379 protein-coding genes, 7 tRNA genes, 1 other RNA gene and 2 pseudogenes (2 of these 389 running past the window's edge) are annotated in these 459,998 nt (G+C 70.0%); 167 read left to right on the top strand and 222 right to left on the bottom strand.

Features of this window, described 5'->3' with window-relative positions; all coding sequences use genetic code 11:
- Window positions 1-997, top strand: partial view of an alanine racemase gene (locus ACX114_RS24625; RefSeq protein ID WP_459288361.1) — the 3' portion only. The gene continues 89 nt to the left of window position 1, outside the view; the window shows 997 of its 1,086 coding nt (coding positions 90-1,086); its start codon lies off the left edge, out of view; it ends in the stop codon at window positions 995-997.
- Between the two features lie 10 nt (window positions 998-1,007).
- On the opposite strand, the gene ACX114_RS24630 is transcribed toward ACX114_RS24625, so the two are convergent.
- Window positions 1,008-2,003: a hypothetical protein gene (locus ACX114_RS24630; RefSeq protein WP_459288363.1), complete on the bottom strand. Its 996-nt coding sequence runs from the start codon at window positions 2,001-2,003 to the stop codon at window positions 1,008-1,010.
- A gap of 213 nt (window positions 2,004-2,216) precedes the next feature.
- Here ACX114_RS24630 and ACX114_RS24635 point away from each other — a divergent pair, with 213 nt between their 5' ends.
- Both ACX114_RS24635 and ACX114_RS24640 read left to right on the top strand, forming a co-directional pair.
- Complete coding sequence (locus ACX114_RS24635; protein ID WP_459288365.1) at window positions 2,217-3,110, top strand: cyclic nucleotide-binding domain-containing protein; 894 nt, start codon at window positions 2,217-2,219, stop codon at window positions 3,108-3,110.
- Window positions 3,111-3,283: 173 nt separating this feature from the next.
- Window positions 3,284-5,269, top strand: coding sequence for a CBM96 family carbohydrate-binding protein (locus tag ACX114_RS24640; RefSeq protein WP_459288367.1), 1,986 nt, complete (start codon window positions 3,284-3,286; stop codon window positions 5,267-5,269).
- Between the two features lie 27 nt (window positions 5,270-5,296).
- On the opposite strand, the gene ACX114_RS24645 is transcribed toward ACX114_RS24640, so the two are convergent.
- Window positions 5,297-5,707: a DoxX family protein gene (locus ACX114_RS24645; RefSeq protein ID WP_459288369.1), complete on the bottom strand. Its 411-nt coding sequence runs from the start codon at window positions 5,705-5,707 to the stop codon at window positions 5,297-5,299.
- 117 nt (window positions 5,708-5,824) lie between these two features.
- Entirely contained in the window at window positions 5,825-6,298 is a 474-nt protein-coding gene (locus ACX114_RS24650; RefSeq protein WP_459288371.1) for an NUDIX hydrolase, read from the bottom strand.
- Between the two features lie 113 nt (window positions 6,299-6,411).
- Here ACX114_RS24650 and ACX114_RS24655 point away from each other — a divergent pair, with 113 nt between their 5' ends.
- The gene (locus ACX114_RS24655) at window positions 6,412-7,035 is read left to right on the top strand and encodes a hypothetical protein (RefSeq protein WP_459288373.1); all 624 of its coding nucleotides are present in this window, start codon (window positions 6,412-6,414) and stop codon (window positions 7,033-7,035) included.
- Window positions 7,036-7,053: 18 nt separating this feature from the next.
- On the opposite strand, the gene ACX114_RS24660 is transcribed toward ACX114_RS24655, so the two are convergent.
- Window positions 7,054-7,686 (bottom strand): YdeI/OmpD-associated family protein, encoded by a 633-nt coding sequence (locus ACX114_RS24660; protein WP_459288375.1) that lies wholly within the window; start codon window positions 7,684-7,686, stop codon window positions 7,054-7,056.
- 58 nt (window positions 7,687-7,744) lie between these two features.
- Here ACX114_RS24660 and ACX114_RS24665 point away from each other — a divergent pair, with 58 nt between their 5' ends.
- Window positions 7,745-8,494, top strand: a complete 750-nt coding sequence (locus ACX114_RS24665) for a hypothetical protein (protein ID WP_459288377.1) — start codon at window positions 7,745-7,747, stop codon at window positions 8,492-8,494.
- A 9-nt stretch (window positions 8,495-8,503) separates the two neighbouring features.
- Here the strand turns inward: ACX114_RS24665 and ACX114_RS24670 are convergent, their stop codons facing one another.
- Window positions 8,504-9,511 carry an Lnb N-terminal periplasmic domain-containing protein gene (locus ACX114_RS24670; RefSeq protein WP_459288379.1) on the bottom strand — a complete coding sequence of 336 codons (1,008 nt, stop codon included), beginning with the start codon at window positions 9,509-9,511 and terminating at the stop codon, window positions 8,504-8,506.
- 190 nt (window positions 9,512-9,701) lie between these two features.
- On the opposite strand from ACX114_RS24670, the gene ACX114_RS24675 reads away from it, so the two are divergent.
- Window positions 9,702-9,929, top strand: a complete 228-nt coding sequence (locus ACX114_RS24675; protein WP_014397734.1) for an MbtH family protein — start codon at window positions 9,702-9,704, stop codon at window positions 9,927-9,929.
- A gap of 61 nt (window positions 9,930-9,990) precedes the next feature.
- Here the strand turns inward: ACX114_RS24675 and fruA are convergent, their stop codons facing one another.
- A complete protein-coding gene (gene fruA / locus ACX114_RS24680) occupies window positions 9,991-10,677 on the bottom strand; it encodes a response regulator transcription factor FruA (RefSeq protein WP_043321786.1) in 687 nt (228 codons plus the stop codon).
- Between the two features lie 484 nt (window positions 10,678-11,161).
- On the opposite strand from fruA, the gene ACX114_RS24685 reads away from it, so the two are divergent.
- Both ACX114_RS24685 and ACX114_RS24690 read left to right on the top strand, forming a co-directional pair.
- Window positions 11,162-11,932 (top strand): RDD family protein, encoded by a 771-nt coding sequence (locus tag ACX114_RS24685; RefSeq protein WP_459288382.1) that lies wholly within the window; start codon window positions 11,162-11,164, stop codon window positions 11,930-11,932.
- A 1-nt stretch (window position 11,933) separates the two neighbouring features.
- Window positions 11,934-12,944: a stage II sporulation protein M gene (locus ACX114_RS24690; protein ID WP_459288384.1), complete on the top strand. Its 1,011-nt coding sequence runs from the start codon at window positions 11,934-11,936 to the stop codon at window positions 12,942-12,944.
- On the opposite strand, the gene ACX114_RS24695 is transcribed toward ACX114_RS24690, so the two are convergent.
- The gene (locus ACX114_RS24695) at window positions 12,860-13,375 is read right to left on the bottom strand and encodes a J domain-containing protein (RefSeq protein WP_459288386.1); all 516 of its coding nucleotides are present in this window, start codon (window positions 13,373-13,375) and stop codon (window positions 12,860-12,862) included. The two genes, ACX114_RS24690 and ACX114_RS24695, sit on opposite strands and share 85 nt — an antisense overlap.
- A 145-nt stretch (window positions 13,376-13,520) precedes the next feature.
- Between ACX114_RS24695 and ACX114_RS24700 the strand changes: the two genes are divergently transcribed.
- The 5 genes from ACX114_RS24700 to ACX114_RS24720 all read left to right on the top strand — a co-directional run bounded on the left by ACX114_RS24700 (window position 13,521) and on the right by ACX114_RS24720 (window position 17,046).
- Entirely contained in the window at window positions 13,521-14,090 is a 570-nt protein-coding gene (locus tag ACX114_RS24700; protein ID WP_459288388.1) for a HEAT repeat domain-containing protein, read from the top strand.
- A gap of 96 nt (window positions 14,091-14,186) precedes the next feature.
- The gene (locus tag ACX114_RS24705) at window positions 14,187-14,714 is read left to right on the top strand and encodes a DivIVA domain-containing protein (protein WP_014397740.1); all 528 of its coding nucleotides are present in this window, start codon (window positions 14,187-14,189) and stop codon (window positions 14,712-14,714) included.
- Window positions 14,715-14,723: 9 nt separating this feature from the next.
- Window positions 14,724-15,023, top strand: coding sequence for a DUF167 domain-containing protein (locus tag ACX114_RS24710; RefSeq protein ID WP_459288390.1), 300 nt, complete (start codon window positions 14,724-14,726; stop codon window positions 15,021-15,023).
- 8 nt (window positions 15,024-15,031) lie between these two features.
- Window positions 15,032-16,321, top strand: a complete 1,290-nt coding sequence (locus tag ACX114_RS24715) for a peptidase MA family metallohydrolase (protein WP_459288392.1) — start codon at window positions 15,032-15,034, stop codon at window positions 16,319-16,321.
- Between the two features lie 182 nt (window positions 16,322-16,503).
- Window positions 16,504-17,046: a hypothetical protein gene (locus ACX114_RS24720; protein ID WP_206793062.1), complete on the top strand. Its 543-nt coding sequence runs from the start codon at window positions 16,504-16,506 to the stop codon at window positions 17,044-17,046.
- Window positions 17,047-17,379: 333 nt separating this feature from the next.
- Here ACX114_RS24720 and polA read toward each other — a convergent pair whose 3' ends face one another.
- The 42 genes from polA to ACX114_RS24930 all read right to left on the bottom strand — a co-directional run bounded on the left by polA (window position 17,380) and on the right by ACX114_RS24930 (window position 64,064).
- On the bottom strand, window positions 17,380-20,085 hold the full coding sequence (polA, locus tag ACX114_RS24725) for a DNA polymerase I (RefSeq protein ID WP_459288394.1): 2,706 nt from the start codon (window positions 20,083-20,085) through the stop codon (window positions 17,380-17,382).
- A 59-nt stretch (window positions 20,086-20,144) separates the two neighbouring features.
- A complete protein-coding gene (locus ACX114_RS24730; protein WP_459288396.1) occupies window positions 20,145-22,358 on the bottom strand; it encodes an FHA domain-containing protein in 2,214 nt (737 codons plus the stop codon).
- 7 nt (window positions 22,359-22,365) lie between these two features.
- Window positions 22,366-24,117 carry an ATPase, T2SS/T4P/T4SS family gene (locus ACX114_RS24735; protein WP_459288398.1) on the bottom strand — a complete coding sequence of 584 codons (1,752 nt, stop codon included), beginning with the start codon at window positions 24,115-24,117 and terminating at the stop codon, window positions 22,366-22,368.
- A gap of 149 nt (window positions 24,118-24,266) precedes the next feature.
- Complete coding sequence (locus tag ACX114_RS24740) at window positions 24,267-25,715, bottom strand: type II and III secretion system protein family protein (protein ID WP_206793053.1); 1,449 nt, start codon at window positions 25,713-25,715, stop codon at window positions 24,267-24,269.
- Between the two features lie 46 nt (window positions 25,716-25,761).
- Complete coding sequence (locus tag ACX114_RS24745; protein WP_459288400.1) at window positions 25,762-26,298, bottom strand: A24 family peptidase; 537 nt, start codon at window positions 26,296-26,298, stop codon at window positions 25,762-25,764.
- Window positions 26,299-26,410: 112 nt separating this feature from the next.
- Window positions 26,411-27,268 (bottom strand): FHA domain-containing protein, encoded by an 858-nt coding sequence (locus ACX114_RS24750; protein WP_459288402.1) that lies wholly within the window; start codon window positions 27,266-27,268, stop codon window positions 26,411-26,413.
- Between the two features lie 63 nt (window positions 27,269-27,331).
- On the bottom strand, window positions 27,332-29,560 hold the full coding sequence (locus tag ACX114_RS24755; protein WP_459288404.1) for a hypothetical protein: 2,229 nt from the start codon (window positions 29,558-29,560) through the stop codon (window positions 27,332-27,334).
- Window positions 29,561-29,562: 2 nt separating this feature from the next.
- The gene (locus ACX114_RS24760) at window positions 29,563-31,092 is read right to left on the bottom strand and encodes a YncE family protein (RefSeq protein ID WP_459288406.1); all 1,530 of its coding nucleotides are present in this window, start codon (window positions 31,090-31,092) and stop codon (window positions 29,563-29,565) included.
- A 168-nt stretch (window positions 31,093-31,260) separates the two neighbouring features.
- Window positions 31,261-33,369 carry a glycine--tRNA ligase subunit beta gene (gene glyS, locus ACX114_RS24765; protein ID WP_459288408.1) on the bottom strand — a complete coding sequence of 703 codons (2,109 nt, stop codon included), beginning with the start codon at window positions 33,367-33,369 and terminating at the stop codon, window positions 31,261-31,263.
- Window positions 33,359-34,351: a glycine--tRNA ligase subunit alpha gene (gene glyQ, locus ACX114_RS24770; protein WP_459288410.1), complete on the bottom strand. Its 993-nt coding sequence runs from the start codon at window positions 34,349-34,351 to the stop codon at window positions 33,359-33,361. The genes glyS and glyQ overlap by 11 nt, the downstream gene beginning before the upstream one ends.
- 89 nt (window positions 34,352-34,440) lie before the next feature.
- Window positions 34,441-36,726 (bottom strand): protein kinase domain-containing protein, encoded by a 2,286-nt coding sequence (locus tag ACX114_RS24775; RefSeq protein ID WP_459288412.1) that lies wholly within the window; start codon window positions 36,724-36,726, stop codon window positions 34,441-34,443.
- A 95-nt stretch (window positions 36,727-36,821) separates the two neighbouring features.
- Window positions 36,822-37,610 (bottom strand): nucleotidyltransferase domain-containing protein, encoded by a 789-nt coding sequence (locus ACX114_RS24780; RefSeq protein WP_459288415.1) that lies wholly within the window; start codon window positions 37,608-37,610, stop codon window positions 36,822-36,824.
- Window positions 37,607-38,896, bottom strand: a complete 1,290-nt coding sequence (locus ACX114_RS24785; RefSeq protein WP_459288417.1) for a DNA polymerase beta superfamily protein — start codon at window positions 38,894-38,896, stop codon at window positions 37,607-37,609. Before ACX114_RS24785 ends, ACX114_RS24780 begins: the two co-directional genes overlap by 4 nt.
- A gap of 78 nt (window positions 38,897-38,974) precedes the next feature.
- Window positions 38,975-39,988, bottom strand: a complete 1,014-nt coding sequence (locus ACX114_RS24790) for a carbohydrate kinase family protein (RefSeq protein WP_459288419.1) — start codon at window positions 39,986-39,988, stop codon at window positions 38,975-38,977.
- Window positions 39,989-40,020: 32 nt separating this feature from the next.
- A complete protein-coding gene (recO, locus tag ACX114_RS24795; protein WP_120587552.1) occupies window positions 40,021-40,755 on the bottom strand; it encodes a DNA repair protein RecO in 735 nt (244 codons plus the stop codon).
- Between the two features lie 9 nt (window positions 40,756-40,764).
- Window positions 40,765-41,151: a helix-turn-helix domain-containing protein gene (locus tag ACX114_RS24800; RefSeq protein WP_459288421.1), complete on the bottom strand. Its 387-nt coding sequence runs from the start codon at window positions 41,149-41,151 to the stop codon at window positions 40,765-40,767.
- Between the two features lie 21 nt (window positions 41,152-41,172).
- Complete coding sequence (tgl, locus tag ACX114_RS24805) at window positions 41,173-41,931, bottom strand: social motility TPR repeat lipoprotein Tgl (protein ID WP_459288423.1); 759 nt, start codon at window positions 41,929-41,931, stop codon at window positions 41,173-41,175.
- A gap of 23 nt (window positions 41,932-41,954) precedes the next feature.
- Entirely contained in the window at window positions 41,955-42,419 is a 465-nt protein-coding gene (locus ACX114_RS24810) for a social motility and stimulation tgl protein (RefSeq protein WP_120549802.1), read from the bottom strand.
- Window positions 42,420-42,444: 25 nt separating this feature from the next.
- Window positions 42,445-43,128, bottom strand: a complete 684-nt coding sequence (locus tag ACX114_RS24815; RefSeq protein ID WP_459288425.1) for a hypothetical protein — start codon at window positions 43,126-43,128, stop codon at window positions 42,445-42,447.
- Window positions 43,129-43,290: 162 nt separating this feature from the next.
- Entirely contained in the window at window positions 43,291-44,055 is a 765-nt protein-coding gene (locus ACX114_RS24820) for a lytic transglycosylase domain-containing protein (protein ID WP_459288427.1), read from the bottom strand.
- Window positions 44,052-44,402, bottom strand: coding sequence for a phasin family protein (locus ACX114_RS24825; protein WP_120568125.1), 351 nt, complete (start codon window positions 44,400-44,402; stop codon window positions 44,052-44,054). The genes ACX114_RS24820 and ACX114_RS24825 overlap by 4 nt, the downstream gene beginning before the upstream one ends.
- 104 nt (window positions 44,403-44,506) lie before the next feature.
- Window positions 44,507-44,968, bottom strand: a complete 462-nt coding sequence (locus tag ACX114_RS24830; protein WP_459288429.1) for a hypothetical protein — start codon at window positions 44,966-44,968, stop codon at window positions 44,507-44,509.
- A gap of 176 nt (window positions 44,969-45,144) precedes the next feature.
- On the bottom strand, window positions 45,145-49,356 hold the full coding sequence (gene rpoC, locus ACX114_RS24835; RefSeq protein WP_014397766.1) for a DNA-directed RNA polymerase subunit beta': 4,212 nt from the start codon (window positions 49,354-49,356) through the stop codon (window positions 45,145-45,147).
- Window positions 49,357-49,488: 132 nt separating this feature from the next.
- Entirely contained in the window at window positions 49,489-53,715 is a 4,227-nt protein-coding gene (rpoB, locus tag ACX114_RS24840; protein ID WP_459288432.1) for a DNA-directed RNA polymerase subunit beta, read from the bottom strand.
- A 181-nt stretch (window positions 53,716-53,896) separates the two neighbouring features.
- Entirely contained in the window at window positions 53,897-54,268 is a 372-nt protein-coding gene (gene rplL / locus ACX114_RS24845; protein ID WP_459288434.1) for a 50S ribosomal protein L7/L12, read from the bottom strand.
- An 89-nt stretch (window positions 54,269-54,357) separates the two neighbouring features.
- Window positions 54,358-54,879 (bottom strand): 50S ribosomal protein L10, encoded by a 522-nt coding sequence (gene rplJ, locus ACX114_RS24850; protein ID WP_014397769.1) that lies wholly within the window; start codon window positions 54,877-54,879, stop codon window positions 54,358-54,360.
- A 396-nt stretch (window positions 54,880-55,275) separates the two neighbouring features.
- Window positions 55,276-55,989: a 50S ribosomal protein L1 gene (rplA, locus tag ACX114_RS24855; protein ID WP_459288436.1), complete on the bottom strand. Its 714-nt coding sequence runs from the start codon at window positions 55,987-55,989 to the stop codon at window positions 55,276-55,278.
- Between the two features lie 28 nt (window positions 55,990-56,017).
- Window positions 56,018-56,464, bottom strand: coding sequence for a 50S ribosomal protein L11 (rplK, locus tag ACX114_RS24860; RefSeq protein WP_120596209.1), 447 nt, complete (start codon window positions 56,462-56,464; stop codon window positions 56,018-56,020).
- Window positions 56,465-56,572: 108 nt separating this feature from the next.
- The gene (gene nusG / locus ACX114_RS24865; RefSeq protein WP_120526763.1) at window positions 56,573-57,121 is read right to left on the bottom strand and encodes a transcription termination/antitermination protein NusG; all 549 of its coding nucleotides are present in this window, start codon (window positions 57,119-57,121) and stop codon (window positions 56,573-56,575) included.
- Entirely contained in the window at window positions 57,121-57,564 is a 444-nt protein-coding gene (gene secE / locus ACX114_RS24870) for a preprotein translocase subunit SecE (RefSeq protein ID WP_427298440.1), read from the bottom strand. Before secE ends, nusG begins: the two co-directional genes overlap by 1 nt.
- An 88-nt stretch (window positions 57,565-57,652) precedes the next feature.
- Window positions 57,653-57,728: transfer RNA gene (locus ACX114_RS24875), tRNA-Trp, on the bottom strand.
- A 22-nt stretch (window positions 57,729-57,750) separates the two neighbouring features.
- Window positions 57,751-57,915 carry a 50S ribosomal protein L33 gene (gene rpmG, locus ACX114_RS24880; RefSeq protein ID WP_002617522.1) on the bottom strand — a complete coding sequence of 55 codons (165 nt, stop codon included), beginning with the start codon at window positions 57,913-57,915 and terminating at the stop codon, window positions 57,751-57,753.
- Window positions 57,916-58,009: 94 nt separating this feature from the next.
- A complete protein-coding gene (tuf, locus tag ACX114_RS24885; RefSeq protein ID WP_143901324.1) occupies window positions 58,010-59,200 on the bottom strand; it encodes an elongation factor Tu in 1,191 nt (396 codons plus the stop codon).
- 16 nt (window positions 59,201-59,216) lie between these two features.
- Window positions 59,217-59,292: transfer RNA gene (locus tag ACX114_RS24890), tRNA-Thr, on the bottom strand.
- Window positions 59,293-59,313: 21 nt separating this feature from the next.
- Window positions 59,314-59,389: transfer RNA gene (locus ACX114_RS24895), tRNA-Gly, on the bottom strand.
- Window positions 59,390-59,398: 9 nt separating this feature from the next.
- Window positions 59,399-59,482: transfer RNA gene (locus tag ACX114_RS24900), tRNA-Tyr, on the bottom strand.
- Window positions 59,483-59,564: 82 nt separating this feature from the next.
- A tRNA-Thr gene (locus tag ACX114_RS24905) sits at window positions 59,565-59,637 on the bottom strand.
- Window positions 59,638-59,763: 126 nt separating this feature from the next.
- Window positions 59,764-60,564: a 23S rRNA (guanosine(2251)-2'-O)-methyltransferase RlmB gene (gene rlmB / locus ACX114_RS24910; RefSeq protein WP_459288441.1), complete on the bottom strand. Its 801-nt coding sequence runs from the start codon at window positions 60,562-60,564 to the stop codon at window positions 59,764-59,766.
- A gap of 5 nt (window positions 60,565-60,569) precedes the next feature.
- The gene (locus ACX114_RS24915; RefSeq protein ID WP_014397775.1) at window positions 60,570-61,016 is read right to left on the bottom strand and encodes a hypothetical protein; all 447 of its coding nucleotides are present in this window, start codon (window positions 61,014-61,016) and stop codon (window positions 60,570-60,572) included.
- A gap of 65 nt (window positions 61,017-61,081) precedes the next feature.
- Entirely contained in the window at window positions 61,082-62,056 is a 975-nt protein-coding gene (locus ACX114_RS24920; protein ID WP_459288443.1) for an ATP-grasp domain-containing protein, read from the bottom strand.
- 79 nt (window positions 62,057-62,135) lie between these two features.
- Window positions 62,136-63,455 carry an adventurous gliding motility lipoprotein CglB gene (cglB, locus tag ACX114_RS24925; RefSeq protein WP_459288445.1) on the bottom strand — a complete coding sequence of 440 codons (1,320 nt, stop codon included), beginning with the start codon at window positions 63,453-63,455 and terminating at the stop codon, window positions 62,136-62,138.
- A 216-nt stretch (window positions 63,456-63,671) separates the two neighbouring features.
- The gene (locus ACX114_RS24930; protein ID WP_120587537.1) at window positions 63,672-64,064 is read right to left on the bottom strand and encodes a DsrE family protein; all 393 of its coding nucleotides are present in this window, start codon (window positions 64,062-64,064) and stop codon (window positions 63,672-63,674) included.
- A gap of 156 nt (window positions 64,065-64,220) precedes the next feature.
- Between ACX114_RS24930 and ACX114_RS24935 the strand changes: the two genes are divergently transcribed.
- From ACX114_RS24935 to hrpB, 4 genes are all read left to right on the top strand, one after another.
- Entirely contained in the window at window positions 64,221-64,796 is a 576-nt protein-coding gene (locus ACX114_RS24935) for a HEAT repeat domain-containing protein (protein WP_459288447.1), read from the top strand.
- 87 nt (window positions 64,797-64,883) lie between these two features.
- Entirely contained in the window at window positions 64,884-65,579 is a 696-nt protein-coding gene (locus tag ACX114_RS24940; protein ID WP_459288448.1) for an HAD family hydrolase, read from the top strand.
- A 42-nt stretch (window positions 65,580-65,621) separates the two neighbouring features.
- On the top strand, window positions 65,622-66,740 hold the full coding sequence (locus tag ACX114_RS24945) for a hypothetical protein (RefSeq protein ID WP_459288450.1): 1,119 nt from the start codon (window positions 65,622-65,624) through the stop codon (window positions 66,738-66,740).
- A gap of 45 nt (window positions 66,741-66,785) precedes the next feature.
- On the top strand, window positions 66,786-69,350 hold the full coding sequence (hrpB, locus tag ACX114_RS24950; RefSeq protein ID WP_459288452.1) for an ATP-dependent helicase HrpB: 2,565 nt from the start codon (window positions 66,786-66,788) through the stop codon (window positions 69,348-69,350).
- 19 nt (window positions 69,351-69,369) lie between these two features.
- Here the strand turns inward: hrpB and ACX114_RS24955 are convergent, their stop codons facing one another.
- Window positions 69,370-69,849, bottom strand: a complete 480-nt coding sequence (locus ACX114_RS24955) for a GNAT family N-acetyltransferase (protein ID WP_459288454.1) — start codon at window positions 69,847-69,849, stop codon at window positions 69,370-69,372.
- A gap of 260 nt (window positions 69,850-70,109) precedes the next feature.
- Here ACX114_RS24955 and ACX114_RS24960 point away from each other — a divergent pair, with 260 nt between their 5' ends.
- Window positions 70,110-71,159, top strand: a complete 1,050-nt coding sequence (locus ACX114_RS24960; RefSeq protein WP_459288456.1) for a hypothetical protein — start codon at window positions 70,110-70,112, stop codon at window positions 71,157-71,159.
- A 149-nt stretch (window positions 71,160-71,308) separates the two neighbouring features.
- Window positions 71,309-72,133, top strand: a complete 825-nt coding sequence (locus tag ACX114_RS24965) for a hypothetical protein (RefSeq protein WP_459288458.1) — start codon at window positions 71,309-71,311, stop codon at window positions 72,131-72,133.
- A 112-nt stretch (window positions 72,134-72,245) separates the two neighbouring features.
- Here ACX114_RS24965 and fdxA read toward each other — a convergent pair whose 3' ends face one another.
- From fdxA to ACX114_RS24985, 4 genes are all read right to left on the bottom strand, one after another.
- Complete coding sequence (gene fdxA / locus ACX114_RS24970; protein WP_459288460.1) at window positions 72,246-72,581, bottom strand: ferredoxin FdxA; 336 nt, start codon at window positions 72,579-72,581, stop codon at window positions 72,246-72,248.
- Between the two features lie 111 nt (window positions 72,582-72,692).
- Window positions 72,693-73,781: an aspartate-semialdehyde dehydrogenase gene (gene asd / locus ACX114_RS24975; protein ID WP_459288461.1), complete on the bottom strand. Its 1,089-nt coding sequence runs from the start codon at window positions 73,779-73,781 to the stop codon at window positions 72,693-72,695.
- 69 nt (window positions 73,782-73,850) lie between these two features.
- Complete coding sequence (locus ACX114_RS24980; protein ID WP_459288463.1) at window positions 73,851-74,201, bottom strand: rhodanese-like domain-containing protein; 351 nt, start codon at window positions 74,199-74,201, stop codon at window positions 73,851-73,853.
- A gap of 102 nt (window positions 74,202-74,303) precedes the next feature.
- Window positions 74,304-75,455, bottom strand: coding sequence for an acyl-CoA dehydrogenase family protein (locus tag ACX114_RS24985; protein WP_459288465.1), 1,152 nt, complete (start codon window positions 75,453-75,455; stop codon window positions 74,304-74,306).
- Window positions 75,456-75,587: 132 nt separating this feature from the next.
- Here ACX114_RS24985 and ACX114_RS24990 point away from each other — a divergent pair.
- A tRNA-Cys gene (locus ACX114_RS24990) sits at window positions 75,588-75,659 on the top strand.
- A 76-nt stretch (window positions 75,660-75,735) separates the two neighbouring features.
- Here ACX114_RS24990 and ACX114_RS24995 read toward each other — a convergent pair.
- Window positions 75,736-77,391 (bottom strand): right-handed parallel beta-helix repeat-containing protein, encoded by a 1,656-nt coding sequence (locus ACX114_RS24995; RefSeq protein WP_459288467.1) that lies wholly within the window; start codon window positions 77,389-77,391, stop codon window positions 75,736-75,738.
- 28 nt (window positions 77,392-77,419) lie between these two features.
- Between ACX114_RS24995 and ACX114_RS25000 the strand changes: the two genes are divergently transcribed.
- The 3 genes from ACX114_RS25000 (at window position 77,420) to ACX114_RS25010 (ending at window position 81,600) form a co-directional block, all read left to right on the top strand.
- Window positions 77,420-79,285 (top strand): SpoIID/LytB domain-containing protein, encoded by a 1,866-nt coding sequence (locus ACX114_RS25000; RefSeq protein WP_459288469.1) that lies wholly within the window; start codon window positions 77,420-77,422, stop codon window positions 79,283-79,285.
- Window positions 79,286-79,404: 119 nt separating this feature from the next.
- Window positions 79,405-80,649, top strand: coding sequence for an energy transducer TonB family protein (locus tag ACX114_RS25005; RefSeq protein WP_459288471.1), 1,245 nt, complete (start codon window positions 79,405-79,407; stop codon window positions 80,647-80,649).
- A 51-nt stretch (window positions 80,650-80,700) separates the two neighbouring features.
- Window positions 80,701-81,600: a cation diffusion facilitator family transporter gene (locus tag ACX114_RS25010; RefSeq protein ID WP_459288473.1), complete on the top strand. Its 900-nt coding sequence runs from the start codon at window positions 80,701-80,703 to the stop codon at window positions 81,598-81,600.
- Window positions 81,601-81,667: 67 nt separating this feature from the next.
- Here ACX114_RS25010 and gcvP read toward each other — a convergent pair whose 3' ends face one another.
- The 3 genes from gcvP to gcvT form a co-directional block, all read right to left on the bottom strand.
- Window positions 81,668-84,571, bottom strand: a complete 2,904-nt coding sequence (gcvP, locus tag ACX114_RS25015) for an aminomethyl-transferring glycine dehydrogenase (protein WP_459288475.1) — start codon at window positions 84,569-84,571, stop codon at window positions 81,668-81,670.
- A 113-nt stretch (window positions 84,572-84,684) separates the two neighbouring features.
- Entirely contained in the window at window positions 84,685-85,074 is a 390-nt protein-coding gene (gcvH, locus tag ACX114_RS25020) for a glycine cleavage system protein GcvH (protein ID WP_459288477.1), read from the bottom strand.
- 40 nt (window positions 85,075-85,114) lie between these two features.
- Window positions 85,115-86,200, bottom strand: coding sequence for a glycine cleavage system aminomethyltransferase GcvT (gene gcvT / locus ACX114_RS25025; protein ID WP_459288479.1), 1,086 nt, complete (start codon window positions 86,198-86,200; stop codon window positions 85,115-85,117).
- Window positions 86,201-86,298: 98 nt separating this feature from the next.
- Here gcvT and metF point away from each other — a divergent pair, with 98 nt between their 5' ends.
- The 4 genes from metF to ACX114_RS25045 are packed head-to-tail and all read left to right on the top strand — an operon-like array spanning window position 86,299 to window position 89,240.
- Window positions 86,299-87,171 (top strand): methylenetetrahydrofolate reductase [NAD(P)H], encoded by an 873-nt coding sequence (gene metF, locus ACX114_RS25030; protein WP_459288481.1) that lies wholly within the window; start codon window positions 86,299-86,301, stop codon window positions 87,169-87,171.
- Window positions 87,168-87,590 carry a hypothetical protein gene (locus ACX114_RS25035; protein WP_459288483.1) on the top strand — a complete coding sequence of 141 codons (423 nt, stop codon included), beginning with the start codon at window positions 87,168-87,170 and terminating at the stop codon, window positions 87,588-87,590. Before metF ends, ACX114_RS25035 begins: the two co-directional genes overlap by 4 nt.
- A complete protein-coding gene (locus tag ACX114_RS25040; protein WP_459288485.1) occupies window positions 87,587-88,642 on the top strand; it encodes a hypothetical protein in 1,056 nt (351 codons plus the stop codon). Before ACX114_RS25035 ends, ACX114_RS25040 begins: the two co-directional genes overlap by 4 nt.
- 16 nt (window positions 88,643-88,658) lie before the next feature.
- Complete coding sequence (locus ACX114_RS25045) at window positions 88,659-89,240, top strand: class I SAM-dependent methyltransferase (protein ID WP_459288487.1); 582 nt, start codon at window positions 88,659-88,661, stop codon at window positions 89,238-89,240.
- Here ACX114_RS25045 and ACX114_RS25050 read toward each other — a convergent pair.
- The 6 genes from ACX114_RS25050 to ACX114_RS25075 all read right to left on the bottom strand — a co-directional run bounded on the left by ACX114_RS25050 (window position 89,224) and on the right by ACX114_RS25075 (window position 96,652).
- On the bottom strand, window positions 89,224-90,159 hold the full coding sequence (locus tag ACX114_RS25050) for an ADP-ribosylglycohydrolase family protein (protein WP_459288489.1): 936 nt from the start codon (window positions 90,157-90,159) through the stop codon (window positions 89,224-89,226). The two genes, ACX114_RS25045 and ACX114_RS25050, sit on opposite strands and share 17 nt — an antisense overlap.
- A gap of 62 nt (window positions 90,160-90,221) precedes the next feature.
- Window positions 90,222-91,772 (bottom strand): OmpA family protein, encoded by a 1,551-nt coding sequence (locus ACX114_RS25055; RefSeq protein WP_459288491.1) that lies wholly within the window; start codon window positions 91,770-91,772, stop codon window positions 90,222-90,224.
- A gap of 854 nt (window positions 91,773-92,626) precedes the next feature.
- Entirely contained in the window at window positions 92,627-94,312 is a 1,686-nt protein-coding gene (locus ACX114_RS25060) for an O-antigen ligase family protein (protein ID WP_459288493.1), read from the bottom strand.
- Window positions 94,309-95,274: a sporulation-delaying protein SdpB family protein gene (locus tag ACX114_RS25065; protein ID WP_459288495.1), complete on the bottom strand. Its 966-nt coding sequence runs from the start codon at window positions 95,272-95,274 to the stop codon at window positions 94,309-94,311. The genes ACX114_RS25060 and ACX114_RS25065 overlap by 4 nt, the downstream gene beginning before the upstream one ends.
- A complete protein-coding gene (locus tag ACX114_RS25070) occupies window positions 95,268-95,861 on the bottom strand; it encodes an SdpA family antimicrobial peptide system protein (protein WP_459288497.1) in 594 nt (197 codons plus the stop codon). The genes ACX114_RS25065 and ACX114_RS25070 overlap by 7 nt, the downstream gene beginning before the upstream one ends.
- An 80-nt stretch (window positions 95,862-95,941) precedes the next feature.
- Complete coding sequence (locus ACX114_RS25075) at window positions 95,942-96,652, bottom strand: hypothetical protein (protein ID WP_459288499.1); 711 nt, start codon at window positions 96,650-96,652, stop codon at window positions 95,942-95,944.
- A 251-nt stretch (window positions 96,653-96,903) separates the two neighbouring features.
- Here ACX114_RS25075 and ACX114_RS25080 point away from each other — a divergent pair, with 251 nt between their 5' ends.
- Window positions 96,904-97,878 carry a transglycosylase domain-containing protein gene (locus ACX114_RS25080; RefSeq protein WP_459288501.1) on the top strand — a complete coding sequence of 325 codons (975 nt, stop codon included), beginning with the start codon at window positions 96,904-96,906 and terminating at the stop codon, window positions 97,876-97,878.
- On the opposite strand, the gene folD is transcribed toward ACX114_RS25080, so the two are convergent.
- Complete coding sequence (gene folD / locus ACX114_RS25085) at window positions 97,860-98,711, bottom strand: bifunctional methylenetetrahydrofolate dehydrogenase/methenyltetrahydrofolate cyclohydrolase FolD (RefSeq protein WP_459288503.1); 852 nt, start codon at window positions 98,709-98,711, stop codon at window positions 97,860-97,862. The two genes, ACX114_RS25080 and folD, sit on opposite strands and share 19 nt — an antisense overlap.
- A 90-nt stretch (window positions 98,712-98,801) precedes the next feature.
- Between folD and ACX114_RS25090 the strand changes: the two genes are divergently transcribed.
- The 7 genes from ACX114_RS25090 to ACX114_RS25120 all read left to right on the top strand — a co-directional run bounded on the left by ACX114_RS25090 (window position 98,802) and on the right by ACX114_RS25120 (window position 106,181).
- A complete protein-coding gene (locus ACX114_RS25090) occupies window positions 98,802-99,599 on the top strand; it encodes a TerB family tellurite resistance protein (protein WP_459288505.1) in 798 nt (265 codons plus the stop codon).
- A 24-nt stretch (window positions 99,600-99,623) separates the two neighbouring features.
- Window positions 99,624-100,331, top strand: coding sequence for a Smr/MutS family protein (locus ACX114_RS25095; RefSeq protein WP_459288507.1), 708 nt, complete (start codon window positions 99,624-99,626; stop codon window positions 100,329-100,331).
- Between the two features lie 36 nt (window positions 100,332-100,367).
- Window positions 100,368-101,360 carry an adenosine deaminase gene (gene add, locus ACX114_RS25100; RefSeq protein WP_459288509.1) on the top strand — a complete coding sequence of 331 codons (993 nt, stop codon included), beginning with the start codon at window positions 100,368-100,370 and terminating at the stop codon, window positions 101,358-101,360.
- 3 nt (window positions 101,361-101,363) lie between these two features.
- Window positions 101,364-102,452 (top strand): quinone-dependent dihydroorotate dehydrogenase, encoded by a 1,089-nt coding sequence (locus tag ACX114_RS25105; RefSeq protein WP_459288511.1) that lies wholly within the window; start codon window positions 101,364-101,366, stop codon window positions 102,450-102,452.
- Window positions 102,453-102,552: 100 nt separating this feature from the next.
- Window positions 102,553-104,160, top strand: coding sequence for a hypothetical protein (locus ACX114_RS25110; protein ID WP_459288513.1), 1,608 nt, complete (start codon window positions 102,553-102,555; stop codon window positions 104,158-104,160).
- Window positions 104,161-104,331: 171 nt separating this feature from the next.
- Window positions 104,332-104,904, top strand: a complete 573-nt coding sequence (locus ACX114_RS25115) for a hypothetical protein (RefSeq protein WP_459288515.1) — start codon at window positions 104,332-104,334, stop codon at window positions 104,902-104,904.
- Between the two features lie 41 nt (window positions 104,905-104,945).
- Complete coding sequence (locus tag ACX114_RS25120; protein ID WP_459288517.1) at window positions 104,946-106,181, top strand: serine/threonine protein kinase; 1,236 nt, start codon at window positions 104,946-104,948, stop codon at window positions 106,179-106,181.
- Here ACX114_RS25120 and ACX114_RS25125 read toward each other — a convergent pair whose 3' ends face one another.
- The 4 genes from ACX114_RS25125 to ACX114_RS25140 all read right to left on the bottom strand — a co-directional run bounded on the left by ACX114_RS25125 (window position 106,182) and on the right by ACX114_RS25140 (window position 110,332).
- Complete coding sequence (locus tag ACX114_RS25125) at window positions 106,182-106,550, bottom strand: hypothetical protein (protein ID WP_459288519.1); 369 nt, start codon at window positions 106,548-106,550, stop codon at window positions 106,182-106,184.
- Window positions 106,551-106,863: 313 nt separating this feature from the next.
- Entirely contained in the window at window positions 106,864-107,274 is a 411-nt protein-coding gene (locus ACX114_RS25130) for a hypothetical protein (RefSeq protein ID WP_459288521.1), read from the bottom strand.
- A gap of 146 nt (window positions 107,275-107,420) precedes the next feature.
- Window positions 107,421-109,094, bottom strand: a complete 1,674-nt coding sequence (locus ACX114_RS25135) for a tetratricopeptide repeat protein (protein ID WP_459300268.1) — start codon at window positions 109,092-109,094, stop codon at window positions 107,421-107,423.
- Window positions 109,061-110,332 carry a serine/threonine-protein kinase gene (locus ACX114_RS25140; RefSeq protein WP_459288523.1) on the bottom strand — a complete coding sequence of 424 codons (1,272 nt, stop codon included), beginning with the start codon at window positions 110,330-110,332 and terminating at the stop codon, window positions 109,061-109,063. The genes ACX114_RS25135 and ACX114_RS25140 overlap by 34 nt, the downstream gene beginning before the upstream one ends.
- Before the next feature lie 144 nt (window positions 110,333-110,476).
- Here ACX114_RS25140 and ACX114_RS25145 point away from each other — a divergent pair, with 144 nt between their 5' ends.
- Window positions 110,477-111,439, top strand: a complete 963-nt coding sequence (locus tag ACX114_RS25145) for an ornithine cyclodeaminase family protein (protein WP_459288525.1) — start codon at window positions 110,477-110,479, stop codon at window positions 111,437-111,439.
- Window positions 111,440-111,487: 48 nt separating this feature from the next.
- On the opposite strand, the gene ACX114_RS25150 is transcribed toward ACX114_RS25145, so the two are convergent.
- Window positions 111,488-112,312 (bottom strand): SDR family oxidoreductase, encoded by an 825-nt coding sequence (locus ACX114_RS25150; RefSeq protein WP_459288527.1) that lies wholly within the window; start codon window positions 112,310-112,312, stop codon window positions 111,488-111,490.
- A 71-nt stretch (window positions 112,313-112,383) separates the two neighbouring features.
- On the opposite strand from ACX114_RS25150, the gene ACX114_RS25155 reads away from it, so the two are divergent.
- Window positions 112,384-113,289: a LysR family transcriptional regulator gene (locus ACX114_RS25155; protein ID WP_459288529.1), complete on the top strand. Its 906-nt coding sequence runs from the start codon at window positions 112,384-112,386 to the stop codon at window positions 113,287-113,289.
- A gap of 553 nt (window positions 113,290-113,842) precedes the next feature.
- On the opposite strand, the gene ACX114_RS25160 is transcribed toward ACX114_RS25155, so the two are convergent.
- The 5 genes from ACX114_RS25160 to ACX114_RS25180 form a co-directional block, all read right to left on the bottom strand.
- Window positions 113,843-114,997: a glycosyltransferase gene (locus ACX114_RS25160; RefSeq protein ID WP_459288531.1), complete on the bottom strand. Its 1,155-nt coding sequence runs from the start codon at window positions 114,995-114,997 to the stop codon at window positions 113,843-113,845.
- Window positions 114,987-116,270, bottom strand: coding sequence for an O-antigen ligase family protein (locus tag ACX114_RS25165; protein WP_459300270.1), 1,284 nt, complete (start codon window positions 116,268-116,270; stop codon window positions 114,987-114,989). The genes ACX114_RS25160 and ACX114_RS25165 overlap by 11 nt, the downstream gene beginning before the upstream one ends.
- Window positions 116,271-116,487: 217 nt before the next feature.
- The gene (locus ACX114_RS25170; protein ID WP_459288533.1) at window positions 116,488-118,149 is read right to left on the bottom strand and encodes a DUF6178 family protein; all 1,662 of its coding nucleotides are present in this window, start codon (window positions 118,147-118,149) and stop codon (window positions 116,488-116,490) included.
- 39 nt (window positions 118,150-118,188) lie between these two features.
- Window positions 118,189-118,809: a ribosome biogenesis GTP-binding protein YihA/YsxC gene (gene yihA, locus ACX114_RS25175; RefSeq protein WP_459288535.1), complete on the bottom strand. Its 621-nt coding sequence runs from the start codon at window positions 118,807-118,809 to the stop codon at window positions 118,189-118,191.
- 11 nt (window positions 118,810-118,820) lie between these two features.
- A complete protein-coding gene (locus tag ACX114_RS25180; protein WP_120566004.1) occupies window positions 118,821-119,330 on the bottom strand; it encodes a multiheme c-type cytochrome in 510 nt (169 codons plus the stop codon).
- A gap of 135 nt (window positions 119,331-119,465) precedes the next feature.
- Between ACX114_RS25180 and ACX114_RS25185 the strand changes: the two genes are divergently transcribed.
- The 6 genes from ACX114_RS25185 (at window position 119,466) to ACX114_RS25210 (ending at window position 128,419) form a co-directional block, all read left to right on the top strand.
- Window positions 119,466-119,948 carry a hypothetical protein gene (locus ACX114_RS25185; protein WP_459288537.1) on the top strand — a complete coding sequence of 161 codons (483 nt, stop codon included), beginning with the start codon at window positions 119,466-119,468 and terminating at the stop codon, window positions 119,946-119,948.
- Window positions 119,949-119,951: 3 nt separating this feature from the next.
- The gene (gene coaE / locus ACX114_RS25190; RefSeq protein WP_459288539.1) at window positions 119,952-120,548 is read left to right on the top strand and encodes a dephospho-CoA kinase; all 597 of its coding nucleotides are present in this window, start codon (window positions 119,952-119,954) and stop codon (window positions 120,546-120,548) included.
- Between the two features lie 23 nt (window positions 120,549-120,571).
- Entirely contained in the window at window positions 120,572-121,741 is a 1,170-nt protein-coding gene (locus tag ACX114_RS25195) for an SDR family oxidoreductase (RefSeq protein ID WP_459288541.1), read from the top strand.
- Between the two features lie 545 nt (window positions 121,742-122,286).
- Window positions 122,287-127,437, top strand: coding sequence for a myxosortase-dependent M36 family metallopeptidase (locus ACX114_RS25200; protein WP_459288543.1), 5,151 nt, complete (start codon window positions 122,287-122,289; stop codon window positions 127,435-127,437).
- 101 nt (window positions 127,438-127,538) lie between these two features.
- On the top strand, window positions 127,539-127,934 hold the full coding sequence (locus tag ACX114_RS25205; RefSeq protein WP_206792882.1) for a MaoC family dehydratase: 396 nt from the start codon (window positions 127,539-127,541) through the stop codon (window positions 127,932-127,934).
- 2 nt (window positions 127,935-127,936) lie between these two features.
- Complete coding sequence (locus tag ACX114_RS25210; RefSeq protein ID WP_459288546.1) at window positions 127,937-128,419, top strand: FAS1-like dehydratase domain-containing protein; 483 nt, start codon at window positions 127,937-127,939, stop codon at window positions 128,417-128,419.
- Between the two features lie 18 nt (window positions 128,420-128,437).
- On the opposite strand, the gene ACX114_RS25215 is transcribed toward ACX114_RS25210, so the two are convergent.
- The 10 genes from ACX114_RS25215 to trmFO form a co-directional block, all read right to left on the bottom strand.
- The gene (locus ACX114_RS25215) at window positions 128,438-129,214 is read right to left on the bottom strand and encodes a hypothetical protein (RefSeq protein ID WP_459288548.1); all 777 of its coding nucleotides are present in this window, start codon (window positions 129,212-129,214) and stop codon (window positions 128,438-128,440) included.
- 3 nt (window positions 129,215-129,217) lie between these two features.
- Window positions 129,218-131,065 (bottom strand): molecular chaperone DnaK, encoded by a 1,848-nt coding sequence (gene dnaK, locus ACX114_RS25220; RefSeq protein ID WP_459288550.1) that lies wholly within the window; start codon window positions 131,063-131,065, stop codon window positions 129,218-129,220.
- An 18-nt stretch (window positions 131,066-131,083) separates the two neighbouring features.
- Entirely contained in the window at window positions 131,084-132,412 is a 1,329-nt protein-coding gene (locus tag ACX114_RS25225; protein ID WP_459288552.1) for a tetratricopeptide repeat protein, read from the bottom strand.
- A gap of 92 nt (window positions 132,413-132,504) precedes the next feature.
- Window positions 132,505-133,728 (bottom strand): aspartate aminotransferase family protein, encoded by a 1,224-nt coding sequence (locus ACX114_RS25230; protein ID WP_459288554.1) that lies wholly within the window; start codon window positions 133,726-133,728, stop codon window positions 132,505-132,507.
- A gap of 58 nt (window positions 133,729-133,786) precedes the next feature.
- Window positions 133,787-135,184: an ATP-dependent protease ATPase subunit HslU gene (gene hslU, locus ACX114_RS25235; RefSeq protein WP_459288556.1), complete on the bottom strand. Its 1,398-nt coding sequence runs from the start codon at window positions 135,182-135,184 to the stop codon at window positions 133,787-133,789.
- 12 nt (window positions 135,185-135,196) lie between these two features.
- Window positions 135,197-135,724, bottom strand: a complete 528-nt coding sequence (gene hslV / locus ACX114_RS25240; RefSeq protein WP_459288558.1) for an ATP-dependent protease subunit HslV — start codon at window positions 135,722-135,724, stop codon at window positions 135,197-135,199.
- Window positions 135,725-135,805: 81 nt separating this feature from the next.
- Window positions 135,806-136,195, bottom strand: coding sequence for a DUF1801 domain-containing protein (locus tag ACX114_RS25245; RefSeq protein WP_459288560.1), 390 nt, complete (start codon window positions 136,193-136,195; stop codon window positions 135,806-135,808).
- A 14-nt stretch (window positions 136,196-136,209) separates the two neighbouring features.
- Window positions 136,210-138,492 (bottom strand): kinesin, encoded by a 2,283-nt coding sequence (locus ACX114_RS25250; protein WP_459288562.1) that lies wholly within the window; start codon window positions 138,490-138,492, stop codon window positions 136,210-136,212.
- A 102-nt stretch (window positions 138,493-138,594) separates the two neighbouring features.
- Window positions 138,595-140,214 (bottom strand): gliding motility protein, encoded by a 1,620-nt coding sequence (locus tag ACX114_RS25255; RefSeq protein ID WP_459288564.1) that lies wholly within the window; start codon window positions 140,212-140,214, stop codon window positions 138,595-138,597.
- Window positions 140,211-141,575 carry a methylenetetrahydrofolate--tRNA-(uracil(54)-C(5))-methyltransferase (FADH(2)-oxidizing) TrmFO gene (gene trmFO, locus ACX114_RS25260; RefSeq protein ID WP_459288566.1) on the bottom strand — a complete coding sequence of 455 codons (1,365 nt, stop codon included), beginning with the start codon at window positions 141,573-141,575 and terminating at the stop codon, window positions 140,211-140,213. The genes ACX114_RS25255 and trmFO overlap by 4 nt, the downstream gene beginning before the upstream one ends.
- 230 nt (window positions 141,576-141,805) lie before the next feature.
- Here trmFO and ACX114_RS25265 point away from each other — a divergent pair, with 230 nt between their 5' ends.
- Complete coding sequence (locus tag ACX114_RS25265; protein WP_223742229.1) at window positions 141,806-142,198, top strand: TraR/DksA family transcriptional regulator; 393 nt, start codon at window positions 141,806-141,808, stop codon at window positions 142,196-142,198.
- Window positions 142,199-142,260: 62 nt separating this feature from the next.
- Here the strand turns inward: ACX114_RS25265 and ACX114_RS25270 are convergent, their stop codons facing one another.
- The 8 genes from ACX114_RS25270 to pgeF form a co-directional block, all read right to left on the bottom strand.
- Window positions 142,261-142,836 (bottom strand): ExbD/TolR family protein, encoded by a 576-nt coding sequence (locus ACX114_RS25270; protein ID WP_459288568.1) that lies wholly within the window; start codon window positions 142,834-142,836, stop codon window positions 142,261-142,263.
- Between the two features lie 2 nt (window positions 142,837-142,838).
- Window positions 142,839-143,363, bottom strand: coding sequence for an ExbD/TolR family protein (locus ACX114_RS25275; protein WP_459288570.1), 525 nt, complete (start codon window positions 143,361-143,363; stop codon window positions 142,839-142,841).
- 27 nt (window positions 143,364-143,390) lie between these two features.
- Window positions 143,391-144,134 carry a MotA/TolQ/ExbB proton channel family protein gene (locus ACX114_RS25280; RefSeq protein ID WP_459288572.1) on the bottom strand — a complete coding sequence of 248 codons (744 nt, stop codon included), beginning with the start codon at window positions 144,132-144,134 and terminating at the stop codon, window positions 143,391-143,393.
- A 174-nt stretch (window positions 144,135-144,308) separates the two neighbouring features.
- Entirely contained in the window at window positions 144,309-146,903 is a 2,595-nt protein-coding gene (topA, locus tag ACX114_RS25285; protein WP_459288574.1) for a type I DNA topoisomerase, read from the bottom strand.
- A 23-nt stretch (window positions 146,904-146,926) separates the two neighbouring features.
- Window positions 146,927-148,057, bottom strand: coding sequence for a DNA-processing protein DprA (locus ACX114_RS25290; protein WP_459288576.1), 1,131 nt, complete (start codon window positions 148,055-148,057; stop codon window positions 146,927-146,929).
- A 140-nt stretch (window positions 148,058-148,197) separates the two neighbouring features.
- Complete coding sequence (locus tag ACX114_RS25295; protein ID WP_459288578.1) at window positions 148,198-149,412, bottom strand: LysM peptidoglycan-binding domain-containing protein; 1,215 nt, start codon at window positions 149,410-149,412, stop codon at window positions 148,198-148,200.
- 26 nt (window positions 149,413-149,438) lie between these two features.
- A complete protein-coding gene (locus ACX114_RS25300) occupies window positions 149,439-150,314 on the bottom strand; it encodes a tetratricopeptide repeat protein (RefSeq protein ID WP_459288580.1) in 876 nt (291 codons plus the stop codon).
- Between the two features lie 88 nt (window positions 150,315-150,402).
- The gene (gene pgeF, locus ACX114_RS25305) at window positions 150,403-151,161 is read right to left on the bottom strand and encodes a peptidoglycan editing factor PgeF (RefSeq protein ID WP_459288582.1); all 759 of its coding nucleotides are present in this window, start codon (window positions 151,159-151,161) and stop codon (window positions 150,403-150,405) included.
- 213 nt (window positions 151,162-151,374) lie between these two features.
- Here pgeF and ACX114_RS25310 point away from each other — a divergent pair, with 213 nt between their 5' ends.
- Entirely contained in the window at window positions 151,375-153,300 is a 1,926-nt protein-coding gene (locus ACX114_RS25310) for a GGDEF domain-containing protein (RefSeq protein ID WP_459288584.1), read from the top strand.
- 19 nt (window positions 153,301-153,319) lie between these two features.
- Here ACX114_RS25310 and ACX114_RS25315 read toward each other — a convergent pair whose 3' ends face one another.
- The 4 genes from ACX114_RS25315 to ACX114_RS25330 form a co-directional block, all read right to left on the bottom strand.
- Window positions 153,320-153,913 (bottom strand): SGNH/GDSL hydrolase family protein, encoded by a 594-nt coding sequence (locus tag ACX114_RS25315; protein WP_459288586.1) that lies wholly within the window; start codon window positions 153,911-153,913, stop codon window positions 153,320-153,322.
- A 64-nt stretch (window positions 153,914-153,977) separates the two neighbouring features.
- Window positions 153,978-155,477, bottom strand: a complete 1,500-nt coding sequence (locus tag ACX114_RS25320; RefSeq protein ID WP_459288588.1) for a trypsin-like peptidase domain-containing protein — start codon at window positions 155,475-155,477, stop codon at window positions 153,978-153,980.
- Between the two features lie 102 nt (window positions 155,478-155,579).
- Window positions 155,580-157,169, bottom strand: coding sequence for a glycoside hydrolase family 57 protein (locus tag ACX114_RS25325; RefSeq protein WP_459288590.1), 1,590 nt, complete (start codon window positions 157,167-157,169; stop codon window positions 155,580-155,582).
- Window positions 157,170-157,195: 26 nt separating this feature from the next.
- The gene (locus tag ACX114_RS25330) at window positions 157,196-159,796 is read right to left on the bottom strand and encodes a DUF4912 domain-containing protein (protein WP_459288592.1); all 2,601 of its coding nucleotides are present in this window, start codon (window positions 159,794-159,796) and stop codon (window positions 157,196-157,198) included.
- A 135-nt stretch (window positions 159,797-159,931) separates the two neighbouring features.
- On the opposite strand from ACX114_RS25330, the gene ACX114_RS25335 reads away from it, so the two are divergent.
- Both ACX114_RS25335 and ACX114_RS25340 read left to right on the top strand, forming a co-directional pair.
- Window positions 159,932-162,778 (top strand): glycosyltransferase family 4 protein, encoded by a 2,847-nt coding sequence (locus ACX114_RS25335; RefSeq protein WP_459288594.1) that lies wholly within the window; start codon window positions 159,932-159,934, stop codon window positions 162,776-162,778.
- A 99-nt stretch (window positions 162,779-162,877) separates the two neighbouring features.
- Complete coding sequence (locus tag ACX114_RS25340) at window positions 162,878-167,470, top strand: response regulator (protein ID WP_459288596.1); 4,593 nt, start codon at window positions 162,878-162,880, stop codon at window positions 167,468-167,470.
- Between the two features lie 90 nt (window positions 167,471-167,560).
- Here ACX114_RS25340 and ACX114_RS25345 read toward each other — a convergent pair whose 3' ends face one another.
- Entirely contained in the window at window positions 167,561-167,788 is a 228-nt protein-coding gene (locus ACX114_RS25345; RefSeq protein WP_014397861.1) for a hypothetical protein, read from the bottom strand.
- Window positions 167,789-167,978: 190 nt separating this feature from the next.
- On the opposite strand from ACX114_RS25345, the gene ACX114_RS25350 reads away from it, so the two are divergent.
- From ACX114_RS25350 to ACX114_RS25380, 7 genes are all read left to right on the top strand, one after another.
- Entirely contained in the window at window positions 167,979-168,920 is a 942-nt protein-coding gene (locus tag ACX114_RS25350; protein ID WP_459288598.1) for an AAA family ATPase, read from the top strand.
- Window positions 168,921-169,034: 114 nt separating this feature from the next.
- Complete coding sequence (locus ACX114_RS25355; protein WP_459288600.1) at window positions 169,035-169,985, top strand: branched-chain amino acid transaminase; 951 nt, start codon at window positions 169,035-169,037, stop codon at window positions 169,983-169,985.
- A gap of 59 nt (window positions 169,986-170,044) precedes the next feature.
- On the top strand, window positions 170,045-171,382 hold the full coding sequence (locus tag ACX114_RS25360) for an AAA family ATPase (RefSeq protein WP_459288602.1): 1,338 nt from the start codon (window positions 170,045-170,047) through the stop codon (window positions 171,380-171,382).
- Window positions 171,383-171,502: 120 nt separating this feature from the next.
- The gene (locus tag ACX114_RS25365) at window positions 171,503-172,342 is read left to right on the top strand and encodes a Fic family protein (RefSeq protein WP_459288604.1); all 840 of its coding nucleotides are present in this window, start codon (window positions 171,503-171,505) and stop codon (window positions 172,340-172,342) included.
- A 27-nt stretch (window positions 172,343-172,369) separates the two neighbouring features.
- On the top strand, window positions 172,370-173,203 hold the full coding sequence (locus ACX114_RS25370) for a deoxyribonuclease IV (protein ID WP_459288606.1): 834 nt from the start codon (window positions 172,370-172,372) through the stop codon (window positions 173,201-173,203).
- A gap of 13 nt (window positions 173,204-173,216) precedes the next feature.
- Window positions 173,217-174,338: a DHH family phosphoesterase gene (locus ACX114_RS25375; RefSeq protein ID WP_459288608.1), complete on the top strand. Its 1,122-nt coding sequence runs from the start codon at window positions 173,217-173,219 to the stop codon at window positions 174,336-174,338.
- Window positions 174,335-175,477 carry a cysteine desulfurase family protein gene (locus ACX114_RS25380; protein ID WP_459288610.1) on the top strand — a complete coding sequence of 381 codons (1,143 nt, stop codon included), beginning with the start codon at window positions 174,335-174,337 and terminating at the stop codon, window positions 175,475-175,477. The genes ACX114_RS25375 and ACX114_RS25380 overlap by 4 nt, the downstream gene beginning before the upstream one ends.
- Here the strand turns inward: ACX114_RS25380 and ACX114_RS25385 are convergent, their stop codons facing one another.
- The 3 genes from ACX114_RS25385 to ACX114_RS25395 form a co-directional block, all read right to left on the bottom strand.
- Window positions 175,478-175,651, bottom strand: coding sequence for a hypothetical protein (locus ACX114_RS25385; RefSeq protein WP_199738654.1), 174 nt, complete (start codon window positions 175,649-175,651; stop codon window positions 175,478-175,480).
- Window positions 175,652-175,759: 108 nt separating this feature from the next.
- Entirely contained in the window at window positions 175,760-176,752 is a 993-nt protein-coding gene (locus ACX114_RS25390) for a serine/threonine-protein kinase (protein WP_459288612.1), read from the bottom strand.
- Window positions 176,749-177,672 (bottom strand): hypothetical protein, encoded by a 924-nt coding sequence (locus tag ACX114_RS25395; protein ID WP_459288614.1) that lies wholly within the window; start codon window positions 177,670-177,672, stop codon window positions 176,749-176,751. Before ACX114_RS25395 ends, ACX114_RS25390 begins: the two co-directional genes overlap by 4 nt.
- 236 nt (window positions 177,673-177,908) lie before the next feature.
- On the opposite strand from ACX114_RS25395, the gene ssrS reads away from it, so the two are divergent.
- The 3 genes from ssrS to tyrS all read left to right on the top strand — a co-directional run bounded on the left by ssrS (window position 177,909) and on the right by tyrS (window position 180,109).
- A non-coding RNA gene (ssrS, locus tag ACX114_RS25400) (6S RNA) lies at window positions 177,909-178,101 on the top strand.
- 19 nt (window positions 178,102-178,120) lie between these two features.
- Entirely contained in the window at window positions 178,121-178,753 is a 633-nt protein-coding gene (locus tag ACX114_RS25405) for a 5-formyltetrahydrofolate cyclo-ligase (RefSeq protein WP_459288616.1), read from the top strand.
- A gap of 93 nt (window positions 178,754-178,846) precedes the next feature.
- Window positions 178,847-180,109 carry a tyrosine--tRNA ligase gene (gene tyrS, locus ACX114_RS25410; protein WP_459288618.1) on the top strand — a complete coding sequence of 421 codons (1,263 nt, stop codon included), beginning with the start codon at window positions 178,847-178,849 and terminating at the stop codon, window positions 180,107-180,109.
- Window positions 180,110-180,137: 28 nt separating this feature from the next.
- Here tyrS and ACX114_RS25415 read toward each other — a convergent pair whose 3' ends face one another.
- Window positions 180,138-180,962 carry an SDR family NAD(P)-dependent oxidoreductase gene (locus ACX114_RS25415; protein ID WP_459288620.1) on the bottom strand — a complete coding sequence of 275 codons (825 nt, stop codon included), beginning with the start codon at window positions 180,960-180,962 and terminating at the stop codon, window positions 180,138-180,140.
- A gap of 86 nt (window positions 180,963-181,048) precedes the next feature.
- Between ACX114_RS25415 and ACX114_RS25420 the strand changes: the two genes are divergently transcribed.
- Entirely contained in the window at window positions 181,049-182,215 is a 1,167-nt protein-coding gene (locus ACX114_RS25420; RefSeq protein ID WP_459288622.1) for an EndoU domain-containing protein, read from the top strand.
- 48 nt (window positions 182,216-182,263) lie between these two features.
- On the opposite strand, the gene ACX114_RS25425 is transcribed toward ACX114_RS25420, so the two are convergent.
- The 3 genes from ACX114_RS25425 to ACX114_RS25435 are packed head-to-tail and all read right to left on the bottom strand — an operon-like array spanning window position 182,264 to window position 189,018.
- The gene (locus tag ACX114_RS25425) at window positions 182,264-185,758 is read right to left on the bottom strand and encodes an alpha-2-macroglobulin family protein (RefSeq protein WP_459288624.1); all 3,495 of its coding nucleotides are present in this window, start codon (window positions 185,756-185,758) and stop codon (window positions 182,264-182,266) included.
- 20 nt (window positions 185,759-185,778) lie between these two features.
- Complete coding sequence (locus tag ACX114_RS25430) at window positions 185,779-188,325, bottom strand: MG2 domain-containing protein (protein ID WP_459288626.1); 2,547 nt, start codon at window positions 188,323-188,325, stop codon at window positions 185,779-185,781.
- Between the two features lie 51 nt (window positions 188,326-188,376).
- Window positions 188,377-189,018, bottom strand: a complete 642-nt coding sequence (locus ACX114_RS25435; RefSeq protein WP_459288628.1) for an SAM-dependent methyltransferase — start codon at window positions 189,016-189,018, stop codon at window positions 188,377-188,379.
- 81 nt (window positions 189,019-189,099) lie between these two features.
- Here ACX114_RS25435 and ACX114_RS25440 point away from each other — a divergent pair, with 81 nt between their 5' ends.
- Together ACX114_RS25440 and ACX114_RS25445 are read left to right on the top strand one after the other, a co-directional pair.
- Window positions 189,100-189,507, top strand: a complete 408-nt coding sequence (locus tag ACX114_RS25440) for a hypothetical protein (RefSeq protein ID WP_014397878.1) — start codon at window positions 189,100-189,102, stop codon at window positions 189,505-189,507.
- Window positions 189,508-189,558: 51 nt separating this feature from the next.
- Entirely contained in the window at window positions 189,559-189,846 is a 288-nt protein-coding gene (locus ACX114_RS25445; protein WP_120588905.1) for a hypothetical protein, read from the top strand.
- Here the strand turns inward: ACX114_RS25445 and ACX114_RS25450 are convergent, their stop codons facing one another.
- Entirely contained in the window at window positions 189,847-190,986 is a 1,140-nt protein-coding gene (locus ACX114_RS25450) for an acyl-CoA dehydrogenase family protein (RefSeq protein WP_459288631.1), read from the bottom strand.
- A gap of 334 nt (window positions 190,987-191,320) precedes the next feature.
- On the opposite strand from ACX114_RS25450, the gene ACX114_RS25455 reads away from it, so the two are divergent.
- The 4 genes from ACX114_RS25455 to ACX114_RS25470 are packed head-to-tail and all read left to right on the top strand — an operon-like array spanning window position 191,321 to window position 197,331.
- Complete coding sequence (locus ACX114_RS25455; protein ID WP_459288633.1) at window positions 191,321-192,421, top strand: efflux RND transporter periplasmic adaptor subunit; 1,101 nt, start codon at window positions 191,321-191,323, stop codon at window positions 192,419-192,421.
- Window positions 192,422-192,459: 38 nt separating this feature from the next.
- On the top strand, window positions 192,460-195,612 hold the full coding sequence (locus tag ACX114_RS25460) for an efflux RND transporter permease subunit (RefSeq protein WP_459288635.1): 3,153 nt from the start codon (window positions 192,460-192,462) through the stop codon (window positions 195,610-195,612).
- Window positions 195,612-196,175, top strand: coding sequence for a MarR family winged helix-turn-helix transcriptional regulator (locus tag ACX114_RS25465; protein ID WP_459288637.1), 564 nt, complete (start codon window positions 195,612-195,614; stop codon window positions 196,173-196,175). Before ACX114_RS25460 ends, ACX114_RS25465 begins: the two co-directional genes overlap by 1 nt.
- A 52-nt stretch (window positions 196,176-196,227) precedes the next feature.
- Window positions 196,228-197,331 (top strand): hypothetical protein, encoded by a 1,104-nt coding sequence (locus tag ACX114_RS25470; protein WP_459288639.1) that lies wholly within the window; start codon window positions 196,228-196,230, stop codon window positions 197,329-197,331.
- A gap of 9 nt (window positions 197,332-197,340) precedes the next feature.
- Here ACX114_RS25470 and ACX114_RS25475 read toward each other — a convergent pair whose 3' ends face one another.
- From ACX114_RS25475 to ACX114_RS25515, 9 genes are all read right to left on the bottom strand, one after another.
- Entirely contained in the window at window positions 197,341-199,092 is a 1,752-nt protein-coding gene (locus ACX114_RS25475) for an AMP-binding protein (protein ID WP_459288641.1), read from the bottom strand.
- Between the two features lie 30 nt (window positions 199,093-199,122).
- Window positions 199,123-200,040: a serine aminopeptidase domain-containing protein gene (locus ACX114_RS25480; RefSeq protein ID WP_459288643.1), complete on the bottom strand. Its 918-nt coding sequence runs from the start codon at window positions 200,038-200,040 to the stop codon at window positions 199,123-199,125.
- Window positions 200,037-200,483, bottom strand: coding sequence for an acyl-CoA thioesterase (locus tag ACX114_RS25485; RefSeq protein WP_459288645.1), 447 nt, complete (start codon window positions 200,481-200,483; stop codon window positions 200,037-200,039). The genes ACX114_RS25480 and ACX114_RS25485 overlap by 4 nt, the downstream gene beginning before the upstream one ends.
- A 39-nt stretch (window positions 200,484-200,522) precedes the next feature.
- On the bottom strand, window positions 200,523-200,888 hold the full coding sequence (locus ACX114_RS25490) for a holo-ACP synthase (protein WP_459300272.1): 366 nt from the start codon (window positions 200,886-200,888) through the stop codon (window positions 200,523-200,525).
- Window positions 200,888-201,847 (bottom strand): ferritin-like domain-containing protein, encoded by a 960-nt coding sequence (locus ACX114_RS25495; protein ID WP_459288647.1) that lies wholly within the window; start codon window positions 201,845-201,847, stop codon window positions 200,888-200,890. Before ACX114_RS25495 ends, ACX114_RS25490 begins: the two co-directional genes overlap by 1 nt.
- On the bottom strand, window positions 201,844-202,140 hold the full coding sequence (locus ACX114_RS25500; RefSeq protein WP_459288649.1) for a hypothetical protein: 297 nt from the start codon (window positions 202,138-202,140) through the stop codon (window positions 201,844-201,846). The genes ACX114_RS25495 and ACX114_RS25500 overlap by 4 nt, the downstream gene beginning before the upstream one ends.
- Window positions 202,141-202,287: 147 nt before the next feature.
- Entirely contained in the window at window positions 202,288-203,466 is a 1,179-nt protein-coding gene (locus tag ACX114_RS25505) for a CaiB/BaiF CoA transferase family protein (protein ID WP_459288651.1), read from the bottom strand.
- Between the two features lie 90 nt (window positions 203,467-203,556).
- Entirely contained in the window at window positions 203,557-203,886 is a 330-nt protein-coding gene (locus ACX114_RS25510) for an SCP2 sterol-binding domain-containing protein (RefSeq protein WP_206792778.1), read from the bottom strand.
- 98 nt (window positions 203,887-203,984) lie between these two features.
- Window positions 203,985-204,359 (bottom strand): response regulator, encoded by a 375-nt coding sequence (locus ACX114_RS25515; RefSeq protein ID WP_014397893.1) that lies wholly within the window; start codon window positions 204,357-204,359, stop codon window positions 203,985-203,987.
- Between the two features lie 208 nt (window positions 204,360-204,567).
- Between ACX114_RS25515 and ACX114_RS25520 the strand changes: the two genes are divergently transcribed.
- Window positions 204,568-205,617, top strand: a complete 1,050-nt coding sequence (locus ACX114_RS25520; protein WP_459300274.1) for a sensor histidine kinase — start codon at window positions 204,568-204,570, stop codon at window positions 205,615-205,617.
- 78 nt (window positions 205,618-205,695) lie between these two features.
- Window positions 205,696-205,932 carry a twin-arginine translocase TatA/TatE family subunit gene (locus ACX114_RS25525; RefSeq protein WP_459288653.1) on the top strand — a complete coding sequence of 79 codons (237 nt, stop codon included), beginning with the start codon at window positions 205,696-205,698 and terminating at the stop codon, window positions 205,930-205,932.
- Between the two features lie 129 nt (window positions 205,933-206,061).
- Here the strand turns inward: ACX114_RS25525 and ACX114_RS25530 are convergent, their stop codons facing one another.
- From ACX114_RS25530 to folE, 5 genes are all read right to left on the bottom strand, one after another.
- Window positions 206,062-207,930, bottom strand: a complete 1,869-nt coding sequence (locus ACX114_RS25530; RefSeq protein WP_459288655.1) for an AMP-dependent synthetase/ligase — start codon at window positions 207,928-207,930, stop codon at window positions 206,062-206,064.
- Window positions 207,927-208,667, bottom strand: a complete 741-nt coding sequence (locus ACX114_RS25535) for a tetratricopeptide repeat protein (RefSeq protein WP_459288657.1) — start codon at window positions 208,665-208,667, stop codon at window positions 207,927-207,929. Before ACX114_RS25535 ends, ACX114_RS25530 begins: the two co-directional genes overlap by 4 nt.
- 147 nt (window positions 208,668-208,814) lie before the next feature.
- Window positions 208,815-209,555, bottom strand: coding sequence for a sigma-70 family RNA polymerase sigma factor (locus tag ACX114_RS25540; RefSeq protein WP_459288659.1), 741 nt, complete (start codon window positions 209,553-209,555; stop codon window positions 208,815-208,817).
- Between the two features lie 230 nt (window positions 209,556-209,785).
- Window positions 209,786-211,213: an FAD-binding oxidoreductase gene (locus ACX114_RS25545; RefSeq protein ID WP_459288661.1), complete on the bottom strand. Its 1,428-nt coding sequence runs from the start codon at window positions 211,211-211,213 to the stop codon at window positions 209,786-209,788.
- Complete coding sequence (gene folE, locus ACX114_RS25550; RefSeq protein ID WP_216619233.1) at window positions 211,210-211,779, bottom strand: GTP cyclohydrolase I; 570 nt, start codon at window positions 211,777-211,779, stop codon at window positions 211,210-211,212. Before folE ends, ACX114_RS25545 begins: the two co-directional genes overlap by 4 nt.
- Window positions 211,780-212,101: 322 nt before the next feature.
- On the opposite strand from folE, the gene ACX114_RS25555 reads away from it, so the two are divergent.
- The 6 genes from ACX114_RS25555 (at window position 212,102) to ACX114_RS25580 (ending at window position 217,445) form a co-directional block, all read left to right on the top strand.
- Window positions 212,102-212,521 (top strand): hypothetical protein, encoded by a 420-nt coding sequence (locus tag ACX114_RS25555; RefSeq protein ID WP_459288663.1) that lies wholly within the window; start codon window positions 212,102-212,104, stop codon window positions 212,519-212,521.
- A 102-nt stretch (window positions 212,522-212,623) separates the two neighbouring features.
- Window positions 212,624-213,964: a zinc-regulated TonB-dependent outer membrane receptor gene (locus ACX114_RS25560; RefSeq protein ID WP_459288665.1), complete on the top strand. Its 1,341-nt coding sequence runs from the start codon at window positions 212,624-212,626 to the stop codon at window positions 213,962-213,964.
- A 22-nt stretch (window positions 213,965-213,986) separates the two neighbouring features.
- Window positions 213,987-214,910 carry a metal ABC transporter substrate-binding protein gene (locus tag ACX114_RS25565; RefSeq protein ID WP_459288667.1) on the top strand — a complete coding sequence of 308 codons (924 nt, stop codon included), beginning with the start codon at window positions 213,987-213,989 and terminating at the stop codon, window positions 214,908-214,910.
- Window positions 214,911-214,914: 4 nt separating this feature from the next.
- Window positions 214,915-215,787, top strand: a complete 873-nt coding sequence (locus ACX114_RS25570; protein WP_459288669.1) for a hypothetical protein — start codon at window positions 214,915-214,917, stop codon at window positions 215,785-215,787.
- A complete protein-coding gene (locus tag ACX114_RS25575; protein ID WP_459288671.1) occupies window positions 215,774-216,592 on the top strand; it encodes a metal ABC transporter ATP-binding protein in 819 nt (272 codons plus the stop codon). The genes ACX114_RS25570 and ACX114_RS25575 overlap by 14 nt, the downstream gene beginning before the upstream one ends.
- Window positions 216,573-217,445: a metal ABC transporter permease gene (locus ACX114_RS25580; RefSeq protein ID WP_459288673.1), complete on the top strand. Its 873-nt coding sequence runs from the start codon at window positions 216,573-216,575 to the stop codon at window positions 217,443-217,445. The genes ACX114_RS25575 and ACX114_RS25580 overlap by 20 nt, the downstream gene beginning before the upstream one ends.
- A 25-nt stretch (window positions 217,446-217,470) precedes the next feature.
- On the opposite strand, the gene ACX114_RS25585 is transcribed toward ACX114_RS25580, so the two are convergent.
- The 6 genes from ACX114_RS25585 to ACX114_RS25610 form a co-directional block, all read right to left on the bottom strand.
- On the bottom strand, window positions 217,471-218,019 hold the full coding sequence (locus tag ACX114_RS25585; protein ID WP_206792756.1) for an isochorismatase family protein: 549 nt from the start codon (window positions 218,017-218,019) through the stop codon (window positions 217,471-217,473).
- Between the two features lie 73 nt (window positions 218,020-218,092).
- Entirely contained in the window at window positions 218,093-219,835 is a 1,743-nt protein-coding gene (locus tag ACX114_RS25590) for a hypothetical protein (RefSeq protein WP_459288675.1), read from the bottom strand.
- Between the two features lie 10 nt (window positions 219,836-219,845).
- Window positions 219,846-220,457 carry a hypothetical protein gene (locus ACX114_RS25595; RefSeq protein WP_459288677.1) on the bottom strand — a complete coding sequence of 204 codons (612 nt, stop codon included), beginning with the start codon at window positions 220,455-220,457 and terminating at the stop codon, window positions 219,846-219,848.
- Window positions 220,458-220,475: 18 nt separating this feature from the next.
- Window positions 220,476-220,859: a hypothetical protein gene (locus tag ACX114_RS25600; protein ID WP_459288679.1), complete on the bottom strand. Its 384-nt coding sequence runs from the start codon at window positions 220,857-220,859 to the stop codon at window positions 220,476-220,478.
- Window positions 220,860-220,889: 30 nt separating this feature from the next.
- Window positions 220,890-221,381 (bottom strand): hypothetical protein, encoded by a 492-nt coding sequence (locus ACX114_RS25605; RefSeq protein WP_459288680.1) that lies wholly within the window; start codon window positions 221,379-221,381, stop codon window positions 220,890-220,892.
- Between the two features lie 282 nt (window positions 221,382-221,663).
- Window positions 221,664-222,104 (bottom strand): hypothetical protein, encoded by a 441-nt coding sequence (locus ACX114_RS25610; RefSeq protein ID WP_459288681.1) that lies wholly within the window; start codon window positions 222,102-222,104, stop codon window positions 221,664-221,666.
- Between the two features lie 192 nt (window positions 222,105-222,296).
- On the opposite strand from ACX114_RS25610, the gene ACX114_RS25615 reads away from it, so the two are divergent.
- Complete coding sequence (locus ACX114_RS25615; protein ID WP_459300276.1) at window positions 222,297-223,754, top strand: hypothetical protein; 1,458 nt, start codon at window positions 222,297-222,299, stop codon at window positions 223,752-223,754.
- A gap of 73 nt (window positions 223,755-223,827) precedes the next feature.
- Entirely contained in the window at window positions 223,828-224,544 is a 717-nt protein-coding gene (locus tag ACX114_RS25620) for a Bax inhibitor-1/YccA family protein (protein ID WP_459288683.1), read from the top strand.
- A 53-nt stretch (window positions 224,545-224,597) separates the two neighbouring features.
- Here the strand turns inward: ACX114_RS25620 and ACX114_RS25625 are convergent, their stop codons facing one another.
- On the bottom strand, window positions 224,598-224,933 hold the full coding sequence (locus ACX114_RS25625) for a (2Fe-2S) ferredoxin domain-containing protein (protein WP_459288685.1): 336 nt from the start codon (window positions 224,931-224,933) through the stop codon (window positions 224,598-224,600).
- 581 nt (window positions 224,934-225,514) lie between these two features.
- On the opposite strand from ACX114_RS25625, the gene ACX114_RS25630 reads away from it, so the two are divergent.
- Window positions 225,515-228,322, top strand: coding sequence for a vitamin B12-dependent ribonucleotide reductase (locus tag ACX114_RS25630; protein WP_459288687.1), 2,808 nt, complete (start codon window positions 225,515-225,517; stop codon window positions 228,320-228,322).
- Between the two features lie 82 nt (window positions 228,323-228,404).
- Here ACX114_RS25630 and ACX114_RS25635 read toward each other — a convergent pair whose 3' ends face one another.
- The 4 genes from ACX114_RS25635 to ACX114_RS25650 all read right to left on the bottom strand — a co-directional run bounded on the left by ACX114_RS25635 (window position 228,405) and on the right by ACX114_RS25650 (window position 237,773).
- Complete coding sequence (locus ACX114_RS25635) at window positions 228,405-232,448, bottom strand: GspE/PulE/PilB domain-containing protein (protein ID WP_459288689.1); 4,044 nt, start codon at window positions 232,446-232,448, stop codon at window positions 228,405-228,407.
- Between the two features lie 152 nt (window positions 232,449-232,600).
- Window positions 232,601-234,982 carry a kelch repeat-containing protein gene (locus ACX114_RS25640; protein ID WP_459288691.1) on the bottom strand — a complete coding sequence of 794 codons (2,382 nt, stop codon included), beginning with the start codon at window positions 234,980-234,982 and terminating at the stop codon, window positions 232,601-232,603.
- A 47-nt stretch (window positions 234,983-235,029) separates the two neighbouring features.
- Window positions 235,030-236,424 (bottom strand): undecaprenyl-phosphate glucose phosphotransferase, encoded by a 1,395-nt coding sequence (locus ACX114_RS25645; protein WP_459288693.1) that lies wholly within the window; start codon window positions 236,422-236,424, stop codon window positions 235,030-235,032.
- 218 nt (window positions 236,425-236,642) lie between these two features.
- Window positions 236,643-237,773, bottom strand: a complete 1,131-nt coding sequence (locus tag ACX114_RS25650) for a glycosyltransferase (RefSeq protein ID WP_459288695.1) — start codon at window positions 237,771-237,773, stop codon at window positions 236,643-236,645.
- Window positions 237,774-237,865: 92 nt separating this feature from the next.
- On the opposite strand from ACX114_RS25650, the gene ACX114_RS25655 reads away from it, so the two are divergent.
- The 3 genes from ACX114_RS25655 to ACX114_RS25665 are packed head-to-tail and all read left to right on the top strand — an operon-like array spanning window position 237,866 to window position 241,515.
- Window positions 237,866-238,936, top strand: coding sequence for a glycosyltransferase family 4 protein (locus tag ACX114_RS25655; protein ID WP_459300278.1), 1,071 nt, complete (start codon window positions 237,866-237,868; stop codon window positions 238,934-238,936).
- Window positions 238,933-239,190 (top strand): hypothetical protein, encoded by a 258-nt coding sequence (locus tag ACX114_RS25660; protein ID WP_459288697.1) that lies wholly within the window; start codon window positions 238,933-238,935, stop codon window positions 239,188-239,190. Before ACX114_RS25655 ends, ACX114_RS25660 begins: the two co-directional genes overlap by 4 nt.
- Before the next feature lie 18 nt (window positions 239,191-239,208).
- The gene (locus ACX114_RS25665; protein WP_459288699.1) at window positions 239,209-241,515 is read left to right on the top strand and encodes a patatin-like phospholipase family protein; all 2,307 of its coding nucleotides are present in this window, start codon (window positions 239,209-239,211) and stop codon (window positions 241,513-241,515) included.
- A gap of 12 nt (window positions 241,516-241,527) precedes the next feature.
- On the opposite strand, the gene ACX114_RS25670 is transcribed toward ACX114_RS25665, so the two are convergent.
- Complete coding sequence (locus ACX114_RS25670; RefSeq protein WP_459288701.1) at window positions 241,528-242,712, bottom strand: MFS transporter; 1,185 nt, start codon at window positions 242,710-242,712, stop codon at window positions 241,528-241,530.
- 122 nt (window positions 242,713-242,834) lie between these two features.
- On the opposite strand from ACX114_RS25670, the gene ACX114_RS25675 reads away from it, so the two are divergent.
- Window positions 242,835-243,743: a LysR substrate-binding domain-containing protein gene (locus ACX114_RS25675; RefSeq protein WP_459288703.1), complete on the top strand. Its 909-nt coding sequence runs from the start codon at window positions 242,835-242,837 to the stop codon at window positions 243,741-243,743.
- 75 nt (window positions 243,744-243,818) lie between these two features.
- Window positions 243,819-244,916: a hypothetical protein gene (locus ACX114_RS25680; protein ID WP_459288705.1), complete on the top strand. Its 1,098-nt coding sequence runs from the start codon at window positions 243,819-243,821 to the stop codon at window positions 244,914-244,916.
- A gap of 37 nt (window positions 244,917-244,953) precedes the next feature.
- Here the strand turns inward: ACX114_RS25680 and ACX114_RS25685 are convergent, their stop codons facing one another.
- Window positions 244,954-245,823 carry a GNAT family N-acetyltransferase gene (locus ACX114_RS25685; protein ID WP_459288707.1) on the bottom strand — a complete coding sequence of 290 codons (870 nt, stop codon included), beginning with the start codon at window positions 245,821-245,823 and terminating at the stop codon, window positions 244,954-244,956.
- 23 nt (window positions 245,824-245,846) lie between these two features.
- The gene (locus ACX114_RS25690; RefSeq protein WP_459288709.1) at window positions 245,847-247,118 is read right to left on the bottom strand and encodes an O-antigen ligase family protein; all 1,272 of its coding nucleotides are present in this window, start codon (window positions 247,116-247,118) and stop codon (window positions 245,847-245,849) included.
- Between the two features lie 180 nt (window positions 247,119-247,298).
- Between ACX114_RS25690 and ACX114_RS25695 the strand changes: the two genes are divergently transcribed.
- A complete protein-coding gene (locus ACX114_RS25695; protein WP_459288711.1) occupies window positions 247,299-248,768 on the top strand; it encodes an MDR family MFS transporter in 1,470 nt (489 codons plus the stop codon).
- Between the two features lie 86 nt (window positions 248,769-248,854).
- On the opposite strand, the gene ACX114_RS25700 is transcribed toward ACX114_RS25695, so the two are convergent.
- A complete protein-coding gene (locus ACX114_RS25700; RefSeq protein ID WP_459288713.1) occupies window positions 248,855-250,324 on the bottom strand; it encodes an ELWxxDGT repeat protein in 1,470 nt (489 codons plus the stop codon).
- Window positions 250,325-250,560: 236 nt separating this feature from the next.
- On the opposite strand from ACX114_RS25700, the gene ACX114_RS25705 reads away from it, so the two are divergent.
- Complete coding sequence (locus ACX114_RS25705) at window positions 250,561-252,921, top strand: phosphoketolase family protein (RefSeq protein WP_459288715.1); 2,361 nt, start codon at window positions 250,561-250,563, stop codon at window positions 252,919-252,921.
- The gene (locus ACX114_RS25710) at window positions 252,918-254,093 is read left to right on the top strand and encodes an acetate/propionate family kinase (protein WP_459288716.1); all 1,176 of its coding nucleotides are present in this window, start codon (window positions 252,918-252,920) and stop codon (window positions 254,091-254,093) included. Before ACX114_RS25705 ends, ACX114_RS25710 begins: the two co-directional genes overlap by 4 nt.
- A gap of 153 nt (window positions 254,094-254,246) precedes the next feature.
- On the opposite strand, the gene ACX114_RS25715 is transcribed toward ACX114_RS25710, so the two are convergent.
- From ACX114_RS25715 to ACX114_RS25770, 12 genes are all read right to left on the bottom strand, one after another.
- Window positions 254,247-255,365: an LptF/LptG family permease gene (locus ACX114_RS25715; RefSeq protein ID WP_459288718.1), complete on the bottom strand. Its 1,119-nt coding sequence runs from the start codon at window positions 255,363-255,365 to the stop codon at window positions 254,247-254,249.
- Window positions 255,362-256,474, bottom strand: a complete 1,113-nt coding sequence (locus tag ACX114_RS25720; RefSeq protein WP_459288720.1) for an LptF/LptG family permease — start codon at window positions 256,472-256,474, stop codon at window positions 255,362-255,364. Before ACX114_RS25720 ends, ACX114_RS25715 begins: the two co-directional genes overlap by 4 nt.
- Window positions 256,471-257,730, bottom strand: a complete 1,260-nt coding sequence (gene purD, locus ACX114_RS25725; protein ID WP_459288722.1) for a phosphoribosylamine--glycine ligase — start codon at window positions 257,728-257,730, stop codon at window positions 256,471-256,473. Before purD ends, ACX114_RS25720 begins: the two co-directional genes overlap by 4 nt.
- A 1-nt stretch (window position 257,731) precedes the next feature.
- Entirely contained in the window at window positions 257,732-260,713 is a 2,982-nt protein-coding gene (locus tag ACX114_RS25730; RefSeq protein ID WP_459288724.1) for a zinc-ribbon domain-containing protein, read from the bottom strand.
- Between the two features lie 4 nt (window positions 260,714-260,717).
- Complete coding sequence (gene purH / locus ACX114_RS25735) at window positions 260,718-262,262, bottom strand: bifunctional phosphoribosylaminoimidazolecarboxamide formyltransferase/IMP cyclohydrolase (protein ID WP_459288726.1); 1,545 nt, start codon at window positions 262,260-262,262, stop codon at window positions 260,718-260,720.
- A 108-nt stretch (window positions 262,263-262,370) separates the two neighbouring features.
- On the bottom strand, window positions 262,371-262,862 hold the full coding sequence (locus ACX114_RS25740; protein WP_014397952.1) for a sigma factor-like helix-turn-helix DNA-binding protein: 492 nt from the start codon (window positions 262,860-262,862) through the stop codon (window positions 262,371-262,373).
- Between the two features lie 57 nt (window positions 262,863-262,919).
- Window positions 262,920-263,444: a MerR family transcriptional regulator gene (locus tag ACX114_RS25745; RefSeq protein ID WP_120525521.1), complete on the bottom strand. Its 525-nt coding sequence runs from the start codon at window positions 263,442-263,444 to the stop codon at window positions 262,920-262,922.
- A 169-nt stretch (window positions 263,445-263,613) separates the two neighbouring features.
- Window positions 263,614-266,043 carry a protein kinase domain-containing protein gene (locus ACX114_RS25750; RefSeq protein ID WP_459288729.1) on the bottom strand — a complete coding sequence of 810 codons (2,430 nt, stop codon included), beginning with the start codon at window positions 266,041-266,043 and terminating at the stop codon, window positions 263,614-263,616.
- 20 nt (window positions 266,044-266,063) lie between these two features.
- Window positions 266,064-268,862, bottom strand: a complete 2,799-nt coding sequence (locus ACX114_RS25755) for a protein kinase domain-containing protein (RefSeq protein ID WP_459288731.1) — start codon at window positions 268,860-268,862, stop codon at window positions 266,064-266,066.
- Window positions 268,863-268,963: 101 nt separating this feature from the next.
- On the bottom strand, window positions 268,964-269,272 hold the full coding sequence (locus ACX114_RS25760) for a hypothetical protein (RefSeq protein ID WP_459288733.1): 309 nt from the start codon (window positions 269,270-269,272) through the stop codon (window positions 268,964-268,966).
- A 205-nt stretch (window positions 269,273-269,477) separates the two neighbouring features.
- Entirely contained in the window at window positions 269,478-272,432 is a 2,955-nt protein-coding gene (locus ACX114_RS25765) for a choice-of-anchor D domain-containing protein (protein ID WP_459288735.1), read from the bottom strand.
- A 207-nt stretch (window positions 272,433-272,639) separates the two neighbouring features.
- A complete protein-coding gene (locus ACX114_RS25770; protein WP_459300280.1) occupies window positions 272,640-273,236 on the bottom strand; it encodes a CDP-alcohol phosphatidyltransferase family protein in 597 nt (198 codons plus the stop codon).
- A 196-nt stretch (window positions 273,237-273,432) separates the two neighbouring features.
- Between ACX114_RS25770 and ACX114_RS25775 the strand changes: the two genes are divergently transcribed.
- Window positions 273,433-276,003 carry an acylase gene (locus tag ACX114_RS25775; protein ID WP_459288737.1) on the top strand — a complete coding sequence of 857 codons (2,571 nt, stop codon included), beginning with the start codon at window positions 273,433-273,435 and terminating at the stop codon, window positions 276,001-276,003.
- Between the two features lie 370 nt (window positions 276,004-276,373).
- On the top strand, window positions 276,374-276,826 hold the full coding sequence (locus ACX114_RS25780; protein ID WP_206792700.1) for a DofA protein: 453 nt from the start codon (window positions 276,374-276,376) through the stop codon (window positions 276,824-276,826).
- Window positions 276,827-276,850: 24 nt separating this feature from the next.
- On the opposite strand, the gene ACX114_RS25785 is transcribed toward ACX114_RS25780, so the two are convergent.
- Together ACX114_RS25785 and ACX114_RS25790 are read right to left on the bottom strand one after the other, a co-directional pair.
- Window positions 276,851-277,732: a ThiF family adenylyltransferase gene (locus tag ACX114_RS25785; RefSeq protein ID WP_459288739.1), complete on the bottom strand. Its 882-nt coding sequence runs from the start codon at window positions 277,730-277,732 to the stop codon at window positions 276,851-276,853.
- Window positions 277,733-277,744: 12 nt separating this feature from the next.
- Window positions 277,745-278,461: a class I SAM-dependent methyltransferase gene (locus ACX114_RS25790; RefSeq protein WP_459288741.1), complete on the bottom strand. Its 717-nt coding sequence runs from the start codon at window positions 278,459-278,461 to the stop codon at window positions 277,745-277,747.
- Between the two features lie 439 nt (window positions 278,462-278,900).
- On the opposite strand from ACX114_RS25790, the gene ACX114_RS25795 reads away from it, so the two are divergent.
- Window positions 278,901-280,277 carry an alpha/beta fold hydrolase gene (locus tag ACX114_RS25795; RefSeq protein ID WP_459288743.1) on the top strand — a complete coding sequence of 459 codons (1,377 nt, stop codon included), beginning with the start codon at window positions 278,901-278,903 and terminating at the stop codon, window positions 280,275-280,277.
- Window positions 280,278-280,281: 4 nt separating this feature from the next.
- Here the strand turns inward: ACX114_RS25795 and ACX114_RS25800 are convergent, their stop codons facing one another.
- On the bottom strand, window positions 280,282-282,075 hold the full coding sequence (locus ACX114_RS25800) for a sigma 54-interacting transcriptional regulator (RefSeq protein WP_459288745.1): 1,794 nt from the start codon (window positions 282,073-282,075) through the stop codon (window positions 280,282-280,284).
- Between the two features lie 622 nt (window positions 282,076-282,697).
- Between ACX114_RS25800 and ACX114_RS25805 the strand changes: the two genes are divergently transcribed.
- Entirely contained in the window at window positions 282,698-283,927 is a 1,230-nt protein-coding gene (locus tag ACX114_RS25805) for a heparin lyase I family protein (protein WP_459288747.1), read from the top strand.
- Between the two features lie 80 nt (window positions 283,928-284,007).
- Window positions 284,008-284,577: a hypothetical protein gene (locus ACX114_RS25810; RefSeq protein WP_459288749.1), complete on the top strand. Its 570-nt coding sequence runs from the start codon at window positions 284,008-284,010 to the stop codon at window positions 284,575-284,577.
- A gap of 7 nt (window positions 284,578-284,584) precedes the next feature.
- On the opposite strand, the gene tesB is transcribed toward ACX114_RS25810, so the two are convergent.
- The gene (gene tesB / locus ACX114_RS25815; RefSeq protein WP_459288750.1) at window positions 284,585-285,454 is read right to left on the bottom strand and encodes an acyl-CoA thioesterase II; all 870 of its coding nucleotides are present in this window, start codon (window positions 285,452-285,454) and stop codon (window positions 284,585-284,587) included.
- A gap of 153 nt (window positions 285,455-285,607) precedes the next feature.
- On the opposite strand from tesB, the gene ACX114_RS25820 reads away from it, so the two are divergent.
- Both ACX114_RS25820 and ACX114_RS25825 read left to right on the top strand, forming a co-directional pair.
- Complete coding sequence (locus ACX114_RS25820) at window positions 285,608-287,053, top strand: ArnT family glycosyltransferase (protein ID WP_459300282.1); 1,446 nt, start codon at window positions 285,608-285,610, stop codon at window positions 287,051-287,053.
- A gap of 163 nt (window positions 287,054-287,216) precedes the next feature.
- Window positions 287,217-290,780 (top strand): glycoside hydrolase family 78 protein, encoded by a 3,564-nt coding sequence (locus ACX114_RS25825; protein ID WP_459288752.1) that lies wholly within the window; start codon window positions 287,217-287,219, stop codon window positions 290,778-290,780.
- Window positions 290,781-290,855: 75 nt separating this feature from the next.
- Here the strand turns inward: ACX114_RS25825 and ACX114_RS25830 are convergent, their stop codons facing one another.
- Window positions 290,856-291,257 (bottom strand): VOC family protein, encoded by a 402-nt coding sequence (locus ACX114_RS25830; RefSeq protein WP_171435787.1) that lies wholly within the window; start codon window positions 291,255-291,257, stop codon window positions 290,856-290,858.
- Between the two features lie 219 nt (window positions 291,258-291,476).
- Here ACX114_RS25830 and ACX114_RS25835 point away from each other — a divergent pair, with 219 nt between their 5' ends.
- Both ACX114_RS25835 and ACX114_RS25840 read left to right on the top strand, forming a co-directional pair.
- Window positions 291,477-291,797: a hypothetical protein gene (locus tag ACX114_RS25835; RefSeq protein WP_459288755.1), complete on the top strand. Its 321-nt coding sequence runs from the start codon at window positions 291,477-291,479 to the stop codon at window positions 291,795-291,797.
- 299 nt (window positions 291,798-292,096) lie between these two features.
- On the top strand, window positions 292,097-294,136 hold the full coding sequence (locus ACX114_RS25840; protein WP_459288757.1) for a M20/M25/M40 family metallo-hydrolase: 2,040 nt from the start codon (window positions 292,097-292,099) through the stop codon (window positions 294,134-294,136).
- A gap of 65 nt (window positions 294,137-294,201) precedes the next feature.
- On the opposite strand, the gene ACX114_RS25845 is transcribed toward ACX114_RS25840, so the two are convergent.
- Window positions 294,202-297,201 carry a hybrid sensor histidine kinase/response regulator gene (locus ACX114_RS25845; RefSeq protein ID WP_459288759.1) on the bottom strand — a complete coding sequence of 1,000 codons (3,000 nt, stop codon included), beginning with the start codon at window positions 297,199-297,201 and terminating at the stop codon, window positions 294,202-294,204.
- A gap of 178 nt (window positions 297,202-297,379) precedes the next feature.
- Here ACX114_RS25845 and ACX114_RS25850 point away from each other — a divergent pair, with 178 nt between their 5' ends.
- The 4 genes from ACX114_RS25850 (at window position 297,380) to ACX114_RS25865 (ending at window position 303,746) form a co-directional block, all read left to right on the top strand.
- Entirely contained in the window at window positions 297,380-298,447 is a 1,068-nt protein-coding gene (locus ACX114_RS25850) for a putative zinc-binding metallopeptidase (protein ID WP_459288761.1), read from the top strand.
- A 2-nt stretch (window positions 298,448-298,449) separates the two neighbouring features.
- Window positions 298,450-299,487 (top strand): D-alanine--D-alanine ligase family protein, encoded by a 1,038-nt coding sequence (locus ACX114_RS25855; protein WP_459288763.1) that lies wholly within the window; start codon window positions 298,450-298,452, stop codon window positions 299,485-299,487.
- A 95-nt stretch (window positions 299,488-299,582) separates the two neighbouring features.
- Entirely contained in the window at window positions 299,583-301,802 is a 2,220-nt protein-coding gene (locus ACX114_RS25860; RefSeq protein ID WP_459288765.1) for an FUSC family protein, read from the top strand.
- A 51-nt stretch (window positions 301,803-301,853) separates the two neighbouring features.
- Window positions 301,854-303,746, top strand: a complete 1,893-nt coding sequence (locus ACX114_RS25865) for an RICIN domain-containing protein (protein ID WP_459288767.1) — start codon at window positions 301,854-301,856, stop codon at window positions 303,744-303,746.
- Here ACX114_RS25865 and ACX114_RS25870 read toward each other — a convergent pair whose 3' ends face one another.
- The gene (locus tag ACX114_RS25870; RefSeq protein ID WP_459288769.1) at window positions 303,747-304,508 is read right to left on the bottom strand and encodes an alpha/beta fold hydrolase; all 762 of its coding nucleotides are present in this window, start codon (window positions 304,506-304,508) and stop codon (window positions 303,747-303,749) included.
- A gap of 214 nt (window positions 304,509-304,722) precedes the next feature.
- Between ACX114_RS25870 and ACX114_RS25875 the strand changes: the two genes are divergently transcribed.
- From ACX114_RS25875 to ACX114_RS25910, 8 genes are all read left to right on the top strand, one after another.
- The gene (locus tag ACX114_RS25875) at window positions 304,723-305,841 is read left to right on the top strand and encodes a sensor histidine kinase (RefSeq protein WP_459288770.1); all 1,119 of its coding nucleotides are present in this window, start codon (window positions 304,723-304,725) and stop codon (window positions 305,839-305,841) included.
- Between the two features lie 22 nt (window positions 305,842-305,863).
- Window positions 305,864-307,489: an ATPase domain-containing protein gene (locus tag ACX114_RS25880; RefSeq protein ID WP_459288772.1), complete on the top strand. Its 1,626-nt coding sequence runs from the start codon at window positions 305,864-305,866 to the stop codon at window positions 307,487-307,489.
- On the top strand, window positions 307,486-307,839 hold the full coding sequence (locus ACX114_RS25885) for a response regulator transcription factor (protein WP_459288774.1): 354 nt from the start codon (window positions 307,486-307,488) through the stop codon (window positions 307,837-307,839). The genes ACX114_RS25880 and ACX114_RS25885 overlap by 4 nt, the downstream gene beginning before the upstream one ends.
- A gap of 120 nt (window positions 307,840-307,959) precedes the next feature.
- A complete protein-coding gene (locus tag ACX114_RS25890) occupies window positions 307,960-309,342 on the top strand; it encodes an MATE family efflux transporter (protein ID WP_459288776.1) in 1,383 nt (460 codons plus the stop codon).
- 132 nt (window positions 309,343-309,474) lie between these two features.
- Window positions 309,475-310,698, top strand: coding sequence for a glutathione-independent formaldehyde dehydrogenase (locus ACX114_RS25895; RefSeq protein WP_459288778.1), 1,224 nt, complete (start codon window positions 309,475-309,477; stop codon window positions 310,696-310,698).
- A 97-nt stretch (window positions 310,699-310,795) separates the two neighbouring features.
- On the top strand, window positions 310,796-311,149 hold the full coding sequence (locus ACX114_RS25900; protein WP_459288780.1) for a response regulator: 354 nt from the start codon (window positions 310,796-310,798) through the stop codon (window positions 311,147-311,149).
- Between the two features lie 111 nt (window positions 311,150-311,260).
- A complete protein-coding gene (locus ACX114_RS25905) occupies window positions 311,261-312,286 on the top strand; it encodes a hypothetical protein (RefSeq protein ID WP_459288782.1) in 1,026 nt (341 codons plus the stop codon).
- A gap of 76 nt (window positions 312,287-312,362) precedes the next feature.
- On the top strand, window positions 312,363-312,755 hold the full coding sequence (locus tag ACX114_RS25910) for a hypothetical protein (RefSeq protein WP_459288784.1): 393 nt from the start codon (window positions 312,363-312,365) through the stop codon (window positions 312,753-312,755).
- A 68-nt stretch (window positions 312,756-312,823) separates the two neighbouring features.
- On the opposite strand, the gene ACX114_RS25915 is transcribed toward ACX114_RS25910, so the two are convergent.
- From ACX114_RS25915 to mprF, 3 genes are all read right to left on the bottom strand, one after another.
- Window positions 312,824-314,383, bottom strand: coding sequence for a carboxylesterase/lipase family protein (locus ACX114_RS25915; protein ID WP_459288786.1), 1,560 nt, complete (start codon window positions 314,381-314,383; stop codon window positions 312,824-312,826).
- 136 nt (window positions 314,384-314,519) lie between these two features.
- Window positions 314,520-315,113, bottom strand: a complete 594-nt coding sequence (locus ACX114_RS25920; RefSeq protein ID WP_459288788.1) for an AcvB/VirJ family lysyl-phosphatidylglycerol hydrolase — start codon at window positions 315,111-315,113, stop codon at window positions 314,520-314,522.
- Window positions 315,110-317,653 (bottom strand): bifunctional lysylphosphatidylglycerol flippase/synthetase MprF, encoded by a 2,544-nt coding sequence (mprF, locus tag ACX114_RS25925; RefSeq protein WP_459288790.1) that lies wholly within the window; start codon window positions 317,651-317,653, stop codon window positions 315,110-315,112. The genes ACX114_RS25920 and mprF overlap by 4 nt, the downstream gene beginning before the upstream one ends.
- 527 nt (window positions 317,654-318,180) lie before the next feature.
- Between mprF and ACX114_RS25930 the strand changes: the two genes are divergently transcribed.
- The 4 genes from ACX114_RS25930 to trhA all read left to right on the top strand — a co-directional run bounded on the left by ACX114_RS25930 (window position 318,181) and on the right by trhA (window position 321,429).
- On the top strand, window positions 318,181-320,259 hold the full coding sequence (locus ACX114_RS25930) for a methyl-accepting chemotaxis protein (RefSeq protein ID WP_459288792.1): 2,079 nt from the start codon (window positions 318,181-318,183) through the stop codon (window positions 320,257-320,259).
- A gap of 35 nt (window positions 320,260-320,294) precedes the next feature.
- Window positions 320,295-320,513, top strand: a complete 219-nt coding sequence (locus ACX114_RS25935; RefSeq protein WP_459288793.1) for a hypothetical protein — start codon at window positions 320,295-320,297, stop codon at window positions 320,511-320,513.
- Between the two features lie 9 nt (window positions 320,514-320,522).
- Window positions 320,523-320,681 carry a hypothetical protein gene (locus ACX114_RS25940; RefSeq protein WP_459288795.1) on the top strand — a complete coding sequence of 53 codons (159 nt, stop codon included), beginning with the start codon at window positions 320,523-320,525 and terminating at the stop codon, window positions 320,679-320,681.
- A 109-nt stretch (window positions 320,682-320,790) separates the two neighbouring features.
- On the top strand, window positions 320,791-321,429 hold the full coding sequence (gene trhA / locus ACX114_RS25945; protein ID WP_459288797.1) for a PAQR family membrane homeostasis protein TrhA: 639 nt from the start codon (window positions 320,791-320,793) through the stop codon (window positions 321,427-321,429).
- Window positions 321,430-321,476: 47 nt separating this feature from the next.
- Here the strand turns inward: trhA and ACX114_RS25950 are convergent, their stop codons facing one another.
- Window positions 321,477-321,905, bottom strand: coding sequence for a hypothetical protein (locus ACX114_RS25950; protein WP_459288799.1), 429 nt, complete (start codon window positions 321,903-321,905; stop codon window positions 321,477-321,479).
- Between the two features lie 283 nt (window positions 321,906-322,188).
- Here ACX114_RS25950 and ACX114_RS25955 point away from each other — a divergent pair, with 283 nt between their 5' ends.
- The 3 genes from ACX114_RS25955 to ACX114_RS25965 all read left to right on the top strand — a co-directional run bounded on the left by ACX114_RS25955 (window position 322,189) and on the right by ACX114_RS25965 (window position 325,761).
- Entirely contained in the window at window positions 322,189-323,427 is a 1,239-nt protein-coding gene (locus tag ACX114_RS25955; protein ID WP_459288801.1) for an FAD-dependent oxidoreductase, read from the top strand.
- 131 nt (window positions 323,428-323,558) lie between these two features.
- On the top strand, window positions 323,559-324,359 hold the full coding sequence (locus ACX114_RS25960) for an SRPBCC family protein (protein WP_459288803.1): 801 nt from the start codon (window positions 323,559-323,561) through the stop codon (window positions 324,357-324,359).
- Between the two features lie 97 nt (window positions 324,360-324,456).
- The gene (locus ACX114_RS25965; protein ID WP_459288805.1) at window positions 324,457-325,761 is read left to right on the top strand and encodes a PQQ-dependent sugar dehydrogenase; all 1,305 of its coding nucleotides are present in this window, start codon (window positions 324,457-324,459) and stop codon (window positions 325,759-325,761) included.
- A gap of 10 nt (window positions 325,762-325,771) precedes the next feature.
- On the opposite strand, the gene ACX114_RS25970 is transcribed toward ACX114_RS25965, so the two are convergent.
- Window positions 325,772-326,107 carry a hypothetical protein gene (locus ACX114_RS25970; RefSeq protein WP_459288807.1) on the bottom strand — a complete coding sequence of 112 codons (336 nt, stop codon included), beginning with the start codon at window positions 326,105-326,107 and terminating at the stop codon, window positions 325,772-325,774.
- Window positions 326,108-326,296: 189 nt separating this feature from the next.
- On the opposite strand from ACX114_RS25970, the gene ACX114_RS25975 reads away from it, so the two are divergent.
- A complete protein-coding gene (locus ACX114_RS25975) occupies window positions 326,297-326,905 on the top strand; it encodes a class I SAM-dependent methyltransferase (RefSeq protein ID WP_459288809.1) in 609 nt (202 codons plus the stop codon).
- Between the two features lie 182 nt (window positions 326,906-327,087).
- Window positions 327,088-327,513 carry an OsmC family protein gene (locus ACX114_RS25980; protein WP_120616437.1) on the top strand — a complete coding sequence of 142 codons (426 nt, stop codon included), beginning with the start codon at window positions 327,088-327,090 and terminating at the stop codon, window positions 327,511-327,513.
- A gap of 19 nt (window positions 327,514-327,532) precedes the next feature.
- Here ACX114_RS25980 and ACX114_RS25985 read toward each other — a convergent pair whose 3' ends face one another.
- Entirely contained in the window at window positions 327,533-327,793 is a 261-nt protein-coding gene (locus ACX114_RS25985) for a hypothetical protein (RefSeq protein WP_459288811.1), read from the bottom strand.
- A 105-nt stretch (window positions 327,794-327,898) separates the two neighbouring features.
- Here ACX114_RS25985 and ACX114_RS25990 point away from each other — a divergent pair, with 105 nt between their 5' ends.
- From ACX114_RS25990 to ACX114_RS26015, 6 genes are all read left to right on the top strand, one after another.
- Window positions 327,899-328,474, top strand: a complete 576-nt coding sequence (locus ACX114_RS25990; protein ID WP_459288813.1) for an RNA polymerase sigma factor — start codon at window positions 327,899-327,901, stop codon at window positions 328,472-328,474.
- Between the two features lie 4 nt (window positions 328,475-328,478).
- A complete protein-coding gene (locus ACX114_RS25995) occupies window positions 328,479-329,264 on the top strand; it encodes a hypothetical protein (protein WP_459288815.1) in 786 nt (261 codons plus the stop codon).
- Window positions 329,261-330,907 carry a caspase family protein gene (locus ACX114_RS26000; protein WP_459288817.1) on the top strand — a complete coding sequence of 549 codons (1,647 nt, stop codon included), beginning with the start codon at window positions 329,261-329,263 and terminating at the stop codon, window positions 330,905-330,907. Before ACX114_RS25995 ends, ACX114_RS26000 begins: the two co-directional genes overlap by 4 nt.
- Entirely contained in the window at window positions 330,907-331,578 is a 672-nt protein-coding gene (locus ACX114_RS26005; protein WP_459288818.1) for a peptidase associated/transthyretin-like domain-containing protein, read from the top strand. Before ACX114_RS26000 ends, ACX114_RS26005 begins: the two co-directional genes overlap by 1 nt.
- 200 nt (window positions 331,579-331,778) lie before the next feature.
- Window positions 331,779-332,276, top strand: coding sequence for a hypothetical protein (locus tag ACX114_RS26010; RefSeq protein ID WP_459288819.1), 498 nt, complete (start codon window positions 331,779-331,781; stop codon window positions 332,274-332,276).
- 75 nt (window positions 332,277-332,351) lie between these two features.
- On the top strand, window positions 332,352-333,281 hold the full coding sequence (locus ACX114_RS26015) for a DUF4382 domain-containing protein (protein ID WP_459288820.1): 930 nt from the start codon (window positions 332,352-332,354) through the stop codon (window positions 333,279-333,281).
- Window positions 333,282-333,294: 13 nt separating this feature from the next.
- Here the strand turns inward: ACX114_RS26015 and ACX114_RS26020 are convergent, their stop codons facing one another.
- The gene (locus tag ACX114_RS26020) at window positions 333,295-333,843 is read right to left on the bottom strand and encodes a YceI family protein (protein WP_459288821.1); all 549 of its coding nucleotides are present in this window, start codon (window positions 333,841-333,843) and stop codon (window positions 333,295-333,297) included.
- 151 nt (window positions 333,844-333,994) lie between these two features.
- Between ACX114_RS26020 and ACX114_RS26025 the strand changes: the two genes are divergently transcribed.
- Together ACX114_RS26025 and ACX114_RS26030 are read left to right on the top strand one after the other, a co-directional pair.
- Window positions 333,995-334,900: a LysR family transcriptional regulator gene (locus ACX114_RS26025; protein ID WP_459288822.1), complete on the top strand. Its 906-nt coding sequence runs from the start codon at window positions 333,995-333,997 to the stop codon at window positions 334,898-334,900.
- A 108-nt stretch (window positions 334,901-335,008) separates the two neighbouring features.
- Entirely contained in the window at window positions 335,009-335,704 is a 696-nt protein-coding gene (locus tag ACX114_RS26030; protein ID WP_459288824.1) for a pirin family protein, read from the top strand.
- 67 nt (window positions 335,705-335,771) lie between these two features.
- Here the strand turns inward: ACX114_RS26030 and ACX114_RS26035 are convergent, their stop codons facing one another.
- The 3 genes from ACX114_RS26035 to ACX114_RS26045 all read right to left on the bottom strand — a co-directional run bounded on the left by ACX114_RS26035 (window position 335,772) and on the right by ACX114_RS26045 (window position 338,609).
- The gene (locus tag ACX114_RS26035; protein WP_459288825.1) at window positions 335,772-337,340 is read right to left on the bottom strand and encodes a fibronectin type III domain-containing protein; all 1,569 of its coding nucleotides are present in this window, start codon (window positions 337,338-337,340) and stop codon (window positions 335,772-335,774) included.
- 12 nt (window positions 337,341-337,352) lie between these two features.
- Entirely contained in the window at window positions 337,353-337,895 is a 543-nt protein-coding gene (locus ACX114_RS26040; protein ID WP_459288827.1) for a DUF2378 family protein, read from the bottom strand.
- A 171-nt stretch (window positions 337,896-338,066) separates the two neighbouring features.
- Window positions 338,067-338,609: a DUF2378 family protein gene (locus ACX114_RS26045; RefSeq protein ID WP_459288829.1), complete on the bottom strand. Its 543-nt coding sequence runs from the start codon at window positions 338,607-338,609 to the stop codon at window positions 338,067-338,069.
- 1,144 nt (window positions 338,610-339,753) lie between these two features.
- On the opposite strand from ACX114_RS26045, the gene ACX114_RS26050 reads away from it, so the two are divergent.
- Window positions 339,754-340,548 carry a hypothetical protein gene (locus ACX114_RS26050; RefSeq protein ID WP_459288830.1) on the top strand — a complete coding sequence of 265 codons (795 nt, stop codon included), beginning with the start codon at window positions 339,754-339,756 and terminating at the stop codon, window positions 340,546-340,548.
- A gap of 243 nt (window positions 340,549-340,791) precedes the next feature.
- Window positions 340,792-341,109: a hypothetical protein gene (locus tag ACX114_RS26055; protein WP_459288832.1), complete on the top strand. Its 318-nt coding sequence runs from the start codon at window positions 340,792-340,794 to the stop codon at window positions 341,107-341,109.
- On the opposite strand, the gene ACX114_RS26060 is transcribed toward ACX114_RS26055, so the two are convergent.
- A complete protein-coding gene (locus ACX114_RS26060) occupies window positions 341,099-341,287 on the bottom strand; it encodes a hypothetical protein (RefSeq protein ID WP_459288834.1) in 189 nt (62 codons plus the stop codon). The two genes, ACX114_RS26055 and ACX114_RS26060, sit on opposite strands and share 11 nt — an antisense overlap.
- A gap of 269 nt (window positions 341,288-341,556) precedes the next feature.
- Between ACX114_RS26060 and ACX114_RS26065 the strand changes: the two genes are divergently transcribed.
- Window positions 341,557-345,483 carry a Dyp-type peroxidase gene (locus ACX114_RS26065; RefSeq protein ID WP_459288836.1) on the top strand — a complete coding sequence of 1,309 codons (3,927 nt, stop codon included), beginning with the start codon at window positions 341,557-341,559 and terminating at the stop codon, window positions 345,481-345,483.
- 44 nt (window positions 345,484-345,527) lie between these two features.
- Here ACX114_RS26065 and ACX114_RS26070 read toward each other — a convergent pair whose 3' ends face one another.
- The 5 genes from ACX114_RS26070 to ACX114_RS26090 form a co-directional block, all read right to left on the bottom strand.
- Window positions 345,528-348,785 (bottom strand): lantibiotic dehydratase, encoded by a 3,258-nt coding sequence (locus ACX114_RS26070; protein ID WP_459288838.1) that lies wholly within the window; start codon window positions 348,783-348,785, stop codon window positions 345,528-345,530.
- Between the two features lie 139 nt (window positions 348,786-348,924).
- Window positions 348,925-349,098 (bottom strand): hypothetical protein, encoded by a 174-nt coding sequence (locus ACX114_RS26075; protein ID WP_459288840.1) that lies wholly within the window; start codon window positions 349,096-349,098, stop codon window positions 348,925-348,927.
- 237 nt (window positions 349,099-349,335) lie between these two features.
- Entirely contained in the window at window positions 349,336-349,509 is a 174-nt protein-coding gene (locus ACX114_RS26080; protein ID WP_459288842.1) for a hypothetical protein, read from the bottom strand.
- Window positions 349,510-349,623: 114 nt separating this feature from the next.
- Window positions 349,624-350,529 carry an MsnO8 family LLM class oxidoreductase gene (locus tag ACX114_RS26085; protein ID WP_459288844.1) on the bottom strand — a complete coding sequence of 302 codons (906 nt, stop codon included), beginning with the start codon at window positions 350,527-350,529 and terminating at the stop codon, window positions 349,624-349,626.
- Window positions 350,530-350,532: 3 nt separating this feature from the next.
- A complete protein-coding gene (locus ACX114_RS26090; protein ID WP_459288845.1) occupies window positions 350,533-351,798 on the bottom strand; it encodes a lanthionine synthetase LanC family protein in 1,266 nt (421 codons plus the stop codon).
- Between the two features lie 197 nt (window positions 351,799-351,995).
- Between ACX114_RS26090 and ACX114_RS26095 the strand changes: the two genes are divergently transcribed.
- On the top strand, window positions 351,996-352,889 hold the full coding sequence (locus ACX114_RS26095; RefSeq protein WP_459288847.1) for an efflux RND transporter periplasmic adaptor subunit: 894 nt from the start codon (window positions 351,996-351,998) through the stop codon (window positions 352,887-352,889).
- Between the two features lie 110 nt (window positions 352,890-352,999).
- Here ACX114_RS26095 and ACX114_RS26100 read toward each other — a convergent pair whose 3' ends face one another.
- From ACX114_RS26100 to ACX114_RS26140, 9 genes are all read right to left on the bottom strand, one after another.
- Window positions 353,000-354,400, bottom strand: coding sequence for an MBL fold metallo-hydrolase (locus ACX114_RS26100; protein WP_459288849.1), 1,401 nt, complete (start codon window positions 354,398-354,400; stop codon window positions 353,000-353,002).
- A 5-nt stretch (window positions 354,401-354,405) separates the two neighbouring features.
- Window positions 354,406-356,619, bottom strand: a complete 2,214-nt coding sequence (locus tag ACX114_RS26105; RefSeq protein WP_459288851.1) for a peptidase domain-containing ABC transporter — start codon at window positions 356,617-356,619, stop codon at window positions 354,406-354,408.
- Complete coding sequence (locus ACX114_RS26110; protein ID WP_459288853.1) at window positions 356,612-357,559, bottom strand: efflux RND transporter periplasmic adaptor subunit; 948 nt, start codon at window positions 357,557-357,559, stop codon at window positions 356,612-356,614. The genes ACX114_RS26105 and ACX114_RS26110 overlap by 8 nt, the downstream gene beginning before the upstream one ends.
- Window positions 357,560-357,695: 136 nt before the next feature.
- Window positions 357,696-357,777, bottom strand: a tRNA-Leu gene (locus ACX114_RS26115).
- Window positions 357,778-357,862: 85 nt separating this feature from the next.
- Complete coding sequence (gene secG, locus ACX114_RS26120) at window positions 357,863-358,261, bottom strand: preprotein translocase subunit SecG (protein ID WP_459288855.1); 399 nt, start codon at window positions 358,259-358,261, stop codon at window positions 357,863-357,865.
- Between the two features lie 85 nt (window positions 358,262-358,346).
- Complete coding sequence (tpiA, locus tag ACX114_RS26125; RefSeq protein WP_459288857.1) at window positions 358,347-359,108, bottom strand: triose-phosphate isomerase; 762 nt, start codon at window positions 359,106-359,108, stop codon at window positions 358,347-358,349.
- A 36-nt stretch (window positions 359,109-359,144) separates the two neighbouring features.
- Window positions 359,145-360,338, bottom strand: a complete 1,194-nt coding sequence (locus ACX114_RS26130; RefSeq protein WP_459288858.1) for a phosphoglycerate kinase — start codon at window positions 360,336-360,338, stop codon at window positions 359,145-359,147.
- 56 nt (window positions 360,339-360,394) lie between these two features.
- Window positions 360,395-361,408: a type I glyceraldehyde-3-phosphate dehydrogenase gene (gap, locus tag ACX114_RS26135; protein WP_459288860.1), complete on the bottom strand. Its 1,014-nt coding sequence runs from the start codon at window positions 361,406-361,408 to the stop codon at window positions 360,395-360,397.
- Window positions 361,409-361,505: 97 nt separating this feature from the next.
- On the bottom strand, window positions 361,506-364,388 hold the full coding sequence (locus ACX114_RS26140; protein ID WP_459288862.1) for a golvesin C-terminal-like domain-containing protein: 2,883 nt from the start codon (window positions 364,386-364,388) through the stop codon (window positions 361,506-361,508).
- Between the two features lie 80 nt (window positions 364,389-364,468).
- Here ACX114_RS26140 and ACX114_RS26145 point away from each other — a divergent pair, with 80 nt between their 5' ends.
- Entirely contained in the window at window positions 364,469-365,113 is a 645-nt protein-coding gene (locus ACX114_RS26145) for a diacylglycerol kinase family protein (RefSeq protein ID WP_459288864.1), read from the top strand.
- Between the two features lie 107 nt (window positions 365,114-365,220).
- On the opposite strand, the gene ACX114_RS26150 is transcribed toward ACX114_RS26145, so the two are convergent.
- Window positions 365,221-365,433 carry a hypothetical protein gene (locus tag ACX114_RS26150; RefSeq protein WP_206792564.1) on the bottom strand — a complete coding sequence of 71 codons (213 nt, stop codon included), beginning with the start codon at window positions 365,431-365,433 and terminating at the stop codon, window positions 365,221-365,223.
- Window positions 365,434-365,754: 321 nt separating this feature from the next.
- Between ACX114_RS26150 and ACX114_RS26155 the strand changes: the two genes are divergently transcribed.
- The 5 genes from ACX114_RS26155 (at window position 365,755) to ACX114_RS26175 (ending at window position 372,596) form a co-directional block, all read left to right on the top strand.
- Window positions 365,755-367,350, top strand: a complete 1,596-nt coding sequence (locus tag ACX114_RS26155; RefSeq protein WP_459288867.1) for an NAD(P)/FAD-dependent oxidoreductase — start codon at window positions 365,755-365,757, stop codon at window positions 367,348-367,350.
- A gap of 47 nt (window positions 367,351-367,397) precedes the next feature.
- Entirely contained in the window at window positions 367,398-367,772 is a 375-nt protein-coding gene (locus ACX114_RS26160; protein ID WP_459288868.1) for a hypothetical protein, read from the top strand.
- 127 nt (window positions 367,773-367,899) lie between these two features.
- On the top strand, window positions 367,900-369,039 hold the full coding sequence (locus ACX114_RS26165; RefSeq protein WP_459300284.1) for a class I SAM-dependent rRNA methyltransferase: 1,140 nt from the start codon (window positions 367,900-367,902) through the stop codon (window positions 369,037-369,039).
- A gap of 60 nt (window positions 369,040-369,099) precedes the next feature.
- Window positions 369,100-370,620, top strand: a complete 1,521-nt coding sequence (locus ACX114_RS26170; RefSeq protein WP_459288870.1) for an HD domain-containing protein — start codon at window positions 369,100-369,102, stop codon at window positions 370,618-370,620.
- Window positions 370,621-370,625: 5 nt separating this feature from the next.
- Window positions 370,626-372,596, top strand: coding sequence for an HD domain-containing phosphohydrolase (locus ACX114_RS26175; protein WP_459288872.1), 1,971 nt, complete (start codon window positions 370,626-370,628; stop codon window positions 372,594-372,596).
- Here ACX114_RS26175 and ACX114_RS26180 read toward each other — a convergent pair.
- The 3 genes from ACX114_RS26180 to metG form a co-directional block, all read right to left on the bottom strand.
- Window positions 372,583-373,359 (bottom strand): TatD family hydrolase, encoded by a 777-nt coding sequence (locus ACX114_RS26180; RefSeq protein ID WP_459288873.1) that lies wholly within the window; start codon window positions 373,357-373,359, stop codon window positions 372,583-372,585. The genes ACX114_RS26175 and ACX114_RS26180 overlap by 14 nt on opposite strands.
- Window positions 373,356-374,330, bottom strand: a complete 975-nt coding sequence (locus ACX114_RS26185; protein ID WP_459288875.1) for a HEAT repeat domain-containing protein — start codon at window positions 374,328-374,330, stop codon at window positions 373,356-373,358. Before ACX114_RS26185 ends, ACX114_RS26180 begins: the two co-directional genes overlap by 4 nt.
- A gap of 401 nt (window positions 374,331-374,731) precedes the next feature.
- Entirely contained in the window at window positions 374,732-376,858 is a 2,127-nt protein-coding gene (gene metG / locus ACX114_RS26190) for a methionine--tRNA ligase (protein ID WP_459288877.1), read from the bottom strand.
- A 109-nt stretch (window positions 376,859-376,967) separates the two neighbouring features.
- Here metG and ACX114_RS26195 point away from each other — a divergent pair, with 109 nt between their 5' ends.
- Window positions 376,968-377,762: an NRDE family protein gene (locus tag ACX114_RS26195; RefSeq protein ID WP_459288878.1), complete on the top strand. Its 795-nt coding sequence runs from the start codon at window positions 376,968-376,970 to the stop codon at window positions 377,760-377,762.
- 15 nt (window positions 377,763-377,777) lie between these two features.
- On the opposite strand, the gene ACX114_RS26200 is transcribed toward ACX114_RS26195, so the two are convergent.
- From ACX114_RS26200 to holB, 5 genes are all read right to left on the bottom strand, one after another.
- Window positions 377,778-378,665 carry a patatin-like phospholipase family protein gene (locus ACX114_RS26200; protein WP_459288880.1) on the bottom strand — a complete coding sequence of 296 codons (888 nt, stop codon included), beginning with the start codon at window positions 378,663-378,665 and terminating at the stop codon, window positions 377,778-377,780.
- Window positions 378,666-378,794: 129 nt separating this feature from the next.
- The gene (locus tag ACX114_RS26205) at window positions 378,795-380,693 is read right to left on the bottom strand and encodes a M4 family metallopeptidase (protein WP_459288882.1); all 1,899 of its coding nucleotides are present in this window, start codon (window positions 380,691-380,693) and stop codon (window positions 378,795-378,797) included.
- A gap of 337 nt (window positions 380,694-381,030) precedes the next feature.
- Complete coding sequence (locus tag ACX114_RS26210; RefSeq protein WP_014398053.1) at window positions 381,031-381,480, bottom strand: hypothetical protein; 450 nt, start codon at window positions 381,478-381,480, stop codon at window positions 381,031-381,033.
- 25 nt (window positions 381,481-381,505) lie between these two features.
- On the bottom strand, window positions 381,506-382,810 hold the full coding sequence (gene holA, locus ACX114_RS26215) for a DNA polymerase III subunit delta (RefSeq protein WP_459300286.1): 1,305 nt from the start codon (window positions 382,808-382,810) through the stop codon (window positions 381,506-381,508).
- An 8-nt stretch (window positions 382,811-382,818) separates the two neighbouring features.
- A complete protein-coding gene (gene holB / locus ACX114_RS26220; protein WP_459288884.1) occupies window positions 382,819-383,853 on the bottom strand; it encodes a DNA polymerase III subunit delta' in 1,035 nt (344 codons plus the stop codon).
- An 84-nt stretch (window positions 383,854-383,937) separates the two neighbouring features.
- Between holB and ACX114_RS26225 the strand changes: the two genes are divergently transcribed.
- From ACX114_RS26225 to nadE, 8 genes are all read left to right on the top strand, one after another.
- Complete coding sequence (locus ACX114_RS26225) at window positions 383,938-385,428, top strand: cyclic nucleotide-binding domain-containing protein (protein ID WP_459288886.1); 1,491 nt, start codon at window positions 383,938-383,940, stop codon at window positions 385,426-385,428.
- A 134-nt stretch (window positions 385,429-385,562) separates the two neighbouring features.
- The gene (locus ACX114_RS26230) at window positions 385,563-386,426 is read left to right on the top strand and encodes a hypothetical protein (protein WP_459288888.1); all 864 of its coding nucleotides are present in this window, start codon (window positions 385,563-385,565) and stop codon (window positions 386,424-386,426) included.
- A 3-nt stretch (window positions 386,427-386,429) separates the two neighbouring features.
- Entirely contained in the window at window positions 386,430-386,972 is a 543-nt protein-coding gene (locus tag ACX114_RS26235; RefSeq protein ID WP_459288890.1) for an acyltransferase, read from the top strand.
- Window positions 386,969-387,565, top strand: coding sequence for an acyltransferase (locus ACX114_RS26240; RefSeq protein WP_459288892.1), 597 nt, complete (start codon window positions 386,969-386,971; stop codon window positions 387,563-387,565). The genes ACX114_RS26235 and ACX114_RS26240 overlap by 4 nt, the downstream gene beginning before the upstream one ends.
- A gap of 106 nt (window positions 387,566-387,671) precedes the next feature.
- A complete protein-coding gene (locus ACX114_RS26245; RefSeq protein ID WP_014398060.1) occupies window positions 387,672-387,920 on the top strand; it encodes an acyl carrier protein in 249 nt (82 codons plus the stop codon).
- Window positions 387,921-387,927: 7 nt separating this feature from the next.
- Complete coding sequence (gene asnB, locus ACX114_RS26250) at window positions 387,928-389,898, top strand: asparagine synthase (glutamine-hydrolyzing) (RefSeq protein WP_459288895.1); 1,971 nt, start codon at window positions 387,928-387,930, stop codon at window positions 389,896-389,898.
- Between the two features lie 160 nt (window positions 389,899-390,058).
- Window positions 390,059-391,657, top strand: coding sequence for a class I adenylate-forming enzyme family protein (locus ACX114_RS26255; protein WP_459288897.1), 1,599 nt, complete (start codon window positions 390,059-390,061; stop codon window positions 391,655-391,657).
- Between the two features lie 2 nt (window positions 391,658-391,659).
- A complete protein-coding gene (nadE, locus tag ACX114_RS26260; protein ID WP_459300288.1) occupies window positions 391,660-392,655 on the top strand; it encodes an NAD(+) synthase in 996 nt (331 codons plus the stop codon).
- A gap of 7 nt (window positions 392,656-392,662) precedes the next feature.
- Here nadE and ACX114_RS26265 read toward each other — a convergent pair whose 3' ends face one another.
- Together ACX114_RS26265 and ACX114_RS26270 are read right to left on the bottom strand one after the other, a co-directional pair.
- Window positions 392,663-393,715 (bottom strand): lipase secretion chaperone, encoded by a 1,053-nt coding sequence (locus tag ACX114_RS26265; protein WP_459288898.1) that lies wholly within the window; start codon window positions 393,713-393,715, stop codon window positions 392,663-392,665.
- Between the two features lie 23 nt (window positions 393,716-393,738).
- The gene (locus ACX114_RS26270; RefSeq protein ID WP_459288900.1) at window positions 393,739-394,665 is read right to left on the bottom strand and encodes a lipase family alpha/beta hydrolase; all 927 of its coding nucleotides are present in this window, start codon (window positions 394,663-394,665) and stop codon (window positions 393,739-393,741) included.
- 190 nt (window positions 394,666-394,855) lie between these two features.
- Here ACX114_RS26270 and ACX114_RS26275 point away from each other — a divergent pair, with 190 nt between their 5' ends.
- Window positions 394,856-395,641 (top strand): hypothetical protein, encoded by a 786-nt coding sequence (locus ACX114_RS26275; protein WP_459288902.1) that lies wholly within the window; start codon window positions 394,856-394,858, stop codon window positions 395,639-395,641.
- A 12-nt stretch (window positions 395,642-395,653) separates the two neighbouring features.
- Here the strand turns inward: ACX114_RS26275 and ACX114_RS26280 are convergent, their stop codons facing one another.
- Window positions 395,654-396,406, bottom strand: a complete 753-nt coding sequence (locus ACX114_RS26280) for a pyridoxal-phosphate dependent enzyme (RefSeq protein ID WP_459288904.1) — start codon at window positions 396,404-396,406, stop codon at window positions 395,654-395,656.
- Window positions 396,407-396,565: 159 nt separating this feature from the next.
- Here ACX114_RS26280 and ACX114_RS26285 point away from each other — a divergent pair, with 159 nt between their 5' ends.
- A complete protein-coding gene (locus tag ACX114_RS26285) occupies window positions 396,566-397,594 on the top strand; it encodes a lipoate--protein ligase (protein ID WP_459288906.1) in 1,029 nt (342 codons plus the stop codon).
- Between the two features lie 25 nt (window positions 397,595-397,619).
- On the opposite strand, the gene ACX114_RS26290 is transcribed toward ACX114_RS26285, so the two are convergent.
- On the bottom strand, window positions 397,620-398,999 hold the full coding sequence (locus tag ACX114_RS26290) for a YXWGXW repeat-containing protein (RefSeq protein WP_459288908.1): 1,380 nt from the start codon (window positions 398,997-398,999) through the stop codon (window positions 397,620-397,622).
- A 116-nt stretch (window positions 399,000-399,115) separates the two neighbouring features.
- On the opposite strand from ACX114_RS26290, the gene ACX114_RS26295 reads away from it, so the two are divergent.
- The 5 genes from ACX114_RS26295 to ACX114_RS26315 all read left to right on the top strand — a co-directional run bounded on the left by ACX114_RS26295 (window position 399,116) and on the right by ACX114_RS26315 (window position 404,533).
- Entirely contained in the window at window positions 399,116-400,945 is a 1,830-nt protein-coding gene (locus tag ACX114_RS26295) for a sensor histidine kinase (RefSeq protein WP_459288910.1), read from the top strand.
- Complete coding sequence (locus ACX114_RS26300) at window positions 400,942-401,667, top strand: response regulator transcription factor (protein ID WP_139919581.1); 726 nt, start codon at window positions 400,942-400,944, stop codon at window positions 401,665-401,667. The genes ACX114_RS26295 and ACX114_RS26300 overlap by 4 nt, the downstream gene beginning before the upstream one ends.
- Before the next feature lie 117 nt (window positions 401,668-401,784).
- Window positions 401,785-402,546 (top strand): energy transducer TonB, encoded by a 762-nt coding sequence (locus ACX114_RS26305; RefSeq protein ID WP_459288912.1) that lies wholly within the window; start codon window positions 401,785-401,787, stop codon window positions 402,544-402,546.
- A gap of 189 nt (window positions 402,547-402,735) precedes the next feature.
- On the top strand, window positions 402,736-404,223 hold the full coding sequence (locus ACX114_RS26310) for a phytoene desaturase family protein (protein ID WP_459288914.1): 1,488 nt from the start codon (window positions 402,736-402,738) through the stop codon (window positions 404,221-404,223).
- 52 nt (window positions 404,224-404,275) lie between these two features.
- A complete protein-coding gene (locus tag ACX114_RS26315) occupies window positions 404,276-404,533 on the top strand; it encodes a hypothetical protein (protein ID WP_459288916.1) in 258 nt (85 codons plus the stop codon).
- A gap of 16 nt (window positions 404,534-404,549) precedes the next feature.
- On the opposite strand, the gene ACX114_RS26320 is transcribed toward ACX114_RS26315, so the two are convergent.
- The 8 genes and pseudogenes from ACX114_RS26320 to ACX114_RS26355 all read right to left on the bottom strand — a co-directional run bounded on the left by ACX114_RS26320 (window position 404,550) and on the right by ACX114_RS26355 (window position 413,515).
- The gene (locus tag ACX114_RS26320) at window positions 404,550-405,449 is read right to left on the bottom strand and encodes an ethanolamine ammonia-lyase light chain EutC (RefSeq protein WP_459300290.1); all 900 of its coding nucleotides are present in this window, start codon (window positions 405,447-405,449) and stop codon (window positions 404,550-404,552) included.
- Window positions 405,450-405,452: 3 nt separating this feature from the next.
- A pseudogene (gene eutB / locus ACX114_RS26325) lies at window positions 405,453-406,786 on the bottom strand (ethanolamine ammonia-lyase subunit EutB); the annotation flags it as partial.
- Between the two features lie 126 nt (window positions 406,787-406,912).
- Window positions 406,913-408,307, bottom strand: a complete 1,395-nt coding sequence (locus ACX114_RS26330) for a hypothetical protein (protein WP_459288917.1) — start codon at window positions 408,305-408,307, stop codon at window positions 406,913-406,915.
- Window positions 408,308-408,351: 44 nt separating this feature from the next.
- Window positions 408,352-409,509: a dienelactone hydrolase family protein gene (locus ACX114_RS26335; protein ID WP_459288919.1), complete on the bottom strand. Its 1,158-nt coding sequence runs from the start codon at window positions 409,507-409,509 to the stop codon at window positions 408,352-408,354.
- On the bottom strand, window positions 409,506-411,464 hold the full coding sequence (locus tag ACX114_RS26340) for a two-component system sensor histidine kinase NtrB (RefSeq protein WP_459288921.1): 1,959 nt from the start codon (window positions 411,462-411,464) through the stop codon (window positions 409,506-409,508). The genes ACX114_RS26335 and ACX114_RS26340 overlap by 4 nt, the downstream gene beginning before the upstream one ends.
- A gap of 77 nt (window positions 411,465-411,541) precedes the next feature.
- On the bottom strand, window positions 411,542-412,471 hold the full coding sequence (locus tag ACX114_RS26345; RefSeq protein ID WP_459288923.1) for a TIGR02757 family protein: 930 nt from the start codon (window positions 412,469-412,471) through the stop codon (window positions 411,542-411,544).
- 13 nt (window positions 412,472-412,484) lie between these two features.
- Window positions 412,485-412,982, bottom strand: a complete 498-nt coding sequence (locus ACX114_RS26350; RefSeq protein ID WP_459300292.1) for a MogA/MoaB family molybdenum cofactor biosynthesis protein — start codon at window positions 412,980-412,982, stop codon at window positions 412,485-412,487.
- 218 nt (window positions 412,983-413,200) lie between these two features.
- Window positions 413,201-413,515 (bottom strand): Rieske (2Fe-2S) protein, encoded by a 315-nt coding sequence (locus ACX114_RS26355; RefSeq protein ID WP_223742329.1) that lies wholly within the window; start codon window positions 413,513-413,515, stop codon window positions 413,201-413,203.
- Between the two features lie 78 nt (window positions 413,516-413,593).
- On the opposite strand from ACX114_RS26355, the gene polX reads away from it, so the two are divergent.
- Genes polX through mrtX form a run of 3 tightly spaced genes read left to right on the top strand, consistent with a single transcriptional unit; the run spans window position 413,594 to window position 416,695 of the window.
- Complete coding sequence (gene polX, locus ACX114_RS26360) at window positions 413,594-415,342, top strand: DNA polymerase/3'-5' exonuclease PolX (RefSeq protein ID WP_459288925.1); 1,749 nt, start codon at window positions 413,594-413,596, stop codon at window positions 415,340-415,342.
- Window positions 415,343-415,361: 19 nt separating this feature from the next.
- Window positions 415,362-415,973 (top strand): MXAN_2756 family trypsin-like serine endoprotease, encoded by a 612-nt coding sequence (locus ACX114_RS26365; protein ID WP_459288927.1) that lies wholly within the window; start codon window positions 415,362-415,364, stop codon window positions 415,971-415,973.
- Complete coding sequence (gene mrtX / locus ACX114_RS26370; RefSeq protein WP_459288929.1) at window positions 415,970-416,695, top strand: myxosortase MrtX; 726 nt, start codon at window positions 415,970-415,972, stop codon at window positions 416,693-416,695. Before ACX114_RS26365 ends, mrtX begins: the two co-directional genes overlap by 4 nt.
- An 8-nt stretch (window positions 416,696-416,703) precedes the next feature.
- On the opposite strand, the gene ACX114_RS26375 is transcribed toward mrtX, so the two are convergent.
- The gene (locus ACX114_RS26375) at window positions 416,704-417,537 is read right to left on the bottom strand and encodes a class II glutamine amidotransferase (RefSeq protein ID WP_459288931.1); all 834 of its coding nucleotides are present in this window, start codon (window positions 417,535-417,537) and stop codon (window positions 416,704-416,706) included.
- Window positions 417,538-417,752: 215 nt separating this feature from the next.
- Here ACX114_RS26375 and dnaK (ACX114_RS26380) point away from each other — a divergent pair.
- From dnaK (ACX114_RS26380) to ACX114_RS26390, 3 genes and pseudogenes are all read left to right on the top strand, one after another.
- Window positions 417,753-419,359: pseudogene (dnaK, locus tag ACX114_RS26380) on the top strand (molecular chaperone DnaK).
- Window positions 419,360-420,244: 885 nt separating this feature from the next.
- On the top strand, window positions 420,245-421,990 hold the full coding sequence (locus tag ACX114_RS26385; protein ID WP_459288933.1) for a J domain-containing protein: 1,746 nt from the start codon (window positions 420,245-420,247) through the stop codon (window positions 421,988-421,990).
- A gap of 21 nt (window positions 421,991-422,011) precedes the next feature.
- The gene (locus ACX114_RS26390; RefSeq protein ID WP_459288935.1) at window positions 422,012-422,776 is read left to right on the top strand and encodes a CvpA family protein; all 765 of its coding nucleotides are present in this window, start codon (window positions 422,012-422,014) and stop codon (window positions 422,774-422,776) included.
- Here the strand turns inward: ACX114_RS26390 and clpX are convergent.
- Entirely contained in the window at window positions 422,766-423,842 is a 1,077-nt protein-coding gene (gene clpX / locus ACX114_RS26395; RefSeq protein WP_459288937.1) for an ATP-dependent Clp protease ATP-binding subunit ClpX, read from the bottom strand. The two genes, ACX114_RS26390 and clpX, sit on opposite strands and share 11 nt — an antisense overlap.
- 236 nt (window positions 423,843-424,078) lie before the next feature.
- Here clpX and speA point away from each other — a divergent pair, with 236 nt between their 5' ends.
- Entirely contained in the window at window positions 424,079-426,088 is a 2,010-nt protein-coding gene (gene speA / locus ACX114_RS26400; protein ID WP_459288939.1) for a biosynthetic arginine decarboxylase, read from the top strand.
- A gap of 13 nt (window positions 426,089-426,101) precedes the next feature.
- Here the strand turns inward: speA and ACX114_RS26405 are convergent, their stop codons facing one another.
- From ACX114_RS26405 to ACX114_RS26415, 3 genes are all read right to left on the bottom strand, one after another.
- Window positions 426,102-426,629 carry a hypothetical protein gene (locus tag ACX114_RS26405; protein WP_459288941.1) on the bottom strand — a complete coding sequence of 176 codons (528 nt, stop codon included), beginning with the start codon at window positions 426,627-426,629 and terminating at the stop codon, window positions 426,102-426,104.
- A gap of 133 nt (window positions 426,630-426,762) precedes the next feature.
- A complete protein-coding gene (locus tag ACX114_RS26410; protein WP_459288943.1) occupies window positions 426,763-427,191 on the bottom strand; it encodes an OsmC family protein in 429 nt (142 codons plus the stop codon).
- Between the two features lie 46 nt (window positions 427,192-427,237).
- Window positions 427,238-428,461, bottom strand: coding sequence for a deoxyhypusine synthase family protein (locus ACX114_RS26415; protein ID WP_459288945.1), 1,224 nt, complete (start codon window positions 428,459-428,461; stop codon window positions 427,238-427,240).
- A 193-nt stretch (window positions 428,462-428,654) separates the two neighbouring features.
- On the opposite strand from ACX114_RS26415, the gene ACX114_RS26420 reads away from it, so the two are divergent.
- Window positions 428,655-429,485, top strand: a complete 831-nt coding sequence (locus tag ACX114_RS26420; RefSeq protein WP_459288947.1) for a PHP domain-containing protein — start codon at window positions 428,655-428,657, stop codon at window positions 429,483-429,485.
- 14 nt (window positions 429,486-429,499) lie between these two features.
- On the opposite strand, the gene ACX114_RS26425 is transcribed toward ACX114_RS26420, so the two are convergent.
- The gene (locus ACX114_RS26425; RefSeq protein ID WP_459288949.1) at window positions 429,500-431,044 is read right to left on the bottom strand and encodes a methyl-accepting chemotaxis protein; all 1,545 of its coding nucleotides are present in this window, start codon (window positions 431,042-431,044) and stop codon (window positions 429,500-429,502) included.
- Between the two features lie 247 nt (window positions 431,045-431,291).
- On the opposite strand from ACX114_RS26425, the gene ACX114_RS26430 reads away from it, so the two are divergent.
- Entirely contained in the window at window positions 431,292-431,660 is a 369-nt protein-coding gene (locus ACX114_RS26430) for an NADH-quinone oxidoreductase subunit A (protein WP_143901814.1), read from the top strand.
- Between the two features lie 9 nt (window positions 431,661-431,669).
- Entirely contained in the window at window positions 431,670-432,233 is a 564-nt protein-coding gene (locus tag ACX114_RS26435) for an NADH-quinone oxidoreductase subunit B (RefSeq protein WP_014398097.1), read from the top strand.
- Between the two features lie 84 nt (window positions 432,234-432,317).
- Here the strand turns inward: ACX114_RS26435 and ACX114_RS26440 are convergent, their stop codons facing one another.
- Complete coding sequence (locus ACX114_RS26440) at window positions 432,318-432,686, bottom strand: PaaI family thioesterase (protein WP_014398098.1); 369 nt, start codon at window positions 432,684-432,686, stop codon at window positions 432,318-432,320.
- A complete protein-coding gene (locus ACX114_RS26445) occupies window positions 432,676-434,859 on the bottom strand; it encodes a sulfatase-like hydrolase/transferase (RefSeq protein ID WP_459288952.1) in 2,184 nt (727 codons plus the stop codon). Before ACX114_RS26445 ends, ACX114_RS26440 begins: the two co-directional genes overlap by 11 nt.
- Window positions 434,860-435,016: 157 nt before the next feature.
- Here ACX114_RS26445 and ACX114_RS26450 point away from each other — a divergent pair, with 157 nt between their 5' ends.
- The 8 genes from ACX114_RS26450 (at window position 435,017) to ACX114_RS26485 (ending at window position 443,988) form a co-directional block, all read left to right on the top strand.
- Window positions 435,017-436,291, top strand: coding sequence for an adenylate/guanylate cyclase domain-containing protein (locus ACX114_RS26450; RefSeq protein WP_459288954.1), 1,275 nt, complete (start codon window positions 435,017-435,019; stop codon window positions 436,289-436,291).
- 174 nt (window positions 436,292-436,465) lie between these two features.
- Window positions 436,466-436,984, top strand: a complete 519-nt coding sequence (locus ACX114_RS26455; protein WP_120549976.1) for an NADH-quinone oxidoreductase subunit C — start codon at window positions 436,466-436,468, stop codon at window positions 436,982-436,984.
- A gap of 13 nt (window positions 436,985-436,997) precedes the next feature.
- Window positions 436,998-438,257, top strand: coding sequence for an NADH dehydrogenase (quinone) subunit D (nuoD, locus tag ACX114_RS26460; protein WP_459288956.1), 1,260 nt, complete (start codon window positions 436,998-437,000; stop codon window positions 438,255-438,257).
- Window positions 438,254-440,146, top strand: a complete 1,893-nt coding sequence (locus tag ACX114_RS26465) for an NADH-quinone oxidoreductase subunit G (protein WP_459288958.1) — start codon at window positions 438,254-438,256, stop codon at window positions 440,144-440,146. The genes nuoD and ACX114_RS26465 overlap by 4 nt, the downstream gene beginning before the upstream one ends.
- Before the next feature lie 2 nt (window positions 440,147-440,148).
- Entirely contained in the window at window positions 440,149-441,591 is a 1,443-nt protein-coding gene (locus ACX114_RS26470) for a complex I subunit 1/NuoH family protein (protein WP_459288960.1), read from the top strand.
- 27 nt (window positions 441,592-441,618) lie between these two features.
- Complete coding sequence (locus ACX114_RS26475; protein WP_459288962.1) at window positions 441,619-442,371, top strand: NuoI/complex I 23 kDa subunit family protein; 753 nt, start codon at window positions 441,619-441,621, stop codon at window positions 442,369-442,371.
- A gap of 172 nt (window positions 442,372-442,543) precedes the next feature.
- Complete coding sequence (locus tag ACX114_RS26480; RefSeq protein WP_459288964.1) at window positions 442,544-442,903, top strand: (2Fe-2S) ferredoxin domain-containing protein; 360 nt, start codon at window positions 442,544-442,546, stop codon at window positions 442,901-442,903.
- A gap of 17 nt (window positions 442,904-442,920) precedes the next feature.
- The gene (locus ACX114_RS26485) at window positions 442,921-443,988 is read left to right on the top strand and encodes an alpha/beta hydrolase family protein (RefSeq protein WP_459288965.1); all 1,068 of its coding nucleotides are present in this window, start codon (window positions 442,921-442,923) and stop codon (window positions 443,986-443,988) included.
- A gap of 9 nt (window positions 443,989-443,997) precedes the next feature.
- Here the strand turns inward: ACX114_RS26485 and ACX114_RS26490 are convergent, their stop codons facing one another.
- Entirely contained in the window at window positions 443,998-446,604 is a 2,607-nt protein-coding gene (locus tag ACX114_RS26490; protein WP_459288967.1) for a CHASE2 domain-containing protein, read from the bottom strand.
- Between the two features lie 99 nt (window positions 446,605-446,703).
- On the opposite strand from ACX114_RS26490, the gene ACX114_RS26495 reads away from it, so the two are divergent.
- Window positions 446,704-447,570 carry a hypothetical protein gene (locus tag ACX114_RS26495; protein ID WP_459288969.1) on the top strand — a complete coding sequence of 289 codons (867 nt, stop codon included), beginning with the start codon at window positions 446,704-446,706 and terminating at the stop codon, window positions 447,568-447,570.
- A gap of 7 nt (window positions 447,571-447,577) precedes the next feature.
- On the opposite strand, the gene ACX114_RS26500 is transcribed toward ACX114_RS26495, so the two are convergent.
- The 8 genes from ACX114_RS26500 to ACX114_RS26535 form a co-directional block, all read right to left on the bottom strand.
- The gene (locus ACX114_RS26500) at window positions 447,578-448,483 is read right to left on the bottom strand and encodes a hypothetical protein (protein ID WP_459288971.1); all 906 of its coding nucleotides are present in this window, start codon (window positions 448,481-448,483) and stop codon (window positions 447,578-447,580) included.
- A gap of 147 nt (window positions 448,484-448,630) precedes the next feature.
- Window positions 448,631-448,939, bottom strand: coding sequence for a YtxH domain-containing protein (locus ACX114_RS26505; protein WP_171808288.1), 309 nt, complete (start codon window positions 448,937-448,939; stop codon window positions 448,631-448,633).
- A 55-nt stretch (window positions 448,940-448,994) separates the two neighbouring features.
- The gene (locus tag ACX114_RS26510; RefSeq protein ID WP_459288974.1) at window positions 448,995-449,372 is read right to left on the bottom strand and encodes a hypothetical protein; all 378 of its coding nucleotides are present in this window, start codon (window positions 449,370-449,372) and stop codon (window positions 448,995-448,997) included.
- Between the two features lie 26 nt (window positions 449,373-449,398).
- Window positions 449,399-449,593, bottom strand: a complete 195-nt coding sequence (locus ACX114_RS26515; RefSeq protein ID WP_459288976.1) for a hypothetical protein — start codon at window positions 449,591-449,593, stop codon at window positions 449,399-449,401.
- A gap of 73 nt (window positions 449,594-449,666) precedes the next feature.
- On the bottom strand, window positions 449,667-449,876 hold the full coding sequence (locus ACX114_RS26520; protein WP_014398114.1) for a DUF3618 domain-containing protein: 210 nt from the start codon (window positions 449,874-449,876) through the stop codon (window positions 449,667-449,669).
- Window positions 449,866-450,339: a phage holin family protein gene (locus ACX114_RS26525; RefSeq protein ID WP_459288978.1), complete on the bottom strand. Its 474-nt coding sequence runs from the start codon at window positions 450,337-450,339 to the stop codon at window positions 449,866-449,868. Before ACX114_RS26525 ends, ACX114_RS26520 begins: the two co-directional genes overlap by 11 nt.
- A gap of 169 nt (window positions 450,340-450,508) precedes the next feature.
- Window positions 450,509-451,273, bottom strand: a complete 765-nt coding sequence (locus ACX114_RS26530) for an endonuclease/exonuclease/phosphatase family protein (protein ID WP_459288980.1) — start codon at window positions 451,271-451,273, stop codon at window positions 450,509-450,511.
- A 25-nt stretch (window positions 451,274-451,298) separates the two neighbouring features.
- A complete protein-coding gene (locus ACX114_RS26535; RefSeq protein WP_459288982.1) occupies window positions 451,299-451,817 on the bottom strand; it encodes a hypothetical protein in 519 nt (172 codons plus the stop codon).
- A 315-nt stretch (window positions 451,818-452,132) separates the two neighbouring features.
- Between ACX114_RS26535 and ACX114_RS26540 the strand changes: the two genes are divergently transcribed.
- On the top strand, window positions 452,133-453,194 hold the full coding sequence (locus ACX114_RS26540; protein WP_459288984.1) for a M23 family metallopeptidase: 1,062 nt from the start codon (window positions 452,133-452,135) through the stop codon (window positions 453,192-453,194).
- A gap of 2 nt (window positions 453,195-453,196) precedes the next feature.
- On the opposite strand, the gene ACX114_RS26545 is transcribed toward ACX114_RS26540, so the two are convergent.
- The 5 genes from ACX114_RS26545 to ACX114_RS26565 form a co-directional block, all read right to left on the bottom strand.
- On the bottom strand, window positions 453,197-453,961 hold the full coding sequence (locus tag ACX114_RS26545) for a TetR/AcrR family transcriptional regulator (protein ID WP_459288986.1): 765 nt from the start codon (window positions 453,959-453,961) through the stop codon (window positions 453,197-453,199).
- A 153-nt stretch (window positions 453,962-454,114) separates the two neighbouring features.
- Window positions 454,115-454,465, bottom strand: coding sequence for a helix-turn-helix domain-containing protein (locus tag ACX114_RS26550; RefSeq protein WP_014398120.1), 351 nt, complete (start codon window positions 454,463-454,465; stop codon window positions 454,115-454,117).
- A 67-nt stretch (window positions 454,466-454,532) separates the two neighbouring features.
- Window positions 454,533-457,232 carry an LPS-assembly protein LptD gene (locus tag ACX114_RS26555; protein WP_459288989.1) on the bottom strand — a complete coding sequence of 900 codons (2,700 nt, stop codon included), beginning with the start codon at window positions 457,230-457,232 and terminating at the stop codon, window positions 454,533-454,535.
- Between the two features lie 51 nt (window positions 457,233-457,283).
- Window positions 457,284-458,795: an AMIN domain-containing protein gene (locus tag ACX114_RS26560; RefSeq protein ID WP_459288991.1), complete on the bottom strand. Its 1,512-nt coding sequence runs from the start codon at window positions 458,793-458,795 to the stop codon at window positions 457,284-457,286.
- A gap of 98 nt (window positions 458,796-458,893) precedes the next feature.
- Window positions 458,894-459,998: the 3' portion of an alpha/beta hydrolase gene (locus ACX114_RS26565; RefSeq protein ID WP_459288993.1), read on the bottom strand. The gene runs 167 nt beyond the window's last position; only the last 1,105 of its 1,272 coding nucleotides appear in the window; the start codon falls outside the window, past its right edge; its stop codon occupies window positions 458,894-458,896.

The raw sequence follows: 459,998 nt of genomic DNA on the forward strand, positions 1-459,998 counted from the left end.
CTATGCCCGCGAGCACGGCCTGCGCTGGCGCCCCCATACGAAGACGCACAAGACGGCGGAGCTGGGCGCGATGCAGGTCGCGGCGGGAGCCTCTGGCGTCACGGTGGCCACCGTCCTGGAAGCCGAGGTCATGGCCTCCGTGTCCGACGACGTGCTGCTCGCGTATCCGCCGGTGGGCACGCGCAAGCTGGCGCGGCTGATGGCCCTGCCCTCTCGCGTGCGGCTCACCGTGGCGCTCGACTCCCATGAGGTGCTGGAGGGGCTGGCGCGCGCGGCGCGGGACGTGGGGCGCACCGTGGGCGTGCTCGTGGAGGTGGACCTGGGCATGCGCCGCGTGGGACTGCGCACTCCGGATGACGCCGTGGCCCTGGCTCGCGCGGCGGCGTCGACGTCTGGAGTGGCCTTTCGCGGACTGACCTTCTACGCGGGCCACATCCGCGTCCCCCAGGCGGACCTGCCCGCCGTGATGCAGGCCCAGTCCGATGCGGTCGCCGCGTTCGTGGACGCGTTGAAGAGCGCGGGCCTGCCGCCGGAAGTGGTCAGCGGCGGCTCCACGCCGACGCTCTGGCAATCCCATACCGTGAAGGGCCTCACTGAGATCCGCCCCGGCCTCAACGCGCTCAATGACCGCAACGCCGCCGTCATCGGTGCCTGTGATTGGACGGAGTGCGCGTACTCCGTGCTGGCCACCGTGGTGAGCACCGCCGTGCCGGGCCAGGTGGTCATCGACGCGGGAGCCAAGGCGCTGGTGAAGGAGGAAGGGCTGGCGCCGGGCTATGGCGTCCTGCTGGACCGGCCGGAGGTCGTGGTGAAGAACCTGTCGGAGGAGCACGGCCTCCTGGACGTGTCCGGCACGACGTGGCGCCCGCGCATTGGCGAGCGGGTGCGCGTGGTGCCCAACCATGTCTGTGTTTCCGTCCCGCAGCATCCCCGGCTGCACGTCGTGCGGGGCGACACGCACGTGGGCACGTGGGAGGTCGCGGCGCGCGGCTGGTGAACCCTGTCTCTCAGCCGATGCGCCTCAGCTCCTGCGTCAGCAGCTCCTCCAGGTGCCGGATGTTCCGGTAGACGAGGCACCGGTAGCTGGACACGTCGAAGCGCAGTTCCTTCACGTCTCGCACCAGCATCAGGGTGGGCTTGCCGCGTCCCCAGGCATAGCCCACCTCCAGATAGACATTGGGATTCGCCAGCGACAGGTCCGCGATGACGACCTTCGCCGTGTCGATGCGGTCCCGGATGCGCTGGATGATGGGACCGTCGAAGACGGCCTGGTCCACCCGCTCGCACAGGAGCCCCGCCGCCTTCACGGGGTTCAGGATGCCGTAGTGGTAGGTGTCCTCCAGCTCCGGCGCGAAGGGCATGGCCACGAAGGCATGGGGCTTCTCGTGGGAGTTCGCGCCCGCGGACGCCATGGGCGGCGCCTGCACGAAGCGGGACGTCCGCCGGACGCGGAAGCCCGTGGCCCCCATCAGCGGCTCCACGCCCGGCGTGAGCCCCAGCCCCAGCGCCAACGCCTTGCGCAGCCGCTCCACGCGCTTGGGGTTCAGCTCCACCACCGTGATGCGCTCCAGGTCGCGGGGGCCACTGCCCCGCTGGAACGCGTCCACGAAGCCGCCCACCAGGGCCAGCACGGCCTCGTCCTCGTCCAGCCCGTAGTTGGGGCCGTGCACCGTGCACGCCAGGTGACGCACCTCGTGCCGGGGCTCCAGCAACTGGAGCGCGCGCACGGAGAACTGGCGGATCTCGTGGTAGCCGAACTGCCGCAGCCGCACCGTGCCCAGGAAGAGCACCAGCGGAGCCCCCAGGCTCCGGCGCGACTCGATGAAGCGGTGGTCCCCGGGGAGCAGGTCGAAGGTGTCCATGCCCACGCCCGCCCCCTCCAGCCGGCGCGCCACCGCGCCGTCCGCCCCATGGAAGCCCTGCGCGTACTTCAGCAGCACGGCATCCGCGGCCGTCTCTCCCACATCCCCCAGGTCCACCACGACGTCCAGCGTGTCTCCCATGGGCCCGGGACTGTAGGGCGTCCCGGTCCGCCCACGCCATCCCCGGCGTCCGTCCCGCCGCGTCAGGTGGGAGAAACACAGACGTCGCGAATGCCCGTCAATCCCTGCTCAATGAAGCCTCCTGGCCGCCTGGTTGTCTTTCAGGCCGCCTCCGCGCCGCCTGTGAAGCGCTTCACAGTTTCCGCCCGGGCGGGCCGGTAGCATTTGCGCACCATGTCCCTGTTCGCGCGCCTGCAGGCCCTGCTGTCCGCCCACCCGTCCGCTCCGGCTCCGGCCCCGGCCGCCGGTCAGACGTCCGCGCCCTCGACGGCGGCCGGCGCCCCGGCGGAGACGGAAGGTGCCGCCGAGCCGCAGCAGCCCGTCTGCACACGCTACCTGCCCGCGGGCCAGGTGGTGGTGCGCGAGGGCGACCCGGGACACTCGATGTTCGTGGTGCTGGAGGGGCGCGTCGCGGTGCTGCGCGGCGGTGAGACCGGCGGCAACACGGAGGTCGGCCGCCTGGGGGCCGGCGAGTTCTTCGGGGAGCTGGCGCTGCTCACCGGCACGCAGCGTACCGCCACCATCGTGACGGTGGAGGACGCCGTGCTGCTGGAGCTCACCCAGGCCGGCGTCCGGGAGCTGGGCAAGGACTACGGCGTGAAGGGCGAGCAGATGCAGGTCACCGCCCGGGAGCGCCTGCTCGCGGACGCGCTGCGCAGCAACCCGCTCATCGCCGCCCTGCCCCCGGAGGTGCAGCACGAGCTGGGAGACTCCTTCGTCCCCTGCACCGTCCCCGCCGGAGAGACGCTGCTCACCCGCGGCCAGCCGGGTGACGCGCTCTACGTCCTCATCCGGGGCCAGTGCGAGGTCTTCCACACGCACAGCGACGGCCGTCAGTCCGCCTACCCCAAGCTGGAGGAAGGCGCCCTGTTCGGGGAGATCTCCCTGCTGCGCAGCCGGCTGGCCACCGCCACCGTGCGCACCGTGACGCCCTGCACGCTGCTCAAGCTGGAGCGCGACGTGTTCAAGAAGGCCTTCCTGGGCCAGCCCGACCTGCGCGGCGCCCTGGTGCGCCTGGGCCTGGAGCGGCTCAAGCACACGATGGAAGTCATGGGCGAGGCGAAGTAGTCCGCCGTCCCGCGCCATCCGTCATTCTTCCCTCCGCGAGCGTCTGTTTTCACTCCGAGGGAACCCTCTCATCCCAGACATGCAACAGCGCGGTGAACGCAGTTGTCTGTCCAACACCGCACGACTGGTATTGAGAATGCACTGGCGCCGTCCCGGAGCAACCGGGAGGCGTCATGCAAGGCAGGGCTGTGCGTTGGGGCTTGAGAAGTCTGGGGTGGCTGTCCGCGTTGGTGCTGTGCACGCATTGCGGCGAAGCAGTGGAGCAAGAGCAGGAGCAGACAGGACCGGAGCCCGCGGCGAAGGAAACACCGCTGCAGGCAGGCTGTGTCTCCGAGACGATCTACGAGGCGTTCGGGAGCGCGCGGGAGGGTGACGCGTACGTGGACGCCGCCCGGCCGACCACGAACTTCGGCGAGGACCCGTTGCTGCTGGTGGATGGGTCGCCACAGCTGGCGTCCTACGTGAAGTTCTCCGTGACGAACGACGACGCGTCCTTCCCCATCGTCGGGGCGCGGCTGCGCCTGGGCATCGTGGATGGCAGCACGGATGGCCCCGCCGTCTACCGCACCAGCACCGGATGGAGCGAGGACACGCTCACCTGGAACACGCGGCCGGCGCCGCTGGGTGACCCGCTCGGAGACCTGGGCTCCGTGGAGAGCAACACCTGGGCGGAGTACGACGTGAGCGCGGCGGTGCGGAGCTCGGGTGAGTACGCCTTCGCGCTGCTCCCCACCGGTGGCAACGGCGTGGACTTCGACTCCAGCGAATCCCAGAACGTCGGTCCCCTCCTGGACCTCACGCGCGCCATCACCTACTGCTCCCGCCAGGGCAGCGGCGGCGCGCTGCAAGGCGTCTGGAAATACGGCGGACCGGGTGAGGAGAGCCCCTCGGCGGTGGCCGCCGCGCCGGATGGCGGCTGGGTCGTCTCGGGGCGCTTCTATACCTCCGGGGACTTCGGCGGCGGACCGGTGAATGCCCCCGCCGCGTATCTGGTGCTCGCGAAGTACGGCCCGGATGGTTCGCATCAGTGGTCGCGCAGCTACGTGCCCTTCACCACCGGCGTGCCGGACATCTCCGTGAAGGGGCTGACGGTGACGCCGCTCGGCAACGTCCTCATCGCGGGCTCCTACACGGGCAACCCGGACCTGGGAACGGGGCCCCTTCCTCAGACCCAAGGCAACATGCCGGGCATCTTCATCGCGAAGTACTCGCCCAATGGGACGCCGGTCTGGGCCAAGGGCTTCCTCGCCGGAAGTCCCCAGGTCCCGGCCCAGGCGCTCGCCATCGCCACGGATGCGTCCGGGAGCCTCATCGTCACGGGTTCATTCCAGGGACGGCTGGACCTGGGCGGCGGCGTGCTGGACTCCGGCGCGAGCGTCGTTGGCAGGGATGCGCTCTTCGTCGCGCGCTTCTCGTGGGAGGGGCAGCACCTGTGGTCTCGCGTCCATGGGGCTGGGAGCACAGGCTCCGCGGGACAGGCGCTCGCCACGGACAGCACCGGCGCGATCCTGCTCGCGGGCGTCGCGAGCCCTCACGCCACCAACACGCCGCTCGGTGTGCAGAGCCCCCGGACGCCCTTCGTGGCGAAGTACTCCCCCACCGGCTCGCTCCAGTGGTCCCGGGCCCTCAATGGCGCCCAGGGCACCATGCGCGGCGTCGTCGCGCGGCCGGGTGACGCGGTGGCGTTCACCGCCACCTTCACCGGCGGCTTCACCTTCGCGGGACAGAACTACAGCGCCAGCCTGGATGAGCCGTATGGCAGCCGCACGGACATCATCCTGGGCGCGCTGTCCGCGTACGGCGCGGATCAATGGGGCCGGCAATTGGGTGACCCCGCGACCGGGGACCGGGCCTGGCAGCTGGCGGTGGATGGCCAGGGCCGGCTGACGCTGCGGGGCGACCTCTCATCCCAGGTGGACCTGGGCGGAGGCCCCATCGGTCATCCGCGCTACGTGACGAACTTCGTGTCGCGCTACGCGGCGGACGGAGCGCACCTGTGGTCGCGAGGCATGGACCCGAAGCTCGGCCCCGTCATGGCGGTCAACAGCGCGGGCGAGACGCTGATCGCCAACCAGCTCTTCCGGGAGGGCACCGTGGAGGGAACGGTCCATACGTCCCAGGGCAACGGCGACCTGCTGCTGCTGAAGCTCGCGCCGTAGACCTCGTCCCGGATGAAGCCCTGGGGTCTACCGCAACGCCTTCCGGGCGCCGGTGGACCACAGGGCCCAGGCCATCAGCACGGGCTGGAAGAAGAGCCGGACCAGGCGCTTGCGGTCCGTGTCCAGGCCGAACGCGGAGATGCGTTTGTCGTACTGGTGCAGGTTGCCGGGGAAGACCGCCGCGAAGAATGCGGCCAATCCCAGCCCCAGGGGAATCCGGTGGCGCTTGTCGAAGAGCAGCGACAACCCGAGGCCGATTTCAACCACGCCGGAGAGCAGGACGACGAGGTCCTTGTCCATGGGAACCCAGTCCGGCACCTGTGCCTGGAAGGGCGCTCGCGCGAAGGAGAGATGGCCCGTGCCGGCGCCGACCATGAACGAGCCCAACACTCCGCGTCCCACGTTCTGCAAAGGCGTGGTCCTGGCTTCTTGAAGCATGGCCACCTCCGCTCCAGTTCAATTCCAATCGTTGAAAGGTGAGGTGCCGGAGTGGAGGGTGCAAGACAGGGGTGAGCCCGCCTTCACGCCAAGGGAACGAGCGAGTGAGCACATGGCTCACCTCCGTCGCGCGGCGTCCTCCAGGTAGGCGCGCACCACGGGCATGAGCGGCAAGCGCAGCGCGGTCTCCACTTCGATCCACCGGGCCCACACCACCTCGCGCTGGTCGAGCACCAGCCGGGGCTCGGTGTCGAGTTCCAGCTCGACGAAGTGACACAGGTCCCGCTTGAACTCGTCCGTGTGACGCAGATCGCATACGACGCGCAGGCTCGATGCCGGCACGTGCAGGCCCACCTCTTCGCGCAACTCCCGCGCGCCTGTCTCTTCCGGGGACTCGCCGCGATGCCGGCCGCCTCCCGGCAGGGAGAAGGCGTGCTTGTATGAGTTCTGCAACAACAGCACCTCACGCCCCCGCCACACCCCCACGAGCGTGCCCTCCGTGTGCGGACGGCGCACGAACCACCACGCGAGCGCGAGGTGATACGCGCCTCGATAGGCCACGCGCATGAAGGGATCGAACGGAGTGCTCATGCCGCGATGGTACCCGGCCACGGCCTCCGCACGGCGTGACCGGGGGAACCCGTGTTAGCGTGGAAGCCATGGGAAACGTAGGTCCAGTCGGCAACCGGAGTGTCTCGCTCCCCGTGTCCAACCCGGTGACGGAGGCCCGTCCGGCGGCTCCGGCCGCCCCCACGGCTCCCGCCGCGCCGGCACGGACGCCCCAGCAGGTGGCGCTCCAGCAGGATGGCTTCGATGGCCCCAGGGCTCCGGCTCCGGTGAACCTGACGGGCGCGGGCGGTCCGGCGCCAATGGGGCAGCGTGAGCGGGCGCTGGAGGTGGTGCGGCAGTCGCCCCCGGGTTCGGTGGGCGCGGCCATCCGTCCGCTGCTGTCCGGCGCGATGCAGGCGATGGGCGCGGTGGGATACGCGGCGGGTGCCGCCCCCAGCGCGGCGGCCCTGGCCGTGGAGGGCATGGCCACCTCGCCCATGGCGCCCCGCCTGCTCCAACAGATGCAGGAGCAGGCACGCTCGGGTCAGGCCGCCGGGCGCGAGGCAGCCGCGGGCCAGGTGGGCGACTTCTACGAGGCGAACCGCGAGCTGCTCAACCGGCCCGCGACGCCCTCCAACATCTGGGAGTTCGCGATGCGCGAGACCGCGTTCTTCCGGCAGCAGCCGCTGGGCGTGAGCATGGCGGCGTCGCTGATGAGCGGCGAGACGCGCGCCCACCTCATCACGGGCAGCGCGCTCCTGCAGCGCATCCTGCCGTAGCCATTCGTCGCGGCATGTTCAGCCGTGGAGCAGCTCCCCGGCCTCCAGCATCGCGACGAACTTCTCCAGCCGCCGCGCCCGTGTCTCCGGCTTCTTCGCGTCGTGGAGCCGGAAGAGGATGGCGTAGCGGTTGGCGCTCTTGAGCGTGGCGAAGAACGCCTTCGCCTTCGGGTTCTTCTCCAGCGCGAGCTTCAGGTCCTCCGGCACCTCGATGGTCTTCGCCCCCGCGTACGCCGCCTCCCAGCGGCCATCCGCGCGCGCGGACTCCACCTCGCGCAGGCCCGCGGGCTTCATGCGCCCGGAGGCGACCAGGGCCTCCACCTTGCCGCAGTTGATCTTCGACCACTTGCTGCGCGGCTTGCGCGGCGTGAAGCGCTGGAGCCAGTACTCCGAATCGAACGAGTCCTTCTGCCCGTCGATCCAGCCGTAGCAGAGCGCCACCTCCAGCGCCTGCGCGTAGGTCACGGACGGGATGCCGGACTCGAACTTGGCGAGCTTCACCCAGACGCCCGGCGAGTCGGCGTGATGCTTCTCCAGCCACTTCTCCCACGCCTTCTCCGACGCGAAGGGCACGACGGGGAGCTCCTGCTTCGCCTTCGCCTTCATGCGGTGCGACACCTTTCCCTGCCCCGCGCCTCGCGCCGGGTTCATGACACTCCCACTCTACCGGCGGAAGGCAGCCCGCGCGGAAGCGGTTATGAAACACGCCATGGCTGAAACCACGAACGCCCGTCCGCCGAACGCCGTGCCGCCCTCGCTCGCCCGCGTGGCCTTCCACGCCGTGGCGGCCGGGCTCACCCCGCTCATCCCCGTGCCCTTCCTGGACGACTACGCCCTGCGCCAGGTGCGGGAGCAGTCCGTGCGCGACCAGCTCAAGGAGAGGGGTCTGAAGGCGCCGGACAAGGCCGTGGCGGTGCTCGCCGGCTCGTATGACGCGCGCAGCCTGGGTGGACGGCTGGTGTCCTACCTCAAGGCCGTGGCGCTCTTCCCCGTGCGCAAGGTGTTCCGCAAGGTCTTCTTCGTCCTCTGGGTGAAGGACTGCGTGGACCTGACGAGCGTGTGCCTCCACCACGGCTACCTGCTGCACCATGCGCTGGAGCGAGGCGACCTGGACGCGGCCTCGCTCCAGGGGGACGCGCCCCAGAAGGTGCAGGCCGCCATCGTCGCCGCCTGCGCGGAGATGGACTCCCGCCCCATCAACCAGGCCCTGCGCCGCCTCTTCCGGAGCAGCCGCGTGCTGATGGCCGAGGCCACCCGCGCCTTCATGGATCCGAAGCGCGGCGGCGCCCGCGTGCCCGACCCGAAGGGCGAGAGCGCGGAGGTGAAGTCGCTCACCGACCGGCTCCTCCAGGAGCTGTGGGAGGAGCGCGGCTACTTCACCGCGCTGGAGGCCCACTACGACAAGCACCTCAAGAGCGGCCTTGCGCCCAGGGAGCCCCGGGCCGCGACGGGCACCTGAGGCCCGGCGTCAGGGCGCGGGCGCGGCGGCGGTCCCCAGCGGCGCGCGGATGCGGGCGGAGAAGTCGTCCCGCCCCTGCGCGGCCAGCGCCCGCGCGTTGATGTGGTAGCGCTGGCGGACCTGCTCCAGCGGCACGTCCGTGTCGATGATGCCCAGCTCGTACGCGAGCGCGTCCGAGAACGCCGGCATCAGCGTGCGGTGGTCATACGGCACGTTCTTCGTGGCCACCTTCTCGAAGTGGTGCACCAGGTTGGTGGTGCAGTTGCTGGTGAGCGTGTCGTAGAACTCCGGCCGCGCGTGCAGCCCGTTCATCCGCTGCACCATGTCCATGAAGAACGCGGTGATGCGCTCCTTGGACGCGTTCACCGGATACACATACACGTCGTCATGGCGGAAGTTGGAGCGCAGCTGCACCAGGTCCCGCTCGTCGCCCACGACGTAGGTGATTTCAAAGCGGCGGAACAGGCCGCCCAGCGCGGAGAACGTCTCGCCCTGCTCGCGCCGCACCTCCACGGAGAACACCACGTGGCGGCCGTCCTGGAAGCCGAAGCTCACCATCGTGTGCGCGGCGCCGTAGAAGCCGGAGAACGGCTCCACGATGAACGACGCCTCCGTGAGCGCGTCCGTGTCGTAGGTGGCCGTGTACCAGGCGGGGTCCCAGTCCGTGGTGCTGCGGTAGCGGAAGTCGCGCACGTCGTGCAGCGTGACCTTCGTCCCGGCCACCTCCGCCCACGGCGCCCGCGCCAGGTCCGGCGCCCAGTCCCGCGCGTTGGAGGGCTGGACCGTCCGCACCCACCCGTACACGGACAGGCAGCCCAGCAGCATCACCGCCACGCCCCAGCGCCGCGAACGCCACCGCCAGGCCGCCACCGCCAGGGCCAACAGGGCCCCCGCGACGAGGCCGCGGGCCACGTGCGGCCCCTCCGGCCCACTCCCCGTCAGGGCCAGGGCCAGCGAGGCCCAGACGCCCCCCACGAGGAGCACGAGCCCCGACACGGCGTTCTTCCAGATGCGCATGCGGCCGAGTATCCGCGCCCCACGCCGCTCGTGTCACGGACGCGGATTCCGGGTGCAGCCCCGGCGGGCGGCCGGGCGCGGATCCGCCCTCCCAGGAAGGGTCCGGATTTGTCGCAACCGCCTACCTTGACCGCTTTTCCCCGGGTGTGCGACGAAAGGGGGGTCCCCAGCTTCCAGGAGTCACACCCCGATGAGCGACGAGCGCGAAGACACGACGGTTTACAAGGTCGTCGTCAACCACGAAGAGCAGTACTCCATCTGGCCCGCGGACCGTGAGAACGCGCTGGGCTGGAAGGACGCCGGCAAGCAGGGCCTGAAGGCCGAGTGCCTGGAGTACATCAAGGAGGTCTGGACGGACATGCGCCCCCTGAGCCTCCGCAAGAAGATGGAAGAAGACGCGGCCCGCAACAAGAACTGAAGACCGCGTGCGCTTCCCACCGCGCCCTCCCCGCTTCAACGGGGAGGGTGGGCCGGCCCCGTTAGAGGTCCGGCGGAGGCCTGACGCCCAGGTGGCAGGCGCGCAGGGCAAGCTGGGTCCGGTTCTCCGCTCCCAGCTTGCGGTAGAGCTGCGTGACGTGTGACTTCACGGTGCGCTCGGCGATTTGAAGATGCGCGGCGATCTTCAGGTTGTCCGCCCCGCCCGCCACGTACTGAAGCACCTCGCGCTCGCGCTGCGTGAGCAGCAACAGGACGCTCGCCGTGGGTGACGTCACCGGCGGATGCTCGAAGTCGTTGCGCAGCAGTTGCACCGGGAAGAGGCGCTCGCCCCGCACCAGCGACTGCACCGCGGAGGACACCGCGTTCACGCCCAATCCCGCGCGGAAGAGGTATCCAGACGCCCCTTCGTCGAAGCATTGGGAGATGACCTCCGGCGTGCTCACCGCGGACAGAAGCAGCATGCGCACCTCCAGCCGGCGCTTGCGGGCTTCACGCAAGAGGTTGAGCCCCTCCGTCACGGAGCATCCGATGGCGGCTTCGCCGTCGCTCTCCACGTCGAGAATGGCCACCTGCGGTGGATCCGTGCCGAGCCCGTCCAGGAAGCCGCGCACGTCGCGCGTCACCGAAGTGGAATGACCCTCACCCCGAAGCCCGTCGGACAAGCCCTGCCAGGCCGCCCACGGTCCTTCGAGAATCGAAATACGAACTGCCGATTGATTCGCTGCCATGCGATGGCCCCCCAGCCGTCGTGGCGAATTGCTTTCAATGCTACCTGTCGACTTCAACCTGCCCCGGAGTCGGTGGAACCGCGGCGGAACTTCCGCCTGTGCTGAGCGTGCGAGAACCGCGCTTCAACTCCATCCGGGGGTCCTGTCACTGCTGCCCTGCGGACTGCGTCTGCGACTGCCGAACTGGCCCGTTCGGGCCGAACCTCCTTTTTCGTTTCAAGCAAATCCAGCCAACCGAGACCCTAACATCATCCAAGGCCTCTTGCGAACGGACCCGCGCAGGACTGTCAATTGCGCACGGAACGCATGGAAATCCAGGGCCTCGTCCGTCAGGTCGTGATCGCTGTCGCCCCCGGGACATACGTTCCGCGTCCACATTCGGATGTTTTCATGGGTGTTTCGTCCCATGCCCGGGTGAGCGCGCCGCATGCGCGCGGATGGCGCGCCTTGGATGGCAAAGGCGTATGCTGTGCGTCCCGCGCGCATGACTCCCTCCGCCCCCGCACCCCATGTCGACGTCGCCACGCCCGAGCGGGTGGCGCTGTCCCTGCCCGTGGCCGGCATCGGCTACCGCTGTCTCGCGTGGCTGGTGGACGCGAGCCTGCTGTTCTTCTTCTGGGTGGCGCTCTACTTCGTCATCACCCTGCTGGTGTCCGACGTGCTGGGCGCGTTCCAGGCGCTGTCGGGGCTCACGCAAACACTGCTCGCGGTGGGCCTCTTCGCCACGCAATGGCTGTACTGGACGCTGGCGGAGGTCTTCTTCCATGGACAGACACCCGGCAAGCGCGCGCTGCGCATCCGCGTGGTGCGCGAGGATGGCTCGCCGGTGGGCTTCTTCGAAAGCGCGGTGAGAAACCTCTGCCGTGCAGTGGACTTCCTGCCGGTGCTCTACGCCACCGGGTGCATCACCATGCTGCTGGACCCGCGCCACCGGCGGTTGGGAGACATGCTCGCCGGCACCGTGCTGGTGCGCGAGGAGGCCATCGACCTGGACAAATACACGCAGGCGCCCCCGGAGGACGCTCCGGCCGTGGACGCGGGCGTGCAGCGCCCCCTGAGCGCGGAGGACGTGGAGCTGGTGCTGGCGTTCCTTTCGCGTGCGCCCGGCCTGGAGCCGGAGGTGCGGCGGCGGCTGGGAGCGCGGCTGGTGGACCGCGTGGGCGCGTCCCTCACGGACGAGGAGCGCGCGCGGGTGCTCCAGTCGCCGGAGGCCACGGAGGCCTTCCTGCGCACGCGCGCGAAGGCGGTCCACTGACATGGCCGCGCCCCTGCCCACGTTCGTCACGCGGCGCCGGCCGGACTGGGACGCGCTCCAGTCGCTGCTCACGCGTCAGCGCGCGGGCCGCTTGAGCCTGGCGGAGCTGCGAAAGCTGGACACGCTGTACCGGCGCGCGGCCGCGGACCTGGCGCAGGCGCAGACGTTCTATCCAGGCACGGACGCGCACCGCTTCCTCAACCAGCTTTGCGCGCAGGCGTATGGCGCCATCTACCAGCCGCCGCGCGAGCGCTGGGCCTCCACGCGCGACTTCTTCCGGCGCGAGTTCCCCGCCACCCTGCGCCGCGAGGCGCGCTTCGTGGGCGTGAGCGCGGGCCTGCTGGTGATGGGGCTGCTGTTGGGCGCGCTGGTGGTGACGCTGGAGCCGCGCGGCGCGGAGCTGCTGGTGCCGGAGGGCGTGCGGCGCTACGTGGCGCAGGGGCGCATGTGGACGGATGACTTGTTGTCCGTGGCGCCGCCCAACGCCGTGGCGTCCGGCATCGCGACCAACAACCTCACCGTCACGCTGTTCGCGTTCGCGTCCGGCATCCTCCTGGGCATCGGGCCCATCTTCACGCTCGTGAACAACGGCGTGCTGATTGGAGCCGTGGGGGCGCTCTGCTACCGCGAGGGCATGACGGCGGGCTTCCTGGACTTCATCGCCGCGCACGGGCCCGTGGAGCTGTCCATCATCGTCATCGCGGGCGGCGCGGGGCTGATGGTGGGCCAGGCGCTCATCGACCCCGGCGAGCTGCCGCGAGCGCAGGCGCTCCAGGCGCGCGGACGTGAAGCCGTGAAGCTGGTGGTGGGCTGCGCGCCCTTCCTCGCCGGCATCGGCTTCGTGGAGGGCTTCATCTCCCCGGGCCACCTGTTCCCCACCTGGGCCAAGGTGGGGCTGGGCCTGTCGCTGGGAGTCCTCTTCTGGTTCTACCTGTTGCGCGCGGGCAGGACGGACGTGGGCGTGGCGCGCGTGGACGTGCCGGACGCCATGGCCTCCAGCCGCTTGCGCTGACGGTGCTTGAGGATGCGCTCGTAGGCGTCGTTGACCTCGCGCATCTGCTCCGCGGAGCCGCCCCGGTCCGGGTGCCGCTCCAGGGCCAGCGCGTGGAAGCGCGCGCGAATCACGTCCGGCGAATCCAGCGGCGACACGCCCAGCGTCTGGTACGGGCACTGCTCCTGGACGGCGGAGAGCCACTTGTCCAGCCGGTCCTTCACCTCCACGAAGCGCGCGTCCGCGTCCGCGGTGTCCTTCACCGGGTGCGTGCGCATCTTCGCGTCCGCGCGGAAGACCTCGCTGTAGGTGCTGGACACCCAGCGGTGGCATGAACCGCACCGGTAGTACTTCACCCGGGTTCCGGGCTGGAGCGTCATCATCACGCCGCAGTGGGTGCACTCCACCGTGACGTTCTCCAGTGTCTGCCAGCTCGCGACCGCCGCACTCATGGTGACTTCGACCTCCGTTCGCAACACGCCTGTAGCACCGGCAAACTCCCACAGCGGGCGATCCCGTCAAGAAAATGTCGCGAACGACCCGGGGGGTCCCCCTGGCGCGCTGCCGGGCTTCCCGGGTTTCGGGTAGAACGGGCCCATGCGACCGCTCCTCGCCGCCGCCCTGCTCCTGACCGCCGCCGCGCACGCCCAGGCCCCGTCGGCCCCCCCGGCCGCGGCGCCCAAGGCCGCCCCGAAGACCGAGAAGGCCTCCGCCGAGCGCGCGGCCCCTGCCCGATCCCCCGCGGAGACCGGGGCCGCCGACGCCTCCCTCCTGAAGGGCCTGCTGTGGGCGGCGGAGCCCGCGCCGGAGGAGATCCGCACGCTCGCCATCGAGGACCTGGCGCTCCTGGGCGACGCGCGCGCCCTGGACCCGCTGGCCGCGTTCATCTGGGACCCCAACCCGCGCATCCAGCAGGCCGCGTTGCGCGCGGTGGCGCTCTTCCAGCACCGGCGCGCGGAAGAGATTCTCGGCAACGTCGTGAGACACCCGCGCCTGCCGGACGCGCTGAAGATTCAGGCGCTGAGTGGTCTTCTGTATCAGCGCACCCCCACCGCCCGCCGGGTGGTGCAGGACGTGGCCGCGGACAGCCGCGTGGGCTACGCGGTGCAGAACGCCGCGCGCTCGGTCGCGTCGCAGTGGGAAGCCGCCCCGGCCGCCGCGCCCTGAAACACGCCTGCCTGTCTGCTCTCCAGGCCTGACGCCGCCCCAGGCCCTCCGGGCCGATTCCTGGAGTGCGCGCGTGTATGGGTTAGACTGGGGCGCATGAAGATCACCCCCCTCGACATCCGGCAGAAGCGCTTCGAGACGGTGATGCGCGGCTTCGCGCGTCCCGAAGTGGGCGCGTACCTGGAGCTGATCGCCGGCGAGTTCGAGGAGGTCGTGAAGGAGAACATCGCGCTCAAGGAGGAGCTGAAGCGCACGCAGGCGCGGCTCGAGCAGCATCAGGAGCGCGAGCGCACCCTCCAGGAGACGATGGTCACCGCCCAGCGCATCAGCGAGGACCTGAAGGACGCCGCGAAGAAGGAAGCGGAGATCATCATCGCGGACGCGGAGCACCAGGCGGAGAAGATCGTCCACGGCGCGCACCAGCGATTGGTGCAGGTGGTGGAGGACATCAACGAGCTCAAGCGCCAGCGCACCCAGTTCGAGTCGCAGGTGCGCTCCGTGGTGGAGGCCCACCGCAAGCTGCTGGAGACGTTCGCCGCGCCCACCTTCGCGGACCGCGACTACGCGCGCGTGGAGGACAACGTCGCGTTCCTGTCCCAGAAGAAGGCCACCTCCAACGACTAGCACCCGCGCATGCCCGCTCCCTGGCTCAAGGCCATGCAGACAGGGGTGGAGCTGACGGTGCTCGTCCAGCCGCGCGCGTCCCGCACCCAGGTGGTGGGCGAGCATGACGGCCAGCTGAAGATCCAGCTCGCCGCGCCGCCCGTGGATGGTGAAGCGAATGCGGCCCTGGTGGAATTCATCGCCAAAACGCTGGGCGTGCCGCGTCGCCAGGTGACACTCGTGGCGGGTGACACGTCGCGCCGTAAGCGATTGAGGGTGGAAGGGGTTGATGCGGCGGCGGCCGAGGCTGTTATCTCTGGTGGACCGTGAGGCCACGCATGCTCCGCCTGTTCGCCTTCCTGATGATGCTGCTGGCCTCGCCGGGCGTGTTCGCACAGGACGAAGGTCCGCGGGGCATCCACGCCACGGAGGCCGTCGTCACGGACACCGCGCTCGTGCCCCACGCACGCCCCGCCATCATCGCGGGCGAGCTGAAGACGCAGCGCTTCGTCATCCTGCACACCGCGAAGGCGGCGGGCGCGGCCCGGGCGCTGGCCGGGCAGATTGAAGGCGTGCGCGATGCCTTCGGCGCGATGCTCGGGCGCGACTGGCCGGGCACCACCGAAATCCGCCTGGGCGTGGGCCGCCAGGAGTTCGAGGCGCTGGCGCTCCCCGGTGGCAAGCCTCCGGGCTGGGCCGTGGCGCTCGCCTACCCCGGGCATCAGATCATCCTGCTGGACGCGCTCAGCCTGAGCGACACGGAGGGCCCCACCACGCTGCGGCACGAGCTGGCGCACGTGGCGCTGGGCCAGCTGGCGAAGGACTGGCCGCGCTGGTTCCAGGAGGGCGTGGCGCAGAACCTCACCGACGAGCGCTACTCCGTCGCCCACTACAGCGCCCTTTTCCGCGCGGTGACGCAGGAGCGCGTCTTCCACTTCGAGGACCTGTCCGACGAATGGCCGGACGTGCCCGCGGACGTGGAGATCGCCTACGCGCAGAGCGCCGCGTTCGTGGCCTTCCTCACCGGCAAGCACGGCTCTCACGCCATGGGCCTGCTGGTGGACGGCGTGCGCGCGGGTGAGCCCTTCGAGCAGGCCTTCGGCAAGGCCTTCCGCACGTCGCTGCTGTTGGAAGAGCAGGACTGGCGCGAGGGGCTCGCGGCCCGCTACGGCTGGCTGCCGCTCACCACCAGCTCCGCGCTGCTGTGGCTCACCGCCTCCATCCTGTGCGTGGCCGCCTTCGTGCGCCGCATGCGCCAGAAGGCCGAGCGGATGACGGAGCTGGCCGCGGAGGACGCCGCCGAGGACGCCGCGCTGCGCCTGCTCGCCGCCGCCCGCGCCGCGGGGCCCGTCCCCGTGGACGGCTCCGAGCCGCTGTCCCCTGCCCTCCCCTGGCCGGAGTGGCCCGGCGCCACCCCGCCCGTGGCCCCGCCCAATCCGTCCGCCCCCAGTCAGCCGGAAGCCCTGGAGGGCGCGCCGGAGCCCCTGGAGTCGGGCGCGGGCCATCCGGAAGGCGCGGACGGTCCAGACATGGACCTGGACGACGAGGAGCCGGAGTCCGCCAGCGGCGAGTACGAGCTGGACGGCGAGGCCCCGTCGGGCCGCCCGCCCAAGCCGACGCTCCACTGAGAGGCGCCGTGTGCCCAGGCAGGGAAGGAACTTCCCCTGCCCCCCGCCTTTCAACATCCGCCCCGTAGGATTTACGTCCTCCGGCCGCCCTTCAGGGCACCCCCATTGCCCAAGTGGGCGGATTCATTGGGAACCACCAACCGTCTGGCGTTGGCAAAGCCTTTGCTAAGTCTTCGTTCGCGATGCGGACGACAACGGACATGGCGGCGGAGCGGGGACGGAAGAAGGCCGGGGCGGCCCGGGTCTTCAGCAAGCAGCCGGAGCGCATCGCGGCCCTGTGGCGGCGGATGCGGCTGGCGTCGCACGAGGGCCAGGGCGTTCCGGGCCCCAGCCTGCTGGACGGACTGGTGGAGCCCTTCGTCCGGGAGCTGGGGCTGACGCTGGAGGGCGTGGAGTCCAGCCCCTGGAGCCGCACCCGCGCGGTGCTGCGCCTGGCGCCGGAGCGTGGCGCTCGGGCCCTGCACGACGAGTTCGCACTGCTGCGGCGGTGCCTGGTGGACGCCCTGGAGGTGCTGGGCGGCGGAGACGCGGAGCGCCAGCGCATCAACCGCGCGCTCGACGAGGCCGTGGACAGCGCGGTGGCGCTGCTCCAGCGGATGGCGGACCCGAAGGCGGATGGGCCCCGGGTGCCGTTCGGCGGTCTGGTGGTGGAGTACTTCGAGCGGCCGTCCCACGCGCGCCGGGCCCCCATGGGCCGCCGCGACGAGCGGTCCGCCATGCACTGAGTTTGACAAGGATTCGACGGCGCGCGGGAGGCGCCAGGGTTTGGTTGCAACGGTTTGCCGATCCGTCCGGCTTGACACTCCTCACTGAGGAAGGGTCCGGGGGCTGGCGGGAGGGAGCGCTGTCATGGATGGGGGTCCGTGACGCGCCTTGAGGGTGCGAGTTCCTGCTCGGGGGAGCGGTGAGCCGCACACAGTCGAACGCCGGAACGCGTGGATGGGGGTCCGCGCGCTCCGCCGGTCGGACGGATCGGCATGTTTTGTCGGGGGGATTGGGGATGGGGCAGCGGGAGGGCGCCTACGGGGGTGGGCGCTCTCCCGCATTTTTTTGTGCGCTCAGTGCGCGTCCGCCCAGCTCTTCCCCGCGCCCACGTCCACCTTGAGCGGCACCTTCAGCTCGGCGACGGAGGCCATGCTCTTCACGGCCAGGGCCTTCACGGCCTCCACCTCCGCGTCCGGCGCCTCGAAGAGCAGTTCGTCGTGCACCTGGAGGAGCACGCGCGTCTTCAGCTTCTGCTCCCGCAGCGCGGCGTCCACGGCCAGCATGGCCTTCTTCATCAGGTCCGCGGCGGTGCCCTGGATGGGCATGTTGATGGCGGCGCGCTCGGCGGCCTGGGCCACCGCGCGGTTCTTGGAGAGCAGGTCCCCCATCAGGCGGCGGCGGCCGTAGAGCGTCTCCACGTAGCCCACCTTGCGCGCCCGCTCCACGGTGTCCTCCAGGTACTGGCGGATGCCGGCGTAGCGGATGAAGAACCGCTCGATGACGTCGCGCGCGTTCTCCTGGGAGATGCCCAGGCGCGTGGACAGGCCGTGCGCGGACAGGCCGTACGCGATGCCGAAGTTCACCATCTTCGCCACGCGGCGCTGCTCGCGGTCCACGTCCTTGGGGTCCACGCCAAAGACTTCCGCCGCCGTGCGGCTGTGGATGTCCTCGTCGTTGCGGAACGCGTCGATGAGGACCGGGTCCTCCGCGATGTGCGCCAGGAGCCGCAGCTCAATCTGCGAGTAGTCCGCGCTCACCAACTGGTGCCCCGCGTCCGCCACGAAGGCGCGGCGGATCTCCCGCCCCAGCTCCGTGCGGACCGGGATGTTCTGCAGGTTCGGGTCGGACGAGGACAGCCGGCCGGTGGCGGTGGCCGCCTGGTGATACGTGGTGTGGATGCGCCCGTCCTTCGCCACCAGCGTGGGCAGCGTGTCCAGGTAGGTGCTCTTGAGCTTGGACAGGCCCCGGTACTCGATGAGCGCGCGCGCGAGCACGCTGTTGTGCTCCTCCGCCAGCTTCTCCAGCACCTCCTGGTCCGTGGACGGGCCCGTCTTGCCGCGCTTGAGGATGGGCAGCTTCTGCTCCTCGTAGAGCACCTGCGCCAGCTGCGGGTTGGAGCCCAGGTTGAAGACGTGGCCCGCGGCCTGGTGGCACTCGGCCTCCTTCGCCTTCACCTCCACGTCCACGCGTTCAGAGGTGCGGCCCAGCTCCGCCACGTCCAGCTTCACGCCCTCGCGCTCCATGCGCGCGAGCACGGGCAGGAGCGGCAGCTCCAGCGTGCGCGCCAGCTCCGACAGCCCGCCCAGCTCCAGCTCCTTCCACAGCTCCGGCGCCATCCTGCGCGCCGCGTCCGCGCGCACCGCGTACGCCGCGGCCACCTCGTCCGGCCCGTGGTCCGCCAGCGGCCGTCCCTTCTTGCCCTCCACCGACGCGGGCAGCGCGGGCAGCTCCGAGCGCAGCCGCTCCCGCGCCAGGTCCGCCAGCGCGTGCTCCCGGCGCGACGGGTTGAGCAGGTAGCTCAGGAGCTCCACGTCGTCGTGCGCGCCCTCCAGCGTCAGCCCTTCGTTGGCCAGCACCAGCGTGAGCGCCTTGAGGTCGTGGCCGCCCTTCTTCACCGCCGGGTCGGAGATCACGTCCTTCATCGTCGCGGTGAAGGCCGCCACCGGCACCTGCGTGGCGCCCAGCTGCTGGTGTCTCAGCGGCACGTAGCGCGTGGCGCCGTCCGGCAGCGCCACGCCCAGGCCCACCAGCGGCGCCGCGAAGGGCATGCCCTCGAAGGCGGGCACCAGCGTGAGGGCCCCGGCCGCCTTCGCCGCGTCCGCCAGCGCCTTCAGCTCCGCCTCGGTGGTGACCAGCGTGGTGGTGGTGGCGAGCGGCGCCACGTCCGGCCGGGCCGGAGCCTCCTCCGCGGGCAGGTCGCGCAGGAGCGCGAAGAACTCCAGCTCCGTGAACAGGTCCCGCGCGCGCGTGGCGTCCGGCGCGCGGCGGACCAGGTCGTCCAGCTTCACGCCCAGGGGCAGCCCGGTGTTGAACGTCACGAGCTGCTTGGCGCGCGTCAGGCTCTCGCGGTGGGACTCCAGCGCCGCGCGGATCTTCGGCTTCTTCACCTCTTCCACGCGCGCGAGCAACGTCTCCACGTCGCCGAACTGGTGGAGCAGCTCCACGGCCGTCTTGTCGCCCACGCCGGGCACCTTGGCGACGTTGTCCACCGCGTCGCCCACCAGGGCCAGGAAGTCGCGCACCTGCCTGGGCAGGATGCCCATCTTCTCCTGTACGTCCGCGATGCCGATGCGCTTGTTCTTCGCGGGGTCGAAGAGGGTGATGTCCTCGTCGACGATCTGCATGAAGTCCTTGTCGCTGGTGACGACCAGGACCTGGAAGCCCTCCGCCTTCGCCTGCATCGCGAGCGTGCCGATGACGTCGTCCGCCTCCCAGCCCTCCGCGTCCAGCGAGGGCAGGTTCAGCACGTCACCCACCTTGCGGATGAGCGGGAACTGGGGCGTCAGGTCCTCCGGTGGCGCCTTGCGGTTCGCCTTGTACGTGGGGTCGATCTTCTGACGCTCCACGCGGCCGGACTTGTCGAACGCCAACGCCACGTGCGTGGGCTTCAGCTCCTGCAGGGCCTTGAGCACCATGCGGGTGAAGCCCAGCACCGCGTTGGTGGGCACCCCCTTGCTCGTCGTGAGCGGGGGGATGGCGTGGTAGGCGCGGAAGATGAAGCCAGAGGCGTCGAAGAGCGCCAGGCGGCGCTCGGAGCGCGGGGGGCTGGTGTCGGCCATCCCCCGTCCCTAGCGCGCCTACCGCTGTCTGTCCACGAAGCCCCGCACCGGAGCGCCGCTCAGCGGCACTTCATCTCGGCCTTCTTCGCGGCCATCTGCTCGGCGATGCCGTCACCCGGCACGGCATAGTCCTCCACCGCCTGGAAGTCCGAGCAATTGCCCACGCTGTTCAACGCGTTCTGCGCCTGCGTGGAGCAGAAGGCCACCACGCGGTTCAGGTTCGTGTTGCCCTTGTAGAAGTCGAAACCCATCTTCCAGATGCGGCAGCCACGGCGGCGGTCCTCGCGGTCGGCGAAGTGCTTGCCGCGCTGGTAGGCGGAGGCCGCCAGGTCCTGGAACATGTTCTTCCGGTAGAAGGACAGGTGCGACTCCGCCAGCTCCGCCATGATGCGCTTGTCCGTCGCCAGCGCGTCCTTGAACGGCGCCACCGCGCGCTCGGGCTCGTCGTTGCTGAGCGAGCTCTCACCCGTCTTGAAGAGCTGATCCACGTTGGACACGTCGCGGATGAGGTCGTCCGCCAGCTGGTGGAACTGCGCCTGGTCCTCCTTCGAGCGCAGCTTCTGCAGCGTCGCCATCGCCTCGCTACCGCGGCCAGCCCAGTAGTCCATCATCGCCGCCTGGACGAGCTTCGGGGCATAGCGCTTGGCGAACATGGCGCGCACCTCGCTGGCCTGATCCACGCCCAGCCCGTCCTCCTGGAGGATGTCGGACACGGGGCACGTCCACGGCTGGGCGTTGCGGTCCACGCGGTTGCGGGCCACCAGGAACTTCACGAACATGGCGTCCTTGGGACGCCACTCGTTCTTGCGCAGGCCGCCCTCCAGGCGGAGCGTCTGACCGATGGGCGGCTCCAGGTCCTCCTTGCTCTGCTTCTGGCACCACACTTCCATGTACTGCTGGCAGCGCTGCACCGCGGGGACCCACTGCGAGTTGTTCAGGTAGCGCTTGCAGTCGTCCTTCGCGCGCTCCACGAACTGCTCGGCCGTCTCCTTCGCCTTGGAGCGGGCGCGGCGGAAGTACTCGCTCTCCTTCGGAATCTTGCGCAGGAGCTCCAGCGCGTCCTTCTCGCGGTTGAGCTCGATGGCCTTCTTCGCGGCCTCGAAGTTGTCGGAGGCCTCCTTCTCCAGCTTGATGCGCCGCACGAGGGTGTTCGCCTCGGCGTTGATGGGGTCCATGTCCAGCGCCTGCTCACACGCCTTCTCGGCGCGGCCCCAGTCGGGAGCCCCCATCTCGTTGGAGGAATAGGAGCGGCACTCGCTGAGGAACTCCTGCACCTGCTGCGCGGGATCCAGCGGCGCGGCCGGCCCCGTCTTCTGCGCCTTCTGGGGCGCGCCAATGGAGGTCTTCACCACCGCCGCCACCGCCAGCAGCGCCACCACGCCGCCCGCGACCACCAGCAGCTTGCGCTTCTTGTCCGCCTCGGGCGCGGCCCTGCCGCCACGACGGACCGGCGCGGCGCCCGGACGGCGCGAGGGCGTGTCGGAGGCCTCGTAGGTCATCTCCACCACGCCGAACTGGAGGACGTCCCCGGGCTGAAGGTCGACGAACTCCTCGCCCAGCAGCTCGCCGTTGAGCAGCGTGCCGTTGGCGCTGCCCAGGTCGCGCGCGAGCACCGCGGAGCCCTCGCGCTTCACCTCCGCGTGCTTCCGGCTCACGGAGTCGTCATCCAGGATGACCGCCGCCGGAGGCGCCCGGCCCACCAGCACCGTGCCGTTGATGGGATAGGACTTGCCCGCCCACGGGCCCGTCATGCCCTTGAGCATCGGACCGGAGCTCGCGCCCGCCGCCGCGGCAGCCGCCCCCGCACCCGCGGGCGTGGAGCGCGCGGGCCGCCTCGCCAGCGCGCCCTCGGGCTTCGCGGCCCCGTTCTGCGTGGCCTTGGCGCGGATGCTGGGCATGGCGCGCGTGCCCTTCACGGGCGCGTCCGCGAGCGTCGCCGGGTCGCCGGGAGGAGGCGTCGCCACGCGGCGGCCGCTGGTGCTCCGGGCAGCGCCCTTGAGCTTCAGCTCGTAGTCGCCCAGCAGCACCTGCGAGGCCGGCGTCAGCGCCGTGGGCCCCTCGATGCGCTCGCCGTCCACGAAGGTGCCGTTCTGGCTGCCCCCGTCCTCGACATAGACCGTGCCGCCCTCCACGTAGATGCGCGCGTGCTGCCGCGACACGCCACCTTCCGTGAGGACCAGGTCATTGCCTTGCTGGCGGCCGATCTTCAGCTCGCCCGCGATCTCGTGCTCGTGCTCAGTTCCGTCAGGGTGACGGACGACCAGGGTAGGCATGGGCGCGTCAGTCCTCGCGGAAGATGCTCATGTTCACGGGGATGCCCTTGCGCTGGAGCTCGTCGTAGAACTTCGGGACGAAGCCCGAAGCCACGAAGCGCCCACGCACCTTGTGGTCTTCCGTGAAGCCGTCCTGCTTGTAATAGAAGATGTCCTGGAGGGTCACGATGTCGACCTCCATGCCGGACACCTCCGTGACGAAGCAGATCTTGCGCGTCCCGTCGGAGAAGCGCGTCTGCTGCACGATGAGGTGCACGGCGCTGGCGATCTGCTCGCGGATGGCCTTCACCGGCAGCTCCATGCCGGACATGAGCACCATCGTCTCCAGCCGGGCAATCGCGTCGCGCGGCGTGTTCGCGTGCAGCGTGGTGAGCGAACCGTCGTGGCCGGTGTTCATGGCCTGGAGCATGTCCAGCGTCTCACCGGAGCGGCACTCGCCCACCACGATGCGGTCCGGCCGCATGCGCAGGCAGTTCTTCACCAGCTCGCGGATGGTGATGGCGCCCTTGCCTTCCAGGTTGGGCGGGCGGCTCTCCAGCTGTACCCAGTGGTCCTGCGGCAGCTGAAGCTCCGCCGCGTCCTCCACCGTGATGATGCGCTCCCCCTCCGGGATGAACGAGCTGATGATGTTCAGCGTCGTCGTCTTCCCGGAGCCCGTGCCGCCGGAGATGACGATGTTGCGCCGGGCCGTCACGCACATCTCCAGGAACTCGGCCATCTGCGCGGTGATGGTCTTGTACTTGATGAGGTCCTGGATCTTGAGCGCGTCCTTCTTGAACTTGCGGATGGTGATGCAGGGGCCCTTGAGCGCCAGCGGCGGGATGATGGCGTTCACGCGGCTGCCGTCCTTGAGGCGCGCGTCCACCAGCGGGCTGGATTCGTCGATGCGGCGGCCAATGGGCGCCACGATGCGCTCGATGACGCCGAGCACCGCCTGGTTGGAGGAGAAGATCTTCTCCGACAGGGTCAGCTTGCCCTTGCGCTCGATGTAGATCTGGTTGGCGTGGTTCACCATGATCTCGCTGATCTCTTCCGACGCGAGGAACGCCTCCAGGGGCCCCAGGCCCAGCGCCTCGTTGATGACGTCGGTGAGCAGCTCCTCCCGGTCCACGTCCCCGGGAAGCTCCTGGTCCGCCTCCATCTGGTCGATGATGTCCCGGATGGCCTTTTCGGTGCGGCGCCAGAGCTCCTCGTCCCCGAGCCGGTCCATGTCCATGCGGCGCAGGTCCAGGTACTCGATGAGCCGGTCGTGGATCTCCTTCTGGAGCCGCGAGTAGCGCTCCAGCCGGGGGTCCACCTTGCGCTTGTTCTTCGCCATGGCCGCGGCCATGGACGCGGGCATGCGGCTGGGAGCCGCGGGAGCGGGCGCGGGCTCCTCCTCCTCGTAGGGCTCCTCTTCTTCGTAGGCCTCTTCCTCGTAGGCCTCTTCGCCCTGCTCCTCGTCGTAGGCCTCTTCCGCGGGCTCTTCCTCCAGCGGCTCGACGTTGAGGATGTAGTCGCCGATGGAGACCTGGTCGGTGGGCTTGAGCACCATGGGACCGGCGATCTTCTTGCCGTTCACGAAGGTGCCGTTCGTGGACTTCATGTCCACGATGATGAAGCGCCCATCCTTTTCGACGATGCGGGAGTGGGTCTTGGAGACGTTCCCCTTGGCGAGCACGATGTCGTTGCCAGCAATCCGGCCGATCGTGATCTCGTTCTTGGGGTACTCCCGCTGCTCCGAACCGCCGCCCTTCTCCGTCAGCGTGATGAGAAACATGGGGCGGGATGCTACCAAGCCCTCCTACGACCTCAAAGACTCCTGCGACGCTCGCCCGCCTGCTGCCCGGAAACGAACGGGCCGGCGCCCTCCCCCTCTGAAGCGGGGACGGAGCCGGCCCGGATCCGACGCGGCGGCGAGGAAGGCCGTCAGTCGAAGATGTTGAAGTTCACCTCGGAGCGGGCCTGCTTGTAGCGGGTCTTCACGTCCTCGATGATGCTGCGGACCTTGTCCGAGTCCGGGTTCACGATGCGCGGGGTGACGAAGATCACCAGCTCGCGCTTGGTGGAGTCGAACGCGCGGTTCTTGAACAGCTCGCCCACGATGGGGATGTGACCCAGGCCGGGCAGCTTCGCGACGGCCTTCTGCTCGTCGTGGCTGAACACGCCGGACAGCACGATGGTCTCACCGTGGCGCACGGTGACGTTCGTCTTGACCTTGCGGGTGCGGAAGCCGGGGATGGCGGACGAACCACCGAAGGACACGGACACGGAGGTGTCGATTTCAGAGGCCTCGGCCTCCACTTCCGTCTGGATGTTGCCGTTGCGGTCCGCGGTGGGGCGGATGTTCAGGATGACGCCGTAGGGCTTGTACTCCACCGTGAACTGCGTGTTGGTGATGAGGGGGATGGGCACCTCGCCGCCGGCGAGGAACTCCGCCTTCTCACCGCTGGCGCACACCAGCTTGGGCTGCGCCAGCAGGCGGCCGTAACCGTCGTTGGCCTGGAAGCCGATGCTCAGGTCGGAGCCGCCAATCGCGCCCAGCGTGAGCGTGGAGACGGCGTCGCCGGAGGGCAGGAGCGCCTTGTTCAGGTTCGCGGTGGCGGACAGCGTGCCGGTGATGTCCGTGGGGTACTTGATGCCGTAGCGGTCGCGGCTGTTGCGGCGGATTTCGACGAACTGGACCTCGGAGAGGATCATCCGCTTGATGCCGACGACGAGCAGGTTCTCCACCTTCTCACCGATGGCCTTGGTGATCAGCTCCGCCTTCTGGAGGTCCTGCTGGCTCTCCACGGAGCCCTCCAGGAAGATGGTCGCGCCCACCACGTTGGCCTGCACGTTCTTCAGGCCCGCCTTCTGGAAGGCCGCGTTCAGGTTCTGCGCGACCAGCTTCTTGGCGTTGGGGGCGATCTTCACGAACGACTTCACGTTCGGGTACAGGCTCACCACCTGCTCGATGCGGTCCGCGTCCTGCGTGGTGTAGGCCTGACCGTCCAGGTAGATGCGGTCGCCCACCATGCGCACGGACACGCCTTCAATCTCACCGAGCAGGCGCTTGATCTCGGAGATGACCTCGTTGGGGTCCTGCTTGCGGACCGTCACCAGGTAGCTGATGCGCTGACCGGAGGACTTCCAGACGAGCAGCGTCGTCTTGCCTTCGGCGTTACCGGTGACGAGCAGCTGGCCGGTGCCGAGCGTCTTCACCTCGGCGATGGACGGATCACCCAGCGCGACGCGGCTGAGGCCGGGAATGGTGAGCACCTTCTGGGTCCCCACACCCAGGCTGACGGAGCTGCCCTCCTGGGCCTGGGCAGGGGCGCTGGCCACCACCGTGACGACGGCGCCGAGCGCCAGGGCTTGCGTGAAGCGAGTGAACATCGTGTGAATCCCCTTCTTGCGTGCGCGCGCCCGGCCTGACGGCGCGCTATCCCAGATGTTGTTGCTGCCACCACATGGCCCAGAAAGTCCCGAGCGCGATGGAGACGCCGTAGGGGATGTGTCGCGCGGGAGCGGGCGAGGTTTCCTCGCGCATCCATTTCATCCGCACCGCCCAGCGACGGGCCACCGCCGCCAGCGTGTCCCAGACGGCCCCCTGCCACAGCAGCGTGACGATGGCCTGCAGCGCGCCCGTGAGCGAGATGAAGGCCGCCGCGGCGAGCACCGTGGGAAAGCCCAGCACGCAGCCCACGCCCGCCATCAGCTTGACGTCACCCCACCCCATGCGCCCGCGCAGCGCACCCGGCACCAGCAGCAGCGCGAGTCCCGCGCCCGCCAGAAGCCCGCTCACCACCCCCGACTCCAGCCCGCCCACCCCTTCGGACACACCGCGCAGCACGAGCCCCAGCACGATGAGCGGATAGGTCACGGCGTTCGGGATGAGCCGGCGCAGCACGTCGGTCACCACCGCAATCACCAGGGCCACTCCCAGAATCGTCGACAGCGCGAGCTGAACAGGTGTCATTCGGCACCTGCTCCCATGGGGAGCAGGCGACCCCCATCAAACAATGGAGGCCCTGAGCCCGTCAATTCCTGAACAAGGCCATCGCACCGTGGGGCCCCGCGTCATGCCGGCTTCAGTGGATGACGAGGCGGATCTTCTCGCTGCAGATGAAGTACTCGTCCCCGTCCTCGACCTTGCGGCGCTTGATGCGCTGCTTGTTGAACCAGGTCCCGTTCGAGGAGCCGAGGTCTTCGATGTAGAAGTCGCCACCGTCGCGGGCGATGACGGCGTGCTCGCGCGACACCTTGCCGGAGTTGATGACGAAGTCGCAGTGCTTGCCGCGTCCGATGACGTAGCGGTCCTTGACGATCTTCTCCTGCTCGCCGGACTCCGTGACGAGGTAGAGCGCGGCGCCCTCCTCCTCGTCCGGCTCCTCCATGGCCTCTTCTTCCTCGGCCTCTTCCGGCGGCTCGTCCTGCATGTCGTCGAGCGGCGGCTCCTCCTGCTCCGGCAGGGGCTCCTCCTCGTCCTCGATCATGTCGTCCGCGGCGGGCGGAGGCGGCTCGTTCTTGCCCTTGATGAGCCGCTCCAGCTCGGCGGCCGTCTCCAGGACGCGCTCGGCGACCTCGCGGCGCACCGGATCATTGTCGAGACCGTTGGAGGACGGGCGCTCGTCGACGTTGCGCGCGGCGCCTCGCGGAGGCGGCGCGGGGGACAGCATCGGCGGAGCGCCCTTGGCCGCGGCGGCCGGGGGCGGAGCAGCGGCCGGACGCGCCGCCGCGGCGGGCGCGGGTGACGGCACCGCCGCCACCGCGGGCTCGCCCTTCGTCTTCACGTCGATGAAGCCGTTGAGGCGCGCGAACATGAACAGCGCCTGGTTGATGAGCGCGTCGCGATCCGAGCCCATCTGCTGGGCCATCTCTTCGTACGTCTCCCACAGGTGCTCGGCGATGCCGACCTTGCGTGCGGGACGGGAGTTCTGATCGATCATCGGTCTTGGCTCGGGAAATGCTGGACGTGGGGAACGATAGCAGAGCCGGCTGGGCGCGCCCAGTTACTGGAACGCCCGGAGATACGTGAGGTTGTCCAGGTTGTCGGTGATCGACTCCAGGGCCACCTGGAGCACGCCGTCCGCCGAGGGGTAGGCGACGAAGGCGAGGCTGGAGCCCTCCACGTCCGTGGCCACCACGGAAGCAGGCAGGGTGTAGACCGCCAGGCTGCTCGACGAGCTGGTGTCCACGCCGAAGATGTAGCGGCGGAAGCGCGGCAGCAGCGTCACCAGGTAGCGGTCCCCCGCGTTGAGGCGGCTGCCCGCGCCAATGGTCGGCGTCATCGTGAGCGTCAGCGGCGCGGGCACGTAGGTGGTGGGCGTCCTGGGCGGATCCAGGCCCAGGTCGAAGCCGTCCGGGTGGTAGTAGTAGTCCAGGAAGGTGGAGACCGTGTACGCCTCGTTGACGTCCAGCCGCTGCAGGTACGTGCTGCTGGTCTCCGCGCCCGCGTAGAGCACGAAGGGCTTCACGTTCGGGCCCGCGCGCACGGAGAACGACGGATACGACGCGCAGGGCTCCGCCGCGGCGACGACCGCCGGGTCGGACAGGTCCGGGTAGAGCCGCGTGAGGCCGTTGCCCTGGTCCTCCAGGCGCAGGATGGGGATGACCGCCGCGCAGACGCCCGCGTTGTTCGCCAGGATGATGGAGTCCCCGGGAATCACGCCCCGCGCCGTCGCCAGGGTCGTCTCGATGAGGAGCGGCGGGTCCTCCTGGGTCAGGTCGCGGGAGAGGCCGACCAGTCCGGGCAGCACGCCCTGGAAGACGAAGCGGTACGTCCCGTTGGGCACCGAGCCGTTGCAGAGGAACGCCGTGGCGTTGGTCGCATCCTGCACCTGGGGACAGCCGGGCTGGGTCACGGTGATGCCCTGGAACTGATCCGCGCGCAGCTGCTCGCTGCTGTCCAGCAGCTGCGCGGACACCGACGAGTTCAGCGGCTTGTTCGACGAGTCGCGGTCCAGGTTGAACGGGCGCCGCTCGTCCGCGCGGAACAGGGTGATCTTCCCGTCGGACGACGGCATGATGCCCAGGAGCGGAATGGCGGTGATGTAGGGCACGCTGTCCGCCAGCAGCTCACGGACCTCCAGGCCCGAGCGCAGCGTGAGGCCCGTGGGCAGGCCCGCGGACGTCCGCAGGGTCAGCATGGGCGCGCCGGTGATGTCGCGGGCGAGCACCGGGGTCGCGGACGGCGCGTTCACCGGATCCGCCCCGTTGTCGAGCGCGATGACGCCCTCGCAGTCGGACGAGTTGCACGTCAGCTCATCCAGCACCACGAACACGAAGCGGCCCGCGGGCCAGGGCTCGATGCAGGTCGTCGTCCCATCCTCCTGGGTCTTCACCACCGTGCCCGGCGGGCAGTCCCCGCTGTCGAGCTTGGGCTTCGGCACGCCGTAGCTGGGGTGCGTGGCCACGAGCCGCGCCGGGATGTCCACCAGGTCCGCGTAGTTGGGCACCGCGTAGGGCGCCGGACGCGGTCGCTTGTAGGGAATCTCCACGGAGGCCCCGTCCGCGACGACGCGCACGAGCCGGCTGGTGCCGGACACGTTGCGGATGGCGACCACCAGCGAATCCACCCGGTCCGCCCGCGCGGGCAGCGTGGTCATGGACATCACCGTGTCCGCCGGCTTGAGGCAGAAGACGGGCAGCGCGGGAGGCAGCGCGGCCGCGTCGAAGCCCTCCGGGCCGGGCAGGTCCTGGCGCATCACCACCCCGCCACCGAAGGGACCGCAGAGCTGCTCGGCGGCCTCCGGACGCGTCTGGAGCGCGTAATACAGGACGCTCGGCGCGCCCTCGGCCACCGGGGCGTGCGCGGTGAAGGCGGTGATGAGCTGGCCGGTCGCCAGGCGCGTCACCTCGTTGAGGCGCGCGCGGTCCGCGGCCACCACGGAGATGCCGCGGCCGCCAGAGCTGCGCGCGTAGATGTACGGGCCGGACACGTCATTGCCGTCGCCGTCGTAGCCCACGTCGCGGGTGAGCGAGTCCGGCCGCGCGATGACGGGGATGGCCAGAGGCTCCAGCGGGTTGGGCGCGGGGATGAACTCACGCGGCGTGCGCGTCAGGTCCAGCACGCGCAGCTCATCCCGGTCCTGCGAGGTGACGAAGACGAGCTGGTTGGAGAGCACCACGTCGTACGTGCCGGAAAGCCCGGCGGCGCCCGCGGTGGAGGTGGTGTCGGAGCAGGCGAGCGCGAGGCTCGCGCCGCTCAGCACCAGGGCAGCAAGAAAGCCGCGCTTCAAGGTCAGTTCTCCTGGCACACGCTGGTGCCCTGGTTCGGATCGCGCTGCTGCTGGATGCCCAGCTTCGCCACCACTCGCGCGTCCTGGGGACGCGCCAGGTCGGGGATGTCCACGATGGCCACCTGGCTGTCACCGAAGTTGGTCACGAACAGCCGCGCCGCGTTCGTCCCGGCGGGGTTGTCCACCGTCAGCCCGAAGGCCTGGGACGGGTTGCTGGTCTGGTTCTGGTTGTTGACGAGCGGCACCTGCGCCACGACCTGCCCGAGCGCCTCGTCGTAGAGGGACAGCGCGCTGTCGCCGGTGCTCGTCACCGCGATGATGTGGGTGTCCGCGTTGGACGAGCCCGGCGTCCGCGAGATGATCTGCATGTCGCTCACGCCGTCGGGCATGGGCACCGCGGAGACCACGCGGAAGAAGGGCTGCGTGGAGGTGCCGCCCGGCACCGCGTCATATTCGAAGTCGAGCGTGAGCAGCGTGTCCGGGCCGCGCGCCAGCATGTACAGCCGCTCGCGCACGAAGTTCGGACGCGCCGCCCGCTCCTCCGCCGTCACCGGACGGGGCACCACGCGCGCGGCGCGCGCCTCGCGGATGCGGTACTCCGCCTGCAGCGAGGGCTCCAGGATGGTGCCGGGGTCGTTCTTGTCCACCAGCCGCAGCACGAAGTTGCCGGCCACGGTGCCGCTGATGCCGGCCACGAAGTTGCGGCCCGTCACGTAGAGGAAGCCCGTGCCCACCGTCACCGAATCCGAGCCGCCGTAGAGGTAGCCCTCGGGAGACAGCGAGATGAAGCCCAGCGAGTCCCGCGTGGGGTTGTCCAGCTTCACCGTGGCCAGGTAGCTCTCGAAGTTGCTGCTGGACTTCGCGGGCGAGTCCGCCGCCTCCGAGTGCGTCACGTACAGGTTGCCGCTCGCCTCATCCACCGTCACGCCGATGGGCGACGGAGCGCGGGGCAGGCCCGCGCGGCCCTCGTCGCTGAGGGACGAGGGGATATCGTCGGTGAGCGACAGCGCGCCGTTGCGGCAGTCCACGCCGCCCTGCACGCAGGTGAGCACCGGAGCGCCGTTGGCCTCCAGGCTCACGTCCACCGCGTGCAGGTTGTTGCCCTCCGCGCGCGAGGGCACGAACAGGCGCGGCAGCCCCGTGGCCGGGTTCACCCACATGCCCAATTCACCCGCGAAGCTGCGGATCTGCACCAACGACTCGTCCGCGGAAGACAGGTCCTCGAAGGCGAGCGAGGCGTCCGGGAGCGCGCCACCCAGGTGGGGCACCGCGACGGTCTGCCCGTCCACCTGCGTGCTCAGCGTGTCCAGGTTCAGCGCCACCACCGAACCGGAGTCGTAGCAGTTGTCGAAGTTGGCGTTCGCGACGAACAGGTAGCCGTTGCTCGCCGACGGGCCGCCCGCCGCTGGAGGGCGCCAGAACGCCACCCCGCTGGGGTACACGAAGCGGGTGGACGGAGGCGGGTTCGGTTCGGATTCAATCGAACACGCCCCGAGGAGCAACAGCGCGGGGGTCAGGAAGTGGAGGCGCATCAGAGGGGGGCGGAGTGTAGGAACGCGGCCCTGCCCCGGGCAACTGAATAGGGCTACTGCTATTCCCGGCCGCCCTCCCGCCGACATCCGCCCCCATCCACGGGGCGTGCGCCGCTCCCCTGGTGGGGGAACGGGCACGCTCCGGGGCGGTGAAGCAGCGGCCAGGCGTCAGGCCGCGGCGGTCTCGGCCTGGATCTTGGAAAAGTCCGCCACCTGGTTGAACAGGGCGCCAATCTCCGTGAGGAACCGGATGCGGTTCTCCCGCAGGTCCTTGTCCTCGGCCATCACCATCACCTTGTCGAAGAAGGTGTCCACGGCGGGCTTCAGGCCGGTGATCTCCTTGAGCGCGCCGGCGAAGTCGTCCGCGCGCACGTGCTCGCCCACCTTGGTGCGCGCCTGGGTGAAGGCGGTGTGGAGGTTCTTCTCCGGCTCGTCGGTGAAGCGCTGCGGGTTGGTCTGCCCGCCGGCCACGTCCTTGCCCTGCTTCTCCACGATGTTGACCACGCGCTTGAACGCCGCCGCCAGCGGTTGGAAGTCCGAGTGGCCCACGAGCACGCTCAGGGCCTCCAGGCGCTTCTTCGCCGCCACCAGGTCGTCGAAGCCCACGGACAGCACCGCCTCCACGACGTCCGTGCGGTGCTGCTCGCCCCACAGCGCCTTGAGGCGGCCGCGGAAGAACTCCAGCACCTGCTCACGGGGAGCCGCCTCGCCCGGCTTGCGCTTCACGTTGGCCAGCTTGGGGGCCAAGAGGCGCAGCGCTTCATCCACCGCGGCGGACAGGCTGAAGCGGTAGCCGCGTCCCAGCACGATGCGGATGATGGACAGGCACGCGCGGCGCAGCGCGAACGGATCCGCCGCGCCGGACGGTGCCTTGCCGATGGCGAAGATGCCGCACAGCGAGTCCAGCCGGTCCGCCAGGCCGATGAGCGCGCCCGCGTCCTGCGACGGCAGCGCGTCCTCGGCGCCACGGGGCAGGTAGTGCTCGAAGATGGCCAGCGCGACCGCGTCGGGCTCGCCGCCCGCCTTCGCGTACTCGCGGCCCATCACGCCCTGGAGCTCCGGGAACTCACCCACCATGCCGGTGACGAGGTCCGCCTTGGACAGTGTGGCGGCGCGCTCCACCGTGGCCGCCTCCCCTGCCCTGCCCGTGGCCTGGGCCAGCCAGCCCGCCAGCGCGCGGAAGCGCTCCACCTTCTCCAGGTACGTGCCCAGCTGTCCCTGCCACACCACGCGGCCCAGCTTCTCCACGCGGTCGGCCAGCGGCGTGCGGCGGTCCTCGTCGAAGAAGAAGCGCCCGTCCGCGAGCCGCGCCGCCAGCACGCGCTGGTAGCCGCGCAGGGACAGTTGCTCGTCGCGCACCGGCGTGTTGGACACGGCGATGAAGCGCGGCAGCAGCTTCCCCTTCGCGTCCGTCAGCGAGAAGTAGCGCTGGTGGCTCTTCATCTCCTGCACCAGGACCTCCGGCGGCAGGTCCAGGTGGCGCTCCTCGAAGCTGCCCACCACGGGGCTCGGCAGCTCCACCAGGTTCGTCACCTGGTCCACCAGGCCCTCGTCCTCCAGCAGCCGGGCGCCCGCCGCAGCAGCAGCGGCGTTCACCTTGCGCAGCAGCTCCGCGCGGCGCTTCGCGATGTCCGCCACCACGTGCGCCTTCTCCAGCGCGGCCTCGTAGTCCGAGGGCGCCTTCAGCGTGATGGCGCCCGGCGCGAGGAAGCGGTGGCCGTAGGTCGTGCGGCCCGCCTTCACATCGCCCAGCACCACCGGCAGCTCCGTGTCGCCCAGGAGCGCCACCAGCCACTGCACCGGGCGCGCGAAGGCCGTGTCCACGTCACCCCAGCGCATGGACTTCTTGAAGCTGATGCCGTGCACCGCCGCGTGCAGCGCGTCCTGGAGGATGGCCTCCGCCGGACGGCCCTTCTCCTCCACGCGCGCGGAGAGGTACTCGCCCTTGGCCGTGGTGGTGCGCCCGAGCGCGTCCACGGACAGCTTGAGGCTCTCGGCGAACTTCTCCGCCGCCTTGGTGGGCTTGCCCTGCGCATCGAAGGCGGCCTTGGCGCTGGGTCCCAGCACCTCCTTCGTGATGTCCTCGCCCGCGTCCGCCACGTCGCGAACCTGGACGGCCAGCCGGCGCGGCGTACCGAACGTGCGCACCTCGCCGTGCTTCAGGCGGGCGTCGGCCATGCGCTCGGTGAGCACGCGCTTCAGGTCCTCCAGCGCGGGGATGATGAACGACGCCGGGATCTCCTCGGCACCGACCTCCAGGAGCAGATCACGCGCCACGGGCCACCTCCGCCTTCTCCTTCTTCTCCACCGGCTTGTTGAGCTGCACCGTCTTCCAGTAGTCGCTGGCGGGCTTGCCCTCCAGCACCGGCGGCTGCTCGCCCACGGTCCACGGCGTCTTCGTCAGCGGGTAGCCCAGCCGCTCGCGCATCTGCAGGTAGCCCTCCGCGCACAGGCGCGCGTTGTCACGCACGCGCTTGATGAAGTTGGCGCGCTCGGTGACGGAGATGGCGCCGCGCGCGTCCAACAGGTTGAACGTGTGCGAGCACTTCAGCGCGTAGTCGTACGCGGGGATTGGCAGGTGGCGCTCGATGAGCCGCTTGCACTCCTTCTCGTACGCGTCGAACAGCGTGAAGAGCATCTGCGGGTCGGACTCGTGGAGGGCGTACTTGCTCATCTCCACTTCGTTCGCGTGGAAGACCTCGCGGTACTTCACGCCCTTGACCCACTCGATGTCGTAGACGTTCTCCACGTTCTGCAGGTTCATCATCAGGCGCTCGAGCCCGTACGTCAGCTCCGCGGACACGGGGCGGCAGTCGAAGCCGCCGCACTGCTGGAAGTAGGTGAACTGCGTCACCTCCATCCCGTCGCACCACACCTCCCAGCCCAGGCCCCAGGCGCCCAGCGTGGGCGACTCCCAGTCGTCCTCGACGAAGCGGATGTCGTGCTCCAGCGGATCCATTCCCACCTTCCGCAGCGACTCCAGGTACAGCTCCTGGACGTTCTTGGGCGCGGGCTTGAGGATGACCTGGAACTGGTGGTGCTGGAACAGGCGGTTCGGGTTCTCACCGAAGCGGCCGTCGGCGGGACGCCGCGAGGGCTGCACGTACGCGACGTTCCAGGGCTCGGGACCGAGCGCGCGCAGGAACGTGTACGGGGCCATCGTGCCCGCGCCGACTTCCGTGTCGTACGACTGGGTGACGATGCATCCCTGGTCGGCCCAGTGCTTCTGGAGCGTGAGGATGAGGTCCTGGAAATACATGATGGCGAGTCCTTCTCGCAGTGCGTCGAAGGCGAAGGCGGAACGCGGCGGACCCTAGTGAGGGGGTCCAGGAGCGTCAAGGACGGCGGTCAGTCCGAGTAGGCCGGGAGGTCGGCCAGTCGAATCTGCAGCTTCGTCACCTCGCCGGGGCGGATGGGAGCGGACAACAGCTTGCTCGTACCGCCGGGATCCTGCGGGTCCACCACGCGCAGACGGTACGTCCCGATGGGCAGGGGGAACTTGTTCAACGGGGACGTGCCCAATTGCGTGGCGCCGTCGAACACGGCCGCGTTCTTCGGCACCGTGTAGAGCGTCAGCCAGCCCAGGCCCGCCTTCGCCGCGCCCTTGGCGGTGGTCGTGTCGAGCACCTCCGGGTTCTCCTCCTGCGAGACGGTGGTGACGGGCTCCGGGGGCCGCTCCGAGGGCTCGGGCTTCGCGGGCTCGGGCTTCGCGGGGCGCGGCTCCGCCTTCGCCACCACGGGCGCTTCCGTCGTGGCGGCCGGCTTCGTCTTGCGTCCCCCCTTGGCTGCGGGGGCCTTCTTCGTGTCGACGGGCGTCGCGTCCACCACCGGTTCAGGCGTGGGCGGCGGCTCCACCTGCGCCGGCTCGGGCTCGGGGGTGGTCTTCTGGACGAAGCCCGGCGGAGGACCGGAGGGCTTCGGCGGCCACTGTCCGTTCGCGGCGGGGTCCACGGGAGGCGGCGGATCCAGCTCCGCCTTCACCCACTGCTTCGCGGAGTCGAACGCCGGCATGAACACGCGGCGCACGGGTTCGAGCGTCGCCAAGTACGCCACGCCGCCCAGGAGGACGAGCAGGAACAACCGCATGCCCCAGCCGGAGCCCTCGCGCGCGGGCGGGGCCACGGGGGGCGCTTCTTCAACGGACGCCTCTTCCTCCACCTGCCGCGAGGGCCGCGCGGTGCCACGCACCGGACGGGCCTTGAAGCGCTGGGTCTGGAGCTCGCTGGGCGGATCCATCAGCCCGTCGGACGGGGCCGCGGCGCGGGCTTCGGCGGGCTCGGGCCTCGCGCTGGGACGGGCCCGCGAGGGCCGCACGGCGTCCGCGGGAGGACGGACCACCCGGGGAACGGGCGTCCCATCCGCCCCCGCGGGCCGCTGCGCTCGCGGCGTCACGGCGGGCGTGTTGACGCGAGAGGCGCGGGCCTCCACGGCCTCATTGGCGGGACGCGGGGTCGCGCGGGGCGCGGGCGTCGCGGACTCCGCGGCGGTGCGGCGGACGGGCGTGGGCTTGAAGGACGCCGCGACGTCCGGGGACGGGGCCTCCGCGTGCGGCGACTTCACCTGCGCGGTGGCCGCCGAGGCGGCCTGCTCACTGCCCTCCTCCGCCTGGAGCGCGCCGGCGGCCTCGCTGACGCGGGCGTCCTCGGCGCGGCTGGCCAGTTCCAGGAGCGTGCGCGTCTTCTGGCGCTTCTCCTCGAAGAGCTCGCCCATGACGGCGGTCATCTGGTCTTCGTCGAACAGCTCGGAGCCCAGCGTGGCCTCGATGGCGCGCGCCATCTCCCGGCAGGTGCCGAAGCGCTGGGTGGTATCGCGCGACAGCGCCTTGAGCACCACCGCTTCCAGGGCCTCCGGCACGGCCGCGTTGAGCGAGCGCGGCGCGGGGATGTCCCCGTCCACGATCTGCATCATCACGGCGGCTTCGCCGGGCGCGTTGAACAGGCGCTGTCCGGCGAGCAGCTCATGGAGCATCACGCCCGTGGAGAACTGGTCGCTGCGGCCATCCAGGTCCTTGTTGCGCACCTGCTCCGGGGACATGTACCCGCTGGTCCCCTTCACGGTGCCCACCTGCGTGCGGCCCAGCTTGCCGCGCGCCTTGGCGATGCCGAAGTCGATCACCTTCACGACGCCGTCGTAGGTGATCATCACGTTCTTCGGGGACACGTCGCGGTGCACCACCGCCACGGGGCGGCCCGACGGATCCATGAAGTGGTGGGCGTAGTGCAGGCCCAGGCACGTGTCGCGAATCACGCGCGCGCTGAAGCCCAGCGGCAGCGCGTACTTGCGCCGCTCCGCCATCTTCACCACCTGCTCCAGGTTCTGGCCGGGCAGGAACTCCATGGCGAGGTACAGCTCGCCGTCCTCCTCACCCAGGTCGAACACCTGTCCGATGTTCGCGTGCGAGAAGGCCGCGGTGATGCGCGCCTCGTCGAGGAACATCTTGACGAACTGGTCGTCCTTCTTGATGTCGGGGAGGATCTGCTTCACCGCCACGAACTTGCGGAAGCCACCGGGACCGGAGGTGTACGCGAGGAACAGCTCCGCCATCCCGCCCATCGAGAGTCGGGTGAGGATCTCGTACTTTCCTATGCGCCGCCCCCGGTCGGGATCGTCTCCGGCGACTCCCTGCGTACTCATGGCGGGGGCGGATGTTACCCGCCCAACCCTCCCAGGTCGATGATCGTCTTTCCAGACAGGCCGCTCCCCCGAGCCAGGAGCCCGGAGAAAGCGGCTTAGGCGCCGAAACGCCGCCGCCGCACGTCGAGCATCCAGGCCTCGAGCGCGGCCACGGCCGCCGGTTGTGGCTCCAGAGGCAACACGGAGGCCGCGTCCGCCGCGTCGAGCACCGTGAAGGCGCGCGTCACCTCCGCCTGCCACTGCGCGCTGAGCGCGTCGGTCAGCTCGATGCGCTCACCGCTCCGCTTGCGCTCCACCAGCGTGCGGGCTTCGCCAAAGCCATACGGCTCCAGCAGGACGGTGACGTCCGTCTCCACCTCGCCCGTGCGCAGCGCATGCGTTCCGGTGAGCGTCGTGCGCAGCACGTACAGCAACTTCTTCACGGAGCGGAATCCGCTCTTCTCCCACTCGCGGAGCTGCCCCTGCGCGAAGCCGCGGTAGTGCCGGTGGATGCGCCGCGACATCACGGCCCGAACCAGCGGACGCAGCGCCTCCAGCTCCGGCAGGGCCCGCACGGTGATGGCCCCCAGCACGCGCTCGATGTAGTTGCCGTTGCCCTGGAGGATGCCCAGCAGCACGGGCTGCAGCTCGTTGGACGAGTAGTCCACCTCCACGCCCTCCAGCACCTCCAGCCGCTCCGCCGGCACGTGCCGGGGCTGGAGGCCGAGGAGCGCGGCGGTGGGCGCGATGTGGATGGCCTTCAGGTCCAGGTCGCTGTCATGCGACGGGAAACCGTACGCATGCGCGCCGGACAGCGAGATGACCAGGTGCTCGCGCAGGAGGGACTCCGCGTCCAGCACGCGGTCCGCCATGCGCTCCTGATGTTCCGTCACCCTGCCCTTCATTCCGTCCCTCCTTCCAGCGCCGGGGCTTCCGGCGCGTCACGGCCCAGCGGTCCGGGCGTCTTCAAGACCCAGCGCCGCGCCACCTCGTCTCCCACGCGACGCAACAGCCGGTCCGCGCGGGCGTAGTCCGGATGCTCCGGCAGCCGGCTCTCGCGGTGCGCGGCCTCCAGCGCCGGAGCCATCGCCTCGGCGTCGCGCAGCACGTCCTCCAGGGGCACCTGTCCCCCCTTGATGTCGAGCAGCCGCGCCTTCAACGCCCCCGTCGCCTCGAAGGTGGGCACGCCGTCGCGCAGCCAGCCCGTCGCCAGCGCCACCAGCCGCAGCAGGTTGTACGCGTTCTTCGGCCGCAGCTCGCGAGCGGACGGAGGACGCTGGCCGCCGCCGCGCGCATACGCCGTGAGCGCCGCGAAGTCGTTGGACGCGAGCAGCCCCTGGTCCCAGAGCGAGCGGTAGAGCTGCTTGACGTACGTCTTCGCCGCGAGCACCGCGTCCTCGGCGGTGGGCGCGGCGCGGGGGGACACGGAGGCCAGGCGACGGGCCACCTCGTCCAGGTCCGGCGTGGGCTCCTCGCACAGCCACGCGAGGAGCAGGTCGCGGTGCTCGGCCAGCCGCTGGCTGCGGGTGAGCTTGTCGAGCTGGCTCATGGCATAGCGCCCGAAGCTGCCGAAGATGGCCTTGGAGACGAACGCCTCGCGCGCCTCCAGCACCCACGTGCCCAGCTCGTCCACCGCCGTCGCGCCGGGGACGAAGAGGGTCTCCAGCGTGTTCGGATCCGCGCGCAGCGCCTGCTCCACCGTCTTGCGGACCTCCCAGTACGTGGTGCTGCCATCCGCGCTCACCAGGTCCTGCGGCGGCTGTCCCAGCCCCAGCGTCCACGGAAGCGGCAGCGCGAACACCCCGCGCACGTCCACGTCGGAGCGCTCATCCGCGAGCCCCCAGGCGTGGCTGCCCACGCGCGTCTCCAGCACCACGCACGGCCGCAGCGCGCCCCAGGCCGCCTCGCGCCGCTGGGCGAACTGCACCTGTCCCGCGCGCCGGGGCACCAGCTCGTCGCGCGCGAACCACACCTCGCCCACGCCGACGATCTGCACGTCGAAGCCGCCGTCATGCGCGCGCACTACGCGGCCCACCACGCCCTGGGGGATGCGGCGGCCGCCGGACGCCACGCGCTCCACGCGGGTGGTGACCTCGGTGCCATGCGGCAGGGGCACCGACAGCCGGTCGATCTGCTCCAATCCCCGGACGCGCGCCGGAGCGGAGGAAGAAGTCTCGCGGGTGTCACTCATCGGTTCCTCCCGGATGGGATGGTGGGCCACGCAGGACGCAGCCAGGCACACGAGCCTGACCCGGCACGGCGTTTCCCGTCAGCGCGCGATGCGTCTCATGGCGGGTAGAGCGGGCAGCAGCCCCTCCACTTCGGAGGCCAGGGGGAGCGCCGACACCGCGCCCAGCTTCGTCACCACCCGCGCCCCCACGCCCGCCGCGAAGGTCATCAGCGCGACCAGTTCCTCGCGTGTCGCCTCCTCCAGCGAGCGCGCGTCGCCGTACCCGCGCACCAGGCCGCTCAACATGGCGGACACGAAGCCATCCCCCGCGCCCGTCGTGTCCACCACCGTCACCTGGGGCGCAGGCACGGAGAGGACCTCGCCGCGCCAGAGGAACACCGCGCCGCGAGGGCCCAGCGTCACCACGGGCAGCCGCACACCCTTCGCGGCCAGGACATGCAGGGCCGCCTCGGGCGAGTCCTCGCCGGTCGCGAAGTGGATCTCCTCCTCGGACAGCTTCACCACCGTGCACAACGGGAGCATGCGCCCCAGGAGGGCTCGCAGCTCCTCGGGCTGTGTCCACATGTGCAGCCGCAGGTTCGGGTCACAGCTCACCAGCATCCCGGCCTCACGGGCCAGGGTGAGCATGCGCACCATGGCCTCGCGCGCCTCCGGCAGGAGCAGGGAGTTGGAGCCGCAGTGCAGCGCCTTCGCGCGCCGTACGAAGGCGCCGTCCACGTCGGAGTCGTCCAGCAGGAACTCCGCGGACCGCGTCCGGAAGTACGTGAAGCTGCGCTCGCCCTGCGCGTCCAGCGAGACGAACAACAGGCCCGTGCGCGCGTGGTCCACCTGACGCAGGCGGCTCACGTCCACGCCGTCCGCCGCCAACCGGTCGCGCAGGAAGTGGCCGAACTCATCGGAGCCCACCACGCCCACCATCGCCGAGCGCAGGCCCAACCGCGCGAGCCCCACGGAGACGTTGGCCGGGGAGCCTCCCGGCGATGGCTTCCAGGCCTCCACGTCCCGCACGCGCGAGGCGCCGCCGGCCACGGGGAGGAAGTCCACCAACGTTTCGCCGACACACACCACGTCCAGCGGCCCGGCTTCGTGCATGACAGCTCCCCCTGGGGACCGCGCGCTGCCCGTCAGTCCAGGCCCACCTGCGCCATGAAGTCCACGCTCTTGAGCTTGCGGCCCACGTGGTGCGCGATGAAGACGTTGAGCAGGCCCCGAGCCCGCGCGCGAAGGTCCGCGGGCAGCGGCGTGCGTTGCCCCTCCTGGAGCGAGCGCAGCCCGGCCAGCAGCGCCACCGGCACCGGCACCGAGTCGCGCGCGCGTCCGCCACACGGCTCGCACACCGCGCCACCGTGCCCCTGGTCGAACCGGGGCCGCTCGCCGGGCAGACCGCCACACAGCGAGCAGGAGTCGAAGCGCGGCATCAAGCCCGCCTGCGCCAGCGCCGCCAGCTCGAACGCGAGCAGCGACGTGGGCCCGGCCTCCTTCGCGTCCAGCCGGTGCAGGTAGCCCTCCACCAGCTCGAACAGCTCCGGGTGCGGTTCGTGCTCGCGCGTGAGCTCGCGGCACAGCTCCACCGCGTACAGTGCCCGGGCGATGAGCGACAGGTCCTCGCGCGCGGCGTAGAAGCCCGCGACGATGTCCGCCGAATCGATCCGGACCGTGCTGCCGCGCGTCTCCACGAGCTGCACGCGCAGCCGCATGAACGGCTCCAGCGCCCCCGCGAACCGGCGCTTGCTCTTGCGCGCGCCCGCGGCGAACGCGGTCAGCTTGCCGTGCTCACGTGTGAGCAGCGTCACCAGCCGGTCGGACTCGCCATAGTCGACCGTGGACAGCACGAACGCGTCGTCGGCGTACCGCTCCATGATCCCTCTTCAACGCGCCGCGGGGGGCGGAAGCTTCCCGGACAGCACCAGGAACAGACCCGCGCCCAGGAGCAGGATCGCCAGCAGGACGGCCAGGATGACGTACGCCCGCTTGCGCCGTGCCTTCTCCAACTGCGCCGGCGAAGGCGCGGGCACCGCCCGGTCCACCTCCTCGTAACGAAGCGCCGCTTCCTCCGGCGACAGGCCGATGACCTGCGCGTACGCGCGGATGTAGTTCAGCACGAACACGCGCTCGGGCAGCCGCTCCACCTGCCCCGCCTCCAGCGCCGCGACGAGGCTGGGGGGAATCTTCGTCTCCCGGGAGACGTCCTCGCGCGACAGGCCGCGAAGCTCGCGCTGCTGGCTGAGGTATTTGCCGAAGTCGACGTGGTCCACGGTCTTTCGGGGCCCCCGCGGCTAGAGGTGGTCCAGCAGTGAGCGGCAGTCGTCCTTGAGCACCTGCTCGTTGGGCTGGGCCTTGGCCTCGCAGCCCGCGAACGCCTTCTTCGCCTCGTCCGCCCGCCCGAGCTTCGCCTGGCACACGCCTTCGCGGTGGTAGGCATCCGCCACTTCCGGGCACTTCTCACGGTAGTGCGCGAACTGCCGGCACGCCTCCTCCGTCTTGCCCGTCTCGTCGTAGATGATGCCCAGGTTCTTGTAGCCCAGGCAGAACTCCGGGTTGGTGGTGATGGCCGCCTTGATGTTCTGCAGCGCGTTCACCGTGTCGCCCTTCTTGTAGAGCGCCCAGCCCATGTTGTTCTGCGCGGAGAAGCCGTAGCGGTACTGCATGTCGTTGAGCGACGTTTCGTACAGCTTGATGGCGTCGTCGTAGCGCCCCTGGTCCAGGCGCAGGTTGCCCAGGTTGGTGCGCGCGTCGGAGAAGGACGGCCGCAGCTCCAGCGCCTTCTCGTAGTGGGACGACGCCTCGTCGAGCCGCCGGAAGGACAGGTGCAGCAGCAGGCCCACCGCGTTGTGGGCCTCCGGGTTGCTCGGGTTCTGCTCCAGCGCCTTCTGGTACTCCGCGAGCGCGTCCTGCACGTGGCCGTGCTGCTGGGCCTGCACGCCCAGGTCGTAGTGGATCTCCGAGCTCCGGCGCTCCTTCTCCGTGGGGACATGCGCGCAGCCCGCCGACGCGAGCGCGAACGCGAGGAAGCAGGAGGAAGTGATGCGGGACATGGGTGCCAATCCAGGGTGGAGGGTCAGAACGCGGCCAGGAAGCGGCCCAGGGTGGTGGCGACGTTGCGCTTCTCTTCAGCGCGGGCCTTCACGGCGGGCACGAGCGTGGGCTCCCGGAAGAACACGGGCAGCGTCTTCAGCCACTCGTCCTGCTGCGCGGGGGCCGCGGCACGCCAGTTCGCGTTGTCCATCATGAAGCCCAGCGACTCCACGAACGCGAGCGCGTCGTCCTCGTCCTCGCGCAGCTCATCCGCGGACTGGATGCGCCGGCCGGACACGTACACCGCGCAGTCCCCCGCCTCCACCAGGTACAGGTACACGAAGACGCCCGCGCCCTGCCCGCCGCGCAGCCCCACCACGAAGGCCTGCGCGGGCCCGGCCTGCTTGCCGGGAATGGCCACGTGCGGCGTGTTGAGGGACAGGTGCAGCGCGAGCACCTGGTCGCGGTTGGCGGGAAGGCCCCGGTAGCGCTCGTCGATGGTGAACACCGTCGTCTCCCTTCCCGCGCACACCCTAGCGGGTGGTGAGCGTGAACTCCTCGGTCGCGTCCTGCGCGTCCGCAGCCGTCTTCTGGAAGCGGATGAGGGGCGTGTCAATCATCACGTTGCCGCCGCCCTCGTTCCCCTCGCCGATGATCACCTTGAAGACGTTCCCGGGCGACGTGCTGCGGCGGCTGCCCGTGTTCTGCTTGCGGGCAATCAGCGTCACCGCGTTCGCGCCGGGACGCAACTGGCTGGTGATGTCCACCACCACCTGGTCCTCGTTGTTGCGCAAACGGCGCAGCCAGCGCGAGTTCACGTACACGTCGATGTCGAAGTCCGTCATGCCCGGCGTCGTCTGCTCCGTCACCAGCCAGTAGCGCTGGGTGATGCGCCCCGGCACGGTGGGGGCCGCGGTGGGAGCGGCTGGCGCGGGGGCCTGCGCGACGACGCCCGCGTCCAGGGGCGCGGCGGCGGGAGGCGTGGCGGTGGAAGGCGGCGTGGATGTGGGCGTCACGTTCGTCACGCGGGCGGCGTAGCCCGGCGCGTCGATGTGGACGTTGCCTTCCGCGTCGATGCGGACGGTGGCCTTCTCGAAGCGCGTGTTCGTCACCCCGTCGATCTTCACGCCGTTCAGGAAGACCGAGCCGGCCAGGGCCAGCATGGGGACGAGCAAGGCCGCGACGGTGAGGGCAATTCGGGCGGACGGACGGGGCATGGGGGGCATTCCTCCTCAGGAATCCTCAACAGTCCCGGGAGCTTGCGAACGACTTAGCGCACCCGGGGGAGCGGGACAAGGCGGGGACGGCCCTCCTTGGAGCGCTCCGCCGCCCCGAACATTCACCCGGGGGCCCGTCTTCCAGTCCGGCCGCGAAGGCCGTCAGGGCGCCGCGGTCTGCGTCTCGTCCGGCGTCGGTGGCGGCGGCTCGCGCTGCGCGAGCGCCCAGTCCCCGCCCAGGCCATGGCCCTCGCGGAAGCGGCGGAAGTCGCGCCGCACGGCCCGGGGGTAGCGGCGGAACTTCTCCAGCTCCCCGGCCTTCATGGCATCCCGGATGCGCGTGGGGCCCGCGTTGTAGGCCATCAGCGCCAGGTCCAGGTCGCCGCCGAAGCGGCCCTGCAGGTTGCGCAGGTAGCGGATGCCCAGGCGCACGCAGACGGCGGGATCCGCCACCACCTCCTCGCGCGACAGCTTCAGGCCTTCCTTCTCCGCCAGGAAGTGCAGCGTGCTGGGCTTGATCTGCATCAGGCCCCGGGCGCCCTTCTCGGAGACGGACTCCTCCTCGAAGTCGGACTCCACGTCGATGAGGGCCAGCACCAGCAGCGGGTCATACCCTGTGCGGCGCGACTCCTCGTCGATGGCCTGCCCCAGCCGCCGGCGCAGCGTGAGCCCCAGGTCCGGGGCACGCTTGGCCAGCACGGCGTCGATGAGGGCCGCCTCCTCGGAGATGACCTCCTGCGCCACCATCTCGGGGACCACGGACTGGGGGGCGGACTCCTCCAGGAGGGGCACCACCCGCGCGGACACCACGAGCGCCACACCCGCGAGCAGCGGGAGCCGGGAGCACCCGCTGCTCAGGGCATGCAGCCCCGCGAAGAACCGCGTTCCCAACGACCTGCCGCCGCCCGAGGCGGCGGTTCCACTCACTTGCGGTGCTCCAGGGCCTGGATGCGTTCGTTCAGACGCTCCAGGCGGGCACCGAAGGCTTGAAGCTCCTCGCGGCGCGGCAGCTTCAGGAGGGTCAGGGCCGTGCGGACCCGCTCCTCCACGTTGTGCTCCAGGTCCTTGCGGTGCCCCGTCAGCCGCTCCGCGAACTCACGGGCCTGACGCTTCACCTCGTCCTGGCTCCAGCCCGCGACGGACGCCACGCGCTGCACGGCGCGGGAAGCCTCCTCCTCCGCCGTGTTCACCGCCAGGAGCGCCTGGCTCCAGATCCGCTCGAATGCCTCCGCCACGGAGGTCTTCTCTCGGGGGGCCTCGGTGTTGTTGTCCATGAAGTCGCTCCGGGAGTTACCCCGGGCCCTTCCAATGGAAGGGACCCTGGGCATTCAAAGGGGTTTGCGACCTAAGCACACCCCATGGGTGATGAAAACGCTGCTCAGGCCCGCGGAGAAGACGCCGCGCCGCCTGAATTCTTGGTCGAAGCGTGGGCGCGCCGGGTGGGCTTCAGGAGCACATCCAGCTTCTTCGACAGCCGGCCCAGCTCCTGGGTGATCTGCTGCACCTGGGACTGGCTGGCAACTCCCACCACCTCCACGACCTTCGTCTGGAGCCCATCCAGCCGCTTGCGCAGCTCCACGCCCGCGGCGTCCACCTTCTTGCTCAGCTCCTGCACCCGAGGGTCGGCGCGCAGCTCACCGGCCTGCACCTTCGTCCAGATGGCCTGGACCTCCTTCGCCGCCACCTGGCTCCGCGTCTCCAGCGCACGGAAGGCCTTGTTCGCCTCCCCTTCCAGGCCCTGGAACCGCTTCTGCGCCTCGGAGAACCGCCCCTTCAGGTAGGCCTCCACGTTCTGCGTCACGCCCGTCTTCGCGTCAGCCTTCTCAGTCGTCGTCGCCATGTCGCGCTCCCCCCCGGGTGTTCCGGGTCTCATAACGTGATGCGTCAAGATAACGCACCGCGACATGGTGTCAAGCGAACAGGGAACCAAGTGTGCAAAACGAGAAAGCCGCCGCCCCGGTATGACACCAGGACGGCGGCTGACTCACGAAGCGTCAGGGACGCTTCGCGGAAGCACTAGGCGACGTCGGTGGACCGGGTGTCCGGCCGCGACGGCGGAGGGGCCAGCGGGCCGGTGTCGCCGTGGGTGGCGGCCAGGGCGGCCTCCATCTCGTTGACCTCGTCCGTGGGGCTCTCCACCTCGATGTCGAGGTGCTTGTAGTTCGGCAGGCCCGTGCCGGCGGGGATGAGCCGGCCCATGATGACGTTCTCCTTGAGGCCGCGCAGGTAGTCCACCTTGCCGTTGATGGCGGCCTCGGTGAGCACCTTCGTGGTCTCCTGGAACGACGCCGAGGAGATGAACGACTCGGTGGAGAGCGACGCCTTGGTGATGCCGAGCAGCAGGGGCTCGCCCACGGCCGGGCGCTTCCCTTCGGACATGACCTTCTCGTTCTCCTCCTCGAACACCCACTTCTCGACCTGCTCGTCGACCAGGAAGTTGGTGTCGCCCACGTCGGTGACGCGCACCCGGCGCAGCATCTGCCGGACGATCGTCTCGATGTGCTTGTCGTTGATCTTCACGCCCTGCAGTCGGTAGACCTCCTGCACTTCGTCCACCAGGTAGCGCGCGAGTTCCTTCTCGCCCAGCACCTTGAGGATGTCGTGCGGGTTGGCCGCGCCGTCCATCATCGCCTCGCCGGCCTTCACGCGGTCGCCGGAGTGGACGTTGATGCTCTTGCCCTTGGAGATCAGGTACTCCTTGGCCAGGTCCGCGCGCTGCTCGCCGCTCACCTCGGGGGTGATGATGAGCTTGCGCTTGCCCTTGGTGTCCTTGCCGAAGGACACCACGCCGTCGATCTCCGCGATCGCCGCCGCGTCCTTGGGCTTGCGCGCCTCGAAGAGCTCGGCCACGCGGGGCAGACCGCCCGTGATGTCCTTGGTCTTCGTGGTCTCGCGCGGCACCTTGGCGATGACCTCACCCGCGGAGATCTCATCCTGGTCGTTGACCGTGATGATCGCGCCCTGGGGCAGGAAGTAGCTCGCCTGGTTCTTGGAGGACGGCAGGTCCTTCACGTTGCCGGCCGCGTCGCGGATGGTGACGCGCGGACGCGCCTCCGGGTCCTTGGACTCGATGACCGTCTTGCGCGACAGGCCCGTCACCTCGTCGAGCGTCTCGGACATCGTCACGCCTTCGATGATGTCCTCGTAGCGCACGACACCGCCCACTTCCGTGAGCAGCGGGATGGCGAACGGGTCCCACTCGGCCACCAGCACGCCCGGCTCCAGCTTCTGGCCTTCCTTCACCAGGATGCGGGCGCCGTAGATGATCTGGTAGCGCTCGCGCTCGCGGCCCGACTCGTCGACGATGACGATCTCGCCGTTGCGGTTCATGGCCACCAGCGTGCCGTCCGCCTTCTGCACCGTGTTCAGGCCCGCGAACTTCACGGAACCCGCGTAGCGGTTCTCCAGGCTGGACTGCTCCGCGCGACGGGTCGCCGCGCCACCGATGTGGAAGGTGCGCATGGTCAGCTGCGTACCCGGCTCACCGATGGACTGCGCCGCGATGACGCCCACGGCCTCGCCCACGGACACCTTGCGGCCACGCGCCAGGTCACGGCCGTAGCACTCCACGCAGATGCCGCGCTTGGCCTGGCAGGTGAGCACCGAGCGGATCTTCACCTTGTCCAGACCGCTGTTCTCGATGCGGCGGACGCGCTCCTCGTCGATCTCCTCGTTGGCGCGCACCAGCACCTCACCCGTCACCGGGTCGAGGATGTCGTCCAGGGCCACGCGGCCCAGGATGCGCTCACCCAGCGGCTCGATGATCTCGCCGCCCTCGACCAGGGCGCCGATGAACAGACCATCCATGGTGCCGCAGTCGTACTCGTTGATGATGGCGTCCTGCGCCACGTCCACGAGACGGCGGGTGAGGTAACCGGAGTTGGCCGTCTTGAGCGCCGTGTCCGCCAGGCCCTTGCGGGCGCCGTGCGTGGAGATGAAGTACTGGAGCACGGAGAGGCCTTCACGGAAGTTGGCCGTGATGGGCGTCTCGATGATTTCGCCGGAGGGCTTCGCCATCAGGCCGCGCATACCCGCCAGCTGGCGGATCTGCTGGGCGCTGCCGCGGGCGCCGGAGTCGGCCATGATGTAGATGGGGTTGAACGACGGCTGCTTGCGCGTCACGCGCTTGCCGTCCACGTCCCCGGAAGCCTCGTCCTGGGAGATCTGCTGCATCATCTCCTGGGCGACCTTCTCGGTGATCTCCGCCCAGATATCGATGACCTTGTTGTAGCGCTCACCGTCGGTGATGAGGCCTTCCAGGTACTGGTTCTCGATCTCCGCCACTTCCTTGCGCGCGTAGTCCAGGAACTCCTGCTTCTTCGCAGGGATGATCATGTCCTTGAGCGCGATGGAGATACCGGCGCGGGTCGCGTGGAAGTAGCCCGCGCTGCGGACGCGGTCCGCCAGCAGCACCGTCTCCTTCTCGCCCGTGAGGCGGTAGCAGAGGTCGATGAGGTTACCGAGCGACTTCTTGTCGAGCACCTTGTTGATGGCGTCGAAGCCCACGCGGCGCGGAACGACCTCCCACAGCAGCACGCGGCCGACCGTGGTCTCCTTCCGCTTCCCGTCGATGCGGCACACCACCTTCGCCTGCAGGTGCACCTCGCCGTGGTCGTACGCGGCGCGCACCTCGTCCGGCGACGCGAACACGCGGCCTTCGCCGTTGGCGAACTCGCGGGCGCGCGTCATGTAGTAGATGCCGAGCACCATGTCCTGCGTCGGGACGATGATGGGCTTGCCGTTCGCGGGGCTGAGGATGTTGTTCGTCGACATCATCAGCACGCGCGCTTCCATCTGGGCCTCGATGGAGAGCGGCACGTGCACGGCCATCTGGTCGCCGTCGAAGTCCGCGTTGAACGCGGCGCACACCAGCGGGTGCAGCTGGATGGCCTTGCCCTCGATGAGGACGGGCTCGAAGGCCTGCATGCCCAGGCGGTGCAGCGTGGGGGCGCGGTTGAGGAGCACCGGGTGCTCGCGGATCACGTCCTCGAGGATGTCCCAGACCTCCGGACGCTCCTTCTCCACCATCTTCTTCGCGGACTTGATGGTGGTGACGTAGCCCTTCTCTTCAAGCTTGTTGTAGATGAACGGCTTGAAGAGCTCGAGCGCCATGATCTTCGGCAGGCCGCACTGGTGCAGGCGCAGCTCGGGGCCCACCACGATGACGGAGCGGCCCGAGTAGTCCACGCGCTTGCCGAGCAGGTTCTGGCGGAACCGGCCCTGCTTGCCCTTGAGCATGTCGGACAGCGACTTCAGCGGCCGCTTGTTCGGGCCGGTGATGGTCTTGCCGCGGCGGCCGTTGTCGAACAGCGCGTCCACGGCCTCCTGGAGCATCCGCTTCTCGTTGCGGATGATGATGTCCGGCGCGTTCAGCTCCTGCAGCCGCTTGAGGCGGTTGTTGCGGTTGATGACGCGGCGGTACAGGTCGTTGAGGTCGGAGGTCGCGAAGCGGCCGCCGTCCAGGGGCACCAGCGGACGCAGGTCGGGCGGGATGACCGGGATGACGTCCAGCATCATCCACTCCGGCTTGTTGCCGGACGAGCGGAACGCCTCAGCCACCTTCAGGCGCTTGGCGTACTTCTTCCGCTTCGCCTCGCTGGTGGTCTCGCGCATGTCCTTGCGCAGTTCCTCGGACAGCTTCTCCACGTCCAGGGACTTGAGCATCTCGCGGACGGCCTCGCCGCCCATGCCCGCGCTGAACGAGTCCTCACCGTGCTCCTGGAAGAGCCGGTGCATCTTCTCCTCGGAGATCAGCTCGCCCCTCTGGAGCGGCGTCGCCTTGGGGTCGATGACCATGTAGCTCTCGCAGTACAGCACCTTCTCCATCTCCTTGAGGGTGATGTCGAGCAGGTTGCCGATGCGGCTGGGCAGCGACTTGAGGAACCAGATGTGGGCCACGGGCGTGGCCAGCGTGATGTGTCCCAGGCGCTCACGGCGCACCTTGGACTGAATCACTTCCACGCCGCACTTCTCGCACACGACGCCACGGTGCTTCATGCGCTTGTACTTGCCGCAGTTGCACTCGTAGTCCTTCACCGGCCCGAAGATGCGGGCGCAGAACAGGCCGTCCCGCTCCGGCTTGAAGGTGCGGTAGTTGATCGTCTCCGGCTTCTTCACCTCGCCGTGCGACCACTGACGGATCTTGTCGGGCGACGCCAGCGCGATGCGGATGGCGTTGAACGACAGCGGGTCCTTCGGCTTCTCGAAGAAGTTGAAAATGTCCTTCACGTTGCCTCCGAAAACTTATGAGCGCTCAGGGCGCCAAACGTTTCGGGCCCCCGCCCTGCGCCCGGCCAGCCGCTCCCTCCACGAGGAAGCAGCCAGCCGGTCAGGCGGGCGCACCGGCTTCTTTGAAAAGGCCTAGGCCTCGGTCCCCGACTTCCGGTCCTCGCCGTCGCCGCCGCCCAGGAAGTCGCCGCCGAAGCTGCGCTGACGCTCCGGGGGCGCGCTCTCCAGCAGTTCCACGTCCAGGGCCAGCGACTGGAGCTCCTTGAGGAGGACGTTGAACGACTCGGGCAGGCCGGACTCCAGGACGTTGTCGCCCTTGACGATCGCCTCGTACATGCGCGTGCGGCCCACCACGTCGTCCGACTTGACCGTGAGGAACTCCTGCAGCGTGTACGCCGCGCCGTAGGCCTCCATCGCCCACACTTCCATCTCGCCCAGACGCTGACCGCCGAACTGGGCCTTGCCGCCCAGGGGCTGCTGCGTGACGAGCGAGTAGGGCCCGATGGAACGGGCGTGGATCTTCTCGTCCACCAGGTGGTGCAGCTTGAGCATGTACATCACGCCCACGGTGACGTTCTGGTCGAACGGCTCACCCGTGCGGCCGTCGAAGAGCACCATCTGACCGGAGCGCGGCAGCCGGCCCTCGTCGAAGAGGGCGTGCAGTTCCGTCTCACGAGCACCGTCGAACACCGGCGTCGCGACGTGGATGCCCTTCTTCAGGCGGCGGCAGAGGTCCTGGACCTCCTGCTCGGACAGGCCGTCCACGAAGTCGCCGAAGGCCTTGTCGTCGTAGACGGTCTTCAGCTGCTTCTTGAGCTGCTCGCCGCTGAAGTTCTCTTCGATGTAGCGCTGCAGCTGCTCGCCCACACCCTTCGCGGCCCAACCCAGGTGGACCTCGAGGATCTGCCCGATGTTCATGCGCGACGGAACGCCGAGCGGGTTGAGGACGATGTCCACCGGACGCCCGTCCTCCAGGTACGGCATGTCCTCCTCGGGGAGGACGCGGGACACGACGCCCTTGTTGCCGTGGCGGCCGGCCATCTTGTCGCCCACCGCCAGCTTGCGCTTGATGGCGACGTACACCTTCACCATCTTGATGACGCCCGGGGGGAGCTCGTCGCCCTTCTTGATGCGGGCGATCTTCTCGCCGAAGGCCAGCTTCACGGCCTCCTTCGTCTCCTCCAGGTTGCGCAGGATGTCGCGCAGGCGCGCGTCCAGCGGATCACCGACGGAGATCTCGCCCCAGTACTTGTACGGCACCGTGGCCAGCAGCTCGTCGTTGAGGATGTCCCCCTTCTTCAGGAGGATCTTCCCCTTGTCGTCCACGAGCTTGCCCTGGACCTCCTTGCCGCGGACCAGCCCACGGAGGCGGCTGTACGCGGAGTCCTGGAGGACCTTGATCTCGTCGTTCTGGTCCTTGAGGAGCTTCGCCTCCTCCATGGACTCGATCTGCTTGGCGCGCTCGTCCTTCTCCACGCCCTTGCGGCTGAACACCTTGGCGTTGATGACGGTGCCGACCACGCCCGGGGGCACGCGCAGGGAGCTGTCGCGCACGTCGCCGGCCTTCTCACCGAAGATGGCGCGCAGCAGCTTCTCTTCGGGGGAGAGCTGGGTCTCGCCCTTCGGGGTGATCTTGCCCACCAGCACGTCGCCGGGCTTCACCTCGGCGCCGATGCGGATGATGCCGCTCTCGTCCAGGTCCTTGAGGGCTTCCTCACCCACGTTCGGGATGTCGCGGGTGATCTCCTCCTTGCCCAGCTTGGTGTCGCGCGCGATGCACTCGAACTCCTCGATGTGGATGGACGTGAAGACGTCCTCCTTGAGGATGCGCTCGCTGAGCAGGATGGAGTCTTCGAAGTTGTAGCCCTGCCACGGCATGAACGCGACGACCACGTTCTGCCCCAGCGCCAGCTCACCGGTCTCGGTGGCCGGACCGTCCGCGATCACGTCGCCCTTCTTCACCCGGTCACCCTTGCGGATGATGGGCTTCTGGTTGAGGCACGTGTTCTGGTTGGAGCGCTGGTACTTGAGCAGGTTGTAGATGTCGACCTCGCTCGACACGTCGCTCAGGGCCGCGTTGGCGTCCGCCTTCACCACGATGCGGCTGGCGTCCACGGACTCCACGATGCCGTCACGGCGGGCCACGCACGTCACGCCCGAGTCTCGCGCGACGATGGCCTCGATGCCCGTGCCCACCAGCGGGGCCGCGGTGCGCAGCAGCGGCACGGCCTGGCGCTGCATGTTGGAGCCCATGAGCGCGCGGTTCGCGTCGTCGTTCTCCAGGAACGGGATGAGGGAGGCGGCCACCGACACCAGCTGGTTCGGGGACACGTCCATCAGGTCCACGTCCTCGGCCTTGACCTGGACGAACTCGCCGCTGCGGCGGCTCTGCACCAGCGCGTTGACGAACTTGCCCTTCTTGTCCGTCTCCGCGTTCGCCTGGGCGATGGTGTGCTTCTCCTCCTCGAGCGCCGAGTAGAAGGCCACGTCCCCCGTCACGCTGCCCGCGTCCACCTTGCGGTACGGCGTCTCCACGAAGCCGAACTCGTTGACGCGCGCGTAGGTCGACAGCGACGCGATGAGGCCGATGTTCGGGCCTTCCGGCGTCTCGATGGGGCAGATGCGGCCGTAGTGCGTCGGGTGCACGTCGCGGACCTCGAAGCCCGCGCGCTCACGCGTGAGACCGCCAGGCCCAAGGGCCGACAGACGGCGCTTGTGCGTGACTTCCGAGAGCGGGTTCGTCTGGTCCATGAACTGCGACAGCTGGCTGGACCCGAAGAACTCCTTGATCACCGCCGTCACCGGCTTGGCGTTGATCAGGTCGTGCGGCATGAGCGTCTCGATCTCCTGGAGGCTCATGCGCTCCTTGATCGCGCGCTCCATGCGGACGAGGCCGATGCGGTACTGGTTCTCCAGCAGCTCACCCACCGCGCGGACGCGGCGGTTGCCCAGGTGGTCGATGTCGTCGATCGTGCCCTTGCCGTTCTTCAGGTCGATCAGGTAGCGGATGACCTCCAGGATGTCGCGCTTGGTCAGGATCTGACCGTCGAGGGGCTCCTCGAGGCTGAACTTGAAGTTCAGCTTGAGGCGGCCGACCTTGGACAGGTCGTAGCGCTCCGGGTTGAAGAACAGGTTGCTGAACAGGTTCGTCGCCGTCTCCGGCGTCGGGGGATCACCCGGGCGCAGACGCCGGTAGATCTCCATGATGGCCTGCTCGGGCGACTCGATCTTGTCCAGCATCAACGTCTCACGCAGGTACGGACCCACGTTGAGGTTGTCGATGAAGAGGACCTTGAACTCCTTGATGTCGCGCTTGAGGAGCTCGTCCACCTTCTCCTGGGAGACCTCCTCGTTGCACTCGAGGATGACCTCACCGGTGTTCTCGTCCACCACGTCGTAGGCGGACACCTTGGTGAAGAGCTCGTCCGCGTCGATGGGCAGCTTGGTCATCTTCGCCGCTTCGAGCTTCTTGATGGCGGCGCGCGTGAACTTGCGGTTCTTCTTGACGATCAGCTCACCGGTCTTCGTCTTGATGTCGCGCGTGGCGCGCTGACCCGGCAGGAGCTCCAGCTCGACGGACTTCTCGAAGTCCGCGGCGCTCTGCAGGTAGATGGTCTCGGTGGCGTAGTAGTAGTTGAGGATTTCCTCGGTGGAACCCTTGAAGTCGAGCGGGTTCTTCTTCGCCGTGTCACCGACGGCGCCCAGGGCGCGGATGAGCACGGTGGCCGGCAGCTTGCGGCGCCGGTCGATGCGCACGTACAGCAGGTCCTTGTGGTCGAACTCGAAGTCGATCCACGAGCCGCGGTACGGGATGATGCGGGCGTTGTAGAGCAGCTTGCCCGACGAGTGGCTCTTGCCCTTGTCGTGGTCGAAGAACGCACCCGGGCTGCGGTGCAGCTGGCTCACCACGACGCGCTCGGTGCCGTTGATGATGAACGTACCGTTCTGGGTCATCAGCGGGATTTCGCCGAAGTAGACCTCCTGCTCCTTCACGTCGCGGATGGACTGGGCGCCGGTCTCCTCGTCCTTGTCCCAGACGACCAGGCGCACGACGACCTTGATGGGCGCCGAGTAGGTCATTCCACGCTGGTGGCACTCATCGACGTCGTACTTCGGCTTCTCCAGGTGATAGCTGACAAACTCCAGCGAGGAGGTCTCGTTGAAGTCCCGGATCGGGAAGACGGACTTGAAGACACCCTGAAGGCCAAGGTCCTCACGCTTCTCCGGGGCGATGTCGGCCTGGAGGAACTTCTCGTAGGATTGCTTCTGGATGTTGATGAGATTGGGAATGTCGATGATCTTCGCGATTTTCGCGAAGGTCTTCCGCACGCGGAAATTGTTCTGGATCTGCGTCGGCATTCGGTCTCCGGGGACGGCTGCTCGGGCGGGGCAAACTTCAGTAACGCGCGGCGGCGCCGGGAAATTTGGCAAATGTCAAATGGGCAAAGCCGGCGCCCCAGCATAGGGAGCGCCGGCCTGCTCATCCGATCAGGCGGCTACCCGGGATTTCCCGGAAGAACAGGGCAGCCCCTGTACAGAACTACTTGATCTCGACGGTGGCGCCAGCCGCGGTGAGCTGGTCCTTGATCTTCTTGGCGTCGTCCTTGTTGACGCCTTCCTTGACCGTCTTGGGCGCGCCCTCGACCAGGTCCTTGGCCTCCTTCAGGCCCAGGCCGGTGATCGCGCGGATCTCCTTGATGACGTTGATCTTGTTGGCGCCGGCGTTCGCCAGCACCACGTTGAACTCCGTCTTCTCCTCGACAGGAGCGGCGGCGGCGGCGGCGGGGCCCGCGGAAACCGCAACGGCGGCGGCGGACACGCCCCACTTGTTCTCCAGCAGCTTCACGAGCTCGCCCGCCTCGAGGACGGTGAGCTTCGAGAGTTCTTCAGCAATCGCGTTCAAATCGGCCATGGAACTGTTCCTTCTGGTTGACTAACGGCCGGCGACCCATTTGGGCGGCTCGGCCGAAGAGGTTGCGGTAGAAAAACTTCTCGGGACGATTACTGCCCCTGCGCCTTGTCCGCGTGCGCCTGGATGACGCGCGCGAGCTGCGACCCGGGGGCCGCGATGGTCCGGACCAGCTTGCCTGCAGGCTGGTTGAGCATGCCGAGCAACATCCCGCGCAGCTCATTGAGGCCCGGCAGCTTCGCCAGTGCCTTCACGCCGTTGGCGTCGACCTTGTTACCGGCGACGACGGCGCTACGGACCTTGATGGTCTCCATGTCCTTGATGAAATCCATCAGGATCTTCGCAGGAGCCACCTCGTCGTCGTAGCTGATGCACAGCGCCACGGGACCAGTGAAGTCATCAGAAATCGCGGAGACGGTCGTACCCTGAGCGGCACGGCGCGCCAGCGTGTTCTTGATGACCTTGTACTCGACCTTGCCCTCGCGGAACTTGCGACGCAGCTTGGTGACGGTCTCGACGTTCACCTTGGAGGACTCCACGAGCACCGCGGTCTTGGTCCGCGCAAACTTCTCGTGAAGCTCCTTGATCATCTCTTCCTTCTCGCTCTTCAGCACCTTGACTCACCTCCTTCATGGCCCGACTTGACGGTCGGGCGTGATGCCTGGGCCAAAGTGGCAGAGCGAGAGAGGAGCCTCCGAGAGGCACCACACCGCACCTCCAGTCTCGGCAGGGCTGACCTTGCGGTCGTTTGAACCAGGAGCGGATGGACGGCCCGACCGGTTGCCCGGTTCCCAACGGACGCGTCTTCCCCAATCCAGGTCCCTGCTGTCATGAACCAGGTCGGAACGCCGCGTCTCTCGACATGGCGCTCCAATTGCAAAAGCCGGGGGCCTATACCCCCGGCTTTCGCAAAGATCCAGCACTTTCTATCTGAGTGACGTTCTCCGGGCGATGGGACTGACGCTCCCCGTCAGGGAGCGCACCCTTCCCTGCCCGTCCTGACACCGCGATTAGCGGTGACGCGCCAGGATTTCCTGGGTGTCGAGCTTGATGCCCGGCCCCATGGTCGTCGAGATGGCGATGCCCTTCAGGTACACGCCCTTGGCGGTGGCCGGCTTGAGCTTCATCACCAGGTCCACCAGCGCGTTGAAGTTCGCCTCGAGCTTGTCCGCGGCGAAGGAGGCCTTGCCCATCTTGGCGTGGACGATGCCCGCCTTCTCAGCGCGGAAGTCCACCTTACCGCCCTTGGAGTCGCGGATGGCCTTGGCGACGTCCATGGTCACGGTGCCGACCTTCGGGTTCGGCATGAGGCCGCGGGGACCGAGCACCTTACCGAGGCGACCGACGATACCCATCATGTCGGGCGTCGCGATGACGGTGTCGAAGTCGAGGAAACCCTCCTCGATGCGCTTCTGGAGGTCCTCGGCGCCGACGATGTCCGCGCCGGCGTTGGCAGCCTCGGTGGCGCGCTCACCCTTGGCGAACACGGCCACGCGCACGGTGGCGCCGGTACCGTGCGGGAGCACCACGGCGCCACGGACCATCTGGTCCGCGTGCTTCGGGTCCACGCCGAGGTTGATGGCGACGTCGACCGTCTGGTCGTACTTCGTCGCGCGGGCATCGACCGTCTTCTTCAGCAGCGCGAAACCCTCGGCGACGGGGTATCGCTTGTTGCGGTCCACCAGCTCGTTGGACGCGCGGAACTTCTTTCCGGAGTTAGCCATTGCAAGAATCCTTGAGAGAGGGGGCGGGCTAGCCGACGACGTCGATGCCCATGGAGCGCGCGGTGCCAGCAATGGTGTTCATGCAGGCTTCGATGGACGCGGCGGTGGTGTCCTGGATCTTCTTGTTGGCGATCTCCTCGAGCTGCTTACGGGTGATCTGCCCCACCTTCTCCTTGCCCGGCTTCTTCGCGCCCGAACCCTTCTTCTTCTCCGTGTGGAGACCCGCGGCCTTCTTGATGAGGATGGCGGCGGGAGGGGTCTTCAGGATGAAGGTGAAGGAGCGGTCCTGATACACGGTGATGATCACCGGGATGATCAGACCCTCCTTGGCCTCCGCCTGCGTCTTGGCGTTGAACTGCTTGCAGAACTCCATGATGTTCACGCCCTGCTGACCGAGCGCGGGACCAATCGGCGGGGCGGGGTTCGCCTTGCCGGCGGGGATCTGCAACTTGACCTGACCTGTGACCTTCTTCATCGGCGGACTGCTGCCTTTCGAGAGGGTGGTTCCGACGGGCCGCCAGACGGGACGGCCCTCCCACCCGTTGATCCGCGCCCGTCACCCGGGCGCGGAAGACTTGTGAAACTAGCCGGTGGTCTTCTCCACCTGCATGAAGTCGAGCTCCACGGGGGTCGCACGGCCGAAGATGCTGACGAGCACGCGCACGCGGCCCTTCTCCGGGTTGACCTCTTCCACGGTGCCATTGAAGTTGGCGAACGGACCGTCGATGACGCGCACCGTGTCGCTGGTCTCGAACTGGACCTTGGGCTTGGCCTTGTGGGCGCCCTCGGTGACCTGCGCGGTGAGGCGCTCGACCTCGCGGTCCGACATGGGCCGGGGCTGCTCGTTCTGGCCGACGCCCGGGAACCCCGTCACCTTGGAGGTGTTCTTCACCAGGTGGACGGTGATGTCGTTGAGCTCCATCTGGACGAAGATGTAGCCCGGAAACAGCTTGCGGCGGGTGGTCTTCTTCTCGCCGTTCACCATCTCCACGACCTGCTCCATGGGGATGAGGATCTCACCAATCAGATCCTGGTCCTGCAGGCCCTTGAGGCGCACCTGCTCTTCCAGGTTCTTCTTCGCCTGGTTCTCGTAGTTCGAGTAGGTCTGGACCGTGAACCATTTCTTCGCCATTACAGCTTCCCCCACAGGGCAGGCAGCCACTCCACCATCAAGTTGTAGGCGACGGTGTCGATGCAGAAGAGCAGAACGGCCGCCACCAGCGAGGCGACGACCACGGCCATGGTCGATGCACGGGTCTCCGACCAGGTAGGCCAGGTGACCTTCATCAACTCGGACGCCACGTCGATGGAGAGGGCGTGCGTGCGGGGGTGGAAGTAGGCCGCCAGCACCACGGCCAGGCCGGCCGCGTAGCCCACCAGGGTCGACACGCGCCAGCCGAGGCCTTCGAAGAGCTCCGCGTCGCTCCAGCCGAACCGGCTCCACAGCAACCCGAAGACGTGCTCCAGGAAGAGGGCCAGGACGATGCCGGCGACGAGATAGAAGATGACCACGAGCCGCTTGGGGTCGATGCCCGAGCGGTTAGCCTGCTGGCTGGCCTCAGATGCCGTCGCCATGGTGCCTCACGAGGGACTGCGGAAGCGGGACTGCGAAAAGGCAGGGACCCCCGGCACCGCTCGGTACCGGGGGTCCCTGTACTGAAGCTGGCAGGCCAGGAGGGATTCGAACCCCCAACACGCGGATTTGGAGACCGCTGCTCTACCGTTGGAGCTACTGGCCTAAACCTTCATGGAACGAACGACCTAGACCTTGCCTTCCTTGTGGTCCGTGTGCTTGCGGCAGCGAGGGCAGAACTTGCTCAGCTCGAGCTTGTCCTGGCTCTTCCGCTTGTTCTTCGTGGTCGTGTAGTTCCGCTCTTTGCACGTGGTGCACTCGAGCGAGATGATGGAACGGTTACCCTTAGGCATGGTTCATTTCACCAGATGCGAGAAGGGAAGGCTACAAAAGCAGCCCTCCCCTCCGCAACTCAGTGCCCGTGAAAGCCGGTCGGCGGGAAGCCGACTAGGCGATGATCTCCGCAACGACGCCGGCGCCCACCGTACGGCCACCCTCGCGGACGGCGAACCGGAGCTCCTTCTCCATCGCGACCGGGGTGATGAGCTCCACCTCGATGGCGATGTTGTCGCCCGGCATGACCATCTCGACGTTGTCCGGCAGCTTCACCGTGCCCGTCACGTCCGTGGTGCGGAAGTAGAACTGCGGACGGTACCCCTTGAAGAACGGGGTGTGGCGGCCGCCCTCTTCCTTCGACAGCACGTAAATCTGCGCCTTGAACTTCGTGTGCGGCGTGATGCTGCCCGGCTTCGCCAGCACCTGGCCGCGCTCCATGTCCTCGCGCTTGAGGCCACGGACCAGCGCGCCGATGTTGTCGCCCGCGCGGCCCTCGTCCAGCAGCTTGCGGAACATCTCGACGCCCGTCACGACCGTCTTCTGCGTCGCGCGCAGGCCCACGACTTCAACTTCCTCGCCCACCTTGATGACGCCACGCTCGACGCGGCCCGTGGCCACCGTACCGCGGCCGGCGATGGAGAAGACGTCTTCCACCGGCATCAGGAAGGGCTTGTCCGTCGCGCGCTGCGGCGTCGGGATGTAGCTGTCCACCGCCTCCATCAGCTTCAGGATGGCCGGCTCGCCGATGTCGCTGGTGTCACCCTCCAGCGCCTTCACCGCGGAGCCGGGGACGATGGGGATGGTGTCCCCGGGGAACTCGTACTTCTTGAGCAGGTCGCGGACTTCCATCTCCACGAGCTCGCGCAGCTCCGGGTCGTCCAGCAGGTCCACCTTGTTCAGGAAGACCACGATGTAGGGAACGCCGACCTGGCGCGCCAGCAGGATGTGCTCACGCGTCTGGGGCATCGGGCCGTCCGCCGCCGAAACCACCAGGATGGCGCCGTCCATCTGCGCCGCGCCCGTGATCATGTTCTTCACGTAGTCGGCGTGCCCCGGGCAGTCGACGTGCGCGTAGTGACGATTCTTCGTCTTGTACTCCACGTGCGCCGTGGAGATGGTGATGCCGCGCTCGCGCTCTTCCGGCGCCTTGTCAATCTGGTCGTACGCCAGGAACGTGGCGCCACCGGTCTTCGCCAGCACCTTGGTGATGGCGGCGGTCAGCGACGTCTTGCCGTGGTCCACGTGCCCAATCGTTCCGATGTTCACGTGGGGCAGGCTGCGATCGAACTTTTCCTTGGACATGACACTCCTCGAAAAATGGAGCCCTGAACCAGGATTGAACTGGTGACCTCATCCTTACCAAGGATGCGCTCTGCCAACTGAGCTATCAGGGCTTGGCGATTCACTACAACGGTTGGAGCGGGAAATGGGATTCGAACCCACGACATTCAGCTTGGAAGGCTGACGCTCTACCAACTGAGCTATTCCCGCATTGCCGAGTGGAGAGAGGTGGATTCGAACCACCGTAGGCGTAGAGCCGGCAGATTTACAGTCTGCTCCCTTTGGCCGCTCGGGCATCTCTCCAGATATTCGCTTGTGGTGCTGCGTGCTGCTCCCTACACCATCTTGCTGCGTCTCGGGCCCTTTTCCGCGGCCCGTCCTACCTGGCCGGCGGCGGGATTTGAACCCGCGACCTACTGATTACAAATCAGTTGCTCTACCGACTGAGCTACACCGGCATCCATCCAGCAACTGCCCCGCCCTACCTCATCCCGAGCGGACCGTCAACCCCTCGGCAGCGACTTGAGAGGCGCGACCTTTTAGAAGCCCCCACTCTCCAAGTCAAGGAGATTGATCCGGGGTCGTTAGCGGGAAGGACGGCCCCGCTGACGGGCGACTTCGTATAGCAGAATCGCGGCGGAAACCGACGCATTCAATGAACCGACCTGACCGCCCATGGGAATCCGGAGGCGGAAGTCGCAGTGCTTGAGGACGCCTTCCCTCACGCCCGCCCCCTCGGCCCCCACCACCAGCGCCAGGGGCCCGTCCAGGCGGGCGCTCCACAGAGGCTCGGCGCCCTCCACGTCCGCGGCCGCGACCCAGAGGCCCGCTTCCTTCAGCTGCTCCAGGGCGCGGGAGATGTTGGTGACGCGCGCGATGGGGCAGTACTCGACGGCGCCCGCGGACGCCTTGGCCACCGTGCCCGTCACCTGTACGGCGCGGTCCTTGGCCAGGACGACGCCGTGGGCCCCGAGCGCGTGGGCCGAGCGGATGATGGCGCCCAGGTTGTGCGGGTCCTGGATGCCGTCGAGGACGACGACGAGCGCGGGCTGCTTCTTCGCCTTCGCCGCGTCCAGCACGTCCTCCAGTTCGACGTACTGGAAGCCGCGCAGTTCGGCGACGACGCCCTGGTGCACGCCGCCCTCGGCCATGGAGGTCAGCCGCTCGCGGCCGACCTTCTCCACCCGGACGCCCGCGTCACGCGCTCGGCTGAGCAGCTCGCCCGCGGCCTTGGCGCCGACCTGCCCGTCGACGATGAAGAGGCGCTCCACCGCGTCGGGGTGGGCGCGCAGGGCCTCCAGCACGGGGTTGACGCCATGGACGTAGCGCGGGGCTTCGTGGCCGCCGCGGTCACCGATAGAAGGCTTGGGGGAGCGCTCGCGCATGGGGGCTACTGGACCTCCACGGGCAGCGAGAAGGTCTTTTTCTGACGGGCGCAGATCTTCTCCGTGCAGATGAAGAAGGTCAGCGTCGCGTCCAGCGTGCCCTTGCCGGCGGACACCGCGGTGAAGGGGACCTCGAAGCGCGGATCCACGAACTGCTGGCCGTCCGCCTTCTTCGCCACCGACTGTTCGCGGGTCAGCGTCTTCTGGGCGGGCGTCAGCTGCTTGCCCGTCAGCTCCAGCTTCAGCGGGGCCTCGTCGGAGACGTGGGCGCCGGGCTTCGACTTGATGGCGAGCACGAAGGTGCCCTGCCCTCCCGCCTTCACCTGCGTCGACGTCCCCTCGGTGGTGACTTCGTAGAGGGTGGCGGGGTCCACGTCCTGGGCCAGCACCGGCGCGCCGACGAGCGTCAGCAGCAGGGGGGCCAGGGTCGGGAGGCGGCGGGTGCTGGGCATGGGTGTCTCCAGGAAGGCGGCGTTCGTATACCGGGGCTTCGGACGCGCGGGGAGCGCTTTCTCTTCTAACTCCGAGGCGCGTTCACCTTCACCGCGCCCTTGCGTCCCGGCGGCGGGGGCAGGGCCTGGGGCGTCTCCAGGGCCGCGGTCCAGACGGGAGCGGCGCCGGCGACGAGCGCCTCCGCCCGCTGGATGATGGGCGTGGCCAGGTCCAGGCCCGTCGCGGCCTCCATCTCCAGGAGCGCGGGCGAGCTGTTCACCTCGAAGACCTTGGGGTGCCCCTGGACATCCAGGATGTCCACCGCGGCCACCTCCAGGCCCACGAGCCGGGCGACCTTCTCCGCCGTGGCGCGATGGCCGGGAGACAGCGGCAGGGCTTCCAGGCGGGCGCCCCGGTTCAGCGTGTGCGAGAGGCGCCCGGGGCGCGGCTTGCGCAGCACGCAGGCGATGGCCTCACCGCCCACCACGAGCACGCGCACGTCCTGGCCGGTGCTCCGCACGTACTCCTGCATGACGAGGTTGTGTCCCAGGCCGAGCACCGCCTCGAGCGCGGCCTCCAACGACTGGAGGCTCTCGCAGACCATCACGCCGTGCTTCTCCTGGCCCTGGAGGAGCTTCACCAGCACGGGCACCCCGCCCACCAGGCCGACCATCTCCTTGAGGTGGGCCGCGTCCCGGGCCATCACCGTGGCGGGGATGTCGATGCCGTTCGCGGACAGGAGCTGGAGCGCGCGCATCTTGTTGCGCGACTGCGCGATGGCCTGGGCGTGGTTCACCAGGGGCACGCGCGCCAGACCGAACTGGTTCACCACCGCGAGCCCGTAGGTGCTGATGGACAGGGCGATGCGCGGGATGACGACGTCGGTGGGCGTGAGCTTCTTGCGGTCGTAGAAGAGGGTCGCCTGGCTGCCCCCGTCCAGATGCATCTGCACCCGGAGCGGGTTGAGCACGCGGACCCGGTGTCCCCTCGCGCGGCCAGCTTCGACGATCCGCCGCGTGGACGAGATGGAAGCGGAGCGCGAGAGGACAGTGATTTTCATGGCGGAGGCGACCGGCCCGGCGAGGACCCTATAATCCTCGCCTCCGCCCGCGTAAAGCCGCCTCCGCCTGCCTGCCAGCCTAGAGCTGGCGGATGGCGCGCACTTCGACGCTGACCGGGTCCTCCGGACGCGACGACTCCAGCTTCGCGCAGGCGCTGCCCGTGAACCGCACGCCGCCCTGCTCCAGCGACCAGGTGTCGGGGCCCGCCAGCGTGCGCTCGCCGTCGATGTAGACGACGATGAGCTTCTCGTCGGAGGGCAGCTGGCTCGGCTCGAGCGGAGTGAAGCACGGCTCGCCCGGCTGGATCGCCTCGCTGATGGCCTTCAGCGCGGACGCCAGTTCGTCGCGATTGCCCGCCTGGTAGAAGGAGCGGCCGCAAAAGCCGGTGCTGACGTCACAGGTGTCACCCGCTCCGCAGTCGACGCTGGCCTTGCATGTGCGCGCGAAGCCGCCCGCACGCGCCATCTCATTGAGGACGCCGGGGCCGGCACCCGCCGACGTCTCCGCGCCGAAGCCGATGACGATGGTGGAGATCTTGTTCGCCTTCAGCGCCGACACCGCAGTCACCGAGGCGGCCTTGTCCAGGCAGCCGCGCTGGAAGTACGGGCTTTGCGAGTCCGTGCAAAGCGACGCCGGTTCGACCGTGCAACCGCACTCCGCGCTGGTGCCATTGTTCTGGTTCTTGTCGTTGCAGTTGGGCAAACCGTCGGTCAGCAGGATGATGATCTGTTCGCGATCCTCGGCGTTGGCCCTCAACAGCGTGCTGGTGAACTGCAGGCTCGCGGACGTCGGCGTACCGCCTTGGGGCCGGCCCTCGCCACCGTTGGGGATGGCTTGCAACTTGGCGTTTACATCGTTCGCGTAAGCCTGGAGATCCTCATCCGAATCCAGAGACACCGGGATCTGGGCGCGGACGCTCCCGTCCTCCAGGCTGGCGGCAGGCGCGCACTGCTGGGTCACGGTCGGGTTCTGCTGCCCCGGTGCCAGGACGGGCGGCGCCGGGTAGGTCGTCAGGCCGAAGCGGACCAGTTTGCCGCTCTCCGCGAGGAACGGGCCCATGGCGCCCTGAAGCTCGGACCAGCGAGTGGGGCACTTCGACGTGTCGCAGGGGAACTTCTCACCACAGGTGAAGACAAAGCCATCCTGGGTCAGGTCACACACGCGAGAGCCGCCGACGACCAGATCCGGGTTGACCGGCTTCGTCATCGAGCCGGAGATGTCCACGAGGAGCATCACGTCCGGCTTGCTCTTGCGAGCGGTGATCACCGTCTCCTTCGTCGTCTGGGCGATCGCGAGCGGATCCACCGGCTCGAAGTCATAGGTCTGACAGCCGGCCATCACGGCAACACCGAGGGTGCCGGCCAGCAGTGCGCTCAGGGGGGTCGACTTTGCGCGCATAGGCTTTGAGGATTCCTTCCAGGGGGGAACAACGAACTGCGAATGCCCCAGCGTAACGCGTGGACGCCCACCGAGGCTACAGCGACGCGCGGCAGGCAGGCTCCATTCAGGTAATGCTGCCAAGTTGCAACGACAGGCGATCCGCGAGGGCGAGTCCGGTTCTCCTGTCGGACATCCGCCTCCTTCCGGAGGGTGGAGACCGGCTCGGGTGTCCGCTCAGAGCGTGAGGACGCGCGCGCCGTCCGTCAGCCTCCAGATGGAGGCCAGGCCCATGACCTCGTCCAGCGTGCCGTGCAGTTCCTGGGGCGACAGGCCACAGATGCGCACCGTGGTGTCGCAGGCCACGAGCTTCGCCCCCAGGGCGCGCGCCTCCTCCAGCATGCGGGCCGGAGTGGGGACATTGAGCCCTTCGGCCCGGGCCGCCTCGGTGCGCTCCCGCTCGCTGTGCGCCAGGCCGAAGCCGCCGCGGACCAGCTGGCGCAAGGCCTCGAAGGCGAAGACGAAGTAGACGTCGTCGCCCATCGCGGCGGCGGTGATGCCCATGGAGGCCGCCTGATAGGCGGGCTCGTACGTGGCGTGTTGGAGGAAGAAGAAGACGCGTCCGGCCATGGTGGACCGACCTTAGCGTTATCGAGTCCGGACCGGCAGCCGTCGTATAACGGGGCTCCCCTTCCCCACCGGGAGCCCCGCATGCCGAGCCAGCCGTCCCGCCCCCGCGGAGTTCGTCCCTCGCCGGTCCCGTCCCGTTCCGCCTCCTCGCGATGGGTGGCGCTGGCCGGTCTCGCCTTGCTCGCGGGCATGGGGCCCGTGTCCGAAGCGGCTCCCGTCCCCGCGAAGGCCCCGGCCGCGGCTTCCGCGTCCGCCGCCGTTCCCGCGCCGCTGCGCACGGAGGCCCTGGGGCTGCTCTCTCAACCGACCGTGGCGCCCGAGACGGCGTGGCGCAGGTTCGGGCCGGAGGTCGTGCCCGTGCTCGCGGCGCTGGCGGAGGACACGAGCGTCCCGGATGCGCAGCGGATGCGGGCCGTGACGGCGCTGGCCCGCGTGGAGTCGCCCGAGGCGGGACAGACGCTCCAGGCGATGCTGGAGGATCCACACCGGCCTTCGGATGTCCGCTCACAGGCCGCGGCCGCGCTGAGCCAGCGGCTGGGGTTCGAGGCCGTGAAGACATTGCAGGCCCGCTTGGAGGACCGCGACCTGCGGCTGCGTGAGGCCGTCGCCCAGGCGCTTGGACGGCTGGGCGGTCAGCGGGTGCGCGAGGTGCTGGAGGAGCGGCTTCCCCTGGAGGACGTTCCCCAGGTGCGTGAAGCGCTTCAACAGGGCCTCACGCTCGCGGAGCCCTGAGCGGGTCGCCGGGCATGGTGGGGGCGGCCACCCTGGTGGACTGCTCGGGGCTCGCGTCGGGCGGGACCTTCCGTTAGATGGGAGGCCATGCGCCCCACCGTCCTCCTTTTCGATATCGATGGCACCCTCGTCACCACTGGCGGTGCCGGCCGCCGTGCCATGGGCCTGGCCTTCGAACAGCTCCACCGGCGGCGCGACGCGTGCGACGGCTTCAGCATGTCCGGCATGACGGACCGGGCCATCGTCCGCAAGGGGCTGGGCATCATCGGCCAGCCCGACACCGAGGACACCATCAGCGCGGTCATCGACGCGTACGTCGCCCACCTGGGACTGGAGGTCCCCAAGGTCGATGCGCGCGAGTACCGGCTGCACCCGGGCATGCGTGAGGCCGTGATGGAGGCCCGCTCGCGGTCGGGCTTCGCGGTGGGCCTGGGCACCGGCAACGTGCGCGCGGGCGCCAAGGTGAAGCTGGACCGCGTGAACATCCACGACCAGTTCGCCTTCGGCGGGTTTGGCTGCGACTTCGAGGACCGCGTGGCGCTCATCCGTCACGGCGCGCAGGCCGGCGCGGCGCAACTGGGACAGCCGCTGGAGGTGTGCCGGGTGGTGATCATCGGTGACACGCCGAAGGACGTCGCGGCCGCCAAGGGCATTGGCGCGGAGACGATTGGCGTGGGCACGGGCAACTTCACGGCCCAGGCGCTGCTTGACGCCGGCGCCGAGTGGGCCTTCGCGGATTTCTCCGCCCCCGGAGCCATGGAGGCCCTGCTCGTCGGCCGGTGAAGGTGTGGTATCTCCGCCGCCCCTCCGAGGAGTCGTTCACGCATGTCGTCCACGCTCGAATCCTATGAGCTGATCCGCTTCGCCGAGGCCTTCGAGGCCCGACTCGCCACGGCGGAGGAGATGGTCGTCGGCAGGCCGGGGCTGGAGGCCGAGAAGCAGTGGCTGGCCTCCGCGCTGGAGCGCCTGCGCGAGGCCCGTGAGCCCGCGGGCGGCCTGCTGGAACAGGTGAAGGACCTGCCGGAGCTCGACGAGGCCCGCGAGGAGTTCTCGTTCGATCAGCAGGGCCGCTGGGTGGATGCGCTGGAGAAGCTGCACGCCGGCATCACCTTCACTGCGAGCAGCCGCGCCCCCGTCATCGAGGCCCTCTTCCCCCACCTCAAGTTCCCGCAGTTGCGCCGGGCTCCGCTGGAGCTGGTCAACGAGTACGCCACGTCGTACGAGCGGCGGCTCAAGAGCGCCTACGTCACCCGCATCTTCTCCCGCGACGACATGGCCATGGTCCGCCCCGTCGTGGATCAGGTCGCCGCGACGTTCGCCGCGTGGACCGCGAGCCTGTCCCCCACTCCCCTGCCCCCGGAACAGGAGGCGGCCCTGCGCGAGGCGCTGGTGTCGCTGGGCCGGCGCCTGGACGTGGCGCTGCGGCAGGGACGGCTGCTCGCCGAGGCCGCGCTCGTTCCCGTGCCCGGGGTCTTCGAGGCCGCGGGCCTCACCCTCAAGCCCCGGAAGCGCGCGGGCAAGTCGCTCGCGCTCTCCGCCGAGGACGGGGCTTCGGACCTCTTCGGTGAGGAGGGCGACGCCGGCCAGGAGGAGGCATTCGAGGGGAACGAGGAGGCTTCCGGGGAAGACGGGATGGAGGCGGCTCCCGACGAGACGGAGGCCCAGGCGCCCCTGGAGGAGACCGTGGCGGAGGCTGGCGACTCCGAGCCCCAGGCTTCGGAAGCTGGCTCCGAGGAGACCGCCGCTGCCGCCGAACCCGTCGCCCCGGAGGCTCCCGTCGCGCCGCGTCCCGCACGGCGGGGCCGGCCCCCTAAGAACGCCGCTCCGGCCGCCGAGCCCGCGCAGGCCGACGCTCCTGCTGACGCTCCGGCCGCGGGTGCTCCGGAGGCCGTGCGCCCCAAGCGACGCAAGAAGACCGACCCGTCCGAGGCTGGCACGCCTTGAGACCCGACGCGCGGTGAGTCCCCCGCCGTGAAGAGGAACCCGGACATGGCGGACGTCGCCCTTCCCATCGATCCCCTCCTGCCAGACATCGTCTCCACGCTCCGGAGCTCGCGGTCGCTCGTGCTGGAGGCGCCTCCTGGCGCGGGCAAGACGACCCGCGTTCCCCGTGCGCTGCTGGAGGCAGGGCTGGGCGCGGGCAAGGAGATCGTCGTCCTCCAGCCCCGGCGGCTGCCCACCCGGCTCGCCGCTCAGCGCGTGTCCGAGGAGATTGGCGAGCGCGTGGGCGAGACCGTCGGCTACCAGGTCCGCTTCGAGGACGTCCGCGGGCCCAAGACGCGCATGTCATTCGTCACCGAGGGCGTGCTCGGGCGCCGCCTGCTCACCGACCCCACCCTGCGCGACGTGGGCATCGTGGTGCTCGATGAGTTCCATGAGCGGCACCTGTCCGCGGACATCTCGCTCGCGCTCCTGCGGCGGCTGCAGGAGACGGCGCGCCCCGACCTCAAGCTCGTGGTGATGTCCGCGACCCTGGAGGCCGAGCCCGTCCGCGCGTACCTGGGCGGCGCCCCGTCCCTGCGCTCCGAGGGCCGCCGCTTCGACGTCAGCGTCGAATACCTCGCCGCCCCGGATGAGCGGCACCTGGATCAGCAGGTGCTCTCCGCGCTCAAGCGCCTGTTCACCCAGGGCGTCGACGGCGACGTGCTCGTCTTCCTTCCCGGTGCCGGGGAGATCCGCCGCGCCCGCGACACCTGCGCGGAGTTCGCCGAGCGCCACGACGCCGACGTGCTCCCTCTCCACGGCGACCTCTCTCCGGCGGAGCAGGACCGCGCCGTGCGCCGCAGCTCGCGCCGGAAGATCATCCTGTCCACCAACGTCGCGGAGACGTCCGTGACCATCGACGGTGTCGCGGTGGTCATCGACAGTGGGCTGGCTCGCGTGGCGTCCCACTCACCCTGGTCCGGGCTGCCACAGCTCAAGCTGGGCAAGGTGAGCCGGGCCTCCGCCGTGCAGCGCGCCGGCCGCGCGGGCCGCACCCGCGCCGGGCACTGTGTGCGCCTCTACACCCAGCACGACTTCGACGGCCGGCCTGATCAGGAGGCCCCGGAAATCCGCCGCACCGACCTGGCCGAAACGGTGCTCTCGCTGCGCGCGTCGGGCGTGAAGGACCTGACGGCGTTCCCGTTCTTCGAGCCGCCCCCTGCCCCGGCCCTGGAGGCCGCGGAGACCTTGCTGCGCCGGCTGGGCGCGGTGGACGCGAAGGGCAACGTGACGGACGTGGGTCAGCGGCTCCTGCGCTTCCCCGTCCACCCGCGCCAGGCGCGCGTCATCGTCGAGGGCGAGCGCCGGGGCGTGGGTGGGGATGCCGCCGTGCTCGCGGCCCTCATGGGTGAACGCGACATCCGCCGCGAGGCCCGCGCGAACCTGGGGGGCGGGGGCCGGGCGTCCGCGCTCGTCAGCGGGCCTTCCGACCTGCTGGAGCTCCTGGAGCGCTTCCGTGAGGCCGGTCGTTCGGGCTTCGCCTCTGGCCGCATGCAGTCGCTGTCACTGGACGCGGGCGCGGTGCAGTCCGTGGAGCGCGTGCAGAAGCAGCTGCGGCGCGCGGTGCGGGAACAGGGCTCGCGTCCCGGCCGCCCCGAGGACGTGGAGCAGGCGCTGATGCTCAGCGTGCTCGCGGGCTACCCGGACCGAGTGGCCCGCAGGCGGCGTCCCCGCTCTCCGGAGCTGCTCATGTTCGGCGGCGGCACCACCAGCCTGTCCGAGTTCAGCGTCGTCCAGGACGCGGACCTGATGGTCGCCGTGGACGCGGAGGAGCGCCCGGGCCGCGGCGCCGTCGTGCGGCTCGCCAGCACCGTGGAGGCCGAGTGGCTGCTGGACCTCTACCCGGAGGCGCTGGAGGAGGTGGACACCCTCCAGTGGAACGCGGACTCGCGCCGCGTGGAGCGCCTCACCCGGCTGGCCTACGGAAACCTGGTGCTGGAGGAGACGCGCACGCCCGCGCCACCGTCCGAGGAGGCCGCTCGCGTGCTGGCCGAGGCCGCGCTGGCCGCGGACCCGGAGCGCTTCGCGGAACCCGAGGCACTGGAGCAGTGGCGCACCCGCGTGGAGCTGCTGGGCAAGGCGTTCCCCGAGGCGGGCTTCCCCACCGTGGATGCGAGCTTCATGCGCGACGCGCTGGCGTCCCTGTGCGTGGGCGCGCGCAGCTTCTCCGACCTGGAGGGCGTGTCGCTGCTGGATGCGCTCTACGCGCGGCTCACCTCCGAGCAGCAGCGCCTGCTGGCGAACCACGCTCCCGAGCGCGTCACCCTGCCCGGCGGGCGCGGCGTGAAGGTGCACTACGAGCCCAACAAGCCACCCTGGGTGGAGTCACGGCTGCAGGACTTCTTCGGGATGGCGCAAGGGCCCAGCGTGGGCGCGGGCCGAGTGCCGCTGGTGCTGCACCTGCTGGCTCCCAACATGCGCGCCGTCCAGGTGACCACGGACCTGGCGGGCTTCTGGGAGCGTCACTACCCGGCGATCCGCAAGGAGCTGTGCCGCAAGTACCCCCGGCACTCGTGGCCCGAGGATCCGCGCCACGCCGAGCCGCCCGCGCCCCGTCCTCCGAGGCGCTGACGGAAGAAGCGGCGCGGGACTACAGCCGCTTGTGCATCTCCAGGTGGTCGATGCCGGCCTCGTCGAAGACGGCGCCGACGGGCTGGTAGCCGTGCTTCTTGTAGAAGTCGAGCGCGTAGAGCTGCGCGTGCAGCATGATGCCGTTCACGTTGCGGCGGCGCGCCTCCTCCTCCAGCGACGTGAGGAGCAGCGAGCCCACGCGGGCCTTGCGGTGCGCCTGAAGTACCGCCATGCGGCCAATCTGGCCCCACGTCCCGGTCTGCCCCGCGGGGGGCTCCGGCAGCTTCACCAGGCGGCCGGTGCCGATGGCGTGGCCGGCCTGGTAGGCGATGACGTGGTAGGCGTGGGCGTCCTCGGCGTCGCGCTCGATGCCCTCGGGCACGTGCTGCTCCTCGATGAACACCACCTCGCGAATGGCGAGGGCCTGCATGAGCTCCGCCTCGTCCTTGATGTGGGCGACGGTGACGGGTGCCGGGGAAGTCTCGGGAGGCGTCGGCATGGCTGAGGGCAAGGTACACAAAAGCCCGCGCCGCCAACAGGCGGAAAAAACCACCGCCCGCCGACCCGACATCCCCCCCGCGCGGTCGGTCCGTCCCCTGCCCCCTGACCGCGAAAGGGCTTGTCGCGAAAGCCCCGCCGCATCGGGTCAGCTGGTTGCGATTGCCCTCTCACGTCGGGCCCACGCGGGTTGCACTCCGCGCATGGGCGGACAGACGGGAGGAGGATCACCCCGGGGAGGGCATGGTAGGGTTCAGGCCGATGCGTACCCGTGCCCTCTTCGCCCTGTCCGTGGGCCTGCTGTCGACGCCCGCGCTCGCCCAGAAGGAGTTCTTTTTTGGAACGGGAGAGCCGCCCGTGTTCCGCGAAGCGGACATGGACAAGCGGTTCCTCCGCTCCCGCGTCAATCAGGCCCTGGTCCAGGGGACGAGCGACGCGAACTGCGCGCAGCTCGTGGGCGCGCTGCTCACCATCGTGGGCGAGTCCGCGCCGTACCTGCACAAGCGCGACGAGAACTTCTACCTGGACCCCGTGTTGATCCAGGCGCTAGGCACGCAGCTGTCCACGCCGCGCTTCCCGGCCAACATGTACCTGGTGTCGATGATGCGCCGGGTGCTCATCGACAAGCGGCTGCCGCCGGAGTGGATGCAGACGGCGGTGGCGCTCGCGCCGTACTACCCGCCGCTGGATTTGAGCAAGCTGCGCTTCATCGCGGATGGCGTGAAGCCCGTGGACAGCTTCTTCTTCACGCTGCCCGCGATGCTGGAGCGCTACGACGTGGAGGTCCTCAAGGCCAACACCACCGCGGCCAGCGTGGCGGACGCGAAGTTCCGCGACGACTACCTCGACAAGGAGGTGGCCTTCGCGGGGCTGGAGTTCATCGACGCGAAGCTGGAGAAGCCCAAGAAGAAGAGCAAGAAGGGCCCTCCGCCGGAGCCTCCCGCGCTGGTGGCCCGGCTCATGTTCTACCTGCCGGATCCGGGCAATGACGGCCTGCTGTCGGGGCTCACCTACGGCAAGCCCAAGGTGCGGCCCGCCATCACCATCACGGCGCGGCTGAAGGACGACCAGTACACACCGCTGACGCAGCTGCCGAAGGGCGCTCGCGTGCTCCTGCGCGGCCGCTTCTGGGAGTACCGCAAGCAGCTCAAGGAGCTGGAGGTGCGTGACGCGTACCTCTTCCAGGATCGCGACTGGGCCCAGAACCCCGCGCTCGCGGATCCGAACGCCGTGGCGGCCTGCCCGCTCGCGTTCAACGACCTGACGGGCACCGCGCCCCTGCAGCCGGGCGGCTTCGGCAGCAAGCGCTGAAGCGCGCCGTCCCGCGTTCCGCACGCCCATCCCGGAGGCGGCACCCCGCCGTGCCGCCTCCTTCGCGCGCCCTCCTCCCGGGAGCGCGCCCCGCCTGACTGGCACAGCCGCTGCTCATGCCCGCGCATCCCTTGCGCGCGAGGCATGACATGAAGGTCGAAGGTCAGGACGCCCCTTCCGGAAACGAGAAGGCCCCTCCAGAGAAGGACGCGTTCAAACAGGTCCTCCAGCGGACCTCCGGACGGCCCGAGGCCCCATCCCGTCCCGGAGCCCGCCGTGAACCCGGGGCTCCCGGGCCCCTTCCGAAGCCCGGCCTGCTCCGTACCGGTGGACAGGGTCCCGGGCCAGCGACGCGGGCCACTCCCGCGCTTCCTGGCGTCCGTGCGGCGGGGGCCATCCTCTCGACGACGCGCAGCGCGCTGGGAAGCCCGGAGACGCTCCATCAGGCCCGGCACGGCATGCACGTGGAGGCGCAGCGGCTGGGCTCGGTGCGCCAGGAGGCGCTCGTGGAAGGCGGGACGCAGGCCTCCCACCGTGCGACGGAGCTGCTGGCCCGCGAGGTGGAGCGCTCCTTCCGCGCGGAACCCCGTCCGGCGCCGGCGCCCCTCCCCTCGCCCACGCGGGATGACCGTTCCCTGGAAGGGCCGTCGCGCCTCACCGCGCCCGAAGGGGCTCGCGCGGCGAGCGGATCCACGGAGAGTGCGGCTTCGGCCAGCACTCCCGTCGAGCAGGTCGAGTCCACGCTGGCGCTCATCGAGAAGATCGAGGTCTTCGTGAAGTCACAGCGGCCGGCGCTGGGCCTCAGCCTGCGCGGCCCGCTGGAGGCGACCGTGGAGGTGGAGCGCACGGGGCCCCGGGAGGTGGCGCTGCGCATCCAGGGCCGCCACGGGCCCGTACCCACCGAGGACGTGGCGCGGCTGCGCGACGCGCTGGAGGCCCGGGGGCTGCGGCTCAGCGTCCTCCAGGCGGGGTGAGCATCCGACGATGCCCTTTCCCCGCCAATCTCCCGGAACGACGAAGGCCCTCACGCCAGGGGGCGCAAGGGCCTTCATCACGACGGGCGCGCTCGGGCGATTCGGCCCGCGGTTACTTCCCGGGCGCGGTGCTCAGGTCCGCGCGCTTGCCCTTCTTGTCCTTGTACTCCTCGGCTTCGGGCAGCGCGGCCTTCTTCTCCGCGATGTTGGGCCACTTGCCGGAGTAGTCCGCGTTGAGCTTCTTGTACTCCGACCACTCACCGGGCAGCTCGGTCTCGGGGAAGATCGCCTTGGTCGGGCAGACGGGCTCGCAAGCGCCGCAGTCGATGCACTCGTCCGGGTGGATCACGAGGAAGTTGGCACCCTCGTAGAAGCAGTTGACCGGGCACACCTCGACACAGTCGGTGTACTTGCACTTGATGCAAGGCTCGGCGACGACGTAGGCCATGTGGATGTCTCCTCTGTGCGGAATTCCGCGCGTCCGTGGCCGCGCACAGTAGATGGTTGCGGCCAGGGTTGGCACCCTGAATTTAGGGACCGACCCCGACTGCTTCCCCGGTCAGCCCAGCAAGCCCTGCGCCCGAAGGAGCTCGGCGACGAGGATGGCGCCCTTTGCGGCCCCCATCTTCGTGTTGTGGGAGACGAGCACGTACTTGAAGCCGTTCTCCAGCACACCGTCCTCGCGGATGCGCCCCACCGTGGTGGCCATGCCGCCGTGGGTGTCCCGGTCCATGCGGGGCTGGGGGCGGAACGGGTCGTCCAGCACTTCGATCCACCGGGGGGGAGCGGACGGCAGGTCCTTCGCCACCTGGGCGCCCTGCCACTCGCGCATCGCCTGGGCGACCTCCGCCACGGTGGCCTTCTTCCCGAGCGACACGAAGACGGACTCGGTGTGGCCCTCCAGGACGGCGACGCGGGTGCAGGTGCAGGAGACGCGCACGTCGTGCGGGGTGAGCGCCGCGCCCGCGGGGTTGAGCGCCCCGAGGATCTTCTTCGTCTCCACCTCGACCTTGTGCTCCTCCTTGGGGATGTAGGGCACGACGTTGTCGAGGATGTCCAGGCCGATGACGCCGGGCGAACGTCCGGCGCCGGACATGGCCTGGAGGCTGGTCATCAGCACGGCCTTCACGCCGAAGCGCTCGGCCAGGGGGGCCAGCGTCACGGCGAGGCCGGTGGTGGTGCAGTTGGGGATGGGGACGATGAAGCCCTTCCACCCGCGCTGCCGGCGCTGCTCGTTGATGAGCGGGGCGTGGGCGGCGTTCACAGGGGGGATGAGCAGGGGCACGTCCGCGTCGTAGCGGAAGGCGCTCGCGGCGGAGAACACCGGGATGTCCCGGGCCAGGCGCGGCTCGATTTCGCGGGCGACGTCCGCCTCCACGGCGGAGAAGGCGATGTCGTAGTCCTTCGCCTGGACGGCGTCGCCGCTGACCACGGTCATGCGGGCGATGGCCTCCGGCAGCGGCTCCGGGACGAACCAGGCCAGCATGCCGTTGGAGGCGCGCAGGGCGTCCGCGTACGTTTTTCCGGCGGAGCGGGGCGAAGCGGCGAGCCCGGTGAGCTCGATGAACGGGTGGTCCTTCAGGGCAGCGATGAACTGCTGACCCGCGAGTCCGGTGGCGCCAATGAGTACGGCGCGAAGCTTGGCCATCGTGGGGATTCTCCGGTGGGGGCGGCAGGGCGCTCCTTACACCGTTTCACGACGCGCTGCATCCGCCGCTCACCGGTGGGCGTGGGAGGGGGCGCGTGCGTGCCGTTCCGTGGGGTAGCCCCCCGTCACCCAGGCGTGGAGCCCGCCGGCGAGGCACACGGCGTTGCGCCCCCGCAGGCGCAACACGCGGCAGACGCGGCGGATGTCGGCGCAGTCCTGGGTGGTGCCGCACAGGACGATGAGCTCGTCGTCCGGCAGCATCGCCAGGTCCCGGGCAATCTCCGAGGCCGTCATGCGCAGCGCGCCGGGGATGTGGATCTCGAACCGCTCCCAGTCCATCGCGTCGCGGCAATCCAGGACGAGCACATCCTCGTCCCCCAGACGCATGAACAGCTCATCGCAAATGATGGTGGGCTCCACCGGGACCTCCCCAGGCGACTGGCTCCATCGAACATGAACCGGAGGGCTTTTTCCCCTCTTCCCGCCTGTCCGCCCGCCTGCTCCCTGGAGCCCGCCCGGGCTTCAGAGCCCCAGCTGCTTGGCGATGATTTCGTTCATCACCTCACTGGTGCCACCGCCAATGGGCCCCAGCCGCGCGTCGCGCCAGTGGCGCTGGATGTCGTACTCCATCATGTAGCCCGCGCCGCCGTGGAGCTGGAGGCACTCGTCGGCCACGCGGCAGCACGTCTCCGTGGCGACCTTCTTGGCCATGGAGGTCTGCGCGACGGCGTACTCGCCGGCCACGTGCAGGCGCAGCGCGTGGTAGGTGAGCTGCCGCGCGCATTCACGGGCGGTGTGCAGGTCCGCCAGCTTGTGGCGCACCACCTGGAAGCCGGCCAGCGTCTGATTGAAGGCGCGGCGCTGCTTCACGTGCTCGAGCACCGTCTCCAGCATGTCGTCCATGGCGCCCACCGCGCCCAGCGCGAGCGACAGGCGCTCCCACTGGAAGTTGCCCATGATCTGCGAGAAGCCCTGGTTCTCCACGCCCAGCAGGTTCTCCGCGGGCACGCGGCAGTCCTCGAAGAAGAGCTCCGCCGTGTCGGACGCGCGCCAGCCCACCTTCTGGAGCTTGCGCCCCACGCTGAAGCCCGGCGTGCCCCGCTCCACCACCAGCATGGACAGGCCCTTGTGGCCGCGCGACGGGTCGGTCTTCACCGCCAGCACCACGAAGTCCGCCCGCACGCCGTTGGTGATGTACGTCTTGGAGCCGTTGACGACGTAGTGGTCGCCGTCGCGGCGGGCGGTGGTGCGCAGCCCCGCCACGTCCGAGCCCGCATCCGGTTCGGTGATGCCCAGGGCGCCAATCTTCTCCCCCCGGATGGCGGGGGCCAGCCAGCGCTGCTTCTGGGCCTCCGTGCCGAACAGGTGCAGCGGGCCGGTGGCGATGGTGAACTGCCCGCCCAGCCCCGCGGCCACTCCGCCGGAGCCACAGCGGCCCAGCTCCTCCAGGAGCACCGCCTCGTACAGCTCCCCGGCCGCCGTGCCCCCGTAGGCCTCCGGGTACTTCAGGCCCAAAAAGCCCAGCTCGCCGAAGCGGGTGAAGAGCTCCCGGGGGAACTCCTCCCGGGCCTCCCACTCCGCCGCGAACGGGCGCAGCTCCTTGTCCACCACCGCCCGGACGGTGCGGCGGAAGGCCTCGTGCTCCTCCAGGTAGACGCCGTGACCATGCAGCATCGTGTGCTCCCTCGCTTGTCAGGGCCTGACACCCCGCGCCGTATGGTACCGGGACGAGAAGCGCGGCCGGATGGTGTTGCTTCCTTGACCGGCTCCTATCGGGCTGCGTATAAACCCGGCCCCAATCGCTGCGGCGCCATAGCCAAGTGGTAAGGCAAAGGTCTGCAAAACCTTCATTCCCCGGTTCGAATCCGGGTGGCGCCTCACAAGCAAAAGGCCCGATGCGGAAGTTTCCGCATCGGGCCTTCTGCTTTTCCGGGGGTGCCTTCCCGGAGGGGGCCTAGCAGCCCAGCTCCACCGCGCCGATGTCCGGGGCGGCGCCGCAGAAGGGCTGACCCTGGTCCAGGCCCTTGTCCTGGGCGGCCACGGACGGGGCGAAGGTGTCCGTCACCGTCACGTCACCGCCGGTGGAGGAGGTGTCCTGCGTGGCGGCCTTGAAGGCGTCCAGGGCCTGGAGCTGGCCGTTGGTCTTGAACTGCGCGCCGGCCGAGTAGAGGTTGTTGCTCATGTGGAGGCCGGGGGCCTGGCCGCCCATGTCCACGCTGACGGGCGCGTCCACGAGGTTGTTCTCCACGCGCAGCGACTCCGTGGGGCCGCCCGTGCCGTGGCCCAGGATGATGCCGGCCTTGGCGCGGGTGATGGTGTTGTTCACCACCACGGTGCCCTTGGAGTTCTCCAGGCGGATACCGGTGCCTTCGCCGCCGCCCGCGTCGGTGATGTCGTGCACGCGGTTGCGGCGCAGGACGACGGACTGGGGCACGGGGCCCTCGTGGTTGCCGCCCACGGAGATGCCCTTGGCGCCGTCATACACCTCGTTGTCCTCCACCAGGACGTTGTTGGCGGAGTAGTGGATGACGAGCACATCGCCCTTCGCCGTCTCCGACGGCCGGAACTGGTGCATCCGGTTGTTGCGGATGATGACGTCGTGGCACGTCTTGATGTCCACGGCGTTCTCCCGGTTGTTGAAGAAGTGGTTGTTCTCCACCAGCAGGCCCGTGGCGGGCGGCAGGTCGCTGAAGCCCTCCGGCCCCAGGCACTGCACGGAGTCACCGGACACGTCGTGGATGTCGTTGTTGCGCACCGTCACGTCGTAGGACGCGGGCTGCATCACGACGCCGTGCGAGTCCTTGTTGCCGGTGGTCCGCACAAAGTCGTGGATGTTGTTGTTCTCGATGGTGGCGCCCTTGGCGTTGTTGAACATGGTGATGCCCGCGCCGCCGGTGCCGTTGTGCAGATCCGAGTTGGCGAGCACCGTGCCCTGCACGTCGCCCTCGAAGGTGACGCCGAAGATGGGCTGTCCCTCCACGTCGATGTCGAACCCGTCGATGATCCAGTTCGCGCGGCGCACCTGCACCGCCGCGCCGGAGCCGCTGCCCGGGGTGAGCTTGGGACGGCCCTCGCCCTGGAGGGTGATCTTCGCCTCGGGCGTGCCGGCCTTCGTGTTGTCGCCCAGCACCACGCGCTCGGCGTAGGTGCCCGCGAGCACGCGGATGCGGTCGCCAGGGCCGGCCTTGCTCACCGCCATGGCGATGGTCTTCAGCGGCGCGGCCTCCGTGCCCTCGGCGCCGTCGTTGCCGTTGGGCGACACCACCCAGTCATGGGCGGGCGTGGTGGCGGGGGTCTCCTGCATCGCCTGGGCGCTGACGGCGGGCTGCGGACCGGGCTCCGCGAGGGGCGCGTGGTCCGCGTGCTCCGGCATCTGCGCGGCGGGCGTGTTCTCCACCGGCTGCACGCCGATGGGCGGCGCCTTGCCCGGAGTAGCGGGCGTCTTCTCGACCTTGCCCGAAGTGCCCGCGTTCGTCGCGGGCGTCTGGGTCCCCGTGCCGGCGTTCGACGAACCGCCGGTGCCTCCGCCAGAGCCACCGCCGCCCCCACAAGCAGTCGTCCCAAGCGCCAGGGTGCAGGCGGCCAGGGAGGCCACCAGGGTCTTTCGCATCTTCAATCCGTTGCCTCCAAGAATTCGCATGAGCAGGGGCAACGCGCGGTGCCGGGCGTTCTATTCACTGCCGGTCATCCAGGGCGAGACGCGCCGCAGCGGGAGGGAGAACCGTGACGCTCGGCCCCATGGCGGCTACGGTGCCGCCGCCGTGTCCAAAGCCGTCCTGCTCCTGACCGCCCTGATGCTCGCCTCCTGCGCCACGCCGGCGCCCTCACCTGCCCCGGGCACCCGGGGCCTGGGCGAGCCGGAGGTCTCCGTCCCCACGACGCCCCCTGACGCGGGCGTGACGCCCCCCACCCCGAGCGCCCTGGAGGATCCGCTCACGTCGGGCCTGCCCGGGCCGCAGGACCTGAAGCGCCTGGACTTCCGCAACGGCGAGCCACGCCTCCCCATCAAGCTGATGGAGGGGCGTGAGGTCGTGACGTTCTCACCGCGCGCGCGGATGCGGCTGCGCTTCGGCGGGCCCGGAGACAAGGTGCTGGACGCGCCCGCGGGCTCGCGCTGGACGGTGCGGGTGACGCAGGGCGAGCCGGCCCAGTGGAGCGCGCGGGTGCAGCTGGGCGAGTTCCGCTTCGCGGACAAGGCGGGGCTCGCGGAGGCGCAGGAGACGTGGCGCGCGCGGGGGCTCGCGGTGCGCACGCACACGCTGGGCTCCGTGTACGGCATCGCGGGGAAGGTCATCGACAACCGGCGCTACCTGCTGCTGGGGGAGGAGGCGCTGACGCCCGAGGCCGCGGCGAAACAGCAGACGGAGCTGCTGCGCCGCTACGGCCTGCGCACCACGCTCTTCGAGGAGGTCCGCAAGCCTTCGCGCGCCATCCTGGAGCTGAAGGACGAGAACGACGCCGTGGTGGGCCTGGCGCAGGACCGGCTGGACGCGGAGACGCCGGACGGCAGCGGCTTCGACGTGCGGCAGGTGGAGTACGGCGTGGGCTACGACTTCCACGCCTTCGAGGACCGCAGCTTCCGGGGCGCGCTCCAGTTCGCGGTGGACCGCGGCGGCAAGCTCGCGGTGGTGAACGTGGTGGGCCTGGAGGACCTGCTCAAGGGGCTGGTGCCGTCCGAAATCTTCGCGCGCGCACACCCGGAGGCGCTCAAGGCCCAGGCCGTCACCGCGCGCGGCGAGGTGCTCGCGAAGGTGGGCATCAAGCACCTGGCGGATCCGTACCTCCTCTGTTCGGAGCAGCACTGCGCGGTGTACCGGGGCCGCACCGGCGAGGCGGCCAGCACCACCGCCGCGGTGGAGGCCACCCGGGGCCAGGCCCTCTTCAGCCGGGACGGCCGGCTGGTGGACTCCGTCTACAGCGCCGTGTGCGGCGGCCACACCGAGGACAACGACGTGGTGTGGGGCGGCCCGCCGGACCCGAGCCTGCGCGGGCGGCCGGACCTACTGGAGCCCGCGCCGGACGTGCCCGGCCCATCCAACCTCAAGGCCTGGCTGGCGACATCGGACGTGCCCGCCGCGTGCAGGCTGTCCAGCTTCGCGCAGCCCACGAAGTTCCGGTGGGAGAAGCGCTTCACGCAAGGCCAGGTGGACGCGCTGACGGAGAAGCTGGGCGTGGGCGCCATCCAGGGGCTCGCCCTGTCCGAGCGCGGGGTGTCCGGGCGCGCCCGGCTGCTCACCGTGTCCGGCACGAAGGGCGCCACCCAGGTGCGCGGGGAGCTGAACATCCGGCGGCTCTTCGGGATGCTCAACAGCAGCATGGCCACCGTGGAAGCCGAGCGGGACGCCGAGGGCCGGCTCACCGGATGGCTGTTCCGGGGCGGCGGCTGGGGCCACGGCGTGGGCATGTGTCAGACAGGCGCCATCGGCCGGGCGGAAGCGGGCCAGACCTATCCGGAGATCCTGCGCTTCTACTTCAATGGGGCGGAGGTGGCCCCCATCTACTGAGGTCCAGGGAACAAATCGCGCGCACCCACGAGCGGTCTCGTGAATCTCTTTGATGTCCCGGGTGTTACGGGCCGCACGTTCGGGACTGTAGAAGCGGTCCGGAGGTTTATCATCAGGCCGTGGGCACGGGTTCCTCGACAGACTGGCGTCAGCGGCGCGCGCGCAAGCAGCGTGGGCCCTTGCGCTACCTGGTGGCGGGCATCCTGGCGCTCCTGGCCCAGGCCGCCTTCGTGGGCTTCGTGCTCCTGGTGTCGGCCGTGCAGGCGACCCTCCCTCACGAGAAGCGCCCCGCCCGGCCCACGTCCGTGGCGGTGAGGCCGCTCACGTCGGACCAGTGGGCGAAGAACCGGGGGACGGCGACTCCGCAGCAGACGAAGCCCCGCCCCACGGAGAAGCGCGAGCCGAAGGAAGAGAAGAAGCCGGACGAGACCAGGCCCCAGGGCCAGGTGGTGGACGTGGCGCCGGGGAATGATCAGCAGTCTCCGGACGCGAAGTACCTGGCCGAGCACAACAACACGGTGCAGAAGGAGACGCGCGCGCGCGACCAGACGGCCTTCTACCGCAACGCCATGCCCCAGCGGACCGCGCCCCAGAAGCAGGAGGGCGCGGCGCAGGACCAGGTGCAGCCTCCGCGCGTGTCCGGCAACAACGGCACGGGCGCGGATGACCGGGCCCAGTCCCAGGGCGGCAAGAAGCCCGTCTTCGAGATGCCGGAGACGCGCCGCAAGCAGGAGATCGCCATGAAGACGGACCCGCGCGAGCGCGGCCCGGGCATGGCGGTGAAGAACCAGTCGGAGAGCGACGCCACCGAGGGCAACGCGAAGCGCCTGCGCATCCAGCCCGGCGAGGGCGAGGACAGCGAGCAGGAGGGCTCCACGGGCCGCGTGGGCTCCCCGGGCCTGGCCACGCTGATGCCGTCGCAGGCGGCCATGGACAAGGTCGTGGGCGCGGCCCCCAACGACATGCTCCAGGACCAGGAGGAGGGGGACGGCACCTTCCTCAACACGCGCGAGTGGAAGTACGCCAGCTTCTTCAACCGCGTGAAGCAGAGCGTGGGCATGCACTGGAACCCCAACGAGCAGCTGCGCATGCGCGACCCGACGGGGAACATCTACTCCGGGCGCGACCGGCAGACGCTGCTGACCATCACCCTGGACGAGCGCGGCGCGGTGAAGGACATCCAGGTGGAGAAGAGCAGCGGCCTGGACTTCCTGGACATGGAGGCCGTGGCGTCCTTCAAGCGCGCGCAGCCCTTCCCCAACCCGCCGTCCGGCCTCCTGGGGCAGGACGCGACGGTGCGCTTCCAGTTCGGCTTCTTCCTGGAGATGGGCGGCGGCCCCCGGATGCGGCTGTTCCGACAGTAGGACCCACGCAGGCCTCGCGGTGGACGGCTCGGGGCACTACCCTGCCCCGCCGTGGAAGCCTCTCTCGTCGACCGTGGCGCCGCGCTCCAGGAGCGCAACCGGAAGGTCCGCTTCGTCCTGTTGGCCATCCTCGTGGCCAACTGGGTGGTGGCCTCGGCCAAGCTCGTCTTCGGCCTCATGGCCCACTCCGCGTCGGTGACGGCGGACGGGTTGCACTCGTTCATCGACGGCAGTTCCAACGTGCTGGGCCTGGTCGCCATGGGCGTCGCGTCACAGCCGGCGGACGCGGACCACCCCTACGGGCACGGCAAGTTCGAGGCGCTCGCGTCGCTGGGCATTGGCGCGATGATTGGCGTGGGCATGCTGGAGCTGGGGCGCATGGCATTCGACTCGCTCCTGCACGACAAGCACCCCACGGTGTCGGTGACGATGGCGGCGGTGATGGTCTTCACGCTCGTCATCAACCTCATCGTCACCCGCGTGGAGCGGCATTACGGGCAGAAGTACAAGAGCTCGCTCCTGCTCGCGGACGCGCAGCACACGCTGTCGGACGTGTTCGTGACCATCGCGGTGCTCGTCTCCATTGGGCTGGTGGCGCTGGGCTTCCCGCGCGCGGACGGACTGGTGGCGCTGGCCGTGATGGTCTTCGTGGCACGGGTGGCCTACGGCATCGTCCGGCAGGCGGTGGGCATCCTCTCCGACACCGCGCGCCTGGACCCGGCGCACGTGACCCAGCACACGCTGTCGGTGGCGGGCGTGCGCTCCTGCCGCGACGTGCGCAGCCGGGGCATGGAGGAGAGCGTCTACGTGGACCTGAAGATCGAGGTCGACCCGCAGCTCACCACCGCGCAGGCCCATGAAGTGGCCGACAAGGTGGAGGAGACGCTGCACGGCGCCTATCCGCAGGTGGTGGACGTGGTGGTCCACGTGGAGCCCTCGAAGGCCCGCTGAAAACACGAGGGCCGCCTTCCGATACCCTGGAAGACGGCCCCGGTGACGGCCTGCTGTCGAGGACGGCCTAGGCGACCTTCTGCGCGGGCGTGTCGTAGTCCTCGATGGGAGGGCACGAGCACACCAGCTTGCGGTCACCGAGCACGTTGTTCAGGCGCCCCACGGACGGCCAGAACTTGTTGTCGCGGACCCACGGCGTGGGGAACACGGCCTGCTCGCGGGTGTACGGGCGGTTCCACTCCGGCGCGGTGAGCGTGCGCGCGGTGTGCGGCGCGTTCTTCAGGACGTTGTTGTCCTTGGGCACACGGCCCTCCTCCACGTCGCGGATCTCCTGGCGGATGGCGATCATCGCGTCGCAGAAGCGGTCCAGCTCCGCCTTGGACTCGGACTCCGTGGGCTCGATCATCAGCGTGCCCGCCACCGGGAACGACACGGTGGGCGCGTGGAAGCCGTAGTCCATGAGGCGCTTGGCCACGTCCTCCACCTCCACGCCCGCGGTCTTCTTCAGCGGGCGCAGGTCCACGATGCACTCGTGGGCCACCCGGCCGCGCTTGCCCCGGTAGAGCACCGGGTAGTGCGGCTGGAGCCGCTCCGCGACGTAGTTGGCGTTGAGGATGGCCATCTTCGTGGCCTGCGTGAGGCCCTCGCCGCCCATCATCTGGATGTACATCCAGGAGATGAGCAGGATGCTCGCGCTGCCCCACGGCGCCGCGGAGATGGCGCCGATGGCGTCCGCCCCGCCCGTCTGGATGACCGGGTGTCCGGGGAGGAACTTCACCAGGTGGGACGCCACGCAGATGGGGCCCATGCCCGGGCCGCCACCGCCGTGCGGGATGCAGAACGTCTTGTGCAGGTTGATGTGGCAGACGTCCGCGCCCACCAGGCCCGGCGCGGTGAGGCCCACCTGCGCGTTGAGGTTGGCGCCGTCCATGTACACCTGGCCGCCGCGCTCGTGGATGGTGGAGCAGATCTCGCGGATCTCCTCCTCGAACACGCCGTGCGTGGAGGGGTACGTCACCATCAGCGCGGCCAGGTTGTCCTTGTGCTGGTCCGCCTTGGCGCGCAGGTCGTTGAGGTCGATGTTGCCGTTCTCGTCGCACCTGGTGACGACGACGCGGTAGCCCGCCATCACCGCGGAAGCCGGGTTGGTGCCGTGCGCGGAGGACGGGATGAGGCACACGTCGCGGTGCCCCTGCCCGCGCGCCTGGTGGTAGGCGCGGATGACGAGCAGGCCCGCGTACTCACCCTGGCTGCCCGCGTTGGGCTGCAGCGAGCACCCGGCGAAGCCCGTCACCTGCGACAGCGCGTGCTCCAGCTGCTCGAAGATGACCTTGTAGCCGGCCGCCTGCGAGGTGGGCGCGAACGGGTGCAGCTTGCTGAACTGGGGCCACGTCACCGGGATCATCTCCGCGGTGGCGTTGAGCTTCATGGTGCAGCTGCCCAGCGGAATCATGGAGTGCGTGAGGGACAGGTCCTTCGCCTCCAGCCGGCGCACGTACCGCAGCATCTCCGTCTCGGAGTGGTAGCGGTTGAAGACCGGGTGCGTGAGGTACGCGCTCGTGCGGCGCAGCTCGGGGGCGAGCGGGCTCTCCAGCCCTTCCGCGACCTCGTCCAGGTTCACCGGGGACGCGGACTTGTTCGCGCCCTGGATGAAGGCCGCGAGGATGTCCTCCACGTCCTTGGCGCGCGTCGTCTCGTCCAGCGCCAGGCCGAGCGTCTTCTCGTCGATGCGGCGGAAGTTCATCCGCGCGGACTCGGCGGCGGCCAGCACGCCGCGCACCTGCGCGGGCGTCAGCTCCACGCGCAGCGTGTCGAAGAACTGCTCGTGCTTCGGCTTGAAGCCCAGCTTCGCTAGGCCCCGCGACAGCACCACCGTGAGCCCGTGCACGCGCTCCGCGATGGCCTTGAGCCCCTCCGGCCCGTGGTAGACGGCGTACATGCCGGCCATCACGGCCAGGAGCACCTGCGCGGTGCAGATGTTGCTCGTGGCCTTCTCACGGCGGATGTGCTGCTCGCGCGTCTGCAGCGCCATGCGCAGCGCGGGCCGGCCCCCGGAGTCCTCGGACACGCCGATGAGGCGGCCCGGCATCACGCGGGTGTAGGCGTTCTTCGTGGCGAAGTAGGCGGCGTGCGGGCCGCCGTAGCCCAGCGGCACGCCGAAGCGCTGCGCGCTGCCCACCACCACGTCCGCGCCGAACTCGCCGGGCGCCGTGAGCAGCGTCAGGGCCAGCAGGTCCGCCGCGACGACGAGCAGGCCGCCCTCCGCGTGCACCTTCTCACCGAACGCGCGGTAGTCGTGCACCACGCCGTCCGTCGCCGGGTACTGCACCAGCGCGCCGAAGAACTTCTTCTGGGACAGGTCCACCGTGCGGTGGTCGCCCACGACGACCTCCACGCCCAGCGGGATGGCGCGCGTGCGCACCACGTCCACCGTCTGCGGGTGGCAGGCCTCGGAGACGAAGAACGCGGAGGCGGCGCTGTCGCCCTTGGCGTGGATCGCGAGCGCCATGGCCTCCGCCGCGGCGGTGCCTTCATCCAGCATGGAGGCGTTGGCCACCTCCATGCCCGTGAGGTCCGTCACCATCGTCTGGAAGTTGAGCAGCGCTTCCAACCGGCCCTGGGCGATCTCCGCCTGGTAGGGCGTGTACTGGGTGTACCAGCCCGGGTTCTGGAAGATGTTGCGCAGGATGACGTTGGGGACGTGGGTGTCGCTGTAGCCCATGCCGATGAAGGACCGGAACACCTGGTTCTTCGCGGCGATGGCCTCCAGCTGCGCCAGCACCTCGTTCTCACCCTTGCCCGCGGGCAGCCGCAGGGGCTCCGGGGAGCGGATGACCGGCGGCACGGTGGACTCGACGAAGGCGTCCAGCGAGTCCACGCCCAGCGTGGACAGCATCTGCTTCACTTCAGGGGTCTCCGGGCCGATGTGCCGGCCGGCGAAGGACTCCTGGTACTTCCAGTTGAGGGACATGGTCGAAGGGCTCGCGTGAGGTGCGGTAGGAAGTTCGGCGTCCAAGCGGGCTTGGCGCTCCATGGAGCGTCTCTAACAACCGGGGCGCCCGACTTCTTGCGCACGCGGAACGGCTACTGGTTCTTGAGGAGCTCCGCGTAGGCGGCGGCGTCCAGCAGGTTGCTCAGCTGCCCGGCGTCCGAGACCTCGATCTCCACCAGCCACCCGTCCCCGTACGGCTCGGTGTTGATGTCCTCGGGCGACTCCGCGAGGTCCCCGTTCACCTTCACCACCTTGCCGGAGACAGGTGCGAACAGCTCCGACACGGCCTTGACGGACTCGACGGTGCCGAACGAGTCGCCGGCCTTCACCTCGGCGCCCAGCTTGGGCAGCTCCACGTAGACGATGTCACCCAGCGTCTGCTGGGCGTGGTGGGTGATGCCCACCACCACGATCTTGCCCGAGACGCGGGCCCACTCGTGCTCCTGGGTGTACTTCAGGTCCTGCGGGACGTTGTCGGCCATGGGGGCTCAGCTCCTCACAACAGGTGTGGAAGGAAGGAAATCAGGACTTCTTGAGGAAGGGGGTCTTCACGACGACGGCGGGCACGGCGCGGCCGCGGATGTCCACGTCGAAGGTGGAGCCCTCGGCGGCGAGGTTCGTCGGCACGTAGGCCATGCCGATGGACTTCTTCACCGTGGGGCCCATGGTGCCGCTCGTCACCTCGCCCACGCGCTCGCCGTTCTTGAGGACGGGGTAGCCGTGGCGGGGGATGCCCTTGTCGGTGAGCTCGAAGCCCACGAGCTTGCGGGACACGCCCGCGGCCTTCTGCGCGACGAGCGCGTCCTTGCCGATGAAGCCGCCCGCCTTGTCCAGCTTGACGATCCACCCCAGGTCCGCCTCCAGGGCGGTGTGCGCATCGTCGATGTCGTTGCCGTACAGCGCGTACTTCATCTCCGTGCGCAGCGAGTCGCGCGCGCCCAGGCCGCAGGGCTTCACGCCGTCCTGCTGCCCGGCCTCCAGGAGCGCGTCCCAGAGCTTCACGGCGTCGCCGGAGGCGCAGTACAGCTCGAAGCCGTCCTCGCCGGTGTAGCCCGTGCGGGAGATGATGGACTTCACGCCAGCCACCTCCCCTTCGGTGAAGCGGTAGGTGCCCACCTGGGACAGGTCCGACTTCGTCAGCCGCTGCACCAGCCCCACGGCCTTGGGGCCCTGGATGGCGATCTGCGCGTAGTCGTCCCCGCGGTCCACCGGGGTGACGCCCTCCGCGCGCGCCTTCATCCAGGCGAAGTCCTTGTCGCGGTTGCTGGAGTTGACGCAGATGAGGATGCGCTCGGGGCTGAAGCGGTAGGCGACGACGTCGTCCACGAAACCGCCCAGGTCGTTGAGCAGGCCCGCGTAGACGGCCTGGCCGTCCTGGATGCGCGAAAGGTCGTTGGAGATGAGCCGGTTCACGGTCTCCAGCGCGCCGGGGCCGGTGAACTCGATTTCCCCCATGTGGGAGACGTCGAACAGGCCGACGGCGTTGCGCACGGCCTCGTGCTCGGCGATGACGGAGCTGTACTGGACCGGCATGTCCCAGCCGACGAAGTCGACCATGCGGGCCCCCAGCTTGCGGTGGGCCTCGTTGAGGGGCGTACGCCGGGTCATTGACTTCTCCATGGCAGGGGGTGGCGAAACGGCGCGGACTATAGCGGCGCACCTTCTCCGATCAAGGCCGACGCGGAAGGGACTAAACTCCTCCCGACATGAAGATTCGCAACTGCCTCAACCCCTCCAAGCCGAGCTTCTCCTTCGAGTTTTTTCCTCCCAAGACGGACGCGGGCGTGGCCTCGCTCCTGCGCACGGTGGAGGAGCTTGCGCCGCTGGAGCCGGGGTTCGTGTCGGTGACGTACGGGGCGGGCGGGAGCACGCGCGACCGGACGGTGGACCTGGTCACGCACATCAAGCAGAAGACGGGCATCGAGGCGATGGCGCACCTGACGTGCGTGGGACACACCCGCGACGAGCTTCGTGACGTGCTGCGCCGGCTCGACGCGGCAGGCATCGAGAACGTGCTCCTCCTGCGAGGGGACCCGCCGCAGGGGCAGACGACGTTCGAGCCGGTGCCCGGGGGCTTCCGCTACGCGGAGGAGCTGGTCCGATTCGTCCGAGAAGAGGATTTCAACTTCTGCCTGGGGGGTGCGTGCTATCCGGAGGGCCACGTGGAGACGGCGTCGCGCGAGGACGACCTCAAGCACCTGAAGGCCAAGGTGGATGCGGGGATGGACTTCGTGGTGACGCAGCTCTTCTTCGACAACGCCTTCTATTTCGACTTCGTGGAGCGGGCGCGGCGGATGGGCATCAACGTCCCCATCGTCCCCGGCATCATGCCCATCACCAACTACGAGCAGGTCCAGCGCTTCACGCGCATGTGCGGCGCGACGGTGCCCATGCGTCTGGCGTTGCAGATGGAGCGCGTGAAGGACCAGCCGGACGCCGTCGCGCAGCTGGGCGTGGCGCACGCAACGGTGCAGTGCATGGAGCTGCTCGCGCGCGGCGTGCCGGGCATCCACTTCTACACGCTGAACAAGTCTCCCGCGACGCGGATGATCGTGGGCGCGCTGAAGGGGCGGTCATGAGCGGTCCTGGACCTCAGCTGGCGCCGGGCGACCCGCGCATCAAGATCTTCCAGATCGTGCGCTTCCCGGCGTTCTTCCTGCTCATCGTCGGCGTGCTGCACGTCGCGTTCAGCCTGCTGGGTGGGGTGCTGGCGGCGCTGAAGGTGGCGTCGCCCTTCTCCACGCCGGGACAGGCGCCGGTGGTGCTGGAGTTCACGCTGGGCTTCTCGCTGGCCATCCTGGGCGGAATCCTCTGCGGGCTGCTGGCCATCTGGGGCGCGTGGAACGCGATGAACCTCAAGGGCTACGGCCTGGCGACGGTGGGCGCCATCTGCGCGATGTACACGCTGACGCCCGGCTGTTTCATCGGCGTGCCGGTGGCGGTGTGGATGCTCTTCACGCTGCGCCGGGACGGCGTGCGCGAGGCCTTCGCACCATGAACCCGCGCGCCGTCCGCACGGTGCGCTTCCTGCTCACGGGCCTGGGGAACGTGGGCGTGCCGCTGCTGGAGATCATCCAGTCGCGCGCGTCGCTCCTGATGGAGCGCTACCGGCTGGAGCTGTTGCCGGTGGGGCTGGCGGACTCGGGCGGCGCGGCGGTGTCGCCGCACGGGTTGGACATCGGGGCGGTGCTCGCGGTGAAGCGGGCGAGGCACTCGGTGGCATCGCTGCCGGTGGTGGGGCGGCCGGGGATGAGCGGGCGCGCGATGGTGCGCGAGGTGAAGGCGGACCTCCTGCTGGAGGCCACGCCCACGAGCTTCCAGGACGGGCAGCCCGGGTTGGACATCACGCGGGACGCGCTGATGCGGGGCATGGCGGCGGTGCTCGCGAGCAAGGGGCCGCTGGTGCTGGGGTTCCAGGAGCTGGCGGGCATGAGCGACCTGGAGTCGCCGGGCCGCCCTCCCCTGCGCTTCAGCGCGGCGGTGGGCGCGTCGATGCCGCTGGTGAACGTGGGCCGCCGGGACCTGGCGCTGGGGAAGCTGGGCCGGTTCGAGGGCGTGCTCAACAGCACCAGCCACCTGCTCCTGTGCCGCATGGCGGAGGGCCGGACGTACGAGGCCGCGCTGGCGGAGGCGCAGGCGCTGGGCATCGCGGAGACGGACCCGACGCTGGACGTGGACGGCTGGGACACGGCGGGCAAGCTGGTCATCCTGGCCAACGCGGTGATGCGCGTGCCCACGACGCTGAAGGACGTATCCGTGACGGGGATGCGCGGCGTGACGCGCGCGGAGCTGGACGCGGCGAAGGCGAAGGGCGGCCAGGTGCTGCTCCTGGCGCGCGGCGAGCCGGTGGGCGCAGAGCGGTGGGAATGGAGCGTGCGGCCCACCGCCGTGGACGCGGCCCATCCCCTGGCCCGGCTGGGCGCGATGGAGATGGGCGCGGTGTTCCGCAGTGATTTGCACGGCGTGAACACCGTCATCAACGGTGAGCAGGGCGCCCGGGGCACGGGCGCGGCGATGTTGAAGGACGTGCTGGAGATCTTCCCGGACTGAATGGAGCAACGGCCCCATGGGCAGCTACCGACAGAACATCCTCGAGCTGATGGAGCCGGTGTTGGGTGGGATTCCGCCTGTCGACCGGGCGCTTGATTTCGGCTCGGGCGAGGGCTGGTTCGCGCGTGCCGTCCAGGAGCGGGGATGGGCGCGCGAGGTGGTGGCCGTGGACGTGCAGCGGCGCGACAAGCAGATCGTCGAGCCGGTCCTCTACGATGGCCAGCGGCTCCCCTTCGAGGACCGCGCGTTCGCGCTGAGCTACAGCATCGATGTCGTGCACCACTCCCCGGATCCGGAGCGGACGCTGGTGGACGTGCTGCGCTGCACCCGGGACTATTTCCTGCTCAAGGACCACACCTTCCGCGGCCCCCTGGGCTACGCGACGTTGTGCGTCCTGGATGAGCTGGGAAACCGCCGTTTCGGCGTCCCCTCCCGTTACCGGTACCAGCGCGAGTGGTCCTGGATGCCCATCCTCGCCCGCGAGGGCTTCGCCCTCCAGACCTTCATCCACCCGGCGGTGTGTGAGCGGGGCCCGCTGCGGATCTTCAATCAGTTCCAGTTCATGGGGCTCTGGAAGCGCGTCAGCCCAGGGACTTGATGAGCCGCGCCAAGAGCGGCTCCACGAGCTCCTGGCCGCGCAGCTGTGAACGCCAGCGGTGGGGAATCCCGTTCAGGCCGAAGAGGAGTCCCGCGATGCCGCCCGCCACGCAGGCCGTGGTGTCCGTGTCGTGGCCCAGCCGGATGGCGGATTTGACGATCTCTTCGTAGGTCTTTCCGTTCGCCACGCAGGCGCGGGCGGAGCGCAGGCAATCCACGACGTAGCCGCCGCCCGTCCCTGGTGCGGGGTCGTCTGGGCGGATGTGGGCTTCCAGTTCCTCCCGCTGCGGGAAGCCTTCGACGTACAGGTCGCGGAAGGTGGCCACGGCCTCGGCCCAGGGGTCCGCGGCGCCTTGCAGGATGCGGCGGGCCCAAAGGCAGTACAGCGCGCAGCACACCTGGGCGCGCACATGGCCATGTGTCACGCGAGACTGGGCCATGGCATCCGAGACGAGCGCCGCGTCCTTGCCCTGGTGCCACAGGGCCAATGGCAACACACGCATCAGGGAGCCATTGCCATTGTCCATCGTGCCATTGGGGCCCGCGAGCATCGCCGGAGTGCCGTCGCGCAGACGTCGCAGCGCGGTGCTGGTCTGGATGCCCACGTCGAACACATCGCCGTCCACGGCGAGGTAACCCCAGTCCTGCCAGTTCACCAGCCGCCGGCCCAGGTCCTCGCAGTCGAGCCGCTTCTGGTGCGTCAGTGAATCCAGCAGACACAGCGCATGGGCACCGTCGTCCGACCAGGTGCCCGGGGGGACACGGTCGTGCGCGCGGTCGAATCCCACTGGCGGGTCGTATTCGATGGCCGCTGGAGAGGGAATCGCCTCCGGCCGATGAAACTCGTAGGGCACGCCCAGCGCATCACCGATGAGCAACCCATACAGCCCGCCCGCAATGCGCTCCTCGCGACTCACCATGTCCCAGCCTCCCGGGTCCAGACATAGTGTACCACGGACACCATCGCCGTGTCTTGGCGTTACTACTGAGGCGGAGTCGCGGGGATGGTGCGGGCCGAAGTGGGCTCGCCCAGGATCAACAGCAGCTCCGCGCGGCGGTTCTCGCCCCGGCCTGACTGGGTCCCATTGGAGCCCGCGGGCCGGCGAGCACCGAGGCCTCGGGCCTCCAAGCGGTGGGCCGGGACGCCCTTGCGCATGAGGTAGTCACGCACCGCCTCCGCGCGAGCCAGGGACAGGCGCTGGTTGGAGGCGGAGGAGCCTTCCGCGTCCGTGTGCCCTTCGATGACGACGCGCTCCACCTCCGGATGCTCCAGGAGCACCCGCGCCACCTGATCCAGCACGCGCGAGCGGCCCGGCAGCGTCGTCGCGCCGACCTCGAAGAAGACCTGGCCATGGAGGACAAGGCGCTCGCGAGTCAGCGTGACGAGCGGGTCGCCGGTCTCGGGGCAACCGCTGTACTCCCGGGTTCCCTGTTCGTGGACGCAGGCGTCCAGCGCGTCCACGACGCCGTCACCATCCGTGTCGGTCTCAAGCCCTGGCACGTCCCTGGACGGCTCTGGCGGAGTGGGCTCGGACGGTGGAGGTTCGGAAGGCGTGGGCTCGGGCTCGAGTTGGGGTTCGGCGGGAGCACGCGGCAGGCCCGTGACGAGCTCGTAGACGATGTCCTCCGGGGGCGGACGCGGCGGCTTGTCGAAGAGCAGCAGGGCCACTCCCGCGAGCACCCGGAAGCGGGGCATCCCGGGTTCCGAGCCCAGCCCCGCTCCGCCCATGACGAAGAACTCCCACGGTCGGACGGGTGCGTAGCGCAGGCCGCCCAGCAGCTCGCCGCTGACGCGTTGCTGCCTGAAGGAGTACGCCCCCAATGCGGACACCTCCGCGCGGAAGGCGTAGCCCATCGTCAGTCCCACACCGGCCCGCAGCTCGTTGCCCACGCCGTTGATGCGGTCCACGCTGGAGCCAGACACCGAGCGACGCAGGAGCACCCCCACTTCCATCGCAGGAGCCACGGCCCCCCACCGCTTGCCCATCATGACGCGGCCCTGTCCACGGACACCCCGGTCGCGGGCAAGCGCTCCCGAGCCACCCACTGGTAACCGCGTGTCCAGGTCGAGTGCCAGGTGGAAGGCCTCGGGAGCGGAGGTCCCCAGCAAGCCGAACCGGGCCGCGATTCTCGGCGCCCCCAGTCCACTGCGCGATGGCGAGGCGATGGACATCGAGGTGCTCAGGTCCGCGCCGCTCTGGTGGATGACTCCAGGAAGCTGGGCCTGAAGCTCCAGCCAGGGCAGCACACCAACGGCCATCGACACCAGGGCGGTGGTCCGGGACAGGACGAGCGAGGGCTCCAGCAAGCCGTTCGGGATCCTCAAGGAAGAGTGCTGGTAGTGCGCCATCAAGGAGAGGCGCAGCGCCCCGGGCGTCAGCAGTTCGCCACTCCCGAGCGCCAGCGGCCCCAGGCCCGGGTTGGGGTCCAGGCGCTCCAGCGAGAACGTGGGTAGAGCCGTGGCGTCCTGGGCACGCGCGGGGGTGGCGAGCAGCAGCCCCAGCACGGCCCCGCCCACTGCGTATCGGTGCAAGGCCGGACCCATGCGCGCATCTTCCGTCAGGTCCCGCCCGGGACGAAGGGGAATGGCGGTTGGACTCGCACCTGCTGCTCCCCTCCCCTTCATAGAAATACGCTCATGCAAAGGCAGTCGGTGCTGAAATCAGGATGCCTGTGATGCTTCATGCGGCGGGGGTTCTCAAAGCGCCAAGCCCGATATCCTGTCAATGCTGCGCGGACCCAAGGACGCAGGAGGGCACATGCGAGTAGCGATCATCGCCGGGCTGATGGCGGTCGGAGTGTTGGCGGGATGTGGAAGAGAGGACTTGAACCAAGACGGGCAAGACATCCAGGCGACGTATGAGTCTGCCCTGCCATCCGCATCGGAGTGCGAAGACATATGCGATCAACTGCGTTCCGCATGCCTCGACACCGCGGAGAACAGCGCACAGCGAATGGTGTGTCAGCGCGACTGGCTGGCATGCAACGAGGGCTGTGCTTCTTCCAACGCCGCGACGGCTGACCGCCCGGTGCGCGCAATGGCCCCTCCCGACCACTGCAATCCAGCCCTGGACCCACATTGGTGTCCCGTCCCGGCGAACAAGTACACCTGCTTCGACGGCGTCCAGATGGACGCGATGTGGACGCCGGATGGCTGGTGCCTCAACTCGGATGCGTGCAGGAGCCATGGCGGCCCGTGGGGCTGCCCGGAGGAGTGGTGACCACCCACTGGCTTTCAGCGTGGGGAGGATGCTCGCCGGTCGTGGACCGGAGGCCGCACCCGCGCCGGGGACTGAAACGACCGGGGCCCCGGAACGCGCCATGACACCGCCGCCCGGCCCCCAAAGTGCAATCATTGCACTCCGTCAATGGATGGCCTGCTGCAATTCATCCGCCAGGCCCCACCGGCTTCACGGTCCTTGCGCCACCGGAGAGCCTCTTCTCTCGTGAGCGGCAACGCGACGCAATCTCGCCCGGAGCGCTGGCCGACGGAAGCAGCCTCGACGCCGCGGCAAGGTGAGGCTCCGCACGGTCGCATTGCCTCGCGATGCCCCAGCGAATCCCCAAGGTCATGCGTGTCGGGTAATCGTCGGCGGCAAACCGGAGCGCCTGCGCTTCGATGGCGTCGAGATTCGAATCGGTTCCGGCCGCATGGCGGATGACGAGGAGCGCCACCTCGCGTGAGGTGCCCAGCAACCCGAACGCGAGCAGGAGCCCCCCGCCGCCCCACCGGACGGCTCCAGCAAGGGTGCGCCCCTGGGCGGGAGGCCCCCCTGTATCAGCAGGCCTCCGGGGCAGCAGCGTCCCCAGGAGGACCGCGGTAACGCATGACGCCGCGGGGGTGATGAGCACCGCGTCGATGGCGCCCAGCCACGTCGTGACCACGAGCAGGACCGCGGCGGCGCCCCCAGCCAGGGCTTCGTCCGTGCGTGGCGCGCGTAAAAGCGTGCTGCCAGCGAGAACGAACAGCCGGAGCGCGACGAGAACCAGCAGCGTGAAGGCAAACAGGCCTCGCTCGGACAGCACCGCGATCCAGTCGCTGCTGGGATAGCGGTTCGTGGGCTCGTAGCTCTTCTGGTGCACGGAAGGGTCATTCGCCGCCGCGAAGCGTGGATACTCGACCGGCCAGTTCCCGGGCCCAACGCCCAGGGGCCCGTAGGCCCGTGCCATGCGCAGTGACGTCTCGTACTGGATCAACCGCCCGAGGCCGCTCCCCGAGTCCGCCTCCACGAGCCCCCGGAGCGTGTCCCGATAGGGATGTGGCGAGTTCCAACGCAACTGGTTGGGCAGCAGGAGCGCTGACGTTCCACCCAGCACCCACACAAGCAGGACGGCGGCGCCGCGCCGACAAATGCTCCCATTGCCTGTGCGCGTCGCGACGAACAACACCAGTACCGAGGTGAGAACCACCACCCAGGTGGCCCCCAGCCACGCGCCTCTCGACCTGGCAATCACCACCACGAAACCCGAAGCGAAAGCGCTCGCGAGCGCGAGTCCCCTCCACCGCCGATGCTCACCCATCGCCAGACACGCCGTCGCTGGAAGTCCCAGCACCAGCAGGTGCGAAAGGGCGTTTCGATTCCCCAAAGGCCCACCGGGGACCCGGTGAGGGGCGGAGAGCCGAGGCGTAAGGCCGTTCGCCTCGAGTGTCGCGATGAGCGCGGCCAGCAGGAGCGTGGAAACGACCGTCGTCAGCAGCACCCCGCGTGCCCGTGAGGACAGCCCACGCGCGACGAGGAAGAAGAGCACTCCACTTGCCGACGTCCCCAAGGACGACCAGGCCAGTGACCGGTTCGTGGCGACCGTCAGTACCGAGGTGACACCCAGCCCGAGGAAGAGAAGCAGGGCCCCGTTTTCGGCGTCCAGCCAGCGCTCGCGCTCATGCACGACGTAGACAGCGCCCGCGAGAAAGGACGCGAAGATGACCATCGCGGTCTTGGGCTGGAAGAAATCAAGCGGGTCGGCAGGAGGCACCGGCCATGCCAACAACACGCTGCCGAACACCCCGGCCGCCAGCAGCGCGGTGGCAAGCCAGGCCGCGCCACACTCGACCTTCCAGCCCGCTTTCATCATTGCAGGGACGACTTGCTCGTGAACCCAAGGACGGAGGGCCACTTCAGCGCCAGCCGTGGCAGCGCGAACGGCATATCAACGGGACGCAGGAAGAGGATGAGCGCGCCAAACATCACCAGCGCGAAACCCAGCAGTCCATGAACCAGCGCGATTGCCGCGTGAAAGGAGATGCCAAGGACGAGCAGCACCGAACGGGCACGACGTGTCGCGAGGATGCCCGCGAAGAGCATCATCTCCAGCAAGAGCGAGCCCCACGTCATGAGGGTGATGACCCCGCCATGGGTGAGCAGGGGCATGACGAGTGTCCGGACAGGCTCCGCGAAGCCAAACCACGGATCTGTGAACCAGTAATACACGGCCGTCCCGTCGCGCCACTCAGCCACCTTCATCTTCGAGACACCCGCATGGAAGTAGATGCCCGCGACCTGGAGCCGGATGGCCCAAAGGCAGGTGAGCGCGACGAAGCGCGCGCTCAGGCCTGCCAGCGCCCTACCTGACGTCGACAGGGCAAGTTCATCCGGCGGAGGAGGATCCCAGTGCCAGCGCCGGGAATCCGTGAGCGTCACGGGAATGAGCAGGAACGAGAGGACCGTGGCCGCCTGGTCCCCCCCGTCAACCACCTTCGACGCCGTAAAGAAGCTCATCGCCACGTACCAGTGCAGAACCCCGGTCACCCGTGGGCGCCACCCGCTTGCGACAAGGGCGAGCACGATGATGGCAAGCCAGCGAGCCACCTCCAGGTAGGAGACTCCTCCGAAGCAGAAGATGCCAATGCGGGCAGGGCCTCCACAGCGGGACGCATTGAGCACATCCTCCGTCGCCAGGAAGAGGTCGGCGGGAGAGGTAAAAAGAAGCGTGCCCAGCATGCCCAGTGAGATACACGAGCGTGCGAGCCCCACGACATTGGAGTGCAGAGGCTGCTCAAGCGAGGACCGCACCCAGCCACCGAGCCGGGTCAGCACGAGACCTCCAGGGACACGACACGCAAGGGCATCGTCACGGGATTGGGGGACTGCGCCCAGGCCCACGGCACGAGCCGTTGCAGGACGATGGCGGTTGTCCCGCACATGGTCGGCTCTGGGAAGGTATTCTTCACGGCACGCCCGGGTGGAAGCTTCGCCAGGCATTCCTCGACGGATTCCTCACAGGGCAGCCACGCATCCTCGGGAAGGCTCTTCATCAGCCGTCCAATCTCCAGCAACTGCGCGCGTGACTTGCGGCGGAGCCCTCCGAGATTGGAGAGACGGCCATGGGGGGCCAGGAGGACCGACTCCCAGGTGGAACCGCGGCGCACGTATGCGGTTCTCTTCTCCTCTCGTGGATTGCGCGTGAAGAATGACCATCCCTGCGGTGCCCACACGAATGTATGCAAATGCTTCGCGTAGGGCAGGCGCACGGCGCTATAGGGAAGCGCGGGGTAGACCGAGTAACCGATGGCGACAATCCACGCGAGCCCCACCGCGATGGCAACCGCTCCCAGTCTTGCGTGAATGACTCCAGGGACAGGTGCTGATTCACTGGCAGCGGTGATGCGTCTGGAAGAGTCCATGATGACACGTTGGGGTTGGGCAGTGGACCTTCAGCGCCGGTGCGCGGGGCTGAGCCGCGCGCACCAGTGCCATGACATCGCTACAGGACCGCGAGTCGCGTGGCGATCTTGTTGATCATCTGGTCACGCGCGAGCTGTGCGCCTCTCCACGAATTCTCGTTACCGACCTCCGTATTATCGTAGGTGGTATTGCCACTAGCGATGTTGTCGGAGTCGATGTTTCCGGTCTCAGTATTGGTCAGGTAGGTATTGCCGGACTCGGTGTTCTCAAGCTCATCGTTGCCTGAGATGGTGTTCGCCTCCATGGTGTTGCCTGATTCCATGTTGCCGGCGATCGAGTTGCCATAGGCGGTGTTGCCGATCTCGCTATTGCCGGAGACCGTGTTCTCGTAGACGGTATTCTCGGATTCGGTGTTGTCGGTGGAGCCCACGGAGGTGAGCGCCCGCTTGGGGCTCACCTTCCGGACAAGCGCCGCGCTTTCGCGCAGGGTCCGCTCAATGCGCAGGTGGTTCCCACTCTGGACCTCGACCCCGAAACGATCGAAGAACGCCGGGTCGGCTTGACGCATGTTCGCCAAAAGCGTTGCCTTGGAGCGCTCCCGTGCAGCCTGCTGCTGTGGCGTCAGCCGGTTGGACTGGCGGACTCCCATCTCGGCGTACAACTCCGCGAAGACTCCCTCACGGAACGCGAGGTCGCCGAAGAGCTTCTCGCCGCTCTGCGCCTGCCACTTTCGCGCAGATGAGCTCCCGCCGTTGCCGCACGCAACCATCAACGACGCGAGCCCTACCATCGTCACAGCTCCTGCCAACCTCTTCAGAAGTGGAAGCCTATGCCGCTGCATATGAATGAACCTCATGTCTTGATGATTGGGGACCGACTGGGCTGAAAGGACTGCAAACCTAAAATCGTGCACCCTGAACATCCTGGAAGTCAAGGCATTTCCATGTAGAATTGATTTCCGCGCCATGCAGCTCTTGGAGTCCAAGCCCAAATGGACGCCGATCCTTGCCCTGCTACATTGCGCAGGAAGAACTCCTGAGAATGCGCAAGCGACCAGTCATTGCCCTGTTTTTGTTTTCCTTCTTCGTGCTGCCCGCCATGGGAATGGCAGGCTTATGGCTGGCAACCCCCGATGCATCTTCGCTGTCGCGGAACCACCCTGAACGCACCCAATACATGCTTCTGCGGGCACAAGAGCAGGGACTGCCCGACCACGCATTCTCCTTGCATTGGATTGCACTCGATGAGGTCTCTCCACTATTGATCTGCTCGGTCGTCAAGGCGGAGGACACGCGCTTCTTCCGGCATCAGGGAGTCGAGTGGGGCGAAACGCGCCGCCTTGCCTGGAAATGGCTCACGGGGAGCATCCCGCGTGGAGGCAGCACCATCAGCCAGCAACTTGCCCGGAACCTCTATCTGTCTCCAGATCGCAACGCGGTTCGTAAACTGCGCGAACTGTTCGCCGCCCATGAGCTTGAGCAGACATTGGACAAGCGCCGGATCCTGGAGCTCTATCTCAATACCGCCGAATGGGCAGAAGGGGTCTGGGGCATACGCAATGCCAGCTTGCACTTCTTCAGCAAGGAACCAAGTGCTCTGGACGCCTTTGAGTCCGCGTTTCTCGTGAGCCTGCTGCCGGCACCGCGTCAACCATTGCTCGGCTCAAATGTCTATCGAGCCTTCGTCGTCCAGTCGCGCGTACTGGCTCAACTCCGGGCCTCGGGCTTGCTGGACACGGACGAGTACCAGCGTGGGCAGACCCGGGTGAGGACGCTCTACAAACAGCTCCTTCGAGGACAGAAGGTAGAAGAGCTTCTCTCGGCGGGTCCTGAGGCGCGTGGAACACTCCCCCACTACCTGGAAGTGGATGAGGTGCTCCGTCAGGAATGTGGGCTTGAGCAGGAACGTGCCGCGGCGAAGAACACAGTGGCTCCGCCGAGCTTCGGCATGGAGTTCCCCTCCCTACCCCGCATGGGCAGGGAGGCTCCATCGACTGACTACTTCCCCGCGCGCTGAGCCGCTTCCAGCGTGTTCTTCATCAGCATCGCGATCGTCATCGGCCCCACGCCACCCGGCACTGGCGTGATGAACGAAGCCCGCTCCGCCGCAGCGGCGAACTCCACGTCCCCGACCAGCTTTCCATCCGCCTTGCGGTTCATGCCCACGTCAATCACCACCGCGCCGGGCTTGATCCACGCGCCCTTCACCAGCTCCGGCACGCCCACCGCCACCACCAGGATGTCCGCCTGCGCCACCTCCGCCGGCAGGTCGCTCTTGCGGTGGCACACCGTCACCGTCGCGTCCTTCTGGAGCAGCATCAGCGCCTGCGGCTTGCCCACGATGTTGCTGCGGCCCACCACCACCGCGCGCTTGCCCGCGGGATTGCACCCGACCTCTTCCAACAGCCGCATCACCCCATAGGGCGTGCACGCGCGCGTCGCCGGCCGTCCCAGGAGCAGGTTGCCCGCGTTCATCGGGTGGAAGCCGTCCGCGTCCTTCTCCGGCTTCACCGCCGCGATGATGGCGTCCGCGTCGATGTGCTTGGGCAACGGCAGCTGCACCAGGATGCCGTGCACGGCCGGGTCCTCGTTCAGCTTGTGCACCAGCGCCAGGAGCGCGTCCTGGGTGATGGTCTCGTCCGGGTGGTGCTCCCAGGAGTTGAAGCCCACCTCCTCGGCGGCCTTCTTCTTCCCCGTCACGTAGATCTTGGACGCCGGGTCCTCACCCACGCGCACCACTGCGAGCCCCGGGGTGATGCCGCGCTCCGCCTTCAGGCGCGCCACCTCCTCCTTGATCTCCGCCCGCACGCGCGCCGCCACTGCCTTGCCGTCAATCAACTGAGCCGTCATGAGACCCACCTTATGCAAGACTGGCCCGGCACAAGGGAGCGAAGCGAAGGCATGGGCGCGGGAAAAGTTCTCGGGGCGATGTTGGGTCTCATGGCCGGCCTCCTCATGGGCGGCCCCTGGGCCATCGTGCTCGCCCTCATAGTGGGCACGGCCCTGGGCCACTACTTCGACGAACAGCACGCCTCTCCCCCGGACTTCCCTGAAATCTTCAGCGACTTCCCCGCCACCTTCGAGCCGACTCCTGAACAAGCCCCCCTCACCCAGGGCCCTGGCGAGTTCCCCATCGTCCAGGCCCCCGACGAGGACCCGCTCGACCGCGACATCACCGCCCTCTTCGTCGACGTCGCCCGCGCCGACGGCGACATGCGCCGCGAGGAGGTCCGCGAGGTCCGCCGCTACTTCGAGGAGGTCCTCCGCGCCGACGCCCACACCGTCCAGGCCGTGCGCCGCTACCTCAAGGACTTCCTCTCCCACCCCGCCTCCCTGGACGCCCCCGCCGCCCTCGCCTCCTGCCTGGACTCCCTGCCTTCGGGCGAACGGCTCCGCCTGCTGGACGCGCTCTATGAGATGGCGCTCGCGGACGGCCCCCTCCAGCGCTCCGAACGCGAGGCCCTGAAGCGCATGGCCGAGGGCCTGGACGTCCCCGACGCCAAGGTCCAGGCCCTGGCCGAACAGCACCTGGGCGACGCCACCGCCCACTACCAGACGCTGGGCCTCCCCCCGGACGCCACCGACGCAGAGGTGAAGAGCGCCTACCGCAGGCTCGCCGCCCGCTTCCATCCGGACAAGGCCAGCCACCTCGCACCCAAGGCCGCCGAGCAGGCCGCACGCCGGTTCCAGACCGTCCGCGACGCCTACGAGGAAATCCGCAGGCTGCGCGGCCTGTAGCCCGGGTTAGAAGACAGGAATCCCATGAGCCAGCGTCCCCCCAAGAAGAAGGAAGCGGAGTTCCAGAACAATCCGTTCAAGTCCGCCATCAAGACGCTTCAGGATCAGCAGAAGCAGGAGAAGGAGGCCGCCGCCGCCGCGGAGGCCGCCGCGAAGAAGAAGGCCGCCGCGCCCAAGGCCACGAAGGCCCCCAAGGCCCGTCCGGAGGACGACGACGTGGGCCTCTTCTTCGCCGCCATGGACGGCGTGAAGCAGGTGACGAACCGCGGCCAGGCCCCACAGGTCAACCCGCGCCTGCCGGAGATCATCGACGACAACGCGGAGGCGCTCGCGCAGCTCTCCGACCTGGTCGCCGTGGACGGGCCGCTGTCCTTCACCGGCTCGGACGAGTCCTTCGAGGGCGCCTCGCCCGGCACCGACCCCAACCTGCTGCGTTCGCTGCGCCGGGGCGACTTCTCCGTGCAGGACCGGCTGGACCTTCACGGCAAGACGCAGCGCGAGGCCCAGGCCGCCGTGGAGCGCTTCCTGTCCGACAGCCGCCGCGCCAAGCGCCGCTGCGTGCTCATCGTCCACGGGCGCGGTTTGAATTCCAAGGATCAGATCCCGGTGCTCAAGGACGCGGTGAGGGACCTGCTGTCGCAGAAGCGACTGGAGCGCATGGTGCTGGCGTTCTGCACTGCCCGTCCGCAGGACGGCGGGGCTGGCGCCGTCTACGTGCTGCTGCGCCGATAGCTTTACGCGTGGCCGTGGCTGTGCATACATGCCGCCATGGTTCGCGACCTCATTGACCTTCACATCCACGTGGGTGGCGCGGTGGCTCCGCACATCCTGTGGTCCATCGCCCACCAGCAGGGCTTCAAGCTCCCCGTCAAGAACTACTTCGACTTCGTCGAGCTGATCACCTCCCGTCCGGGCAAGGTGGGCAGCCTCGACGACTACCTGAAGATCCTCCACACCTGGACGGAGAAGATCCAATCCTCTCCCAGCGCCATCGAGCGCTCCGTCTACGAGGTGATTGGCAAGGAGTACCGGGGCAGCCGCGTCACGCAGATTGAACTGCGCTTCAACCCGATGAAGCGCAACCTCTCCAGCGAGCTGGACCTGGACCACATCATCCACGCGGCGCTGCGGGGCATGGACCGCGCGACGCTGGAGTACGGCGTGAAGGTGGGCCTCATCTTCTGCCTGGCCCGCGAGTTCGACCACAAGCTCAACAGCATCATCGTGGAGAAGGCCATCAAGTACCGCTCGCGCGGCGTGTACGGCATCGACCTGGCCGGCACGGAGCGCGACGCGATGGAGCACAAGGCCTCGCTCTCCGAGTACGAGGACCTCTACGCCCGCGCGCGCAAGGCGGGCCTCAAGTGCACCGTGCACACCGGCGAGACGGCCGGCACGGGCGCCAACGGCCTGATGGCGGCGGTGGAGAAGCTCAAGCCCCACCGCATCGGCCACGGCATCCGCGCCGCTTACGACGAGTCCGCGATGAAGGTGCTCCGCGAGAACAACATCACGCTGGAGCTGTGCCCGACCTCCAACATCCACACCAAGGCGGTGGCGGACCTGCAGGAGCTCAAGCACATCATGCAGACGTTCTGGGATCGCAAGGTGAAGTTCACCATCAACACGGACGGCCCCTACCTGCTGGAGACGGACATGCGGCGGGAGATTGAGATCGTCGAGTCCAACGGCCTGCTGACGACGGAGCAGGTGGACCAGGCACTCGCGTGGGCGCGCGAGGCGTCCTTCATCCCGGCCTGACGCATGTACGGCCTGACTCGCGCATTGCTCTTCAGCCTGCCCCCGGAGCCCGCGCACCGGCTGGGCATGTCGGGGCTCGCGGCCCTGGGGAAGTGGAACGCCCGCTGCCGCGCGATGCGCGAGCACACGCTGGCCCGCGCGCCCATGGATTTGTCCGTGGAGCTGGCGGGGTTGAAGTTCGCCCACCCGGTGGCGCTCGCCGCCGGACTGGACAAGGACGCGGAGGCCGTGGACGGGCTGTTCGCCTGCGGCTTCTCCGCCGTGGAGATTGGCACCGTCACGCCGAAGCCCCAGCCGGGCAACCCGAAGCCGCGGCTGTTCCGCCTGCCGGAGCACCGCGCGGTCATCAACCGCATGGGCTTCAACAACCACGGCGCGGCCACCGCGGCGGAGCGCCTCAAGGCCCGCGAGTGGAAGCCCGGCCCGCTGGGCGTGAACATCGGCAAGAACAAGGACACGCCGCTGGAGCGCGCGGTGGACGACTACGTGGCGTGCGTGGACGCGCTCGCGCCGCTGGGGGATTACGTCGTCGTCAACGCGTCCTCGCCCAACACGCCAGGCCTGCGGAAGCTCCAGGAGCCGGAGGCGCTGTCCGCGCTGCTGCTCGCCGTGCGCGAGCGCATGGAGCAGGTGGCCCCGGGCACGCCGCTGTTCCTGAAGATCGCCCCGGACCTCACGCCCGAGGCCGTGGATGAGGTCGTGGACGTGGCGATGGCGCGCGGGCTCTCCGGCCTCATCGCCACCAACACCACCCTCACCCGCCCCTTCGAGCACAAGCACTCGAAGGAGGCCGGCGGCCTGTCCGGCGCCCCCGTGCGCGAGCTGTCCAACGCCGTCATCCGCCGCGCGTACCAGCGCGCCAAGGGCGCCCTGCCCCTCATCGGCGTGGGCGGGGTGTTCACGGCGCAGGACGTCTACGAGAAGCTGCGCGCGGGCGCGACCGTGGTGCAGGTCTACACGGGCTTCATCTACGAAGGCCCGGGCATGGTGGACCGCATCCTCCCGGAGCTGGGCGCCCTGCTGTCCCGGGACGGCTTCGCCTCCGTGCGCGACGTGATTGGCGTGGACGCCCGCGAAGGCACACCCGCGTAGCCTCCGTTGTCTTTCGAGCAGCCGCACTGACCCGCGGTGCAGCTCGCCATCTGTCCGCCCCGCAGCACCTTCCTCGCATCTGGGGGCTGGGGAGGCGGACATGCGGACGAGGTCGTGGTGGGTCGTTGCGGCGGCGATGAGCGTGATGGGGTGCGGTGCCGGACCGGAGGCAATGGACTCCGGCCCGACGCGCGAGATGGCGGCGGTCCAGGCGCGGATGGAAGCAGCGTGGGGCACTCGGGAGGTGAAGCAGGTGCTTCCTCCTGACCGGACTCCAGGCACGCGGCTGGACAAGGAGCCCCGTCCCGACCTGCTGACGGATGTCGCGGGCACGCTCTACTTCGTGGTGCAGGAGGAGGATCAGCGCATCGCGCTCTGGAAGAGCGACGGGACGACGGCCGGCACTGTCGTGGTGAAGGCATTTGCTCCGACGAATGCGCTGCTGGGCGGACTGCGAATCACCGGAATGACGCCGCTGGGCTCGCGGCTCTTCTTCCACCTGTTTGAACCGGAGCTGGGCTGGGAGCTCTGGACGAGCGATGGGACGCCTGAAGGCACCCGGCCCGTCGTGGACCTGAATCCGGGTCCGGCGGACTCGAACCTGTATGGCTTCACGGTGCTCAACGGCACGCTCTCCTTCTTCCGGCACGCGCCCTATGGCCAGGGCGGCACCCAGCTGTGGCGCTCGGATGGCACAGCGGCGGGCACGGTCCAGTTGCAGGACTTCGGCCGCTTCACCAGCACCTTCGGTGAGGTGCTCCCCGCCTCTGGCATCCGCGTGTTCTTCACCGAGGACTTCGAAGAGACCGTGCGGCTGTGGCGCACGGATGGCACCGCCGCCGGGACGTTCCAGGTGAAGGACTTCGGCATTCCAGGGCTGTACACGGGCACGGTCGTGTGGACCCAACGCGTGGGGGACGCGATGCTGTTCGTCCTCCGGGACGCGGAGAATGGCACCCGCCTGTGGCGGACGGATGGGACTGCTTCGGGCACCCGGATGCTGATGCGGTTGGATGCTTCCGCGGACGTGGGCATGGGCGTGCCCCAGGTCGTGGACGGCACCGTGGTGTTCACCCTCACCGACGCGGGCCCCAGCCTGGAGGTCTGGAAGACAGACGGCACGGAGGCCGGCACGCTGCGACTCGATGCGTTCGGCCGGGACGGCCAACTGGTGGGCGTCGCCGGAGACTCCGCCACGGTGCTTACCCGCACTGAAGACGGCCACTCGAAGCTCTGGCGGCTGCCAATGGCCGGTGGGCCCAAGGAGGGCGTCGCCGTCCTCTCCAATCCCTACGCCGACGACCCGAAGGCCGTGCCGGGCCTCCGCAACGCGGTGACGGTGGGCGGCCGCGTCTACTTCGCGCGGACGCTGGGGGCGACCGTCCAGACGCCTCGCGACGTGGACCTGTGGGTGACGGATGGCACCGCGGCGGGCACGCGATGGCTCTCCTCCGGCCTCACCCGGCCGGATGTGTTTCATTCGCCGCTCATCGGTCTGGATTCCGGTGCCCTGCTGTTCTCGGCGAAGGGCAATGTCTGGGTGACGGACGGGACGACGCAGGGCACCCGCGCGGTGGACTCCCTGACCGCGAACAAGACTCCGGCGGAGGCGGCTGCGTTCACCCGCGTGGGGGAACAGGTCTTCTTCCGTGCCCTGCCCGGCGCGCCTGGCTTCTCGCTGTGGGCCCTTCCGGCCACGGCCCCCTGAGAACGCCCCGCGTCATGCCCTCCAGGGCCGGGTCCATGTCCTTCCATTGTCTGGCCTTGAACGCTGACGCGCTGCATCTCAGATGCCTCTGAGGGATTCCTGGACTTCAAGGAAACTCCGAACGTGCTGGGTCCGATGATGGTTTCAGGAACTCCGTCCTGAGGTACCCCCATGAAGATTGGCCGCCCTGTTTCGAGCCTCCCGCTGCCCGAGCAGTCCTCCCCGCCGGTTGACGGCCGTGCGTCCGGACAGAGCACCTTCGCCGGCGGACGTGGCGCCTCCAGCAGCGCCCAGGGCTACCGGGGTCCGCCGGACCAGTTCCAGGGTGGCCCCTTCAAGGATCAGCCCGCCCTCTCGCTCCAGGACCGCCTCCATCGCGGCCCGGTGGGTGACGGCGGCGAGGCGCGGCCCTGTGCCTCTGGTTCCAGCGCGCGGGGCGGCGGTCACTCGGGTTCCGTCTCGTGCAGCTTCGTGCCCCCGGGGGGCGGGGCGGCGGACTCGGCCGAGTCGAAGCCGTCCACCCCCCTGGAGAAGTTCGCCGAGAAGCTCCGCGACCTGTTCGCGAAGCTGCTGGGCGGAGAAATCCCGGAGGGCTCCCGCCGTGGCCGGGTGGCGACGGGCGACAGCTCCCGGTCCTCGGGGTCCACGCACTCCGGCAGTGGCCAGGGCCGCATCGGGGTCGAAGAGGAACCCCAGCCCCAGGACGGCGTCTCGTCCCGGTCCAGCCGCGAACCCCGGGCCTGATCCTCCGTTCCCGGCGTGAGTGACGGTAGGCTTGCGCCGGAATGAACGACGTCCAGCGATTCGGGCCATACCGCGTCCTGCGGGACATAGGCGAAGGCGGCATGGGGCGCGTCTCGCTCGCGGAACGCGAGGGCTGGGAAGAGCCGGTCGTCCTCAAGCGCATCCACTCCGAGCACGCCGCCGACGTCCGCTTCCGCCGCCGCCTGCTGCGGGAGGCGGAGGTCGCCGCCGGCCTGCACCACCTCAACGTGGTGCGGGTGCTGGAGACGGGCGTCATCGACGACCAGGTCTATCTGTCCATGGAGTACGTCGCGGGCTCCAGCCTCGCGCACGTCCATGCGGCCAGCCGGCCGGAGCTGCTGCCGCTGGGCCCCATCCTGGATGCCATCGCCCAGGCCTGTGACGGGCTCGCGTACGTGCACCGCTTCGTCAACCCGGAGTCGGGCAAGTGGATGGAGCTCATCCACCGCGACGTGTCCCTGGACAACCTGCTGCTGTCCTACACCGGCACGGTGAAGATCGCGGACTTCGGCATCGTGAAGACGTCCGAAGGCACGCAGACGACGTCCGGCGTGGTGATGGGGAAGCTGGCGTACATGTCCCCGGAGCAGATCCGCGACGACGTCCTGGACGCGCGCGCGGACCTGTACTCGCTGGGCGTCTGTCTTTACGAGCTGCTCGCCGGACGCCGGCCGTTCCCCATCCAGCGTGGCCGTTCGGTGATGGAGTCGGTGCTGTATGACGCTCCGCCGCCGCTCACGCCGCAGCGTCCGGGGATTCCCGCGTCGCTGGTGTCGCTGGTGGAAGCCCTGCTCGCCAAGGACCGCCAGGGCAGACCCACGGAGGCCACCGCCGTGGCGAAGGAGCTCCGCGCGGAGCTGGCCCGGCTGGGCGAGTCCCCGCTCTTCCCATCCCGGCTGATGGAGCCCCCCACCGGCGTCCCGGCGAAGCCCCGGAGGCTCCGCCCGGCCCTGCCCGAGCCGCCCTCCCCCGCGCCCACGGAGGTGATGAAGCCGGAGGCGCTGCCCACCCTGCCCCTGGAGCCCGCGCCTCCACAACATTCGGAGGCACCAACCCAGGCGCTGAGGCCACAGCGCCCCGTGTCCCGGCCACCGGAGCCCGCTCCCGTGAAGGAGCAGGCCCGGCCCCCGGAGCCCGTGAAGCGGTTCCGGCCCTCCGAGGAGCCGCCACCGCCCTCACAGGCGCCGTGGATCAAGTGGGTGGCCGTGTCCGTGGCGGGAAGTCTGATCGCCGCGGCGGCCTGGTGGTGGAGCTGATCAGCAGCCGCAGGCCCCGCTGAAGGCGTACTGGTATTGATATTCCGTGTGCGTGTAGGTGCCGGACGCGTCGAAGCACACGCGATAGCTGGACTGCAGGTTGGACAGGCCCGGCTTGCCGCGCTGGTAGGGATAGCTGCCGTCGTCACACGGCGGAGGGAGGGTCTCGGGCCCGCCCCCACCCGCGAGGGAACGGGCATCACCCGCCACCAGATCGCCCTCGCAATACCAGTAGTAGCCACAGGAGCGGTTGTCCGTACAAATCTGCCCGCCCGTGTTGCTCCACTCGGACCAGGTCCCGCACGAGCCGAGCGCGGCCTCCGCCGTGGCGAGCGACGCCTCCTCGGCCGCGGCCTCCTCGGCCGTCATGGGCCCCCCACACGCAGTCAACGCCAGACCCGTGCAGACGCCTACGACGCGCAGCAATGAAAATCCAGACATGATGGGGACTCCTTGTCCGAGGGGGCACCGTCATGGCGCCCGGCCGTCAGACAAGAAGTCACATTAGACAATCCCGGCCTGCCAGACCAGCACAGGCCTTTCAACGACCCTCCGACAAGAGTCGTTCGTTCAAAAGGCGGCAAAGCCTATCGACCTTCAATCCATTGCTTCATCGCCCCAAGCTTGCGCCGCATCGATTTGCCGCCCTGCACAATGCCTTTCGTGACATTGTCCGTCAGCGTCAACAGCTGATGCAACTGCTGGCGTAGTTCCGGTATTGATATTCCGTGTGCGTGTAGTTGCCGGCCTCGTCGTAGCAAGCCCGGTACTGGAACTGGTAACGCATCTTGCCCGAGTTGACGTACGGGACGGCCACCTGGCCCGAGGGGCACACCGGCGGCCTCTGCTGGGGTCCATCATCGAGCGACGGAGCCTCGTCCGCCTTCAGCCTCGGCTCACAAACCCAGGTGGTCCCGCAGTCCGGGTTGGACAAACACCTCACCACGCCGGTGTCACTCCATCCAACCCAATCGCCACACGTGATCAGCGCGGCCTCCGATGTGGCCAGCGGCGTCTCCTCGGGAGTCATCGCTCCGCCGCACGCCGTCAATGCCAGCCCCGTGCACAGCAGCAACACGATTCCAGGCTTCATGGATGGCTCCTTGGTCCGAGGGGGACGCCGGCATGGCGCCCGGCCTTCCGACAAGGCCGCATGTTAGGCCAATCCGGATTTCCCAGACCACTCCATGCCTTCACTGCAATTCCATCAATAACGGCCAAATCCAATGATTGTGAGACTCAACGGCTGGCAATCCATTGCTTCACCTGCGCCAGCTCGCGCCGCATCATGGAGCCGCCCTGGGTGAAGCCTTCCTCAGCCTGCTTCGCGAGCGTCATCGCCCGTGCGTGCTCCGCCGGCTGGCTCCAGAGCGCCTGCGCGAGCGCGAAGTGCGTCATCGCCGCGTCCATCGGGTTCCAGCCCAGTGGCGCCAGCACCCGCTCCGACGTCTCCAGCAATTCACGCGCGCTGTCGCCCTGCCCCAGCAGGAAATACGCGAGCCCCAGCGCCGTGCGGCTGTGGATGGTCCGCGCATGGTCCGCGCCCAGCGCACGCGACTTGGACTCCAGCGCCGCGCGCAAGAGCGGCACCGCTTCCTTCGGACGGCCCTGCGCCACCATCAACCGCCCCACGTCCTCCTCCAGCGTCTCCACCGCGAACTCGTCCGGCGGCAGCACCTTGCGCTGGAGCGCCAGGCCTTCCTGGAAGTGCGCGAGCGCGTCCGCGTCCCGCTCCAGCCGCTCCTCCGCGCCCGCCAGTGCCTTCAGTGAATCGATGGCCTCGCGGCTCTCCGCGCCGAAGCCCTGACGCATGCCCTCCAGCGCCTGCCGGTGCAGCGCGAGCGCCCGGTCCGGCGCGCCCAGCGACTCCTGCACCAACGCGATGTCGTGGAGCAGCAGCAATGTCTGGGAATTGAGCGGCCCCAGCGTCTGCTGCCGCAGCGTATACGCGCGCTGCAACCACTCCAGCGCCTTCGGCAGGTTTCCCGCATCCTGCTCCGCGAAGCCCAGGTTGATGAGCGGGCCCACGAGCAGCGGATGCACCGGCCCCAGCCGCTCCTCGTAGATGGCGAGCGCCTTCTGGTACAGCGCGGTGCCCTCCGCCCTCTTGCCCTGGCGCAGCAGCACCATGCCCAGGTTGTTGTAGACCTTCGCGGTGTCCACGTGCATGGGCCCCAGGGTGCGCTCGCGCAGCGCCAGGGCCCGCGTGTAGTGCTCCGCCGCCGCGTCGAGCGCGGCCTCGTTCATCGCGAGGATGCCCTCGTGGTTGGCGAGCCGTCCCTCCAGGTCCGGCGCGGAGCCCAGCCGTTCAATGAGCGCGTGCGCCTGGGCGCTCCACAGGTGCGCCTCTGGGAACCACTCGGGGTCCCCACTCAGTCCGAGCACCAGCTCCGTGGCCACCTGGAGCGCCACTTCGTCATGCCGTCCCGCCGTGGCGGCGGCCATCGCCTCGTGCCACGTGGCCCGCGCGTCGCGCGACTGGCTCATGCGGTGGTGGGCCCAGCCCAGCACGTGGAGCGCCTCCGCCTCCACCGGCCGGTAGTGCGTCGCGTGCGCCGCCTCCACCGCCGCCCTGGCCACGGGCACCGCCTGCGAATAGCGGCCCGTGTCGAGCAGCGCCTGCGCGTGCGCCACGTCCTGGCGCACCGCCTCCACGCGGGCGCGCGCCGTCTGGTCCTCCGGAGGCGGTACCGCGGCGGACAGCGCCTCCACGTTCGCGCAGCCGGACACGCCGCGCAGTGAGTCCACGGCTTCCGCGCTGCGCTGCACCAGCGCCACGTCCGCGTGCGCCAGCTCCGTGCTCAGCGCGTCCACCGCGCGCAGGCGCCGGTCCAGGCACGACATGCGCAGCGCGAGGTGCGCCTCCGGCTGCTCTCCCGTCACGCGCGTGGCCTCGCAGGCCTGGCGGTGCATGCGGCTCCACTCCGACGCGTACGCGTCCAGCGCGCGCTCCACCCGGTCGAACGCACCGTCCGCGTCCGTCGCGCCGCTCTTCTCGAAGGCTCCGCCACCGCCGCCTTCTGCGCGGGGCCCCACACGCGGGAGAACAGCTTGGGCGCGCCGCTGCACGGCGTGGGACGCACCCACGCCACGCCCACGCCCAGGAAGAGCCCGGCCACCACCGCGATGGAGCGGCCCGCGAGCTTCTTGCGTCCCGCCTCCGGGTCGCGCTCCAGCGCCGCCAGCAGCGCCTCCATGGAGGCGAAGCGTTGCTCCGGCGCCACCGCCAGACCCTGCGCGAGCACGCGGTGCACCCAACCCGGAACGGACGGATGCGTGGGCGGCTCCAGCTCCACCCGGGGCAGCACCGTGCCCTGGGGTGCCCGCTGCGAATCCAGCAGGGTGACGGCCATGCGACGCAGCGTCCCCTCCTCGAAGGGACGCTGGCCGGTGAGCGCCTCGTAGACGGACACGCAATAGCTGAACTGATCCGCTCTCGCGTCCGGGCCCCGCCCCGCGTACTGCTCCGGCGCCATGTACGCGGGTGTCCCCACCAGCGCGCCCGTCGCCGTGAGGCGCGTGTCGAGCGGCCCCTCCAGCAACGCCGCAGGTGGCACCGCGGGCCCTGCCTCCGTGCCCACGCCCGCGTCGGACGCGATGCCGAAGTCCGTCACCCAGACGCCGCCATCTCGGCCCAGGAGCACGTTGTCCGGCTTGAAGTCACGGTGCACCAGCCCCGCCGCGTGCGCCGCCGCGAGCCCCTGCCCCATCGCCCTGCACACCGCCAGCACCTGTCGCTGGGGATGCGGCCCCTCGCGCAGCCACTGCCGCAGCGTGCCGCCCTCCACCCGCGCCATGGCGATGAACACCCGGCCCTCGTGCGTGCCCACGTCATGCACCGTGAGCACGTTCGGATGGGACAGGCGCGCCATGGCCTGGGCCTCGCGCACCAGCCGCAGCGCGCGGGCGTCCTCCTCCTCGTCCGGCAGACGCCGCTCGTGCAGCAGCTTGATGGCGACGGTGCGGCGCAGCTCCGGGTCGAAGGCCTCGAAGACCTCGCCCATGCCGCCCTTGCCCAGCCGCGCCAGCAACACGTAGCGGCCCACGCGCGTCGCGTGGAGCGGACACTCCGGCGCACTGGAGTCACCCGTCGGGTGGCCCGTGTTCGGCGCCTGGGAACCGGTGTCTTCAGTGGGCCGGGAGGTCTTCATCCCCCCAAGCCTACCCCGAACCCGCCTTTCCCCATTATCCGTGCCTGCCTACCTGCTCCGGGTTGCGACTGTGACACTGGCCAATGGCAGACATTGCACATCGGACGCGTGCGCGGGCACGGGCGGTTGGTTATAGCGGCGCCCATGCCCACCCTCCTCCTCAGCGCCAAGGACCTGCGCGGCCTCTACACCGTCGAGCTCGGCCTGGAAGCCGTCGAGCGTGCCTTCCTGGCCCATGGCCGCGGCGACGCGCTCATGCCCCCCAAGGTGTACCTGTCCCTGCCGAAGTACGACGGCGACTTCCGCGCCATGCCCGCGTTCCTCGACGGCGCGGCCGGCGTGAAGTGGGTCAACGCCCATCCGCAGAACCCGCGCAAGCACGGCCTGCCCACGGTGCGCGCCGTGTACGTGCTCAGTGATCCGGACACCGCGTCCCCGCTGGCCATCCTGGACGGCACCCTGCTCACCGCGTGGCGCACCGGCGCCGCTGGCGGCATCGCGTCCAAGTACCTGGCCAGGAAGCAGCCCCGCACGCTGGGGCTCGTGGGCTGCGGCGTGCAGGCGCGCGTCCTCATCGACGCGCACCGCGCCCTCTTCGGGGATCTGGAGCTGCTGCTCGCGGATGTGTCCGCCCAGGCCGCGGAGACGCTCCAGAAGGAGAAGGGCGGCCGCGTGGTGAGCCTCCAGGAGGCCTCCGGCGCGGACATCGTCTGCTCCGCCACCCCCGCGCGCGCCCCGGTGGTCCGCCGTGAATGGGTCCAGGCCGGCGCCCACATCAACGCCATGGGCGCGGATGCCCCCGGCAAGCAGGAGCTGGATCCGCGCCTGCTCGTCGAAGGGCGCGTCTTCATCGACGACGCGGATCAGGCGCTCCACTCCGGCGAGGTCAACGTCCCGCTGCACGACGGGCTCATCCAGGCCGGGCAGCTCGCGGGCACCCTGGGTGAGGTGGTCGCCGGCCGCAAGCCCGGCCGCACCGGCACCGAGGTCACCGTCTTCGACTCCACCGGCCTCGCCGTGCAGGACGTGGCCCTGGCCCGCGCACTCTACGACGTCGCCCTGGCGAAGGGCGTGGGTCAGCGCTTCGACCTGGTCGACGAAGGCTGAAACACGGCTGCCGGGCCGCGCCCTCGCGACGCGGCCCGGCGGTCCCCGTCAATCGCAGTCGGCGGACAGCGCGACCTCGCGCTGGGACTCGAGCTCTTCCAGCCGCTGCCGCAACGCGCGCTGGACCGACTGATAGGCCGTGCTCCCAAGCGTCAGCCTTCTGGGAGCGGGCGTCTTCCCGGCCACGTCGATGATGGCTCGCGCGGTCTTGTCGGCGTCCCCGTTGATCTCGAAGGTGCCGTTCTCAAGGGCGGCGCGCACCGCGCCCACCGGCGTCGAGTCATAGATGGCGAGCGGACGGGTCTTCCGCAGGTTGGCGCCGAAGTTCGTCCGCGTCGGTCCCGGCTCCACGATGGTGAAGTCGATGCCGAACGGCGCGACCTCCTGCGCGACCGACTCGACGTAGCCTTCGATGCCCCACTTCGACGCGTGGTAGGCGCTGAAGGCCGGGTACGCCATCTGCCCGCCCTCCGAGGAGACCTGGAGGATGCGGCCGCCGCCCTGCTCGCGCAGACGCGGGAGGAAGGCGCGAATCAGGTGGATGGAGCCGAGCAGGTTCGTGTCGAGCACCTGGCGAAGCTGCGCGTCCTCCGCTTCCTCCGCCGCGCCAAACACCCCGTAGCCCGCGTTGCTCACCACCACGTCAATCCGGCCCAGCTCGGTGAACGCCCTGCCAACGACGGCCAGGACGGCCGCCGCATCCGTGACGTCGAGCCGGGCGACCCAGAGCCGCTCGCCATGCTTCGCCTTCAGGTCGTCGAGCACCTCCGGCCGCCGGAGCGTCGCGGCCACGCGCTGGCCGCTCGCGAGGAGTTGCTCCGTGAGGATCCGGCCAATGCCCGAGGACGCGCCCGTGATGAACCAGGTTTTCATGCACACATGGGTAGCGCCTGGGATTGTTGAACGGAAGCGCGTGGTTCCGCATAGGTTCGTGAAGGTTCGCCATGAATGAGCCCCGCCCTGACGTCGCAGAGCTGACCTTCTTCACGACGGTCGCCAGCCTCCGCAGCTTCCGGAAGGCGGCGGACGAGCTCCGCGTCTCACCGTCAACCTTGAGCCATGCGGTCCGCAGGCTGGAAGAGCGCATGGGGGTCCGCCTGCTCAACCGCACGACGCGAAGCGTGGCCCCCACGGAGGCCGGAGAGGCCCTGCTGGAGAAGGCGCTTCCGCTGCTTCAGGGCCTCCGCGGCGCGCTGGCGGAGGTCTCGGAGGGACGCGGTTCGCCGCGCGGCTCGCTGCGGATCAACACGAACATCGTCGGCGCCCGGCTCCTGCTCCGGGACGTGGTGCCGGAGTTCCGGACGCGGTGCCCGAACGTCCATGTGGACCTGGTCATCGAAGGCCGCATCGTCGACATCGTGGCCGAGGGCTTCGACGCCGGGGTCAGGCTGAGAGAGGCCGTTCCCCGGGACATGGTCGCCGTGAGCTTCGGAGGGGATACCCGGTTCGTCGCGGTCGCGTCCCCGAAGTACCTGGAGCGCCACCCGCCACCCCGGACACCGCACGACCTCTTGAAGCACGAGTGCATCCGCCACCGCTTCAAGAGCGGGAAGCTCTACCGCTGGGAGTTCGAGCGCCGGGGACAGGCCCTCTCCGTCGACGTGAACGGGCCACTCACGCTCAACGACGACGACCTGATGGTGCAGGCCGCGGTGGACGGACACGGCATCGCGTTCGTCGCCGAGCCCTTCGCCCAGGGCGAGCTTCAAGCGGGAAGGCTGACCGTCGTGCTCGACGCATGGTCGCCGCGGGTCCCTGGGCTCGCCCTCTACTACCCGGGCCACCGGCAGGTGCCCCCGGCCCTGCGTGCGTTCGTCAGCGTGCTCAAGGAGTCACGGCCGAGCGGATGAGCCCCGGCGGATATCCCACCCGGTGCGTCCCGCGCGCGGGGACGACCCCGGAGGACACACGGGTGCGGCGCTGTGAGGCAAAAAAGAGAGCGCTCGCCGGCACCTTGGAGTTTTACCGGCGAGCGCCCCGGGCCGCGTGCCGACTGGCAGGGCCTCGTAAAGTCGCGGCGGATGTGGAAGCGGCCCTCGGGCCTGTCCACGCCACCTTCATGTTTCCTGCCGTCCGCCCCGCGTCCCGTGTTCCGGGCCCCGCGCTCGGCGTCCGTTTCCTTCAAAACCCCTGCGTACCAGCGGTGATTCCTGCACCCGTCTGATCCGCCACACCCAGGGTGAGCACGCTTGCCGCTTCCGGCAACGCCCGAGGCGCCATTACCACGCCTTGCCCATCAATCTCCACGAAAATCGAGCTATTCCCATCTATAACCTGCACACACGCAGGGCCCTGCGGGAAAGCCGCTCCCCTATTTCTACGAACGCGCCCGCCCTCAATTGCTGAGGACGGGCGTGGATTATCCGGATCGGTCTGACATTTCCCCGCCCCTGGGGGCAGGTTTCAGCCTGGAGGCAGTCCTGCCACCTGGCGGTACAGCGCGTCATGGCGGCGCACCATCTTCTCCAGGGTCAGCTCGCGGGCGACGAAGCCCCGGGCGGCCTTGCCCATCTTCCGGGCCTCCTGGGGGTTGGCCAGCAGCCGGCGGAAGGCCTGGGCCAGTTGGGCGGGCCGCTCCGGCTCCACCACCAGGCCCCGCTCGCCGTCCGAGATGAGGTCCGGATTGCCGCCCACCCGCGTCACCACCATGGGCAGCCCGGCCGCCATGCCCTCCATCACCGCGTTGGACATGCCCTCCGCCGTGGAGCACAGGACGCCGAAGGTGGCCTGGCCATAGACGGCCGGCACGTCCGTGCGGTGCCTGAGGAAGTGCACCCCGTCCGCCACCCCCAGCTCGTGCGCCATCTTCTCCAGCGCCGGCCGACGGGGCCCGTCCCCCACGAACCACGCGTTCAGCTTCGTCCCCTCATGACGCAGCATGGCAAGGGCGAGCAGCAGGTCCTCCTGCCGCTTCACGGGGTGGTTCATGTTGGCCACGTGGATGACCGTGGGCGCGCCGCGGGTGTCGGGCAGCGTGTCCTTGAGCCCCTCCGCGGCTCTCGCGTCGAAGCGCTGGAGGTCCAGGCCGTTGTGGATGACGGAGATGCGCGATTCGGGCAGCCCCTCCTCGTGGATGAGCAGCTGGCGGATGGCCTCCGCGTTGGCGATGACGTGATCCGCCATGCGCGTCATCTGCGCGTGCAGCAGGCGGCGGGCCTTGCCCTGCCAGTGGGACAGATCCAACCGGCCGACGATGACCTTCGCGCCCGCGAGCTTCGCGGCCGGCACCGCGATGATGCTGGAGTAGAAGTCGTGCACGTGCACCAGTTGCACGCGGTTCGCCTTGAGCCACCGGGACATCCGGTGGATCTGCATCAGCGTGTTGGGCTGCACGAGCGAGCCCTTGAGGGAGAACACCTCCGGCGCGTGCCCCAGCTTCCAGACCGCGCCCATCAGGGGCCCGGCGTCCTCCAACACCGACACCTGCAGTTGATAGCTGGAGGGCAGGCCTCGCAGCAGCTCCAGCACCTGGACCTCGGTGCCGCCAATGTGGAACGACCGGGTGAACTGCACCAGGCGGAGGGGCTCCTGCCCCAACCGCGCATCCTCACGCCGCATGCCCAGACCCCTCCCACGTGGCCACCGGCGAAGGGTTCATCGCCGGCCGCCTCCCCACCGCCAGGGCGCGCTCCCGTGCCTGCGCGATGCGGTGCGCGCTCGCGGCCAGGCCGAAGAGCACGTAGCAGTGCGCGGACAGGATGTAGCCCGAGAACAAATCACAGACGAGGTAGCCCGCCACCGACGCCAGGAGGGCGCGTGCCAGCCATCCCATCTCCGGGTCCGAGGACGCGGACGCCGCCCCGCCCACGGCGCCCCCCGAGAACACCAGGAAGCACAGGAGGCCAATCCACCCGAGCTCCCCGATGACGTCGAGGAAGATGTTGTGCGCCACATAGGCGCGGTGCGCCTCCGGCGGCGCGTACTCGAACCAGGCGTAGCGGAAGCCGCCCGCGCCCACGCCGAGCAGCGGCTTGTCCAGGCTCATGCGGCTGGCCACCTGCCACGCGTAGACGCGGCCCATGGCGGACGCGTCCTCGTGGAACGACGCCACCGTCTCGTTGCGCTGCCAGAAGCTCTTGGGCGCGAACACCGCCAGGCCCGCGACGAACACCGTGCCCAGCACGATGGCCTGCATGCGGCGCTTCTCACGGATGGCCCACATGGCCATCGCCAGGGACAGGCCGATGAAGCCGCCGCGCGAGTGCGACAACACGATGGCCACCACCGCCAGCACCGCGGACACCGCGCACAGCAGGCGGAACAGCCACGGGGTGCTCTTGCGCGCGAGGAACGCCACCGCGAGCGGCACCACCAGCACCATGTTCATGGCCATGTGGTTGGGGTCCGCGTACACGCCGACCCAGCGCGAACGGAAGCCCTCCACCATGTTCTCGCCGACGATGTACCAGTTGATGACGCCAATGGACGTCACGATGGCGCCCAGCACCATGGCGCCGCACACCACCGCCAGCCGCTTGGGCGTGGTGATGACGTTGACGAGCGTCAGGTAGATGGCCGTGAGCTTGAGCAGCTCCACGCCCTGGAAGCGCGTCACCTCCGGGTTCACGCTCCACGCCACCGAGCAGAACGCCAGCGACGAGAACGCCAGCAGCGCGATGCCCCGCGAGCCGTCGAAGAAGATGGGCTCCGCCTTGCCGATGCGGCGCATCACCATCAGGCCCGCGCCCAGCCCTGAAGTCAGCAGCGCGAGCCGCAGCGGCTCCAGCGCGGGGATCCACTCACCCGGCACTGCGTACATCACCGCCGCGAACCCCGCGAGCATGTAGAAAGCCAGTACGTCGCGACGCTGCCCCTCCGCGCCCGGTCCCATGTACGCCACCCCTTCGCTGTCGGTCGCTCGTCCCGTCACACGCGTGCCCCTGGCCCTCGTGGAATTCCGTTTGCCGTAGGCGAACCACGGTTCGCGAACAGCTAGCGGGCGAGGGGCAAAGCAGCGCGCGTGCCAGAGGATGGCAACGCGGGAGGCCTGTATCTTCGGGAGGTTGCGCGCCCGCCCGCGACCGCCGGGCCGGGCAAGGCTGAAAAAGCTACGGGACCGGGGCGCTCTCCATCGGTAGGACCGCGGAGGCGATCAGGTCCAGGCGCCCCTCGCGCAGCCACGCCGGCCCCAGCTCCGACAAAAGGCGCGCCAGCGTGACGTTCACCACCCGACGCAGCTCCTCACGCGCCGCTTCCGGTACCTCGGACGAGAGCGTCGCCACCGCGCGCTCCGCCGCGCTCGCGCGCAGGCGCGGCGCATCCGGAGTGCCTTCGAAGAGGCGCTGGCCCAGCTCCACCGTGCGCCCCAGTGGCACGGGCCGCACGTCCACGCGCTCCTCCAGCACGGCCATGCCCACCACGGCCGCCCACAGCCGCTCCACGCCCAGCACGTCCAGCGACACGCCGAAGCGCGCCAGCACGGTGTGCGCCGCGTCCTCGGTGCCGCCCAGGAGCGCGCCCAGCGCCGCCACCTGGCCCTCCGCGCGAGCGAGCAGTCCTTCCGAACCGGCCACCTCCCGCAGCGAACGGAACGGGACGGGCTCCGCGCCCGGGACGCGCAGCGCCCTGCGGGGACGCTTGCGGCGGAGGGCCTCCAGCGCGGCGGCCTCCTCCGGGAGCACCAGCGGCACGTCGTCCAGCTTCACGAAGGGCACCTTGAAGAGGCGGTCCGCGCGGTACTTGAGCTGGAGCGTCAGCGTGAAGCCCACCTGGAAGACGCGGCGCAGGGGCGTGTCGCGCAGCGCCTCCGGGGCCTTCGCGGGGTCGCCGCCCGTCAGGTGCTCCAGGCCCAGCGACAGGTAGTCGCGCACCCATTCGCCCACGCGGCGCACGTCGTCCAGGTCGCCCGGGTCGCCCAGCTCCGCGACGAGGACGGCGTTGGCCACCTCCCGCAGCTCGTCCTCCGCGTTCATGCGCTCCACGTCGGACAGGTCCCGGAAGGCGGCCTCCAGGTAGTCCACGTGGCCGCCGGTGGCGGTGAGCGCGGGCGTCCCCGGCCCGGTGGGGCGCGGCGGCACGTCCACGCGGCTGAAGAGCGCGAGCGCGTCCTCCAGCGACGGGAAGCCCAGGTCGGACAGGCGCGCGCGGCGGAACTGGAACGCGGTCTCCTCCAGCTCGGAGGGGATCTCCCAGCGCACGGCTTCGAAGAGGCGCACCGCTTCGAAGGGGTTCTCCGCGATGAGATCATTGAGGAGCGCGCGCATGGCGGACATCTCCACGCCCTCCACCTTCAGCTCCACCAGGTAGCGGCCTTCCGGGGTCTCCAGCGTCACGCCCTGCGGGTTGACGTCCGGGTTCTCCTCCAGGTCGTGGACGACGGTGAACTCCTTGAGGAGCGTCTCCACCACCTCCAGGTCCACCGCGTGCACCTTGCGCAGGAAGTCCTCCTGCTCGTCGCCGCGCGCGGCGCGCAGCCAGGTGAGGACGGCGTGCGGGTCCAGCTTGTCCTTCGCCCAGCCGCCCAGGTCCACGAAGGTGCGGAACTGCGCGGGCGACGCCAGCTGCACGAGCTCCGTCGTGTCCGCCAGCCCCACCTCCTGGATGGTGACGTAGAGGTCCTCCGCGGGCAGCGAGCGCACCAGCGCGGGCGTGTCCTCCGCGTCGAAGAGCGCCGCCACCCGCTGGCGCGGGGACAGGCGCATCAACCGCTGACGCTCCTCGCGAGGCGCGAGGGGCGAAACACCACCGTTCGTCTTGCCGTTCTGGGACACGGCGGGGGTGCTACCACAGCGAGCGCTGCCCCGGCAGCCTCAGACGCGGGTGGCCTTGCCGAAGGTGTCCAGCAGCGTGCCCCACACGTCCTCCACGCCCAGCTTCTCCGTGGAGGAGAACGGGATGACCGCCTCGCGGGGCAGTTCCAGCTGCTCCGCCAGCTTGTGCAGCCGGGGCTTGCGCTGCGCCTTCGTCAGCCGGTCCACCTTGGTGGCCACGACGAGGATGCGGCGGTTGTGCTCCTGGAGGTAGTCCAGCGTCTGCATGTCCTCCGGCGTGGGCCCCACCTCCGCGTCGATGATGCTCACCACGACCTCCAACCGGTGACGGTTCTTGAGGTAGGTGGTGATCATCTCCTGCCACTGGGCCTTGTCCGCCTTGCTCGCCTTGGCGAAGCCGTAGCCGGGCAGGTCCGCCAGGCGCACCGTGTGGCGCACGCCGTCGCGGTCCAGGTCCACGTCGAAGAAGTTGAGCGTGCGGGTGCGCCCCGGCGTGTTGGACACGCGCACCAGCTTCCGCCGGTTCGTCAGGGCGTTGATCATGGACGACTTGCCGACGTTGGAGCGGCCCACGAAGGCCACTTCCGCGGCGTGGTCCGTGGGCAGCCCCTTGAGCTCCACGGCGGTGGTGACGAAGCGGGAATCGAGGATCTTGATCAAGCGGAGGTCACTTACTTCTTCGCCGTGGCCGGAGCCGGCGTGGAGGGGGCCGCGTCCGCGCGGGTCTGCTTGCGGGCGCGTTCGGCGGACCAGTGGTCGATGGCCTTCAGCGCTTCCTTGAAGTCGAACGGGCGCAGGGACGGCGAGGACGCGTCATGGCAGGTGCGGCACTGCTTCTCCGACGGGTCCACCAACCCCACCAGCCGCGCCAACTCCGGGTCCTTCATCACATAGGACGGCGAGTAGTACTGCCCGCCGCCATGGCACGTCTCACAGGTGACGGCCGCCAGCTGCTGCTCGGCCTGGTCCGGCGCGTGGCAGGACAGACACCGCGCGTCCTTCTTCTGGCTGTCCGCCAGCGTCTCCGTCGCCCGGGCGTGCTTGGACTTCATCCACGCGTCGTACGCCTCCGGGTGGCAGCCCTTGCAGCTGTCGGGGCCCGTGAAGTCCGCGGCGCCGGCGAGGCCGCCGGAAACGGCGAGCAGGAGGGCGGAAAAGACCCGGAAGGCACGAGAAGACATGCCTTGAGCACGTAGCAGAGGCCCCTGGAGGGGGCAAGGCGTCTCGTTCGTGATTGAATAGCGGGTGGACAGGTGCGTGGCTTGAGGTAACGGACCTTGAGGCGCGCCTGCCTGATCCGCTAGGGAGGAGTCGAGATGCGGACCCCCGTGATTGCCGTCCTGTTCGCCGTTGCCGTCGCTGCCGTCTCCCTGCCTGCTTCCGCCAAGCCGTGGCAGGGCATCGAGCCCGGGACCTCCAAGAAGGAAGAGGTCCTGAAGAAGTTCGGGGAGCCTTCCCGGACCATGAGCCAGGACGGCAAGGAGATCCTGGCCTACTTCGCCAAGGAGGCCATCAAGGGCACCACCCAGGCCCAGTTCAAGGTGGACCCGGCCACCCAGTTGGTGGAGCGCATCGACGTGTTCCCCGGGCCCGTCATCGAGAAGGACACCATCGAGAACAGCTACGGCCCCGCGTGCCCGGCAGGCGCCATGCCCGCCACGCCCTGCTACCTGCGCAAGCTGACGGACGACTTCCGCACCTACTTCCTCTACGTGAAGCTGGGCGTGGCCATCTTCTTCAACGAGGACGGCAAGACGGTGCAGTCCTTCGTCTTCACCACGCCCAAGGCCGCGAAGTAGCCCGTGCACGTCTTCGGCCTGACGGGCGGCATCGCCTCCGGCAAGAGCACCGTGAGCCGGATGCTGCGGGAGATGGGCGCGCGCGTGCTGGACGCGGACGTGCTCGCCCGCGAGGTGGTGGAGCCCGGCACCCCCGGCCTGAGGCGCATCGATGAGCGCTTCCCCGGCGTGGTGGGCCCCGACGGCCGCCTGGACCGGGTGAAGCTGGGCGCGCACATCTTCGCGAACGCCGAGGAGCGGGCCGCCCTCAACGCCATCGTGCACCCGGAGGTGCGCGCCCTCTTCCTCCAGAAGCTCCAGGCGCTGGAGGCCGAAGGCGTCACCCACGCCGTCTACGACGTGCCGCTGCTCATCGAAACGGGGCTGCACACGGCGATGGAGGGCGTGGCCGTGGTGTGGGTGCCGCGCGAGGTGCAGAAGGCGCGGCTGATGACCCGCGACGGGCTCACCGCGGACCAGGCGGAGGCGCGGCTTGGGGCGCAGATGCCGCTGGACGACAAGCGCGCCCACGCGACGTGGGTCATCGACAACAGCGGAACACCGGAGGCCACCCGTCCCCAGGTGGAAGCGGTGTGGCGGGCGATGCTCGCGCAAGGCTGACGGGCGGTTATGCTGCGCCGCGCATGAGCGAGACGTCGAAGACGCGGCAGGCCCCTGGCACCTACTTCATCACCGGCTACCCGGGCTTCATCGGCAAGCGGCTGGTGGAGCACATCGCGCGGGAGGACCCCCAGGGGCACATCTACGCGCTGGTGCAGCCCAAGGCCTTCAAGGAGGCGCAGGCGCTCGCGGCGAAGGTGAAGGGCGCGCGCGTGGAGCTGCTCACCGGTGACGCGGTGGACATGCACCTGGGCCTGTCCGGCGAGGAGTACCAGCGCCTGTGCGACCGGGTGACGGACATCTTCCACCTGGCCGCCGTATCGCAACTGGGGGTCCCCAAGGAGACCGCGTGGCGCGTGAACGTGGACGGCACGCGCAACCTGCTGGAGCTGGCGCGCGACTGCGAGAACCTCTCCCGCTTCAGCCACTTCTCCACCTGCTACGTGTCCGGCGACCGCGTGGGCGTCATCGCCGAGGACGAGCTGGATCGGGGCCAGTCCTTCCGCAACGCCTACGAGGAGACGAAGTTCCAGGCGGAGCGGCTGGTGCAGCGCGCCTCCGCCACCCTCCCCGTCACCATCTTCCGTCCGTCCAGCGTGGTGGGCGACTCGCGCACGGGCGAAATCGACCGCTTCGAGGGCCCCTACTACCTGGGCATCCTGCTCGTCACGTCCCCCCTGGTGGTGCCGCTGCCCCTGCCGGGCAACGGCGTGGCGCCGCTCAACGTCGTGCCGGTGGATTTCGTGGTGGAGGCGGTGTGGCGCCTGTCGCGTGACGCGAGAGCGAAGGGGCGCACCTTCCACCTGGTGGACCCCAACCCCATGAGCGCGCGGCGCGTGTACGAGCTCATCGCGGAGAAGTCCCACAAGCGGCTGCCGCGCTTCAACCTGTCCGCGCGCGCCGCGGACGTGATGCTGCGGCTGCCCGTGCTGGAGAAGCTGGCCCGGCCCCAGCGTGCCGCCATCAGCTACGTGAACCACCTGGCCATCTACAACTGCCACAACACGCTGGAGCTGCTCGACGGCACCGGCGTGCGCTGCCCGCCGCTGTCCTCGTACCTGGATCAGCTCGTCGCCTACGTGCGCGAACAGTACAAGCAGCGCAAGGAGGGCGCGGAGGTCGAGGACCCGTTGGACCATGGTCCCCTGCCCTCTTCGGATGACGCCGCGCCGGCGCCGCGCTCGCGCCGCTGAGCAGGGTTTGGGCCCGCAGGCAAGGGGCGGCGCGGCACGTGTTTCACGCTCGCGTCCGCCTGGTTGCTACGGCTTATTCCAGACTGCCAATTGTTACTGGGTTGCTAACGCAAAGTTACGCGGGCCCCCCTCTTTTCAACGAAACAGTGTCCTGGTTAGCATGCGCTCCCACTGAATCCGGCGCGGTGAAGACAACCGCGCCCGGAAGAGTGGGTTGGAGAGCAGCGCTTGCCGGTGACCGTTGACAGTCGATTCGGATGGGCCGCCCCGGGTTCGGGTGTGGCGCCCCGGCTGTCCAGCCTGTCGCGGCGCTTCGCATCCGCCCTGAGCGCCTCGCGCGTCCCGTCTTTCCACGCTGAGAACTCCGCGCACGTCGTCAATGCGACCTGTGGCGTTGGGCAGCGTTTCCTATCGGGCTGTTGTCCACCCACGGTCCGCCATCCGTAGGGAGCGGCCCGCCACCCCCGGCGGACCTCTCCTCGTGCAGTCGTCGTCTCTCGCAGTCCCCTCGTCCGGCAGTACATCACCCCCAAGAAGGAAGGCGCATGCGTCTCAGGGAAAAGCTGTTGACCAGCCTGCTGCTGGTGCCCATCGCGGGTACCAGCGCGTGGGCCAAGGAGCGGTCGAACTACGACGCGTTCCTGGAGCAGCGGGACTCCCGCTCTCTCGCCGTGGATTCGAACACGGCGGTGTCCCGCGGGCTTCGCATCGAGCAGTCCGAGCAGCGGCTCGGCGTGCCTACGTTCGCCTGGGCGACGCAGGATGGCGCGCAGTCCAAGTCCGTGATCCGCTCCGGCATGACGGCGGAGAGCGCGGCGCGCGCGCACCTGCAGGCCGTGGCGGACAACTACCGCCTGACGCGTGACGATGTCGCGGGCGCCAACCTGCGCTCGCTGCACAACACCGGCAAGGGCGCCATCATCGCGACCTTCAACCAGTCGGTGGGTGGCATCCCCGTCTTCCGCAACGAGATCAAGGTCGTCATGGGCCAGGACCTGCGCCTGGTGGCCGTGAGCGGCTACCTGGCCCCGTCCGAGCTGGCGCTCTCCGCCCGCACCAAGGCGCGCGCCGGCTTCAACCTGGGCGCCGCGGACGCGGTGTCCGGCGCGTTCAAGGACCTGACGGGCTCCGGCACGCAGGCCACCTCGTTCATCAACGCGGGCACGAAGGGTGACTTCACCTTCTTCGAGCTGGTCCCCGCCGCGAAGTCCGCGCTGCCGCAGGACCTGGCCGTTCCGGCCCGCGCCCGGCAGGTGTACTTCATGCTGGCCGGCAACCTGGAGCCGGCCTGGTACGTGGAAGTGAACGCCGGCCCCAAGGCCGCGCGCTCCAGCCAGTACTTCGGCTACGTGGTCTCCGCGGCCACCGGCAAGGTGCTCTTCCGCAACGACCTGACCGCGGACGCCGGCGCGGCGTTCACGTACAAGGTCTGGGCGGACACGGCGGCCCCGTACATCCCGGAGGACGGTCCCCAGGGCAACGACGCGACCCCGCACCCCACGGGCACGCGCGACGGCTACCAGGCCCCGCTGAACCGCCCGGCGCACGACATCACCCTGGCCAACAGCCCCTACAGCAAGAACGACCCCTGGCTGCCGGCCAACGCCACGCAGACCACGGGTAACAACGTGGACGCGTACGCGGACCTGAACGCGCCGGACGGCTTCCAGCCCGGCACGAACGACAAGCGCGCGGAGACGACGAGCGAGAACACCTTCTCGTACGTCTACGACACGACCAAGGCCCCGGGCTCCAGCACCGAGCAGATCAAGGCCTCGGTGGTGAACCTGTTCTACGTGAACAACTTCCTGCACGACTGGTTCTACGACTCCGGCTTCGACGAGGCCTCGGCCAACGCCCAGTCGTTCAACTTCGGCCGTGGCGGCGTGGAGGGCGACCCCCTCCAGGCCCAGGCGCAGGACTACGGCGGCCGCAACAACGCGAACATGAGCACGCCGGCGGACGGTGCGTCCCCGCGCATGCAGATGTACGTGTTCGACGGCACGCCCGAGCTGTCCGTCACCGCGCCCGCGACGCTGACCGGCATCTACGAGGCCGGCTCCGCCAGCTACGGCAAGCAGGCGTACGACGTGACCGGTGAGATCCAGATCCCGGAGACCAACAAGGACGGCTGCGCCGCGTTCCCCGCGGGCACCTTCACCGGGAAGATCGCCCTCATCGACCGCGGCACGTGCAACTTCGTCGTGAAGTCGCTCAACGCGCAGAACGGCGGCGCCATCGCCACGGTCATCGCGAACAACGCCGCTGGCAGCACGATCACCATGGGCGGCAACAACGTGGATGACGCCAAGGTCACCACGCCGTCCCTGATGATCACCCTGGACGCGGCCAACGCGTGGAAGGCCGCGGCGGCGACCGGGCCGGTGTCCGTGAAGTTCCTGCGCACGCCGGACCAGGACCGGGACGGCACGCTCGACAACGGCATCATCGCGCACGAGTGGGGTCACTACATCAGCAACCGCCTCATCGGTAACGCCGCGGGCCTGAGCAACAACCAGGGCCGCTCGATGGGCGAGGGCTGGGGCGACTTCCACGCCATGCTGATGCAGGTGCGCGAGTCCGACCGGAACGTGGCGGGCAACAACAACTGGCAGGGCGTCTACAGCACCGCCGGTTACGTCACCAGTGGTGGCAAGAACCAGGGCTACTACTACGGCATCCGTCGCCTGCCCTACTCGACGGACATGAGCAAGAACGGCTACACGTTCCGGCACATCGCCAACTTCACGGCCCTGCCCAACGAGCTGGCGACGGCGTCCACCGCGAGCAACAGCGAGGTCCACAACAGCGGTGAGGTGTGGGCCACGGCGCTGTGGGAGTGCTACACGAGCCTGCTGAACGCGCACCCGTTCGCGGAAGCGCAGAACCGCATGAAGCAGTACCTGGTCGCGTCCTACAAGGCGACGCCGAACGCGCCGACCTTCACGGAAGCGCGTGACGCGGTGCTGGCCGTCGCGCTCGCGAGCGACCCGGCGGACTACCAGCGCTTCGTGGCGGCCTTCGCCAAGCGCGGCCTCGGCTTCGGCGCCAAGTCGCCGGACCGCGACGCGTTCGACCACATCGGCGTGACGGAGAGCTTCGCCGCGGGCGGCAACCTGGAGGTCACCAGCATCACGCTGGCCGACACCGCGGGCGGCTGCGACCAGGACGGCATCCTGGATATCGGCGAGCAGGGTGAGCTGAAGATCACCGTGCGCAACGTGGGCGGCAACGGGCTGAGCGCCTTCGCTGGCACCGTCAGCAGCACCAGCACCACGGCGACGCTGGAGTTCCCCAACGGCGGCGCGATCAACATCCCCGCCCTGTCGCGCGGTGCTTCCGCCACGGTCACCGTGCCCGTCAACGTCACCGCGGTGTCCGGTACGCCCGCGCGCGCCGGCATCAAGGTCGCCTTCGACTCCACGGAGATCCCGGCGGCGGCGAAGACGGCGACGTTCGACCCGCGCGTCAACTACGACAACGTCCCCACCACCAGCGACACGGAGACGTTCGAGTCCGGGCTGACCGGTTGGACGGTGTCGCAGAACCTGTCGTCCTCGGGCGACTGGACGCTGTCCGGCACGCCGGCCAACCGCTACGCGAATGGCAAGGATCCGGGCACGATCGCGGAGACGACCATCACCAGCCCCTGGCTGACGGTGGATGACGCGGCCGACTTCGTGATGAGCTACAACTACCGTCACTCCTTCGAGTTCGACTCCAACGCCTCCTACGACGGCGCGGTGCTCGAGTTCACGGTGGACGGCATCGACTGGATCGACCCGTGGGACCTGTACCCGGTGGTGGACGCGGATCCGGGCTACGTGGACTACATCGCCGCGGGCGGCGGCAACCCCCTGGAGGACCGCGCCGCGATGGCGCAGGTGAGCGCGGGCTTCCCGGCGTTCACGCAGGCGAGCATCAACTTCGGGACCTTCTTCCCCGACCTGGGCCTCAAGAACGTCCGCTTCCGCTTCCGCATCGGCGGTGACGTGGCGGTCGGTGGTTACGACCTGGACCTGGACAACGTGAAGTTCGAGGGCGCCACGGCGGTGTTCTCCGGCCAGGCGGATCAGCCGGCCTCCACGGGCGCGTGCAACGTGCCTCCGGTGGCCAACGCGGGTCCGTCTCGCGTGGGCACGGCGGCGGTCGCGGAGGGCGCGCTCGTCAACGGCGTCCTCAACCGCACCACCGTCACCCTGAATGGCACGGGCAGCTTCGATCCGGACGCCGCCGTGGGTGACGCGCTCACCTACAGCTGGACGCAGACCGGTGGCGCCACGCCTGTCTCCCTGACGGGTGCGGACACCGCGACGCCGAGCTTCGTGGCGGACGTGGACTACACGGACATCCTCTCCTTCCAGCTCGTCGTCACCGACGCGTCCGGCAAGGCGAGCGCCCCGAAGACGGTGGACATCCAGATCAACAACGTGAACCAGCCCCCGGTGGCCGCTGCCACCGCGCCGGCGACGGTGAACGAGGGTGACACGAACGTGACGCTGGACGCCTCCGGCTCCACGGACGCGGACGTGATCCACGCGAACACGCTGACGTACGCCTGGGTCCAGACGAGCCCCGCTTCGCCCAAGCCCACGCTGACCAACGCCACCAAGGCGAAGGCGACGTTCACGGCTCCGGAAGTGACGGCGGACACGCAGCTGAACTTCACGGTCACCGTGACGGACAGCAGCGGCGCGAAGTCCACCAAGGCCGTCGCCGTGACGGTGAAGAACGTGGACCGTGCTCCGGTGGCCAACGCCGGCGCGGACATCAACGCGGATGCGCGCTCCACGGTGACGCTGGCCGGCACGGGCACGGATCCGGACGGCACGGCGGTCACCTACCTGTGGGAGCAGACCGCGGGTGACGCGGTGACGCTGACGGATGCGGACAAGGCGACGGCGAGCTTCACGGCGCCGAACGTCAACGCCGCCACGGAGCTCACCTTCAAGCTCACGGTGTCCTCGGGCGGCCAGTCGGCGTCCGACCTGGTCAACGTGACGGTGCGCAAGGCCAACCGCCACCCGGTGGGCCAGGCTCCGGCCTCCGTCGACGCGGACGAGGGCAGCAACGTGGAGCTGGACGCCTCCGGCATCACGGATCCGGACGGTGACGCGCTCACCTTCGTCTGGACCCAGGTCGGTGGCACCACGGTGCAGACCACGGGCGCGGACTCCGCGAAGCTGAAGTTCACCGCGCCGCAGGTCCAGGCCGATACGTCCGTGGCCTTCAGCCTCACCGTGTCGGACTCCGACGGCGCCACCGTTGGCCCGTTCATCTACACGGTCAACGTGAAGCAGGTGAACCAGGCGCCGGTCGCCAAGGTCCGGGTCATCTCGGGCGTGCGTGGCGGTGAGCTGGTGAAGATCGACGCCGCGACGTCCACGGATCCGGACAACGAGACGCTGACCTACTCCTGGACCCAGACGGGTGGCCCGTCCGTGACGCTGACCGGCGCCAACTCCGCCGAGGCCAGCTTCACTCCGCCCGCGAAGAAGACGCTGGAGAACTACGCCTTCACCGTGACGGTGAAGGACGCGGCGGGTGCCTCCAGCACGGCGGAGATCAAGGTCTCCGTGCCGAAGGCCGACGACGACGGCGGCGGCTGCTCCTCCACGGGCGGCTCCGCTGGCGGCATGGCGCCGCTGATGGCGCTGTTCGCGGCGATGGCGCTCGCGCGCCGTCGCAAGGCTTAAAGCCGGCGCTTCACCCTGAAGCCCTGAAGTGACCGGGGGCGGTCCTCACGCAAAGTGGGGGCCGCCCCTTCTTCATTTGATGCGGTAGGCTCGCGCGCCTCATGGCACGCACGTTCCAGGTGGGAGACACCTTCACGCACGTCCGCCAGTGCGACCGGCTGCGGCCGGTGTATTACGCGGGCGCTTCCGGGGACTACAACCCCATCCACATCGACCCGGAGGTGGGCCGGCAGGCCGGCTTCAACGGCGTCATCCTCCAGGGGCTCTGCACGCTGGGCTGGGCGGTGGAGGCCGTGGCCGTCTTCGTGGGAGACCCGGGGCTGGTGCGCCGGGTGAAGGTGAGATTCTCCCGGCCGGTGCTGCCGGAGGACACCGTCACCTTCCAGGGCCGCGTCACCGCCATCGCGGAGGGCCGGCTCACCACCGAAGTCACCGCCACCAACCAGCGCGGCGAGCCCGTCCTCCGGGGCGCCGTCGTCGAAACCTCGCTCGGATAGCCATGGCCCTGGACCCCAAGTTCGTCGGCCGTGCGTACGGCCCCTTCACCTATGAGATTGGCCGGGAGAAGCTGCGCGAGTTCTCCCTCATCCTCGGCGGCTCCGTGCCCTCCGCGGGCACCTTCGGAGAGCCCCCCGCGCAGGTGAGCCCCCTGCTCTACTCGCAGGAGGCGGCCCAGGCGGGCCCGTACGGCGACGTCATCGCCTTCCCCAGCTTCGCGGTGGTGTTCGCCATCCGCCCCTTCAGCGCCGCCATCGCGGACCCCGAGCTGGGCGTGGACCGCGTGCGGCTGGTGCACGGGGAGCAGGAGCTGGAGTTCCTGGGCGTGATGCGCCCCGGGGACGTGCTCACCACCACGGGCTCCATCACGGAGCTGTACCGCAAGGCCGGGATGGACTTCCTCGTCGTCACCACGGAGACGCGCAACGGGAAGGGCGAGCCCGTGGTGCGCGGCGTGTGGACGGCCGTCATCCGCCCCGCGTGACGTCAACGCCGCGCGCGGCTACTCGCCGGGGGCGATGATGCCCTCGTCGAGCAGCTGCGCGAGGATGCGCGCGGTGTCCAGGCGCGACATGCCGGACAGCGCGAAGAGGTCGTCGAAGCTCACCGCGCCATCAATCTGCGCCAGCACGAAGCCCGCGCGGTGGTCCAGGTTGAGCCAGATGATGTCATCCGGCTGCAACCGCACGCGCGGCATGCGGTGCAAGTCCCCCAGCCGCGCCTCCAGCATGGACACCAGGATGCGCTCGCTGCGGTCTCTCAGCGCCTCCACCCGCGGGTTCTCCGGCGCCAGAGACTGGGCCCGGCGCAACAGCTCCACCGCGCCGGAGTGGTCATCCAGCGCCAGCAGGTCCTCCGCGCCGCGCAGCAGGCTCTCCACCTCCGAGCCCTCCGGCAGTCCGCCCACCGGCGTGAAGGTGTCCGGCAGCCCGAACTCCTGCGTGCGGTGCGCCTCCGCGATGAGGTCCAACGCGTCGCCGCGCACGCCCGTGCCCTCGGGCAGGCTCACGGATTCACGCAAGGGGGCCTCCACCGGGCCGGGCGCGGTGGGGCCGGCCCAGGCGCCCCAGTCCGCCTCCTGATCCGGGGCCGCCAGGTTCCACCCGGTGTCCCCACCGGGCTCCGCCGGGCCATCCCGCCCCAGGAGCCGGCGCGCGCGCGCGTTGGCCGGGTCCAGCTCCAGGGCCCGGGCGAACAGCTTCTCCGCGCCGGCCATGTCGCCACTCAGTCGCAGCAGCAACCCGGCTTCGACCAGCGCCTTGGCCCGGATCGCGTTCATGGGCTACCTCCCCGGCGTTCCGCGCGGGCCCGCCGAGCGCAAGAGCGGCAGGCTCTGGGCCAGGGCCTCGCAGGCCCGGGTGAGCACACCCACGTCGTCCGCGCCGCGCGCCTGACGCGCGGAATCCAGGGCGGCCTCCGCGCGCGCGACGACGTCCGGCGACAGGCCTCCGGCCCCGGGCATGAGCCGCACGCGGGAGAGCGCGTCCACCAGGTCGCGGGCGAGGATGTCCAGCTCCACGCGCTTGGCCTTCAGCTCCTCCGTGTTGCGCGCCGCCACCAGCCAGTCGCGCTGTTCGTCCATGATGCGGCGCAGCTCGTCCTCCGTCAGGCCGCTGGACGCGGTGACGGTGATGGACTGGCGCAGGCCCGTGTCGCGGTCGCGCGCGGACACGGACACGATGCCCTCCGCGTTGATGTCGAACGTCACTTCAATCTCCACCTGCCCGCGCGGCGCCTCGCGCAGGCCGGTGAGGAGGAACTCGCCCAAGAGCTCGTTGTGGTGCGCGAGCTCGTGCTCGCCCTGGAGCACCATGATCTTCACCGTGCGCTGGAAGTCCTTGGAGGTGGCGAACACCTCCGTGGCGGACGTGGGCACGGTGGTGTTGCGCGGAATCAGCCGCCGCACGTAGCCGCCCGCGATGGCCACGCCCATGCTCTGCGGCGTGACGTCCAGCAGCAGCAGCTCGCTCTCGTGGCCCACCAGCGCGTGCGCCTGGATGGCGGCGCCCAGGGCCACGACCTCCTCCGCGTGCACGCCCTTGCAGGGCTCGCGGCGGAAGTACTGGCGCACCTGCTCCACGATGCGGGGCATGCGCGACATGCCCCCCACGAGGATGACCTCTTTCAGGTCCGAGGGGCGCACCTTCGCCTCACCCAGCACTTCCGAGGTGATGCCCACCAGGCGCTCGCCCAGGTCCGCCGTGAGCTCCTCCAGCTTCTCGCGGGTGAGCGTGGACTGAAGATGCAGCGCGGCGCCTCCGCCCGGCGGCGTGCAGATGAAGGGCAGGTGCACCTGCGTCTCCTTCACCGACGACAGCTCCACCTTCGCCTTCTCCGCGGCGTCCTTCAGCCGCTGCAGCGCCATGCGGTCCTTGCGCAGGTCGATGCCGTGTTCCTTGGCGAAGCCGAACACCATCCACTCGATGATGCGGTGGTCCCAGTCCTCGCCGCCGAGGAAGGTATCGCCGCCGGTGGCCACGACGTCGAAGACGCCGTTGTTGATCTCCAGCACCGACACGTCGAAGGTGCCGCCACCCACGTCCAGCACGGCGACCTTGCCGTTCACCGTGCGGCCGAAGCCGTAGGCCAGCGCCGCCGCGGTGGGCTCGTTGATGATGCGCAGGACGTCCAGTCCCGCGATGCGGCCCGCGTCCTTGGTGGCCTGGCGCTGTCCGTCGTTGAAGTAGGCCGGCACGGTGATGACGGCCTGGGTGACGGGCCGGCCGAAGTGCGCCTCCGCGTCCGCCTTCAGCTCCGCCAGAATCATGGCGCTGACCTCCGGCACGGCGAGGTCCCGGCCCGCCAGCCGGATGCGCACGTCGTCGTGCGCGCCGCACACCACCTGGTACGTGAGCGCGCGCAGCGCGTCCTGCACCGGGTGCGAGGAGAACTTGCGGCCGATGAGGCGCTTGGCCGCGGACACCGTCTCCTGCGGGTTGGTGATGGCCTGCCGCTTGGCGATGCCTCCCACCAGCCGCTTGCCGTTCTTCGACACCGCCACCACGGACGGCGTGAGGGGCTGTCCGGTGCGGTTCTTGATGATGATGGGCTGACCGTCCTGCACCGTGGCGACGAGGCTGTTCGTCGTCCCCAGGTCGATGCCAATCAGCGGTTCGGGCTCAGCAGCCATGGGGACGCATGCACCTCATCACGTGAACGTCCAGCGCAGCTTCTTGAGGCCAGCGCGAGCGTCGGCGTTGTCGGGGTCCAGGCGCACGACCTCCTCGAAGTGGTGCTTGGCCTGCTTCTTCTGCCCCGCCACCAGGAGCACCTGAGCCAGCAGCAACTGGTAGTCCGCGCGCCCCGGCTTCAGCTCCACCGCGCGCTGCGCGAGCTTCAGCACCTCCTGCGCGTCCTGCGCCAGCTCCCGCCCCACGCGCGCCGCCTGGAAGGCCGCCTCCGGGTTGTCCCCGTTGAGAGACACGGCCAGCTTGTACGCGGCCTGCGCGCCAGCGAAGTCGCCGCGCATCTCCAGCTCCTGGCCGCGGTCCACCTCCGCCTGCGCGCGCGCCAGGTCGTGCTTGCGGCGCGCCTCCACCAGCAACTGCGCGACCTCGCGGTTCTTCGGGTCCAGGCCCAGCACGTGGTTGAAGTCCTGGTAGGCCCGCTCGAAGTCCCCGCGCGCGGTGGCCGCCTTGCCCCGGGCGATGAGCTCCGTGAGCTTGTGGCTGCGCGCCATGTACGGGTGGCGGGCGAAGCGGGCTTGGCGCTCGGCGCGGCGGGCCTCCGACTCCGCGTCCTCCGGGGGCGGCGCGGCGGGAGGCGGCACCGTGGCGAAGGACCCCGAGGGCGGGCGCGCACCCGAAGCGGCGGGGGGCGGCACCGCCGCGAAGCCGCTGCCGGACACCGTGCGCGGGGGCGCGGCGGCCGGAGGAGGCGTCGTCGGAACGCGAGCGGGCGGGGCCGGGGGCGGCGTCGCGGGGGCGCGCGGCGGCTCCTGGCGGCTGAGGGCGTTGTGGGCGTCCGTGAGGCGCTTGAAGATGCGCTCCAGCCGGGCGCGGAAACTGCCCAGGTTCTTGCCGAAGTAGCGGTCCGGGTGGAAGCGGCGGGAGGCGTTGTAATACGCCTGCTTCACCTCCTGGGGGCTGGCGCCCCGGGCCACGCCCAGCACCGCGTGGTGGTCCATCCCGTCCAGCGAGCGGTCCATCTGGATGATGTCGCGCTTCTGGTCGGGCTCCAGGTCCACCTCCTCCGCCATGGCGGCGTCCACCGCCGGGGCGGCGGGCGCGGCGCGCTGCACCACCCGTGCGGGCACGATGGCGCCCTTGGCCCGCAGCGCGAGCAGCACGGCGATGGTGCGCGCCTCGCCCAGCGAGGAGCGGGACAGCACGGCGTCGATGCGCTCGACGCGGCCCACCAGCGCCAGCACGGAGCCCTCTTCCGGGCTGAGCTGGAGACGGGCGGGGTCCAGGTGGGGCACCGTGGCGATGTGGTCGGTCCTGCCCCCCAGGCCGACGATGGGGTTGGGCGCGCTCAAGGTGTCAGTTCCGCGGGCTGGCGAATCCCCAAGTGTAGGTGTCCGGGAAGCAGGGCGTCAAACCTCCCGGGACCGTCAAACCGCTCCCCCTTCTACAGCGTGGAGAGGACACGCTGGAGGATGCCCAGCGCTTCGTCCAGTTCGTTCCGCGTGATGATGAGGGGCGGGGCGAACCGGAGCGTCACCTCCCCGGCGGAATTCACCAGAAGGCCGTTCTCGCGCAGCTTCGCGATGACGGGGGCGACCTCCCGGTCCAGCTCCACGCCCAGCAGCAGCCCCTGCCCGCGCACGGCCTTGATGCGGCCCTCCGGCAGCGCGGCCTGGAGCGCCCTGGCGCCGGCGAGGAAGTGCTCCCCCTTGGCCCGCACCTCCTCCAGGAAGCCGGGCTGGCGCATCAGGCGGATGACCACGTTGCCCGCGGCGGCGGACACCAGGTTGCCGCCGAAGGTGGAGCCGTGGGTGCCCGCGGAGAGGCTGCCGGCCAGCTCCTCGCGGCAGAGCATGGCGCCCATGGGCAGCCCGTTGCCCAGCGCCTTGGCGATGCTGATGGCGTCCGGCCGGATGCCGTGGTGCATGAAGCCGAAGGGCTGGCCGGTGCGGCCCATGCCCGTCTGGACCTCGTCCACGAGCAGCAGCAGGCCCTTCTCGTCACAGAGGGCGCGCAGGCCCTGGAAGAAGCCCGGGGGCGCCATGCGCACGCCGCCCTCGCCCTGGATGGGCTCCACCAGGATGGCGGCGGTGGACGGCCCCACGGCGTTGCGCACCCCCTCCAGGTCGCCGAACGGCAGGTGCCGGAAGCCCTGGGGCAGCGGCTCGAAGCCGGCGTGGTACTTCGGCTGGCCGGTGGCGGTGACGGTGGCCAGCGTGCGGCCGTGGAAGCCCTTCTCGAAGGAGAGGATCTCGAAGCGCTCCGGCGTGCCCCGGTCCTTCATCACCTTGCGGGTCAGCTTGATGAGGGCCTCGTTGGCCTCCGCGCCGGAGTTGCAGAAGAACGCGCGCGGCAGCCCCGCCCAGTCGGTGAGCTGCGCGGCCAGGTCGATCTGCGGCTGCGAGTAGAAGACGTTGGAGACGTGCCACAGCGTCTCCAGCTGCGCCTTCGCCGCCGCGACCACCTCCGGGTGGCAGTGGCCCAGCGCGCACACGGCGATGCCGCCGATGCAGTCCAGGTACGCCTTGCCATCCGCGTCCCACACCCGCGTGCCCTGCCCGCGGACGAGGGCAATGGGTTGCTGCTTGTAGTTCTGCAGCAGGTGCTGCTTCGCCTTCTGGATGAGGTGCTCGTTACCAGGGGCGGATGCGGGGGACGGCGTTTGCAAGGTGGGGTACCTCTCTCTTCCTGATGACGCGGTGGGACGACGCGCGGACCCTAGCGCGCTAGAGGATGTAGCGCGACAAGTCCTCGTCCTGGACGATGGGGGCCAGGCGCTCGCGCACGTAGGCGGCGTCCACCTGGAAGTCGCGTGGGCCCATTTCGCTGGCCGTGAACGACACCTCGTCCAGCAGGCGCTCCAGCACGGTGTGCAGCCGCCGGGCGCCGATGTTCTGCGTGCGCTCGTTGGCCTGCTGGGCGATGCGGGCGATCTCCGCCACCGCGTCGTCCGTGAAGGACAGGCGCACGCCTTCCGTGCCGAGCAGCGCGGTGTACTGGCGCATGAGCGAGTTCTTGGGCTCGCGAAGGATGCGCACCAGGTCGTCGCCGGACAGCGCCTCCAGCTCCACGCGGATGGGGAAGCGGCCCTGGAGCTCCGGGATGAGGTCCGCCGGCTTGGAGACGTGGAACGCGCCCGCGGCGATGAAGAGCATGTGGTCCGTCTTCACCTGGCCGTACTTGGTGTTGACGGCCGAGCCCTCCACGATGGGCAGGATGTCGCGCTGCACGCCCTCGCGCGAGACGTCCGGGACCCCGCCACCCTTGCCGCCCTCGCGGCTGGCGATCTTGTCGATCTCGTCGATGAAGACGATGCCGCTGGACTCGGCGCGCGCCACGGCCTCGCGCTGGACGCGGTCCGGATCCACCAGCTTCTGCGCCTCTTCCGCGCGCAGCACCTGGAGCGCCTCTGGCACGCGCAGCTTGCGCTTCCGGGTGTTCTTCATGCCCGGCATGTTCTTGAACAGGTCCTGGAGGTTGACACCGATCTCCTCCATGCCCTGGCCGCTGAAGTTGCGCATGAACGTGGGGGAGCTCTCGCTGGTCTCCACCTCCACGGTCTGATCATCCAGCGTGCCCGCGCGCAGCTGGGCGCGCAGCTTCTCCCGCTCGTTTTCGCCCAGCGGCGTGGGCGCGGGGGTGGGCGGAGGCGCGAAGCCGAAGGGCGGCGAGGACGTGGTGCGCGCCTGCCCGCCGTTCTTGATGAGCTCCATCAGCCGGTCCTCGGCCAGCTCCTCCGCGCGCGGCTTGACCTTCTCCGTCTCCTCCTCGCGGACCAGCGCGATGGCGGCCTCCACGAGGTCGCGGATCATCGACTCGACGTCGCGGCCCACGTAGCCCACTTCGGTGAACTTGCTGGCCTCCACCTTGACGAAAGGGGCCTGGGACAGCTTCGCCAGGCGGCGGGCGATCTCCGTCTTCCCCACGCCGGTGGGGCCGATCATGATGATGTTCTTCGGGTAGATCTCATCCCGCAGGTCGTCCGGCACCTGCTGGCGGCGCCACCGGTTGCGCAGCGCGATGGCGACGGCGCGCTTGGCGTCGTTCTGCCCGACGATGTAACGGTCCAGCTCGCTGACGACCTCGCGAGGCGTGAAGGCGGACAACTTGCGCGATTCGGCCACGGGGCGGTCCTCTCAGAGCTCTTCGTAGGAGACGTTGGCGTTGGTGTAGACGCAGATGTCCGCGGCGATGGCCATGGCCTGCGTGCAGATGTCGCGGGCGGACAGGTTGGAGTGCGCCTGGAGGGCGCGCGCGGCGGCCAGGGCGTAGTGGCCCCCGCTGCCCACGGCGGCGATGCCGTGGTCCGGTTCGATGACGTCGCCCGCGCCGGACAGGATGAAGGTCTTCTCCTTGTCCGCGACGATGAGCAGCGCTTCCAGGCGGCGGAGGAAGCGGTCGGTGCGCCAGTCCTTGCCCAGCTCCACGCAGGCGCGCGCCAGGTTCTTCTGGTGCTCCTTGAGCTTGCCCTCGAAGCGCTCGAAGAGGGTGAAGGCGTCCGCGGTGCTGCCCGCGAAGCCGGCGAGCACCTGGCCCTCGCCGAGCTTGCGCACCTTGCGCGCCGTGTTCTTCATGATGGTCTTGTCGAGGCTGACCTGGCCGTCGCCCGCGATGACGACCTTCCCTTCGCGGCGGACGCAGAGGATGGTGGTTCCGTGGAACATGACCGGGGGTTTAACAAGACCGCCCGGCCGCGACCCACAAAAACCGCGCGGCTGTCCGCTCCCTCACCCTGCGACAGGCGCTCAGGTCGCGGTCGCTTTCATCCAGCGGCCCACGAGCTTAACCAGAGCGGCCTTCTTCGCTTTCACCGTCTTCGCGTCCGGCAGCGCCACCACGCCCCGGTCCTTCGCCAGCCACTCCACCAGCCCGGAGTCGTCCTCGAAGACGAAGCCCTTCGCGTCCTTCACCTTCGCGCCCCGGTGGAGGATGACCTGGAAGATGCCCTTGGGGACCAGGCGGAACGTCACGCGGTCATCACCCGAGTGCACGAAGCTGGGGGCCTTCCACTTGATGCGCTCGGTGATGCTGTCGTCCGAGTCCAGGATGGCCATGCGCACGGCTTGAATCTCCGCCTTCAGCGGATGCTCGAGCTCCGCCATGAACCCGTCGACTTCGACGTTGCGCGTGGCCATCCCTGTCTCCTTTCCTACTTCGCGGGCGCCGGAGCGGGTGCGGCCGCGGGCGCGGTCCCCGAGGGAGCGGGCGCGCCCGGCAGCTCGGAGGGCACCAGCTTGGGCAGGAGCACGCGGCAGGCATCCTCGGACAGCCAGTGGTACGTGCACAGCCATTCCGTGACGGGCACGCGCACCTGCCAGCCCAGCACGAAGAGGATGAGCAGCGTGAGCCCCAGGCGGGCGCCCAGGGACATGCTCTCGGCCTCGTCGTCGTCCTGCGTGTGGCGCAGCGCCCCGCGCACCAGGTCCACGTGATCCACGCGCGCGTTGCTCGGCAGCTTGGGCTTGCGGGTGATGAGCGTCGCCACGCCGCGCGTGAGCATCAGCCGGTCGTTGAGCGCCCAGCCGGAGCCCTCCAGCAGCAGCGCCAGGTTGCGCCTGCGCAGCTTCAGCCACCCGAGCAGGCCCGCGGGGGCCATCACCACGATGAGCAGGATGGTTGCCGCGGTAATGACATCCACCAGCGTGAGGGACTTCACCTGCGTGAGGATGAACGCCAGCGAGGAGCCCAGCGCCGCGAACGCGATGCCGCCCGCCGCGAGCACGCCCGCGATGCCGCCGCCCGCCGGAGCCGCCGCGGGCGCAGCGGCAGCCGCCGGAGCCGGAGCCGCGGTGGGCGGAGGCGCGGTCACCGTCTGCTTGTAGCCGGACTCCAGCGACGCATCGAAGTCCTTCTCACTGGACGCGGCCAGCCCCTCCACCTTGCTGGTGATGAACGCGCCGATGCGCATGAACGGCATGGTCATCGACTCCCAGAGCGACACGGGCTGGCGGATGACCTGCGTGACGATGGCGTCGCTCTCCTTGCCGTCCACGTCGTAGAACACGCCGCGCTTGCCCACGACGAGCTCCGTGCTGCGGCCGGAGGTGACGGGCACCGCCACCTCGTAGGCTTCCGCCGCGTCGCGGGGCAGCACCTTCACGTAGAGGATGCAGGTGGTCCCCTGCCCCGTCAGCGCCGCGTGCGCCGCGCGGTCCGTCACCAGCACGGACAGCGTGTACTTGCGCCCCGCGAGGATGAGCGTGCCCCGCTCCATCAGCGCCCGCCGCTTGGGCAGGTACAGGTTGGGCATGCTGATGAAGTTGTTGGCGAACTGCAGCAGCCAGCGCTGGTACAGCACCAGCCGCTCCAGCTCCGCGATGACGTCCAGCGTGGGCTTGAGCGACAGGTCCTCGCGGCTCACCGACTCCAGCGCGTCCAGCTCCTCGTCCGACACCGCGCCCAGCGTGTCCGCCACCGCGTGCAGCGGGCTCGCGTCGCGCTTGGCCTGCCAGCCGAGGATGGCCTCCGCCTTCGCGGACAGCTCGCGCCAGGCCGTGTCCGTCAGCTTCACGCCGTCGCCCAACAGCGGCGTCGCCACCTCCTGGTGGAAGGCCTCCAGCTTCTCGTAGCCGGCGCCGCGGTACAGCCGCGCCCACACCAGCACGCCGGACGGATCCGGCGGCGCGATGGGCAGCTCGTTCGCGGCCTTGCCCATGGCGCCCAGGTCCCCCAGCGCGCCCTCCACCCGGTCCGCGCGCAGGCGCAGGCTGGCGGCGGCCTCCGGCTGCGCGGCCACCAGCCGGCACTGCACGAAGTAGCCGTCCAGGAGCGGCGCCACGTCGTGCACGCGCTTCGCCGGCTCCAGGCTCGCCGTGCCCCAGGTGAACACCGCGTCCTTGCCGCCCAGGTGCGCGAGCAGGGCCGTGCGCTCCTCGCGGAAGCGCTTCACCAGGCCCACGTCCACGCCCGCCAGGCCCGCGCGGTTCGTCACCTGCGGGAAGGCCGCGATGATGGACTGCGCCAGGGGCCGCAGCCGCTCCGGCAGCGACACCGGCGCGATGATGCCGTCGCCGTTCTTGCCCGCGTCGCGCAGCGCCTTGTCGCTGGTGCGCAGCTGCTCCAACGACAGCTTCGTGGTGTCCGGCGCGTTGAGCGTGCGCAGCACCAGCTCCGCCGCGCCCTTGAGGTTGGATGCCGTCTCGGAGAGCGCGGAGAGCTCCAGCACGTCACTGCCCGCGTCCGCGCCCTTGCGGTCCTGGAGCCGCGCCGCCGTCCAGTCCACCGCGGCGCGCAATTCCTCCACGCGGATGCGGCGGTTGCCGTCCGCGTCCATCAGCGCGAGGAAGCGCGGATCACACGCGATGCCCTCCATGGGGCAGGCGAGCGCCATCCACTGCGTCGCGGGGATCCTCACCGCCTCGGTGAGGGTGTTGAAGTCAGGGATGTCGACCTGGAGCGAGCCGCCGTAGCGGCGATAGACGAGCTGTGCCATGCGGCGTGCGAAGACAGCACACCCCGTCCGGGTGTGCACGTCTCAACATCACGCCGCGCCCGGAAAGGAAGGCCCGGATGGCCTCCCTTCCCGGGTCCCCCGCTACTGCGCGGTGGCGACGGCGCTGTACACGCCGGGGTTCTGCCCCTGGCCGATGATGTAGACGGCCCGGGTGTCATCCTTGCCCGCGAAGTACACGGGCACCTGCACGCCCTGGTCGAGCGTCTTGCGCGCCCCCGACTTCACGTCGTAGACGGCCACGTCGTAGGTGTCCGAGTCCATGCGCGCGTACGTCGCGAGCACGCGGGCCCCGTCCTCCGAAATCTTGTAGCTGAAGATGCCCTGCAGCCACGTCTTCGCCTCGGCCTGCTTCTCGTTCAGGTCCACGGCCTTGAAGTCGCACGCGCGGCCGTTGCGGATGCAGTTGGTGCGGAACACCACCGCGGCGTTGTTGGGCGCGAAGCCGTAGCCGAACACGCCCGGCTGAACCTTCTCCGCCTTCTCCTGGCCCAGCGCGTACAGCATCAGGTCCACGGAGAACACCGGCTTCAGGAAGCGCGACAGGAACGCCACGTAGCGGCTGTCCGAGCCCCACACGAAGTTGGGCACGCGGTCCCCCACGCGCTTGGGCGCGCCGTCCGGCAGCGACGCCACGGCCAGGCCTCCCGCGCGCGACGGCTGGTCGTACTTCTCCAGGAAGCCCACCGCCTTGGAGTCCGGCGCGAACGCCAGCTCCTCCACGGCCTCGCCCAGCTTGCGCCCCGCGCCTCCGGACGCCGGGCCCACGTACAGGTCGCCCAGCTGCTCCGGCTTGCCGTTCTCCGTGCGCGCCAGCCACTGGCCATCCGGAGAGAAGCTGAAGTTCTTCGAGCCCGTGGCCAGCTTCGTGCCCTTCAGCGCGGGCACGTCCGCGAGGTACAGGTCATACATCCCGCGCACGGCCTCGCTGCGCACCTGGTAGGCCACGTGCTTGCCGTCCGAGGACACCTGGTAGTCGCCCACCTGATCCGCCAGCTTGCGCGGCGCCTCCGTGGAGCCCACCGTCACCGCCGCCAGGCCGCCCGCGGCGGACAGCCGGCGCTTGAAGAACAGCGTCTTGCCGTCCGGGGTGAACTGCGCGGTGCTCACCTCGCCCGCCACGTCCTGGAACGGCCCCTGCGGCAGCTTGCCCAGCTTCAGCGTGCCCGCGTCCACGAAGGCCACGTGCACGCCGTCCGGGGACGGCAACAGGTAGCTCACCGCCGTGCCCAGCTTCACCGGCGCCGCGGCCATGTCCGCGAGCGCCAGCACGTTCAACTCACCGGACTGCGAAGCCGGGTTGTAGCCCGTCACGTACAACAGGTGCTTCGAGTCCTGGGTGAACAGCAGGCTGCCCGGCACGTTCGTCACGCCGTCGCCCAGCGCGCGCACGTTGCCGCCCGTCACCGGCACGACGTACAGCGAGCCCACCAGCATCTGCGGCGGGATGCCGTCCAGCCGGGGCTTCTGCCCATTGAGCAGGAACGAGGCGTACTGCCCGTCCGGCGACAGCCGCAGGTCCGCCGCGCGCCCCGGCACGAGCAACTGCCCCTGCCCGCCCACTACTGCGGTGCCCTTCGCCGCGCTGCGGACCGTGTCCCCCTGCGCGGCGCTGCGCTGGGAGGGCGCGGCATTGTCCTCGCTCTTCTTGCACCCTGACACCGCCAGCAGGGCCACCAGGCCCACCATCCCGGTTCGCTTCATGCGCTCGTCTGTCCTTCCGTCTGGGCGACAACGCCCGCGAGTGGCAGCCAGGCCGCCAGGTCCTGCTTCGCCCGCGCCGAGTAGGCCGCGCGCTTGTCCGCCTTCTTCATCCGCCCGGACAGCGGCGGGAACAGGCCGTAGATGACGTTGGTGGGCTGGTGCGGATGATCCGGCGGGTGCGCCTCCCCGGTGAGGTGCCGGTACAGCGACCCCAGCGCCGTCGTGGCCGGAGGCGGCACGAACGGTGTGCCCGTCAGCCGCGCGTGCACCGCCAGCGCCACCATGTAGCCGCACGCCGCGCTCTCCACGTAGCCCTCCACGCCCGTCACCTGTCCCGCGAAGAACACCCGCCGCTCCGTCTTCAACGACAGGTCCTCCGCCAGGAGGCGGGGCGAGTCGATGAACGTGTTGCGGTGGATCTGCCCCATCCGCAGGAACTCCGCATTCTGGAGGCCCGGGATGCACGTGCTGAAGATGCGCTTCTGTTCACCCCAGGTCAGACGCGTCTGGAAGCCCACCATGTTCCACGCCGTGCCCGCCCGGTCCTCCATGCGCAACTGCACCACCGCGTACGGGTCCTGCCCCGTGCGAGGGTCCTTCAGCCCCACGGGCTTCATGGGCCCGTAGGCCAGCGTGTCGTCGCCGCGCTCGGCCATCACCTCGATGGGCAGACACCCTTCGAAGTATTTCGGTTCCTCGAAGCTGTGCGGCACCACCTTCTGACCTGCCTTCACCTCGTGGACGAAGCGGTAGTACTCGTCCTTCGTCATGGGCAGGTTGAGGTAGTCGTCCCCGCCGCCCTTGCCGTAGCGGCTCTGGCGGAAGGCGATGTCCATGTCGATGGAGTCACCCGACAGGATGGGCGCGATGGAGTCGTAGAAGTAGAGCTTCGTGCCCACGTGGCGCTCCAGGTCCGCCGTGAGCGCCTCCGACGTCAGCGGCCCCGTGGCCACCACCACCACGCCCTCCTCCGGCAGCCGCTCCACCTCACCGCCCACCAGCTCCACGCCCGCGCCGGAAGTAAGCCGGGTGGTGATCTCGCGCGAGAAGCCCTCGCGCTCCACCGCCAGCGCGTCGCCCGCGGGCACGCGGTGCAGGTCCGCGCTGGACAGCACCAGCGACCCCAGCGCGCGCAGCTCCGCGTGCAAGAGGCCAATGGCGCTCTCCGGGTTGTCCGAGCGCAGCGAGTTGCTGCACACCAGCTCCGCGAGCGTGTCCGACTTGTGCGCCGGCGAGCGCTTCTGCGGCTTCATCTCCCGCAGCACCACCGGCACGCCGCGCCGCGCCAGCTGATACGCGCACTCCGTCCCCGCCAGGCCGCCGCCAATCACCGTCACCCGCTGCTGCTTCACGTCCGACATGCATGCCTCCGGGCCCCCTCGTACCGGGGCCCCAAAGGGCCCTGTTAGCAGAGAGGCCACGCCCTTTCACGTCCGCCCGCCTGCCCTGCGTCCCGCCATGCGTGCGGAATGGGAGGTGAGGTTTCCCCACCTGGGATCCAACCCTAGGTTTCTCGCGGTCTTCGCTCGGGACGGGAAGCGTTCGAGCGAGCGCCCTACAACCGCGAATTGGGGATGGGAGTGACGCAGCCATGAGCCGAGCCGACGACTTGTTGAAGATCCGGGGCCTGTTGCAGGAGCGTCGCAGGACGACCGAGACCGCGCAGGCGGGCGCCCGCCGTGAGCTGGCCGCCCTGAAGGATCAGGAGCGTGATCCCGAGTACGAGGAGCAGGCGCAAGCGGAGCTGGCGGACTACACGCTCAGCACGCTGATTGAAGCGCAGCGCCGGGAGATCATGCTCATCGACGCCGCGTTGAGCCGCATGGACAACGACGTGTTCGGTGAGTGCGTGGACTGCGGCAACGAAATCTCGCTGGACCGGCTGGAGGCCATGCCCTTCGCCATCCGCTGCGAGGAGGACGCCGCCGTGCACGAGCAGGAGACGCGGGAGGCCGCGCGCCACGTGGGCAGCCTGTCCCTCTAGCGAAACCGTTCCAGCGCTCCCCCGTGCGTCCATCCCGCGCGGGGGAGTCGTGTGTCCGGCGGCTAGTCCGCGTCGCGCTGGAGCACGATGAAGCGGTAGTTCTGCAGCTCGTTCTCGCCCGCCGTGTAGAGCACCGTGAGCAGCAGATCATACGGGACCATCTTGTCCGCGATGACCGACAGCTCGTGCGTGAAGGGCGCCGCCGGGTTGCGCGCCTCGATGTACCTCAGCTTCGCCACTTCCTTCTTCAGCTGCGCGTCCAGCCCCGCCACCAAGCGCCCCTGAAGCTGGGCCTCCGGGATGCGGCCGTCCTTCAGGCGCACCACCTCTTTGTCCCCCACGAGGATGTTCTTGGGGGTGATGGTGATGGCCACCGTGTCCTTGGGCGAGGCGCGCGTGGAGGAGACCGGCGGCCGCACGTCTTCCGACGCGGTGATGGCCGCGGAGGACGACGCGAAGGACTTCAGGAGGAACACCAGGATGATGGTCATCATGTCCATCATCGCGGTGATGTTGAGCTCCTTCACCTCGCTGGCGGCCTCGCGCTCCTTGCGCTTCTTGCGCGCGAGCGCCCGGCGGTAGCGCATGCGCGCGAGCTGGTCGGCTTCTTCGGCGGACAGGGGCGCGGTTTCGGCCATGGCTAGAGGACGCCCAGGGTGACGTCGGGGAAGAGCAGCTTGCGCTCGGCGACGGTGCCCGTCGTCTCACGCAGGGCGTCCATCGTCTGGATCAGCGACTCGTAGGGGATGTCCGGATCCGCCGCGACGATGACCTTCGTCTCCTGCGGGAAGGCGGCCTTGAGCTTCACCATCTGCGCGTTCAGCGCGGCGAAGTCCTGCGTGCCGTCCGCGCGCAGGGCCAACGTGGGGACCTTGTCCGCCGTGACGGGGATCTCCGTGCTGTTGCCCCGGATGAAGAGCCCGTCCTTGGCGATCAGCACGGACAGGTTCAGCTTGGGCGCGTCCGCGTCCCCGCCCGCCCCCGCGGTGGCGCCGTAGCTGGGCGCGTTCACGTTGAGCGCGCCAAAGGCGGTGAGGCCGGTGATCGACAGCAGCATGAAGATGATGAGGTTCATGAGGATGTCGAGGTACGGGACGATGTTCAGCTCGCCCGCCTCCTCCTCTTCCCTCGGCTTCAGCTTCCGGCGCGAGTAGTGGAACGCCATGGCGTGTCCGTGGCTCGTGCGGCGCGGTTACGACGCGGCGCGGACGTCGGAGTCCGAGGGGACGACTTCCAGCGAGCCCCGGCGCGACAGCAGGTTCTCCAGCTTCAGCGCGTTGAGCTCCACCAGCTCCACCATGTTCTTGGCGTAGTTGCTGAAGAACAGGTGCGACACGATGCAGAGCACCGCGATGGAGAGGCCGAAGCCCGTGTTGTACATGGCCTCCGAGATGCCGTTGGAGAGCAGCGCCTGCTTCTGCTCCGCCGGCACGTTGCCCAGCGCGCGGAAGGTGCCAATGAGGCCCACGATGGTGCCGACGAGGCCCACGAGCGTCGCGATGTTCGCGAGCGACCACAGCCACTGCACCCGGCGCGACACGTGCGGCGTGTACTCCGCCAGCGCCTCCTCCACCGCCTTGGCCACTTCCAGCTCACCCCGGTTCGCGTTGATCAGCCCCGCGCGGATGACGCGGGCCAGGGGCGAGCGCGGCGCCATGCCGCAGAACTTCACGGCGCGGTCCAGGTTGCCGCTGCGGACCATCTTGTGGACCTGCTCGATGAACGCCGTCGCGTTGAGGCGGTAGCGGTAGAGCAGCGTCACCGCGCGCTCGCCAATCACCGCCAGCGAGGCGGCCAGCCAGAACAGGTTCACGAACATGAACGGGCCGCCGGCCTTGAAGGCGCCGACGATGAAGTCCCCCAGGCCTCCCGAAGAGGCATGGCCCGCCGCGGCGGGTGCGGCCTCGGCCACCACCACACGCAGCAACTCATTCATGGAGGGAATCATCGCGGACCGCGTCCTTTCGCTGCCCCCGCGCGCACCCCTGCCGCGAAACGGGCAGGAGGCATGCTGGTGGGCCGGGAGCAATCCGGACTTCTAGGACTTCGCCCGCGAGGGTGTCAAGCCAGGGGGCCGGGCCTACCCCCCTGGAATGACTGGGCTTTCCCGTCAGGCTTCCACGGTGGGCGTGGGAGCAGGCGCGCCTTCCGCGGAAGCCCCCGGAATGGCGGGCTCCACCACCTCGCGGCGGTAGTCGCACTCCTTATTGGGGCAGGCGATGTAGGCGCCGTCCCGCTTGGAGAACTTCTGCAGGAGGTAGGGCGACGCGCACTGCGGGCACTGCTCCGCGAGCGGCCGGTCCCACGCGGCGAACTTGCACTCTGGATACCGGTTGCAGCCGAAGAAGATCTTCCCGCGGCCGCTGCGGCGCTCGGTGAGGTACCCCACCTTGCACTCCGGGCAGTTGACGCCAATGGAGATGGGCTTGGACGTCTTGCAGTCCGGGTAGCCCGAGCACGCCATGAAGCGCCCGAACCGGCCGCGCTTGATCACCATGGGCTTGCCGCACTTCTCGCACTTCTCGTCCGTGGTCTCCTCCTCCACGATGACGATCTTGCCCTCGGCGTCCCGCTTGAAGTCCTTGGTGTTCTTGCAGTCGGGGTAGTTCGAGCAGGCGAGGAAGTGGCCCATCTTCCCGAACTTGATGACGAACGGGTTGCCGCACTTCTCGCAGGCGATGTCGGTCTTGATCTCCTCGCGCTTGACGTCGCGCATCTCCGCTTCGGCCTTCTCCAGGGTCTCCTTGAAGGGGCCGTAGAAGTCGTGCAGCACCGTCTTCCAGGACGCGCCGCCGTCGGAGATCTGGTCCAGCTTCTCCTCCATGCTGGCCGTGAACGACACGTCCAGCTCATGGGGGAAGTGCTTCACCAGCAGCTCGTTGGTCATCTGCCCCAGGTCGGTGGGACGGAAGCGGCTCTCCAGCTTCTCCACGTACTTCTTGTCCTGGATGTTGGAGAGGATGGCCGCGTACGTGGACGGACGCCCGATGCCGCGCTCCTCCAGCTCCTTCACCAGCGTGGCCTCGCTGAAGCGCGGAGGGGGCTGGGTGAAGTGCTGCTCGTTGAGCAGCTTGTCCAGCGTGAGGACCTCGCCCTCGTTGAGCGGGGGCAGCTCGCCCACCACGTCCTCGGCGCCCTCTTCACCGGCGGCCTTGGCCTTCTCCGCCGCGGCCTCTTCCTCCGGCGTGAGGCCGGAGCCGTAGACGCCCAGGTAGCCGGGGAACTTCAGCGTGCTGCCGGACGCGCGGAAGGTGGCGCGGCCCGCGGTGATGTCCGCGCTGGTCTGATCATAGACGGCGGGCTTCATCTGGCACGCGACGAAGCGGTTCCAGATGAGCTCGTAGAGCCGGAACATGTCCAGCTCGTCCATGGCCTCGAAGAAGGCCTTCACGCGCTCGGGCGGGTACTCCAGGGACGTGGGCCGGATGGCCTCGTGCGCGTCCTGGGCGCTCTTGCGGCTCTTGTAGACCATGGGCTCCGGCGGCAGGTAGTCCGCGCCGTACTTCTGCCCGATGAACTCGCGCACCTGCGTCACGGCGTCGTCGGACAGGCGCGTGGAGTCCGTACGCATGTACGTGATGAGCGCCGTCTGGCCCTCCTCACCCAGCGGCACGCCTTCGTACAGCTTCTGCGCCAGCGTCATCGTCTTCTTGGCGGTGAAGTGCAGCCGGTTCGCCGCCTCCTGCTGGAGCTTGGAGGTGATGAAGGGCGCGGGCGCGTTGCGGCGGCGCTCCTTGCGGTCCACCTTCGTCACGGTGAAGGGGGCATCCTTCAGCTCCGCGACGAGCCCGTCCGTGGTGGCGCGGTCCTTGAGCTCCACCTTCTTGCCGTCCACGCGGGACAGCTTCGCCTTGAAGGGCGGCGGCCCCTGCGGGCCCTGCACCAGCGCGTCCAGCGTCCAGTACTCTTCCGGCTGGAAGGCCTTGATCTCCGCCTCGCGCTCGACGATCAGGCGCACCGCGACGGACTGCACGCGGCCGGCGGACAGGCCGCGGCGGATCTTCTTCCAGAGCAGCGGCGAGATTTGATAGCCGACGAGCCGGTCGAGGATGCGGCGGGTCTGCTGCGAGTCGTAGTTGTCCTGGTTGAGCTCACGCGGCTGCGCGATGGCGTCCTGCACGGCGCGCTTGGTGATCTCGTTGAACGTCACCCGGAGCGAGTCCGGGTGGCCCAGCTCCTCCTTGATGTGCCAGGCGATGGCCTCGCCCTCGCGGTCGGGGTCCGTCGCCAGGAAGACGCGGTCCACCGTCTTGGCCATCTTCTTCAGCTCGTTGAGGACCTTCTCCTTGCCCTTGATGACCGTGTACTCGGGCTTGAAGTCGTCCTCCACGTCGACGCCAATCTTGCTCTTGGGCAGGTCCTTCACGTGGCCCACGGAGGCCTTCACCGTGTAGCCGGAGCCCAGGTACTTCTTGATGGTCTTCGCCTTGGCGGGCGACTCCACGACCACCAGATAGTGTGGGCCCTTGCCACGGCGCTCGGGCACTTCTTCTTCGGCGTCCGCGTCCGCGTCCACGGTGGGGAGCTCGTCGGCGTCCGCGCCACGGCGGCGGGCCGCCGTCTTCTTCTTGGCGGTGACCTTCTTGGCAGCCGTCTTCTTCTTGGCGGCCTTCTTGGCCGCCGGCTTCTTCGCGGCCGCCTTCTTGGGCGTCTCCTCCGCCGCCGCCTCCGTCTGCGCCGCCTGTGTCTTCTTCCGCGTGGCCATGGCTCTCCTACCTCGAACTGCCTCTAGACCTTCTCGTACCGTTTACCCGGGTGCTGGACCACCAGCCCCGACAATTCCAACTCCACCAGGGCGCTCGTGAGCGCCGCGGGTGACAGCGGGCTCGCGGCGAGCACCTCGTCGAACGAACGGGGAACCCGGTCCAACAGCCCATAGGCCCCGCGCGCTTCCGCCGACAACGCCTCCCACCACCCACTGTCCCGCCCTGCGGGGACCGCACGGACCGGATGAACGCCCACGACCGCGCAAATCGATTCCGCGGACGTGCATGCCCGGGCCCGCCCGTCCGCCAGCAGGGCGTTGCAGCCCGCCGCGGCCGGCTGCCAGACGTCCCCGGGCAGCGCGAACACCGGCCGGCCCTGCACCCGCGCCGCCTCCGCCGTGTACAGCGCCCCGGAACCCTCCCCCGCCCGCATCACCAGCACCGCATCCGACGCGCCAGCGATGAGCCGGTTGCGCCGGGGGAAGGTCGTCGTGCTCGCCCGGACTCCGGGCGGCAGCTCGCTGAAGTACACCCCGCCCCGCTCGAGGAAGTGGGGCAGCAGCCGAGCCTGGGCGGGGTCCAACGCGTCCAGCGCGGAGCCCAGGAAGGCCCACGTCTCCCCACCCACATCCAGCGCGCCCCAGTGACAGGCCCGGTCCACGCCCTCCGCCGCGCCGGACACCACCCCCACCCCGGCCTCCGCCACCTTGCGGGCGAACGTGCGGGCGAACGGCAGGAAGCCTTGATCCGGGTGACGGCTGCCCACCATGGCCAGCCTGCGCCGGGGCGGCCCCGGGTTGCCCAGGAAGAAGAGCAGCGGAGGCGCGTCCTCCAGCCCCACCAGCCGGGCGGGATAGGCCGGTGAGCCCGCGAAGGCCACCTGGAGCCCCGTCCGCGCACAGGCCTCCTCCGTCCGGGACGCCAGGGCGTCCAGCGATGCGACGGTGGCCAGCCGCTGGCGGACGGTCGAGGGCACCGGCGCGTCCGCCACCCAGTCCCGCACGGGCGTGGACGCGAGCCGGGACAGCGCCCCACCGGCGAACGCGCGCACGGCGTCCAACGTCCGGGGCCCCAGGCCCGCAATGGCCCAGAGCGCCAGGGTGGCGCGCTGCTCGTCCCAGTGTAGGTGCGTGTCCGTGTTCGTGTCCGCCATGCCGTCCCCCGCCTGATTCCCACCTATATAGAGGTGGTCCCGGGAGGGGCGTGACACATAACACCGGTTCTTCGGGGGTCAAGCGACCCGCCCTTCCCGGGCGGCCGGAATGCAGCATTCCTGCCGATCGCCGCCCGCGTTCAGCGGCTGGCGGTGGGCGTTCCGTCCTTGCGCATGGTGGCGCGGTCGCCGGCGGAGATCTCCACCATGGAGCGGGTCACCAGGCAGTTGGAGGTGCGCTCACGCACTTCCGTGACCATGCACTGGGCCACGGCCTCCCAGGGGTAGGCGTTCTGGCCCTTGCCCGAGTCGCCCATCTTGTAGTCGCTGCGGCCGAGCACGTCCTTGCTGGGGTCGCCGCGGCGCTCGATGGTGAAGGTGTTGCCCACCTGCACGCCGTCCGCGGTGCCGCGGTCCACGACGACGAAGTTGTGCTCGCCCAGCAGCGTCTGGCCCGGCGTCATCGGCGTGAGCACGAAGCCGGGGATCTCCTTGCTGTTGGGCTTGGGGGCGACGCGCTCCGACAGCTTCTCGCTGGAGGGGCCCACCAGGTCGCCGCGGGCGATGGGGTCCCAGGTCTCCATGATGCGCGCCGTGACGACGTCGTTGTTGATGGCGACGACCTGCACCGTGCCCAAAAGCTCCGTGAGGTAGCCCGTGCGCGCGTTGGTCACCGGGTGCTTCACCTCTTCCACGGTGTGGAAGATGACGTAGCGGTCGCCAATCTTGGCGGACCCGCGCTTCTTGAAGCGCAGGTAGACCTTGTCCGGAGCGGAGAGCATCAGCGCCTCGGAGGTCGAGCCCTCGATGCGGCCCGCCTCGTCCAGCTCGCGCGTCGTCACGAAGCCCTTGGTCGTCACCGCGCTGGACTTGGACGGGTCGAAGCCGATCTTCCCGGTCACCGACACCAGGCTGCCGCCGCTCACGTCCGTGGGCGCCGCCACGTCGTCGGAGGGCAGGTCGCCGCCCTCCACGCGCGCGGGGACCTCCTCGCCGCCCGGGAAGAACTTCACGTTGTTGCCCGGGTAGATCCAGTGCGGGTTGGCGATCTGCGGGTTGTAGGACCAGACCTTGGGCCAGTACCAGGGGCTGCCCAGGTAGCGCTGGGACAGGTCCCACAGCGTGTCGCCCGTCTCCACGGTGTGGACCTGGCCGGGCGCGCTCTCACGGCCCTGCGGGGCGCCGGGCGGCAGCGTGACGGAGGTGGGGCGCTGCTCCACGTCGTCGGAGATGTCCTGCCCTTCCGTCTCGGAGGACGGCTGGGGTTCTTCCTCCTGCGCGTCCTGGGCGAAAGCCGTCCATGCCGGCGCGACGGTGAGGGGCACGAGCAGGGAGGCGAGGATCCGGGAGCGCATCGGACGACGTCCTTTCACAAAAGGTCTCAAGGCGAGAGCGCGGCGAGCCGCTGCTCCGCCTGCGTGGCGGCGGCCGTCCCCGGGAACTGGGTGACGACGCGGGTATAGAGGGCACGGGCATCCACGGCCTGGTTCAGCCGCACCCGGCACTCCGCGAGCCGGAGCATGCCGTCCTGGACGGCGTCCCCGGCGGGGTAGTTCTTGATGAGCTTCTCGAACGTCTTGGCCGCGCCGGCCGCGTCCTTGAGCCCCATCTGGCCCAGGCCGCTGAAGTACAGCGCGTTGTCGGCCCTGGGGTGGCGCGGGTTCTCCGCCGCGAAGCGCGTGAGCGTCTCCACGCCGCCTTCCACGTTGCCGGTGCGCAGCATGGCCACCGCGCGCTCGTATTCGGCGTCGAGGATGTCCAGATCCTTCTCCGGCGGCTCCATGCGGGCGGCCGTCGTGGAGCCCATCGCGCTGATGGCGCCCACGGAGCCGGTCCCGTTCGAGCCCTCCACCGGGGAGATGAACATCTCCATCTGGTCGGCGTCCGGCTCCATCACCGCCACCGCCGTGTTGATGCGCGGCGCGGGTTCCTTCTTCGGCTTGAGCCGGACCACCGTCAGCTCCGCCGGCGCCAGGCTCAGCGCCTCGCCCGCTTCCGGCGAGGCGGCCTCCGGCTTCGAGCTCGCGGTGGCCTTCGGGGATGCGGCGGGGGCCGGGGCGGCGGTGCGGGCGCGCGAAACGGCGTCGCGGTTCTCCAGCCGCTCCAGGCGCTCCAGCAGCGACGCCTGGGAGGCGCGCAGCGTGCGCACCTCCGCCTCCAGCCGGCCCACTTCCGACTGCGAGGCAGCGGTGGTGGCGCAGGCGGTCGGCGCGGACAGCGCGACGGCGGCAAACAGGCGGAAGAGGAAGGGACGCACCGGCACGAGCCTGGACGGAGGGAATTCCACGTCGAGGATAGGAAGGCCGGTCGGAGACCGTCAAGAAAACGACCCCGGCGGGCCTCCGCTAGAAGCGGTGCAGCACGTAGTTGAGGTGACGCCCGGTGCGCCCCGCGTCCCGGCGGTGGGAGAAGAACCGGTCCGGATCACACGCCGTACAGGCCTGTAGCACGTCCACGTGCGCCGGCTTCAGTCCCGCCTTCAAGAGGGACGCCTTCACCGCGCGTGGCAGGTCCAGGTGCGGCTTGTCCCCCGCGCGGACCACCTCCGGGCCGAAGCGCGCGCGGAAGCGGTCACCCAACTCCGGGGACACCTCGTAGCAGCAGGCCTGGATGCAGGGGCCCACCGCCGCCAGCAGGTCCTCCGGCCGGCTGCCCCGCGCCACCAGGGTCTCCACCGTGCGGGCGCTGATCTCCAGGTCCGTGCCCTTCCAGCCGGAGTGCACCGCCGCCACGCGCCGGGCGCGAGGATCCACGATCAGCACCGGCACGCAGTCCGCGGTGCCCACCGCCACCCAACTGCCCTCCCCTTCCGTCCACAGCGCGTCCGCCTCGCCCAGCGTCGGGCGCAGCACGTCGTCGGCTTCGCCGCGCGCCTCCAGCACCGTGTCGCCGTGCACCTGCGACACCCGGCACAGCGCGCCCACCTGCGCTCCCGCCGCCCGGGCCAGCCGGCGGTGGTTCTCCTCCACGCGGGGGCGCTCGTCGCCCACGGAGAAGCCCAGGTTCAGCGACGCGTAGGGCCCTTCGGACACCCCACCCGCGCGCGTGGCGAAGCCGTGCGGCACCGGCAGCAGCGCGGACGTGAGGAACTGGGGCGTGGACATGGCGGGAACTCCTCTTTTCGGCGGCGGCTTCGGGAGTACCGCCACCGTGTCACGGGTACAGCCCGTGAAAACAGGAACATGCCGGGGAACAACACCCCCGTTTCAATATTTCGACGCCAGTACGTTTGACAGGGCGTGTCATGCCCCTGACAATTTCACCCTCCGGCGCTCGCGGACAGAACGCGAGAGTCCGGAGCACACTGCGCCCCGCACATGGCCCTCGGTTCCGAGACGATTGGCAGGAAGCTCTTGTGGAGCATCGCGCTGCCCGGGTTGGTGGTGGCGCTGCTGGGCGTGGGGCACTTCTCGCGCGAGGCACGCCAGGCGGTGCGGGAAGGCACGCACCTGGAGGCGCTCGCGCTGGCGGAGGCGGTGGCCTCCACCTTTACGCTGCCGCAGACGCCGGGCGCGGCACCGCATGGCGCGGTGGCGGAGGTGCTGTCATCGGACACGCGGCTGTTCCGCTCCGTGGAGGACCTGCGGATCCTGACGCCTGATGGGCGCATCCGCTGGAGCCGGCGGCCGGCGGAGCAGGGCCACCCGCACCCGGAGGCCGCACGGCTGTCCGCGACGGGGCCGGAGACGGCGCGCTCCAGCGACCGCGGCACGGAGGTGGTGCGGCCCCTGGGCGGTCCGGAGTGCTCCGGCTGCCACACTGGCGAGGCCGCGCAGCGCATGGGCGTCCTGCAGGTGCGCATGGGCGAGCCCGCGCTGACCCGCCAGCTCCAGACGGTGTTCCAGGACGCGCTGGGCGCGATGGTGCTCTTCGTGGGCATCCTGGGGCTCGTCACCTGGCTGTCCCTGCGCTTCGTGCTCACCGCGCCGCTCAAGCGGCTGAGCGAGGCCATGGGCCGCGCGGCGGACGGCGACCTGCTGGTGCGCGCGGAGGCCCGGGGCACGGATGAGATTTCGCGGCTGGGCGCGGCCTTCAACCAGATGCTCGCGCGGCTCACCTCCATGAAGGTGGAGGAGATCGACACGCACCGCGACCTGCAACTGGTGAAGGAGAAGCTGGCGCTGAAGGACGAGCTGGAGGAGCGCCTGACGGAGCTGTCGCTGCTGTTCGACGTGGCCCGCTCGCTCAACACCACGCTGGAGCTGGACGAGCTCCTGTCGCGCATCACCCGCATGGTGGTGGAGCGGCTGCACATCCCGGACTTCTCCATCATGCTCCTCAACGAGGAGGGCCTGCTGGAGGTGAAGCACGCGTGGCCGCAGGGCCGGGGCCTGGAGGGCCACACCTTCGCCATGGGCGAGGGCGCGTGCGGCCGGGCCGCCCAGGCGCGCAAGGCCGTGTACCTGCCGGACCTCACGGACAGCACCAGCATCTTCGCGCGGCGCGGGCTGCGCGGCGGCTCGGAGCAGGGCTCGCTGCTGGCGGTGCCCATGGTGCACGCGGACACGCTGCTGGGCGTCATCAACTTCCAGCGCCCGGAGACGGCGAGCATCTCCGCGGAGGAGATCGAGCTCTTCACCGCGGTGGCCGACCAGGCCGCGACGGCGGTGACGAACGCGCGCCTGCACGCGGAGACGGTGAAGCTCACGCTGACGGACGCGCTCACGGGCGTGCCCAACCGCCGCCACCTCTTCCAGCGGCTGGACCTGGAGCTGGCGCGGGCCCAGCGCTTCGGCGTGCCGATGGCGCTGCTGATGGTGGACGTGGACCACTTCAAGCGGCTCAACGACCTGGCCGGGCACCGCGCCGGGGATGAGACGCTGCGCCGGGTCTCCGACGTGCTCCGGACGCGTGCGCGCAAGGTGGACACGCTGGGGCGCTACGGCGGCGAGGAGTTCGTGCTGCTCTTGCCTCAGGTGTCCAAGGCCACGGCGGTGGAGGTGGCGGAGACGCTGCGCCGCGCGGTGGCGGACTCCGTCACGCTCAGCCGTCCGGGGCTGCCCGGGGGCCACGTCACGGTGTCCATCGGCGTCTCGCACTTCCCCACGGACGCGACGGCGCAGGACACGCTGGTGGACTGCGCGGACTCGGCGCTCTATTGCAGCAAGCGCACGGGCCGCAACCGCGTGACGGCATTCGAGCCCGGCATGGAGGTCCACCCCGGCCGCGAGCGCAGCATCAGCACGCCGCCCACGGACGCGCCCTCCACGCCGCCCGCTCCCACGGGCATCGCGAAGGCCTGAAGGCGCCCTGTCCTGCTGCCTACCGCCGCACGAGCGTGCGGACCACGGGGAGCATCAGGTCCGCCCACTCCTCGTAGCCTTCCGCGGACGGGTGGAAGCCATCCGAGCAGAAGAAGTCCGGGCGCCGGGGGATCATCTCCCGGCTGGCGGTGTACAGGTCCACCAGGTGGAGCCCGTGCGCGCGGGCCACGGTGGCGATGGCGTCGTTGAACGGCTCGATGCGCCCTTCGTACAGCGCGCTGGGCACCATCTTCGCCACCGGCGCGAGCGCCATGTCCGCCAGGTTCACCACCACCATGGACGCGCCCGTCTGCTTCAGCCGCCGGGCGATGCGGTCCAGGTCGTCCTGGAACTCGGCCACCTCGGTGCCGCGCCAGATGTCGTTGGTGCCCACGCCCAAGCTGATGAGCGTGGGTTGCAACGCGACGACGCGCTTGAGGGCGTTGTTGACGATGTCGCGCACGCGCGCACCGCTCTGCCCCAGGTTGGTATGGCCCACGGGGAGGCCGTCCTTCCGGAGGCGGGAGGCGAGCCGGTCGGGATAGCCCCCGCCCTGCGACGCCCCCACCCCCACCGCCGTGCTGTCACCCAACGAGACGTAGTTGACGCTCATCGATACTCGTCCACCCCCGTGTTCAAGCCGTTGAACTGAAGTCCCCAGGCCCTGCCGTGCCCGCTCAGGGCACGGTCAGCGCGCGCAGCAGGCGTCCGCCGCCCGGGCCGGCCACGCGCAGGAGCAGCGTGCTGCCCTTGGGCGCGGCGCGGATGGCCGCGGCCAGCTCCTTCGCGCTCGCGATGGGCTTCTTGTTCGCCTCCACCACCAGCATGCCCGGCGTCAGCTGCGCGCGGTCCGCGGGCGAGCCCGGGACGATGTCGGTGATCAGCGCGCCGGCGCGCTCGGTGAAGCCCGCCTGGGACGCCGTGCGGGCATCCAGGTCCTGCAGGGACACGCCCACGCGGCGCGAGCTGTCCTGCTCGTCGTTGGCCGACGGCTTCTTCTTGGACAGGCCCTCCAGGTCCGGCCGGGTGCCCATGGTCACCTTGACGTCCTGCTTCTTGCCGTCGCGGTAGAGGGTCAGCGTGGCGACGCTGTTGGGCTTCTTGAGCGCCACGGTGCGGGTCAGCTCGCTGTCGGAGCGCACCGGCTTGCCGTCCACGGCCACCACCACGTCGTCCGGCTTCAAGCCGGCCTTCGCCGCCGGGGAGTCGGGGGTGATCTGCGTGAGGATGGCGCCCTCGCTCACCGACAGCTTCAGCGCCTGGCCCAGCTCGCGCGTCAGGGGCTGGATGCCCACGCCCAGCCAGCCGCGCGTGACGGCGCCCTCCTTCTCCAGTTGGGGCAGCAGCGCCTTGATGAGGTTGCTGGGCACGGAGAAGCCGATGCCCGTGCCGCCGCCGACGATGGCGGTGTTGATGCCCACCACCTCGCCCTTCATGTTGAAGAGCGGGCCGCCGGAGTTGCCGGGGTTGATGGCCGCGTCCGTCTGCAGGAAGTCGTCGTACACGCTGGCGCCGATCTCACGGGCGCGCGCGGACAGGATGCCCACGCTCACGCTGGAGGCCAGGCCGAACGGGTTGCCGATGGCCAGCACCCAGTCGCCCACGCGCACGGCGTCGGAGTCCCCCAGCTTCACGGAGGGGAGCTGATCCACCTTCTCCTTGATCTTCACCACGGCCACGTCGGTGAGCGGGTCGCGGCCCACCACCTCGCCCGTGAACGAACGGCCGTCGTCCAGGCGGATGGTGATGGTGACCGCGTCCTCGATGACGTGGTTGTTGGTGAGCACCAGGCCCTTGGGGTCGATGATGAAGCCGGACCCGGCGCCCTGGCGGATCTGCTCGCGCTCGCTGCGGCCACCGCGGCCCCGCCCGTTGCCTCCGAAGAAGCGGTCGAAGAGCGGGTTGTCCTCCATGCCCTCCGGCACCTCAGGGCGAGCCTGCACGTCCACGTTCACCACGGCGGACTTCACCGACTCCACCAGGGGCGCCAGCGAGGCCAGCGACTGGGCCTCACGCGTGGCGGGCTGGAGGTTGCCGGCCTGACCGGTGACCGCCTGCTGCGTCTTGGGCGCGGCCGGCTGGGGAGCGGGAGCCTGCGCGAGGGCGAGCGTGGGCGACGCCAACACCAGCACGGCGGCCACGAGCTTGCGACGGGACGAAGAGAGCGTGTGGGTCATGGATTTCCTCAACCTAAAGCGGAAACGAAGCCCCGCAACCGGAACGACCGTGTCCGGTGACGGAAGGTGAACCCCCGGCCCGGCCGCCTGTTCCCGGACCGCTCAACCGGGCCGGTAGACGCGGTAGTCCAGCTCGGGGAACAGGTTGTTGCGGCCCTCCACGTGGGACAGCCACGACTCGTCCACGGTTCCGGCGCGCACCTGGTCGTGCAGGCGCAGGAAGCGCTGGAGGTGCTCCTTCGTGCGGCGCACGGCGTAGTCCACCATGGTGCCGGTCTTCATGATGAAGGCCCAATCGGAGGACTGCGCGAGCAGCAGTTCGCGCGCGGCCTGGTTCAGCGCCCGGCGCTTGAGGGACGAGGCGTCCGGGAAGTCCCGGACCAGCTCCACCATCTGCCGCGCGGCATGGTTCAGGTGCCGGTAGATCCAGTCGTTTGTGCCATCCAGCCACATGTTCGCGTAGCCGCCCGCGCCCCAGGACGACAGGGGCGGCGTGGCCACCTGGTTCTCGGGGTGCTCGCGCAGGTCGTCCAGCGGGCTGATCAGCGTGAAGCGGCTGGGGTTGCGCGCGGCCTGGCGGATGAGGGCGTCGATGAAGTGGGGGCCCTCGAACCACCAGTGGCCGAAGAGCTCCGCGTCATAGGGCGCGACGACCACGGGCTTGCGGCCGCCCATGCGCGACGCGAGGTATTCGAACTGGCGCTCGCGGTTGAAGAGGAAGTTGCCCGCGTGGACCCAGGCGCGCTCGCGGGCGGCGGCCGGATTGTAGGGCTGCTTGTCGTTCGTCTTGCCGGTGATGCGGAAGTACTTGAAGCCGGTGTTCTTGCGGTCGCCGGTGGGCTGGATGAAGGGCCGGATGTAGTCCAGGTCCAGGTCCCAGCCGATGTCCCGGTAGAACTCGCGGTAGACGGGGTCGCCGGGGTAGCCGTGCTCGGTGCTCCAGACCTGCTGGCTGCTCTCCGGGTCGCGCGCGAAGGCGGCCACGCCGGGCTCGGTGAAGATGGGCGCGTAGGGGCCGTGCAGCGGGCGGGGCGTGGCGTCCGTGAGCGCGTGCGTGTCCACGAAGAAGTAGCGGATGCGCTCGGCGGAGAGGATGCGCTCCAGGCCCGGGTAGTAGCCGCACTCGGCCAGCCAGATGCCGGCGGGGTCGCGGCCGAAGTTCTGGCGGTAGTGGTTCGCGGCCACCGTCACCTGCGCGCGCACGGCCTCCGGCGTCTGCTGCATGAGCGGCAGGAAGCCGTGGGTCGCGTTGCAGGTGAGGATGTCCAGGTGGCCGGAGTCCTGGAGCCTGCGGAACGCGGCCACCAGGTCGCGCCGGTAGTGGTTGTGGTACGCGAGCCGCAGCGATTCGAAGTGGTCGCGGTGGAAGACGGCCAGCGGGTGGAAGGTGGGGTCGTCCCGGGTGCGGTGCACCTCGCGGGCGCCCAGCTCGCAGAGCGAATCCAGCCGCTTGGCGTAGCGCTCCCGCAGCAGGTCGTCGTTGAGCATCGACACGAGCGTGGGCGAGAGCGTCATCGTCACCCGGAAGGGGACGCGGTCCTCGACCAGCCTGTCGAACACCCGCAGCAGCGGCAGGTACGTCTCGGAGATGGCCTCGTAGAGCCAGTCCTCCTCGAGGAAGTCTTCGTATTCGGGATGGCGGACGAACGGCAGGTGCGCGTGAAGGACCAGCGCGAGGGAGCCCAGGCTCATAGGTCGGTCGGAGAAGCCGTGCGGGTTCACTTCCGTCCACGGCGCGAGGGCCGGGACTTGGAGGAGGACTTGGAGCCCGAGGGTTTGGGCTCCGATGGTTTCTGGGCCGCCTTCGCGGGCGCGGCGGGCGGGGGCTTCACGGCCTCCGTCTTCGCGGGCGGAGTGCTCGGAGCCTCGGCCTTGGCGGAGGCGGCGCTCGGGGCCGCGGGGCTTTCCACCGTCGCGGGCGAAGGGCTCACGGGCACGGAGGCCAGTGCGGCTCGTCGCGCGGCCTCGCGGGCCTTGTCGAGGGCACGCTGTTCGGACGCGGAGGGACCACGTGCCACGCTCAAGGCCCATGGGTCCTTGGGAGGCTCGGGCTCCGTGGGCCGCCACGAATCCGTGGAGGCCATTTCCTGCGTTGATGGAGCGGACAGGACCGAACCTGGAGCCTGCGCAGCAGGACGCGACGACGAGAGGTCCCGCGCTTCGAGCACGTCGCCCTGTGAGCGAGGCGTCTCTGGAGACCAGGCATCCGAGCCCCCGGCCGCACGCGATGCGCCGAGCTGATCCGAAGCGCGATCCACGAGCAGGTGGCGCTGATCCGAAGCACCTGTCGTCCGGGGCGCCGTCAGGTATTGCTGATCCGACGCGCCCGTGGCGCGATCCACGGACAGGTAGCGCTGATCCGAAGCGCCCGCCGCCCGAGGCACGGTCAGGTACTGCTGGTCCGAAGCACCCGTGGCGCGCTCCGCCGACAGATACCGCTGGTCCGAAGCCCCAGCCGCACGCGGCACCGTGAGGTACTGCTGATCCGATGCGCCCGTGGCGCGCTCCACGGGCAGATACCGCTGGTCCGACGCGCCTGCGGCACGAGGGACACTCAAGTACTGCTGGTCCGACGCACCCGCCGCGCGAGGCACGGTCAGATACCGCTGATCCGAAGCGCCCGCGGCACGAGGCACGCTCAGGTAGCGCTGGTCCGAAGTCCCCGGCGCAGGCTGCGCGCCTTGGGTCCCCTGCCCTCCCGCCACGTACCGCTGGTCCGAAGCGCCCGGTGCACGCGGCACCTCCAGATAGCGGTACTCCGAAACGCCACCCGGCAGCAGTGACTCACCGTACCGCTGATCCGAAGCGGCCGGCGCTCGCGGTACCTCCAGATACGGAGACGCCATGTCGTAGCGCTGATCCGAAGCACCCGGTGCACGCGGCACCTCCAGATACGGAGACGCCACGTCATAGCGCTGGTCCGAAGCGCCCGGAGCCAGCTCCACGGCCAGGTAGCGCTGATCCGACGCCCCGGGAGCGCGGGACGGGGCCAGCACCGCGCCCTCACCAAGCGTCGCCTCCCCTACGCGCGCATACTGCTGATCCGACGCCCCAGGCGCTCGCGGCACGCTCTCCAGATACGCCTCTTCCACGTAGCGCTGGTCCGACGCTCCCGGGACGCGCGGCGCATCGACATAAGCCTCGGTGCGCTCGCGGTGGACCTCCGGCACGTCCACCACCCCGGCGCTCCCGGGCAACTGCACCCGGCGCCAGGTGACGTACTCGCGCTCCTCCACCCGGGGAACACGCGCGGACGCCGCCACAGGGACGGCTTCGCGCGACCGGTCCACCACCGGCGGAGGCGGCATGCGCAGGAACCGGATGGACGTGTCCGCCGACGGCCCCGCGGGCGGCAACGTGGCCCGATTGGACGAATGTCCGATGCGGCGCGACCGGCCATCCGAACCGACGAAGTGCGCCTCCACCCGGTAGGTGCGCCCGGGCGTCATGCCCTGCAGATAGAAGCTGCGCGACTCCAGCGCGAAGTCCACCTCGCGCGACACGCCCTCGCCGTCGAACACCTTCATCACCGCGCGCGGCGCCGGCAGGTCGTCCAGCGCCCGGTTCCGGCTCGCGTCACTGAAGTCCCAGAAGACGAAGAGCGTGTGCGGATCCCTCGCGAGCAGCACCATCGCGTCGTCCTGGTAGTCCAGGGGCAGCATGGCCAGGTGCTCGTCGCGCTCGGGCGACGCGTCCGCCGGAGGAAGGCGCGGCGCGTGCTCCTCCAACAAGTGATGGCGGCGCGCCTCCTTCTCCCCCGCCATCTTCGTCACGAAGAACCCCTCGACCAGGGGCTCGGCGGCATGCGGCGGCTCGGGCGCGGGCGGCGCGGCGGCGGGCGGGTCCTCCTTGGGGGCGCTCGATGGGCGCGGCGTGGGCGCTTCCGGCGACAAGGACAGCGTGTCCTCTTCGTCCGGGTCGCGGCGCGCCTTCCCGCGGGCGGGGAACGTCACCACGCGCGCGGGCCGCGTCTTGGGGCCTCCGCTGGGCTCCGTGATGGGCTCCTCGGAAAGTTCTCGTGCCTGCGGCGCGGTGGCGCTCTCAGGCGAAGGCAGGGGCACGGACCCGGACGTCGGGCCCTTGGCGGAGCGGGAATCCGCCGGGCCGGAATCCAGGGCCCGCTCCTCCCCGCCTACGTCACCCGAGCCGCGCCGGGACGTCGCCAGCCCGGCCATGCGCGCGAGCCGCCCCAGGGCGGGAATGCGCTCGGCCAGCGAGGAGACCAGCTCCCGCCCGCGGGACGCGCCAGCTCCCTCCCGGAGGTATTTCCGGGCCAGCTGCCGCAGGTAGCTCACGGTGACGCCCTTCCGCTCATCCATGGACACCTCGCCTCGTTATGACGCGGCATACAGGGGGTCAACGCATCCGTCACGGGATGTGTTGTTCCGCCGACCCCCTTCTTCATCCGTCACACCCGATGACACCTCACCCCTGTCCAAGTATCCTGCGACCGCTTGAGTGACCTGCCCAGACTTCTCCTGTGCAGCTTCGACGTCATCCCCGGCCCGTCTGGCTCCTCACGCCGACTGACCGAGTATCTGAAGGCGTTGCCTGATCGCTTCTCCGTGGTGGTGCTGTCGGCGAAGACGCCCGACCACTCCCATATCGAGAAGTACCAGGGCGCCCGGCTGCTCCGCGTCCCGGTAGGCTCCGGGGACCTGGCGTCGCGCATCCAGTCTTTTGAACGGGCCGTGCGCCGCCAGCTCGAAAGCGAGGACTATGCCCTCGCCCACTTCACGGACCCCTTCGGCGGGTACGCGCTGTGCGAGCTGAAGGCGGACTACGGCTACCGCCTCATCTATGAGGCGCAGACGTTCCCGTCCCAGGAGCTGCGCTACACCCATCCCCAGACGGACGGCGACCGCCGCTTCCTGTCGAAGATCCGCCGCCAGGAGCTGTTCTGCCTGATGAACGCGGACCTCGTCGTCACCGGCTCGCAGACGACGCGCGCGTTCATCCAGGGGCTGGGCGCGGCGGAGGACCAGCTGCGGACGATTCGCGCGCCCGTGGACCTGAAGCCGTACGACCCGGAGGTGCTCGGCGCCCCGGACGGTTCGCCCCTGCGCATGATGTACCTGGGCAGCCACGTGGGCTGGCAGGGCCTGCCCACCCTCCTGCGCGCCACCGCGCTCGCGGCCCAGCAGGTGGACGTGCGCCTGACGCTGGTGGGCGCGCACCATCCGGACTGGAAGCCCCACCTGGAGGACCTGGTCAACGACCTGGGCATCAAGGAGAAGGTCGACTTCCAGCCGCCCGTCGCGCACGACGACCTGGTCAAGGTGCTGGCGCTGGCGGACGTGGGCGTGCTGCCGCTGGACGACTCGGAGCGCAACCGGCTCCAGGGCGGACCGCTGGCCAAGGTCTCCGAGTACCTGGCCGCCGGCCGGCCGGTCATCGCCGCGGACCTGCCCGTCACCCGCGAGCTGATTCCGAAGGACGCGGCCATCTTCTTCCCTCCGGGCGACGCCCGCGCCCTCTCCGAGCGCATCCTGGACCTGGCGCGCGACGTGCCCCGCCGCGTGGCGCTGGGCAAGGCCGGGCGCGCGTTCGCGGAGAAGGTGCTGGACGCCGGCCTCATCCGGGGCCAGTTGCTGGACCTCTACGACTCGCTGCTGGAGAAGCGCGGCCACGTTCCGGTCGAGGCCGCCAGCGAACCGCCCGACGTCACGATGACGGGCACGCCCACGAACCGGCTCGCGAGCCTGGGCATGCCGGAGGCGTCCCAGCCCGCGGCGCCCAAGCCGCCCGCGAAGCCCGCGGCCCAGGCCACGTCCGACGAAGCCGCCCCGCCCCCCGCGAAGGATGGCGCGGAGGACGCGCCCGTGGTGATGGGCATGGCCCTGGACGACGGGATGGACACCCGGCTCGTCAAGACCGAGCCGGACATGCGGCCGGACGAAGTGCCCATGGTCATGGGCCTGCCGCTGCGCGAGTCCGCCAAGGCCGCTCCGGCCCCCGAGAGCAAGGAGGCCACGCCGCCTGCGGAGCCCGCGGCCGCGCCCCAGACGCCCGGCGCCACCGCGAAGGACGAGGAGCCGGAACCGCTGGGAGGCCATGGCTCGGAGCCGGCGCCGCCCACGGAGATGGTGACGAGCCCCCTGGTGAAGGCCCTCGGCTTGAAGGATGCCGGTGGGGACGACGCCGGGGAGCCGGATGCGGAGGCCCGCGCCTCCGAGGATGCCTCCTCTGGAGCGACGGCGGTGGTGCGCCGGCCGGTGGAGGTCGCGGAAGACGACACCCGCACGCCGGCGCCCACGCCCGTCGTGCGCAGGCCGGCCGCCGAGGAAGAAGAACGCGCCCCTACGCCCGTCGTCCGCAGGCCGGCTTCCGAGGACGAGCCCCCCGCGCCCACGCCTGTCGTCCGCAGGCCGGCTTCAGAAGATGAGGCCCCCGCGCCCACGCCCGTCGTGCGCCGGCCCCTGCCGGAAGACGAACCTCCCGCGGCCACGCCCATCGTGCGCCGCCCCGCCTCCCTCTCCGAGGATGAGGAGCGGGCCCCCACGCCCGTCGTGCGCCGGACCGGCGTCATGCGCGATGAGGAGGAGGCCCCCGCGCCCACGCCCATCGTGCCCATGCGCTCGTTGCTGGCCGGGGCGCGCGGCACGAACGCCGGCCGTGCGCAGCGGTCGCAGGACACCGCTCCCTCTGAACCCCCGCGTCTCTTCCCCACCCCCTCTCCCATGGCCGACGCGGACAAACCGCCCATCCGTGGCGGCCTCGCCGCGGATCCAGGCCGGCCCGCCTCCCGCCCTCCGGTGCTCACGGAGTCCGACAAGCCGCCCATCCGGGGAGGCTCCGTCTCCGACGGGGACCGCCCGCCACAGCTGCCGCCCCGCGCCGCCGCGCCGCCGCCCGTTCCGCGCCAGGGACCGCCGCCCCGGCTGATCCCCACGCCGCCCGTGCTGAAGCCCTCCTCGGCCTCGGCCTCGGACGACGAGCCGGAGGAGATCGCCGCCGACGAGGCCCAGTCCCTGGACGACGACGCCGGGCACACGCCCGCCAACGCCAGCGCGGCGCTGGACGAGGCCGAGGAGATCGGCGCCGACGAGGTCCACGACGCGGACTCGCTCGACGTGGAGGCCGCGGACGCCGAGGACCCGGGTCCTCCGCCCGCGCCGCCCGACTCCACCCTCAACCCGTGGTTCGCCCAGTTGGCGCACGGGTACTGTCCCCCCGAGGGCGCCCGCTTTGCCCGGCACACCCCGCCCACCAACTTCCCCGGGCGGGATGTGGAAGCAGGCGTGTCCCCCGGGTCGGTTCCCCCTGTCGGCCAGGGAGCGGTTCGCGGCAAGAACTCGTGAGGCAGCCGACCGAGCACCGCTCGGAAACTTCCCAAGCCTTGCGCCCGCCCGATAGGATGTGGCGGTTTTCACTGCACTTTTTGCTGGGTGAAGGGCTTCATGGAGCGTCGCGTCCTCATCGTCGAAAGCCAGAACGACTTCGCACTCAGCATGGCCTCCGTGCTCAAGAGCGCGGGCTACAACACGGCCATGGCCACCACTGCGTCAGACGCGCAGCGGGAGCTGGAGAAGCGCCGACCCGACCTCGTCGTCGTGCGCGCGGAGCTGCCGGACCAGTCCGGCTTCGCCCTCTGTGGGCAGATCAAGAAGGGCAAGTGGGGCCAGAACCTCAAGGTCCTCCTGCTCTCCTCCGACTCCGGTGTGGAGGGTCTGAACAAACACCGTGAGACGCCGGCCGCCGCGGACGGCTACCTCGTCATCCCGTTCGAGATGGGCGAGCTGGCCTCCATGAGCGCCGGCATCGTGCCGCCCGGCTCCGACGAGTCCGACGCGGACCTGGACGCCGCGCTCTCCGGTGCCCCGCGCGAAGCCCCGCCGCCCATGCCCGGCGTGCGCACGGGCGCTCCGCCGAAGCTGCCCAAGCGCGAGCGCCGCAGCGCGATGACGGACGAGGACAAGTCCTTCATGGACCGGGCCTTCTCGTCCATCGCGGACCGCAAGGCGGAGCTGCTGGCGGAGTCGCGTCAGCTCAAGCGCCCGCCCCCGCGCCGCGAGCTGATGGGCACGCCCGAGGGCAAGATCCAGATCCTCCGGGACGAACTGAAGACGCGTGAAGCCCAGCTCGCGCGCCTGTCGGAGATTTGGAGCGTCCGCGAGCGCGAGCTGCTCTCCGTCGAGGACCGCCTCCACGAGAAGGACGTGGAGCTGCAGGGCCTGAAGATGCAGGTGGACGACCTGCTGCGCCGCTTCAACGACGCGCAGCAGTCCATCGTCCAGAAGGAGCGCGAGCACGGCGCCACCGTCGACGACCTGCTCCTCCAGAAGTTCTCCTCGGAGAAGGACCTCATCGAGGTCGTCGCCTCCAAGGAGAAGGACATCAACGTCCTGCGCAAGGAGGTCAACCTCCGCGACGAGGAGTTGGCCCGGCGCGGCGCGGACCTGGAGTCCTGGCGCAACGAGTTCGACAAGCTGGAGAAGCACCTCGGCGTCGTCACGCTGGAGTTCGAGGTCAAGGAGCAGAAGCTCCAGGACACCGTCCGCGCCAACGAGGCGGACATCCTCCAGCTGCGTGAGCGCGGCGACCAGTTCGAGTCCGAGCTGTCCCGCACCGTCAGCGAGCGCGACAACCGCTACGCCGAGCTGGGCGGGGAGATTCAAGCCCTCCAGGAGCGGCTGACCCAGACGGAGCAGGAGCGCGACGCCACCGTGCGCGGCCTGGAGGCCCGGGCCACCACGGCGGAGGAGCACGCCAGCCGTTCGGACGCGGAGATCGAGCGCCTCAACGCCGAGCGCGCCGCGCTGGAGCAGCGCCTCACGCAGCAGGTGGCGGACCTGGAGTCCGACATCTCGCGCGTCACCGGCGAGCGCGACCAGCTCCGGCTGGACAAGGACGCGCAGGAGCAGGACCTCACGCAGCGCCTGGAGGAGCGGGACGGGAAGATCTCCGCGCTCGACCGCGAGCTGCAGGAGACCATCGCCCGCAACGAGAACAGCGAGGCGGAGCTCAACGCCACCATCCAGCAGCACCGCGAGCGCATCGGTGAGCTGGAGGGCGAGGTCGAGGCCGTCAAGACGCACCTGGAGGACCGCGAGAACGAGCTGACCGCGGAGCTCCAGGCGCTGCAGCAGGCCAAGGACGCGCTGGAGCAGGACCTCACCAGCCAGTTGGAGGACCTGCGCGCGGCGAAGGACGCCCTGGAGGCGGACCTCAACGGCCAGATTCAAGCGCTCACCGAGCAGTTGGACGCGGCCCAGCGCCAGGGCGAACAGCTCTCCGCGCGCGTGGCCTCGCTCGAGGACACCGTCGCCCAGCGCGACGGCACCATCGAGGGCCTGCAGACCGACGTCTCCGACCGCGACGCCCGCATCGCCGAGCTGACCGGCAACCTGGAGGCCACGAGCCAGCAGCTCTCCGAGACGCAGAACACGCTCTCCAGCACGGAAGCCACCCTCGCGGAGACGCGCGGCGAGCTGGAAGCGACGAGCCAGCAGCTCTCCGAGACGCAGGGCACGCTCTCCAACACGGAGGCCACCCTCTCCGAGACGCGCGGCGAGCTGGAGGCCACGAGCCAGCAGCTCTCCGAGACGCAGACGCGCCTGGCGCAGACGGAGGAGACGCTCTCCACCACGCGCGGCGAGCTGGAGGCCACCAGCCAGACGCTGGCCACCACCGAGTCCACGCTCGCGCAGACGCAGGACACGCTGGCGCGCACGGAGGCCACCCTCTCCGAGACGCAAGCCACCCTCTCCAGCACCGAAGGCACGCTGGCGGAGACCCGCGGCGAGCTGGAGGCCACCAGCCAGACCCTGGCGGACACCCAGGCCAAGCTCGCGCAGACGGAGGAGACGCTCTCCACCACGCGCGGTGAGCTGGAGGCCACCAGCCAGACCCTGGCGGACACCCAGGCCACCCTCTCCAGCACGGAGGGCACGCTCGCGGAGACCCGTGGCGAGCTGGAGGCCACCAGCCAGACGCTGACGGACACGCAGGCGAAGCTCGCGCAGACGGAAGGGACGCTCGCGTCCACCCAGGGCGAGCTGGAGGCCACCAGCCAGACGCTGGCCACCACCGAGGCGACGCTCGCGCAGACGCAGGACACGCTGGCCCGCACGGAGGCCACGCTCTCCGACACGCAGAACACGCTCTCCAGCACGGAGGGCACGCTCGCGGAGACGCGCGGTGAGCTGGAGGCCACCAGCCAGACGCTCACGCAGACCCAGGAGACCCTGGAGTCGACGCGCGCCGACCTGGCGAAGGTCACCTCGCACCGCGATGAGCTGGACGCGGAGCTCAACGAGACGCGCGACATCCTCCAGGAGACCAACGGCCTCCTCGCCCGCACCACCGAGGAGCGCGACGCGCGCATCGCGGAGCTGGCGGCGCTCAACGCGGCGAAGGACGCGCTGGAGCAGGACCTCACCGGCCAGATTGGCCAGCTGCGCGCGGACCTGTCCGAAACGCAGGGGCTCTACGACGCGGAGCGCACCGCCCACGCGGCGCTCGCGGAGGAGACCACCGCGCGCATCAACGCCCTCACCGGCGAGCGCGACAACCTCACCGCGGAGCTGAACGCCACCTCGCAGCAACTGGCCGACACGCAGGGCCAGCTCGCCAGCACCCAGGACGCGCTGGCCCGCGAGGAGCAGGCCCACGCGCAGTCCCGCCAGGCCGCCGCCAGCGCCCAGGCGGAGCTCACGCGCCAGCTCACCGAGGCCCAGGCCAACGGCGAGGACCTGGCCGAGCAGCTCATCGTCACCAAGCACGAGCTGGGCACCCGCGTGTCGGAAGTCACGCAGCTGTCCTCCACGCTCGCGCAGACGCAGGACGCGCGGCACCACCTGGAGGACCGCCTCCAGACGCTCACCCACGAGTCGCAGCGCCGTGAGGAGCTCCTCCAGAACGAGGTCGACACCAAGGGCAAGGAGCTGTCGGACACGCTCCGCAAGCTCACGCACGTGACGCAGGAGAAGATGCGTCAGGCGGAGGTGCTCAACCGCGAGGTCACCACCCGCACGGAGCAGGTGAAGCAGCTGGAAGGCCAGTTGGAGCACCAGGCCTCCGAGGCGAAGAAGCAGGCGGACGCGCTCAACCAGCAGATCGCCAACGTCTCCAGCGAGCTGGACGGCGCGCGCAAGGCCATCGCGGACCGCGACGGGCAGCTCCAGCAGGCCGCGAACCAGCAGAAGAAGCTCACCAGCGAGCGCGACGGACTGGCCGGACAGCTCCAGCAGGCCCAGGCCCAGGCGCAGCAGCAGGCCCAGCAGGCCCAGGCCGCCGCCGCCGAGGCGAAGAAGCAGTCGGACAGCCTCGCCGCGAAGCTCGCCCAGGCGGAGCAGCGCATCGCCCAGCTCTCCCAGGAGGCCCAGAAGTTCGCCGCCGACACGGAGGCGAAGCTCAAGGACGCCCAGGCCCAGCTGCAGGCCCGCACCAAGAAGGCCCAGGACCTGGAGCTGGCGCTGGAGAACGCCCAGAGCACCCGCGCCCGCGCGGAGAAGGACCTCAACGCCCGCGTCGCCGCGGCGGAGACCAAGGCCAACGAGGCGGCCGCCAAGCTCGCCACCGCGCAGAAGGACCGCAAGGACCTGGAGGCCCGTCAGGCCAAGGAGCTGGAGGACCTCAACGCCAAGCAGAAGGCGGAGCTCGAGCGCCGCGAGGCCATCAAGGCCCAGGAGGTCGCCCGCCTCCAGACGTCCGTCCAGGAGAAGAGCAAGGCGCTCAAGGTCGCCGAGCTGGAGCTGGCCCGCTACAAGACGAAGGCCCCGGCTGCCGCCGCCCCCGCCGCGAAGGGCGCCAAGGCCACCGAGGAGGAGCACCTGGCCGCCACCGTCCAGGCGAACCCGGTCATCCCGGCCGCCGCCAAGCCCCCGGCCAAGGCCGCCGCCAAGCCCGCCGCGAAGAAGGCCGCCGCCGCGCCCACCCCCGTCCCCGTGGACGAGGAGGCCCCGGAGCGCACCATGGTGATGCAGCTGCCCACCGCCCCCGAAGCCGGTGAGGACGACTGGACGGCGCTCGTCGACGAGCTCGACAAGTAGCCTTCCCCTCCGCTGGAAACGACAAGGGCCCGCGCACTCCTTGGAGTGCCGGGCCCTTCGTCCATCTCAAGACTGTCCTACGCCGACCGGTTACAGCGCCGTGGCCGCCCTGGCCTCACGGATGAGGTCCCGGAAGTGCAGCGCGCCCACCACGTCCCGCACCACCGACACCGGCCGGCCCTCTTCCCGGGCCTGCGCCTGCGCCACCCGCCAGCGCTCCAGCAACGTCCGCGTCGCGATGTACGCCAGCACGAGAGGGAAGCCCCCCGGCATCACCACCACCAGCACCGCCATCGCCAGCTTCAGCCACGCCCACATGACCCGCGACCTCGTCGTCCTGAGATACGCCCGCATAGATGCACGGTGCATGCCCGCGGTGCGAAAATAATTACGCACTCTGATTCCGCAGGGTTACAGCTCCCAAGGCCCTCAAGAGTGCGGACGGCGCCCCCACAACCCTGGCATTTTTGCCGCAGTCGGCGGGAAACCGTCGGTTAAGTTGACGGGCGTGAGCCCCCCTCAACTGACTCCGGAGATTCGCTCGTTCACCAGCGTGGAGGACGCGGCGCGTCGCCTGGAGGCGGTGGGCTACCTGTCGTCCCCTGAAATCGCCACGGCGGTGTTCCTGGCGGACCGGATGGGCAAGCCCATCCTCGTGGAGGGCCCGGCCGGCGTGGGCAAGACGGAGCTGGCCAAGGCGCTGGCCCAGGCGCTGGACAGGACCTTCCTCCGGCTCCAGTGCTACGAGGGCCTGGACGAGGCCAAGGCCCTCTACGAGTGGGAGTACGCCAAGCAGCTGCTCTACACGCAGCTCCTCAAGGACAAGATTGGCGAGCTGACCCAGGGCACGTCCACGCTGGCGGAGGCCGCGGACCGGCTCGCGTCCGGCGACGCGGTGTTCTTCTCCGAGCGCTTCCTCCTCCCCCGCCCCATCCTCCAGGCCCAGCTTTCGGACACGCCCGCGCTGCTGCTGGTGGACGAAATCGACAAGGCGGATCCGGAGTTCGAGGCCTTCCTGCTGGAGGTCCTCTCTGACAACGCTGTCACGGTGCCGGAGCTGGGCACCATCCGCGCGAAGCATGTCCCGCGCGTCATCCTCACCAGCAACAACGCCCGGGAGCTGTCGGACGCGCTCAAGCGCCGCTGTCTGCACCTGCACATCGACTTCCCGGACCGCGAGCGCGAGCTGCGGATCGTCCGCTCGCGCCTGCCGGAGGTCCCCCAGGTGCTGGCCGAGCAGGTGGTGGAGGCCGTCGCCGCCATCCGCGCGCTGGACTTGAAGAAGGCCCCGTCCATCAGCGAGACGCTGGACTGGGCGCAGAGCCTGGCGCTGCTCAACGCGGAGGCGCTCAGCTCGGACGTCGTCGCCGCCACGCTCAACCTCGTCCTCAAATACGAGGGCGACATCGAGAAGGCCCGCGCCAACCTGCCGACCATCGCGCAGGCCTGACGCAAAGCGCCGCACACGGAGTGCAGATCGTTGGCGTTTCACGCTTTGCGTCCCCAGTGTGCCTGGGTACAAGTCCCTCAGCTGTCCCACCCCTAGCCCGAGAGGAACTTCCCGATGAGCTCGACCTCATCCACCGTGCTGCGCGCCGAACACATCTGGCTCGATGGGAAGCTGATGAAATGGGACGAGGGCAACGTGCACGTGATGACGCACGCCCTCCACTACGGCCTGGGCGTCTTCGAGGGCATCCGCGCCTACAAGACCCATGACGGCCGGCTCGCCGTGTTCCGGCTGCGCGAGCACATCCGCCGCATGATGGATTCCGCGCACATCATCATGCTGAAGATGCCCTACACCGAGGACGAACTGGTGGAGGCCACGCTGGAGCTCTTGCGCACGCAGAAGGCGCAGTTCGCCAACGGCGCGTACCTGCGCCCGGTCGCCTTCATGGGCGACGGCGCCATGGACCTGGGCGCGGTGAACCCCACCCGCGTGGGCATCACCGCCTGGGACTGGGGCGCGTACCTGGGCGACAAGGGCATCAAGGAGGGCATCCGCGCCAAGGTCAGCTCGTTCACGCGCAACCACGTCAACGTGAACATGGTGCGCGGGAAGATCACCGGCCAGTACGTGAACTCCATCCTCGCCAAGCGCGAGGCGGTGCTCGCCGGCTACGACGAGGCCATCCTCCTGGACATCAGCGGCTTCGTCGCGGAGGCCTCCGGGGAGAACATCTTCCTCGTGAACAAGAAGGGCATCATCAAGACGCCGCCCCTCTCCTCCCCCGTCCTGGACGGCATCACCCGCGACACGGTGCTCAAGCTGCTGCGCGACGCCGGCCACACCACCATCGAGGAGGTCACCGTCACCCGTGACGCCCTCTACATCTGCAACGAGGTCTTCTTCTCCGGCACCGCCGCGGAGATCACCCCCGTGCGCGAGGTGGACAACCGGCAGATTGGCGACGGCAAGCCCGGCCCCATCACGAAGTTCGTCCAGGACATGTACTTCCGCGTCGTGCGGGGCCAGGAAGCCCGCTATGCGGACTGGCTGACCTACGTTTGAGGACAGTCGGCGGACGTGAAGTCCCGGCGGACGGGGGAATCGGGTAGAACCCGTACCCGATGCCTCCCGCCGGCTACGCGTACGAAGACAATCCCTTCAAGCTGGAGAACCCGTCCGTCCTCGACATCGCTCCGGGTGAGCCGAAGTCGCTGGAGGACACGGGACTGAGGATGGGTCTGCTGTCGGACCTGGGCCTCAAGTTCCTCTACTACGCCGGCACCGGGACGGGCGTGGCCATCGCGGAGAGCATGTGCCTGCCCTGGTCCGGCGTGGTGGAGCACGTGGTGGACTTCCTCGCCGCGGAGAAGCTCGTGGACCTGCGCGGCGGCAAGGGCTTTGGCCGCGCGTCCGTGGAGTTCGCCCTCACGGAGAAGGGCCGCGAGTACGCGCGCGACGCCCTCACCCGCTCCACCTACGTGGGCCCCGCCCCCGTCCCGATTGAACAGTACAACGCCCTCATCAGCAGCCAGACGGAGGAGACGCCCGTCGTGGACCAGGAGGACCTGGTCGCCGCCCTGGGCCACCTCACCGTCTCCGCGGAGCTGATGGACAAGCTGGGCCCGGCCGTGAACTCCGGCCGCTCGCTCTTCCTCTACGGCCCGCCGGGCAACGGCAAGACGAGCCTGGCGGAGGCGATCTCGCACATGTTCGGCGGCGAGGTCTTCGTCCCGCACTGCCTCGAAATCGACAACCAGATCATCAAGGTCTTCGACCGCATCATCCACACGCCCGTGTCGCTGGAGGTGGGCCGCGACGCCAACGGCCGCCGGCAGACCTTCGAAATGGACAAGCGCTGGTCGCTCTGCCGGCGCCCCGCGGTGGTGGTGGGCGGCGAGCTGACGCTGGAGACCCTGGACCTCATCTACTCGGAGAGCACCCGCTTCTACGAGGCGCCGTTCCAGGTGAAGGCCAACGGGGGCATGCTCCTCATCGACGACTTCGGCCGCCAGAAGGTCCACCCCACGGACCTGCTCAACCGCTGGATCGTCCCCCTGGAGAAGCGGGTGGACTTCCTCACCCTGCACACCGGCAAGAAGTTCGAGATCCCCTTCGATCAGCTGCTCGTCTTCTCCACCAACCTGGACCCCAAGGAGCTGGTGGACGAGGCCTTCCTGCGGCGCATCAAGTACAAGATCGAGGTGGGCAACCCGGACGAGGAGTCCTACCGGGAGATCTTCCGCCGGGTCTGCGAGGCGGCCGGCATCCCCTACGTGGACCAGGCCATCACCTACCTGGTGGAGCACTACTACAAGCCGCGCAGCATGGAGATGCGCTCCTGCCACCCCCGCGACCTCGTGTCGCTCATCCGGGACGCCGCCCGATACCGGCAAATCCCGCCAGCCCTTTCAAAAGATCTGCTGGATCAGGTCTGCGAGGTGTTCCTGGTGAATCTGTAGTCAGGTTTTATTTGTTCCAACCGCGCGGAATTTCTAGACTCTCCGTGCCGTTGTACCTCCCGGCGCAGCCTCTGGGAACCAGCGCCCGGGGCGGGCCGGAGCGAGAAGGAGCCGCAGTCCGTGAAGGAACGCTACCAGGACATCGACGAGAAGAACGAGCAGCTGCGCGAGTACCTTGAGATCTACAAGGACAAGCAGCCTGCGCGTGAGTTCCTCGACCGTTTCGAGATGTCGTGGATCTACCACGACGCCGCGCTCGAAGGCGTCGTGTACACGCACCAGGAGCTGATGGCCGCGCTCTTCCCGGAGCGCACGGCGGCGGAAGCCTCCATGATCCCGGTGGTGCTGGAGATCCGCAACCACAAGGCGGTGGCGGACTACATCCGCGAGGAGGCCGCGGGCGCGAAGAAGCAGTCCGCGCTCACGCTCACCACCATCAAGCGGATGCACGACCTCTTCCTGGGCAACACGCCGGAAGCGCTGGCCGAGCGTGCGCGCATGGAGCGGCGCGAGCGCACGGAGAAGGAGCTGGCCAAGGAGCGCGACCGCGCGGGGCTGCGCAAGGACATGCCCCTGCACCGCACCTACTTCCACGACATCACCCAGCCCGCGAAGATCCAGGCCCGGCTGGAGAAGCTCGTGGACCACACCGCCAGCGCGGAGTTCCGCGAGTTCCACCCCATCAAGCAGGCGGCGGTGGTGCAGCACGAGTTCCTGCAGATCTTCCCCTTCACCGAGCACAGCGGGAAGGTGGGGCGCATGTGCAGCAACCTCATCCTGCTGCGCAACGGCTACATGCCCGCCGTCATCCACTCCATCGACCGGCAGCGCTACTACGAGTCCTTCCGCGCGCCCGTGGCCACGTTCCGCACGGTGCTGATGGACGCGATGGAGAACTCGTTGGACAACGGCGTGAAGTACTTCCGCGACCTCGGCCGCAAGTACAAGACCGTCGAGTAGCGGCCGAAGAGGGACGAAGTCGAAGCCGTGCGCATCGGGGCTCATGAATCCATCGCCGGAGGCGTGAGCCAGGCCTTCCAGCGAGCCGAAGCGCACGGCGCCCGCGCCCTGCAGATCTTCACGAAGAACGCGCGGGGCTGGAGCGCCCCCGCCCTGACGGACGCGGAGGCCCAGGCCTTCCGCGCCGAGGCCCGCCGCACGGGCCTGCCCGTCATCGCCCACGGCAGCTACCTGGTGAACCTGGCCGGTGAGGCGCCGGAGGCCCGCGAGAAGTCGCTCGCGTGCGTCGCCGAGGAACTCACTCGCTGTGAGCGCCTGGGCATCCCGCTGCTCATCCTCCACCCCGGCTCCCACCCGGACGAAGCGCGGGGCCTGCGCCTCATCGCCGAAGGGCTGGACGAGGTGCACCGTCGCTGTCCCGGCTACACCGCCCGCGTCTGCCTGGAGGTGACGGCGGGCCAGGGCAACGCGCTGGGCTGGCGCTTCGAGCACCTGGAGGAGCTGCTTTCCCGCGTCCAGGATGAAGCGCGATTGGCGGTGTGCCTGGACACGTGCCACCTCTTCGCGGCCGGGTATGACCTGCGGACGCCCAAGGGCTACGCGGCGGTGATGGACGAGTGCGACCGGCGCGTGGGCCTGCACCGGGTGCGCGCCTTCCATCTCAACGATTGCAAGAAAGACCTGGGTTGCCGGGTAGACCGGCATGAGGAACCGGGCAAGGGGGCGATCGGACTGACGGCCTTCCGCTGCCTCATGAAGGACGCGCGGTTCGTCGACACCATTGGGGTGTTGGAAACACCCTTTCCGGAACGTTATGGGGAGAACATCCGACTTCTCGAATCCCTGTGGCGGAGGAAGTAAAAGAAGAGTCCCCATGCCTGTCACCCCGTCCCTCCAAAGCCGCCGCGCCCAATTGCCTGCCGGGAGCGAGCTCACGGAGCCTCCGCCAGCGCGGTTGGCCAAGCTGCCCGCCACCGACAAGCTGGCCCGCCTGCTCCAGGTGGCCAAGGGTCACCGCCGGGCGCTCATCCTCACCCACGACAACCCGGACCCGGACTCCATGGCGGCGGCGGTGTCGCTCGCCCATCTGCTGGAGCGCAAGGCCGGCCTCGAGGCCCACGTGGGCTACGGCGGCATCATTGGCCGGGCGGAGAACGTCGCCTTCGTGCGCGTGCTCCGGCTGCCGGTGTCGCACGTGTCGCAGATCGACTTCAGCCAGTACGACCTCTTCGGGCTGGTGGACACGCAGCCGCCGGTGCGCAACCACTCGCTGCCGGCGCGCTACCGCGCGGACCTGGTGGTGGACCACCACCCGCTGCGCGAGGAGAGCCTCTTGGCCCCCTTCGCGGACGTGGGCGGCGACTTCGGCGCCACCTCCACCATGCTGGTGGAGTACCTGCGGGCCGCCCGGCTGGAGCCGTCCGTGGAGATCGCCACCGCGCTCTTCTACGGCATCAAGGCGGACACGCGGGACCTGGGCCGTGAGACGACCCAGACGGACGTGGACAGCTACCTGTGGCTGTTCCCCCGCTGTGACAAGCAGTTGTTGGGGCAGATCGAGCACCCGGAGCTGCCGGCGCGCTTCTTCCAGCTCTTCCACACGTCCATCGAGAAGGCGAAGGTCTACGGCACCGCCATCATCACCGACCTGGAGGAGGTCTACTCCCCGGACCTGGTGGCGGAGGTCGCCGAGCGGATGATGTACCTGGAAGGGATGAAGTGGTCCCTGGCCTACGGGACGTACCGCAACCAGCTCTTCCTGAGCCTGCGCGTGAAGGACCGGCGCATGAACGCGGGCCGCCTCATCCGCGAGCTGTGCGAGGACCTGGGCGGTTCGTCCGGCGGCCACGGCAGCATGGCCGGCGCGCGGCTGCCCCTGTCCGGCAGCGCGAACAAGCGCAAGGCGCTCAAGCGCGAGGTGGTGTCGCGCTTCCTCGAAGCCTTCGGTGTCTCCGAGGAGCGGCCGGTGTCGCTGCTGTCCGCGCAGGACACGTGATCTACTGGGACCACAACGCCGCCGCGCCGGTGCGCGCGGAGGTGGGCGCCCTGCTCGCCCGGGCCTTCACGCAAGGCGGCTTCGGCAACGCGTCCAGCGTGCACGGTGGCGGGCGCGAGGCCCGGGCCCGGCTGGACGCGGCGCGAGCGAAGGTGGCGCGCGTCCTGGGCTGCGAGCCGAAGGAGATCACCTTCACCGCGTCGGGCAGTGAGGCGGATGCGCTCGCGCTGGTGGGGGCATACGCGGCCCGTCCGGTGAAGGAGCGCCGCCGCGTGGTGTCCACCACGGTGGAGCACCCGTCGGCGCTGGGCGCGCTCGCGCTGTTGGAGAAGGACGGCGCCCAGGTGGTGCGGCTGTCCCCTGACGCCCACGGCCGGGTGCCGCTGGAGTCCGTGCTGGAGGCGCTCACGCCGGACACCGCGCTGTGCTCACTGATGTGGGCCAACAACGAGACGGGCGTGCTCCAGCCGGTGGCGGAGACCGCCCGCGCGTGCCGTCAGCGCGGCATCCTCTTCCACACGGACGCCGTGCAGGCCGCGGGCAAGGTGCCGCTCACCTTGCGCGAGGTGGACGCGGACCTGCTCTCCCTCTCCGCGCACAAGTTCGGGGGCCCCCAGGGCGTGGGCGTGCTCGTGGTGCGCAAGGGCGTGGACGTGCGGGCGCTGACGCCCGGGCACCAGGAGGGAGGCCGGCGCGGAGGCACGCAGAACGTGCCCTACGCCGAGGCCCTGGCCCTGGCCCTGGAGCTGGCCGCCGCGGAGCAGTCCACCACCGCCGCGCGGGTGGAGGCCCTGCGCGACACCTTCGAGCAGCAGGTGCTCCAGCGGCTCCCCGGCGTGACGGTGAACGGCGCCGGCGCGCCCCGCGTGCCCAACACCAGCAACCTGCGCTTCGACGGCGTGGAGGGCGAAGCGCTGCTTATGGCGCTGGATCTGGAGGACATCCGCGTGTCCTCCGGAGCGGCCTGCGCGTCCGGCACCCTGTCTCCGTCCCACGTGCTGCGCGCCATGGGTCTCTCTCCCACCGAGGCGCGCGGCAGCCTGCGCTTCAGCCTGGGCCCCAGCACCACCGGCGCGGAGGTCTCCCGCGTCGTGGACGCGCTCTGCGCCCACGTCCCCCTCGTGCGCGCGCTGGGCTGATCACCACTTCTGGTCTGGCAGGTTCTTCTCGCGGACCTCGGGGTCGGGCTGTCCGTAGCCGGGCATCCCCTCCTTGGCCTCGTCGGCCTTGGGCGGAAGCCGCTCGTCGCCGTGCCGCGTCTCGCGGGTGGGCTGCTCCTGCTCGGGCTGCTGCTGCTTTCGCTCGGTCGCCATGGATTCCTCCCGGTGCATGTTCGCGGGAGGAAAGGTCATCATCGGTAGCAGGCGCCGCAGCGGGCTCCACCGGCTGGGGGCCCGAGCGACAGGGCCCTGCCCGCCCGGCTACCCGTTGTCGTCGGAGGGGCCGTTGGGCGGCGAGCCCCGGTACGCGGGCATCTCGTCCGTGGTGCCGAACAGGCCGCGCACCACCGCCGCGATGGCCAGCGGCGTCCCCACGTTCTCGTCGAAGTGCGGCGACAGCGCCGCCGCGTACTCCTCCGCGGACGGGAAGCGGTCCTCGGGGTTCTCCGCGAACGCGCGCGCCAGCACGTCGTCCAGCGCCTGCGGGATGTCCGGACGCACGGAGCGCAGGAGCCTGTACTTGCGCGACAGGATGCCCGCGAAGACCTCTTCCGGCGTCGTGCCCACGAAGGGCCGGCCCAGCGTGAGCAGCTCGTAGAGCACCACGCTCGCGGCCCACAGGTCCGCCTCCGGCGTGACGGCGCCCTGGAGCGACTCCGGGGACAGATAGTACGGCTTGCCCAGCACCTCGCCGCCCTGGAGCTTGCCGTCCACCAGCACGCGCGACACGCCGAAGTCGCCCAGCTTGATCTCCCCCACGCGGGAGATGAACAGGTTGGACGGGGACACATCGCAGTGGACGATGCCCAGCGGCTTGCCGTCCGGGCCGGTGGCGGTGTGCGCGTACGCGAGCGCCTCCAGCAGCACCTTCGCCAGGTACACCGCGAAGTCGACGGGGAGCGGAATCCCGCGCGCCTTGCACCGGCGCAGGATGTGGCCCAGGTCGCGCCCGTCCACCAGGTCCATCACCAGGAAGGACACGTCGTCCAGCATCCCGGCGTCCAGCACCTTCACGATGTTCGGATGGTCCAGCTGGCGCGACAGCTGCGCCTCGCGGCGGAAGAGGTCCACCGACGCCGGGTCGCGGGTGAGCGCGGGCAGCAGCCGCTTGAGCGCGACCGTCCAGCCTTCATAGGGACCGGAGCGCACGCGCGCGCGGTACACCTCGGCCATGCCGCCCTTGCCCAGCAGCGATTGGATTTCGTAGTTGCCGAAGACGCGGATGGGCTTCGACACGGGAGTCGTCGCGTTCACGGGCTGGAGCTTCCAGCTCCTTGCGGATCACGGCCCTGGACCCGCGGCTTGCGACCCCGGGCCTGCTTCACCAGCGCCTCGTACAACGGTCCCTCATTGGCGAACTGCTGGAGCTCGCGCTCCACCAGCGTGTTGCCCTCCGGAGGAGACCAGCCTTCCTGCAGCGCCCGCTTCAGCGCGGCCTGGGCGAACGCCGACTCCTGCGCCGCCCGCTTCACGCACGCGGTCCAGAAGAAGGCCTCCGCCCGCGCCGCGCCACTGCCCAGGATGCGCGCCTGATCCAGGAACTTGAGCGCCTCCGGCTGCTGCTTGCGCAGGTGGTGCGACACGCCCATGCCCGTCAGCGCCCAGGCGTTGTTCTTCTCCTTCTCCTGGGACAGCACCAACTGGAACTGCTGCGACGCCCCAAAGGGATTGCTGAGCAGCAGCGACTGGCCCAGCTTGAGGGTGGCCGCCACATCCAGCGGCTCCAACCGGCGCTGCGCGGCGATCTGCGCGGCCCCACCGGACGGCGGAGCGGGCACGGGAGCCTGCGCCTGGCGCTGCTCGGGAGCCTGCGCCGTCGCGGGCGTCGGCGTCAGCGCGGCCCCCTGCTCCGTCGCCCGGAACACCAGCATCCGGTTCTTGGGCAGGGCCGGGGACTCGCAGCTGTCCTCCAGCTTCACCACGCCGCCCAGCGCCCGCTCCTCCACGTTGTAGACGAGCATCACCGGGAAGCTGCGGGACGGGGTGCAGGTGTCCCCCGTCTGACAGAGCGTGAGCTCGCCCAGGAAGACGTTGCCCTGGAAGTCTCCGACCAGGATCTGCTCGGCGACCGAGCGCTGGCAGGGCCCCCCGGCCGGCGCGATGCCCACCAGGTGTTCCCCGTCCGAGCGCAACTCGATAGGGCCGAAGGCATCTGCCTGGTAGGTACTGTTCATCTGCGGACCCGCCCAGGCGAATCCGGAGGTGAGGCAGGCTACCGCCGCGAGAGCCAATGTTGGGGTCGGGAGCGACATGTCGGGGACCCGGGCATCATAGAAGTCCACGGGGCGGCTTGTAAACGCGCGAGGACGGCTTGACCGCACGCTTCTCCATCCTTATCATTTTCCCAGAACGCCCTGGGATTTTCCCAGTAATTCTAAGGACTTGCAGCAAGATTTGAGCGGTAAAGGTCTGTTCCCTGCGGGGTGCGTGATGCCCAGCAGAAATTCGAACCGATACGTCCATTCCGGGGTCCGTTTCGGTCGCCATGTGCAAGCCCTCCCCCTTCACCGGGGATGAGGGAAGCCTGCGGTGACATGATTTCGGTCCCCACCTGGCTTCTAAGGGTTCAATGGACGCTGGACACACGGCTCGGCGGGGGACTCTTTCTTTGGAGCGGCGGCGGTGAGCGAGACGGCGGCGGATACGGTGGCGGCGGCGGCGGAGAAGAAGGTAACGCTTCGTGAGGAACTGACGGCGCGCCGCAAGGCGATGACCAACGACCTCATCGACGAGCGTGGCCTCAAGGTCCAGTCTCGATTCCTGGCGTCGCCCTATTACGAGAAGGCGCGGACGGTGGCGCTCTACGCCCCCATCCGGGGCGAAGTGCCCACCCGGGACATCCTCATCGCGGCGTTGCAGGACGAGAAGATCGTCTGCTACCCGCTGTCCCACGTGCACGGGCGCATCCTGGCCTTCCGGGCCATCAAGTCGGAGAGTGAACTGGAGCCGGGGCGCCTGGGCGTCCGTGAGCCCACGAACTCCTCGGACCTGATTCCGGTGGATCAGATCGACCTGTTCGTGGTGCCCGGCCTGGGCTTCAGCCCGGACGGCAAACGGTTGGGACGTGGCGGCGGCTATTACGACGCCACCCTCAAGGCGGCCAGCGCGCGCAGCCGCCGGGTGGGTCTGGCCTTCAACGACCAGATCGTCCAGGCGCTGCCCACGACGAGCGACGACGTGGACATGGACCAGATCGTCACGGAGAGCCAGACGCTGCGCGGCCTCTGCCGCAGCTTCGACTTCCTCGACACCTGAGCTGTAGGACAGGCGGGGTGACAGCCACGGGTGGGGCGGACATGGAAGTCCCGCCCTGCCCGTCGTCTTTTTTGGGCTAGTGTCCGCGGCGCCATGAACCCGGACGCACTGCGCAAGGCGACCCCCGAAGAACAGTTCGAAGAAGTCACTCGCGGCACCGTGGATTTGCACGTGCCGGAGGACCTGAAGAAGAAGCTCCAGCGCTCGTATGACAAGGGCAAGCCGCTCATCATCAAGGCGGGCTTCGACCCCAGCCGTCCCGACCTGCACCTGGGCCACACGCTGCTGCTCACGCGCATGCGGCGCTTCCAGGAGTTCGGCCACACGGTGGTGTTCCTCATCGGTGACTTCACCGCGCTCATCGGGGACCCGTCCGGCAAGAACGCGGCCCGGCCTCCGCTCACCCGCGAGCAGGTGAAGGTCAACTCGGAGACATACAAGCAGCAGGTCTTCAAGGTCCTGGACCCGGACAAGACGGTGGTGAAGTTCAACTCGGAGTGGCTCGACGCGCTGGGCACCGAGGGGATGATCCGCCTGGCCGCGCGCTACTCCGTGCAGCGCATGCTGGAGCGCGACGACTTCAAGAAGCGCTACCGGGAGAACACCTCCATCGCCATCCACGAGTTCCTCTACCCGCTCCTGCAGGGCTACGACTCCGTGGCGCTGAAGGCGGACGTGGAGCTGGGCGCGACGGATCAGCTCTTCAACCTGCTCGTCGGCCGTCAGCTGATGAAGGAAGAGGGCATGGAGCCGCAGGTCATCATGACCGGCCCCATCCTGGAGGGCCTGGACGCGAAGCTGGTGGACGGCGTCATCACCGGCTCCAAGATGTCCAAGAGCCTGGACAACTACGTGGGCATCGACGAGTCGGCGGACAACATCTTCGGCAAGTTGATGAGCATCACGGACGACCTGATGTGGCGGTACTACAAGCTGCTCTCCGCCATGCCGCTCAAGCAGGTGCTGGAGCTGGAGGAGCGGACGAAGTCCGGCGCGGCGCACCCCAAGGCCGCGAAGGTCGCCTTCGCGCAGGAGATGGCCGCGCGCTTCCAGGGTGAGGAGGCCGGCCGCAAGGCGGCGGAGGACTTCGAGAAGCGCTTCGCCAAGAAGGAGCTGTCCACGGAGGACCTGCCGCTCGTGGAGATTTCGCTCGCGGGCGCGGAGAAGCTGCTCGTCACGAAGCTGCTGCCGGAGACGAAGTTCGTCGCCTCCGCCACCGAGGCCCGCAAGATGATGGGCCAGGGCGGCGTGAAGGTGAACGGTGAGAAGGTCACCGACCCCAAGGCGGAGCTGGGGGCCGGCGAGTACACCGTGCAGGTGGGCAAGCTGAAGGTCGCGCGGGTGAAGCTGTCCTGAAGTTCCCTGGTGCCGCCCGGGCCTGATTTCAGGGCGCGGGCGGCTCCTTCGGCAGCGCGCCTTCGTACAGCGCGGCCGAGCGCCCCATCATGAAGCCGTGGGGCAACAGCTTCATCATCGTCGCGAGGAAGCGGTTGAGGACGCCGGGCACGGAGAGCTCGCGGCGGTGCACGAAGGCCTCCACGGCGGTGCGCGCGCAGGCCTCCGCGGACATGATGCCCACGTCGCCCGCCTTGAACTTCCGGTCCAGGCCGGACACCGACAGCATCTCCGTGGCGATGCCGCCGGGCGCGAAGACGGTGACGGACACGCCCGCCTTGCGCAGCTCGTAGGCCAGGCCCCGCCCGTAGCTGATGACGAACGACTTCGTGGCCGCGTAGGCCGTCTGGTACGGCAGCGGCGCGAAGCCCGCGGTGCTGGCGACGAGCATCAGCGCCCCTCCCCCGTCCCGCTTCGCGAAGTGCGCCCCGAAGAGCTGGGACATGCGCACCACGCTGGTGATGTTGGTGGCGAGCATCGCGTCGAAGGACTCGGGCTGCTGCTCCAGCGCGTGGCCGAAGTAGGTGACGCCCGCGTTGAGGATGACACCTTCGACGGTGCGGCCGGACGTGGCGGTCTCGAAGACGCGCGCGGCGTCGCCGGGCTTCGTGAGGTCCGCGGAGAGGGGCAGCACCTGCACGCCGTGCGCGGACTCCAGCTCCGCCTTGAGCGCGGTGAGCCGGTCCTCGCGGCGGGCGACGGCGATGATGTGGGCGCCGTGCTCCTTCGCGAGCAGGCGGGCCATCTCCAGCCCCAGGCCGGACGACGCGCCGGTAATGAGCACCCAGCGGCCTCGGAAATTCATCGGTTTCATATCGGGCGCGTTTATTTCGCGGCGCGGCGCCGGGCGCAACCGGGGAACAGCGGGCTTCGGGCGCCCCTGTTAGAGTCCGGCGCACCATGCGCCTCTCCGGGTCGCTCGCCTGCTTCTTCCTGGCCCTCTCCACCGCCCCCGCCGCTTTCGCGGGGAGCGGCGTCTTCGTCACCGACGACGCCGTGGACGCGGTGGACCAGCCCGAGTCCTCCAAGGTCGTCTTCTCCGTGCAGCCGGGCGTGTCCTATCCGCTCATGAAGAAGGGCGGCCCCGACCGCGCGTGGTGCAAGCTCCAGGGGCCCAAGGCGGAGGGCTGGGTGCTCTGCGATGGCACGCCCATGGATGCCGTCCAGAAGGCGCCGGATACGGACGCGCTCGTGCGCGCGGACCATGAGAACACGCGCCAGCAGCAGGCATCGCGAGGCGGTGGGGTGTCCCTCGCGGAGGCGAAGCCCGTCGGGAGCGGAGCCGGCGCGGGTGCTCCCGAGGCTGAGGCGGACGACGAGGAAGAGGTCACCGTGGCGGTGCGTGCCCCCGCGGGCCGCGCGTCGGCTCCGGGCGACGCGGCGGCGTGCGCGAGCACGTGTGATCAACCGCCCCTCTTCGCCAAGGCCCCGGCGCTGTCCGCGATGGACCGCGAGGTGCTGGACCTGTGCCCCGCGCGTCCCGACGCGAGCGTGAGCGCCGGGGACGTGCAGCGCTTCTTCGCGAAGCACTACGACGACGCGCGGATCCAGCGCGCGCTGTCCGCAGCGGGCCGTCCGGGCACGAAGCAGGCGAACATCGAGTGGCTCACCAGCCTGTGGGTGAGCACCGGCCCGCGCAACGCGTTCACGCACGTCTTCTGCGGAGACGACTGGCAGCGCGGCCCGATTGGCGGCCTCCACTTCCTGCCCCGCTACGCGCAGCTCGAGGCGGAGGGAAAGGTCTGCTACCAGGGCCCTGCCAGGGGCGAGGAAGCGGTGCGCGGCGAGCAGTACCTCATCCGCTTCAAGGGCCTGTCCCCGTGGTCCTGCGGCGTGAAGCGCACGGGCGGCTTCTCGACGTCGCAGGACGCGGTCTCCATCGCCGCCATCGGCACCCGGGCGTTCGCGCGCTGCTGTGCGCGGGGCGGGGCGAAGAAGGAGGGCGGCGTGTACTCGGCGCCGGACGTGGGGGGCGGCAACTGGCGCATCTGGTGCGGCACGCGCAACGGCACCTACGGCATCGCCACGCTGCACCCCACCGACGAAGCCGCCACCTGCGCGGAGTAGCGGCGGACCGGCGCCATGAAGGACGCCGGTCCCCTTCCCTGCTGAGCCCTACTGCGCCTTGTCCACGGTGAGCACTGTTCCCGTGGAGTAGGCGGTGAACTCCGGCGCGTACATGGACTGTACCGTCGCCGGGCCCACGCGGAAGGTGCCCGCCATGTTCGCGCGCAGCCGGTACTTGAAGTTGTACTCACCGGCCGGCAGCGACTCGAAGAAGAAGTTCGTCCCCGAGTCGCGCGTCTCCTCGTACCAGACGATGCCCAGGTCCCACTTGTGGCGGGACTGCGCGTTCTCCGGTTCCAGGCCCGCGGCGCGCGGGTCCCTCAGATGCACGTACTCCGCCGCGTGCTTCGTGCGCAGCGACAGCTGCACCTCCACCTCGTCACCGGGCCGCAGCCTCGCGCCGTCCGACAGCGGGCGCAGCAGCGTCTGGTTGCCTTCGCGGATGCGCACGAAGTAGCGGCGCGACACCTGGAAGAAGTCTCCGCGCTCCTCCTTGGGCAGCTGCTCCGTGGAGAAGTGCCACGTGGCGGACGCGATGACGAAGCCCGGCGTCGTCTTCTCCACCACCGTGGTCGCAGTGGCCGCGTTCACCTCCGGACCGGGGACGACGACCTGGTTCTTCTTCCCCGTGTACACGTCGGGCGAGAAGCTCATGGTCACCGCCTTGGAGCCCACCGTCACCTTCAGCTCCTCGCGCGCGGCCAGCGAGCCCTCCGCCTCCATGTAGTTGACGAGCGCGTAGAGCGCCTCCGCCGTGGCGCGCGTGGACTTCCAGTGGTTCACCTTCTTGTCCAGGAGCAGCCACTGCACCAGGTCCGCGCGGCGAGGGTCCTTCGGACGCAGCTCCGACAGCGTGCGCAGCGCGAAGGCGTGCGTCTCCGTGGAGTCGTTGTACCAGAGCCAGCTCCGGTCCTCCGGCTGCCAGTACGTGCCCAGGTCCTGCGACGTCTTCGCGGAGTCCATCACGCTGTCCCAGACCTTCTGCGCGTCCTTCGTGCGCTTCGACCGGTTCAGCGTGAGCGCCAGGTAGCCCTTCAGGTACGGCGAGTGCTCCTTCCAGTGCTTGAAGGAGAAGTCGAGCATGCGCTGCCGCTCGGCCGCCGTGAGCGCCTCGCCCGTGTAGCGCGCGTCCGGATACGCGGACGCCACGAAGTTGAGGAACGTGAGGAACTCCCAGCCGAGGTCCTTCTTCATCAGCCGGCTCGCGTAGTCGTCCCGGAAGTGCTTCGCCAGGTAGCCCCACGCGGGCTCCGTCATGCTGGGTGACACCTCGACCCCGTGCTCCATGGCGCGCGACAGGCCATGCAGGATGTAGAGCGTCATGTACGGCGACGACGGGCCGCCCGGCCACCAGGGGAAGCCACCGTCGGCGTTCTGCGCCTTGCGCAGCTTCTGCTGGGATGAAATGCGCTGGGCCTGGGCCACCTTCGGATCCAACACGCGCAGGAGCGCCTGGTCCGAGTCCGCGCCGCCCTTCGCCTCGTTGAGCCAGGGCGTCTCCTCCAGCGTCATCTTCCGGTTCGGGTCCACGTCGTCGAAGGTCTCGAAGCGCGTGCTGCGCTCGCTCAGGTCCTTGGCCACCTTCGCCACCGCCGGATACTTGTTGAAGAGGCTGGAGACGATGCCCGTGGACACGAAGCGGTTGAGCGTCTGCTCCGTGCACTCATAGGGGTAGTCCACCAGGTACGGCAGCGCCTGGAGCACGGAGTAGAAGAGCTGCGCGTCCACCGTCACGACGAGCTGCTCGTTCACCCGCGTGGGGTCATCCGACTTCTTCAGGTCGTCGAACGTCAGCGTCCGGCGGTCCGTGTTGTTCAGCATGGCGAAGCGCGACTGTGACAGGTGCATGCGGCCGGGCAGCACCGGCAGGGGCCGCAGCTCGCCGTCGCTGAACGCGCCCGTCTTCGCGACGACGCGGAAGGCCACCGGCCCCACCCGCGCGGGCGTCGTGATGGGGAAGCGCAGGTTCGTGCCCTTCCCCGCCGCCACCGTGAAGGCCTGTTGGGTCGTCTTCACGCCGAACTCCGCGAGCAGGCTCTTCTGCGTGTCCGGATCCACGATGTCGAACGTGAGCTGCCCCTGCTGCGTCTGGGTCCCCGCGTTGTTCACCACGACCTCCAGCTCCGCGCGGTCGCCCTCGCGCAGGAAGCGCGGCAGGTACGGGCGCACCATCAGCTCCTTCACGGTGCGGGTGGTGCGCTGCATGGAGCCACCGCGCAGGTCCCGCGTGAGCGCGTGCACCCAGACGTCCCACGCCGTCACCGAGTCCGGCACCGTGAACTCCAGCACCGCCGCGCCGTCCGGCCCGGTGAGCAGCTGCGGAATCCAGAACGCCGTCTCCGCGAAGTTCGAGCGCAGCGGCCCCTCCGGCCCCTCCCCCGGCTCCGGGGCGCCGGGAGCGCCCTTGATGATCTGGATGATCTCCCGCCGCTTCTGCTCCAGCACCCGGCCGACCTTTGGCGCGGATTCCGCGGCGGACGGCGCGGGCGACGGCGGCGGGGGCGGAGGCGGCGCACCGTCCGACTCCCGCTGGACGGCCCCGGGCTTCATGGCGCGCATGCGGTGGCCGCCGTAGTAGCTGCGGTAGCCAGGACCACCCAACCCATAACCGTCCCCGAACCTCAGCGTGTCTTCGCTGAGGTCCGGCGCGGAGGGCCCTTCCCGGACGAGCTCGTCGAAGAGCCAGTCCGCGCCGAAGACACCACCGGACGCCTTGAAGTCCACGTAGACGGTCTGCTGCGGATACAGCTGCGCCACCTGCGGCGGCGTGTGCGGCCCGAAGACGTTGAGCGACTGATCGTACATGTACGCGAGCAGCTCCGCGGCCCCGGCCTCCAGCTTCGCGCCCTTCGGCCCCTTCACCGTCACGCGGAAGGTCTCCTTCGCGCCGGGCCGCATCGTGTCGCGGAACGTGGCGAACTCCAGGTTGAGTTCCTTGTCATCGAAGGGCACGGCCACCGTCTGCTGGAAGCTCAGCGTCTGCCAGTCGCGCACCATCGAGAGCACCACCGTGAAGCCCCCGCGCAGGGACTCCGTCACCGGAAGCTCCACCACCGCGCGCCCCTGCCCCGCCGTCAGCTGGCGGTGCTCGACGCGATTGCGCCCCTGGTACACGTCCATCACCAGCGGCTGGCCCTCGAAGCCGGAGGCCACCATCAACCGGGCCACCTCGCCCACGCGCACGGAGGCGCGCTCCGCCGCCAGCACCGCGGGCAACCCCGCCGGGGCGTGCGCCCCCGCCACCACGAAGTCCCGTTGCGCGGTGGCCTTCTGGCCGAACGCATCCGTCGTCTCGTAGCGCAGGCGGTACGCCCCCGCGCGCAGCGCCGGAAGCTTCACGGTGGCGACACCGTCCGCGCCATGCGTCACGGCCGCCTGCGCCACCTCCGCGCCGTCGTCCCATCGTTGCAGCGTCTGCTCCACGTCATAGGCCGTGTCCCAGCGCGCCTTCTGCGAATCCCCCGGCGTGGGCGAGGTCTCCTTCGCCGACTGCGTGTCCGCGTCCAGGGACCTGGGCTTCTCCACCGGGGTCTCGGACGGCATCAGCGGGCGGCCCGGAGCCTTCAGGGCGACGAGCCGCCAGCGGCCGGGTCCGCCTGCGGCGCGCCATCCAGGTTCGAGCGGACGAGCCGCACCTCCGACGGGAAGTCCTCGCGAACGAAGCCCACGTCGGAGTCCACGCGGCCCTCCACCGACACGAAGCCCAGGCGGAAGGCACGGCTCGCGGAGCGCGTCTCGCCGCCCTCGTCCGTCAGGTCCGCCTCCACGCGGTAGCGCCACGACATGCCCTGCGCCTTCGCGAGCCGCTCGTCCGCTTCCGGGGTGAACGCCACGGAGAAACCGCCGTCCTCACCCACCGTGGCCGTCCCAGAGGCCACCAGGTCCGTGGTGGCCGGGATGCGCTCCCAGAACCACCAGCGCGGCAGCACCGGCTCGCGCGACACGCGCCACTTCACCGCGCCGCGCGTCACCGGCAGGCCGAAGTAGTAGCGGGCCTCGCCCTTGAACGTCGCGCGCCGGTTGAGCCGCAGCGGCTCCTGCGCGTCCTTCAGCGTCACCTCGAAGGTGGGCCGCTTGTACTCCTCCACGCGCACGCCCGCGTAGCCGCTGGGGCTCGTGCGCACCGTCCAATGGCCCAGGGCTCGCCCCGCGGGAAGGTCGAACTCGCCCGCAGCCGACCCGAACGTGTTGGTGCGAACCTCGCGCTTCGCCACCTCCTGTCCATTGGCATCCACGAGCGTCACCGTCACCGGAGACTCCGGCAGGACGCGGTAGCGCTTCGACGCCTCCTCCGGACGGTAGGCCACCACCTTCCACAGCAGCTTCTGCTGGGGACGGTAGACGGCGCGGTCCGTGTAGATGAGCGCCTGGTCCTGCGGGGTCCAGTCGTGAAGCGGGGACAGGTACACCGAGCCCGGGAGCACCATCAGGTTCTTGCCCCGGCCCAGCACCAGCTCCATGTCCTCGTAGCGGTCGGAGTTCTTGCCCGTGAGCAACAGGTCGCCGTTCGCGTCGGTGCGGCGGCTGACGATGTTGAAGCGGCGGGTGCCGTAGTCCGACTTCACCAGCCGCACCTCCACGTTCGGAGCGCTCGCCCCCGTGGCCCCGTCCACCACGTGGACCTCCACTTGATTGGGGGTCGCCTTGCGCACCGTCGCCGCCCAGGGCGACACGGACATCGGCAGGGAGAGGATGCGGCTGTTCTTCTTCGCGAAGTCCTCGCGCGTGGACAGGGCGATGATGTACGCGCCCGGCTTGAGCGCCGGCGGCGTCACGAACGTCTGGTGCCGCTGGAAGTCCGGCGTGGGCGGCAGCGCCGTGCTCCACGCGGCGTCCGGCTTGCGCGACGCCACCATGCGGAGCATCTCCGCGGTGGAGGGGTACAGCGACAGGTCCTCGCCGGGCTTCGCGAGCCGTGCCTCCACGTCCAGCGCGTACGCCCGGAAGTACACCGTGCCCACGTTGCGGTGGCCCACCAGGATGGAGCGCTTGCCCGGCCCGTCCACCTGCATCCCGGTCGCGAACAACTCCGGCGCCTCCAGCCTGCCCATCAGCGCCGCGCACTGCATGCCGCCCACCGACTTGGGCCACGCCTCCGCGCCCGCCTTCGCCAGGGCATGCGCGGTGATGGCGCGGCCCGCCTGCTCCTCCAGCTCCGCGAGCTGGTGCTGGCCCTTGGACCACCACGGCACGTCCCGGAAGCCCTTCAGGTGCGCGGCCAGGTGATCCCGGATGCGCCGCTTGTCCGCGGCCTCCTTGAACGACGTCGACAGCACCTCGTAGCGCCGCAGCCGCGCCTCCAGCGCCGCCTCACGCCGGCCCGCCGCCTGGTGCCACGCCTCCAGGTCCCCCAGCACCGCCGCCACCTTCATCAGCGGGTGCGCGGAGGGGTCCTTCAGCTCCACCTTCGGCGTGCCCTCCAGGAGCGCGCCCAGATCCAGCCGGTACACGCCCTGCTCCTGCTCCGGGCGCCACAGGTCCGTGTCCTCCAGCGAGTCCACCCACAGGTACGTCACCGCGTCGCGCACCGTGGAGCGGATGCCCTCCGGGTACGTGTTGGGCTGGAGGTACTCGGACAGCCCCTTCACGGGCTCGGTGCCGAACTTCTGCCGCGCCTCCCAGACGGCGGCGTACGTGCGCTGGATCTCCGCCGAAATCTGATCCTTCGTCCACGCCTTCAGGTCCACCGGCCCGGAGGACACCACCTGCTCGCGCTGGCCAATCTCGTAGCTGTACGCCTGCTGGTAGTTCGCGAGCACCGCCGCGTAGAACAACTGGAGCGTGGCCTGCTGCCGCAGCCCCTCCGGCCAGGGCTGTTCACGCAGGAAGCGCACCGTCGTCTCATAGCCATGCAGCCGCGTGCGCAGTTGCACCGTGCGCACCAGCGCGCGCGTCCACTCGTCGGCGTCACCCTGGGCCTTCGCCGCGGCGAGCCGGGCCTCGGCGCCCTGCGCGGCGGACTCGACCTTGTCGTCCTCGACGAGCGCGTCGATGGCCTTCCACGTCGGGGGCGCCTTCGCGGCAGGGGCCGCCACGGACATGGAGGACAACGACAAGGACAGCAGACACAGGACGACGGCGGCGGTACGCGGGCGCGGTGGAGAAGACATAGGGGCGGCACTCTAGACGCCGCCCGCGCCCGTGGCGTTCCCTTCGCTGTTTCAGGATGCGGAAGGCGCGGGGCCCCTGCGCCGCAGACCCACCACGTAGACCTCCATGCTGGCGCCGCGAGTCGCCTCGGGGCGGACGATCTTCACCTCCTCGAAGTGCTTGCGCACCTCGTCACGGAAGGCCTCGAAGTCGCCCCCCATGAAGACTTTGGCCACGAACGTGGCGCCGGGCCTGCCGCGCGCGGCGGCCACCTCCAGCGCCTTGCCCGCGAGCCGCAGGCTGCGCGCCTCGTCCGTGCCCTTGATGCCGGACGTCTTGGGCGCCATGTCGGAGATGACCGCGTCGTAGGGACCGTCGTACAGCGCGGCCAGCTTCGCGTCGAAGTCGTCCGCGAGCACGTCCAGCACCGCCGTCGTCACCCACTTCTGGCTGAACGGACGGATGGCCGCGATGTCCACGCCGATGACGCGCCCGTTCATCCCCACCGCGTCCGCCAGAATCTGGAGGAACCCGCCCGGCGCCGCGCCCAGATCCAGCACCGCCGCGCCCTTCTTCACGGACCCGGGGAAGCGCTTGAGGATCTCATCGACCTTGAACGCGGAACGCGCTCGCAGTCCCTCTTGCTTGGCTTTCTGGAAATAGTGGTCTTTAGGACGGTAGGGCTTGCCCATGTCAGAAGCCGTCCCTAGCATCCGCTACTGTCTTCGGAAAGCCGGAGCAGTCGCGGCCTGTTGGCTGGCCGCGCCCACGGACTTCACCGGAGGGTTGGTGGCATGGGCACCCGGAGCGTGACAGCGGCCTTGTGCATCTCCCTGCTCTTCGCGGGCGGGGCGGCGTTCTGCTACGCGCGCGCCGAGGCCCTCCAGGCGGAGGGCCGCTGGCTGATGGCCCGGGGCAGCGCCCAGGCCTCCGACTTCGCCCAGAAGCTGGACGGCACCTCCGTGGACGCCCAGCTGAAGACCTTCAAGGAACGCCGCGGCGTGATGGAGCAGGCCCACCGCTGGCAGCGGGGCATGCTGCTGGGCATCATGGCCGCCGTCCTGTCCGGCCTGTCCGCCTACGTCCTCTTCCTCCTCAAGCGGCTGGACGACCAGCTCCTGGACGCCACCGGCGAGCTGCGCCGGCCCCAGGAAGCCTCCTCCCTGCCCGCCCCGGCGTTCGCGCCCAGCGTCCAGCGTTAGGCCCGGACTCTGGCAGGATGTCCCCGTTACCGTCTGACGGGGAGGACCGCCATGCCAGGCTGCGCGCACTGCGGACACGCACTCGACATCATCGCGAATCAGGTCGGCCGGAGCGCCACGTGCCCCAGCTGTGAGGAGGACCTGCGCTCCTGCCGCAACTGCCGCCACTTCGACGAGTCCGTGGCCAAGGCCTGCAAGGAGCCCTTCGCGGAGGTCCCCCGCGACAAGGACGAGGCCAACTTCTGCGAGCTCTTCCAACTGGGCGAAGGCGGCCTGCACCAGAAGGCCTCACGCGACGCGATGCTCAGCGCCGCGGAGGCCCTCTTCGGCAGGAAGTAGCTAGAAGCCGTACAGCTTGGAGATGATCTCCTTCATCACCTCGGAGGTGCCGCCGCCGATGGTGATGAGCCGCACGTCCCGCCACATGCGCGCGATGGGCGTCTCCTCGATGTAGCCCATGCCGCCGAAGAACTGCTGGCAGTCGTAGGCCACGCGCTGGGCCAGGTCTCCGGCGAACAGCTTCGCCATGGAGATCTCCTTCACCGGGTTCTCCTTCCGGTCGTAGAGGTCCACCGCGTAGTAGTTGAGCCGCCGCGCCGCCTCCACCGCCGTCAGGTGCTCCACGAACTTGTGGCGCCACACCTGGAATTTGATCAGCGGCCGGCCGAACGCCTCGCGCTCGTTGCCGTACTGGAGGGCGTCCTCCAGCATCCGGTCCATGCCGCCCACCGTGGTGATGGCGCCCACCAGGCGCTCACCCTGGAAGTTGGTCATGATGTGGTAGAAGCCCGCGTTCTCCTCGCCCAGCACGTAGCGCGCGGGGATGCGGCAGTCCTCGAAGTAGAGGATGGCCGTGTCCGAGGACAGGTTTCCAATCTTGTCCAGCTTCTTGGAGATGCTGAACCCCTTCACGTCCGTGGGGAACGTCACCAGCGAGATGCCGCCGTAGCCCTGCTCACCCGTGCGCACCGCCAGCGTGATGAAGTCCGCGCGCGTGCCGTTGGTGATCCACATCTTGGAGCCGTTGATGACGTAGTCGTCGCCGTCCCGGCGCGCCGTCGTCTTGATGCTCGCCACGTCGGAGCCGCAGCCCGGCTCGCTCACGCCCAGCGCCGCGATGCGCTCGCCCTTGAGCGCGGGCTCCAGGAACTCGCGCTTCTGCTCGTCAGTGCCGATTTCATTGATGATGGGCGTGGCCATCTGGCTCTGCACCAGGAGCGCCATGTTCACGCCCGCGTTGCGGCTGCGCGACAGCTCCTCCGCGAACGCCGTCACGTACCAGTAGTCCAGGCCGCTGCCGCCGAACTTCGGGTCGTGGTTGATGCCCAGGAAGCCCAGCTCGCCGCACTTCTTGAACAGCTCGCGGGGAAAGATGCCCGCCCGGTCCCACTCCAGACCGTAGGGCGCCATCTCCTTCTCCACGAAGGCGCGAACCGACCTGCGAAACGCCTCGTGCTCCTCGGTGAACGGGTTGAGCATCGCGAGTCCTTAAGGGGTTGTCCCGCTGTGGGTTGATTCGCGAGTCAATAACAGGCCCCCGCCGTCAGCCACAAGCGACGCCCTGCGTCCCGAAGCCCCTCCGACGCCCGCCTTCCTGGTGACGCAGCGCGCCGGCACCGGTGTTGTGAAGAAGTCTGAAGGCCCGGGGAGCAGGCAGCCAACCCCGCGGGATGACTGGGGAGTGGATAGTCCGCACTCCGGAGTATCCTCTTGACAGATAATCGAGTGTCGGTAATTTCTAGCCCACAAAGAATTAGCCGGAGCAGGTGCCAGGGCGGGTGTCCCGCCGGCGAACCGGCAGGAGTTCGGACGCGTGAATCAGCGAATCTTGGCTGCCGTGGTGGCCGTGGCGGTGTCGACGGCGGGGTGCTCGAAGGCGGGCGCGGAGAAGGCGCAGCTTCCGACTCAGCAGGAAGGCTCCAACGCGCTGGGCGTCAAGGCCATCACTCCGGCCACGGAGCTGGAGCAGAACGTGACGCGCGTCACGGGCCAGGTCCGCTCCAAGCAGGAGGCCGTCCTGGGTCCCCAGGCGACGGGCACGCTCGCGAAGGTGAACGTCCGGGTGGGCGACAAGGTGAAGAAGGGCGACGTGCTGGCGCAGCTGGACACGTCCAACGTCTCCATCGCGGTGGACCAGGCGAAGGCGGCCAAGGACATGGCGGAGGCCGCGCTGCAGCTGGCCACCAGCAACCTGGAGCGCACGCGCAAGGTCGCCGAGTCCGGCGGCGTCGCGGCCAACGCGCTGGAGCAGGCGGAGATCGGCCAGAAGCAGGCCGCGGCCCAGGCGGCCCAGGCCGGCGCGGCGTACCGGCTGGCGGTGGAGAACCTGCGCGACCACAGCATCGTGGCGCCCTTCAACGGCATCATCACCGCGCGCACCAAGAACGTGGGTGACTCGGTGGCGATGACGCCCTCCACCCCGGTGTTCTCCATCGTGGACACGGACGGGCTGGAGATCCGGATGATGGTGCCGGAGTCCGTCATCGACAACGTGGCGCCGGGCATCGTCACGCCGGGCACGGTGAACCCCAGCGGCATGCGCTTCGAGGCGAAGGTCGCCAACGTGGGCGCCGTCATCGACGCGCAGAGCCGCACGGTGGAGGTGCTGGCGGACGTGACGGGCAAGACGGACCACCCGCTGCGCCCCGGCGCGCTGGTGGAGATGGACTTCTCCAAGGCCGCGGGTGACGCGGGCAACGGCCTGTTCCTGCCGGCGCAGGCCGTCAGCAGCAAGGGCCAGGATGGCTTCGTGTGGGTGGTGCAGGACGGCACCGTGCGCAAGCGCGACGTGCGCGTGCAGCGCGTGCTGCCCGGCTACGTGAAGGTGCTGCAGGGCCTGACGGCGGAGGAGCGCGTGCTCGCCGACGCCTCGCTGGACGTCAAGGAGGGGACCGCCGTGCGCGTCGCGCAGTAGCGGTCCCTGCCCTCCCCTCTTCTTCCCTGGGTATCTGAATGCTCAAGACCTTCATTTCACGGCCCATCTTCACCGCCATGCTGATGCTGGCGGTGGTGGTGTTCGGCCTGTTCGCCTATCCGAAGATCGGCGTGGATCAGTTCCCCGACGTCGACTTCCCCGTCGTCACCGTGACGACCGTGCTCCCGGGCGCGGACCCGGAGACGATGGAGAAGAACGTCTCCGACCCGCTGGAGGAGGCGCTCAACACGCTCAACGGCGTGGACGTGCTCAAGTCCATCAACCTGGAGAGCGTTTCGCAGATCGTCGTGCAGTTCAAACTGTCCACCAAGGTGGACATCGCGGCGCAGGACGTGCGCGACCGCGTCCAGGCCACGCTGAGCAAGCTGCCGGATGAGGTGGAGACGCCCGTCGTCGAGAAGTTCGACATCGGCGCCGCCCCCATCATCACACTGGCGCTCGCGGGCCCCATGCCCGTGGAGGAGCTGACGCGCATCGCGGACGACATCGTGAAGCCGGCGCTCCAGCGCAACCAGGGCGTGGGCAGCATCGACATCGTCGGTGGCCGTGAGCGGGAGATCCAGCTCGTGGTGGACCCGAACCGGCTGCGCGGCTTCGGTCTGGCCATCAGCGACGTCAGCCAGGCGCTCAAGGCCCAGAGCCTGGACGTCCCCGGCGGCCGCAGCATGGACAGCGGCCGTGAGCGCGTGGTGCGCCTGACGTCCGAAGCCAAGAGCGTGGAGGACATCCGCAACATCATCATCACCAGCTCCGGCGGCGCGCCGGTGCGCGTGCGCGACATCGCGGAGGTGGTGGACGGCCCCGCCGAGCAGCGCTCGGGCGCGAAGAGCGGCGAGCGCAGCGCGGTGGCGCTGGTGGTGCGCAAGCAGTCCGGCTCCAACACCGTGCAGGTGGCGGACCTGGTGCAGGAGTCGCTGGCGGACATCAACAAGACGCTGCCCGGCGGCATCAAGGTGGAGACCGTGACGGACAACGCGCGGTTCATCCGCTCGTCCATCCACGCGGTGCAGGAGGACCTCATCCTGGGCGGCGTGCTCGCCGTCCTCATCGTGCTGGTGTTCCTGCGCAACCTGCGCTCCACCATCGTGGCGGCCATCGCGCTGCCGGTGTCCGTGGTCGGTACGTTCGCGGTGATGGCGGCGCTGGGCTTCACCTTCAACATGATCACGATGCTCGCGCTGACCCTGTCCATCGGTCTGCTCATCGACGACGCCATCGTGGTCATCGAGAACATCGTCCGTCACATGGAAGAGGGCGCCACGCCCATGCAGGCCGCGCTGGAAGGCGCCGGACAGATTGCCCTCGCGGTGCTCGCGGTGACGCTGGCCATCGTGGCGGTGTTCATCCCGGTGGCCTTCATGGACGGCATGATCGGCAAGTTCTTCTACCAGTTCGGCGTCACGGTGGCGGTGGCCACGCTCATCTCCTACGTGGTGTCCATGACGCTCACGCCGATGCTCTCCTCGCGCCTCCTGCGTGAGCACGGGCACCCGACGGGCATCTCCGCCGCGGTGGAGAAGGTGCTGGTGGGCATGGAGAACGGCTACCGGAAGATCCTGGGCGGCATCCTGCGCCAGCGCGCCCTGACGATGATCGTCGCGGTGGTGGTGCTCTTCGCGACCTTCGGCCTGGCCCGCTTCCTCAAGTTCACGTTCATCCCGGAGCAGGACAACGGCAACATCAAGCTGACGGTGGAGCTGCCCATCGGCTCCACCATCCAGCAGACCCAGACGCAGCTGGACACGTTCGCGTCCCAGGTGCGCGCGCTGCCGGGCATCGACTCCACGTTCACCACCGCCGGTGGCGGCGTGCAGGAGGAGGTCCACAAGGGCGAGGTGCTCATCAACCTGAAGCCCGTGGGCGACCGCGCCTTCAAGCAGAGCGAGCTCAAGGCCTACCTGCGCCAGACCATCAAGGCGCCCCCGGGTGTCACGGTGGCCGTGCAGGACGTGGCCGCGGTGGCGGGCGCCGGTTCGCGCAGCCAGCAGGTGCAGTTCAACCTGCGCGGTGACAACTGGAAGGAGCTGACCGAGTCCGCGGAGAAGATGCGCCTGGAGATGCTCAAGAACCCGGGCCTCACCGACGTGGACATGACGTACCGCTCCGGCAAGCCGCAGTACGACGTGCAGGTGGACCGCGACCGCGCGGCCATGCTCGGCGTGCCGGCCGCGTCCCTGGGCCAGACGCTGCGCTCCTACCTGGGCCAGGACAAGGTGCTGGACTACCGCGAGGGCGGTGAGACGTACGAGGTGAAGCTGCGCCTGCCGCCGGAGACGCTGGCCTCCGCGGACGCGCTCGGCCAGTTGGCCGTGCGCGCCCCCACCGGGCAGTTGGTGGAGCTGCGCAACCTGGGCCGCATCGTCCCCGCGGAGGGCCCGGTGCAGATCGACCGTCAGTCGCAGCGGCGGCAGATCACCATGCTGGCGAACCTGAAGGAGGGCTACGCGCTCTCCGACGCCATCACCTACATGCAGGGCTACGCCTCCACGCAGCTGCCCAAGAGCGTCGTGGGCGAGCTGGAAGGCAACGCGAAGGAGCTGGGCAAGTCCGTGGCCGCGTTCGGCACGGCGCTGCTCCTGGGCATCATCCTCATCTACATGATCCTCGCGGCGCAGTTCGAAAGCCTCATCCACCCGTTCACGATCATGCTGTCGCTGCCCTTCGCCTTCATCGGAGCGATTGGCGGCCTGCTGATCACCGGCCAGTACATGTCCATGTTCGCCCTCATCGGCGTCATCATGCTCATGGGCCTGGTGGTGAAGAACGGCATCCTCCTGGTGGACTTCACGCTGCAGGTCCGTGAGAAGGGCCGCACGGCGCACGAGGCGCTCCTCGAGGCCGCTCCGGTGCGTCTGCGCCCGATCCTGATGACGACCATCGCGATGATCGCCGGCATGATCCCGGTGGCCATCGCCAAGGGCGACGGCGCGGAGACGCGCGCGCCCATGGCCATCACCATCATCGGCGGCCTCATCACCTCCACGTTCCTCACGCTGGGCGTGGTGCCGGTGGTGTACTCGCTGCTGGATCAGCTGGCCGCGCGCTTCAAGCGCACCAAGAAGAGCGACCCCGGCTTCGCGGGTGGCTCCGGCACGGCGCACGGTCCGTCCAACCAGGATCGTGAGCGGGAAGCCGCCGCGGCGGCCGCGGCCCGGGTGGAGACGGCCTGATGCGCCGCCCCACCTCCATCACCTCCCCCTCGGAGTCCGAAGTGCGCTCCGAGGGGAAGGACGAGGCCCCCGACGAGAAGGCCGTGATGGAGCGCCTGCTCCAGGAAGGGGACCAGTCCACGCCGGACTCGCGCCGCTTCATGGGGCTCATCCGGGAGCTGGCCCACTTCCGCTCCCTGAGGGACCCGCTGGCGAGCCTCTGCGACGACATGCGGCTGACCCCCACCCAGGTGCACGCGCTGGGGTGGCTGGGCATGGACGGCCCCATCCAGGTGGGCGTGCTGGCGCAGCGCATCGGCATCACCAAGAAGACCATCACCGGCGTGGTGGACCGCCTGGAGGACATGGGCATGGTGGAGCGCGGACGGGACGCGGAGGACCGCCGCGCCGTCACCGCGAAGCTCACCGACCGGGGATGTGAAATCTACAAGGTCATCCAGTTGATGACGGACGCGGGCATCCGGCGGTTGATGGGCCTGCTTCCCGAGGATGACCGCGAGGCGCTGTTCGGCATCATCGAGCGGATGCTCGCCCGGATGAAGGCCAGCGCCCCGCCGCGCTGAAGACGGCCCCCAGGTGCGTGGACGGGCGCGGGCTGCGACACTGCCCGCGCCCATGCTCCCCTCCTTCGTGGCCCTGCTCGGGCTTGGCCTGAGCGCCGCTCCCCCGCCCTCCCCTCCTTCCGCGTCCGCGGTGCTCCACGCGCAGTGCCGCGCGCACGCGGCGGATCCCTCCAGGCCCTGGGCGCTCGCGCACGGCATGGACCTGGATGGGAAGGCCTTCCGCGCGAAGGATGGCCGCGCGGCCGCGGACGCCATCGTCGCGGGGTTCCTGCGCCGCGACGCCCCCGACGCGGGAGGCACGGCCCGCTACTTCTTCGACGCCTTCACCCCGGACGGCACGCCCGTGGAGCCCCACCCGGCGCTCCAGGTGAAGACCTTCCTCCTCGCGGGCTACCCCCGCGCGCATGCGTTCCCCACGGCGTGGGGCAAGGTGACGCTGCGGGAGCTGGTGGGCTCGCTCCAGCACGACTTCCGCCCCGCGCTCGCCGCGTCTCCGGACGGAGCGTGGGCGCTGGACGCGCTGTCACATGTGCTGGAGCCCGGGGGCTCGTTCGTCAACGGCGCGGGGGAGACGGTGCGCATGGACGCGGTGATGGAGACCGCGCTCGCCACGCTGGAGTCCGCGAACGCGGAGCTGCTCCGGGGCATGAAGGCGGGCCTTGCCCAGGTGCCCAAGAACAAGCAGGGCATCTACGCGCACCCGTGTGGCGGGCTCCACTTCTTCCAGGCCGTCGCGGGCTGGGCGCGCTTCCCCGCCGTGCGCAAGGCCTGGGGTGCGCGGCTGGACACGCAGGTGGACGTGCTGGTGTACCGGCTGGGCTCGGAGGCGAAGCAGTACGAGGCCGCCCTCACCGCCGCGCCCGCGTACCGCGTCCCGGTGCTGGTGCAGATGGTGAAGTTCTACGGCCACTTCCTGGAGGCGCTGGGGCGCTACCGGGACGAGACGGGCTGGAAGCCCACGCCCGCGCAGGCCCAGGCGGTGGCGGCGGCGAAGGCCGCGCTGGAGCACGCCACGCTCAGGCTGGAGGCCACGGGCGCCTTCCGCGACACGGAGGCGCTGGCCAGGACGCAGCCCCAGCTCGCCCTGGACCTGGTGGGCGATGCGTGCCACGCGGCGCGCGGCTGGGACCTGTGGGCCTCCGCGAAGGCCCGTTGAACCCCAGGCTCAGGGCCCGTCCTGACGCTGGCCTCCCGGCTTGAGCCGCAGGAGCCCCGCGGAGAGCGCCGCCTTCCCGGAGGCCATCCACCGGCGGCCCCGCTGCCGCGCGACCATCACCGAGCCCAGCACCAGCCGCTGCGCGCGCATCTGGAGCAGGTCCGCGCGCAGCTCCATGGGCGTCACGGTGCGGATGCGGCCCTGCTCGTAGGCCTCGGTGATGGCGCGGCGCTGGAGCTTGCCGCTGCTCGTCTTCTGGAGCTGGCCGTAGCGGATGAAGAGGACGTCCTCTTGCGCGAGCGTCACGCCCACCGTCTCCAGCACCGACTGGCAGACCTGCTTGCGGCTGTGCTCCAGGCGCTCCAGCGCGGACGGGTGGTTCACCTCCGCCAGCACCACGAGGCGGCCCTTCACCTGGATGACGGCGGTGCGGCCCGGGCGGATGAAGCCCAGCCGCTCCACGGCCTGCTCGAAGTCCGCGGAGAAGAAGCTCTGGCCGTTCACCTTGATGCGGTCGTTGATCCGCCCGGTGATGAAGAGCTCGCCCTCCTTCTGGAAGCCCAGGTCACCCGTGGCGTAGAAGCCGTCCTCGCCGCGCAGGGGCCGGTCGTCCAGGAAGTACGACGGCGCCAGGCTGCCGCCGCGCAGCTCGATCTCCCCCAGCTCGCCCTCGCCGCACAGTCTGCCGTCCTCCGCGCGCAGCCGCACCTCGAACTCCGTCAGCGGGCGGCCCACGGAGATGGCGGGCTGGCCGTTGGGCGCGGTGATGACGCGCACCGTCTGGTGCGGCGGCACGCTCGCGACCATCAGCACCGTCTCCGCCATGCCGTAGCAGGGCATGAACACGTCGCGCCGCAGGCCGCACGGGGCGAGGATGTCCAGGAACTGCTCCAGGTTGGGGATGTTGATGGGCTCGCTGCCCAGGTAGATGCTCCGCACGCGCGACAGGTCCAGCCGCTTCAGGTCGTCCGCGTCCGCCGACTTGAGCGACTTCAGCGCGTAGTCGATGGCGAAGTTGGGGATGACGGAGCCCATCACCTTCTCGGTGGAGATGAGCTCCAGCCAGCCGAGGGGGTCCATCAGGAACGACGCGGGCTGGGACAACAGCAGGTCATTGCCCACCGTGATGCAGGTGAGCAGCCCGCCGATGAGCCCCATGTCGTGGTAGAGCGGCAGCCAGCTCGTCACCCGGTCCTCGGTCGTGCGGCCGTCGTGCCGGATGATCATCCGCAGGTTCGCGGCCAGGTTCTCCTGGGTGATGGGCACGCCCTTGGGGAACGACGTGGACCCCGACGAGAACTGCACGAACGCCAGCTCTCCGGGCGCCACCTCGCGCAGCTTCACACCGGGACGCTTCGCGCCCGCGGGCGGCAGCGGCAGTCGCTCCAGCGGCAGCTCCAGCCCGGACAGGCCAGGCACGTCCAGGATGAGCTGCGCGCCATAGCGCTCGCGAATGCGCGCGAGGAACTCCCGGTAGGGCCCCTTCGGCGTGCTCAGGATGTACGGCTTCACGGACAGGGGCACCGCGCCCAGCTCCATCAGTCCCAGGAAGGCGAAGATGACGGCCGAGGAGGTCTCGAAGGGCAGCACCACGCGCGTGCCCGGCGCCACGCCGCGCGCGCGGAAGTGCTCCGCCGCCCCGGCCACGCGGGAGGCGAACTCCCGGTAGGGAACGAACTCCGGCGGCCCGACGAAGTCGTCGTAGAGAAACAGGCCGCGCCGAGGATCCACCGACTCCAACCGCTGGATGATGTCGAGCATGCGAAAAGCCTCCCCTCCCTTGCGGGTCCTTCAGTGCGAGGGCGCCACCTGGCGCATCCACGCGAGCACGCGGGGCAGCACCTCCGCGCGGGCGCGCTCTCCGCGCACCACGTCGAAGTGGCCCGCGTCCCAGCTCAGCCCCTGCGCGCGCCCCAGGACGAACAGGTCCTTGTGGGCACTGCCCAGGTGGGCCACCAGCTTCTGCGCGCGCTGCGGTGACGCATGGAACACGTCCGCCGCGCCCACGCCCGCGAACACCGGCAGCGTCACGTTGCCGAGCGCGCTCCAGTAGTCCGTCGCGCCGTCCGCGCTGCGGAACGCCCCCGTGGGCGCCCAGTCCGTGAACTGCCGCATCACGCCCACCGGTTCGTCCCAGGGCCCCTGCTTCAGCGCCTTCGCCGGGAAGCGTCCCAACACGCCCGCCACCGCGGAGGAGAAGCCCAGCTGGAAGCGCTTCTTGAACCCGCCGTCGCTGTAGTCGTTCACCGCCGAGGACAGCGTGCACACGCCGGACAGCGACGCCTGGAGCGAGGGGTCCACCCCCAGGGCCGCCAGCACCGCGTAGCCCGCCATGCTGTGGGCCAGGACGAACAACGGTCCGGTGTGGCGCGCGCGCATGGCCCGCACCAGGTCCGGGATGTCGTGGCGCACGTAGGTGTCGAAGCTCCAGTCGTACGCGCGCTTCGCGGGCCAGCGGCTCTTGCCATGCCCGCGCAGGGAAGCGACGTACGCCACGCAGCCCGCGTCCACGAACGCGCGCGCGGCCCCGTCACCCTGTCCGCCCAGGAAGAAGCGGCCGTCGGAGAACAGCCCCGGCACGAAGAGGATGCCGGGCGCGGAGTCCGGCGTCGTGGACAGACGCGCCTCCACGACGTGCAGCGCGTGCTCCTGGGACGTGGGCACCCAGAACTCGCGCGACGCGAGCTCCTGCTTCGCGTTCGTGCTCATGGAAGCGGCTCCTCCACGGGGGCCACCGGCGCGCGCGCGGCGTCCAGGAACTGCTGTAGCGACGCGAGCGACCGGGCCCGCGCGTCCAGGAAGGCCACGCTCACCAGCGCCTCCACCGCCACCGGGCCGTCCGCAGACAGGAACACGCGCTGACGGAAGCGCGCGCGGTAGTTGAGGCCGTCCGGCTCCAGCTCGTCCGCCGCAGGCGACTCCAGCTCCGTGTGCACCACCACGTCGCCCGGGGGAATCTCCCGGCGGTAGTCCACCTCCACGCGCGACACCACGGCCACCACCGGCCCTCCGCGCGTCAGCCCCTGCCGCTCCAGCCAGGCCCAACGGCCGGCCTCCAGGTACTCCAGCGTGGTGGCGTTGTTCACGTGCCCCAGGATGTCCAGGTCATTGGGACGTACGCGCAGCGTGAGCGACGACTCTTCGAAGTGCACGGGGGATGTCCTTCGGCTGCCGGGGGGACGACAGCGACTTCAGGGGGACGGAGCGCGCGTCACGAGAACCACCGTCGAGACGAACCCTCCGCTATGCGACAGCGATACAGCGACCTGCAGGCCCTCGCGCGCCAGGTGCGCCGCGAGCGTGCCGTGGAACCGGAAGCGCGGCGCGTGCCGGGCGTCGTGGACGAGCTCGGCGTCCGTCCAGAACCAACCGGCGACCGCGGGCAGCGCCTTGAAGAGGGCCTCCTTCGCGCTGAAGCCCGCCGCCAGGCTCTGCTCCGGGTCCGCCGCGCGCTCGAAGTGGGCGAGCTCCGCGGCGGTGAAGAAGACGTCCGGCTCCCGCAGGGCCCGCGCGGCCTCCAGCTCCGAGATGGCCTGGAGGTCGTGGCCCAGGCCCATCAACACCCGACGAGGTCCATCCAGGTGTCCTCCAGCTCCTCGCGCGAGTTCACCGTGATGCCGGTGATGCGCTTGAGCGCGTGGAAGATGAGCTGCTCCTTCTTGCGCAGCGCGTCCGGGGCGTAGAAGCCCTCGCGGTGCTCCAGCTGATCCCACCAGTTGACGTGGGTGTCGCGCGCCTCCACGCGCTCGCGCTTGCTGCCGTGCACCTCGCCGCCGTCGCGCAGGAACAGGTGCGCCACCGCGAACGCCTCCTTCGCCTTGTACGCGCCGCTGTCCACCAGCGCCTTGGCGAAGGCGATGAAGTAGTTCATGTGCTGCACTTCGTCCGCCGCCACCTGCTTGAACAGCGCACGCAGGTCCGGGTCCTGGACCATCTGCGAGCACTGGCCGTAGTCCACCGCCGCCACCACCTCGGAGATGGAGAGGAGCGTGAGCGTGCGCAGCATGTCGTCGTCGGGGAAGACCTTGCGGAACTCGATGAAGGTGGCGTCGGTGATGGGCTCCAGCTTCAACACCGTGGACAGGCGGTTGAACGCCGTCTCGTGGTGCGCCTCCTCCTCGTTCCAGTAGCGGCTCCACGTGCCGCACGCCTGCATGATGGCCGCGACGGTGGGGTCCTTCTCCTGCCACCGGCGGCACTCCAGGTCCGCCAGCCGCTCCAGCCGGTCCGCGCCCGGCTTCGTGGTCAGCTCCGCCCGCCCCGCGTTCCACACCAGGTGCCGGTCGGCTTCACCCACGTGCGTGAAGTCCACCTGGGCGAGCATCTCCACCACGCTCCAGCGCCGCGACTCGTGCAGGCGCTGCTGCTCCCAGGTGATGTCCACCAACGACAGGCCCCGCTGGGTGAGGGCCTCGTACAGCTCCCCCTGGATGGCCGGGCGGCCTTCGTTCGGGAGGACCTTCTGGGGGACGGCGGTCGCTTCTTCGTGCTCGACGCTTCGCGCCAGGACACTCATGCCGATTTCCGCTCCGGGTTCGAGACTTCGCCCATGAACACCGCCAGGACCGTGGACACCGGAGTGTCCAGGGACAGGGCTGGCAGGCGCACCCGGAGTCCAAAATCCTTTCGCAATCCGTTGGAGGTGCGGGCAAAGGCTTCCATCAAGTCCACGCTGTTGGTCATGCGCTCGGAGCGCGTAATCAGCGCCGCGAGTGTGAGGTCTTCCGAGAACAACTCTTCTTCCGTGAGACCCACGTTTTCCGCGAACTTCCGTCGGATGTATGACTCGAGCTCCTGCGCGTCGGGCACGGGGGACCTTCCTTCCCAGGGCTTGAAAGTCGATTTCCCAGTCAGAAAACAGGAAAGACTAACTGTGACTCCAGTGCTGTCAATCAGCAACGGGTCACTTTGGATCCGCGCACGAACCCGCCCTCACGGGTTCGTTTCACGCGTCATTCATGCAATCAGGCGCGAGATTTCCTCAGCGGTGAAACCCGCGTCCTCCAGGATGACGCGCGTGTGCTGTCCCAGCGTGGGCGGTGGACGCAGTGCGACGTCGCCCATGCGCAGCGGCGTGAGCAGGTGCGTAACGCGGATGCCGCGCTGCGCATCATCCGTCTCCACGAAGAGGCCGCGCGCGCGCAGCTGCGGATCCGCGAGCACCTCGTCGCCTTCCGCCACCGGCTCCACGCAGAACTCCGCGCCGGAGAGCTGCTCCCGCCAGTGCGCCAGGGGCTGGCTCGCGAAGACGCGGGTGAGCTCCGCCTTCACGCGGGCGCCATCCGCGCCGCCCGAGTACGCGTCATCCAGCAGCTCCGGGCGGCCCAGCTTCGCGCAGAGCGCGCCGAAGAACTTGGGCTCCAGCGCGCCCACCGCGAGCCAGCGGTCGTCCGCGGTGCGGTACAGGCCATAGCTGGGGTAGCCGCCGTTGAGCGCCTCGCTTCCGCGCGCAAGCGGTGCGCCCTCCTTCCCCATGAAGAGGCGCGAGGCCAGGTGCAGGTGCAGGAACGCCAGCGCGCCGTCCGTCATGGACACGTCCACGAAGCGGCCCACGCCCGTGCGCTCGCGCTCGTGCAGCGCGGCCAGGATGCCCACCAGCGCGAAGAGGCTGCCTCCGCCGATGTCCGCCATCTGCACGCCCGGGAACGCGGGCGCGCCACCGGCCTCGCCGCCGTAGCCCAGCAGGCCCGCGCGGGCCACGTAGTTGAGGTCGTGCCCCGCCTTGAGCCGGTCCGGCCCCGTCTGGCCATAGCCGGAGATGGCGCAGTAGATGAGCCGCGGGTTCTTCTGGCGCAGCACCGCCTCGCCCACGCCCAGCTTGTCCATCACGCCGGGGCGGAAGCTCTCCACCAGCACGTCGTAGTGGGACACGAGGCGCAGGAGCGCGTCACGGCCTTCCGGCGTCTTGAGGTTCAGCGTGAGCGAGCGCTTGTTGCGGTGCAGGCCGTAGTAGAGCGCGCCCTCCCCTTCGCGGTGCGGCGGCATGTGGCGCGTGGCGTCCCCCACGTCCGGGTCCTCCACGGTGTCCACGGTGGCGCCCAGGTCGGCGAGCACCAGCGTCGCGTACGGGCCGGGCAACAGGCGTGACAGGTCCAACACCCGCAGGCCCGCGAGGGGGGAAGACGGCTCAGGCATGGAGGGGGGCTCCAGGGGGAGGTGGAGACATGCGGACGGCGCGTCCCCGCGAGGGTGACGCGCCGTCGGTACGACACGATACGCAGAGGCTCAGGCCAGCAGCTTCGCCAGCTTCATCGCGAGGCCCATGTCCATCGGCTTGAACTTGAGCTTGCCCTGCATGGCGGCCATCTGCGGGTTCAGCTTGCCCTCGCGGATCTTCACGAAGTCGTCGTTGCTGACGGAGACCGTCATCTTCGACGCGCCGTTGAGACCCTCGGACACCCAGCCCTCCGACTTGGTGGTGTCCAGCGTCCACTTGCCGCCGCCGTCGCCGGAGACGTCAAAGTGGATGATGGCGTTGATGTCCTTCGCCAGCTCCGGCTTCGCCTGAAGCTTCTCGGGAATCTGCCCCTCGATGATGTCCTTCGCGGTCGCCATGACTCGCTCCTTGTTATCAGCGTTGATTGGTGAATCAGGCCTGCGCGGACCGTAGTGGCGCCCCACCGTCGGGTCAAGCACCGCCAGGGTTGCCGCGCTCAGACCCGCGAAGTGTCCGCCGAGGGGTTGAGGGACTGTCGCACCATCGACAGCAGGTCGTTCAGTTCGAAGGGCTTGGCCAGGTGACCCATGGCGCCAATGTCCTTCGCCTTGCTGCCGACGTTGCGGTCCGCGCTGAGGACGATGATGGGGATGCCCGCGAAGTCCGGCTTCTGGCGCATGCGCTGGGCGAACTCCCAGCCGTCCATCACCGGCATCATCAGGTCCAGGAGGATGAGGTGCGGAGGGTCCGGCTCCAGGCGCTCCAGGGCTTCCTTGCCGTTGCGGGCACGGCGGATCTCGAAGCCCTCGGCCTCCAGGATCTCCGAGAGTGCCTCCAGGATGTCGGGATCATCGTCCACGACGAGCACCACGGGTGCATCAGCATGCTGTGCGTTGAGCGAGGTCAGAAGTGTCTCCTCGATGCCGCTTCCGGGGGTCGATCTTCCACCATCACTGGCCCCCCGGGTGCAAGAAATCAAGGGTCCTGAGGACGGAGCCGGAGCCCGTTGCAAAACCGACAGTCACTGCCCACCCTTCCGTTGATTCGAGGCACGGCCAGGGGAGGTCCGCGTGACGTGGATGGGGGAGACGCCTGGAGGCAACGAAACCGCGCCGGGGCTCGCGCTGCTGCCCCGCCAGGGGACACCTCGCCTGCTCGGCCCCCTGCTCCTGGACTACCTGGGGCTCGAGGCCCTGCCCCCCATGCCGGCCGCGACGGGCATCGACGGGCTGATGGCCGCCGCGGGCTTCCGGCGCAGGAACGGCGAGCGCAACCTGTGGGAGCGCCAGGACCGCGTCCTGCTGGTGGGCGAGGAGCCCCTGGAGGACGGCGGGCGCCTGGTGTGGGCGCTGCCGGTGCCCTGGAGCACGGAGCCGGCTTCACCGCAGGTGCCGCAGGCTTCACCGCCGGGCGAGCGCGTGGAGGACCGCGTGCGCTTCTTGTCGCTCGCGTCGCACGACCTGCGCGGGTCGCTGGCCAACATCCGCTCGTACGCGGCGCTGCTGCTCAACGGGCGCATCCCGCTGGAGCCCAAGGCGCAGCGCGGGCTGGAGACCATCCTGCGCAACGCGGACCGGGCGCTCTCCTTCGCCCAGGACTTCTTCGACTCCAGCCGCGCGGACCTGGGCGCGCTGGCGTGTGAGCGCGAGCGCCAGCAGTTGCTGCCCATCCTGGATGCCGCGGTGGAGCGCACGCGGGCCGCGGCGTCCGCCGCCAACGTGGAGCTGATGCTGGACTCGCTGCCGGAGCTGCCCGAGGTGACGGTGGACGCGGGCCGCATCCAGCACGCGGTGGAGGCCTTCGTGCACCACCTGCTCGCCCGCGCGCAGCCGGGTGAAGCGCTCCACGTGCGCGCCGAGCGCCTGGGGCATCAGGTGCGGGTGGAGGTGCGCCGCGAGGGCGCGGCCGTTCCGGAAGAGGACATCGACGCTGTCTTCCAGTGCGAGGCGCGGGCCTTCCGCGAGCGCAAGCTGGAGGATCCGCTGCGCGTCTTCCTGGCCCGGCAGGAGGTGGAGGCCCACGGCGGCCAGGTGGGCGCCCAGGCGGACCCGGGTGGCACCACCCTCTTCCTCACGTTGCCCTTATCGCTGCCAGAGGAACTCGGGCATCCAGCGGGCTGGCAGGCATGAGCCCCGGCCGCCGGAGTTGCTAGCGCGACCCACCTCCCACCGGTATGCTCCCCCGCGCATTTCGTGAGGAGCGAAGCCATGGGATTGAAGCTTCCTGAGATTCTTCTGATTTTCGCGGCGCTGCTGCTGCTGTTCGGCGGCTCGCGGTTGCCGCAGCTCGGCTCGTCCCTGGGCAGCGCGCTCCGCAACTTCAAGCGCGGCTTCTCCAGCGACGAGGAGAAGGACGACGCTTCCGACAAGAAGCCCGGCACGCTGTCCGCGTCCACCACCGTGGACAAGGACGTCGCCGCGAAGTCGCCCAGCTCCCACGCCTGAGCGCGGGTCCGTCCGGGTGGGCCCGGGAAGGCCCCGCCCCTGACGTCAAATCATCGCTGAACGTTCACCCGTGACGCCCGTACCGTGACCGCTCGTAAGCGGCCAGGGACGGGCGTCGGGCTTTGTGCGTCAGTCCATGACCTTCGCGCCTTCGTACATGGCGTCGATGGTCTTGATGTACTTCTGGCTGGCGACCTTGCGCTTCACCTTGAGGGTGGGCGTGAGCTCACCGGACTCCTGCGTGAAGTCGGCGTCCATGACGGCGATCTTCTTGATGCTGGAGTACGGGGGGATCTCCGCGTTCACCTTCTTGATGATCTCCTCGACGGCCGCCTTGATCTCCGGCCGCTGGGAGTTCTGCGCGTAGGTGCCCACCGCGATGCCCTTCTCCTCCAGCAGCTTCTTGGCCGGCTCCTCGGAGACGGTGATCAGCGCCACGAGGAACGGGCGCTTGTCGCCGTACACCATGGCCTGGCTGATGAGCGGGAAGGTCTTGAGCGTGTTCTCGATGTTCTGCGGCGCCACGTTCTTGCCGCCCGCCGTGACGATGATGTCCTTCTTGCGGTCGGTGATGCGCAGGTAGCTGTCGGAGTCCACCTCGCCGATGTCGCCGGTGTGGAACCAGCCGTCCGGATCCAGCACCTCCGCGGTGGCGGCGGGGTTCTTGTAGTAGCCCTTCATCACGCAGGGGCCACGCACCAGGATCTCACCGTCCGCGGCGATCTTGATCTCCGTGCCCGGGACCGGCGGGCCCACGGTGCCGATCTTGATCTTCTCCACGCGGTTGGCGTTGCACGGAGCGCTCGTCTCCGTGAGGCCGTAGCCCTCCAGCACCTTGAGCTCGAGCAGGTCGAAGAAGTAGGCGATCTTCCGGGACAGCGGCGCGCCGCCGGAGATGAAGATGCGCATGTTGCCGCCCAGCTTCTCGTCCAGGGTCTTGCGCACCTTGGAGAACACCAGCTTCTTGGCCAGGCTGAACTGGAGCGAGCTGTACTCGCGGCCCTGGCCCTTGGCCTCGGCGTACTCGTCGAACAGGCCGAAGGCCCACTTGAAGAGCTTGCCCTTCACGCCGGGCGCGGCGGAGCCGTTGGCCACGACGTTGTTGTAGACCTTCTCGAACACGCGCGGCACGGACGGCAGCACCGTGGGGCGCGTCTCCGCCAGGTTCGCGAGCAGCTTGTCCACCGACTCCGCGATGATCAGCCGGAAGCCCATGGACAGCCACGCGGCCTTCACCACCTGGGCGAACACGTGCGCCAGGGGCAGGAAGAGCATGACGGAGTCGTCCGGCTTCATCATGCCCATGGCCTGGGTGGCCTTCGCTTCGTAGGCCCAGTTGCCGTGGGTGAGGATGACGCCCTTCGGGTCGCCCGTGGTGCCGGACGTGTAGACGAGCATGTTGGTGTCGTCCAACTTCACCTGCGACACGCGCTCGGTGAACGCGGACTCGGCGGCGCCGGGGTGGCCCTTACCGGAGGCCACCAGGTCCGCGAGCGAGATCTCCTTGTCGCCGGAGACGGGCCCTTCGAAGACGACGATCTTCTGCAGCGAGGGGATGTCCCCCAGCTTGGAGCGCACGCGGGACAGGCGGCCCGCCTGCTTGGCGTCCTTCTCGTCGTTGTCGACGAGCAGCAGCTTCGTCTCCGAGTGGTTCAGGACGTAGCGGCACTCATCCGGCGTGTTGGAGCCATAGATGGGCACCGTGATGGCCTGGGCCGCGCTGATGGCCAGGTCCGCGATGATCCACTGCAGGCTCGTGTTGGCGAAGATGCCGACCCGGTCCCCGGGCTGCACGCCCTGGGCGATGAGGCCCGCCGCCTGCGCCTTCACGTCCTCCAGCACCTGCGCGAACGTGACGTCCTGCCAGCGCCCGTCCTTCTTGTGCGTCACGCCTACCTTGGAGGCGTTCTGGGCCCGCTGAACGAGCAACTGGACGAGGTTCTGCTCCTGCGTCCCGCCCGCCGCGGGAGCCGTCGTGACCTGACTCTCTGCCCTCACTTGAGCTCCTCCTGGATGTCGGCATCCACCTTCTTGGCCCACTGCTGCACTCGCTGCCCCTCAGCGGGGTTGTACGCGGTGCTTCCCTGCTTGACCTTCTCGATGGCCGCGCTCGCGTCCTTGGCCTTGCCGTCCTTCAGCAACGTCTCGGCCAGGTAGTAGTGCGCGCGCAGCGACTGCGGAAACTTGGCGATGGCCTTCTGGTAGTACTCGGCGGACTTGCCCAGGTCGCGCTTCGGCCAGGGCAATTCATAGAAGTAACGCCCCTTCACCAGCCAGGGTCCGCCGTACTCGTACGTGGCGTCGATCTTCAGCGCGGTGTCCAGGCGCTCGTTGAACTTGCCCTCCAGACCGTCGCCCAGCGCCTTCATGATGCCCACGGCCTGCGAGTAGGAGCCGATGCCGCAGGCGGCGAAGTAGTAGCCCTCTACGCGCGCCGGCTGGAGCTTCGCGGCCAGGTCACCGGCCTCCCAGGTCTGCTTGCCCAGGACCATCTTGAGCTTCTTCTCCGTGGCGCCGTCCGCCTGCCACTGGAGGATGCGCGCCTTGCGCCACGCCAGGTCGAAGTCCTCCGGCGCGGCCTTCAGCGCCTCGGACACCTGCTTGTCCAGCGCCTTCACGGACTCCGCGTCATTGCGCTTCGCGTACAACGCGTCGAGTTGTTCGAGCAGCGCGGGATCCGCGGCGTGTGCCGGGATGGCCCAAAGCACCCAAAGGGCAAGCAATTTCAAGCGCATCGAAAAGCCTTAGCACGCACGCTCGCCTACCATCAACCGAACGTACCAGACGCAGCGCGGCAAAAACGAAGACGGGACCGGCAAGGTGCGAACACCCCGCCAGGTCCCGTCAGCGATGCAACAGATGCTGCCTTCCTGCTTGCCGCTTCAGGCCGCGTCGGCCGAGGCGGTGTGCTCCTCGTTCTCGTTGAACGCGATGAGGTAGCGCTCCAGGAAGTTCTTCGTCTTCAGCTCCACCTGGCGCACGCGCTCGCGCGACACGCCCCAGCGCTGGCCCAGCTCCTCCAGCGTCAGCGGCTTGTCCTGCGTGAGGCGCTCCTGGAGGATGTCCCAGCCCAGGTCGCCAATGCGCTTGCGCACCTTGGTCAGCGCCTCCTGGATTTCGGTGTCCTGCTCGCGGGAGAGGAACGTCTCCTGCGGGGAGGGACCGCCGTCCTCCAGCCGGTCGAGGAAGGTCGTCTCGCCCTCCTCGTCGATGGTGGCGTCCAGCGAGAAGTCCACCATGCTGCCGCGCTCCGCCTCACCGCCGCGCACCTGGCTGCGGTTGTCCTTCAGGTAGCGGGTGATGTAGGCGCGGATCCACCACACGGCATAGGTGGCGAAGCGCACGTTCTTCTTCGGGTCGAAGTGCTCGATGGCCTTCATGAGGCCGACGTTGCCTTCCTGGATGAGGTCGTCCAGGCGGGCCCCGCGGTTGGCGAACTTCTTCGCCACGGCGACCACGAAAGCGAGGTTGGAGCTGGCGAGCGTCTGTCGGGCGCTCTCGTCACCCTTGCGGGCCTGGCGGGCCAGCTCGTACTCCTGCTCACGCGTGAGCTGCTGGTGCCCGCCCAGGTGACGCAGGTAATGCGAAAGGCCCTCTGCCGCGTACTTCGTCGAGTTGGCCATGATTTCCCGTCCTTCCGTTCGTAACTGCCGGACGCGATGAATCCCCCGACGAACCGCGTCCATCTGTCACTAGGACGCGCAACGGCGGAAAGGGTTTCTCATTCCTTCCAAGAAGGGCATTTCCCCCTCTTACCCTTGTCAAAAGCCCGTCACGTGCTCGCACTTCCGGGCCTTTGGAAGGGCACGACGCGACGGGTGGGACAGCACCTACGTTTCCGGTCACGAAGTCTTCAACGCTTGAGCGCGGGGAAGATTTTCTCGGGGTTGAGCAGACCTGATGGATCGAAAAAGGCCTTCAGGCGGCGCTGCAGGTCCAGCAATGCGGGCGCCTGCTCCAGCGCCAGATATTCCCGCTTCGCGTGCCCCACGCCGTGCTCACCGGTGATGGTGCCTCCCAGCTCCACGGTGAGCACCAGCATGCGGCGCAGCGCCTCGTCCACGAGGGGGCGCTGGCCGGGTCCTTCGTACAGGATGTTGGCGTGCAGGTTGCCGTCGCCCGCGTGGCCATACGTGGCCACGGTGAGCCCCAGCTCCGCACCCATCTTCTTCAGCCGCTCGATGATCTCGGGAATTTTCGAGCGGGGTACCACGATGTCCTCGGAAATCTTGGCGGGCTTGAGCGCACGCAGCGCCGGGGAAATCACCCGCCGTGCCGCCCAGAGCTTCTCGCGCTGACTGTCGTCCTGGGCCACCAGGGTCTGGGTGGCCCCGTGCTGATTGCAGATGTCCCCCAACAGTTGGAGCTCCGCGAGGACGCCTTCGGGGGTGTTGCCGTCGACCTCCGCGATGAGGGCGGCGCCCGCGTCCGGGGGGAACTGGAAGCTGCCCCGGTGCACGATGGCCTGGACGGCGACCTCGTCGATGAGCTCCAGGCAGCGCGGCAGGATGCCCGCGGCGAGCACTGCGGAGACGCCCTTCGCCGCGTCCAGCACGGAGGGGAACACCACCAGCGCGGTCATCACCTGACGCGGCAGCGGAATCAGCTGCACCGTGATTTCGGTGGCCACGCCGAGCGTGCCCTCGGAGCCCACGAAGAGCCCGACCAGGTCATAGCCGGCCACGCCCTTGATGGTGCGCCGGCCCACGCGCAGCACCTCGCCGTCCGGCATCACCCACTCCAGGCCGATGACGTAGTCGCGCGTGACGCCGTACTTCAGGGCGCGCGGGCCGCCGGCGTTCTCCGCCACGTTGCCGCCCAGCGTGCAGAACTCCCAGGAGTTCGGATCCGGTGGATAGAAGAGACCTTGGGCCTCCACGGCCTTCATCAGGTCGCCCGTCACCACGCCGGGCTCCACCACCGCGGTGAGGTCCTCCTTGGAGATGGAGCGGATTTTGTTCATGCGCTCCAGGCTGACCGCCATGCCGCCCCTGAGGGGCAGCGAGCCGCCGCTCTTGCCGCTGCGCGCGCCACAGGGGGTGAAGGGCACGCCGTGCGCCTGGCACGCCTTGAAGATGGCGGACACCTGCGCGGTGGTCTCCGGCAGCAGGACGGCGTCGGGCCGGTACACGCCGCTGTCGGACTCGTCGCGCGCGTAGGCATCCAGCGTGGCCTCGTCGCGCTTCACCTGGCCCTGGGCCAGCACGTCCGCCAGGGCCTCCAGCACCTTCGCCACGGGCTCGGGCGCCACCCGCTCGAAGGTCTGGGCGGCGGGGTTCATCGGCCCGCCCCCGTCCGGGCCCCCAGGCGGGCCCACAACTCGCGCCGCAGGGGGCCGTCGCGGCGCAGGCGTCCTTCATAGGCCTCCGCGTGGGTGACGGCGTCGCGCTGGTGGTCGGCGCGCAGCCGCAGACACGCCTGCTCCGCCTCCAGGATGCAGGCGGTGGCGGGGCTGTCGAGCACGCGGGCGAGCGAGCGCGCCACCTGCCGGGCCAGGTCCTCCTGGAGGATGAGCCGGTGCGCGAAGAGGTCCACCAGCGCGCCAATGCGCCCGAAGCCCACCACGCGCGAACCCGGCACGTAGGCCACGTGGGCGCGGCCGGTGAACGGCAGCAGGTGGTGCGGGCACATGGAGTGGAAGCGCAGGTCGGTCACGACGACCAGCTCGCCGGAGGAGTCCGCGGGCGCGGGGTAGGTCTTCCCGAGCGCCTCCTCGGGCGTGCGGCCGTAGCCGTCGAGGAAGCCGTTCGCCCACACGTCGGCCACGCGCGTGGGCGTGTCCACCAGGTTCACGTCCTGGAGGTCGAGCCCGGCGGCGGTGAGGAAGTCGCGGACCGCCCGGGCCATGCCGGCGGGGTCGGGGCGCACGGCGCGAGGGGCCGGGGCCTTGGCGGCGGGAGCGCGGCGACGGGAACGGGAGGAAGGCACGGGCGGCGGAACTCCTGGCGCGGTGGGGTGTGGCGGTGGTGGCGCGCCCAACCTAACCGATGCGGCCAGGAGCGACGTCCGGAATGAAAACAACGTTCCCTTGTCGTCGTGTTTCGGCCTCGCGCCAGATTGAATCGCCGCACCGCTCCATGCGTCCATGCCCGGGAGCACCGGGAGACGCAGGCACCCTGCCTGCCTTGACACTCCCGGGGGCCGACAGTAAGCCAGCCGGGACCCTCTGATGCTCTCGCGCGCCCACACCCTTGCCCGCCTCACCGCGATGCTGCTCGTCGCGCTCTGGGGTGCCCAGCCGCTGGGTCTGGCGCTGCACGTGGAGCAGCACGCGCACCGGTTCTGTCCGCAGCACCAGACGTTCGAAGAGGACGCGCGGCGCGCGAACCCCGCGCTGTCCCGGTTCACCGAGCGCGCCCCCGTCGTCTCCTCCGTTCCGCCCGCCGTGGCGGACGCGACGGGCCTCAACCATGAGACGTGCCCGCTGCTCACGGCCGCCCCGCAGGTGGATGCGCTCCCGGGCGCGGGCGTCACGTCCGCTTCGGCGTGCGTGGAGAGCAACCACCCGGCCACCGCGCCCCCCCGCTCCTTCGCGCCGCTCGCCGTCCTCGACACCGCGCCCAAGGCCTCGCCTCCGACGCACGCGTAGTCCCCGCGTGTCGTGTCGTGAAGCAGGTCATCAGGTCGACGGTCGTCGCGGGGCGCGCATGCGCATGCTCCACGGCCGGCCGGTTCCGAGGAGCAAACATCCGTGTCATCCCTTCCGCGCAGGAATCCCCGCGCCCTCGCCGTCGTGCTCGCCGCTCAGTTGTCCGCGAGCGCCGCGTGGGCCCAGCAGTCCCCACCCGCAGCCGAATCTCCACCCCCTTCCGAGGACGCTCCAGCGCTGAGCCCGGAGGAGATGGAGGAGATTGAAAAGGCGCTGGGCACCGACACGGCCACGCGCGCGCGTCCGTCCGGCGACACGTCCCCGGCGTCGCCCACCGCGACGAACGACTCCGGCGTGACGCCGCTCAAGCTGCCCAACGCCATTACCTCCGGCGGCACCAACTTCCTCAACCTGAGCTTCATCCTGGACATGGCCCTGGCGGCCTTCTCCAGCAAGGAGCCCCTGCAGGGCGGCGCTCACGACCCGACGAAGAACGGCTTCAACCTCCAGCAGCTGGAGCTGTCCATCGGCTCCGTGGTGGACCCGTACTTCCGCTTCGACAGCAACATCGTCTTCAGCCAGTTCGGCGTGGAGATTGAAGAGGCGTACGTCACCACGTTGGACCTGCCCGCCAACCTCCAGGTGCGCGCGGGCCAGTTCCTCACCCGCTTCGGCCGGATCAACGCCACGCACCCGCACGCGTGGGACTTCGTGGATCAGCCCTTCATCATGAGCCGCTACTTCGGCGCGGAGGGCAACCGCGGCCTGGGCGTGGAGGGCTCCTGGCTCACGCCGCTGCCCTGGTACGTGGAGGTGATTGGCAGCGCCACCGACGCCGCGGGCGAGGCCACCGCGCGCAGCTTCTTCGGCGCCTCCGCCGAGCGCGTGCTGTCACCGCTGGACTTCCAGCTCACCGGCGCGGTGAAGCAGTTCTTCCCGCTGTCGGACGACCTGTCGCTGCTCTGGGGCCTGTCCGCCGCGACGGGCCCCAACCCCACGGGCTACCGCAACTACACCAGCATCTACGGCACGGACGTGTACCTGAAGTTCCGGCCCATCACGTCACAGAGCTCGCAGCAGTTGGTGCTCCAGGCGGAGGTGCTCTACCGCCGCCGGCAGGTGCCGGAGGACGTGCTGTCCGACTGGGGCGGCTACGCGCAGACGGTGTGGCGCTTCTCCAACCGCTGGGCCACGGGCCTGCGCTACGAGTTCGGCTCGGCCGCGAAGACGCTGGAGGGCCGGGTGGCGAATGATCCGCTCGACCCCGAATGGATTTCAGACCGCCAGCGCATCACCGCGTCGGTGACGTTCTGGCCCACCGAGTTCTCCCGCCTGCGCCTGCAGGCCGCCACGGACCGCGTGGGCTGGCGCGAGTCGCCGGACTACTCGGCCTTCCTCGCCCTTGAAGTCGTGACCGGCGCCCACGGTGCCCATGCGTTCTGACACCTTCTTCTGGAGCCCTTCCATGCGTTCCCTTCGCCTGTTCGCGGCCCTGTTCGCCGCCGTCGTCAGCCTCACCGCCGTTCCCGCTCGCGCGGACCTGAAGGTCGTCGCCACCCTCCCGGACCTGGCCGCGCTGGCCAAGGCCGTGGGCGGAGACAAGGTGGAGGTCACCGCGCTCGCGCTGCCCACGCAGGACCCGCACTTCGTGGACGCCAAGCCGAACCTGGCGCTCGCGCTCAACCGCGCGGACCTGCTCATCGCCGCGGGCCTGGACCTGGAGATCGGCTGGCTGCCCACGCTCCAGTTGGGCGCGCGCAACAGCCGCATCCAGACGGGCAACACGGGCTACCTGGACGCGTCGCGGTTCGTGAGCCTCCAGGAGGTCCCCGCCGGGCAGGTGGACCGCAGCCAGGGCGACGTGCACCCCGGCGGCAACCCGCACTACCTCTATGATCCGCGGCAGGCCCTCAAGGTGGCCGCGGCCATCGAAGCGCGCATGTCGCAGCTGGATGGGAAGAACGCCGCTGCCTACAAGGCCAACCTCACGAAGTTCACGCAGGAGCTGCAGGCGGCGCAGGCGGGCTGGGAGAAGCGGCTCGCGGGCTTCAAGGGCGTGCCCGTCATCGCGTACCACCGCACGACGGCGTACCTGCAGGACTGGCTGGGCTTCAAGACCATCGCCTTCCTGGAGCCCAAGCCGGGCATCCCGCCGAACCCGTCCCACGTCGCGCAGGTGCTGGCGCAGGGCAAGGCCAACAAGGTGAAGCTGGTCCTCAAGGAGGACTACTACCCGGACAACATCGCGAAGCTCGTGGCGTCGAAGATTCCCGCCGCGCTCGTCACGCTGCCCGGCGGCACCGACTTCCGCTCCGGCCAGACGTACGTGCAGCGCCTGGAGCTGATGGTGGGCCGGCTGGAGCAGGGCCTCGCCGGGAAGGGGGAATGACGCCATGAAGCGCTTCTCTTCCCGCATCTCCTCCAACGCCTGGTTGCTCCCCGTCGCGCTCTTGTCCGGGTGCGCGTTCAACGAGGGCGAGGGCTTCGCGGTGCTGGAGCCCTCCGTCCAGGCCGCGTACACGCCGGTGTCCGGCCGTAACGCGGGTGACGGCTACCAGGCGCTCGCGTCCGACTTCCAGTTGCGCATGGACACCGGCGCGGTGAGCCTGGGCAGCATCGACCTGCTGGCCTCCTCCGGTGGAGGGGGTTCCACGACGTTCGACCCGTCCTCGCCGCCGCCGGGCTACTCGCTGTGCCACAACGGGCACTGCCACAGCGACTCCGGGGCGCTCGTGGACTACGAGGACATCCAGGCGGAGATGGGCGGCGGTGGCAGCACCACCGTCACCGTGGCCAACCTGCCGGTGGACGCGGAGCTGGACCTGCTGGCGCCCGCGGCCCGCGACCTCTCCTGCGAGCCCGCCTGCGAGCTGGGCAAGACGACGCTGTCCCGAGGGCGCTGGGCCGTCACGGGCCTGCGGATGACGGGCAGCGTGCGGGATGGCCGCGTGCCGGCGCGCTTCGCGGGCACCCTGCCCTTCCGCTTCACCGCGACGGTGACGGGCGCGGAGGCCACGCCGGTGGCGGTGCTCACCGGCGACCTGGACGTGCCGTCCGACCGTGAGAACGACCCGCGCGTGGCGCTGGGCCTGAAGCTGGAGCTGACGCCGGCCCTCTTCGACGCGGTGGACTGGTCCGCCGCGACGCCAGGCGCGGACGGCGTGGTGGACCTGGACGCGCCCGCGAACGCGGCGGTGCGCACCGCGCTGCTGGAGAAGGTGGCCGGCTTGAGCCCCACCGCGGAGGTGAGCCGTGGCGCACGGTGATCACGAGACGGAGCTGGACCGGGGCCACCGCGCCGCGGTGCCGGAGCCGGGCGAGCCGCTGCTCAAGTGCGAGCAGCTCGTCATCGGCTACGGGGGCAAGGACATCCTGCCGCCCATGGACCTGGTGGTGCGCCGCCATCAGTTCGTGGCGGTGGTGGGCCGCAACGGCTCCGGCAAGAGCACCTGGTTCAAGACGCTGCTGGGCCTGATTCCTCCGGTGTCCGGCCGCATCTCCCTGGGCGCGCCGCACATCCGCAGCGCGTACGTGCCGCAGATGTCCGCCATCGACTCGCTCTTGCCCGTGCACACGCGGGAGCTCACCAGTTGGGGACGGCTGTCCGGGTGGAACTTCCTGCGGCCCTTCCCCAACAAGACGGACCGGCAGAAGGTGGAGGCGGCGCTCGATACGGCGGGCGCGCGCGGCATCGCGAAGCGGCCCTTCCGCGACCTGTCCGGCGGCGAGAAGCAGCGCGCGCTGCTGGCGCGGGTCATCGCCACCGAGGCGGATGTCGTCCTGCTGGATGAGCCCACCGCCGCGATGGACGCGGTGGCGGAGAAGCAGACGATGCTGCGGCTGTGCGCGCTCGCGCATGACCGCGGCCTGGGCGTGGTGGTGGTGAGCCACGACCTGTCCGTCGCCGCCGAGCACGCCGACGTCATCCTCTTCGTGGACCGCGAGCACCGCTGCTTCGTCATGGGCGACGCGCGCACCGTGTTCTGCCACCCCGCCTTCCGCCGCCAGTACGGCGACGACTACTGCCACTCCGCGCCCCAGGGACCCCACCGTGGAAACAACCCTGCTTGAGCCCTCGAAGTGGGAACAGTTCCAGGCGGGCTGGGAGCTGTTCCGCGACCCCATCCTCTGCGCGCTCATCGCCGGGTGCGTGCTGGGCTTCCTCAGCGTCTACGTGGTGCTGCGGCGCATGGTGTTCGTCAGCGCGGCGGTGACGAACACCGCGGGCCTGGGCGTGGCGCTGGCCTTCTTCGCGGAGATCCACCTGGGCGTGCACGTGGATCCGCTGGTGGGCGCGGTGGTGCTGTCCGTCGCGGCCACGCTGCTCCTGATGATCGAGCCCGCGCGGCTGCGGCTGTCGCGGGAGAGCCTGCTGGGGTGCGCGTTCGCCTTCGCGGGCGGCGCGGCCATCCTGGTGGGCGACCGCATCGCGCAGGAGGCGCACGACATCCAGGGCATCCTCTTCGGCACCGCGGTCCTGGTGACGCCGGATCAGCTCCAGGCGGTGGCGGTGGCCGGCGCGGTGCTGATGGTGCTGCACCTGTGGTGGTTTCGGGGCATCGCCTTCGTGAGCTTCGACCGCATTGGCGCCACCGTGCAGGGGCTGCCGGTGAAGCTGCTGGACACGGTGTTGATGGTGTCCATCGGCATCATGGTGGGCGTGTGCGCGCGGGCCCTGGGCGCCCTGCCCGTCTTCGCGTTCTCCACGCTGTCGGCCATCGCCGCGCTGGTGCTGGACCTGCGGCTGCCGTGGACGTTCTTCACGGCGACCGTGCTGGGCGGCATCGCGGGCGCGGGCGGGTACCTGTTCGCGTACTTCTACGACTTCCCGGTGGGCGGTTCGCAGACCGTCCTGTCCGGGGTGCTGGTGCTGCTGATGATGCTGGTGCGCCTGATCCGCGTGCCCTTCACGCGCCGGGCGTGAGCGGTGGGCCGCCGTCGTCCCTGCGTCAGCGGACGGCGGCGGACACCTTCTTGAACTCGGGCGTGCCCGCGCGGCCCAGCATGTCGAACAGGGCCGACTCCACGGTGAGGATGCGCGCGCCCGCGTCGCGGCACAGCTCCAGCCCCACGCGGCGGTCCTCCTCCGAGCGCGACAGCACCGCGTCCGCGAGCAGGCACGGCTCCCGGCCGCTGTCCGCCAGGTCGCGCGCCGTCTGGAAGACGCAGATGTGCGTCTCCATGCCGGTGATCAGCACCTGCTTGCGGTCCCCCAGCACGGAGAGCACGTCCGGCGTGGCGGCGGAGAACTCCAGCTTCTCCAGCGGCTTGAACTCCCCCAGGCGCAGCTTGAGCAGCGAATGCGTGCGGCCCAGCCCCTGCGGGTACTGCTCCGTGACGATGACGGGCAGGCCCAGGGCCCGCGCGCCCTCCACGGCGGCGCCCGTGCGCGCGAGCATGCGGTCCAAAGCGTCGCGGTCCATCGCGGCGCACAGGCGCTCCTGGATGTCGACGACGAGCAGCGCGGCCTGCTCGGGCTTCAGGCGGAACGACGGCATGGGGCGGCTCCTTGGAGGATGCCCCCTAGTGACGCGAAGGCCGCGCCTGCGTCAAGCGCGGCGGCGTGCGCGCTCAGGCCCCGTGAACGGTCCAGGGCGCTTCTCCACCCCGAGGGACGGGCCCGGTGTCCACCGAGGCCACGTCCGGCACCCGGCGGAGCGCCGCACGGCCGCGGTGGCCCCGGGCCGCGAAGCCCCGTGCGCGTTGCAGGCCCGGCAGGTGCGGATCCGCGTCGCGCCACAGGTCCAGCACCACGGCGAAGTCGTGCTCCGCCTCGGACATGCACTCGCAGGCGACGTGGGCCTCCGCGACCAGGAGCATGCAATGGCCGCAGCCGGGCCGCTCCCCTGCCCGCTCCAGCGCCAGCTCCAACGCCTTCTCCTCGCGGCCAGAGCGCAGGCGGATGCGGGCCAGCGTCTCGCGGGGCGGCCGGCAGAAGAGCGCGGGGCCCACGGGACGCAGCCGGCGCTCCAGGCGCAGCGCCCGCGTGAGCGCGGCCTCCGCCCGGCCGGAGTCTCCCCGGCGCGCATCCAGCGTGCCCCGCAGCTCCTGCGCGGCGACCTCCACCGTGCGCGCCACATCGCGAGCGCACAGGGCACGGCCCTCGGAGCGCGGCGCTTCCGACAGGCTGTTCACCAGCGCATCCAGGGCGCCGCACGCGCGCTCCACGTCGCCCAGCCGTCCCGTCTCCAGGGCACAGACGCCCTTCGCGTACAGGCGCACGGCGTCGCGCAGGCCCGCCTCCGCGACGGTGGCGGCGTCTCCCAGCTCCATGGGGACCTCCGCCGCGGCGCGGCTGAAGCCGAAGCGCAGGTGCGCGGCGACGAGCGTGGTGGCGGCGAAGAGCACCGCCTGGGGCTGGCCTCCTGAAGCCTCCACGCGCTGCCGCAGCTTGCGCGCCCAGGCCTGCGCGCCCCGGTACTGCCCCACCTCCACGCAGCCCTCGCTGAGCAGGCGCAGGGCGGTGTCCGCGCTCGGCGCCACGTCCAGGGGCAACGACTCGCGCGCGAGGTACGCGTCGTCCGCCGTCACCGCCGACTCCAGGATGCGGTTCGCCTCCACCGCCTTGCCCACGCGCAAGAGCAGGCGTCCGGCGGCGAGCAGCGCGGGGCTTCCCGCGGGCACGAGCGACGGGAGCAGCTCCGCGCTCTCCAACGCCGTCTCCGGCCGGCTACTGGGCAGCCACGCCTGCACCCAGGCCACGTGCACGCCCGCGTGATTCGGATGCGTGCGCAGCAGGTCGCGCAGGAGCAGCTGCGCGTACGGCTGTCCCTGTCCGGGACGACCATCGGATTCGTACCCGTCCAGCAGGAAGCCCGCGAGCAGCAGGCGCGGCTCGGGCTCCTGGGGGAAACGGTCGATGAGGCACTCCATCTCCCGCACGAAGGCATGTCTGCCATTGGCGGGGCCCTTGTCCGCGAGGAGGCTGGCCGCGACGACCAGCCGCTGCTCCATGTCGGTGGTGCCCTCCGCCAGCGTCAGCGCCTTGCGGATGGCCTCCGCGCGGTCCGCGGTGAAGCGCTGCCCCACGCCCCGGGCGAGCGCGAGCCCCCACCACGCCATGCCGAGGGAGGGGTCCTGCCGCGCGGCCTCCGCGAAGGCGCGCCGGGCCTCCAGCGCCCAGCCCAGGTGCAACAGGCGCAGGCCCTGATCAAAGTACGCCTGCGCCAGGGGAACCTGCGTCGTCACCTGGAGGTGTGCGTCTCCCAATCCGTCCAGGAGCGGCGGCGTGGGAAGGGCTTCGTCCGGCAGGTCCTCCCACGCGACGTGGGAGTGGACCGACGGGGCATCGGCTCGGAACAGACGTGCCAGCATGGTGTCCTCCTCACGCTCCGGACATCGGAGCGGCATGGTGTTGCACGACGGCGTCGGTCGCGCGCACGCGCACGGCCAGCCGCCTCCAGGCGGTCGACAACTCCTCGGCGGGGATGGGAGACGCCTTGCGCCGCGCCGCCAGGCACTCGCGCCGCCAGGCCAGGCCCACGTCGCGGGCCACCCACGCCTCGTACTCCGCGAGCCAGTCCGCCAGCCGCGCGAGCCCCGCCCGCGCCGCCCTGCGCTCCTGCCCGGTGGCCACGTCGCGCCGGACGCCCACGTCCTCCACGCGGAAGGCCGTGCCGCGCGCCTCCTCCACCCACCGGGGCACGAAGCCGTCACGCGGCACGAAGATGGCTGCGCCGCACGACTCGCACAGCGCTCCGAAGCCCCACAGCGTGAGGCGCCCCCCGTCCAGGAGCCGTCCCTGGTACGCGCTCTGTCCCTCCACTCCCGGCGGACGCGCTTCACGCACCAGCCCGTGCCGCAGCAGCACGTTGCCGTCGGGGCAACGCACGTCCTGGCCCAGGCACCACATGGCCACGTCGAACAGACGGTCGCCGTCGCGGCGCACGTCGCAGGGAAGCAGGGAACCGGCACTGCCAGAAGAGACCTTGGACATGGGGCGCCTCTCGTTCCGCTACGAAGCGGCCTTCTTCACGGTGGGACCCACGCGCGCGGGCACGTCGCCGAAGAGCGCCTTCGCGTCCACGGCCGTGGCGCCCGCCTTGGTGAGCAGCGCGTTGACGGCACGCACCAGCTTGGAGCGCACGCGCGGAGACAGCGGCTTGTCCTCGCGCGCGGCGGTGAGCTGCTGCTCGCTCAGGCCCCGGCCGCTGCGCGGCTTGCCCAGGCCCAGCTCCGCATACGGCTTCTGCTGCTGCTCCTTGTCACGGCGGCGCGTGGCGCGCTTGCGCTTGAGGACGCGGTCCTCATCCGAGTGCGCTTCGAGCTGCTGGGAGCGGCGCAGCAACACCGCGGGGGAGATCTTCTGACTGTCGAGGAACTGCTGGAAGGTACCCATGGGGAACTCCTGAGACAGGGAAAGGATTGGTCAGTGGTCGTGGTCGTGCTCGCCCGACTCCTCGATGACGAGCGACACCGAGGACAGGGTCGAAGGCCCGAAGGTGAGCGTGTGCGTGCCCACGGTGAGCGGCACGACGTAGCGGCCCTTGATGTCCGTGCAGAGCGAGGAGCTGGTGGCGCTCTCCTCGATCTCCACCGTCGCGCCGCTGCCGTTGGTGACCGTCACCGGCACCGTGGCGCTCGTGTAGAGGACGTAGTCCGTGGCCTCGGAGACGGCGAAGGACACCGCGCCGCCCTTGCCGCCGGCGACGTCCACCAGTGCGATGTCGTAGCGCTTGTGGTCGTTGCTCACGGCCGGGCCCGCGCCGCTGGCGGCGGCGGTGACGGCGGTGGCAGGGCCCTCCTGCAGGTGCTCGCAGCCCTCCTCGTCGACGTGGGCCTCCTCTTCGTCGTCGCCACCGCAACCGGCGGCGAGGAGGGCGGTGGACAGCAGGAGGGCGGACAGAAGCTTCTTCTTCATGATGGGGACTCCAGGGACACGGGGATGGACTGCGGGAACTCCAGCCACACGGACCGCACGCGCACCGCCCCCCGGGGGGAGCGACGGCGAAGGACCGGACGGGGCTGGAAGGAGGGACCGCGGCACGAAGCGCGCACCGGTGCACGTGGCCGGAGGTTCCATGCGCGTGCGGCGGATCCGTTCAGCGAACGGGAACGCACACGGCCTGGGCTCCGGTGGCCACGGCACACCCCGGCCCACGAACACACGGGGGGCCAGGACGGCGGGCGACGGCGGCGGAGACTAGACGCGCGGCGGCGACGACTTGGGCGCGAGCCTCAACAGCGCGACGGGTGCCGCGTGGAAGCGGAACACCGCCAGCGCCGGGCTGGAGCGCGTGGAGACCGCGGCCATGACGGGCGCGGACTCGGCCGGAGGCAGTGCCTCGCGGCGGAAGAAGGCGTGGTGGCAGTGGGCCTCACCACCGTGGGGCGTGGCCTTCGACACCGGCGCCCGGGCCACGCGCGCGTCGTCGAAGGAGAGCTCCTCCTCCAACGGGCCGTCATGGGAAGACGCATCGCTCACGTGCATCACGTCCCCGTGCTCCAGGCACGTGGTGTGCTGCACGAGCGCGAAGTGGAGCACGCTGCCCACATACACCAGCACGCACACGAGCACCCACGGCAGCGCCAGCAGGCGCGGCAGGGAGCGACTCGTGCTGGGGTGGCGTCGGAGGCGGCTCACGTCCACTCGGTCTCGAAAAGCAACTCAGTTGTTTTTAAGCGACCTCCCCGCGCGGTGCAAGCCGGGACGCCCTGGCCCCGGCCCTGGCTCGGGTTGGAGGGCGAGGTGGCGGACACGGGAACACCCCAGGGACCCGCGGGTTGTGGACCCACGAGCCCCTGGGGTCGTAGGTTCCGCGCCGTGCACGAGCTCATGGATGTCCTGCGCAGGCAGGCACACTATTTCGGACCGGAGCTGGCGAAGACCGCCTACCAGCGCGGCCTCGCGGTGACGAAGCTGGATGGCAGCACCCAGCCCATCCCCATCACCGCCACGCCGGTCATCCTGGACGCCGAGGAGATCAAACGCCGCTCGCTGCTGTCCGCGAAGCTGGCCTCCGCCACGATGAAGATGACGCGTGCCGTCCTCGGCGGTCCGGACGCGGAGCTGCTCCTGGGCGCGCTGTCGCCGCTGGAGCGCCGCCTGGCGCTGGCCACCTGGGAGGCCAGCCGCAAGCTCGCCACCACGCGCGTGGACTACTTCGTGTCCGGCGGCCGGCCCTGGGCGCTGGAGGTGAACGCCACCATCCCGGCCATGCAGGGCTATTCGGACATCGCGGCGCGTACCTTCATCGAGGTGGTGGCGCGGCACCTGCGCTATCCGGAGAAGGCGATTCCCACGCTGCTCACGCTCAACGGCAACAACGCGCTGGCGCTCTACCGCGCCCTGCTGGACGGCTACGCGGCCGAGCGCCCCGGAAAGATGCCGGACACGGTGGCGCTGCTGTGCCGCAAGAACGACGCGCAGATTTCGGAGCTGCGCTGGCTGTGCGAGCGCTTCCGCGAGTTCGGCGCGGACGCGGACGTGGTGCATCCGGAGGACGTGTCCGGTGACGACGCCTTCACGGTGAACGGCAAGAAGTACGACCTGGTCTACCGCCACCTCTTCGTGCGCCGGCTGGAGCAGAACCCCGCCCCCTGGGTGGAGGACTTCCTCTCCGTCGTCCCGGGCAAGAAGGCCGTGTTCCTCAACCCGCCCGCCTCGCAGGTGGAGGTGAAGACGACCTTCGCGCTCCTGTCGCAGGCGGTGACGGACGCGTCGCTCGCCGAAGCCGCGGGCCTCACGCCGGAGGAGCTGGAGGCGGTGCGCGAGTCCGTGCCCTGGACGCGCCCCTTCCGCCACGGGACCGGCGTGGATCCGGACGGCGCGAAGGTGGACGACATCGTGGCCCGCGTGGCCCGGGAGCCCGCGCGCTTCGTGCTCAAGCGCGCGTGGGACTACGGCGGCAAGGCCGTCTTCCTCGGCCGCTCCGTGGGCACCGTGCCCTACGAGGAGCGCGTGAAGGGCGCCTACGGCGAATCCAAGACCTGGGAGCAGCTGTGCGAGCGCGCCGCCACGGACACGCAGGGCGGCGGCTTCGTGGTGCAGGAGGTGGTGGACACGCAGCCGGAGGAGCACCTGCTCTGCGGCACGAACCAGGTGCTGCCTACCTCCTTCTTCGTGGATTACTCGGCGTACGCGTCTGTTGGGCTCGCGAAGCAGCCCGCGTGGGGCGGGGTGTGCCGTGGGTCCATGTCGGAGATCGTCAACATCGTGGGCGGCGGTGGCGTGCTGCCCCTCATCACGACGGAAGTTGCTTCGAAGCTTTTGCTGGCCTGGAAGGCCCTTTAAGGCGTCCTCCAAGGGTCCTCGTTAGACAGAGGCCGGGACGAAGCGGTCCCCGGCCCGAAAGGAAACGGAACACATGGCGTGGGAATCTTCAGGTGGCTGGCAGGGCGGGCAGGCAGGCTCGGTGGACGACGTCCTGGTGCAGGAGTCGCAGCGCGCGTTCATGTCGCGTGTGCACGGCTGGATGTTCGCGGGCCTGGCGCTCACCGGCGTGATGGCGATGGTGACGCTGGCCAATGAGACGCTGCTCCGCATGGCGGTGCAGAACCGGATGGCCCTGTTCCTGGTGCAGCTGGGCGTGGTGTTCGGCCTGTCCATCCTGGCGCCCCGGCTGTCCGGCCCGGTGGCCGCGGTCATGTTCGCGGGCTACGCGGCGCTCACCGGCGTGACGATGTCGATCATCTTCCTCATCTACACGGCCAGCTCCATCGGCCAGGTGTTCTTCATCACCGCCGCGACCTACGGTGCGATGGCCGTCTACGGCACCGTCACGAAGAAGGACCTGAGCAGCTGGGGCACGTTCCTCTTCATGGGGCTCATCGGCATCGTCATCGCCGGCCTGGTGAACATGTTCGTCAAGAGCAGCGCCGTGTCGTTCGTGACGGCCTGCGCGGGCGTGCTCGTGTTCGCGGGCCTCACCGCCTACGACGTGCAGAAGCTGCGTGACTACCACGCGGGCACGGGCTTCAAGAGCGCGACCGCGGTGAGCATCGTGGGCGCGCTCACCCTCTACCTGGACTTCATCAACCTGTTCCTGTCGCTGCTGCGCCTGCTCGGCAACCGCCGCGACTAGTTCCAGGTTTCAACGCGGTTCCCCAAGGCGGGGCGCGAGGCGGGAGACCGCCTTCAGCGCTCCGCCTTCTTGTTGAAGGGCATCAGGAGCCGCTCCACGGGGCGGCCCTGCACCAGGTGCTCCTCCACGATGGTGGGAACGTCCTCCACCTTCACGCCGCCGTACCAGGTGCCCTCCGGGTAGACGACCACGGAGACGCCGAAGGCGCACGTGTCCACGCAGCCCGCCGCGTTGGCGCGCATGCTGCGCTTGAGACCGCGCTTGTCGAGCTCCTCCTTGAAGGCGGCCTTCACCTCCTCGCCTCCCTTGGTGGCGCAGCACCCCTTGGGGTGGCCGTCCGGGCGGCGGTTGGTGCAGACGAAGACGTGGCGTTCGAAGGGAGGCGGCATGGTTCGCCTCCTAACGCGGCCGAGCGTCGAAATCGACGGCGCCGTTCAGCAGGCGACCGTCCAGGTCCGCCCCACCCGGCCCTTTTGTCGCGGGGGCGTTGGAGCGCTCCTACGCTCGGCGCACGGACTGGCAGCAAACATCCATCAGTGATCACAAGCGCTTGGAGCGACGCCCTTCCGCTCCTGTCCGATTTCGCAGGGTCATGGCCATACATTGCCAGCCACAGCAGCCATTGCCACCCGGGCCGGGGTTATTAGATCAGCCTTGGACGCAGATCAGAGCACCTCGGACTGTCCACCAAATGATGTGTGTAAGAGGCGCTCTGACACTAGGTATAGGGGAGCAGGGGATGTTGACGGACCCCACCAGCGATCATATGGATCCGCCCCCTCGGTCGGTGGGCAGTCAGGCCGGGGCCCGGATTCCAGCGGTGGGCCCGCTGGCTTCTGCCCATCCCGGACCTTCCCAACGCTGCCGTCCCCGTGCCTGGAAGTGATCATCGGATCCCCTGGGATCTCGCGGCGTTGGCTATTTTGCAAATTTTGCATCAGCACTCTCAGTGAATCTGGAGGTGGGCGTCATGGAGAAGGAACTGAGTGGGAAGCCGGTGGTGGGTGGCAGGGAGTCGCGGCGCGGTGGCCGTGCGAAGGGCAAGGCGGCGACGGCCTCCACGGGGCTGACCGTGGAGCGCTTCTTCACGACGCCCGGGGTGGATCCGGCGGACGAGCTGGCGTGGGAGTACCGCAGCGCGAGCATCAAGGGCGAGGACGGCAAGGTCGTCTTCGATCAGAAGGACATCGAGGTCCCCAAGTCCTGGTCGATGCTGGCGACGAACGTCGTGGCGTCGAAGTACTTCCGGGGCACGCCCGGCACGCCCGAGCGTGAGAACAGCGTGCGCAAGCTGGTGGCGCGCGTGGTGGACACCCTCACCCGCTGGGGTGAGGACGGGCACTACTTCGCGTCGGCGGTGGACCGCGAGGCGTTCCACGCGGAGTTGACGCACCTGCTGTTGCGCCAGAAGGCGGCGTTCAACTCGCCCGTCTGGTTCAACGTGGGCGTGGAGGAGCACCCGCAGTGTTCGGCGTGCTTCATCAACAGCGTGGACGACAACATGGAGTCCATCCTGGGGCTCGCGCGGACGGAGGGCATGCTCTTCAAGTACGGCAGCGGCACGGGCTCCAACCTGTCCAGCATCCGCGGCAGCAAGGAGCTCTTGGCGGGCGGCGGCACGGCGTCCGGCCCGGTGTCGTTCATGCGCGGCTTCGACGCCTTCGCGGGCGTCATCAAGAGCGGCGGCAAGACGCGGCGCGCGGCGAAGATGGTCATCCTCAACGCCGAGCACCCGGACATCCTCGAGTTCATCCGCTGCAAGTCGAACGAGGAGAAGAAGGCCTGGGCGCTGATTGAGGCGGGCTACGACCCGTCCTTCAACGGCGAGGCCTACGGGTCGGTGTTCTTCCAGAACTCCAACAACTCCGTGCGCGTCACCGACGACTTCATGAAGGCGGTGGTGAACGACGGCCCGTGGCAGACGCGCGCGGTGCGCGACGGCCAGGTGATGGAGACCTACAAGGCCCGTGAGCTGTTCCGTGAGATCGCGGAGGCGGCGCACCTGTGCGGCGACCCGGGCCTCCAGTACGACACCACGGTGAACGCGTGGCACACGTGCTCCGGCACGGCGCGCATCAACGCGTCCAACCCCTGCTCCGAGTACATGTTCCTGGATGACTCGGCCTGCAACCTGGCGTCGCTGAACCTGATGCACTTCCGCACGCTGGAGGGTGGCTTCGACGTGGCCGCCTTCAAGCACGCGGTGGACGTGGTGCTGCTGGCGCAGGAGATCATCGTCGGCTTCAGCCGCTACCCCACCGAGCGCATCGCGAAGAACAGCCACGACTACCGCCCGCTGGGCCTGGGCTACGCGAACCTGGGCGCGCTCCTGATGGCGTCCGGCCTGCCGTATGACTCCCCTGCCGGCCGCAACCTGGCGGGGGCGATTACGTCGCTCATGTGCGGCGAGGCGTACGCGATGAGCGCGCGCATCGCGGAGAAGCAGGGCGCGTTCGCGGGCTACGGCAACAACGCGGAGCCCATGCTCGGCGTCATCCGCAAGCACCGCAAGGCGGCGTACCAGCTGCCCGTGGACGGCGTGAGCGCGGACCTGCACGCGGCGCAGAAGGAGTCGTGGGACGACGCGCTGGCGCGCGGCATGGAGCACGGCTACCGCAACAGCCAGGTGACGGTGCTGGCGCCCACGGGGACCATCGGCTTCATGATGGACTGCGACACCACCGGCATCGAGCCGGACATCGCGCTCATCAAGTACAAGAAGCTGGTGGGCGGCGGCATGCTGAAGATCGTCAACCAGACGGTGCCGCTCGCGCTGGAGAAGCTGGGCTACCCGCAGACGCAGGCGCAGGACATCATCGCGTACCTGGACAAGCACGACACCATCGAGGGCGCTCCGCACCTGAAGCCGGAGCACCTGGCGGTGTTCGACTGCGCGTTCAAGCCGTCCAAGGGCCAGCGCAGCATCCACTGGATGGGCCACATCGAGATGATGGCCGCGGCGCAGCCGTTCCTCTCCGGTGCCATCTCCAAGACGGTGAACCTGCCGAACGACGCCACGGTGGAGGACATCGAGAAGGCGTACATCGAGGCGTGGCGCAGCGGCCTGAAGGCCGTCGCGGTGTACCGTGACGGGTGCAAGCGCACGCAGCCGCTCAACACGTCGCAGGACAAGGCCCCGGAGGCGAAGCGCGCGGTGGCCGCCGAGCCCGCTCCCGCCGTGACGCCGGAGCCCAAGGCGCTGCGCCGCCGGCTGCCGGACGAGCGGCAGTCCATCACGCACAAGTTCTCCATCGGTGGCCACGAGGGCTACCTGACGGTGGGCATGTACGAGGACGGCAAGCCGGGTGAGCTCTTCGTCGTCATGGCGAAGGAGGGCTCGGTGGTGAGCGGCCTGATGGACAGCTTCGCGACCAGCGTGTCGCTGGCGCTCCAGTACGGCGTGCCGCTGCAGGTGCTGGCGGACAAGTTCTGCCACACGCGCTACGAGCCGAGCGGCTTCACGGGCAACCCGGCCATCCCCATCGCGAAGTCCATCACGGACTACATCTTCCGGTGGCTGTCGCTGAAGTTCCTGCCCACGGAGCCCTGCGCGGACGACGTGGAGGTGACGCCGGTGGAGGAGGCCCGTCCGGAGCCGATGACGCAGGCGGCGGTGCCGGCCCAGGTGGGGACGCTGCAGCTGTCCGCGATGAACTCGCGCAGCACGTACCTGAACCAGGCGGACGCCCCGCCCTGCCACCAGTGCGGCGCCATCACCGTGCGCAGCGGCGCCTGCTACAAGTGCACGAACTGCGGCACGACGACGGGCTGCAGCTGAGCGCGTCCGTGACGTGACGTGAGAAAGGGCTCCGGGGCTTCAGGCTCCGGAGCCCTTCGTGTTTCAGGGGGCGCGTCGTGTTTCAGGGGAAACGGTGGAGGCGGGTGCAGATCTCCACGGCCCGGTCCGCGATGCGGCCCAGCTCCTCCAGCATGGCGACTTCGAGAGGCGCGGGGCCGTGCTCGGCGACGAAGAAGGCCACGGGCTGGCCGCGCGAGTGCAGCGGGAAGACGAGCAGGTGGGACTCGGACTCGCCGCACAGCGCGGAGAAGATGGCCTCGTCCTGGGGGACCTGCGGGGCGCTGAAGACGCTGGGGCTGGGGCCGTTCAGTGCGGAGGTTAAGAGGGACGGCGTGTCCAGGTCCACCTTGAGCGCGGTGACCTCCGGACGGTCGCTGCCAGGGCCCCAGGCACGGCCCACGCGAGCGAGCCCGAAGCTGTCACCCAAGAGGAACGCCCGGCGGAAGCGGCCCGCGCTGTAGGCCAGCAGCACCTTGCCGACCATGCCCTGCGAGTCCGCGGTGTCGAGCGCGGAGAGGACCTGTTCGGCGGTGACGGCGGGACCGTCCGCCGGCGTGTCGGTGGACGCGCTGGCGGCGGCGAGCAGGGCCTGGGCGGGGTCCACCTGCGCGGCGGCCTGCGGCTGCCACGGCTGCTGCATGAACTCCCACGCGGAGGCCAGGGCCACGCCGTCCTCGGAGGCAACAGGCGCGGCGGCGGGGACGTCCAGGTCCACGACGCGGTCCGCCCAGGTGGTCTCCGCGTTGTGGCCCACGGCGCCCTCCCCTTCCCCGCCGCCCTGCCAGCCTACGAACTCCCACGTGGAGGCGAGCTGCATGGGCTCCTCGGAGGAGGTGGGCAGGTCGTCGAGCGCGATGGGCGTGCGGTCGCGGACGGGCGCCGGGGGCGCGGCCACGAGGCGCGGCTTCGGCAGGGCCACGGCCTCCTCTTCGTCCGAGGGGCTGGGGGCTTCCGAGGGAGAGACGAGCGCGACGTCGAACTCCGGGGGGACTTCGGCCCGGTGCTCCTCGGTGGGCGCGGAGTTCACTTCGTCGGCCTTCGGTGCGGCGGCGACCTGCCAGGACTCGGCGTCCGGAGACGTGGAGGGCTTCTGCGAGTCTCCCGCCAGGCTGAACTCAAGTGCGTCGGCTTCGGAGTCCTGTGGGGCGGAGGCGGCAATGACAGACGCGTCCGGAGCGTCAGGTGACGAGAGGCTCTGCTGCTTCGAGGCTTCGACGGCGACGGGCACATCCAACAGCCCGTCATCCTTCGGGGCGTCAGCGGCGGGCGCGGGTGCAGCCTTCGCGTCCGGCGCGGATGCGTCCGGCGCGGCGTCCCGGACGGGTTCCGCCTCGGGGATGGCCTGCGGCTCGTGCGGCCGGACGGATAGCACCTCATCCACACCGAGGACGTCCGTGGCTCCGGTGGCCTGCCTCTTGGCGGACAGCACCTCATCCACGCCGAGGATGTCCGTGGCTTCGGCGGCCTGCGCCTTGGCGGGCAGCACCTCTTCGACGTTGAGGACGTCCGTGGCTCTGGCAGCCTGCGCCTTGGCGGACAGCACCGATTCAACGTCGAGGGCGTCCGTGGCTCCGGCGGCTTGCGCCTTGGCGGACAGCCCCGCTTCAACGTCGAGGATGTCCGAGGCCTCAGCGGCTTGCGGCGCGTGCGGCACGGAGGACATCACGTCTTCGACATCAAGGATGTCCGTGGCTCCGGCGGCTTGCGGCGCGTGCGGCACGGCGGACATCACGTCTTCGATGTCGAGGATGTTCGTGGCATCGGCGGCTCGGGGCTCATGCGGCTTGGCGGACAGCACTTCTTCGACGTCGAGGACATCCGCGGCATCGGCCGCTGGAGCCTCTCGCGGCGCGGCGGACACCGCGTCTTCGACGTCGAGTTCATCCGCGGCTTCGGGGAGGGGTGACTCCGCGGACACGGCTTCCACATCTTCGAAGATGTCGTCGTCGGAGAGATCATCCCCGGTCAGGACCGCCGCGGCCTCGGGAGCGGCTGCGACAGGTGCGGCGTCGCTCGGCTTGGGACTCGGACTGGCGTCGGCGTCAACGAGAAGCTCGGCGTCCAGCACCAGATCGGACAGCGATGAACTCGGAGCGGGCCTGGAGGCGTCAGCCTTCGCGTCCACCGGTGCAACCGAGACGTCCGAAGTCACCTGCTTCGCGGGAGAGGACTCCGCGAATGCATCGCCCCACTCTCCTCCGAGGTCCGGCACCGGATCGCTGGCTGCCGGGACCTGTACGGAAGAGGCCGCCGTAATGGATTGAGTGACTCCAGATGGACGTCGAGCCGCTGGGGGCTGGGCGCCACCAGAAGCCAGGTCCATGACAGGGATTGAGGCGCCCGCGCTGTCCGGAGCGAGGCCCACGGCGCCACTCGCGTTCCCAGACAGGCCTGGAGAGGCAGGAGCAGCGCTCGGAGGGCCCGACTGTCCTTGAGCCGTCCCGGACGACAGGCTTCCGGCCGGCACATTCATCGCCCCTTGGGCCATCGAGGCCGGAGGCACGGCGACAGGGCCAGGAGCACCTGGACGAGACGGCGGAGCGCCAGCAGCAACCGCGGGCACGACTCCCGATGGAGGCCCCTGCCGCGGAGGCACACCCGGAGGAAGCGGCTGTCCACCCGCGACAGGCCGCCCCTGCACGGCGTTGGGAGGCACGGCGCCAGGAGGCCCCATCGGACGCGCACCCGGAGGAGTCCCGACACCGGGAACCCCAGGCGCGGTCGGAGGACGCTGTCCCGGAGGAACAGGCCCCGCGCCACCTGGCGTCATCATCACTGGCGCGTTCGTTCCCGGAGGAGGCCGAGGCGCCGCTCCCGGAGGCATGCCTGGAGCTCCCGGCGGAGGCCCTGCCCGGACCATGCCCGGAGGCATCGGTGCGCCAGGAGGCCCCACCGGTCGCGGCCCCGGAGCACCTGGAGCGGCGGGCCGCATGCCCGGAGGCGGAGTCTTCGGAACAGAGGGGATTCCCGTCGCGGAAGGCCGAACCGCCGGAGGCACGGGACCCGCCCGCCCGATCATCCCGGGAGGCTGCGCTCCCGGAGGAGGCGCCGCACGCGGAGGCATCCCGCCACCCGGCGGGACCGTCCCAGGCGCGACGCCCATCGGCGCCGCACCCGGAGGAACCGCTCCAGGTGGAACCACCCCGGGCGCCACTCCCATCGGCGCGGCACCCGGCGGAACCGCCCCAGGCGCGACTCCCATCGGAGCAGCTCCAGGCGGAGGTGCTCCCGGAGCCACCGGCCCGGGCGCGGGCATCCCAGGAACCACCGGCGGAAGCCCACCCTGCCGGGCCACCATCCCCGGAGGCTGTGCCACCAGCCGCGGCGGCGCGCCCGGAGGACTTCCACCCGGCCGAGCCGCCTCAATCACAGGCGGTGCCCGCATCGGCTCGCCCATCACGATGTCCGGCAGTTCCTCACCGACGATGGCCGCGTCGGAGATGTCCGCCTCGGCCTCCGGATCCTCCGAGTCATCACTGAGGAACTGTCCCGGCGCGAGCCCGCCGAACATCCCCGCGACCTCCGGCTCCGCGCGCACAGGCGCGGGCGGAGGCGGCACGGCCGGCGGCGGCACGACCACCGGCGGCGCCGCCATGACCACGGGCGCCACCGCCGCCATGGAAACCGAACGGCGCGCGGGCAGCGGAATGGCCGGCTTCAACGGGCGCGTCGGCCGGTCGATGTCGTAGCGCTTGCTCAGGTAGTGGAACAGCCGCAGCTCCGGCACCACGTACGGGACGATGCGCATGCCGGTGATGAACCCGAGCGCATCCGTGGTCTGCAGGTCCAGCGGGTTGGCCATCGCGACCTTCAGCCGCCGGCCCTCCACCGCGAGCGGGAACGCCTGGTGCTTCTCCGCCTGCTCCGCGGTGAGCAGCTTCAGCGTCGCGTCCGTGACGGCGTCGAAGTCCGCCTCCATCGCGACGGGCAACCGGGTCAGCTCCCCCAGCACCATGCCCACCGTCTCGATGTCCAGGAACCCCAGCTCCACGAGCCGGGAGCCCAGCCGGCCTCCGTGCACGAGCTGCGCGCTCATGCCCTGGTCCAGCTGCGCCTGCGTCAGGAGGCCCTTGCGGACCAGCGTCAATCCCAGCTTGTCGCCCATGTCGGCCCGCAGTCTAAACGGCTTCGCGGTGCCAATGAGAGGGTGCGCGAGAATACGACCTGCGCGCCCGTCGTGAACGCCTGCCTGCCTCGGACGCGGGTCCCAGGCCCCGGTGCGGGCGCACCCGGAGCCCCGGGTTGGGAGGAGAGACCCTACTCTGTGTAGAGCTCCGCGGAGCTGTGGGTGGCGCCGGAGTAGCCGCCCGCCACCAGCACCTTTCCCGTGGGCAGCAAGATCGCCAGGTGGCCCTCACGCTCGATGAGCATGTTGCCCGTGCGCGTCCAGGTGCCCAGGGCCGGGTCGAAGATCTCCGCGATGTTCGTGGGGTAGGAGTCGTTGGTGATGTAGGCGAACCCACCGGCCACTAGCACCCGGCCCGAGGGCAGCACCGTCGCGGTGTGGTTCACGCGGCCGATGGCCAGGTTCCCCGCGCTCGTCCACTGACCCGTGCCCGGATCGTAGAGCTCCGCCGTCGTCGTCCAGAGCGTGCTCGAGGGGCGGCCGTACCCGCTGGTGACCAGCACGCGGCCATCCGGGAGCGTCGTCTGCGTGTGACCGCGGCGGCTCACGGCCATGGACCCCGTGGACTTCCAGGTGCCAGGGGAAGGCGTGTACAGCTCCGCGGTCGCGAGATAGCTGCCCGTGGGGCTGTCCCCTCCCGTCACCAGCACCTCTCCCGAAGGCAGCAGCGACGCGGCGGAGAAGTGGCGCGGCACGGCGAGGCTTCCCGTCGCGAGCCACCGGTTGGTGGCGATGTCGTACAGCTCCGCGCTGGCGAGCTTCGTCCGGGTGCCGCCGGACCACAGCTCGCCGCCCAGCACCAGCACGCGGCCCGTGCCCAGCAAGAAGGCGTGGTGGGAATCGCGCGCGACGCCCATGCTGGCGGCGACGGTCCACGTCCCCGTCAACGGGTCGTACAACTCCGCGGAGGCCAGCGAGTCGCTGGTGCTGTTGGCCGCGACCTGCCCACCCGTGACGAGCACGCGGCCATCCGGCAGCAGCGTCGCGGTGTGCTCGGCGCGACGAATGAACAGGCTGCCGGTGGGCTGCCATGTGCCCGTGGCCGGGTCATGGAGCTCCGCAGAGGCCAGGCCTTCCCACGTGGCCGTCTTCGTGTCGTATCCCCCTACCACGAGCACCCGGCCGTCCTTCAGCACCGTGGTGGTGTGCCGCACCCGCGCGAACGCCATGGCCCCCGTGCTGCTCCAGCCCATGGGGCCGCAGTCCGGCAGGCCGGTGAGGGTGAACTGCGCGCCCGTGTCCAGGCCCAGGATGTTGCTCACCGAGACCCGGACGAGGGGCTGCGGATCGCCCCACGCGAGGCAGGCGGGAGGCGTCCACGGGACTTCGCTGGACGTGGTGCCGTGGGTGGGCGTGCCCACCTTGCCGACGGTGGCCGTCCACTTGAAGGTCAGCGGGCTGTTCTGCCCATCCCGCGCCATCACGCGAAACGTCATCGGGCCCGGCCCCACCACGGGCACGGTGGCCCCAGCGGGCGACGTGCTGACGATCTCCGGGCGGAAGTGCACGGCGCCGCAAGGTCCCACGCACAGGCCCAGGGTCCCCTGGGCCACCCCGCCCCGGCCGTCGCTGACGGTGACGGTGACGGGGCAGAGGGCGCCGGGGGGCCCCGAAGGAAAGCGAGACTCGCCGGGAATGAAGGTCGCGGTGGCGGACGTGGCGTTCGTCCACGATCCCGGGCACGCGGAGGTCCACTGAAAGAAGAGCGGGTCCCCGTCCAACTCGACGACGGACGCCGTCAACTCCGTGGGTTTGTTCACCTCCACCCGAGGATCCGCGAGCGTGATGTTCGTCACCTGAGGCCAGGTGTTGAGGCTCGCGCTGAGCACTGCGCTGCCCCGACCGGAAGTCACCGTGAACGAGAAGGACATCACCGAAGACGCACCGTATGAGTCCGTGACCTTCAGCGTCATGCGGAAAGCGCCCTCCGTCTCTGGAGCCGTCCAGGCCGTCGCGGACGTCGTCGGCGAGGAGAGCGTGCCGGCTTCGGCGCTCCAGCCATACATGAGCGTGTCGCCGGGGGTGTCGGTGACGTTGGCGGTGAACTGGACGGTGCCTCCCGGCGCGACGGTGCTGCTCGACGCGACGATGGAGTGGATGCTCGGCACGGCGTTGTCGAAGGGCGGCGGCTTCGTCACCGGCTGGAGGGTCAACGCCACCGCGACCGGCTGCTCTCCGCTGAGGGTGACGTCCTGGGCCTGCCCCTCGAACTGCTTCACGCCGGACGCGTCGAAGGCCTGCGCGGTGAAGAGGCGCTGAGAGCCCACCGGGATGGCGGCAAGGGTCCCGCTCCAGTTCCCGTCCCCACCCTTCGTCAGCGCGCCGGAGACGGCCGCCATGTCCGGCGCCGTCACGCGGACGGTCACCTGGGTGATGGCCTCCGCCCCCGCGGCGCCCTGCACCATCGCCACCAGCTGCGCGCTGCCCGTGGACGGCTCCGAGCCGCAGCCCGCGAGTGCCGCCCAGAGTCCCAGCAGCAGAAAGAGCCCCCGCCTCTTCCAGATGTCTTGCATGGCCCGGACGCTATCCGAGCAGGCGGGCAGCACCAATGGCCTGGCGATCAGTACGCGTTCTTCGACAGGAACCCACCCAGCGCGGTGCGCAGGAGGATCTTCAGGTCCATCAAGAGCGACCAGTTCTCGATGTAATAGAGGTCGTACTCGATGCGCTTCTGGATGGACGTCTGGCCGCGCAGGCCGTTGATCTGCGCCCAGCCGGTGATGCCCGCCTTCACCTTGTGGCGCAGGTGGTAGCGCGGAATCTGGCGCTTGAACTCCTCGATGAATACGGGCCGCTCCGGGCGCGGGCCCACGAGGCTCATGTCGCCCCGGAGCACGTTGAAGAACTGGGGCAGCTCATCCAGCGAGTACTTGCGCAGGAACGTGCCCACCGGCGTGCGGCGCGCATCCACGGCGCTGGCCATGGTGGCGCCCTGGGCCTCCGCGTCCACGCGCATGGTGCGGAACTTGAGGATGTGGAAGGTCCGCCCGTCCATGCCCATCCGCTCCTGGTGGTAGAGGATGGGCCCCTTGCTGGTGAGGCGCACCAGCACGGCGGTGAGCACCATCAGCGGCGCGCTCACCGCGATGGCCACCAGCGAGAAGAGCACGTCGAACACGCGCTTGGCCACGCGGCTCCAGCCGTCCATGGGGTCGCCCTGGAGGCTGATGATGGGCAGGCCGCCGAACTCCTCCAGGCCGCCATACAGGGTGATGTACTGGTACAGGTCCGGCACCACCTTGACGTCCACGGTGCGCAGCGCCAGCTGTTCCATCAGCGGCTTCACGCGCGCCTGGTCCTCCAGCGGCACGGCGATGATGACCTGATCCACCGGGTGGGCATCCAGGTAGGCCTCCACCTCGCCCACGTGGCCCACCACGCGCACGCCGCCCACCCACTGGCCGACCTTCTCTTCTTTCAGCGACAGCACGCCCGTCACGCGGAAGCCCAGCTCGCGGTGGCTCTCCACGGTCTCGATGGTGCGCAGCCCCAGCTCCTCTTCACCAATGACGAGGATGGACTTGAGGTTGAAGCCGCGCCGGCGCACCTCGCTGAGCAGGTGGCGCATGACCATGCGCGACAGCGCGATGAGCGTGAACGCGTAGACGACGAAGATGGCCAGCGTGAGGCGCGAGTAGCGCTCGCGGATGAAGTACGTCACCGCCACCAGGACGAGCGTCGCGGTGATGGTGGCCTTGAAGAGCTCGAACAGCTCCCCCATGTGCGAGCGCGCGCGGTTGGTCGCGTACAGCCGCGCCCGCTGGAACGTCATCGGGAAGATGACCAGCACCATCACCAGGGAGACGAAGGTCTCGGCCGGGGGCGGGATGCCCTCGGTGATGGGGAACACGCCGCTGAAGCGGGTGAAGTACGCGAGCACGAACGCCACCGCGAGCATCCCCGCGTCGGCGGCGACCTTGATGGACGTGTAGAAGCGCTGCAGGCGACCAAACACCGCGATGACTCCTGACGGGGGACGAGGACCGTCCGTCGGATGCAAGACACGCACCCTGAGCCCCGGGAGCCCTCAAGCGCCCGGGCCCCTCCCCCGGCGCGGCGTCCTATCACGGGTTTTCCCGTGAAACCAAGGGGTTGCACCGGAGGGCAACGGACACAATCCGACACGCCGGGCGGGCAGGCCTCGGGAAACTGGGGAGGGCGCGGACAGCGCTGTCACACCGCTGGGGAGGACGGGGACATGCCGAGCAGGGCGTCCACCTCCGCCTGGATGGCCTGCTGGAAGCGGGCGCGGCTGAAGCGCTCGGCCTGGGCGCGGGCGTCCTGTGGCCGGAAGGACGGCTCCCAGGCGTCGAACTGGCGCACGGCGGCGGCGAGGGACGCGGGGGTCTGCTCCGGGAAGAAGAGACCCGTCCTGGGAGTGACGGTCTCCAGGGCGCCGCCCTTGCCGAAGGCGATGACGGGGCGGCCGGTGGCCTGGGCCTCCAGGGGGGTGATGCCGAAGTCCTCCTCGGGGGTGAAGAGGAGCGCGCGGGCGTCGCGGTAGAGGGCGGGGAGCGCGCTGTCCGGCACGTTGCCGAGGAACCGGATGTGGGGCGGGAGCGGACCGGACGTGAGGCGCGAGGCTTCCTGTCCCGTGCCCACGACCCACAGCGGGGTGTCCAGGTTGCGGAAGGCCTCCAGGGCGACGTCCAGGCGCTTGTAGGGGGCGAAGGCGCCGAGCCACAGGAAGTAGCCGCCCTGCCCTCCTCCTTCGAGCGGCACCTGGGTGAAGCGTTCGAGTTCCACGGGGGGCGGGACGACGGAGGCATCGCGGTCCCAGAAGCGGCGGATCTTCCCGGCGATGTGCCGGGAGTTGGCGACGATGCGGTCCACGCGCTGGGTGGAGGTGCGGTCCCAGTGCTGGAGGTAGGGGCGCACGGCGAGGGCGGCGGCGCGCACGGGGAGGCGGGTGCGGCCGGGGCCGAAGTACTCGTCGAACAGGTCCCACATGTACCGCATGGGCGCGTGGACGTAGCTCAGGTGGGGCACTCCGGCAGGCGCGTGGATGCCCTTGGCGACGCAGTGGCTGGAGGACAGGACGAGGTCGTAGTCGCCAGTGATGCGCAGGGCTTCGATGGCGCGGGGGAACAGCGGCAGGAAGTGCCGGTAGCGCGAGTGGATGCCGGGGATGTGCTGGAGGAACGACGTGGTGATGCGCCGGTCCTCGATGCGCGGGGACTGGCTGCCCGGCTGGTGGATGAGGGTGTAGAGGTCCGCGGAGGGGAACAGTTCGCAGAGGGCGTCGAGGACGCGTTCTCCGCCGCGGTGGGTGACGAGCCAGTCGTGGACGAGGGCGACCTTCACGGCCAGGCCTTCTAGCACTGGCGCGGCGGTGCGGGGGCAAGCCAGCGTGTGGTAGGCCAGGGAGCGTGCCTTCTGTCCTGCTCGACTTGAGAATGGTGCGCGGTCAGCTCCACGGCATCGCGAGGTACGCGCTGGAGCTGGCGCGCCGGCTGCCCGCCCTGGCCCCGGACCTGGAGTTCTCCGCGCTGGTGCCCGCGAAGGGCCTTCCGGACGACCTGGGCGAGCTGACGCCGACGATTCCCCTGCACCGCTCCAGGGCCGGGTACCTGTCACCAACGGAGCAGCCGCTCCTGGCGTACGAGCTGACGAAGCTGAAGCCGGACCTGTTCCACGCGACGTCGTTCTCATTGCCCCTGTTCTGGCCGGGCAAGTTGGTGGCCACGTTGCACGACGCGAACCACCTGGCGCTGGCGGACCAATACACGCCGGTGCAGGCCATTTATTACAAGGCCGTGGTGGGCCCACGGGCGCGTTTGGCGACCGCGCTGATCACCGTGTCTGACTTCTCCCGGGAGGAGCTGGGGAAGTACCTGAAGATGTCGCCGTACCGGTTCCAGGTGATCCACAACGGAGTGGATGAGCGGTTCCAGCCGCCCACGGCGAGCGAAGCGAAGGCGTTCCGGGAGCGGCATGAGTTGCCGGAGCGGTACATCGCGGTGGTGGGCAACGCGAAGCCGTTCAAGAACCTGGCGATGCTGGGCAAGTTCGCGCCGGACCTACCGGTGCCCCTGGTGCTGCTCGCGGGCAAGGGCGCGGTGGCGCACGAAGTGGACCTGCACGAGAACGTCATCGACCTGGAGCAACTGCCTGAGTCGGAGATGCCGTTGTTCTACGGGGCCGCCACGGCGCTGCTTGTGCCGTCGAAGTACGAGGGCTTTGGATTGCCGGCGCTGGAAGCCATGGCGTCCGGGTGCCCTGTCATCGCGGCGGACACGACCGCCTTGCCGGAAGTCGTAGGGGACGCAGCGCTGCGAGTCTCTCCCGACGATGTGAATTCTTGGCATGAAACAACGCTTCGTGTGCTCAGGGACGAGAACCTGCGCCGGAGTCTGATGGAGCTGGGTCGAGAGCGAGCAGCCCGGTTCACCTGGGACCGATGCGCGCAACAGACCCTCGGCGTCTTCAAGCGAGCCCTTCAAGGAAGACAGCAGGTGCGGCCATGACACTGAGGCGCAAAGGGACGCGGCGCATTGTCGTCGAGGGGATGAACTTTCGCTGGACGGTGGCTCCGAACGATGAGCCTGGCCTCGGTATCGTCGTCGAGCGCGAGTCGGGAGGCGGCCAGCGCATGCTGACCTGGGTGGAGCATGGAACGATCATCGCACCGGGCCTCGTCAGGGATGCCATCCTCCACGCGCTCAAAGAAGGCTGGACCCCTGAGCTGCCAGGGGGCGAGCGGGTCTTCCGGCGCAAGTGATTATGTGAGAGGCGTTGCATGATTGACCCCGCGAGGTCACGCGTCACAGGTCTGTTGCTCGGCACCATTGTCTGTGCGCTGTTCTTGTTCGTTTCAAATGCGAGTGCCCAGGCGATCGGTTCGCCCCAGACCCCGGCTCCGAAAGCAGTGTCACTCACCGTGAGTGGCGGCGTGTCCCTGGGCACGTATGAGGCCGGGTTCCTCTACTACTCAGGGACGTCCTCCCAGGGCGAACGCGCCGTGGATCTGCGGCTCGTGACGGGCGCTTCCGCGGGAAGCCTCAACGCCTTGCTGGCGATCATGGCGACCTGTGGCGTGGATGCGTCCACGCCGGGCCAATCGCTGTTCTGGGACATCTGGGTTCCCATCGGATTCAACGACCTCTTCATCCCGACATCGACGACGCCGCTCGGTGTCTTTTCGCGGGAGGCACTGGAACGGCGTGCCTCCCATATCGAACAGGCCTGGAGCCGAGGCCTGGACCGCTCCTGTGACGTGGTGCTCGGCGTTTCGACGACGCGCCTGTCCCCTCGCGCCCTCCAGGCCGCGAACGGCCGGCTCGACCTGCCTCGGCTCGAAGAGAAGTTCGCCATCCGCATCCAGGGACGTGGGCCTGGACGCTCGCCCCGCGCGACCAACTACACGACCCGCGAGGGCCGACGCCTGGAGTTGCTGCTTGAGACGGACGAGCAGGGGGAGATTTCCTTCGCGAACCTGCGCGAACTCCTCCTCGCGTCCATGTCCTTCCCCATCGCGTTCCCGCCTCAGCCCCTGCGGACCTGCGCTCCGAAGGCCTCCGCGAAGACTGGGGTCTGTCTGCCTTCGGAGGCGAAGCGAGAACTCTTCATCGACGGCGGCGTCTTCGACAACACGCCACTGCGTCTGGCCGTGGGACTCGCCCGTGATGGCCTTCGCGAAACCGCGGACGGCAAGCTGGAGTGGCGTCCGATTCCTCAGCCCGACACGCGCACGACGCCTCCCGGTATCGCGTTTGCCTTCATCGACCCGGACGCGACGGAGTACCCCATCGCGCCTCCTTCTCAGGAGGGCACCAAGCCAGTGTCGCTGCCGGGAACACTCGCGGAAATCCTGGCGGCCTTCGTGGACACGGCGCGGTCCAAGGAACTGGCCATGCTGCTGGAGGAGGAGCCGGAGATTGCCAAGCGCCTCACCCTGCCCCGTCGGCACTTCCCCGCTGCCGGTGCGCCCCTCTTCGCGTTCCTGGGCTTCTTCGAAAGAAGCTTCCGTGTCTTTGATTTCTACCTCGGCATGTATGACGCCCGCCGGATGATGGATGACGCGTTCCGGGAAGGACGGACGCCGTCGGAGAAGCCCCGCGCGGCGGAGATGGATGGCATTGGAGGATGGCAGCCCTTCGCCTGCATGAGCGCCGTCTATGACTCCTTGCCGAGCGCGGAGCAGGCGTGTCAGGGCGAAGCGCTGGAAGACTTCCGGGCGCTGCTGCAGATGTCCCTGGACCAGCTCTACGACGCATGCAGCAAGTCCGCCGGCACCGTCCCCCCGGGCACCTGGCGCAACGCGCACTGTGACCGCGCCATCGCGGGCCAGCCAGCGCCCCATGTCCCGGGCCTCCAGCCCGACACGTGGCCAGACTGGAAGCAGAGCAAGGACGAGTCGGAGTTGGCGTATTCGATGCGGCTCCTGGGAGCCTATGGCTTCGGGTTCCGGGACCTGGGTGTCCCAAAGGGGCAAGGAGACCAGGCTGTCCTGCGCATTCGCCATGCACTGGGCAACGCGGCCATCCGGCTCGCAGCGGTGCAGCCCGCCGCCGACAAGCCCACGGTCCGCTTCGCAAGCAAGCTCGCGGTGGACAGCATCAGCTACGAGCCCCAGCGCTTGTCGCTGCACATCACGATGGGGCCCACGGAGAGCGAGCTGGGCTTGAGCGTCGGGGCCTCCGAGATGCCTCTCTCGTCCGGGCTCCGGTTCGCGGGTGCGCTCGGGTTCCGGGGACTTGAGGACGTCCTGTCCTCCGGCAGCAGCAGCGATCCCTTTGGCGTGGTCCTCGCGGGAGGACTGGAGTTCCAGCCTCGCTCGGAGCAGACCTTCCTCTCGCAAAGCCGCCTCGCGGTTCGCGCCGGATGGCTGTTCAGCGCGAACGACGACTACGGGACGAACGTCTGCAAGGACGGAGGCGCCAGCCATGTGACCGCGTGCTCACGGCCCGTGGTCCAGGCGCTCGTGGGCATCACCTTCCTGGAGTTCCTCCGGGCCCAGGTCGTTGGTGAGTGGTTCCCGGGAACCAACTCCCGCAAGACGCTGTGGTCCGTGGCCCCGGGCATTGGATTGGAGTTGGGGCTCTAAAAGCTCGCGGGTTCAGCAGTGCGCCGGGAGCGTCACGCTCACGCGGGCTTCGCGGCGAACCAGCAACAAGACCAGGATGAGCCCCGCGCCAGCCATCGCCGCCCCGGCCAGAGCCACGGCCGGATAGCCGAGGTTGAGGCCGATGACCGCCCCACCGAGGGCCGCGCCGAAGGCGTTGCCCAGGTTGAAGGCCCCGATGTTCATGGCCGAAGCCAGGTTCGGCGCATCGCTGGCGGCGGTCATCACCCGCATCTGCAGCGGTGGCACCAGGGCGAAGCTCGCCACGCCCCAGAGGAAGATCACCACGGCTGCGGGCGCCTGCCACGGCATGATCCCAGCGAAGACCACCAGCAGTGTGGCGAGTCCCGCCAGCGTGACAATCAAGGTCCGGTCCACCGACCTGTCGGCGAAGCGGCCCCCCAGCCAGTTGCCGACCGTCAGCCCCAGTCCATAGGTCACCAGCATCGCGGTGACGAAACCCGCCGAGGCCCGGGTCTGCTCCTTCAGAATCGGAGCGATGTAGGTGAAGACGGTGAACATGGCGCTGGAGCCGATCACCGTCAGGACCAGGGCGGCCAGGACAGGGCCGCGCCGGAGCACCGCCAATTCGGCCTGCATGGCCCCGCTGTCGGAAGAGCGCTCGACCTGGCCGTGCGCCAGGGTCAAGCGAAGCGCGACCATCGCCAGGGAGCCCAGACCCGCGATGCCCCAGAAGGAGGCGCGCCAGCCCAGGGTCTCGCCTGCCCAGGAGGCCAGGGGAACGCCGGTGATGTTGGCGACCGTCAGGCCCATGAACATGGCCGCGACAGCGCCCGCCCGCCTGTTGGGCGCGACCACGCTGGCCGCGACGATGGCGCCCACCCCAAAGAAGGCGCCGTGGTTGAACGACGTCACCACCCGGGCCGCCATCAAGGTCCAATACTCCGGCGCGAGCGCCGACAGCAGATTGCCCAGCGTGAAGATGCCCATCAGGCCGACCAGCAGGGTCCGGCGCGGCACCCGGCCGGTCGTCAAGGTCATCACCGGCGCGCCGACCAGGACTCCGAAGGCGTAGGCGCTGACCAACAGGCCCGCCGCCGGGATGGAGACGCCGAGGTCCGCGGCGATCACAGGCAGCATGCCCATGGGCGCGAACTCCGTGACCCCGATGCCGAAAGCGCCGACCGCCAGAGCAAGAAGAGGAGCATTGGGCTTCATCCGCGGGAACCTTTCTCTCCCCCGCGGCGACTGTGCGCGACGGGGTGCGTTGTTCTGTGCGCGCAAAGATGGCTGGGAGGTCGCGCGGGCGTTAGAGCCCTTGGAAGCCAAGGATTCTTGAGATGAACGCAAAGGTGCAGCCGGGCGGCGCGGATCGGGCGCATGAGATGGCCGTCTTCTCGGCCGTGGTGGCGACCGGCAGCTTTTCGGCGGCCGGGCGTGAGCTGGACCTGAGCCCGTCGGCTGTCAGCCGGACCCTCGACCGCATCGAGGCGCGTCTGGGAGTACGCCTGATGCTGCGCACGACCCGGGCCCTGACGCTGACGCCCGAAGGTCACGCCTATCTGCGCGCGGCGCGGCGCATCCTGGCGGAGTTGGACGATGCGGAGCAGGCCATCGCGGATCTGGGCGCGCCGCGCGGGCGACTGAGGGTGAGCGCCGCCCACTCGCATGGGCGCCTGTGCGTGGTGCCCCTGCTGGGCGACTTCACGGCGCGATACCCACACATCCTGGTGGACATCAACCTGTCAGACAGGTTGGTCGACATCGCAGCGGGTGAGGCGGACGTCGCCATCCGCTTCGGCCCGCTCGCGGACAGCGGCTTGACCGCGCGCAAGATTGGCGAGAAGCCGCGTGTGATCGTGGCTTCACCCGACTATCTGGCCCGGCACGGGACGCCAATGGTTCCAGAAGACCTGCACGACCATAACTGCCTGAACTTCAATTTTCGTCGGGCCGAAGCGGTCTGGCCCTTCGTGCGCGACGGGCACGAATACAGTCTGTCCGTGAAGGGCTGCATCGAAGCCAATAACGGAGAGACCCTGGGCCAGCTGGCCGCGGCCGGCGTGGGGGTGACGCGGGTCGGCGCATTCAGCGTCGCGGAAGAGCTCCGCTCGGGCCATCTGGTTCCTCTGCTGGAGCAATACAATCCAGGCGACGTGGAGAACATTCACGCCGTCTTCGTCGGCGGCGCCAACCTGCCCGCGCGCGTCAGGGTGTTCGTCGACTACCTGGCCGACACCTTGCGCTGAGTCCTCGGCCTGGAGCGTGGACTCTGACGAGGTCTCTCTGCGATCCGTGACGCGGGTCGAAAGTCACCTACATTCATGATCTCCATTCGCTCCATCGCGATCTCCTGTGTGGTCGTGCTCGGCTTCTTCGCCGCTTGCAGTGACGACTCCCCCACCCCCGACGGGACACCCGACGCCTCGGTGCCGGACGGCTCGGTGCCTGAGATGTGCACTGACGCTGGCACCACGCAGTGCGGCGACACCTGCGTCAGCACCGACAGTGACCCGGCTCACTGCGGAGGGTGCGACCAGGCCTGCACGAGCACCGAAGCCTGTGAAGCCGGCGCCTGCGTCGCGGTCTGCCGGATCGACGGCCAGCAGATCGCAGCCGGTACGGTGAATCCCTCGAACGCGTGCGAGCAATGTGTGCCCGAGATGTCCGCGACCACCTGGACACTGCTCGCGGACGGGACGACCTGCGGCGCGGGTCAGCTCTGCTCGGCGGGCGCATGCAGCCCACAGTGCCTCATCAACGGCACGTTCTACGACGAGGGCACGCCGAATCCGACGAATGCCTGTGAGGTCTGCACGCCCGCGACGTCAACGACAGCGTGGTCGCCGCGCGAGGCCATTCCCCTGCTGACCGGCGGTACCGATATCGTGGCACAGGGCTGGACGACGTATGCGCAGACGCCGAACACGCTCACGTACGGCGAGGACTACGTGCGCCTTGCGACGTCGACGAACAGCGGTGGCCGAACGAGCGGGCAGTTGCTCCTCGCGAAGACGAACGCACTCGACCCGACGCAGCCGTTCAAGCTCCGCGTGACGATGCAGGTCGAGTCGGTGAGCAGGCACAACCAGTTCGACAGCGGCGCGGCCATCCTGGGGAGCATCACCGGTTCGGTCGGCGACCCCGCGGATCGCGCGCAGATGCTCTACCTGGACAGCGCGGCGATTGGTTGGGCGGATGACACGCAGTCCTCGGCGTTCGCCGTGACCGATGGTGCGTACCACGTCTACGAGCTCGCGGTGGATGCCTCCAAGGTGGCGACGGTGAGCGTCGACGGCGTCGCGAAGCTCACGCGGAACAACTTCGTGACGAACGGGACCATCGCCATCGGCGATCAGACCAACGATGCGAACGTCGACGGCGTGGTTCGGATCAAGTCGGTCGAGAAGCTCTGCCAGTGACGCGCCCCTGTCCCCATTCATGGGAATGGGGACAGGGTCACGTGTGGGCCATGACCGGGAACCGGTGGGCCTCTGGTGAGAGCCGGAGGTTCCGCACGAACAGGTCGGCCTCCGTGTCCTCACCGGCCTCCTCGGCGCCGGGCCAGTACCGCTCCGGAGTGAAACCGAAGCGGATGGCCCGGATGGGCCGGTCAATCAACCGGGGGATCCAGGCCCGCAGGTCGAAGGGCTCCCGAGCGAAGACATCGTCGAGGTAGAGCGTCTCTCCCTCGACGCCCGCGAACACCCAGGCGTCCGAGTCCAGCTGACGCAAGGGCCTCGCGAAACCATTGGCCACGGGCCAGCTCGCCACCGTTGCATAGCCACGCGCGCCGAAGCGCTCCGTTGACGGAAGCCCCTCGCTGGAGAGCGCGGCAAGGCCCGCACGCACCTTCGCATCATCCAGGTTGAGCATGGGCGCGGGCGGACCTTCCGGCACGGCATCGTACGTGGCTGCGAACAGCGTCTGCCTTTGAGGCTGGAATCCGAAGCGCGGGTAGAACTGGCGCACGGTGGGATTGGCGAAGAGCAGCACCGGCGCATCCCCACATGCGTCCAGCGCGGCATTCATGACCACCCGTGCCAGTCCCCTCCCGCGATGCGACGGCAGGCAGCCCACGGCGCCCAGCTGGTAGCCAGTCACCTCGCGGCCCTCCAGCACCAGGCGCATCCGCATCACGGAGGTATTGGCCACAACGCGTCCGGTCTCCATCAGGGTGAACGCGCGATAATCGTCGTTCCACTCGCCCCATGCACGCCAACGACGGAAATCCGCGCGGCGGAATACCTGGGGCACGTAGTCACAGAAGAGTTCCTGCGACTTGACGTCGCGTGCTCCGACTTCGGTGACCGCAATGGGTTCCATCATGCGCCCCCAGTCAGCTTGAATGCTCAATCGGGTTCATGTCGGAGCGGCGTATTGAACTCGCACAGTCCCAGGCCCCAGATGAGCATGAACGACAGGTGCACGCTGGGGTGGAACGGCAGGTAGTGCACCAGGGCCAGGACGTGGAAGCCCACGAAGGACAGCAGGGCTCCCGTGGCCGGTATCGAACCCGCGCGGTGCCTTCGCACCAGGGCCCTCGCCAGCAGGAAGTGCATCGTCGCCAGCAGCACCAGCCCCACGAGCCCCGTCTCCGCCCAGGTCGTCAGCCAGATGTTGTGCGAGTCCGTGGCCAGCAGGTCCGTGATGCCCGTCTCCGCCTGCGTCGCCAGCGCCGCGGGTTTGTGATTGCCGAAGCCCACGCCCACCCAGGTGTGTTCCCGCACCAACCTCCAGCCCACGGACATCGCCAGCGAGCGCTCTCCGCTGCCGAAGAGGTTGTCCACCGCCTTGCCGAACCGCTCCCTCCACGCGGGCGTCAGCAGCACCAGGACCACCAGCGCTGCCGCGACGCCCAGCCCGGCCTTGCGCGCCGTCCCTCGCAGCAACAGCAGCAGCGCCAGCACGCACACGCCCAGCGCCGCTCCCAACGCCGCTCTCGCGAACGCGCCGTAGATGGACAGCAGCAGCCCCAGCACCATCACCCCGGCCAGCACCCGCCGCCGCGTCACCTTCGACCGGCCTATCACCGCCAGCGCCGGGCCCAGCACGGCAATCGCTCCGTGCGCGAACCGCAGCCGGTGGAAGAAGAAGCCTCCCGCCGCGTACCTCGGGTTCTCCTCCGTTCCGAAGTTCTCGTGCAGGCGCGACAGGTTCAGCTTCAGGAACTTCGGTGGCTCCCAGGGCCACTGCACCCGGTGCTGGTAGAAGCCCAGCGCCGCCGCCAGCAGCCAGCCTCCCGCGATGAGGCTCCCCAGCATCAGCCACGGCACTCCCAGCGTCCCGATGCACGCGACCGCCGCTCCCGCCACCGTGTCCAGCGCCTGGCCGTACCTCGCGCCTCTCGGCCACTTCGTCGCGGCTCCCGTCATCAGCGCCACCGCCGGGGACACCAGTTGCCAGGCGCACAGGGCGACGCTCGCCAGCACGAACGCCCTGACGTCCTTCTCCAGGCGTAGCCGCTTCGTCACCGCCAGCGCCAGGGCCAGCGCCGTGGCCAGGATGGCTCCGGCCTGGAGCACCGCCTCCGCCAGCACCAGCCCCACCGCGTAGAGCCCCAACACCGCGGCGACCGCCGTCTTCCAGCGCCCTGACTCGACCGTCTTCGTTTCCGTGCCCATGCCGTGCGCCTCGAACTCGCGAGGCCGGTGGACCCTATCCCACCTCGTGGGCCCCCGCCCTTCCCGACTGGGCCCGGAATCCCCGGGGATGGGCCCCGTCACTCCTTTTCACGCGCTTGACGTTGGCGCTCCGGACGGGCACGCGTTACCCAGGGGCCTTTCCCGGGTCCCCCTTCCGACATGCGCACCACCCATCGACCGTTCACCACCCTGGCTCTGGCGCTGTCCCTCTTCGTGGCCGCGCTGGAGATGACCGTCGTCTCCACCGCCATGCCCACGGTGGTCAGCGACCTGGGCGGCATCCAGCACTACGCGTGGGTCTTCACCGCGTACATGCTGTCCTCCACCATCACCGTCCCCATCTACGGGAAGCTCGCGGACCTCTACGGCCGCAAGCCCATCCTCCTCTTCGGCTCCACCCTGTTCCTGCTGTCGTCCCTGGCGTGCGGGTTCTCCACGTCGATGAACATGCTCATCGCGTTCCGCGTCCTCCAGGGCCTGGGCGCCGGTGCCATGCAGCCCATCGCGATCACCATCATCGGGGACATCTACACGCTGGAGCAGCGCGGGAAGGTCCAGGGCGCGTTCAGCGCCGTGTGGGGCATCGCCGGGCTCGCGGGGCCGCTCACCGGCGGCCTCATCGTGAAGTACCTCACGTGGCACTGGATCTTCTTCATCAACATCCCCATCGGCATCGCGTCCATGGTGCTGCTCGTCGCGTTCTTCCACGAGCAGCTCAAGCCCAAGGTGCGTGCCCGGCTCGACTACGCGGGCGCGGCGCTGCTGTCCTCGGGCGTCGTGGCGCTGCTGTTCGGCGTGCAGGGCTCCGGGCGGACACTGCTCGCCCTTCCCCTCGCCGCGGTGCTCCTCACCGCGTTCGTGTTCGTGGAGCTGCGCGCCGCCGAGCCCATCATCCCGATGAGCATCTTCAAGATTCCCACCATCGCCATCTCCAACGTGGCGGGCGCCCTCTTCTCCGCCGCCCAGTTCGGCGCGACCACCTACGTGCCCCTGTACGTGCAGGGCGTGCTCGGTGGCTCCGCCACGATGGCGGGCGGGATGATCACCCCCATGATCGTCGGCTGGCCGCTGGCGAGCCTCATCGGCGGCAGGCTCATGGTCCGCACAGGCTTCCGGCCGCTCATCGTCGGCGGGCTGGGGCTGGCCTCCATTGGCACCGTGCTGATGGCGCTGCTGCTCAAGCCCGGGGCTTCGATGCTGGTGCCGCAGATCGCCATGGGGTTGTTTGGCATTGGCCTGGGCTTCGCCGCCATGGCGACCATGGTGGCGGTCCAGACCACCGTGGGCTGGGAGCTGCGCGGCGTTGCCACCGCGAGCAGCATGTTCTTCCGCACCATCGGCGGGTCGCTGGGCGTGGGCGTGATGGGCGGCGTGCTGGTGAGTCAGCTCATGAAGGACCCCAACGTCCCCGTGAGCGCGGCCACGGAGCTGCTCGGCCCCGAGCACGGACGCGGGCTGGCTCCCGCCGTCCTGGAGACGCTCGGCAGCGCGCTGAACACCGGCCTGTCCATCAACTTCTGGATCATGTGCTCGGCGATGCTTGCCGCGTTCGCCGCGGGCCTGTTCTTCCCCAAGGTGAAGCGCGTCACCACGCCAGTGAACATGTCCGACGTCACCGCCTCCCACTGACATCCGGTGTGCTTCGAAGCCGCCGGACTCGCTGGAAGCCGGCGGCATGTCATGCGTCTGGCATTGCGCTGACGCTCAGCGGCCGGTCACTTCGCGCTGGCGCTCAGCGGCGTACAGGTCACGGTGGCGGGCACGGACCACAGCGCGCTCCCCCAGACGCCGGAGTACGCCCGGAAGTAGATGCTGTTGCCCACGCGCGTGAACTCCTCGGGCCTGTCGCCTCCCGGGCTAGAGGTGGTGACGCGCCCCGTGCCCGCGGGCGTGCCATTCGTCACCTGCGGCATGAGCCCCAGGTCGCCATCAAAGGAGCTGAAGAGCAGCGTGCCGGAGCCCGTGTCGAAGAGGGGCGAGCTGTACTCGTCGGCCGTGGTGAGCTCCCGGCTGAGCTGCCGCGTCCCTCCCGCCGTGCCGTCCGTCACCCACAGCCCGACCTCGCGAGGCGCGGGGCCCGGCGAGCTGATCGCCATGGACAGGTAGAGCTTGCCCCCTGCCTCCTGCGAGGACTGCACGTAGGGCGTGTTGTCCGGCTGGCCAGGATAGGGATTGGGCAGGGTCGTCACCGGGGTCTTCCCACCTCCGGAGAGCGACAGGCGGTTCAGCTTCAACCGCTCGCCATCGTCGGTGAGCGTGGACAGGTAGACGTAGGAGCCCAGCGAGCCCAGCAGCCACGCCTGCTTGCCGAAGGTGTCCAGGCGCACCGTGCCCGCCACCGTCCCATCCGTCCGCCACACCTCCGTCCCGGAGGAGTCGTCCAGCGTGAACAGTCCGGTGCCGCTCGCGAGGGTGCGCGTCGCCCTCACGAGGGGAACCCCCGCGTCCACGCGCTTGACGAGCCAGGTGCCCGCCGCCGTTCCGTCCGTGCGCCAGAGGCGCGTGCCCTGGGTCGCGTCCTGGAGGAAGAACTGCAGCGCGCCTCCCGCGCGCAGCGTGGAGTAGGCCAGGGAGGATCCCGAGCCGAAGTCCACCAGCCGGTACGTCCCCGCCGCCGTGCCGTCCGAGCGCCACAGCTCCACCGCGCTCCCCTCGCGCCGGAAAAAGGTCAACGCGCCACCCTGCGCGGTGAGGTTCGACAGGAGTGAGCCCGAAGCGCCCGGAGTGATGTCCTTGACGAGCCGGGTCCCCGCCGAGGTGCCGTCACTCACCCACAGCTCGGAGCCCACCGTCGGGTCGTTCATCGTGAAGAAGACCCGCGAGCCCACGGCCGTGAGGGAGGCGAAGTCCCGGTAGTTCAAGCCCGCGGAGGGGAACTCCTTCACCGGCACGGTGCCCACCGTGGTGCCGTCACTGCGCCACAGCGCCGCCGTGGCCTGGTAGGGATCCGAGGTGAAGTACAGCGTGCCCGCGACGTTCGTCAGCCACTCGGGAATGGGCCGGTACGGCGACGGCAATGGATCTCCCGGCGAAAGGAAGTCCTTCACCTTGGTGGCCGCCATGGCGGGGGTGCACGCCTGCGCCTGGACCTGCTGCTCCCGGGCCGTGGGCGGCTCCATGTCCTGTGCCGCCCCACAGCCCACGAACGACAAGCCCGCAAGAATCCACCCGAATCGCATACGCATGGCCCAACTCCTTGTCAGACGGAAAGCAAGGGACGGTGGGATGCGTGCCGATGGCTGCCAATGTGATTCGACGGTGACAGGACTTGCGGTAAACACGACGGCCGCGCGAAGGCCGAGGTGCTGTCGGGAAACCGACGCGCCCGACTTTTCGCATCACAGACATTGCATGACGTGGGCCAGCTGGGGTCCCATGCCCCCCGGGGGATGCGTACGGCCTACACCTCGGGAGATGAAAGATGGCGGGTCCGCTGAGTGACGAGGAGCTTGGAAAGATCGACGCCTACTGGCGCGCGGCGAACTACCTGTCCGTCGGGCAGATCTACCTCAAGGACAACCCGCTGCTGGAGCGGCCCCTCACCCGCGAGGACATCAAGCCGCGCCTGCTGGGCCACTTCGGCACGACGCCCGGCCTCAACTTCATCTACGTCCACCTGAACCGCATCATCCGGAACCACCGGGCCAACATGATGTATCTCATTGGCCCCGGCCACGGCGCGCCCGGCATCATCGCGAACACGTTCCTCGAAGGCTCCTACACGGAGCTGTATCCCAACATCGAGCGCAACCGCGACGGCATGAAGCGCCTGTTCCGCCAGTTCTCCTGGCCCTACGGCGTCCCCAGCCACGACGCGCCGGAGGTCCCCGGCTCCATCAGCGAAGGCGGTGAGCTGGGCTACGCGCTCCTCCATGCGTACGGCGCCGTGCTGGACAACCCGGACCTCATCGTCCCCTGCGTCGTTGGCGACGGTGAGGCGGAGACGGGCGCGCTCGCCGCGAGCTGGCACTCCAACAAGTTCATCAACCCCATCACCGACGGCGCGGTGCTGCCCATCCTGCACCTCAACGGGTACAAGATCGCCAACCCCACGGTGCTCGCCCGCATCGACCATGACGAGCTGGAGGCCCTCTTCAAGGGCTACGGCTACACGCCCTACTTCCTGGAGGGCGACGACCCCAAGGACATGCACCAGCGGATGGCGCAGGTGCTGGACACCCTCTACGCGGAGATCACCCGCATCCAGCGCCACGCCCGCGAGAAGAACGACCCCACCCGGCCGCGCTGGCCCATGCTCGTGCTGCGCACCCCCAAGGGGTGGACGGGCCCGAAGGTGGTGGATGGCAAGCCCGTGGAGGGCACGTGGCGCGCGCACCAGGTGCCGCTGGAGGAGGTACGCAACAACCCCGAGCACCTGAAGATCCTTGAAGAATGGCTCCACAGCTACCGGCCCCGGGAGCTGTTCGACGCGAATGGCACCTTCCGCGAGGAGCTGGCGGACATCGCGCCCAAGGGCCGGCTGCGCATGGGCGTCAACGTGCACTCGAACGGCGGCCAGTTGCTGGTGCCGCTCGTGCTGCCGGGCTTCCGCGACTACGCGGTCGACCCGGGCGCGCCCGGCTCCAAGCAGGTCAGCGCCACCCGGGTGCTGGGCGGTTACCTGCGGGACGTGATGCGCCACAACCTGCCGACGAAGAACTTCCGCATGTTCGCCCCGGACGAGAACGCGTCCAACCGGCTCCAGGACGTGTACGCCGTCAGCGGCAAGAGCTGGGACGCGAAGCAGGAGCCCACGGACGAGAACCTCTCCGTCGACGGCCGCGTGATGGAAGTCCTGAGCGAGCACCTCTGCCAGGGCTGGCTGGAGGGGTACCTGCTCACCGGACGCCACGGCTTCTTCTCCTGCTACGAGGCGTTCATCCACATCATCGATTCGATGTTCAACCAGCACGCCAAGTGGATCAAAAGCGCGAAGGAGTTGCCGTGGCGCAAGCCCATCGCGTCGCTGAACTACCTGCTCAGCTCGCACGTGTGGCGGCAGGATCACAATGGGTTCTCCCATCAGGACCCGGGCTTCATCGACCACGTGGCCAACAAGAAGGCGGACACGGTGCGCATCTACCTGCCGCCGGACGCGAACACGCTCTTGTCGGTGGCGGACCACTGTCTGCGCTCGAAGAACTACGTGAACCTCATCATCGCGGGGAAGCAGCTGTCTCCGGTGTGGTTGGACATGGAGAGCGCGGTGCGCCACTGCTCGGCGGGCATTGGCGCGTGGGACTGGGCGGGCAATGACGACGGCGACCCGGACGTGGTGATGGCCTGCGCGGGTGACGTGCCCACCATGGAGACGCTGGCCGCGGTGACGCTGCTGCGCGAGTGGGCCCCGGAGCTCAAGGTGCGCGTGGTCAACGTGGTGGACGTCTTCACGCTCGCTCCCGTGCATGTGCATCCGCACGGGCTCAACGAGGAGGACTTCAATCGCCTGTTCACCACGGACAAGCCCGTGGTGTTCGCGTTCCATGGCTACCCCACGCTCGTGCACAAGCTCACGTACAACCGGGCCAACCACGGCAACATCCACGTGCACGGGTTCAAGGAAGAGGGCACCACGACGACGCCGTTCGACATGACGGTGCTCAACGACATGGACCGCTTCACCCTGGCGCTGGATGCCATCCGGCACTCGAAGGCCGCGAGGCACCGGCTGGACGACGCGGAGCAGCGCTTCTCCGAGGTGCGCCAGCGGCACAAGCTCTACGTGTCGGAGCACGGCGAGGACATGCCCGAGGTGGCCGACTGGAAGTGGAGCGCGCGATGAGTGATTCGAACGCGGTGCTGGTCATCAACAGCGGCTCTTCGTCGCTGAAGTTCGGCCTCTATGTCGAACAGGGTGGACAGGAAGCAGTGCGGTTCAAGGGCAGCGCGACCCACATCGGCGCGGAGCAGGGCCGGCTGGTCGTGAAGGACGGCGCGGGGAAGCAGGTGCGCGCGGTGGAGATGCGGCATCCGTCGCAGGAGGACGCCCTCCGCGAGGCCGTGCGGCACCTGAAGGAGTTGGGCGGAGAGCAACCGCAGGCCATCGGACACCGCGTGGTGCACGGCGGTCCCCACCTGCGCCAGCACCAGGCCCTGACGCCGGAAGTGATGAGGACGCTGGAAGAGGCGACGCACTTCGCGCCGCTGCACATTCCCGCGGCGCTCCGGCTCATCCAGGCCGCGGAGCGGCAGTGCCCAGGCGTGCCGCAGTTCGTCTGCTTCGACACGGCCTTCCACGCGACGCTGCCGGAAGTCGCGTCGACGTTCCCCCTGCCCCGCTCCGTGAGGGACCAGGGCGTGCAGCGGTACGGCTTCCATGGCCTGTCGTATGAGTCCATCGTGGCGAGGCTGGAACCCCAGGTGCCCGCGCGCACCGTGGTGGCCCACCTGGGCAACGGCGCGAGCCTCGTGGCGCTGGAGCGCGGACGCTCCGTGGATACCTCCATGGGCTTCACACCGACGGGTGGAATTCCTAGTGGCACCCGCACGGGCGACCTGGATCCAGGCGTGCTGCTGTTCCTGATGCGCACGGGCGGAATGGACGCGGATGCACTGGAGAAACTGGTGAACCACGACGGCGGGCTCCGGGGCTTGTCGGAGGGGACGAGCGACATGCAGGCCCTCACGCGCGACGCGGCAGCGGGCAACGCGGCGGCTGCGCTGGCGGTGGACGTCTTCACGCGGAGCATCGCGAAGACGGTGGGTGCCTATGCGACGGTGCTCGGCGGACTGGACCTGCTCGTGTTCACGGGCGGCATCGGGGAGAACAGCGCGCAGGTCCGCGAGGGCGTATGCGCGAAGTTGGGCCACCTGGGTATCCAGTTGGACGCGCGGCGGAACGAAGCGAGCGAGGAAGTCATCACGACCGACGCGTCACCGTGTCCGGTGCGCGTGCTGCCAAGTGATGAGGAGGTTCAGATCGCCCGCCATACGCGCCGACTCCTTCGCGGTTGAAGCCCCCTGCCCCTCCGGGGCCGAATCCCACTCACCCTGCGGGGAAGTGGGAACCCCGCTGGTCCCTCGGTCGGTGGGCGGCGGCCTGCGCAAACCTGTCCGACTGTCGGACAGGTTTTGAGCGCTCCGGGCCGGAGCGGTGTCCCTGGGGGCTCAGACCTGCGGCGTCACGCTTCGGCGCGGGAGGTGCAGCAGGCCTTCGCGGCGCAGCCACAGGGCCGCCGCGACGAGGGTCAGCAGCGTCGTGGGCATCCAGGCCGCTACCGCGGGCGCCAGGCGCTCGGTGAGCACCAGCGTGCGGGACACCACCATCAGGCCCCACATCGCCACGGCGATGAGGAGGCCCTCCACCACCGCCGCCGTCAGATGTCCTCGCCGGTTCGTCCGCAACGCGAGGCCTACCGCGAGCAGCGCCGCGGGCAGCCCCGCCAGCGGGTACGCGAAGCGGTTGTGCCATGCGAGCTGAAAGGCCTTCGTCGCGAGCCCCACCTCCGCTCGTGCGACGATCTGCTCGCCCAGCTCTCCCAGGCGCATCTGCTCCGGACGGCCGGGCCGGATGCGGAACGTCGTCGCCCCCACGCCCAGCTCGTACTCCGCCGCCGGCTGCTGCGTCACGGACGTGCGTCCGTCCTCCGTGAACGTGCGCTCCACCACGTCCGTCAGCTCCCAGCGCGTGCCCTCCAACGAGCGCATCCGCCCCGCGTCCACGCGGCGGCGCAGCTTGAACTCCGGCGTCAGCGTGAAGATGGAAACGTTCTCGAAGCCCTCCTGCGGGTTGCCGCCTCGCAGGAAGAAGATGGAGTCCCCCCGCCGGAACCACTGCTTCGGCGTGTAATACATCCGCCAGTCGCCCCAGCGGTTGAAGCGCTGCGTGGTGATTTCATCCACGCGCCGGCCCGCTCGCGCGGCCACCGTCTCGTCGAACACCACCAGCCCCACGCACGCCACCAGCGCGCAGACACCCACCGGCAGGTATAGCGCCGCCGGCCCGAAGGTGAGCGCTCGCAGCGCCGTGACCTCGCCCTTCTTGCGCAGCGCGGACACCGTGGTGCCCGCCGCCAGGAGCAGCGCCGCCGGCCCCAACTGCTGCACCGTCACCAGCGCCTTGTAGCCGTAGAGCTTGAGCACGTCCCACACCCAGCCCTCGCCACCGTAGGCCTTCGCGCGGTCCACGAAGTCCACCACCAGGAACACCGCCACCACGCCCGCCAGGATGCCCAGCGTGTAGCGCACGTACGCGCCCACCACGTACCGGAAGAGGGTGCCCTTCATCGCACCGTTCCCGAACGCGTCACGCGGTACAGCGCGAACGCCCCCACCGCCATGAAGAGCACGTTCGCCAGCTGCCCCGCGACGAACACCGGCATCTGGCCCTTCTGCCCCATCTGCTCGAAGGCGCGGCTCAGGAGGTAGTAGAGGACGTAGCCGCCCAGCGTCAGTAGGTAGCCCCACGCGCGACCCGCCTGCCTGCGGCCAATCGCCAGCGGCGTGCCCAGGAGCGCGAACGCCACCGGCGCCACCGCGTTGCCCATCCGGCTGTGCAGCGCCATCAGGAAGGGCCGCGAGTCCTCGCGCCGCTCCTCCGCGTCCTTCGCCGCCGCCAGCAGCTCCGCCGGCGTCAGCTCCTCCTTCGGCGAGCGGAACCGGTTGCGCCGCGACAGCGACCCGCCCAGCCCCACGTTGATCTCCGCCTTCTCGAAGGCGACGACGCTCGCGTCCACCGAGGAGCGGTTGGCGCGGTGCACCTCACCCTCCTTCAACTCGATGCGCAGCGCCTCGCCCCGCTCGGACGTGCCCACGCTGCCCTTGTGCGCCAGCACCAGCAGCGGCGAGCTGGGGTCGCGGTCGTCGTGCAACAGCACGTTCGTCCACCCGCCGCCCTTGGGCGCCACCTTCTGCGCGTACAGCGTCAGGTCACTCAGGTCCTCGTAGAAGACGCCGGACTTCACGTCGCCCGCGACGTTCTTCTGGATGACCTCGCCCACCAGGTCCTTCACGCCCGTGAGGCCCCACGGCTCCACCGTGGACGTCAGCAGCACCATGAACGCGCTCAGCACGATGCCCACGCCCAGCGGCGCCGCCAGCAGTTGGATGGGACTGATGCCCAGGGCCTGCAGCGACGTGAGCTCGCGGTCCTCTCCCAGCCGCCCCAGGCCCAGCAGGATGGCCAGCAGGAACGCGATGGGCAGCGCCATCACCAGGAAGTGCGGCGCCAGGTACGCGATGAGCCGGCCCAGGTCGACCAGCGTCACCGCCGAGCCCAGCAGCACGTCCGTGCCGCGCAGGAACTGCATCACGAACAGCAGCAGGAACATGAACGCCACCCACACACCCAGGGGGACGAGCAGCTCCTTGAGCAGGTAGCGCGCCAGCAGCTTCACGGCCGCGCCCGCAGCCCCCGCGCGCCAATGTCCCGGCGGAAGTGCTTGCCCTCGAAGCGCACGGCGTCCGCCGACTCCAGGGCCCGCTCGCGCGCCGTCGCCAGGCTGTCGCCCCGGGCGCACACCGTCAGCACCCGGCCGCCCGCCGTCACCAGCGCGCCGTCCTGCTTCGCCACGCCCGCCAGGAACACGGGCGCGTTCGACGCCACCGCGTCCAGCCCTTCAATGCGGGCGCCCTTCTTCGGCGCCTCCGGGTAGCCCTCCGCCGCCAGCACCACGCCCACCGACGCGCCCGGGAACTGCTTCAGCGGCCGGGGCTCCAGTGTCCCCTTCGCGCACGCCTCCATCAGCGGCAGCAGGTCCTCGTCCACCTGCATCATCAGGACCTGCGTCTCCGGGTCGCCGAAGCGCGCGTTGAACTCCAGCACCTTCGGGCCGGACGCCGTGAGCATCAGCCCCGCGTACAGCACCCCACGCAGCGGCGTGCCGCGCTTCTTGAGCACCGCCAGCGTGGGCGCGATGACCTGCTCGCCCACCTTCGCCAGCTGCTCCGGGGTGAGGAACGGCGCCGGGCAGTACGCGCCCATGCCGCCGGTGTTGGGGCCCGTGTCGCCCTCGCCCACGCGCTTGTGGTCCTGCGATAGCGGCAGGAGCACGTAGCGCTCGCCGTCGCACAGGGCCATCAGCGAGACCTCCTCGCCCTCCAGCAGCTCCTCCAGCACCATCCGCTGGCCCGCCTGCCCCATCTGGGCCACGGCGCGCACCGCTTCGCGCGCGGCGTTCGCGTCTGGCGCGACGATGACGCCCTTGCCCGCGGCCAGGCCGTCCGCCTTCACCACGATGCGGCCTTGCGCCACGGCGTACGCCTCCGCCTCCGCCGCGTCCGTGAAGACGCGGAAGGCCGCGGTGGGCACGCCCGCCTCATCCATCACTTCCTTGGCGAAGGCCTTGGAGCCCTCGATGCGCGCGGCCGCCGCGACGGGGCCGAAGCACGGGATGTCCACCTGCGCCAGCGCGTCCGCGACGCCCGCGACGAGCGGCGCCTCCGGGCCCACCACCACCAGGTCCACGCGCTCGCGGCGCGCCAGCGACACCACCGCCTCCGGCGAGTCCGCCTGGAGCGGCACGTTGGTGCCCCACCGCGCCGTGCCCGGGTTGCCCGGGCCGACGAGGAGCCGCGACAGACGAGGACTCTGGGCCAGCTTCCACGCAAGCGCGTGCTCGCGGCCGCCCGACCCCAGCAACAGGACCTTCACGTCAACCTCGCTCGTCCAGTTTGAAGAGCAGCTTCTTCGCCGGGAAGTAGGACGGATCCAACCCCACCACCTTCTCCAGCACCGCGCGCGCCTCTTGCGGCTTCGACTTCATCAGCAGCTCGGCCAGCTTCGTCTGCGCGGACAGCATCTTCGGCGCCACGTCCAACGCGGACTGCAACGTGCGCATCGCCACCGCCACGTCCCCGTCCGCCGCCTGCGCGAGGCCCAGCGACAGGCGCGCCACCGGCAGGCCGCGCTCGACGCCCACCGCGCGCTCCGCCAGGTTCCTGGCTTGCGGCCCCCTCGTGTCCAGCGCGATGAGCGCCCGGTACGCCTGCGCACCGCCGCTGTTCGCGTTCACCTCCACCACGGACTGCAACAGCCGCTCCGCGGTCTGCCGGTCCCCCTGATGGAAGCGCACCAGGGCCTCGTAGAGCAGGGGCTGCACGTCCTCCGGACGGTCGCCCAGGGACTTCACCACGTTCTCCACGCCCACCAGCGTGTCGCCCGGCCGCAGCCAGAAGCGCGACAGCGCGGGCCGGGGCGCCAGCCGCAGCGGATCCCACTCGCGCGCCTCCAGCACCGGGTAGAACAGGCGGAAGACCTCGTCGCGCTTCTTCGCGCTCGCCGCCGCCACGCCCTCCAGGAGCTTCGCGTCCATGCGGCGGTCGTCCAGCCGCACCGCCTGCTGGAAGCGCTGCTGGGCTCCGGCCACGTCGCCTTCCAGGAGGTGCACGCGCCCTTCCAGCACCTTCTCCAGCGCCGCGTCCTCCAGCCGGCCCTGGAAGCCCTTCAGGTGCTCACGGGCCAGCGCCGCGTCCTTCTGCGCCAGCGCCACCATGAACCACTGCAGGTGGGCCTCCGGCATCGCCGGCACCACCTTCAGGGCCGCCGCGGCGGCGGTCGCCGCCCCGGCGTCATTGCCCGCCGTGCGCTCCGCCGCGGCCAGGTGGCTGAAGATCTCGGAGGCGTCGCGCGGGCCGTAGCGGGACGCGTTCTTCGTCAGGTCCTTCAGCGCGCGCACGGCTTCGCGCGCGTTGCCCTCCGCCTGGTAGCGCAGCACCGCCAGCGCCAGGGAGGCGCGCACGTCGCCCGCCTTCGCCTTCAGCCGGTCTTCGTACAGCTTGCGCGCGCGGGCGGTCTCCCCCACCTCCACGTAGATGCGGGCGGCGGCGTCCAGGCTGTTCCAGTCCTGCGGATCCAGCTCCATCCGCTGGCGCAACTGCTTGAGCGCCAGTCCGTACTGGCCGGCCTGCTCGTGCGCGAGCGCGCTGTAGTAGTCCACGCGCTGGAGGTTCGGCGCCAGCTTCCGCGCGGCGTCGAACTCCTGGTTCGCCAGCTCGCGCGACGTGGCCACGTGGGAGCGGCCCAGCACCAGGTGCGCCTCGGCCTTGTAGGCGTCCGCGGCCTTCGGCTGGGACAGCACCTCCGTCGCCAGCCGCGCCGCCTCTTCCAGGTTGCCGGCCTGACGCGAGCGCGCCAGCAGCAGGTTCGCGTGCGCGACGAGCAGCGCGGGCGTCTCTCCGGCCATGCCCGTCGCGGCCTCGATGAGCTCGCGCGCCTCCTGGAAGGAGTTGTCGTCCATGCCCGGACCGCGCCCGAGCGCCAGCGCCTGCACGTACCCGGCGATGGCGTCCGTGCTGCGGGGGTCGAGCAGCAAGGCCTGCTGGAAGGACTCCTCGGCCTCCGCGTAGGCGACGCGCTGGTCCAACTCGAGCTGCTTCTGGCCGGCGGCCAGGTGCTCCGCGCTGGTGCCCTCCAGCTCCAGGAACTGGAGCTTCCACCGGCCCACCGCGGCCAGCACCTCCTGGGGCACCGCGGCCGGAGCGGCGGGCTGCGCGTCCCGGACGCGCTGCTCCTGCTGGGGCTTGTGCACGAGGAAGTAGTAGCCCGCGCCACCGGCCCCGAGGACCGCCAGCGTCAGCAGGCCGAAGATGCCCGCACGGCTGCCGCCGCCGCTTCCGCCACGCTGCGCGCTGCGGACCGGCGCGGCCGTGATGTGCGACGTGCGCGCGGGCCTCACCGAGCTCACGCGCGAATCCGGCGCCAGCGCCGTGGCACCCTCGGACCGGGGTTCGTCCTCGGACGCGGCGCCATCCAGGCCGCCCATCATCGGCAGCTCCACCAGGCCGCCGTCGGACGGAGGCGGGGCCACCTCGGGTGCCACCACCACGGTGGACTCGCGGGGGAACGCGGCCTCGCGCTGCTTGCAGGCCTCGCAGATGCCCAGGGCCTGGTCGAAGGGGTCCGTCAGGTCCTTGCCGCACGAGCGGCAGTTCGTGTGCGTCTCCGGCTTCGGGAGGACCGGCGCGGGAGCGCGGGCGGACATGCGGCCCAGCGACACCGCTCCGGCGGGAGGCGAGGAGGGCCGCCCGGGCGCCTGCGGGGCTTCCGGCTCCAGGCCTCCGGGAGCCGGGCCCAGGAAGTCGAGCAGCGGGTCCGCCGCGGCGGACGCGGGCGCGGGCTTCGCGGGAGCCGACGGCGCCGGAGCCGCCATGCCAGGCGCGTCGGGCACCGGCGGGCCGGGCTTCGCGGCGGGCGCCGGCCTGGGCGAGGACGGGCCCAGGTTCGCGAACGGGTCCGAGGGAAGGCCCCCGGAGACCTGCGACGCGGGAGGCCCCAGGTCCGCGAACGGGTCCACGCTCCCCGGCGGTCCCAGCTCCGGCATCTCGCCAAAGTCCCCGAAGAGGTCCGACTTCGGAGGCGCCTTCGGCGCGGCCAGGGGCGCGGACGGTTTCGCCGCGGCGGCCGGATTGCTCCGGGGCTCGCGCGCGACCGGAGGCGCCGGTGCGGCCGCGGGCGGCTTCGGCTCAGCGGAAGGCACGGCCCCTTCAGCGGGAGCCGTCACGGACGCGGCCGAGGCCTCCCGCTTCACGAGCTGGAGGTGACGGCAGCGGGGACACTGAGCGCGGACACCCTTGGGCGTGATCAACCGATCGTCGATCGCGTAGGCCGCCGCGCATTTCTGGCAGACGATGCGCATGAAGTTAGTGGCGGAAGTGTCGCACTCCCGTCACCACCATGGCCATCCCATGTTCATCCGCGGCGGCAATCACCTCCGCGTCCCGGACGGACCCACCCGGCTGGATGACCGCCGTCGCCCCCGCCCGGGCCGCCTCGTCCAGCCCGTCCCGGAAGGGGAAGAAGGCATCCGAGGCCACGGCGCTGCCCTTGAGGGCCTCGCCACCCCGCGTCATCGCGATGCGCACGGAGTCCACCCGGTTCGTCTGCCCGCCGCCCTGGGCCAGGAGCTGCGCCGGCGCCGCGAAGACGATGGCGTTGCTCTTCACGTGCTTGCACACCTTCCAGGCGAAGCGCAGGGCCCGCTCCTCCTCCGGCGTGGGGGCGCGCTTGGACACGACCTTCCACTCCAGGGGCGGCTCCACCGCGTCCCGGTCCATGAGCAGCATGCCCCCGGACACGCTGCGCGCGTCCACCTGGGGCCGGGGCGCCGCCGTGGGGGACGCCAGCGCGGGGCCCGCCTCCAGCAGGCGCAGGTTCTTCTTCCCGGCCAGCACCTGGAGCGCCACCGCCGAGTACGACGGCGCGATGACCGCCTCCAGGAACGTCTCCGCCATGGCCCTCGCCGTGGCCTCGTCGACCTCCCGGTTGAAGGCGACGATGCCGCCGAAGGCGCTCACCTCGTCCACCGCGCGGGCGGTGCGGTAGGCCTTCTCCAGCGCGTCATCCACCGCCACGCCGCACGGGGTGTTGTGCTTGATGACCACCGCGCAGGGCTTCTCCGGGAACTCCAGGACGAGCCCCAGGGCCGCGTCCAGGTCCAGGATGTTGTTGTACGAGAGCTCCTTGCCCTGGAGCACCTTGGCGAAGGCGACGGACGGCTCCTTCGGCGCGGCGTATTCCTTGTAGAAGGCGCCGCGCTGGTGCGGGTTCTCCCCGTAGCGCAGGCCCTGCACCTTGCGGAACGCGAGCGACAGCTCTTCGGGGAAGGGCTCCTGGGCCTCGCCGGACAGCCACCCGGAGATGGACGCGTCGTAGGCCGCCGTGTGCGCGAACGCCTTGCGCATCAGCCGGCGCCGCGTCTCCAGGCCCACCGACTTCTGGCCCTCGATCTCCGCGAGCACCGGCGCGTAGTCGTCCGGGTCCACCACGATGGCCACGTGCTTGAAGTTCTTCGCGGACGCGCGGACCATCGCCGGCCCGCCGATGTCGATGTTCTCGATGACGTCGTCCTCGCCCGCGCCGGACGCCACCGTCTGGCGGAACGGGTAGAGGTTCACCACCACCAGCGAGATGGGCTCGATGTGGTTGGCCGCCATCTCCGCCTTGTCACTCGCAAGGTCGGGCCGGCCGAGGATGCCGCCGTGGATGCGGGGGTGGAGCGTCTTCACGCGGCCGCCGAGGATTTCGGGGCTCTGCGTGTGCTCGGACACCTGGGTGGCGGGGATGCCAGCGGCCTTCAGGGCCTCCAGGGTGCCGCCCGTGGAGAGCAGCCGGTAGCCCAGCCGCACCAGGCCCTGGGCAAAGGGGACCAGACCGCGCTTGTCGGAAACGCTCAGGAGAGCCAGCACGTGTGCGCCTCGCAATGGGTGGGGGTGGCGCGGGTCCTAGCAACCACCCCCTGGGGTGTCAACGCAACACGTCACCCCAGGCCCTGAAGCGAAACAGTGCCCTGCCCTCTAGGGCTTGCGAGCGGACACAGGAGGCTCGGCCTCCGTGGCCTCGCGCAGCTTCATCAGGCCGCGCGTCTCCACCTGGCGGATGCGCTCGCGGGTGAGGTTCATGATCTCCCCCACCTCCTCGAGCGTGATGCCACCCTTCTCCGCCACGTCCAGGGCGCAGGTGTGCTCCAGCTCGGTGATTTCCTTGTCCGGGAAGTTGAGCTTGATGGAGCCCGTCTCCGGGTTCACGTCCAGGTAGAGGTTGTGCTTGCAGGACACGAAGAGGCACGGGCGCGGGCCGTTGATGCAGTCCGCGCGGGTGCGCGGCCGCTGCTCGTCCACGAGCTTGAGGGTCTCCGCCTCTTCCGGGTCCAGCTGACCGGCGAGCCTGCGCCGGCGCAGGTCGCGCGCCATCTCCTTGCGCGACATCGTCTTGGAGCGCCGGCGTTCCGCGGGCTGCTCCTCCTCATTCCCCCCCTCGCCCTCCTGCAGCTGCTTCACTTCCGACATGTGTCGTCCTCCAGATGCGTGGAGTCTAGCCGGTTCAACAGGACCCTGGGGGGCATCCTATTGTGGCCGGAGCGTTTCGTCTTCACGCGCCGTGACGGCGCTGCCCAACCGGGCGACATCGCGGACCAGATCCTGCGCCCGTTGCCTGAGCGTTGCCAACTGGGCTTCGAGTGACCTCCTGCGTTCTCCTCCCAGGGGCCGTCCTCCCAGCTCCTCCTGGAACCCGTCCAGCACCTCCGACAGGTCCCTCTGGAGCTGGTCGATGTGGTTGCGGTGGAACACGAAGGAGCGGCGGATGTCCTCCAGGGTGTGTCCTTCGGCCATCATCTTCTTGATGACGTTGATGCGCCGCACCGCTTCCACCGGGTAGAGGCCCAGGCTGCCCTGGTGCTTCCCCTTGCGGCCCACACGGCGGCTGCGGGGGAGCAGACCGGCCTGGACGTACTTCCGGAACGTCGCCTCCGAGAGCCTCACGCCCCGGGGCCGGAAGATTTCCAGGATCGCGTTCGCGGGCAAGCCTCCCGCGTTTTCGCGCTCGATGCGCTCGAGTTCATCGGGCGCGAGCAGGTCCATCGATTCCATTGAATAGAGGCTACTGAATGGATGCCATAGGTGCCAGATTCGCGCGTCATTCGTCAAGGAAGACGAGCAGGCGGGCGGACGGACGTCGTCCGGCCGACGCTGCGCGCCGGCTGCCGGGGGCTTCAGGGGATGGAGGGAACGGGAGGGAGCGGGTTCAGCTCTGCTCGGTTCAGCGACTGCGGGACGCGCGGAACTCCTGCATCACGGTGCCGTCGGCGGGGACGATGACCGTGAACGTCTTCTTGCTGGTCGGGTGCTGGAAGGTCACGGAGTACGTGCCGGCCGGCACCTTGTAGGACGCGCGGCCCTGCACGTCCCCGAGCCGCTTCCCGCCCAGGAAGACGGTGGCGTAGGGGGTGGCCTTCACCTGGAGCGTGCCCATGGCCTTCGCCGCCTCCGCTGCGGGCGGCTCCGTGGCGAGGTCCGCCGTGGGCGCCGTGTTGGGGGCAGCCGGTTCGGTGGACGGGGGCGGCGGCGTCAGGGCGGCTTCGCGCCGCTGCCCTTCCAGCTCCGCGGCGACGCCTTCCGTGGAAGGCGCGCGGGTGGGTTCGGCTGGGGGCGGGTTCGCGGCGGGGGCCGTCGAGGTCGGAGGGGTCACTGCCGGGGCCGTGGCCTGCGCGGGCGGACTCCCCTGCCCCGCGTCCCGGGCACCGGTGTTCGAGCGCGCCACGGCGAGGACGCCCACGAGGCCCGCGAGTCCCAGCGCGGCGGCTCCAGCCCACAGGGCGCGCTTGCGGCCCGGCGCGACAGGGGGCCCCGGCTCGGTGGCGGAGACCGTATCGAGCTCCCGGTCATCGGCGCTTGAGAGGTCGTCCCCAACGAGCGCGCCCCTGCTCGCGGAAGCGGTGTCGGCCTTGCCGGAGGCACCGGCCCGGCGCGCGGAAGCGGTCTCCGGTCTACCGGGGGCACCGGCCCGGCGCGCGGAGGCGGTGTCGGGCTTGCCGGAGACACCGGCCCTGTGCGCGAAAGCTGTCTCGGCCTTGCCAGTGACACCGGCCCGGCGCGCGGAAGCGGATGACCGCGAGCCTCCATCCTCGGAACGGCGGCTCGCGGGCGCACCGTCGTCGTCGGCGGAGCCGGCCCAGGCCTCGGAATGGCTCGCGGACTCACCGGCGTCGTCGGCGGAGCCGGCCCGGTCCTCGGAATGGCTCGCGGACTCACCGTCGTCGTCGGCGGAGCCGGCCCGGTCCTCGGAACGGCTCGCGGACTCACTGACGCCCTCGGCGGAGACGGCCCAGGCCTCGGAACGGCCTGCGTGCGCACCGTCGTCCTCGGCGGAGCCGGCCCAGGCCTCGGAACGGCCTGCGTGCGCACCGTCGTCCTCGGCGGAGCCGGCCCAGGCCCTGGAGTTCTCGTCGCGCGGGGACGCACTCCTGGCGGCCGGAACCTCGCGGGACTCGCTGCGCCTGGCGAGCGGAGCTTCCCTTCCCATGGACTGCAACGGCATCTGCGGCGTGGGCTGCGGAGGACGGCCGTTCGGCGCCTGGTCGTCTCGCGACAACACTAGCGTCGTCCCGTGACGGTCCTCGTCCGGCGAGACGCCCCGCTTCGCTCCCGAGGCGTGCTCGCGCGACGGCATCACCGCCGTGGGTTCACGGGGCGGCGCTCCGGCGGCGGGCAGTGCTCCGTCCTGCAGCGCGGTGCGCTCCGGGAGCGCGGGCAGCGCCTGGTTGCTGGCCGCGAGGGGGAACAGCGGCCGGACGAACGCGCCCACGTCGGTGTCATCCACGGAGCGCGCGTGGTTCAACACGCACTGCGCCAGCGCGCGCTCCAGCTCCCCCGCCGTCTGGAAGCGCTTGGACAGGTCTCGCTCCAGCGCGCGGCAGATGGCGGCGTCCAGGTCCGGCGGCACGTCCGGGTTGAGGCGCGCGGGCGGCACGATGGTGCTCTCCTGCACCGCGCGCAGGACGGCGATCTCCGAATCCCCCTGGAACAGCCGCCCGCCGGTGAGCAACTCCCACAGCACCACGCCCAGCGCGAAGACGTCGGTGCGCACGTCCACGCTCTCGCCCCGGGCCTGCTCGGGCGACATGTACGCGAACTTGCCCTTCAGCACGCCGGGGTTCGTCAGCTTGTTGCCCGCCTTCGCGATGCCGAAGTCGGTGAGCTTCACCGCGCCGTCGTAGGACACGAGCACGTTGTGCGGCGTGACGTCCCGGTGCACCAGGTTCAACAGCTCGCCGTTCACCCGCAGGCGGTGGGCGTAGTGCAGCCCGCGCGCGACCTCCACGCCGATGTGCGCCACCAGCACGGGCGGCATCGGCGTCATCACCTCCTTGCTCCGCTTGCGCAGCTCCCACAGCGAGCAGCCGCGCACGTACTCCATCGCCAGGTAGTAGGTGTCCTCGTGCTTGTCGAAGTCGAAGATCTGCACCACGTTGGCGTGGTTGAGCCGCGAGGCCAGCCGCGCCTCCGCGATGAACATCTGCACGAAGTCCGGGTCGCTCGCGAGGAACGACCGCACGCGCTTGATCACGACCTCCTTCTCGAAGCCCTCCGGCCCGCGCGCGGTGCACAGGAAGATCTCCGCCATGCCCCCTTCGGCGAGCTTGCGGCGCACGACGTACTTGCCGACGTGGGTGCCTGCCTCGAGCGTCACGGAAGGGTCCAAGGCCGCGCCTACTCGAACTTGACCGTCACCACGTTGAGGTCGATGGGACGCACCTCGATGCGGCGGCTGACGGTGCGCTTCAGTTCGGGGTTGGTGAACTTGCAGTCATAGTGGCCCACCCGCAGCTCCACCGGCTGGAAGGGCGTCTCCCCCAGCTTGCGGCCGTTGCAGGACACCTCCGCCCAGGGCGTCACCACGAAACTCACCGACGCGGCCCGCTCCGCGGCGCGCGCGGCTTCACGCACCTCCGCCGCGGGCACCACCGTGGCCGCCGTGGCGACGGGGACCTTCACCACCGGCGCGGGAGCCTGGGCGCCCGGGGACTCCTGGGCCTGCTTCACTTCGGGGGTCACGGCGTCCGGCGCACGGGGAGCGGCCACGCCGGAGGGTCCGACGCCGGGCTCCGGTGCCGGGGGCGCCGACGCGGGCGGCTCCGTGCCGGGCTTTCCGGACGACGGCATCGGCACGAGCTTCAGCGGCCCCACGTCCAGCCGGCCGGACGGCGGGATGACGATCTGCGTGCGCAGCTCGCGGTAGCCTTCCTTGATCAGCACGACCCAGTAGCGGCCGGGCTTCACCGTCGGCAGCGTCAGCGGCGTGCGCTCCGGGAGCACCCGGTCCTCGAACACGACGCGCGCGCCAGCGGGCTCGGACTCCACGTGCACGCCGCTGGCCCCCGGCCCCAGGCTCCACACGAGGCCGACGCCCACCAGGATCGCGACGAGCACGATGGCGCCATACAGGAGCCCCCGGCGCTTCGGTGCCTCCACGGCGGACTGCTCGGTGAGCGTGCCGGTGCGGACCGGCGGCGGCATGGGCGCGCGGGACACGGAGCGCGGCGCCGTGGACGCGGTCATCTCCTCGATGGTCGCGTGCGGCGCGGGCACCGGGAGCCGGTGGCCGCGGTGTTCGCCGGACGGCGTGGGCCCACCTGGACGGGGGACTGGAATCTCGGAGCGCGGCACGGCGCGCATGTCCTGCGTGGGGCCCTCGTCCACGTCGGCGCGGGAGACCGAGCGCATGTCCAGGGTCGAGTCGTCCTCGTCCTCCTGGGTCAGCGTCCCCGTCAGGGAGCGCTGATCCAGCGTGGGACCGTCCTCCTCGATCTGGAACGCGCCGGAGATCTTCCCCTGCGTGTCCACCATCGCGAGCGTGGGGCCGTCCTCCTCGATCTGGAACGCACCGGAGATCTTCCCCTGCGTGTCCACCATCGCGAGCGTGGGACCGTCCTCCTCGATCTGGAACCCGCCGGAGAGCTTCCGCTGCGTGTCCACCATCGCGAGCGTGGGGCCGTCCTCGTCCTGCGTCACCGTCGGGAGGGAGGGCTCCTCCAGCCGCACCGGCCGGGTGCTCCGCGAGGGCGGCGACTCCAGGGCCCGCCGCGAGCCCGTCATGCCCCGGGCGGCGTCCGCATTGCGGACTTCCGAGCGGGGCTCCGGCCGGGCATCGACGCCGCGGGCATCCAGGCGCGGATCGGCGTTGCGAACTTCAGAACGCGGCTCCGGCCGGGCATCGACGGCGCGGGCGTCCCCTCGCGGGTCGACGTTGCGGACCTCCGAGCGGGGCTCCGGACGGGCGTCGACACCACGGGCCTCCGCGTTGCGCGCCTCCACCCGCGCCTCCGCGTTGCGGCCCTCCGGACGGGTGTCCGGGCCCCGGACCTCCGAGCGCGCCCCGTCTCCTTCCGCGTCATCGCGGCGCGCCTCCACCTTCCCGCTGGGACGGCTGGGCCGGTTCGGACGCAGCGTGGTGGTGGGCTCGTTCTCCGTGCGCGCGGGCGGTGTCGCGGGCCGCATCACCGAACGGCGCGGCGCGGGCGGCGGAGCCACTCCCGCCTCCTCGTCCGTCACCTGCACCTCGCCGGAGCGCGCCTCCTCCGTGAGCCGGTCCGCGTACAGCTCCCGCATGAACCCGGCCAGGTCCGCGGGCGTGCCACACGGCTGCGGCTGCGACGCGAGCCACCCCTCCAGCGCCCGTTGCAGCTCCTGCGCGTGCTGGTAGCGCGCCTCCGGATCCTTCGCGAGCGCCTTGAGCACGATGGCGTCCAGCTCCACCGGCACCCGGGGCGCCACCTGCGACGGCGCCGGGACGTTGCACTCCGCCACCGCCGACAGGGTCAGCATGTCGCTGTGGCGCTTGAAGAGGCGCCCCCCGGTCAAGAGCTCATGGAGCACCACGCCCAGCGCGAACACGTCCGAGCGCCGGTCCACGCGCTGCCCGGAGGCCTGCTCCGGCGACATGTACGAATACTTGCCCTTGAGCACCCCGGAGCGCGTGACGGTGGCCTGATCCGCCGCCTTCGCGATGCCGAAGTCCACCACCTTCACGCCACCGTCGAACGTCACCAGGATGTTCTGCGGCGACACGTCCCGGTGCACGATGCCCAGCGGGCGCCCCGCCGCGTCCGTCTTCTTGTGCGCGTAGTCCAGCCCCGCGCACGCCTCCAGCAGGATGCGGCACACCAGGGGCACGGGCAACGGACGCCCCGCCGTCTCCGAGCGCTTCCAGAGCCGGCGCGCGTCCACGCCATGGATGTACTCCATGGCGATGAAGAAGGTGTCCCCCTCCGCCCCCAGGTCGTAGATCTGCACCACGTTGGGGTGCGCGAGCCGGGCCGCGATCCGCGCCTCGTCCAGGAACATCCGGACGAACTCGTCGTTCTCCGACAGGTGCGGGAGGATCCGCTTCAACACCAGCAGCTTGTCCGGAGCATCCGAACCCGGCCGCCGCGCGAGGTAGATCTGCGCCATGCCGCCCGTGGCGAGGCGCTTCAGGAGCTGGTAGCTGCCGTAGGTTTCGATGGACACGGCCGGACGCGAGGAGGCGAACCCCAAGCGTAAGCGGCCGGGCCAGGGGAATCAAACATCGAATCCCCCTGGGCTTTTCCCGGTTCCACCGGGCGTGCGCCCTAGCGCCGGGCGGCCCGGACCTCGCGGGTCTCCCGCATCAGGGCCTCCAGCTCATCCAGGTGCCGCTTGAGCACCGGCATCAGCACCGGCGCCGTGTCCACCCGGTCGAACAGGTCCAGCACCCGGTCCACCTTGCGCTCGATCTCCTGCGCCCTCACGGGGCTGATGCGCTTGAGGAGCAGGTCCGCCCCCGCCTCCATCAGCACCCGTGCCACCGCGTTGCGGTCCGCCAGCGGCTCCTGCTTGCGCTGCCCCTCCCCGCGGATGACCCGCAGCCCCGGCGCACCGGCGCGCGGAGAGGACTTCATGGGCTCATCAGGGGTCCAGGTGTTCACAGCGCCTCCAGGGCAACAGCGTGCAGACGCTCCGCAGGGTACACACCGAGGGAGCGCCTCCAATTTTCTGGTCATCCGCACAGGCAGATGCAGTGCTGTAGCACCGGGGTCTGACACCCCCGTTCGGGGCCGGATGGCCGGCCCGTCACGGGGTCCACAACCACGGGGTTCCCACCGTTCAGTCGTTGGCGCAGGCGCGGCGGTAGGTGATGGCCACCTTGGAGCCTGGCGGCGGCACCACGCTGAACACCACGCTGTTGGTCGCCGCGTCGTAGGTCCAGCCGCTGGTGGTCGTGGTGCCGTTGACGGCCACCACCACCGTTCCCGCGTCGGGCTCCTCGCTCAGCGGGAAGCGGTCCTGCGCGCTGAACGCCTTGTTGGCCACCTGGCGGAGCAGCGGCGCGTAGTCCGCCGCGCAGACGTTGAGCACCTCGCCGCCCGTCTGCGCCGCCGCGTCCGCGTACCGGGTGCCGGTGCCGCCCGCCGTGGCGCAGGACGTCTTGGTGGGCGCGATGGCGAAGAACGTGGCCCGCTGCGGCTGGTTCTCACCCTTGCGCTGCTGCGCCCACTGCACGTACGTGGCGACCGCGTCCGGCGAGTGGTCGTCCTCGTCGCCCACGAACACCACCACCAGCGCCGCGGAGTCGCGCAGGAAGCCCGCGTTGCCGTCGTTGGCCAGCGGCGTGCGCGGATCATCCACGTTGTTCACCAGGGGAGACGTGAGCGCGCGGCGCATCGCCTCGAAGCCCTGCTCCACCTGGGCGCACTGGCCCACCTGCACGTTCTGCTGGAGCACCTGCGCCACGTTGGCCGTGTTCAGGGTGAGGATGCGCTGGCGGCTGTTGTCCGCCGGGAAGAAGCGGCCGGCCTCGCCACCCAGCGCGCCGCCCGGGCACGCGCCGGACACCGCGGAGATGCCCGTCGTCGTCACCGCCATGTTCACGTCCACCGCCTTGTTGCGCGCGGCGTCCACGAACGCGGGGATGGCGGACACGAGCTTCGGGTGCTCCTCGACCATGGACGCCGTGTTGTCCACGACGAACAGCACGTCCACCTTGCTCACGTCCTGCTGCACGAAGTTGTCCGTCTTGTCCGTCTTCTTCGACGACTCACCGATGAGCGGCACCATCAGCGGGATGGGCAGGTCGCTGGAGTCCACGAAGAGCGGCGACAGGTTCATGCCCGTCACCTGCGCCAGGTAGTCCACGCCCACCGTGAAGGACTCGCCCGGCTGAAGCTGGAACGCGGGCGGCGCCGGGTGATCCAACAGCTCGAACTCCGTGTCCGTCGTGCCCGGCCCGATGAAGACGTTGGAGATGGTGACGGGCGTGGTGCACGCGTTGAGGTAGTTCACCTCGCGCGGCGCCGGGCGGCAGTCCTTGCGGCCCAGGCCGAAGTCCAGGTACCAGGGCGAGGCCACCAGGCACGTCGCCTGCGAGTTCGCCATCAGCGGCACCTGCCGCACCGGCGTCACCGGGTTGTACTGCTCCACCTGGAGTTCGCCCGTCCAGTTGCCACCGGTGAACGGCGCCTGGAACGCCACCTGGAAGCTGAACCAGTCGCCCGGGTAGATGATGCCGCCGAAGAGCTCGCCGCCGGGCATCTTGAACACGCCGCCGCCGTCGTTGGCGATGCGGATGTTCTTCACGGGGCACAGGTCCGCACCCTTGTTCTCCAGCTTCACGCCCAGCACCGCGCCGCGGCCCGGCGGGATGGTGCCGAAGTCCACCAGCTCCGGCGTGACGGTCAGGTCACACGGCGCGTGCGCCTTCGCGCTGCCGAAGAAGTCCAACTGCACGGTGGCCGCGGAGAACGCGCTCGTGGTCATCACCAGCGCGCCGGACGCGCTGCCCTCGCGCATGGGCTCGTAGAAGACCTCCAGGTTCAGCTCGCCGTTGGCCGGCAGGGTGAACGGCAGCGCCACCGGCTTGTTGTTGAACTGGAGCTGGGCGCCCGTGGCGTCCGGCGTCCAGTCCAGCGTGTTGATGGTCAGCGGCCCCGCGTTGTCCGTGCCGCAGTTCTTCACGTTGACCACCACGCGAACCTTGGAGCCCAGCGGCTGCTCGCCGAAGTCGTGCATCATCGGCGACACGCACAGCTCGGACGCGCCGCCGAAGCCGCGCAGCGGCACGGGCAGCGTGGGGTGACGCTTGCTCACCACGGTGTAGACGGCACGGTCCGTGGCCGCGCCCATGTGGCCGGGGCTGTAGCGGATTTCAAAGGCGCGCACCTCCCCCGGCTGGAGCACCAGCGGAAGGCCCGTGTTGTTCTGGCTGAAGGACGCGTCCGTGCCATCCAGCATGAGCGACGTCACCGTCACCGGCTCCGTGCTGATGTTGCGCAGGCTGGAGGCCCGGATGGCGTCGCGGTCCACCGGCACCGCGCCGAAGTCCACCACCTCCGGCTCCGCCACCACCGCGCGCTCCAGCGACTCCGCCGTCACCGTCACCGGCACGTCCGCGCACCCGGTGCAGGGGGAGATGGCCAGGGCGATCTGCTTCTTGCCCACCCGCACCGGGTTGAAGGTGAGGGGCAACTCCACGCGCTCGCCCGGGTTCACCGTCAGCGGCGCCGCGACGAACTCGTCCTTGTCCGCGCCCACCAGCTTGGGCGTCACCACCACGGGCAGCTCCGTGGGGTTGTCCAGCGTCACGCCCAGCGTCTTGGTGGAGTCCGCCTCGATGCGGCCGAAGTCCAGCGCGCGCGGCGTCACCCGCGCCCACGCGTCCACGCCGGCGCCGTTGAGTGGAATGCGCATCAGCGGCTCGATGCGCGTGTCCGAGCGCACCACCAGCACCGCAGGCAGGCCGCCTTGCGCCATCGGCGCGAAGCGCACCTTCAGCGTGCACTCGCTGCCCGGCACCAGGCTGTGAGGCCCCTCGTGGGTGAACTCGGCCTTGTAGGCGCCTTCCGGCCCCTCCACCCAGGCCTCGTCCACCGTGATGCGCGCGCGGCCCACGTTGCGCAGCGTCACCGTGGATTCGCGAGCGTCGAAAACGGCCACCCGCGCGAAGTCGACGCCACCCGGCGTCGCCGTCAGCCGGCCGTCCGCGAGCGACGAGCGCTCCCGGTCCGCGCAGCCCGACAGCAGTCCCACCACCACCAAACCCAGCAGGCCCCAGCGCCCCGTCATGGCACCCACCCTTCCCTCCCGCCTCGCCCAAAAGCCTTGAAGCCGCGGTAGTGGCCACACCTTCCGGGTGTGGCCCTCGCGGATCAGGTGGCGAAGCTAGGCACCCACCCCGGGACTGCCAACCGCCTCACCGTGGGAAAAACAGGGGAACTGCCCTCCAGAACGTCCACTGGATGGCACCACCCGTGCCCACCACGGCGGAAGACTTCAGAATTTCGGAATCCGCAACGTCTTGCTGATCATGGCGCTGCCGCTGGCCACATAGAGCAGCGCCAGCGGGTGCAGCGTGAGTGGGCCCAGGTTCCACACCCCGCCCCACAGCGCGTCACCAATGCGGCCCTGCCAGGTGGCCGCCGCCAGCACCATCACCAGGAGCAGGCTGGTGGGGATGGGCGTGCCCTCGAAGTACTTCACCTTGCCGGTGCCGTCGGACAGCTCCGCGGACGTGACGTTGAAGCGCGCCAGGCGGCTGATGCCGCACGCGACGAAGTAGAGCAGCGCCGCCACGTCCAGGTTGCCGCGCAGGCCCACCGCGAACGCCAGCGCCGCGGGCGCCATGCCAAAGGAGATGACGTCCGCCAGCGAGTCCAGGTCCGCGCCCAGCGGCGACTTGCGGAAGCGCCACCGCGCGATGCGGCCGTCCGCCACGTCCATCACCAGCGCCACCGGCATCAGGCAGAACGCCACCCACAACCAGCGTGGGTTCCCCGTGGCCAGCGACTGCATGGCCGCCAGGATGGCCCCCGCGCCGGAGAAGCCGTTGCCGAGCGTGACGAAGTCCGCCAGCACGAAGGTGCGAATCATGGAGAAGTGGCGGCGCTGGCGGCGGCCGCGGGCGGCGACGAGGGCTCGGGCGTCATGGCTCACATGTAACACACACCGTCTTTCCGGCTTTCCCAAACCCACGACGCAATGCATCCGCCCGTGTCAGCGCGATGGAAAAGTCAAATCCCAGAAACATTGACCGTTGAATCGACACCTTCCTAGTCTCCGGGCCGCCATGCCCGAGCACATCCCCGATAATCTTCCTCCTCGCGGTGGGTTCCGTTCTGTCCGGACCCGCCGTCTTTCTTTCTCCCTTCTCGCGTCCCTGGCGCTCGCCGCGTTCAGCACCGGATGTGAGGACGATCCCAAGCCCGTCGACCCCGGCCCCGGCCCGACCACGCCGAAGTACACGGCGAAGATCAAGCGCACCTCCTACGGCATTCCGCACATCACCGCGGACAACTACGGCAGCCTGGGCTTCGGCCAGGGCTATGCCTTCGCGCAGGACCACGTCTGCACCCTGGCGGATCAGATCCTCAAGGTGCGCGGCGAGCGCGCGCGCTTCCTGGGCCAGGGCGCGGGCAACAAGCACGTGGGCAGTGACCTGGCGTACCTGGCCATGGACCTGATGGGGCGCGCGGAGGCGGCCTTCCCCACCCTGTCCCAGGAGATGCAGGACATGGTCACCGGCTACGCGGCCGGCTACAACAAGTACCTGGAGGACGTGCCCGCGGACGCCCGTCCCGCCGAGTGCGCGAACGCGGCCTGGGTGCGCCCCATCACCCCGGTGGACCTGCTGGCGTACAACACGGACCTGACGCTGCTGGCGGGCATCAACGCGCTGGCGCTCACCATCCCGTCCGCCACGCCCCCCGCCGTGGGCGCGCAGTCCGTGGACCCGAAGCAGGCGGCGCTGCGCCCGCAGCCGCCCACCCTGGAGCAGCTCAACAAGCTGAAGACGTCTGACTTCGGCAGCAACGGCTGGGCCATTGGCCGTGATCGCACGGACAACGGCAAGGGCATGGTGATGGCCAACCCGCACTTCCCCTGGGAAGGCGAGCTGCGCCTGTGGGAGAGCCAGCTGACCGTGCCGGGCCAGATGAACGTCTACGGCGTGGGCCTCATGGGCGTGCCGGCGGTGCTCATCGGCTTCAATGAGAACCTGGGCTGGACGCACACGTTCTCCTCCGGCCAGCGCGCGACCATCTACCAGCTGCAGCTCGTGCCCGGGAAGCCGACCGTCTACAAGTACGGCAACGAAGAGCGCCAGATGACCTCCAAGACCTTCACCATCCTGGTGAAGCTGTCGGAAGGGTCGCTGACGAACTACTCGCAGACCGTCTGGTTCAGCCACTACGGCCCGATGATCGCCTTCCCGGACTCGGCCGCCCCGGCGGGCTTCCCCCCCGGCGCGCTGGGCTGGAACAGCCAGACGGCGCTCACGCTGCGTGACGCGAACATCGACAACACCAAGTTCCTGGACCAGTTCCACGGCATGAACAAGGCCAAGAGCCTGGCCGAGTTCAAGACCGTCTACGCCACGGAGCAGGGCCTGCCCTGGGTGAACACCATGTTCGCCGACAAGGAAGGCAACACCTGGTACACGGACGCCACGCCCACGCCCAACCTCACGAAGGACGCGTACACGAAGTGGGCCGCCGAGGCGAACACGCCCGCCCTCAACGTCACCTACGGCATCTACCAGGCCCTGGGCTTCGTGGTGCTCAACGGCAGCGACCCCGCCAATGAGTGGCAGGTGGAGCCGGGCTCGCGCAGCCCCGGCCTGGTGCCCTTCTCGAAGGTGCCGCAGCTGGACCGCACGGACTTCGTCTTCAACGCGAACGACAGCTACTGGCTGGCCAACCCCGCCGCGCCGCTCACCGGCTTCTCCCCGCTGCACGGCTTCGCGAACGTGCCCCAGACGCCGCGCACGCGCATGAACGCCATGGTCCTCACGGAGACCAGCGCCACGGGCGCCTCCGGCGCGGACGGCAAGTTCAGCTTCGACGAGCTGAAGGCGGCCACGTTCAGCAACCGCAGCTCCCTGGAGGAGCTGCTGCGCGCGTCCGTCGTGGAGCGCTGCACGGGCAAGACGACGGTGACCTACAACGGCACCGCCGTGGACATCAGCCAGGCCTGCGCGCTGCTGGCCGGCTGGAATGGCCGCTACGACGTGGACCAGAAGGGCGCGTTCATCTTCCGCGAGTTCCTGGGCGCGTACACCGGCGCGCAGCTGGCGAACAAGGGCCCGCTGTTCGACGTGGCCTTCGACCCGGCCAACCCCATCGCCACGCCCAACACCCTGACGCCGGCCCCGGCCACGGGTGACGACCCGGTGCTCGTGAAGCTGGCGCAGGCCGTCTTCACCATCAACCGCTCCGGCAACGCGCTGGACAAGACGCTGGGCCAGGTGCAGTTCACCACCCGCACGGGCACCCCCATCCCCCTGCACGGCGGCATGAGCCGCGAGGGCGTCAGCAACGTGATGTCCTTCGGCGTCGCGCGCACCACGGTGTTCGAGTTCGCCCAGCCGCACACGGCCACGTACAACGCCACCACCCTGCTGGCGAAGGAGGGCTACCCCATCAACAACGGCAGCTCCTTCGTCATGGCGCTCCAGTTCACCGACGCGGGCCCCAACGCCAACGCCGTGCTGACCTACAGCCAGTCCGGCGACCCCAAGTCCGCGAACTACGCGGACCAGACCCAGCTGTACTCCCAGAAGCAGTGGCGCCCCATCCTCTTCACGGACGCGCAGATCAACGGCGACGCGAACCTGGTGGAGACCACCGTCTCTGACGGGTAACCGCTTCCGTCTGACGGCCTGAAGCCTCTGGAAGGCCCCGGGAGCCACCGTGCTCCCGGGGCCTTCTTGTTTTCATGGGGAATCGCCGTTGAAACTTGTCACACGGAACGGAATAGACAGACAGGGCCGTCGGCCCTGGCGTCTGGGTTCAGCATCCGTTAGCGAACACGCCAGAGGGCCTTCGAGGCGAACACACAGTCCGTGACGCCGTCAGGATTGCGAGGATGTGTCGTCCCGGCAATGTCAGCCTTCAGGGCTAGTTTCTTGACCGCGGCTGAAGAGCAGGATGTCCCCCAGGCCCAGGGAGAAAGCCCGGACGCGTACCGACCGGGACGGCCGCTGGGTCCGACACGAAGGAGTCGCGAACGCCATGGCACTTCCGGTCTACAAGACAGACGTCATCGACAAGGTGTTCTTCCTGCGCTGGGACGCTCCACCGACGCCGGAAGAGATTCAGGCGGTGTTCCAGAAGATGCAGGCCGCCTACCAGCAGCATCAGCAGCAGCCGCTGGTGCTGGTGACAATCGCGGGAGCGAAGTCCGCGGTCCCCAACAGCGAGCAGCGCCGGCACCTGTCCAACATGCTGTCGGACGCGCGGGCGCTGTTCTCGGAGATCCACGTCATCATCGAAGGCAACGAGCTGCAGCACAACCTCCAGCGCGTCATCGTGTCGGGGATGCTCATCGTCACGCGCACGTATGACGACCAGTTCATCCGCGTGCACAAGACGGCGGACGGCGCGGCGGGCTTCATCGCCCGGCGGCTGGGCGTGGATGGCACACAGGTGGTGAACGAAGCGCGGTCGCGCGGCGTGGTGATGTAGTCCCCGGGGGGATTCGGGGGCCCTTCAAAGGGCCCCCGGCCCCGGAGAGAGAAGCGTTTCGCGCGGGCGACCCTCAGCCCCTCGCGCCCTGCCCCACCGGGCGGCCGGACGGGTGGCGCCGACGGAGCCGCGCACGTAGCGGTGGTCGAAGAGGTCCACGTAGAGGTACTCGGGCCAGGACACCATCGCGCGAGCCCCCAGCATCACGCCCCGCATGATTTCACTCACCATCAGCCCCGCGGCGGTGGTGGCGCCAATCACGCACGTGGGCGCGTGCCCTTTGCCCTGGTAGCAGGCGTCCATGTACTCCTGGAGCATGTAGCTGCCCAGGTGCGGGATGATCTTCGGCAGGTCGATGCGGCCGTCCGGGAGGATGAAGAGTTCCTCGTAGAGCGGCGCGTCCGGCTGGAAGACGTGGAGCGCGGCGCCGAAGCCCAGCATCAGCCCGGTCATGATGGGGATGCCCTGCTCCCGGCACGTCTGGTGGAGCGACTCCTTGGCGCGGGCCCCCGCGATGTCGATGACCTCCACCACGTAGTCCACCGGCGGCAGGCCGCCTGTGCCCTTGAGCACGTCCGCCGCGTTGTCGTCGGTGATGCCCTCCTTCACCTTCTGCACGCGCAGGTCCGGGTGGATGTCCCGGCACATGCGCTCCACCACATCCACCTTGTGCTGGCCCAGGGTGCTTTCGAAGCAGCCAATCTGCCGGTTGATGTTGTGGCGCTCGTAGACGTCGAAGTCCGCGAGCGTCAGGCAGCCGAAGCCCAGGCGCGCCAGGTCCACCGCGCACTGGCCTCCGGCGCCGCCCACGCCGGCGACGAGCACGTGGGTGCTGGCGAGCTTGTCCATGGTCTGTGGGTGGAGGACGCCCAGGTTGCGCTGGAAACGGGGGTTCACGTTCGTCATGAGGAAGGCTCCCTACTTGCGCATGCAGACGTAGAAGTTCTCGCCGTAGTAGTCGTCGCCGTCGGCCACCAGCGCCTCGCTGAAGCCCACCTTCTCCAGCAGCTTCACGGCCTGGTCCGTGTCCAGGAAGGTGACCATCTCGTTGGGGTCCGTGGTGAGCTTCTGGGCGCAGGTGCGGTGGTGGTTCACCGCGCGCTGGAGCGTCTCCGTCCACCGGCCCTGCGCCTCCCATTCCCGGATGGAGTTCTTCAGCACCTTCTCCAGGTCGGGCCGGGGCCGCTTGTTGCTCGTCATGCACAGGACGCCGCCGGGCTTCAGGTGCGTCCAGGCCTCGCGCAGCACGGACTCCGGGTCCTTCACGTAGAAGAGGACGTTGTTCATCACCACCGCGTCCGCGGCCCCCTCCACCTCCAGGGGGAACTGCGCCACGTCTCCTGGCAGCAGCGTCCAGCGGGCGCGCACCGCCTCCGGCTCCTTCGCGCGGCGGCGCACCGCCAGGGCCAGCATGGCCTGGTTGTTGTCGAAGCCGACCACGCGCTGCCCGCGCCGCACCAGGGGCTCGCTCACGAGCCCCGTGCCACACCCCGCGTCGATGACGTAGGAGCGCTCCCGGGTGTCCCGGAGGATCTTCTCGCGCTGCCGCTGGTAGCACGGCAGCTCGGGGATCATCTGATCGTAGCTGTGCGCGAAGTCATTCCAGATGTTGTCGACGAAGACGGTCTCGGGCATGGGTCCTCCCCCTCCGAGGGGAGTCAGGGTGAGACCTGTTGTTGTCTCCCGTCCCCCCGCCCCAGGCGATTGCCCCGCCGTCTTCCCCTAACATCCAGGACTTGCCTGTTTCATATGTATGTGTTGGATTGAATGAACAAACACACCCTCGGGGGCCGGCGGGGGGTTCGTTCAGTCCAAGGGCACCCGCGGCATCCGTGGTCCGCATGTCTCAGCATTGAAGCACGCGGAGTCCTGCGTTTCTTCACTCGGGGGGTGCCGGGGTCGGCGTCCGGCGGCCTTCACCGGTGAAGCTTGCCCTGCGGGGCAGCACCAATGAAATCAATAACTTGGGCCCTGGCGCGGAAGGTGCTCTGGGAAGGCCTGCATCGGGCGGCGCCGGGTGCCGGAGCCTGGCGCGTGTCTGCGTGGGGGACCCTCAATGCGAGTCGAGGTCGGTATGCGTAGGACGTGGAGCCTGTGGGTGATGGTGGCGTTGTTCGTGGCGCTGCGCGCGAATTCGGGGGACGCGCACGCGTTGACGATTCAGGCGGATCCATGGACGCGGCCGTTGGTGGCGGCGGGCCTGGTGGCCTCCAGCACGAAGCGCGAGGTGCTGGGCGGTGGGCTGGCGCACTACAGCTGGAAGGTGCGGGTGGGGACGGGGAAGTACGACGCCATCACCGTGCACCGCGTGGTGCGTGAGGCCTACCCCTGGGTGCCGGCGCGCACCAGCCGCGCGGTGTTCATGGTGCACGGGGACCTGTGGGGCTTCGTGCCCGCGTTCCTCACCAACACCTGCGTGACGACGATGCCGGAGGACCGCTCGCTGGCGGCGTACCTGGCCAGCCAGGACGTGGACGTGTGGGGCCTGGACCTGCGGTGGGTGGCGGTGCCGGAGACGGAGACGGACTTCGGGTTCATGGCGGACTGGAACATCCAGTCGCACGTGAAGGACGTGGGCACGGGCCTGGCGCTGGCGGACGTGGTGCGGCGGATGGGCGGCAATGGCGGCGGCAACGACCGGATGTTCCTGCTGGGCTGGAGCCGGGGCGCGACCATCGGGTACGCGTACCTGGACGCGGAGTCGCAGCGTCCGCGCGCCCTGCGCCGGGTGGACGGCTTCGTGCCCATGGACATGGTGCTGCGCTACGGGCCGGACGCGGCCCAGCAACGCCAGTGGGCGTGCGACCGGTACATGGCGCTCCAGACGGCCCGCGACCAGGGCCGCACGGAAGGCGGCCTGCTGGGGCCCGCGCCGGGGATGCCGGTGAAGGAGATCGGGTTGCGGGCGGACCAGGATCCCAATGGTTTCCCTCCCGGCGCGCCGGAGGCGCTCAGTGGCGTGACCAACCGGAAGTTCGCCGTCATCGCCGCGGGGAAGACCGAGACCCTCTTCACGCCGTTCAACTTCCGGGGGTTGACGCCGGACTACCACCTGGCGGGAAGCGTTCCGGACATCACGGGCACGCCGGACAAGACGGCCTTCACGCCGGAGCCCACCCTCTTCGACTTCTTCCAACTGGCGGTGCCCTACCAGAGCCTCAACGAGGTGGTGGAGACGGAGAAGCAGCTGTGCGGCCTCAACGTCCCCTTCGATGACCACCTGAAGGACGTGAAGGTGCCGGTGCTGTACGTGGGCGCGGGGGGCGGCGTGGGCCGCTACGGCGAGTACTCCACGCGCCTTCTGGGCAGCACGGACGTCACCCACCTCATCGTGCGCAGCCGGCCGGAGGGGGAGCGCGCGCTGGACTTCGGCCACGCGGACCTGTTCCTCGCCCGGGACGCGCGCGTGCGCGTGTGGCAGCCCATCCTCCAGTGGATGCGCGCGCGCTGAAGGGCTACTCCGCCTTCCACAACCCGTGACGGCGGGCCCTTCGGCCCAACGTCACCGGGTCCATGCCCAGGGCCACGGCGGCGCGGCGCAGGACGCCGCCATGGCGCTCCAGGGCCTCGCGGATGAGGTCGCGCTCCACCTGCTGGAGCCGGGCCCTCAGCGAACCATCCCCGGTGGGGTCCGCCCGGGGCAGCGTGTTGCTGAGGAGCGCGGGCGGCAACAGGCGCCGGGTGAGCATCTCCCCGGGCCGCGACAGGAGCACCGCCCGCTCCACCACGTTGCGCAGCTCACGCACGTTGCCCGGCCAGCCGTAGCCGTGCAGCACCTCGTCCGCGTCCGGGGCCACGCCCGTGGCGGAGCGCTTGAGGGTGCGGTTGAACTGCTCCACGAAGGCGCGGGCCAGCTCCGGGATGTCCTCCGGGCGCTCGCGCAGCGGTGGGATGTCGATGGTGAAGCTGTTGAGCCGGTAGAAGAGGTCCGCGCGGAAGCGGCCGGCGCGCACCTCCTCGCCCAGGTCCCGGTTGCTCGCGGCCACCACGCGCACGTCCACGTGGCGCACCTGCGTGCCGCCCACCGGGCGGATGTCGCCCGTCTCCAGCACGCGGAGCAGCTTCGCCTGGAGGTTGGGCGTGGTGTTTTCAATCTCGTCCAGGAAGATGGTGCCGCCGTTGGCGAGCACGAAGAGGCCCGGGTGGTCCGACACCGCGCCGGTGAAGGCCCCCTTCACGTGGCCGAACAGCTCGCTCTCCAGCAGCGTCTCCGTGAGCGCGCCGCAGTCCTGGACCACGAGCGGCAGGTCCCCGCGGCCGGAGAGCCGGTGGAGGATGCGCGCCAGCACCTCCTTGCCGGTGCCCGTCTCGCCCTGCAGCAGCACCGCCACCCGGTGGGGCGCCACCAGGCGCACCATCTCCATCACCCGCTGCATGGGCGGGCTGCGAAAGCCCACGTCCTCGCCGTGGCGGCCCACGCCCACCACCGGCGTCTGGGCCAGCGCGCGCTCGCGCATGAGGTTGCGCTCCAGCTCCAGCGCCATGCGCCACTGCTCCGTGCGGAAGCCGTGCTCGCGCCCCGCCTGGAGCACCGCCTCGCGCATGGTGTCCGGGTCCGGCCACGCCCCCAGTGCCCGGTAGATGCGGCCGGTGTTGAAGAGCGCCACCAGCCGCTCCGGCGCCGCCGGGGCGCAGTAGACGATGCGCGAGGCCAGGTCGCTGGGCGGCCCCGCCCCCGTGGGGTCCACGTCCGCGCGCAGCTCCGCCAGGGACTCCACCAGCGCGAGCGCCCGCGACTCGTCCTGGCCGCACACCAGGAGCACCGCCATGTCGCCGCGCGTGAGCAGCGCGTGCACGTCCTCCGAGGTGGCGGCGAAGTGCGGCGTGGCCACGCCGTCCAGGGCCTGTCGCACCGCGCGCGACTCGTCGTCCGACGCGAAGGCCGCCACCACCTGCAGGTGGGACGTGGCCAGGTAGCGCGCCAGCTTCACGCCGTCCGCCGCGTCGAACGCTCCGAAGCTGATGCCCAGCGCCGCGACCGTGCCTCCGGCGCCCGCCGTGTCGTGGCGCCAGCGCACCGTGCCGTGCACCCGCACGTGAGCGCCCGTGTCCGGCAGCGAGAAGGCCATCTCCACCGGCTCGTTCTCGTGCGGGCCTTCGGAGGGCCGGCGCGGCGTGGCGATGAGCCCGATGCCCGTCTCGCTGATGTTCACGGACCAGCAGCCATGCAGCGCGGGCTGGGTCACCACCTTCACGTACAGCGGCTTGCGCTCGCTCCGGGGCACCTGCTCGGACGCGGAGCGCGACATGGGGTGCGTCACTCGACCGACCTCATGGCCGCCGCGCGGCGGGCTTCCTGGAAAAATACGGACATTGCGGACGAGGTTTCTGCCTGATTCTCCCGTCATCGCAAGTCGGCGGCAAAGGGGATGTCCCCCCGGCACGTCGCAAGTGGACACGGGTCCAAAACGCCCTGCCCGGAACGCGGCGCCCCCTCCCCCCACACCGCACCACAACCCGCGACGCGAAACATCCGTGCTCCGGCGGTGCGCATCCCACGCGACGGGCCGTATCGCCCCTTCCGGTGTGTTGAAGGATTTCAACCGGGCCGTCTGAAATTGATGTCTGTCTTTCAGCTCTGAACCTGCCCAGCATCCAAGCGGGTTCAGCGTCGCTTGTGTTCGAAATAGAACTTCGATATTCGGTTTATCACCTTGGAGTACGGCAGGCTTTTCCCCCGCTGCCGGATGGAGCACCGAACCCCACATCCCGTTGTCTTTCTCCTCCCGTCGACGCGGCCCTGTCGAACAGGTCCGGGAGCACGAGAGGGGATTGCCCCGCCGTAAAGCCAGACATTCCCCAGCCGTGCCCCGCCTCCTGTCGTTGGAGCATGGCCTTTCACTGCCTGTCCTTTCCCCCTGGGCCAACCCCTTGAAGAAAACCCTCCTCCTGGTTGAAACGTTGTTCGTCCTGGGCGCCGCTGGCTGTGGCGCTCCGGATGGTTCCCTTCCGGCGGAAGACCGCCAGCCGTCGGTCGAGACGTCCGGCGAGGACCTCACCACCACGGGCTGCACGCAGCTCACCCCCGCCAGCGTGAAGGCCAGCGGTGACGACGGCACCGGCAGCGTCGCGGCGAACACGCTGGATGATCAGCTCACCACCCGCTGGAGCAGCCTGGGCAAGGGCCAGTGGATTGACTACGACCTGGGCTCCACCAAGAGCGTGGGCGCGATGGCGGTGGCCTGGCACGAGGGCAACAAGCGCTCGAACACGTTCACCCTCTCCGTGTCGCCGGACGGCTACACCTATACGCAGGTGTACAGCGGCAAGAGCCTGGGGACGACCACCGCGGCGGAGACGTACAGCTTCACGCCGGTGAGCGCGCGCCGGGTGCGCGTCACGGTGCAGGGCAACACCCTCAACGACTGGGCCAGCATCGCGGAGGCGCGCCCCTGCGCCGGCACCACGACGACGCCCCCGCCCACCTCCCCCAGCGGCGTCGTGTGGCGGGGCGACTTCGAGTCCGGCGACCGCAGCCAGTGGGACGGCACGCAGATGATGTCCTCGGACCGGCTCCAGGTCGTCTCGTCGCCGCTGCGCGAGGGCGGCTTCGCGCTCAAGGCCACGGTGAAGCAGGGCGATGACCCCATCAACTCCAGCGGCAACCGCAATGAAATCTTCAAGCAGACGAAGGAGGCCTCGGGCTCCGAGTACTGGTACCGCTGGAGCACGCGCTTCGCGGCGGACTTCCCCAGCGTGAACACCTGGCAGCTCTTCACCCAGTGGCACCACGACGGCTGCTGCGGCTCTCCGCCGGTGGAGTTCTACGTCTACGGCGAGGAGATGCGGCTCAACATCGGCGGGTCCCCGGGCACCATCGTCTGGCGCACCCCCCTGGTGCGCAACACCTGGCACGACTTCATCTTCCACGTGAAGTGGTCGCCCAACTCCACCGTGGGCTTCGTGGAGCTGTACTACGACGGCAACCTGGTGCTGCCCAAGCGCTACATCGCGACGCAGTACTCCGGGCAGCTCAACTACCTGAAGATTGGCCTGTACCGGAACGACACCATCGCGCCGGTGGGCGTCGTCTACCACGACGGCTGGGTGATGGGCCGTTCGAAGGCGGACGTGCTGGATGCCAACTACCAGTTGAAGTGAGACACCGGCCGCGTGCCCCGGTAGGCGCCGGGGCACGCTCCGGGATAGGCTTTCACGAGCCCATCCCGAGGAGTCGTCTCATGCGCCTGTGCGCCGCGCTGACCGCCCTGTCCCTGCTGGCGTCCTGCACCACGACCTATGCCATTCCCAAGCCGGAGCTGACGCGGCTGGATGGCTTCCGGGACGACAACGCGGCGCTGATGCGGGAATTGGGCGACGTGATGCTCAACCGCGTCACGGAGCGCAAGCGCACGGTGCGGGACGTGGAGGGCCAGCCGCACCAGTTCACGTCCGAAACGCCGCTGGCGCTGGCGCGGGTCTCCGCCCAGGCGGACGTGGAGTTCCAGCGCTTCATCGAGGTGGGCGTGGACGGCGAGCGCTTCCGGGGCGTGCCGCTGGAGGGCTCCACCTCCAGCGCCCCCGCGCCCGCGACGGTGGTGTCCCTGTCGGAGGTGGACCACGCCCGGCTGCGCGAGTTCAGCCTGGGCAAGACGCTGCTCCTGACGGGCACCATCGGCGTCGTGTTGATGGGGTCGCTGGTCATGGTGAGCAAGCTCTTCAAGCCCACCACCGGCTCGGATGGCGACCGCCCGGGCGGCGTCATCGAGCTGGGTCCCGAGCCCCGGCTGTACCAGGGCCTGGCGTTCTGATTTCCCCCTAGCGCGCGTCCTTGCGCTGGCGCAAGAGCCCCTCCTGGGCCACGGAGGCCACGAGCCGCCCGTCGCGGGTGAAGACGTGCCCGCGCGCCAGGTCCCGGGCGTTGCCGGCCCAGGGGCTTTCAATGGTGTAGAGCAGCCAGTCGTTGACCTTCAGGTCGCCGTGGAACCACAGCGCGTGGTCCAGGCTGGCCATCTGGAAGCCCGGCTGGAGGAACGTCTGCGCGTGCGGCTGGAGCGCGGTGCCCAGGAGGTTGAAGTCGCTGGCGTACGCGAGCACGTAGCGGTGCACCTGGGGCTCGTCGGGCATGGCGCCGTCGGCGCGGAACCAGACGTGCTTCACGGGCGGCTCGGCGGTGGGCTCGAAGGGGTCCACGTACGTCACCGGGCGCATCTCGATGGGCTTGGCGGAGAGGAACTTCTCCCGGTGCCGCTCGGACATGCGGCCCGCGTGGCGCCCCAGGAGCTCCAGGTCCGTGGGCAGTGACTCCGGCGGCGGCACGTCCGGCATGGTGGCCTGGTGCGTGAAGCCCGGCTCCTCCCCCTGGAAGGACGCCATCAGCGTGAAGATGGGCTGCCCCTTCTGGATGGCCACCACGCGGCGGGTGGTGAAGCTGCCGCCGTCGCGCACGCGGTCCACGGTGTAGACGACGGGCAGGCTCGCGTCCCCGGGGCGCAGGAAGTAGCCGTGCAGCGAGTGCACCGTGCGCTGCTCCTCCACCGTCTGGCTGGCGGCGGACACGGACTGCCCCAGCACCTGCCCTCCGAAGAGCTGCCGGAAGCCCAGGTCCTGGCTGGCGCCACGGAACAGGTTCTCCTCGATGGGCTCCAGCTTCAGGAGCCCCAACAGCTCGTCCAGCACCCGGCTCATGTACGTCCTCCCGTTTTGACGCACCCCGTCCATATCCCAGCCCCGGGCCGGTGCGCGGACCAATGTAGAGTGCGGCGCCTTTCCGTCCCGGAGGAGCCCGTGGCCTCGCTTTCCCTGCCAGACGCCGTCCGGCGGCACCCGGCGGCCTGGGGCATGGTGGCCACGTTCGCCGCCAGCCTGCTCTTGCGCGGGCTGTACCTGGCGGGCGCGCCGGACCGGGACTGGCCCTTCTCCGTCTTCTTCGCGGGCGACGCGCGCTTCTTCCACACCGCCGCGCTGGACCTGGCGCGGGGCCGCGAAGCCCCGGCCGCCCTGCCCTACCACCCGCCCCTGTTCCCCGCGCTGCTGGGCCTCCTGTACCGGGTGCTGGGAGAGCCCCAGGGCAGCGCGCTTCCATACAAGCTGGCGCTCGCCTGTCTGGGGGCGGCCACGGTGGCCTTCTGTCAGGGCTTCTGGCGGCGCCTGCTGGGGACGCCGTGGAGCTTCGTCGCGGCGGGGCTGTACGCCACGAGCTTCGGGTGGCTGGTGCTCTCCACCACGTACAGCAATGAAACGCTGTCCGCGCTGTGGCTGTGTTTCACCTGCGCGCTGGCCCTGCGCATGGCCGGCGCGGTGCCGTCCTGGCCCGCGGTGCTGGGATTGGGCGCGGTGATGGGCTTTGGCACCCTCACCCGCGCGGAGCACCTGGGGCTGTGGCCCTTCCTCCTGGTGTATGCGTGGACGGCGCGCGAGCGGGCGCCCTGGAAGCCGTGGGCCCTGCGCTGGGGCGCGGCGATGGGCGTGTCCCTGCTGCTGCTCGTCCCGTCCGCGCTGCGCAACCTGGACACGATGCGCGCGTTGAACGCGCGGGCGCCGCACCTGGAGCCGCTGCCCGAGTGGGTGCCCGTCACCGTGTATGGGCCGCTCAACTTCGCCATGGCGAACCACGCCGCCGCCACCGGGGGCTTCACGCCCGCGCTGATCAACCAGGGCGGCAGCAACGGCCAGTTGGACCCGTCCCGCCCGGAGCACCGGCGCCTGCTGTTGCACGGCTACGCGGAGGGGCTGCGCTGGATGGCCGCCTCGCCCGGCGACGCGGCCCGGCTCTTCTGGACGAAGCTGGACCTGTGGCTGGACGGCCTGAGCCTGGGCGTCGGCGTGTCGGACGTGCCCGGAGGCCTCACTGGCGAGCGCGCCCCGGTGGACGTGTTCATCCCCGACGCCGCGTGGCTCAAGTGGCCGCTGGCGGCGCTGCTCCTCGCCGGGATGCTGCTGTCCCTCAAGCCCGCGCACGCGCCCTTCCGGCTGCTGTCGCTGGTGGTGCTGCACCGGGTGCTCGTGACGCTCGCCTTCTTCGGCTACGCGCGCGGCCTGCTCGTCGTCTTCCCCGCGCTCCTGCCGCTGCTGGTGCTGCCCCTGAAGGTCCTGGGCGAGCGCCACGCTGGCGTGTCCCGGAGGCTGCCCGCGCTCGCCGGGGCGCTGCTCTTGCTCGTGTGGGCGGAGGCCGCGCTCGTCGCCACGCAAGAGACGCCCCGCCGCTTCATGGCCAGCGGCACCACCGACGCCGTGAATGGCAAGCTCATCCAGGACGACCGCGTCCGGCTCTGGCCCCGACCCTGAGCGACTGAACACTTCAAGCCGTTGATTCCATTCCACTTTCTGAAATACAGCCCTAATCAGGAATAACCGCAATACCAACTTAAAAAGCGCATGACCTAAGCAGGAGGGCGCTCCGCCCCGGAGCCCGCCGGTCCCGTCCGGCGGCATCACCCGAGGAGACGTCATGCGCCCCCTGCGGTCCGCGTTGTGTTGTCTTGCCCTCCTGGTGTCATCCACGACGTACGCATTCCAACCCTCCCAGCCCGAGCAGCAGAGCGCGGCGGCGAAGAAGGCCTTCTTCAAGCCGGAGCTGTACCTGCCCATCCAGAACGTGCCGCTGGAGAAGGCGCGGTCGCTGATGCCGCGCGCGGGCGCTGACCGGTGGGCGGGGTTCGTCACCCGCTTTGGCGGCAACGTGCAGGTGTATCTGGATCCGCTGTCCGGCATGCCCACGGGCATCCAGGGCAGCTTCCCCCTCATCCCGGGTGACGGCTTCCGCAACAGCGTCACGCTGGAGTCCGTGCGCCAGGGGCTGGGCCGCTCCGTGGGCAGCGTGGACGAGTCCGTGGTGGGAGAGCTCGTCTTCAAGTTCATCGCGGACCACCAGGAAGCGATTGGCGTGGACCTGCTGCAGCTGGGCTCGCCGCGCGTGACGCAGGTGACGGACACGCTGTGGCAGGTGCACATCCCGCAGGTGGTGAACGGCATCACGGTGCGGCACGGCCGGCTGGCGGCCACCATCAGCCACGGAAACCTCATCCTCCTGGGCACGGAGGCGTGGGCCAACGTGGGCATCGACACGAAGCCCCGCTTCAGCGCGAACCAGGCGCTCGCCGCGGGCAGCACGTTCCTGGGCCAGACGCTAACGCCCACCAGCCTGTGGCAGCAGCCCACGCTGGAGGTGGCCCCCTACGCGCGCACGGGCGCGGCCTTTGGCCAGGGCTACGGGCACGCGCTGGTGTGGGCCTACGGCTTCTCCAACCCTGGAGAGCACGAGCGCTGGAAGGTGACGGTGGACGCCAACTCCGGCGAGGTGCTCGCCGTGGAGGATGACAACCACTACTTCGACGCGCAGGTGAAGGGCGGCGTGTACCCGTCCACCAACATCGGGACCTGCACGTCGAAGGAGACGTGCGGCACCATGCAGCCCAACACGCCCATGCCGTGGGCGAACACGGGCTTCGCGTCGCCCAACAACTTCACGGACGGCGCGGGCATCTACAACTACAGCGCCGGCACCCTCAACACGACGCTGTCCGGCAAGTACGTGAAGATCGCCGACAGCTGCGGCGCCATCAACGTGAGCTCCGCCACGGGCAGCCTGGACCTGGGCGGCGTGAACAACGACCACGACTGCACGGTGCCCGCGGGCACGTCCGCGGGCAACACGCCGGCGGCGCGCTCCAGCTTCTACGAGCTGAACAAGATCAAGGAGGTGGCCCGCGGCTGGCTGCCCAGCAACACCTGGCTGCAGGGCCAGCTCACGTCCAACGTGAACCTGAACAGCACCTGCAACGCCTTCTGGAACGGCAGCAGCGTGAACTTCTACAAGTCCGGCGGTGGCTGCCGGAACACCGGTGAGATTGGCGCGGTGTTCGACCACGAGTGGGGCCACGGCATGGACAACTTCGATGCCAACGGCTCGCTCTCCAACTCCAGCGAGGGCTACGCGGACATCGCGGGCATCCTGCGCCTGCAGACCTCCTGCGTGGGCTACGGCTTCTTCCAGACGACGAACACGGGCTGCGGCCTCACGCCGGACGGCACGGGCTACAACCAGCAGGAGGCCCAGGTCGCGGGCCAGTCCTGGTGCAACCTGCGCTGCTCGGGCGTGCGTGACGCGGACTGGGCGGCGAGCGCGCCGAACATCCCGGCCACCCCGCAGAACTTCACCTGCAAGATGTGCTCGTCCGGCTCCGGCCCGTGCAGCAAGCAGGTGCACTGCGCCGCGTCCCCCGTGCGCCAGGCGGCGTGGGACCTGGTGACGCGCGACCTCACCGCCGCGCCCTTCAACTACAACTCCAACGACGCGTTCCTCCTGGGCAACAAGCTCTTCTACCAGGGCTCCGGCAACATCGGCACGTGGCACGCCTGCAACTGCACCGCCGGCACGTCCGACGGCTGCGGCGCGACGAACGGCTACATGCAGTGGCTGGCCGCGGACGACGACAACGGCAACCTGGCGGACGGCACGCCGCACATGACGGCCATCTACGCCGCGTACAACCGCCACAACATCGCCTGCTCCACGCCCGCGCCCACCAACGGCGGCTGCGCGACGGCCCCCACTGCGGCCCCCGCCACCACGGCCACCCCGGGCGACAGCCAGGTGAGCCTGTCGTGGACGGCCTCCGCTGGCGCCAGCCAGTACTGGGTGATGAAGACGGAGGGCTTCGCGGGCTGTGACTTCGGCAAGGCGCGCGTGGCCACCGTCACCGGCACCAGCTACACGGACGCGGAGGTCGCCAACGGCCGCCAGTACTGCTACTCGGTCGTGCCCGCGAGCAGCAACGCGTGCTTCGGCCCGGCGTCCACCTGCACCTGCACCACGCCCACCTGCGCGGCGCCCGGCTCTCCCACGCTGTCCACCCCCGCCTCCGGCGCCACCGGCGTGGAGCTGCTCGCGGCGCTGGACTGGGCGGACGTGACGGGCGTGTCCGGCTACGAGGTCCAGGTGGCCACCGACAGCGCGTTCACCAACGTGGTGCGCAGCGCCAACTCGCTCGTGGCCAGCAACTGGAACGTGTCCCCGGGCCTGACGGCGAACACCGCCTACTACTGGCGCGTGCGGGCGCTCAACTCGTGCGGTGGCACCAGTTCCTGGAGCGCGACGCGCAGCTTCACCACGCGCGGCTGCGTCACCCTGGCGGCTCCGACCCTGACGTCTCCCGCCTCCGGCGCCACGGGCGTCGCCCTGACGCCGGCGCTGGACTGGTCCGACGTGACGAGCGCGGCCGGCTATGACGTGCAGGTGGCCACCGACAGCGCGTTCACCAACGTGGTGCGCAGCGCCACCGGCCTGTCCTCCAGCGCGTGGAACGTGACGCCGGGCCTGTCCAACCTCACGTCCTACTACTGGCGCGCGCGGGCCACCGACAGCTGCGGCGCGGGCGCGTACAGCACCGCCTTCAGCTTCACCACCACCAACGTGTGCACGCCCACCGTGGCCACGTACAACTCCACCCTGCGCACCCCGGCCTGCGGCTCCGTGTGCGGCTGCGACACCGGCCCCACGCTCGTCAATGGCCGCGGCACGATGTCCGGCGGCGTGGAACCCAACCAGCCCAACACCCTGGGCGCCACCTGCACGGACGGCTCCAGCGGCAGCTACCACGCGGATGAGAGCATCGACCGCATCGTGCTCAAGACGGTGGACCAGGGCACCATCACCCCGGGCAAGCAGCTCACCGTGGACGTGACGGTGTGGTGCTACGGCACCACGGACCAGCTGGACCTGTACTACACGACGAACACCACCACGCCCGCGTGGACGGCCGTCACCACCGCCCAGGCCTGCACCGCGGTGGGGCTGAAGACGTTCTCCATCCCCGTCACCGTGGGCGGCACCACCGGCAACCACGCCGTGCGCGCGCAGTTCCGCTTCGGCGGCAGCGCGTCCAGCGCGTGCGTCACCGGCAGCTACAACGACCACGACGACCTGGTCTTCAACGTCGCGTCCGCGGTGGCCGCCAACCCCACCGCCCCGTCCGCGAAGCAGGTGCGCGGCCGGGCCGTGACGGCGCGCTAGTCAAGACGCGCGCGGCCGTGAAGTGACAGGGGGGCTCCCGGTCCACGCCGGGGGCCCCCGTGCCTTTTCACGGCGTCACCACGTGTAGACGACGGACGGCGCGGACCGCTTCGCGGGCCCGTGGTGGACCATCTCGATGTTGTTGCCGTCCGGATCCAACACGAAGGCCGCGTAGTACCCCGGGTGGTAGGAGCGCTCCCCGGGGGCCCCGTTGTCACGGCCGCCCGCGGCCACCGCCGCCTGGTGGAAGCGGTGGACCATCTCCCGGTCCTTCGCCTGGAAGGCCAGGTGCACGCGCGCGGTGGGCTCGCGGTCGTTGCTGATGAAGAGCTCGTCCGCGGCGAAGTGCCGCTCGCTCTCGTTGAAGACCGGGATGCCCATCACCTCCAGCACCGCGCGGTAGAAGCGCTTGCTTGCCTCCAGGTCCCGGACCTGGAGGTGGACGTGGTCGAACATGCGGCCGTGGTGCAGTTCCATGGTCTGCCTCGCGTGATTGGCGTGTCGGGTGTCGTTCAACACCGCGCGGTCGCGCCACCATCAGAGCTGCAATTCACGTATGTCAAGACGGCTTCGCCCGGGAAGTCGTGAAAGCGGCAGCGACTTCCACAAAAGGGCGGGCGCGCGGCGGCATGACGACGCAGCTTCGTGCGATAGTCCGCGCCACTTCGCTGTTCTTGCCTTCAGGAGGGTGCCGCGATGTTCATCGAAATCATCGTCCTGCCCCGTGAAGAGCAGTCCCCGAAGCGGCGCGCGGCGAAGGCCGCCAAGGCCCCGTCACCGGAGAAGCGCGGCCGGGCGGAGCTGGCCCAGGTGTGGCGCGAGGAGGGCAAGGCCTTCCACGGCGCCGTGCTGGAGTTCATCAAGGCCCAGCACCTCTTGGGCGCGGTGAAGTGGATGAGCGAGCCGGGCCTGTTGCCCCAGGTGACGCTCGTCGCCTCGGACCGCGTCCTGGAGAAGCTCCAGGCGGAGCCCCGCTTCGCGGCCGGCCGCTCGCTGAGCATGAACCTGCAGACCTGAGCGCCGCCCGTCCCCCCGCGGCCTCCCCCCTCGCCTTTCCCATTTTCCAATCATCTGTCTGTGACACCCGCGTGAGCCCTTCCGCGGTGCGTCCAGGCGTGGCCCGCGTGCGTCATCGTTGGCGGAAAAACCTGTCACATCCTGTCTCACGCTGCTCTCCGCCTTGACGGCGGTGTCTTGAATTCCACAGGATGCGCACAACCCACGAAGTCTGGCCAAACGGCCCGGGCTTGAACGTGGGGGGTCCCCTTGGTCGTGCCTCCCGTCAGTGCGCCCCTCGCCTGGAATCGGAGCGGAACATGCGTTTGAAGAGAGTGGTCCCCGTGGTCGTGTCGCTGTGTTGCGCCACCGCTTCCGCCGAAGAGCCGCGTGACCGGGAGGTCTACATCACCATCGGTTCGGAGGCGGTGGGCACGGTGCGCTCGTCGTTCCGCGGCGGGAACGCGCCCACGCTGGTGCGCGAGGAGAACGGGGTGAGCGTGCTCAAGCTCACCGAGTCGCAGCTGAGCGACGTCTCCTCCATCATGCATGAGAAGTATCACCGCTGCGCGGGCTACATGGCGCACGACACGCAGGAGGCGGCGCTCGCGGCGCTCACGCCCGCGCAGCCGACGCAGTCGCTGGTGAGCTACACGCTGGACAACGCGGCGGTGGTCAACTCGCTCTTCACCGGCCTGCAGGAGGCCAGCATCAAGAGCACCATCACCCAGCTGTCCAGCTACACGAACCGCTACTACAACAACTCCTCCGGCGGCACGCAGGCGGCCAGCTGGCTCCAGGGCATCTGGGCAGGCTACGCCAACGGGCGCAGCGACGTGAGCGTGCAGCTGTACTCGCACTCGGGATGGACCCAGCCGTCCGTCATCGCCACCATCACCGGCACCGTCTTCCCGGACGAGGTGGTAGTGATTGGCGGCCACCTGGACTCCATCCAGCAGTACGCGTCCAGCCCCCCCACCGCGACCGCGCCGGGCGCGGATGACGACGCCTCCGGTGTCGCCACGCTGTCGGAGGTGTTCCGGGTGGCGATGGCGAAGGGCTACAAGCCGGCGCGCACGGTGAAGTTCATGGCGTACGCGGCGGAGGAGGTGGGCCTGTACGGCTCGCAGGCCATCGCGCAGGCGCACAAGTCCGCGGGCGCGAACGTGGTGGGCGTGCTCCAGCTGGACATGACCAACTACCGCGGCTCCTCGTGGGACCTGACGCTCGTCACGGACAACACCAACGCGGCGCAGAACGCGTTCCTGGGCAACCTCATCGACACGTACACGGGCTACACGCGCACCAACATCACGTGCGGCTACGGGTGCTCGGACCATGCGTCGTGGAACGCCCAGGGCTACCCGGCGTCCATGCCGTTCGAAGCCCAGATGAACAACGACAACCCCTACATCCACACGGCCAACGACACGCTGGCCAACAGCACGGACGGCACGAGCGGCAACAACGCCAACAACGCGCTGAAGTTCGCGCGCATTGGCGCCGCGTACCTGGCGGAGCTGGCCAAGGGCACCATCCCGGGCCTGCCCACGGACACCACGCCCCCCACCGTGGCGCTCACCGCCCCGGCGGACGGCGCGACGGTGAACGGCACCACCAACATCACCGCGACGGCGTCCGACAACGTGGGCGTCAGCAAGGTGGAGTTCCTGGTGAATGGCGTGGTGAAGGGCTCGGCCTTCTCCTCGCCGTACAGCTACGCGTGGGACAGCCGCACGGTGGCCAACGGCACCCACACGGTGGCGGCGAAGGCGTATGACAGCGTGGGCAACAACACCACCACGGCGGCGAGCTCGGTGCGGGTGGCCAACGTGTCCACGACCGGCACCTATGACGGCACGTACAAGACGGTGCGTTGCAGCGCGGCGGCGGCCACCTGCGACAGCGGCACGCTCTTCAACGGCCGCGGCACCCGGGGCCCGGAGTTGAACACGCCCAACACGCTGCGCGGCACCTGCAAGGACGGCAGCACCGGCACCTACAAGAGCGATGAGTCCCTGGAGGCACTCAAGGTGTCCACCGTGGACGGCTCCAACTTCGCCGCGGGCAAGCAGGTGAAGGTGGAGGCCACCGTCTGGGCCTACCTCAACCCCGGGTCGGACCGGTTGGACCTGTATTACACGGCCAACGCCACCGCGACGACGCCCGTCTGGACGCTGATCACGTCCGTGGTGCCGACGACCGCGAACCTGCACACCATCTCCGCCACGTACACGCTGCCCTCCGGCGCCAACCAGGCCGTGCGCGCGCAGTTCCGCTACGGCAGCGGCGCTCCGAGCAGCGCGTGCATCTCCGGCGAGTACAACGACCGCGACGACCTGATGTTCACCGTCCAGTAGGCGGCGGCTGACGTGAAGTGACACGGGAGGGGATCCGGGCGCGAGGCCCGGGTCCCCTTCGTGTTTCAGGCCGCCTTGAGCCCTTCGATGGGCAGCTCCACCACGAAGGTGGAGCCCAGGCCCGGCTGGCTGTCCACGGTGATGCGGCCGCCGTGCGCCTCCACCACCTGCCGGGCAATCCACAGCCCCAGGCCCAGGCCGCCGTAGTTGCGCCCGGGCACCGCGCGCTCGAAGCGCTCGAAGATGCGAGCGCGGTCCTCCTCGCTGATGCCAATGCCCTCGTCGCGCACGGTGAGGCGCGCGGTGCCGTCCTCGGCGGCCACGCGCACCGCGATGGGGCGGCCCTGGCCGTACTTCGCCGCGTTCGTCAGCAGGTGCGTCACCACCTGGTCGATGCGCAGCCGATCATACCGGCCCACCAGCGGCGTGCCCGCGTCCAGCGTCACCGTCACCCCCGTCCGCGCCATCTCCTCGCGCAGCCGGACCACCGCGTTGCCCACCACGGCGGTGAGGTCCACGTCGTTCAGGTCCAACGCGAGCCGGCCGGTGGTGAGCTGCGACACGTCCAGCAGCGTCTCCATCAGCGCGTGCAGCCGCTGCACCTGCCGGCCGGCGGACTCCAGCGGGCTCTTCGCGCGGCCCAGCGCGTCCTCGCCCAGGCTGCGCTCCAGCCGCTCCAGGTGCAGGCGGAAGGCGGCCAGCGGCGTCTTCAGCTCGTGGCTCGCCACCGCGAGGAAGTCGTCCCGGGCCTGGACGCTCTCGCGCAGTGACTGGGACAGCATCTCCTGGCGCAGGACCTCGCGGCGGGTGCGCGACAGCTCCAGCATGGAGCGCACGCGCGCGACCAGCTCCCGGGCGCTGAAGGGCTTCACCAGGTAGTCGTCCGCGCCCGCCTCCAGCCCCTCCACCGCGGCTTCTTCTCCGGCGCGGGCGGACAGCATCACCACGGGGACGGCGCGCGTGGAGGGCCGCTCGCGCAGGCCGCGCAAGAGCCCGAAGCCGCCCAGCCGGGGCATCATCACGTCCGTCAGCACCAGGTCCGGCGGGCTCGCGCGCGCGGCGGCCAGCGCGGCCTGCCCGTCCGCCGCCAGCGTCACGTCGAACGACGGCGACAGCACACGCTCCACGTACTCGCGCATGTCCGCGTTGTCGTCCACCACCAGCACGCGCGCCCTGGGGGCCTCCACGCCCGGGGGCTCCGCATCCGTCAGCGCTGGCACCGGCTCCAGCGCCCGGAGCACGGGCTCCGCGTCCGACCAGCGCTCGGCCTCCTGGAGGAAGGGGCGCGCGCCCAGGGCGGTGGAGTCCTGCTGACGCGCGGCCTGGATGCGGTCCGCGGGCAGGTGCGCGTGGCCCCGGGGGATGCGCACGGTGAAGGTGGTGCCCCTGCCCTCCTCGCTCTCCACGGTCACGTCGCCGCCGTGCAGCGCCACCAGCTCGCGCACCAGCGCCAGCCCGATGCCGGTGCCTTCGTGGGTGCGGCTTCGCGCGTTGCGCACGCGGTGGAAGCGCTCGAAGAGGTGGGGCAGCTCCTCCTGGGGGATGCCCGTGCCCGTGTCGGTGACGCGCAGGAGGACGTCGTGGCCCCGGTGCTCCTGCCGCACGATGATGCCGCCCTCGAAGGTGTACTTGAGGGCGTTGGAGAGCAGGTTGAAGACAACCTTCTCCCACATCTGCCGGTCCACGTAGACGGGCTCCGGCAGCTCCGCGCACTCCACGCTGAAGGACAGGCCGGTGCGCTCGATGGCGGAGCGGAAGTGGCCCGTGAGGTCCCGGGTGAAGGCGGCCAGGTCGGTGGGCTCGAAGCTGGAGTCGATGCGGCCCGCCTCCAGCCGGCTGAAGTCCAGCAGCGTGTTCACCAGCCGCAGCAGGCGGCCCGCGTTGCGGTGGACGAGCTCCAGGTCCTTGCGCGCGCTTTCCGTCACCGGCACCTGCGCGAGCACGTCCTCCAGCGGCCCCAGCATCAGCGTGAGCGGCGTGCGGAACTCGTGGGAGATGTTGTGGAAGAAGGCCGTCTTCGCCCGGTCCAGCTCCGCCAGCGCCTCCGCCCGCTGGCGCTCCTCCTCGTAGGCCCGCGCGTTGCGCAGCGACGCGGCCACCTGCGCGCTCAACAGCTCGCTGAAGGAGGCATGGCCCTCATCGAAGGCGCGGTTGGGGGACAGCGCCGTGACGAGCACCCCCAGCGGCGCGGCCGTGCCGGAGCCCGCGAGCGGCTGGAAGAGGAACGTGCCCACCGCGTCACCAAACGGCCCGCCCGTCAGGGCCAGGAGCGCCTCCAGCCCGTCGCGCAGCACCCGCTCTCCCGCGAGCGCGCGCAGGAACGGCGCCGCCATCCGGGAGCTGGCGTCCAGCGGCACGGTCTCCGGGCTCAGGGGACCGCCGCGCTCGATGCCCACGGCCCCGCACAGCGTCAGCGACCTGCCATCCTCTTCACGCAGGTAGAGCAGCGCGCACGGCACGTCCAGGGGATGGTCCGCCAGGGCGGTCACCACATCGCCGCAGGTCTTCGCCACGCTGCGCGTGTCCGCCGCCTGGGCGGACAGGTCGCGCAACAGCCGCGTGCGCCGCTCGCTCAGCACCCGGGGCGTCACCTCCGCGCACACCGCGAGCATGCCGCCGATGGCGCCCGTGTCGTCGTAGGCGGGCGCGTGGCTCACGTCGAAGTAGGACTCCTCGCGGTAGCCGCTGCGGTTGAGCAGCAGCCGGAGCGCGGGCACCCAACTGGCGACGCCCGTCGTCATCGCCTCGCGCACCAGCGGCTCCAGCGAGTCCCACGCCTCCGCGAGCGTGCCCCGGATGTCCGTGCCGAGCGCGGCCGGGTGCTTGTCGCCAATCACCAGCGAGTAGGCGTCGTTGTAGAACTGGGTGAGCTCCGGCCCCCACGTGAGGATCATGGGGTAGCGCGACCCGAGCAGCGTCTTCACGAGCATCTTGAGGCTCGTGGGCCAGGAGGCCACGGGCCCCACTGGTGACGCGGCCCAGTCGTGCGTGCGCACCAGCGCGTGCATCTGGCTGCCGCCGGTGAAGAGGGTCTCCGGCGTCTGCGGCGGAACATCCTGGCTCATCGCGGGCACTGCTCCTCACATCAGCGAGCCATTTCCCTATGCCGGCTCCCGGTGGCTTCCCACTGGAAATTTGCCCATCCGTTTGGAGTGGAGCACCTCCCGGGCGCCCGGCTGGCCGCCTGCCGCCATGAGGCGGGCGGGCTGTCCTCCGCCGGGTGCCGGTCCCACCTTGGAGGGGATGATGACTTCCCCCCAGGCCGAGTCCCGCGTACTGCGCGAGAAACATCCCACCGAGGGGGCGGAGCGAGGCCGGCTGTCGCCCCGCCGGGAGGCACTGCTCCAGGCGCGCATCAAGGACCTGTCCCTGCGGCTGGGGGGCACGCCCCTGGAGCGCTACATCGCGCAGCTCCACGCCGAGCTGGAGGCGAAGGGGATCTCCTTCAAGCCCCAGTGCTACCTGTCCGACGAGTGGGGCTGTCCGTCGGGGGTGCCCGTCATCGGCCTGCCCTTCTACCTGGCGGATCCGGACCTCCTGTCCATCGAAGCGGAGCTGGGCGGAAGCGCGGAGACGGAGGCCGAGATCCTGATGTACCTGCGCCACGAGGCGGGCCACGCGTTCAACTACGCCTACCGCCTCTACGACACGGACGAGTGGCGCCGCGTGTTCGGCGACTACGGCCGGCCGTACCAGGACGACTACAAGCCCCGGCCCTTCTCACGCCGGTACGTCTTCCACATCTCCGGCTGGTACGCGCAGAAGCACCCGGACGAGGACTTCGCGGAGACCTTCGCGGTGTGGCTCACGCCGGACAGCGACTGGGCGAAGCGCTACCAGGGCTGGGGCGCGCTCAAGAAGCTCCAGTACGTGGAGGACATCGCGAAGCGACTGGGCCGGACAACGCCGCCCGTGCAACTGGCCGAGCCCGACTTCACCACCGAGGAGATGGAGGGCACCGTCCAGGACCACTACCGCCAGCGCGAGCTGGACGAGAAGGTGGACGTGGAGCTGCGCAACGCCTTCGACCACGCGCTGGAGGACATCTTCTGGGGGCCGGGTGAGGCGCCGGTGAGCGCGTCGACGCTGGTGCAGGCGGAGCGTCAGCGGCTGCTCTCCACCGTGGGCCACTACGCGGGGGTGAGCCGGGGCGTGGTGCGCGCGCTCGTGGACCACCTGGCGGAGCGCACCGCCGCGCTGAACCTCACCCTGCACCCGGACGACAGCCGCGAGGCGGCGATGCAGCTGGCGTCGCTCGTCACCGTGCTGGCGATGAACTACCTGCACACCGACCGCTTCTTCGAGGACTGACCATGCCCGTGAAGTCCCTTCGCATCGCCATCCTCCACTACCAGGCCAAGGAGGATCCGCCCGACCCGGTGGTGAAGCAGGTGGGAGCAGCGCTGCGCGCGGCCGGCCATGACATCTCGGAGGTGCGCGTGGACGAGAGCGTCTCCGACCTGGTGCGCAAGGTCACCAGCACCCGCGCGGACCTGGTGTTCAACCTCTGCGAGACGTTCGCGGAGGACTACCGGCTGGAGGTCAACGTCGCGGCGGTGCTGGAGCTGGCGCGCATGCCCTTCACGGGCGCGGGCACCGCGGGCCTGCTGCTCGCGCAGGACAAGGTGCTCACCAAGCAACTGCTCCAGTTCCATGGCGTGCTCACGCCCCGCTTCGCCACCTTCGACGGCACGTCGTTCCAGACGAGCGGCGATTTGTCCTTCCCGCTGGTGGTGAAGCCCGCGCGCTCGGATGCCTCCATGGGCCTGGGCGTGGAGAAGGACATGGAGGGGCTGGCGAGGCGGGTGAAGAAGATCCGCCAGGAGTACGACGACGAGGCGCTGGCGGAGGAGTACATCGAGGGCCGCGAGCTGTACGTGGGCGTGGTGGGGGACGCGGCGAATCCAGAGGTCCTTCCGGTGGTGGAGCTGGACTTCGGCTCCCGGTGGAACCGCAAGCGGATGAAGATCGCCAATCGCGAGGTGAAGTTCGGCCCGGAGACGCCGGGCAGTCCGCACCTGGTGCTGCCCACGGACTTGTCGGACGAGCTGCGGGGCCGCATGGAGCGCGCGGCCGTCACGGCGTTCCGCGCGCTCAAGCTGCGCGACTACGCGCGCATCGACTTCCGCGTGTCCAGCCGCACCAACGACCCCTACCTGCTGGAGGTGAACCCCAACCCCTACCTGGAGACCCAGTGCGAGGTGGCCATGGGGGCGAAGGAGCGCGGCGTGAGCTACGACGCGCTCGTGCAGCGCATCGTGGACACCGCGGCCCGGCGCCACGGCCTGGGCGTGGGGCCCAGGGCCACGGCCGGTGCGCTCCCGAGGGAGCCGGCCCCCGCCCCGCACTGAGGCCGGGCCCGACGTCCCGCGCGCGAGTGACGCCCCCACGGCACCGGGCCCGGATTCCGGTGGCCCGGCCGGGGGCGTTGCTCTATGGGGGAGGCGTGCTCCACCGTCAGTTCCTGGACCATGCGAAGGCCGTGGCCCGCTTCGCGCCCGTGCGGCCCGCGGTGAAGGCGGGCCTCCGCGCCGCGCTCGCGTTCTTCGTCCCCACCGTCGTGGGCACCGCGCTGCACCTGCCCGCGACCCTGTGGCTGGCGATTGGCGGCTTCAACACGTCCTTCGTGGACAAGGGCGGCTCCTACCACGCCCGCTTCCGCGCCATGGGTGGCACGGCGCTGGCGGCGGCGGTGTCCGCGGTGCTGGGCGGCCTGGCGGGAATGCACCCGGCCCTGGCCATTCCCGCCACGCTGCTGTGGGTGACGGCGTGCAGCTTCGCGGGCGTGTACGGCGCGGCGTCGAACCTCACCGGCAACATCGCCGCCACCACCTTCGTCATCGCGCTGGGGCTGCCTGTCACAAGCGCCGTGAATGCGCTGGAGTCCGGCCTGGCGGTGCTGGGCGGCTCCGCGTGGGCCATGGTGCTGTCGCTGGTGCTCTGGCCCATCCGCCCCTACCGGCCCGCGCGCAAGGCGGTGGCGGCGTGCTTCGACGCGGTGGCGGACTACGCGGAAGGTCTGTCGCGCACGGTCCAGGGCGCGCGCGAGGACGCCTGGCAGGCGCTCATCCAGGAGCAGCACGGGCGCATCCGCGAGCTGCTGGAGCTGGCGCGCACCACGCTCGCGGCCACGCGCCAGGGCCGGGTGGAGCGCGGCCGGGGTGAGCGGCTGCTGGTGCTGCTGGAGTCCGTGGACGCGATGTTCATGGGGCTCATCGCCCTGGGCGAGCAGTTGGAGAGCCTGGGCCCGCCGGTGAGCGGCCCCGTGGGAGACCCGCGCGCGGCGGTGGCCGTGGCGCTCTTGGAGTGCGCCAACACGGCCAGGGACCTGGTGCGGCTGGTGGAACAGGAGGGCCGCAGCCGCAGGCCCCAGCCGGAGTGGGACGGACGCGCGCTGAAGGACGCGCTGGGAGACCTGGACGCGCGCGGGCTCGTCACGCGGCTGGAGCGGGCGCGGCTGTCGGACATCGCGCGGCTGCTCACGGAGCTGCGCGAGCGCGCGGACGTGGCGCTGGACACCGCGTGCCGGCTGCCCGGCCCCCTCACCCAGGCGCCGCCTCCCGCGCGCGAGCTGGCCGAGGAGTCGCACGCGTCCCTGTTGGATCCGGTGCGCGCGCACCTCACGCTGGACTCAGAGGTGCTGCGGCACGCGCTGCGCGCGGGACTCACCACCACGGCCGCGGTGTACGTGGCCAGCGTGTTCCGTCCGAACCACGGCTACTGGGTGACCATCACCGTGCTCACCATCATGCAGCCGTACACCGGGCCCACCTTCCTCAAGGCGCTCCAACGCGTGCTGGGGACGGTGGTGGGCGGCCTGCTGGCCATCGCCGTCGCGTCGTGGCTCCAGAACCCGCACGCGATGATGGGCCTGTTGTTCTGCACCGCGGCCCTGTGCGTGAGCCTCATCCCGCTCAACTACGGGCTGTACACCATCTTCGCCACGCTCACCTTCGTGCTGCTGGCGGAGATGGGCAGCGGGGACTGGACGCTGGCGCCGGTGCGCATCGTCAACACGCTCATCGGCGGCGCGCTGGCGCTCGCGGGCACCTTCTTCCTGTGGCAGCGCTCGGAGAACCAGCGCTTCCCGGCGCAGATGGCGGACGCGCTGAGAGCGGACCGCGAGTTCTTCGACGTGCTGGCCCGCGCGTGGAAGCAGGGCGGGCCACCGGACGCGGCGGCGCTGGCGGAGGCGCGCCGCAAGCTGGGGCTGGCCACCATCAACGCGGAGACGTCCTTCCAGCGCCTGCTCACCGAACCGCGCTGGCGCACGGAGGCGGTGGAGCCGCTGATGACGCTGCTCGCGTTCACCCGCCGCTTCGCGGCCGTCTGCACCCTGCTCGCGTCGCGGCGCTCCGTGCCCTCCACCCCGGCGGTGCAGGAGGCCCTGTCGCGCTTCGCGCACGCCATGGACGCGAGCATGGAGGACCTGGCGGAGGCGGTGCACCACGGCCGCCGCCCCAAGCCCCTGCCCGCCTTCGACGTGCTCATCGGCTGGAACACCCCCACCCCGGACGCGGCCGGCGCGGCGCTGGGCTCCGAGGCCCCCCTGCTCCAGTCCCAGTTGGAGCGGCTGACGCGCCAGCTCACCGTGCTCCACACCGCCGCCGTACGCCGCCTGGAGGCCTTCCCCACGGCCCAGACATCCACGATTAGCGAGCCTTAGCAGAACAACCTGAATAGACTGCGAGACTCCTCTTTGTGTCTGGAGTCCCCCATGTCCTCGTGGTTGTCCCGTGTCCCCCTGCAGGGCCTGCTGCTGGCCGCCTCCACCCTCCTGCCTCCCGTTGCGAGCGCGGCGAACGAGACCGTGCGGGTGTGGCTGACGACGACGTCCGGCAGCACGCTGGCGAAGAAGCTCAACGCGGAGGCGAACAAGGCGTTCGGCCCGGAGACGGGCAGCGCGACGGCCATCGACGTGAACGAGGGCGTGACGTACCAGACCCTCGACGGGTTCGGCGGCGCGCTCACGGATTCGTCCGCGTGGCTCATCTTCAACTCGCCGCAGCGCACGGCCATCATGAACGACCTGTTCAGCGTGGCCTCGGGCGCGGGCCAGAGCGCCATCCGCCTGCCCATGGGCGCGTCCGACTTCGCTCGCAACAACTACACCTACGACGACACCTGCTGCGACCTGAACGACTTCTCCGTGGGCCACGACACGGCGTACATCCTGCCGCTCTTGAAGCAGGCGCGCGCCATCAACCCGGAGGTGAAGGTCTTCGCGGTGCCTTGGAGCGCGCCCGCGTGGATGAAGTTCAACAACTCGCTCACCGGCGGCGGCTACCTGCGCAATGACCTGTACGGCACCTACGCGAACTACTTCGTTCGCTTCGTGCAGGCCTACCAGGTCAACGGCGTGCCCATCCACGCGCTGAGCCTCCAGAACGAGCCGCACAACGCCAACGGCGGCTACGCGACCATGCAGATGGAGTCCAACGACCAGTCCGTCTTCGCGGCGCAGCACCTGCGCCCCGCGCTCAACGCCGCGGGCTTCAACGGCGTGAAGGTGCTGGCGTGGGACCACAACTGGTACGACGGGACGGGCCCCGCGGGCTACCCGCATGAGGTGATGGCCTACAACGGCGGTCAGGCGCAGAGCGCCGTCGCGGGCGTGGCCTACCACTGCTACGAGAGCCCCGAGGGCAGCTACAGCGTCCAGTCCGCCTTCCACGACGCGTACCCCGCCAAGGAGGTGCACTTCACGGAGTGCACCGGCGGCTTCTGGGCCACCAACGCCGCGGCGAACCTGGAGTGGGCGTTGCAGAACAACCTCTTCGGGCCGCTGCGCCACTGGTCGCGCACGTCCTTCTACTGGAACCTGGCGTTGGACCCGAACCACGGGCCGCGCGTGGGCGGCTGCGCGGACTGCCGGGGCATGTTCACCGTGGACAACGCCGCGGGCACGTACACGCGCAACGAGGAGTACTACGCGTGGGCGCACCTGGCGAAGGTGGTGCGGCCGGGCGCGGTGCGCGTGGGCGCCACGTCGCTGGGCAACAACAACATCGAGACGCTCGCCTTCCGAAACCCGGACGGCTCGCGCGCGGTCATCGCGCTGAACTCGAATGACGGCGCCACGCTGTCCTTCAAGGTCCGCTGGAACGGCCAGGCCTTCGAGTACACGCTGCCGCCGCGCTCGGTGGCGTCCTTCCAGTGGGGCGGGACGTCCAGCCCGCAGGGGCCGTGGTACCGGCTTGTCAACAAGGCCACGGGCAAATGCGTGGACATCGTGGGCCCGTCCTCGGCGGACGGCACCGGGCTGCACCAGTGGACGTGCCACACCGGCTCGAGCCAGCAGTGGTCCCTGGTGGCCACGGACAGCGGCTACTCGCGGCTGGTGTCGCGCTACAGCGGCAAGGCGGTGGACGTGGCGGACGCAAGCCAGGCGGACGGCGCGCGCGTGCAGCAGTGGTCCTGGGCGGGCGGCGCCAACCAGCAGTTCAAGCCGGTGGCCACCACCGGGGGCTACACCCGCTTCGAGGCCCGCCACAGCGGCAAGGTGCTGGACGTGAGCAACTGCTGGAGCAGCGGCGACGGGGCCACCGTCCAGCAGTGGGTCTGGTCCAACAACGACTGCCAGCAGTTCCGCCTGGAAGCCATGCCCTGATCAGGGCACCGTCGCCAGGAAGCCCTCGAGCAGCGTGTTCACCTGCTCGGGGGCATCCAGTTGCACCCAGTGCCCCGTGCCCGTCACCAGCTTGGACGGCAGGCTCGGGACGAGCACGTGGTACGCGCCGGGGGTCTGGTTGAGCGGCGTGATGACGGACAGGGCCGGCCCCCGGTAGCGCTTCAGCGCGGTGACGGGGTCGAACTTGAGCAGCGCGCCCATGGCCGCCTTCACCGCTCCGCGCTGCGTGCGCCGCAGTTGCCCCAGCACCTGCTCACGCACCTGGGGCGTGGACGGATCCAGCAGCGTGCCCCAGTACTGCTCGATGACCTGCGTCCAGCCGTCGGTGTCGAGCGCGGCCATCATCCCTTCCGCGGCCTCCTTCGGAACCTGGCGGCCGTCGGATGCCGGATCCAACAGGAAGAGCCCCGCGACGCGCTCCGGGTGCGCCGCCGCGTACGCCACGCACACCGCGCCGCCCAGGCTGTGCCCCACCAGCACCACGCGGGACAGCCCCAGGCCGTCCACCACGGTGGCCACGTCCTGGGAGAAGTCCTCCACCGTGAAGTCCGCGTCTGACGTGAGCGTGGACCGGCCATGCCCCCGGAGGTCCAGCGCGACCGCGCGGCGTTGCTTGCGCACGTGCTCGAGCTGCGCCGCCCACTGCCGCGTGTCGCCACAGGCCGAGTGCACGAACACCACCGGTGTGCCCTGCCCCGTCCCGCCCTCGTCAACGAACAGCTCACCCGCCGTGCCCTTCATGTCCTCGTGCCTTTCCGGGCCGTCCATCCGGCCACGCGTCAACGCCAGGGATCCTGCGTCCGTCGGCCCGCCTGGGGGAAGGCGGACGGATCCAGCGGAGGATCCGTCCTGCGGGCAACACCCGGCGGGCCGCCCGGCGCACTCCCGCCAATCTTTTTCGATGCGAGTGGTTCCATTCGCCGCCCGCGCCCCCACTGTTCCCGCTGCACTGCCTGTGAACTCCTCCGACACCCAGAACGCCCAGACCGGCCGCACCGCCGTCACGGTCCTCAACGTCAATGACGACCCGGCAACGCTGTACCTGCTGAGCCTCACCCTGAAGCAGGGCGGCTACCAGGTGCTCGAGGCCCGGGGTGGACGCGAAGCGCTCCAGCTCGCACGGGGTCTGCCCGACCTGGTGCTGCTGGACGTGCACATGCCGGACATCGACGGCTACGAAGTGTGCCGCCGCCTGCGTGCGGACGAGGCCACGCACGACCTGCTCATCGCCCACCTGTCCTCCGTGTCCGTCAAACGCGAGGACCGCGTGCGGGGGCTCGCGCAGGGCGCGGACGCGTACTGGACGCGCCCGCTGGCGGAGGACGAGCTTCTCGCCAACATCGAAGCGCTCCTGCGCCTACAGGCCCGCGCCCGGGATGCCGTGCGTGCGCGCGACCGGTTCCTCCACGTCGCCGGCCACGAGCTGCGCACCCCCCTCACCGTGCTCCGCCTCAACCTGGAGCGCGCGGTGGAGATGGTGACGGCGGACGCGGACGGCCCCATGCAGAAGCGGCTCGCCCCCGCGGTGCGCCAGCTCACCCGGCTGCAGAGCCTGGTGGAGAGCCTGGCGGATGTGTCGCGCCTGTCCACGCAGGACGTGGCGCTCGTCGTGGACACGGTGGACTTCTCCCAGGTCGTGCGCGAACAGGTGGAGCGCTTCCAGGTCCCGGCCCACAGCGCGAACGTGGCCCTGACGGCGGAGCTGCCGGACGCGCCCGTCCTGCTCTTCGGAGACCGGCGCCTGCTGGAGCAGGCCGTGGGCCACCTGGTGTCCAACGCCATCAAGTTCGGCGAGGACCGGCCCGCGAAGGCGCGCCTGTCCACGCACGAGGGCCACGCGGTGCTCACCGTGGAGGACCACGGCGTGGGCATCGCGCCGGAGGACCACGCCCGCATCTTCCGCCGCTTCGAGCGCGTGCCCTCCGGCGGCCGCTTCGAAGGGCTGGGGCTGGGGCTCTTCCTGGCCCAGGAGATCGCCGCCGCGCACGACGGCACGTTGAGCGTGAAGAGCGCCCTGGGTCAGGGCGCGTGTTTCGAGTTGAGACTCCCCCTGCATCGCACCCAGCGCTACTGATGTCTCCAGAGGAGAAGGATTCGTGTCGAACACCGAAGACGCGGACGGGAGCAACCAGTCCGACGAAGGCAAGAGCCCGGCGAAGCGCCTCGTCACCAATGTGCCCCGGCTGGACTTCATCACCAAGGGCGGCCTCATCGTGGGCTCGTCCTACGCCATCATCGGGCCTCCGGGCTCCGGCAAGACGGTGCTGGCCAACCAGATCGCCTTCCAGCACGTGAAGAACGGCGGCAAGGCGCTCTACGTGACGCTGCTGTCGGAGTCGCACGGGCGCATGCTGGAGAACCTGTCGCAGATGACGTTCTTCGACGCCGACGTCATCCCGGACCGGCTCCAGTACCTGAGCGGCTACCGCGACCTGGAGCGCGACGGGCTCAAGGGCCTCCTGGAGCTCTTGCGCAAGAACGCCCAGGCCCACGGCACCACGCTGCTCATCATCGACGGCATGGACGCGGCGAAGGAGTTCGCCCGCTCGGACCTCTCCTTCAAGCGCTTCCTCCAGGACCTGCAGACCTTCAGCAGCATCCTGGGCTGCACCACGCTGCTGCTCGCTCCGCACCATGAAGGGGAGATCCACCCGGAGAACACCGCGGTGGACGGCATCTTCGAATTGTCGCTGTGGCTGCACGGCCCCCGCGCGGTGCGCGAGCTCATCGCCATCAAGTTCCGCGGCGGGCCGTCCCTCCTGGGCCGCCACGAGGTGGAGATCTCCAACCAGGGCATGGTCATCCACCCCCGCACGGAGGTGCAGTTCGCGCACCCCGCCGCGGAGGGGCGCGAGGACCGCATCCGCATGCCCTTCGGCATCCCCCGCCTGGACGAAGCGCTCCGGGGCGGCGTGCTGTCCGGCTCCACCACGCTGCTGTTGGGCGCGCCGGGCACGGGCAAGACGCTCCTGGGGTTGCACTTCCTCCTCCAGGGCGCGCGCGAGGGCCAGCCGGGCGTCTACTTCGGCTTCTTCGAGACGCCCCCCCGCCTCATCGAGAAGGCGGAGGGCACCGGCATGGGGGACCTCCAGAAGTACGTGGACGAGGGCCTCATCGAAATCCAGTGGCAGCCGCCGCTGGAGCACAACCTGGACTCGCTGGCGGAGAAGCTCCTGGAGCGCATCGAGGAGCGCAAGGTGGACCGCCTGCGCCTCTTCATCGACGGCGTGTCCGGCTTCCGCTCCGCGGCGGTGTACCCGGACCGCATGGGGCGCTTCTTCTCCGCGCTCACGCACCAGCTGCGGATGATGGACGTCACCACGCTGTACTCGGATGAGACGCCCCTGTTCAGCCCCGGCGTGGAAATGCCCCAGCCGGAGGCCGCGTCCACCGTGGAGAACGTCATCCTGGTGCGCTACGTGGAGCTGCGCTCGCAGCTCTACCGGCTGCTCTCCATCATGAAGATGCGGGAGAGCGCCTATGACAGCGCCATCCGCGAGTTCTCCATCTCCGAAAAGGGCATCCAGGTCGCGGAGACCTTCGAGAGCGCGGAGAGCATCCTCACCGGTCACGCGCGGATGTCCGGCGGAGCGGCCTCCCGTCCCGACAACGTGAAGGCCCCCCTGGGCGCGAGGAAGAAGCAGGGCCGCAAGGCGGCCGCGAAGAAGAAGCCGGCCGCGAAGAAGGCTCCGGCGGGCTCGTCCCGGCGGAGGCGTTCATGAAGACCGTGCTCGTCGTGGACGATGAGCTGGACATCGCCGAGGCCATCCAGGCCATCCTGGAAGAGGAACAGCTGCGCGTCGTCATCTGCGGCAACGGCCGCGAGGCAATGGCCAGGCTCAAGGAGGAGAAGCCCGACCTGGCCATCATCGACGTGATGATGCCGGTGATGAACGGCTACGAGACCATCGACGCCATCCGCAAGGACGGCACCCACCACTTCCCCATCCTCGTCATGAGCGCCATCCAGCCGCCCAAGGCCAAGATGGAGGAACAGCGGTGGGCCGGCTTCCTCAAGAAGCCCTTCTCCCTGAGAGATCTGGTGGACACCGTGGCCCGCCTGACGTCGTAGGCGTCTGTCTCACGATTTCAGCTCAAAGCACCCGCGGCGGGCAGGCAGCCGTCGCGGGTGCTTCCGGTTGAAATCGAAATATCGCGCGCGCACAGTGGGTCCACCTGACGCGACGCATCCATGCCCACTGAAGTCGAGACGACGCCCTCCCGTGAGCCGGGCCTGTTCCGCCTGACCTGGCCCATCTTCTTCGAAATCTTCCTCTTCATGCTGATGGGCACGGCGGACACGCTGATGCTCAGCGGTGTGTCGGACGCCGCCGTCTCCGCGGTGGGCGTCGTCAATCAGTACGTCTTCATCTGCATCCTGGTGATGGAGGTCGTGAGCCACGGCGCGTCCATCGTCGTGTCGCAGTATCTGGGCGCGAAGCGCGGCACGGAGGCGGCGCGCATCGCGGCGCAGGCCATCACGATGAACTTCCTCTTGGGCCTGGCGGTGAGCGGCGGGCTCTTGTTGTCCGCGGACGCCATCCTGGGGCGGATGAACCTGGAGCCCCAGACGCTGGCGTACGCGAGCACCTACTGGCACATCGCGGGCGGCTTCCTGTTCCTGCAGGCGCTCATCAACGTCTTCTCCAGCCTCATCCGCACGTACGGCTTCACGCGGCAGTCCATGTACGTGGCCCTGGGCATGAACGTGGTGCACGTGGTGGGCAACCAGGTGCTCATCTTCGGGCACTTCGGCATGCCGGCGCACGGCGTGGCGGGCGCGGCCATGTCCACCGTCTTCAGCCGCGCGATGGCGGTGGGCGTATTCGCGTGGATGCTCTGGCGGGTGATGGACGTGAAGATGAAGCCCGGGAACTTCGTGGCGCTCACGCGCGAGTACGTGCGCAAGATCCTCCGCGTGGGCGTGCCGTCCGCGGTGGAGCAGATGACGTACCACGCGTGCCAGACGGTGTTCCTGTACTACGTGACGTACCTGGGCCCGGTGGCGCTGGCGTCGCGGCAGTACGCCAACGCCATGTCCCAGTACGTGTTCCTGTGCAGCCTGGCCATCGGCATGGGCACGTCCATCCTCGTGGGACGGCTGGTCGGCGCGAAGCGCTCGCAGGACGCGTACGCGCGCGTGCTCAAGAGCCTCAAGTGGAGCATCGGCATCACGGTGGCGGTGGACGTGACGGCCATCCTCTTCCGCGAGCCGCTCATCCGCCTCTTCACGCAGGACGGAGACATCCTGCGGCTCACGTCACAGGTGCTCGTGCTGAGCCTGCTGTTGGAGACGGGCCGCTCGTTCAACCTAGTGCTGGTGAACGCGCTGCGCGCCGCGGGCGACGCCACCTTCCCGGTCATCATGGCGGTCCTCTCCATGGTCTGTATGAGCCTGCCCCTGGGCTACTACCTCGTGTTCCACCTGCACCTGGGGCTCGCGGGCGTGTGGCTCGCGGTGGCCGCGGATGAGTGGACGCGCGGCCTGGCCATGTGGCTGCGCTGGCGCAGCCGCGCCTGGGAGCGCCAGTCGCTGGTGTCCCCGGCGGAGGCGCCGGTGGTGATGGCGCACTGAGGGCTTGAAAGCGCGCCCGCCCTGCACGCCTGCACGGGGCGGCCGGGCGCGCTCCAGCTCCGGCCCCTTCCGCTGGCCCCGGCGCATCCCACTTTTGGTGGGCCGCGTTACAGACCCGTCCAGGAGGAGCCCATGCTCGCCGTCGTCTACAAAGAGAACAGCCAGGTGAAGGTGGAGGAGGTCGAGGATCCGAAGCTGGAATCCCCCACCGACTGCGTCATCCGCGTCACCTCCGCCGGCATCTGTGGAAGTGACCTGCACATGTACGAGGGCCGCACCGCGTCCAAGGCCGGACAGGTGTTCGGCCACGAGAACATGGGCGTCGTGGAGCAGGTGGGCCCCGGCGTCAGGAGCATCAAGAAGGGCGACCGCGTGGTGCTGCCCTTCAACATCGCGTGCGGCACCTGCTTCGACTGCGTGCGGGGCCGCACCGAGGCGTGCCTCGTCGCCAATCCGGAGGCGCCGCACGCGGGCTACGGCTACGCGGGCATGGGGCCGTACCGCGGTGGACAGGCGGAGCTGCTGCGGGTGCCCTGGGCGGACTTCAACTGCCTGAAGCTCCCCGGACAGCCGGGCGACGACCTGGAGGACGACTTCCTGCTCCTGTCGGACGTGTTCCCGACCGCGTACCACGGCACCGAGCTTGCGAACGTGCGGCCGGGCGCCACCGTGGCCGTCTTCGGCGCGGGGCCGGTGGGCCTGCTCGCGGGCTACTGCGCGCTCCTGCGCGGCGCCTCGGAGGTCTACGTGGTGGACAGCGTCCCGGAGCGCCTGGCCAAGGTGAAGGAGATGGGCGCCATCCCCATCGACTTCACGAAGGGCGACCCGGTGAAGCAGATCATGGACCTGCGCCGCGGCAACCCGCTCATCATGGGCGCGCTGCGCCCCGGTGAGGAGAAGGCCATGGGCGTGATGTGCGGCATCGACGCCGTGGGCTACCAGTCGCGCGACATCCAGAGCGCGGACTCGCACGGCGGCAAGGAGAAGCCCACCCAGGTGCTGGAGCAGCTGGTGGAGCTGGTGAACCCCACGGGCTCCATTGGCGTCGTGGGCGTCTACATCGCCCCGGACCCCGGCGCGCCGGACGAGAACGCGAAGCAGGGCATCTACCCGCTGCCGTGGGCCAAGGTGTTCGACAAGGGCATCACCGTGGGCACCGGCCAGACGCCGGTGAAGCGCTACAACCACTTCCTGCGCGACCTCATCATCGCGGGCCGCGCCAGGCCGAGCATGATCGTCAGCCACCGCCTGCCGCTGCAGGACGCGCCGGACGCGTACAAGAAGTTCGACGCCCGAAAGGACGGCTACACCAAGGTCATCCTCAAGCCCCAGCTGAGCCCCAAGGCCCGCGCTTGAGGGGCCTTGTCCCCAGGTCCAAGCCCCGGGGTGCGCACGCCCCGGGGCTTTGGCGGTATATGGTTTGATGGTGGTTGCCCTGGACAAACCCTCGACCGTGCTGGTGGTCGAAAGCTATGACGACCTGCGCGAGGCGCTGGTGGCCCTCCTCGTGCTGGAGGGCTACACGGTGCTGTCCGTGCCCTCGTCCACGCAGGCGCTGGACGTGCTGACTCGCATCCCGGACATGCCCTCGCTGGTGCTGCTCAGCCTGATGCTGCGCAACCCGGAGGACCTGCGCTTCCTCACCCGGCTGCGCAACCTGGGCCTGACGTCACGGCTGCCGGTGCTGGCGCTCACCGCGGACCCGGACCTCCAGGCGGCTCCACTCGGGACGGTGGCCCTGCTGGGCAAGCCCGTGCGCACGGAGGTGCTCCTGGCCGCCGTGGACCGCTACCGGACCCGGCACTGAGGGCCGACGTTGGGCGCCAATGTAGGCAGGGGAAACCCGGCAACTCCCGGCGGCAAGGGTCGATAATCCATCAACGTCCACCGTCTCGGTGGTTCGAGGGGGAGACCCGACATGTCCAGAATCGGTGAGTCGATTGGCGGCGCCATCGCGGCGCGAGTGCAGCAGGCGCTGACCCCGCAGGTCCGCCCCACCCCGCAGCCCCCGGCCGCGCCCGTGGCCCGGCGCCCCGCCGACACCTTCGAGTCCGCGCCCGCCGCCCGCCGGGGAGGCCCCGCCCTGGGGACGCCCGCGCCCGCGGCCACGCCCACCCCGGTGGGCACGTCCGGCACGGCGGTGCAGACGAACGGCGCCACGGTGGCGGACTACCAGGTGGGTCCTCCCCGGCGTCCGGACATCCACCACGACAACGGCTTCCTGCAGAACCCCAACGACCCCAACGACCCCACGCCCCTCCCCACGGAGAGCCCGGGGCTGAGCGACTACGCGGCGCGGGCCGAGTGGGAGTTGAAGCTCAACGCCGCGCGCGCCATCCAGGGCATCCCGGGCGTGCCGCACAACGACATCCCGGACGACCTGGACACGTACGACCACTTCCTGCACGGCAACGGGGCGGACCGGCACTTCGACTACGAGCGCTTCGTCAGCACGGACCCCGCCGGCCAGGCGGTGCTCACCAACTCCACGCGTGACACGCAGCAGGCGGCGGAGGCGACCTACAACCAGATGATCGCCCAGGACCCGTCGCTGGCGGGCAAGCCGGTGACGTTCCAGATCACCGGCTCGCAGATTGGCGTCGGCTCCAGCGAGCAGTTCCCCTACCCGGAGACGGAGAACTGGCAGAAGGCGATTGGCGGCCACTCCGTCTGGAACAGCGCGACCGTGACGGTCTACCCGCCGGAGACGCCGGGCGGGAAGCCCCGCTTCGAGATGGACATGACGCTCCACGCGGAGGACCGCTACAACTTCAACCCGGGCCAGGCGGACATCAACACCGGCACGCCGGACGCGGCCAACGGCCGGCTGGAGCAGACGGGACTGGGGCACCAGTACACCAACTACGGCACGCTCCAGCGGCACGTGACGTGGGACCAGGGGAGCCCCGAGAATGCGACGTCGCGTCCCATCGGTGGCCGTTAGGCGCACGCTGGCTACCACCCTGCTCGCGGGGTGTGTTTCGCTGGCCTGCGACAAGCCCTCAGGGGGGAATGCATCCATGACGACACAGACGGCCGCGCCTGCGGCGAAGACGGGGACGGACCTGGAGACGCTGGAGAAGACTGTGACGCTGCCGCGCCGCCCCCAGGCGGTGCAGTGGCGCCAGTCTCCGCGCGGCATCCCGGGCGGCCTGGGCCCCACGGACACGCAGTTCCTCGCGGTGCTGGAGTACCCGGCGGCGGAAGGACAGGCGCTCCAGGCGGCGCTGAAGCCCACGCGGCTGACGGTGAAGCTGGACGACGGCGGGTGGCTGCCGCAGGCCACGAAGGAGGCGCTGAAGGGCGCCACCGCCTACGACGCGGCGCCCTTCTTCAAGGGCTCGCTGCGCCAGGGCACCGTGTTCCAGCTGCCCCAGTCGAGCACCTTCGTGCTGGTGCTCTTCAGCAGCTAGCAGCCCACGAGCAGCAAGCAGCAGGGCCCGGCCGCGAACGCTCGCGTCCGGGCCCTTCGCTTTTCAGGCTACGGCGTGCCTTCGGGCCGGCCCGTCTTCTGGGGCGAGGCCCCCGTGTGGCGGACGTTGCGCTGCGCGCCGGACTTCCCGCCCGTGCGGCTGTCCGGGCTGTTGATGATGGCGCTCGCGAGCAGGAAGGCGTTGAGGCGCAGCTGCATGAAGTTGTGCTCCACCTTGGGCGGCTGCTGCACGCGCAGGGTGCGGTCCTCCCACTGCTGGTGCTTGGGCCACTCCGTCGCGGACGCGGGCGCACCGGTGCGGGCGAACTGGAGCAGCCAGCCGCTCACCTGGCGTGCGTACGCGCGGTCCTCGTCGGTGAGCACGTCCTGGTTGGGCGGGCAGCGGGCCACGGTGTCCAGGAACCACGGGATGTCCGCGCCGTGCGGGACGCCGTCGGGGTACTCCGGGCGCAGCTCGGTGGCGGTGTATTCGAAGTAGAAGCGCCACGCGTCGGAGACCTTGTTGTGCAGGTCCGCGACCTGCCGGGGGATGAGCGTGAAGACGATGTCGCGGCACACCTGCCGCGCCAGCTCCTCGTCCGGCGACACGCCCGGGTACAGCAGGCCGATGGGCACGTTGTTGTCCCGCAGCGCCTGGAGGATCTCCATGGGGTCGCGGCCCATGGCGTCCAGCACGCTCACGTCGTCACTGGTGCTGCCCAGGATGAGCGGCACGCGCGCCTGCTGCTGGGCCTTGAAGGTGGACAGGATGGACTGGGGCAGCACCGTGTCGCCGCACACGGCCACGGGCGCCAGCGAGTGCTCCGGCGCCTGCTGCCAGAAGGACTCCGCGGGCAGCGCGCGCATGCGCTCTGGCGTCGCGTCCGTCACCCCCATGTCGCGGATCAGCGCCTCGCCCTTGAGCCGCGCCTTCTCCAGCGGCATCTCGTCCAGGCCGTACACGCTCATCGCCACGCCCCGGTGGAACAGGGGCTTCGCGGCCTCCATGCAGAAGAGGGACAGCACGCTCTTGGCGCCCGCGGACTGGCCGATGAGGGTGACGTTGCCCGCGTCCCCGCCGAACTTCGCGATGTTGCGGTTCACCCACTGGAGCGCCGCGAGCTGATCCAACAGGCCGAAGTTGGCCGCGCCGCCGCCCGGCTCCTGCAGGAGCGCCGGGTGGGCCAGGAAGCCCAGGTGTCCCAGGCGGTAGTTGAGCGTGACGAAGACGGCGTCCCGGGACGCCAGGGGCACGCCGTCGTACGGAGGCAGGCCGCTCGCGCCAATCACATACGCGCCGCCGTGGATCCACACGATGACGGGCAGCTTCGCCTGGGGGTCCACGCGAGGCGTCCAGACGTTGACGTAGAGACAATCCTCGCCCATCGGGAACGGGTCACCGCCGCCGCCCGCGATGCAGCCGTCACGCGACTGGAGCGAGGATTTGCCGAACGTGGACGCCTGCCGGATGTGCTTCCAGGGCACGACCGGAGCGGGAGGACGCCACCGCAGCGCGCCCACGGGAGGCTGGGCGTAGGGGATGCCCTTGAAGGCATACACCCCTTCCTCGACGATGCCTTGGAGCTGTCCTTCGACGGTGCTGACGACAGGAGCCGACTGCTGGACCATGTTTGGAACCCCCCACGAAACCCGGCGCCAGGGCCGGGCCGGTGCGAAGTAGAGGTTCCGCCCATGCAAGTCAATGCATTGGCTCTCAAAGACAATCACCCGTCCGCCAGCCGACGCGGCCCCCGACTCCGGAGCATCAGGGCAATGCCATACCGAGTTCCCGCAGGACGCTCCGGGTGATGGCGGCGGAGTTCCCGTCGAAGTGGTGTCCACCCTTGAGCAGTACGGCGCGGGCGCCGGGCACGCCGGACAGCGTGGGGCAGAGGCTGTCGGACAACTCCTCGTCACCGTAGACACAGAGCACGGGCGTTCCCTTCAGGGCCTGCACGTCCGGGAGCACCGCGGCCGTGGGCCGGCCCTTGCCGCCGAAGATGTCCGTGACGTGCACCTCGAACTCCGCCTCCTTGCCGGGCCCGGCGTCCACCCCGAGCACCCGCGCGCCGTGCGAGGCCAGCGCCATGGACAGCTCCAGCGCCCGGCCCTTCTCCGCGGGCCCATCCGCGAGCAGGAGCACCACCGTGCCGGGCCTTCCCGGGGGCGTCACCACCGTGACGTGGCCCAAGCGGCCTCCGAGGCGCAGCGTCTCCACGCGCGGCGCGACCGTGGGCTGGGGCACGGGGACCGCCACGGGGCCTGGAGCGACGGAAGGCGCCGCGCACATGCGTGCCCCGGAGATGAGCGCCAGCACCAGCACGGCCCCCAGCAGGAACCACCTCGCGCGCCGCCTCATCTCGCCACCACCCCACCCAGCCCGCGCGACACCAGCGACGTCACACCCGCGAGCACGCCCGGCAGCGCGAGCCCGCCCGGCGAGGCCAGGTAGCGCGGCGCCCAGTCCGGACGGAACTTCTCCTTGTACTGGCGCAGCCCCTGGAAGTTGTAGAAGTGCTCGCCGTGCCGGAACAGGAGCGCGCCCAGCCGGTTCCACATGGGCGCGAGCGCGCGCGCCTCGAAGCCGCTGAAGGGCGCCATGCCCAGGTTGAAGCGCTGGAAGCCCTGCTGCCGGCCCCACAGCATCAGCGACGTGAAGAGGAAGTCCATGGCCCCGTGGGGACTGCCCGGCTGGTAGCGCATGAGGTCCACGCTCAGCTCCTCTTTGGTGTCCGGCGCCCACACATTGGCGAAGCCCATGAGCACGCCGCTCCTGCGCACCAGCGCCACCGGCCCCTGCTCCAGGTAGCGCGGCGAGAACCAGCCCAGGCTGAAGCCCTTCTCCCGCGTGTGCTTCTCCGCGAGCCACGCGTCGGAGAGGGTCCTCAGTTGGGGCAGCAGTTGGGGCACGGCCTCGCGCGGCTGGACCTCGAAGGTCCACGCCTCTCGCTCCATGCGGCGCAGGCCGTGGCGCAGGCCCCGGCGCTCCGGCCCCTCCAGCGTGAAGTCCTGGAGCGGCACGGTGGCCTCTTCTCCCAGCTTGAGCAGCGTGAGCCCCAGGTCCAGGTAGCGCGGCAGCGCGCCCGGCCCCACCTGGTAGAAGCACGCCCAGCCGTGGTGCCGGTCCGCCAGTTCGAGGAAGCGCCACGCCAGCTCCGTCGCCGCGTCCGGCGGCCCCACCGGGTCGCCCATGGACACCCACGCACGCCCCGACACGCCGTACATGAGGAACGCGGTGCCCGCATCGTTGAGCAGCAGGGACTTGTCCCCCACCAGCGCCAGCGAGGCCATGGACTCCGGTGAGCTCGCCACCAGGGGACGCACCCGTCGCAGCTCCTCTGCCGTCGGTGGGTGCGTGCGCGGCCCGGCCGGCCGAAGGAGCGCGGCCAGCCCCGCCACGACCGTCGCCCCCAGCACGCCCACGCTGGCGCGCAGGAAGCGCGGCGCGTTGCCAGCGAAGGCGAAGTGCCACCAGAGGTCATCGCGGTACTCGACGTGCCGGTAGGAGAAGAACCCCAGCCACACCGACGCGCCCACCACCGCCGCCGTGGCCAGGAACCACCCGGGGCTGAAGGCCTCCGCGAACAGCGACGTGTGCCGGTAGAACTGCTGATGGAACGGAGCCAGCGCCAGGGCCAGGACGAGCAGCAGCGTGGCCTCCTCGTAGTCCACGCCCTTCACCAGGGAGAACACCGCGCCCGCCACCAGCAGCACCTGCGTCAACACATAGGCCGCGTCCAGGCGCCGCTGGAGCCCGCGCGCGAGCAGGAGCAGCGACACGCCCGCCAGGCTGCCCAGCAGATGGGACACCTCCAGGAGCGGCAGCGGCACCAGCCCGCGGAGCAGCGCCAGGCGCTCGGCGACGGCTGGGGTCGCGCCGGAGAACAGCAGCACCGTGCCTGCCACGAACGCCCCCGCCGACGCGGCCCACGGCACCAGCGGCGCGAACGAGCTGTGCACCCCCTTCGCCAGCCGCGTGAGGTGGTGACGGCGCTGGAGCAGCTCATGCCCCGCGAGCAGCAGCGCCGCCACCGTGAAGGGCAGCAGGTAGTAGACGAAGCGGTACACGAGCAGCACGCCCACGACCCGCGGCGCGGGCACGTGGGGCGTGAGCGCGGAGAGCATCACCGTCTCGAAGACGCCCAGGCCCGCGGGCACCTGGCTGGCGATGCCCGCCAGTTGCGCCAGCGCGAACAGCGCGGTGAGCGACGGCAGCGACACGCTGCCCGGAGGCAAGAGCACCCACAGCACCGCCGCCGCCAGCATCCAGTCCCCGCATGACACCACCAACTGCGCCAGTGCACGCGCGGGCGTGGGCAGCGTCCACTCCAGGCCGCGGACACGCAGCGGCCCGCGCACGGTGGCGCACGCCACGAAGTAGCCCACGAGCAGCAAGCCCAGCGCGGCGCCCACCCCGTGCGCCACGGGCGTGGACAGGGACAGCACTCCGCCCCCGCCCTCCACGAGCAACGACACGCAGGTGACGGCGGCCAGCCCCAGCCAGAACGTGAGCGCGTTGAACGCGGACACCCGGGCGACATCCAGCGCGGTGAGCCCCCACGCGGAATACAGCCGGTAGCGCACCGACCCGCCGCTCAGGAACGACGCGCCCAGGTTGTGCCCGAAGGCGTAACCCACGAAGGACGTGAGCGCCACGCGCGGATAGGGAATCCGGTGCCCCGCGTGCCCCAGCGCCAGCACGTCGTACAGCGTGAGCGCCACGTAGTTTACGACCGTCACGGCCAGGGCCAGCAGGATGTGCCCCGCCGTCACGGCCGCGAGCCCCGCGCTCACGTCCTCGCGGCGGTAGTGCGACAGCTCGCGGTGCAGCACGTACGCCGCCACGCACAGCAGCAGCAGCGGCAGTGCCGTGGTGAGGACCCTCTGGATCTTCGACATGCACGCTCCCCCCGAGCGGGAGGACAGAGCATCCGGCGTGCCACGCTTCGCGAAGAGGAGCCGCGGGGGCGGACAAGGTCCTGTGCTGAAGTGACGCATGGGACCTGGGTACAGACGGACCAGGAGTGTTTCCTCGCACCGTCGGAGGCGGCGCCACGCCAGCCCCTCGCAAGCCTGGCCCCCTCGGGACCGGCGGGCCCTCCACGCCCGGCGGCCAGCGCGCTCCAGAGACGAAGCGAACCTCTGGAGTAGGGTTCCGCGACAGGACCGGCGTCACGCCGCCCCTGAGAACAATTCCATGTTTTACGAATCTGTCCGGTCCGCTCCGTCTGTGATGTGAACAGCGAGTGAAACGCAGCGGCTGGAGGGACGGCGGGGAGGCATGAGGGACCCATTTTACTTTTGACCCCCTCGCGCTGGAGCATGTGTCTCGAATGCGTCGCCCCCGTGTTTTCGTTCTCGACATGCAGCCCCGGCTCACTCACTTCCGCGGCCCCCGGAAGCCCCTCGCCTCGCGACTCGCGGCCGTGGGATCCGTGCTGCTGATGCTCCTCGCGTTCGCGCCCGTGGCGCGAGCGGCGGCGACGGCGGCGGCCCAGCCCGCGCTGGATGGGTGGCGCTATCGCTGGGGAGACTCGCCGCAGGGCTCCGACGGCGTCCCCGCGTGGGCGACGGAGCCGGAGGACGCGGAGGGCTGGCAGGCCGTCACCGCGCTCCAGGAGCCGCCGGACCGGGGGACGAACACGTTCCTCTGGCTGAGCATCCCCCTGCCCCAGGGCCCGTGGCTGGAGCCCGCCCTCTTCCTGGGCAACGTCACCAACGCCTTCGAGGTCTACGCCGGCGGCCAGCGCGTCTATTCCAGCGGGACAGTGGACCCCAACGGCCAGGAGCTGATGGAGAACATGGTCTGGCACCTGGTGCCCGTGCCGCCCGCTTCGCTGGGCCACCGGGTGCTGCTGCGCATCCAGGCCCATGGGCCCGCCATCGGCGTCACGCGCGCCGCGAAGGTGGGCTCGCACCCGGAGCTGCTCGCGGAGGTGACGCGCGTGGGCCTGGCGCCCTTCGTCATGGGGACGCTGCTGGTGGGCATTGGCGCGGTGGCGCTGGGCGCCGCCCTGCTGCGCCGCCAGTGGCGGATGCTCGCCGCCCTGACCGTGTTCTCCGCGGGCTCGGGCGCGCTGCTGCTCGGCTCCAGCGGCCTGTTCCCGGCGCTCTGGGGCAAGGCGGCCACCGGCAGCGTCCTCACGCTGCTGGGCTCGTACGCCATCCTGCCCGCCCTGGCGTGGTTCATCTCCGATACCGTGGGCACGGACAAGCTGCGCTGGTTCCGCCGGGGCGCGGCGGTCGTCACCGTGCCGGCCATCCTCCAGGCGATCATCGTGGTCATCGACCTGGGAAGCGCGTGGCGGCTGCTGTCCGCGTTCATCCTCTACTCGCTGCCCGGACTGCTGGTGTGCGTGGGGGTCGCGGTGGTGGAGGCCCTCAAGGGGAACAAGGACGCGCGCATCTTCGTCGCGGGCCTGGGGGTCCTCACCGTCGTGCTCCTGCTGAGCACCCTGCCGATGCTGGGCGTGATGGAGGCCACCGACAGCCAGGTGCACTGGGGCTTCTTCGCGCTGACGCTGTCGCTCGTGGCCATCGTGGGGCGGCGCTCCGCGGAGGTGGTGCGCTCGCTGGCGGAGTACACGCACCTGCTGGACGCGCGCCGCAAGGACGTGCGCCTGCTGGCCGAGGGCATGGGCCGTGGCGCGGACGAGCTGGCCGCCGTCGTGCAACAGCTGCACACCTCCAGCGAGGAGCAGACCGTGGGCATCAGCCGCCAGGCCGCCGCGCTGCGCGAGCTGGAGGCGACGGTGGAGGAGATCCGCCAGGGCTCGCACCTGACGGCGGACAAGGCGCGGGTGCTCGCCGCATCCGCGGAGAGCGCGGAGGCGGTGGGGCGCGAGGGTGGCGCCGCCCTGGAGCGCACGCTGACGGACCTGGCCGCCATCCGCACGGAGGTATCGGGGATGGCCTCGCGCATCCTCGCGCTCGACGAGCGCACGCGCGAGGTGTCCAGCATCGTCGATGACGTGAAGACGCTGGCGGACCAGTCCAACATGCTGGCCATCAACGCGGCCATCGAGGCGGTGCGCAACGGCGACAGCGGCAAGGGCTTTGGCGTGGTGGCCAAGGAGATGCGCCGGCTGGCGGACCAGTCCATCCGCGCCACCGAGCGCATCCGCGACGTGCTCGACGGCGTGAGCATGAGCATGCGCGAGGCCGCGCAGATGAGCGAACAGGGCGAGGCGCGCGTGCAGGTGAGCCTGGACGCGGTCCGCGGCTCCGGCGAGAAGCTGCAGAAGCTGACGAGCATCATCGGCGACACCACGGGCAGCGTGCGGCAGATCACCCAGGCGGTGGCGCAGCAGGACTCGGGCACGCATCAGATTGCCCAGGCCATCCAGGAGCTGTCCGGCCAGATGCAGCGCACGCTCCAGGCCGTGGAGGAGACGCGCACCGTCACGCACTCCGTGCAGACGCTGGCGGAGGTCATGTCGGGGGCCGCGAGCAAGGCGCTGCGCTCCGGCACGCTGGACGACCAGCAGAAGCCCGCGACGGCGTGAAGCCCGGGCCCGGCCCTGGGCTACACTTCCGGGCCATGGTGAACCTGACCGACCACTGCGGGCTGTCCCCCGAGCGGAGAGCCGCCCTGGAGCGGCAGCTCGCGCCGCTCACGCTGCTCCAGGACGTGGTCCGCTGGGGGTTCGCGAGCCAGCCGCCGCGCGACGTGGCGGCGGTGGTGGTCCAGGACGAGTTCACCCACGACGTGGTGCTGCCCTGGGAAGAGGAGCGCTACCTCGTCTTCGACACCACCTGACTGGGCGGAGTGACCTCGGTCTCCGTGTGGGACCACTGCCCTACCGCGGATGAACTGCTGGACGCGCGGCTGCGCGCTGGCTGGACGCCCACGCCGACGAGCACCGTCGACGGGGACGTCGTCCTGGGCCACGCCGCGTGCCGGATGCCGTCCAGGGCCGTGCGCTGACGTCCTGGCGACACTCGGCCGGGGCGATGCGTGGAGAACGCGACGTCCGGGGCGCGAAGGCGCGCGGGCGCTGACGAAGCCATGACGTGCGGGAAGTACGAGCACCGTCATGGAAGAGAGTGTGAAGCCCCGGTTGCGCGGCCTGTCCCACGTCATCGCGTTCGTGGCGGCGCTGGTGGGCTGCGTGTGGCTGGCGCGGCTGCCGGTGCAAGGCCTGCAGTACGCGGCGAACCTGGTGTTCGGCTGCAGCCTGGTGCTGATGTTCGGGGTGAGCGGGGGCTATCACTGGCCCACCTGGAGCGCGGCGACGTACCAGCGGATCCGCCGGTTCGACCACGCGGCCATCTTCATCCTCATCGCGGGGAGCTTCACGCCGCTGGCGACGCTGGACCCCATGGGGGGCCTGAGCCAGCGGCTGCTCTGGGTGATGTGGGGCGCGGCGCTGACGGGCGCCACGCTGACGCTCGCGGGCATCTCCGCGTCACGGGGCCTGCGCTCGGGGCTCTACGTGGCGCTGGGCTGCGTGGCGGCCCCGGTGTTCTGGAACCTGCCCGGGGTGATGGGCCAGGGCCGAGTGGGCTGGCTCTTCTTCGGAGCCATGCTCTACGCCGTGGGCGCGGTGGTGTACGCGCGCCGCTGGCCAGATCCCATCCCCCACGTCTTCGGCTACCACGAGGTGTTCCACGTCATGGTCGTCGCCGCGGCCGCCACGCACTACGTGGTGCTGCTGGACTTCGTGGGGCGGTAGCGCCGGCCGCGCCCATGGGCGCGGCCGACGCTCACGTCAGCACGGCCTCAGCAGCCGCACTTCACGCGGCGGTTGTCGACCAGGACGTTCCACTCCGTGCACGTCTGCCCCAGCGGGTTGGAGCACACACGGTACTTCTGGGTGGACTGGAAGGTGGCGCCCAGCGGGATGTTCTGACACGGCCCCTCCGTGCAGTCCCGCTGGTAGCAGGGGCTGAGGCCGTACTCGGGATCACAGGTGGTGGGGCCGCAATCCGTCGCGGTGGTCCACCCGGTGCAGGCGCCGTATCCGGCGGCCACGCACTGGTTGTAGTTGTCCGGCTGGCAGGCGTCCGCGAGCCCCGCCAGCATCTCAGCCTGGTCCCGCGAGGACGCGATGGCATCCGCGTTCTGTCCCTCGGACTGCGCGTCCACGGGACCACAGCCCGCCATCAATGCCATCGTCACCGCGCCAACCAGGAGCCTGAGCTTCAGCATGCATGTCACCTTGTCGTGTCTGGGAATGGGACCCGCCCCTGGCGGGACAGGCCTCGGAATCAACCTCCCATGACTGTCGTTGAACTGACAATGACAATCGCCAGACACGGCAATTGCTGTCTGGATGGAGAGAACCTGGCTGCATTGATCCAATGGCCTCACACCGCCGCGGGGACCCGCGTCGCTGGGGACCCGCGTACTGCCACGTAGACGGCGCATCGGCCGCCAATCCAGGTGCCGCGCTCCATGGCGGGATGGACCCTTCGCTCCAGGAGAGACCACCATGGCCACCCCCACGCTCACCACACAGTGCTGCATCGCGGGCGGAGGTCCGGCGGGAATGATGCTGGGGCTGCTGCTCGCCCGGGCCGGCGTGGAGGTGAAGGTGTTGGAGAAGCACGCGGACTTCCTCCGCGACTTCCGGGGCGACACCCTCCACCCGTCCACGCTGGAGCTGATGCACGAGATGGGCTGGCTGGACGAGCTGCTCGCCCTTCCCCACTCGAAGATGTTGGACCTGCGCTTCCAGGTCGGGGAACACGACGTCACCGTGGGGGACTTCCGCCACCTTCCCACGCACGCGCGCTACCTGGCCTTCATGCCGCAGTGGGACCTGCTCGACTTCATCGCGCGCAAGGCCGCGATGTACCCGACCTTCCAGCTGCTCCGCCGCACGGAGGTGACGGACCTCGTGCGCGACCAGGGCCAGGTCGTCGGGGTCCGCGCGCGGACGCCCGAGGGCCCGCTGGAGGTGCGCGCGTCGCTGGTGGTGGCGGCGGACGGCCGGAAGTCCACGCTGCGTCAGCAGTCCGGCCTGGAGGTCCAGAACCTGGGCGCCCCCATGGACGTGCTCTGGTTCCGCGTGACGCGCAGGCCCGACGACCCCAGCCCGCCCCTGGGCCACTTCGAGCGCGGACAGCTCTTGCTCCTCATCAACCGGGGCGACCAATGGCAGTGCGGCCGGGTCATCCCCAAGGGCGGCATCGCGTCCCTCCAGGCGCGCGGCCTGGAGTCCTTCCGGGCCGGGCTGGTGAAGCAGGTGCCGTTCCTCGCCGGCCGCGCCGGTGAAATCCAAAGCTGGGACGACGTGAAGCTGCTGACCGTGCGGGTGGATCGGCTGCGCACCTGGTACCAGCCCGGCCTGCTGTGTATTGGCGACGCGGCGCACGCGATGTCGCCCATTGGCGGCGTGGGCATCAACCTGGCGGTGCAGGACGCCGTGGCCACCGCCAACCTGCTCGCGGGCCCCCTGCTCGCCCGGCATGTCACGGTCGAGGACCTGCGCCGCGTCCAGCAGCGCCGTGAGCTCCCCACCCGCCTCACCCAGCGGGCACAGGTGCTCATCCAGAACCGGGTGGTGGACCCGGCGCTCCGGAAGCGCGCATTCATGAACGGCCGGTTGCCATTGAGCCTCCGTCTGGTGAAGCGCATCCCTGCCCTGCGGCGCATCCCCGCGCGCCTGATTGGCCTGGGCATCCGCCCCGAGCACATCCACACGCCGGCCGCTTCACCCCTTCACTGAGGACCGCGAGACCGCCAGTTCCTCCGCCCCGGCTCCAGGCACGGTTGTCCCAACGCATCGCGGCGCAAAGCTTCGCGGGAAGTGCCTGACGCCCGTGCATCACCCTCCTGCGCGTCAGGCCAGGAGGAACCATGGCGAGTTCACGAACGACGGCCCTGCGGGAAGTCCGCGCCCAGACAGCCGAGGCCCGGGAGGCGCTCCGCGCGGAGCAATGGAAGCTGACCGGCACGGTGGTGGCGGCGGGAACGATGATGTCCGTGGGGCTGAAGCGCCGCTCGCTCGGGGGCACGGTGGTGGCCCTGGCCGGAGGCGCCCTGCTCTACCGGGGCCTGCAATCCCAGCGGCGTGCGCTCGCCGCGGTCGCCCGGGCGGCCCGCCGCGCACTGATTGGCGAGGAGGCACGGCACGGACAGCTCATCGAGGTGGAGCACACGCTCATCGTGAGACGTCCGATAGGGGAGCTCTACCGCCTGTGGCGTGAACCCTCGACGCTGAGCCGCCTGATGGAGCACTTCGCGGAGGTCACGCCCACGGCCGGCGATGGCCGCCACTTCCGGATCCACGGGCCGCTGGGACGCGAGGTGAGCTGGGACTCGCGCCTCGTGGAGGAACGCGCGCCGGAGTTCCACAGCTGGGAGTCCACGGAGGACAGCCCCATGAAGTCGCGGGGCTGGGTGCGCTTCCGGGACGCTCCGGAGAGCGGGGGCACGGAGGTGACGTTGCACCTGGCCTTCCTGCCCCCGGGCGGCGCGCTGGCCGAGGCGCTGGCGCAGCGGATGCGCGGCATCCCCGCCACGCAGGTGACGAAGGTGCTGCGCCGCTTCAAGGCCCTGGCGGAGACCGGAGACATCTCCTCGGAGGACACGCCGAAGGGCTACGAGCTCATCAAGCAGAAGGTGAATGGCTACAGGCGAGCCGTGTTCACTTCTTGAGCCGCGGGCGCCCCGCCCTTCCCACAACTCAACACCCGCGCGAGGGGCGGCTCCGTCCGTCATCGCCGGACAGCGAGGGGCCTCCTAGAGGAAGGGAATGCCCCTCAACCTCCGTGCCTCCCTCTGCATGGGCGCCGCGCTCTTCTTGACGAACTGCGCGCACCGCTCCACCCCCGACACCTCCGCCGCGAAGGCACCCGCGCTGCCCGCGCCCGACCCCAGCTTCAAGGTGAAGCGGTACAGCACGGTCGTCGGCTGGCCGGAGGGCAAGCGCCCCACGGCCCCGGAGGGCTTCGAGGTGACGCGCTACGCGGACGGCCTGCGCAACCCGCGCTGGACCTACGTGCTGCCCAACGGCGACGTCCTGGTGGCCGAGGCCAGCTCCGAGTTCAAGAGCGAGGAGGACAAGGAGGAGTCCATCGAGTCCGGCAAGGTGCGCTCGCAGAACCTGGGCCACAGCGCCAACCGCATCACGCTGCTGCGCGACGCGGACCGCGACGGCGTGCCGGAGGTCCGCGAGGTGTTCCTGGAGGGCGTGAAGCAGCCGCTGGGCATGCTGCTGCTGGGCGACCGCTTCTACGTGGCCGGCACGGACGGCGTCTGGCGCTACCCGTACACGGCCGGCGAGACGTCGCTGAAGGCCTCCGGGGAGAAGCTCCTGGAGCTGCCGGCGGGCGGCTACAACAACCACTGGACGCGCAACCTGCTGGCCAACGCGGACGGCTCGAAGATCTACGTGTCCGTGGGCTCCGCGAGCAACGTGGCCGAGCACGGCCTGAAGGAGGAGGAGCGCCGCGCCAACATCCTGGAGATCAACCCGGACGGCACCGGCGAGCGCATCTACGCGAGCGGCCTGCGCAACCCCGTGGGCATGGGCTGGGTCCCGGGCACGCGCACGCTGTGGACGGCGGTGAACGAGCGCGACGACCTGGGCGAGGACCTGGTGCCGGACTACCTCACGCACGTGGAGGACGGCGGGTTCTACGGCTGGCCCTACGCGTACTTCGGCGCGAACGAGGACCCGCGCATGGCGGGACAGCGGCCGGACCTGGTGGCGAAGACGCTGGTGCCGGACGTGCCCCTGGGCTCCCACACGGCATCCCTGGGCCTGGCGTTCTACGAGGCCGGGGCGTTCCCGGAGAAGTACCGGGGCGGCGCGTTCATCGGGCAGCACGGCTCGTGGAACCGCGCGGAGCTGTCTGGCTACAAGGTCGTGTTCGTGCCGTTCAAGGACGGGAAGCCGTCCGGCCCTCCGGAGGACTTCCTCACGGGCTTCATCGCCGACAAGGACCAGGCCCGGGTGCATGGCCGGCCGGTGGGGGTCACGGTGCTGCCGGACGGCGCGTTGCTGGTCGCGGATGACGCCAGCAACACGCTGTGGAAGGTGACCGCGAAGCGCTGATGGGCAATGCCTAGCAGCTGGTGCAGACCGGCCGGATGACCTGCCACTGACCGCAGCCGTTGTCGCCGCAGCACGTCTGGTAGAGCGTGCCGCCGCGGCCGTAGGAACCATTCGGCCAGCTGCCATCACCGCCCACCTCGCGACACGCGCCGCAGGTCTCCGACCAGATGACCTGATCCGCCACGTATTCGCCCATGGCACAGTCGGGCGTCCTGCCGATGCCCTGCTCCACCTGCGCGGCCTCGGCGGCCGGCGGCGACGCGTCCTGTTCCGAGGCCGGGCCGCAGGCGGAGAGGAGGCCCACGGAGAAGGTCGCCAAAACCAAACCACGAACAATGTTTCGCATGCTGGAGTCTCCAGGTGACGGAGGCGAAATGCCTCGCGTCCCCGCAGTCCGGCAGAAAGCGATATCCTGCGCAACCGGGATGTTTGACTTTGACCTTGCTGTTCGTTTCCTACCCCGGTGCCTGCAATGACACGCTTTCGTCCGCTGACGGTGTTCCCTTTCCTGGCGCGGTGGAGTCTGTGTCTCGCCATGGTCACGACGGCTGGTGCCTGCCGCTCCGAGAGCAAGGCCGAAGCGCCTCCCGCCGCCGCGCCGGAGCCGCCTGCGGAGCTGCATGGCGTGGGGAGCGTCGAAGGCGTGAATGCCGCGTACGACCGCTCCCGTCAGCCCGCCCGGTTCATCACCGCGTTGGGGCTCTCTCCGGGGCAGCGGGTCGCGGACGTCGGTGCGGGGCTGGGGTACTTCACGCAGCGGCTCGCGGAGGCGGTGGGCCCCACGGGCCAGGTGGTGGCCACCGACATCAACGACGAAGCCCTCCAGCAGCTCCGCGCGCGGATGCTCGGACGCAAGAACATCGAGGTGCGCAAGGTGGCCCCGGACGCGCCGGGGCTCGAAGCGGGCGCGTATGACCTGATCCTCCTCTCGGAAGTGGATCACTTCTTCGGAGACCGCGTGGACTACCTCACCCGGCTGCGTCCCGCGCTCACGCCACAGGGACGCATCGCGGTGACGCACCTGAGGGCCATGCGTCCCCCGCTCGTCGCCGCCGCGCAGGCCGCGGGCTACACCCTCGTCTCCGAGTTCAACGACCTGCCGGACCACTACCTGCTCTTCCTGCGGCCCGCGGTGAGCCCCTGACGGCGGACCCAACCGTCCAGAACCCAGGCCTTCGCGCGCGCGAGCGTCCACTCCCCGGCAGTCCCTTCGCCCCTGTCCGCCGACAGGGCCCCCGCGCTCCGGTGAGCGCCCTACCCTTCGCGCCGCGCGAAAGCAGACGGACGCGGCACAAAGCCGCGCCGGGCATGGGGAGGCAGAACGCCATGGGTATCAGCAAGGGCAGTGCGCAGTGGAACGGCGGGTTCAAGGACGGCAAGGGCTCGATGAAGCCTGGCCATGCCGCGGAGGTCCCCTTCTCGCTCGGCACCCGCTTCGAGGGGCAGCAGGGCAGCAACCCGGAGGAGCTCATCGGCGCGGCGCTCTCCGGATGCTTCTCCATGGCCCTGTCGGTGGGGCTGGAGAAGGCGGGCCTGAAGCCCACGCGCATCCAGACGAACGCGGACGTGCACCTGGACAAGCAGGGTGACGGCTTCGCCATCACCACCATCGACCTCACCACCGAGGCCACCATCCCCGGCGCCAACGACGCCCAGTTCCAGAAGATCGCCGAGGAGACCAAGAAGGGCTGCCCCGTCTCCAAGGCGCTCGGAGGCGTGAACATCACGCTGAAGGCGAAGCTCGCGACCTGAAGAGGCCTCGCGCCGGCCCTCAGCCGCCGGCGCACGCGTCGCGGCAGTCCTGCCGGCACGCGACGACCTCGGGCGTGTTGCCCACGCAGGTCGTGTAGCACTGGCTCAGGCACGGCGTGAGCTCATGCTCCGCCGTGCCGGGCTCCTCCCCGGATGGGTCCAGCGCGTCCCCCGGAGCGTCCTCCCCGGGAGGAGTGTCCGCCAGAGGAGCGTCCCCGGGACCACAGGCCGTCAGGAACCATCCCACCGCGGCCAGCGCCATCATCCATTTCCGCTGCATGTGCCACCTCTTCGGCTGGACGCTGAAGGCTTCACTCTAGCCGCGAAAGCCGTGGAAGAATCCGCGCCCGTGGCCGATTCGCCCAACAGGAGGTCTTCTGCGCAGGTGGGTGAGACGGACGATGTCACGGACGCGGTTCGGCGCGCGACGAGGGGGGAGTCGTCCGCCTTCAGCGAGCTATACCGTCGCACCCGCCCCTTGGTGGCCCGGCTGGTCGCGGGTTTCGGCACATTGGATCCCGACGAGGCGGAGGACGTCCTCCAGGAGTCCTACGTCCGGGCGTTCCGGGGGTTGGCCCAGCTGAAGTCGGCGGGGGCCTTCACTCCATGGTTGTTGACCATCGCGCGCAACCGGGCGCGCACGCGGCTGGAGCGCCGCGGCCTGCTCCAGCGGATGGAGGAGGAACTGGCGGACCCGACGCCTGAGACGGTGCCCGCGATTCCGCCCACGCTCCAGGTGGAGCGGGACATCGAGGTGGTGCGGCAGCTCATCGCGGAGCTGCCCGAAGGCGAGGAGAAGAAGACCGTGCAGCTCTTCTACATCGAGGGTCAGCTCTCAGCGCGGGAGATCGCCGAGCAGCTCGGCGTGGGAAAGAGCACGGTCACCATGCGGCTGGAGCGGTTTCGCGGGCGCATCAAGCGCGAGCTCCTCCTGCGGGTGCTCGCCGGACGGTGGGAATGAAGCCATGAGACACCTGGATGCCACCGCGATGGCCGAGCTCGCCGGGCGCGACCCCGCCGCCGTCGCATGGTTCCGCGAGCACCTGGCCTCGCCCTGCGAGGTCTGTGAGACGTTCCTCGCCACCCACACGGACGCCCTCGACGGGCTGACGGACGCGCTGCTCCTGGCGCTCGCGCCCGAAAGGAAGCCCGAAGCGGAGGTCGTCCCGCTGCGCCCCGCGCCCCGCGTCCGCCGCTTCGCCCCGCCGCCTGGCCGGTACCTGGGATGGATGGCCGGCGCCATCGCGGCCTCCGTGCTGATGGTGGTGCTGGTGCCGCTGGTGAAGGGGCCCACGCGAGGCGCCAGCGAGTGGACCGGTGAGAAGGGCCCGGGGCGCATCTCCCTGGAGCTGGCCGTGGTCGCGCGGAGCACCGACGGGGCCCTGCGCCGGCTGGACTCCGGCGCGGACGTCACCAGCGACGAGGTGCTGCTCCTGCGCTACCACGCCACGGAGTCCGGCACCGCGCTGCTCTACCAGCAGCGGGAGCAGCAGGCGCCGGAGCTGCTTGGCCGCTTCCCCCTGACGGCGGGCACCCATGACCTGGAGGGCCCGGACGGCCTCGCGGGCGTGAGCCTGGACTCGGACGAGGGCCGGCTGTCGGTGGCGCTGGTGGCCTTCGCGCCCGGTGAGGCCGCCTCGGAGCAGGACGCACTCGCCGCGCTCGCCGCGGACGGCAGCCCGGATGCACGCCCGGGAACCGTGGTGAGGTTCGACGTGCGGGTCCAATCCGGTCAAACTCTGGCCCCGTGAGGCGCCTCCTTCCCCTGCTGCTCGTCCTCCTCTGCGCCTGCGCGGGCTCGTCCGCCACGGCCGGAGACAAGGGCGGGCTCGTGCCGCTGCGGCTCGACGCCGCGGACCTGTCACGCGCGTACACCCCCCGGCGGCTCGCGCTGCTCGTGGGCGTGTCCTCCTTCGATGATCCGCAGTGGCGCTCCCTGCGCTTCTCCTCCAAGGACGCCACGGACCTGGCGGCGGCGCTGAAGGACCCCGCGCGGGGCCACTTCGACCAGGTGCGCGTCCTCACGCGCCCGGAGGAGACGACCCGCGACGCCATCCTCGCGGCGCTGCGCCAGCTGCGGCGCGAAGCCACCCGGCCCGACGACGTGGTGATGGTGTACCTGTCCGCGCACGGCACGCTCGCGCGCGACGGCCGCGGGGAGCTCACGCGCTACCTCGTCACGCGCGACGCGTCCTACCGCGCCATCCCGCAGACGGCGCTCTCCATGGACGCGCTGAAGGCGGAGTTCGAGCAACTGCCCAGCCGCAGGCGGCTCCTGGTGCTCGCCACCTGCCACAGCGGCAGCGGCAAGTCGCTGCTGCCCCGCGAGCTGGAGGTGGAGCTCGCGGGCATCAAGTCCGGCTTCTACGCGCGCCCCCTGGAGGAGTCCTCCCGGGCCTCCATGGTGTTCGCCGCCAGCGACTGGGGCGAGACGGCGCGCGAGGACGAGGACCTGCGCAACGACATCTACACGTACTTCCTCATCGAGGGCCTGGGCGGCGCGGCGGACCGCAACGCGGACGGCGCCGTCACCGCCACGGAGGCGCACGACTACTCGCGCCGCCGCACCTTCACCTTCACGGAAGGACGCCAGCGGCCCTCCGCCGAAATCATGGAGGTGGGCGCGGATCCGGTCATCCTCGCCGGCCGCATCGACCGCACGGGCCAGCCGGAGCTCTTCTCCTACAACCCGCGCCTGGACGGCTTCCTGCTCAAGGTGGACGGCGAGCCGCGCATGGAGCTGCCGGGAGGCGCCGCGGTGGGCCCGGGCAAGCGCACGGTGGAGCTCACCAAGGGCGACGCCGTCCTCGTGCGGCGCGAGGTGGACGTGGCCCGGGGCGAGCGCCTGCCGCTGGAGCGCCTGCTGTCGGACGCCATCCCGCGCCGCGCGCTGTCGCTCGTGGGCGGGATGATGTCCTTCGCGGACGGCCGGAGCCGGCGCGAGCTGCTGCCCGCCGCGCCCCAGGTGGGTGTGGTGCTGCGGCTGGAGGACCTGCCCCTCCAGGACCTGGGCCTGATGCTGGACATGGGGCTGGGACATGGGCGCCAGAAGCTCCAGGTCGCCCCCGGGAGCGAGGTGCCCTTCGGCTACACCACACTCACGATGGGCGCGGCGGTGCCGTACCTGTGGCGCTGGGAGCGGCTGACGCTGTTCGCGGGCCCGCGTGTGGCCGCGCTGTACCTGGGCAGGTCTTTCGAGGTGGAGGCCTATTCGGGAGGCCAGCGCTACTTCACCGTCAGCCCCGGTGTGGTGGGCGGACTGGCTTGGCGCCTGGGAGAGCGGTTGGAGCTCACCGCCCAGGGCCACGGGATGCTGACGTACGTGGTGGTGGACGGGCAGGGACAGGCCGTGGGCTTCATCGGCGGAAACGCCGGCGTGGGGTACCGCTTCTGATGCGCCGCCAATGCCTGATCCTGACGCTGTCGTCGCTCGGCCTGGGCCTGGGCGCGTGCGGAAGCCTGGACAACGAGCCCTTCCGCGCGGGCACCGTGCGCGGCCGGCTCACGGAGTTCGACCCCGCCGTCGCGCTGGTGACCGTGCTGGGCGCGCCCGGCGTGCGCAGCGGCGTGGACGCGCAGGGCCGCTTCACGCTGGAGGACGTGCCCGCGGGCCCCGCGGAGCTCTTCGTCCTGGCCACCTCGGACAAGGCCGCGCGCGTGCCGCTCACCGTGCAGGGCGGCCAGTCCGTGAGCATCGCGGACGTCTCGCCGCGCGAGGGCGGCACCTTCTTCGTGAAGCTCCACTCCCGGGGCAACCGGAAGGTGTCCGAGGCGAGGGCCATCGTGGACGGCACCCCCATCCAGGCGTCCGGGCTCGATGACGACATCCCCCGGCACCTGGGGCCGCTGCCGGAAGGCTGCTACGGCCTCAGCATCTCCGCGCCCGGCTTCAGCTCCACGTCCGTGCAGGACTGCGTGGACGCGGGCAAGCAGACGGTGCTGAACGTGGAGCTCGTCCCCGACGGCTCCTCCGCCGAGGAGCGCTGCGCGTTGGCGGGCTGTGGCGGTGACGGCCGCTCCGCGATGGATGACCGCGGCGCGAAAAGCCCTGAAGACAGCCATTGAAATTCGTCGCCCCTTCGCGACGGCTTTCCGCTGTGAAGAGAGCTTTCCGCAAAGCCACACATATCCAGACCGTCCGTCGCCTCACACTTCGCGGCCCGTCTGGAGTTGTGGCCACCTCGCGAGCACCCGGGTCTTCCTGACAACGAGGCACTCCGCTCCCCAAGCGGCCCCCCACCGCCTCGATACACAGGAGGATGACCATGCGTATCCCGACCGTTCGCTCTTCCGCGGCATGGATGGTGTTGTGCGCGACGATGCTCTCCCTGGGCTGCGGAGGCCCCGCGGAGTCGGAGGATCCGTCGCTCGTCTCGGGTGGTGACAACCTGGGTGGCGCCGCCGGAGAGGCGCCCGCCACGGATGGCGGCACCGCGCCGGATGGCAACTCGGGCATCACGCTCTGCCACATCCCTCCCGGCAATCCCGCCAACGCCCACACCATCACGGTGGGCGTGGCCGCGGTGCCCGCGCACCTGCGCCACGGCGACACGGTGGGCCCCTGCGACGACGGAGGCGAGACGCCCACGGATGGCGGCACCAGCGAGCCCGACGCGGGCACGTCTGACGGCGGCTCGGGTGGCGGCATCGACGCCGGTCCCCAGTGCATCCCCGCGGGCGGCGAGTGCTCCACCGAGGGCGAGAACACCTGCTGCGATTCGATGTCGTGCCAGGAAGGCGGCTGCTGGCCGGACATCGGCTGAGCGAACGCCGTGGCCGGTCCGGACGCGGGAGGGTCTCCTCCCGCGTTCATCCCTGATTCCAACAAAGGCTGATCCATGAAGACCCTGCGACACCTGACGTCCACCCTGCTGATGGCCACGGGGCTCCTGTTCCTCGCGGCCTGCGGTAACGACACCGCCCGCGTCACCCTGAAGCTGACCGACGCTCCGGGCGACGGCATCGAGAAGGCCGTCGTCACCATCTCGAAGGTCTACCTGAAGGGCAGCGTGGACGGAGACGAGGACGGCAAGGGAGACGTGGTGCTCCTGAGCGAGCCCGTCACCACCGACCTGCTCACGCTGGCCAACGACACCGCGGACCTGGTGAAGGACGCGGAGGTTCCGGCGGGCACGTACAAGGAGCTGCGCTTCGTCATCACCGGCGGCTACATCCAGGTGAAGCAGGACGGCACCAGCCGCATCTTCGCCACCTCCGCCAACTACGAGGACCTGCCCGAGGGCGCCCAGGTGGACGGCGACCTGCACATGCCGAGCGCCAGCAGCTCCGGCCTCAAGGTGAAGTTCGACAAGGACGCGGACGTCACCATCACCAGCGATGACGACCAGAAGGTCATCCTGGTGGACTTCGACGTGGCGCAGAGCTTTGGCAAGGAGGCGGGCAACTCCGGCCGGTGGGTCATGCGTCCCATCATCAAGGGCGCGGACATGGAGTTCTCCGGCAACGTGGAGGTGACGCTGGAGGCCGGCAGCGTGTCGCTGCCCATGGGCCTGCCGCAGCTGGGCAGCTTCTCCGCGGTGCTCATCAACGCCGACGGCAGCCGCGAGACGCTGGCCTTCACCGCCAGCACGGGCACCACCTACGTGGCGGACTTCAAGTACCTCTTGCCCGGCACCTACCAGGTGGACCTGGTGGGACCGGAGGGCGTGTCCTTCACCACGGACATCTCCCGCCCGGCGACCGCGACGGTCAGCTCGGGCGCGGAGTCCGACGTGCACTTCGTGCTGACGTCCTTCGACGTCGAGTAGTCCCTTTCGGGGTTCAGGCCGCCTTCTCGCCCGACTGCGCCTGGGCGGCCTGGACCTCGAGGGCGATTTCGATCTTCTCGCCCACCAGCACGCCGCCCGCCTCCAGGGCCTGGTTCCACGTCAGGCCGAAGTCGCTGCGGTTGATGGACGTCTTGGCCTCGAAGGCGGCCTTGGTGTTGCCCCACGGGTCCTTGGCGATGCCCAACTGCTCGGCCTCCAGGACGACCTCGCGGCTGATGCCGCGGATGCTGAGCTGACCCGTCACCTTCAGGTGCTTGCCGGAGGGCTCCACCTTCGTGCTCTGGAAGGTGATGGCCGGGAACTTCTCCACGTCGAAGAAGTCCGGCGAGCGCAGGTGGTTGTCGCGCTGGTCCACGCCGGTGCTGATGCTCGCCGCCTCGATGGACACGGACACCGCCGACGCCGCCGGGTTCGCGTCATCCAGGGTGATGGTGCCGCCGAACTTCGTGAAGCTGCCGCGCACCTTCGCCACGACCATGTGGCGGACGCTGAAGTGGATGCCCGTGTGCGTGGTGTCGATGTTCCAGGTGGTGGTGGCCATGGTCGTCTTCCTTGTCGTGAGCGCCGCGTTGGCGGCGGTGTGTTTCAACGAGGCGTAAGGTAGCGGCCCCCCACGTTCCGGATTAGACGGGACGGACAGGAAGCACTGTTCCACGGCTGGAACAGTCCTCTTCCCGCACGAGGCAAGGGCCATGGACCTCAACGAACTCCTCGTCTTCGCCCGGGTGGTCCAGGCGGGCAGCTTCACGGCGGCGGCGAAGGCGCTGCGCATGCCCAAGTCCACCGTGAGCCGCAAGGTCTCCGAGCTGGAGGAGCGCGTCGGAGCACAGCTGCTCCAGCGCACCACGCGCACGCTGCACCTGACGGAGGTGGGCCGCGCGTACTACGCGCACTGTGAGCGCATCGTCGCGGAGGCCGAGGCCGCGGAGCTGGCGGTGACGCGCATGCAAGCGGGGCCCACCGGCCTGCTGCGCGTGACGACGCCCCTGTCCGTGCATTTCCTCGCGCCCCTGGTGGCGCGCTTCATGGAGCAGTACCCGGAGGTGCAGGTGGAGCTGCTCTGCACGGACCGCGCGGTGGACCTGATGGAGGAGGGCTTCGACCTGGCGGTGCGCGCCGGGAAGCTGCCGGACTCATCGCTGATGGCGCGGCGGCTGGGGGACATCGAGTGGCTCGTGGTGGCTTCGCCCGGCTATCTCCAGGCGCGGGGTGCACCGAAGACGCCGGCGGACCTGGCGAAGCATGACTGCCTCTTCTTCGGCAAGGCGGTGCAGGGGAACGTCTGGACGCTGCACGCGGGCGGGCGCTCCGTCGAAGTGAAGGTCTCCGGACGGCTGGTGGTGAACGAGCCGGACATGCTGCGCGCGGTGACGACCTTGGGCGCAGGGGTGGCGCTCATCCCGGGCCAGCAATGCATCGAGGACCTGGCGTCCGGGCGGCTCCAGCGCGTGCTGCCGGACTGGAGCTCCACGGGCGCGCCGGTGCATGCCGTCTACCCGCCCACGCGCCACCATGTGCCCAAGGTGATGGCCTTCGTGGAGGTGCTGCGCGAGCACTGGCCCCAGAACCCGGAAGCACTCAAGCGGGCGAAGCGCTGAGACAGTGCCGGCGTTTCGTTCCGCGGATGGAACGATGTGTCCCGAGGTTCGTGTCTGGCCAGGTGGCGTTCGCAAGCGCATGTTGTGTCTCGAAAGGAAGCACACACCATGATGAACGTTCGCCCTTCCGAAGCACGCGGTCACGCCAACCACGGCTGGCTGGATTCGCATCACACCTTCTCGTTCGCGAGCTACTTCGACCCCGACAACATGGGCTTCCGCGCCCTGCGCGTCATCAACGAGGACCGCGTGCAGGCCGGCGAGGGCTTCGACACGCACCCGCACCGGGACATGGAGATCATCACCTACCCGCTCAGCGGCGCCATCGCGCACCGGGACAGCACGGGAGGCCAGGGGCTCCTGCGAGCCGGTGAGGTCCAGCGCATGACGGCCGGCACGGGCGTGCTGCACAGCGAGATGAACGGCTCCAACGAGGACGTCCACTTCCTGCAGATCTGGATCATCCCGGAGAAGAAGGGCCTGAAGCCCGAGTATGAGCAGAAGTTCTTCCCGGAGAAGGACCGGCAGGGACGCTGGCGCGTGGTGGCCAGCCCCGACGCCCGCGACGGCAGCCTCACGGTGCACCAGGACGTGGTGCTCAACAGCACGCTGCTGAGCCCTGGAGAGAAGGCGGAGTACACGCTGCCCAAGGGGCGTCACGCCTGGGTGCAGATTGCTCGCGGCACGGGCACGCTCAACGGCGTGGCCCTGAAGGCCGGTGACGGAGTCGCCGTGTCCGACGAGTCGAGCCTCGTGCTCACCGCCTCCGAGCCGCTGGAGGCCCTGCTGTTCGACCTGGCCTGATGCGCCGGCCACGAAGAAGGCCCCCGGATCCCTGAGTGGATCCGGGGGCCTTGTCGTTTCCGGAGGTCTACGGCGTGAACGAAGTGGTGTTGGGAATGGGAGGGACGGTGACAGCCTGGCCGTACACCAGCGTGTTGCCCGTCACGGTGCCGGTGGCGTTGAGCTTCGTCGCGTCCAGCAGCGTCCCCCGGATGTTCTGCGCGTTGAACGTGCAGGGAGACGAAGACGAGCAGTCATAGGCGACGAGCTTCGCGCCGTTGCTGGAGTACACGGCGATGTCCTTGGCCGTGGTGGTGCCGGAGTGCATGAAGAAGTGGCCGTCGCGCGGCTGGTAGCTGCTCACGTTCTCGACGCGAGGGCCCGGCGTGACGGACTGCCACAGGCGGAAGTTGCGCTTGCACTCGGCGGCGACGGTGTTGCGGATGAGCATGTTGCGCACCTTGGTGTCGACGCAGCCATCCTCGCTGCCGCGGAAGTAGCTGTCCTCCAGGATGACGTCGCTGGCGGAGCTCTCCCCGTCGATGCCGTCCCCTTGCGTGTAGCCGGTCTGCATGCCGGTGACGTTCATCACCGTGGCCCGGCGAAGGGTGACGTTGTTCGTGGTGTCGTAGAGGGCGATGCCCACGGGGTAGTCACTCCCCTGCCCTCCAATCTGGTCCGGCTCCATGTCGATGTAGACATCTTCCACCAGCGACTGGTTCGTCCCGGACGCGAGGAAGATGCCCCCGCGAGTGAACTGGAGGATCATCGCGTCGCGGATGGTGAGGCCGGTGAAGGCGGTGGCGCTGGAGCGCTCCACGTCCACGCAGGTGGCCACGTTCTCCGCGCGGAACTGGCTGAGCGTGACGTGAGCCACGGACGTCGCGGCCTTGAAGCTGAAGCAAGTGCCCACGTGGCTGAACTCCAGGTTGTGGAACACGAGGTTGCTGGCCTTGACGGTGAAGGCCACGGGCCCTGTCTTCGCCCGAGTGGAAGCCTGGAAGGTGGACTGGAACACGGGCCGCCCTTCCACGCCCTTGATGGTGACGGGAGCGCCCAGTGCGCCGCCGTTGGACACGGTGGTGCCGGTGCCATAGGTGCCCCCGTGGATGCACACCGTTCCCCCGGGTCCCACCGCCTGGATGAATGCGTTGAGATTGGAGAGCGTGCCCGCCGTCTGCGCCGTCTGGCCGTCCTTGGAGCCCGCGCCAGCGACGGTGATGTGGCGGACGGAGGAGCCGGAGCACTCATCCGCGGTGGGCGTGGCGAACAGGCTGTTCGAGTACCCGGAGGTCGTATCGCTCGTGGAGCCCTTGATGCGCACGACGAACTCGTACTTCGTGCCGTTGGTGAGGCCGGTGACGGCGAGGGTCGTCGTCTGGATCCCCGCGCTCCGGTAGCTCCACGAACCGGAGCCCACACGGTAGCGGACCTGGTAGCCCTGGGTGCCTGCGGGGCCCGCAGTCCACTTCAGGGTCACCTGCCCATTGCCAGGGACGGCTTCAAGCAGTGTCGGGGCAGCCAGGGCGGCCTGGGAGACCTCGCCGGTCTCCTCCAGGTCCAGCGCCAGGTCCTCCTGCGGCCCACAGGCGAGGGCCAGCAGGAAGGAGCCGGTGAAACACAGCACACGGTGTCGAGCAAAGGCGAATTTCTTCATTTCCCCGTTTTATCAGGGTTCCCACTGGATACGGTAGGAGCAGGCGTGGCCGTCGAAGTCGAACGGATCCACGCGGAGGTTCCGGGCCCCGGCCTTGGCCAGGCCCGCCTCGATGATGCCGCGCAGGTAGCCGGGGTTCCCGTTGCACTCGGAGACGCGGAGGATGTGGTGCGCGCGTCCCTGGGTCTCCAGCTCGGTCCGCAGGTAGTTGTTCACGGTGGCGAAGCTCTCCTGGATGCGGACGACGACGCGCTCCGGTCCGAAGATGGGCCACATCGCGACGAGCGCCTTGCCGAGCAGCGTCTGCTCCACGCCCTGGATGAGCCCCGCGCCCAAGCGCCGGTAGGCCTCGTCCGTATCGACGTCTGGGTAGAGCGCCCGTGAGGTGATGCGCAGCGCCTCCGCGAAGACGACCCGGGGCGTGTTGCGGGGGATGGGAGCGTCCAGGTCCAGCCCGGCCTGCTTCAACTGGTTCTTCAACTCCGGCGTGAGCCGCCTGCCAATGGAGCGGAAGAGCCCTTCAATCGTGTGACGATAGACAACCTGTTCGGCCATGAATCCGTCCGGGGGTCGGATGTAATTGCGCGCAGCCCTAACGGCAGCTCGCGGCAATGTCATCACGAACGCGCGAGCGGTCGCCAGACACCACGTAACCTCAACAAAATCTGTCTATCTTTCCCAGACACCGCACCTAGGTCGCTGTTCTGGGTTTACCCGGCTCCAGCCTCAGCCGCCCCACCGGATGCGGTAGGAGCAGGCGTGGCCATCGAAGTCGAAGGGCTCCACGCGGAGGTTCTTCGCGCCGGCCTTGGCCAGGCCCGCTTCGATGAGGCCGCGCAGGTAGCCCGGGTTCCCGTTGCACTCATTCACGCGGATGATGTGGTGCCCGGGGCCTTGGGTGAGCAGCTCCGACCGCATGTAGTTGTTGACGGTGGCGAAGCTCTCCTGGATGCGGACGACGACACGCTCCGGCCCGAAGATGGGCCACATGGACACGAGCGACTTGCCGAGCACGGTCTGCTCCATCCCCTGGATGATGCCGATGCCCAGGCGCCGGTAGCCCTCGCCCACGTCGAGCTGCGGGTACAGGTACTCCACGGTGACGCGAAGGGCCTCGGCGAAGGTCTTCCGAGGGGTGTGGTGCGGAGCCTGAGCATCCAGGTCCAGGCCCACGTCCTTCAGCTTCGTCCGGAGGTCCTGAGTGAGCCGATCACCGATGGAGCGGAACACTCCCTCCACCGTGTGGCGATAGACGATCTCTTCTTCCACGAAACACCCCGGCCCAAACCCGGCGGTCCCATTCCGCCGTGTCGCAAAGAAGCGTACACCATCCCTCCGACAAATCCGAAGCCCCCCCGGGCTCAGACCCGGGTCTGAGATGTCCCACCGATGTTTCAAGGCTGGCAACGCTGTTTCGCAATGCATGTATTGCGTGATTTCAATGACTCAGCTGGGTCCGGGAGACCTCGGCAAACTCACTTGGTGAGATGAGGAAAGCTCCCTCTGGAGCAGGATGGCTACAAACACCTGCGCCTCATGCCCCAAACGCGTGTTGTCTGGTCTCACACTCTAAGCTCTACGACCCGCTTCGTAATTGAGTGTACGGCCTTCTTAAGGACTGGACGCTGCACATTGGCATGTTCATGGTTCGCAACATGTGTGTCGCGAGCGCGTGGCCCACATGCGCGGGTGCCCTGGCGTCCTGGAAGTCCATGGCTCTTCACGTGCCTGCGGGCGAGTGATTCGGCAACGAGAAGCTGGACATCGCTAGCAAGGACTCCGCAACGCGCCTAACAGTTCCAAGTCATCGAATGGCGGAGTTGGATGGCATCCGGCGCGCTGGGTACATCCAGGCCCTCAAGGCCTACCTGTCGCGTAGCTCCGCCACGCACCAGTCGCCTCATTGGCACGTCGCGCGCGCTCCTGATAGGGCGAGCAGTGGCGCCTGTCAGAGGAGGAAACCCCTCGCGCCGAGCCGCAAGCGAAGGAGAGCAGCGAGTCCCCAATGACGAGAAGCGCAATAGCACTGTCCAGGGGCTACTGCGCATGCCACCCTTGCGACGACCGGTGAACGTGCCCCTACTCATCGCGGCTGAGGAGGCTCTGGGAGGCAGAAAGGGCGCACTGAACGCAACCACAGAGAGGAAGATTGCGAGCGTCCTTCGCGACCTCGGATTCCGCAACCGCATTCAAAGCGTGACTACGGTACGGCGGCGGCGAGGGTCGCACCAGAGGCGCCATGCACTGTACCTAAAGAGAGAGGACCTGCTATCCTTGGCCCAGGCACAAGTCGATCGCAAACCACGAATCCTCAAGTTTCTCAAGCTCAAATGTCGCTTAATGGGTATCGTTCGCCTCCAGCGGACGCCCGCCGCACCTGCTTCAGTGGCTCTAACCATAACAGGAGGCCTGCATGGCCAACGAGCAGTGGATAATGAAGGCAGTTCGCAACGGAATAACTCCTATCCACGAAGCCAACACTTCGCGCTACGTCCACATAGCTTTAACAGACTGCCTCAACTGGCCCTTTGAGGCCATAACCCCTCAAGCGAGCAAGCGCGGCTACATCGACTACAAGCTAAAACACCCCAACGGCAACATACCCATTCACGTCGAAGTGAAGCCATTCCATAAAAAACTCAATAACTCCATGATCCGGAGATATCTCGTCCAACAGGGCCCTACTCGCGATGCATTCAGGGTCGGCATACTCACCAACCTTGCGCGTTGGCAAATTTTCCTTGCCGGCCCCAGAATAACCAAAACCACTGGACAAAAAATAACCCAAATCCTGGATGCTGACTTCTCATCTCTTGCCGGGATTAGATCCGTACTGAAACTTGTGGGATTCAACCAGTCTGAGAAGTTTCATGAAGTGCGTGCCGCGCTTGGGAAAAAGCCCGACATTGCCAGCTACATGCTTTGCAATGATCCGGCGGCCATCATGGCGGTCCGGGCGCAACTGAAGCGTATTCGAGACTCTACCGGCGAGGACTTCCGGATCCCGAACTACAAGAGCACTGTCAACTCGCTGCGTAAGCTCACCAAAAACAAGCTCCCTGTAAGCTTAACCTTCAACGTAAATACCTTCCAACAAGCAGCGTGCGCCCCCGTAGTAGCAAAGGCCATCAGAAACAGCTTGGCCGCCGACTTCGACTCCCGGATTCCAATCAGCACCATCAAATCGAATCTCAAAGAACTCTTCTAGTCACATCAACTGGACGGTGGCGAACCCTCTCCGAAGGCTCGGAGCGATACGCTGTCAAGGGAGACACCCTTCGCCACCTGTCCGTCTTGCAGTTGCGGAAATTTGCCCTCCGCCAGCGCGCGTGGTTATTCACCAAAGTTCGTCGGCGGCCTGAACGGCCCGTCGAGCTCCGGGACCCGGGCACCGCAGTCCACGCCCAAATGGAGCACTACCTTAGCACGGGCAAGGACGGGCTTGGCTGTCATGCTGAAACTGGCAAGCGCCGCCTCCCGACGCCAAGGCCGACTCTCTTCATCGAAGAGAGCTTCGGCCAGCCCTCCCATCTTCGCGGACGCCATCCCGCGGACCAGCTATATCGGCCTCATCAACCCGCGACGCCTCGCCGAGAGTATGCTGCGCGTCACAGACCACGAGGCGGCGAAGTCCATCGCCAGCTACGTCGCCAATCCCGAGCAACTCTCCTCTACCGTTCATGGTGTGGGCATTCAGTTGGTGGGCTACGGATGCTGTGCCGTCCTCGCCGTTTGGCGCTTCCCGGCACTGACGCAACTCACTGCTTGAGCACTTCTACTTTCAGACCCAAAGCGCGAAGCCTGATAAATCCGTTGTCGCCCCACTCAGCATCCAGCATGTGCGCGACGAATGGCACATGCATGTAGCAAAATTGGCACGCATCGCGATTACTAGAGTGCCTGTATTTCACCGCAGCCGCTACTGTGGCCAGCTTCGAGCCACGCATTGCCGCCTCCCGGCGCGCCGGGCGACCGTGGGCCAATGTCGCAGTCAACGGTTCATCACGGCTGGGCCCAGGACCAAGCGGCCCCCCGGTGTTCGTGGACACTCCCAGGGTCAATGGAAACCGCACCGCCTGAAAGGGCTAGCGGGTTTCACTGACATTGGCCTTCGACCCGCCGTGGCGTGACAGGAATTGACGGTATTTGGTAGACCCTCCCACCCGGGGGGCCATGGACAGACAGTCCTGCTTGCGCCCAACCATGGAGACGCCGAATGCGTACGCCGTCAGTCCTTGCAGCCGAGCACCATTCCGCGAAGTCCTTGTCCACGCAGCAGGGAAACCAGCTCAGCCATGAGCTCTGGTCGCTCGTCCAGCGAGGCCTCGTCTACCCTTCTCCCTACGCCGTGTTCGCCACGTTCTGGCGCACTCCGGACGGGACCGGCGAACCGCTGACCCGGGCGCTCCTCCAGACGCTGATGCGGGACGTGCGCGAGGAGATCCACACCCACTACGGAAGCGCCAACACCACGGCCATCGTCGGCGTGGGCTTCCGGCTCTGGCAGGAGTGGTGCGCCGAGGATGGGACGGACCTCCCCGAAGGCATGAAGCTGGCCTTCCCCGAGGAGTCCTCACCGGACTGGCGCTCCAACGTGTTCTCCCGCTCGAACGGGACGTTCGTCGACTCACAGGGCGACCTGTGGTTCCACATCAAGTCCGACGTGGAGTCCCACTGCGACGCGGTCTTCGAGTTCATCCGTGCGCGGCTGCAAGACCAGGCGCGCTGCGTGCGCTCCGGCCCCCATGACCACCAGAAGGCGGCCACCAAGTCCACGCGCCCCGACAAGCGCGGCGGCAAGGTGCTGGGCTGCCGCTTCTCGGAGAACCTCAACAACCCTTCCGACCCGGTCTCCATCCAGGAGCAGACCCTCGTCGGGTTCGAGGACCCCGCGCACCTGGGCGCATCCTTCGTGCTCGCGCAGCGCTTCGAGATCAACTGGGAGCACCTGCTGGACATGAGCCCCCAGCAGGTCGAGGACCTGGTGGGACGCACCACCGAGGACATCCTCATCCCCAGTCAGGACCAGCGCAGCCACATCAAGAGCGCCCGCGTGCAGGACGCCCAGGGCAACACGCTGCAGGTGCTCCGGCTGGGATTGCCCTTCGGGCAAGCGAACACGGTGCACAACACGGAGCTGCGCGCCAAGGGGGCCAGCCTCCGGGACGAGGCGGGCATCTACTTCGCGGGCTATGCCCGGAGCGTCCGCGCGCTCGAAGCCGTCATGAACCAGCAGATTGGCGATCAGCGCGGCTTCATGCGGGACCGACTGTTGTCCGAGGTCCGCTCCAACCTGGGTGGCTTCTATTACATCCCCAGCCAGGCGGACCTGGGGCTGGAGCCGGTGAAGCTCCAGAGCGCGGAGCAGCAGGACTGGAAGCGCTTCCCCGGCGTGGACTGGAGCCGCCTGGACCGGCACTTCGACGTGTCCTCTTCGAACGGGTACATGCATTACAACCACAAGAACTACCTGTTCCAGATGGCGACGATGTCTGGAGACAAGCGCCGGACGCACCAGCCTCCGTCCAACCGGGTGCTGCAATTGCTGTCGGATGCCTTCTCCCGCTGGCAGGACAACTGGTACGTCAACCGGTCGCAGCAGGAGCTGGAGCACCTGTGCGCCTACGTGGCGCGCCAGTACGGTCCCGCGAAGGCCCGGGAGGTGATGGGGCTCTCCGTCGTGGAGCGCATGGGCTGGGCCATCAAGGTCAGCCTGGGCCAGGTCTTCGCCAGCGATGCCTACGGCTTCCGGGGCCGCCGTCAGGACGCGCAGGGCAACTGGTACAACGGCGCGGACACCTATCGCATCCACCCGGTGGAGCTCATCGTCGGGGCCCTGCCCAACCTGGGGCTGGGTCAGGGGCGGTATGTCATTGATTACGCGCGCAAGGACGAGGAGCTGGGCAACTTCTTCGCGGGGCTGAGCTCCGCGTCGGGCGTGGGCCACCTGGTGCCGGGCTTCCAGCGCGCCCTGGACCGGGGCCTGGGCGGGCTGATGGCGGACGTCCAGGCCCGGCACGACGAGACCCAGGATGAGACCAAGCGCCAGTTCTACCGGGGCGTCGTGCTGTCCCTGGAGGGCGTGCGCGACAGCTGCCTGGCCTACGCGGCGCTCGCGGGCAAGATGGCCGCGGAGCTGCCCCTGGGGCAGCACGCCGAGCGCGACAACCTGCTGAAGATCCAGGAGCGGATGCAGCGGCTGGCAACGGAGCGCCCCCAGACGATGCTCGAGGCCACCCAGCTGCTCTTCACGCTGCACGCGGGCCTGCACCTGATTGGCGAGCCCACGGCGGTGGGCCGGCTGGATCAGATGCTCTTCCCCTTCTACGAGCGCGACGTGGCGGCGGGCGTGCTGGACGACGAGCAGGCGCAGGAGATCATCGACTGCTTCTGGGTGAAGCTGGGCGAGAAGGTCCTGCTCAACCGCCAGTTCGTGGAGGACCACCAGCCCTTCGGCAACCTGGCCATGGGCGGGATGAGCGGCAACTACCCGCAGGGCGCCGCGAACAACCAGTGGATCCAGCAGGTGACGGTGGGCGGGACGATCGCGGACGAGACGCCCGGAGAGGGCCGGCCCGCGTACAACCGCGTCACCCTCTTCTGCCTGCGCGCGGCCCGGCGGCTGCCGCTCAACGCGCCGTGCCTGTCATTGCGCGTGCGCAAGGACATCCCGCCCGAGTACCTGCACGAGGCGGCGCTGGCGATCCTCAGCGGCGGTGCGCACCCCATCCTCCTCAGCGACGAGAAGATCATCCCCGGGCTGCTGCACAGCGGTGACGGCGTGGGCCAGGGCACCCAGCCCACCGCGGCCACACCGGTGGCCGAGAAGGCCGGCAGCGCGTGGAACAGCGAGGTGGTGCTCCGGGCCGCGCGCGACTACGCCTGCGACGGCTGCTACGAGCCGCAGATCGTCGGGCAGAACTGGTTCACGCTGGGCGGCATGACGGCCCTGTCGCCGCTGGAGGCCGCGCTCAACCAGGGCAAGAGCTGGAGCACGGCGGGCCCCATGTACTTCCGGGGCCAGCGCGTGTCCTTCACGTCGCCTCCGCCCTCGGCCATCCAGTCCTTCGAGCAGCTCCAGGACCTGTTCTTCCAGCACCTGAGCTGGATGTACGCGAAGCAGGCGGACGGAATGGTGGGCGTCTTCGGATCCATGAGCGCCGTGTGCCCGTCGCCGTTGCTGTCCGTGTTCGTGGACGACTGCATCGACAAGGGGTTGGACCTCTACGGGGGCGGCGCCCGCTACAACATGGTGGCCCCGTGCATCACGGCCCTCTCCACGGTCATCAACTCGCTGTACGCCATCCGGAAGATGGTGTTCGAGCAGGACACGGCGGTGACGTCCCTGCCGGAACTGGTGGAGGCGCTGCTGTGCGACTGGGGCCACCAGATGAACGAGCCCTTCATCAGTACCTTCGCGGGCCCCGCGCGCATCGAGGCGAAGGCGCAGCGCTTCCGGGACCTGCGCCAGGTGGCGCTCGCCCAGCCGCGCTACGGCCGCGGCAACGAGGAGGTGGACCGCTTCGGCGACGCCTTCATCCAGCGCGTGGCGCGGACGGTGGTGCGCGTCTTCACGGAGCCCGCCGAGCCCACGGCCCAGAAGATGGTGGACCTCGCGAAGCGGTTCGGGACGCCGGAGAAGCCGTTCGGCGGGTTCCAGGTCCAGCCCGGCGCGGGCACCTTCGAGAACTACGTGGAGTTCGGCGCGACCTGCGGCGCCTCCGCGGATGGACGGCGGCTCGGGGAGACGCTGGCCTCGGACCTGAGCCCGTCGCCGAGCATCGCGGATCAGCCGTTGGATCATCAGGAGGAGGGCTTCGTGCGAGCGCTGTCCGGCTACACCGGCGCGGGAGCCGAGGGCTTCACGAGCGGAGCGCCCACGGACTTCAACATCCGCGAGGACTTCCCCGTGGGCTCCCTGGAGCGCGTGCTGCACGCGTTCGCCCAGGGCCAGGGCTCCAACATCCTGACCATCACCTGCGCCAACCCGGAGACCTTCGAGCGCGCGTCGAAGGACCCGGAGAAGTACGACGTGCTCCGGGTGCGCATGGGCGGCTGGTCGGAGTTCTTCGTCTCCATGTTCCCGGCCCACCAGGAACAGCACCAGCGCCGGCCGCTCAGCACGCCTGACGGGGAGCGCTGATCCGCGGACCGACAGGCGCCCCCGGTCGTCCGGCGGCGCCTGTCTCAGCCCCGTGCCAGGCGCGAGCGGTACAGCCGCGCGAGGAAGTCGTACAGGACGAGCTCGTGGGCTCGCGCGTCGTCCGGCAGCACGCGGTTGACGTGCATGTGCATCAGGCTCGTGGCCAGCGCCTCCACCGGGAGCGTGAGCCGGCCTTCGCGCTCGGCGGCCTGGAACTCGCGCCCCACGGTGGCGAGCCGCTCACTGCGTTGCTGGAGCACCGTGAGCCCTTCTCGCCACGGGCCCTCGGTGGCGGGCGTCGCGTCCAGCAGCGCCTCCAGCTTCGGGCGCTCGGCGCGGAAGCGCGCGCTCAGCTGCGTCTCCAGCACCTTGCCTGGCTTGAACTCGGCCGCGAAGCCATCCCGTGCCCGCTCGGCCACCCGGGCCTTCGCGGTCAGCGGCAGCCCCAGGTCCGTCAGCAGCAGGTCCAGCCCCTTCAGCACCAGCCGCCAGCGCAGGTCCGCGCCCGCATCGCCCTCGCACGTGCGCAGCAGGTCCAGCGTCGCGTCGCTGTCCACGGAGAAGAACGCCTCCGACAGCACGACGCCCACCGGCCCGCCGTAGCGCTCCACCTCGCGCTCGTAGGTGTCCAGTTGCAGCTTCCAGCCCGTGCCCTCGTCCAGCAGGTCCGCGCACGCCGAGCGCAGCACCGGCCACACCTGGGACTCCAGCCGCGCGGGATCGCCGTGGAAGCGCAACCGCAGATGGAAGTCCGGGTCGCCGTAGCGGATGAAGAACCAGCGGTCCACCGCCCCCGAGGCCAGCACCTGCCGCACGGTGTCGCCCAGCCCGCCGCGCAGCAGCCGGTCGGCCGTCGCCGTGCCCGTGTAGAGCTTGAGGTACAGCCACTCGGAGCCCGGGGGAAACCGCCGCTTCGCCTGCGCCGGCGGGGCGGGAGCCAGCTCGGGCTGCGGCGGCGCCATCGAGGACGGCTCGCGCACGAAGGGCACCACCACCTCGTGCACGTAGCGCCCATCGCCGCCCTCCACGCACAGCCCTTCCGGCCCGGGGTACAGCTCCTCCAGCACCGCGAGTGGGCGCTCCTTGACGGTGTGGACGAGCGTCTCCACGGACAGGACGTTGTCCAGGTCCACCGGGAGCTGGTTGTCCCCATCGCGCAGGCACACCCAGCGCGGCAGCCTCGCCTCCTGGCGGTAGCGCTGCACCGCATCGAACCGCGCGGCACCTTGCAGCTTCCCCCAGGTCTGGAGCAGCGGAGAGGTCAGGTTCCAGCAGGCCAGCGCCAGCACCGTCCGCCCGTATCGCACGCGCGGCAGGAAGGATGCGGCGTCCAGTGGGCCCCAGAGAAAGCGCATGCCCCGCTCGCCGCCCTCGTTCTGCATCATGCAGAGGAAGCGGTAGAGGCTCAGTCCGTAGCCGACGAAGTTGTGCGCGTTCGTCAGCCGGGGAATCACCTCCCGCCCCAGCCGCTCCGAGCGCAACACCAGCCGGTTTCCCTCCAGCGACAGGCGCAGGTCCGCGACGTCGATGCGGTCGTCCTCGGGCACGCCGGACTGTCCCAGGAAGACGAGATCATGGCGCCGCAGCGCGGGTCGGCAGACGACGTTGCCCATGCGGCCCTGGGGCAGGTGGACGATCTCCGCGAAGACGGCGTCCGGGCGCAGGGCCTCCTCGGCCCGCAGGTGCTCGCGCACGCGCGCCTCCAGGTCCGGGTCTCCATGGCAGAAGCGGCCCATGTACATGGCCCCCGCCACGTGGATGTTCTCGAAGAGGATGCGGAAGTCTCCGCGGTCCACCGCCTCCTCGGAGTCGGCGACGAGGGTGCTCACCACGCCAAAGGCATTCGCCAGCCGCCGGGGCGTCTCCGCCTCCATGGCCCGCAGGTCCTCGTCCGTCAGCACCAGCTCATGGGCATGCGCCGCACTCACCTCCTGGAGCCGGCGCAGCAGGTGCCGCGCCCGGGTGTCCAGGCCCGCAGGATCCGCGCCGCGAGGTGAGCGCAAGCCCAGGTTCTTCACGAGCGGGCCCGTGCCACCGCCAGGCCGGACATCGGCCACGAAGCCGATGCCCCGCTCCTCGTCCAGGGCCTCCAGCAACGGCACCGAGCGCCCCTCGTAGCGCGCCGCGAACCGTTCCCGGAAGCGCACCAGCGGGTCCTGCTCGCTGCGCTCGGGGGTGATGCGGCGCAGGACCTCCACGGCGCGCAGCAGCTCGGAGGCCACGCGCGACGGGAGCGAGAGGTCCGCGACCGGACGCACCGAGTCCACCTGGAACAGGCGCGGCAGCTCCACCGGAACCGGCAGCGCCTCCAGGGTGCGCGCCACGTGCCGGTATGACGCCGGGGACGCGCCCGGCGGGGCGGCATCCAGGTCGGCCAGGAGGGACTGGACGGCGGACAGCCGCTCCCGCACCGGCGCGAGCGCGGGGATGCCCTCGGCGCCCGCGAGGAGGAAGGGCACGGGCTCCGGTCCCGTCAGGTTCGGCGCCCACGTGGGCACCAGGAGCTGCGCCTCCACCAGGTCCACGGTGTAGAGCCGCGCGTCCTCCAGCGGAATCTCCGCGTCCAGCGCCACCAGCGCCTGGGCCAGCGCCTCCAGCGTCGCGCCCGCCCGGGCGTGCTCCAGCGTGGCGTCCAGGTAGGGCGTGGGCTCCACGGCCACCAGCCCGTAGCTGCGCTCCCGCCCGCGCTGCCGCATCTCCAGATAACGGAGCTCCGTGGGCGTGCGGTACAGGCTGGTGTTGGGCACGTAGCGCAGCGCGCGCATGACCTCGGGCTCGCGCCGCACGTGCTCCACCAGCGCGCAGACGTAGTCCATGTCCAGACGCGTGTGCTTGCGGACGGCGGAGCGCTCCGGCACGCGCAGCCGCGCCTTGCCGCTCAGGCTGCCCACGGAGTGCGCCGCGAACAGGCCGAAGGGCGTCGCGCGCCCGGCCATCCGGGACAGGTAGCGCACCAGGCCGCGCTCCACCTTCTGGCCCCACTCCGAGTCCGGAGACTCCAACCAGACGGGGATGCTCTCCTCGAGTCCAGGCGAGGCGAGGAAGAGGGCCTCCCGCACCACCGGCTCCTCCACCCACTTGCGCAGGCGCTCACGCAGCCGCGCGCGCTCTCCGCTGAGTGCGTCCGCGCGCTGGCCCTCCGGGAGCCGCCACGCGCTCAGGTCCAGGCCCCAGTCGACGAGCGTGTCGAAGGGAAGCAGCGGCGTGCGCAGGGCGAAGAAGCCGGAGGCGGCGTAGGTGGCGGACTTCGAGGGCGGGCGCGAGTGGTTCGTGGACATGGGCGGCTGGGGAGTGAGCGTCACCCAAGGAGAGGCGTCAGAGGATCAGGAGCAGCGAACGGACAAAAGGCCGGAAGGATGGCGCGTGCCACCCCTCCGGCCCTGGGCACGACCGACGACCGCGTGCGCTCAACGCCACGGTGTCGTCGCGGACAAGCAGGGCCTAGTTGGCCTGCTCCTGGGTGTAGTCGCAGCAGTTGTTCGACAGCCACACGATGGTACCGCCCACGACCTGGTCGAGCGCGCCCACCTGCGAGTCGTTCAGCTCGCGCAGCGTCTCCTTCTTCAGCGACAGCTTCAGCTTCAGCGACTGCTTCTGCGACTTGGTGTTGGACATGAAGCGCTCCTGGTGGGGGGTCAAACCACGGCCGGCCTCCGGAGTGTTCCGGGGGCATTCCTCCGTGGGAGGCCGACGATAAAGGGGCACCGCGCTGTTTGAAACATGCAGCGCGATGAATCGTCTTCAGCCGGCCTCGCGTTGAGTCCAGGGCTCTCAGAGAGAAGTTCCTGGCACTCCCAGCGCGTGCCACTCCTCGCGTGATGACGCCACGGGGTCATCACTGACGGACGGAGCTCAGTTCGCGTTGAGGTCAGTCTGATAGCAGCAGTTCGCCGACACGGGCGGCGGCGGCGGGCTCCCCGTACCGCCCACGACCTGGTCGAGCACGCCCAGCTGCGAATCGGCTACTTCGCGCAGCGTCTCCTTCTTCAGCGACAGCTTCAGCTTCAACGACTTGGGGTCGGCCACGAAGCGCTCCTGGTAGGGGGTAAGGCCACGGCCGGCCACCGGAGTGCTCCGGTGGCCCTCTTCCGTGGAAGGCCGACGATAGAGGGGCGCGCCACGGCTTGAGAAGACGTGCGCTCAATCTTCCTCGGCCGGGTCCGCGTTGAGTCCAAGGCTCTCGGAGAGAAGCGCGTAGCACTCCCGGCGCGTGGCGGCATCCGGGGCCTGATCCAGGAAGACGAGCTCCTGTGTGCCGTAACGATGGGCGAGAGCCTCAAGCTGCTCCCGGCACTGCCGCGGGTCTCCGATGACCGGGGTGACGTCGCCGTTCTTGATGCCGGAGGCACCCGCCCGCCGCCGCGCCTCCGCCTCCGTTGGCGCGCACAGGCCCGTCACCGCGAGGACGGCCTGGGGTTGGGGCTGCTCGGGCCGGGGGCGGAACTCGGAGCGGTAGACGTCGAGAACGCTGGGGTCGTCCCGGCTCGACACGTGCGCCAGCGAGTAGCCGAAACAGGTGCCGTGTCGCGCCGCCAGCTGTGCGGTGAAGGGCCGTGCCGCGCCCAACAGCCAGACGGGAGGCGCGCCCGGAGGATGGAATGCGAGGGGGGACTCGCCCCGGAGCAACTCCAGCAACTGCGCCACGCGGCGCGGGTACTCCTCGCTCACCTCCTCCATCGAACGCGTGTCGCAGCGCATGGCCGCCATGACGGACGGCTCGGCCCCTCCCGCGCCCACGCCCAGGTCGATGCGATCCGGGAAGAACGTCTCCATCAGCCGGAACGCCTTCGCCACCCGCATCGGGCTGTGCAACTTCAGCAGGATGCCCGCGACCCCCACGCGGATGCGCTCCGTGCTGCCAGCAATGAGCGCCGCCAGCATGTCCGGCGCGTGGTGGGCGGCGGTGAGCTCGTGGTGCTCGGCCAGCCAGTAGCGCGAGAAGCCCAGGGCCTCCGCGTGCTGGGCCAACTCCACCGATTCGTAGAGGGCCGCGCGGGGCGTGGCGCCCTGGCGCAGGGAGCAGAAGTCGAGGATGCCCAGCCGCATGGATCAGGCCTCCGTCTTCGCGGGCGGCCGCGGCTGGAGGGACATGAGGAGGCACTCGTCCCAGTCCGGCTCCTGGTCGGTGGCACCCGCCAGCAGCGCGAGCGCGATGCCCGCGGCGCCGAACTGGAGGTTGTCGTCGGGCCGCTTCGGGTCCTGCTGGAAGCAGTAGCCTCCGGGGCCCTGCCCGGGCTGGCGCAGCGCCAGGGTGTGCTCGAACCAGCGCACCGCGGCCTCCTCGAAGATCGGGCGCCCCGTCGCGTGGAAGAGGCGCGTGAACAGCAGCGCCGTGCCGGCCGTGCCGCAGCACAGGTTCGCGCTGCGCCTGGGCACGAAGGGCGGCCGCTCCAGTCCCTCCCGCGCCACGGCCTCCGCCCACGCGAGCGCACGGACCTGCCAGTCCGCGTGTCCCCACGCTCGCGCCGCCCACCACAGCACGGCGGTGATGCCGGGCGTACCCACGCACCAGCTGAAGCGTGCGTCCACGACGGGCGCGTCGCCGTGCAGGTAGTGGGGGAAGCCCGGGTGCTCCCCGGAGCCCGCGAGGTTCGCCATCCACGCGAAGCCGCCCTCGAGCAGAGCTCCCACGCGCTCGCGCGCGATGCCGTGCGCGTGGAGCGCGCCCAGGAGGGCCAGCGCGCCCGGCATGCCGTGCGCCACGCCCACCGTGTACACGCCCCGGGGGAACGCCCGGGGGTCGCCATAGAGGCGCAGGTAGTTTGGAGGCATGGGCCAGCGGAGCCCCTGCGCGGTGGGCTCGGCGGTCTCCTCCAGGAGCGTCACCATGCGCTCCAGCAGTTGGGGCGTGGACGGGGTGCGCGGGCGCTCCAGCGCGTACAGGCCCAAACCCGCTAGCCCGTCGCGGAGGTCGCAGGGGTGGGGCCAGGGGCGCAGCTCCAGTTCGCTGGCGATCGCCTCGTCCACCGGCCCGCACACCTCCTCCACGTCCAGGTCGGGGTGGCGCGCCGACAGACGGGCGGCCACCCAGCCCAGCCCGGCCAGACCTCCGTGAAGGCCGACCTTCGTCCGTTCGGCCCGGAGGAACCCTTCCGCGGAGAGCTGCAGGTGCTGCCCCACCTTGTCGAGCAGGTCGATGTCCAGCGCCCGGCCCGCGGACTCGAAGAAGAGGGCCAGCCCCGCGTCTCCCTTCGCGAGGTCCGGCGGTCTGCTCACGAGCGGCGCGCGGGCCAGGTCCTGGACGATGGCCTCGGCCGCCTCCAGGGCGCGGGCCCGCGTGGGGCCGGAGAGCACGGGCTTCCAGGCGTTGCTCATGGATGTCGATCCCGGTGGACGCCCAGGGCCCCGCTTGCGGAGGAGCCGAGCGAAAGCCGCGCATTCTTCCCAGCTTCGCGGGCCCGTACAACCCTGCCTCCCGCGCACCGCGTGCCCTGGGGAAGGTGTGCCGGGCGGAGCCGTGGGCTACAGTCCGCGAGGACGGCGCACCTTCAGGACGCAGGGTGGAGAAGCACGTGACGAGGAGCGGCAGGGCGTGGGCGTGGGTCGCGACGGGCGTGGTGCTCCTGGGCCCGTGCGGCGCGCTGGCGTCGTCCCCCGAAGAGGCGCGGGAGCCGGCACGGGTGCTGGCGGCGTCCCGGCCGCTGCTGGGGGTCGTGGTGGCCAGCCAGGTGCTGGACGTCGTCTCCGAGGTGGAAGGACGGCTGAGCGAGGTGAAGGCGCGCCTGGGAGACCGGGTGGAGGCGGGCCAGGTGCTGGCCACGCTGGATCCGGAGCCGCTGAAGCTGGAGCTGAGCGCGCGCCAGGCCAACGCCCGGGCCGCAGGGGCCGAGCATGCGCGGGCCACCCTCCTGCTCGCCCAGGCGAAGCAGAAGCTGCAGCGTGAGCAGCGCATCCGCGAGCACTCGGCCGCCGAGGCCCTGGAGGCGGCGGAGAGCGCCGTGGCGCTGGCGGAGGCCGACCTGACGCTGGCCCAGGCCCGCCTGTCGGAGGCGCAGACGCGGCTGGCCCAGGCCGAGCGCGACGTGGCCCAGGCGCGCATCCGCGCCCCCTTCGCCGGCATCATCACCGAGCAGTACCTCACGCCGAACATGCGCGTGGGCCGTGCCACGCCGCTCTTGCGAGTGGTGAGCGACGACCTGCGGCTGCGCTTCGCCGTCCCGGAGACGCTCGCCCCCTCCGTGCGCCCCGGCCTCCCCGTGCGGGTGCGCCTGGCCGCGGTGGACGTGGAGCTGGCGGGCACGGTGGAGCGGCTCGCCCCGGAGGTAGACCCGGCCTCGCGGCACCAGAAGGCGGAGGCCGTGCTCACCGTCCCGGCCGCACTGCGCGCCCGGCTCTCCAGCGGCCTGCTGGCGGAGGTGTTCCTCCAACCTCCCGCCGAGACGCGGACGAGCGGCACCCACCGCTGAAGGCGCCGGGCCGTCAGCGCCCGGGCCCGCGCTCCAGCACCAGCCGGCCCCACTCTCAACCTCCCACCGAGGCGCGAATGAGCGGCACCCATGGCTGAGGCACCAGTTCTTCAGCGCCCGGGCCCGCGCTCCAGCACCAGCCGGCCCCGCTCGAAGCGGGCCACGTCGCCGGGCGTCCAGTCCACCACCTCGGTGGTGGCGCCACGCCGCGCCAGATGCTCGCGCACCCGCGCGTTGCAGGCCGCCTCGGAGGGCTCGCCGTCGCCCCACCCCACATCGGTAATGGGGCGGCCCACGCCCTCGAAGCCATTGGCGTAGGGCAGGAAGTAGCGCGCCCCGGAGAGCGCGCACAGCTCCGCCACACCCTCGGGCCCAGCCGTGGAGCTGCGCAGCCGTCCGGCTTGGTGATCCGCGTAGAGCCCGCGCAGCCGCTCCCAGGGAAGCGTGGCCCAGTAGTGGCTCAGGTCCCCGAAGAAGGGGGCGAGGAACTCCCGCTGACATGCCAGCACCACGTCCACCGGCCCGTGCGCCTCGCGCGAGCGCGCCACCACCTCCGCCATGCGACCCGCCGGGTCGTCCCCGGCGTCCACCAGAACCAGGCACGAGAAGTCCCCGGTGTCGAAGCGGTAGCAGTTGCCCCAACTGCGCAGGCCCTCGGGGAGCGGCGGCCCGTCCGGCGCGGGCTGCTCGCCGTGGAAGGGCAGCACGTCCACCCGGAGGTCGCCCACGCGCCGGGACTCCCCCCACGCCGGAGTCTGGACGGCCTGCCCGCATGCCTCCAGCACCTGGGAGAAGTCCTGCGGGGTGAGCAGGTTGACGCGAGGCACGCGGGGCACGAGCACGGGGGTGTCCTGCCGCAGCAGGTGGGCCAGGAGCGACGGCACATGCCAGTGGTCCACGTGGCCGTGGGTGATGGCCACCGCGCCCAGGACCTCCGGAGCCAGGTTGCCCGGCACCGAGCCGATGTGCCGCAGCCGGCGCTGGAGGGGAATGGGGTCCACCAGCACCGACGTCGTCCGCGAGCACACGAGCAGGCTGGCATGCTCGCGGCGGTAGAGGCCCGGTCCGGACGGCTCCGGCCAGGGCGCCTCGGGTGGGGTGGCGCGAAAGAGCGTGGCCTCGAAGCTCTCCGCGTCGAAGGGCCACGCCTCGCGCACCTCGTCCACAGTGTCCGCGCGCGAGACCGCGCGCAGGAAGTCCGCGACGACAGGCACGGCCTCCGGCTCCAGCGGCGTGCTCCAGCGCGACTCGCCCTGCTGGAGCACCCACCACCAGGGGCCGGGCGCCGGGAACAGCACCCCGTCGTCCACCAGCGGCCCGCCGTCCTCCACGGCCCCGGGGCGCAGCAGGGGCCGCCCCAGCTTCGCGTTGGCGTCCTCCAGCAGGCGCCGCGAGGCGCTGGGCTCGAAGCCCCGCCGCAGCAGCCCCTGGAGCAGCTCCGTGAAGGGCAGCGCCCCCCCGTGCTCGGGCAGCGGGGTGAGGTCCACGACGACGTCCGGAGCGAAGCGCATGCCCTTCAGCCCACCGCTTTCCGAGGGCCCTCCTGGGCGGACACCAGCTCGAAGTACTCGCCCCGGCGCTCCATCAGCTCCGCGTGCGTGCCACGCTCCACCAGCCGGCCTCCGTTCATCACCAGGATGAGGTCCGCGTCGCGCACGGTGCTCAGCCGGTGGGCAATCACCACGCGGGTGCAGCGCAGCTCCGCGATGGCGTCCTGCACCGCGCGTTCCGTCTTCGCGTCCAGCGCGTTGGTGGCCTCGTCCAAGAGGAGGATGGCGGGGTTGCCCACCAGGGCGCGCGCCAACGCCATGCGCTGCCGCTGGCCTCCTGACAGCGACGAGCCCATCTCACTCAACACCGTCTCGTAGCCCATGGGCATGGCGGAGATGTCGTCGTGGACCTGGGCGCGCTTCGCCGCCGCCTGCACGGTCTCCAGCGGGAGCTGCGGGTCCGCGTAGGCGATGTTGCGGCGGATGTCCCCGCGGAACAGCGACGGGTTCTGAAGCACCACGCCCATCTGCCGGCGCAGCTCCTTCAGGTCCATCTCCGCCAGCGGCACGCCGTCGAAGCGGATGGATCCGGACGAGGGCAGGTACAGCCCCAGCAGCAGGTGCGCCAGGCTGGACTTGCCGGCCCCGGACGCGCCGACGATGGCCACGAACTGCCCCGGCTCAATGGTGACGGACACGTCCTGCACGACCTGCGGTGAGTGCACCCCGTAGCGGAACGACACGTTCTCCACCTGGATGCGGCCCTGGAGCGTGTGGGCGCGGTGGCGTGTCCCGGGCACCTGCTCGGGAGGGGCCTGCAGCACGTCGTCCACGCGGGTCAGGTAGCTGCGCACCAGTTGGAGCTGGAAGGCCGTCGTCACCAGGTTGGAGACGGGCAGCAGGAAGCCCGCCGCCAGGGCGTTGAGCGCCAGCATCTCCCCCATCGTGAGCTGGCCCTCCATGACGAGCAGGGCCCCGGTGCCCATCACCACCAGCGGAGACGCCATGCGCAGCGTGCTGGTGATGGACTCGGTGAGGGCCTCCAGCCGTCCGCGCTCCAGCGACACGTTGAGCACGTCCACGTAGAGGTTGGACCAGTGCTGCACGGCCTTGTCCTCCAGCCCCAGCGCCTTGAGCGTCTGGATGCCGGAGAACACCTCCACCTGGTAGTTCTGCGCGGACGCGCTGACCTCCAGGTTCTTCGCCATCAGCTCCCGCTGCCGGCGGCTGGCGAAGACGAAGACGAGCACCTGGAGCAGCGCCAGGCCGAACACCAACGCGCCCATCCGGGGACTGCCGGCCAGGAGCAGGCCCAGGTAGAGCAGCACCAGGCTGCCGTCCAGCAGCGTGGAGAGCGCGCCCGACGTCAGCATCTCCCGCACGGTGGCGTTGCTGTTCAGGCGGTTCATCAAGTCGCCCGCCGAGCGCAGTTGGAAGAAGGTGAAGGGCAGATGGACCAGGTGGTCCAGGAAGCCGAGCGTCAGCCGCGCGTCCAGGTGCGTGCGCAGCTGCAAGAGCAGGTGCGCGCGGACGAACGAGGACAGGAACTGGAAGACCACCAGCGCCGTCATGCCTGCGGCCAGCGTGGCCAGGAGCGGCGTGTCTCCGCTGGGCACCACCCGGTCCACCACCGCCCCAGTCAGCGAGGGCAAGGCGAGCGCGAAGAGCTGCAAGAGCAGCGACATCACCGCCACCCGCAGCAGCGCGGGACGCTCCTGGAGCAGCAGGTGCAGGTAGCGGCGCGACCCCTGGCGGGGCGCGGACGTTTCGAAGGTCTCCGAGGGCTCGAAGAGCAGCGCCACGCCGGTGAAGGCCTTGCGGAACTGCTCCAGCGGCACGCGGCGCCGGCCGAAGGACGGGTCCACCACGTCCACGCCCTGGCGCGCCAGCCGCTCGAAGACGACGAAGTGGCGGAACTCCCAGTGCAGCACCGCGCCGGGCGTCAGCAGCTGGAGCTGATCCATGTCCACCTGCACCGCGCGGCTCACCAGCCCGAAGCGGCGCCCCGTCTCCAGCAGCGTGCGAGCGCTGATGCCCCGGGTGGTGAGCCCCGTGGCGGCGTGCACTTCGTCCAGCCCCACGTGCCGGCCCCAGTAGCCCAGCACCATGGCCAGACACGCCGCGCCGCAGTCCGTGGACGCGAGCTGCGCCACGTAGGGAATGCGCCGGCGGCCCAGCCGGTCACCCAGGCGGCCCAGCGCGGGGAAGCGCTCGAAGAACGAAGGAGAGGGTTCAGCCACGGTGTTTCCCGAGCAGCTCCAGCACCGGCAACAGGGTCACCCAGCCATTGCGCGCGCGGACCCGCACCCAGGCCTGGCCGGGCATGCCGGTGAAGTAGGCGTAGGTGTCCTCGCTCGTGTTGAAGGTCTCGGAGGGCAGCTTCGCCTCCACCAGCACCAGCGGGCCATCCGTCACGGTGAGGGCGTCCTTGAGGCCGGGGCCCAAGAGGCGCCGCACCTCGGCCGGCCCCACCAGGTCATCGCTGACGGAGGCCACCTCCAGCATCTGGTAGGAATAGGGAAAGCCGGTGAGCTCCAGCCGCAGCGGCTGGCCCGGGCGCAGGAGCGGGCGGTACTGGCCGGGCAGGAGCGCCACCGCCCACGTCTCCGCGCCGTCGCGAGCCAGCGAGGCCACCACCTCGCCCGGCTGGAGGAACTGCTGCTCGCGCACGCGCACCTCGCCAACGCGGCCGTCGCACGGGGCCTTGAGCACGCGCTCGGACATGCGCGCCTCACTCAGCTCAAGCTGGGCGCGCAGGCCCGCCAGCGCCTGCCGAGTCCCCGGGTTTGCCGGCTCCAGGAGCCACGCGGCGAGCTGTGAGCGGAACTCCTGATCCACCCGCTCCCGCTCGGCGGTCTCGCCGCCCGCGTACAGCTCCACCAGCGGCTGGCCCGCGCGGACGCGCTCGCCACGGCGAACCAGCACCCGGCTGACGCGGCCGCCCTCCGTGGAGGTGACTTCTTCCAGTCCCTTGACGCGCACCAGCACCGGGCCGCGCGCGTAGTCGTTGATTTCGACGAGGGACAGACCCACACCGCCCACCACCACCAGCGCCACGAGGACCCACCACGTCGCGTGGATCCATCCCGGCATCAGGCGCAGCAGGTCGCCCCGGGCCTCAGGGCGGGCATGGTGCTCCAGGGCTTCTTGCCGGAAGACGTTGCGAGGTGAATCGCTCATGGCTGCTTCATCCGCCGCGGACGATACCGGCAGGCTCCGCTGCCATAAAGCAGCGGGCGGTGCGCATCGCCAGGAAGCCCGGGCCTGAAACGACAAAAGCCCCCGAGTCTTTCGACTCGGAGGCTCTTGTTCGGAGTGCCCAGGGCGGGATTCGAACCCGCACACCTTTCGGCGCCACCCCCTCAAGATGGTGTGTCTACCAGTTCCACCACCTGGGCGTTTCGGCGGGGTCGATGTACCGGACCCCGTGGATTCACGCAACAACCATTTCAACGGTCGCGTGAATCCGATGCTTCCTGACGACTACGGCGCGGGCGTCGGCGCGGGAGCCTGCTGGCCCTCCGCCGGCGGCGTCGCGGAACGCTCCTGCTCCACCGCTCCCGGAGCGGCAGGAGCCGGCGTCGTGGCGCCCGGGGTCGCCGGGGCCGTCTTCGCCGGGGGCGCCGCCACGGAACCACCCGCGGCCACCGAACCGCGCAGGCCCACGAAGGACAGGCCCAGCGAGGTCAGGAAGAACAAGCCGGCGCAGACGCCCGTCAGCTTGCTCAAGAAGGTCACCGCGCCGCGCCCACCGAAGGCGCTCGTCGCGGCGCCGCCACCGAGGGCGGAACCCATGCCGGCGTCCTTCCCCGGCTGCAGCAAGATGACGAAGATCATGAACACGCAGAGCAGGACGTGCACGATCGTGAAGAAGGTCAGCATGGGTGTTCCCAACGCTCCGTGAAAAGAGGGCGCAACCTACACAAAGTGGTCAACGGGTGACAACTTCTAACGGGAGCGACCGGCTTCAGCCCGCCGCCTTCACGATGGCCACGAAGTCCGCCGCCTTGAGGCTCGCTCCCCCCACGAGCGCCCCGTCCACGTCCGGCTGGCCCAGCAATTCCGCCGCGTTGTCCGGCTTCACGCTGCCGCCGTACTGGATGCGCACCCGCTCGGCCGTCCCCTCGTCGTACATCCGGGTCAGCAGGCCCCGGATGGCCGCGTGGACCTCCTGGGCCTGCGCCGTGGTCGCCGTCCGGCCCGTCCCGATCGCCCAGACCGGCTCGTAGGCCAGGACGAAGGTCGCCACGTCCGCCCCGGAGAAGCCCTCCAGCGCGCCGCGCACCTGGCGCTCCACCACCGTCAGCGTCTGGTTCGACTCGCGCTCGGCCAGCGTCTCGCCCACGCAGACGATGGGCGTCATCCCGGCGGCCTTCACCGCCTTGGCCCGCTTGTTCACCGTGGCGTCCGTCTCACCGAAGAACTGCCGGCGCTCCGAGTGCCCCACGATGACGTAGGCGCACCCCAGCTCCGCCAGCATCGGCGCGCTGATCTCGCCCGTGAAGGCGCCCGAGGATTCCCAGTGGCAGTTCTGCCCCGCCAGCTGGAGGGGCGCCCCCTCCAGCGCGACGTGCAGGGGCTGCAACGCCACGAACGGGGGCGCGATGGCCACCTCCACCTTGTCGCCCAAAGCCGCCACCGCGCCGCGAAGCTCCCGCACCAGCGCGAGCGCTTCCGGCACCGTCTTGTTCATCTTCCAGTTGCCAGCGACGATCTTCCGACGAGCCATCGTGGTGTCTCCCCCGGTGTGTACCGCGTGGGTGCCCTACTTCGTCTCCAGCGCCTTGATGCCCGGCAGCGGCTGACCTTCCAGGAACTCCAGCGACGCGCCGCCGCCCGTGGACACGTGGCTCATCTTGTCCGCGTAGCCCATCTGCTCCACCGCCGCCGCGCTGTCGCCGCCGCCAATCACCGTGACGGCGTCCTTGTTGATGGACATCGCCGCGGCCACCGAGCGCGTGCCTTCCGCGAACTTGTCGACCTCGAAGCGGCCCATGGGCCCGTTCCAGATGACCGTCTTCGCGTCGCGGATGCGCTGCGTGTACATCGCGCGCGTCTTGGGCCCGATGTCCAGGCCCATCATGTCCGCGGGCACCACCTGATCCGGCGTCTCCTGCACCGGGCCCTTGCCGTCCGGGTCCGCGCAGACGATGTGGTCGATGGGCAGCACCAGCGGCGTCTTCAGGCGCTTGGCCGTGTCCAGCAGCTTCGCCGCCAGCGCCAGCTTGTCGCCCTCCTCCACCCGGCTCTTGCCCACTTCGATGCCCTGCGCCTTCAGGAAGGTGTACGCCATGGCGCCGCCCACGAGCAGCGCGTCCACCTTGGGCAGCAGGCTCTCGATGACCTTGATCTTGTCGCTCACCTTGGAGCCGCCCAGGATGGCCACGAAGGGCTTCTGCGGGTTGCGCAGCACCTTGTCGCCCAGGTACTCGATCTCCTTGCGCATCAGGAAGCCGGCCGCCTTCTCCTTCACGAAGGGCACCATGCCGGCCGTGGACGCGTGCGCGCGGTGCGCCGTGCCGAACGCGTCGTTGACGTAGACGTCCGCCAGCGCCGCCAGCTCGCGCGCGAAGGCCTCGTCGTTCGCCTCCTCCTCCTTGTGGAAGCGCAGGTTCTCCAGGAGGAGCACCTGCCCCGCCTTCAGGTCGTTCACCTGCTTCTTCACGTTGTCACCCACGCAGTCGTCCGCGTGGATGACCTCGTGCTTGCCGCCCAGGAGCTCCGCCAGCTTCTCCGCGACGAGCACGGTGGACAGCTTGGGGTCCGCCCCCTTGGGCCGACCGAGGTGGGACGCCAGGATGACCTTGCCGCCCATCTCCAGCGCGCGCCGGATGGTGGGCAGCGCCTCACGGATGCGGGTGTCGTCGGTGACGCGGCGCCCCTCCAGCGGGACGTTGAAGTCCACGCGGATGAAGACGCGCTTGCCGGTCAACTGCAGGTCATCAATGTAGCGGATCATCTTGGGTGTCCCTTGTGCCTGTCTCGGTCAGCCTGGGGTGCCGGTGCGGGGAGGCTTTACGCCACGCCCTTGGACACGAGGAACTTCGCCGTGTCGACCATGCGGTTGGAGAAGCCCCACTCGTTGTCGTACCAGGCCATGACCTTGAGCATGTTGTCGCCCATCACGAAGCAGTTGGTCGCGTCGAAGATGGCCGAGTGCGGGTTGCCGTTGTAGTCCACCGACACCGTCTGCGCGTCGCTGAACTCCAGCACGCCCTTGAGCGCGCCGTTGGCGGCGGCCTTCATCGCGGCGATGACCTCTTCCGGGGTGACCTTCTTGGTGGTGTTCACCGTCAGGTCCACCAGGGACACGTTCGGGGTGGGGACGCGCACGGAGATGCCGTGCATCTTGCCCTTGAGCGACGGGATGACCTCACCGATGGCCTTCGCGGCGCCGGTGCTGGTGGGGATCATGGAGAGCGCGGCGGCGCGGGCGCGGCGCATGTCCTCGTGGGTGAGGTCCAGGATGCGCTGGTCGTTGGTGTAGCTGTGCACCGTCGTCATCAGGCCCTTCTCGATGCCGAAGTTGTCCACCAGCACCTTGGCGATGGGCGCCAGGCAGTTGGTGGTGCACGAGGCGTTGGACACGATGTGGTGCTTGGCCGGGTCGTAGTCGTTGTGGTTGATGCCGTACGCGATGGTCATGTCCGGGCCCTTGGCCGGCGCGGAGATGATGACCTTCTTGGCGCCCGCGGCCAGGTGCTTGGCGGCGGCGTCACGGGCCGTGAAGCGGCCGGTGCACTCCATCACCACGTCCACGTTCATGTTCTTCCAGGGCAGCGCGGAGGGGTCCTTCTCCGCGGTGACGGCGATCTCCTTGCCGTTCACGACGATGCCCTTGTCCGTGTGCGAAACCTCACCCGGCCACGTGCGGTGCACGGAGTCGTACTTGAACAGGTGGGCCAGCGCCGACGGCTTGTCGAGGTCGTTGATGGCGACGATCTCGAGGTCTTCCTTGCGGCTGAGCGCGGCGCGCAGGATGCAGCGACCGATACGACCGAAGCCGTTGATGGCGAGCTTGATGGCCATGGTGTTTTCCGTCTCCTTGAAGGAGTGGGCCTTCGCGGCCCACCGTCATGAATCTCGTAAAGAAGGCGGGCGACCGTAGGCAGGCGCCCCCGCCGAGTCAACGCTTCGCGTGGGTCGCTTTCGCGCGTGCACGCCGGAGCTGAACAATCACCCCGACCAACAGCCAGAGCCCGGAGGCCGTTCCCGCGCCCGCCCCGCATCCGCAGCCGCTGTCCCCCTTGGGGGAATAGTCGCTCGGGAGCACCGGGACGACCGTCGGATCCGGCGGCGGGGGCGGCGGGGGCGGCTGCACGACCGGATGCGGATCCACCTCCCGCACCGCCACGCAGGTCGACAGCGGCCGGGGGCTGACCGAGGGCGTCGCCTCCGCGTCGGGCAGGGCCGGCGCCTGGGTGACGATTCCTGAACGCACCAGGAACGCGCCCACCAGCCGCGAACGCTCACGATTGGACGCAAGGCCCTCGAACGGGAAGCCCAGCACCAGCACCTGGCCCGCGGGCGCCGTGCCCGCGGAGAGCACGCCCGCGCCCAGCGACGTGCCGGTGTAGCGCAGCACGTCCGCGCCGCCGCCCGTGGGCGCCAGCACGTCCGTCACCCCCACCGGATAGGCGCCGAGCGTCCCATCCGACAGCGGCGTGGCCGCCAGGTCCGCGAGGGGGCCACCCGCCGAGCCTTCCACCCGGGCCGCCGGCGCACCCGCCGCGATGGACGCCCGGAGGATGTCCGTGAGGAACAGCTTGTCGTCCGCGGTGCCCGCCGCGAGCGTGGACACCGTGCGGCCGCCCGACAGCATCAGGTGCCCGCCCCCGGTGACGAACGCGCGCAGGGCGTCCTGCTCCGCCCGCGTCAGGCCCGCGCCCCCCACCCCTCCGCGACCGGTGGACCAGTCCACCAGCCGGTAGCCCGTGGGCGACACCAGCCCCGCCGCCACCGCGTTGCCCGTCGCGCTGTCGAAGGCCACCGCCGACTGCGCGAACGCCGCGCCGTGCTGGCGCAGGTAGCTGCCGTCGTTCATCGCCTCCAGGTAGACGCGCAGCGGGGCCTCCAGGTCGTACGGCGTCTCCAGCTCCTCGCCGCACGCCACCGTCGCGTCCAACCGCTCGTAGGCGTTGACCAGCAGCGCCGGCGCGGTGTCCCCCACCCGTACGCCCACCGTGGCGGACGGGAAGGACTCGCCGCCCGCGTTCACCGCCGCGACGCGGAAGTAGCGCAGCGTGCCCGGCGACAGCGTGACGGTGGCCGACGTGTTCTGCACCTCCGTGCCCTCGTCCCAGCCGAAGCCGTCCGCGCTCTGGTAGAGCCGGTAGGCCGTGGGGGCATCCCGTCCCTCCTCCGACGCGACCTGCGGGGGCGCGGTCCACTTCACCTCCACCGCTCCGGGCGTCGCGTTGCGCGCCGCCACCGCTCCGGGCGTCTCCGGCGGCAGGTGCACCGCCGCGCTGTCGCGAGCCGCGAAGTATTTGATCAGCCCCTGCACGATGGCGCGCGCGGCCACGTGGCGGACGCGGGCCTCCTTGAGGTTCGCCGCATCCGTCGTGTTGTCGTGGTACGCCATCTCCAGCAGCACGCTGGGCATCTCCGGGTTGTGCGTGGGGTTCACCTCGCCCAGGTTCGCCGAGCGCAGGCTGCGCACCCGCCAGTTCGGATCCACCTCGCGCTTCAGGTCCGTTTCGATCTGCGACAGCAGCGCTCGCCCCAACACGTCACCGCCCGCCACGCCCGTGAAGTTGAGCGTGCCGTCCACCGGGTTCGGCCCGTAGACGTATGCCTCCGTGCCCCGGATCGTGCCGGACGTGCCCGCGTTGGTGTGCCACGCGACGTAGACGGCATCCTCGCCCTCCTCGTGCAGCCACGCGGCGAAGCGCGGCCGGGACGTCACGTCCGCGTTGCGCTCGTTGGACAGCGCGTTGGCCCCCGACGGCGCGTACACGCTGAACGGTGCCCCGCTGTACTGCACGTGGTAGCGCCCGCTCTCCTCGAAGCGCGGACGCAGGAGCGGCCCCTGCGCCGCGTCGCCCATGAGGCCCCGTCCACCGCCCAGCCGCACCGCGTCCACGGACAGCGTCGCGCCCGTGCCCTGCGCCGAGTCGTTCTCCAGCACCACCGCGCCGGACTCCGGGTGCGCTCCCGCCTTGAAGTAGAAGCGGCCCAGCAGCACCCACGTCCCGCCATGGCGCTGCTGGTTCACCCGGAAGTGGCTCTCGCCGCCCGCGTGCTTCACCACATAGTGCGCGTCCGTCGCGCGCGTGGGGTCGGAACCATAGGAGACGTAGACGTTGTAGGCCGCGTCCGCCGGCACGTCCGGCGTCCACGTCGCCTTCGCGGTGGAGGTGGCCGCCGTGTCCAGCGTGCGCGTGGTGCCCAGCGTGAAGGGCTCCACCCCGTTGCCCATGGGCACGGGCGGAGGCGCCCAGCCCTTCTGGGTGGAGGCGTGGAAGCGCGCGGCATCCCCGCTCTCCACATAGCCCGTGCCGCCGTTGTCCACGGTGGCGAGGAGCGGGTTCAGGTCCGTCTCACGCACGGACACCACCGTGGCGCCCGCCGCCATCAGCATGGGCTGGAGCTCCTGCGCCACCACCTCCGCGGAGATGAAGTCCTCCACCACGCCCCAGGTGTTGGGCCGCTGGGTCGCCCAGCGCTTCAGGCCGTTGTCGCGATAGAAGCCGTGGCCCGGGCTCAGGTAGATGACCTTGCCGGACAGCGCGCCCTCGCCCCGCCGCGTCTGCGGCACGCCCGCGGTCTTCACGTTGGACTTCGCGGCCCGCGTCTCACGGCGCACCACGGCGGGCGCGTCAGGAGCCAGGCGGCGCTGCTCATGCGGCCGGGGCGCCGGAGCTGGCAGGTATTGAACACCCGGCGGCTCCAGCCCCAGGTCGTCGCCTTCGAAGGCTTCGGGAGTGCCCTGCGCGTGAGCGAGGACGGAGGTGCAAAGCAGGGTCAGCGCCAGCGAGCGCGACCAGGACGGAAGGAACGTTCGCATCACGCGACCGACCTTACCCCTTCACTCCCCCGCTTCAATCGGACCTGTGGGTGCTAGCCTGCCCACCCCTTCACCTTCCGATGACCGTTCCTGTATCCCCCCGTCCCCAGTTTCCCTCCCGCCGCAGCAACGGCCTGTTCGCCTCGTTCGGACATGCGTGGGCAGGGCTCATCCACACCGTGGCCTGGCAGCGCAACATGCGCATCCACCTCATCTCCGGCGTGCTGGTGGGGCTGGTGGGCAGCGGCATCCCGCTGGGGCTCGCGGAGAAGGTCACGCTCATCTTCTGCGTGCTGCTCATCTTCTTCGCGGAGATCCTCAACAGCGCGCTGGAGCAGCTGGTGGATCTGGCCGTGCAGCAGTTCGACGAGAAGGCCCGGCTCACCAAGGACGCGGCGGCCGCGGGCGTGCTCGTGCTCGCGGGCGGCACGGTGGTCATCTTCGCCGCCATCCTGATCAACTACTGGGAGACCGTGCGCACCAGCACGGACGCCATCTTCCGGCAGGTCGCGCTGGGGCTGCCGCTGGCCGGCTGCGCCACGGTGCTCGTGCTGCCGCAGCCCAGGCCCGTCGGCGTGGACGTGCTCGCGTTCCTTCTGGCCATGGGGTTGCTCGCGTTGACGGCGCCCACGTCCGCGAGCCTCGTCTTCACCGCGCTCACCGCCGCGCTGCTCGTCATCGCCGCCGCGGCGGCCCGCGAGCGCCGCCGCCACCCCCAGCCTTGAGGGCTCGACAGCGCTCGACGGTTTCCCGTCACCTCGCGGGTGGGGCGCCCGGAACCAGTCCGGAGCCCGCTCACCCGCGGAGGGTTGATGCAGGGGATTCTAAGGGACTACGCGCGCTGCTGAAAGCCCGCCCCAGCGTCGGGGGCCGGCGTCGACTGGGCGGCGGCGACCGCCTTGTCGCCTTCCTTCAGGTCGGTCGTCACCAGCTCCAGCAGCTCCGTCGCGATGCCGATGACCTGGTGCGGCGTGTAACCGCTTGCGCGCAGCTGGTTGAAGAACGTGCGCGCGAGGATGCGGGTGCCCTTCTGGTCGGTGCTCACGGGAATTGCCTCCGGATTCGACGCCTTGTGTCAGGGCGCCGCGACTACGTGCGGGTCCGGTCTTCAACCTCCGTGCCAGCCGTTCTCTTCCGAACGGATTCTCCAGCAGTCCTCAGGGGTTGAAGCCCGGAAGTGGACGGCACGGAACGTGGAGTGTGCGAAGGGGGTTACGCACCCGGACGTCCGCCCTGCCTGGAACGGCGTTGGCGGGTGTATCGGCGGGTACGCACCCACCCCACGGGCCATCTTGTCTTTTCAAGTGCTTGCATTCCCTCCGGGGGGTGGAGCACATACGCGCCCCCATCGAGGAGTCAGAACACAATGGCGTACCGGGTGAACAACATCGGGCTGTGGCTGGACGAGCCGGAGGAGCTGCTCGGCCAGCGCGCCGCGGAGAAGCTGGGGGTCACCCGGAGCGACCTCGCCTCCGTGCGGGTGGTGCGCTCGGTGCTGGATGCGCGCAAGAAGGGCAGCCCGCGTTACATCTACACGCTGGAGGTAGAGCTGGCCCCGGGCCGCAAGGCGCCGCGACTGCCCCCGGACGTGAGCGAGGCGCCGCCGCCGCCGGAGCTGCCGCCGCGCGTGAAGGAGCCGGAGAAGCTCCCGCTCATCATCGGCACCGGACCCGCGGGGTTGTTCTGCGCGCTGGGCCTCTTGGAGCGCGGCGTGCGCAGCATCCTGCTGGAGCGCGGCAAGGAGGTGGTGACGCGCCGCAAGGACGTGGCGAAGCTCATGCGCGACGGGTCGCTCGACCGCGAGAGCAACATGAACTTCGGCGAGGGCGGCGCGGGCGCGTACACGGACGGCAAGCTGTCCACGCGCATCAACCACCCCATGGTGCGCAAGGTGATTGAGGCCTTCGCGAAGTACGGCGCGCCGGATCACATCCTCATCGAGGGCAAGCCGCACATCGGCTCCGACCTCTTGCCCGGCGCGGTGGCGAAGCTGCGCGACGAGCTCATCGCGGGCGGCTGCCAGGTGTACTTCGAGCAGCGCGTGGACGACCTGCTCTACCGCGACGGCCGCATCGCGGGCGTGAAGATGGCGGACGGGCGCACGCTGGAGAGCGACCGCGTCATCCTGGCGCCGGGCAACTCCGCTCGCGAATTGTACGAGCGCTTCGCCGCCGACGGCCGCGTGAGCGTGGAGGCCAAGCCCTTCGCGCTGGGCTTCCGCGCGGAGCACCCGCAGTCGCTGATCAACGGCATCCAGTACGGCTCCGCGGCGAAGCACTCCAAGCTGCCGCCCGCGGACTACAAGCTGGCGGAGAACCTGGACGTGGACGGCGAAGTGCGCGGCGTCTACTCGTTCTGCATGTGCCCCGGCGGCATCGTGGTGCCCACGCCCACCGAAGAGGGTCTGCAGTGCACCAACGGCATGAGCAACTCGCGGCGCAACGCGAAGTTCGCCAACGCGGGCATCGTCGTGTCCGTGTCCGTCGCGGACTTCGCGCGCGAGGGCTTCCACGGGCCGCTCGCGGGCCTGGAGTTCCAGCGGCACTGGGAGGGCGAGGCCTACAAGCTGGGCGGAGGCCGCTTCTTCGCGCCCGCGCAGACCATCCCGGACTACCTGGCCGGCCGCGTGAAGAAGGACCCGGGTGACACCAGCTACCGCCCGGGCCTGGCGCACACTGACCTGAACAAGCTCTTCCCGGAGCGGCTGACGCAGTCGCTCAAGGCGGCGCTGCGCACGTTCGACCGGAAGATGAAGGGCTTCATCAGCGACGAGGGGAAGCTCATCGGCATCGAGAGCCGGACGTCCTCGCCGGTGCGCATCACCCGGGGTGACGACCTGCAGTCCGTGTCCATGCGCGGCCTGTACCCGGTGGGCGAGGGCTGCGGCTACGCGGGCGGTATCGTGTCCTCCGCCATTGATGGACTGCGCGCCGCTGAGCAGATTGCGACAGAGCTGGCTTGAGGTCCCCGCCCCCTTCCGGGCAGGGTGGGCCGGGAGGGAGGAAGACCATGGCGTACCGCGTTCGCACTCCGGATGGTGAGCTGATGTTCCCCTCGCTGGGCGACATCGAGCGCGCCTATGTGCAGGGGCTGGTGGACCCGGACGACGAGGTGCGCGAGGACGGCGCGGAGAAGTGGCGCAAGGCGTCCTCGCTGCCCGTCCTGGCCCGGGCGAAGAAGCCCCATGGCCAGGAGACATCCAAGCGCGCCCAGACGCTCACGGTGGTGGGCGCGGTGGCGGCGGGGGTGCTCGCGCTCGTGCTGCTCTTCACCGGCACGAACTGGAATGTCCGGATGATGGGCATCGCGCTGGCCCTGGTGGTCAGCGGAATGCTCACCCGGGTGTCCTTCAAGGCCTACAAGCGGCCTCCGCCCGTCCTCTGACGACGCTCCCTCCCCTGCCCTCCAGGGCAGCGGCACGGCCCTCGCCGCCAGCAGGCCCCACACGGCCCATGTTTGGTGGAAGGCACCCCGCGGGGTGCCCTCCATCGCGCTGGAGGAGGACCGCACCTTGCTCAGCACCTACCTGTCCCGAGAAGCCGCTCGCAAGCTTCGCCATGGCGCCCCCTGGCTGCGCCGCGAGGACATCGTCTCCATGGAGGGCGAGCCGCAGCCCGGCACGCCCATGCAACTGAAGGACGAGGACGGGCATGTCCTGGGGCTGGGTGACGTGGACCTCCAGGCCTCGTACGCCGTGCGCCGCCTGGGCCTGCCGGACGAGTCCGTGGAGGGGCTCATCCCCCGCCACGTGCGCCACGCCTTCGAGCGGCGCGGCCGGCTGGTGGACGACCCGCGCTTCTGCCGCATCGTCAACGACGACGGGGACGGGCTGCCGGGCCTCATCGTGGACCGGTATGATCAGCACTTCGTCGTCCAGACGCTCACCCGCTCCATGGACGCGCGGCTGGACGAGATCACCCGCACGCTGGGAGAGGTGACGGGGGCGGCCTCGGTGCTCTTGCGCAACGACACACTCCGGCGCAAGGCGCTGGGCCTGCCCGCGCAGCGCCCGCACGTGATGTACGGCACGCCGCCGCGCTGGTGCCGCCTCCTGGAGATGGGCGCGCGCTTCACCGTGGACCTCACCTACGGCCGGGGCACGGGCTACGCGTACGACCACCGCGAGCTGCGCCGCTTCCTGGGCCGCACGGGCAATGGGGACCGGGTGCTGGACGTGGCGTGCAACGTGGGCGGCCTCTTCGTCCACGCGGGACGGCACGGGGCGAAGCACATCCTGGCCTTCGACGGCAACGCGGACGCGGCGGACCTGGCGCGGGAGAACGCGGAGGCCAACGGGCTGCTCGGCCGGGTGACGGTGGAACAGGGCGAGCCGCTGGCCGTGCTCCGGGCCCTCAAGGACACCTTCGACCTGGTGCTGCTCGACACGCTGGGGGTGGCGTCCGAGGAGGACTTCATCGAACAGGTGCGGCTGGCCCTGCGGCGCACCCGCCATGGGGGACGGCTGCTCGTGGTCGGATATCACCCACCACTGGCGCTGGGCTCGTTCACGGAGTGCGTGGCCACGGCCTGCGAGCAGGAGGCGCGCATCGCATTCCGGCTGGTACGGATGGGGTTGCCGCCGGACCACCCCGCGCCGGTCGGCTCCCCTGGGGCCGAGTACCTGGAGGCGGTGGCGCTCGAGGTGAGCTAGCCAAAGCCTGTGCTGATTCGCCCTCGACGGGCCCTCCTCGGTGTTAGTGTCCGCGCCGCGATGACAACCGAAAACGAGTCCCAGGCCGCGACCTCTTCCACCCCGGAGGCTTCCGTCGAGACCGTCCGCAAGGTGTACGCGGCGGACCTGCGCGAGAAGGACCGGGTCAACACCGTCTTCCGCGTCACCAAGAAGGAGAAGGTGAACGCGCGCAGCGGCAAGGTGTTCCTGTCGCTGTCCCTGGCCGACAAGAGCGGCACGGTGGACGCGCGCGTCTTCGACAAGGTGGACGCGCTGGAGCCCGCCTTCCAGAACGGTGACTTCGTCCTCGTGCAGGGCAGCGTCATCGTCTTCCACGGCCGCACCCAGGTCGTCGTGGAGGCCGTGGAGCGGCTGGATCCGGAGCCGCTCGACCCCAAGGAGTTCGAGCCGCCCCCCGCCCCGCCCGCCGAGGCGAAGGCCGCCGAGTCCAAGTCTGGCGAAGCGAAGTCCGGCGAAGCGAAGGCTGAGTCCAAGTCTGGCGAAGCGAAGTCCGGCGACGCGAAGCAAGCGGAAGGCAAGCCCGAGCGCCACGAGGGCGGCGGCGGTGGCCCGCGCGCGGTGGGGCAGATCCGCGAGCTCGTCACCGAGCGCGTCAACGACCCGTTCGTGAAGCAGCTGCTGCTCGCGTTCCTGGACGACGCGCAGGTGTCCGCGGCGCTGCCGGTGGCTCCGGCCGCCAAGGGCGTGCACCACGCGTGGCGCGGCGGGCTGGCCGAGCACGTCCTGTCGGTGATGCGCCTGACGCTGCGCGTGTCGGACCACTACCCCATGGCGGACCGCGACCTGCTGCTGGCCGGCGCGTTCCTGCACGACGTGATGAAGGGCGGCGACGCGTCCGACAAGGGCTTCGACACCTCCGACGAGGGCCGGCTGGTGGGCCACGCGGTGCTGGCCGCGCAGAAGATCCGCGAGAAGACCCTGGGCATCCCGGGCTTCCCGCCGCTGCTGGAGCAGCACCTCACGCACCTGGCGATCTCCCAGTCGGGGCCGTCCGGCGCCCCCGGTGCGAAGGTGCCGGTGACGCTGGAGGCGCAGATCGTCGACACGCTCAGCTCGCTCGACGCGCGCATCTCGTCGTGGGTGGAGGCCATGCAGCGCGATCCGAACGAGCGCTGGACGGACCACCTGCGCGCGTACGAGCGCTCCCTCTGGAAGGGCTTCGTGCCCACCGGCCGCGGCCGGGCTCCGGTGGAGGGCGGCCGCCGCAAGCACCGCGAGGAGAAGCGCAAGGCGCGCGCCGACAAGGGCCCGCCGTCCGCCGCTGGCGAGGGCACCGCCGCCCCCGCGTCCCAGGAGGCCCGTCCGGAGCGTCCGCCGCGGCCTCCTCGCGAGCCCCGCGCCGAGCGTCCGCCGCGCGAGGACCGTCCGCCCCGCGAGGACCGGGGTCCCCGCGAGGAGCGCCCTGCCCGTCCGCCGCGCGAGGACCGTCCGCCCCGCGACCCCAAGAGCCTGCCCGGCGAGCTGACCTTCAAGCCGTTCAGCGCGCTGGCGCCGGCCTCGAAGTCCGGTGGTGAGGGTGGTGGCTCCTCGGAGGGCTGAAGTCCATGGCGAAGCGGCTGGGAGAGCGGTTGATTGAGGCCGGCCTCGTGACGCCGGGGGCCGTGGAGCAGGGTCTGGAGCACCAGAAGATCACCGGCCACAAGCTGGGGGACTGTCTGGTGGAGCTGGGCCTGCTCCAGGAGGCCGCGCTGCTGCGGCTCTTGGCCAACGAGTTCCAGACCCGCTTCGTCACCGCGGACAAGCTGGCCAAGGTCCGCATCGACACGAAGGTGTTGGACAAGCTGCCGGTGCGGCTGGCGGAAGCGCAGAACGTGCTCCCGCTGGCCATCGACCCGGAGCGCAAGCTGCTCTCGGTGGTGGCCGCCGAGCCGCAGAACAAGTCGCTGCTCGACGAGATCGCGCTCGTCACCGGCATGTCGGAGGTCTACGCGTACATCGGCCTGCGCAGCGCCATCTCCGCGGCCATCCGCAAGCACTACTACGGCGACCCCACGGCGTTCACCACGCTGCTGGAGGGCCCCTCCGCGAACAACGGCCCGCGCCGTCCGGACACGCCCTCCAACACGCACGTGGGCGCGGAGCCCGGACGCGGCGGGAGCTCCGCCGGACGCAGCAGCGCCACCAGCCTGAGCATGCGGCTGGAGACGGACGCGCGGATGCGGCTGCAGCGCGGCGGCAGCGGCACCAACGTGGCGCGCGTCTCCACGCAGCGGCGCGAGCCGGGTGGCCCGCGCGGGCTCATCAGCGACACGGACTACGTGGAGACGCTGAGCCTGATGGTGGGCCTGCTGGAGCAGGACCGGCCCCGGCACCGGGGACACTCCGCGCAGCTGGCGCGGCAGGCGGGCATCGTCGGCCAGCGCATGGGCATGCCCCACAAGGAGCTGGCGGCGCTGTCCATCGCGGCGTACCTGCACGACCTGGGCAAGCCCCCGGAGCGGCACTACTCGCTGGCGAGCAACGCGGCCAATCCGGAGTGGAAGGCCCAGGCCAAGGCGTGCTGCCGCGCGCCCACGAAGCTCTTCGAGACGGTGCACCTGCCCGCGCAGGTGAACACCATCCTCGCGCAGCTGTACGAGGCCTGGGACGGCTCCGGCACGCCCCAGGGCGCCAAGGGCGAGGACATCACCCTGGGCGCGCGCATCCTGGCGGCGGTGGACAGCTTCCTGGAGCTCACCAAGAACCCGGGCAACGCGTTCGGCCGCGTCTTCACCAAGCAGCAGGCGCTGGAGCACCTGAAGAAGAACGCGGGCGTGCTCTACGACCCCGTGGTGGCGGACATCGTCGGGCAGCTGCAGAGCGGAGAGCTGCTGGTGCACCGGCTGGCCAGCGAGGGCCGCCAGGTGCTCATCGCGGAGCCGGACGAGGCCACGCGCGGCGAGCTGCTGGAGGCGGTGCTCAAGCAGGAGCTGGTGGCGCACGCGCTGTCCACGCTGGACGGCGCGCTGGACGGCCTGTCGCGGCAGGACTGCGACGTGCTGGTGGTGAGCCTGCGGCTGGGCCAGCAGGAGGTCATGGACCTGCTGGAGGCCGTGCGCTCCATGCCGGAGAGCGCGGGCCTGCCCATCGCCGTGGTGGGAGAGCCGGATGCCCAGGCGCGCGAGCGGCTGCTGATGGCGGGCGCGACGGCGGTGCTCTCCCCGAGCGACAAGGCGGAGGTCGCCCGCACGGTGCTGTCCCTCTTCCAGGACCGCGTGCAGCACAACGGCCCGGGCCGGGTGGTGCGCGGCAGCTTCGACGAGCTGCCCCCGAAGGAGCTGTTGCGCACGCTGGGTGGCGGCAAGAAGAGCGGGAAGCTCCAGCTGCGCAGCCACACGCTGGAGGGCTCGCTGCACCTGGAGCGCGGCCGCGTGGTGCACGCGGCGTTCGGCGGCCACGCGGGCGAACCCGCGCTGCAGGCCCTGCTGAAGCTGAAGCAGGCGGACTTCGTCTACGACCCGGACGCGCTGCTCCTGGACATGCCGCAGTTGGACCAGGACCTGGAGGCCCTGGCCAACGCGCTCACGCCAGCGTGAGGTTGAAGAGGCGGGCCGCGTTCGCCGTGGTGACGCGGGCCACCTCTTCCAGCGACACGCCCTTCAGCTCCGCGACCTTCTTCGCCGTCTCCAGCACGTGCGCGGGCTCGTTCTTGCGGCCGCGGTGGGGCACCGGCGCGAGGTAGGGGCTGTCCGTCTCCACCATCAGGCGCTCCAGCGGCGCGAAGCGCACCGCGTCCTGGAGGGCCTCCGTCTTCTTGTAGGTCACGACGCCGGACAGCGACAGGTAGAAGCCCCGGTCCAGGTACTTGCGCGCGGCGGCCGTGTCGCCGGTGAAGCAGTGGATGACGCCGCGGGTGACGTCCTCGGCGGCCAGGGCCTCGTCGCAGTCGTCATGCGCGTCGCGCACATGCACCACCAGCGGCTTGGCCAGGCGCTTCGCGAGCGCGCACTGCCGCCGGAAGACGGTGGCCTGAATCTCGCGCGGCGAGTGGTCGTAGTAGTAGTCCAGGCCGGCCTCGCCCACGGCGCGCAGCTCCGGACGGGCGCAGGTGCGCTCCAGCATCTCGAAGTCCGCTTCGGTTGCGCGGGCTGCCTCATGCGGGTGGATGCCGAGCGTGGGCGACAGGAAGTCCGGGTGCCGGGCGGCGACCTCCAGCGCGTGGCCCCAGTCACCGGGGCCGTGGAACTGCCCCACCAGCACCGCGTGCACCAGCCCCGCCGCGCGGGCGCGCTCCAGCACCGGCGCCACGTCCGCGTAGTCCTTCGGCTCCAGGTGGCAGTGCGCATCAACCAGTTTCATGGCTTCTCCTGAAACAGCTCTTCCAGCTCCGTCCGCGCCTCTTCCGAGGCGAAGGTGGGCACGGCGGCGCGCAGACGCTCCACGCCCTCCGCCACACCCAGCCGCCACACGCCGTCCGCCGCATCCAGCCGGTCGTCCTCCGGCGCGCTCCGGTCCTCCAGCACGGCGAGCAGCCAGGGCAGCGCCCGGGCATCCCCCAGCCGGCCCAGGCCACGCGCGGCGGCGCCCCGGCACGGGTCCTTCGCGTCCGCGAGGATGTCCTTCAAGCGCTCCAGCGCGCCCGGGACCTTCAACTCACCGCACAGCTCCACCGCGAGCGCCCGGTCCGCGCTCCACTTCTTGCGCGTGCGCTGCATCAGCCAGTCCGCGCCCTCCGGATCGCCCAGCTTCAGCAGCACGCCCGCGGCCTGCGTCTTGTCGAACGCGGGCAGCAGCCACTTGCCGAAGAGTCGCTTCACTGCTGGAAGCGCCCGCGTGTCCTCCAGCTCCGCCAGCGCGCCCAGCGCCCGGAAACGCAACGTGTCCACGTCCAGCGCGGCGACGAGCACGTCCAGGCCGGCGGGGTGCTTGAGGGCGGCGATGCCTCGCGCGGCCTCGAAGCGGACCTCGGGCGTGGGGTCCTCCAGCATGCCGGCCAGCGCTCCGCGCGCGTGCGGCAGCGCCAGGTCCGCGAGCCGTCCGGTGGCCTCCAGCCGCACGCGGGTGTCCTCGTCGCGCAAGCGCGGCAGGAGCATGTCCGGGAGCTGCTCCGGCGGCAGGATGACGGACGCCAGGCTCACGCCCGAGCGGCGCACCTCCGGCTGCGCATCCGCGAGCAGCCTCACGAGCACGTCGGTGAACTCCGCCGCGTGCGCGGGCTCCTCGGAAGCGAGTTGGAACAACAGGTCCGCCGCCTCTGCCCGGGTCGCCGGCCGCTTCTCGCGCTCCAGGGTCAACAGGGCGCGGTCCCGCTCGGCACGCCAGTCCGCCACGTCTCGTCACCTCTCTGGCGCTCGGGCCTTCCCATGCCCGGCGCGTCCTTGGAGTCCCGGTCGCTGTGCGACGTGTAGCCCCTGTTGGAACCCCACGCCCTTGAAACCACTCCGGCACCACCTCGCTTCGAAGCGGGTGGCCATTCCGAACGATGCCCTACCCTTCTCCCACCTGAACCGGGCGCGACCTCCCGCCTGCATTTCCAACCGCTGGCGAGGTCCCGTGTCGGCCCCGGCCAGGCACCACTCCCTGGCTCCGGCCACGTTCCGGTCCCGGCAGCAGCCAGGGGCTCCCTGGTCGCACGTGCGACCAACAGCGCAGGGAGCAAAGCCGCCCGCGTGCGCGCGCACGGCTGGCATTCCGGGAAGCGCAGCCGCCGCCCGGGATGCCACCGCCCGCGTTACTTCACGTCGGCGCCGGGCGGCACGTCGCCCGGATCCAGCAGGGACAGGTCCTTGCCGCCCGAGCCCGCCGTCAGCAGCATGCCGCGCGACTCGATGCCCTTGAGCTTGCGCGGCTTGAGGTTCGCCACCACCACCACGCGCCGGCCCGCCACCGCCTCCGGCGCGTACGCCTCCGCGATGCCGGACACGATGGTGCGCGGCGTGCCCTCACCCAGGTCCACGTCCAGCTTGAGCAGCTTGTCCGCGCCCTTCACCTTCTCCGCGGCCACGATGCGCCCCGCCTTCAGCACCACCTTGGCGAAGTCCGCGTACTCGATGTCGGCCGCGGGCGCGCCTTCCGCCGCCCCCGCGCCTGGGGACGCCTGCGTGGTGGGCGCCGCTTCGGGAGTCTTCGCTTCCACGGGCTTCTTCTCCGTCTTCTTGTCCTTGCCGCCTGCCTTCGCGGGCTCGGCGGCCGGCGTCCCCGCGGGGACCTTGATGATGGCGTTGACGCGCTCCTCCTCCAGCCGGGGCAAGAGCGGCTCCGGCGTGCCCAGCGGACGGCTGCGGTCGAGCAGCGGGTACTTCGCGCTGGCGAGCGCCTGGAACGTCAGCGGCTCCGCCCCCAGCTGCGCGAACAGCTTCTCCGACACGCGCGGCGTCACCGGCGCCAGGAGCGCGCCCAAGAGGTACGCCACGTCCGCCGCGTCCGACAGGTCCGCGCGCGCGGCCTCCGCGTCCTTCTTCACCAGCGCCCACGGCGCCGCCGTCTGCAGGAACGCGTTGGCCGTGGAGGCGATCTCCGTGATGACCCGGATGGCGTTGCGGTACTCCAGCTTCTCGAACGCCTCGCGAACCTCCGGCACGCGCGCCAGCGCGTCCTCCACCAGCTTGCGCCCCGCCCCTTCCGCGCGGCCCGGCGCGAGCTTCTTCTCCAGCGGCCCGGCCAGCAGCGACAGCGCGCGGTTGGCCAGGTTGCCCACGTTGTTGACGAGCTCGCCGTTCACCCGGAGGCGAAAGTCCTTCAGGTTGAGGTCCAGGTCCTCCACACCCGCGCCCAGGTTGGCCGCGTAGAAGTAGCGCAGGTAGCTGGGGTCCAGCAGGTCCAGGTAGTCGCGCGCGGCCACCATGGTGCCGCGGCTCTTGCTCATCTTCTCCCCGTTCACGGTCAGGTGCCCGTGCACCTTGATCTCGTTGGGGATGTGGAACCCCGCGACGTTCAGCACCGCGGGCCAGAACAGCGCGTGGAAGTAGACGATGTCCTTGCCGATGAAGTGGACGATGCGGGTGGGCGCGTCCTTGCCCCAGTACGCGAGCGCGTCCGGGAAGCGGCCCGACTCCTTCGCCCACTTCTCCGTCGTGGCGATGTACCCGATGGGCGCATCCAGCCAGACGTAGAAGAACTTGTCCGTCTCACCGGGAATCGCGAAGCCGAAGTACGGCCCGTCGCGGCTGATGTCCCAGTCCGCCAGGCCCTTCTCGAAAAAGCCCTGGAGCTGGGCGGCCAGGCCCGGGTGGATGAAGCCGGGGCGCTTGAGCACTTCCTGGAGGAAGTCCGCGTGCCGCGACAGCTTGAAGAACAGGTGGACGGAGTTGCGGCGGACCGGCGGCGTGCCACACAGCGCGCACTTCGGGTCGATGAGGTCCGTGGGGTTGTACGTCTTGCCGCACTTCTCGCAGGCGTCGCCGTACTGCTCCGTGGCCTTGCAGTTGGGACAGGTGCCCCGGATGAAGCGGTCCGGCAGGAAGCGCTTGTCCTTCTCGCAGTAGGTCTGCTCGATGTCGCGGCGGTCGATGTCGCCCGCGTCCTTCAAGCGCCCGTAGATGAGCTCCGCGTAGTGGCGGTTCTCCGGCGAGTTGGTGGAGTGGAAGTAGTCGAAGCGGATGTCGAAGTCGCGGAAGTCGCGCTGGTGCTCATCGTGGAAGCGCGCGACGAACTGCTCCGGCGGGATGCCCTGCTTCGCGGCGTTGATTTCGATGGGCGTGCCGTGCGTGTCGTCCGCGCAGAAATAGACGACGTCCTGGCCACACGAGCGCAGGAAGCGGACGTAGATGTCCGTCTGGATGTACTCGACGGCGTGGCCGAGGTGGACGGCGCCGTTCGCGTACGGAAGGGCGCTGGTGACGAGGATTCTCTCCGCCATGGACTCTCCTGAGGGCGGCGGACCATAGCCGCTCGGGGATACGAGGTCATCGCCAACATGCAGGCTGAGGGCTGCATGGCGCGAAGATGGATGTTATCGACCGGACGCCATGTGCACCGTCCTGATCCTCCGTAACGCCCACCCCGAGTGGCCGCTGGTCCTCGCAGCCAACCGGGATGAGTTCTACGCGCGCCCGGCCCACGGGCCGAAGGTCCTCTCCGAGTCCCCCCGCGTGGTGGGCGGCCAGGACGTGGAGCGGGGTGGCACGTGGATGGGGGTCACCCACGAGGGAGTCGTGGTCGCCCTGACCAACCAGCGCGGCGCCCGGACCCTGGGCCTGGCCCCCCGCTCCCGGGGCGAGGTGGTGCTGCGCGCCCTGCAGGCCGGGTCGGTGGAGGCCATCGAGCGCTACCTCGGCACCCTGCCCGCCCCGGAGTTCCTGCCCTTCAACCTGCTCTACGGGGACGCGCGCACCCTGCGGGTGGCCTACGCGCGCCCGGGCCACGAGCGCCTGCTGCACGAGGACGTCCCGGACGGCGTGCACGTGCTCCCCAACGACAACCTGGACAACCTGGCGCTCCCCAAGGTGCGGCGGGCACATGCGCTGGCGGAAGGCGTGGCGAAGCGTCCATGGCCGGAGCTGGTGACGGGGCTCCAGGCGGCCCTGGCCGACCATGCCCTGCCGCCCCGGGAGGCCGCGACGGGGCCGCTCTCCGAGGACGGCCTGCCCGCGGACTTCCTCCAGCAGTTGCAAGCCCTGTGCATCCACACGGAAGGCTACGGCACGCGCTCGTCCGCCATCGTCGCGCTCGGGCCCGGCCGCGTGGGACACTACCTGGCCACGGACATCGCACCCTGCCAGGGCGGCTGGCGGGACGTGACGGGCCTGCTCGCGGCGCCCTGAGCTGCCTGTCGTTTTTCAGTCCAGCCGCGCCCGCATCACCGCGTCGCGGCCCGCGTCGTAGGTGGCCTCGAAGGCCGGCCCCCGGCCGGTGAAGCGCTCCACCGGGGGCATGGCCACGTCCACGCGCACCTCCCGCACGTCGCAGCCCAGGTCGGAGCGGTAGAACGCCGGCTCACCGGTGACGTTGATGGCGATGAGCCGCGCGCCCGGGAACAACTGACACGCGTCATGGACGGGCGTCGCGGCGACGCGGTCCGCGCCCGGGTCGATGCGCTCCAGCGTCGCGTCCTTGAACAGGAGCGGGTTGGAGGCGCTCGCGGAGACGGCCTCCGACAGCGGGCCGCGCGTGACCGTCACCAGCCGGATGCCGCCCGCGAAGGGCTCCTGGTGGAAGGTGGCGAAGGGCACGGGGAGCTGCTCCACGCGCGCGCCCGCGTAGAAGCGATCCAGCACCTGGGTGAAGCGCTCATGGCTCAACGGAGGCACGGTCGCCGCGCCACCCGCCGCGCCCAGCGCGCCCGCCGCCACGGCCGGCCCCAGCGCGCCGCCCGACACCAGCACCGCGAGCAGGCCCACCGCGGCGCCCACCGCACCGCGTGTCGCGGCGATCTTCCGCGTCTCTTCTTCGTAGGCGGTGAAGAAGGAATGGTAGCGCTGGCGCAGGTTGGCGCCGGGATTGGACGCGTAGAGGCCGCCCACCACCGCGCCCATGCTGTTGCCCACCACGCAGTCGATGGGCACGCCCCGGGCCACCAGCGCATCCAGCGCGCCCACGTGCGCGAGCCCCTTGGTGCCTCCCACCGACAGCACCACGCAGGTGCGCGAAGCGCGCGTGTCCCGGTGGCACGACAGGGCCCCGGAAGCCACCACCACCGTCAGCAACACCAGCCCCAACCGCCGCATGCATCCTCCCGCGCGCGAAGCCGGGCCACCCTACCCCAAAACACGACCGCCCCCGGGACAGGAGCCCCGGAGGCGGAAGGTGACCTTCACGAGGCCCGGCGTGGACTCACGCCGGACCCGCGTTGGGGACTAGTACGTGCCCTTGAGGGACGTGCCGCTGTACGACGAGTAGCCGCGCAGCATGATGTACATCTTGCCCGACGCGGTCTTCGCCGCCGCGCTGCACGTCTCGTTGTTGCCCGACAGGTACGGACGGCAGTCGTAGGACGACGTCGTCGGCGCGGAGCCGAACTTGATGTACATGTCCGCGTCACCCGTGCCGCCGCTCAGGACGTAGCTGGACGACTTCCCGGCCGGCAGGTCGAGGCAGTACAGGGTCTCCGAGCCGGACGCGCCGGACAGGCCCGTCTTCGCCACACCGTTGGTCAGCGCGGTGCAGGTCGGGGGCGTGACCGTGCCACCCACGCCCACCGCTTCCCAGGCGGCCGTCACGGCAGCCTGCGTGGCGGCGTCATAGCCCAGGGCCACGGCGGCCTGGACGGTCCACGTCTTGGCCTGCGCGAACGTGGTGCTCGCCGTGAAGAGGTTGGTGTTGGCGTAGTACCAGATGCGAGCGGCCTTCTCGACGCCGATGCCCGGCACCGTGGGACCACCCGTGCGGCGCGGGTGCGTGCCACCCTTGGAGAGCAGCGCGAACGCCAGGTTCGGCACGCCGGAGCTGTAGTGCACGTCCGTGCTGGACGTCACGTTGGCCGCCCAGTCCTTGGACACGCCGTCCTTCGCCGGGTCGTCCATGTAGCGCAAGGCGTCGTTCGCCGTGCCCGGCGTCCACACGTCCTCGCCCACCATCCAGATGGCCGCGGCCGTGCTCCAGCCGTTCACGCGGCTCTCGCAGACGGCGCCGAACGTGTCGGACATCGCCTCGTTGAGGCCGCCGGACTGGCCGGAGTACGTGAGGTTGGACTCGTACTCCGTCACCGCGTGGGTCAGCTCGTGGACGGTGACGTCCGCGTCCTTGCCCAGCTCGATGGAGTTCACGCCGTCGCCGTCGCCGTACACCATCTGGGTGCCGTCCCAGTAGGCGTTCACGTAGTTGCGGCTGTAGTGCACCGTGCTGATGAGCGCCGTGCCCGCGTTGTTCAGCGAGTCGCGGTTGAACAGCACCTTGTAGCAGTCGTAGGTGTAGCCCAGCATGTCGTAGTTGGTGTCGACGTGCGAGTCACCGATGGCCGCCTGGCCCTCGCTGCGCTTGAGCGTGCCCGGGGTGCTGGTGCCGTTGTTCGCGCTGTACACCTTGCGGTTGAGCGCGGTGTGGATCTCCGGAACGCGCAGCAGCGTGGAGCCGTTGATGGCGTCCACATAGACGCGGTCGCGCAGCGGCATCAGGTTGCTGTCGCCCGTGACCTTCACCTCATAGGCGAGGTGCAGACGGCCGTCCTGCTCGGACTTCACGTACACCAGGCGCGCGCCCTCCGCGGCCAGGCCCGTGCCCTGCGTGTCGCGCAGCGCCGCCGTCTGGGCCGCCTCCGCGGCGACCAGCGGACGCGCGGACACCGCGCCGCCGGAGCGAGCGGAGCCGTTCGCGCCGAAGATGGCGCCCGAGCTGTCCACGTGAACAATCAGCTCCTCGCCCACCACCGGCAGACCGTTCAGCGTCTGCGCGTAGCGGATGTGCGAAACGCCCTGCTCGTCCACGTTGATGCGGCGGACCTGCAGGTCGTTCGCGTTCAGGCGGAACAGCGAGGCGATGGAGGGCAGCGACCCGGCGATGGCCGTGTGCACGTCCGCGGCGGCGAAGCCCGTCAGCGGGCGGTCCGCCTGGCCCAGGCGGCCCTGGATGGTGTGCGGCGTCCCATCCGCGTTGGTGCCGACAATCTGCGCGCCCGGAATCACGCTCAGCGCGTTCTGGACCTCGGCGACTTCATCCGGCTTCTGCTGATCCTTCTGCGTGTTGGAGTCCGTCTCACCGACGCCGCAAGCGACGAGGGGGAAGGCCAGCAGGGCTGAAACGAAACGGGTGCGAACCAAGGTACTGCCTCCTGCCCGGCGCAAAGGGGGTGGTCGCCGGGACAGCGCTCCTTTCAGCATTCTTCAGGCCAACTCATTAAGTCCGCGAAATGCCTCGCAGGACGGGAAGGCCTTGAAAGATGGCTGGCACATCAGTGCCCAGTTCATCTTCTGTAATGTGGAAGTATTCGTTACGCCTTTGGCACAAAGGCCCATTCTTGCTGGGCTTTTCGCCACTCCGGGGCCCCTGTCCTGAACCATGACAGTGCACACGGGGTGTGTCCTCTATTCAGACAATCCAAGTTTGACGGCTTTTTCTTGGTGCGCAAAGCATGGCCACGAATTCGCGCGGCGTGCGTCAGCGCCACACGCCGAGCAGCACCCGCGCGCGTCCGTCCATGGGGAGCGCGGCCTCTTCCACCGTGGTGAAGCCGGCGTCGCGGGCCACGTCGGCCAGGTGCCGCATCCACGGTTTGTAGGGCATCCCATTGTCGGAGCAGCAAGGGACGACGGCGAAGCCCAGCCCGTGGCGCGCGGCGTACTCGATGATGATCCGCGTGGCGCCGTCCGGGTGCATGCCCACGACGAGCTCCGCCTCGCAGGGCTCCTCCAATGTGAAGAGCCGCTGCGCGTACTTCACGGGCAGGTGCTTGTGGCGCAGGTCGAACGTGGTGACGGTGCGCCCGCGCTGGGTGAGGGACTCGTTCAGCTTCCCCATGCCTCCGGCGATGTCATAGACGCGCAGGGCCTGGGGAAAGCGCGTGACGAGCAGGTCCGCGAAGAGGTCGAAGCGTCGCTTGTCCGCCATGGCGGCTCCTTCAGCCCGGGCCCCTTCAGGCGCGGGTGCACACCGTCCATAACAACCGCTCGATGACGAGCTTCCCGCTGGCGGAGGACTTCAGGGCCAGGTCCGCGTCCGCGCACGCCACCAGGGCGTTGAGCAGCTCGCGGCGCTCGTAGCGGGCGGCGGCCTGCATGCCGAACGCGAGCGCCCACGCGTTGGGCGTCTTGCGCTTGGTGGCCTTCAGCTCCTGCTCCAGCTTCGGGAGGATTCGCGCCTCCACGTCGCGGCCGGTGCGCGGCGGCTGGCCGCCCGCGTACTTCTCCAGCCAGGCGTGGTTCTCCAGCAGCGAGCGGACGATGGACGCCACCGCGCCCAGCAACTGGAGCGCGTGCGTACCCTGCCCCATCGCGTCCTCGGCGTAGGAGAGCGCGTCGCGCAGCTCGCGCTTCTGGAGCGCCTCCGTCAGCTCGAAGAACTCCTCTTCACGCGCGTGGTGCACCAGCAGCGCCACGTGCTGCGCTTCGATGGTGGGCCCCTCCGCGTAGACGGCCAGCTTCTCCAGCTCCGACTGGAGCAGCCGGATGTTGCCGCCGATGCGCTCCTTCAGTCCCTCCAGCGCGCCCGGCCCCAGCTTCTTCTTGAAGGGGGCGAGGAACTCCTTCGAAATCTCGCTGAGGTCCAGGTCCTTGTGGCGCGCGGCCACCTTGCGCTCGAAGAGGCGGCCCTTGTCCTGCGCGAACTTGAGCAGCGGGCTGCGCGAGTCCACGTCCGTGGCCGCGAGCACCAGCGCATGCCCCGCCGGCACGCCCTTCTGGAGCAGCTCCAGCAGCGCGGACGCGTCCCCTTCGGGAGCGCTGATGCGCTCGTCACGGCAGAAGGCCGCGGCCTCCTGGAGGAAGGCGAGGTCCGCTTCCGCCAGGTCCACGTTGAGCTCTTCCTTCCACTGCTCCACCGAGGGCGCGCCGGGCACGCGCGGATCCAACTGGTCCACGCCCCAGCCCGCGCGGCCCGCGAGCGCCAGCAGCCGCCGCGCGCCCTCCTTGCGCTTGCCCGCCTTCCACGCGTCGCGCGCCTTGGCCAGCGCGTCGCCCTTGCCCTTCTTGGGCGCGAGGAACTCCGGGTCGCGCACCAGCACCACCTTGCGCCCGGGGAACAGCGGCAGCGTGGCCAGCTCCTGCGCCACCTCGCGCGGGGAGGCCGCGTCCAGCACCGCGAGGTTCAGCCCCATGGCGGCGTCCGGAACCAGCGTCTTCACCAGCTCGTCGGCGCCCTTCCTGACCAGGAACTCCTCGCCCCACAGGAGGTACAGCGGCCACACCTTGCCGCCCTTCACCTCCGCCAGCACCTCGTCCATGTCCGCGCTCACCGGCCCTCCACGCACAGTTCGATGAGCAGCCGCTCCAGCTGCAACCGGGGCGCGCCGTTGCGCGAACCGATGGCCGTGCGCGCTGACTCCAGCAGTGAATGCCGCCGGTGCAGCGCGGCCTCCGACGTGCGCTTCGCCGCGTCCTCCGCGAGCGCCGTCAGGTCGCGGTTCGCCAGCGCCTCCAGCGCCCCGGCCTTCGCGAGCGACACGTCCCGCGTCCACAGGATGAGCAGCTCCAGCGCGGTGTCCGCGTCCTCGCGCGAGCCGCCGTGCGCCTCCGCGAAGCGCAGGAGCGCCGGGATGTCATCGCCGCTCAGGGCCTCAAAGGCGGTGAGGACGTCCTTGCGCTCCTTCAGCGCCTTCACGTCCAGCGCGAGCGCGCGGCCCAGGCTGCCCGCGGACATCACCGCGGCCAGGGCGGCGGTGTCCGCGTCCAGCTTGCGCTCCTGCTGCACGTGCCGTGCGACCAGGTCCACCGGCAGCGGACCGAAGTACACCTTGCTGCACCGGCTGCGGATGGTGGGCAAGAGCCGGTCCATGGCGCTCGCCACCAGGATGAGGGTGGTCTCCGCGGGCGGCTCCTCCAGCGTCTTGAGGAACGCGTTCTGCGCCTGGACGTTCATCTGCTCCGCGCTGACCAGGATGGCCACCTTGCGCTTGGACTCCAGGCCGCGCAGCGCCAGGCGCTCCTGGAGCTGGCGGATCTGCTCCACGCGCAGCTCGCGGCTGGGCGTGCCGGTGAAGTCGGAGCGGCCCGCGAGTCCTCGCGACACGCGCTCGTCATCCGGCATCACCCAGGTGACGTCCGGGTGCAGCCCCTTGGCGATGCGCACGCAGCTGGCGCACTTGCCGCAGCCCACCTCCGGGGCCTCCGGGCACGTGAGGGCCTGGGCCAGCCCCACCGCGGCCAGCTCCTTGCCCACGCCTTCGGGCCCGGCGAACAGGTAGGCGTGATGCACCGAGCCAGACCGCAGGGCGGATTGGAGCGCGTCCATCGCGCGGGGCTGTCCCTGCACCGAGGCAAGCGTCATGGGGGGCGTGTATCCCCGCTCGGGGCCCACCCGTCAACCGCCACCTTGACCCGTGCGCGCGCCACCGGTCTGATTCGCCTTAGCGTGTTGAACTTCCTCGAAGGCTACCTTCCCCTGCTGGCGGGCTCCATCCTGACGGTCCTCCTGCTGGGCATCCAGCGGACCACCCAGGACCCGGACCTGCGCGACGACCTGCGCGGCGCGGTGCGGATGCTGGTCGCCTTCCTGGTGCTGCGGCTGGTGGCGCGCTTCCTGCCGGAGGCCTCCACGCCGGAGGGCCTGCGCAAGTTCGTGAACGTGGCCTGGATGCTCACGTTCGCCTACGGCGTCATCCGCGCCGGCGTGGCGTTCGCGCTGAAGCTGGTGCGGATGCGCTCGCCGGTGACGACGCCCAAGATCCTCCGCGACGTCATCGACTTCACGCTGTACGCGCTCGCCACCGTCCCCATCCTCCAGAGCCAGCTCAACCTGGACCTGGCGGGCCTGGTCGCGTCCACCGCGGTGCTGACGGTGGTCATCGGTCTGGCGCTCCAGGAGACGCTGGGCAACCTCTTCGCGGGCCTGTCATTGCAGCTGGACCGGCCCTTCGAGGTGGGCGACTTCATCCGCATTGGCGAGCACACCGGGCGGGTGGTGCACATCGGGTGGCGCTCCATCCGCATCGCCAACTTCCGGCGCGAGGTCATCACCCTGCCCAACAGCATGGTGGGCAAGGAGCACGTGAAGAACTTCACCCAGCACCGCGAGCCCGTGGGCATCGAGATGCAGGTGGGCGTGTCGCTGGACGCGCCGCCCAACCAGGTGAAGCAGGCGCTTTTGGACGTGGTCCGGGAGATTCCCCAGGTCCTGGTGCAGCCGCCGCCCATCGCGCGCACGGTGGCCTTCACCGACTCCAACGCGCAGTACATGGTGCGCGTGTTCCTCAATGACTTCGCGCTGTCGGACAGCGTGAAGGAGGAGCTGCACACGCGGCTGTGGTACCGGCTGCGCCGCGAGGGCCTGGAGTTGCCCCACGCCCAGCGCACGGTGACCCTGCGCCGCGAGACGAAGCACCGCCGCGGCGAGCTGGCGGACGACACCGTGCGCGACCTCTTGCGCCAGGTGGACCTCTTCGCGCCGCTGGGCCCGGAGGAGCTGGAGCAGTTGCGGTGCGAGGTGGTGGTGCGCCGCTTCGGCCGCAACGAGCGCATCATCCAGGAGGGCGACGAGGGCGGGACCTTCTACGTCGTGGCCTCCGGCGAGGTCAGCGTGCGCGCCGGCACACTCCAGTCCGAAATCACGCGGCTGGGGCCGGGCCAGTACATCGGGGAGATGTCCCTGCTCACCGGCGAGCCTCGCGCCGCCACGGTGGTGGCGCTCCAGGACTCCGTGCTGCTGGAGCTGGACCGGCCCACCTTCGCGCGCCTGTTCTCCGACTATCCCGGCCTCGCACGGCAGCTCTCCGCGCTCCTCGCCCAGCGCCGCACCCAGTTGCGCGCCGTGGCCCAGGCCTCCGGTGGAGGTCCGGACCACTCACCCGAGGCGGGCCGCATTCTTGGAAGGCTTCGCTCACTCTTCGGCCTCAAGCACGAATAGCGGCTTTCCCCCGGCTGAATCCGGGGCAAACACGACCCTGTGACACACGCTGCGTGGCGGCCTGGAAGGCATGCATCCAGGCGCGCCGCCATGGACTTTGACGCTCGGAGCCTGAAAGGTCTAAAGGTTCACACATGCAAGACATTCGTGGCTTCCCCGCGCGATTGGGCGCGCTGCTGCTTCCCGGCGCGCTGCTGATGGCCCTGCCCCAGAGCGCGGCGGCCACGGCCCAGGTAAAGCCAGACGCGACGGTCGCGAGCCTGGAGCGGCTGACGCACCGCCGCGTCTTCTTTGGCCACCAGTCGGTGGGCGGCAACATCCTGGACGGCGTGCGGGCCCTGCCGAACGCGCCGGGCTCCAAGACGCCCGCCATCGTGGAGGTGAAGGACGCGAACGCCACGATCGCGCCGGGCACGCTGGCGCACGCGCTCGTGGGCCAGAACGAGCAGCCGGAGACGAAGCTCGCGCACTTCGAGCAGCTGCTGGATGGCGGCGTCGCGAAGCAGGTGGACGTGGCGCTGGTGAAGTTCTGCTACATCGACTTCACCTCCAGCACGGACGCGAAGGCACTCTTCGAGAAGTACCGCGCCACGCTCGCGGGGCTGAAGTCGCGCCACCCGGGCGTCACCTTCGTGCACGTCACCGCGCCGCTGACGACGGTGCAGCGCGGGGCGAAGGCGTGGTTCAACGAGCTGCGCGGACGCGCGGTGTACGGCGTGGGGGAGAACGTGTCGCGCGAGGCGTTCAACGCGCTGATGCGACAGACCTACGGCGGCAAGGAGCCGCTGTTCGACCTGGCGGCGCTGGAGTCGACGCAGGCGGATGGCAGCCGTGAGACCTACGAGGTCAACGGCCGCGCGTATCCGGCGATGGTGCCGGCGTATTCGGATGACGGGGGGCACCTCAACGCGCAGGGACAGGCGCGCGTGGCCTCCGCGCTCGTCACGTTCCTGGCGGCCCTGCCGGAAGCCCCGGCCTCCGCGAAGGCCGGGCCCTGAGCCATGCGCGTTCCGTTGATGATGATGCTCGGCCTGGGGCCGACCGTCGCGCGTTTGAAGCTGCGCCGCTGTGAGGCGGTGGGCGCCACCCCGACCGTCTGGGGGCGCGTCTGGATTCACGGCGAGGGCGAAGTCCAGGTGGGGGACCGCGTGGTGTTCGACGCGCGGATGGCGCCCATCGAGCTGCACGCTCAGCGAGGGGGACGCATCGTGATTGAGGACGACGTGACCATCGAGGGAGGCAGCTCCATCGAAGCGCAGTCCTGCGTGACGGTGGGCGCGCGCAGCCGCTTGGGCATGTGGTGCAAGCTGATGGACAACATGTACCACCCGGTCCGGGGCAACCGGCACGAGCGGCCGCAGTCGGTGCCGCTGGTGGTGGAGGAAGGCGTCACGGTGGGCAGCCGCTCCATCCTGTTGCCGGGCGCGCACCTCCAGAAGGGCGCGAGCGTGGCCTCCGGCACGGTCATCTCCCGCCGCATCCCGCCGGGCGTGACGGTGGGTGGCTCTCCGGCCCGCGTGCTGCGGCGCGAGGTGGCGCGATGAAGCCTCCCCTCCCCTCCCGAACCCAGGCGCTCGAACTGGCGCGCGCGGGCCTCCAGATGGTGCGCACGGAGGTGTTTCCGCGCGCCGAGCGCATGGTGGCCGTGGCGCGGGCGCGCTGGCTGTTCCGCGACTTCCGCATGGGCCGCGACGTGGCGGCGTATGGCCCGGTGAGCGCACGCAACGACGGCCACGCGGAGCTGGGCGACAAGCTGACGTTCCTGGGCGGCATGTTGCCCACGTCGGTGGTCTGCTACGAGCACGCGCGGCTCTTGGTGGGCAACGAGACCCAGTTCAACTACGGCGCGTCGGTGGAGGCCTGGGAGTCGGTGCAGATTGGCGACCGGTGCATGTTCGCGTCGTTCGTGCGCGTGAGCGACCGGGACGGCCAGCGCATCGCTCCCATCATCATCGAGGACGACGTCTGGGTGGCCCACGGCGCCATCCTGCTACCGGGCGTGCGCATCGGAGCACGGTCGGTGGTGTCCGCCGGCAGCATCGTCTCCCAGGACGTGCCCCCGGATTCGCTCGCCATGGGCAACCCGGCGCGCAGCATGAGCCTGGACCTGGTGGCCCGCGACGCCACGGGCACCTGACAGCCCATTCACCTGCTCCGCCCGGCGCTCAGCAAAACGCGCCGGGCGCGTTCTTTTCCGCATCCCCTTCCACACCCCATTTTCGCTTCAACGACAGGACCCACTCATGAGCACGCGTGACACGCTTCGCACCTTCATCGTCGACACCTTCTTCGTGGATGACTTCGCGGACGACGACTCGTTCCTGCGCAAGGGCCTCATCGACTCCACGGGGATGATGGAGCTGGTGGCCTTCATCGAGACGGAGTTCCACATCAAGCTCGACGACAAGGAGCTGGTGCCGGAGAACCTGGACTCGCTGTCTCGCGTGGTGGCCTTCGTGGACCGCAAGCAGTCGCTGGCGAAGGCGAGCTGAGACGCCCATGTGCGGCATCGCGGGGTTCACCTTCCCGGCGGGTGACGCAACGCGCACGGCGCAGCACGCCGACCGCCTGCGCCGTATGACCGCCAGCATCAAGCACCGGGGGCCGGACGCGCAGCGGGCCCTGCTCCTGGACGGCGCCGCGCTGGGGCACGCGCGGCTGTCCATCGTCGACCTGGCCTCCGGTCACCAGCCGATGCGCGACGAGGCCACCGGCCTCACGGTCGTCTTCAACGGCGAAATCTTCAACCACGTGGAGCTGCGCGAGCAGTTGTCGGGGGCGTATGCCTTCCGCACGCGCTCGGACACGGAGGTCATCCTCGCGGCGTTCCTCACGTGGGGCATCGACTGCGTGCGCCGCTTCGAGGGCCAGTGGGCCTTCGCGCTGTGGGATCCGCGCGACCGCACGCTGTGGATGTCGCGCGACCGCGTGGGCATCTGCCCACTGTTCTACGCGCAGCTGCCGCAAGGGCACCTGGCGTTCGCGTCGGAGGCGAAGGCGCTCTTCGCTGGCGGCCTGGTGACGCCGGCGCTGGACGCGCGGGGACTCAAGCAGACGTTCCAGCTCTGGGCGCCGGTGGCGCCGCGCACGTCCTTCGAGGGCGTGTCGCTGCTGCCGCCCGCGCACGTGGCGAAGTGGCGTGATGGGACGCTGACGCTCCAGCGCTACTGGGACCTGGACTTCGGCGTGACGCCGGACGCGGCGGATGCGCCCCGGCTGCTGGAGGAGCTGGGCGCGGTGCTGGACCGGGCGGTGCGCCTGCGGCTGCGCGCGGACGTGCCGGTGGCGGCGTATCTGTCGGGTGGGTTGGACTCCAGCCTGCTGTGCGCGCTGGCGCAGGAGCAGTTGGGCGGGACGCTGCGGACCTTCTCCGTGGGCTTCGCGCACGCGCGGTTCGACGAGCGCACGCATCAGGCGACGGTGGCGGAGCAACTGCATACCGAGCACCGCGTGGTGGAGATGCGCGACGGGGACATTGGCGCGCTGGTGCCGGGCGTCATCTTCCACGCGGAGCAGGCGATGATGCGCTCCGCGCCCGCGCCGTTCCTGCGGCTGTCCGGGTGGGTGCGCGACCAGGGCATCAAGGTGGTGCTGACGGGTGAAGGGTCGGACGAGATGTTCCTCGGCTACGACCTCTTCAAGGAGACGCAGGTCCGTCAGTTCTGGGCGCGCCAGCCGGGATCGAAGTACAGGCCGCTGCTCCTGCGCCGGCTGTATCCGACGCTGTCGGTGAGCCAGCAGAACGTGGAGCTGCTGCGCGAGTTCTTCGGCACGGGGCTGGAGACGCCGGACGCGCTCGGATTCTCGCACCTGGTGCGGTGGGGCAACAGCGGCCGCATCCTGCGCTTCCTCGCGCCGGAGTTCGCCGCGAAGGTGGCGGACGAGGACCCGGTGGCGTCGGTGCTCGCGACGGTGCCGGACGCGGTGGCGAAGTGGCGGCCGTTGGCCAGGGCGCAGTACCTGGAGGCGCGGACGTTGCTGTCGGGCTACCTCCTGTCCGCGCAGGGCGACCGCATGCTGCTGGGCAATGCTGTCGAGGGGCGCTTCCCGTTCCTGGACACGGGCGTGATGGAATTCGCCGCGCGGGTGCCGGAGCGGCTGCGGCTGCGGGGGCTCGACGAAAAGCACCTGCTCAAGCGCTTCTCCAAGGGCCGGGTGCCGGCGTCCATCCTGGAGCGCAGCAAGTTCCCGTACCGCGCTCCCATCGCGGGAGCACTGGTGGGCCCGGATGCACCCGCCTGGGCGCGCGAACTGCTGGCCCCGGAGGCCGTGTCAGCGACGGGCGTCTTCGACGCGCGCAAGGTGGAGCGGCTGGTCGCGAAGCTGCGGGCGCCGAACTCGGCGGAGAGTGAAGCGGACACCATGGCCCTGTTCGCCGTGGCGTCCACGCAGTTGCTGGCGCACCACTTCCTGAAGCCGAAGCCCGTGCCCCAGGCGGATGTGGATGCCGTGCAGTTGGAGGCGGCGTGAGCGCGCCTTCAGGCACCGTGTCGGCTAACGCGCTCGCGCCATGCTCCGCGCCGCGCTTGGAGCTGCACGACGAGGCAGGACTCAGGAGCCTCGAAGACAGCGTAAACGCCGTGGCCTCATGGGCGTATGGGCGGCATTCGCCTGCGCAGTGGGAGGCCGCGTGAGCGCTCATGCGGACACCGCGCCGTCATGGGTTCGTGGCCATGCGGCCTCGACGCCGGAGGCTCCGGCGGTGGACTCGCCGTGGGCTCGGCTCAGCTATTCCCAGCTCGAAGCACGGATGCTCGCACTCGCGGGTCAGCTGCGGGCCTCCGGTGTTGAGTCTGGGGAGCGGGTCCTCATCGCCCTGCCCTTGGGCTGCGCTTCCGCCGTCGCGAGTCTCGCGGTGCAGGCCCTGGGTGCCTGTGTCGTGGAGCTGGACCGTGAGACGGGCGCGGACTCCCTGGCCAGCATCCTCACCCAGACGGGTGCCCGCCACGCGGTCATCTTCGGTCAGGACGCGCGGCGCTGGACGGGACTCTCCCAGCTCACCCACTTCTTCGTCGTGCATGGCTCCCGTCCTCCGGAGCGCATGCTCGGGTTGCTGAAGCCCGCTTCGTGCACGTGGTTGCAGGAGGACGGCGCGGTGGATCCGGACGTGCGCTCGGAGCCGCTGACCGCCCTGCCCTCGCTGCCTCCGGATGCCCCCGCGTCCATCGTCTACACGTCTGGCAGCACGGGCACGCCCCGTGGCGTCGTGCAGACGTTCGCCAACATCGCGGCGAACACGCGCTCCATCGTGGAGTACCTGGGCCTCACGCCGCGCGACCGCGCCATGCTCATCCTTCCCCTGCACTACTGCTACGGGAAGAGCGTGCTCCAAACGCACCTGCTCGCGGGCGGCTCCGTGTTCCTGGATCCGCGCTTCATGTACCCGCAGGTGGTGCTGGAGGCCATGGCCACCGAGTCCTGCACCGGCTTCGCGGGCGTGCCCCTCACCTTCGAGCTGCTGCGCCGTCAGGCCTCGCCGGACTCGCTCGCGAACCTCAAGCTGCGCTACCTCACCCAGGCCGGCGGCGGCATGTCCCCGGACACCGTGCGCTGGACACGCGAGGCCTTCCACCCGGCCGAGCTGTTCGTCATGTACGGCCAGACGGAGGCCACCGCGCGGCTCTCCTACCTGCCGCCCTCGCGCGCCACCGACAAGGCGGGCTCCATCGGCCAGGGCATCCCCGGCGTCACGCTGGCCGTGGTCGCGGACGACGGCACGCCCCTTCCCGACGGCGAAGTGGGCCAACTGGTTGCGAAGGGCGCCAACGTCACCCCCGGCTATCTCAACGCTCCGGACGACACCGCCGCCATCCTCCATGACGGCTGGCTGTGGACCGGCGACCTCGCGTGGCGCGACGCGGACGGCTTCTTCTTCCTCGTCGGCCGCGCGAAGGAGATCCTCAAGGTCGGCGGCCACCGGGTGAGCCCCGCGGAGATGGAGCACGTCCTCGCGCGCCACCCGGCCGTGCTGGAGGTCGCCGTGGTGGGCGTACCGGACGACCTGGGCGGCGAGGCTGCGTGCGCCGCAGTGGTCCTCCAGCCCGGCGCCAGCGCCCAGGAGGACGACCTCCGCCGCTTCTGCCGCGAGTCGCTCCCGGCCCACAAGGTGCCACGCCACGTGCTGTTCATTGACGCGCTCCCTCGCGGGCCCACCGGCAAGGTGCTCAAGGCCGACCTGCGCACGCGCGTGCTGTCTTCACTCTCTTCTCCTGAATCGAGGTCGCCGTGACGATGAAGTTCTCCAAGCAGGTGCTGGAACTGGACTGGGAGGCCAAGGCCGCGTCGCTGTCCGACGGGCTCAAGGAGGCCGTCCTCAAGAAGCTGCGCAAGCGCGGCCTGGTGGTCGCCGTCTCCGGCGGCATCGACTCCGCGTGCGTCGCCGCGCTGGCCGTGCGCGCGCTGGGGCCGGACCGCGTCTTCGGCCTGCTGCTGCCGGAGCGCGACTCCAGCGGCCTGTCCTCCAAGCTGGGCCGCGAGCTCTGCGAGAAGCTGGGCATCCAGTACACGCTGCACGACATCGCGCCCGTGCTGGAGGCCGCCGGGTGCTATTCGCAGCGCGACGCGGCGGTGCGCTCCGTGTTCCCCGCGTTCCAGCCGGACATGAAGTGGAAGATCGTCATGCACGGCGACCGGCTCAACACGGACGCCCTCAACGTCTTCTACGTGGTGGTGCAGGTGGACGGGCAGGAGCAGCGCTTCCGCCTCACGCCCCAGGCCTACGTCCAGATTGTCGCCGCCACCAACTTCAAGCAGCGCGTGCGCAAGATGATGGAGTACTTCCACGCGGACCGGCTCAACTTCGCCGCGTCCGGCACGCCCAACCGGCTGGAGTATGACCAGGGCTTCTTCGTGAAGCTGGGCGACGGCTCCGCGGACGTGAAGCCCATCGCCAGTCTCTATAAGACGCAGACGTACAAGCTCGCGCGGCACCTGGGCGTCATCGACGGCATCCTCAACCGCGAGCCCACCACGGACACGTTCAGCCTGGAGCAGTCGCAGGAGGACTTCTACTTCTCCGTGCACTACTCGCAGCTGGACCTCATCCTCTGGGCGAAGAACCACGGCATCACGCCCGAGGAGGTCTCCCCGGAGATGGGCCTCACTCCGCAGCAGATCCAGCGCGTCTACGACGACATCGACCAGAAGCGCCGCACCACCGCGTACCTCCACGCGCAGCCGCTGCTGCTCGAAGAGGTCAGCGAGCTGAAGCCCTTCAAGATCTCCTGAAGCCGCCTCACCCGCCTCCGGAACCGGAGGCCGCTTCGATGGTGTCCGCGGCCTCCACCCGGAGGCGCTCCTCCGGGGTGAACGAGTCGAACAAGAGCCGCTGCACCGCGGCCTGACGCCGGGCGGGGTCGGGCTCGCTCTGGCCCAGCGCCGCACGCTTCGCGCGGAAGTCCGCCAGCCGCTGCTTCCACTGCGCGCGCTCCGCGTCCAGCGCCTCCAACCGCTCGGTGGCCTCCGGCCCCACGGTGGACAGCCGGTGCTGATGCAGGTCCTCCGCCGTCGCTCCCGCCGCCAGCAGCTCCTGCTCCACGGCCTGCTGCCGCAACGGGCGCACGGCCTCCTCACGGCTGGCGCGCACGTCCGGAGGCAGCCGCTCCTCCAGGGCCGCCATGCGCTGCTCGCGCTCCTCCTTCGTGAGGGACGCGTCCTTCATCAGCTTGAGCCGCTCTACCGCGACGGCATCCACCGCCTCCTCCTGCCCGAAGAGGCCGTCCGCCACGCCCGGGCCCAGGTGCTCGCGGCGCAGCTTGCGCAGGGCCTCCAGGCGATCCGCCGTGTCGGGCATGGCCGCGGCGCCCTTCGACGCCAGCCCCCGGGCCGCGTCCAGATAGGCCAGGTAGTCGTCCAGCACCTGCACCGCTTCGTCCATCGCGGCGGCGGGCAGCTTCTTCGCGCGCAGGGCCGTGAGGATGCGCTCGCGGATGAGCGACGCGGGCTCCTCGCCCGTGGCGGACAGGTAGTAGTTGAAGAACCGGCGCAGGTCCGCGTTCGGCACCAGGTGCCCGGACGCGTCCACCAGCACCGCGCCATCCTCCTCCGTGTCCTGGAGCGAACCGGGCAGCGGCGGCAGCGGTGCGTTGGGGGCAGGGCTCGCCGCCACGGCGGCACCGGGCACTCCGGGAGACGTCACGCGTGACGGCACCCCCTGCGCGACGGGAACGGCGGACGGCGGTACAGCGGGTCCGGGCGCGTCCTCCGCCCGGACCTTCCACCACGAGAAGACGCCGGCACCCAGGAGGGCGCACAGCGCGACCACGAGAATGACGGCGCGGCTCTTCATGGCGGAGCGCTCCTTCAACGGGCTTACAGGCCCGCGGTCTTCAGGCGGTTCGCCTGGGTGCGGAACACGGACTTCGGGTCGGTGAAGAACGCGGTGAGGCCCAGCACCTGGTTCACCTCGTCCAGGTGGTTCATGTCGTAGTTGTCGCGGATGACCGTGCCGAAGTGCGAGCTGCAGCGGCCCACGAGGCCGTCGTTGGACTCGCTGTAGAAGAAGGAGGACAGCTTCAGGGCGTAGTCAGACGCGTCCAGGATGTTGGTGAAGGGGTCCGTGCCGGACCAGGAGTAGTAACGCTGGCCCTGGGCCCCCGTCGCCGCGCCGCTGCCGCAGGACGTGGTGGGGATGCCCGCGGGGAACTTCGCGGTGAACGCCGCGCCGCCCGACTTGCTCAGCGCCGCCAGCGCGCCAATCGCGTCCTGCGGCTGCGTGTGGCCGGACAGCAGGCCCAGCACCGTGCCCAGGCTGTTGGCGAAGTACGCCAGGACGCCCTCCGTGAACGAACCGTTCTTGAGGTTGTTGCGCAGGTAGTCCGCCAGGTCCGCGCCCTTGTGCGGCGAGCCCACCGTCGTCACGGACGCCACCAGGTCCGGCCGCACCGCCGCCACGTAGCGCACGTCCAGGCCGCCGTGGCTGTGGCCAATCAGGTTCACCTTCTTCGCGCCCGAACGCGCGAGCACGTCCTGCACCTGCGCCAGCAGCGCCTCGCCGCGCGCCTCGCTCGTGTTGAACTGCGGAACGTGCGTGATGTAGACCTTCGCGCCGCCCGACTTCAGCGTCGACTCGATGCCGTAGAAGTAGTCGAGCACCCCGAACAGCGAATCAAAACCCGCCATGCCGTGCGCCAGCACGATGGGGTACTTCGTCTGCGTGTACGTATCCGCGCGGGCAGGCTGCGCCCAGAAGGCAAGAACCGCGACAGTCAGAACGAGGGTCCGGACGGCGTTTCGCATACAGGCTCCTGATTGGGGAGGGCGGATCATCGAAGGGATTGACCCGCGAATCAGCCCATAGAGCGAGCCACTGATAAAAATCAAGCCAACCTCAGAATTAACCGAAAAGCATGTCAGCTCCGGGTCAAGCCAGACTTTAACGCCCCGCGTTGAACTGGCAGCATGCGGGCCCTTCCCGAGGAGCACGCGCTTGGACTCCGCCGCCTACCACGCCTTCACCACGGAACTGACGCGCAGGGCTGACGCGGACGGCCGCTTCCGGGGGCTCGTGGCGCTGGGCTCGATGGCGGCGCGCGACTACGCGCCGGATGACTTCAGCGACCATGACTTCTTCGTCGTCGCCTGGCCCGGACACGCTGAAACATTGAGACAGGAGCGCGGCTGGCTGCCCCGCGCGGAGGACGTGGCGCTGACGTTCCGTGAGACGGCGCACGGCCTCAAGGTCGTGTACCGCGACGGGCACCTGCTGGAGTTCGCGGTGTTCGACCTGGAGGAGCTGTCATTCGCGCGCGTCAACCGCTACCGCGTGCTGCTGGACAAGGGCGGCGTGACGGAGCGCATGGACGAGCGCGCGAGGGACACGACGGAGGAGCTCCAGCGCACGGCCCCGGACGACGCGTGGCTGTTCGGGCAATGGCTCACGCAGGTGCTGGTGGGCGTGGGACGCCACGCGCGCGGAGAAGGGCTCAGCGGGCGCTCGCGGCTCTACGATGCCGTGCGCCTGTTCTGCATGCTGCTCGCGCGCCACGTCCCCGCCCCTGCCGCTTCGCTGCTGGACGGGTTGGATCCGGTGCGGCGCGTGGAGCGCGTGTATCCGGAGACCGGCGGAGAGCTGGCGCGGGCATTGGAAGGCGATACGCCGGGCCTCGCGCGCATGCTCCTCTTGCTGGCCGAGCGCGAGCTGTCCCACGTGCCCGCGTACCCGCGCGAAGGTGTTGCCGCCGTGCGGGCGCGGCTCGAGGCGGTGCACCGGTAGGGGCGCGGCGGCTCAGGCCCGGGCGGCGTCCTGTTCCCGGGCGTTGTGCGCGATGACGAGCACCCGCTCGGGATTCGGCTGCCGGCGCGCCCAGTCCAGCAGCGCGGTGAAGGCATCCGGCGCGGGGGCGGCCGTGGCCAGGAGCATGCGCGGCTGGTGTTCGAAGAACAGGTCCTCCGCGCCCAGGTTCTGGGCCGCCCACGTGCGCCAGCCGGGCACCGCCTTCCCGGGCGCGGGCTGCAGGCCGGTGACGGTGAAGCCACCGGCCATGAAGATGCGCGTCAGGCCCACCAGCGTCGCGCCCGTGCCGAAGCCACACACCACGTGCCGCACCGAGGGGAAGCGCTCGCGCACCTGCGCGCGCAGGCCCGCCGCCCAGGCCTCCACGCACGCCACCATCGCCCGGTTGGTGAGCTGCCGGGGCCAGCTCCAGCCCTCGCGCTCCAGGGACTGGGCCTGGTGGAACATGTCCGCCATCGAGTCCACCTGGCGCACCTGCCCCTGGAAGCCGTGCGCGCGCAGGTACACCGCCCCCGCCGCGTCCGTCAGGGCCACCGTGGGCAGGCCCCGCTCGCGGCCCAGGACATCCAGCGCCAGCGCGCTCGACGCGCCGGACAGCTCCACCAGCCCTCGCGAGCCCGGCGGCATCGCGGCCAGGTAGCGCGCGAAGGTGAGGTACTTGAGGCTGCCGGACGGCTGCGACCCGCCCCAGAGCACCACCGGCCCGTCCGCCTGCGGACGCGAAAGGGAAAACACTCCACGCATGGCCGCCCCCTGGCGCGCACCCGCATTCGGCGCCCGACACGTGCCGGAGTCTTCCGAAGGGCCCCTCCCTCGGCCATTGCCCCCGGGACGGGGCGGATGTCCACCGGGGGACGGCGCAAGTCCCTGCAACCCCGTGGCGGGCGGTTATGCTCCGCGCCCATGTCTCAAGCCCCGCGCGTCCGCATCCTGCTGTCGGAGACGTACAACCCCTGGTTCAACCTCGCGACCGAGGACTGGATCTTCCGCGAGCTGGATCCGTCCACCCAGACGCTCTTCCTCTGGCGCAACGACAACACGGTCGTCATCGGCCGCAACCAGAACCCGTGGTCCGAGTGCAACCTCACGCGCATGGAGGAGGACAAGGTCTTCCTCGCGCGGCGCACCAGCGGCGGCGGCGCGGTGTTCCACGACCTGGGCAACACCTGCTTCACGTTCCTGTCCGCGAAGGAGGGCTACAACAAGACGGCCAACGTCACCATCCTGCTGGACGCGCTGTCGCGGCTGGGCGTGACGGCGCAGGCGTCCGGGCGCAACGACCTGGTGATTCCGCTGGAGGACGGCCCCCGGAAGATCAGCGGCAGCGCGTACCGCGAGACGAAGGACCGCGCCTTCCACCACGGCACGTTCCTCATCCACGCCAACCTGTCGCGGCTGGCCAACTACCTCACGCCGCACCCGAAGAAGCTGGAGTCCAAGGGCAGCGCGTCGGTGCGCTCGCGCGTGATGAACATCCGCGACCTCCAGCCAGAGGTCTCCCATGAGTCGCTGGCGAAGGCGATGATTGGCGCCTTCTGCGACTTCCACGGCGCCACCGCGGAGCCGGAGCTGCTGGAGCCCTCGTTCCTGGAGAGCCAGCCGTCGCTCAAGCGCACCTTCGAGCACTACGCGTCGTGGGACTGGCGCTTCGGCAACGCGCCCCGCTTCAGCCACCAGATGGTGGAGTACCTGTCGTGGGGCTTCTTCGAGGTCCACGTCGACGCGGAGAACGGACACGTCACCCGCGCGCAGGTCTTCTCGGATGCGCTCTACCCGGACCTCGTGCAGGACCTGCAGACCGCGCTCACCGGCAAGCCGCACAGCCGGGACGGGATGAAGCAGGCCGTCGCCGAGGTCCGCGCCCGTCACCCCTCGCAGGAGCGCGAGCTGACGGAGCTGGAGACGTGGCTGATGGGCCAGGTCGAGGTCTGACCCGGCCCATCCGCCGTCACGTCACTCAGCGATGACCACCGCCCCAGCCGCCATTGCCGCCGCCGTTGCCACCGCCGCGGCTGGAGCCGTGGGACCCACCGCCGCTGGAGCCGTGCGAGGAGGACCCACCGCCGCGGCCGGAGCTGCCGCCACCCCAGCCGCCGCCGTGGCTGCTGGAGGAGGACCCACCGCCGGTCTGCTGGACGCGAACGGAGCCGCCACCCCAACCGCCGCCGTTGCTGGACGAGGAGCGTCCCCCGCCACCCGATGACGGACGCCCGGGGTTGGAGGAGCCGCCACCCCAGCCGCCGGAGCCGCCGCCGCTGGACTGGTGCGCGCCGTTCCCCGACGACGGACGCCCGGGGTTGGAACCGCCACCCCAGCCGCCGCTGGACTGGTGCGAGCCACCGCTCGTGCCGTTCCCACCGGGGGGCGGATTGCGCGTGCCACCCCAGCCACCGCTGTTGCCATTGTTCGACGAGTGGACGCCGCTGCCCTGCGGACGGTAGGGCCCGGGACGGCTGTTGCCCCGGCCGCCGTTGGACGAGTAGCGCCCGGGCGACGCGTCATGCACGCGCGGGCTGTTGTACCGGTACGGCCCCGGGCGCGAGTAGTGGTAGCGACCCGGGCGGTAGCGGTCGTAACCGTAGCCGTAGTAGCGCCACGACACGCCCGGATACCGGTACCACGTGCGCAGGAACGGGTTCGGACGGCCGAAGGAGAACGAGATGTGCGCGTGGCGGTAGACCGGCACGACGACGCGCACCGAGCCGTTCCAGCCCCAGCCGCCACCCACGAACACCCAGGACGGGCCGCGGCGCACCCAGTGCGGCGACACGAACACCAGGCCCGGACGCGGCGGCTCCATCCACGTGCCGGAGACCCACTCGTAGCCGTTGGCGCCCCAGTACCAGTAGCCCGGCGCCCACGTGTAGCCCACGGACGGCGCGGGGGGCGGCGTCTCCACGCGCAGGGCCGGAGGCGCCTGGGTGGCCGTCACGTTCTCGCTGGCGACCTCCACGGGGATCTCCACCTCGGTGGAGCCCTCCTGGGCCCAGCCGCCGGACACCCAGCGCCAGACGTCGCCGTCCTGCGCCCAGTAGCCGTTGACGTACTGGTAGCCGGGCATGCGCTCCACCCAGCCGCCGGACTTGAACTGCCAGTTGTCGCCGTCCCAGTACCAGTGGCCGGACGTCCAGACCGCGCCGGCATAGGGCCGGGGAGTCGGTGACTCGGCGGGCAGGTCGGGGGGCGGAGAGGGCGCGATGGGCCCGGAATCATCCGCGTTGGACTCCTGGGCGTACGCGTCATCGCCCCAGTCATCCGCGGCGACCGGCGAGGTCTGCGCGAACGCTCCCTGGGTCGCCAGGCCGACAATCAAACCCATCCACCATCGAGAACCCATGACTCCGTCTCCGATCTCCAGACACCCCAGGGGACGCGGGCTTCCCCCACTTTATTCACCCTGGAGGCTCCAGGCCCGCAAACCTGTCGACACTGCTACAGTCCCGCGGGACGCGAATGCTGCGCCGACTCCTCCCCACATTGCTCGCCCTGGGTTGCGGACTGCTGGCCCTCGGATGGGGGCTGGTGAGCCTCCAGCGCATCTTCACCCAGGAGCGTGAGGACGCGCGCGCCCAGGTGCGCTCGCGGCGCATCGCCCTGGAGCAACTGGCGGCCGAGTCGCTGCGCACCGCGCTCGCGCAGATGATGAAGACCCACCTGCCGAAGCTCAACTCGGCCGTGGGCGACCCGCTGCTGCCCGCCGAGGGCTACTACCTGCTCTTTCGCGGCCACCAGTTCCTGCCGCGCGTGGACTGGCCCCGGGAGGGCGCGGACGTCCCGGCCCAGGCCAACTACACGATGCTGGCGCACGCGCTGGACGACGGTCAGGCCCCCTCGCCCTACCAAGAGCGGCTGTCCCGGCTGCGCGCGACGCAGGCCGCCCTGGCCTCCGGCAGCGAGGCGCGCAAGGACGCCGCGGTGGAGGCCCTGCTGCGCTACCACGCGGCGCACCCGCTGCCGCCGGATCAGGAGCTGCCCTTCACCCTCTTGATGGTGGAGTACCTGCAACGCGGCGAGGACACGCAGCCCCTCATCCGGGCGCTGGTGCGCGAAGGCCTTCCGGAGGAGCTGGGCGGCATGGCGCGGGACGCGGGCCTGCAACGCAACCTGCTGCGCGCCCGCTCCCAGCTCACGCAGCCGGACTTCAACTTCCTCCAGGCGCGCATCGTGGCGCTGAGCAGCGCCCTGTCGGAGCCGTCTGACGCCTTCGTGGCCCGCGTGCAGGAGGCCGGAGCGGGCGCGCTGGTGCTGCCGGAGCCGCTGGACGGCCCCACCCTGCTCGCCGAGCAGTGGTACGTGGAGCCCGCGGCCGAGCAGGTGCACGGGCTGGCCGTGGACATGGGCGCGCTCCTGTCGGAGCTGACGCAGGAGCTGCGCGGGCGCAACCTCATCCCCAAGGATGGCCAGGTGCGGCTGGGGCCCGGCGGCGTGGCGCGCCCCCTGAAGCACCCGGGGCTGGAGGTGGCGACTCCGGGCTGGGCCGCGGCGGAGGCGGACATCGAGGCGCGGTACGGCCTGAAGACGCTGCTCGTCGCGGCGTGCGGTGCGCTCGCGTCGGCCATCGCGGCGCTGGCGGTGGTGGCCCAGCAGCGCAAGTACCGCTTCGTGGAGCTCAAGAGCGACTTCGTCTCCACCGTGTCCCATGAGCTGCGCACGCCGCTCGCGTCCATCCGCCTGTTGGGAGAGACGCTGGAGCGCCGGCTGGGCAAGAGCCCGGAGGCCGGGGACTACCCCACCCGCATCGTGCGCGCGGCGGAGGGCCTGCACTTCCTGGTGGAGAACATCCTGTCCTTCAACCGCATCGACAAGGGGCGATGGGCGCTCAAGCCCGCGCGCGTGCGGTTGGAGGAGGCCGTGGGCAACCTGCGTGACGACCTGATGGACGCCGTCACCGTGCCGGTGGAGCTGAGCTCGGACGTGGGGGACGTGGAGCTGGACGCGGACGCGTCGCTCGTGCGGATGCTCTTCGCCAACCTGGGCCGCAACGCCTGCCTCTACAACCAACGAAGTCCGGTGGTCCTCACGGTGCGCGCCTATCCGCAGCCGGGCTTCGGGGCCACGGTGCTCTTCAGCGACAACGGGGTGGGCATTCCCCCGGAGGAATGGGAGCGCGTGTTCCAGGACTTCTACCGTCTGACAACGCCCGGGCCGGAGGTGCATGGAAGTGGCCTGGGGCTGGCGCTGTGCCGCAGAATCATGGGCCTGCACCAGGGCAGCATCCAGGTGGCCTCCTCCGGCCCCGAAGGCACGACCTTCGCCCTGACCTTTCCCGAGACGCGCCGATGACGACGCAGACGCCAACCCCCACCACCCGCCCGACCATCCTCATCGTCGAGGACGACGCCAACCTGCGCATGGGCCTGCGCGACAACCTGCGCGACGAGGGCTACGACGTGACGGACGCCCCGTCCGCGAAGGACGCGGCGCCGCACCTGGCGTCGCGCGCGTTCGACCTGCTCATCCTGGACGTGATGCTGCCGGGCGAGGACGGCTACAGCTTCTGCCGCCGCCTGCGCGCGGAGGGCGTGAAGAGCATGGTGCTGATGCTCACCGCGCGCTCGCTGGAGGACGACCTGGTGCGCGGCTTCGAGGCCGGCGCGCAGGACTACCTCACCAAGCCCTACCGGCTGCGCGAGCTGCTCGCGCGCGTGCAGGCGCTGGTGCGCCGGGCGGGCACGGCGCCGCCGCAGGTGGTGACCTTTGGCGCCTTCACGTTGGACCTGGGCCGCCGCGCGGTGCTGCGCGCGGACGGCAGTGAGGTGGACCTGACGCGCACGGAGTTCGACCTGCTGGCGTTTCTCCTGCGCCACCGCGACCGCGCCCTGCCCCGCGGCGAAATCCTGGACGCGGTGTGGGGCCGCGACGTGGTGGTGGATCCGCGCACGGTGGACAACTTCGTGTCGAACCTGAAGAAGAAGCTCGGGTGGACGAGCACGTCCGGCTTCACCATCCACACGCTGCGCGGCGTGGGCTACCGCATGGAGGTCCTGAGCGGCGGCCCGTCATGACGCAATCATGACCGACACATGGAGCCCCGTCGGCCTTTCTCCTGGCGGGACTTCGTACCTTGCATCTTGTGGGGACGGGACGCCTGGAGCGTCCGCCCCGAACAGGAGGCGGGTCAGATGTTTGAGTCGGTCATCGAACGGCGGGGAGTGCGCTCGGGACGGTTCGGCACGGGCGCGTGGGTGTCCATCGGCGTGCACGCGGGGCTCCTGGGTCTGGTGTTCTTCATCTCCGGCCGCGCGCCCGAGCTCGTCGAGAAGCCGCTGGGGGACCTCGTCTTCCGTCCGCCCACCATCCAGCTCGGCGTGAAGCAGGCCGCGCAGCCGGCACCGGCCACCACCGCACCGGCCCCGAAGCCGAAGCCCAAGCCGCGCACGGACCGCATCCCGCTGAATCCGAAGCCGCTGCCCGCGGATCCGCCGGCGGTGACGCCGGAGCCGACGACGATCGCGGACGCGGCGGCCACCACCGACGCGACGGGCACGGGCGAGACCGGCCCGGTGGGGGATCCGAACGGAGATCCGAACAGCACCAGCCCCATCGGCCTCCTCCCCGTGGCGGACCTCATCCCGACCGCGCCCACGGGCACGGACGTGCTGCCCTTCCAGGGCGGGATGACGCCTCCGAAGATGCTCAGTGGTTCGCAGTTCAGCTACACGGACGAGGCGCGGCGCGCGGGCGTGGAGGGGATGATCATCGCGAAGTGCGTCATCACCACGGAGGGCCGGGTGCGCGACTGCCGCATCATCAAGGGCCTGCCGTTCATGGATGACGCGGTGCTGGACGCGCTCTCCTCGCGTCAGTACCAACCGCTGACGTTCCAGGGCCGTCCGGTGAACGTGTCGTACACGTTCAACATCCGGCTGAAGATGCCCCGGTAGACAGGGGCAGGTGTCCGCCAGTGGAAGCGGCCGGCCGCCTGTCTCCCCTTCGGGTGGGGAAAAGAATCGCGGCGGGAGTGCGGGCCCGTTAGGAAACTCCCGTCGCGCCTGGCCATGTGCGCGATACCGGCACCGGAAGGAGCGGGTCTCCCCCGGCCCGCTCCCGGTGCCGGTCCTTTCACTCGATCAATGGCGGACACCTGGTACGACGCGGTGGTGGTGGGTGCGGGCTTCGGCGGCCTGGGCACGGCGCTGGAGTTGTGCCGCCGGGGCGCCCGGGTGGCGCTGTGCGAAGGGCTCAACTACCCGGGCGGTTGCGCGAGCACCTTCCGGCGCGGTGGCTACGCCTTCGAGTCCGGCGCCACGCTGTTCTCCGGCTTCGGTGAGCATCAGCTCTTCGGCCGGTGGATCCGCGAGCATGCGCTGGACGTGACGGTGGACTGGTTGGATCCCCTGGTGGAGCTGCGGACCCCGGGGATGCGGTTGCCGGTGCACCGGGACCGGGAGCGGCTCATCGCGGAGCTCTGTGCGTTGCCCGGCGCGCCCGTGCGGGGCGTGCGGCGCTTCTTCGAGTTGCAGGGACAGGTGGCCGGTGCGCTGTGGCCCTTGTTCGATGACCCGGACCTGTTGCCGCCGTTGAACCTGAAGACGGTGATGCGGCACGCGGGCCGTGCATGGTCCTACGCGCCGCTGGCACGGTGGCTGGGCCGCCCGTTGGGCGCGGTGCTCGCGCAGCACGGGCTGGAGGGCTTCACGCCGCTGCGCACGTACCTGGATGCGCTCTGTCAGATCACCGTGCAGTGCCCCGCGGCGGAGGCGGAGGCGCCTTTCGCGTTCGCGGCGATGGACTACTACTGGCGCGGCACGGGCCATGTGCGGGGCGGAATCGGCCGGCTGGCGACGGCGCTGACGAAGGCCATCACAGCGCGGGGCGGCGACGTGCTCATGGCGAACCGGGTGCGCGCGGTGACGCCGGTGGATGGCGGCTGGCGGGTGACGGCGCGCAGGGGTGAGCTGCTCGCGCGGCATGTGGTGGCCAACACGTTGCCGCAAGGGCTGCGCACGCTGATGGATGTTCCCGTGGGGAGGCTTCCCCGGGTGGATGCACTCGCGGAGCGCGTGGATGACGGCTGGGGCGCCGCGATGCTGTACCTCGTCGTGCAACCTCCCGAGGGTGACTCCGGCGGCGCGCATCACTTCGAGCTGGTGCGCGACGAGCAGGCCCCCTTCATCGAAGGCAACCACCTCTTCGCGTCCATCAGTGGAGCGGCGGATGAAGGCCGTGCACGGCCGGGCCAGCGCACGATGACGGTGTCCACCCATGTGTCGTTGAAGAAGCTCGCGGGCATGGCACCGGAGGAACAGGCTGCCTGGTTCACCGGGCTCCACGCGCGGATGCGCGAGAACCTGGATGCGCTGCTGCCGGAGTGGACAGCCAACGTCGTGCACGCCATGACGGGCTCGCCGCGCACGTTCCAACGCTTCACGCTGCGAGAGGCGGGCGCGGTGGGCGGAGTGCCCCGGCGCGCCGGATTGGACAATTACCGCATCCTGGGACCGTTCCAGGCGCAGCGCGGCGTGTGGTTGGTGGGGGACTCCGTGTTTCCGGGCCAGAGCACCCTCGCGACCGCCGTGGGTGGCGTGCGCACCGCGGCAAGCATCGCCGCGGTGCGCTGAAGCTTTGTCTGACGTAAACCGCGTATGGTTTGTGCCCCCTCACGGAGGACACATGCGCACGTTCCTGATTGGCGGTCTGTTGGCGTTGGCGGTGGGCTGTGGCGGTCCCATGGAGCAGGAGTCCGAGCCGAACCTGGCCACGCAGGAGGCGCCGTTGCCGGACTGTTCCAACGAGCCGAACGCGAACCTGTACCGGTACTACAGCGACGCCGCGCACACCCAGCTCATTGGTGAGTATGGTTGCTATTGCGGCGGGCTCTACTACTGGGGTGGCCGGTCGGTCTATTCGGAGTACATCCAGGAGTGCTGAGCCGTTGAACGCGGACCTAGGCCACTCCTGAAACCATGGGAGTGTTCGAGGTCCGCGTCTCCCCGAGGATGCGCGCCGACTCCACGGCGGCATCCTCCGGCCGGACGCTGGTGTCCGAGATTCCGGCGATGAGCCGGGTGCGGTCGTGGTCCACCGCGCCCGGCTTCGCCCAGGTGTCCGCGTCCGGAGCGGTGAGGTACGAGGAGAACGCGTGGTGCCCGGAGCCGGGGCGCTCGCCAATCACATGCACCAGGGCGCGCGGCCGCGGGTCCCCTTCCGCGCCGAACAGCAGGTGGCCCACCTGGTAGCCCGCGCGCACCCGGCCGTGCTTCACCACCAGCACCTCCGGCGCCACCCTCCAGCCATTCGCCTCCAGCTCCGCGCGCAGCCGCGTGAGGAACGGCGCCAGGTGGCCCTCGTCCATCAGCGACCGGGGATCCAGCCCGTCCGACACGACCACCTGCGCGTCGTACCGGCCCGCGTGCCGGTCGCGCAGCGCGCGCACCGTCGCCTCCGAGGCCTCATCCAGCGACTCGCCGGACGGCGGATGCAGGATGTAGTCGCGGCGGTCCAGGGAGCGCGTCTGGAGCCGCGCCGCGCCCGGGATGGACTCCACCGTCGCGTCGGACAGCGCCGACCAGAGCCCCACCTTGCCGTCGTCGTAGAGGCCGCGCACCTCCCGCTCCAGCGCGGGCTCATGCGTCCAGGGCGCATCGCCGTGCCCCACCGCCAGCGGCACGCCCCGGGCGCGCACCTCCGCCATCTTCGCTTCCGCCTCCGCCCGCAGCTCGGCGTCCGTCCGCGTGTCGCCCTTGGCCCGGCGGTAGTGCACGTAGACGTGGGCAGGGTCGCCGAAGTGCCTCGTGGGCCGGCCGTCGGCGTTGATGACGCCCAGGCGCTGGAAGAAGGCCCACATCCGGTCGTCCACCTTCAGGCCGTACCGCTCGCGCAGCCGCACGTGGTCCTGGAAGGACGTGGTGAGGTAGCTGAGCATCGGATCATTCCGCGTGGGCAGCGCCATCAGGTACGCGGACCGGCCTCCGCGAGCTGCTCCTGGCACCAGCCCAGGTCATCCAGCGTCACGTCCATGTGCAGCGTGGAGCACACGTCCAGGCCCAGCGTAAGGCCGTGCAGCTTGCCCATCACGATGTCTTCCAGGCAGCAGCGCACCAGCTGCTCGCGCGTGCGGAAGACCTCCGGGCCAATGAAGCCCGCCACGTCGTTGACGTGCACCCACGGCGCCGCGTCCCGCCCCGCGCCCGACTGCGCCAGGGCCACGCGGCGCTTCAGGGCTCGCGCGAAGCCGTACTTGCGCGACTCGTGGATGAGCATGTCCGTGCCGAAGTGGTGCCCGTTCGTCGCGTCCGCGCCCTGCCCCGTCTCGAAGTACAGGCCCCACTTGCCGGTGCGCGCCGCCGCGTGCGCCACCATCTTCTCGATCGTCACGTCGAAGGTGCGGTTGGCCGCCTCGTTCCCACCGAGGCTCTGGAACCAGATGCCCGTGGTGCCCGGCCGCTGCGCCTCCACCTGCGCCTGCACGTCGATGTGCGCGAGCACGCAGTGGGGCATCACCTCCTCCAGCCCGAACGTCACCAGCACGTCGTGCAGCGCGGACTCCACCGCCGCCACGGACGCCACGTCCGACGACACGGGGTTGGTCCCCAGCACCACGTCGCCCACCGCGAAGGCCCAGCCGTTGAAGACCTGCCAGCGGATGTCGTCCGGATGATCCGTGGGCGAGTTGGGCTGCAAGCGCGCGCCCAGGTAGCCCTTCGCGCCCACGCGGCTGCCCGGCAATGGATGGAAGATGCGCCCACCGACTGCCTTCAGCTCCGCGTCGCTCATCAGCTTCACGACGCACGCGATGACGTCACTGGGCAGTCCGTCCAGGATGTCATGCACCTGGGACTCCGGCGCGGTGAGCAGGAAGTTCTTGAGCTTTCCCAGCGTCCAGTCCGCCACGCTCTTCCAGCGCGCCGCGTCCCAGGCCTCCAGGTTGAAGACATACAGCCGGTCCTCGAACGGAGGATGCGCGTGCAGGTCGTCCAACCGCGTGCGCGACAGCAGGGTCCGCGCGTTGCGCCGCGAGTCCTCATCCGCCGCCGCGACACCGATGGCGTCGTCGCCTTCCTTGAACGCATTCGCCGCGCCCAGCACCTGCTGATACAGGCGCGCGTCGAAGCCGCCGCTCAGGCGTTGCACGTAATCCAATACATCTTCATGGGGGAGGACGTCGGGGATGCGGACGTTCATGGGGCCATCAGCTTTAACCGGCGGCCCCGCCGCGCCACCATCCCCCGAGGGCGCTGTCACCTGCGTGACGCCCGGACGCCTGCTCACCACGATGCTTGGTGTTGCAATCGTTAGCGCGCTGAAAGCTCACCCGCCGTTCTTGCCCGGCACACATCCCACCGGAGGCTTCCAGGTGAGCAACGCGTCCACCCGTGCGTCCTGGACCTGCGACACACCCTCCGGTGCGTCGATGCTGTTGACGCCGGGCTCACGCGTGAAGTCGAGCTCCCGGGCCGGGACGGGCAGTGCCGGGCAGCCCTCCTGCAACGTGGCCTCGGCCTCGTTCATGAGCACGTTCGCGTGGTCCTCGCCCGCGGCCCACGAATAGGGATACGTGAACTTTCCCGACAGGGGCTCCGCGCCTCCGGGAGGAAACCACTTCCAGCTCAGTCGCGTCTGTGCCGTGGAGCCACCGAAGCCCCCGCCGGAGACTCCGCCCAGGATGCCGTCATCGGTCGCGGGCCATTCAACGCGGAGGCCCTTCGGCACCGGGATGCGCACGGCCTCCACCTGCACCCGGTCATTCACCTCCGGCTCCAGCAACAGCATCCACAGCAGCTCGCGGAGCCGCTCCGGCGACACGCGTCCCACCTTCACACCGGACTGCCGCGCGGCATTCGTGGCGGCTCCGTCCACCCGGCCGTCGGACTTCAACGCCAGGTCGGAGCAACTGCTCGATCGGTACAGGGTCCCCGTCGCCAGGTGATAGGCGTCGAGCTGATCACAGAAACTGTAATGGCCTCGCCGGCCCCGGATGACCAGCCAGCCGTCCATCGGCGCGCGGATGCGGCCCAGCGGCAGCACCGTCTGGACGTTTCGCGCGTTCGGGTTGATCGCCAGACAGACTCGCCAGGCCTTGTAGCGGCTCCTTGAAGGCTGCCTCCGGGCGTCCTTCATGCAGTCCGGCGGAGGCGGCGGATCCTCGTCGAACGTGCCGGGGCGCCGGTTCTCCGGACGGAAGGCCTTCTCCGCCCGCTCTCGCCAGGCCTCGGTCTCCGCGCCGCACTCACCGGCGTTCAGGGGACACAGCAGGGATGCCAGCCGGTGCTTCGGTGACGACTCGCGCGCCAGCACGCCGCGAAGTTCCGGAGGAATGACGACGGTCTGCGCTCCGGCACGGCCCAGCTCCAGTTGGGACGTGAAGTACGCCTTGCCTCCGTCGCGCCACCACGCCTTCAACGCGAGCGCGGGCGCGACAGTCTCCTCGTCCCAGGTCAGCGGCTCCCGGCGCTCCTCCTCGCGGGCGATGCCGAAGCAGCGGTGGCTCAGCAGGAGCATGATTCCCGACCGCACCGCCTCGACCTCGCCATCCATGGGGAGCGCCTCCATCCGCGCATCGAACGCGGACAGCTCCTCCCGCGCCGCCTTCCAATCGGCGGAGTCCGGCGTACACGGGACGATGCGCTTCGCCTGCGGGGGCGCGGCCGCCAGCAGCCAACCCAGCCCGAACGACGCGATGAGGGACACGGACATGCCCGCCATGGCAGCCGCTCCCGGGCTCGGACGTCAAGTCGCGCGGTGGCGCACTACTCGTCGAGGAGGGCCGACCAGAAGCGCACCAGCTTCAGCGACTCCATCACGCTGGCCTTCCGGTCCATCTCCGCGTGGGTGATGAGCGGCGTGGGCAGCAGGTGCACGCGCGTGTGCGGCTCCAGCGTGCGCGCCAGCAGCGTGGATTCGATGGCGGGGATGACGGAGTCGTCCATCCCATGCAGCAGGTACACCGGAGCACTCGGCGCGGGAGAACGGTCCGGCGACAGGGACGGGTCTCCGGCGAAGTCCTTCACGAAGGGCAGCAACCGGGGCCCCAGCGCGGCCACGTCCCGCGTGTTCACCTGATGCAGCAGCGTGGCGGCGGGCTCCGGCAACGTGGCCTCCATCGCGCGCGCCTCCGCGAACGCGGCCTCCGCCTGCTTCGAGTCCACGAGCGTCAGGTGCGACGCGTGCATGAACTTCAGGACGCCGCTGCGCAGGGCCTCCACCTGCTCGGGCGGCACCAGCCGGTCCGCGACGTTCAGCAGGATGACCACCACGCCGTAGTCGTGCGGTGTGCGGTGCGTCCCGTCCGCCTGCACGCCCGTGCACAGGAAGGACAGCACGCGGGACAGGTCGCCGTGCCCTCCGAAGGACAGCACCGCGGCCACCTTGTCGCGCAGCGCGGGCCGGCCCGCCGCGACGACGGACAGGCCTCCGGAGAAGCTGATGCCGAAGAGGTCCACCTTCCCCTCCGGCGCCAGTGAGCCCGGCCCCAGCGCCCACAGCGCCGTCTCCTCGATGATGTCCGGCAGGCACGGCGTGATTTCGTAGCGCAGCAGGTCCGGCGGCTCCGGCGTGAGCACCGGATGTCCGCCCATGGCCAGGTCCTCCGCCAGACTCACCAGCCGGGGCTCGTCGATGCCCGCCGCGTGCACGCCCGACGTGAGCACGATGAGCCGGCCCCTGCGCCGGTCCGGACGGTAGAGCCGCGCGCGCACCGGCCCGTGGTGCGTGGGCACGCTCAGGTCCGCGACGCTGAAGGCCCCGGTGCCATAGCTGCTGGCCAGGGCCGTGGCCTGCGTGCCGTGCATCCCCGCCGCGCGCAGCACGAAGGACAGCCCTCGCAGCTCGGGCGGTAGCAGGAAGAAGGCCGCGACCAGCAGGGCCGTCAGCACGGCCCCCAGTGTCCAGCGCGTCCGGTGCTTCATTGCATCAGGGTTTCGACGAAGGTGCACAGCTGGTCGCGCTCGAAGGGCTTCTCCAGCAGCTCTCGCGCGCGGCGGCCCACGAACTCGCGGGCCTGCGGGTTCACCCCGCCCGTCATCAGGCCGGTGCGCGGCGCCAGCTCCGGCGCCAGCCGCTCCAGCTCCACCAGGAAGTCCATGCCGCTCATGCCCGGCATCATCAGGTCGCAGAGGATGGCGTCGAACTTCTCGCCGTGCGACAGGCGCTTCAGGGCCTCGCGCGCGTCCTGGATGACGTGCACCTCGTAGAGGTTGCGCAAGAGGCGGCTCACCGCGCTGCCCACCGCCGGCTCATCGTCGATGAGCAGCAGCCGGCGCAGGTCTCGCGTCGCGCGCACCGGCTGCGACGCGGGCTCTTCCGCCACGGCAGGGACGGCCTGCGAGGGCCGGGCCGCTTCGGGCGGCAGGGTGAGCGCCGGCAGCTCCACGCGGAAGAGGCTGCCCTGCCCCTCTTCGCTGGCCACCTCGATGTGGCCGCCCATCGCGTGCACCAGCGTGAGGCAGATGGACAGGCCCAGGCCCGTGCCGCCCTTGGGCGAGCGCGTGGTGAAGAACGGATCGAAGATGCGCTGGCGCACCTCCGCGGGCATGCCGTGCCCGTTGTCCTCCACCTCGATGAGAACATGGCCCTCGCGGCCCGGACGCACGCTCAGCTTGATCAGGTTCTCCTCCGGAGCCCTGTCGCCGAAGGCCTGGAGCGCGTTCGTCAGCAGGCCCGTGACGACCTGCGCCAGCCGGCCCTCGTTGCCATGCACCGCGGCCACCGGCTCCAGGTCGCACGCCATGCACGCGCGGTGCTGGAGGTCGTCGCGCATCAGCTTGACCGCGTTCTCCACCGCGCGCCGCACGTCCACCGGACCGTGCTGCTCCTCCTCCGTGCGCGAGAACGTCCGCAGGTCGCGCACGATGGAGCGCACCCGCCCCGCGCCCTCCAGCGCCTCGGCCACCACCTGCCGCAGCTCCTCCAACTGTTCGGGCGGAACTGGAAGCACCGGCTGCGCCACGCGCTCCCAGAGGTAGGCCAGATTGGAGGTCACATAGGAGAGCGGGTTGTTGATCTCATGCGCGACGCCCGCGGCCAGCGTGCCCACGGACGTCATCCGCTCCGCCAGCCGCCGCTGCGTCTCCAGGCGGGAGCGCTCGGTGACGTCGCGCACGAGCCCCACGAGGAAGCGCTCGCCGTTGGGCAGCATGTACGCGGCCCGCTGCGTGAGCACCTCGCGCGAGCGGCCCTTGGCGTCGGTGAAGGAGCCCTCGTCCTCCACGGTCTGCCCGGTGGTGAAGGCGCGCTCGTCCTGGCGCCATGACGCTTCGGCCTCGTGCGGCGGCACCTGCGCCGAGGAGACCGTGCCGCGCAGCGCTTCGGCGGGTTGATCCAGCAGGCGGCAGTAGGCGTTGTTGACCGCCACGAGCCGGTGCTCGCGGTCCTTGATGAACAGCGGCTCCGGCACCGCGTCCAGCGCGCCCTGGAACATGTCGCGGGCCCGTCGGAGCGCCTGCGCGTCCCCGTCCGAGGACCTGCGCCGCAGCGCCACGAGCCTCGCGCCCCAGCGCGTGCCGGGCGGCGCCACGCACTCGTCCGCGCCCGCGGCCACCAGCGCCTCCGCCTCCTCGCCCTCGCGCTTCGTCAGCACGACCAGCCAGGTCCGGGTCTGCAACCGGCGCGCATGCGCCCACTGGCAGCGCGCCTTCACGGCCTCCAGCGGACCGCCGTGATCCCACAGGACGAGGAGCCCTTCGGGCAGCGGCTCCGGCGGAGACTCCACGCGGATCACCCGACACGCGCGCCCTTCGGCCGTGGCGCAAAGATCGCGCTCCACGTCCTGGGCCACCGGGGCTGGAACCGCCACCAGCATTGCGTGCACCGCGTCGCTCCTCGCGCCCCGCGGGATCATTCCGCCCGCGTCGCTCGACCGCATTGCAGCCTTGACCGCGCCAACCCGTCAACGCGGGGCCGCGCGGACTGCCCGTAGCCCATTTCCGGGTCGGGTGGGACTCAGAATTGCAGTGAACCGCGCGCGATGACGCGGGGGCCTACCTTGCAGGAAGGTAGGAGCGAGCAGCGCTCGCAGTGCTGGGGCAGCGTCTTCGCCGGGCAGGCGCCACTCATTCCGTAGTGACACAAAGCAAAGTCGTAGCGGACCGGATCTTCTGGATCGAGTGCCCTCAAGGATGCCGTCACCTCCTCGGCGGTCCGCCAGGTGAGGTCCGTACGCTGCGTCAGGCCCAAGTGCAGGGCCATGCGTCCGATGTGCGTGTCCAATGGAACCAGCAGTGCAGATGTGGGCACCTGCTTCCAGATGCCGAAGTCCACCGCGTCCGGTCCGCGCACCATCCACCGCAGGTACAGGTTGAGGCGCTTCGCGGCGCCCGGGCCCAGCGGCGAGGGCAGCAGGTGGTGCAGTCCCCGCTCCGGCCCCATGGCCTTGCGGAGCGCGGCCATGGGCACGTCCCGCAGCGCGGCGGTGAAGGCCGCGAGCGCTCCATGCAGCGTGCCGCTCGCCTGGAAGCCGCGCACGAACAAGGCCTCCAGGCTGCCGTGCTCGCGCAGCGCGCGGCCCATGCCCAAGAGCAGCACCGCGAGGTCGGTGCCCACGTTGAAGCGGTACACGAAGCCCGTGAGCAGCGCCTTCGCGCCCTTCACGTCCAGCGCGCGCACGAAGGCCGCGGGGGACGGCCCCATCTGTTTCAGGAGCGCGTCCACCTTCGGGCGGAAGAGGTCCGCGCGCCCGTAGGCCAGCGCCGCCGCGAGCAGCGCGCTGACCTCCACGTCGCGTGGATCCGTGTAGCGGTGGGGGAACTCCACCGGGTCGAAACCGATACGCGCCGTCTGATCCATGGACGCCAGGAAGGCATCCAGGCGGGGGCGCAGGAGGTCGGCCGCCTGGGTGCTCAGTCCTGTATGGGCGACACGGCGCTTCTTCATCACGCGTCCAGTCCTAACGCGTGAGCTCGCGCACCGCGTGGCCCAGTTCCGGGAGGATGAGCGCGTCCAGCGCCAGCCGCACCGCCTGCGGCGAGCCCGGCAGCGCGAAGAGGATCATCCCCTGGTACGTGCCCGCCGTGGCGCGAGACATCATCGCGGGGCTGCCGATGCGCTGGAACGACAGCATCCGGAACAGCTCGCCGAAGCCGGGCAGCTCCTTCTCGAAGAGCGCGCGCAGCGTCTCCACCGTGCAGTCGCGCCGGCCAATGCCCGTGCCGCCCGTGAAGAGCACCGCGCGGGCCCCCGCCGCCTGCGCCTGCGCGAGCGCGCCCCGGATGGCCTCCGGATCATCCTTCACCACCGTGTGACCGGCGACGGTGTGCCCCGCGGCGGCCAGGCCCTCGCGCAGGTCCTTGCCGCTGCTGTCGTGCGCTTCGTCCCGGCTGTCCGAGCACGTCACCACGTACGCGCTGACGTGGACCGGCGCGCGCGACTTGTGCTCCGCCGCCACCGCGGATCCCTCGTGCGAGTGCCCGTGGTCGTGGCCGTGGTCATGACCGTGGTCGTGCGAGTGCCCGTGGCCATGGTCGTGGTCATGGTCGTGCGAGTGGCCGTGGCCGTGGTCGTGTGAATGGCCGTGGTGGTGGTGATGGCCGTGGCCATGACCGTGGTCATGGTCGTGATCGTGTCCGTCGTGTCCCATGGTGGACGCTCCTGAAGGCGGAAGGCTCAAACGTCGGGCAGGTCGACGACGAGCGTTCCGTCCTCGACCGTGAGCTGCACCGTCGGCTGGTCATCACAGACGCCGGGCGAAGTCGCGTTCTGCCCTGTGTCCATGTCGAAGCCGACCTCATGGCAGGGGCACACGACCATGTTGTCCTCGAGGCGTCCGCCCGACAGCAGACATCCGGCGTGGTTGCACCAGTCATCGAGGCCCTTGTAGCGGCCGTGGATCTTCGCGATGCAGACGTTGCGCTTGCCGATTTCGTAGCCCCGCATCTCCCTCTCGGCGAAGTCCGCGGGTCCCAGCTTGATCTTCGTCATTGCGTTCCTTTTCCCACAACCCGTCCGGGCCTGCACCCCCGTTCCCCCGGCATTAATTTCCCGACCGTGACTCCCGACGTGACACCCTCCACAGCCGTGCTCACCGACAAGGCGGCCGTTGCCCAGCTCCTCCGGGACATGTCCCTCCTGCTCCAGCTCCAGGGGCAGAGTGGCTTCCGCGTCCGCGCCTACGACATCGCCGCGGACCGCATCGCGAACCTGCCGCAGGACCTGGGCGCCATCGTCACCGAGGGTCGCCTGCAGGAGCTCCAGGGCATCGGCCCGGGGCTCGCCGAGAAGCTCACCGAGTTGGTGACGACCGGCCGCATGACGGCGTTCGAGGAGCTGAAGGCCCAGTTCCCCGCCGGCCTGTTGGAGCTGATGAAGCTGCCGGACGTGGGCCCGAAGAAGGTGGCCGCCCTGTGGAGCGAGCTCCAGGTGGGCAGCGTCGAGGACCTGGAGCGCGCCTGCAAGGACGGCCGCGTGCGGGAGCTCAAGGGCTTTGGCGCCAAGAGCGAGGCGAAGCTCCTGGACGGCATCGCCGTGTACCGGCGCGCGCGGGGCGAACGGAAGCTCTTGGGTGAAGCGCTCCCCATCGCGGAGGGCCTGCTGGAGCGGATCCGCCAGGCCCCGGGCGTGGTGCGCGCCAGCCTGGGCGGCAGCGTGCGCCGTCGCGCGGAGACCGTGTCCGACGTGGACCTCATCGCCTCCGCGAAGGAGGCGGGGCCGGTGCTGGACGCGCTCGCGAACGCGCCGGGCGTGGCGACAGTGATTGGCAAGGGCGAGAGCAAGTGCTCCGTGCGCATGGTGCAGGGCGACCTCCAGGTCGACCTGCGCGTGCTGCCGGACGAGGACTTCGCCACCGCGCTGCACCACTTCACTGGCTCCAAGGCGCACCACATCCGGCTGCGCAACCTGGGCCACGAGAAGGGCCTCAAGATTTCCGAGTGGGGCGTGCACCGCGAGGACGGCACCAAGGTCCCCGTCCCCGACGAGGCGACGCTGTACCGGCTCCTGGGCATGCAGGAGGTGCCGCCGGAGTTGCGCGAGGACAACGGCGAGGTGGAGGCGGCCAGGGCCGGGAAGCTGCCGGAGGACCTGGTGACGCTGGAGGACGTACAGGGCGCGGTGCACGCGCACAGCACCTGGTCCGACGGCCGCAACACGCTGGAGGAGATGGCGCGCGCGGCCCAGGCGCTGGGGCTCAAGTACCTCACCATCACCGAGCACAGCGAGGCGGCCATCCACGCGGGCGGCCTCAAGGTGGACGACCTCAAGCGGCAGTGGGAGGAGATCGACCGCGTGAACGCGGCGGTGCCCGGCGTGCGGCTGCTCAAGGGCATCGAGGTGGACATCCTGGAGTCGGGCGCGCTGGACTATGCGGACAGCGTGCTGGAGCAGTTGGAGGTCGTCATCGCGTCCATCCACGTGCGCCACTCCCTGGACGAGGACCAGATGACGCGCCGGGTGCTGGCCGCGCTGGACAATCCGCACCTGCACATCCTGGGACACCCCACCGGGCGCCTCATCCAGAGCCGCGAGCCGTACGCGCTGCGCATGGAGGAGGTGCTGGAGCGCGCCCGGGAGCGCGGCGTGGCGGTGGAGATCAACGGCAAGCCGGCGCGCCTGGACATCAAGTCCGAGTACGTGCGGCAGGCCGTGGGGCTCGGGGTGAAGCTGGTGGTGAGCTGCGACGCGCACCGCCAGGAGGACCTGAAGAACCTGGCCTACGCGGTGGCCACGGCGCGCCGGGGCTGGGCGCGCAAGCAGGACATCCTCAACACCCGGTCCGCGGAGAGCTTCCTCGCCGCCCTGCGGGAGCGCTGATAGGCTTCCGGGCGCGAAGATGTTCCGCCCGTTCCTGCTCGTCCCCGCCCTCCTCTGTCTCCTCCTGGCCCTGCCCTCGCGGGCCGGCGCGGAGGCCCGTCCGTCGCGCGCCGACCTCCAGCGCGTGCTGGAGCTGCACGCCCGCTCGTCCGTGCGCGTGCGCGGTCCCCAGAACGCGGGCCCCGGCATCATCGTGGGCGCGGATGGACAGGTGCTCACCGCCGTGTCGCTCGTGGGCCCCGACTCCGTCCAGGTGGTGCACGCGGGCAACGCCCTGACGGCGCGCGTGGTGCTCTCCAGCGCGGCGCTCCAGGTCGCGGTGGTGGCGGGTCCCCAGGGCACGTGGCCCGCGGTGCCGGTGCGGCTGGTGCCGGAGGGGCTCGCGGGCCGCTGGGTGGTGGGCGTGATGCCCGCGCGCAAGAAGGGCCAGCGAGACATGCCCAAGGCCGCGGTGGCGAAGGCCGCCCCCGCGCCGTTCTTCGACGTGGACCTGACGCTCGCGCCGGGCAGCCCGCTGTATGACGGAGACGGGCGGCTGGTGGGCGTCGTCGTCGAGCGCCGGGGCCGCGGGGCTCGCGCCCTGCCCCTGTCCGCGGTGAAGGCGGAGCTCGCCTCGGCGGACGCGCCATGAGCCGGCCTTCGGGGCCACCGTTCAAGTTGAGCGCGGTGCAGGAGGCGATGGGCCTCTGGGCGCTGGGCTTCCTGGGCATCATCGCGGCGTTCCTCATCGCCGGCGGCACCAGCGTGCCCAAGCTGGTGGCCACGGTGGGCTTCCTCTACCTGCCGCTCATCCCCATGCGCTGGCGCGACGAGGACTACCGCGACTACGGCCTCACCCTGCGCGCGTGGAAGCAGGACGTGAAGCTGTTCCTGGTGATGTGCGCCATCGTGGGGCCGCTGTTCTTCGCGGGCTTCGCCGCCTTCGTGCAGGTGGTGCCGCACCTGCCGCCCGGGCTCGCGCGCCACCTGACGCCCATCATCGGCGAGGGCCACTTCCAGCCGCGCCTGCCCCCGCGCTTCGGCGAGTGGGTGATTGATCAGCTCTTCGTCGTGGCCCTGCCGGAGGAGTTCTTCTACCGGGGCTACCTCCAGGCCCGCCTGCGCGACGCGTGGCCCCAGGGGCGCGTGGTGCTGGGCGCACGGCTGGGGCGCGCCTTCTGGGTGACGGCGCTCCTCTTCGCGCTGGGCCACCTGGCCATCTTCCAGACGTGGCGGCTGGCGGTGTTCTTCCCCGCCCTCCTCTTCGGCTGGATGCGCGAGCGCACCGGCACGCTCGTCGGCTGCTCGCTCTTCCACGCCGCCTGCAACCTCTACGTGCGCTTCCTGGAAGTGTCTTTCTTCGGCGGCCCGTAGCGGCCCTTTCAGGACGGCGGCAGGTGTTGGACCTGGAGGTCCTCGCCCACCGTCAGCGTCGTGCCCTGCGGCAGCTCCACCCAGCCCTGCGTGCGCGTCACGTGGCTGGCCACCACCACCGTGCGACGGCGGCGGTGCGCGCCCACCTCCGGATGCGTCTCCGGCGTCGCGGGAGTCACGCCGCAGTGGGCGCACTCCGCGCTGCCCTCCAGGCGCGTGTAGTAGAGCGGTGCCTCGCCGCGACGCGTGGCGACCAGCACGGCGCCATTGGTAGCCACCATGTTGAGCGGTGGCATGCGCCGCTGCCCCACCTGCACGAGCGCGGCCTCCACCTCCCGCACCGTGTCGCGCAGCACGCGGCCGGCGACCTCTGGCTCCAGGCGCGGATCATCCGTGCGGCCCAGCTCCCGCAGGCGCGTGAGGAACAGTGCGAAGAGGACCTCGCTGTCGGTGGGGCCGCGCACCAGCCGCTGGAGGTGCTCCGGCACGCGCGACAGCAGCGGGGCGCGCAGGGGCTCGAAGTCCGGCAGAGGGCCCTGGTGGGCGAACAACCAGTGGCGGGCCCGGAAGGGCTGGGTATTCTCCTCGGGCGACAGGCCGAGCGGCAGCCGGTTCGCGTGGAAGAGCACGGCCTCCGATTCGTGCGGCGGCCCCAGGTCGTCCAACGTGAGGTCGCGGTCTGGCGCCAGCCGGCGCAGGAGCACCTCCTCCTGGGCATAGGAGCCCACCCCCAGGGCGTTGGCGCGAGCATCCGGGCGGAGGACGACCTGCCCGGCCAGCCGGTGCAGCTCGCACCGCAGGAGGTTGGGATCCGACGACAGGGCGGCGAGGATGGCGGACATGGAGAGTTCCCCCCTTCACCCTTAGGGATAAGGTCCAAAGGACCCCAGTTCAGCGACGCGAACCCGCTCCCCTGCTCTGGCGCTAAGCCCTTGAAATGGCTGGCATTTGATCAGTCATTGAATTGACACCCTGGTGCGTGGAGCCTAACCTCCGGGCGCTTCCCGACCGCCCTCTCCCCAGAGGAGCCGGGGTGCAGGTCTTCACCGGAGACGGAATGGCGGACGACATCGCAATCGGCATCGACCTGGGCACGTCGTACTCATGCGTGTCGGTCGTCCATGAAGGCCAACCCACGGTCATCCCCAACGAGTGGGGCGAGACGACGCATGCCTCGTGCGTGTCCTTCCTGGAGGAAGGATCCGTGCTCGTCGGCAACGCGGCGAAGAAGAACATCATCACCAGCCCCGAGAACACGGTGTACTCGGCCAAGCGGCTCATCGGCCGGTACTACTTCTCCGACGAGGTGAAGAAGGCGCAGGCGGTGATGCCCTACCGCATCGTCGAGGGCGACAACAACTCGGTGCGCATCGGCGTGCGGGAGCGCAGCTATTCGCTGCCGGAGATCTCCGCGCTGGTGCTCAAGGAGATGAAGGCCGTCGCGGAGACGTACCTGGGCCGCGAGGTGACGAAGGCGGTCATCACCGTCCCCGCGTACTTCAACGACAACCAGCGTCAGGCGACGAAGGACGCGGGCCGCATCGCGGGGCTGGAGGTGCTGCGCATCCTCAACGAGCCCACGGCGGCGGCGCTGGCGTATGGCTTTGGCCGGGACGTCAACCAGCGCGTCGTCGTCTACGACCTGGGCGGCGGCACGTTCGACGTGTCCATCCTGGAGATCGGCAAGGACGTCTTCGAGGTGCTCGCCACGGCGGGTGACACGTACCTGGGCGGCGACGACTTCGACGACCGCATCATGACGTGGATGGCGGACGACTTCCTCAACCGCACGCGGCTGGACCTGCGGCAGAACAAGTACTGCCTGCAGATGCTGAAGGACGCGGCGGAGAAGGCGAAGATCGACGTGGGCCAGTACGGCACCGCGGACATCCTGTGCTCGGGCATCTGCCAGGACGCCAACGGCAACGTGATGGACCTGCGCAACACGCTCAACCAGGACCAGTTCAACCGGATGGTGATGGACCTGGTGCAGCGCACGTTCAAGGTCTGCGACGAGGCGCTCCAGAGCGCGCGGCTGACGGCGGCGGACATCGACGCGGTCATCCTGGTGGGCGGCCCACGCGGCTGCCCATCATCCGCAACTCGGTGAAGCACTACTTCCAGAAGGATCCGCTGGAGGGCATCAACCCGGATCAGGTCGTGGCCATGGGCGCCGCGCTCCAGTCGCACGCGCTGCTCGACAGCAAGACGGAGACGTTCCTGGTGGACGTCACGCCGCTGACGCTGCGGATTGGAACGGTGGGCGGGTACACGGAGAAGATCATCGACAAGAACACGCCGGTGCCCATCGACCGGTCGAAGACCTTCACCACCAGCCGCGACGGGCAGGAGAAGGTGAAGATCCGCGTGTACCAGGGTGAGTCCAACCGCGCCGAGGAGTGCGAGATGCTGGGCGAGTTCGAGTTCTCGGGCTTCCGCATCGGGTATCGCGGCGAGGTGAAGATCGAGGTGACGTTCGAGATCAACACGGACGGTCTGGTGAACGTGTCCGCGTGCGACGTGGAGACGGGCCAGAAGACGTCCACGACGATCACGTTGTCGTCCGGCATGACGGAGGCGGACATCCAGCAGTCGATCCAGTCGAACCGCAACACGCGGCTCGCCGGCCACAACAGCAGCGACCTGCCCGCCGTGGCCAACTAGGCACCGCCGATGTCCGAGCCTTCCGATCCGAACTCTGGCGCGCCGCCAGGGCCCGCCGCGCCCCCGGCCCCCGCGCGTCCGGCGACGCCCGCCCTGCCCCGGGTGACGGCCTCCGTGCCGCCGTCCGTCCCACCGGCGGCACCCCGGCCGCCCACGGCCCCGGCCGCCCGAGCCACGCCGCCCCCGGTCGCGCCGCCCCAGGCGCCAGCGACGGCTCGGCCCGCCTCGGGTCAGGTGCCTGCGGTGCCTCCGGCAGCAGGCGGTGTTCCGCCCGTGGCTCCGGCGACGGCACGGCCCGCGTCGGGACAGGTTCCTTCGGTGGCTCCGGCAACGGCACGGCCCGCGTCGGGTCAGGTTCCTTCGGTAGCTCCTGCTGCTCCAGCGGCGGCCCGGCCTGCGTCAGGACAGGTTCCTTCGGTAGCTCCTGCGGCTCCGGCGACGGCGCGGCCTGCTTCGGGCCAGGTTCCTTCGGTGGCTCCTGCGGCTCCGGCGACGGCGCGCCCTGCTTCGGGCCAGGTTCCTTCGGTAGCGCCTGCGGCTCCGGCGACGGCGCGCCCTGCTTCGGGCCAGGTTCCTTCAGTGGATCCCGCTGCTCCAGCGCCGGCACGACCCGCGTCGGGTCAGGTTCCTTCGGTGGCTCCTGCCGTGGTTGGTGTTCCGCCCGTGGCTCCGGCGACAGCTCAGCCCGCGTCGTCCAGCGGTGTGCCGTCCGTCCCTCCCGAGGGAGGAGCACCCACGACGGGGGCGCCTCCTAGGCCCACGCCCGCGGGCCTCGCGCCCATGGGTGCTGCTCCCCGTGGGACACCGCCGGGTATCGCCCCTGTGGGGACCCCTGCCGCGGCACGGCCCACGGTGTCGGGGGTTCCGTCCGTCGGAGTCGCGTCCATGCCTCCGGTGACGACCGCGCAGACCCGGCCCACCGTGACCGCGATGCCAGCTGTCGGCGCGGTGACCCCGCCCCAGGCTGCGGCAACGCCCGCCACGCCTCGCGCGACCGTGACCGCGATCCCGGCGGTGGGCGCGGTGACTCCGCCCCAGGCTCCGGCAGAGCCCGCCACGCCTCGCGTGACCGTGACCGCGATTCCGGCCGTGGGCGCGGTGCCCCCGCCCCAGGCTCCGGCCACGCCTCGCGCGACCGTGACCGCGATTCCAACAGTGGGCGCGGTGACTCCCGCCGGTGCTCGCCCGACCGCGACCGCGATTCCTGCCGTCGGTGCGGTGACTCCTCCGCAGGCTCCCGCCACTGCTCGACCGACCACCACGACGCCCGCAGTGGGCGCGGTGACTCCGCAGGCTCCCGCAACTGCTCGACCGACCACCACGACGCCGACCGTGGGCGCGGTGACTCCGCAGGCTCCCGCCGCCGCCCGGCCCACCACCACGACGCCCGCAGTGGGCGCGGTGACTCCGTCAGCTCCCGCCGCCGCCCGGCCCACCACCACGACACCGGCCGTGGGCGCGGTGACTCCGCAGGCTCCCGCCACGGCCCGGCCCACCGTCACGACGCCCGCGGTGGGCGCGGGGACGGCTCCCGCGCCGGCGCCTCGCATTGCTCCAGTCGTTCCGCCGACCGCGAGCGCTTCGCCCGCGATGCCTCCCGCCATGCCTCCGGCGGTGCCGAGCATCGCGTCCATGCCGACGCCGCCGCCCGTGGCTCGCGGTCCCGCGGCCGTGCCGACCATGCAGCCGCTGAGCCCGGTGATCCCGCCCGTGGCTCCCGCGGCCCGTCCGCCTTCGGTGCCCACCATCGCCCCCGCGGGTGCCCGGCCTCCGGGCCCTCCCACCGTGGGCCCGGTGACGCCTCCGCCCGTCGCGCCCAGACCTCCGGCCCCGCCCTCCATCTCCGCGACACCGCCGCCGGTGCTCGCCGTCGGGCAGGTCGTCCCGCCCATCGCTCCGGCGACTTCCGCGCCGCCGCGCCCCGGCAACCGCCCCACCACGTCCCTGCCCGCGCTCGCGCCCGCCGGTTCTCCCCGGCCTCCGACGCCGCCGCCCGTGGCTCCGCCGCGCCCTCCCGCCGCCAGCGCGCCTCCGCCGCCGCCCGCCGCCGCGGGAGGCCCGGCCCTCAGCCCGGAGCAGCTCGTGGACCTGGAGGCCCGCTGCGCGAAGCTCGACCAGATGGACTACTTCGAGGTGCTCGGCCTGGACCGCGCCGCGGCCCCCGGCGACATCAAGAAGGCGTTCTACAGAGAGAGCCGCGTCTACCACCCGGACCGCTTCTTCCAGCTGGAGTCCAAGGCCCTCAAGGACCAGGTGAACGAGCTCTACAAGCGCGTCACCGAGGCCTATTACGTCCTGCGCGACGACACCAAGCGCAAGAAGTACCTCACCGACATCGCCGGCCCGGACCGCGCGCAGAAGCTGCGCTTCACCGACGCCTCCGAGGCCGAGACGAAGGCCGCCGCGAAGAAGGAACAGGAAGAGCAGATCGGCACCCACCCCAAGGGCCGTCAGTTCTACACGCAGGCCCAGAAGGACCTGGAGTCCGGCAACCCGTCCGCCGCGGAGCGCAACCTCAAGATGGCGCTCACCTACGAGCCCTCCAACGCCCGCTACAAGGAAGCCCTCGCGGAAGCCCAGAAACAGTCCGCGGACAAGTCCAAGGGCGACTCCTCGTTCAAGATCCGCTAGCGGCCCCCAGGAGCCCTCCCCATGGTCATCGACCTCATCCTCCTGGGCATGGTGCTGTTCTTCGGCCTCCTCGGCGCCCTCTCCGGCGCCGCCCGGCAGGTGGCCAACTCCGTGGGGCTCGCGGCGGGCTACTTCGTCTCGCGCAAGCTCGCGCCCGTCATCGGCCCCAAGCTCGCCATCGCGCTGGGCTCACCGCTGCTCATCGGGACGCTCTTCGGCACGGTGCTGCTCTTCGTCGTCACGTGGCTCACCGTGCGCTACGCCCTGGGCGCGCTGCTGCTGCGCTTCCTCTCCGGCAAGGACCCCGACGAGCGCGGCCTGGACCGCACCCTGGGCTTCGTGCTCGGCGGTGGGAAGATGGCGGCCCTGTTCTGGGTCTGCCTGAGCGCGCTGACGTTCATGGAGCAGCACGTCGTCATCGCGGGCCAGCGCTGGGGCGTGGCTCCCAAGGGCTCCGTCGCCTTCGACCTGTCCCGCCGCTTCAACCTCTTCGAGCTGACCCAGTTCGCCCCGCTGGAGGATCTGGTCCAGGTGGCCCAGGCCACGCACGACCCGGCGAAGGCGAAGAAGCTCCAGGAGGATCCGGCCTACAAGGCGCTGCGCAAGGACCCGCGCTTCCAGGTCGCGCTGTCACACCGGGACCTGCAGGACGCGCTGGAGCGAGGCGACACGCGGGCGCTGCTCCGCAACGACGTGGTGCTCCAGCTCATCCAGGATCCGCAGGCGGCGGCACGGCTGGGCGCCGCCGCCCGGACCTCCGAGAAGCCCACGCCCGCTAAGCGTTGAGCTCCACGTCGTCCAGCGCCGCGAGCCGCGCCTTCACGAACTCCGCGTCCACCGTCACCTGACGGTGCTTGCGCTCCGGCGCCTCGAACATGATGTCCGACATCACGTGCTCCAGGATGGAGCGCAGGCCACGAGCCCCCAGCCCGCGCGCGATGGAGTAGCGCACCACCTCCCGCAGGCCGCTCTCCGGGAACTCCAGCTCGATCTCATCCAGCGCCAGCAGCTCCTTGAACTCGCGCGTGATGGCATCGGGCGGCTCGGTGAGCACGCGCAAGAGGTCGGGCTCGCCCAGCCGCTCCAGCTGCACCATCACCGGCATGCGGCCCAGGAACTCCGCCATCATCCCGAAGTCCACCAGCTGCTTCGTGGAGATGCGCTTCTCCTTGCGCTTCGCCCCGAGCGCGTCCGCGCCGAAGCCCATGGCCCGGCTGCCCTCGTCGCCATAGTCATGCAGGTCGCTGAACGTGCCCGCGCAGATGAAGAGGATGTCGCGCGTGTCCACCTGCACGAAGTCACTCTTGTTCCACGCCTGCGTGACGTTCATGGGCACGTGCACCTCGCGCCCCTCCAGGAGCTTCAAGAGCGACTGCTGCACGCCCTCGCCGCCGATGTCGCGGCTGCCCGCGCCGTTGCGCGCTCCTTGAGTGCGGCGGGCGATCTTGTCCACCTCGTCGATGAAGATGATGCCCCGCTGGGTGTCCTCCACGGAGTGGTTCGCCTTGAAGAGCAGGTCGGACACCATCACCTCCACGTCCTTCCCGTAGTAGCCCGCCTCCGTGTACTCGGTGGCGTCCACGGTGGTGAACGGGACGTGGAGGATCTCCGCCAGGTTTCGCGCGATGTGCGTCTTGCCGCTGCCCGTGGGACCAATCAGCAGGATGTTCGACTTCTTGATGAGGGACTGCCGGCGCATCCGCCGCGCCTGGATGCGCTTGAGGTGGTTGTGCGCGGCGATGGCCACCGCTCGCTTCGCGGCGTCCTGGCCGATGACGTAGCGATCCAACCGTTCGAAGATCTCCCGCGGGGTCAGTGGCGCTGCCTCTTCCCTGCGTGCGGACGACTCCATGTACCCTCCCCTTCTCTCCACTCGGCCTCCCTGCGCTGCCTAGGAGGAAGGGTAGGAATTGGATGCTGACCGGCCCACCAGGGCCAGAGCCCGGTAATGGGCCCCTGCCCGCCTGCCTGCCCTGGGAACAGGCGGCTATTGAATGGATGGGGCGTTTCCGATAGTCCGGCCCCCCTCCCGTGTTCATGGGAGTTTCCACACCCCGCCGCGCGCTCCACCGGAGGCACGAAACAACGATGGCCGCTCCCTCCCCTCAGCACCGCTGGACCCTGGCCGATGCCCACGAGCTGTACGGCATCCGCAACTGGGGCTCGCCCTACTTCGGCATCAACGACAAGGGCCACGTGTGCGTCCACCCGGACGGGCCCGCCGCTCCGAGCATGGACCTCAAGGAGCTGGTGGACGAGGTCCGCCGCCGGGGCATCGGCCTGCCGCTGCTCCTGCGCTTCACGGACGTGCTGCGCCACCGCGTGGTGCACCTGAACAACGCGTTCAAGAAGGCCATCGCGGATCAGGGCTACAAGGGCCTGTACCGGGGCGTGTACCCCATCAAGGTGAACCAGCACCGCTACGTGGTGGAGACCATCATCGAGGCGGGCAAGGAGCACACCTACGGCCTGGAGGCCGGCTCCAAGCCGGAGCTGCTCGCCGTCATGGCGCTGCTGGACAGCGAGGACGCGCTCGTCATCTGCAACGGCTACAAGGACGAGGAGTACATCGAGACGGCGCTCTTCTACTCGCGCCTGGGCCGCAACGTCATCCTGGTGGTGGAGAAGCCCAGCGAGCTGCCCCTCATCGCGGAGGTGGCGCGCCGCACCGGCATCACGCCGCGGCTGGGCATGCGCGTGAAGCTGTCCACGCGCGGCGCCGGCAAGTGGGAGGCGTCCGGAGGTGACCGCTCCAAGTTCGGCCTGTCCTCGTCGGAGCTGATGAACTGCATCAGCTTCATGAAGGACGCGGGCCTGCTCGCCTCCTTCGAGCTGCTTCACTTCCACCTGGGAAGCCAGATCTCCAACATCCGCAACGTGAAGAACGCGCTGCGCGAGGTGGGCTGCTTCTACGTGGAGGTGGCCCGCCAGGGCGCGCCCTTGAAGTACCTGGACGTGGGCGGCGGCCTGGGCGTGGACTACGACGGCTCCCAGACGAACTTCGCCTCCTCCATGAACTACACGACGGAGGAGTACGCCAACGACGTCGTCTTCGGCGTGATGGAGGCCTGCGACCGCGCGGGCGTGCCGCACCCCACGCTCGTCTCCGAGTCCGGCCGCGCCGTGGTGGCGCACCACGCGGTGCTGGTGGTGGACGTGCTGGGCACCAGCGAGTTCGACCCGTCCCAGACGCCCGACAAGGTGGATGAGAAGGCGCCCTCCGTGGTGCGCAACCTCTATTCGACGTTCCGCGAGGTGACGAACAAGAACGTCATCGAGGCCTTCCACGACGCGCAGGACGCCAAGGAGGAGAGCCTCCAGCTCTTCTCCCTGGGCCACCTGTCGCTGGAGCAGCGCGTGGCGGCGGAGAACCTCTACTGGGCCATCTGCCACAAGATCCTGCGCGTGGCGCGCGAGGCCGGGGAGATTCCGGAGGAGCTGGAGGCCCTGGAGAAGCAGCTGTCGGACACGTACTTCTGCAACTTCTCCGTGTTCCAGTCGCTGCCGGACTCGTGGGCCATTGATCAGCTCTTCCCGATGATGCCCATCCACCGTCTGGCGGAGAAGCCGACCCGGCGCGCGACGCTGGCGGACATCACCTGCGACTCGGACGGGAAGATCGAGCACTTCATCGACAAGCGCGAGGTGAAGGACGCGCTGGAGCTGCACGCGCTCAACAGCGACGACTACTACCTGGGCATCTTCCTGGTGGGCGCGTACCAGGAGATTTTGGGCGACCTGCACAACCTCTTCGGGGACACGCACACGGTGCAGGTGTCGCTGGCTCCGGGCGGCGGCTACCTCATCGACCACGTCGTCGCCGGGGACACCGTGACGGAAGTGCTCAACTACGTGAGCTACAACAAGGACGACCTCGTCGCGAAGCTGCGCAAGTTCACGGAGCTGGCGCTGCGCCAGGGGCGCATCACCCTGGACGAGTCGCGCAACCTGCTGCGCGTCTACGAGGACGGCCTGTCCGGCTACACGTACCTGGAGCGGGAGGTGGACGCGACGTTCACCTCCGCCAGCCAGCTGCGCCTCTTGCCCGGCCCCGAGAACGGCGGGACGCGCGCGCCCGTCTCGCCCTCGGGGACCTGAAGGCCCTGACGGCTCAAGCCTCCGTCGGGACCGGTGCCTGTTCGCCGGTCTCGACGGATGTGTCGCTGAACGCGGCATCCGTCGAGCGCAGCCGCAGCGTCTGGAGCGTCTCCAGCTGCCCGTCGGCGCGGTCGGCGAGGAAGGCGAAGTCGAACCGCGCCAGGCGCGGATCCTTCGCGGCCACGCGCTCCAGGCTCCTCCACAGGGACACCCGCCCGTGGGAGCCCACGCACAAGCCCTCCAGCTCCACCAGCCGGCTCAGCGGCGAGTAGCGCAGCCAGGAGCCATTGAGCTTCAGCCGCGACAGCTTCTCGGTGATCCACGCGCCGCCCACCTTCAGCGGATCCACGCGGACCTCCAGCGCGGACATCACGGTGAGCAGCGTGGCGCGGTCCTGCTCGATGAGCGGGATGAGCGTGGCCAGGTACTGGCCCACCGGGTTGCTGCGGTTCTCGCGCTCCGTCCGCTTCGCGAGATCCAGCCCCACGGTGGAGCCCAGCAGGTGGTCGTTGAGATAGATGCCCAGTCGCTTCACATTCATGCCGTGTGCCCCTCCCCCGAGGCATCAATGGACTTCACGAGGGTGGGCACGACGTCCGCTTGCCGCACGCGGCCATCGGAGCTCGGCGGAGGCTCGGAAGGCAGGCGGCCCGCCGAGCCCCTTCACGGCCGCTTCAGTCCGGGTAGCCGAACGACGCCGTCACCTTCACGTCCGGGTGGAGGCTGCGCGCCACGGGACACTCGTGGGCGATCTTCTCCAGCAGGGCGCGGTGCTCCGGCACCAGGCCGGACGGCATCAGGATGGACAGCACCAGCTCCCCGATCTTGCGCGGCGGCGGGGTCATCCGCTTCTCCACCGTCGCGCGCACCTCGCCCAGGGTGATGCCCTCCTTGCCGGCCACCAGGTGCATGGTCGTCACGACACAGGACGCCAGCGCCGTGGCCACCAGGTCCGTGGGGGAGAAGCTGCCGCCGGTGCCGCCGTTGTCCTTCGGCGCCTCCGTGGGCAGCGTCGCGCCGGACGGACCGTGCGTCACCTGCGTCTTCAGCTGGGGAGCACTCACCAGGGACATCACCACACCCGTCGCGGGCTGCTGACTCATCACCGTCTCCTTGGGACTTGAGGCCTGGGTTGGAAGGACTTCCGCTCTAACGCACGAAGCTGTCGTGGGCCTTGGCATCCTCTTCGGAGGAGGGCTCGGCGTCCTCGACGCTCCAGTCCAGCGTCTTCATCAGCGACTTGCTGCGCTTCTTGACGTCCGCGTCCAGGAACTTCACCGCGTCGTCCATCTTGTCCATCAGGCGCATGGGCTTGCGCTTGTTCTTGGGCTCGCTGAACAGCGCGTGCGTGAGCCACGGGAACACCGCCGTCACGTCGCAGTGCACGTACATGGAGCCCGTCTCCACCGCCTCCACGGACACCTTGCCCCAGGTGTGGCCCTCACCGGCCGGGCAGCTGGACAGCGCGCCGTTGTCCACCGGGTCCACGCAGAACTGCACGTCGATGTCGAAGCCCGACGTGGGGACGTTGAGAATCTGGTCCAGCAGCGGCTCGCCCTGGAGCGTGTAGTTCTTGGGCACGCCGCCGCCCAGGATCCAGATGGCCAGCTTCCCGCTGCCGTGGTGGCGGCAGTAGTGCTGCATGGCGGCCATGGAATAGACGTCGTCGTTGATGTCGAGCTCGAACTTGAACTCGTCACCCAGCAGGCGCTTCAGCTTCACGACGTTGAGGAAGATGGAGCCGTCCTGCACCGCGCCCACCCAGATGGGCACGCCGTGCTTGTAGCAGGTGGACAGCAGCGACGGCTGCTTCACGCCCAGCTGCTTCTCGATGCCGTAGATGGCCTTGCCCAGGAGGTAGTGGAACTCCGGGGTGGTCATCTTCCGCTGGAACTGCGGCTGGCGGAGGATGGCGGAGAAGAGGCGGTCGGTGTCGAGCAGCGCCTCCTCCCAGAAGCCCAGGTCGTAGATGCGGATGATGCGCGCCAGGCGGTACTGGAGGTCGCCCGCGTTGGGGTTCACCTCGCGGATGCCGTGGCCGATGATGCGGTGGGCGTCGTGGTAGAGGTTGGCGCCCGTGGTGGTGATGGCGGAGATGATGCCCTTCTCCACCAGCGGGATGATGCAGGACTGGTGCAGGCCCGCGGGCGTCATCGCGCCCGACAGCGTGAGGAAGATGGACGCGTCCTGCTGCACGGACTGCTGCATCAGCTCGAACGCGGTGCGCTCCTGGCGGCCCACGTACGCGCTGAACGCGTGCGCGAGCAGCTCCGCCGGCTTCTCCTTGCCGGTGATGGGGCGCGGATCCGCCTTGCGCGCGTTCGCGTAGGCGGCGCGAAGGGTGGACTTCTTCGGGGTCTGGGTCTTGGCCATGGCGCGGCGATCTAACACCGCCGGCCTGCCAAGGGGAGGCCCGGCTCCAGCCCCGCCCTCCCCCGGGGCCGCCACCGGACAGGAACAAACCGCCCGCCGTGCGGATTCACACAGGGCCCGCTCTTCAGGCCCCTTCCCATGGGGACATGGCGTAAGAGTGCCCGCCTCGCCGCCCTCCGGAGGGTCCCCCGCCGTGATTGACCTGCATTCGCATACCACCGCCAGTGACGGCCAGTACCCGCCCTCGGAGCTGGTGGCCCGGGCCGCCGCCGCGGGCGTCACCGTCCTGGCCGTGACGGACCACGACACGGTGGCGGGGCTCCAGGAGGCGAAGACGGCCGCCGCCGCTCATGGTGTCGAGCTGGTGCCCGGCATCGAGCTGTCCGCCTTCGTCTACGGCAAGGAGGCCCACATCCTGGGCCACTTCCTGCGCCCGGAGGACCCGGACCTGGCGCGCTTCGCGGACCGGCTGCGGGATGAGCGCACGCACCGCATGGAGGCCATGGTGGCCCGCCTGCGGGAGCTGGGCTTCCCGGTGCGCATGGAGCAGGTGCGCAAGGTGGCCGGGGACGCGCAGCTGGGGCGGCCCCACCTGGCACGGGTGCTGGTGGATCAGGGCTGGTGCATCGACGTGAAGGCCGCATTCGACCGGTTCCTGGGCACGGGCCGCGCGGCGTGGGTGGAGCGCTTCAAGCTGGACGGCGCGGAGGCCATCCGCCTCATCCGCAACGCGGGCGGCACCGCGACGCTCGCCCACCCCGGCTCCTCCAAGATGGAGCGCCCGGAGATCCAAGCGCTGGCGAAGGCGGGCCTCTCCGGCCTGGAGGTGCTGAGCGTGGACCACAACCCCACGGTGCGTCAGAAGTACCTGGCGCTCGCGGCGGAGTTCGACCTGGTGCCCACCTTCGGCAGCGACTTCCACGGCGAGGCGGTGGCACCCGACCACCGCCTGGGCGTCGCGGCCATGGCCCCGGAGCTGTTCCAGAAGCTGCGCGCCCGCGCGCCGTCGTCCCGGCCCGTCTGATCAGAGCCGGAGGCTCAGGACCGGGGCTGGGCCTTGAAGCGGCTCGTCACCGCGGTGAGGCCTTCCGCCACGGATTGCAGGTCCTGGGCGATGCGCGTGGTGCGGCCGGTGGCGTCCACGCCCTGCTTCACCAGGTCCGCCACGTTGCGCGCGCCCTGCACCGCCTGCTCGCTGGACTGACGCTGCTGGCGGGTGGCGATGGTGATCTGCCGCGCCGCCTCACTGGTGCCGCGCGCCAGCTCCACGATGCGCAGGAAGACGGCGGAGGCCTGCTCGGCCACCTCCACGCCCCGGTCGCTCGTCGCCATGCCCACGCGGGCCTTGGACGCGGCCTCCTCGCCGGAGTCCTGAACCTTCTCCACGATGCGGGCGATGTCGCGCGCGGACACAGACACGTTCTCCGCCAGCTTGCGCATCTCCGCGGCCACCAGCGAGAAGCCCCGGCCCACGTCGCCCGCCTTGGTGCCCTCCAGCGCCGCGTTGAGCGCCAGGAGGTCGCTTCGCTCCGCCACCTGGTTGATGACCTGGGCGATCTTGGAGACCTGCTGCAGGTCCTTGTTCAGCCCCACGATGGCGTCCGCCACGCCCTTGGACTCCGTGCGGATGTCGTTGATGCCGCCCACCACCTGCGCCACCACCGCCATGGCCTCCGCGACCGCGTCATGGGTGCGCCGCGCGCTGGACTCCACCACCTCCGTGGACGAGGAGATCTGCTCGGCGGTGCGGGAGAGTTCCTCGAACGTGGCGGCGATCTGCTGCGCGTACGCGGCCTGCTGGCTGATGACGTGCTCCTGATCCGCGGAGGCGCCCATGAGCCCGCGTGACGCGCTGGACAGCTGCTCGGTGCGCGTGACGAGCTCCATCACCGTGGAGCGCAGCGTGCCCAGCATCTCGTTGAAGGAGGTGGCCATCTGCCGCACCTCGCCGGCGGCGGACACGTCCAGCTCGCCCCGGAACACGTCGCCCCGGGCCACCTCGCGCGCCACCTGCGTGACGCGCGACACGGGGTCCGCGATGGCGCGGCTGATGATGACCGCCAGCCCCAGGCCCAGCACCGCGGCGCCCAGGTAGCCCATGAGCGAGTAGCCCTCCGTGGCCGCCAGCGCCGCCTTCACCTCGTGGGTGCCGAAGCCCGCGCGGTACACGCGGCCATCGCTCTCGCAGCGCACCACGACCTGATCCATGTCCCGCGCCACCGCGCACGTCCCCGGGTTGGGCTGCTTCGGCTCGGGGGTGCCGTCCGGAACCTGGCCACGCAGGGCGACCACGGTGCCGTCGGCTCGGGTCAGCTCCTGGAACGTCAGCGTGAAGCCGCCGGACTCCACCTGGTTGAAGAGCTCGTCGCGCCGCGCGCGGGCGTCCGGCGCGGTCTCCGGCAGCGCGAGCGCGGGGTGCCGCACCACCAGCGTCCCCAGCGTCACGGCCCTGCCGGCGAGCACCTCCAGGCCCGCCGCCTTCTGCCGCGCGGGGAAGTACACCCCGGTGAAGAACACCACCGCGAGGCACGGAAGCAGCACCGCGATCGCCACCTGCATCCGCAAGGTCAGCCGGCCCCACATGTCGACGACTCCCCTGGCGATGAGCGCGGAAAGGACAGCCCGTTGACGCTAGGCGTGGGCTCCCCACAGCGTCAAACCGGCCCCGGTCCAGGCCCGGGAGCGGAGGGTGCCCGCTGATCCACCGCCCGTCCGGGGGCAGGCGTCCGGGCGGCGGTGTTTCAGCCGTCATCTCAAGGGGTTGGCGGGCCCGGCCCGGGGGTGTTTCCCTTTGACACGACGCCAGCGGTGTCGTTAGGGTCCGCGCCCGATGACTACACCCCTCGCACCGTACCTGCCGCTGGCGGTGGTGCTCCTGCTGGCCGGCGTCCTCGGGATGATCATCCCCCAGGTCACCACCCGGCTGGGCCCCAAGCGCCCGAGCAGCACCAAGTCGGCCCCCTTCGAAGCAGGCTCCGAGTCGAGCGGTCCCGCTCGCCAGCGCTTCGCCGTGAAGTTCTACGTCATCGCGCTGCTCTTCATCGTGTTCGACGTGGAAGCGGTGTTCCTGTACCCCTGGGCGGTGAACTTCCAGGCGCTCGGCTGGTTCGGCTACGTGGAGATGCTGGTTTTCGCGTCGACCCTGGTCGTGGGCCTTATCTATGTCTGGAAGAAGGGCGCTCTCGACTGGGAGAGCTGAGACAACGCCATGGCTGACACCGACATCGCGCCGATCATGACCACCCGCCGGGACGAAGCCATGGGCTTCTTCCAGAAGCTGGTGTCCAAGGGCCTGGGCTGGGCCCGCAAGTACTCGCTGTTCACCTACCCGTACGCCACCGCGTGCTGCGGCATGGAGTACATGTCCGTGGCCGCCAGCCGCCACGACATCTCGCGCTTCGGCGCGGAGTTCCCGCGCTTCTCGCCGCGCCAGGCGGACCTGCTGATGGTGGTGGGCACCATCAACCTGAAGCAGGCCCCCATCCTCAAGCGCGTCTACGAGCAGATGACCGAGCCCAAGTGGGTCGTGTCGTTCGGCGTGTGCGCGTCCTCGGGCGGCTTCTACGACAACTACGCGGTGCTCCAGGGCATCGACCGCATCATCCCGGTGGACGTCTACATCCCCGGCTGCCCGCCGCGTCCGGAGCAGGTGCTGGACGGCCTGATGCTCCTCCAGGACAAGATCGGCAACCAGGTGCACCGGCTGCGTGACCCCGGCCAGCCCAACGAGACCGCGGAGCACCACGCCCGCATGCTCGCCGCCGGCAAGTAGTCACACCGCTCCCGCTGTCCCCCACGGGCCCCGCGCCGCCTCTCACGAAGAGGCAGGTGACGGGGCCCGAGGCGTTTCCGGGGCCTACCAGCGGTGGTACGCGGGGTGGCCTTCCTTCACCGCGACGAAGGTGCCCCGGCAGGTGGCCGTCACCTTGCCGTTCTCCCCGGTGAGGGTGCCCTCCACGACGACGCGGTCGCCTTCAATCGACACGGGCTTCGCGGACAGGTGCACGGGGCCCATGGGCGTGGGGCGCTTGAGCACGATGGTGTAGTCGGCGGTGACGGTGCACGGCGGGGTGGCCGCGCCCTGCGCCTTCATCAGGTGGTACGCCGCCGTCCAGTTGCAGTGGCAGTCCAGCAGCGCGCCGATGATGCCGCCGTTGAGCACGCCCGGGAACGCCTGGTGGTGCTCCTCCGGCGTCCAGTCCGCGACGACGAGGTCACCCTCCACGCGGCTGCGGATGCGCAGCCCCTTGGGGTTGGCCGGGCCACACCCGAAGCAGGCGTTGTGGGGGGCGTACGTTTCCTGGAGGCCGCGAGTCGTTTCGGTCGTCGACATGGCCGGCGACTCTACGTGAGGCGGCCTCCGGTGCGCGCTCCGTCGCGTCGTCCAGCCAGTCCGCCAGCGCTCGCGCGTCCGCCCCTTCACAGTCGCCCGTGCAGGTGCGGCGCACGGTGCCGTCCGCCTGCGGCCGGTCCACCACCCAACGCTGGCCGTCGAAGGCGCCGGTGTCCTTCTCGCGCAGCACCGCGGTGCCCGCGTCGTCGCCCATCTCCACCACCCCATCCGGACGCAGGCGGTACGCGTCGAAGGTGCGCGGCGCGCCGGGCCAGTGGCCCGGGTCGAACACCTCCGGAACCACGTGCGTGTAGCCCGTCTCCGCGTAGAGCGGCGTGAGCGGACGCCCCTCGCCGCGCAAGAGCGGCCCGAGCGACGCCCCGTCCGACTCCGGCAGCGCGGACAGGCCGGACAACTCCAGCAGCGTGGGGCCCACGTCCACCAGCCGCGCCAGCGCGTCCACCTGGGCCGGGCCCGCGCCACGGCCGCCGGGCAGCTTCACCGCGAGCAGGATGCGGTTCTCCTCGTCGCCCAGCCGGGCGCCGTGCACGGACGTCGCGCCCGCCAGGTCCGGCCGGTCCGCGTGGAAGCTCTCGCCGTGGTCGGACATCAGCACGATGAGCGCGTCGTCGTAGCGGCCGGAGGCCCGCAGCGCGTCCAGCAGCGTCCCCACCTGCGCGTCCGCCTGCGCGAGCAGCTCGTCGTAGAGCCCCTCCGCGCCCGCGCGGTTCCACGCCCCCTTCGCGCCCGGCGTCACCGGCGCGAAGTGCATGCGCAGCCGGCGCTCCAGCGGCTCGGAGGGGGACACGTAGCGGCGGTAGAACGGGTACACCGGGTCGCCCGGGAAGTGCGCCGCCGTGGCGTGGAAGGCGAAGAGCAGCGGCCCCTCCCCTGCTTCCGCCACGAGCCCGTCCGACAGCCGCCGGGCATAGCCCATGGGGTCATGGATGCCGGCCAGCGCGCGGTTGTCGATGAACTCGGGCACCCACGCGGCGCCGGCCGGGTTGTCCGCGAACAGGCCCAGCGCCCGGTAGCGCAGCTTCTCCAGTGCGAAGTTGATGGCCCCGCGCGGAGGCTGCCAGCGCGTGGCGAAGCCGGAGGCCGGTCCCTCGAAGTGGAAGCGCGAGCAGTCCGTGGCAAACACCGTGCGCCACCCCGCGTCCGCGAAGCGCTGCGCGAAGGTGGGCGCCAGCACGAGCCGCGCGTCGGGCGTCAGCGGGTAGCGCACGCCCGTGCGGTACGGCCAGCGCGCGGTGAGCAGCGAGCGCCACGCGGGCTCCGTCTGCGCCACCGGCGTGTAGGCCCGGGTGAAGAGCGTGGCGTCCTGGAGGAAGCGCTCCACCTGGGGCGCGACGCCATGTCCCGTCGCGCCCAGCCGGTCCGGCCGGAACGCGTCGATGCCGATGAGCACCACCAGCGGCTGCCGGACGGAAGGCCCCACACGGCGCACCGTCACCGCCACCGCCAGCACCCCGACGACGCCCGCCACCACCCTCCACGCGACGCGCTCCGCCCGGAGCGGCGCCGGACCGCCGGAGGCCACGAACCGCCGCAGCCCCCGTGCGCCGCGCCACGCCAGCACGGCCAGATGGACCGCCACCCACGCCCCAGCCGCCGCGCGCGCCTGCCACGGCTCGCCGTGATCCACCAGCCACGCCAGCACGGGCCGCACCGCCGGCAGGTCGTCAAACAGGGCGGGCCGCGCGAGCGCCCGGTCCCAGGCCCAGAACAGCAGAAGCGCCAACCAGTGCGGCACCATCAGCGCCAGCGACACCCACCCACCCCGCCGCGTCCAGGCGGAGGCCAGCACCGCCGCGGCGAGCCCCAGCAAGCCGCCCGCGACCGCGTACACGGAGGCCACGCGCAGGATGACGCCAGGCAACAGGGGCCGGACCGCCGCCGCCAACGCCGCGTAGGGACCGTCCAAGGGGATGTCCACGCCCACCACGCCTGCCTTGAGCAGCCAGACCGTCTCGGCGGCGAAGAGCATCAGCCCCAGCAGGGCGCCCAGGGCCAGGCGCCCCGAAACGGCACGGAGGAAGGAGGCGACGGACCGCACGGACATGCCCTCAGCCTCTACTCCGTCCCGGCGTGCTTGCGCCAACTCTGTGTTCTACAGGGCTTTCCGGGAGCACCTGACGTGCAAGGCACACACTGCCGGTGCAAGATGGCGCCCCGACTGTTCCTGGCCATCGCTTCCCTCGGCCCGGGGGGCCCTTCCCATGTCATCCAGCGCCATGCCCAGCGACAGCCTGCAGGAGTCCGTCCGGCGCGCGCTCGACGTGGAACGGCAGTCCAATGGACGGCACCTGGCCTGGGTCCGGCTGGGCGCGGTGGGCGTGTTGTTCTCCATGGCCGTGTACCTGGGCCGCGTGCGCGGGCTGCACGACTGGGACATCTACCTGGCGCCCTTCGCGCTGTACTTCGTCTGCACCACCATCGTGGCCGTGGCGGTGACGGCCTCCGCGCGCATCGCCCGCTGGGCGTCGCTGTCCGTCGCGTTCGTGGACGTGCCCGCCGTCTACTGGCTCCAGCACCTGGCGCTGCCGGTGTCCCCGTCCCCGGGCGGCGTGGCCGGCTTCACGCTGGGCATCTTCGCGGCGCTGGTGCTGCTGTCCGCGCTGAGCCTGCGGCGGCCCGTCACCCAGCTCGTCACCGTCATCGCCATCCTCGCGGAGGTGGAGCTCCAGCGGCAGGCCGCCATCGGCGGAGGCGCGCAGGTGGCCGGCGCGGTGATGCTGGCCATGACGGCCGCGGGGGCCTCCCGTCTCCTCCAACGCATCCGCTTCCTGTCCGCCGCGGTCACCCAGGAGGAGCTCCAGCGCGCCCGGCTGGGCCGCTACTTCTCCCCCGCCGTCGCCGAGCGCCTCCAGGACAGGGACTCTCCCGCCCCGGAGCTGCGCGAGGTGTCCGTCCTCTTCGCGGACGTGCGCGACTTCACCGCCCTGAGCGAACGGCTGCCCCCCGAGCAGGTGGTCACCATCCTCAACGAGTACTACGGCCGCATGGTGGAGGTGGTGTTCCGCCACGGCGGGACGCTCGACAAGTTCATCGGGGACGCACTGATGGTGTACTTCGGCGCCCCGCTGCCGGACGCCCAGCACGCCCGGAGCGCCACCCGCTGCGCGCTGGACATGGTGCGGGAGCTGGAGGCCGTCAACGCCGAGCGCGCCGCCCGGGGCGAGCCCGGCCTGCGCATGGGGGTGGGCGTGCACACGGGGCCGGTGGTCCTGGGCAACATCGGATCGCCGTTCCGGCGCCTGGAGTACACGGCCATTGGCGACACGGTGAACCTGGCCAACCGCATCGAGCGGCTGACCAAGGGCTTCGGGGTGCCGGTGCTCGTCTCCCAGGCGACCCGCGAGCGGGCGGGTGACGCCTTCCGCTGGGCCCCCGCTCCCACCGCGCTCGTCCCCGGCAAGAGCCAGCCGGTGGTGACCTTCATCCCCGAGCCCGCCGAAGGGGCGCCGGTGCTGGGTCCGGACGTGGCCGCCTGACGCCTGCCGCATGCCGTGCCCAGGCAGGCAGGGGGTGGATCGCGACGCCGGGCTACTGGACCGCCTAAGTGGCCTACACGGTTGAGGGTTTACGTTGACGCCTCACGCGAACGGTCCTTATAAAGCCGCGGTTTCCTCTGTCGTAGATCGAGGCCCCCCTTGAGCATTTTCGCGTTGGACCGGGTCGCCGCCCAGTTCCCCGAGGCGGTCGCGGAGCGCTATGTCGACCGCGCTGGTGGAGCCTGGGCCGTCATTCATGCCGAGTGGCTGCCGAAGGTCGCCACCTTCCTGAAGATGGACCCCGAGCTGGACTTCAAGCTGTTCGGCTCCGCGGACGCCGTGGATCGCCTGCACCTGGCGGAGAGTGATCCGCGCTTCGAGGTCGTCTACTTCCTCTATTCGCTCAAGCGGAAGGAGCACGTGCGCCTGAAGGTGCGCGTGACCGAGACCCGCCCGGAGCTGCCCTCCCTCACGCCGCTGTACCGCGGCGCCAACTGGTGGGAGCGGCTGGTGTTCGACTTCTACGGCATCCGCTTCACCGACCACCCGGACCTGCGCCGCATCCTCCTGTACGAGGAGTTCCAGGGTCACCCCCTGCGCAAGGACTACGCGCTGCGCGACCGCCAGCCGTTGATCCCCGAGCGCCCCATCAAGGACATCTTCCGCGGCCCCGGCACCAGCGGCATCGCCTGATCGAGACCTCACCATGGCCGACAGCCACAACACCGACTCGCAGAAGCCGCACAACCCCGACACCGATGGGTTCGCCCACGAGGAGTCGGAGCTGGAGTCTCATTTCCAGACGAAGAACATGGTCATCAACATGGGCCCCTCCCACCCGGCCACGCACGGCACCGTGCGGCTGAAGGTGGAGCTCGAAGGTGAGACCATCGTCAAGATCGACCCGGAGATCGGCTTCCTCCATCGCGGCTTCCAGAAGAGCTGCGAGAACGTCACCTGGACGCAGTGCCTGCCGTACACGGACCGGCTCAACTACCTGTCCGCGATGATGAACAACTTCGGGTTCCTCAACGCCGTGGAGAAGCTCATCGGCCTGGAGATCCCGGAGCGCGCCCAGTACATCCGCGTCATCGGCAGCGAGCTGCACCGGCTCACCGACCACCTGACGTGCGTGGGCGCCACCGGCCTGGAGATGGGCGGCTTCGCGCCGTTCCTCTACGGCATGGAGGCCCGCGAGCTCATCCAGGACCGCGTCACGGAGCTCACCGGCGCGCGCCTCACCACCAGCTTCGGCCGCGTGGGCGGCATGAACCGCGACCTGCCGGAAGGCTGGTCGGAGAAGGTTCGCAAGACGCTGGACCGCACCGAAGAGCTGCTCGTGGAGATGGACGGGCTGCTCACGCGCAACCGCATCTTCGTGGACCGCACCAAGGGCACCGGCATCATCACCGCCGAGGACGCCATCGACTTCGGGTGGACGGGCCCTGCCCTGCGCGCGTGCGGCGTGGATCACGACCTGCGCAAGGTGCAGCCGTACTGGGTCTACGACCGCTTCGACTTCGAGGTGGTGGTGGGCCAGCACGGCGACAACTACGACCGCTACCTCGTGCGCCTGGAGGAGATGCGGCAGTCCATCAAGATCATCCGCCAGGCCCTCGACACCATCCCCGCGGGCCCCATCATCGTGGACGACTGGCGCATCGCGCTGCCGCCCAAGCCTGAGGTCTACGGCACCATCGAAGGCGTGATGGCGCACTTCAAGCTGGTGATGGAGGGCATCCAGGTTCCCCCCGGCGAGGTCTACGACGCGACGGAAGCGTCCAACGGCGAGCTGGGCTGGTACCTGGTGAGCGACGGCCGCGGCCGTCCGTACAAGGTCCACGTGCGCGCCCCGGGCTTCCCGGTGTTGTCGGCGCTGCCGCACATCATCCAGGGCAAGATGCTCGCGGACCTCGTTCCCACCTTTGACACCATCAACATGATCGGCGGCGAGGTCGAGCAGTGAGCGACAACGACACGAAGAAGCCCACCGGTGACGCGCAGACGCCCCCCAAGGGCGCTCCCACCGACACGCCCGCGGCCAAGATTGGCCCGGAGCCGTCCAACCCGCCCGCCGGCGCGAAGCTGGACTCGCCGCCCGCGGCCGCCAGCGGTCCCACCGGGACGCCTCCGCCCAAGCCGGCGGCGCCTCCGGCCGGTGGCCCTCCGCCCAAGCCGCAGCCCAAGAACCCGGGCTTCGTGACGGCGGTCATCGACGGGCGCGAAGTCGTGGTGAAGCCGGGGACCAACATGATCGAGGCGGCCAAGTCGGTCGGCTCGGAGATCCCCTACTACTGCTACCACCCGCGCCTCTCCATCGCGGCCAACTGCCGCATCTGTCTGATTGAGGCGTCCAACGCGCCCAAGCTCGTCCCCGCCTGCCAGACGCCCATGGCCGAGGGTCAGGTCATCAAGACCACGACCCCCAAGGTCAAGGAGCAGCAGCGCGCGGTGATGGAGTTCCTGCTGCTGAACCACCCGGTCGACTGCTCCATCTGCGACCAGGCCGGTGAGTGCAAGCTGCAGGACTACTACATGAAGTACGACTACCGGCCCTCGCGCCTGGAGGGCACCAAGGCCCTCAAGCACAAGCGCAAGGTGCTGGGGCCCCGCGTCGTGCTGGACCAGGAGCGCTGCATCATCTGCACGCGCTGCGTCCGCTTCATGAATGAAATCCCGAAGGAGCCGCAGCTGGGCGTCTTCGGCCGTGGCAGCCACGAGCGCATCGACGTCTTCCCGGGCAACGAGCTGGACAGCAACTACTCGCTGAACACCGTGGACGTGTGCCCGGTGGGCGCGCTGCTCTCCCGCGACTTCCGCTTCAAGGCGCGCTCCTGGTTCCTGTCCGCCACGCCGTCCGTCTGCACGGGCTGCTCGCGCGGCTGCAACATCTCCGCGGACTGGATGTCCCAGGACACCTACCGCTACCGCCCGCGTGAGAACGAGGCCATCAACAAGAGCTGGATGTGCGACCAGGGCCGCCTGTCGTACAAGGACCTGAACGTGGGCCGCGTGCTGTCCGCACGCGTGGGCCGCGGCCTGCAGGCCCCCGGCACGGTGCAGCCGGTGCTCACGCGCAAGGACGCCGCCCTCGGCGCGGCCAAGGCGCTCAAGCCGCTCGCGGGCTCCAAGCAGCTCGCGGTGCTGGCCTCCCCGCTCGCGTCCAACGAGGACCTGCTCGCGGGCCTGACGTTCGCCAAGACGGTGCTGGGCGTGACGTCCGTGTTCGTCGGTGGCCGCCCGCAGGGCAAGGCGGACCACTACCTGATGACGGCGGACAAGAACCCCAACCGCCAGGGCCTGGCGCTCATCGCCAAGGGCCTGGGGCTGTCGCTCAAGGGCTTCGAGGAGCTCACCCCCGCCATCAAGGCCGGCCAGGTGAAGGCGCTCTACGCGGTGGGCACGGAGGTCCCGACGGACGCGGCCGCGTTCGCGGAGGTGCTCGCGTCGTTGGAGGTGTTCGTCGCCCAGGCGCAGAACGAGTCCCCGGTGACGGCGCAGGCCACGGTGCTGCTGCCCGCTTCGGCGCACATCGAGGACGAGGGCACGTTCACCCAGCAGGACGGCATCACCCAGCGCTTCCGCAAGGCGTACCCCTCCAAGGGGGACGCGGTGCCGCACTGGAAGTGGGCCACGGAGCTGACGCGCGAGCTGGGCGGCGAGGCCGCCGCTGCTTCCGCGCGCGACGTGTGGCGGGCGCTCTCGGGCCAGGTGTCCGAGTTCGCCGAGTTCAACTGGGACAAGGCCTCTCCGCCGGACCGGGAGAAGCCGGGCATCAATCCGCTGCCGTCGAGTGCCGACGGCCGTCCGCCGGGCTACCGTGAGTTCGGCGCGCCGCGCGTGAGGGGCATCTGACCATGAGCCGTATCCTGACCATGCTGTTCGCCATGGCCTTCATCATCTTCGCCGTCGCTGGCGGAGTGGCCTCGGCGTATCTGGTGGGCTACCTGGCGGAGGAGTACCTCTTCGAGGGTGCCAGCCGCCTGACGAACATCCTCTTCCTGATGCTCGTCTTCGTGATGATCACCGCGACGCTGCTGACGCTGGCGGAGCGCAAGTGGTCCGCGTTCATGCAGGACCGCGTGGGCCCCAACCGCGCGCGCCTGGCCATCCCCGGCCTGGGCAACCGCTCCCTGGGCGGCATCCCGCACATCATCACCGACGTGCTGAAGATGCTGACCAAGGAGGACTTCGTCCCCGGCACCGCCAACCGCTTCCTGTTCAACCTGGGCCCCATCCTCGCCTTCGCGCCGGTGTTCGCGCTGTTCGCGGTGGTGCCCGCCGGCCCGTCCGTGAACGTGTTCGGCAAGACGGTGGACATGGTCGTCGCCACGCCGGACTTCGGCATGCTGTACCTGCTCGCCATCGCGTCGCTCGCCGTCTACGGCACGTCGCTGGCCGGCTGGTCCTCCAACAACAAGTTCGCGCTGCTGGGCGGCGTGCGCGCCTCCGCGCAGATGATCTCCTACGAAGTGGCGCTGGGCCTGTCGCTCGTCGGCCTGTTCCTGGCGTTCTCCTCCGTGCAGCTGCCCGCGCTGGTGGGTGACGTGGGCAACGCGCTCGTGTCCGGCACCGGCCAGGCGAAGTACCTCTGGCGCACGGACGGCGGCTTCGACCTGGGCCTGCCGGCGTGGGGCGTCTTCATCCAGCCGCTGGGCTTCATCGGCTTCTTCGTGGCGTCCTTCGCGGAGACCAAGCGCGCCCCCTTCGACGCTCCGGAAGGCGAGTCCGAGATCATCGGCTACTTCGTGGAGTACTCCGGCATGAAGTTCGGCATGTTCATGATCTCCGAGTTCGTGGAGGTCGTGGTGCTGGCCGGCGTGACGGCGTCGCTCTTCTTCGGCGGGCATCACCTGCCCTTCGGCGGCGAGTGGCTGGCGGCGCAGCCCTTCATGCAGGAGCACGGCTGGGTGTACGGCACGCTCCTGGGCACGGTGTTCTGGATCAAGGTCATCCTGCTCATCTGGGTGCAGCTGGTGATCCGCTGGACCTTCCCGCGCTTCCGCTACGATCAGATCCAGAACCTGGGCTGGAAGATCCTCCTGCCCGTGGGCCTGGCCAACGTGTTCATCAGCGGCGCGCTGGTGCTGTGGGATCCGTCCCTCCGCGCGCTGGGCGTGGTGGACCTGCTGGAGATCGGCTTCTTTGTCGCCCTGACGATGACCACGGGGGCCAAGGCGGCGGGCGCGCACGACACGGCGCACGGCCATGGGCACGACGCGCACGGCCACGGACACGATGCGCATGGTCTGCCGGCGCACGCGGACCCCCACTCCCACTCCCCGGCGGGCGCGCACTAGCGCGGTCCGGAAGCGAGACAAGACACCATGGCGTTCAATGCTTCCCAGGACCCGCGCACGGACCTCCGCGAGCGGATGTACATCCCGGAGCTGCTGCGCGGTCTGGCCATCACGACCAAGCACTTCTTCCGCAACATGTTCGGCACGCGCGACACCAACCCCCAGGTGGTGGACCGCACGGGCACGAGCCTGATGACCACGGTGGAGTACCCGGAAGAGAAGCCCATCTACCCGGAGGGCTACCGCGGTCTGCACCGGCTGGTTCCGCGTGACGACGGCAAGCCGCGCTGCGTGGCCTGCTACATGTGCGCGACCATCTGCCCGGCGCAGTGCATCTACATCGAGGCGGGCGAGTACGAGACGGCGTCCTCCGACTCCGAGTCGGCGGTCATCGAGAAGTACCCCACCCAGTTCGTCATCGACGAGCTGCGCTGCATCGTGTGCGGCCTGTGCGTGGAGGCGTGCCCCAAGGACGCCATCCGCATGGACACGTACATGCACACGCCGTCCGAGTACAACCGGCAGAACTTCGTCTACGACATCCCGAAGCTGCTCAAGGGCCCGCCGGTGTCGCACCCGTCCGACCCGTGGAACAAGCGCGACAGCTCCTCGGAGCCGCACCACGTCCACAAGGAAGCGCACACGCGCATCGGCGAGGGACACGCGGACCACGGCCACGCCAAGCAGCTGGGCGCGGGCCACGGCCACGCCAAGGCGGGCGCAGGACACGCGGTGGTGACCCAGCAGGGTCCCATCCAGGTGACGAAGTTCATCAAGTAGTCCCGTGTTTCGCACCGCGGGGGGCGGGCCGTGCGCCGCCCTTCGCTCGCATCCCGGCCCGCTTCCTTCCCGCTGTCCTGGGAAGAGCGGGCCGAAGCCTTTTCTGGGGGCATGTGGTGATGCTGCACCTCTTCAATGCGCATGGTGCCGGCCTGGCACGGGGAGCCCCGCCGTGAAGCGCTACCGGATGTCGGTGTGCAAGGGCTCCAGCTGCCGCGCGGGCGGCTCGGACGCGGTGCACGTGGCGGCGCGCGAGGCGCTGGCGGAGAAGGGCCTGCAGTCCCGCTGCGAGCTGTACCGGGGCGGCTGCTACGGCTTCTGCCACATGGGGCCCAACGTGGTGGTGCGCGAGGACACGGGCCGCAAGCGCGACCCGCTGTCCCCCGAGGACTACCAGCTCATGGGGTGGCCTGGAGAGGTCTACTACTCCGGGATGACGGCGGAGAAGATGCGCCGCGTGGTGGCCGAGCACATCCAGGGCGATGAGCCGGTGCGCGAGCTGTTCGGCCAGCCGGACTCCGGCGACGACTGAGGTTCTGGAGGCGGGCCGTGCTTCGAGCATCCCCTTCTCCCCTGCTGCTGCCGGGCCTCGTGGGCCTGCTGGTGCTGGGGGCGTGTTCGCGGCCCGTGGCTCCCATCCCTCCGAAGGTGCTCGGCGCGCATGCGGACGCGGACAGTCCCCGCGTCGTGGGCGCGGCGCTCGTCAAGGACGGGGACTCCCGCGAGGAGCTGCTGGCGCGCCATCCCCGCGTCGAACCGGCTGCGGCGCTGAAGGCCACGCTGGCGGCCATCCTCGCGGACTCCGGGCAGCGCCTGCGCTGGAGCGCCGCGCCCGTGGAGGACCTGGCGTGTGACAACGGCGACGTGCGCTTCCGGATCCAGGTGCGGGTGCCGCCCGCGTGCACGGAGCGCACGTGCCCCGTGCTGGCCTTCTACACGACGGGCTGTCCCCGGCCGGGCTACCACTGGCGCCCGGAGTTCTTCCTCCGCGCGGGCTTCATCTACGCGGAGCCCGCGGTGCGAGGCACCCGATGCTCCGAGGACTGGGCCCGCGCGGACAACGGGCCCCTGCGCGTGGCGGCCGCGACGGACCTGGAGGCCGCCAGCCGCTGCCTGCGCCAGCGCTTCACGCGGGAGGGCGTGGTCCCCAAGGTGGGCATCCTCGGGTGGAGCTATGGAGGCAACCAGACGCTGGTGGGCATGACGCGCTTCGCGGGCAGCTACGACGCGGGCTTCGCCCTGGCCGCCAAGACGGACCTGGCCTCCTTCCTCTCCCAGACGACGCCGGAGCTGCGCGGCGCCCGGGCCGCGGAGTACGGCGATCCGGAGCGGGACGCAGCGCTGCTTCGCGCCATCTCGCCCATCACCTGGGTGGACCGCGTGGAGGCCCCCATCGCCTTGATGCTGGGCGCGAGGGATCCCAAGGTGTCGCTGTCGGACGCGGACGCCTTCGTGCGCAAGCTCCGGGCCCGGGGCCAGGACGCGTCGCTGATGATCATCCCCGAGCACGCGCACCTCACGGAGCGCCCGGAGGAGATCGCCTTCGAGCACGCGCACCTCCTCCAGTTCTTCACCACGCGCTTCGGCGTGCCCCTGAACGTCGACACGCGGCCCTGACGGGGCTGTCTAGCGCGAGTCCGTGCTGCGCCGGCCCCAGCGGATGACGCCGTCCCAGTCCGCGGGCGGCGGCGTCTGGATGAGGCGCTGGCAGCGCTCCACGTAGACGCGGGCCACCGGGTCGCCGTGCTCCACGCCGCAGCGGCGGAACAGCTCCTGGGCCACGATGAAGTCGCGCCCGTAGTAGGCCGTGAGGGCCTTCTCGTAGAGGGCGATGCCCGCCTGCTTCTCCGGGGAGAACTCGCCCCGGCGGCCCAGGAGCTCGTGCACGCGCACGGGCTGGGGACGGTCTCGCAGGAGCACCCGGTCCACCTCGCGGAAGACGTAGGCATCGCTGGCGAGCTGCGCGGTGGTCTGCCCCACCAGCACCTGGGTGCCGTACTGCTTGTTGGCCGCCTCCAGCCGTCCGGCCATGCTCACCGCGTCGCCCATGACGGTGTAGTGGGACTTGAGCTCGCTGCCCATGTCGCCCACCAGCAGGTCGCCCGTGTCGATGCCGGCGCGCACCGACAGCCGGTGGCCGAACTGCTTCTCCCAGAGGGGCTGCTTCTGCGCGAGCGCCGCGTGGAGCTTCAACGCCGCCTCGCAGGCCAGGTGCGCGTGGCGGTCCGTGCGCACGGGCGCGCCCCAGAAGGCCATCACCGAGTCGCCGATGTACTTGTCCACCTGCCCCGCCGTGGCGCGCACCACCGCGGTCATCTCCGTGAGGAAGGTGTTGAGCAGCGGCACCAGCTGCTCCGGCGGCAGCGCTTCGGACAGGCGCGTGAAGCCCTCGATGTCGCAGAGGTACACGGTCATCTGCCGGCGCTCCGGCTTCATCAGGCTCACGTCGCGCGCCACCAGCCGCGCCACGTCCGGGCTCACGTAGCGGCCCAGCGCGCTGTGCACGAACTCGCGCACGTCCTGTTCGGTGCGGAAGGCGTAGAGGGTCGTCACCAGGAACGCGAGCCCGCCGGACCACAGCGGCCCCGCGACGGCGATCCACACCTGGTCATGGACGAAGACGTAGCCCGCCGCGCCCACGTAGCCCGCCCCGGCCGCCACCGCCACGCAGACGAAGAGGAAGGCGCCGCCCACGGAGCGCAACAGCCAGCTGAACGACAGCGCCAGGAACGCGCCAATGAACGCGAGCCCCATGGTGGCGAGCATGTCCACCTTCGGCGGCGCGCGGGTGATGCCGTTCGACGCGAGGATGTTGGCGAGCGCCTGGCCCAGCACGGCGCCGTTGGCGATGCCCGGCCCGATGGGCGTCACCCGGCGCTCGGGCGCGTAGCTGCTGGTGTTGGTGAGGATGACGGCGCGGCCTTCCAGGTCGTGGTCGAAGCGGACAGGCCGCGCCTCCTGCGAGTCGAAGAGGTTGAGCAGCACGTTCCACGCGCGGATGGAGCGGGCCAGCGGGCCGCGCGCGCCGCGGGTGGCGGCCGGGGCTTCCCAGCGCAGCAGGCTGTAGCCGGCCGCGTCCATGGGCACGGAGTACTTGTCCCCGATGTAGAGGCGCCCGTCCGCGTACCGCAGCTTCTGCGTGCCCGCGAGCCGCATGGCGGCGGCCAGGGGCAGCGAGGGCAACACGTAGCGCTCGCCCCCGCGCGGGCTGTACGCGACCAGGTGGGGCACGCCGCGCACCACGCCGTCCGCGTCCGCGGGCAGCGTGGTGGCGCCGTAGCCGCTGGCCTGGCTGAGCAGCGGCGTCACCGGGTGCTGGAGCTGGCGCACCTCCAGGAGCTTCTCCGGATCCAGCCCCTGCACCTGCACGGAGGCCAGGGCGAGGAACAGGTCCGACGGGGCCACGCGGAAGGCGTCGTCCGCGGCGCGGCGCTCCTGGATGGCCGCGGTGGCGGCGCCCAGTTGCTCGCCCAGGCTTCGGCCCTCGCCCTCGTCCGCGACGCCGGCCCAGACCTCCAGGGCCTTGCCGGCGGGGATGAGGAACGCGGGGCGCTGGAGGGCAAGCACGGACTGGGCGCGGGTGCGGGCCTCGGTGACGCTGGGGTAGCTGCCCAGGCGAACCCTGTAGGGCCACAGGCGGCCGGTGGGAGGCAGCGTGCGGGTGCCCTCGGCGCCCCAGCGGAAGGCGAGCACGGAGTGGCCGGGGTCCTGGTCCAGCAGGGCGCGGAGCGCGTCGTCGTCCTGGGACAGGGCGCCCCGGCCCGAGCGCGTGGGGGTGACGCAGGCGCGGGGGCTGAGCTCCGGGTAGGCGAAGTCCAGCATCACCACGGAGGCGCCCTCCTCCACCAGGCGGTGCACCATGCCGCCCATGACCTGGCGCGGCCACGGGTACGCGGCGATGTCCGCGCGGGGGCCCTGCTGGGCTTCGGCGAGCGTGTCGTCGTCGATGGAGACGAGCACCACGCGATCGGAGCGCTCGGACACCTCTCCCAGCTGGCGGATGCGCCAGTCGTAGAAGACGCGCTCGCCGCCGTCGAGCCAACTCGAGAGCCCGTCGATGAAGCCGGAGGGCGACAGCCAGGGCGCGGGCGTGTCCTCCGGGCGTACGGGGCCCGTGACGCGCTGGGAGACGAGCAGGCCGAGCAGGCAGCCGAACAGGGCCGCCATGGCGAGCGAGAAGCCGAGCCGGTGGAGGAAGCGGCGGCCGGAGGAGTGGATGCGGAGGCGTTGCACGAGCGGCGTGCAGGATACTCCGATGGGGCCTCGCGCTCATGGGGAACACGCGCGGTATGGTTGGCCGCCGTCACCCGTGCCCCGTTCAAGAGAGTGCCCATGAAACGCCTGTTGCTGTCCGCCCTGGCCACCGTGTCCCTGCTGTCGCCGCTCGCCTGTGACCTGGAGAAGACGACCAACCAGCTCAAGGCGGACCACGTCATCGTGGGCACCCTGCTCGCGACGCCGCAGGTGGACGTGTCCGCGTCCGCCATGGCGGGTTACGACGCGGGGACCTTCGGCGGACCGGACGGCGGGGACGTGGTGAGCTTCCCCGGGCAGACGGCGGCGTTCGTGTTCTTCGGGACGAAGTCGGGGGAGAACTCGCAGCCGCAGGGGCTGAGCGGGGCCACCGTGACGCTGAACGCCGGGAGCTCGGCGGGCGTCCCGCTCAACGGCCAGGGCGGCGGCAGCTACGGCGTGACGAGCGACTCCACGGACGACCTGAAGTACGCGTCCGGCGCCACCTACTCGTTCTTCGCGGAGCAGAGCGGCACGAAGTACGAGGCGCGGGTGGAGGACGCGCCGACGAAGGAGGCCATCCCGGCCTTCCACCCGGCGGAGGGCTTCGTGCGCATCAACGCCAACACGGCGTTCGCGTTCGACCGGCCGGCGCCTCCGGCGAACCAGGACCGCACGCTGGGCTTCGTGACGGTGGTGCCGCTGGGTTCGAACGGGGAGAAGGGCCAGGCCACCTACTCGAACGTGCCCACGTCGCCGGTGGAGTTCCTCCAGCTGGCGGCGACCCCGGCGCTGTTCCGGGAGGCGCGCGTGACGATCCCCGCCACCGCGTTCCCGAACCCGAAGCAGACCTACATGGTCATCTTCCAGGCCGTGCGCATGGGCGGCCCGGAGTCCGACAACCTCTTCCTGGGCAGCGTCGTCCTCGCGGGCACCGCGGAAGTGGGCATCATGCGGACGAACTGACCGCGCCCTACCCGGCCTCGATGTCCAGGCCGATGCGCTCCTCCAGCTTGAGGCGCAGGAGGTGGCCCGCGAAGCGTTCCGACTCTTCGCGGGTGAGGATGCTGCGGAAGTCCGGACCGTCCGCGATCTCCACCTCCATCACGGCGCCACGCTGGAGCAGGCGGAAGAAGTCCTCCCCTCCCCCGGGCCTGGGCACGCGCAGGGGGATGAAGCCCTTGAGCGGCACGACGTCCGTGCTCGCGTCGAGGACGCGCAGCAGGCCCGGCGCGTCCGGGCGCACGGCGTCGGAGGCGACGGACTCCTCCGCGTAGAGCGGCGCGGGAGGAAGCGACAGGTCCTCGGTGGAGTCGTCGAAGAGGAAGCCGTAGCGGGACGGCATCCGCTGCGTGAGCAGGTAGCAGAGCAGGACGGCTTCATCCGGCTGCACGCGCGCGACGTGGAGGATGGAGCGCTCCGCCCCCACGCGGCGCAGGAGCAGCGTGAGGTGCGGCCGGCTGCGCTGGAGGTAGCGCTGGACGCGGTCCAGCAGCGTGGCGCGGACCTCCGTGAACGCGGCCTGGTAGCGGGCTTCGCTCTCCGCTTCGCGCTGGGAGACGGCATCGCGCGCCTTGGCGAGCCTGGCTTCCGCGTCGCGCAGGAAGTCGCTGGCGGCGCCCTGTGGCTGAAGTCCCGGAGTCGATGAACCCGCGTCCATGCCCGCGGCACGCACCGCGCCCAGCAGGAATGAACCCTGCTGCGTGAGCCGGGCCTGCTCCTCGCGGAACTGGATGAGGGAGGCCGCGTGCCCGCGCTTCAGCTCCTCCCAGGCTTCGTACGCGGACTCCAGCGTCTCCAGCGCGCGCAATTGTCCCAGCGCACCGTCGGGCCCGGAGGCCCACGGCGTGTCTGTGTTTCGCGCGGGGAGCGCCGGCATTTCATCCACGGGCGTGTCATGTCTCGGTGGCGGTTTCGCCCCGGGCGGCTTCGTACCCATCGCCTCGCATCCTAGCCGGAAACACGAAGGCCCCTCCCCGCGTTCAGCGGGAAGAGGCCTGTGTGCAAGTCATGCGACTCCCTGGAATCAGGTCGTCCGCTGGCCCGGCGGCACCGTGGAGCCAGCGCCCTGCTGGGTCTCCGTACCGCGCGCGTTGTTGATGGCCGTGGCGAGCTTGTCCTGGCCGCCCTGGATGCGCTGGCGCAGGTCACCCCGCAGCTGCTGACCCGGCTTGTCCGCGAGCAGCAGGCCGACGCCCACGCCCACCAGCACGCCCGCCGCGAAGATGCCCAGCGCCGGCAGCGCCGTCTCCGCCGTCGTGCGGCGCGTCTCCAGGCCGATGAGGTCCAGCACGTCGTCGCGGTCCAGCTTCTTCAAGTCCTTCAGGCTCAGCATGTCCGACTCCGGGGAAATGACTTCGGGGAAAGACGTGGGATGCTTCGAATGAATCCTAGACGCTGCCCGAGGGCGGCGTGCCCCGGCCCGTCTGATAGCCCTGGAAGGCGGACTCCGCCATGCCCAAGAGCTCATCCTTCACGAAGGGCAGCGCGGCCAGCCGCACGCCCAGCTTGAGGATGCGCCCGGTCAGCGGCGTGAAGAGGCCGCCGCCCAGCACGTAGCCCACGCCCACGGCGATGGCCAACGTGCCATAGGGGTTGCGCTCCACGCGCCCCTTCAGGTCCAGCGCCTGTCCCAGGTCCGCCACCGCGCTGCGCGCGTTGCCGATGAATTGCTGCGCGTCGGAGCCCAGCTGATCCACGCGCTGGCCGAAGCCCGCGTCCTCGCCGTGCGCCGTGCCGTTGCCCGTCGTGCCCGAGTAGTTCGTCATGTCCGTGCTCCCTTTCAGGCAACCGGTTAGCGGGACGCGATGCGGCCCACGATGAAGCCCACCGCGATGGCGCCCAGCAGGCAGGTGCCCGGGTTGGCCTTGATGAACCCGACGACCTGGTGGTTCAGGTCCACCAGGTTCTGCCGCGCCTCGTCCATGTTCGGCAGCTGGTCCTGAATTTGCCGCGCCCGGTCTGCCATCTGCTGCGGATTGATTTCCATGGAAGCCCTCTGCTGTGCGTTCGTTTTCCGATTGCGTCTTGAAGCTTCTGCATCCAGGCCCGCTGGCGCAGCCTCAGCGCCGCGAGCCCACCAGGTAACCGACGAGGAAGGCGGTCCCCACGCAGGCGTAGGGATGCTTGCGCACCCACTGGCGCCAGTCGGTGACCTCCGCCACCTCCACCTTGAGCGCGCTCACCGACGTGGCCAGGTCGGCCCGGGTGCGCTCGATTTCCTCGCGAAGCGCCGCGCTCGTGCGCGGCAGGTGTCCATTGCTAGCGGCCATCCCGCGGCTCCTTGAAAGCCCTTCCCGTCGTGTCCTTCAGCGTGTTCACCCCGGGCGCCGCGGCCACCCGCGGCTGCGCCGTGGTGAGCGTCGCCAGGCTGCGCGACAGCTCGCTCACGCTGTCATCCATCATCTGGCGCGACTTCATCCGCTTCACCGCGCGAAGGATGCCCAGGCCGCCGCCCACCAGGTTCACCGCGCCCACGATGGCCAGCGCCCCCGCCCACCCCGTCCACGGAGCAAGCACGGCCGCCAGCGCCCCGCAGACGAAGGCGTAACCCACCAGGAGGAAGGGCACGAACACGGCGATGCTCGCCACGTCCAGGCCCATGGCCTTCGCGTCCTCCGCCAGCTCCACGCGCGCCAGCTGGAGGTGCTGCGTCACCAACCGACTGAAGCCGTCCGCCATGCGCCCGACGAGCGCGGCGACGCCGCGATCCGTCTGTTCACTGCCCACGTGCATGCGCTCTCCGGCCGACGCTCACGTCCCTGTGCGCGTGGGCGCCAACCTAGGCACCCCACCTCCCCGCGACAACCACGGCGCGGGGAATTTGTCCGGCGTTCGCCAGCGTCGGCCACTCAACGCGAGAAACCACCGGACCCGCGTGGGAGCCTACCGCAAGCCCACACCCCTAGCCGATCAGCTGCACCGGCGGTGCGACAGGCGGCTGCACGGCGATGGGCGCCTCGAAGCGCATCACCAGCGGCAGATGGTCCGACGCCACCCGGCTCAGCGCCGAGCGGTGCGGCGTCACCGACACCGGCCGCACCCCCGAGTCCACGTAGATGCGGTCCAGGCGGAACAGGGGCAGCCGCGTGGGGTACGTGCGCGCGGCGGCGCCCAGTTCGAACGCGGCGTCGTGGATGGCCTCGCGCACGAGCGATGACACCGGCCCGTTGCCCCAGGAGTTGAAGTCCCCGCACACCACCATGGGGTCCTTGCGGGCCGCGTCGCGGAGCAGGTCGGCGGACAAGAGGAGCGCCTCCTGCCGCCGCCGCTCGCTCACGGACAGGCCCAGGTGGAGGCAGAAGACGTGCAGTTGCTGCCCCCCTCCCAGGTCCAGGTCGCACCGCAGCGCGCCCCGGGGCTCACGGCGCGGCACGCTCAGGTCGTAGTTCTTCGACTTGAGCACCGGCAGCCGGCTGAGGATGGCGTTGCCGTAGCGGCGGCCGTTGCGGACCACGTTGGGTCCGAAGGCCATGTGCAGCCCGAGCATCTCCGCGAGATGCTCGGGCTGGTCCTCCCGGGGCGTCTTGCCCCGGAAGTCCCCCACCTCCTGCAGGGCGATGATGTCCGCGTTCACCTCTCGGAGCACCGAGCCCACGCGCTCCAGGTCGAAAGCTCCGTCCACGCCGATGCCGGAGTGGATGTTGTAGGAGACCAGGGTCAGCTCCACGCGTCGTCCACCCTCCCCTTCTTGTTCAGGCCGGGATGATGCGGCGGGCCGCCAGGCGCACCGCCTCCAGGGGCAGCATCGCCAGCCGCTGCATGGCCGACGCCACGTCGCCCACGCCGGACTGGATGGCCTTGAGCTGCCGGCGCGCCTCGTCGATGAGGTCGGGCAGACGGCCCTGCTGCTGCATCGGCCGCTCCTGGGTGGGCGGCAGCGCGCCGATGGGCGCCGTGCTCCCGATGACGGGGGACGCGGCGGCCTTGCGCTGCTTCTTCGCGGCGCCGCTCACGCGCGACACCGGCCCGTGGGAGAACTTGGCGTCCGCCTCCGGACGGGCCAGCTCCTCCAGCTGAAGCTCCATCTTGCGCGCGGTGAGGATCTCCTCCGTCTGCGCGTGGCTCTTGCCGTAGTGGACGCCCTCGTGTTCGTCCACCGACACCCGCGACGACTGGGCGAGGTGCGCCTTGTCGCGCTGACGCAGGCTGCGCTTCTGCGGCGGCAGGGTCTTGGGAACCTGGAAGTGGTCGAAGCTGTAGGAGCGAGGCATGCGCGCTCTCCCTTTCGAAATTGATGTGCTGCGTTGATGTGGGAAAGCTAGGGAGCCCCTCGCCGTCCGTAACGCCTTGACACGGGGAGAACTGGCACGGCTGCCTGCCGCACGTCCGGCCAGGAACACCCGTTCGCCTCCGGGGGCACTCAAGTACCGGCAATGGCACATGTTTGGAGCCTGCCTCCAGGACGGGCGGCCAGACGTCCAACAGGAGGCATCCAGCCAGGCCCTTCCGGGCAGAGAAGCAGCCAGCCAACACGCGGGACGCCGCTCCGGGAAGGTTCCGCGCGCGCGTGGTGTAAAGAACGGCCCATGCCCGCCCGGAACCCGCCCGCCGTCCGCCTCCTCGTCCTCTCCCTGCTCGCCTCCGGGTCTCCGGCGCTCGCCGCCGCCACGCCTGGCGCCTCCTCCGCGGTGGTGACGGGCAGCGTGCCGGGCTCCACGGCCACGCCTGGCCTCCGCGCCCCGGGCGCGCCCACGCAGGGCGCGGTGCTCCAGGGAGAGCTGGCGCCGCTGAAGGTGGCGCCCACGAGCGGGCCACACCTGTCGCTCCAGCCCGCCAATCCCAAGCCGGGCGACCCGGTGCTGGTGACGGTGAGCGGCGCGTCCGCGCTGCCCACGGGCACCGTCGCGGGCCGGCCCCTGCGCTTCTTCGCGTGGAACAACGGCTACGCGGCCCTCACCAGCCTTCCGGTGGAGCAGACCGAGGGCACCGTGCCGGTGGACGTCACCGCCCCCGGCCGCGGCCTGCCGGTGCTGCTGTCCGGCGTGCTCAACGTGGGTGCGCCGGGCTTCCGCGAGCGCGAGCTGCGCGTGGCCAACAAGTACGTGAAGCCGCCCAAGGCGGTGAAGGCGCGCATGGAGGCGGACCGCAAGGCGTTCGCCGCGGCGTTCGCGCAGCCCTTCCAGACGCCGCTGTTCGGCCAGAACTTCGCCTGGCCGCGCGAGGCCACGGTGACGGCGCCCTTCGGCGACCGCCGCTCGTTCAACGGCAAGCTGCAGACGCAGCACTTCGGCGTGGACCTGGATGGCGCCACGGGCTCGCCGGTGGTCGCCGCCAACGACGGCACCGTGGTGATGTCGCGCGACAACTACGCGTCCGGCAACACCGTGCTCGTGCACCACGGCGCGGGGCTCTACACGGCCTACTTCCACCTGTCCCGCATCGACGTGAAGGAGGGTGCGCAGGTGAAGCAGGGCGACGCGCTGGACCTGGTGGGCAGCACCGGCCGCGTCACCGGACCGCACCTCCACTGGGGCGTGAAGGCGGATGACCGCTGGGTGGATGGCCAGACGCTGCTCAAGCTGGACTTCACCGGCGCCCCGGAAGCACCGGGCGTGGCCACCAACGCGCCCGGCCTGGCGAACCCGTAGTTTCAGCCGCGCTTGGGCGCCCGGGCCCTGGGCGCGGCCTTCGCCGGCTTCGGCGGTGCCGCGTCCTCCTGGGGCTCCTCGCCCTTCGGAAGCTCGTGCTTCACCGGCTCGTGCTTCACCGGTTCCGTCTTGGAGGACGCGCCGGCCAGCAGCACGCCGTGGAGGAACGAGTCGGCGATCTGCGCCTTCGCGCGCTCGAGCATCACCGTGTCGCGCGCGTCCGCCAGCCCCACGACGAAGGCGGTGAGCCCCATTTCAATGGAGCCGAAGAGCAGCGCGGACGCGAGCAGCGGATCCACGTCCGGGCGCAGTTCCCCCGCCTCCTTCGCGCGGGTGAACATCTGCGCGCTCAGGCGGATGACGTCCACGAAGGCCGTCTGCCGGTTGATGCGGGCTCCGGCCGGGGAACGGGCAATCTCGAGGATGAGCACCTTCACCGCGCGGGGGTCCACGCGGTAGGCCTCGAAGGCCACGTCCGCGATGCGGCGGACCTTCTCCACCAGCGGCCCCTCGCTCTCCGCGACGGCGCGCGCACGCGCGATGAAGCCGCTCCAGCCCGTCTCGAAGACGGTCTCCAGCAGCTCATCCTTGTTCTTGAAGTAGTGGTAGACGAGCCCGTACGCGACACCCGCCTCCTTGGCGACGTCCGCGATACGGCAGCCGTGGTAGCCCTTGCGGGCGAACACGTCGATGGCGGCCCGCAGGATGGTGCGGCGGCGCTCGCTCTCCCGCGTCCCGTTCTCCGGCGCCGTCTTCTGCTGGCCCACGCGTCCTCCCACGGCTGGTTGATTCAAGAATCAGCCAGCCACGCTACGGACGCGAGGCTCCGGGGTCAATCCTTACGTGGGGCCCTCCGCCGCGCCGGGGGGAAGGCGGGCGGAAGGGGCACGCACGGGGAAGGGCCCTCCCCGGGAGGGGACTCAGGCCGCCGAGCCGTTGAACATCACGCGGGCCACGCCGAGCAGGCGGTCCACGTCACGCGCGTTGAGGCCGCGCGCGCGGGCGAAGTCCGACAGGGGACGCAGCAGGTCCTCCGTCTGGGCGGGCGTCTGCTCGGTGCCCGTGAAGAGCTCGCCGAGGCTGACGCTGAGGGCGTTGGAAAGGGCCGCCAGTGTCTCCACGTGGGGCACGCGCTCGCCGCGTTCGATCATCGACAGGAAGGACACGCTGATCTGCGCTCGCTCCGCGAGCTCTTCCTGCGTCCATCGCTCCGGGCGCTGCGTGCGAAGCTCGCGAATGCGCTGGCCAATTCTTTTTCCGAGATCCGACACGAAGTACTTCTCCTCTAGGGGGGATGTTTCCGAGGTGAGTGCAACGCTCGCGTACGGCGGGTGATTCCTATCCACCCGACCCGAAGGATCCGAATCCGGCCACACTCAAATTCACACCGGCGAATTCCGGTGTTTGATTGCGCCGCAGGATCACCACCCCTTCGATTCGCCAGCAGTCACAGGCGGGCCCATACGACACGCCGAAGGTCTGCTGTGCAAGGGGCTGACTTTCCTGGGTAATCAGATCCTTATAAAGCGGTTGCACCAGTGCTTCGTATCGCAACCCGAGCCCAAATCCGAGCTTGATTCGCGTACCGACAGTGAGAGCCTGCGCCCGTTCGGTCGGAGAGGGGTCGAGTTGGTCGTTGTGGGACGGCAGGGGACGAGGTGCGTCTCCCACCAGCATGTCCACGCCCCGACGCGCGAAATCGGGTCCCTGTGCCAAAGGATCCAACCCACGATCAATTGACAATTGTTTCACGGCCAGCAGGTCGTCGTATCGCGCGTACAGCGCGTTGCCCTTGCCGTTGTCGATGGTGAAGTCGGCGGACAGCTGGGTGATGTCGAGCGTCGTGGGGTCCATGCGCACGAGCCCGCCCGCGGTGAGGACGCCGGCGCTGGCGGACAGGCGCGCGAAGGTGTCGCGCAGCACGCTGCCCTGCACGGTGTCCCGGCCCGCGACGGGCGAGATGCGCGACAAGTCGAAGCCCTGGCCGATTCTCAGGCGCAGCGGTTCGCGGGTGGTGGGCCCCTTGCGCACGCGCAGCGACTGGTCCACGGCGACCACGGCGTGGAGGAAGCCGCGCACGCTGCCGTCGGACTGGAGCGGCACCGCGGAGTCCCACTCGTCATAGACGAGCGGCACGGTGCCGGTGCCGCTGCCGTTGAGGGCGGTGAGGCCGTGTCCCCAGCCGCCGGGCACGTAGCGCAGGTTCACCGACGGGGACAGCGTGTGGCGGTAGAGCGTGTCCCCGTCCGCGAAGGTGCGCGCCAGCTGCGAGTCCAGCACCAGGTCCGCCAGCGCGTAGCCCCGCGCGGCGGTGCGGCCGGAGACCTCGCCCACGGACACGTCCTGGCGCAGCGCCACGGAAGGCGTCAGCCGGCCCCAGTTGCCCAGCCCGTAGGACGTGGACAGCCGCGGGGCCAGGGAGACGCGGTCGCGGCCCTCGCGCTCGGTGGGGTCCAGGCGGCCGTTGCCCTCCAGCCCGTCGGCCACCGGCGCGGCTTCAATCGGCGTGCCCTCGGGGCGCCAGGTGCCGCTGAGTGAGAAGAGCCCGTCGGAGCCGTCGTCCGCGAAGCCGCCGCTGCGCAGGGGCGCCAGCCGGCTGTACTCCACCTGCATCCCGCCCATCACCCGCCCGCCGAAGAGGGGGCGCTGCGGCAGGGCCAGCGTGATGCCCGGCAGCCGCTGGAACGTCGTGGGGCCATGGGGGTTGGTGGCTTCGCCCGTCAGCGAAGCGACCGCGGGGATGGGGTTTGGCTGGAAGAAGCGGTAGGCGTAGCGCAGGTCCTGGCGCAGCGACACGTCCAGGCCCAGGTAACGTTCGTCGCGGCGCTGGTACACCATGGCGGTGCTGCGCAGGTAGTTGGTGTTCTGCACCAGCAGGTCGGCGGTGAGGTCGCGCGTGTAGAAACCGTCCGACACGAAGTACGCGTCCACGCGGTCGTACCAGCCGTCACCCAGGTCCTGCGTGTGCTGCCAGGACGCCTCGCCGCGCAGGCCCCGTTTCTCGTCGACGATCTGCGGCGTGTAGAAGGGAGCATTCGGGTTGGTCCGGTCCACGACGCGGAGGAAGTCGGACCGGGTGGGATCCAACCGGGGCCGCAGGTCATAGAGGAAGCCCAGCGTGGCCCGCCCCCGCGTGCGGTCGCTGGGGACGTAGCGGAACTCGGTGAGCAGCCGGGGGCCCTTCACGCCGTTGGCGCGGAGCTCGCGGATGGGCGTCGAGTTGCCTTCCTCGTCCACCTCGAGGAACAGGGGGCTCGAGACCTCACCGCCGCCCGTGAAGATGCCTGGGGTGAACGTGAGGTCGTAGCTCTCCCCCAGGGTGATGAAGACGGGCTGCTCCAGCCCGAAGCCGTTGAGGCCGGAGTTGGACGGACGGGGGATGAGCAGACCGGAGCGGCGCTCGGCCAGGGGCAGGTACAGCCACGGCAGCGCGAACACCGGAACGGAGCGCACGTACACCACGGGCCAGGTGAGGATGGCGCGCTCGCCCATCTTCACGTTGGCCTCCTTCGCCTCCACGCGCCAACTGGGCTCGCCCGGGCCGCACTGGCACGGGGTGAAGGCCAGGCCGTCCACGGAGAACGCCGTCTCCCCGGTGCGGCGGATGCGCGTGCCGCTCATCAGGACGGGCGTCTCCCCCATCTTGCGCAGCTCGTCCGGCGTCTTGGCGGCCTGGAGCGCTTCGGGGGTGACGCCCTTCTTCTGCATGAAGAGGCCGCCCTTCACGTTGGCCTCGTTGGAGCGCAGGTCCACGCGCACGTCGTCCGCGATGGCGGCCATCAGGCCGCTGACGAACATCACGTTGCCGGTGGCGGTGGCCACCTGCGTGGCCTCGCTGTACGTCACCTCATCCGCGCGCAGCACGTTGGGGCCGCTGCGCAGCTCGCAGTGGCCCCGGGCGGTGAGGATGTCGTTCTCGAAGACGACGTAGTCGGCCGCCAGCTCCACGACCTCGCCGGTGGGCAGCTCCACCTGCGTGGCCAGCGGAATCTGGGCCGACACCCAGAGCGTCAGGACGACCGGGGCAAGGAAGGTCATTCGGGAGGCGTGGGCGGTGGGCGCCGTGCCGGCAACGGCGCCCGTCCCGTCCTACCGGCCCGGGCGCGGGAAGTCGAGGGTGATGAGGCCGCCTTCCTGGCGTGTCTCATAGCGAACCCCCTGCTTCAGCTGGATGACGACGCGCACCGTCTGGCCCGCGCCGGAGAACGCCTCCACCCGCGACACGGCCGACGGGAAGAAGTGCGTGTCCAGGGGCAGCGTGTTGTTGGACTCCACCACGCGCGTGTTCTCCAGCTCCAGCACCACCTGGTTGCCGGAGCCGTTCACCGTGTAGCGCACCGGCGCGTTGGTGCGCACGAAGACGCGCGAGCTGTCCGGCTGCTGCTGGAAGCCAATCTGCGTCATCGTCTTGCGGCGCGACGACACCTCGCCCCCACCGCTCTCGCGAGACTCGGCCGCGGCGCTGCCCTGGCTTACGCGGGCGCGCGACTCACGGGCCGCGATGGCCTGCTCGCGGCGCTCACGGGCCTCCGCCGCGCGCTGGCGCTTCGCCTCGGCGGCGGCCTCGCGGGCCGACTGCTGCTCCTCGCGGCGGGCCTGGGCGGCGGCCTGGCGCTCCTCGTCCTTCTGGCGCTTCGCCTCGGCGGCGGCCTGGGCGGCGGCGCGCTTCTGCTCCGCGGCCGTCCTCGCGGCGGCCTGGCGCTCCTCGGCGGCGGCCTGGGCGGCGGCGCGCTTCTGCTCCGCGGCCGTCTTCGCGGCGGCCTTCGCATCCTCTTCCTGCTGGCGCTTCTGGTCGGCGGCGGCCTGCGCGGTGGCGCGGCGCTCATCCTCGGCGCGCCTGGCCGCGGCCTGGGCCTCCGACTCCTGACGCTTGCGCTCCTCGGCGGCGGCCTGCTCGGACGCGCGGCGCTCCTCGTCCTGGCGCTTCGCGGCGGCCTGGGCCTCCTCCTGGCGCTTCTTCTCCGCGTCCGCGTCCGCCTTGGCGCGGGCGGCGGCCTCGGCGGCGGCCTTCTCCTGGGCCTCGCGATCCGCCCGGGCGGCGTCGGCGGCGGCCTTCACGGCCTTCTCCTGCGCCTCCCGGTCCGACGCGGCGGCGCGGGCCGCGTCCTGCGCGTTGGAGCCGGCCTGGGTCTGGGCCTGGGTGTTGGCCGCGGCGGTCCCCTGCGCGGGGGTGCCCTGCCCTTCCGTGGGCGTCGCCTGCGCGACGACCGCGCCGCCCCCGCTGCCCAGGACCTTCACCACCAGCTTGTTGCCGGAGGTCTGGATGTCCGTCTCCACCTCGCGCTCATAGCCGATGAGGATGCGCGCGATGGACGAGGACTCCGTGCCATAGGCCTGCGTGCGGATGCCCGTCACGGTGCCATTGCCCACCGGCAGCTCCTCCGGCACGTCCTTGAAGACGGCGCCGGACACGTCGATGACGAGCCGCGGGGGGTCCGTCATGGTGAAGCTGTTGAAGTCCGCCTTCTTGCTGCCGGAGATCTCCACCGTTCCGCCGCTGACGGTGACGGACGTGATGGTGTTGTAGTCCACCGGCTGCTGCGCCAGCGCCACCAGGGGCACCAGCCACAACCCGAGCAGCGACACCGCCAAGCCCTTCATCGACCACTCCCGTGACATGCGTCAGAAGACAGACGCGCGCGAAATTATCACGCACCCGGGAGGCACCAACTTTTCAGTCTGGCCGGAACGTCCGCGCTTCAACGCAAGCGCGGCAGGGCCGGCGAGCGCGTGCGGTGCGTGCGGGTGTATTCGATGAGGTTCTTGATGTCGTAGCAGATCTGCCGGATGTCGTGCCCCATGGTGAGCTCGACGTGGCTGTTGCCCTTCACCGGGCGCCACAGCAGGTACTCGCTCTTCGCGGCGCGGTAGACGCTGCGCGTGGACTCCACGGACGCCAGCGGATCCAGGTCCCCGAAGATGATGGCCATGGGGATTTCAATCTTCCCGAAGCCGCGCTTGAAGTCGTAGTCCGTGCGGTAGCAGACCATCTCGCCCCGGCGGATCCACCGGGCGAACTGCTCAATCACCTTGCGAGGCTCGCGCTCGCCGCCCTCGCGCAGCAGCCACCGGATGTCGTCGCGGCTGACGCGCTCGGTGTTGATGAGCCGGTTCAGCTTGCGCGTGAAGCGCTGATACAGCGCGGACTCGTCCGCTTGCGACAGCTGGCGCTCCACCCACTTGAGCACCACGTCCACCGGCACCGCGTTGAACACGAGCGGCTTGGACGCATCCGGCTCCAGGCGCTTCTGGAGCGCGGGGCTGAAGGCGCCCGCCCCCTTCGCCAGCAGCGAGCGGCCCAGCGAGGACGCGCGGCGGTTCAGGTTCAGCCCGCCCAGCGTCATGTCCACCGCGCCCGCGAGCAGCGGCGAGCCGTGCGCCAGCAGGCGCAACAGCGCGAAGCCGCGCCCCAGGTCCGCCGGCGACCCGATGGTGATGAGCCCCTCGAAGTCGTCGTGGATGCCGGCGTACCCGTAGCCCAGCATGCCGCCCATGGAGTGGCCGCAGTAGAAGATGCGCTCGCGCCGGGTGATGCGCTTGACGCCGGAGACGGCCGCCGGCAGGTCGTAGAGGAAGTAGCTGTCCAGGTCCCAGCCGTAGTCCAGGTCCTGCGGCAGCGGGCGCTTGAAGCGCTCCGCGCGCTCCTTCTGGAAGGCGATGGAGCTCTTGCCGTGCCCGCGCAGCTCCAGGATGTGGATGTCCACGCCGAAGAAGAGCAGGTTCTTGACGAACTGGCCGCTCGTCCACGTGTGCCGGTTCTGGGAGAAGCCGTGCACCAGGAGCAGCGGCTCACCGAACAGCGGC

It is taken from the genome of Corallococcus sp. M7, from assembly GCF_054512695.1.

Bases quoted from the DNA above. Each gene is read 5' to 3' on its own strand.
- ACX114_RS25050 (WP_459288489.1), bottom strand. From the start codon at position 90,159: ATGGTGAGTCGCGAGGAGCGCATTGCGGGCGGGCTGTATGGGTTGCTC.
- ACX114_RS26015 (WP_459288820.1), top strand. From the start codon at position 332,352: ATGAAGACCCTGCGACACCTGACGTCCACCCTGCTGATGGCCACGGGG.
- ACX114_RS24965 (WP_459288458.1), top strand. From the start codon at position 71,309: ATGAAGGTCGAAGGTCAGGACGCCCCTTCCGGAAACGAGAAGGCCCCT.
- rplA (WP_459288436.1), bottom strand. From the start codon at position 55,989: ATGGCTAACTCCGGAAAGAAGTTCCGCGCGTCCAACGAGCTGGTGGAC.
- ACX114_RS25430 (WP_459288626.1), bottom strand. From the start codon at position 188,325: ATGTCTTCTCCACCGCGCCCGCGTACCGCCGCCGTCGTCCTGTGTCTG.
- gcvH (WP_459288477.1), bottom strand. From the start codon at position 85,074: ATGGCCGACAACGTCCCGCAGGACCTGAAGTACACCCAGGAGCACGAG.
- ACX114_RS25845 (WP_459288759.1), bottom strand. From the start codon at position 297,201: ATGAGCCAGGATGTTCCGCCGCAGACGCCGGAGACCCTCTTCACCGGC.
- ACX114_RS26555 (WP_459288989.1), bottom strand. From the start codon at position 457,232: ATGACCTTCCTTGCCCCGGTCGTCCTGACGCTCTGGGTGTCGGCCCAG.
- ACX114_RS26450 (WP_459288954.1), top strand. From the start codon at position 435,017: ATGTCATCCAGCGCCATGCCCAGCGACAGCCTGCAGGAGTCCGTCCGG.
- ACX114_RS26375 (WP_459288931.1), bottom strand. From the start codon at position 417,537: ATGTCCGCCATCCTCGCCGCCCTGTCGTCGGATCCCAACCTCCTGCGG.
- ACX114_RS26230 (WP_459288888.1), top strand. From the start codon at position 385,563: ATGCAAGACATTCGTGGCTTCCCCGCGCGATTGGGCGCGCTGCTGCTT.
- ACX114_RS25795 (WP_459288743.1), top strand. From the start codon at position 278,901: ATGCGTAGGACGTGGAGCCTGTGGGTGATGGTGGCGTTGTTCGTGGCG.
- ACX114_RS25340 (WP_459288596.1), top strand. From the start codon at position 162,878: ATGGAGCGTCGCGTCCTCATCGTCGAAAGCCAGAACGACTTCGCACTC.
- ACX114_RS26025 (WP_459288822.1), top strand. From the start codon at position 333,995: ATGGACCTCAACGAACTCCTCGTCTTCGCCCGGGTGGTCCAGGCGGGC.
- ACX114_RS26295 (WP_459288910.1), top strand. From the start codon at position 399,116: ATGCTGCGCCGACTCCTCCCCACATTGCTCGCCCTGGGTTGCGGACTG.
- ACX114_RS25315 (WP_459288586.1), bottom strand. From the start codon at position 153,913: ATGAGCGTCAACTACGTCTCGTTGGGTGACAGCACGGCGGTGGGGGTG.
- ACX114_RS25145 (WP_459288525.1), top strand. From the start codon at position 110,477: ATGCCCACCCTCCTCCTCAGCGCCAAGGACCTGCGCGGCCTCTACACC.
- ACX114_RS25465 (WP_459288637.1), top strand. From the start codon at position 195,612: ATGCGCCGCCCCACCTCCATCACCTCCCCCTCGGAGTCCGAAGTGCGC.
- gcvP (WP_459288475.1), bottom strand. From the start codon at position 84,571: ATGTCCCTCAACTGGAAGTACCAGGAGTCCTTCGCCGGCCGGCACATC.
- ACX114_RS25995 (WP_459288815.1), top strand. From the start codon at position 328,479: ATGAGACACCTGGATGCCACCGCGATGGCCGAGCTCGCCGGGCGCGAC.
- ACX114_RS26265 (WP_459288898.1), bottom strand. From the start codon at position 393,715: ATGAAGAGCCGCGCCGTCATTCTCGTGGTCGCGCTGTGCGCCCTCCTG.
- ACX114_RS24715 (WP_459288392.1), top strand. From the start codon at position 15,032: ATGCTCCGCCTGTTCGCCTTCCTGATGATGCTGCTGGCCTCGCCGGGC.
- ACX114_RS25280 (WP_459288572.1), bottom strand. From the start codon at position 144,134: ATGAATGAGTTGCTGCGTGTGGTGGTGGCCGAGGCCGCACCCGCCGCG.
- ACX114_RS25695 (WP_459288711.1), top strand. From the start codon at position 247,299: ATGCGCACCACCCATCGACCGTTCACCACCCTGGCTCTGGCGCTGTCC.
- ACX114_RS25125 (WP_459288519.1), bottom strand. From the start codon at position 106,550: ATGACGGCCGAGGAGGCCGCGGCCGAGGAGGCGTCGCTCGCCACGGCG.
- ACX114_RS24705 (WP_014397740.1), top strand. From the start codon at position 14,187: ATGAAGATCACCCCCCTCGACATCCGGCAGAAGCGCTTCGAGACGGTG.
- metG (WP_459288877.1), bottom strand. From the start codon at position 376,858: ATGGCGGAGAGAATCCTCGTCACCAGCGCCCTTCCGTACGCGAACGGC.
- ACX114_RS26520 (WP_014398114.1), bottom strand. From the start codon at position 449,876: ATGGCCGCTAGCAATGGACACCTGCCGCGCACGAGCGCGGCGCTTCGC.
- ACX114_RS24700 (WP_459288388.1), top strand. From the start codon at position 13,521: ATGCGACCGCTCCTCGCCGCCGCCCTGCTCCTGACCGCCGCCGCGCAC.
- ACX114_RS26390 (WP_459288935.1), top strand. From the start codon at position 422,012: ATGGTCATCGACCTCATCCTCCTGGGCATGGTGCTGTTCTTCGGCCTC.
- mrtX (WP_459288929.1), top strand. From the start codon at position 415,970: ATGAGCCGGCCTTCGGGGCCACCGTTCAAGTTGAGCGCGGTGCAGGAG.
- ACX114_RS25310 (WP_459288584.1), top strand. From the start codon at position 151,375: ATGGCCCTCGGTTCCGAGACGATTGGCAGGAAGCTCTTGTGGAGCATC.
- ACX114_RS25540 (WP_459288659.1), bottom strand. From the start codon at position 209,555: ATGGCCAACTCGACGAAGTACGCGGCAGAGGGCCTTTCGCATTACCTG.
- ACX114_RS24710 (WP_459288390.1), top strand. From the start codon at position 14,724: ATGCCCGCTCCCTGGCTCAAGGCCATGCAGACAGGGGTGGAGCTGACG.
- ACX114_RS25715 (WP_459288718.1), bottom strand. From the start codon at position 255,365: ATGAAGGGCACCCTCTTCCGGTACGTGGTGGGCGCGTACGTGCGCTAC.
- ACX114_RS25740 (WP_014397952.1), bottom strand. From the start codon at position 262,862: ATGTCGGAAGTGAAGCAGCTGCAGGAGGGCGAGGGGGGGAATGAGGAG.
- ACX114_RS25095 (WP_459288507.1), top strand. From the start codon at position 99,624: ATGAGCCAGCGTCCCCCCAAGAAGAAGGAAGCGGAGTTCCAGAACAAT.
- ACX114_RS25325 (WP_459288590.1), bottom strand. From the start codon at position 157,169: ATGAGCCTGGGCTCCCTCGCGCTGGTCCTTCACGCGCACCTGCCGTTC.
- ACX114_RS25565 (WP_459288667.1), top strand. From the start codon at position 213,987: ATGCGTTCCCTTCGCCTGTTCGCGGCCCTGTTCGCCGCCGTCGTCAGC.
- ACX114_RS25655 (WP_459300278.1), top strand. From the start codon at position 237,866: ATGGTGCGCGGTCAGCTCCACGGCATCGCGAGGTACGCGCTGGAGCTG.
- ACX114_RS24650 (WP_459288371.1), bottom strand. From the start codon at position 6,298: ATGAGCACTCCGTTCGATCCCTTCATGCGCGTGGCCTATCGAGGCGCG.
- ACX114_RS24670 (WP_459288379.1), bottom strand. From the start codon at position 9,511: ATGCGCATCTGGAAGAACGCCGTGTCGGGGCTCGTGCTCCTCGTGGGG.
- ACX114_RS24640 (WP_459288367.1), top strand. From the start codon at position 3,284: ATGCAAGGCAGGGCTGTGCGTTGGGGCTTGAGAAGTCTGGGGTGGCTG.
- dnaK (WP_459288550.1), bottom strand. From the start codon at position 131,065: ATGGCTGCTGAGCCCGAACCGCTGATTGGCATCGACCTGGGGACGACG.
- ACX114_RS24635 (WP_459288365.1), top strand. From the start codon at position 2,217: ATGTCCCTGTTCGCGCGCCTGCAGGCCCTGCTGTCCGCCCACCCGTCC.
- ACX114_RS26035 (WP_459288825.1), bottom strand. From the start codon at position 337,340: ATGAAGAAATTCGCCTTTGCTCGACACCGTGTGCTGTGTTTCACCGGC.
- ACX114_RS25360 (WP_459288602.1), top strand. From the start codon at position 170,045: ATGCCTCCCGCCGGCTACGCGTACGAAGACAATCCCTTCAAGCTGGAG.
- ACX114_RS25535 (WP_459288657.1), bottom strand. From the start codon at position 208,667: ATGCGCTTGAAATTGCTTGCCCTTTGGGTGCTTTGGGCCATCCCGGCA.
- ACX114_RS25915 (WP_459288786.1), bottom strand. From the start codon at position 314,383: ATGGTCCAGCAGTCGGCTCCTGTCGTCAGCACCGTCGAAGGACAGCTC.
- rplK (WP_120596209.1), bottom strand. From the start codon at position 56,464: ATGAAGAAGGTCACAGGTCAGGTCAAGTTGCAGATCCCCGCCGGCAAG.
- rpmG (WP_002617522.1), bottom strand. From the start codon at position 57,915: ATGCCTAAGGGTAACCGTTCCATCATCTCGCTCGAGTGCACCACGTGC.
- add (WP_459288509.1), top strand. From the start codon at position 100,368: ATGGTTCGCGACCTCATTGACCTTCACATCCACGTGGGTGGCGCGGTG.
- ACX114_RS25780 (WP_206792700.1), top strand. From the start codon at position 276,374: ATGGCACTTCCGGTCTACAAGACAGACGTCATCGACAAGGTGTTCTTC.
- ACX114_RS26055 (WP_459288832.1), top strand. From the start codon at position 340,792: ATGCTGAAACTGGCAAGCGCCGCCTCCCGACGCCAAGGCCGACTCTCT.
- ACX114_RS26355 (WP_223742329.1), bottom strand. From the start codon at position 413,515: ATGACGAAGATCAAGCTGGGACCCGCGGACTTCGCCGAGAGGGAGATG.
- ACX114_RS25420 (WP_459288622.1), top strand. From the start codon at position 181,049: ATGCGCCTCTCCGGGTCGCTCGCCTGCTTCTTCCTGGCCCTCTCCACC.
- ACX114_RS25825 (WP_459288752.1), top strand. From the start codon at position 287,217: ATGCGCCCCCTGCGGTCCGCGTTGTGTTGTCTTGCCCTCCTGGTGTCA.
- ACX114_RS26405 (WP_459288941.1), bottom strand. From the start codon at position 426,629: ATGAATGTGAAGCGACTGGGCATCTATCTCAACGACCACCTGCTGGGC.
- ACX114_RS25980 (WP_120616437.1), top strand. From the start codon at position 327,088: ATGGGTATCAGCAAGGGCAGTGCGCAGTGGAACGGCGGGTTCAAGGAC.
- ACX114_RS26365 (WP_459288927.1), top strand. From the start codon at position 415,362: ATGTTCCGCCCGTTCCTGCTCGTCCCCGCCCTCCTCTGTCTCCTCCTG.
- ACX114_RS25385 (WP_199738654.1), bottom strand. From the start codon at position 175,651: ATGGCGACCGAGCGAAAGCAGCAGCAGCCCGAGCAGGAGCAGCCCACC.
- ACX114_RS24825 (WP_120568125.1), bottom strand. From the start codon at position 44,402: ATGGACAACAACACCGAGGCCCCCCGAGAGAAGACCTCCGTGGCGGAG.
- ACX114_RS25895 (WP_459288778.1), top strand. From the start codon at position 309,475: ATGCTCGCCGTCGTCTACAAAGAGAACAGCCAGGTGAAGGTGGAGGAG.
- ACX114_RS25545 (WP_459288661.1), bottom strand. From the start codon at position 211,213: ATGAACCCCGCCGCCCAGACCTTCGAGCGGGTGGCGCCCGAGCCCGTG.
- ACX114_RS25965 (WP_459288805.1), top strand. From the start codon at position 324,457: ATGCCCCTCAACCTCCGTGCCTCCCTCTGCATGGGCGCCGCGCTCTTC.
- ACX114_RS25290 (WP_459288576.1), bottom strand. From the start codon at position 148,057: ATGGCGGACACGAACACGGACACGCACCTACACTGGGACGAGCAGCGC.
- ACX114_RS26510 (WP_459288974.1), bottom strand. From the start codon at position 449,372: ATGACGAACTACTCGGGCACGACGGGCAACGGCACGGCGCACGGCGAG.
- ACX114_RS24815 (WP_459288425.1), bottom strand. From the start codon at position 43,128: ATGCCCCGTCCGTCCGCCCGAATTGCCCTCACCGTCGCGGCCTTGCTC.
- ACX114_RS26110 (WP_459288853.1), bottom strand. From the start codon at position 357,559: ATGAGCGATTCACCTCGCAACGTCTTCCGGCAAGAAGCCCTGGAGCAC.
- ACX114_RS25850 (WP_459288761.1), top strand. From the start codon at position 297,380: ATGATGACTTCCCCCCAGGCCGAGTCCCGCGTACTGCGCGAGAAACAT.
- ACX114_RS25920 (WP_459288788.1), bottom strand. From the start codon at position 315,113: ATGAGGCGGCGCGCGAGGTGGTTCCTGCTGGGGGCCGTGCTGGTGCTG.
- ACX114_RS26060 (WP_459288834.1), bottom strand. From the start codon at position 341,287: ATGCGTGGCTCGAAGCTGGCCACAGTAGCGGCTGCGGTGAAATACAGG.
- ACX114_RS26195 (WP_459288878.1), top strand. From the start codon at position 376,968: ATGTGCACCGTCCTGATCCTCCGTAACGCCCACCCCGAGTGGCCGCTG.
- ACX114_RS25935 (WP_459288793.1), top strand. From the start codon at position 320,295: ATGGTGAACCTGACCGACCACTGCGGGCTGTCCCCCGAGCGGAGAGCC.
- fruA (WP_043321786.1), bottom strand. From the start codon at position 10,677: ATGGCAGCGAATCAATCGGCAGTTCGTATTTCGATTCTCGAAGGACCG.
- ACX114_RS26130 (WP_459288858.1), bottom strand. From the start codon at position 360,338: ATGATCCGCTACATTGATGACCTGCAGTTGACCGGCAAGCGCGTCTTC.
- ACX114_RS26315 (WP_459288916.1), top strand. From the start codon at position 404,276: ATGCGCACGTTCCTGATTGGCGGTCTGTTGGCGTTGGCGGTGGGCTGT.
- ACX114_RS25985 (WP_459288811.1), bottom strand. From the start codon at position 327,793: ATGCAGCGGAAATGGATGATGGCGCTGGCCGCGGTGGGATGGTTCCTG.
- ACX114_RS26040 (WP_459288827.1), bottom strand. From the start codon at position 337,895: ATGGCCGAACAGGTTGTCTATCGTCACACGATTGAAGGGCTCTTCCGC.
- ACX114_RS25790 (WP_459288741.1), bottom strand. From the start codon at position 278,461: ATGCCCGAGACCGTCTTCGTCGACAACATCTGGAATGACTTCGCGCAC.
- ACX114_RS24645 (WP_459288369.1), bottom strand. From the start codon at position 5,707: ATGCTTCAAGAAGCCAGGACCACGCCTTTGCAGAACGTGGGACGCGGA.
- ACX114_RS25120 (WP_459288517.1), top strand. From the start codon at position 104,946: ATGAACGACGTCCAGCGATTCGGGCCATACCGCGTCCTGCGGGACATA.
- ACX114_RS26340 (WP_459288921.1), bottom strand. From the start codon at position 411,464: ATGCGGTCGAGCGACGCGGGCGGAATGATCCCGCGGGGCGCGAGGAGC.
- ACX114_RS26345 (WP_459288923.1), bottom strand. From the start codon at position 412,471: ATGAAGAAGCGCCGTGTCGCCCATACAGGACTGAGCACCCAGGCGGCC.
- clpX (WP_459288937.1), bottom strand. From the start codon at position 423,842: ATGGAGTCGTCCGCACGCAGGGAAGAGGCAGCGCCACTGACCCCGCGG.
- ACX114_RS25960 (WP_459288803.1), top strand. From the start codon at position 323,559: ATGGCGAGTTCACGAACGACGGCCCTGCGGGAAGTCCGCGCCCAGACA.
- ACX114_RS26210 (WP_014398053.1), bottom strand. From the start codon at position 381,480: ATGGCGGACAAGCGACGCTTCGACCTCTTCGCGGACCTGCTCGTCACG.
- ACX114_RS26505 (WP_171808288.1), bottom strand. From the start codon at position 448,939: ATGCTGAGCCTGAAGGACTTGAAGAAGCTGGACCGCGACGACGTGCTG.
- ACX114_RS24735 (WP_459288398.1), bottom strand. From the start codon at position 24,117: ATGTTTCTCATCACGCTGACGGAGAAGGGCGGCGGTTCGGAGCAGCGG.
- ACX114_RS25865 (WP_459288767.1), top strand. From the start codon at position 301,854: ATGTCCTCGTGGTTGTCCCGTGTCCCCCTGCAGGGCCTGCTGCTGGCC.
- ACX114_RS25885 (WP_459288774.1), top strand. From the start codon at position 307,486: ATGAAGACCGTGCTCGTCGTGGACGATGAGCTGGACATCGCCGAGGCC.
- ACX114_RS26470 (WP_459288960.1), top strand. From the start codon at position 440,149: ATGAGCCGTATCCTGACCATGCTGTTCGCCATGGCCTTCATCATCTTC.
- nadE (WP_459300288.1), top strand. From the start codon at position 391,660: ATGAAGTTCTCCAAGCAGGTGCTGGAACTGGACTGGGAGGCCAAGGCC.
- asnB (WP_459288895.1), top strand. From the start codon at position 387,928: ATGTGCGGCATCGCGGGGTTCACCTTCCCGGCGGGTGACGCAACGCGC.
- ACX114_RS25950 (WP_459288799.1), bottom strand. From the start codon at position 321,905: ATGCTGAAGCTCAGGCTCCTGGTTGGCGCGGTGACGATGGCATTGATG.
- ACX114_RS24930 (WP_120587537.1), bottom strand. From the start codon at position 64,064: ATGGCCGGACGCGTCTTCTTCTTCCTCCAACACGCCACGTACGAGCCC.
- ACX114_RS24695 (WP_459288386.1), bottom strand. From the start codon at position 13,375: ATGAGTGCGGCGGTCGCGAGCTGGCAGACACTGGAGAACGTCACGGTG.
- folE (WP_216619233.1), bottom strand. From the start codon at position 211,779: ATGGCCCGGGCGGTCCGCGACTTCCTCACCGCCGCCGGGCTCGACCTC.
- ACX114_RS26285 (WP_459288906.1), top strand. From the start codon at position 396,566: ATGTCTCAAGCCCCGCGCGTCCGCATCCTGCTGTCGGAGACGTACAAC.
- recO (WP_120587552.1), bottom strand. From the start codon at position 40,755: ATGGAGCGGTACGCCGACGACGCGTTCGTGCTGTCCACGGTCGACTAT.
- ACX114_RS25250 (WP_459288562.1), bottom strand. From the start codon at position 138,492: ATGGCACAGCTCGTCTATCGCCGCTACGGCGGCTCGCTCCAGGTCGAC.
- ACX114_RS24720 (WP_206793062.1), top strand. From the start codon at position 16,504: ATGCGGACGACAACGGACATGGCGGCGGAGCGGGGACGGAAGAAGGCC.
- ACX114_RS24780 (WP_459288415.1), bottom strand. From the start codon at position 37,610: ATGAAGGGCAGGGTGACGGAACATCAGGAGCGCATGGCGGACCGCGTG.
- ACX114_RS24750 (WP_459288402.1), bottom strand. From the start codon at position 27,268: ATGATCGATCAGAACTCCCGTCCCGCACGCAAGGTCGGCATCGCCGAG.
- ACX114_RS24730 (WP_459288396.1), bottom strand. From the start codon at position 22,358: ATGCCTACCCTGGTCGTCCGTCACCCTGACGGAACTGAGCACGAGCAC.
- ACX114_RS26475 (WP_459288962.1), top strand. From the start codon at position 441,619: ATGGCGTTCAATGCTTCCCAGGACCCGCGCACGGACCTCCGCGAGCGG.
- ACX114_RS25890 (WP_459288776.1), top strand. From the start codon at position 307,960: ATGCCCACTGAAGTCGAGACGACGCCCTCCCGTGAGCCGGGCCTGTTC.
- ACX114_RS25705 (WP_459288715.1), top strand. From the start codon at position 250,561: ATGGCGGGTCCGCTGAGTGACGAGGAGCTTGGAAAGATCGACGCCTAC.
- ACX114_RS26020 (WP_459288821.1), bottom strand. From the start codon at position 333,843: ATGGCCACCACCACCTGGAACATCGACACCACGCACACGGGCATCCAC.
- ACX114_RS26010 (WP_459288819.1), top strand. From the start codon at position 331,779: ATGCGTATCCCGACCGTTCGCTCTTCCGCGGCATGGATGGTGTTGTGC.
- ACX114_RS26030 (WP_459288824.1), top strand. From the start codon at position 335,009: ATGATGAACGTTCGCCCTTCCGAAGCACGCGGTCACGCCAACCACGGC.
- ACX114_RS25510 (WP_206792778.1), bottom strand. From the start codon at position 203,886: ATGGCGACCGCGAAGGACATCATCGAGGGGCAGATTCCCGAGAAGCTT.
- ACX114_RS26320 (WP_459300290.1), bottom strand. From the start codon at position 405,449: ATGTGGGCCTTCTTCCAGCGCCTGGGCGTCATCAACGCCGACGGCCGG.
- ACX114_RS25345 (WP_014397861.1), bottom strand. From the start codon at position 167,788: ATGTGGGCGTGGCTGAAGCTGGCGATGGCGGTGCTGGTGGTGGTGATG.
- ACX114_RS26560 (WP_459288991.1), bottom strand. From the start codon at position 458,795: ATGAAGGGCTTGGCGGTGTCGCTGCTCGGGTTGTGGCTGGTGCCCCTG.
- ACX114_RS25180 (WP_120566004.1), bottom strand. From the start codon at position 119,330: ATGTCTTCTCGTGCCTTCCGGGTCTTTTCCGCCCTCCTGCTCGCCGTT.
- ACX114_RS25665 (WP_459288699.1), top strand. From the start codon at position 239,209: ATGATTGACCCCGCGAGGTCACGCGTCACAGGTCTGTTGCTCGGCACC.
- ACX114_RS24915 (WP_014397775.1), bottom strand. From the start codon at position 61,016: ATGCCCAGCACCCGCCGCCTCCCGACCCTGGCCCCCCTGCTGCTGACG.
- folD (WP_459288503.1), bottom strand. From the start codon at position 98,711: ATGACGGCTCAGTTGATTGACGGCAAGGCAGTGGCGGCGCGCGTGCGG.
- ACX114_RS25110 (WP_459288513.1), top strand. From the start codon at position 102,553: ATGCGGACGAGGTCGTGGTGGGTCGTTGCGGCGGCGATGAGCGTGATG.
- ACX114_RS25660 (WP_459288697.1), top strand. From the start codon at position 238,933: ATGACACTGAGGCGCAAAGGGACGCGGCGCATTGTCGTCGAGGGGATG.
- ACX114_RS25635 (WP_459288689.1), bottom strand. From the start codon at position 232,448: ATGGGCGACAAGCTGGGATTGACGCTGGTCCGCAAGGGCCTCCTGACG.
- ACX114_RS25035 (WP_459288483.1), top strand. From the start codon at position 87,168: ATGAGCGGTCCTGGACCTCAGCTGGCGCCGGGCGACCCGCGCATCAAG.
- ACX114_RS26445 (WP_459288952.1), bottom strand. From the start codon at position 434,859: ATGTCCGTGCGGTCCGTCGCCTCCTTCCTCCGTGCCGTTTCGGGGCGC.
- ACX114_RS25745 (WP_120525521.1), bottom strand. From the start codon at position 263,444: ATGGAATCGATGGACCTGCTCGCGCCCGATGAACTCGAGCGCATCGAG.
- rpoB (WP_459288432.1), bottom strand. From the start codon at position 53,715: ATGCCGACGCAGATCCAGAACAATTTCCGCGTGCGGAAGACCTTCGCG.
- ACX114_RS25520 (WP_459300274.1), top strand. From the start codon at position 204,568: ATGGGGGAGACGCCTGGAGGCAACGAAACCGCGCCGGGGCTCGCGCTG.
- ACX114_RS24665 (WP_459288377.1), top strand. From the start codon at position 7,745: ATGGCTGAAACCACGAACGCCCGTCCGCCGAACGCCGTGCCGCCCTCG.
- asd (WP_459288461.1), bottom strand. From the start codon at position 73,781: ATGGCCAAGCTTCGCGCCGTACTCATTGGCGCCACCGGACTCGCGGGT.
- ACX114_RS25150 (WP_459288527.1), bottom strand. From the start codon at position 112,312: ATGAAAACCTGGTTCATCACGGGCGCGTCCTCGGGCATTGGCCGGATC.
- ACX114_RS24675 (WP_014397734.1), top strand. From the start codon at position 9,702: ATGAGCGACGAGCGCGAAGACACGACGGTTTACAAGGTCGTCGTCAAC.
- ACX114_RS25615 (WP_459300276.1), top strand. From the start codon at position 222,297: ATGGATGTCCTGCGCAGGCAGGCACACTATTTCGGACCGGAGCTGGCG.
- ACX114_RS25525 (WP_459288653.1), top strand. From the start codon at position 205,696: ATGGGATTGAAGCTTCCTGAGATTCTTCTGATTTTCGCGGCGCTGCTG.
- ACX114_RS26300 (WP_139919581.1), top strand. From the start codon at position 400,942: ATGACGACGCAGACGCCAACCCCCACCACCCGCCCGACCATCCTCATC.
- hrpB (WP_459288452.1), top strand. From the start codon at position 66,786: ATGGCGGACGTCGCCCTTCCCATCGATCCCCTCCTGCCAGACATCGTC.
- polA (WP_459288394.1), bottom strand. From the start codon at position 20,085: ATGGCCGACACCAGCCCCCCGCGCTCCGAGCGCCGCCTGGCGCTCTTC.
- ACX114_RS25585 (WP_206792756.1), bottom strand. From the start codon at position 218,019: ATGCCGTCGTTCCGCCTGAAGCCCGAGCAGGCCGCGCTGCTCGTCGTC.
- ACX114_RS24985 (WP_459288465.1), bottom strand. From the start codon at position 75,455: ATGCTGCATGGTCACGGCGTCTACCTGGAGGAGCACGAGGCCTTCCGC.
- ACX114_RS26305 (WP_459288912.1), top strand. From the start codon at position 401,785: ATGTTTGAGTCGGTCATCGAACGGCGGGGAGTGCGCTCGGGACGGTTC.
- nuoD (WP_459288956.1), top strand. From the start codon at position 436,998: ATGGCCGACAGCCACAACACCGACTCGCAGAAGCCGCACAACCCCGAC.
- fdxA (WP_459288460.1), bottom strand. From the start codon at position 72,581: ATGGCCTACGTCGTCGCCGAGCCTTGCATCAAGTGCAAGTACACCGAC.
- ACX114_RS25375 (WP_459288608.1), top strand. From the start codon at position 173,217: ATGCCTGTCACCCCGTCCCTCCAAAGCCGCCGCGCCCAATTGCCTGCC.
- ACX114_RS25395 (WP_459288614.1), bottom strand. From the start codon at position 177,672: ATGAACAGTACCTACCAGGCAGATGCCTTCGGCCCTATCGAGTTGCGC.
- ACX114_RS26075 (WP_459288840.1), bottom strand. From the start codon at position 349,098: ATGTCCAACACCAAGTCGCAGAAGCAGTCGCTGAAGCTGAAGCTGTCG.
- ACX114_RS25855 (WP_459288763.1), top strand. From the start codon at position 298,450: ATGCCCGTGAAGTCCCTTCGCATCGCCATCCTCCACTACCAGGCCAAG.
- ACX114_RS25195 (WP_459288541.1), top strand. From the start codon at position 120,572: ATGAGCGAGACGTCGAAGACGCGGCAGGCCCCTGGCACCTACTTCATC.
- ACX114_RS25970 (WP_459288807.1), bottom strand. From the start codon at position 326,107: ATGCGAAACATTGTTCGTGGTTTGGTTTTGGCGACCTTCTCCGTGGGC.
- ACX114_RS26100 (WP_459288849.1), bottom strand. From the start codon at position 354,400: ATGCGCTTCGCTCCGGACGTCGTCGTGGACCTCACCCCGCTGCCCGAG.
- ACX114_RS25460 (WP_459288635.1), top strand. From the start codon at position 192,460: ATGCTCAAGACCTTCATTTCACGGCCCATCTTCACCGCCATGCTGATG.
- ACX114_RS25105 (WP_459288511.1), top strand. From the start codon at position 101,364: ATGTACGGCCTGACTCGCGCATTGCTCTTCAGCCTGCCCCCGGAGCCC.
- ACX114_RS26270 (WP_459288900.1), bottom strand. From the start codon at position 394,665: ATGCGAAACGCCGTCCGGACCCTCGTTCTGACTGTCGCGGTTCTTGCC.
- ACX114_RS24775 (WP_459288412.1), bottom strand. From the start codon at position 36,726: ATGAGTACGCAGGGAGTCGCCGGAGACGATCCCGACCGGGGGCGGCGC.
- ACX114_RS25670 (WP_459288701.1), bottom strand. From the start codon at position 242,712: ATGAAGCCCAATGCTCCTCTTCTTGCTCTGGCGGTCGGCGCTTTCGGC.
- ACX114_RS25680 (WP_459288705.1), top strand. From the start codon at position 243,819: ATGATCTCCATTCGCTCCATCGCGATCTCCTGTGTGGTCGTGCTCGGC.
- rplL (WP_459288434.1), bottom strand. From the start codon at position 54,268: ATGGCCGATTTGAACGCGATTGCTGAAGAACTCTCGAAGCTCACCGTC.
- ACX114_RS26050 (WP_459288830.1), top strand. From the start codon at position 339,754: ATGGCCAACGAGCAGTGGATAATGAAGGCAGTTCGCAACGGAATAACT.
- ACX114_RS24790 (WP_459288419.1), bottom strand. From the start codon at position 39,988: ATGCACGAAGCCGGGCCGCTGGACGTGGTGTGTGTCGGCGAAACGTTG.
- secE (WP_427298440.1), bottom strand. From the start codon at position 57,564: ATGGCGACGGCATCTGAGGCCAGCCAGCAGGCTAACCGCTCGGGCATC.
- ACX114_RS25440 (WP_014397878.1), top strand. From the start codon at position 189,100: ATGGGCACCCGGAGCGTGACAGCGGCCTTGTGCATCTCCCTGCTCTTC.
- ACX114_RS25490 (WP_459300272.1), bottom strand. From the start codon at position 200,888: ATGGGCCTGGGCCACGACCTCCAGGCCATCTCGGAGCTGGAGGCCGCG.
- ACX114_RS25905 (WP_459288782.1), top strand. From the start codon at position 311,261: ATGTCCAGAATCGGTGAGTCGATTGGCGGCGCCATCGCGGCGCGAGTG.
- tyrS (WP_459288618.1), top strand. From the start codon at position 178,847: ATGAACCCGGACGCACTGCGCAAGGCGACCCCCGAAGAACAGTTCGAA.
- ACX114_RS25495 (WP_459288647.1), bottom strand. From the start codon at position 201,847: ATGAGTGTCCTGGCGCGAAGCGTCGAGCACGAAGAAGCGACCGCCGTC.
- ACX114_RS26385 (WP_459288933.1), top strand. From the start codon at position 420,245: ATGCCTCCGGTGACGACCGCGCAGACCCGGCCCACCGTGACCGCGATG.
- ACX114_RS25765 (WP_459288735.1), bottom strand. From the start codon at position 272,432: ATGACGGGGCGCTGGGGCCTGCTGGGTTTGGTGGTGGTGGGACTGCTG.
- ACX114_RS26525 (WP_459288978.1), bottom strand. From the start codon at position 450,339: ATGCACGTGGGCAGTGAACAGACGGATCGCGGCGTCGCCGCGCTCGTC.
- ACX114_RS25295 (WP_459288578.1), bottom strand. From the start codon at position 149,412: ATGCGCTCCCGGATCCTCGCCTCCCTGCTCGTGCCCCTCACCGTCGCG.
- hslV (WP_459288558.1), bottom strand. From the start codon at position 135,724: ATGTTCCACGGAACCACCATCCTCTGCGTCCGCCGCGAAGGGAAGGTC.
- ACX114_RS25555 (WP_459288663.1), top strand. From the start codon at position 212,102: ATGCTCTCGCGCGCCCACACCCTTGCCCGCCTCACCGCGATGCTGCTC.
- ACX114_RS25870 (WP_459288769.1), bottom strand. From the start codon at position 304,508: ATGAAGGGCACGGCGGGTGAGCTGTTCGTTGACGAGGGCGGGACGGGG.
- ACX114_RS25075 (WP_459288499.1), bottom strand. From the start codon at position 96,652: ATGGTAGGGCTCGCGTCGTTGATGGTTGCGTGCGGCAACGGCGGGAGC.
- ACX114_RS24630 (WP_459288363.1), bottom strand. From the start codon at position 2,003: ATGGGAGACACGCTGGACGTCGTGGTGGACCTGGGGGATGTGGGAGAG.
- ACX114_RS25200 (WP_459288543.1), top strand. From the start codon at position 122,287: ATGCGTCTCAGGGAAAAGCTGTTGACCAGCCTGCTGCTGGTGCCCATC.
- ACX114_RS24745 (WP_459288400.1), bottom strand. From the start codon at position 26,298: ATGACACCTGTTCAGCTCGCGCTGTCGACGATTCTGGGAGTGGCCCTG.
- ACX114_RS25685 (WP_459288707.1), bottom strand. From the start codon at position 245,823: ATGATGGAACCCATTGCGGTCACCGAAGTCGGAGCACGCGACGTCAAG.
- ACX114_RS25640 (WP_459288691.1), bottom strand. From the start codon at position 234,982: ATGCAAGACATCTGGAAGAGGCGGGGGCTCTTTCTGCTGCTGGGACTC.
- ACX114_RS25115 (WP_459288515.1), top strand. From the start codon at position 104,332: ATGAAGATTGGCCGCCCTGTTTCGAGCCTCCCGCTGCCCGAGCAGTCC.
- gap (WP_459288860.1), bottom strand. From the start codon at position 361,408: ATGGCCATCAAGCTCGCCATCAACGGCTTCGGTCGTATCGGTCGCTGC.
- ACX114_RS26290 (WP_459288908.1), bottom strand. From the start codon at position 398,999: ATGGGTTCTCGATGGTGGATGGGTTTGATTGTCGGCCTGGCGACCCAG.
- ACX114_RS25625 (WP_459288685.1), bottom strand. From the start codon at position 224,933: ATGCCGCCTCCCTTCGAACGCCACGTCTTCGTCTGCACCAACCGCCGC.
- ACX114_RS25600 (WP_459288679.1), bottom strand. From the start codon at position 220,859: ATGGGTACCTTCCAGCAGTTCCTCGACAGTCAGAAGATCTCCCCCGCG.
- ACX114_RS26330 (WP_459288917.1), bottom strand. From the start codon at position 408,307: ATGGCGGGCATGTCCGTGTCCCTCATCGCGTCGTTCGGGCTGGGTTGG.
- ACX114_RS26180 (WP_459288873.1), bottom strand. From the start codon at position 373,359: ATGAAACTGGTTGATGCGCACTGCCACCTGGAGCCGAAGGACTACGCG.
- ACX114_RS24940 (WP_459288448.1), top strand. From the start codon at position 64,884: ATGCGCCCCACCGTCCTCCTTTTCGATATCGATGGCACCCTCGTCACC.
- ACX114_RS26245 (WP_014398060.1), top strand. From the start codon at position 387,672: ATGAGCACGCGTGACACGCTTCGCACCTTCATCGTCGACACCTTCTTC.
- trhA (WP_459288797.1), top strand. From the start codon at position 320,791: ATGGAAGAGAGTGTGAAGCCCCGGTTGCGCGGCCTGTCCCACGTCATC.
- ACX114_RS24660 (WP_459288375.1), bottom strand. From the start codon at position 7,686: ATGAACCCGGCGCGAGGCGCGGGGCAGGGAAAGGTGTCGCACCGCATG.
- ACX114_RS26335 (WP_459288919.1), bottom strand. From the start codon at position 409,509: ATGAAGCACCGGACGCGCTGGACACTGGGGGCCGTGCTGACGGCCCTG.
- ACX114_RS25165 (WP_459300270.1), bottom strand. From the start codon at position 116,270: ATGGGACCGGGCGCGGAGGGGCAGCGTCGCGACGTACTGGCTTTCTAC.
- ACX114_RS25130 (WP_459288521.1), bottom strand. From the start codon at position 107,274: ATGAAGCCTGGAATCGTGTTGCTGCTGTGCACGGGGCTGGCATTGACG.
- ACX114_RS25770 (WP_459300280.1), bottom strand. From the start codon at position 273,236: ATGATTCGCACCTTCGTGCTGGCGGACTTCGTCACGCTCGGCAACGGC.
- gcvT (WP_459288479.1), bottom strand. From the start codon at position 86,200: ATGACCCGGCGTACGCCCCTCAACGAGGCCCACCGCAAGCTGGGGGCC.
- ACX114_RS25690 (WP_459288709.1), bottom strand. From the start codon at position 247,118: ATGGGCACGGAAACGAAGACGGTCGAGTCAGGGCGCTGGAAGACGGCG.
- ACX114_RS25595 (WP_459288677.1), bottom strand. From the start codon at position 220,457: ATGTCCAAGGTCTCTTCTGGCAGTGCCGGTTCCCTGCTTCCCTGCGAC.
- ACX114_RS25255 (WP_459288564.1), bottom strand. From the start codon at position 140,214: ATGAAGCGAACCGGGATGGTGGGCCTGGTGGCCCTGCTGGCGGTGTCA.
- ACX114_RS26085 (WP_459288844.1), bottom strand. From the start codon at position 350,529: ATGCGGCTGGGCATCCTCGACTTCTGCTCCCTGCGCCAGGGCGCCACG.
- ACX114_RS26175 (WP_459288872.1), top strand. From the start codon at position 370,626: ATGGCGAAGCGGCTGGGAGAGCGGTTGATTGAGGCCGGCCTCGTGACG.
- ACX114_RS25045 (WP_459288487.1), top strand. From the start codon at position 88,659: ATGGGCAGCTACCGACAGAACATCCTCGAGCTGATGGAGCCGGTGTTG.
- ACX114_RS24785 (WP_459288417.1), bottom strand. From the start codon at position 38,896: ATGAGTGACACCCGCGAGACTTCTTCCTCCGCTCCGGCGCGCGTCCGG.
- ACX114_RS25245 (WP_459288560.1), bottom strand. From the start codon at position 136,195: ATGGCCACGCGCAACGTCGAAGTCGACGGGTTCATGGCGGAGCTCGAG.
- metF (WP_459288481.1), top strand. From the start codon at position 86,299: ATGAAGATTCGCAACTGCCTCAACCCCTCCAAGCCGAGCTTCTCCTTC.
- ACX114_RS25605 (WP_459288680.1), bottom strand. From the start codon at position 221,381: ATGAAGAAGAAGCTTCTGTCCGCCCTCCTGCTGTCCACCGCCCTCCTC.
- ACX114_RS25910 (WP_459288784.1), top strand. From the start codon at position 312,363: ATGACGACACAGACGGCCGCGCCTGCGGCGAAGACGGGGACGGACCTG.
- secG (WP_459288855.1), bottom strand. From the start codon at position 358,261: ATGCTGACCTTCTTCACGATCGTGCACGTCCTGCTCTGCGTGTTCATG.
- ACX114_RS25505 (WP_459288651.1), bottom strand. From the start codon at position 203,466: ATGCCTGAGCCGTCTTCCCCCCTCGCGGGCCTGCGGGTGTTGGACCTG.
- ACX114_RS24955 (WP_459288454.1), bottom strand. From the start codon at position 69,849: ATGCCGACGCCTCCCGAGACTTCCCCGGCACCCGTCACCGTCGCCCAC.
- ACX114_RS25210 (WP_459288546.1), top strand. From the start codon at position 127,937: ATGGCCCTGGACCCCAAGTTCGTCGGCCGTGCGTACGGCCCCTTCACC.
- ACX114_RS24995 (WP_459288467.1), bottom strand. From the start codon at position 77,391: ATGCGAAAGACCCTGGTGGCCTCCCTGGCCGCCTGCACCCTGGCGCTT.
- ACX114_RS24920 (WP_459288443.1), bottom strand. From the start codon at position 62,056: ATGAAAATCACTGTCCTCTCGCGCTCCGCTTCCATCTCGTCCACGCGG.
- holB (WP_459288884.1), bottom strand. From the start codon at position 383,853: ATGACGCTTGCCTCGGTGCAGGGACAGCCCCGCGCGATGGACGCGCTC.
- ACX114_RS25415 (WP_459288620.1), bottom strand. From the start codon at position 180,962: ATGAAACCGATGAATTTCCGAGGCCGCTGGGTGCTCATTACCGGCGCG.
- ACX114_RS26160 (WP_459288868.1), top strand. From the start codon at position 367,398: ATGGCGTACCGCGTTCGCACTCCGGATGGTGAGCTGATGTTCCCCTCG.
- ACX114_RS26140 (WP_459288862.1), bottom strand. From the start codon at position 364,388: ATGCGAACGTTCCTTCCGTCCTGGTCGCGCTCGCTGGCGCTGACCCTG.
- ACX114_RS26090 (WP_459288845.1), bottom strand. From the start codon at position 351,798: ATGAGCAACGCCTGGAAGCCCGTGCTCTCCGGCCCCACGCGGGCCCGC.
- ACX114_RS24685 (WP_459288382.1), top strand. From the start codon at position 11,162: ATGACTCCCTCCGCCCCCGCACCCCATGTCGACGTCGCCACGCCCGAG.
- ACX114_RS25155 (WP_459288529.1), top strand. From the start codon at position 112,384: ATGAATGAGCCCCGCCCTGACGTCGCAGAGCTGACCTTCTTCACGACG.
- trmFO (WP_459288566.1), bottom strand. From the start codon at position 141,575: ATGTCGGACGTGAAGCAGCAGCGGGTGACGGTGATTGGCGGCGGCCTG.
- ACX114_RS25215 (WP_459288548.1), bottom strand. From the start codon at position 129,214: ATGAACGCGATCCGGGCCAAGGCGCTGGTCGAAGCCGGGTTGCTGCTG.
- nusG (WP_120526763.1), bottom strand. From the start codon at position 57,121: ATGGCGAAGAAATGGTTCACGGTCCAGACCTACTCGAACTACGAGAAC.
- ACX114_RS25070 (WP_459288497.1), bottom strand. From the start codon at position 95,861: ATGGACTCTTCCAGACGCATCACCGCTGCCAGTGAATCAGCACCTGTC.
- ACX114_RS25270 (WP_459288568.1), bottom strand. From the start codon at position 142,836: ATGGCCGAAACCGCGCCCCTGTCCGCCGAAGAAGCCGACCAGCTCGCG.
- ACX114_RS25775 (WP_459288737.1), top strand. From the start codon at position 273,433: ATGCCCGAGCACATCCCCGATAATCTTCCTCCTCGCGGTGGGTTCCGT.
- ACX114_RS26430 (WP_143901814.1), top strand. From the start codon at position 431,292: ATGACTACACCCCTCGCACCGTACCTGCCGCTGGCGGTGGTGCTCCTG.
- ACX114_RS25820 (WP_459300282.1), top strand. From the start codon at position 285,608: ATGGTGGCCACGTTCGCCGCCAGCCTGCTCTTGCGCGGGCTGTACCTG.
- ACX114_RS25470 (WP_459288639.1), top strand. From the start codon at position 196,228: ATGCTCCCCTCCTTCGTGGCCCTGCTCGGGCTTGGCCTGAGCGCCGCT.
- ACX114_RS26425 (WP_459288949.1), bottom strand. From the start codon at position 431,044: ATGTGGGGCCGGCTGACCTTGCGGATGCAGGTGGCGATCGCGGTGCTG.
- ACX114_RS26535 (WP_459288982.1), bottom strand. From the start codon at position 451,817: ATGCCTCGCTCCTACAGCTTCGACCACTTCCAGGTTCCCAAGACCCTG.
- ACX114_RS25760 (WP_459288733.1), bottom strand. From the start codon at position 269,272: ATGAAGTCCTCTCCGCGCGCCGGTGCGCCGGGGCTGCGGGTCATCCGC.
- ACX114_RS26415 (WP_459288945.1), bottom strand. From the start codon at position 428,461: ATGGCCAAGACCCAGACCCCGAAGAAGTCCACCCTTCGCGCCGCCTAC.
- pgeF (WP_459288582.1), bottom strand. From the start codon at position 151,161: ATGTCCACGCCCCAGTTCCTCACGTCCGCGCTGCTGCCGGTGCCGCAC.
- ACX114_RS26435 (WP_014398097.1), top strand. From the start codon at position 431,670: ATGGCTGACACCGACATCGCGCCGATCATGACCACCCGCCGGGACGAA.
- ACX114_RS26240 (WP_459288892.1), top strand. From the start codon at position 386,969: ATGAAGCCTCCCCTCCCCTCCCGAACCCAGGCGCTCGAACTGGCGCGC.
- ACX114_RS26495 (WP_459288969.1), top strand. From the start codon at position 446,704: ATGAAACGCCTGTTGCTGTCCGCCCTGGCCACCGTGTCCCTGCTGTCG.
- ACX114_RS25330 (WP_459288592.1), bottom strand. From the start codon at position 159,796: ATGGATGAGCGGAAGGGCGTCACCGTGAGCTACCTGCGGCAGCTGGCC.
- ACX114_RS26500 (WP_459288971.1), bottom strand. From the start codon at position 448,483: ATGCCGGCGCTCCCCGCGCGAAACACAGACACGCCGTGGGCCTCCGGG.
- ACX114_RS24830 (WP_459288429.1), bottom strand. From the start codon at position 44,968: ATGGCGACGACGACTGAGAAGGCTGACGCGAAGACGGGCGTGACGCAG.
- ACX114_RS24960 (WP_459288456.1), top strand. From the start codon at position 70,110: ATGCGTACCCGTGCCCTCTTCGCCCTGTCCGTGGGCCTGCTGTCGACG.
- ACX114_RS25445 (WP_120588905.1), top strand. From the start codon at position 189,559: ATGCCAGGCTGCGCGCACTGCGGACACGCACTCGACATCATCGCGAAT.
- speA (WP_459288939.1), top strand. From the start codon at position 424,079: ATGGCCGCTCCCTCCCCTCAGCACCGCTGGACCCTGGCCGATGCCCAC.
- ACX114_RS25355 (WP_459288600.1), top strand. From the start codon at position 169,035: ATGAGCTCGACCTCATCCACCGTGCTGCGCGCCGAACACATCTGGCTC.
- ACX114_RS25135 (WP_459300268.1), bottom strand. From the start codon at position 109,094: ATGCACCGCCAGGCCTGCGAGGCCACGCGCGTGACGGGAGAGCAGCCG.
- ACX114_RS25435 (WP_459288628.1), bottom strand. From the start codon at position 189,018: ATGCTAGGGACGGCTTCTGACATGGGCAAGCCCTACCGTCCTAAAGAC.
- ACX114_RS25185 (WP_459288537.1), top strand. From the start codon at position 119,466: ATGCGGACCCCCGTGATTGCCGTCCTGTTCGCCGTTGCCGTCGCTGCC.
- ACX114_RS25700 (WP_459288713.1), bottom strand. From the start codon at position 250,324: ATGCGTATGCGATTCGGGTGGATTCTTGCGGGCTTGTCGTTCGTGGGC.
- ACX114_RS26310 (WP_459288914.1), top strand. From the start codon at position 402,736: ATGGCGGACACCTGGTACGACGCGGTGGTGGTGGGTGCGGGCTTCGGC.
- ACX114_RS25840 (WP_459288757.1), top strand. From the start codon at position 292,097: ATGCGTTTGAAGAGAGTGGTCCCCGTGGTCGTGTCGCTGTGTTGCGCC.
- ACX114_RS25040 (WP_459288485.1), top strand. From the start codon at position 87,587: ATGAACCCGCGCGCCGTCCGCACGGTGCGCTTCCTGCTCACGGGCCTG.
- ACX114_RS26540 (WP_459288984.1), top strand. From the start codon at position 452,133: ATGCCCGCCCGGAACCCGCCCGCCGTCCGCCTCCTCGTCCTCTCCCTG.
- ACX114_RS24740 (WP_206793053.1), bottom strand. From the start codon at position 25,715: ATGTTCACTCGCTTCACGCAAGCCCTGGCGCTCGGCGCCGTCGTCACG.
- ACX114_RS24760 (WP_459288406.1), bottom strand. From the start codon at position 31,092: ATGCGCCTCCACTTCCTGACCCCCGCGCTGTTGCTCCTCGGGGCGTGT.
- ACX114_RS25080 (WP_459288501.1), top strand. From the start codon at position 96,904: ATGCGCAAGCGACCAGTCATTGCCCTGTTTTTGTTTTCCTTCTTCGTG.
- ACX114_RS25060 (WP_459288493.1), bottom strand. From the start codon at position 94,312: ATGATGAAAGCGGGCTGGAAGGTCGAGTGTGGCGCGGCCTGGCTTGCC.
- ACX114_RS25710 (WP_459288716.1), top strand. From the start codon at position 252,918: ATGAGTGATTCGAACGCGGTGCTGGTCATCAACAGCGGCTCTTCGTCG.
- ACX114_RS25425 (WP_459288624.1), bottom strand. From the start codon at position 185,758: ATGCCGTCCGAGACCCCGGTGGAGAAGCCCAGGTCCCTGGACGCGGAC.
- ACX114_RS25265 (WP_223742229.1), top strand. From the start codon at position 141,806: ATGAGCCGAGCCGACGACTTGTTGAAGATCCGGGGCCTGTTGCAGGAG.
- rlmB (WP_459288441.1), bottom strand. From the start codon at position 60,564: ATGCGCGAGCGCTCCCCCAAGCCTTCTATCGGTGACCGCGGCGGCCAC.
- ACX114_RS25620 (WP_459288683.1), top strand. From the start codon at position 223,828: ATGGCGTGGGAATCTTCAGGTGGCTGGCAGGGCGGGCAGGCAGGCTCG.
- cglB (WP_459288445.1), bottom strand. From the start codon at position 63,455: ATGCGCGCAAAGTCGACCCCCCTGAGCGCACTGCTGGCCGGCACCCTC.
- ACX114_RS26005 (WP_459288818.1), top strand. From the start codon at position 330,907: ATGCGCCGCCAATGCCTGATCCTGACGCTGTCGTCGCTCGGCCTGGGC.
- ACX114_RS25160 (WP_459288531.1), bottom strand. From the start codon at position 114,997: ATGCGGCGTGAGGATGCGCGGTTGGGGCAGGAGCCCCTCCGCCTGGTG.
- ACX114_RS25475 (WP_459288641.1), bottom strand. From the start codon at position 199,092: ATGCTCGACATCATCCAGCGGTTGGAGTCGGTGGATCCTCGGCGCGGC.
- ACX114_RS25810 (WP_459288749.1), top strand. From the start codon at position 284,008: ATGCGCCTGTGCGCCGCGCTGACCGCCCTGTCCCTGCTGGCGTCCTGC.
- tgl (WP_459288423.1), bottom strand. From the start codon at position 41,931: ATGTCCCGCATCACTTCCTCCTGCTTCCTCGCGTTCGCGCTCGCGTCG.
- ACX114_RS25090 (WP_459288505.1), top strand. From the start codon at position 98,802: ATGGCCGGCCTCCTCATGGGCGGCCCCTGGGCCATCGTGCTCGCCCTC.
- ACX114_RS25835 (WP_459288755.1), top strand. From the start codon at position 291,477: ATGTTCATCGAAATCATCGTCCTGCCCCGTGAAGAGCAGTCCCCGAAG.
- tpiA (WP_459288857.1), bottom strand. From the start codon at position 359,108: ATGGCTCGTCGGAAGATCGTCGCTGGCAACTGGAAGATGAACAAGACG.
- ACX114_RS25590 (WP_459288675.1), bottom strand. From the start codon at position 219,835: ATGCTGGCACGTCTGTTCCGAGCCGATGCCCCGTCGGTCCACTCCCAC.
- ACX114_RS26155 (WP_459288867.1), top strand. From the start codon at position 365,755: ATGGCGTACCGGGTGAACAACATCGGGCTGTGGCTGGACGAGCCGGAG.
- ACX114_RS24945 (WP_459288450.1), top strand. From the start codon at position 65,622: ATGTCGTCCACGCTCGAATCCTATGAGCTGATCCGCTTCGCCGAGGCC.
- ACX114_RS25205 (WP_206792882.1), top strand. From the start codon at position 127,539: ATGGCACGCACGTTCCAGGTGGGAGACACCTTCACGCACGTCCGCCAG.
- ACX114_RS24690 (WP_459288384.1), top strand. From the start codon at position 11,934: ATGGCCGCGCCCCTGCCCACGTTCGTCACGCGGCGCCGGCCGGACTGG.
- ACX114_RS25450 (WP_459288631.1), bottom strand. From the start codon at position 190,986: ATGCTCAACCCGTTCACCGAGGAGCACGAGGCGTTTCGCAGGTCGGTT.
- ACX114_RS25785 (WP_459288739.1), bottom strand. From the start codon at position 277,732: ATGACGAACGTGAACCCCCGTTTCCAGCGCAACCTGGGCGTCCTCCAC.
- ACX114_RS26170 (WP_459288870.1), top strand. From the start codon at position 369,100: ATGACAACCGAAAACGAGTCCCAGGCCGCGACCTCTTCCACCCCGGAG.
- ACX114_RS25830 (WP_171435787.1), bottom strand. From the start codon at position 291,257: ATGGAACTGCACCACGGCCGCATGTTCGACCACGTCCACCTCCAGGTC.
- ACX114_RS26235 (WP_459288890.1), top strand. From the start codon at position 386,430: ATGCGCGTTCCGTTGATGATGATGCTCGGCCTGGGGCCGACCGTCGCG.
- ACX114_RS25630 (WP_459288687.1), top strand. From the start codon at position 225,515: ATGGAGAAGGAACTGAGTGGGAAGCCGGTGGTGGGTGGCAGGGAGTCG.
- ACX114_RS26410 (WP_459288943.1), bottom strand. From the start codon at position 427,191: ATGAGTCAGCAGCCCGCGACGGGTGTGGTGATGTCCCTGGTGAGTGCT.
- ACX114_RS25275 (WP_459288570.1), bottom strand. From the start codon at position 143,363: ATGGCGTTCCACTACTCGCGCCGGAAGCTGAAGCCGAGGGAAGAGGAG.
- ACX114_RS26200 (WP_459288880.1), bottom strand. From the start codon at position 378,665: ATGCGGCGGTTGGGGCTGGTGTTGCTGACGGTGGTGGTGGCTTCCGGG.
- ACX114_RS25730 (WP_459288724.1), bottom strand. From the start codon at position 260,713: ATGCGCATCGTCTGCCAGAAATGCGCGGCGGCCTACGCGATCGACGAT.
- ACX114_RS25320 (WP_459288588.1), bottom strand. From the start codon at position 155,477: ATGACCCACACGCTCTCTTCGTCCCGTCGCAAGCTCGTGGCCGCCGTG.
- mprF (WP_459288790.1), bottom strand. From the start codon at position 317,653: ATGTCGAAGATCCAGAGGGTCCTCACCACGGCACTGCCGCTGCTGCTG.
- topA (WP_459288574.1), bottom strand. From the start codon at position 146,903: ATGGCCACGCGGAAGAAGACACAGGCGGCGCAGACGGAGGCGGCGGCG.
- tesB (WP_459288750.1), bottom strand. From the start codon at position 285,454: ATGAGCCGGGTGCTGGACGAGCTGTTGGGGCTCCTGAAGCTGGAGCCC.
- holA (WP_459300286.1), bottom strand. From the start codon at position 382,810: ATGGACGAGGTGCTGGCGGAGGTGAAGGGCGGCAAGGTGTGGCCGCTG.
- ACX114_RS25800 (WP_459288745.1), bottom strand. From the start codon at position 282,075: ATGTCGCGCTCCGCGTCCGAGCAGGTGCCCCGGAGCGAGCGCAAGCCG.
- ACX114_RS25140 (WP_459288523.1), bottom strand. From the start codon at position 110,332: ATGAAGACCTCCCGGCCCACTGAAGACACCGGTTCCCAGGCGCCGAAC.
- ACX114_RS25975 (WP_459288809.1), top strand. From the start codon at position 326,297: ATGGTCACGACGGCTGGTGCCTGCCGCTCCGAGAGCAAGGCCGAAGCG.
- ACX114_RS25570 (WP_459288669.1), top strand. From the start codon at position 214,915: ATGAAGCGCTTCTCTTCCCGCATCTCCTCCAACGCCTGGTTGCTCCCC.
- ACX114_RS25675 (WP_459288703.1), top strand. From the start codon at position 242,835: ATGAACGCAAAGGTGCAGCCGGGCGGCGCGGATCGGGCGCATGAGATG.
- ACX114_RS25955 (WP_459288801.1), top strand. From the start codon at position 322,189: ATGGCCACCCCCACGCTCACCACACAGTGCTGCATCGCGGGCGGAGGT.
- ACX114_RS26065 (WP_459288836.1), top strand. From the start codon at position 341,557: ATGCGTACGCCGTCAGTCCTTGCAGCCGAGCACCATTCCGCGAAGTCC.
- tuf (WP_143901324.1), bottom strand. From the start codon at position 59,200: ATGTCCAAGGAAAAGTTCGATCGCAGCCTGCCCCACGTGAACATCGGA.
- ACX114_RS26145 (WP_459288864.1), top strand. From the start codon at position 364,469: ATGACCGTTCCTGTATCCCCCCGTCCCCAGTTTCCCTCCCGCCGCAGC.
- ACX114_RS25000 (WP_459288469.1), top strand. From the start codon at position 77,420: ATGAGCAGGGGCAACGCGCGGTGCCGGGCGTTCTATTCACTGCCGGTC.
- ACX114_RS26280 (WP_459288904.1), bottom strand. From the start codon at position 396,406: ATGCGTGGAGTGTTTTCCCTTTCGCGTCCGCAGGCGGACGGGCCGGTG.
- ACX114_RS26515 (WP_459288976.1), bottom strand. From the start codon at position 449,593: ATGGAAATCAATCCGCAGCAGATGGCAGACCGGGCGCGGCAAATTCAG.
- glyQ (WP_459288410.1), bottom strand. From the start codon at position 34,351: ATGTATTTCCAGGACCTCATCCTCACGCTCCAGAAGCACTGGGCCGAC.
- ACX114_RS25480 (WP_459288643.1), bottom strand. From the start codon at position 200,040: ATGAGCACGAACGCGAAGCAGGAGCTCGCGTCGCGCGAGTTCTGGGTG.